At 63.6% G+C, this 440,691-nt stretch carries 413 protein-coding genes and 1 pseudogene (1 of these 414 only partly in view); 209 read left to right on the top strand and 205 right to left on the bottom strand.

Translation table 11 applies throughout. The features are described 5' to 3' along the window. Positions 1-969 carry the 3' portion of a homogentisate 1,2-dioxygenase gene (hmgA, locus tag IGS60_RS05520; protein WP_230502923.1) on the top strand. It extends 336 nt beyond the left edge of the window, so only the last 969 of its 1,305 coding nucleotides appear in the window; its start codon lies off the left edge, out of view; the stop codon is at positions 967-969. An 11-nt stretch (positions 970-980) separates the two neighbouring features. Here the strand turns inward: hmgA and IGS60_RS05525 are convergent, their stop codons facing one another. Continuing rightward, positions 981-2,318 carry an LLM class flavin-dependent oxidoreductase gene (locus tag IGS60_RS05525; RefSeq protein ID WP_230502925.1) on the bottom strand — a complete coding sequence of 446 codons (1,338 nt, stop codon included), beginning with the start codon at positions 2,316-2,318 and terminating at the stop codon, positions 981-983. A 160-nt stretch (positions 2,319-2,478) separates the two neighbouring features. Here IGS60_RS05525 and IGS60_RS05530 point away from each other — a divergent pair, with 160 nt between their 5' ends. The 4 genes from IGS60_RS05530 to IGS60_RS05545 all read left to right on the top strand — a co-directional run bounded on the left by IGS60_RS05530 (position 2,479) and on the right by IGS60_RS05545 (position 8,763). Beyond that, the gene (locus IGS60_RS05530; RefSeq protein ID WP_306798465.1) at positions 2,479-3,669 is read left to right on the top strand and encodes a sigma-54-dependent Fis family transcriptional regulator; all 1,191 of its coding nucleotides are present in this window, start codon (positions 2,479-2,481) and stop codon (positions 3,667-3,669) included. A gap of 233 nt (positions 3,670-3,902) precedes the next feature. Next, a complete protein-coding gene (locus tag IGS60_RS05535) occupies positions 3,903-4,985 on the top strand; it encodes an LLM class flavin-dependent oxidoreductase (protein ID WP_230502927.1) in 1,083 nt (360 codons plus the stop codon). A gap of 26 nt (positions 4,986-5,011) precedes the next feature. Next, on the top strand, positions 5,012-6,166 hold the full coding sequence (locus IGS60_RS05540) for an LLM class flavin-dependent oxidoreductase (protein WP_230502929.1): 1,155 nt from the start codon (positions 5,012-5,014) through the stop codon (positions 6,164-6,166). Positions 6,167-6,390: 224 nt separating this feature from the next. Continuing rightward, on the top strand, positions 6,391-8,763 hold the full coding sequence (locus IGS60_RS05545; protein ID WP_230502931.1) for a TonB-dependent receptor: 2,373 nt from the start codon (positions 6,391-6,393) through the stop codon (positions 8,761-8,763). 122 nt (positions 8,764-8,885) lie between these two features. On the opposite strand, the gene IGS60_RS05550 is transcribed toward IGS60_RS05545, so the two are convergent. Continuing rightward, the gene (locus tag IGS60_RS05550; RefSeq protein ID WP_230502933.1) at positions 8,886-9,938 is read right to left on the bottom strand and encodes an ABC transporter substrate-binding protein; all 1,053 of its coding nucleotides are present in this window, start codon (positions 9,936-9,938) and stop codon (positions 8,886-8,888) included. A 260-nt stretch (positions 9,939-10,198) separates the two neighbouring features. Between IGS60_RS05550 and IGS60_RS05555 the strand changes: the two genes are divergently transcribed. The 8 genes from IGS60_RS05555 to IGS60_RS05590 are packed head-to-tail and all read left to right on the top strand — an operon-like array spanning position 10,199 to position 18,003. After that, positions 10,199-10,951 carry a class II aldolase/adducin family protein gene (locus IGS60_RS05555; protein WP_230502934.1) on the top strand — a complete coding sequence of 251 codons (753 nt, stop codon included), beginning with the start codon at positions 10,199-10,201 and terminating at the stop codon, positions 10,949-10,951. A gap of 22 nt (positions 10,952-10,973) precedes the next feature. Then, positions 10,974-12,047: an ABC transporter substrate-binding protein gene (locus IGS60_RS05560; RefSeq protein ID WP_230502936.1), complete on the top strand. Its 1,074-nt coding sequence runs from the start codon at positions 10,974-10,976 to the stop codon at positions 12,045-12,047. After that, complete coding sequence (locus tag IGS60_RS05565; protein ID WP_083287941.1) at positions 12,044-12,880, top strand: ABC transporter permease; 837 nt, start codon at positions 12,044-12,046, stop codon at positions 12,878-12,880. Before IGS60_RS05560 ends, IGS60_RS05565 begins: the two co-directional genes overlap by 4 nt. Continuing rightward, positions 12,877-13,641 (top strand): ABC transporter permease, encoded by a 765-nt coding sequence (locus IGS60_RS05570; RefSeq protein ID WP_230502938.1) that lies wholly within the window; start codon positions 12,877-12,879, stop codon positions 13,639-13,641. The genes IGS60_RS05565 and IGS60_RS05570 overlap by 4 nt, the downstream gene beginning before the upstream one ends. Next, positions 13,634-14,914 carry an MFS transporter gene (locus IGS60_RS05575; protein ID WP_230502940.1) on the top strand — a complete coding sequence of 427 codons (1,281 nt, stop codon included), beginning with the start codon at positions 13,634-13,636 and terminating at the stop codon, positions 14,912-14,914. Before IGS60_RS05570 ends, IGS60_RS05575 begins: the two co-directional genes overlap by 8 nt. After that, a complete protein-coding gene (locus IGS60_RS05580; protein WP_230502941.1) occupies positions 14,911-15,792 on the top strand; it encodes an ABC transporter ATP-binding protein in 882 nt (293 codons plus the stop codon). Before IGS60_RS05575 ends, IGS60_RS05580 begins: the two co-directional genes overlap by 4 nt. A gap of 33 nt (positions 15,793-15,825) precedes the next feature. Then, positions 15,826-16,899, top strand: a complete 1,074-nt coding sequence (locus IGS60_RS05585) for an ABC transporter substrate-binding protein (protein ID WP_230502943.1) — start codon at positions 15,826-15,828, stop codon at positions 16,897-16,899. 48 nt (positions 16,900-16,947) lie between these two features. Continuing rightward, positions 16,948-18,003, top strand: a complete 1,056-nt coding sequence (locus IGS60_RS05590; protein WP_230502945.1) for an ABC transporter substrate-binding protein — start codon at positions 16,948-16,950, stop codon at positions 18,001-18,003. Positions 18,004-18,022: 19 nt separating this feature from the next. On the opposite strand, the gene IGS60_RS28320 is transcribed toward IGS60_RS05590, so the two are convergent. Continuing rightward, positions 18,023-18,148, bottom strand: a complete 126-nt coding sequence (locus IGS60_RS28320; protein ID WP_268993670.1) for a hypothetical protein — start codon at positions 18,146-18,148, stop codon at positions 18,023-18,025. A gap of 161 nt (positions 18,149-18,309) precedes the next feature. On the opposite strand from IGS60_RS28320, the gene IGS60_RS05595 reads away from it, so the two are divergent. Together IGS60_RS05595 and IGS60_RS05600 are read left to right on the top strand one after the other, a co-directional pair. Next, on the top strand, positions 18,310-21,003 hold the full coding sequence (locus tag IGS60_RS05595) for a polysaccharide deacetylase family protein (protein ID WP_230502947.1): 2,694 nt from the start codon (positions 18,310-18,312) through the stop codon (positions 21,001-21,003). 1 nt (position 21,004) lies between these two features. After that, a complete protein-coding gene (locus IGS60_RS05600) occupies positions 21,005-21,379 on the top strand; it encodes an immunity 22 family protein (protein WP_230502949.1) in 375 nt (124 codons plus the stop codon). Here the strand turns inward: IGS60_RS05600 and IGS60_RS05605 are convergent. Next, positions 21,358-22,587 (bottom strand): response regulator, encoded by a 1,230-nt coding sequence (locus tag IGS60_RS05605; RefSeq protein ID WP_230502951.1) that lies wholly within the window; start codon positions 22,585-22,587, stop codon positions 21,358-21,360. The two genes, IGS60_RS05600 and IGS60_RS05605, sit on opposite strands and share 22 nt — an antisense overlap. Positions 22,588-22,682: 95 nt before the next feature. On the opposite strand from IGS60_RS05605, the gene IGS60_RS05610 reads away from it, so the two are divergent. Both IGS60_RS05610 and IGS60_RS05615 read left to right on the top strand, forming a co-directional pair. Then, positions 22,683-24,752 (top strand): TonB-dependent receptor, encoded by a 2,070-nt coding sequence (locus IGS60_RS05610; protein ID WP_230502952.1) that lies wholly within the window; start codon positions 22,683-22,685, stop codon positions 24,750-24,752. A gap of 17 nt (positions 24,753-24,769) precedes the next feature. Next, positions 24,770-25,315, top strand: coding sequence for an RNA 2'-phosphotransferase (locus IGS60_RS05615; RefSeq protein ID WP_230502954.1), 546 nt, complete (start codon positions 24,770-24,772; stop codon positions 25,313-25,315). Here IGS60_RS05615 and IGS60_RS05620 read toward each other — a convergent pair whose 3' ends face one another. From IGS60_RS05620 to IGS60_RS05665, 10 genes are all read right to left on the bottom strand, one after another. Further along, complete coding sequence (locus tag IGS60_RS05620) at positions 25,316-26,518, bottom strand: PepSY domain-containing protein (RefSeq protein ID WP_230502956.1); 1,203 nt, start codon at positions 26,516-26,518, stop codon at positions 25,316-25,318. 14 nt (positions 26,519-26,532) lie between these two features. Then, positions 26,533-29,001 carry a TonB-dependent siderophore receptor gene (locus IGS60_RS05625; protein ID WP_230502958.1) on the bottom strand — a complete coding sequence of 823 codons (2,469 nt, stop codon included), beginning with the start codon at positions 28,999-29,001 and terminating at the stop codon, positions 26,533-26,535. A gap of 103 nt (positions 29,002-29,104) precedes the next feature. Beyond that, on the bottom strand, positions 29,105-30,097 hold the full coding sequence (locus tag IGS60_RS05630; RefSeq protein ID WP_230502960.1) for a FecR domain-containing protein: 993 nt from the start codon (positions 30,095-30,097) through the stop codon (positions 29,105-29,107). Then, positions 30,094-30,603 (bottom strand): sigma-70 family RNA polymerase sigma factor, encoded by a 510-nt coding sequence (locus tag IGS60_RS05635; protein WP_230502962.1) that lies wholly within the window; start codon positions 30,601-30,603, stop codon positions 30,094-30,096. Before IGS60_RS05635 ends, IGS60_RS05630 begins: the two co-directional genes overlap by 4 nt. A 129-nt stretch (positions 30,604-30,732) precedes the next feature. After that, positions 30,733-31,866: a HupE/UreJ family protein gene (locus IGS60_RS05640; RefSeq protein ID WP_230502964.1), complete on the bottom strand. Its 1,134-nt coding sequence runs from the start codon at positions 31,864-31,866 to the stop codon at positions 30,733-30,735. Then, the gene (locus IGS60_RS05645; protein WP_230502966.1) at positions 31,863-33,077 is read right to left on the bottom strand and encodes a hypothetical protein; all 1,215 of its coding nucleotides are present in this window, start codon (positions 33,075-33,077) and stop codon (positions 31,863-31,865) included. The genes IGS60_RS05640 and IGS60_RS05645 overlap by 4 nt, the downstream gene beginning before the upstream one ends. 64 nt (positions 33,078-33,141) lie before the next feature. Then, positions 33,142-33,390, bottom strand: coding sequence for a hypothetical protein (locus IGS60_RS05650; protein WP_230502968.1), 249 nt, complete (start codon positions 33,388-33,390; stop codon positions 33,142-33,144). A gap of 13 nt (positions 33,391-33,403) precedes the next feature. After that, positions 33,404-34,912, bottom strand: coding sequence for a DUF4331 domain-containing protein (locus IGS60_RS05655; RefSeq protein ID WP_230502970.1), 1,509 nt, complete (start codon positions 34,910-34,912; stop codon positions 33,404-33,406). A gap of 131 nt (positions 34,913-35,043) precedes the next feature. Then, the gene (locus tag IGS60_RS05660; protein ID WP_230502971.1) at positions 35,044-35,691 is read right to left on the bottom strand and encodes an NrsF family protein; all 648 of its coding nucleotides are present in this window, start codon (positions 35,689-35,691) and stop codon (positions 35,044-35,046) included. Beyond that, complete coding sequence (locus tag IGS60_RS05665) at positions 35,688-36,278, bottom strand: sigma-70 family RNA polymerase sigma factor (RefSeq protein WP_070292257.1); 591 nt, start codon at positions 36,276-36,278, stop codon at positions 35,688-35,690. The genes IGS60_RS05660 and IGS60_RS05665 overlap by 4 nt, the downstream gene beginning before the upstream one ends. 131 nt (positions 36,279-36,409) lie before the next feature. Here IGS60_RS05665 and IGS60_RS05670 point away from each other — a divergent pair, with 131 nt between their 5' ends. From IGS60_RS05670 to IGS60_RS05700, 7 genes are all read left to right on the top strand, one after another. After that, entirely contained in the window at positions 36,410-37,216 is an 807-nt protein-coding gene (locus IGS60_RS05670) for a DUF1223 domain-containing protein (protein WP_230502973.1), read from the top strand. Beyond that, positions 37,216-37,812: a cytochrome b/b6 domain-containing protein gene (locus IGS60_RS05675; RefSeq protein WP_121669592.1), complete on the top strand. Its 597-nt coding sequence runs from the start codon at positions 37,216-37,218 to the stop codon at positions 37,810-37,812. Before IGS60_RS05670 ends, IGS60_RS05675 begins: the two co-directional genes overlap by 1 nt. Before the next feature lie 4 nt (positions 37,813-37,816). After that, positions 37,817-38,593 (top strand): molybdopterin-dependent oxidoreductase, encoded by a 777-nt coding sequence (locus tag IGS60_RS05680; RefSeq protein WP_230502976.1) that lies wholly within the window; start codon positions 37,817-37,819, stop codon positions 38,591-38,593. 190 nt (positions 38,594-38,783) lie between these two features. Continuing rightward, positions 38,784-39,110, top strand: coding sequence for a pentapeptide MXKDX repeat protein (locus IGS60_RS05685; protein WP_230502978.1), 327 nt, complete (start codon positions 38,784-38,786; stop codon positions 39,108-39,110). Positions 39,111-39,244: 134 nt separating this feature from the next. Then, positions 39,245-40,465: an MFS transporter gene (locus IGS60_RS05690; protein ID WP_230502979.1), complete on the top strand. Its 1,221-nt coding sequence runs from the start codon at positions 39,245-39,247 to the stop codon at positions 40,463-40,465. Positions 40,466-40,478: 13 nt separating this feature from the next. Next, entirely contained in the window at positions 40,479-40,868 is a 390-nt protein-coding gene (locus IGS60_RS05695; RefSeq protein WP_230502980.1) for a DUF5071 domain-containing protein, read from the top strand. A 37-nt stretch (positions 40,869-40,905) separates the two neighbouring features. Then, positions 40,906-41,547 (top strand): CatA-like O-acetyltransferase, encoded by a 642-nt coding sequence (locus IGS60_RS05700; protein ID WP_230502981.1) that lies wholly within the window; start codon positions 40,906-40,908, stop codon positions 41,545-41,547. Here the strand turns inward: IGS60_RS05700 and IGS60_RS05705 are convergent. Then, complete coding sequence (locus tag IGS60_RS05705; RefSeq protein ID WP_230502982.1) at positions 41,544-42,302, bottom strand: helix-turn-helix domain-containing protein; 759 nt, start codon at positions 42,300-42,302, stop codon at positions 41,544-41,546. The genes IGS60_RS05700 and IGS60_RS05705 overlap by 4 nt on opposite strands. Before the next feature lie 88 nt (positions 42,303-42,390). Here IGS60_RS05705 and IGS60_RS05710 point away from each other — a divergent pair, with 88 nt between their 5' ends. Beyond that, entirely contained in the window at positions 42,391-43,155 is a 765-nt protein-coding gene (locus IGS60_RS05710) for an alpha/beta fold hydrolase (protein ID WP_230502983.1), read from the top strand. A gap of 2 nt (positions 43,156-43,157) precedes the next feature. Here the strand turns inward: IGS60_RS05710 and IGS60_RS05715 are convergent, their stop codons facing one another. Together IGS60_RS05715 and IGS60_RS05720 are read right to left on the bottom strand one after the other, a co-directional pair. Continuing rightward, positions 43,158-43,799 carry a LysE family translocator gene (locus IGS60_RS05715; protein WP_070218425.1) on the bottom strand — a complete coding sequence of 214 codons (642 nt, stop codon included), beginning with the start codon at positions 43,797-43,799 and terminating at the stop codon, positions 43,158-43,160. Between the two features lie 106 nt (positions 43,800-43,905). Beyond that, positions 43,906-44,982 (bottom strand): YeiH family protein, encoded by a 1,077-nt coding sequence (locus IGS60_RS05720; protein ID WP_230502984.1) that lies wholly within the window; start codon positions 44,980-44,982, stop codon positions 43,906-43,908. Positions 44,983-45,087: 105 nt separating this feature from the next. Between IGS60_RS05720 and IGS60_RS05725 the strand changes: the two genes are divergently transcribed. The 5 genes from IGS60_RS05725 to IGS60_RS05745 all read left to right on the top strand — a co-directional run bounded on the left by IGS60_RS05725 (position 45,088) and on the right by IGS60_RS05745 (position 47,969). Next, positions 45,088-45,987 carry a LysR family transcriptional regulator gene (locus tag IGS60_RS05725; protein ID WP_070310602.1) on the top strand — a complete coding sequence of 300 codons (900 nt, stop codon included), beginning with the start codon at positions 45,088-45,090 and terminating at the stop codon, positions 45,985-45,987. A gap of 32 nt (positions 45,988-46,019) precedes the next feature. Beyond that, positions 46,020-46,592, top strand: coding sequence for a helix-turn-helix domain-containing protein (locus tag IGS60_RS05730; RefSeq protein WP_230502985.1), 573 nt, complete (start codon positions 46,020-46,022; stop codon positions 46,590-46,592). A gap of 7 nt (positions 46,593-46,599) precedes the next feature. Beyond that, positions 46,600-47,130 carry a GNAT family N-acetyltransferase gene (locus IGS60_RS05735; protein WP_230502986.1) on the top strand — a complete coding sequence of 177 codons (531 nt, stop codon included), beginning with the start codon at positions 46,600-46,602 and terminating at the stop codon, positions 47,128-47,130. A gap of 212 nt (positions 47,131-47,342) precedes the next feature. Continuing rightward, positions 47,343-47,606, top strand: a complete 264-nt coding sequence (locus IGS60_RS05740; RefSeq protein WP_083287945.1) for a DUF378 domain-containing protein — start codon at positions 47,343-47,345, stop codon at positions 47,604-47,606. Positions 47,607-47,618: 12 nt separating this feature from the next. Further along, positions 47,619-47,969 (top strand): hypothetical protein, encoded by a 351-nt coding sequence (locus IGS60_RS05745; RefSeq protein WP_230502987.1) that lies wholly within the window; start codon positions 47,619-47,621, stop codon positions 47,967-47,969. Between the two features lie 46 nt (positions 47,970-48,015). Here IGS60_RS05745 and IGS60_RS05750 read toward each other — a convergent pair whose 3' ends face one another. Together IGS60_RS05750 and IGS60_RS05755 are read right to left on the bottom strand one after the other, a co-directional pair. Beyond that, entirely contained in the window at positions 48,016-48,450 is a 435-nt protein-coding gene (locus IGS60_RS05750; protein WP_227741974.1) for a cytochrome c family protein, read from the bottom strand. A 103-nt stretch (positions 48,451-48,553) separates the two neighbouring features. Beyond that, the gene (locus tag IGS60_RS05755; RefSeq protein ID WP_230502988.1) at positions 48,554-49,432 is read right to left on the bottom strand and encodes an EamA family transporter; all 879 of its coding nucleotides are present in this window, start codon (positions 49,430-49,432) and stop codon (positions 48,554-48,556) included. A 235-nt stretch (positions 49,433-49,667) separates the two neighbouring features. Between IGS60_RS05755 and IGS60_RS05760 the strand changes: the two genes are divergently transcribed. The 4 genes from IGS60_RS05760 to IGS60_RS05775 all read left to right on the top strand — a co-directional run bounded on the left by IGS60_RS05760 (position 49,668) and on the right by IGS60_RS05775 (position 51,723). Further along, entirely contained in the window at positions 49,668-50,138 is a 471-nt protein-coding gene (locus IGS60_RS05760; protein WP_230502989.1) for a hypothetical protein, read from the top strand. A gap of 80 nt (positions 50,139-50,218) precedes the next feature. Next, positions 50,219-50,701: a hypothetical protein gene (locus IGS60_RS05765; RefSeq protein WP_230502990.1), complete on the top strand. Its 483-nt coding sequence runs from the start codon at positions 50,219-50,221 to the stop codon at positions 50,699-50,701. Between the two features lie 20 nt (positions 50,702-50,721). Then, positions 50,722-51,282 carry a hypothetical protein gene (locus IGS60_RS05770; RefSeq protein WP_230502991.1) on the top strand — a complete coding sequence of 187 codons (561 nt, stop codon included), beginning with the start codon at positions 50,722-50,724 and terminating at the stop codon, positions 51,280-51,282. Between the two features lie 24 nt (positions 51,283-51,306). After that, positions 51,307-51,723, top strand: a complete 417-nt coding sequence (locus IGS60_RS05775) for a hypothetical protein (protein WP_230502992.1) — start codon at positions 51,307-51,309, stop codon at positions 51,721-51,723. A 64-nt stretch (positions 51,724-51,787) separates the two neighbouring features. Here the strand turns inward: IGS60_RS05775 and IGS60_RS05780 are convergent, their stop codons facing one another. Together IGS60_RS05780 and IGS60_RS05785 are read right to left on the bottom strand one after the other, a co-directional pair. Further along, a complete protein-coding gene (locus tag IGS60_RS05780) occupies positions 51,788-53,647 on the bottom strand; it encodes a phytase (RefSeq protein WP_230502993.1) in 1,860 nt (619 codons plus the stop codon). A 14-nt stretch (positions 53,648-53,661) separates the two neighbouring features. Then, positions 53,662-56,199, bottom strand: a complete 2,538-nt coding sequence (locus tag IGS60_RS05785) for a TonB-dependent receptor (RefSeq protein WP_230502994.1) — start codon at positions 56,197-56,199, stop codon at positions 53,662-53,664. 308 nt (positions 56,200-56,507) lie between these two features. On the opposite strand from IGS60_RS05785, the gene IGS60_RS05790 reads away from it, so the two are divergent. The 6 genes from IGS60_RS05790 to IGS60_RS05815 all read left to right on the top strand — a co-directional run bounded on the left by IGS60_RS05790 (position 56,508) and on the right by IGS60_RS05815 (position 63,550). Continuing rightward, complete coding sequence (locus tag IGS60_RS05790; RefSeq protein WP_230502995.1) at positions 56,508-57,416, top strand: GGDEF domain-containing protein; 909 nt, start codon at positions 56,508-56,510, stop codon at positions 57,414-57,416. After that, positions 57,416-58,441, top strand: coding sequence for an AraC family transcriptional regulator (locus IGS60_RS05795; RefSeq protein WP_230502996.1), 1,026 nt, complete (start codon positions 57,416-57,418; stop codon positions 58,439-58,441). The genes IGS60_RS05790 and IGS60_RS05795 overlap by 1 nt, the downstream gene beginning before the upstream one ends. A gap of 263 nt (positions 58,442-58,704) precedes the next feature. Then, complete coding sequence (locus tag IGS60_RS05800) at positions 58,705-60,099, top strand: class I SAM-dependent methyltransferase (protein WP_070218415.1); 1,395 nt, start codon at positions 58,705-58,707, stop codon at positions 60,097-60,099. Positions 60,100-60,101: 2 nt separating this feature from the next. Next, entirely contained in the window at positions 60,102-61,445 is a 1,344-nt protein-coding gene (locus IGS60_RS05805) for a sensor histidine kinase (protein ID WP_070310594.1), read from the top strand. Between the two features lies 1 nt (position 61,446). Next, a complete protein-coding gene (locus tag IGS60_RS05810; protein WP_070310593.1) occupies positions 61,447-62,544 on the top strand; it encodes a hybrid sensor histidine kinase/response regulator in 1,098 nt (365 codons plus the stop codon). Beyond that, the gene (locus IGS60_RS05815; RefSeq protein WP_070218412.1) at positions 62,537-63,550 is read left to right on the top strand and encodes a response regulator; all 1,014 of its coding nucleotides are present in this window, start codon (positions 62,537-62,539) and stop codon (positions 63,548-63,550) included. The genes IGS60_RS05810 and IGS60_RS05815 overlap by 8 nt, the downstream gene beginning before the upstream one ends. A gap of 72 nt (positions 63,551-63,622) precedes the next feature. Here the strand turns inward: IGS60_RS05815 and IGS60_RS05820 are convergent, their stop codons facing one another. Further along, positions 63,623-64,150, bottom strand: coding sequence for an SRPBCC family protein (locus tag IGS60_RS05820; RefSeq protein ID WP_034755971.1), 528 nt, complete (start codon positions 64,148-64,150; stop codon positions 63,623-63,625). A 237-nt stretch (positions 64,151-64,387) separates the two neighbouring features. On the opposite strand from IGS60_RS05820, the gene IGS60_RS05825 reads away from it, so the two are divergent. After that, positions 64,388-65,173, top strand: a complete 786-nt coding sequence (locus tag IGS60_RS05825) for a DNA/RNA non-specific endonuclease (RefSeq protein WP_230502997.1) — start codon at positions 64,388-64,390, stop codon at positions 65,171-65,173. Positions 65,174-65,197: 24 nt separating this feature from the next. After that, positions 65,198-65,452, top strand: coding sequence for a hypothetical protein (locus IGS60_RS05830; RefSeq protein WP_121669572.1), 255 nt, complete (start codon positions 65,198-65,200; stop codon positions 65,450-65,452). A gap of 37 nt (positions 65,453-65,489) precedes the next feature. Here IGS60_RS05830 and IGS60_RS05835 read toward each other — a convergent pair whose 3' ends face one another. The 4 genes from IGS60_RS05835 to IGS60_RS05850 form a co-directional block, all read right to left on the bottom strand. Beyond that, the gene (locus IGS60_RS05835) at positions 65,490-66,125 is read right to left on the bottom strand and encodes a VOC family protein (RefSeq protein ID WP_230502998.1); all 636 of its coding nucleotides are present in this window, start codon (positions 66,123-66,125) and stop codon (positions 65,490-65,492) included. 106 nt (positions 66,126-66,231) lie between these two features. Next, entirely contained in the window at positions 66,232-69,108 is a 2,877-nt protein-coding gene (locus IGS60_RS05840) for a pitrilysin family protein (RefSeq protein WP_230502999.1), read from the bottom strand. A 142-nt stretch (positions 69,109-69,250) separates the two neighbouring features. Next, complete coding sequence (locus IGS60_RS05845; protein WP_230503000.1) at positions 69,251-70,237, bottom strand: diguanylate cyclase; 987 nt, start codon at positions 70,235-70,237, stop codon at positions 69,251-69,253. A 90-nt stretch (positions 70,238-70,327) separates the two neighbouring features. Continuing rightward, positions 70,328-71,227: a sensor histidine kinase gene (locus tag IGS60_RS05850; protein WP_230503001.1), complete on the bottom strand. Its 900-nt coding sequence runs from the start codon at positions 71,225-71,227 to the stop codon at positions 70,328-70,330. 290 nt (positions 71,228-71,517) lie between these two features. Here IGS60_RS05850 and queE point away from each other — a divergent pair, with 290 nt between their 5' ends. From queE to IGS60_RS05890, 8 genes are all read left to right on the top strand, one after another. Continuing rightward, the gene (gene queE / locus IGS60_RS05855; RefSeq protein WP_070218406.1) at positions 71,518-72,153 is read left to right on the top strand and encodes a 7-carboxy-7-deazaguanine synthase; all 636 of its coding nucleotides are present in this window, start codon (positions 71,518-71,520) and stop codon (positions 72,151-72,153) included. A gap of 9 nt (positions 72,154-72,162) precedes the next feature. Next, positions 72,163-72,609: a 6-carboxytetrahydropterin synthase QueD gene (gene queD, locus IGS60_RS05860; protein ID WP_035819191.1), complete on the top strand. Its 447-nt coding sequence runs from the start codon at positions 72,163-72,165 to the stop codon at positions 72,607-72,609. Further along, on the top strand, positions 72,602-73,111 hold the full coding sequence (gene tadA / locus IGS60_RS05865) for a tRNA adenosine(34) deaminase TadA (protein WP_070218405.1): 510 nt from the start codon (positions 72,602-72,604) through the stop codon (positions 73,109-73,111). Before queD ends, tadA begins: the two co-directional genes overlap by 8 nt. Positions 73,112-73,352: 241 nt before the next feature. Beyond that, positions 73,353-75,716 carry a TonB-dependent hemoglobin/transferrin/lactoferrin family receptor gene (locus IGS60_RS05870; protein WP_230503002.1) on the top strand — a complete coding sequence of 788 codons (2,364 nt, stop codon included), beginning with the start codon at positions 73,353-73,355 and terminating at the stop codon, positions 75,714-75,716. A gap of 62 nt (positions 75,717-75,778) precedes the next feature. Further along, complete coding sequence (locus tag IGS60_RS05875) at positions 75,779-76,933, top strand: hemin-degrading factor (protein ID WP_230503003.1); 1,155 nt, start codon at positions 75,779-75,781, stop codon at positions 76,931-76,933. A 268-nt stretch (positions 76,934-77,201) separates the two neighbouring features. Then, positions 77,202-78,119, top strand: a complete 918-nt coding sequence (locus IGS60_RS05880; protein ID WP_230503004.1) for an alpha/beta fold hydrolase — start codon at positions 77,202-77,204, stop codon at positions 78,117-78,119. A gap of 32 nt (positions 78,120-78,151) precedes the next feature. Further along, entirely contained in the window at positions 78,152-79,069 is a 918-nt protein-coding gene (gene ldcA / locus IGS60_RS05885; protein WP_230503005.1) for a muramoyltetrapeptide carboxypeptidase, read from the top strand. A 35-nt stretch (positions 79,070-79,104) separates the two neighbouring features. After that, positions 79,105-80,265 carry a DUF418 domain-containing protein gene (locus IGS60_RS05890; protein ID WP_230503006.1) on the top strand — a complete coding sequence of 387 codons (1,161 nt, stop codon included), beginning with the start codon at positions 79,105-79,107 and terminating at the stop codon, positions 80,263-80,265. 1 nt (position 80,266) lies between these two features. Here the strand turns inward: IGS60_RS05890 and IGS60_RS05895 are convergent, their stop codons facing one another. Then, complete coding sequence (locus IGS60_RS05895; RefSeq protein ID WP_230503007.1) at positions 80,267-80,980, bottom strand: SOS response-associated peptidase; 714 nt, start codon at positions 80,978-80,980, stop codon at positions 80,267-80,269. 146 nt (positions 80,981-81,126) lie between these two features. Between IGS60_RS05895 and IGS60_RS05900 the strand changes: the two genes are divergently transcribed. After that, the gene (locus IGS60_RS05900; protein ID WP_070218399.1) at positions 81,127-81,348 is read left to right on the top strand and encodes a hypothetical protein; all 222 of its coding nucleotides are present in this window, start codon (positions 81,127-81,129) and stop codon (positions 81,346-81,348) included. 7 nt (positions 81,349-81,355) lie between these two features. Here the strand turns inward: IGS60_RS05900 and IGS60_RS05905 are convergent, their stop codons facing one another. The 11 genes from IGS60_RS05905 to IGS60_RS05955 form a co-directional block, all read right to left on the bottom strand. Then, positions 81,356-81,601, bottom strand: a complete 246-nt coding sequence (locus tag IGS60_RS05905) for a hypothetical protein (protein ID WP_230503008.1) — start codon at positions 81,599-81,601, stop codon at positions 81,356-81,358. Between the two features lie 73 nt (positions 81,602-81,674). Next, positions 81,675-81,980 carry a hypothetical protein gene (locus IGS60_RS05910; protein WP_070218397.1) on the bottom strand — a complete coding sequence of 102 codons (306 nt, stop codon included), beginning with the start codon at positions 81,978-81,980 and terminating at the stop codon, positions 81,675-81,677. 233 nt (positions 81,981-82,213) lie between these two features. After that, positions 82,214-82,420 (bottom strand): hypothetical protein, encoded by a 207-nt coding sequence (locus IGS60_RS05915; RefSeq protein ID WP_070300249.1) that lies wholly within the window; start codon positions 82,418-82,420, stop codon positions 82,214-82,216. 95 nt (positions 82,421-82,515) lie between these two features. Beyond that, entirely contained in the window at positions 82,516-83,085 is a 570-nt protein-coding gene (gene mntP, locus IGS60_RS05920; protein ID WP_070218395.1) for a manganese efflux pump MntP, read from the bottom strand. A 59-nt stretch (positions 83,086-83,144) separates the two neighbouring features. Beyond that, entirely contained in the window at positions 83,145-83,999 is an 855-nt protein-coding gene (locus tag IGS60_RS05925) for an undecaprenyl-diphosphate phosphatase (RefSeq protein ID WP_230503009.1), read from the bottom strand. Positions 84,000-84,094: 95 nt separating this feature from the next. After that, positions 84,095-84,967 (bottom strand): alpha/beta hydrolase, encoded by an 873-nt coding sequence (locus IGS60_RS05930; protein ID WP_230503010.1) that lies wholly within the window; start codon positions 84,965-84,967, stop codon positions 84,095-84,097. An 85-nt stretch (positions 84,968-85,052) separates the two neighbouring features. After that, a complete protein-coding gene (locus IGS60_RS05935) occupies positions 85,053-85,694 on the bottom strand; it encodes a hypothetical protein (protein WP_070218393.1) in 642 nt (213 codons plus the stop codon). Positions 85,695-85,800: 106 nt separating this feature from the next. Beyond that, positions 85,801-86,127, bottom strand: a complete 327-nt coding sequence (locus IGS60_RS05940) for a hypothetical protein (protein WP_230503011.1) — start codon at positions 86,125-86,127, stop codon at positions 85,801-85,803. A gap of 25 nt (positions 86,128-86,152) precedes the next feature. Continuing rightward, positions 86,153-86,842: a hypothetical protein gene (locus IGS60_RS05945; protein ID WP_230503012.1), complete on the bottom strand. Its 690-nt coding sequence runs from the start codon at positions 86,840-86,842 to the stop codon at positions 86,153-86,155. Between the two features lie 111 nt (positions 86,843-86,953). After that, complete coding sequence (locus IGS60_RS05950) at positions 86,954-88,624, bottom strand: DUF6138 family protein (RefSeq protein WP_230503013.1); 1,671 nt, start codon at positions 88,622-88,624, stop codon at positions 86,954-86,956. Between the two features lie 122 nt (positions 88,625-88,746). After that, a complete protein-coding gene (locus tag IGS60_RS05955; protein WP_230503014.1) occupies positions 88,747-89,064 on the bottom strand; it encodes a hypothetical protein in 318 nt (105 codons plus the stop codon). 294 nt (positions 89,065-89,358) lie between these two features. Between IGS60_RS05955 and IGS60_RS05960 the strand changes: the two genes are divergently transcribed. Continuing rightward, positions 89,359-89,616, top strand: a complete 258-nt coding sequence (locus IGS60_RS05960) for a DUF1488 family protein (RefSeq protein WP_070218388.1) — start codon at positions 89,359-89,361, stop codon at positions 89,614-89,616. A 306-nt stretch (positions 89,617-89,922) separates the two neighbouring features. Continuing rightward, on the top strand, positions 89,923-90,615 hold the full coding sequence (locus tag IGS60_RS05965; protein WP_070218387.1) for a DUF3334 family protein: 693 nt from the start codon (positions 89,923-89,925) through the stop codon (positions 90,613-90,615). A 59-nt stretch (positions 90,616-90,674) separates the two neighbouring features. Here the strand turns inward: IGS60_RS05965 and IGS60_RS05970 are convergent, their stop codons facing one another. The 3 genes from IGS60_RS05970 to IGS60_RS05980 all read right to left on the bottom strand — a co-directional run bounded on the left by IGS60_RS05970 (position 90,675) and on the right by IGS60_RS05980 (position 92,464). Further along, a complete protein-coding gene (locus IGS60_RS05970) occupies positions 90,675-91,121 on the bottom strand; it encodes a GNAT family N-acetyltransferase (RefSeq protein WP_070218386.1) in 447 nt (148 codons plus the stop codon). A gap of 48 nt (positions 91,122-91,169) precedes the next feature. Then, the gene (locus IGS60_RS05975) at positions 91,170-91,841 is read right to left on the bottom strand and encodes a hypothetical protein (protein WP_230503015.1); all 672 of its coding nucleotides are present in this window, start codon (positions 91,839-91,841) and stop codon (positions 91,170-91,172) included. A gap of 74 nt (positions 91,842-91,915) precedes the next feature. Beyond that, positions 91,916-92,464, bottom strand: coding sequence for a DUF2939 domain-containing protein (locus IGS60_RS05980; protein WP_230503016.1), 549 nt, complete (start codon positions 92,462-92,464; stop codon positions 91,916-91,918). 210 nt (positions 92,465-92,674) lie between these two features. On the opposite strand from IGS60_RS05980, the gene IGS60_RS05985 reads away from it, so the two are divergent. The 5 genes from IGS60_RS05985 (at position 92,675) to IGS60_RS06005 (ending at position 98,431) form a co-directional block, all read left to right on the top strand. Further along, complete coding sequence (locus IGS60_RS05985) at positions 92,675-94,273, top strand: ABC-F family ATPase (protein ID WP_034756044.1); 1,599 nt, start codon at positions 92,675-92,677, stop codon at positions 94,271-94,273. A 210-nt stretch (positions 94,274-94,483) separates the two neighbouring features. Continuing rightward, positions 94,484-95,617 (top strand): quinolinate synthase NadA, encoded by a 1,134-nt coding sequence (gene nadA / locus IGS60_RS05990; RefSeq protein ID WP_070218383.1) that lies wholly within the window; start codon positions 94,484-94,486, stop codon positions 95,615-95,617. Next, the gene (nadC, locus tag IGS60_RS05995) at positions 95,614-96,480 is read left to right on the top strand and encodes a carboxylating nicotinate-nucleotide diphosphorylase (RefSeq protein WP_070292298.1); all 867 of its coding nucleotides are present in this window, start codon (positions 95,614-95,616) and stop codon (positions 96,478-96,480) included. The genes nadA and nadC overlap by 4 nt, the downstream gene beginning before the upstream one ends. Further along, complete coding sequence (locus tag IGS60_RS06000) at positions 96,480-97,244, top strand: ABC transporter substrate-binding protein (RefSeq protein ID WP_070292299.1); 765 nt, start codon at positions 96,480-96,482, stop codon at positions 97,242-97,244. Before nadC ends, IGS60_RS06000 begins: the two co-directional genes overlap by 1 nt. A gap of 107 nt (positions 97,245-97,351) precedes the next feature. After that, positions 97,352-98,431, top strand: coding sequence for a TIGR03118 family protein (locus IGS60_RS06005; protein ID WP_230503017.1), 1,080 nt, complete (start codon positions 97,352-97,354; stop codon positions 98,429-98,431). A 44-nt stretch (positions 98,432-98,475) separates the two neighbouring features. Here IGS60_RS06005 and IGS60_RS06010 read toward each other — a convergent pair whose 3' ends face one another. Further along, positions 98,476-99,369, bottom strand: a complete 894-nt coding sequence (locus tag IGS60_RS06010) for a neutral zinc metallopeptidase (RefSeq protein WP_230503018.1) — start codon at positions 99,367-99,369, stop codon at positions 98,476-98,478. Between the two features lie 167 nt (positions 99,370-99,536). Here IGS60_RS06010 and IGS60_RS06015 point away from each other — a divergent pair, with 167 nt between their 5' ends. Next, positions 99,537-100,430: a GNAT family N-acetyltransferase gene (locus IGS60_RS06015; RefSeq protein WP_230503019.1), complete on the top strand. Its 894-nt coding sequence runs from the start codon at positions 99,537-99,539 to the stop codon at positions 100,428-100,430. 6 nt (positions 100,431-100,436) lie between these two features. Here IGS60_RS06015 and IGS60_RS06020 read toward each other — a convergent pair whose 3' ends face one another. Then, a complete protein-coding gene (locus IGS60_RS06020; protein ID WP_230503020.1) occupies positions 100,437-101,141 on the bottom strand; it encodes a hydrolase in 705 nt (234 codons plus the stop codon). Between the two features lie 107 nt (positions 101,142-101,248). On the opposite strand from IGS60_RS06020, the gene IGS60_RS06025 reads away from it, so the two are divergent. Next, positions 101,249-101,935, top strand: a complete 687-nt coding sequence (locus IGS60_RS06025) for a TetR/AcrR family transcriptional regulator (protein WP_230503021.1) — start codon at positions 101,249-101,251, stop codon at positions 101,933-101,935. Here the strand turns inward: IGS60_RS06025 and IGS60_RS06030 are convergent. The 7 genes from IGS60_RS06030 to IGS60_RS06060 form a co-directional block, all read right to left on the bottom strand. Further along, a complete protein-coding gene (locus IGS60_RS06030; RefSeq protein ID WP_230503022.1) occupies positions 101,898-102,578 on the bottom strand; it encodes a DNA alkylation repair protein in 681 nt (226 codons plus the stop codon). The genes IGS60_RS06025 and IGS60_RS06030 overlap by 38 nt on opposite strands. A gap of 68 nt (positions 102,579-102,646) precedes the next feature. After that, positions 102,647-103,423 carry a peptidylprolyl isomerase gene (locus IGS60_RS06035; protein ID WP_034756072.1) on the bottom strand — a complete coding sequence of 259 codons (777 nt, stop codon included), beginning with the start codon at positions 103,421-103,423 and terminating at the stop codon, positions 102,647-102,649. A 111-nt stretch (positions 103,424-103,534) separates the two neighbouring features. Further along, positions 103,535-104,314, bottom strand: a complete 780-nt coding sequence (locus IGS60_RS06040) for a peptidyl-prolyl cis-trans isomerase (RefSeq protein ID WP_070218374.1) — start codon at positions 104,312-104,314, stop codon at positions 103,535-103,537. Between the two features lie 113 nt (positions 104,315-104,427). Further along, on the bottom strand, positions 104,428-104,730 hold the full coding sequence (locus IGS60_RS06045) for a BolA family transcriptional regulator (protein WP_225317325.1): 303 nt from the start codon (positions 104,728-104,730) through the stop codon (positions 104,428-104,430). Continuing rightward, the gene (locus IGS60_RS06050) at positions 104,727-105,356 is read right to left on the bottom strand and encodes a septation protein A (protein ID WP_230503023.1); all 630 of its coding nucleotides are present in this window, start codon (positions 105,354-105,356) and stop codon (positions 104,727-104,729) included. The genes IGS60_RS06045 and IGS60_RS06050 overlap by 4 nt, the downstream gene beginning before the upstream one ends. 74 nt (positions 105,357-105,430) lie before the next feature. Next, positions 105,431-105,832, bottom strand: a complete 402-nt coding sequence (msrB, locus tag IGS60_RS06055) for a peptide-methionine (R)-S-oxide reductase MsrB (protein WP_034756083.1) — start codon at positions 105,830-105,832, stop codon at positions 105,431-105,433. 9 nt (positions 105,833-105,841) lie between these two features. Further along, a complete protein-coding gene (locus IGS60_RS06060; protein ID WP_071653813.1) occupies positions 105,842-107,284 on the bottom strand; it encodes a YdiU family protein in 1,443 nt (480 codons plus the stop codon). Positions 107,285-107,534: 250 nt separating this feature from the next. Here IGS60_RS06060 and IGS60_RS06065 point away from each other — a divergent pair, with 250 nt between their 5' ends. Continuing rightward, positions 107,535-109,187, top strand: coding sequence for a 3-(methylthio)propionyl-CoA ligase (locus IGS60_RS06065; protein WP_268993932.1), 1,653 nt, complete (start codon positions 107,535-107,537; stop codon positions 109,185-109,187). Positions 109,188-109,193: 6 nt separating this feature from the next. Here the strand turns inward: IGS60_RS06065 and IGS60_RS06070 are convergent, their stop codons facing one another. The 4 genes from IGS60_RS06070 to IGS60_RS06085 are packed head-to-tail and all read right to left on the bottom strand — an operon-like array spanning position 109,194 to position 114,068. Then, positions 109,194-110,726, bottom strand: coding sequence for a chemotaxis protein CheW (locus tag IGS60_RS06070; RefSeq protein ID WP_230503024.1), 1,533 nt, complete (start codon positions 110,724-110,726; stop codon positions 109,194-109,196). Then, a complete protein-coding gene (locus tag IGS60_RS06075) occupies positions 110,713-111,243 on the bottom strand; it encodes a chemotaxis protein CheD (protein WP_230503025.1) in 531 nt (176 codons plus the stop codon). Before IGS60_RS06075 ends, IGS60_RS06070 begins: the two co-directional genes overlap by 14 nt. Beyond that, on the bottom strand, positions 111,240-112,064 hold the full coding sequence (locus IGS60_RS06080; protein ID WP_230503026.1) for a protein-glutamate O-methyltransferase CheR: 825 nt from the start codon (positions 112,062-112,064) through the stop codon (positions 111,240-111,242). Before IGS60_RS06080 ends, IGS60_RS06075 begins: the two co-directional genes overlap by 4 nt. Before the next feature lie 3 nt (positions 112,065-112,067). Further along, a complete protein-coding gene (locus tag IGS60_RS06085) occupies positions 112,068-114,068 on the bottom strand; it encodes a PAS domain-containing methyl-accepting chemotaxis protein (protein ID WP_230503027.1) in 2,001 nt (666 codons plus the stop codon). A gap of 617 nt (positions 114,069-114,685) precedes the next feature. Here IGS60_RS06085 and IGS60_RS06090 point away from each other — a divergent pair. Beyond that, positions 114,686-116,773, top strand: a complete 2,088-nt coding sequence (locus IGS60_RS06090) for a 3-hydroxyacyl-CoA dehydrogenase NAD-binding domain-containing protein (RefSeq protein WP_230503028.1) — start codon at positions 114,686-114,688, stop codon at positions 116,771-116,773. Between the two features lie 148 nt (positions 116,774-116,921). Here IGS60_RS06090 and IGS60_RS06095 read toward each other — a convergent pair whose 3' ends face one another. The 3 genes from IGS60_RS06095 to IGS60_RS06105 form a co-directional block, all read right to left on the bottom strand. Beyond that, positions 116,922-117,770 carry an alpha/beta fold hydrolase gene (locus tag IGS60_RS06095; RefSeq protein ID WP_230503029.1) on the bottom strand — a complete coding sequence of 283 codons (849 nt, stop codon included), beginning with the start codon at positions 117,768-117,770 and terminating at the stop codon, positions 116,922-116,924. A 100-nt stretch (positions 117,771-117,870) separates the two neighbouring features. Beyond that, positions 117,871-118,269, bottom strand: a complete 399-nt coding sequence (locus tag IGS60_RS06100; protein ID WP_070288494.1) for a VOC family protein — start codon at positions 118,267-118,269, stop codon at positions 117,871-117,873. Between the two features lie 101 nt (positions 118,270-118,370). Continuing rightward, positions 118,371-118,610, bottom strand: a complete 240-nt coding sequence (locus IGS60_RS06105) for a DUF2798 domain-containing protein (protein ID WP_230503030.1) — start codon at positions 118,608-118,610, stop codon at positions 118,371-118,373. A gap of 110 nt (positions 118,611-118,720) precedes the next feature. On the opposite strand from IGS60_RS06105, the gene IGS60_RS06110 reads away from it, so the two are divergent. Together IGS60_RS06110 and IGS60_RS06115 are read left to right on the top strand one after the other, a co-directional pair. Next, on the top strand, positions 118,721-119,674 hold the full coding sequence (locus IGS60_RS06110) for a LysR family transcriptional regulator (protein ID WP_230503031.1): 954 nt from the start codon (positions 118,721-118,723) through the stop codon (positions 119,672-119,674). Between the two features lie 115 nt (positions 119,675-119,789). Further along, positions 119,790-119,993: a hypothetical protein gene (locus tag IGS60_RS06115; RefSeq protein ID WP_070218363.1), complete on the top strand. Its 204-nt coding sequence runs from the start codon at positions 119,790-119,792 to the stop codon at positions 119,991-119,993. Between the two features lie 111 nt (positions 119,994-120,104). Here the strand turns inward: IGS60_RS06115 and IGS60_RS06120 are convergent, their stop codons facing one another. Then, on the bottom strand, positions 120,105-121,805 hold the full coding sequence (locus tag IGS60_RS06120) for an MFS transporter (protein WP_230503032.1): 1,701 nt from the start codon (positions 121,803-121,805) through the stop codon (positions 120,105-120,107). Between the two features lie 228 nt (positions 121,806-122,033). Here IGS60_RS06120 and IGS60_RS06125 point away from each other — a divergent pair, with 228 nt between their 5' ends. From IGS60_RS06125 to IGS60_RS06140, 4 genes are all read left to right on the top strand, one after another. Continuing rightward, the gene (locus IGS60_RS06125) at positions 122,034-123,212 is read left to right on the top strand and encodes an acetyl-CoA C-acyltransferase (RefSeq protein WP_230503033.1); all 1,179 of its coding nucleotides are present in this window, start codon (positions 122,034-122,036) and stop codon (positions 123,210-123,212) included. A 126-nt stretch (positions 123,213-123,338) separates the two neighbouring features. Next, the gene (locus IGS60_RS06130) at positions 123,339-123,641 is read left to right on the top strand and encodes a Dabb family protein (RefSeq protein WP_121669537.1); all 303 of its coding nucleotides are present in this window, start codon (positions 123,339-123,341) and stop codon (positions 123,639-123,641) included. Positions 123,642-123,806: 165 nt separating this feature from the next. Next, the gene (locus IGS60_RS06135) at positions 123,807-124,802 is read left to right on the top strand and encodes an NADP-dependent oxidoreductase (RefSeq protein WP_230503034.1); all 996 of its coding nucleotides are present in this window, start codon (positions 123,807-123,809) and stop codon (positions 124,800-124,802) included. 60 nt (positions 124,803-124,862) lie between these two features. After that, entirely contained in the window at positions 124,863-125,288 is a 426-nt protein-coding gene (locus IGS60_RS06140; protein ID WP_230503035.1) for a GNAT family N-acetyltransferase, read from the top strand. Positions 125,289-125,627: 339 nt separating this feature from the next. Here IGS60_RS06140 and IGS60_RS06145 read toward each other — a convergent pair whose 3' ends face one another. The 9 genes from IGS60_RS06145 to IGS60_RS06185 form a co-directional block, all read right to left on the bottom strand. Further along, the gene (locus IGS60_RS06145; protein ID WP_070218357.1) at positions 125,628-126,638 is read right to left on the bottom strand and encodes a ribose ABC transporter permease; all 1,011 of its coding nucleotides are present in this window, start codon (positions 126,636-126,638) and stop codon (positions 125,628-125,630) included. Positions 126,639-126,662: 24 nt separating this feature from the next. Further along, positions 126,663-128,162: a sugar ABC transporter ATP-binding protein gene (locus tag IGS60_RS06150; RefSeq protein ID WP_230503036.1), complete on the bottom strand. Its 1,500-nt coding sequence runs from the start codon at positions 128,160-128,162 to the stop codon at positions 126,663-126,665. Between the two features lie 77 nt (positions 128,163-128,239). Next, positions 128,240-129,175: an ABC transporter substrate-binding protein gene (locus IGS60_RS06155; RefSeq protein WP_230503037.1), complete on the bottom strand. Its 936-nt coding sequence runs from the start codon at positions 129,173-129,175 to the stop codon at positions 128,240-128,242. Positions 129,176-129,240: 65 nt separating this feature from the next. Next, positions 129,241-130,191, bottom strand: coding sequence for a transaldolase (tal, locus tag IGS60_RS06160; RefSeq protein WP_230503038.1), 951 nt, complete (start codon positions 130,189-130,191; stop codon positions 129,241-129,243). A 2-nt stretch (positions 130,192-130,193) separates the two neighbouring features. Further along, positions 130,194-131,678 carry a xylulokinase gene (gene xylB, locus IGS60_RS06165; RefSeq protein WP_368858612.1) on the bottom strand — a complete coding sequence of 495 codons (1,485 nt, stop codon included), beginning with the start codon at positions 131,676-131,678 and terminating at the stop codon, positions 130,194-130,196. A gap of 31 nt (positions 131,679-131,709) precedes the next feature. After that, complete coding sequence (locus IGS60_RS06170; RefSeq protein ID WP_230503040.1) at positions 131,710-132,717, bottom strand: LacI family DNA-binding transcriptional regulator; 1,008 nt, start codon at positions 132,715-132,717, stop codon at positions 131,710-131,712. A 447-nt stretch (positions 132,718-133,164) separates the two neighbouring features. Continuing rightward, positions 133,165-133,902: an NRDE family protein gene (locus IGS60_RS06175; protein WP_230503041.1), complete on the bottom strand. Its 738-nt coding sequence runs from the start codon at positions 133,900-133,902 to the stop codon at positions 133,165-133,167. Next, the gene (locus IGS60_RS06180) at positions 133,893-134,183 is read right to left on the bottom strand and encodes a DUF4936 family protein (protein ID WP_230503042.1); all 291 of its coding nucleotides are present in this window, start codon (positions 134,181-134,183) and stop codon (positions 133,893-133,895) included. Before IGS60_RS06180 ends, IGS60_RS06175 begins: the two co-directional genes overlap by 10 nt. Before the next feature lie 7 nt (positions 134,184-134,190). Beyond that, positions 134,191-135,306, bottom strand: a complete 1,116-nt coding sequence (locus tag IGS60_RS06185; RefSeq protein ID WP_230503043.1) for a folate-binding protein YgfZ — start codon at positions 135,304-135,306, stop codon at positions 134,191-134,193. Between the two features lie 176 nt (positions 135,307-135,482). Between IGS60_RS06185 and mltG the strand changes: the two genes are divergently transcribed. The 10 genes from mltG (at position 135,483) to IGS60_RS06235 (ending at position 142,789) form a co-directional block, all read left to right on the top strand. Further along, positions 135,483-136,469 carry an endolytic transglycosylase MltG gene (gene mltG / locus IGS60_RS06190; RefSeq protein WP_099408553.1) on the top strand — a complete coding sequence of 329 codons (987 nt, stop codon included), beginning with the start codon at positions 135,483-135,485 and terminating at the stop codon, positions 136,467-136,469. A gap of 24 nt (positions 136,470-136,493) precedes the next feature. Continuing rightward, positions 136,494-137,135, top strand: a complete 642-nt coding sequence (gene tmk / locus IGS60_RS06195; RefSeq protein ID WP_230503044.1) for a dTMP kinase — start codon at positions 136,494-136,496, stop codon at positions 137,133-137,135. 16 nt (positions 137,136-137,151) lie between these two features. Then, on the top strand, positions 137,152-138,180 hold the full coding sequence (locus IGS60_RS06200) for a DNA polymerase III subunit delta' (protein ID WP_230503045.1): 1,029 nt from the start codon (positions 137,152-137,154) through the stop codon (positions 138,178-138,180). A 106-nt stretch (positions 138,181-138,286) separates the two neighbouring features. Next, entirely contained in the window at positions 138,287-138,673 is a 387-nt protein-coding gene (locus IGS60_RS06205) for a VOC family protein (protein ID WP_230503046.1), read from the top strand. 68 nt (positions 138,674-138,741) lie between these two features. Beyond that, positions 138,742-139,374: a carbonic anhydrase gene (locus tag IGS60_RS06210; RefSeq protein WP_034756156.1), complete on the top strand. Its 633-nt coding sequence runs from the start codon at positions 138,742-138,744 to the stop codon at positions 139,372-139,374. Between the two features lie 92 nt (positions 139,375-139,466). Then, the gene (locus IGS60_RS06215) at positions 139,467-140,246 is read left to right on the top strand and encodes a TatD family hydrolase (RefSeq protein WP_230503047.1); all 780 of its coding nucleotides are present in this window, start codon (positions 139,467-139,469) and stop codon (positions 140,244-140,246) included. Between the two features lie 16 nt (positions 140,247-140,262). Beyond that, positions 140,263-140,913 (top strand): ankyrin repeat domain-containing protein, encoded by a 651-nt coding sequence (locus tag IGS60_RS06220; protein WP_230503048.1) that lies wholly within the window; start codon positions 140,263-140,265, stop codon positions 140,911-140,913. A 254-nt stretch (positions 140,914-141,167) separates the two neighbouring features. Beyond that, the gene (locus IGS60_RS06225) at positions 141,168-142,091 is read left to right on the top strand and encodes a methyltransferase domain-containing protein (protein ID WP_230503049.1); all 924 of its coding nucleotides are present in this window, start codon (positions 141,168-141,170) and stop codon (positions 142,089-142,091) included. A 99-nt stretch (positions 142,092-142,190) separates the two neighbouring features. Further along, on the top strand, positions 142,191-142,439 hold the full coding sequence (locus IGS60_RS06230) for a hypothetical protein (RefSeq protein ID WP_070218342.1): 249 nt from the start codon (positions 142,191-142,193) through the stop codon (positions 142,437-142,439). 152 nt (positions 142,440-142,591) lie between these two features. Continuing rightward, positions 142,592-142,789 (top strand): hypothetical protein, encoded by a 198-nt coding sequence (locus IGS60_RS06235; RefSeq protein ID WP_070218341.1) that lies wholly within the window; start codon positions 142,592-142,594, stop codon positions 142,787-142,789. 56 nt (positions 142,790-142,845) lie between these two features. On the opposite strand, the gene IGS60_RS06240 is transcribed toward IGS60_RS06235, so the two are convergent. Then, the gene (locus IGS60_RS06240) at positions 142,846-143,964 is read right to left on the bottom strand and encodes a phospholipase A (protein WP_230503050.1); all 1,119 of its coding nucleotides are present in this window, start codon (positions 143,962-143,964) and stop codon (positions 142,846-142,848) included. Between the two features lie 286 nt (positions 143,965-144,250). On the opposite strand from IGS60_RS06240, the gene fusA reads away from it, so the two are divergent. Next, the gene (gene fusA / locus IGS60_RS06245; protein ID WP_230503051.1) at positions 144,251-146,359 is read left to right on the top strand and encodes an elongation factor G; all 2,109 of its coding nucleotides are present in this window, start codon (positions 144,251-144,253) and stop codon (positions 146,357-146,359) included. Positions 146,360-146,459: 100 nt separating this feature from the next. Here fusA and IGS60_RS06250 read toward each other — a convergent pair whose 3' ends face one another. Genes IGS60_RS06250 through IGS60_RS06265 form a run of 4 tightly spaced genes read right to left on the bottom strand, consistent with a single transcriptional unit; the run spans position 146,460 to position 151,107 of the window. Beyond that, entirely contained in the window at positions 146,460-147,629 is a 1,170-nt protein-coding gene (locus IGS60_RS06250) for an HlyD family efflux transporter periplasmic adaptor subunit (RefSeq protein WP_230503052.1), read from the bottom strand. A gap of 21 nt (positions 147,630-147,650) precedes the next feature. Then, positions 147,651-149,096 carry an efflux transporter outer membrane subunit gene (locus IGS60_RS06255; RefSeq protein WP_230503053.1) on the bottom strand — a complete coding sequence of 482 codons (1,446 nt, stop codon included), beginning with the start codon at positions 149,094-149,096 and terminating at the stop codon, positions 147,651-147,653. A gap of 5 nt (positions 149,097-149,101) precedes the next feature. Continuing rightward, on the bottom strand, positions 149,102-150,676 hold the full coding sequence (locus tag IGS60_RS06260) for a DHA2 family efflux MFS transporter permease subunit (RefSeq protein WP_230503054.1): 1,575 nt from the start codon (positions 150,674-150,676) through the stop codon (positions 149,102-149,104). Beyond that, positions 150,673-151,107, bottom strand: a complete 435-nt coding sequence (locus tag IGS60_RS06265) for a MarR family winged helix-turn-helix transcriptional regulator (protein ID WP_070218336.1) — start codon at positions 151,105-151,107, stop codon at positions 150,673-150,675. Before IGS60_RS06265 ends, IGS60_RS06260 begins: the two co-directional genes overlap by 4 nt. 130 nt (positions 151,108-151,237) lie before the next feature. On the opposite strand from IGS60_RS06265, the gene IGS60_RS06270 reads away from it, so the two are divergent. Continuing rightward, on the top strand, positions 151,238-151,768 hold the full coding sequence (locus tag IGS60_RS06270) for an SRPBCC domain-containing protein (protein WP_230503055.1): 531 nt from the start codon (positions 151,238-151,240) through the stop codon (positions 151,766-151,768). A 242-nt stretch (positions 151,769-152,010) separates the two neighbouring features. On the opposite strand, the gene IGS60_RS06275 is transcribed toward IGS60_RS06270, so the two are convergent. Next, complete coding sequence (locus tag IGS60_RS06275; RefSeq protein WP_230503056.1) at positions 152,011-153,219, bottom strand: hypothetical protein; 1,209 nt, start codon at positions 153,217-153,219, stop codon at positions 152,011-152,013. A gap of 122 nt (positions 153,220-153,341) precedes the next feature. After that, the gene (locus IGS60_RS06280) at positions 153,342-154,247 is read right to left on the bottom strand and encodes an alpha/beta hydrolase (RefSeq protein ID WP_230503057.1); all 906 of its coding nucleotides are present in this window, start codon (positions 154,245-154,247) and stop codon (positions 153,342-153,344) included. 68 nt (positions 154,248-154,315) lie between these two features. On the opposite strand from IGS60_RS06280, the gene IGS60_RS06285 reads away from it, so the two are divergent. Beyond that, a complete protein-coding gene (locus IGS60_RS06285; protein WP_230503058.1) occupies positions 154,316-157,588 on the top strand; it encodes a PAS domain-containing protein in 3,273 nt (1,090 codons plus the stop codon). On the opposite strand, the gene IGS60_RS06290 is transcribed toward IGS60_RS06285, so the two are convergent. Genes IGS60_RS06290 through IGS60_RS06305 form a run of 4 tightly spaced genes read right to left on the bottom strand, consistent with a single transcriptional unit; the run spans position 157,582 to position 166,047 of the window. Continuing rightward, on the bottom strand, positions 157,582-160,467 hold the full coding sequence (locus tag IGS60_RS06290; protein WP_230503059.1) for a PAS domain-containing protein: 2,886 nt from the start codon (positions 160,465-160,467) through the stop codon (positions 157,582-157,584). The genes IGS60_RS06285 and IGS60_RS06290 overlap by 7 nt on opposite strands. Before the next feature lie 7 nt (positions 160,468-160,474). After that, positions 160,475-161,665 carry a hybrid sensor histidine kinase/response regulator gene (locus IGS60_RS06295; RefSeq protein ID WP_230503060.1) on the bottom strand — a complete coding sequence of 397 codons (1,191 nt, stop codon included), beginning with the start codon at positions 161,663-161,665 and terminating at the stop codon, positions 160,475-160,477. After that, positions 161,655-162,536 carry a CheR family methyltransferase gene (locus tag IGS60_RS06300; protein WP_230503061.1) on the bottom strand — a complete coding sequence of 294 codons (882 nt, stop codon included), beginning with the start codon at positions 162,534-162,536 and terminating at the stop codon, positions 161,655-161,657. Before IGS60_RS06300 ends, IGS60_RS06295 begins: the two co-directional genes overlap by 11 nt. 28 nt (positions 162,537-162,564) lie before the next feature. After that, entirely contained in the window at positions 162,565-166,047 is a 3,483-nt protein-coding gene (locus IGS60_RS06305; protein WP_230503486.1) for a response regulator, read from the bottom strand. 281 nt (positions 166,048-166,328) lie between these two features. Here IGS60_RS06305 and IGS60_RS06310 point away from each other — a divergent pair, with 281 nt between their 5' ends. After that, the gene (locus tag IGS60_RS06310; RefSeq protein ID WP_070218889.1) at positions 166,329-166,781 is read left to right on the top strand and encodes an Hsp20/alpha crystallin family protein; all 453 of its coding nucleotides are present in this window, start codon (positions 166,329-166,331) and stop codon (positions 166,779-166,781) included. A gap of 113 nt (positions 166,782-166,894) precedes the next feature. On the opposite strand, the gene IGS60_RS06315 is transcribed toward IGS60_RS06310, so the two are convergent. Next, positions 166,895-168,241, bottom strand: a complete 1,347-nt coding sequence (locus IGS60_RS06315; RefSeq protein WP_070218888.1) for an MFS transporter — start codon at positions 168,239-168,241, stop codon at positions 166,895-166,897. 217 nt (positions 168,242-168,458) lie between these two features. On the opposite strand from IGS60_RS06315, the gene cyoA reads away from it, so the two are divergent. The 7 genes from cyoA (at position 168,459) to IGS60_RS06350 (ending at position 175,239) form a co-directional block, all read left to right on the top strand. After that, on the top strand, positions 168,459-169,442 hold the full coding sequence (cyoA, locus tag IGS60_RS06320) for a ubiquinol oxidase subunit II (protein ID WP_175444764.1): 984 nt from the start codon (positions 168,459-168,461) through the stop codon (positions 169,440-169,442). Positions 169,443-169,532: 90 nt separating this feature from the next. Continuing rightward, positions 169,533-171,536: a cytochrome o ubiquinol oxidase subunit I gene (gene cyoB / locus IGS60_RS06325; RefSeq protein WP_070218846.1), complete on the top strand. Its 2,004-nt coding sequence runs from the start codon at positions 169,533-169,535 to the stop codon at positions 171,534-171,536. Then, positions 171,529-172,167 (top strand): cytochrome o ubiquinol oxidase subunit III, encoded by a 639-nt coding sequence (gene cyoC / locus IGS60_RS06330; RefSeq protein ID WP_034788486.1) that lies wholly within the window; start codon positions 171,529-171,531, stop codon positions 172,165-172,167. The genes cyoB and cyoC overlap by 8 nt, the downstream gene beginning before the upstream one ends. Then, a complete protein-coding gene (gene cyoD / locus IGS60_RS06335) occupies positions 172,164-172,550 on the top strand; it encodes a cytochrome o ubiquinol oxidase subunit IV (protein WP_034788483.1) in 387 nt (128 codons plus the stop codon). The genes cyoC and cyoD overlap by 4 nt, the downstream gene beginning before the upstream one ends. A gap of 77 nt (positions 172,551-172,627) precedes the next feature. Next, entirely contained in the window at positions 172,628-173,380 is a 753-nt protein-coding gene (locus IGS60_RS06340; RefSeq protein ID WP_230503062.1) for an SURF1 family protein, read from the top strand. Then, positions 173,364-174,713, top strand: coding sequence for an ATP-binding protein (locus IGS60_RS06345; RefSeq protein WP_099408535.1), 1,350 nt, complete (start codon positions 173,364-173,366; stop codon positions 174,711-174,713). Before IGS60_RS06340 ends, IGS60_RS06345 begins: the two co-directional genes overlap by 17 nt. Next, complete coding sequence (locus tag IGS60_RS06350) at positions 174,703-175,239, top strand: response regulator transcription factor (protein ID WP_034788474.1); 537 nt, start codon at positions 174,703-174,705, stop codon at positions 175,237-175,239. The genes IGS60_RS06345 and IGS60_RS06350 overlap by 11 nt, the downstream gene beginning before the upstream one ends. Positions 175,240-175,294: 55 nt before the next feature. Here the strand turns inward: IGS60_RS06350 and IGS60_RS06355 are convergent, their stop codons facing one another. The 15 genes from IGS60_RS06355 to IGS60_RS06425 all read right to left on the bottom strand — a co-directional run bounded on the left by IGS60_RS06355 (position 175,295) and on the right by IGS60_RS06425 (position 187,169). Continuing rightward, positions 175,295-176,143, bottom strand: coding sequence for a phosphodiester glycosidase family protein (locus tag IGS60_RS06355; RefSeq protein WP_070288463.1), 849 nt, complete (start codon positions 176,141-176,143; stop codon positions 175,295-175,297). Further along, on the bottom strand, positions 176,144-176,827 hold the full coding sequence (locus IGS60_RS06360) for a hypothetical protein (protein WP_230503063.1): 684 nt from the start codon (positions 176,825-176,827) through the stop codon (positions 176,144-176,146). It lies immediately after the preceding gene. 351 nt (positions 176,828-177,178) lie between these two features. After that, positions 177,179-177,409, bottom strand: coding sequence for a hypothetical protein (locus IGS60_RS06365; protein ID WP_230503064.1), 231 nt, complete (start codon positions 177,407-177,409; stop codon positions 177,179-177,181). Positions 177,410-177,540: 131 nt separating this feature from the next. Beyond that, the gene (locus tag IGS60_RS06370; RefSeq protein WP_071654374.1) at positions 177,541-177,927 is read right to left on the bottom strand and encodes a hypothetical protein; all 387 of its coding nucleotides are present in this window, start codon (positions 177,925-177,927) and stop codon (positions 177,541-177,543) included. Between the two features lie 114 nt (positions 177,928-178,041). Then, on the bottom strand, positions 178,042-178,392 hold the full coding sequence (locus tag IGS60_RS06375) for a hypothetical protein (protein WP_070288460.1): 351 nt from the start codon (positions 178,390-178,392) through the stop codon (positions 178,042-178,044). A gap of 227 nt (positions 178,393-178,619) precedes the next feature. Then, complete coding sequence (locus IGS60_RS06380; protein WP_230503065.1) at positions 178,620-179,117, bottom strand: N-acetyltransferase; 498 nt, start codon at positions 179,115-179,117, stop codon at positions 178,620-178,622. Next, positions 179,114-179,755, bottom strand: coding sequence for a hypothetical protein (locus IGS60_RS06385; RefSeq protein ID WP_230503066.1), 642 nt, complete (start codon positions 179,753-179,755; stop codon positions 179,114-179,116). The genes IGS60_RS06380 and IGS60_RS06385 overlap by 4 nt, the downstream gene beginning before the upstream one ends. A 57-nt stretch (positions 179,756-179,812) precedes the next feature. Further along, entirely contained in the window at positions 179,813-180,178 is a 366-nt protein-coding gene (locus tag IGS60_RS06390; RefSeq protein ID WP_230503067.1) for a hypothetical protein, read from the bottom strand. A 25-nt stretch (positions 180,179-180,203) separates the two neighbouring features. Next, positions 180,204-181,001 (bottom strand): phosphonate ABC transporter, permease protein PhnE, encoded by a 798-nt coding sequence (phnE, locus tag IGS60_RS06395; protein ID WP_230503068.1) that lies wholly within the window; start codon positions 180,999-181,001, stop codon positions 180,204-180,206. Next, positions 180,998-181,810 (bottom strand): ABC transporter permease, encoded by an 813-nt coding sequence (locus tag IGS60_RS06400; RefSeq protein WP_230503488.1) that lies wholly within the window; start codon positions 181,808-181,810, stop codon positions 180,998-181,000. The genes phnE and IGS60_RS06400 overlap by 4 nt, the downstream gene beginning before the upstream one ends. A 17-nt stretch (positions 181,811-181,827) precedes the next feature. Next, complete coding sequence (locus IGS60_RS06405) at positions 181,828-182,640, bottom strand: phosphonate ABC transporter ATP-binding protein (RefSeq protein ID WP_230503069.1); 813 nt, start codon at positions 182,638-182,640, stop codon at positions 181,828-181,830. Positions 182,641-182,809: 169 nt separating this feature from the next. Beyond that, positions 182,810-183,679, bottom strand: coding sequence for a putative selenate ABC transporter substrate-binding protein (locus IGS60_RS06410; RefSeq protein WP_070218836.1), 870 nt, complete (start codon positions 183,677-183,679; stop codon positions 182,810-182,812). Between the two features lie 25 nt (positions 183,680-183,704). Beyond that, positions 183,705-184,769 (bottom strand): selenide, water dikinase SelD, encoded by a 1,065-nt coding sequence (selD, locus tag IGS60_RS06415; protein ID WP_070288454.1) that lies wholly within the window; start codon positions 184,767-184,769, stop codon positions 183,705-183,707. A 98-nt stretch (positions 184,770-184,867) separates the two neighbouring features. Then, a complete protein-coding gene (gene mnmH / locus IGS60_RS06420) occupies positions 184,868-185,947 on the bottom strand; it encodes a tRNA 2-selenouridine(34) synthase MnmH (protein ID WP_230503070.1) in 1,080 nt (359 codons plus the stop codon). 79 nt (positions 185,948-186,026) lie between these two features. Continuing rightward, the gene (locus IGS60_RS06425) at positions 186,027-187,169 is read right to left on the bottom strand and encodes an NAD(P)/FAD-dependent oxidoreductase (RefSeq protein ID WP_230503071.1); all 1,143 of its coding nucleotides are present in this window, start codon (positions 187,167-187,169) and stop codon (positions 186,027-186,029) included. Between the two features lie 89 nt (positions 187,170-187,258). Between IGS60_RS06425 and IGS60_RS06430 the strand changes: the two genes are divergently transcribed. Then, complete coding sequence (locus IGS60_RS06430; RefSeq protein ID WP_230503072.1) at positions 187,259-187,942, top strand: TetR/AcrR family transcriptional regulator; 684 nt, start codon at positions 187,259-187,261, stop codon at positions 187,940-187,942. Here IGS60_RS06430 and IGS60_RS06435 read toward each other — a convergent pair. Further along, positions 187,939-188,628 (bottom strand): LrgB family protein, encoded by a 690-nt coding sequence (locus IGS60_RS06435; protein ID WP_230503073.1) that lies wholly within the window; start codon positions 188,626-188,628, stop codon positions 187,939-187,941. The genes IGS60_RS06430 and IGS60_RS06435 overlap by 4 nt on opposite strands. Further along, entirely contained in the window at positions 188,625-189,083 is a 459-nt protein-coding gene (locus IGS60_RS06440) for a CidA/LrgA family protein (RefSeq protein WP_230503074.1), read from the bottom strand. The genes IGS60_RS06435 and IGS60_RS06440 overlap by 4 nt, the downstream gene beginning before the upstream one ends. A 103-nt stretch (positions 189,084-189,186) precedes the next feature. Here IGS60_RS06440 and IGS60_RS06445 point away from each other — a divergent pair, with 103 nt between their 5' ends. From IGS60_RS06445 to IGS60_RS06475, 7 genes are all read left to right on the top strand, one after another. Continuing rightward, a complete protein-coding gene (locus tag IGS60_RS06445) occupies positions 189,187-190,095 on the top strand; it encodes a LysR family transcriptional regulator (RefSeq protein ID WP_230503075.1) in 909 nt (302 codons plus the stop codon). A gap of 26 nt (positions 190,096-190,121) precedes the next feature. Further along, the gene (locus IGS60_RS06450) at positions 190,122-190,940 is read left to right on the top strand and encodes a glutaminyl-peptide cyclotransferase (RefSeq protein WP_230503076.1); all 819 of its coding nucleotides are present in this window, start codon (positions 190,122-190,124) and stop codon (positions 190,938-190,940) included. Positions 190,941-191,021: 81 nt separating this feature from the next. Then, complete coding sequence (locus IGS60_RS06455) at positions 191,022-191,888, top strand: hypothetical protein (protein ID WP_230503077.1); 867 nt, start codon at positions 191,022-191,024, stop codon at positions 191,886-191,888. Then, positions 191,885-192,532: a hypothetical protein gene (locus tag IGS60_RS06460; protein ID WP_230503078.1), complete on the top strand. Its 648-nt coding sequence runs from the start codon at positions 191,885-191,887 to the stop codon at positions 192,530-192,532. Before IGS60_RS06455 ends, IGS60_RS06460 begins: the two co-directional genes overlap by 4 nt. Before the next feature lie 281 nt (positions 192,533-192,813). Beyond that, entirely contained in the window at positions 192,814-194,838 is a 2,025-nt protein-coding gene (locus tag IGS60_RS06465; RefSeq protein ID WP_230503079.1) for a ferritin-like protein, read from the top strand. Then, complete coding sequence (locus IGS60_RS06470; protein WP_230503080.1) at positions 194,838-195,782, top strand: DUF692 domain-containing protein; 945 nt, start codon at positions 194,838-194,840, stop codon at positions 195,780-195,782. The genes IGS60_RS06465 and IGS60_RS06470 overlap by 1 nt, the downstream gene beginning before the upstream one ends. Then, on the top strand, positions 195,772-196,644 hold the full coding sequence (locus tag IGS60_RS06475) for a DNA-binding domain-containing protein (RefSeq protein ID WP_230503081.1): 873 nt from the start codon (positions 195,772-195,774) through the stop codon (positions 196,642-196,644). Before IGS60_RS06470 ends, IGS60_RS06475 begins: the two co-directional genes overlap by 11 nt. Positions 196,645-196,709: 65 nt before the next feature. Here IGS60_RS06475 and IGS60_RS06480 read toward each other — a convergent pair whose 3' ends face one another. From IGS60_RS06480 to IGS60_RS06530, 11 genes are all read right to left on the bottom strand, one after another. After that, positions 196,710-196,958 (bottom strand): DUF3297 family protein, encoded by a 249-nt coding sequence (locus IGS60_RS06480; protein ID WP_010398340.1) that lies wholly within the window; start codon positions 196,956-196,958, stop codon positions 196,710-196,712. 54 nt (positions 196,959-197,012) lie between these two features. Continuing rightward, positions 197,013-197,834: an OBAP family protein gene (locus IGS60_RS06485; RefSeq protein WP_230503082.1), complete on the bottom strand. Its 822-nt coding sequence runs from the start codon at positions 197,832-197,834 to the stop codon at positions 197,013-197,015. Between the two features lie 18 nt (positions 197,835-197,852). Beyond that, on the bottom strand, positions 197,853-198,191 hold the full coding sequence (locus IGS60_RS06490) for a hypothetical protein (RefSeq protein WP_230503083.1): 339 nt from the start codon (positions 198,189-198,191) through the stop codon (positions 197,853-197,855). A 197-nt stretch (positions 198,192-198,388) separates the two neighbouring features. Next, entirely contained in the window at positions 198,389-198,790 is a 402-nt protein-coding gene (locus tag IGS60_RS06495) for a GFA family protein (RefSeq protein WP_230503084.1), read from the bottom strand. A gap of 10 nt (positions 198,791-198,800) precedes the next feature. Continuing rightward, on the bottom strand, positions 198,801-200,573 hold the full coding sequence (locus IGS60_RS06500; protein WP_230503085.1) for an ABC transporter ATP-binding protein: 1,773 nt from the start codon (positions 200,571-200,573) through the stop codon (positions 198,801-198,803). Next, positions 200,570-201,124: a hypothetical protein gene (locus tag IGS60_RS06505; protein WP_230503086.1), complete on the bottom strand. Its 555-nt coding sequence runs from the start codon at positions 201,122-201,124 to the stop codon at positions 200,570-200,572. Before IGS60_RS06505 ends, IGS60_RS06500 begins: the two co-directional genes overlap by 4 nt. After that, positions 201,124-201,633: a MauE/DoxX family redox-associated membrane protein gene (locus IGS60_RS06510; RefSeq protein ID WP_230503087.1), complete on the bottom strand. Its 510-nt coding sequence runs from the start codon at positions 201,631-201,633 to the stop codon at positions 201,124-201,126. The genes IGS60_RS06505 and IGS60_RS06510 overlap by 1 nt, the downstream gene beginning before the upstream one ends. Then, positions 201,627-202,505 (bottom strand): hypothetical protein, encoded by an 879-nt coding sequence (locus IGS60_RS06515; RefSeq protein ID WP_230503088.1) that lies wholly within the window; start codon positions 202,503-202,505, stop codon positions 201,627-201,629. Before IGS60_RS06515 ends, IGS60_RS06510 begins: the two co-directional genes overlap by 7 nt. Continuing rightward, complete coding sequence (locus tag IGS60_RS06520) at positions 202,487-203,500, bottom strand: RimK family alpha-L-glutamate ligase (RefSeq protein ID WP_230503089.1); 1,014 nt, start codon at positions 203,498-203,500, stop codon at positions 202,487-202,489. Before IGS60_RS06520 ends, IGS60_RS06515 begins: the two co-directional genes overlap by 19 nt. A gap of 78 nt (positions 203,501-203,578) precedes the next feature. Next, the gene (locus IGS60_RS06525; RefSeq protein WP_070218820.1) at positions 203,579-203,764 is read right to left on the bottom strand and encodes a hypothetical protein; all 186 of its coding nucleotides are present in this window, start codon (positions 203,762-203,764) and stop codon (positions 203,579-203,581) included. A gap of 181 nt (positions 203,765-203,945) precedes the next feature. Further along, positions 203,946-204,134 carry a hypothetical protein gene (locus IGS60_RS06530; protein ID WP_070218819.1) on the bottom strand — a complete coding sequence of 63 codons (189 nt, stop codon included), beginning with the start codon at positions 204,132-204,134 and terminating at the stop codon, positions 203,946-203,948. A gap of 308 nt (positions 204,135-204,442) precedes the next feature. On the opposite strand from IGS60_RS06530, the gene IGS60_RS06535 reads away from it, so the two are divergent. The 3 genes from IGS60_RS06535 to IGS60_RS06545 all read left to right on the top strand — a co-directional run bounded on the left by IGS60_RS06535 (position 204,443) and on the right by IGS60_RS06545 (position 206,718). Beyond that, positions 204,443-204,817 (top strand): hypothetical protein, encoded by a 375-nt coding sequence (locus tag IGS60_RS06535; protein WP_070310436.1) that lies wholly within the window; start codon positions 204,443-204,445, stop codon positions 204,815-204,817. Between the two features lie 7 nt (positions 204,818-204,824). Further along, positions 204,825-205,154 carry a hypothetical protein gene (locus tag IGS60_RS06540; RefSeq protein ID WP_230503090.1) on the top strand — a complete coding sequence of 110 codons (330 nt, stop codon included), beginning with the start codon at positions 204,825-204,827 and terminating at the stop codon, positions 205,152-205,154. Positions 205,155-205,239: 85 nt separating this feature from the next. After that, entirely contained in the window at positions 205,240-206,718 is a 1,479-nt protein-coding gene (locus tag IGS60_RS06545) for a serine hydrolase domain-containing protein (RefSeq protein WP_230503091.1), read from the top strand. Here IGS60_RS06545 and IGS60_RS06550 read toward each other — a convergent pair. Next, positions 206,715-207,296: a type 1 glutamine amidotransferase family protein gene (locus tag IGS60_RS06550; RefSeq protein ID WP_070288436.1), complete on the bottom strand. Its 582-nt coding sequence runs from the start codon at positions 207,294-207,296 to the stop codon at positions 206,715-206,717. The two genes, IGS60_RS06545 and IGS60_RS06550, sit on opposite strands and share 4 nt — an antisense overlap. A 216-nt stretch (positions 207,297-207,512) precedes the next feature. On the opposite strand from IGS60_RS06550, the gene IGS60_RS06555 reads away from it, so the two are divergent. Further along, positions 207,513-209,153, top strand: a complete 1,641-nt coding sequence (locus tag IGS60_RS06555) for a phosphoethanolamine transferase (RefSeq protein WP_230503092.1) — start codon at positions 207,513-207,515, stop codon at positions 209,151-209,153. Positions 209,154-209,232: 79 nt separating this feature from the next. Here IGS60_RS06555 and IGS60_RS06560 read toward each other — a convergent pair whose 3' ends face one another. From IGS60_RS06560 to lodA, 3 genes are all read right to left on the bottom strand, one after another. Continuing rightward, entirely contained in the window at positions 209,233-210,006 is a 774-nt protein-coding gene (locus IGS60_RS06560; protein WP_230503093.1) for a ferredoxin--NADP reductase, read from the bottom strand. A gap of 245 nt (positions 210,007-210,251) precedes the next feature. After that, entirely contained in the window at positions 210,252-211,349 is a 1,098-nt protein-coding gene (locus IGS60_RS06565) for a tryptophan 7-halogenase (RefSeq protein WP_230503094.1), read from the bottom strand. Between the two features lie 2 nt (positions 211,350-211,351). Further along, the gene (gene lodA / locus IGS60_RS06570; RefSeq protein WP_230503095.1) at positions 211,352-213,562 is read right to left on the bottom strand and encodes a CTQ-dependent lysine 6-oxidase LodA; all 2,211 of its coding nucleotides are present in this window, start codon (positions 213,560-213,562) and stop codon (positions 211,352-211,354) included. Positions 213,563-213,850: 288 nt separating this feature from the next. Here lodA and IGS60_RS06575 point away from each other — a divergent pair, with 288 nt between their 5' ends. Beyond that, positions 213,851-215,356, top strand: coding sequence for an anion permease (locus IGS60_RS06575; protein ID WP_230503490.1), 1,506 nt, complete (start codon positions 213,851-213,853; stop codon positions 215,354-215,356). On the opposite strand, the gene IGS60_RS06580 is transcribed toward IGS60_RS06575, so the two are convergent. From IGS60_RS06580 to IGS60_RS06610, 7 genes are all read right to left on the bottom strand, one after another. After that, on the bottom strand, positions 215,347-215,727 hold the full coding sequence (locus IGS60_RS06580; protein ID WP_230503096.1) for a hypothetical protein: 381 nt from the start codon (positions 215,725-215,727) through the stop codon (positions 215,347-215,349). The genes IGS60_RS06575 and IGS60_RS06580 overlap by 10 nt on opposite strands. 19 nt (positions 215,728-215,746) lie before the next feature. Then, positions 215,747-218,287: an EAL domain-containing protein gene (locus IGS60_RS06585; protein ID WP_070288429.1), complete on the bottom strand. Its 2,541-nt coding sequence runs from the start codon at positions 218,285-218,287 to the stop codon at positions 215,747-215,749. Continuing rightward, positions 218,284-221,943: a hybrid sensor histidine kinase/response regulator gene (locus IGS60_RS06590; RefSeq protein WP_230503097.1), complete on the bottom strand. Its 3,660-nt coding sequence runs from the start codon at positions 221,941-221,943 to the stop codon at positions 218,284-218,286. Before IGS60_RS06590 ends, IGS60_RS06585 begins: the two co-directional genes overlap by 4 nt. Positions 221,944-221,980: 37 nt before the next feature. Then, positions 221,981-223,138: an ABC transporter substrate-binding protein gene (locus IGS60_RS06595; RefSeq protein WP_230503098.1), complete on the bottom strand. Its 1,158-nt coding sequence runs from the start codon at positions 223,136-223,138 to the stop codon at positions 221,981-221,983. A gap of 124 nt (positions 223,139-223,262) precedes the next feature. After that, positions 223,263-224,270, bottom strand: coding sequence for an NADP-dependent oxidoreductase (locus IGS60_RS06600; RefSeq protein WP_230503099.1), 1,008 nt, complete (start codon positions 224,268-224,270; stop codon positions 223,263-223,265). A 36-nt stretch (positions 224,271-224,306) separates the two neighbouring features. Further along, positions 224,307-225,116 (bottom strand): oxidoreductase, encoded by an 810-nt coding sequence (locus IGS60_RS06605; protein ID WP_230503100.1) that lies wholly within the window; start codon positions 225,114-225,116, stop codon positions 224,307-224,309. Positions 225,117-225,207: 91 nt separating this feature from the next. Further along, positions 225,208-225,834 carry a TetR/AcrR family transcriptional regulator gene (locus IGS60_RS06610; RefSeq protein ID WP_230503101.1) on the bottom strand — a complete coding sequence of 209 codons (627 nt, stop codon included), beginning with the start codon at positions 225,832-225,834 and terminating at the stop codon, positions 225,208-225,210. An 83-nt stretch (positions 225,835-225,917) separates the two neighbouring features. Between IGS60_RS06610 and IGS60_RS06615 the strand changes: the two genes are divergently transcribed. After that, positions 225,918-226,286, top strand: a complete 369-nt coding sequence (locus IGS60_RS06615) for a gamma-glutamylcyclotransferase family protein (protein ID WP_230503102.1) — start codon at positions 225,918-225,920, stop codon at positions 226,284-226,286. A gap of 79 nt (positions 226,287-226,365) precedes the next feature. On the opposite strand, the gene IGS60_RS06620 is transcribed toward IGS60_RS06615, so the two are convergent. From IGS60_RS06620 to IGS60_RS06630, 3 genes are all read right to left on the bottom strand, one after another. Further along, entirely contained in the window at positions 226,366-228,315 is a 1,950-nt protein-coding gene (locus tag IGS60_RS06620; protein ID WP_230503103.1) for a cytochrome c/FTR1 family iron permease, read from the bottom strand. Between the two features lie 160 nt (positions 228,316-228,475). Continuing rightward, on the bottom strand, positions 228,476-229,180 hold the full coding sequence (locus IGS60_RS06625; RefSeq protein ID WP_230503104.1) for a copper resistance protein NlpE: 705 nt from the start codon (positions 229,178-229,180) through the stop codon (positions 228,476-228,478). A gap of 100 nt (positions 229,181-229,280) precedes the next feature. Then, complete coding sequence (locus IGS60_RS06630) at positions 229,281-230,315, bottom strand: zinc-dependent alcohol dehydrogenase (RefSeq protein WP_217494522.1); 1,035 nt, start codon at positions 230,313-230,315, stop codon at positions 229,281-229,283. 197 nt (positions 230,316-230,512) lie between these two features. Between IGS60_RS06630 and arsH the strand changes: the two genes are divergently transcribed. After that, on the top strand, positions 230,513-231,271 hold the full coding sequence (gene arsH, locus IGS60_RS06635; protein ID WP_230503105.1) for an arsenical resistance protein ArsH: 759 nt from the start codon (positions 230,513-230,515) through the stop codon (positions 231,269-231,271). 4 nt (positions 231,272-231,275) lie between these two features. On the opposite strand, the gene IGS60_RS06640 is transcribed toward arsH, so the two are convergent. Together IGS60_RS06640 and IGS60_RS06645 are read right to left on the bottom strand one after the other, a co-directional pair. After that, positions 231,276-232,259, bottom strand: a complete 984-nt coding sequence (locus IGS60_RS06640; protein ID WP_230503106.1) for an acetoacetate decarboxylase (ADC) — start codon at positions 232,257-232,259, stop codon at positions 231,276-231,278. A 36-nt stretch (positions 232,260-232,295) separates the two neighbouring features. Next, positions 232,296-233,525 (bottom strand): NADH:flavin oxidoreductase/NADH oxidase family protein, encoded by a 1,230-nt coding sequence (locus tag IGS60_RS06645; RefSeq protein WP_230503107.1) that lies wholly within the window; start codon positions 233,523-233,525, stop codon positions 232,296-232,298. Between the two features lie 235 nt (positions 233,526-233,760). Between IGS60_RS06645 and IGS60_RS06650 the strand changes: the two genes are divergently transcribed. Next, a complete protein-coding gene (locus tag IGS60_RS06650; protein WP_230503108.1) occupies positions 233,761-234,549 on the top strand; it encodes a type 1 glutamine amidotransferase domain-containing protein in 789 nt (262 codons plus the stop codon). A 16-nt stretch (positions 234,550-234,565) separates the two neighbouring features. Further along, positions 234,566-234,979 carry a MerR family transcriptional regulator gene (locus IGS60_RS06655; RefSeq protein WP_230503109.1) on the top strand — a complete coding sequence of 138 codons (414 nt, stop codon included), beginning with the start codon at positions 234,566-234,568 and terminating at the stop codon, positions 234,977-234,979. 19 nt (positions 234,980-234,998) lie between these two features. Here the strand turns inward: IGS60_RS06655 and IGS60_RS06660 are convergent, their stop codons facing one another. Further along, complete coding sequence (locus IGS60_RS06660) at positions 234,999-235,493, bottom strand: MarR family winged helix-turn-helix transcriptional regulator (RefSeq protein ID WP_230503110.1); 495 nt, start codon at positions 235,491-235,493, stop codon at positions 234,999-235,001. Next, on the bottom strand, positions 235,486-236,817 hold the full coding sequence (locus tag IGS60_RS06665) for a S41 family peptidase (protein WP_230503111.1): 1,332 nt from the start codon (positions 236,815-236,817) through the stop codon (positions 235,486-235,488). The genes IGS60_RS06660 and IGS60_RS06665 overlap by 8 nt, the downstream gene beginning before the upstream one ends. Before the next feature lie 378 nt (positions 236,818-237,195). Here IGS60_RS06665 and IGS60_RS06670 point away from each other — a divergent pair, with 378 nt between their 5' ends. After that, complete coding sequence (locus tag IGS60_RS06670; protein WP_070288414.1) at positions 237,196-237,423, top strand: hypothetical protein; 228 nt, start codon at positions 237,196-237,198, stop codon at positions 237,421-237,423. 51 nt (positions 237,424-237,474) lie between these two features. Next, positions 237,475-237,864, top strand: a complete 390-nt coding sequence (locus IGS60_RS06675; RefSeq protein ID WP_230503112.1) for a DUF6232 family protein — start codon at positions 237,475-237,477, stop codon at positions 237,862-237,864. Between the two features lie 26 nt (positions 237,865-237,890). Here the strand turns inward: IGS60_RS06675 and IGS60_RS06680 are convergent, their stop codons facing one another. Both IGS60_RS06680 and IGS60_RS06685 read right to left on the bottom strand, forming a co-directional pair. Beyond that, positions 237,891-238,190: a hypothetical protein gene (locus IGS60_RS06680; protein WP_230503113.1), complete on the bottom strand. Its 300-nt coding sequence runs from the start codon at positions 238,188-238,190 to the stop codon at positions 237,891-237,893. A gap of 258 nt (positions 238,191-238,448) precedes the next feature. Beyond that, complete coding sequence (locus IGS60_RS06685; protein ID WP_230503114.1) at positions 238,449-239,105, bottom strand: SDR family oxidoreductase; 657 nt, start codon at positions 239,103-239,105, stop codon at positions 238,449-238,451. Between the two features lie 570 nt (positions 239,106-239,675). On the opposite strand from IGS60_RS06685, the gene IGS60_RS06690 reads away from it, so the two are divergent. Further along, positions 239,676-241,088: a chitinase gene (locus IGS60_RS06690; RefSeq protein WP_230503115.1), complete on the top strand. Its 1,413-nt coding sequence runs from the start codon at positions 239,676-239,678 to the stop codon at positions 241,086-241,088. 36 nt (positions 241,089-241,124) lie between these two features. On the opposite strand, the gene IGS60_RS06695 is transcribed toward IGS60_RS06690, so the two are convergent. Beyond that, positions 241,125-241,709, bottom strand: a complete 585-nt coding sequence (locus IGS60_RS06695) for a TetR family transcriptional regulator (RefSeq protein ID WP_230503116.1) — start codon at positions 241,707-241,709, stop codon at positions 241,125-241,127. A 92-nt stretch (positions 241,710-241,801) separates the two neighbouring features. Between IGS60_RS06695 and IGS60_RS06700 the strand changes: the two genes are divergently transcribed. Together IGS60_RS06700 and IGS60_RS06705 are read left to right on the top strand one after the other, a co-directional pair. Further along, positions 241,802-242,203, top strand: a complete 402-nt coding sequence (locus IGS60_RS06700) for a nuclear transport factor 2 family protein (protein ID WP_230503117.1) — start codon at positions 241,802-241,804, stop codon at positions 242,201-242,203. A 164-nt stretch (positions 242,204-242,367) separates the two neighbouring features. Then, positions 242,368-242,796, top strand: coding sequence for a DUF2061 domain-containing protein (locus tag IGS60_RS06705; RefSeq protein WP_071650152.1), 429 nt, complete (start codon positions 242,368-242,370; stop codon positions 242,794-242,796). A 91-nt stretch (positions 242,797-242,887) separates the two neighbouring features. On the opposite strand, the gene IGS60_RS06710 is transcribed toward IGS60_RS06705, so the two are convergent. Next, positions 242,888-244,348: an amidase gene (locus tag IGS60_RS06710; RefSeq protein ID WP_230503118.1), complete on the bottom strand. Its 1,461-nt coding sequence runs from the start codon at positions 244,346-244,348 to the stop codon at positions 242,888-242,890. A gap of 101 nt (positions 244,349-244,449) precedes the next feature. Here IGS60_RS06710 and IGS60_RS06715 point away from each other — a divergent pair, with 101 nt between their 5' ends. The 3 genes from IGS60_RS06715 to IGS60_RS06725 all read left to right on the top strand — a co-directional run bounded on the left by IGS60_RS06715 (position 244,450) and on the right by IGS60_RS06725 (position 248,940). Then, positions 244,450-245,373, top strand: a complete 924-nt coding sequence (locus IGS60_RS06715) for a LysR family transcriptional regulator (RefSeq protein ID WP_230503119.1) — start codon at positions 244,450-244,452, stop codon at positions 245,371-245,373. Positions 245,374-245,616: 243 nt separating this feature from the next. Continuing rightward, the gene (locus IGS60_RS06720) at positions 245,617-247,578 is read left to right on the top strand and encodes a c-type cytochrome (protein ID WP_230503492.1); all 1,962 of its coding nucleotides are present in this window, start codon (positions 245,617-245,619) and stop codon (positions 247,576-247,578) included. An 81-nt stretch (positions 247,579-247,659) separates the two neighbouring features. Next, the gene (locus tag IGS60_RS06725; RefSeq protein WP_230503120.1) at positions 247,660-248,940 is read left to right on the top strand and encodes an NRAMP family divalent metal transporter; all 1,281 of its coding nucleotides are present in this window, start codon (positions 247,660-247,662) and stop codon (positions 248,938-248,940) included. A 3-nt stretch (positions 248,941-248,943) separates the two neighbouring features. On the opposite strand, the gene IGS60_RS06730 is transcribed toward IGS60_RS06725, so the two are convergent. Beyond that, positions 248,944-249,738 carry an SDR family oxidoreductase gene (locus IGS60_RS06730; RefSeq protein WP_230503121.1) on the bottom strand — a complete coding sequence of 265 codons (795 nt, stop codon included), beginning with the start codon at positions 249,736-249,738 and terminating at the stop codon, positions 248,944-248,946. A 70-nt stretch (positions 249,739-249,808) separates the two neighbouring features. On the opposite strand from IGS60_RS06730, the gene IGS60_RS06735 reads away from it, so the two are divergent. The 7 genes from IGS60_RS06735 to IGS60_RS06765 all read left to right on the top strand — a co-directional run bounded on the left by IGS60_RS06735 (position 249,809) and on the right by IGS60_RS06765 (position 254,789). Next, a complete protein-coding gene (locus IGS60_RS06735) occupies positions 249,809-250,207 on the top strand; it encodes a MerR family transcriptional regulator (protein ID WP_230503122.1) in 399 nt (132 codons plus the stop codon). Further along, the gene (locus tag IGS60_RS06740) at positions 250,204-250,854 is read left to right on the top strand and encodes an SMI1/KNR4 family protein (RefSeq protein WP_230503123.1); all 651 of its coding nucleotides are present in this window, start codon (positions 250,204-250,206) and stop codon (positions 250,852-250,854) included. The genes IGS60_RS06735 and IGS60_RS06740 overlap by 4 nt, the downstream gene beginning before the upstream one ends. 100 nt (positions 250,855-250,954) lie before the next feature. Further along, positions 250,955-251,506 (top strand): DUF4142 domain-containing protein, encoded by a 552-nt coding sequence (locus tag IGS60_RS06745; RefSeq protein WP_070218785.1) that lies wholly within the window; start codon positions 250,955-250,957, stop codon positions 251,504-251,506. 123 nt (positions 251,507-251,629) lie between these two features. Further along, positions 251,630-252,016 (top strand): hypothetical protein, encoded by a 387-nt coding sequence (locus IGS60_RS06750; RefSeq protein WP_070310750.1) that lies wholly within the window; start codon positions 251,630-251,632, stop codon positions 252,014-252,016. Between the two features lie 28 nt (positions 252,017-252,044). Continuing rightward, positions 252,045-252,461, top strand: a complete 417-nt coding sequence (locus IGS60_RS06755; protein ID WP_070288385.1) for a hypothetical protein — start codon at positions 252,045-252,047, stop codon at positions 252,459-252,461. 236 nt (positions 252,462-252,697) lie between these two features. Then, entirely contained in the window at positions 252,698-253,165 is a 468-nt protein-coding gene (locus tag IGS60_RS06760; protein WP_268993946.1) for a cache domain-containing protein, read from the top strand. Between the two features lie 91 nt (positions 253,166-253,256). Next, the gene (locus IGS60_RS06765) at positions 253,257-254,789 is read left to right on the top strand and encodes a methyl-accepting chemotaxis protein (RefSeq protein ID WP_070288384.1); all 1,533 of its coding nucleotides are present in this window, start codon (positions 253,257-253,259) and stop codon (positions 254,787-254,789) included. Here IGS60_RS06765 and IGS60_RS06770 read toward each other — a convergent pair. Then, complete coding sequence (locus IGS60_RS06770; protein ID WP_230503124.1) at positions 254,786-255,829, bottom strand: hypothetical protein; 1,044 nt, start codon at positions 255,827-255,829, stop codon at positions 254,786-254,788. The genes IGS60_RS06765 and IGS60_RS06770 overlap by 4 nt on opposite strands. Before the next feature lie 3 nt (positions 255,830-255,832). Then, positions 255,833-256,273, bottom strand: a complete 441-nt coding sequence (cadR, locus tag IGS60_RS06775; protein WP_070218780.1) for a Cd(II)/Pb(II)-responsive transcriptional regulator — start codon at positions 256,271-256,273, stop codon at positions 255,833-255,835. Between the two features lie 99 nt (positions 256,274-256,372). Here cadR and IGS60_RS06780 point away from each other — a divergent pair, with 99 nt between their 5' ends. The 3 genes from IGS60_RS06780 (at position 256,373) to IGS60_RS06790 (ending at position 260,160) form a co-directional block, all read left to right on the top strand. Further along, positions 256,373-258,652 carry a heavy metal translocating P-type ATPase gene (locus tag IGS60_RS06780; RefSeq protein WP_230503125.1) on the top strand — a complete coding sequence of 760 codons (2,280 nt, stop codon included), beginning with the start codon at positions 256,373-256,375 and terminating at the stop codon, positions 258,650-258,652. 85 nt (positions 258,653-258,737) lie between these two features. Further along, positions 258,738-258,986: a hypothetical protein gene (locus IGS60_RS06785; protein ID WP_230503126.1), complete on the top strand. Its 249-nt coding sequence runs from the start codon at positions 258,738-258,740 to the stop codon at positions 258,984-258,986. A 118-nt stretch (positions 258,987-259,104) separates the two neighbouring features. Further along, positions 259,105-260,160: an alpha/beta fold hydrolase gene (locus IGS60_RS06790; protein ID WP_230503127.1), complete on the top strand. Its 1,056-nt coding sequence runs from the start codon at positions 259,105-259,107 to the stop codon at positions 260,158-260,160. On the opposite strand, the gene IGS60_RS06795 is transcribed toward IGS60_RS06790, so the two are convergent. Both IGS60_RS06795 and IGS60_RS06800 read right to left on the bottom strand, forming a co-directional pair. Next, positions 260,157-261,635, bottom strand: coding sequence for an MFS transporter (locus IGS60_RS06795; protein ID WP_306798467.1), 1,479 nt, complete (start codon positions 261,633-261,635; stop codon positions 260,157-260,159). The two genes, IGS60_RS06790 and IGS60_RS06795, sit on opposite strands and share 4 nt — an antisense overlap. A gap of 128 nt (positions 261,636-261,763) precedes the next feature. Beyond that, positions 261,764-262,348, bottom strand: a complete 585-nt coding sequence (locus IGS60_RS06800) for a GNAT family N-acetyltransferase (RefSeq protein WP_230503129.1) — start codon at positions 262,346-262,348, stop codon at positions 261,764-261,766. A 97-nt stretch (positions 262,349-262,445) separates the two neighbouring features. On the opposite strand from IGS60_RS06800, the gene IGS60_RS06805 reads away from it, so the two are divergent. The 3 genes from IGS60_RS06805 to IGS60_RS06815 all read left to right on the top strand — a co-directional run bounded on the left by IGS60_RS06805 (position 262,446) and on the right by IGS60_RS06815 (position 264,121). Then, positions 262,446-263,327: a LysR family transcriptional regulator gene (locus IGS60_RS06805; protein ID WP_230503130.1), complete on the top strand. Its 882-nt coding sequence runs from the start codon at positions 262,446-262,448 to the stop codon at positions 263,325-263,327. A gap of 87 nt (positions 263,328-263,414) precedes the next feature. After that, positions 263,415-263,630: a DUF6434 domain-containing protein gene (locus IGS60_RS06810; RefSeq protein ID WP_230503131.1), complete on the top strand. Its 216-nt coding sequence runs from the start codon at positions 263,415-263,417 to the stop codon at positions 263,628-263,630. Positions 263,631-263,662: 32 nt separating this feature from the next. Continuing rightward, on the top strand, positions 263,663-264,121 hold the full coding sequence (locus IGS60_RS06815) for a hypothetical protein (protein ID WP_230503132.1): 459 nt from the start codon (positions 263,663-263,665) through the stop codon (positions 264,119-264,121). A 3-nt stretch (positions 264,122-264,124) separates the two neighbouring features. On the opposite strand, the gene IGS60_RS06820 is transcribed toward IGS60_RS06815, so the two are convergent. Next, positions 264,125-265,180 carry an FAD-binding oxidoreductase gene (locus IGS60_RS06820; RefSeq protein ID WP_230503133.1) on the bottom strand — a complete coding sequence of 352 codons (1,056 nt, stop codon included), beginning with the start codon at positions 265,178-265,180 and terminating at the stop codon, positions 264,125-264,127. Positions 265,181-265,726: 546 nt separating this feature from the next. Here IGS60_RS06820 and IGS60_RS06825 point away from each other — a divergent pair. The 7 genes from IGS60_RS06825 (at position 265,727) to IGS60_RS28325 (ending at position 274,435) form a co-directional block, all read left to right on the top strand. After that, positions 265,727-267,034, top strand: a complete 1,308-nt coding sequence (locus IGS60_RS06825) for an FAD-dependent oxidoreductase (protein ID WP_230503134.1) — start codon at positions 265,727-265,729, stop codon at positions 267,032-267,034. Beyond that, positions 267,031-270,045 (top strand): iminophenyl-pyruvate dimer synthase VioB, encoded by a 3,015-nt coding sequence (gene vioB, locus IGS60_RS06830; RefSeq protein ID WP_230503135.1) that lies wholly within the window; start codon positions 267,031-267,033, stop codon positions 270,043-270,045. The genes IGS60_RS06825 and vioB overlap by 4 nt, the downstream gene beginning before the upstream one ends. 1 nt (position 270,046) lies before the next feature. Next, positions 270,047-271,336: an NAD(P)/FAD-dependent oxidoreductase gene (locus tag IGS60_RS06835; RefSeq protein ID WP_070218766.1), complete on the top strand. Its 1,290-nt coding sequence runs from the start codon at positions 270,047-270,049 to the stop codon at positions 271,334-271,336. A 53-nt stretch (positions 271,337-271,389) separates the two neighbouring features. Next, entirely contained in the window at positions 271,390-272,454 is a 1,065-nt protein-coding gene (locus IGS60_RS06840; protein WP_230503136.1) for a tryptophan hydroxylase, read from the top strand. A gap of 9 nt (positions 272,455-272,463) precedes the next feature. Further along, entirely contained in the window at positions 272,464-273,045 is a 582-nt protein-coding gene (vioE, locus tag IGS60_RS06845; protein WP_070218764.1) for a violacein biosynthesis enzyme VioE, read from the top strand. A 90-nt stretch (positions 273,046-273,135) separates the two neighbouring features. Then, positions 273,136-274,299, top strand: coding sequence for an MFS transporter (locus IGS60_RS06850; protein WP_121669404.1), 1,164 nt, complete (start codon positions 273,136-273,138; stop codon positions 274,297-274,299). 4 nt (positions 274,300-274,303) lie between these two features. Next, complete coding sequence (locus IGS60_RS28325) at positions 274,304-274,435, top strand: hypothetical protein (RefSeq protein ID WP_268993948.1); 132 nt, start codon at positions 274,304-274,306, stop codon at positions 274,433-274,435. Positions 274,436-274,603: 168 nt separating this feature from the next. On the opposite strand, the gene IGS60_RS06855 is transcribed toward IGS60_RS28325, so the two are convergent. Beyond that, a complete protein-coding gene (locus IGS60_RS06855) occupies positions 274,604-275,146 on the bottom strand; it encodes a GNAT family N-acetyltransferase (RefSeq protein WP_230503137.1) in 543 nt (180 codons plus the stop codon). A 76-nt stretch (positions 275,147-275,222) separates the two neighbouring features. Between IGS60_RS06855 and IGS60_RS06860 the strand changes: the two genes are divergently transcribed. The 5 genes from IGS60_RS06860 (at position 275,223) to IGS60_RS06880 (ending at position 280,196) form a co-directional block, all read left to right on the top strand. Then, the gene (locus IGS60_RS06860) at positions 275,223-276,428 is read left to right on the top strand and encodes a citrate synthase family protein (RefSeq protein WP_230503138.1); all 1,206 of its coding nucleotides are present in this window, start codon (positions 275,223-275,225) and stop codon (positions 276,426-276,428) included. Positions 276,429-276,473: 45 nt separating this feature from the next. Next, a complete protein-coding gene (locus IGS60_RS06865; protein ID WP_230503139.1) occupies positions 276,474-276,965 on the top strand; it encodes a MarR family winged helix-turn-helix transcriptional regulator in 492 nt (163 codons plus the stop codon). A gap of 33 nt (positions 276,966-276,998) precedes the next feature. After that, complete coding sequence (locus IGS60_RS06870; protein ID WP_121669401.1) at positions 276,999-277,451, top strand: PaaI family thioesterase; 453 nt, start codon at positions 276,999-277,001, stop codon at positions 277,449-277,451. 885 nt (positions 277,452-278,336) lie between these two features. Further along, positions 278,337-278,735: a hypothetical protein gene (locus IGS60_RS06875; protein WP_230503140.1), complete on the top strand. Its 399-nt coding sequence runs from the start codon at positions 278,337-278,339 to the stop codon at positions 278,733-278,735. 1,089 nt (positions 278,736-279,824) lie between these two features. Then, entirely contained in the window at positions 279,825-280,196 is a 372-nt protein-coding gene (locus IGS60_RS06880; protein ID WP_230503141.1) for a hypothetical protein, read from the top strand. 67 nt (positions 280,197-280,263) lie between these two features. On the opposite strand, the gene IGS60_RS06885 is transcribed toward IGS60_RS06880, so the two are convergent. After that, on the bottom strand, positions 280,264-281,226 hold the full coding sequence (locus IGS60_RS06885; RefSeq protein ID WP_230503142.1) for a site-specific integrase: 963 nt from the start codon (positions 281,224-281,226) through the stop codon (positions 280,264-280,266). 275 nt (positions 281,227-281,501) lie between these two features. Between IGS60_RS06885 and IGS60_RS06890 the strand changes: the two genes are divergently transcribed. Next, the gene (locus tag IGS60_RS06890) at positions 281,502-282,524 is read left to right on the top strand and encodes a DNA-binding protein (RefSeq protein WP_230503143.1); all 1,023 of its coding nucleotides are present in this window, start codon (positions 281,502-281,504) and stop codon (positions 282,522-282,524) included. A gap of 383 nt (positions 282,525-282,907) precedes the next feature. On the opposite strand, the gene IGS60_RS06895 is transcribed toward IGS60_RS06890, so the two are convergent. The 4 genes from IGS60_RS06895 to IGS60_RS06910 are packed head-to-tail and all read right to left on the bottom strand — an operon-like array spanning position 282,908 to position 284,819. After that, positions 282,908-283,195 carry a hypothetical protein gene (locus IGS60_RS06895; protein ID WP_121669397.1) on the bottom strand — a complete coding sequence of 96 codons (288 nt, stop codon included), beginning with the start codon at positions 283,193-283,195 and terminating at the stop codon, positions 282,908-282,910. A 3-nt stretch (positions 283,196-283,198) separates the two neighbouring features. Continuing rightward, complete coding sequence (locus IGS60_RS06900; protein ID WP_230503144.1) at positions 283,199-283,750, bottom strand: hypothetical protein; 552 nt, start codon at positions 283,748-283,750, stop codon at positions 283,199-283,201. Beyond that, positions 283,747-284,181: a DUF1801 domain-containing protein gene (locus IGS60_RS06905; protein ID WP_230503145.1), complete on the bottom strand. Its 435-nt coding sequence runs from the start codon at positions 284,179-284,181 to the stop codon at positions 283,747-283,749. The genes IGS60_RS06900 and IGS60_RS06905 overlap by 4 nt, the downstream gene beginning before the upstream one ends. Positions 284,182-284,210: 29 nt before the next feature. Continuing rightward, positions 284,211-284,819 carry a hypothetical protein gene (locus IGS60_RS06910; protein ID WP_230503146.1) on the bottom strand — a complete coding sequence of 203 codons (609 nt, stop codon included), beginning with the start codon at positions 284,817-284,819 and terminating at the stop codon, positions 284,211-284,213. 191 nt (positions 284,820-285,010) lie between these two features. On the opposite strand from IGS60_RS06910, the gene IGS60_RS06915 reads away from it, so the two are divergent. The 3 genes from IGS60_RS06915 to IGS60_RS06925 all read left to right on the top strand — a co-directional run bounded on the left by IGS60_RS06915 (position 285,011) and on the right by IGS60_RS06925 (position 288,860). Next, the gene (locus tag IGS60_RS06915) at positions 285,011-285,997 is read left to right on the top strand and encodes a DUF535 family protein (protein ID WP_230503147.1); all 987 of its coding nucleotides are present in this window, start codon (positions 285,011-285,013) and stop codon (positions 285,995-285,997) included. An 11-nt stretch (positions 285,998-286,008) separates the two neighbouring features. Further along, a complete protein-coding gene (locus tag IGS60_RS06920) occupies positions 286,009-287,382 on the top strand; it encodes a serine hydrolase (protein WP_230503148.1) in 1,374 nt (457 codons plus the stop codon). A gap of 125 nt (positions 287,383-287,507) precedes the next feature. Further along, a complete protein-coding gene (locus IGS60_RS06925; RefSeq protein WP_230503149.1) occupies positions 287,508-288,860 on the top strand; it encodes a serine hydrolase in 1,353 nt (450 codons plus the stop codon). Between the two features lie 3 nt (positions 288,861-288,863). Here IGS60_RS06925 and IGS60_RS06930 read toward each other — a convergent pair whose 3' ends face one another. From IGS60_RS06930 to IGS60_RS06940, 3 genes are all read right to left on the bottom strand, one after another. Next, positions 288,864-289,217 (bottom strand): hypothetical protein, encoded by a 354-nt coding sequence (locus tag IGS60_RS06930; RefSeq protein ID WP_230503150.1) that lies wholly within the window; start codon positions 289,215-289,217, stop codon positions 288,864-288,866. Next, positions 289,214-290,767, bottom strand: coding sequence for an EAL domain-containing protein (locus IGS60_RS06935; RefSeq protein WP_230503151.1), 1,554 nt, complete (start codon positions 290,765-290,767; stop codon positions 289,214-289,216). Before IGS60_RS06935 ends, IGS60_RS06930 begins: the two co-directional genes overlap by 4 nt. 218 nt (positions 290,768-290,985) lie before the next feature. After that, entirely contained in the window at positions 290,986-292,482 is a 1,497-nt protein-coding gene (locus IGS60_RS06940) for an MFS transporter (RefSeq protein ID WP_230503152.1), read from the bottom strand. Positions 292,483-292,545: 63 nt separating this feature from the next. On the opposite strand from IGS60_RS06940, the gene IGS60_RS06945 reads away from it, so the two are divergent. Then, complete coding sequence (locus IGS60_RS06945; RefSeq protein ID WP_230503153.1) at positions 292,546-293,442, top strand: LysR family transcriptional regulator; 897 nt, start codon at positions 292,546-292,548, stop codon at positions 293,440-293,442. A 2-nt stretch (positions 293,443-293,444) separates the two neighbouring features. Here IGS60_RS06945 and IGS60_RS06950 read toward each other — a convergent pair whose 3' ends face one another. Then, complete coding sequence (locus tag IGS60_RS06950) at positions 293,445-294,014, bottom strand: XRE family transcriptional regulator (protein WP_230503154.1); 570 nt, start codon at positions 294,012-294,014, stop codon at positions 293,445-293,447. Between the two features lie 91 nt (positions 294,015-294,105). Between IGS60_RS06950 and IGS60_RS06955 the strand changes: the two genes are divergently transcribed. Then, a complete protein-coding gene (locus IGS60_RS06955; RefSeq protein WP_230503155.1) occupies positions 294,106-294,636 on the top strand; it encodes a GNAT family N-acetyltransferase in 531 nt (176 codons plus the stop codon). Positions 294,637-294,649: 13 nt separating this feature from the next. On the opposite strand, the gene IGS60_RS06960 is transcribed toward IGS60_RS06955, so the two are convergent. The 3 genes from IGS60_RS06960 to IGS60_RS06970 all read right to left on the bottom strand — a co-directional run bounded on the left by IGS60_RS06960 (position 294,650) and on the right by IGS60_RS06970 (position 298,025). Further along, positions 294,650-295,840, bottom strand: coding sequence for a low temperature requirement protein A (locus tag IGS60_RS06960; RefSeq protein WP_070288342.1), 1,191 nt, complete (start codon positions 295,838-295,840; stop codon positions 294,650-294,652). Positions 295,841-295,891: 51 nt separating this feature from the next. Continuing rightward, positions 295,892-296,845 carry a 2-hydroxyacid dehydrogenase gene (locus IGS60_RS06965; protein WP_230503156.1) on the bottom strand — a complete coding sequence of 318 codons (954 nt, stop codon included), beginning with the start codon at positions 296,843-296,845 and terminating at the stop codon, positions 295,892-295,894. A 508-nt stretch (positions 296,846-297,353) separates the two neighbouring features. Then, a complete protein-coding gene (locus tag IGS60_RS06970) occupies positions 297,354-298,025 on the bottom strand; it encodes a hypothetical protein (protein WP_230503157.1) in 672 nt (223 codons plus the stop codon). A gap of 233 nt (positions 298,026-298,258) precedes the next feature. Between IGS60_RS06970 and IGS60_RS06975 the strand changes: the two genes are divergently transcribed. From IGS60_RS06975 to IGS60_RS07015, 9 genes are all read left to right on the top strand, one after another. Further along, a complete protein-coding gene (locus IGS60_RS06975; RefSeq protein WP_230503158.1) occupies positions 298,259-300,475 on the top strand; it encodes a TonB-dependent siderophore receptor in 2,217 nt (738 codons plus the stop codon). Between the two features lie 97 nt (positions 300,476-300,572). Next, positions 300,573-301,448, top strand: coding sequence for a hypothetical protein (locus IGS60_RS06980; RefSeq protein WP_230503159.1), 876 nt, complete (start codon positions 300,573-300,575; stop codon positions 301,446-301,448). An 83-nt stretch (positions 301,449-301,531) separates the two neighbouring features. Beyond that, positions 301,532-302,659: a sensor histidine kinase KdpD gene (locus IGS60_RS06985; protein ID WP_230503160.1), complete on the top strand. Its 1,128-nt coding sequence runs from the start codon at positions 301,532-301,534 to the stop codon at positions 302,657-302,659. Between the two features lie 175 nt (positions 302,660-302,834). Next, positions 302,835-304,304 carry a circularly permuted type 2 ATP-grasp protein gene (locus IGS60_RS06990; RefSeq protein WP_230503161.1) on the top strand — a complete coding sequence of 490 codons (1,470 nt, stop codon included), beginning with the start codon at positions 302,835-302,837 and terminating at the stop codon, positions 304,302-304,304. After that, a complete protein-coding gene (locus IGS60_RS06995) occupies positions 304,298-305,242 on the top strand; it encodes an alpha-E domain-containing protein (RefSeq protein WP_230503162.1) in 945 nt (314 codons plus the stop codon). The genes IGS60_RS06990 and IGS60_RS06995 overlap by 7 nt, the downstream gene beginning before the upstream one ends. Beyond that, positions 305,242-306,051 (top strand): transglutaminase family protein, encoded by an 810-nt coding sequence (locus IGS60_RS07000; protein ID WP_230503163.1) that lies wholly within the window; start codon positions 305,242-305,244, stop codon positions 306,049-306,051. The genes IGS60_RS06995 and IGS60_RS07000 overlap by 1 nt, the downstream gene beginning before the upstream one ends. Before the next feature lie 91 nt (positions 306,052-306,142). Then, positions 306,143-307,021, top strand: coding sequence for a peptidase (locus tag IGS60_RS07005; protein ID WP_166448667.1), 879 nt, complete (start codon positions 306,143-306,145; stop codon positions 307,019-307,021). A gap of 108 nt (positions 307,022-307,129) precedes the next feature. Further along, positions 307,130-308,488 carry an alpha/beta hydrolase gene (locus tag IGS60_RS07010; RefSeq protein ID WP_230503164.1) on the top strand — a complete coding sequence of 453 codons (1,359 nt, stop codon included), beginning with the start codon at positions 307,130-307,132 and terminating at the stop codon, positions 308,486-308,488. 103 nt (positions 308,489-308,591) lie between these two features. Beyond that, positions 308,592-309,017 (top strand): Fur family transcriptional regulator, encoded by a 426-nt coding sequence (locus IGS60_RS07015; protein WP_070218730.1) that lies wholly within the window; start codon positions 308,592-308,594, stop codon positions 309,015-309,017. Between the two features lie 13 nt (positions 309,018-309,030). On the opposite strand, the gene IGS60_RS07020 is transcribed toward IGS60_RS07015, so the two are convergent. The 4 genes from IGS60_RS07020 to zigA are packed head-to-tail and all read right to left on the bottom strand — an operon-like array spanning position 309,031 to position 312,628. Next, complete coding sequence (locus tag IGS60_RS07020; protein ID WP_230503307.1) at positions 309,031-309,549, bottom strand: GNAT family N-acetyltransferase; 519 nt, start codon at positions 309,547-309,549, stop codon at positions 309,031-309,033. A 44-nt stretch (positions 309,550-309,593) separates the two neighbouring features. Next, complete coding sequence (locus IGS60_RS07025) at positions 309,594-310,382, bottom strand: nickel transporter (protein WP_230503309.1); 789 nt, start codon at positions 310,380-310,382, stop codon at positions 309,594-309,596. Continuing rightward, positions 310,379-311,383, bottom strand: coding sequence for a GTP-binding protein (locus tag IGS60_RS07030; protein ID WP_230503310.1), 1,005 nt, complete (start codon positions 311,381-311,383; stop codon positions 310,379-310,381). The genes IGS60_RS07025 and IGS60_RS07030 overlap by 4 nt, the downstream gene beginning before the upstream one ends. A gap of 18 nt (positions 311,384-311,401) precedes the next feature. Next, positions 311,402-312,628 (bottom strand): zinc metallochaperone GTPase ZigA, encoded by a 1,227-nt coding sequence (zigA, locus tag IGS60_RS07035; protein ID WP_230503311.1) that lies wholly within the window; start codon positions 312,626-312,628, stop codon positions 311,402-311,404. Between the two features lie 238 nt (positions 312,629-312,866). Here zigA and IGS60_RS07040 point away from each other — a divergent pair, with 238 nt between their 5' ends. The 4 genes from IGS60_RS07040 to IGS60_RS07055 all read left to right on the top strand — a co-directional run bounded on the left by IGS60_RS07040 (position 312,867) and on the right by IGS60_RS07055 (position 318,592). After that, entirely contained in the window at positions 312,867-313,913 is a 1,047-nt protein-coding gene (locus IGS60_RS07040; RefSeq protein ID WP_230503312.1) for a hypothetical protein, read from the top strand. 114 nt (positions 313,914-314,027) lie between these two features. After that, positions 314,028-316,124: a bifunctional 2',3'-cyclic-nucleotide 2'-phosphodiesterase/3'-nucleotidase gene (locus IGS60_RS07045; RefSeq protein ID WP_230503313.1), complete on the top strand. Its 2,097-nt coding sequence runs from the start codon at positions 314,028-314,030 to the stop codon at positions 316,122-316,124. 56 nt (positions 316,125-316,180) lie between these two features. Next, positions 316,181-316,873 carry a tetratricopeptide repeat protein gene (locus IGS60_RS07050; RefSeq protein WP_230503314.1) on the top strand — a complete coding sequence of 231 codons (693 nt, stop codon included), beginning with the start codon at positions 316,181-316,183 and terminating at the stop codon, positions 316,871-316,873. A gap of 282 nt (positions 316,874-317,155) precedes the next feature. Then, the gene (locus tag IGS60_RS07055) at positions 317,156-318,592 is read left to right on the top strand and encodes a catalase (protein ID WP_230503315.1); all 1,437 of its coding nucleotides are present in this window, start codon (positions 317,156-317,158) and stop codon (positions 318,590-318,592) included. An 86-nt stretch (positions 318,593-318,678) separates the two neighbouring features. Here IGS60_RS07055 and IGS60_RS07060 read toward each other — a convergent pair whose 3' ends face one another. Both IGS60_RS07060 and IGS60_RS07065 read right to left on the bottom strand, forming a co-directional pair. After that, on the bottom strand, positions 318,679-319,011 hold the full coding sequence (locus tag IGS60_RS07060; RefSeq protein ID WP_139143634.1) for a hypothetical protein: 333 nt from the start codon (positions 319,009-319,011) through the stop codon (positions 318,679-318,681). A 149-nt stretch (positions 319,012-319,160) separates the two neighbouring features. Next, positions 319,161-320,339: a S1 family peptidase gene (locus IGS60_RS07065; RefSeq protein WP_230503316.1), complete on the bottom strand. Its 1,179-nt coding sequence runs from the start codon at positions 320,337-320,339 to the stop codon at positions 319,161-319,163. Between the two features lie 241 nt (positions 320,340-320,580). On the opposite strand from IGS60_RS07065, the gene IGS60_RS07070 reads away from it, so the two are divergent. The 3 genes from IGS60_RS07070 to IGS60_RS07080 are packed head-to-tail and all read left to right on the top strand — an operon-like array spanning position 320,581 to position 325,282. Continuing rightward, positions 320,581-322,563, top strand: a complete 1,983-nt coding sequence (locus IGS60_RS07070) for a serine protein kinase (RefSeq protein ID WP_230503317.1) — start codon at positions 320,581-320,583, stop codon at positions 322,561-322,563. 2 nt (positions 322,564-322,565) lie between these two features. Then, positions 322,566-323,783 carry a DUF444 family protein gene (locus tag IGS60_RS07075; protein ID WP_230503318.1) on the top strand — a complete coding sequence of 406 codons (1,218 nt, stop codon included), beginning with the start codon at positions 322,566-322,568 and terminating at the stop codon, positions 323,781-323,783. Then, on the top strand, positions 323,780-325,282 hold the full coding sequence (locus IGS60_RS07080; protein ID WP_230503319.1) for a SpoVR family protein: 1,503 nt from the start codon (positions 323,780-323,782) through the stop codon (positions 325,280-325,282). Before IGS60_RS07075 ends, IGS60_RS07080 begins: the two co-directional genes overlap by 4 nt. 70 nt (positions 325,283-325,352) lie before the next feature. Here IGS60_RS07080 and IGS60_RS07085 read toward each other — a convergent pair whose 3' ends face one another. Further along, positions 325,353-326,579 (bottom strand): SDR family oxidoreductase, encoded by a 1,227-nt coding sequence (locus IGS60_RS07085; RefSeq protein WP_230503320.1) that lies wholly within the window; start codon positions 326,577-326,579, stop codon positions 325,353-325,355. Beyond that, positions 326,579-327,883 (bottom strand): nucleotide sugar dehydrogenase, encoded by a 1,305-nt coding sequence (locus IGS60_RS07090; RefSeq protein WP_230503321.1) that lies wholly within the window; start codon positions 327,881-327,883, stop codon positions 326,579-326,581. The genes IGS60_RS07085 and IGS60_RS07090 overlap by 1 nt, the downstream gene beginning before the upstream one ends. 253 nt (positions 327,884-328,136) lie before the next feature. On the opposite strand from IGS60_RS07090, the gene prsT reads away from it, so the two are divergent. Genes prsT through IGS60_RS07105 form a run of 3 tightly spaced genes read left to right on the top strand, consistent with a single transcriptional unit; the run spans position 328,137 to position 334,159 of the window. Then, positions 328,137-330,920, top strand: coding sequence for an XrtA/PEP-CTERM system TPR-repeat protein PrsT (gene prsT, locus IGS60_RS07095; RefSeq protein WP_230503322.1), 2,784 nt, complete (start codon positions 328,137-328,139; stop codon positions 330,918-330,920). Positions 330,921-330,923: 3 nt separating this feature from the next. Continuing rightward, entirely contained in the window at positions 330,924-333,386 is a 2,463-nt protein-coding gene (locus IGS60_RS07100; RefSeq protein ID WP_230503323.1) for a hypothetical protein, read from the top strand. Beyond that, on the top strand, positions 333,383-334,159 hold the full coding sequence (locus tag IGS60_RS07105; protein ID WP_230503324.1) for a serine protease: 777 nt from the start codon (positions 333,383-333,385) through the stop codon (positions 334,157-334,159). Before IGS60_RS07100 ends, IGS60_RS07105 begins: the two co-directional genes overlap by 4 nt. Before the next feature lie 4 nt (positions 334,160-334,163). Here IGS60_RS07105 and IGS60_RS07110 read toward each other — a convergent pair whose 3' ends face one another. Both IGS60_RS07110 and IGS60_RS07115 read right to left on the bottom strand, forming a co-directional pair. After that, entirely contained in the window at positions 334,164-334,910 is a 747-nt protein-coding gene (locus IGS60_RS07110) for a long-chain N-acyl amino acid synthase (protein WP_099408420.1), read from the bottom strand. A 200-nt stretch (positions 334,911-335,110) separates the two neighbouring features. Then, the gene (locus IGS60_RS07115) at positions 335,111-335,734 is read right to left on the bottom strand and encodes an XrtA/PEP-CTERM system exopolysaccharide export protein (RefSeq protein ID WP_230503325.1); all 624 of its coding nucleotides are present in this window, start codon (positions 335,732-335,734) and stop codon (positions 335,111-335,113) included. A gap of 253 nt (positions 335,735-335,987) precedes the next feature. Between IGS60_RS07115 and IGS60_RS07120 the strand changes: the two genes are divergently transcribed. The 14 genes from IGS60_RS07120 to IGS60_RS07185 all read left to right on the top strand — a co-directional run bounded on the left by IGS60_RS07120 (position 335,988) and on the right by IGS60_RS07185 (position 354,104). Then, on the top strand, positions 335,988-337,517 hold the full coding sequence (locus tag IGS60_RS07120) for an XrtA system polysaccharide chain length determinant (protein ID WP_230503326.1): 1,530 nt from the start codon (positions 335,988-335,990) through the stop codon (positions 337,515-337,517). Positions 337,518-337,536: 19 nt separating this feature from the next. Further along, on the top strand, positions 337,537-338,361 hold the full coding sequence (locus IGS60_RS07125; protein ID WP_230503327.1) for an XrtA-associated tyrosine autokinase: 825 nt from the start codon (positions 337,537-337,539) through the stop codon (positions 338,359-338,361). Next, positions 338,345-339,874, top strand: coding sequence for a TIGR03016 family PEP-CTERM system-associated outer membrane protein (locus IGS60_RS07130; RefSeq protein ID WP_230503329.1), 1,530 nt, complete (start codon positions 338,345-338,347; stop codon positions 339,872-339,874). Before IGS60_RS07125 ends, IGS60_RS07130 begins: the two co-directional genes overlap by 17 nt. Positions 339,875-339,884: 10 nt before the next feature. Beyond that, complete coding sequence (gene wecB, locus IGS60_RS07135; RefSeq protein ID WP_230503331.1) at positions 339,885-341,045, top strand: non-hydrolyzing UDP-N-acetylglucosamine 2-epimerase; 1,161 nt, start codon at positions 339,885-339,887, stop codon at positions 341,043-341,045. Next, on the top strand, positions 341,042-341,902 hold the full coding sequence (locus IGS60_RS07140; protein ID WP_230503333.1) for an XrtA system polysaccharide deacetylase: 861 nt from the start codon (positions 341,042-341,044) through the stop codon (positions 341,900-341,902). Before wecB ends, IGS60_RS07140 begins: the two co-directional genes overlap by 4 nt. Then, complete coding sequence (locus IGS60_RS07145; protein WP_230503496.1) at positions 341,902-342,981, top strand: FemAB family XrtA/PEP-CTERM system-associated protein; 1,080 nt, start codon at positions 341,902-341,904, stop codon at positions 342,979-342,981. Before IGS60_RS07140 ends, IGS60_RS07145 begins: the two co-directional genes overlap by 1 nt. Before the next feature lie 15 nt (positions 342,982-342,996). Next, on the top strand, positions 342,997-344,286 hold the full coding sequence (locus IGS60_RS07150) for a TIGR03087 family PEP-CTERM/XrtA system glycosyltransferase (RefSeq protein WP_230503335.1): 1,290 nt from the start codon (positions 342,997-342,999) through the stop codon (positions 344,284-344,286). After that, positions 344,283-345,866 (top strand): exosortase A, encoded by a 1,584-nt coding sequence (xrtA, locus tag IGS60_RS07155; RefSeq protein ID WP_230503337.1) that lies wholly within the window; start codon positions 344,283-344,285, stop codon positions 345,864-345,866. Before IGS60_RS07150 ends, xrtA begins: the two co-directional genes overlap by 4 nt. Next, entirely contained in the window at positions 345,856-347,070 is a 1,215-nt protein-coding gene (locus IGS60_RS07160; protein ID WP_230503339.1) for a TIGR03088 family PEP-CTERM/XrtA system glycosyltransferase, read from the top strand. The genes xrtA and IGS60_RS07160 overlap by 11 nt, the downstream gene beginning before the upstream one ends. Before the next feature lie 10 nt (positions 347,071-347,080). Further along, positions 347,081-349,033, top strand: a complete 1,953-nt coding sequence (locus IGS60_RS07165) for an XrtA/PEP-CTERM system amidotransferase (RefSeq protein ID WP_230503341.1) — start codon at positions 347,081-347,083, stop codon at positions 349,031-349,033. A 4-nt stretch (positions 349,034-349,037) separates the two neighbouring features. Further along, the gene (locus IGS60_RS07170) at positions 349,038-350,261 is read left to right on the top strand and encodes a TIGR04063 family PEP-CTERM/XrtA system glycosyltransferase (protein ID WP_230503343.1); all 1,224 of its coding nucleotides are present in this window, start codon (positions 349,038-349,040) and stop codon (positions 350,259-350,261) included. After that, positions 350,258-352,693, top strand: a complete 2,436-nt coding sequence (locus tag IGS60_RS07175) for a glycosyltransferase (RefSeq protein WP_230503345.1) — start codon at positions 350,258-350,260, stop codon at positions 352,691-352,693. Before IGS60_RS07170 ends, IGS60_RS07175 begins: the two co-directional genes overlap by 4 nt. Before the next feature lie 84 nt (positions 352,694-352,777). Beyond that, positions 352,778-353,488 (top strand): hypothetical protein, encoded by a 711-nt coding sequence (locus IGS60_RS07180; RefSeq protein ID WP_230503346.1) that lies wholly within the window; start codon positions 352,778-352,780, stop codon positions 353,486-353,488. Between the two features lies 1 nt (position 353,489). Next, positions 353,490-354,104, top strand: a complete 615-nt coding sequence (locus IGS60_RS07185; RefSeq protein ID WP_230503348.1) for an RES family NAD+ phosphorylase — start codon at positions 353,490-353,492, stop codon at positions 354,102-354,104. Positions 354,105-354,572: 468 nt separating this feature from the next. Here the strand turns inward: IGS60_RS07185 and IGS60_RS07190 are convergent, their stop codons facing one another. The 3 genes from IGS60_RS07190 to IGS60_RS07200 all read right to left on the bottom strand — a co-directional run bounded on the left by IGS60_RS07190 (position 354,573) and on the right by IGS60_RS07200 (position 355,828). Beyond that, positions 354,573-354,983: a hypothetical protein gene (locus IGS60_RS07190; RefSeq protein WP_230503350.1), complete on the bottom strand. Its 411-nt coding sequence runs from the start codon at positions 354,981-354,983 to the stop codon at positions 354,573-354,575. 126 nt (positions 354,984-355,109) lie between these two features. Further along, positions 355,110-355,583, bottom strand: a complete 474-nt coding sequence (locus IGS60_RS07195; protein ID WP_230503352.1) for a MepB family protein — start codon at positions 355,581-355,583, stop codon at positions 355,110-355,112. Beyond that, the gene (locus tag IGS60_RS07200) at positions 355,580-355,828 is read right to left on the bottom strand and encodes a hypothetical protein (protein ID WP_230503354.1); all 249 of its coding nucleotides are present in this window, start codon (positions 355,826-355,828) and stop codon (positions 355,580-355,582) included. Before IGS60_RS07200 ends, IGS60_RS07195 begins: the two co-directional genes overlap by 4 nt. 83 nt (positions 355,829-355,911) lie before the next feature. Between IGS60_RS07200 and IGS60_RS07205 the strand changes: the two genes are divergently transcribed. Beyond that, positions 355,912-356,274: a TfoX/Sxy family protein gene (locus tag IGS60_RS07205; RefSeq protein ID WP_230503356.1), complete on the top strand. Its 363-nt coding sequence runs from the start codon at positions 355,912-355,914 to the stop codon at positions 356,272-356,274. Here IGS60_RS07205 and IGS60_RS07210 read toward each other — a convergent pair. The 7 genes from IGS60_RS07210 to IGS60_RS07240 form a co-directional block, all read right to left on the bottom strand. Then, complete coding sequence (locus tag IGS60_RS07210; RefSeq protein ID WP_230503358.1) at positions 356,263-357,267, bottom strand: 2-hydroxyacid dehydrogenase; 1,005 nt, start codon at positions 357,265-357,267, stop codon at positions 356,263-356,265. The genes IGS60_RS07205 and IGS60_RS07210 overlap by 12 nt on opposite strands. Positions 357,268-357,354: 87 nt before the next feature. Beyond that, complete coding sequence (locus IGS60_RS07215; protein WP_230503359.1) at positions 357,355-358,548, bottom strand: hypothetical protein; 1,194 nt, start codon at positions 358,546-358,548, stop codon at positions 357,355-357,357. A gap of 44 nt (positions 358,549-358,592) precedes the next feature. Then, a complete protein-coding gene (locus tag IGS60_RS07220; RefSeq protein ID WP_230503361.1) occupies positions 358,593-359,783 on the bottom strand; it encodes a hypothetical protein in 1,191 nt (396 codons plus the stop codon). Positions 359,784-359,785: 2 nt separating this feature from the next. Next, a complete protein-coding gene (locus IGS60_RS07225) occupies positions 359,786-361,360 on the bottom strand; it encodes an MBOAT family protein (protein WP_230503363.1) in 1,575 nt (524 codons plus the stop codon). Then, positions 361,350-362,423, bottom strand: a complete 1,074-nt coding sequence (locus IGS60_RS07230) for a glycosyltransferase family 4 protein (protein ID WP_230503365.1) — start codon at positions 362,421-362,423, stop codon at positions 361,350-361,352. The genes IGS60_RS07225 and IGS60_RS07230 overlap by 11 nt, the downstream gene beginning before the upstream one ends. Before the next feature lie 2 nt (positions 362,424-362,425). Beyond that, the gene (locus IGS60_RS07235; RefSeq protein ID WP_230503367.1) at positions 362,426-363,907 is read right to left on the bottom strand and encodes an oligosaccharide flippase family protein; all 1,482 of its coding nucleotides are present in this window, start codon (positions 363,905-363,907) and stop codon (positions 362,426-362,428) included. 15 nt (positions 363,908-363,922) lie between these two features. After that, entirely contained in the window at positions 363,923-366,007 is a 2,085-nt protein-coding gene (locus IGS60_RS07240; protein ID WP_230503369.1) for a glycosyltransferase, read from the bottom strand. Between the two features lie 138 nt (positions 366,008-366,145). Between IGS60_RS07240 and IGS60_RS07245 the strand changes: the two genes are divergently transcribed. Beyond that, positions 366,146-367,444 carry a putative O-glycosylation ligase, exosortase A system-associated gene (locus tag IGS60_RS07245; protein ID WP_230503371.1) on the top strand — a complete coding sequence of 433 codons (1,299 nt, stop codon included), beginning with the start codon at positions 366,146-366,148 and terminating at the stop codon, positions 367,442-367,444. Next, the gene (locus tag IGS60_RS07250; RefSeq protein WP_230503373.1) at positions 367,441-368,376 is read left to right on the top strand and encodes a polysaccharide deacetylase family protein; all 936 of its coding nucleotides are present in this window, start codon (positions 367,441-367,443) and stop codon (positions 368,374-368,376) included. The genes IGS60_RS07245 and IGS60_RS07250 overlap by 4 nt, the downstream gene beginning before the upstream one ends. On the opposite strand, the gene IGS60_RS07255 is transcribed toward IGS60_RS07250, so the two are convergent. Genes IGS60_RS07255 through IGS60_RS07265 form a run of 3 tightly spaced genes read right to left on the bottom strand, consistent with a single transcriptional unit; the run spans position 368,285 to position 373,088 of the window. After that, positions 368,285-370,231 carry an asparagine synthetase B gene (locus tag IGS60_RS07255; RefSeq protein ID WP_230503375.1) on the bottom strand — a complete coding sequence of 649 codons (1,947 nt, stop codon included), beginning with the start codon at positions 370,229-370,231 and terminating at the stop codon, positions 368,285-368,287. The genes IGS60_RS07250 and IGS60_RS07255 overlap by 92 nt on opposite strands. After that, positions 370,228-371,487, bottom strand: a complete 1,260-nt coding sequence (locus IGS60_RS07260; protein ID WP_230503377.1) for a pyridoxal-dependent decarboxylase, exosortase A system-associated — start codon at positions 371,485-371,487, stop codon at positions 370,228-370,230. Before IGS60_RS07260 ends, IGS60_RS07255 begins: the two co-directional genes overlap by 4 nt. Continuing rightward, the gene (locus IGS60_RS07265; RefSeq protein ID WP_230503380.1) at positions 371,484-373,088 is read right to left on the bottom strand and encodes an acyl-CoA ligase (AMP-forming), exosortase A system-associated; all 1,605 of its coding nucleotides are present in this window, start codon (positions 373,086-373,088) and stop codon (positions 371,484-371,486) included. The genes IGS60_RS07260 and IGS60_RS07265 overlap by 4 nt, the downstream gene beginning before the upstream one ends. Positions 373,089-373,296: 208 nt before the next feature. Here IGS60_RS07265 and IGS60_RS07270 point away from each other — a divergent pair, with 208 nt between their 5' ends. From IGS60_RS07270 to IGS60_RS07295, 6 genes are read left to right on the top strand one after another with little or no spacing between them, the layout of a single operon-like run. Next, positions 373,297-374,061, top strand: a complete 765-nt coding sequence (locus IGS60_RS07270) for a GNAT family N-acetyltransferase (protein WP_230503382.1) — start codon at positions 373,297-373,299, stop codon at positions 374,059-374,061. After that, complete coding sequence (locus IGS60_RS07275; RefSeq protein ID WP_230503384.1) at positions 374,040-374,285, top strand: acyl carrier protein; 246 nt, start codon at positions 374,040-374,042, stop codon at positions 374,283-374,285. Before IGS60_RS07270 ends, IGS60_RS07275 begins: the two co-directional genes overlap by 22 nt. Next, on the top strand, positions 374,282-375,139 hold the full coding sequence (locus IGS60_RS07280; RefSeq protein WP_230503386.1) for a hydrolase 2, exosortase A system-associated: 858 nt from the start codon (positions 374,282-374,284) through the stop codon (positions 375,137-375,139). The genes IGS60_RS07275 and IGS60_RS07280 overlap by 4 nt, the downstream gene beginning before the upstream one ends. Beyond that, entirely contained in the window at positions 375,136-376,032 is an 897-nt protein-coding gene (locus tag IGS60_RS07285) for a hydrolase 1, exosortase A system-associated (protein WP_230503388.1), read from the top strand. Before IGS60_RS07280 ends, IGS60_RS07285 begins: the two co-directional genes overlap by 4 nt. Beyond that, a complete protein-coding gene (locus IGS60_RS07290) occupies positions 376,026-377,327 on the top strand; it encodes a glycosyltransferase (RefSeq protein ID WP_230503389.1) in 1,302 nt (433 codons plus the stop codon). Before IGS60_RS07285 ends, IGS60_RS07290 begins: the two co-directional genes overlap by 7 nt. Then, a complete protein-coding gene (locus IGS60_RS07295; protein ID WP_230503391.1) occupies positions 377,324-378,022 on the top strand; it encodes an ABC transporter permease in 699 nt (232 codons plus the stop codon). The genes IGS60_RS07290 and IGS60_RS07295 overlap by 4 nt, the downstream gene beginning before the upstream one ends. Here the strand turns inward: IGS60_RS07295 and IGS60_RS07300 are convergent. The 12 genes from IGS60_RS07300 to IGS60_RS07355 form a co-directional block, all read right to left on the bottom strand. Continuing rightward, positions 378,009-378,746 (bottom strand): hypothetical protein, encoded by a 738-nt coding sequence (locus tag IGS60_RS07300; protein WP_230503393.1) that lies wholly within the window; start codon positions 378,744-378,746, stop codon positions 378,009-378,011. The two genes, IGS60_RS07295 and IGS60_RS07300, sit on opposite strands and share 14 nt — an antisense overlap. A 16-nt stretch (positions 378,747-378,762) precedes the next feature. Then, a complete protein-coding gene (locus IGS60_RS07305) occupies positions 378,763-379,209 on the bottom strand; it encodes a DUF6678 family protein (RefSeq protein WP_230503395.1) in 447 nt (148 codons plus the stop codon). Beyond that, on the bottom strand, positions 379,209-380,438 hold the full coding sequence (gene purT / locus IGS60_RS07310; RefSeq protein WP_230503397.1) for a formate-dependent phosphoribosylglycinamide formyltransferase: 1,230 nt from the start codon (positions 380,436-380,438) through the stop codon (positions 379,209-379,211). Before purT ends, IGS60_RS07305 begins: the two co-directional genes overlap by 1 nt. Positions 380,439-380,544: 106 nt before the next feature. Beyond that, a complete protein-coding gene (locus IGS60_RS07315; protein ID WP_216350397.1) occupies positions 380,545-381,045 on the bottom strand; it encodes a VOC family protein in 501 nt (166 codons plus the stop codon). Between the two features lie 63 nt (positions 381,046-381,108). Continuing rightward, positions 381,109-382,506: a TolC family protein gene (locus IGS60_RS07320; protein ID WP_230503400.1), complete on the bottom strand. Its 1,398-nt coding sequence runs from the start codon at positions 382,504-382,506 to the stop codon at positions 381,109-381,111. Then, positions 382,496-383,839 (bottom strand): HlyD family type I secretion periplasmic adaptor subunit, encoded by a 1,344-nt coding sequence (locus IGS60_RS07325; protein WP_230503402.1) that lies wholly within the window; start codon positions 383,837-383,839, stop codon positions 382,496-382,498. The genes IGS60_RS07320 and IGS60_RS07325 overlap by 11 nt, the downstream gene beginning before the upstream one ends. Beyond that, positions 383,836-386,034 (bottom strand): type I secretion system permease/ATPase, encoded by a 2,199-nt coding sequence (locus tag IGS60_RS07330; RefSeq protein WP_230503404.1) that lies wholly within the window; start codon positions 386,032-386,034, stop codon positions 383,836-383,838. Before IGS60_RS07330 ends, IGS60_RS07325 begins: the two co-directional genes overlap by 4 nt. A 102-nt stretch (positions 386,035-386,136) precedes the next feature. Beyond that, on the bottom strand, positions 386,137-389,181 hold the full coding sequence (locus IGS60_RS07335) for a calcium-binding protein (RefSeq protein ID WP_230503405.1): 3,045 nt from the start codon (positions 389,179-389,181) through the stop codon (positions 386,137-386,139). Positions 389,182-389,454: 273 nt separating this feature from the next. Then, a complete protein-coding gene (locus IGS60_RS07340; RefSeq protein ID WP_230503407.1) occupies positions 389,455-389,982 on the bottom strand; it encodes a DUF6000 family protein in 528 nt (175 codons plus the stop codon). A 95-nt stretch (positions 389,983-390,077) separates the two neighbouring features. Then, entirely contained in the window at positions 390,078-390,614 is a 537-nt protein-coding gene (locus IGS60_RS07345) for a CPBP family intramembrane metalloprotease (protein ID WP_070288294.1), read from the bottom strand. A 94-nt stretch (positions 390,615-390,708) separates the two neighbouring features. Then, on the bottom strand, positions 390,709-392,289 hold the full coding sequence (locus IGS60_RS07350; protein WP_230503408.1) for a methyl-accepting chemotaxis protein: 1,581 nt from the start codon (positions 392,287-392,289) through the stop codon (positions 390,709-390,711). A 290-nt stretch (positions 392,290-392,579) separates the two neighbouring features. Next, entirely contained in the window at positions 392,580-393,014 is a 435-nt protein-coding gene (locus IGS60_RS07355) for a hotdog fold thioesterase (protein ID WP_070288290.1), read from the bottom strand. 142 nt (positions 393,015-393,156) lie between these two features. Here IGS60_RS07355 and lpxO point away from each other — a divergent pair, with 142 nt between their 5' ends. The 3 genes from lpxO (at position 393,157) to fdx (ending at position 394,934) form a co-directional block, all read left to right on the top strand. After that, positions 393,157-394,056, top strand: coding sequence for a lipid A hydroxylase LpxO (gene lpxO, locus IGS60_RS07360; RefSeq protein WP_070218708.1), 900 nt, complete (start codon positions 393,157-393,159; stop codon positions 394,054-394,056). Positions 394,057-394,141: 85 nt separating this feature from the next. Continuing rightward, positions 394,142-394,540, top strand: coding sequence for a DUF6331 family protein (locus IGS60_RS07365; protein WP_070218707.1), 399 nt, complete (start codon positions 394,142-394,144; stop codon positions 394,538-394,540). Positions 394,541-394,601: 61 nt separating this feature from the next. Then, on the top strand, positions 394,602-394,934 hold the full coding sequence (gene fdx / locus IGS60_RS07370) for an ISC system 2Fe-2S type ferredoxin (RefSeq protein ID WP_230503409.1): 333 nt from the start codon (positions 394,602-394,604) through the stop codon (positions 394,932-394,934). A gap of 31 nt (positions 394,935-394,965) precedes the next feature. Here fdx and IGS60_RS07375 read toward each other — a convergent pair whose 3' ends face one another. Both IGS60_RS07375 and IGS60_RS07380 read right to left on the bottom strand, forming a co-directional pair. Continuing rightward, positions 394,966-396,999, bottom strand: coding sequence for a M13 family metallopeptidase (locus IGS60_RS07375; protein ID WP_230503411.1), 2,034 nt, complete (start codon positions 396,997-396,999; stop codon positions 394,966-394,968). 119 nt (positions 397,000-397,118) lie between these two features. After that, positions 397,119-397,844: a hypothetical protein gene (locus IGS60_RS07380; protein WP_230503414.1), complete on the bottom strand. Its 726-nt coding sequence runs from the start codon at positions 397,842-397,844 to the stop codon at positions 397,119-397,121. Between the two features lie 156 nt (positions 397,845-398,000). Between IGS60_RS07380 and IGS60_RS07385 the strand changes: the two genes are divergently transcribed. Together IGS60_RS07385 and IGS60_RS07390 are read left to right on the top strand one after the other, a co-directional pair. Continuing rightward, positions 398,001-398,258: a hypothetical protein gene (locus IGS60_RS07385; RefSeq protein WP_099408367.1), complete on the top strand. Its 258-nt coding sequence runs from the start codon at positions 398,001-398,003 to the stop codon at positions 398,256-398,258. Between the two features lie 8 nt (positions 398,259-398,266). Continuing rightward, positions 398,267-398,758: a hypothetical protein gene (locus IGS60_RS07390; protein WP_230503416.1), complete on the top strand. Its 492-nt coding sequence runs from the start codon at positions 398,267-398,269 to the stop codon at positions 398,756-398,758. Between the two features lie 20 nt (positions 398,759-398,778). Here IGS60_RS07390 and IGS60_RS07395 read toward each other — a convergent pair whose 3' ends face one another. The 6 genes from IGS60_RS07395 to IGS60_RS07420 form a co-directional block, all read right to left on the bottom strand. Then, positions 398,779-399,348 (bottom strand): DUF1439 domain-containing protein, encoded by a 570-nt coding sequence (locus IGS60_RS07395; RefSeq protein ID WP_230503417.1) that lies wholly within the window; start codon positions 399,346-399,348, stop codon positions 398,779-398,781. A gap of 216 nt (positions 399,349-399,564) precedes the next feature. Then, positions 399,565-400,503, bottom strand: a complete 939-nt coding sequence (locus IGS60_RS07400; RefSeq protein WP_230503419.1) for a hypothetical protein — start codon at positions 400,501-400,503, stop codon at positions 399,565-399,567. 35 nt (positions 400,504-400,538) lie between these two features. Beyond that, positions 400,539-400,982: a hemerythrin domain-containing protein gene (locus IGS60_RS07405; RefSeq protein ID WP_070218701.1), complete on the bottom strand. Its 444-nt coding sequence runs from the start codon at positions 400,980-400,982 to the stop codon at positions 400,539-400,541. A gap of 105 nt (positions 400,983-401,087) precedes the next feature. Next, complete coding sequence (gene prsR, locus IGS60_RS07410; RefSeq protein ID WP_230503421.1) at positions 401,088-402,443, bottom strand: PEP-CTERM-box response regulator transcription factor; 1,356 nt, start codon at positions 402,441-402,443, stop codon at positions 401,088-401,090. A gap of 15 nt (positions 402,444-402,458) precedes the next feature. Continuing rightward, entirely contained in the window at positions 402,459-404,561 is a 2,103-nt protein-coding gene (gene prsK / locus IGS60_RS07415) for an XrtA/PEP-CTERM system histidine kinase PrsK (RefSeq protein ID WP_230503423.1), read from the bottom strand. Beyond that, positions 404,558-405,946 carry a TIGR03013 family XrtA/PEP-CTERM system glycosyltransferase gene (locus IGS60_RS07420; RefSeq protein WP_230503425.1) on the bottom strand — a complete coding sequence of 463 codons (1,389 nt, stop codon included), beginning with the start codon at positions 405,944-405,946 and terminating at the stop codon, positions 404,558-404,560. Before IGS60_RS07420 ends, prsK begins: the two co-directional genes overlap by 4 nt. A gap of 205 nt (positions 405,947-406,151) precedes the next feature. On the opposite strand from IGS60_RS07420, the gene nadB reads away from it, so the two are divergent. The 5 genes from nadB to IGS60_RS07445 all read left to right on the top strand — a co-directional run bounded on the left by nadB (position 406,152) and on the right by IGS60_RS07445 (position 409,432). Continuing rightward, the gene (nadB, locus tag IGS60_RS07425; protein WP_070218697.1) at positions 406,152-407,765 is read left to right on the top strand and encodes an L-aspartate oxidase; all 1,614 of its coding nucleotides are present in this window, start codon (positions 406,152-406,154) and stop codon (positions 407,763-407,765) included. A 137-nt stretch (positions 407,766-407,902) separates the two neighbouring features. Continuing rightward, positions 407,903-408,475 (top strand): hypothetical protein, encoded by a 573-nt coding sequence (locus IGS60_RS07430; protein ID WP_230503427.1) that lies wholly within the window; start codon positions 407,903-407,905, stop codon positions 408,473-408,475. Between the two features lie 82 nt (positions 408,476-408,557). Next, complete coding sequence (locus tag IGS60_RS07435) at positions 408,558-408,791, top strand: hypothetical protein (RefSeq protein WP_230503429.1); 234 nt, start codon at positions 408,558-408,560, stop codon at positions 408,789-408,791. Between the two features lie 89 nt (positions 408,792-408,880). After that, positions 408,881-409,159, top strand: coding sequence for a hypothetical protein (locus IGS60_RS07440; protein WP_230503431.1), 279 nt, complete (start codon positions 408,881-408,883; stop codon positions 409,157-409,159). 3 nt (positions 409,160-409,162) lie between these two features. Continuing rightward, positions 409,163-409,432, top strand: coding sequence for a hypothetical protein (locus tag IGS60_RS07445; protein WP_230503433.1), 270 nt, complete (start codon positions 409,163-409,165; stop codon positions 409,430-409,432). A 420-nt stretch (positions 409,433-409,852) separates the two neighbouring features. Here IGS60_RS07445 and IGS60_RS07450 read toward each other — a convergent pair whose 3' ends face one another. The 5 genes from IGS60_RS07450 to IGS60_RS07470 are packed head-to-tail and all read right to left on the bottom strand — an operon-like array spanning position 409,853 to position 416,350. Beyond that, entirely contained in the window at positions 409,853-411,217 is a 1,365-nt protein-coding gene (locus IGS60_RS07450) for a toxin-antitoxin system YwqK family antitoxin (protein WP_230503435.1), read from the bottom strand. Then, the gene (locus IGS60_RS07455) at positions 411,202-412,548 is read right to left on the bottom strand and encodes a toxin-antitoxin system YwqK family antitoxin (RefSeq protein WP_230503437.1); all 1,347 of its coding nucleotides are present in this window, start codon (positions 412,546-412,548) and stop codon (positions 411,202-411,204) included. The genes IGS60_RS07450 and IGS60_RS07455 overlap by 16 nt, the downstream gene beginning before the upstream one ends. A gap of 9 nt (positions 412,549-412,557) precedes the next feature. Then, positions 412,558-414,897 (bottom strand): hypothetical protein, encoded by a 2,340-nt coding sequence (locus IGS60_RS07460; RefSeq protein ID WP_230503439.1) that lies wholly within the window; start codon positions 414,895-414,897, stop codon positions 412,558-412,560. Further along, positions 414,894-415,652: a PP2C family serine/threonine-protein phosphatase gene (locus tag IGS60_RS07465; protein WP_230503441.1), complete on the bottom strand. Its 759-nt coding sequence runs from the start codon at positions 415,650-415,652 to the stop codon at positions 414,894-414,896. The genes IGS60_RS07460 and IGS60_RS07465 overlap by 4 nt, the downstream gene beginning before the upstream one ends. A 14-nt stretch (positions 415,653-415,666) precedes the next feature. Continuing rightward, positions 415,667-416,350: a VWA domain-containing protein gene (locus IGS60_RS07470; protein WP_230503443.1), complete on the bottom strand. Its 684-nt coding sequence runs from the start codon at positions 416,348-416,350 to the stop codon at positions 415,667-415,669. A gap of 207 nt (positions 416,351-416,557) precedes the next feature. On the opposite strand from IGS60_RS07470, the gene IGS60_RS07475 reads away from it, so the two are divergent. Next, a complete protein-coding gene (locus tag IGS60_RS07475) occupies positions 416,558-417,028 on the top strand; it encodes an RDD family protein (protein WP_230503445.1) in 471 nt (156 codons plus the stop codon). A gap of 82 nt (positions 417,029-417,110) precedes the next feature. On the opposite strand, the gene IGS60_RS07480 is transcribed toward IGS60_RS07475, so the two are convergent. Both IGS60_RS07480 and IGS60_RS07485 read right to left on the bottom strand, forming a co-directional pair. Beyond that, positions 417,111-417,326, bottom strand: coding sequence for a hypothetical protein (locus tag IGS60_RS07480; protein ID WP_230503447.1), 216 nt, complete (start codon positions 417,324-417,326; stop codon positions 417,111-417,113). Next, positions 417,323-417,589 (bottom strand): hypothetical protein, encoded by a 267-nt coding sequence (locus IGS60_RS07485; RefSeq protein ID WP_230503448.1) that lies wholly within the window; start codon positions 417,587-417,589, stop codon positions 417,323-417,325. The genes IGS60_RS07480 and IGS60_RS07485 overlap by 4 nt, the downstream gene beginning before the upstream one ends. A 289-nt stretch (positions 417,590-417,878) precedes the next feature. Between IGS60_RS07485 and IGS60_RS07490 the strand changes: the two genes are divergently transcribed. From IGS60_RS07490 to IGS60_RS07505, 4 genes are all read left to right on the top strand, one after another. After that, positions 417,879-418,613 carry a helix-turn-helix transcriptional regulator gene (locus tag IGS60_RS07490; protein WP_230503450.1) on the top strand — a complete coding sequence of 245 codons (735 nt, stop codon included), beginning with the start codon at positions 417,879-417,881 and terminating at the stop codon, positions 418,611-418,613. A gap of 186 nt (positions 418,614-418,799) precedes the next feature. Further along, a complete protein-coding gene (locus IGS60_RS07495) occupies positions 418,800-419,249 on the top strand; it encodes a hypothetical protein (RefSeq protein WP_230503452.1) in 450 nt (149 codons plus the stop codon). Positions 419,250-419,300: 51 nt separating this feature from the next. Further along, complete coding sequence (locus IGS60_RS07500; RefSeq protein ID WP_230503454.1) at positions 419,301-419,675, top strand: hypothetical protein; 375 nt, start codon at positions 419,301-419,303, stop codon at positions 419,673-419,675. Positions 419,676-419,738: 63 nt separating this feature from the next. Then, entirely contained in the window at positions 419,739-420,266 is a 528-nt protein-coding gene (locus IGS60_RS07505; protein WP_230503456.1) for a hypothetical protein, read from the top strand. Positions 420,267-420,292: 26 nt separating this feature from the next. On the opposite strand, the gene IGS60_RS07510 is transcribed toward IGS60_RS07505, so the two are convergent. After that, complete coding sequence (locus IGS60_RS07510; protein WP_100872919.1) at positions 420,293-420,748, bottom strand: tellurite resistance TerB family protein; 456 nt, start codon at positions 420,746-420,748, stop codon at positions 420,293-420,295. A 319-nt stretch (positions 420,749-421,067) separates the two neighbouring features. Between IGS60_RS07510 and IGS60_RS07515 the strand changes: the two are divergent. The 3 genes and pseudogenes from IGS60_RS07515 to IGS60_RS07525 all read left to right on the top strand — a co-directional run bounded on the left by IGS60_RS07515 (position 421,068) and on the right by IGS60_RS07525 (position 424,513). Beyond that, a pseudogene (locus IGS60_RS07515) lies at positions 421,068-421,737 on the top strand (DUF2837 family protein). Positions 421,738-421,854: 117 nt separating this feature from the next. Continuing rightward, the gene (locus tag IGS60_RS07520) at positions 421,855-423,402 is read left to right on the top strand and encodes an AAA family ATPase (RefSeq protein ID WP_230503458.1); all 1,548 of its coding nucleotides are present in this window, start codon (positions 421,855-421,857) and stop codon (positions 423,400-423,402) included. A 13-nt stretch (positions 423,403-423,415) separates the two neighbouring features. Next, positions 423,416-424,513 carry a hypothetical protein gene (locus IGS60_RS07525; protein ID WP_230503459.1) on the top strand — a complete coding sequence of 366 codons (1,098 nt, stop codon included), beginning with the start codon at positions 423,416-423,418 and terminating at the stop codon, positions 424,511-424,513. 142 nt (positions 424,514-424,655) lie between these two features. Here IGS60_RS07525 and purL read toward each other — a convergent pair whose 3' ends face one another. Together purL and IGS60_RS07535 are read right to left on the bottom strand one after the other, a co-directional pair. Further along, a complete protein-coding gene (gene purL / locus IGS60_RS07530; RefSeq protein ID WP_230503461.1) occupies positions 424,656-428,693 on the bottom strand; it encodes a phosphoribosylformylglycinamidine synthase in 4,038 nt (1,345 codons plus the stop codon). A gap of 184 nt (positions 428,694-428,877) precedes the next feature. After that, a complete protein-coding gene (locus tag IGS60_RS07535) occupies positions 428,878-429,942 on the bottom strand; it encodes a diguanylate cyclase (protein WP_230503463.1) in 1,065 nt (354 codons plus the stop codon). 350 nt (positions 429,943-430,292) lie between these two features. On the opposite strand from IGS60_RS07535, the gene IGS60_RS07540 reads away from it, so the two are divergent. Next, on the top strand, positions 430,293-431,918 hold the full coding sequence (locus tag IGS60_RS07540) for a response regulator (protein WP_070288250.1): 1,626 nt from the start codon (positions 430,293-430,295) through the stop codon (positions 431,916-431,918). Positions 431,919-432,076: 158 nt separating this feature from the next. Here IGS60_RS07540 and IGS60_RS07545 read toward each other — a convergent pair whose 3' ends face one another. Continuing rightward, positions 432,077-432,829, bottom strand: coding sequence for an SDR family oxidoreductase (locus tag IGS60_RS07545; RefSeq protein ID WP_230503465.1), 753 nt, complete (start codon positions 432,827-432,829; stop codon positions 432,077-432,079). 111 nt (positions 432,830-432,940) lie between these two features. Between IGS60_RS07545 and IGS60_RS07550 the strand changes: the two genes are divergently transcribed. Beyond that, positions 432,941-433,864 carry a LysR family transcriptional regulator gene (locus tag IGS60_RS07550; protein WP_230503467.1) on the top strand — a complete coding sequence of 308 codons (924 nt, stop codon included), beginning with the start codon at positions 432,941-432,943 and terminating at the stop codon, positions 433,862-433,864. 79 nt (positions 433,865-433,943) lie between these two features. On the opposite strand, the gene IGS60_RS07555 is transcribed toward IGS60_RS07550, so the two are convergent. Continuing rightward, complete coding sequence (locus tag IGS60_RS07555; RefSeq protein WP_230503469.1) at positions 433,944-434,246, bottom strand: HNH endonuclease; 303 nt, start codon at positions 434,244-434,246, stop codon at positions 433,944-433,946. Positions 434,247-434,699: 453 nt separating this feature from the next. Here IGS60_RS07555 and IGS60_RS07560 point away from each other — a divergent pair, with 453 nt between their 5' ends. Both IGS60_RS07560 and IGS60_RS07565 read left to right on the top strand, forming a co-directional pair. Beyond that, positions 434,700-435,047 (top strand): hypothetical protein, encoded by a 348-nt coding sequence (locus IGS60_RS07560; RefSeq protein ID WP_230503471.1) that lies wholly within the window; start codon positions 434,700-434,702, stop codon positions 435,045-435,047. A gap of 929 nt (positions 435,048-435,976) precedes the next feature. Further along, the gene (locus tag IGS60_RS07565; protein ID WP_176388256.1) at positions 435,977-436,651 is read left to right on the top strand and encodes a DUF4145 domain-containing protein; all 675 of its coding nucleotides are present in this window, start codon (positions 435,977-435,979) and stop codon (positions 436,649-436,651) included. 695 nt (positions 436,652-437,346) lie between these two features. Here IGS60_RS07565 and IGS60_RS07570 read toward each other — a convergent pair. Together IGS60_RS07570 and IGS60_RS07575 are read right to left on the bottom strand one after the other, a co-directional pair. Then, positions 437,347-437,982, bottom strand: coding sequence for a TetR/AcrR family transcriptional regulator (locus tag IGS60_RS07570; RefSeq protein ID WP_071650149.1), 636 nt, complete (start codon positions 437,980-437,982; stop codon positions 437,347-437,349). An 11-nt stretch (positions 437,983-437,993) separates the two neighbouring features. Further along, complete coding sequence (locus tag IGS60_RS07575; protein WP_230503473.1) at positions 437,994-440,420, bottom strand: membrane-bound PQQ-dependent dehydrogenase, glucose/quinate/shikimate family; 2,427 nt, start codon at positions 440,418-440,420, stop codon at positions 437,994-437,996. Between the last annotated feature and the right edge of the window lie 271 nt (positions 440,421-440,691).

The following is a 440,691-nucleotide window of genomic DNA, read 5'->3' on the forward strand; positions in this document are numbered from 1 at the left end:
GGCTGGCAAACGATGGCGGGAAACGGCAGCGCCGAAGCGATGAGCGGCTGCGCCATCCACGTGTACTCGGCCAACCGCTCCATGCAGCGTTTCTTTTATTCGGCCGACGGCGAATTGCTGGTCGTGCCGCAGGAAGGGCGGCTGGCGATTGCCACGGAACTGGGCTTGATCGAACTGGAACCGCAGGAAATCGCCGTGATCCCGCGCGGCGTGCGCTTCCGCGTGACCCTGCCGGACGGCCTGGCGCGCGGTTATGTGTGCGAAAACTTCGGCACCGCCTTCCGCCTGCCCGATATGGGCCCCATCGGCTCGAATGGCCTGGCCAACAGCCGCGACTTCCTCACGCCGCACGCGGCCTACGAGGATATCGAGGGCGATTGCGAACTGGTGGCCAAGTTCGGCGGCCATCTGTGGCGCACGACCTTGGATCATTCGCCGCTCGACGTCGTCGCCTGGCATGGCAATTACGCACCGTATAAATACGATTTGCGCCGCTTTAATGTCATCGGCTCCATCAGCTACGACCATCCGGACCCGTCGATCTTCCTCGTGCTGCAGGCGCCGAGCGAAAATCCGCTGCTGGGCGCGATCGACTTCGCCATCTTCCCACCCCGCTGGCTGGCCGCCGAGCACACGTTCCGCCCGCCCTGGTTCCACCGCAACGTGGCCAGCGAATTCATGGGGCTGATCCACGGCGTGTACGACGCCAAGGCGGCCGGTTTTGTACCTGGCGGCGCCAGCCTGCACAACTGCATGTCCGGCCACGGCCCCGATGCGCAGACGTTCGAGAAAGCCTCGCACAGCGATACGTCCGCGCCCGTGAAGGTGGCCGATACCATGGCTTTCATGTTCGAGACGCGCACCATCCTCAAGCCCACGCCGTTCGCGCTGGACGGCGGCCTGCTGCAAAACGACTATTTCGAATGCTGGCAAGGCTTGCGCAAGCATTTTGATCCGGATCAAGCCTAGTCTAGCCTTGCTCAGGCTGCCCGCGCCCGCCCCAGCGTATGCGGGTTGGCGGGCCGCGCCAGTCCCAGGTGGCCGCGCAGGGTGCTGGCCGCATACTCGGTGCGAAACAGGCCGCGCCGCTGCAGTTCCGGCACCACCAGCCGCGTAAAGTCCTCGAAGCCTTGCGGCAGCAGGGGCGGCACGACGTTGAAGCCGTCCGCGCCCCGTTCCACGAACCACTGCTCCATCGCGTCGGCCACCGTCTTGACGGAGCCGATCGCTTGCAGGTGGCCGCGCGCCACGCGAAAGCGCAGCACCAGCTGGCGCAAGGTCAGGTGCTCGCGGCGGGCCAGCTCCAGCTGCTGTTGAAAACGTCCCTTGCCATTGTCGCCCGCCTCGTAGGGCAGGTCGGGCAGGGGGCCGTCGAGCGGATAGCCGGACAAGTCGAAGCCGCCAAATTCCAGGTTGCTGAAGTCGACCAGGTCCTGCAGCTCGCCGAACTGGTCCTGCGCCTGCTGGTCCGACTCCGCCACCACGACGGACAGGCCCGGCGTGACTTTCAATTGATCTTCGGCGCGGCCATATTTCGCCATGCGGCCTTTCACGTCCGCGTAATACGCCTGCGCCACGGGCAGCGAGGTGGCGGAGCAGTACACCATCTCGGCCAGCCGCGCGGCAAATTCGCGGCCCGTCTCGGAATTGCCCGCCTGGACCAGCACGGGGTGGCCCTGCACGGGGCGGGGCAAGTCCAGTAAGCCTTGCGAGGCGAAATACTCGCCCTGGAAATCGAGCGCATGGCCGGCTGCCGGCTGGTAGAACCGGCCGCCGGCGCGGTCTGGCCGGTCGAAGGCATCGTCGTCCCAGCTATCCCACAGGGCCTTGGACAGGGCGACGAATTCATCGGCGCGCGCATAGCGCTGCGCGTGGCTGCGCGGCGCATCGATGCCGAAATTGCGCGCCGTATGCTCGGCGAACGAGGACACGACGTTCCAGCCCGCGCGCCCGCCGCTCAGGTGGTCGAGTGAACTGAATTTGCGCGCCACGTGATACGGGTGCTCGTAATTCGTGTTGACGGTGGCGATCAGGCCGATGTGGCTGGTGACGGCGGCAATCGCCGACAGCAGCGTGAAGGGTTCGAACGGCAGGCCGATGGCGGCGCGGCCCGTGTCCGGCGTGACGTCGCCGGCGCGGCCGATGAAGTCGGCGATGAAAAAGCTGTCGAACCTGGCCGCCTCGGCCAGCCTGGCGGCGCGCAGCCACCAGGCCAGGTCGGGCCGTCCGCTGGCGCTGGCGGACGGATGGCGCCAGGCGGCAGGGTGGTGGCCGTGGCGCTGCAAAAAGACGTTCAGGACGAGCTGGCGTGCTGGCATGGGGGAAGCTCCGTGGTGGGTTGGCGACATGATCTGCGTCAACAATACTGATGCAAGCTTCGGGCCAGCAAGGGGCCAGCGCCCGTATATGCAAAATCCGGATAAGCTAGCGCGGCACCATTCGTTCACGCCTGCAGATGGCACGCGGTATAGTCGGCCCATGGAACTCTTAGCCCACAATTTCAGCAGCGATTTCGCGCGCAGCGCTCACCTGGCCCGCGGCGCCAGCGCCGACGATGATGGTGCGCTCGTCGCCTTCCGCGACCCGCAGCAAATGAGCTTGCTGGTGCGCGCCACGGCCTTTGTCTTTGCCGACCCCCGTTCACGCCAGTTGCATGAACTGATCGAACGCATCGCGCCCAGCGAGGCGACGGTGCTGATCACGGGCGAGACGGGGACGGGAAAAGAGCTGATTGCGCGCCATGTGCACGGCTTGAGCGGGCGCGCCGAGCAGGCCTTTGTGGCGATCAACTGCGGCGCGTTTTCCGAAACCCTCGTCGAGAGCGAACTGTTTGGCTATGAAAAGGGAGCATTTACGGGCGCGCAGCAGGGCAAGCCGGGCTGGTTCGAGACGGCCAGCGGCGGCACCCTGTTCCTCGATGAAATCGGCGACTTGCCGCTGGCGATGCAGGTCAAGCTGCTGCGCGTGCTGCAGGAGCGCGAAGTGGTGCGCCTGGGCGCGCGGCGCGCCATTCCCATCGACGTGCGCCTGATCGCCGCCACGAACGTGGACCTGGCCGAAGCCGTGCGGGCCGGGCGCTTCCGCGAAGACCTGTATTACCGCCTGCAGGTGATCGGCCTGCCGCTGCGCCCATTGCGAGAACGCCCGGGCGACATCATGCCGCTGACGCGCCACTTCATGGCCCTCTATGCGCAGCGCCTGCACCTGGGCGAGGTGGAGCTGGACCTTGATGCGCAGGAGGCCTTGCTCAGCTATCCATGGCCGGGCAATATCCGCGAACTGGAAAACGTCATTCACCGCGCGCTGCTCGTGTGCCGCAGCGGCGTCGTGCGCGCCGAAGACCTGAGCTTGTCGGGCTGGCACCGCGCTCCGGCGCCTGCATCGGCCCCTGTGCCCGTGCCGGACGCGTGGGCCGGCGGCGCCGACATCGCCTACGCGGCCCACGGCGCGGCCGGCCAGGACGATTTATTGGCCGCCGAGCGCTTTGCCCGCGCCTGGCAAGCCTTGCTCGACTCGGGCGAGGCCGTGGAATTCGAAGCGATGCAGCAGGAACTGGTGCGCGCCGCGTGGGAGCGCAATGAGCGCAACCAGGTGCGCACGGCGAAACACCTGAACCTGAGCCGCAACATCCTGCGCACCTTTTTGAAAAAGGCGGGCGCCATCGACTAGGCGCGTGATGGATCTCCTGGAGCCGGACCCGCAGCGCTGCGGCTCCGGCTTTTTTCATGGCTGCTGCACGCGCAGCACATTGCTGCCATAAGTACAGCCGATTGCTGCGCAAGCAGCAGCTTCGGACGTCGATGGGTATCTAGCGCATGGCATGCTTTCTGCGAGGAGGGAGGGGCAGGCCGCCGCACCAATGTGCGGCGGTGTTTTCTTCGACCCACGACAGGAGTCCATGCATGACCATCGAATTCATCTGGCAATTGCCCACCAGCTGCGACGGCCGTTACGCGGCGCCCGGCATCACGCGCCGGGGCGAACGGGCCGCTGGCGCGCCCAGTCCCCTGCAGGCGGGCGTGAGCGACCCGCGCGGTGCGCGGCCACCGTTCAATTACTTCGACTACCTGCACCAGATCGCCCGCGCGGCCGACCTGTCCGGCTTCGACGGCATCCAGGTGCGCCACGATACGCAGGGCGATGAAAGCTGGATCGTCGCCGGCTATCTGGCCCGCAGCACGCTCCACCTGAAGCTGATCGCCGAATTCGACGCGGCCTGGGGTTCTGCCGTGTACGCGGCAAAGAACGCCGTCAGCTTCCAGCGCTTCACGGGCGGGCGCTTCGCCTGGCAGATCGGCCACGGCGGCGATGCGGCCGCGCGCAGGCGCCAGGGAGATGCGGCGCCGGACGCCGATATTCTGCCCCGCATCGATGAATTCATCACGGTGGCGCGCGGCGTACAGAACACGTCGCCGTTCAGCTTCAAGGGCAGGTTCTTCGAGGTGCAGGACGGCGGCTTCAAGGGGCCGCTGGCGAACCATGCTGTGAATAGTATTTACCTGACGGGGGAGACGCCCGAGGCGCTGGCCCTGTCGGCGCGCCAGGCCGACGTGCACGTCTTCGATGCGGCACCGCTGGCGGACTTGCAGCCTTCCATCGGCAGCCTGCAAACGCAGGCGCGCCAGCTGGGCCGCACCGTGGCGGCGGGCCTGCGCATCGACGTGCTGGCCCGTGAAACGTTCGACGAAGCCTTGCGCGACGCGCGCCGTTACCGCAGCGGCGCGGGCCTGCCCGACGAACTGCCGTCCGACGGCAGCGCCGCCGCGTTCTGGCCCGGCTTTGCGCAAGCGCAGACGGGCTCCCACGGCGCCCTGGTCGGCAGTTATGCGCAGGTGGCCGCCGCGCTGCAAGCGTACGCGCAGGCCGGAGTTTCCAGCTTCGTGCTGGCGGCCATCCCCCATTTCGAGGAAGCCTACCGCATCGGCGAACACGTATTGCCAGCCTTGCGCGCATCGTTGACGGCATCCGCGCTGAAAGCGGCCTGAATCCAACTTACCAAGGAGTACTTCACATGGCAATCGATTTTTTCTGGCGCATCCCCACGCATGGCGAACCAAGTTCGCACCGCGCCCGCACGCCGTTTCGCGGCGACTGGTTCCCCGGCAATGACAACCTGCGCCAAGCTGGCCTCGGTGGCGGCGGCGCCGACGGTTTTACCTACATCGACTACCTGGCGGAAATCGCCCGCGCCGCCGAGATATCGGGCTTCCAGGGCGGCCTGATCCCGTCGTTTCCCATGACGGATGAACCGTGGGCTATTTCCGCGCTGCTGGCGCGCGAAACGCGCACTTTCCGTTTCATGATCCCGTTCCAGCCCGGCTTTCTGAACCCCGTGGTGGCCGCGCGCATGACGGCCAGCCTGCAGCGGGCCACGGGCGGCCGCGCCCTGTACAACGTCATCACGGGCGGCGGCGGCCCGGCGCAGCTGTGGTGGGGCGATGCAGCCGGCCACGACGACCGCTACACGCGCACGACGGAATTTCTCGACGTGGTGCGCGGCGTGTGGCGCGGCGGGCCGTTTTCCTACCAGGGCAAGTTCTACCAGGTGGAAGACGCGGGCCTGGCCACGCCGTTGTCGGAGCAGGACTTCCCCGAGATTTACTTTTCCGGCTCGTCCGACGCGGCCCTCGGTTCGGCCTCGAAGCACGCCGATTACTACCTGACGTGGCTGGAACCGTTCGAGCAGCTGCGCGAGAAATTCGCCCGCGTGCAGGAAAAGACGGCGCTGCTGGGGCGCAAGATCAAGTGCGCCGTGCGCGTCGATATCGTCGCCCGCGCCACGGAAGAAGAGGCGTGGGACGAGGTGCGCAAGGGCTTTGAGGCCGTCGATGCCGCCACCCTGCACCAGTTCCTCGGCGCCGATGGCGGCGATTCCGTGGGTGCGGCGCGCCAGCGGGGCAACCGCCCGACCACCTTGAACAGCTACAAGGACCTGATCACGGCGCCGAATATCTGGTCCGGCTTCAATCTGCTGCGCGGCGGGCAGACGCAGGGCATCGTCGGCAGCTACCAGCAGGTGGCCGAACGCCTGGACGAGCTGGTGCAGCTGGGCGCCGACGCCTTCATCCTGGCCAGCACGCCGCACCTGGAAGAAGCGTACAGGGTGGGCGAGGAAGTGCTGCCGCTCGTACGCGGCCACACGGCAGCCTTGCTGCGCGCCGCTTAAGCGTCTTTCACCTGTTGCCGCGACAGCAGCGCCACCGACTGCTGTCGCGCAGGCAGCACGCGGCGGCGGCGCTGCTGCCAAATCAACAGCACTACCATGATGATAGTCTCCCTTTGAAATCAAGCACTTAACTTCCATTTTGCTGCGCTGCGGCAGCGGGCACGCCCCTTGCAATATAGGTCATCACCATCTCGCGTTTTGACTTTACTCAAGGATAATCACCCATGCGCCGTTCGACTGCCCCTGCCGCCTTCTCCCCATCTCCTCTTCATTTGACGCCAGTGCGCCGCGCGCTGCGCTCGGCCTTCGCCATCGGCGGCCTGATGCTCGCCCCAGGGTTGGCCCATGCGGAAACGCCTGGCGCCGATGTCATCGCTGCGGCTGACGCGAATGGCGCCGGCGAGGGCGCCTCGCTGCAATCGGTGACGGTGACGGCGCAAAAGCGCGAAGAATCGGCGCAGAAGGTGCCCAGCGCGATCACGGTCCTGGGTGGCAAGGAGCTGCTCGACACGGGCATCGGCCGCTCGGCCAGCGAAATCCTCAATTACGTGCCGAATGCCTCGGCCGGCACGCAGCAGCACGGCCGCCCGCGCTGGTGGATACGCGGCGTGGGCGCGGGCCAGCAGCAGGTGGATTTTCCGAATCCCGTCGGCTTCTACCTCGATGACGTCTACATCAGCAATTCCAGCGCCACGGGCTTTCCCCTGTTCGACCTGGACCGGGTGGAAGTGCTGCGCGGCCCGCAAGGCACCTTGTGGGGCAAGAACACGACGGGCGGCGCCATCAACGTGATCTCGCGCAAACCTTCGTTCAAGTCCAGCGGCTACGCCAAGCTTGACTACGGCAGCTACGACACCAAGCTGGCCGAAGGCGCCATCGGCGGCGCGCTGGTCGACGAAGTGCTGGCGGGGCGGCTGTCCTTCCATACGGAGCAGCAGGACAGGGGCCGCTTCCACAACCAGTTTACGGGCGAGCGCGATGGAAAACTCAAGGACAGCGCCATCCGCGGCCAGCTCAAGGCCCTGATCGGGCGCGACTTGACGGCGAACCTGAACCTCCATTACCGCGACTACACGACCAAGGGCGCCACCACCACCGTGGCCAGCTATGGCGCCAATGGCGTGTACCGCAACGGCTACATCCCCAGCACGAATCCCGACGACGTCAGCACGAACGCGCCGGCCGACAGCGACGTGAAACAGGGCGGCGCCCAGCTGAACCTCGAATATGCGCTGGGCGAGCTGACCCTCACCTCCATCACCGGCTATGAAAATTTCAGGAACGAGGCCACGGGCGACAGCGACAATACGCCGCTGGAAGTGGGCCGCAGCCGCGCCAAGGCCAGCAGCCGGCAAGTGTCGCAGGAGCTGCGGTTGACGTCGCCGCAGAACGGTGCCGTGAGCTGGGTGGCGGGCCTGTTCTACTTCAATGAAAAGATCGATGCCGATGCGGCCGGCGCGCGCCTGCCCAACGGCACGGTGCCGGCGCTGGCGGGCAGCACACAGCCCGTCGGCTACAACCGCACCATCTACCAGCACAAGGCGCGCAGCGCGGCCATCTTCGGCAGCACGACCGTCAACTTCAGCGAGCAGCTGCTGTCCACCTTCGGCCTGCGCTGGACCACGGAAACCAAGGACCTCGACTTGCGTCGCGTGCAGGCCGTCTCGAACACGGTGACGTTCGGCGACGCGGCCAACTGGTGGAACACGGTCCGGGGCGGCAATTACACGGCCGCCTCGGTCGCCAACAATAACTTCACGTCGAATCCATCGACCACGTGGAATGCGCTGACGTATGACGTGACGCCCGAATACCGCTTCAGCCGCACCCTGCGCGGCTACCTGAAATACGCACACGGCATCAAGTCGGGCGGCTACAACACGAGCGCCACGGACGTGCGGGCGCTCAATACGGTGAAGCCGGAAACCCTGAACTCGTTCGAGGCGGGCATCAAGTCCGAATGGCTGGACGGGAGCTTGAATTTCAACGCCAACGTTTTTCACTATGATTACAAGAACGTGCAGGTCAATATCACGGGCGTGTACAACGGCGACCCCACGCAAAGCGTCAATTACTTGCAAAACGTGCGCAAGGCCCACGTCAACGGCGCGGAATTCGAGATCGAGGCGCAGCCGACGGACAATCTGCACGTCAACGCCAACCTGGGCCTGCTGCGCACGGAATTCGACGACTTCGCCATCCAGAACAATGGCGGCGACCGTTCCGGCAACGAATTCGTGCGCTCGCCCCACGTGACGGCCCTGCTGGCGGCCGACTACCGCTACCCGCTGGGCAATGGCGCGCAGCTGGTCTTCAGCGGCGACGTGCGCTACACGTCGAAGCAGTACTACTATGTCGACCCGCAGAGCGACGCGCGCGGCTTGCTGAATCAGGGCGGTTTCGCCCTGGCCAATGCGCGCCTGTCGTACGTGCTCCCGGGCGGCAAGCAGCGGATCACGGCATATGCGAACAACCTGGCCGACAAGGTCTACCGCAACCACACCTTGACCAGCTTCGTGCCCGGCGCCGTCAACGGCGACACCGTCATCATCGGCCAGGGCCGCACGGTGGGCGCGTCGTACACGGTGCAGTTCTGAGCGTGACCGCCTGATGTAAAAGGCCGGCAAACTCGCCGGCCTTTTTTCCCGTAGGTCGGCTTAATGCAGCGGTAGGTCGGCTTAGCGCAGCGTAAGCCGACAACACCACTACGCCGCCACCATCAAGCCGCTACCCGCAGCAGTGCCTCCAGCCGCCGCTGGGCTTCCTCCAACGGCCGGCGGTCTATCCAGCTGTCGATATCGACGTCGCGGTCGAGAAAACCGTGCTGCAATTGAAAATCCTTCTGCTGGCGGAACAGCGCCACCTTGTCGTCGGACAGGTCGGGCGCCAGGGTCAGGTGAAAACCGTCGCGGTAGGCTTCGGCCACGGCGTCGGCGCCGGCCCGCGTCTCGCCCTGCAGGATGGCCAGCACCTCTTCTTTGTGGCTGCGCGCCCAGTGCGCGGCGCGCAAGGTCTGCGTCAAAAAGCGCACGACCAGCTCGAAATGCTGTTCCAGCATGGTTGCATGCACGGTGATCGGGCGCGGCGTGCCGTTGTTGACGCGGAAGCGCCGGTCGGGCAGGGCGTCGATGTCGATGGCCACTTCCAGCCCCGCCGCGCGGGCCGCCTCGGCCGCCGCCGCGCCTTTCACGTAGACGGCGTCGACTTCGCCGCGCAGGAGCGGGCCTATGCCTTGCCACAGGCCCGCGCCCAGATTGGCCGATGCCTGGGCGTCGGCACCCACTTCCACCAGCCGCACATCGTCGAGCGTGAGGCCGGCGGACGCCAGCACGCCCTTGTAGCCGGCCAGGCTCATGCCGCGCGCGATGCTGCGCCCGCGCCGGTTCTCGCGCAAGTCTTCGGCGCGGAACACGGGCAGCGCCAGCCGCTTGCCCTGCAGCTGCGCGGGCGTGGCGATGCCGGAACCGGGGCGCACGAGGATGGCTTGCCATTCATCGATCCACGTCAGGCCGATCAGGCGCGTGGGCGCCCCTTGCGCGCGCGCGGGCAAGGCCAGCAGGTTGCCCCCTTCGCGCACGAGCGTGGACAGGCCATGGTCGTAATGGTGGCGCGCCAGCTCGCCGCCCACTTCCTGCAGCGTCTTCAAGGCGATGCCGTCGCGGGCGAATTCTTCGTCCAGCCAGCCCAGTTTATAGGCCAGGCCCGTGGCCGTGGGCACGGGGCAGCGGGTGAACCAGACGGTATCGACGGCGGGGGAGGTTGCGGTAGTCATGGGATTCCTTGGTAAAGGTGAGGAAGACCGAACGCTGCACGAAACATGCCTGCTGCCGGGGTCTGACCCGCCGGGTCAGACCCCGAACCGCGCTTGCTGGCTGGCAGACAGTGCATATCCGTACCACTGCTGCCATGCCAGCAGCCGCTGTTGCGCAGGCAGCAGCGCTCCGTCATTTGTGCGGCCCCGGCGCTGGCACGCGTCTTGCGAAAGTAGAGGCATGACTGATTCGTACCTCAACCTCAAGAATGGAGCATGACATGACGGACGTGGCACAAGCACAAGCACCAGAGCAAGTACAAACCCCGGAGTTGACGGCGGCCGAACTGGCCTTCGTGGAGCAGGTGCGGCGCGATGCGCAGACCGCCTTCGACGGCTTGCGCGAGACGGGCAGCCTGACGGCCAACGGCACGGTGGGCTTCGTCGAGCGCACCCCTGGCGGCGACAAGGTCGTGGTGGTCAACGACCCGGGCCCGTTCCGCCGCGGCCAGTCCCTGAAGGCGGCCGTGCTGGCGCTCGATGGCACGGTGCTCGTGGGCGACGCCAACAACGGCGGCGCGCGTTACCTGAAACTGTTCCGCGAGCGGCCCGAGGTCACGTCGATTTCGCACGTGCACTCGCCATCGCTGGGTGCGTGGGCGCAGACGCATCGCACCCTGCCGATCCGCTATGTGCCCGTGCAGCGCTTCCAGCTGATCCGTGAAATTCCCATCTATATCGACCGCCGCCAGCCGGAAGTCGATTTCATCCTCGGCGAAATCGCGCGCAATACGCATGCGACGGCCATCCTGGAAGCGAACGGCGGCGCCACCGTGTGGGGCAAGCAGGGCTTGCTGAAGCTGGCCGAATTCATCCTGCTGCTGGAAGAGGGCGCGCAGATCCAGATCGCGGCCGAAGCCATCGGCGGTTCGCGCGACTTCGGTCCCGGCGTGCTGCTGCAGCAATGGAAGATGAGCAAGCTGATCGAAACGGCGCGCGCCTTGTCGTTATTGCCTGCCACCGACCTGGTGTAACCCTTACGAGAACAGGCCCGCAATGTCATTGAAATTCTTAGGTTTGAGCTGGCGCAAGCTGTCTGTCGCCGTAATGGCGGCCAGCCTGCTGGCGCCAGCCATCGCGGCGGCGGCCGAGCCGCTGCCGGCTGCCGTTCGCATCGCCGTCGTGGCGCGCACGGCGCCGTCCGGCAAGACCGTGTTTGCCGGTTCGGCCGCCCAGGTGGCTGCCCAAGGCTGGCTGGCGGCCGAACTGGGCAAGCTGGGCGTGAAGCTGGAATGGGTGCCCGTCACCACCAATTCCGTGGCGACGCAAGTCAACGAGGCGTTTGCCAACCACTCGATCGACCTGGCCCAGTATGGCGACCTGCCATCGATCATCGCCAATGCCTCGGGCCTGCAGACGCGGCTGATTTTGCCGGGTGGCAGCTTCAGCAACACTTACCTGATGGTGCCGAACGGCTCCACGGCCCGCTCGATCAAGGAGCTGAAGGGCAAGAAGATCGCCCTGCACCGTGGCCGGCCGTGGGAATACCCGTTCGCGCGCTTGCTGGAAGCGAATGGCATGAGCTTGCGCGACGTGAAAATCCTCAACCTCAATCCGCAGGCGGGCGCGGCGGCCGTGGCGACGGGCGGCGCCGATGCCTTCTTTACCCTCAGCGACGCCTTTTTGCTGGAAGATAAAAAGGTCGGCAAGATCATCTGGTCCAGCAAGGCGCCGCCGCAGGACTGGAAGATGCGCGCCGAACTGTGGGCCGACAGCGGTTTCCTGCAACGCTGGCCGCAGCTGGCCCAGCTGGTGGTGACGGCCTATGTGCGCGAGCATCACCGGGCCGCCGGCGCCGGTGGCGAAGACGAGTATGTGCGCACGGAGGCGGCGGCGGGCCAGGTGGAAAGCGTGGTGCGGCGCGAACTGGCAGGCGACCATACGCCGTGGCAGGCGCGCTGGTCGCCATTGTTTACGGCCAGCCTGCGCCAGCATTACCTGGGCGAGGCGGCATATGCGAAGAGCGCGGGCCTGATCGGGCGGCCCCTGCAAGTCGACAGCCTGTTCGCGCCCCAGTTCGTCAACCAGGCGCTGGCGCAGCTGAAATTGCAAACGTACTGGGCGCCATGACTTCCCTCACTATCGCCTTGCCGCGCTCTTGTGCGCCTGCGCATGCGGCGTCCATTCCCTGGCTGCGGCGTTTTGTGCGCTCGCCCTGGTCCGTGTGGGCATCGCCGCTGGCCTTGCTGCTGCTGTGGACGGCCGCCACCACCTTCGAGTGGATGCCAGCGCACATCTTGATGTCGCCCTGGCAAGTTCTGCTGACGGCGGCGGACCTGGCCGAAAGCGGAGAATTGGGCCAGCACCTGGGTATCAGCCTGTTCCGCCTGCTGGCCGGTTTCGGCCTGGGCGCCAGCGCGGGCCTGGCCTTCGGCGTCGTGCTGGGCCTGTCGCCTGGCTTGCGCAGCTATGTCGATCCCACTTTCAATGTCTTGCGCCAGTTGCCGACCGTCGCCCTGATTCCTTTGTTCATCTTGCTGTTCGGCATAGGCGAGAGTTTCAAGGTGTTTATCGTGGCCAAGGCCAGTTTCTTCATCGTCGCGCTGGCCGTGCATGACGCCATCCGCAACTTGTCGCAGCGCTACTTTGAGGTGGCGCAAGTGTATTGCTTTTCGCGCTGGCAGCGCATCCGTTTGATCGTCCTGCCCGCCATCGTGCCCGCCGCGCTGACGGGCATGCGCATCGCGCTGTCGCGTTCGTGGATGGTGCTGGTGGGCGCGGAATTGCTGGCCGCCGACAGCGGCCTGGGCCAGATGATGGAAATGGGCCGGCAAATGTTCCGCCTCGACGTGGTGATGGTGGGCGTGGTGCTGACGGGCGTGATCGGCTTCGGCCTGGACCGGGCTTGCCACGCGCTGGAAGCACGGCTGATGCGCTGGAAGCGCAGTGGAGAGAACGCATGAAGCAACGTTTGAGTGTGATCTTCAAGGGCGCGCTGCTGCCGCTGGCCTTGCTGGGCGTCTGGCAATGGGCATCGGGCCAGGGGGCGGCGGCCGCCTACATCTTCGTCTCGCTGGGCGACCTGGTGCACAGCCTGCGCGACCTGGTCTGGACGGGCGAACTGTGGGTGCATCTGCGCGCCAGCCTGGGCCGCACGCTGGCCGGCTTGCTGCTGGGCGGCAGCGCCGGCATCGTCACGGGTGCGCTGATGGCGCAGTCGCCGCTGGCGGACCGGCTGATCGGCCCGCTGTTCCACAGCATCCGCCAAGTCCCCCTGTTGGGGCTGATTCCCTTGCTGGGATTGTGGGTGGGCAATGGCGACGGCGCCAAGCTGCTCGTGATCGCCATCGCCGCCTTTTATCCCACCGTGCTCAACACGTATGCGGGCATGCGCCAGGTGGAAGGGAGACTGCGCGAAGTGGGGCAGGTGCTGACCCTGACGCGCTGGCAGACCCTGCGCCAGATTCTGTTGCCGGGCGCCATGCCGGCCATCGTCACCGGCGTCACGCATGCGCTGGCGTTCGCCTGGCTCGCTTGCCTCGGCGGCGAACTGCTGTTTGCGGCCGGTCCCGGCATGGGTTCCCTGTTGCTCAACGGTGAAGTATCGGGCCGTATGGACGTCGTGCTGCTGGCCGTGCTCGTGATCGCCTTGCTGGCGCAAGCGATGAACGTGGCGTTTGCGCGCCTCGCGCGTTTGCTGGTGAAGGGGCGCAGCAGTGAGTAAATCCCTGCCATTCCAGCCAGACGCGGCCGTCAGTGCCCGCGAAGGCGAGTTGCGCGCCTTCCTGCTGCGCTTTATCGGCCTGACCCTGCTGTCGGGCGTAACGATCGGCATGAACAAGGTGCTGGCCACCTTGCTGGGTTTGCATTTGCACGTGAGTAATTTCCAGCTGGCCGCGATCAGCAGCGCGGAAACCCTGGCCATGGCGCTGGGCACGATTCCGGCCGGCTATATTCTTTCGCGCGGCAATCCGAAGCATTTGTATGCGGGCGTCAGCCTGAGCCTGGCGCTGGCCTTTTGCGTGCTGCCGTGGCTGCCCGGCTGGCAATGGGTGGCCCTGCTGATGTTTCTCGTGGGACTGTGCATTTCGCTGCGCATCGTGGCCATGAGCACCGTGTTTCTCGTGCGCCTGCCGGAACTGGGGCAGGGCAAGGCGGGCTGGTACAAGGGCACCTTGATCCTCGGCATGCAGTTCCTGGGTCCCCTCTGCGGCAACTACCTGATCGCGCAGCTGGGCCTGAAGGCGGGCTTTTTGATTTCCGCCCTGATGTTCGCCATCCTGGCCGTGCTGGGCTGGCACGTATTGCCCAACAATACTTTGCCGGATAACACGGCACCGCGCAAGCAGATGGGACAAAGTGCGCTGCCCGGTGCGGCCAGCCTGCGCGAGCTGCTGTGCCTGCCTATCGTGCGCGTGACTTACCAGTTCGAAATCCTTGCCAGCTTCACGGCATCCAGCGTGGGCGTGTTTTCCATCCTGCTGGCCATCCGCGTGCTGCACTGGCCTGCGCACCACTCCGTCTGGCTGATGGCCGTGCAGGGACTCAGCTGCGTGCTCGTGCTGCTGTTCCTGGGGCGCTTCGTGCTGGCCAGCCGCTACCGCGAGCAATTGTATGGAGGCGCCCACCTGGCCATCATGGCCGCCTTGCTGATCCTGGGCTTGTGGCCGTCCAGCGTCGCCTACCTGGGCGCCTCCGTGCTGCTGGGACTGGGCCTGGGCGTGAATAACCTCGTCAATACGGACAACATCGCCCGCGCCCCCGTCGACAAGGCCCGCGTTTCCGCCCATCTGACCCTGTTCGGCATGGTGGGCGGCACGGCTGGCGCGCTGGCGGCCGGCCATCTGGCCGACGTGGCGGGCTTGCGTAATGTATTTCTGATCTGGCTGTTTCCGTGGCTGGCCGCCTGGCTCTGTTTCCACGGCAGCCGCTGGCTGCGCCGGGCGCCGCCCGCCGCCATTCCTTCCCTCGCCCCCACTGCAGAGAGCGCACCATGAATGATTTTGTTTCTCCATCGACCTTGCTGCCCCAGCGGCAGCAGCTGAGCGGCGGCTTGCAAGTGCAGCACGTGAGCAAGTCGTTTTCGCTGAAAGGCGCGCCGCTGCTGGTGCTCGACGATATTTCCCTGACGATTGCACCCGGCGAATTCGTCGCCATCGTGGGCGCCTCCGGTTGCGGCAAATCCACCTTGCTGCGTCTGCTGGCGGGTCTCGATACGGACTACACGGGCTTGCTGCTGCACGACGGCGTGCCGATCCGCGGCACGGACTTGCGCCGGGGCCTCGTGTTCCAGGATCACCGCTTGTTTCCGTGGCTGACGGTGCAGCAGAACGTGGCCATGGCGTTCAGCAATACCCGTGTGCCGCAGGCCGAGCGCGACGCGCGCGTGGCGGCGGAAATCACGCGTGTGGGCCTCGACGGCTATGCGGATGCCTATCCGCATCAATTGTCGGGCGGCATGTCGCAGCGGGCGGCCATCGCGCGTGCGCTCGTCGGGCGGCCCGATGTGCTGCTGCTGGACGAGCCGCTCGGTGCGCTCGACGCGCTGACCCGCTTGCGCTTGCAGCAGGAATTGCGCCGCCTGTGGCAGGACGAGGGCATCACCATGGTGATGGTCACGCATGACATCGATGAAGCCGTGTATCTGGCCGACCGCATCGTCGTGCTCGATGCGCGGCCGGGCAAGGTGCGCCGCGTGCAGGACGTGCCGCTGGCCCACCCGCGCCAGCGCGGTTCGCCCGGTTTCGTTGCCATCCGCGACGGCTTGCATGCAGATTTCAGCGACCTCGACGACACGCACGCGCCCGTGGCGCAGGAAGTGGATCCCAGCACCCTGTGGGATGGCAATGAATGGGCGCGCAGGATGGCGCTGTAGTTTTTTTGATATCCATCAACCTGGAGAGACAGCATGAGCAATGAAAGTCAGGCAGCAAACCAAGCACTCGACACCCTGTGGTACACGCGCTGTCCCGTCCCCACAGGCCTGGGCATTTCCCTGCAGCAGGGCTGGCTGGAAGACGCCTTGCGCGCCGACGGTACCAGTTTGCGCTCCTTGCGCGAATCGGACCAGGAAGCCGTGCGCGAATCGCATTTCGACCATACCTTGCAGAACTCCGTGCGCCACGGCGGCAATATTCCCGCCCTGTGGGCGCGTGCGGCGGGACGCGACACGCGCGTCATCGGCCTGTCGTGGTCGGACGAGACGCAGCTGATATTGACCCTGCCCGACAGCGGCATTCAGACGGTGCGCGACTTGAAGGGCCGGCGCTTCGGCTTGCCCCTGTGGGCCAGGGCGCAGATCGACTTTGCGCGTGCGCAAGCCTTGCGCGGGCTGGAAAATGCGCTGAGCCTGGAAGGTTTGACGGCTGCCGACGTGGAACTGGTCGATTATGTCATTCAAGCGGGCCAGAGCGAAACGCCACCGGAGCGGGGTGCGGCAACGAATCTGTTCAGCGGCGCGCGGCGCGGCGGCCAAAGCCCGGAGCTGCTGGGCTTGCTGCGGGGCGAGGTCGACGCCATTTTCCTGAAAGGCGCGTCGGCCGCCCAGCTGGCGCAGCAGTTCGGCTTGCACACGGTGATCGACACGGGTAGCCATCCGGAGCCCTTGATCCGCGCCAATAACGGCACGCCGCGCACCTTGACCGTCGATGCGCACCTGCTTGACCACCATTTCAGCTCGGCCGTGACCCTGGTGGAGCAAGTGCTGCGGGCCGAAGCGTGGGCGCGCGGCCATGCGGACGAGACGCGGCGTTTTCTGGCGCGCGAATCGAATGCCAGCGAGCACTGGGTGCAAGTGGCCTACGGCAATGATGCCCATCTGCGCCTGGACACGGATTTGGCGGAAACGTCGATCGCGGGCTTGCAGGATTTCAGCGACTTTTTGTTCCGCTGGAACTTCCTGCCCAGCAAGGTCGACGTGCGCGCGTGGATCGATCCCCGTCCTTTTGACGCGGCGCTGGCGCAGACACGCCGCGCGGCTTGAGCGGGAAGCACGTCAACGGTGGCCATGTTCGATGATGAGGAGAATGCGATGCGGCGACGCACGGTGATGGGCGGGCTGGCCTTGCTGCCCCTGGCGGGAAAGGCGGCCTCGGCGGCGAAAGCGGCGGGGGCGCCGCCGGCGGCCCTGCGCATCGCCTCGACGGGCTTTGCGGAAAACGGCAAGGCGGAACTGGGCGGCATCGCTTACCGCGTGCAGCAGGAAGGCTGGCTGGGCCGCGAACTCAAGCTGCGCGGCGTGCGGCTGGAATGGCTGCCCGTCACGGGCGACACGGGCGCGACCATGAACGAGGCGTTCGCCAGCGGGCGCATCGACATGGCCGCCTATGGCGACTTGCCGTCCGTCATACTCAACGCGGGCGGCGTGCGCACGCAGGTGATCGTGCCGGCGGGGCGCGGCACGGACCAGTTCCTGCTGGTGCCCACCGGCTCGCGCGCCACGTCCCTGGCCGAGCTGAAGGGCAAGCGCATCAGCGTGCACCGGGGCCGGCCGTGGGAACTGGGCTTGCGCCAGCTGATCGCCGACCAGCGCATGTCGCCCACGGATTTCCGCCTGATCAATATGGATTTGAAGCCGGGCACGGCCGCCCTGGCCACGGGCGCCGTCGACGCCTTGTTCATGATCAATGGCTATCCGCTGGAAGACAAGGGCATCGGCCGCATCATCTGGTCCAGCAAGGGCTTGCCGGAGAGAAAAATGCGGGCGGAACTGTGGGCGCGGCGCGACTTTACGCAAGCCTATCCCGATATTGCCGAACTGGTGGCCACGGCCTGGCTGCGGGCCCAGCATTGGGCGGCGCTCGATGGCAACCGCGAGGCCATCATCAAGGATGGCACGCGCAACGGCACGCCCGACAGCGTGGTGCGGCGCAGCTACGACGATCCGGGCTTGCAGTGGAAGGAGCGCTGGTCGCCGCTGTACGACGACGCCGTGTACCGTCATTACCGCCGCGTGCTGGCGTTTGCGCAGGAACAAAAGCTGATCCGGCTACCGTTGACGGCGGAAGAGTTGCTGGAACCGCGTTTCGTGGCGGCCGGCTTGAAAAAGCTGGGCCTGGCCAATTACTGGGAACCGGCCAAGGTGTAGTGCTCGCGTGGGACGTGGCTCAGTGCGGCAGGCACACGCGCCCGGCCACGACCTTGTCCGTGTCGTCGCCCGCATGCGCGCGCAGTTGCAGCAGCATCAGCGCCACGCCCAGCATCAGCGCCGCAGCGCAGAGTTTCTTGTGCATCGTCGTTCCCGTTTTCACTATCTATGAAGGTGTGCAGCGATATTATTGCCGAAATTCATCGTGCGGGCTGAGCAAGTGCCAAGCGTGCTTTACAATTATGCATCTTGCGCATCCGCGCCATCTGAATTGTATGCATAGTATGTGAAGGGAATGACAAGCCTGTGACTTCCAAGCCGATCAAGATCGCCGCCACCGTTGTCGTGGCTCTCGCCGCTGGGGCCGGCATTTATAGCTACACCCGTCCGGCCGCCACCGCCACGCCCGGTGCCCCGGCTTCGGGCAGCCCGGCCGCCGTGCCGCATTCCGCCGTCGATACGGCCGCCGTGGCCAGCCAATTTCGCGATTTGCTGGGCAATTTCCGCAAGATCATCGTGCTGCTGGCCGACGAACAAAGCTTGCCCGAAGGCGCGCGCGACGAAGCCCGTAAAGTGGGCCAGGCCCTGTTCCATGAAAACCAGGAGCGCATCGCCAGGCTCGATGCGGCGCTCGATCAATTGACGGCACCGACCAATCCGGGCCGCTTCGAAGCGCTCGACAGCCTGCTCACCTATATCGAATCCGACCCAAGCCTGTACGACGCGGACCGCCTGGCTTTCCGCGAACTGCTGCAAAGCATGCTGGCCGACGTGGCCAAGGACTCGTCCTTGCCGGCGATCAAGCTTCACAAGCGCATTTCCGAAGACCTCGACGCGCTGGGCGAGATCGAGCGCAATTACGAGAAGGAAATCCGGCAAATCTTCGGCAACCTGGGCCAGCGGTCCATCGAACTCAAGCGTGAACGGTGGGATGATTATGTGGCGCAGCTGAAAAAACTGTACAGCCGCGAACAGATTCTGAAGGAAAACGGCATCGTCGTTCCATATGCTGTTCCTCCCGCCGGCTCCATGCCCGAAGCCAAGCCGGCGCCAAAAAAAGATGAGGCGGAAATCTTCGGCCTGGGCTTACCGAAGAAAACCATCGTGCTGACCTTCGACGACGGCCCGCACCGCCGTTACACGGAAGAAATCAGCGCCATTTTGAAACAGTATGGCGTGCCGGCCGTGTTCTTCAACGTGGGCCGCAACCTGGGGTCGCTTGATGCGGAAGGCCACGCCAAGCTGGGCGCGGGTGCGGAAGTGAGCCGCAAGCTGATGAAGGAAGGCTATGCCGTGGGCAACCACAGTTTCAGCCATGCACAGCTGTCGAAACAGACGGGCGACAAGCTGAAAGGCGAAATCCTCGGCACCGACACTTTATTAAAGGCCATCAGCCCCGAGCGGGCCGCGCTGTTCCGCTTTCCGTATGGCGCGCGCAACAGCGAAGGCATGGCCGCGCTGGCCGATGCCCATTTGAAATCCGTGATGTGGAATATCGATTCGCTGGACTGGGCCGACCCCGTGCCCAGCTCGATCACGAACCGCGTGCTGGCGTCCGTCGACAAGGCGGGGCGCGGCATCGTCCTGTTTCACGATATCCACGAACGCACGGTGAAAGCCTTGCCGGCCGTGCTCGACAAGCTGATCGCGGAAGGCTATCAATTCGCGGGCTGGGATGGCACGAGCTTCCAGGTGGCGAAAAGCACGGCGCCCGCGCCCGAGAAAGTGCCCGTCACCACGGGCTACGCCAATTCCTGGGCCGTCGTGATCGGCATCGACGATTACGCGAAATGGCCGAAATTGCAATATGCGGTGCGCGACGCGCAGGGCATCCGCGAAACCCTGATCGAAAAATTCGCGTTTGCGCCCGAGCGCGTCGTGACCCTGAAAAACGGCGAAGCGACACGCAACAACGTCCTGGCCGCCTTCCATGACAAGCTGGCCCATGGCGGCGTGCAAAAGAATGACCGCATCTTCGTCTTCTTCGCCGGCCACGGCGCCACGCGCAAGCTGAGCTCGGGCCGCGACCTCGGCTACATCGTGCCCGTCGATTCCGACCCGGCGCAGTTCGCCACGGATGCGATTCCGATGACGGAAATCCAGAATATCGCGGAGTCCTTGACGGCCAAGCATGCGTTCTTCGTCATGGACGCCTGCTACAGCGGCCTGGGCCTCACGCGCGGCGCCGGTTCCAGCTCTTTCTTGCGCGACAACGCCAAACGCATCGGCCGGCAAATGCTGACGGCCGGCGGCGGCGACCAGCTGGTGGCCGATGGCGGGCCGAACGGCCACTCCGTGTTTACATGGACCCTGCTGCAAGGCCTGGCGGGCAAGGGCGACCTGAACGGCGACGGCCTGATCACGGCCACGGAACTGGCGGCGTATGTAGCGCCGGCCGTGTCCAGCGTGTCGAACCAGACGCCCGCGTTCGGCAGCTTGCCCGGTTCGGAAGGGGGCGATTTCGTCTTCGAATTGCCAGGCGAGACGGAATTCCTCAGCCCGAACACGACGCAGCTGTCGACGGAAGCCATCGCCCTGAACAGCAAGCTCGACGCCAAACCGGCGGCGGCCAGCGTGACGGTGAAGGATTTGCAGGGCGGCGAACAGAAGATCGTCACGCCGGGCGCCGTGCCGACCTCCACGCGCCAGCTGGCCCAGCGGGCCAACGACCGCGGCTTGCAGCTGTACAAGGAGAAACAGTACGCGCAGGCGGAAGCGCAATTTACGGAAGCGCTGAAATTGCGCCCCGACTTCGCGCTGGCGGCCAATAACCTGGGCTTTGTCTTCTACAAGCAGGAAAAATACCGCGAAGCGGCACGCTGGTTTGAAAACACGGTCAAGATGGACCCGTCGCGCGCCATCGCCTACCTGAACCTGGGCGACGCGTATGCCAAGGCCGGCGATGCGGCCAAGGCGAAAGCGGCCTATAAAACCTATCTGGAACTGGCGCCGACGGCCTCGACGGCGCCGGCCGTGCGGCAAAAGATGGAGAAGCTGTAAGTTGACGTCCAACTTGCCCATGGTCCACGTCTTCACCTGCAGCGGCCGCTTTCCCAGCTGGGAAGCGCTGCAGGCTTACTTGGCGCCCGCGTACACGGAAGATGGCGATGCCGTGCCGTCGCCATTCTTCCTGGAAACGGGCCTCACGTGTTATGAGCCGGCCTGCTTCGAGAGCGCGCTGCTGGCCGCGCCCGCGCCGCTGGCAGAGTTGCTCGATGGCGTGTCGTATGCGGACAACTGGCTGGCGCAGGCGTGCGCGGACGCGCAGGGTGTGCTGGCCGATACGGTCGTCTGCGTGTTTGCGCCGAATCGACTGGCGCATCCGCACCGCAGCTCGCTGCACCACGTGGGCAGCTACGCCTGCGACGGCGGCTGAGCCTCATTTCCGCGTTGTTCATGTATGAGCTTGTTGACGCTGGCCAGCAGGCTGGTGCCCGAGGTGGTGATGAAACGGGCACCCGCCGCCTGCGCTTCCGTGCCATAGCTTGCCAACGTATCCTTGTTGCAATAGACGATGATCGGTAATGCGGGCTGCGCCTGCCGCACTTCGCGCACCGTGCGCACGCCCGCATCCTTGACCCGGCGGCCGTTTTCCACCCTGGCCATGTCCGTGATGAACAGCGCGTAGTGTTTCTGTTGCAGCATGGCCAGCGCCTGCCGCGTCGACACGGCCTGGTCCACCTTGATGTTTTCCCGTTCCAGCTGCTCCATCAGCAAGGTATTGTTGCGCGGGTGGTCGTCCAGCCACAGCACGAGGCTGGCAGGCTTTTGCGCCGTCGGCGCGGCGGCCAGGGCCGTGACGGCGGCGGCGCCATCGGGCGGATGGGCCAGCAGCAACTGCGTGACGGCTTCCTGCATGTCGTCGAGCGACTTTTGCTGCAAACGGCTCAGTTCCGTCACTTCGATTTCCTTGCCGCTTTCCAGGCGCACGGATTCGTTTTTGACGAGGCTGTCGGCGCGCTTGATCATGATGGACAGGTAAATGCGCGTGAGCAAATAGCCGATCAAAAAGCCGTGCACGGAAAAGAACAGCATGATGCCGCCCACTACCGCCATGGCCGTGGGCGTGTCCGTGGCCAGGCTGGGCGCGATAAAGGCGGCCATGCTGCGCGCGCTGCCAGGCAGGCTTTTGAGCTCGATCAAACCCACGCCGACAATGATTTTCGTCAGCCAGTCCGACACTTCCACCAGATTCGAATTGATTTCCATGGGCGTGGGCGTGCCCAGGAACAGGGTATTGCTGGGGTTGCCGGTTGCCGCGTCCGCGCTTGCCGGGGGAGGCTCGTCCGTGGAACGGCCCTTGCCATTAGCCTGCTCGTCGGGCGGGGCGGCGTTGACGGTGCCCGAGGGCAGACTGCGCGGTATGCCGAATAAAAACCCCAGCAGCATGCCGCTGACGCAAAAGCCCAGGCTCCACAGCAGGGCCGGCACGGCGTGGTAGTAGGGCGGCAGCAGGGCGCCCGCCAGCACGGCCAGCAAGCCCGCCAGCAAGATGAACAGCAGGATGTACGGCAGCACGTCGCGCTTGCGCACGGCCGCTGTGACGCTTTTGCTCGCCTTGCCGCTGCTGTCGCTCAGGTCCACGGTCGCTCCTTGAAAAATGCTGAATCCAGGCAGCCGGTCTGCCGCGTATATATCCCGTAGGAGCCTGTACTGACATCATAAAAAGGGGAGACGCGATGCGGTTGATAAAACGCAAACAGCTGGCAGCTTGTGCCTTGTTGCTGGTGGCCGGCGCCGGCAAGGCGGCTGCGCCGGAGGCCGCATCGTCCACGGATGCGTCGCGCACCGTGCGCGTGACGGGCCACTACGACAACGCCGTCGGCACCTCGGACGCGGCCAGCCAGGGCGTCATCACCAATGAGCTGATCGTCAATCGGCCCGCCTTGCGCACGGGCGAATTGCTGGAATTCGTGCCGGGCCTGATCGTCACCCAGCACAGCGGCGACGGCAAAGCCAACCAGTATTTCTTGCGCGGCTTTAACCTCGACCATGGCACGGATTTCGCCACCTATGTGGATGGCATGCCCGTCAACATGCGCACGCATGCGCATGGCCAGGGCTATTCCGATCTCAATTTCCTCATTCCCGAGCTGGTGCAGCGCATCGATTACAAGAAGGGGCCGTATTTCGCCGGCGAAGGCGATTTCGCCTCGGCGGGCGCGGCGCGCATCCGCCTGGCCGACAAATTGCCGCAAGGCCAGGCCAGCGTGTCCGTGGGCCAGCATGGCTATGTGCGCGCCGTCGTGGCCGATTCCCTCGATGCAGGACCAGGCACCTTGCTGTATGGCCTGGAAGTGAACCGCAACAATGGCCCCTGGGACGTGCCGGAGCGCGTGCGCAAGGTCAGCGGCGTGCTGCGCTACAGCCAGGGCACGCCGGACGACGGCTTCAGCGTGACGGCCATGGCCTACAAGAACAGCTGGAACGCCACGGACCAGGTGCCGCTGCGCGCCGTGGAGTCCGGCCAGATCGGCCGTTTTGGCTCGCTCGCGCCCAGCGACGGCGGCGACACCTCGCGCGCCAGCCTGTCGTATGCGATGCGCCGGCGCACGGAAAACCGGGTGTTCGAGTTTGACGCGTACCTGATCCGCTCGCAGCTGGAACTCAACAGTGACTTCACCTATTTCCTGGCCGACCCGGCCGCCGGCGACCAGTTCCAGCAAAGCGAGCGGCGCACGGTGGCCGGTGTCAACACGAGCGAAAGCTGGACCACGGAGCTGGCGGGGTTTTCCATGCGCAACAAGCTCGGCGTGCAGGCCCGTTATGACCGGGTGTCGCCCGTGGGCCTGTACAGCACGGTGGACAGAGTGCGGCAAGCCACGGTGCGCGAAGACCGGGTGCGCGAGGCCAGCGTCGGCCTGTACGGCGAAAACACGACCCAGTGGCTGCAGTGGCTGCGTTCCGTGGCGGGCGTGCGCTACGACACCTACCGTTTCAATGTGGCCAGCAGCATAGCCGGCAACAGCGGTACGGCGCAGGACCACGTGGTGTCGCCGAAACTGTCCGTGATCCTGGGGCCGTGGAGCCAGACGGAATTCTTCGTGAACTACGGCAAGGGTTTCCATAGCAACGATGCGCGGGGCACGACGCAGACGCGCTTGCCCGATGGCACGCCTTCGGCTCCCGTGACGCCCCTCGTGCCGACCAGGGGCCTGGAACTGGGCGCGCGCTCGGAATGGCTGCCGGGCCTGCAAAGTTCGCTGGCCCTGTGGCGGCTCGATCTCGCGTCGGAACTGCTGTTCGTGGGCGACGCGGGCGAAACGCAGCCGAGCCGTGCCAGCCGCCGCCACGGCATCGAGTGGAACAACCATTATGTTGCCGCGCCGTGGCTGCTGTTCGACCTGGACCTGGCCGCCTCGCGCTCGCGCTACACGCAAAACGATGCGGCCGGCAACCATATTCCGGGCGCGATCGGCAAGGTCGCGTCGTTCGGCGTGACCGTGACGGACCGGGGGCCGTGGTCGGGCGCCTTGCAGCTGCGCTATTTCGGCCCCCGTCCCCTGATCGAGGACAACAGCGTGCGCTCGGCCTCGACCACCCTCGCGTATGCGCGCCTCGCCTACCAGCTCGACCGCAGGACGCGGCTGTCGCTCGACGTGTTCAACCTGTTCAACAAGCGCGCCAGCGACGTCGATTACTACTATGCGTCGCGCCTGCCCGGCGAGGGGGCGGACGGCGTGAATGACCGGCACTTTCATCCCGTCGAACCCCGGTCCGCGCGCTTGACCTTGTCATATGCGTTCTGAAAACGATAAACTGGGGCATGACCGATCACCTAGTACAAATCAGTAAATTCCTTTCCCTTATCCTGCGCCACGCGCCCGAAAAAATCGGCCTCGCCCTTGATGCCCAGGGCTGGGCCGATATCGGCCAGTTGCTGGCGCAAGCGGCCCAACATGGCCGCTCCATTTCCCGTGAACAATTGGATGAGGTGGTGGCGCGCGACAGCAAGACGCGCTACGCGATCAGCGATGACGGCTTGCGCATCCGCGCCAACCAGGGGCATTCCTTGGCCGCCGTCGATATCGCACTGCCGCCCGCCACGCCGCCCGCCATGCTGTACCACGGCACGGCCAGCCGCTTTGTCGAGGCGATCCGTGCCGGCGGCCTGCTGCCGGGAGCGCGCAATCACGTGCACCTGTCGTCCAGCCGCGAAACGGCCGTGGCCGTGGGTGCGCGCCACGGCAAGCCCGTCGTGCTGACGGTCGATGCGGCCGCCATGCAGGCGCAGGGCCACGTGTTTTATGTGTCAGACAACGGCGTGTGGCTGACGCAGGCCGTGCCGCCGGCGTTCATCGGTTTTCCCTGATTAATGGCTTAGCGCCCTGGCCCTGGCTTGCCCCTGGCGCTTGCGCCGCCAGATCAGCACCCCCGTCACGCTCAGGCCCGCCACCAGCACGCCCATGGCGCAGATGAACAGTTTGAAGGGCCAGCCCCACATCGAGGCCATGTGCAGGGCGCTGATCCAGCTGCGGATGGTGTCGCCGCTGGCCGCGCCCGTGGGCAGCCAGGCGGCCAGCTGCCGGCCGCTGGCCGCATCGAAAAAGACGGTGGTCAGGCCCTTGTGTTCGCGCACGTCGCGGCTGCTGCGCACGCTGTAGCTGTAGACGCCCAGCGCGCGCTCGTAGGCCAGCGCGTTTTCCTCGAGGATGGCAAAGTGCCCGCTGCGCGCCAGCTGCGCCATCAGGCTGCGGCCTTGCGCGCGGGCGGCAGGCCAGTCCAGCTGCGGCCCCGGCGACGGCGTGTGCCGCGCCACCACTTCCTCGGCTGGCTGATGGGGAAATAGCGGATGCATCACGGCCGCATACGCGCCGTACAGGTTGAAGGCGACGCCGCTCCAGGCGAAGACCAGCAGCATGGCCCACAGCCACAGGCCGCCCGCGCGGTGCAGGTCGAACACCAGTTTATAAGTGCCGCCATGGCGGCGCAGCAGCCACGACGGGCGCCAGCGCATCAGCCACGGTTTGCTGCCCGGCGAGCGTTTTTTCAGGCGTGCGGGGAAGGTGAGGGCGGCGCCGATGAAGCAGTCGATGGTCCAGACGATGGCGATCAGGCCGAAGATCAGCAAGCCCGTGTCGCCCAGCGCCAGCGCATAGTGCAGGCGCTCGATGAAGGGCAGCAGGTTGATGGCGCCCTGGCCGATCTCGCCCCATTTTCGCTGGCCCAGTAGCGCCCCCGTGTACGGATCGACAAACACTTCGTCGCTGGCCAGCGGCGCGGCGTCCGCCGTCGGGCGCAGGTAAAACTGCATGCTGTGGCCTGTTGGCGCCGACAGCGGCGCGTAACTGAGCTGCGCCTGCGGGAAGCGCGCGGCGACGGACTCGCGCAGCAGCAGGGCGTCGAGCGGCGCGGCGCCCGGCGTTGGCGGCGCCGCGCGGAAGACGGCAGGCAGCAGGGCCGCCTCCAGTTCATCCTTCCACGCGAGCGCGCTGCCCGTGACGCCGGCCACGATGAGGAAGCCGGCCATCAGCAGGCCGGCATAGCGGTGCATGGCCGCCAATGCAGGGCGCATTTGCAGCGATGGCATCAAAAGCGGTACATGGCGCTGACGTTGGCCGTGCGTTCGGCATTGCGGTAGCACAGATTGGGCAGGTAGCCGCAGTCATACAGGGTCTGCTTGTTGAGCACATTGTTGACGTTGAGGGCAAACTGCCACGGTCCGCGCGACAGGCCCAGCGCCGCATCCCACTGCGTGATACCGCCATTGCGGATATTCAGGTTCTCGCCGTCGGAGTTCGAGCGCATGGCGCCGAGAAAGCGCATGCCCAGCGCCGCATACGCGGGCAGCGTCGTGCCCAGGTTGAACGATTGGCGGGCCCAGGCCGAGGCGCTGTGGCGCGGCGCGCCCGCTTGCTGCAGACCCAGGTCGCCGTTATTGCTCTTCCTGACTTCCGTATCGAGGTAGGTGTATTGCGCGATCAGGCTCAGGCGGCTGGCAAACTCCGTGCGCGCTTCCAGTTCCACGCCGCGCGAGCCCACCTGGCCCGTTTGCTGCAGGCGGCCCGGATTGCCGATGTCGGAGGTGGTGACGTTGTCGCGCACCAGGTCGAAGACGGCCGCCGTATAGCTGGCGCGCTGGCCCACGGGTTCGTAGCGCACGCCCGCCTCGAACTGCTTGCCGCGCGATGGCTTCAGGGCGCTGCCGTTGGCCGTGATGCCCAGTTCGGGCGAGAACGAGGTGGCGTAGCTGACATACGGCGCCCAGCCGCCATCGAACAGGTAGACGGCGCCCACGCGGCCCGTGGTGGCCGATGGCGACTGGTGGAAGTCGGGTTTGACGGCGCCGCTATGGAGGTCGGTGACGTCGCGCGACTGCGTGGCCTTGTCGCGGCGCAGGCCGGCCGTCACGACCCAGCGGTCCCATTTCAATTGATCCTGCGCATACAGGCCCAGCTGGCGCGACGGCGCTTCAGCGCGCGTGGGCGCCTTGGCGGGAAGCAGCGGCTGCTTGCCGTACACGGGCTGGTACAGGTCGATCGGCGCGATAAAGCCTTTTTGATGGCGGTAGTCGTCCGTGTTGCGGATGTTCGCGTAATCGACGCCCAGCAGCACCTGGTGCGCCAGGCCGCCGGCGGCAAACCGCGCCTGCAGCTGGGTGTCGGCGAACAGACTTTTCGACGCCGTATCGACGGGCATGAAATAGCGCTCCACCGTACCATCGTCGTTCAGGCCCAGCGGGAACATGTCCGTGCGGTCGTTGTTCAGGCGCGTGTAGCGCAGGTTCTGGCGCAGCGACCAGGTGTCGTTGAAGCTGTGCTCGAACTCGTAGCCCAGCATGGTATTGCGGCGCTTGAAGCGGTTATCGTCGCCCATCAGGTTGACCTTCGGATCGACCTGGCCGCGCGGGCCAGGCTGCAGCAGCTGGTTGGGAAACGCGTACTGCTGGTTGTCCTGTTCGTAGCGGGCCAGCAAAGTCAGGCGCGTGGCCGGTCCCGCCTGCCACGTGAGCGAGGGGGCGAAGTACAGGCGGTTGTCGCGGTCGCGCTCCAGCCGTGTATGGGCTTCGCGGCCCAGCATGACGACCCGGTAGGTCCAGTCGCCGTGTGCGTCGAGCGCGCCGCCCACGTCGGCTTTCAACTGGCGGCGCTGGTAGCTGCCGTACTCAATCCCCACTTCGCGCACGGCATCCGCGCTGGGGCGCTTGCTGACGGCGTTGACCATGCCGCCGGGCGGAATCTGCCCGTACAGCACGGAAGCGGGGCCGCGCAGCACTTCCAGGCGTTCCAGGCCATACGGCTCGATCGAGGCGCCAAAGGTGCGGCCCGAATTGCGCAAGCCATCCTGCAGGATGCCGTTCGTCTCGATGGTGAAGCCGCGCAGCAGCGAGGAATCGTCGCTGCCCAGCGGGCGCTGGTTCGGCGTCACGCCGGCCGTGTAGCGCAGGGTTTCGTCGAGCGATTCGGCATTGCGGTCGCTGATTTCATCGGCCGTGACCACCGAGACGGATTGCGGGTTCTCGTTCAGGGCCGTGTCGGTCTTGGTGGCCGAGGCGGCGCGCCGCGCCACATAGCCGCGCACGGGGCCCGTGGCCGTCTCGCGCTCGCTGCTCGCATTGATGGTGATCGCGGGCAGGGTGGCGCTGGCCTGGGCCGGCGCTGGCGTCTGTGCCGCGGGGGCGTCCGCGCGCAGCGCATACGCGCCATGCGCGCCCGCCACCAGGCGCAGGCCCTGGCCGCGCAGCAGTTCCTCGAAGCCCTGGCGCACCGTGTAGCTGCCCGCCAGCCCGCCGCTGCGCTTGCCCTGCAGGAGCGCGGCATCGGCCGACAGTTCCACCCCGGCCGTGCTGGCGAAACTGGTCAGCGCACGTTCCAGCGGTCCGGCGGGAATGGCGTACTGGCGCTGCGCCCGCGTGTTGCCTGCCGCCTGGGCGTGGGCGGCTGGTGCCGTGACGGCCAGGGCGCCCACGGCGGCACCAGCGAGGAACAGGGCCTGGATGGCGGCGGCGAGGGGAAACGGGCGCAGCTTGGGTGCGGGAGCGGTCAGGCGAGCAGGCATGGTGCAAATCCTTGGAAAGTGGCGGGAAAAAATTCGTTCTTCCCGTATTCCGAACGAAAAGCCAAAACCCTCAACGTTTTTTCAATTATTTTGCAGGTATTTTTCAGGACGCCTGGCGCGGCCCCACGCTGACCCAGTAGCGCGTGCGGTAGCGCAATTGCACGGGCAGGCTCAGGGCCAGGTTGGCCAGCGAGCGGTCCGTGTCGCGCAGCGTATACACGCCCGTCACGCGCAGAGCGGCGATGGACTCGTCGCAGCGCAGCACGCCATGGCGGTAGCGGCCCAGCTCGGCCAGCAAGTCATCGAGGCGCATGCGCTCGGCCACCAGGCTGCCCTGCGCCCAGGCGGCGGCGCTGTCTTCCACGCTCGCCACGTCCTGCACGTCCTGCCGCGTGTAGCCGGCGCGCTGGCCCGCCTGCAGATGCAGGGATTCCGCCCCGGCGCGGGCCGGCTGCAGGGCCACGGCGCCCTGGAAGACGGCGACCTGGCTGACGCCATCGTCGAGGCGCACGGAGAAGCGCGTACCGAGTGCCGTGGCCGTGCCCTGCGGCGTTGCCACCAGCAGAGGGCGGTAGACTGCCGCGTTTTCGTGCGCGCTGGTGACGAGGATGGCGCCCGCGCGCAGCACGATGCGCCGTTCGCCGGCGTTGTAGCGCACGTCGATGGCGCTGGCCGTGTCGAGCACCACCTGCGTGCCGTCGGCCAGCACGATGGCGCGCGTCTCGCCCACGACAGTGCGGTAGTCGCTGCCCATGCCCATGCGTTGCCACAGGCCGGACTCGTGCGCCAGCAGGGCCGTGCCGCCGCCCGCCGCGATCAGGCCCAGCAGCTGCAAGGCGCGCCGGCGCCCGGTGGCACGGCGCTGGACCGGCGCCAGCGCGCCGCGCGCCACCTCGCGCGGCAAAGCGTCGAATTGCCGGGCGAAGCGCTGCAGCCGGGCCCAGGCCCGCTCGTGCTCGGGGTGGGCGGCGCGCCAGGCGGCGCACGCATCCGCGTCGGCCGCGCTGGCGTCTTCCGCCCACAGCCGCGCCATCCACTCGGCGGCACGCTGCAGCGCGGCAGGGGCGATGGGGGCGCCGTCCGGTTGGGAACTCATGCGAATTGCGCCGCGCAGCAGGCCAGCAGGGCGCGGGCGATGTATTTTTCCACGGACGAGACGGATACGCCCAGGCGCGCGGCGATGTCGGCATACGCCATGCCTTCGAGCTTGCACAGCAGGAAGGCGTCGCGCACCTTGGCTGGCAGGCTGGCGAGGATGGCGTCGATTTCCAGCAGTGTCTCGACGATCAGCGCGCGCATTTCCGGCGTCGGGACGGTCGCTTCCGGCTGCGCGGCGATGGCGTCCGCATAGGCGGCCTCGATATGCCGTCGGCGGAACAGGTCCACCACCAGGCCGTTGGCGATCTGCGCCAGATGCTGGCGCGATTCTTCCGGCTGGGGCGCGCGGCCCCGCGCGAGGATGCGCAGATACGTGTCGTGCGCCAGGTCGGCCGCATCGAAGGCGTTGCCCAGCTTGCGGCGCAGCCAGCCCTGCAGCCAGCCGTGATGGTCGCTGTACAGGATTTCGATTTGATGGTGCAGTTCCAGTTCCGGGCGTAGCATGCAACCTTTCCATGCCATGGTCCGCGGGACAGCGTGGCCTTGATGCGATTGAGAATTGTTCGTATTGTAGCCCGATTGCCGCGACTTGTGGCCCGGCAGTGGCGGGCCAGCAACGCTGTCGAGCCGGCATCAGGCCGGGATCAGCCTGATATCGGCCACCCGCTCGACCAGCCACACGCACGCCACCAGGGCAATCGCCAGCGAGCCCACGGTCAGCACTTGCCGGTACAGCCAGGTTTTGCGCAGCAGCCAGGCGAGGGGCAAGAAGGCGGCGACGATGGCCAGCTGGCCGATTTCCACGCCCACGTTGAAGCCCAGCAGGCTGGCCAGCAGCGAGCCTTGCGGCAAGCCCAGGTCGCGCAGCACGCTGGCAAAGCCGAAACCGTGGATCAGGCCGAAGGCGAACGCGGCCACGGGCCGCTTGCCCCGGAACAGGGGCATCAGGTTGTTCAGCGCGGCCAGGATCACGGAAGCGGCGATCGCCGACTCCACCCAGCGCGACGGCAGCGATACGAGCGACAGACTGGCCAGGCTCAGGGTGATGGAATGGGCGAGCGTGAACGCCGTGACGACTTTCAGCACGTCAAGGAAGGCCGCCTTCAGACCGTGCTGCTGCTCGCGCAAGCCCGGCAGCAGCACGGCCGGCAGCAGCAGCGACAGCAAAAACAAAATATGGTCGTAGCCGATCCAGATATGCCAGATGCCGTGTTTCACGTAGGCGCCGAACTGCGCCAGGCGGTCGGGCGCGGCCAGCGAAATGGTCTGGCGCGGGCTGTCCGGGTCGAAGATGGCCGTTTGCGTGGCGCCGCCGCTATCGATCTTGAGCAGCCCCTTGTGCTGCGGATCGAGGTCGGCGAACAGCGTGTAGCCAATGGTCACACTGGCCGGCGCAGCGCCGCCCGGGCAAGTGGCCTGGAAGCGCAGCACGTTGTAGGCGCCGTCCGTGTGGCTGTCGACCAGCTGTTCGATGGCTTGCAAGGGGCAGACGCCCTGGTCGCTGGCCAGCTGCAGGCGCTGCAGCGCATAGGCGGCAATCGCCGCATGGCGCGCGCGGATTTCATCCCAGGTCAGCGCGCCGTCGCCATTGCCATCGAGGCCGATGGCGAAATCGAGGTCGCGCAGGGCGATATCCCATTGCCCCTTGATCTGCTGGCCGTGCACGGTCAGGCTCAGATAGCTGTCGCTGGGCTTGTGGGCTTGCGCGGGTGCCAGCCAGGCGCACAGGAGCAGGATGAACAGGCAGCGCTTTACAGCACACCTCACAGCACACCTGCTTTCCTGATAATACTGACTTTTTGCCCATCCTGCGGGCCCAGCTGCCTGACGAGGCGCTGCAGAGCCACGTCTTCCACGCCGTTGGCCCCGATCCAGGTCAGCACCGGTTGCGCGGCGCCGTCATTGTGCGCGGCCAGGGCCGCTTCGAGCAGGATGCGCATGTCGGGCACTTCCTTCTGGATGGCCCAGTTCTGCTGCGCCAGCCGCAGGGCGGACGGCACATCTTTTTGCAAAAACAGGGCGAAACGGGCTTGCTCGCGCTGGTGCACGGTGTCGCCCCGCTGCATGGCGGCGGTGAAGCGGGCCGCCAGCTCGGCCTTGGCCGCCTGGAATGCCGCTTGCTGGCCGGGCAGCGATTGCAGGGCCAGCGCGTAACGCAGCAGCAGGGCGTCGATGCGCTGCCGGTCCTGCAGCAGCTGGACGACTTCCTGCGGACGCTGCCGGTCGAGCAGGAAATCCGCGTAGGCACCCAGCAGATAGCTGTCGCGCGGCTGCCGCGCCAGTGCCTTGGTGTAGCGCGCCTCGGCCAGCGTTGAATCTCCGCGCCGCGTGGCCATTTCCGCCAGCAGGGTGGCGGCCCAGCTTTCCAGCTCGGGCGCCGCGCCGGCACTTCTTTGCAGGGTCAGGTCCAGCAGGCGCTCGCTGGCGGCGGCGCGGCCCGTGACGCTGGCGATATTGGCAAGGCAGGTGACGGTGACCAGCTGCGTGGAAAGCGCCGACAGCCGGGCGCAGCTGGCGGTCGCCTGCGCGTAATCGCCCTTCACGGTGAGCACGGTGGCGCGCGTCAGCCAGGCCTGGCCATTCGCCGGTTCCTGCGCGATGACGGCGTCGAGGTCTTGCAGGGCGAGACCGAACTTGTGGGTGCTTTGCAATATGGTGGCGCGCAGCAGGCGCACGGGCAGGGGCGGTGCCGCTTGCCGCCACCAGGGCGCCAAGGCCGCTTGCGCGTAGCCGAGGTAGCGCGGGTCCGTTTCGCTGCGCGCCAGGGCGATGTAGCGCTGCGCCAGGCTTGCCGCCAAGGCCAGGTCTTGCGGCGTAGCATTCAATTGCTGGCGCAGGCCGCGCAGCTCGCTCTGCGTGGAATCGGCGCGGCGCGGCAGCTGTTCGATGACGGCGCCGCCGTCTTTCGGCGTGTAGGGCGCGGCCTGGGCCAGCAGGGGCAGGCAGGCGCACAGCAGGGAAATCGGTGTTTTCATCATGGATGCCATCAACAGTCATTGATGCGGGCGCCGGAGAGCGGACTCCCCGGCGCCCGCGAGGGCCTTACAACGGCACCGGTTCCGTGTCTTCCGGCGACGTCGCCATGATGGCGTCGATGGCGACGCCATCCTTGTCATCGCTGGTGGTCAGGATGACGTTGCTGACGGCCACATAAAACGCATCGAGCAAGACCACGGGCGGCGGCGTGGTGCCGCCGTTGCCGTTATCGCCGTCGTGGCTGCTGCTGCCGCCACCGCAGCCGGCCAGCAGGGCCGCGAGCGCCAGGGCGCCGATCAGATAGAGCTTTTTCATCGCGTTCTCCTTGTTACTGCTGTGGCGAACCGGCCACGGGCGTTTTCAGGTAAGGGAAACCCGCCGTGAAGAAGGTTTCATCCAGGAAAGCGCCGTCCGTGAAGTGCAGGGCGCCGGCCGGTGCGTCGGCCGGGGCGCAGCCGATGTTCAAGGTGCACAGCTTGCCCATGGCCACGCGCAGCACCACGTCGACCACGTCGTCGCCAGGGCGGCGGCCGTTCGGGAAGCCCGCGTTATCGCCGCCGATGACGCCCAGGCGGTTTTGCGCACCGACGTTGGTGGGCGCGATCGACGTATTCAGGCGCAGCATTTCCGATGCCGTCACGGTGACGGGCTGGTTCACGCCCTTGATGCCCGTCAAAAAGGTGGCCACCAGGTCGTTGCGGGGGAAGTTGGTGGGCGCCTTGGCGCCTGCCGAGCCGAACAGTACTTCCACCAGCGCCGGCGCTGTCGGGTTGGTGACATAGTCGGCAAACTGCGCGTCGCCCGACGGTTTGCTGGCGTTGAAGCGGTCTTTGTCCTTCAGGCCGATGACCAGTTCATTCACCAGCGGCATGCCCAGGCGCGACACTTGCACCCACGCGCCGCCTTCCTTCGAGGCCGCGGTGCTGCCCGGCGCCGGGTTCAGCAGACGTCCCTGGCGCAGGCTGGCCGTGGTCCAGCCGCCGATGACGGGGTCGCTGCCGGCCGTGAGGCAGGCGGTCGGCACTTCCATCTCGATGGCCGTGACGTTCTTGCGTGCCAGGTCATCCTTGGCGGCCGACTCCGCATTCGCGGCAAACTCCGTGGCGGGCGCCTTGATGTTGATCAAGTCGAACGTTTCGCCCAGGTTCACCACGAACGGGTCTTTGCGCTGGCCGACGAACATGCGCGCCGGCGTGGCGCAGCCGGGGATGTTGACCGTGTAGACGTGCTGCGCGGCATACGCGGCATAGTTGGGGATGGACTTGGTGCCAATGTAGTCGACGGGCTTGTCGAACGTCGTGCCGCCGCCCGTGGCGTTGGTCACGGCGCTGCGCGTGCCCGAGCGGCGGTCGCCCCGCACCACCGTCACGCTGTAGGTTTCGCGCACGTTCAGGCCGGCCGGGTTGACGGAATCGATGGCGCCGCCGTTGATGACGAGCGGAATCGACACTTTCTTGCCGCCCACGGTGAACTGGCCGTCCTTGATGGTGTTGTTGAAGCGGAACTGGAAGGTGAGGTCTTCCTTGCCGTCGCCATTGTTGTCGATATGGATTTCGTACAGGGCGTTCGGGTCCATGGCGAAATAGTTGGGTCCGCCATAGGCGTCCTGCAGGGGAATATAGTCGGCCACCAGGGTGGTGTAGGCGCCGCGGCCCGCTTCATAGCTGCGGAACATATAGAAGTCGGTGGCGTCGACTTTGGGGTTTTGCGTGATGAACGGCGCTTCGCGGTGGCTGGAAGCGTACGCGGCTGGCGCGATGGCCAAAGTGAAGGAAACGGCGAGCAGGTTGCCCAGGAGTGCGGCGCCCAGTGCGGTTTTCGAGTATGACAATGACATTTCGATTCTCCCGATTTTTGTTGGCGTTGACAGACAAGTTCAAGAAACTGCAGGCTGCCTGGCTTATACGAACGGCTACAAAAAACGGATTCAACTCTTTGTCAAAGTCTGCAACTGACCTTGTAGGCCCCCTACCAGGCCAGCACTTTGGGACCGAGGGCGGCGCCGATGGCGGTCGGCACCAGCATGCCCAACACGTACCAGAAGCCGACGAAGCTGGCCGCCAGCTCCGGGCAATGCAGGCAATACACGAGGGCAGCCATGGCGCCGGCGGCAAATCCGGCGGCGGCGCCCGCCAGACGCAGGCGCGTGGGCGCCAGCTGGCGCATCAGGTGCAGCACGGCGGCCAGGATGGGCAGCGAGAGCATGGCGATCAGCAGGGGGCAGCTGCGCCAGGTGGCGCCCCAGAACAGCTCGGCCCGCTGTTCGGGCGGGGCTTCGTTCAGGATGATGGCGCCCAGCGCCCACATCAGCAGCACGGGCATGGCGAGCAGCAGGGGCAGGGCGCTTGTGTTGGCGCCCGGCACGCACAGGCGGCGGCTGACGTGCCAGGCCGCCAGGCACAGGCACACGACAAAGCCCACCTTGATCCAGAAGTCGGGCAGCTGGGCCAGCTGTTCCAGGTTGGGCCGCACGCCCAGCAGCATGGCCATCAAGGCCACGCTGGCCAGCAGGGCGGCGCCCAAGGTGCCTGCGGCGCGCCAGTGCGTGCCGGGCGGTGCCGCGGCGGCCACGTCCGGGCCGCTGGCCAGCATGGCGATCAAGTCATCGGTTTTCATGGTGCGCTTCCTTCTATCCTTAAATGGGCCGCCAGTGCTTTCAAGCCGCGGTGCACGGCCACCTTGACGCTGGCTTCCGAAATGTCCATGGCGGCCGCTGTGTCGCGCACGGACCAGCCGTCGAGCTTGGTATGCACGATGGCGTCGCGCTGCTGCGCCGGCAAGGTGGCAAGCAGCTTGCCCAGGTCGCGGCTGGCCTCGGCCGCCTCGGCATCGGCGCTGGAAAACAGTTCCTGCGCGCTATCTTCTTCGTCATACGGCAAGTGCTGCGCCTCGCGCCGCCCGTGCCGGCGCAGCCAGTCGATCATCTTGTAGCGCGCGATCGCATGGATCCACGACGTCAGCGGCACGCCCGTGTCATATGTCAAGCGCTGGTTGTGGATGGCTAATAAACATTCCTGCACCAGGTCTTCCGCCTCGTCCGGCCAGCGCTGCAGGCGGCGCCGGAAAAACGCGCGCAAATGGGCGCTGCTTGCCTGCAAGAAACTGCGATACGCCGCCGCATCGCCATCGAGGCCGCGCAGCATCAAGCCGTGCAGCCGCAATTCCGTGCCGTGCAACTGCTCGCTTATTGGTATTCGTTGCATGCAAGCCTTTGGTGACAGGCGTTGAAAAAAATAAATCTTAAATTATTTGAGGGTGGCTGTAACCAATCCGCACGGTGCGGCGAATTGACAGGCAAGCACGCTTCCTATTTTTAATATACCGGTGAAAGACCATGGACATCAAGCAGCGCCTTGCAACATTACTTTTACCCTTGCTGAGCATGGCTGTGGTAGCGCCGGCCATGGCGCAGATGGCTTCCGGCCAGCGCTGCGAAGTCAAAAGCGGTGCGCAGACGGCGGCGCTGGTGGAGCTGTACAGCAGCGAAGGCTGCTCCAGCTGCCCGCCCGCCGACCAGCGCCTGAACGCCTTGCGCAAGGAAGCGGGGACGGCCAGCCTGGTCGTGCCGCTGGCCCTGCACGTCACGTACTGGGACCAGATCGGCTGGACGGACCCGCTGGCGCAGGCGCAATTCGATGCGCGCCAGGCCGAGCTGTTGCGCCACCAGCCGCGCCATGTGGCCTATACGCCCCAGTTTTTCGTGGGCGGCACGGAATTGCGCGGCTGGGATACGCAGTTGCCGGCCGCCATCCGACGCATCAACGCGACCGCCGCGCCCGTCGCTATCCGCCTGTCCGCCGCGCCGGCGCCGGGTGGCAAGCTGCTGCTGGAAGCCGATGCCAGCGCAGCGGACGCGCGGACGGGCGGCCAGCTGTATGTGGCCGTCAGCGAAAGCGGCATCGTCTCGACCGTGCTGCGCGGCGAAAACCGGGGCGCTACCCTGCATCACGATGCAGCCGTGCGCCTGTGGCTGGGGCCGCTTGCGCTGGCGCAAGGCCGCGCCCGGCTGCGCCGCGAAGTCAGCCTGCCCGCCAGCTGGCGCCCGGAAAACCTGCAAATCGTCGCCTTCGTGCAGCGGGCCGACAGCAGCGCCATCCTGCAAGCCGTCAGCACGGCATCCTGCGCGAAGGGGGTGATGTGATGAACGGACAAGCAAGCGTGATCCACCCCGCCTGGCTGCGCCTGACGCACTGGCTCAATGCCGTGGCCGTGGTGGTGCTGGCCACCAGCGGCTGGCGCATCTACAACGCGGCGCCATTCTTCCCCTTCGAGTTGCCACGCGCGCTGACCCTGGGCGGCTGGCTGGGCGGCGCCCTGCAATGGCATTTCGCCGCCATGTGGCTGCTGGTGGGCAATGGCCTGCTGTATCTGGTCATCAATATCGTCTCGGGACGGCTGCGGCGCCAGTTCTTTCCCCTCTCGCCGCGAGCGCTGCTGGCCGATTTCATCGCCGCGCTGAAGGGCAAGCTGGCCCATGCGGACCCGCGCCGCTACAACATGGTGCAGCGCGCCGCCTACCTGTTCGTCATGCTCGATTGCATCGTGCTGGTGCTGTCCGGCCTGGTGCTGTGGAAATCCGTGCAGTTTCCCCTGCTGCGCGAGCTGATGGGCGGCTATGACAGCGCGCGCCGGGTCCACTTCATCGCCATGGCGCTGCTGACGGGCTTTGTGGGCGTGCACCTGCTGATGGTGGCACTGGTGCCGCGCACCCTGGTCGCCATGCTGCGCGGCCGCTAAGGAGATGAGCATGAAAAAATCCATCCTCGTGCAAGAGCAGGGCCAGGCCATGCTGGCCGACGCCTTGCGCCAGATCAAACAACCGTCGCGCCGCCTGTTTTTGCAGCGCAGCCTGACCCTGGGCGGCCTGTCCCTGCTGACGGGTTGCAACGCCAGCGACCCGTCCAGCATCGAGACGGCCCTGACGACGGTCTCGCGCTTCAACGACCGGGTGCAGGGCTGGCTGTTCGACCCCAACAAACTGGCGCCCACGTATCCGGACTCCATGATCACGCGGCCGTTTCCCTTCAACGCCTATTACGGCGAGGATGAGGTGGAACAGGTCGATGGCGACGCCTGGCGCCTGGAGTTGAGCGGCTTGATCGCCGACAAGAAGCCGTGGACCCTGCCGCAGCTGCGCGCCTTGCCGCAGGAAACGCAGGTCACGCGCCACATCTGCGTGGAAGGCTGGAGCGCCATCGGCAAGTGGGGCGGCGTGCCGTTTTCCCACTTCCTCAAGCGCGTGGGCGCCGACACGACGGCCAGATACATCGGCTTCCAGTGCGCCGACGATTATTTTACGAGCATCGACATGGCCACGGCCCTGCATCCGCAAACCATCATGGCCTTGACCTACGACGGCCAGGAATTGCCGCCGAAATACGGCTACCCGATGAAATTGCGCATGCCGACCAAGCTGGGCTACAAGAACCCCAAGCACATCCAGGCCATTTTTGTCACGAATACCTACCCGGGAGGGTATTGGGAGAATCAGGGCTACAACTGGTTCGGCGGTTCCTAGGAAGGCCGGGGAGCCGGCCAGGGCGGCGTTGCATTGCCTTGTCGTACTAGTCTACTGCCTGCGGCAATGCGCCTGGCCCTGACCACCTCCCGGCCTTCCTTATGTTCAGCAGCAAGCAGCACCCTGTAGCGCAGCAATAGTTTTACCACCGGGCAATCTCGCCCATCCAACACTGAGACAAGGACATATCATGAAAACCACCATTACCACCTTCGCCGCCATCATCGCTTCCGCCATCCTCATGTCGGGCGCCGCGTTTGCCCAGGACGCCATGCAGAAAGACGCGATGGCCAAGCCTGCCTCGGCCGACGCCATGCACAAGGATGCGATGGACAAGGACGGCATGCACAAGCCGATGGCCAAGAAACACATGAAAAAGGATCACATGGCCAAGGATGGCATGGCAAAAGATGCCATGGGGAAAGACGGCATGAAAAAGGATGAAATGAAAAAGGATGAAATGAAAAAGGATGAAATGAAAAAGGATGGCATGGCCAAGGATGCGATGGCCAAGTAGCGCAGGGGCCTGGCGCCGTCAACGCGATGGCGCCAGGCCGCGCGCGTCTTCCAGCGTTCACCCATGCTGCCGCATGATGCGAAGTTATTAATTGGTGTAAGCTGGACGCCTCCTGATTTCCCGCATGCACAGTCATGACCGAACCGTCCGTTGCCACGCTGTCCCCCGAAGCACATCCTTCCGATAAATCGATCCGTCGCCGCTCGCTGTTCGCCGCCTGCAGCGCGCATGCCGTGCATGACGGCTTGACGGACGTGATCTATGTGCTGCTGCCCATCTGGCAAGCGCAGTTTGCCATCAGCTACGCCATGGTGGGGCTGTTGCGCGGGTCGTACTCGGGCATGATGGCCGGTTTCCAGCTGCTGGCCAGCCGGCTGGCCAGGCGCTGGGGACGCGAGCGCATGCTGGTGGGCGGCACGGCGCTGGCCGGCGTCGCCTACCTGATCGCGGGGCAGGCGGGCGGCCTGGCCGTGCTGCTGATCGCCTTGCTGCTGGGCGGCCTGGGCGCCAGCACCCAGCATCCGCTGGCGTCTTCCATCGTCACCGACACGCACGAGGCGGGCGGCGGCGTCAAGGAAGCGTTGTCGCACTACAATTTTGCCGGCGATATCGGCAAGACCCTGATTCCCGCGCTGGTGGGCTTGCTGTTGTTGGTGTGCAGCTGGCAAGCCAGCGTCTCTCTGCTGGGCTTGCTGGGCCTGGCGGCGGCTGGCTTGCTGTGGTGGCTGCTGCCGAAGCCGGAAGAGATCCAGGCCAGCCAGAAGAAGGCGGTCAAACCCATCGCCGGCAGCGGCGCCAAAGGCAGCTTTCGCGCGCTGCTGGCCACGGGCACCCTGGACAGCGCCGTGCGCATGGGTTTTCTCACTTTTTTGCCATTTCTGCTGAAAAGCAAGGGAGCGGGCACGGCCGGCATCGGCGTGGCGCTATCGCTGCTGTTCGTGGGCGGCGCCTTCGGCAAGCTGCTGTGCGGTTATCTGGGCGCGCGCATCGGCATGATGAAGGCCGTGTGGCTGACGGAATCGATGACCTCGCTGCTGATCGTCGCGGCCCTGTGGCTGCCGCTGGCCGGCATCATGGCCATGCTGCCCCTGCTGGGGCTGGCGCTGAACGGCACCTCGTCCGTGCTGTACGGCGTGGTGCCGGAACTGGCCGAGCCAGGCAAGCGCGAGCACGCGTTTGCCCTGTTCTACACGGGCAGCATCGGCGGTGGCGCGCTGTCGCCCGTGCTGTTCGGCGCGCTGGGCGACCATACCAGCGTGCCCACGGCCTTGCTGGCGCTGGCGGCCGTATTGCTGCTGACCTTGCCGCTGGCGTGGAAGGTGCAGCGGGGCCTGGCGCATGGCGGCGCCGCATGACAGGATGCCTCGCATGAGTCTGCCATTGCCGCGCGACAAACACGATACGCAGAACGCGCAAGCCCTGACCGCCTTGCCATGGGAGGAAATCCGTCCCGCCATGCCGCAGATCCTCGAGTGGGTGCAGGATGCGAACTGGCCCGTGGCCGCCATCCTCCTGCCTTATCTGGCCGGTATCGGCCCACGCCTGGCTCCGTATCTCAAGACGGTGCTGGCCAGCGACGATGAACAGTGGAAATATGTTGTTCTGCTGGGCATCGTGCGCCATTCCCCCGGGCTTGCTACCGCGGTGGACGGGCAATTGCAGCGTTTCGCCCTGGCGCCAACGGCTGCCGAGCTGGAAGAAGGCGTGGCCGAGGCGGCCCGGGAGATTTTGGCGGGCAGCGGCGCTGGTGCGGCGTGACTTGCCCGCCAGCACCTGCATCGTCTACACTCGCCGCATGAAAAATTTTGAAAAGCGGCGCGACCGCTATGACTTGTTCCGCGCGTTCGACAATCCCCTCGTCAACATCAATTTCCAGCTCGACGTGCCCGATTTCCGCCCCTGGTGCAAGGAACGGAACATTCCCGTGTTTCACTTTTTCCTGTTTTGCCTGCTCAATACGGTCAGGGAAATCGATAATTTCATGTACCGCATCTGCCAGGGCGAAGTGATCCGTATCGACGATTTTCCCGCGTCCTACACCGTCATCAACGGCGACGAGAACCTCAATTACACGCGTTTTACGATGACGGACCAGCTCGATCTCTTCATCGAACGCAGCCTGGAAGCGAAACGCATCGCCGAAGCGAGCTGCGCGCTGATCAACACGGGCGAGGGAGAGACCGAGCGCGAGCAGCGCAACAATATCTTCATCACCTGCCTGCCATGGCTGGAGCTGGCGGCCATCGAGCACCCGATCTGCCGCCACCGCGACGCCGACATCCCGACCTTTACCTGGGGCAAATTCGGCCCGCCGCAGGACGATGGCCGCATGCGGATACCGTTTTCGGCGCAGGCCCATCACGGCTTTGTCGACGGCTACCATGTGCAGAAACTGGCGCAGGCGCTGGCGCAGCGCATCGCCGCCATCATTGCCTAGGCTAAATAGTCGCTGGGCGCCCGGCCCAGCACGCGGCGGAAGGCGGCCGTAAAAGCGCTGGGGCTGGCATAACCGAGATCGAGCGCGACCCGGGTGACGGCTTGTCCTTCGGCCAGCCGGGTGATGGCGGCCAGCAGGCACGCTTGCTGGCGCCATTGGGCAAAGGCCAGCCCCGTCTGGGCGCGGAACTGCCGCGTAAACGTGCGCCGGCTCATGCCCACCTGCGCGGCCATCGCATCGAGGCCGCTGTCCAAGCTCGGCTGTTGCAGCAACTCCATGCACAGCCGCGCCAGCCTGGCATCCTGCGGCAGGGGCGCGCTCAGGGGCAGGGGCCTGGCAGCGGCGATCTCGTCAAGCAGCAAGGCCATCAACCGCCCGGCGCGCGACGCCTGCACATACAAGGCTTCCACGGTCACGGCTTCGGCCAGCAGCTGGCGCAGCAGCGGCGTGGCATCGAGCACCTGGCAATCGGATGGCAAATCCATGCTGGCGATGGCGTCCGGGGCGATAAACACATTGTGCATGGTCACGGCGCCATGCATGCGCATGCCGTGCACCAGTCCGGCCGGTACCCAGCAAGCCCGTTGCGGCGGCACCAGCCAGTTGCCCTGCGGCGTGTGCACGCTGATGACGCCGCGCGCCGCATAGGCGAATTGCCCGCGCGCATGGCTGTGACTGGGAAATATCTCGCCGGGAGCATAGTCGCGCGCCGTGGCGATCAGTGTGCGCGGCACTTCCGTATAAAAATCATCCATGGCCCGTACTCTACAGTATTTGACCTGCCATCGAAAGCGGGCCGTTGCCTGTGCCACTACCATGCAGACTTTTCCTTCAAGGATGCATATGCACAATACCTATCATCGCGTGGGCCATGGTCCCCACGCCGTCATCGTCCTGCACGGCTGGTTTGGCGACGCGCACGCGTTCGCGCCCATGGAAACGGCCCTCGATGGCGGCGCCTTCAGCTATGTCTTCATGGACAATCGCGGCTATGGCGGCATGCGCGGCGCGGCGGGCGAGTATTCGATGGAAGAGGTCGCCCGTGACGCGCTGGCCTTGGCCGATGCGCTGGGCTTTGCCACATTCAGCGTGGTCGGTCACTCCATGGGCGGCATGGCGCTGGAACGGCTGGCCTTGCTGGCGCCCTTGCGTTTGCGCAAGCTGGTGGCCGTGGCGCCCGTGCCCAGCTGCGGCGTGGCGCTGCAGGGGCCGGCCCGGCAACTGTTTCTCGATGCCAGCGCGAACATCGATGCGCGGCGCGCCATCATCGATCGCAGCACGGGCGGGCGCTTGTCAGCTACCTGGCTGGGCTGGAAGGCGCAGTATTCGTGGGAAAGTTCGGATCAGGCCGCGTTCGCCGCCTATTTTCTCGCGTGGAGCGAAACGGATTTCAGCGGCGAAGTGCAGGCAACGGCGTCGAAACTGCCCTTGCTGGCGCTGGTGGGGGAACACGACCCCCGTTTCGATGCGGACTTGATGCGTTGCACGTATCTGGCGTGGTATCCGCAAGCCCGGCTGGAGGTGCTGGGCAATGCGGGACACTATCCGATGAATGAAGCGCCGCTGGCCCTGGCGGCCAGCATCGAGGCGTTTCTATCGGCGCAGTGACCTTATGCTGCCTTGCTGCGCAGGCGCAGCAGGCTCAGGCCCAGCAGCACGAAGGCGCCGCCCGTGATGCGGTTGAACAGCTTGGCGCGGCCCGGCGTTGCCAGCTGGGTTTTCAGCAGGCGCGCCAGGTTGGCATAGAACAGATGGGCCAGCATGGCGCAGGCGACGAACGAGGTCGTCAGCACGGTGAACTGGATGGCCACCGGCTCGCCCGGCGTGATGAATTGAGGGAACAGGGCCGAAAAGAACAGGATGGCTTTCGGATTGGTCAGCGCGACCGTCAAGCCCTGGCGGAAGAGTTTCCAGAATGAATTTGGATTCGCCGCGCCTTGCACCACGGGCGCATCGGCCACGACGCTGGTCTTGCTGCGCCATTGCTTGATGCCCAGGAACACCAGATACAGGGCGCCGGCCAGTTTCAGCAGCATGAAGGCCGTGGCCGAGGTGGCCAGCACGACGCCCATGCCGGCCATGGCCACGCCGGAAATGATGAACAAGCCAAAACCATTGCCCATGCTGCTGATCATCGCGCGGCGCGGGCCGACGGCGATGGCATTCGAGATGGCCAGCAAGACGGCCGGGCCGGGAGAAAACGTGACGAGCAGGGCGACGCTGCAGAAAAGCAGCCAGTTCGAGAGATGCATGGATGTTCCTGGTGGGGCCGAAGCCGGATTGGGGAGTCAAAACATGTCTATTGTACGAAGTTTTCGGCTCCCGTGTCAGCGGCCCCGGCCTGAATCCGGCTCAAGGTCAGGCAAACAGGCTGGCGACCACATGGTTGATGGCCGCGCCGCCGGCGATCAGCCAGCAGAACAGCAGGCCGGCCAGCAGCAGGGGCTTGATGCCGGCGCGGCGGATGGCCGACATGTGCGTCGTCAAGCCCAGGGCTGCCATAGCCATGGCCAGCAGGGCCGTGTCGATGTCGGTGATGGTGGCGACCGTGCCCGCTGGCAACAGGCCCAGCGAATTGAAGGCCACCACGGCAATAAAAATGAAGGCAAACCAGGGGATGGCCAGCTTGGCCGCCTTGTCGTGGCTGCCACCTTTGGCCTTGCCGCGCGCCAGCAGGGCCGACAGGATGACCAGGAACGGTGCCAGCATCATCACGCGCACCATCTTGGCGATCACGGCCGCATTCGCCGCCTCTTGCCCGATCGACTTGCCGGCCGCCACGACTTGCGCCACCTCATGCACGGTCGAACCGATGTACACGCCAAACGCCGTGGGCGTGGCGCCCAGCACTTGCCAGCCCAGGTTCAGCTGGTACAGCACGGGATACAAAAAGATGGCGATGGTGCCGAACACCACGACGGTCGAGACGGCGACAGTGACATCTTCGCTGCGCCCCTTGACGACGGGCTCCGTCGCCATCACGGCCGCCGCGCCGCAGATCGAACTGCCCGCGCCGATCAGAATGGCGCTGTTGCGTTCCAGCTTGAACACCCTGGTGCCGAGGAACATGGCCAGGCCAAACGTGGACGCCAGCACCAGCGCGTCAATGGCGATGCCGGCCAGGCCCACCTGGCCGATATCCTGGAACGTCAAGCGGAAGCCATACAGGATGATGCCAAGACGCAATAATGTCTGCTTGGAAAAAGCCACGCCCGCACCGCAGGTGGGCGCCAGGCTGCCATACACGCTGTTGCCCAGCACAATGCCCAGCATGATGGCCAGGGTCAGGGCGCTCATGCCGTGGCTTTGCATCCATTCCAGCTTGCCCAGCGCGATGGCGCCCCAGGCGATCAGGCCGCTCAGCAGCAGGCCCGGCAGGAGGCGGCCATAGCGGTCGCTGAAACTGGTGGTATTAGTTGTTGAGAGAGAAGACATGCCGTACTCCATGTTTTTATGCGTATGACATGACTGTACAGTTCCTCGATTAAATGGTAAAACGGATTGTTTTTGTATGTTTAACCTGAAAAATAGGTAAATCAGATGGCTTTGACTTTGCGGCAACTGCAGATTTTCCTGGCCGTGGCGGACACGGGCAGCACCAGCGCGGCCGGCGAGCTGATTGCGCTGTCGCAATCGGCCACCAGCGCGGCCCTGAACGAGCTGGAAACCTTGTTGGGCGCGCAGCTGTTCGACCGGGTCGGCAAGCGATTGCTGCTCAACGACAATGGCCGCCTGCTGTTGCCGCAGGCGCGGCAGATGCGCGACGCGGCCGCCAGCATCGAGCGCCAGTTTGCGGGCGCCGACCCGTCCGTACCCGTCAGCCTGCAGATCGGCGCCAGCACGACCATCGGCATCTATCTGTTGCCGCAGATCCTGGCCCAGGCGTCGCAGCAGTACGGGCGCAGCATCCCGCAGGTGACGATTGCCAACACGGCCGACATCGCCGCCGCCGTGGCGGAGTTCCGTGTCGATATCGGCCTGATCGAAGGGCCGTGCCATGAGGCGGGCTTGCTGGTGGAACCGTGGCTGACGGACCAGATGCTGATCGTGGCCGCACCCACGCACCCGCTGGCGCAGCTGCATCATCTGCTCAGCTTTGCGGAGCTGAACCAGGCGGGCTGGCTGTTGCGCGAGGCGGGCTCCGGCACGCGCGAAGCCGTGGAGCAGGCACTGGTGCCGTATCTGCACTATCTGCGCGCCGCAGGCGAATTCAGCAATTCTGAAGCGATCAAATATGGCGCGGCGGCCGGTCTCGGCATCGCCTGCCTGTCGCGGGTAGTGGTGGCCGATCTGCTGGCCAGCGGACAACTGGTCGAGCTGGAAACCATGCTGCCGCCCCTGGAACGCAATTTCTATCTGATCCGCCAAGCCAAAAAGATCCTCTCGCCCCGTTTGACAGGTTTTCTGGAACTGTGCCGCCACGCCTCGCGCATGGCTTGACGTTTTTCCATATATGGAATAAATTCCCTTATATGGAAAATTTGATGCTCACAGAGAGCGAAACGGAACAGCGCCTGGCGGCGCGATTAAAACAGTTGCGCGTGGAGCGGGGCTGGTCGCTGGACCAGCTGGCCAGTGCCAGCCAGGTCAGCCGCGCAACCTTGTCGCGCCTGGAAAATGGCGAAGGCAGCCCGACGACAGCCGTGCTGGGCAAGCTGTGCGCCGCGTATGGCCTGGCCATGTCGCGCCTGCTGCGCATGGTCGAGGACGATTTTCCGCCCCTGCTGCGGCGGGCGGAACAAACCGTGTGGACGGACCCGGACACGGGCTTTGTCCGCCGCTCCGTCTCGCCCCCGTCGCGCGCGCTGGCCGGCGAAGCGCTCGAATGCGAGCTCGGCGCGGGCGTGACGATCAGCTATGCCGCCTCGCCCCGGCCCGGCATGGAACATCATCTGCTGCTGCAGGAGGGCAAGCTCAACGTGACGGTCGACGGCCGCTCCCACGATTTGATGCCCGGCGATTGCCTGCGCTACCAGTTGCATGGCGCCAGCGCGTTCACGACGCCAGCCGACAGCGGCGCCCGCTATTTTTTGTTCATCGTCTGAGGTTGATATGTCCCCATCGCTACGCCATTTTTCGTCCGCCGATATTCTTGTACGCCTGCCGGAACTGGGCGCCTTGCTGCAAGACTGCGTGCACGACGGCGCCAGCATCGGTTTTATCCTGCCGTTCGATACGGCGGCCAGCCAGGCTTTCTGGACGGATAACGTCTTGCCGGCCGTCACGCGCGGCGTGCGCCTGCTGCTGGTGGCCGAAGTGGAAGGCAAGGTGGCCGGTGCCGTGCAGCTGGATTGGGATACCAATCCCAACCAGGCGCACCGGGCCGAAGTGCGCAAGCTGCTGGTCGCGCCCGCTTTCCGCCGGCATGGCATCGCCCGCCAGTTGATGCGGGCGCTGGAAGAACAGGCGCGGCAGCTGCCGTGCAGCCTGCTGACCCTGGACACGCGCAGCGGCGACCATGCGCAATCGCTGTATTTGTCGCTCGGCTACGTGGTGGCGGGCTGCATCCCCGCCTATGCGCTGGCGCCGGCCGGCGACCGGCTGGACGCCACCACCATCCTGTACAAGCAACTGCAGCATTGACCTGGCAAAGGGAACTCATGCATTGCAAGGACCGCATGTTGCCGCTGCCAGCCAATGTCGGCTGGCTTGTTGCCAGATAAAATCACCCGTCTGATTACAGAACCGTCCTACCTCGATACCCGGCATCGTCCGACTGGCGTGTGCCGGTGCCGCGCCTACACTGTTCTTTGATAGACCCGGCGGCGGGTCCTTTCTTCTTACAGGAGGCTGATATGGCGAATATCCAGGCAGGATCGGACGGTGCGGCAAAACAGGAAATGTCGGCAAAGCGCTTGAACGTGGTCGACTGGATCTCCATGATCCTCTTGATCGTGGGCGGCTTGAACTGGGCGCTGGTGGGCCTGTTCGATATCGACATCGTGGCCCGCATCCTCGGTGCCATGACGGCGGCTTCGCGCGGCGTGTACGTGCTGGTGGGGCTGGCGGCGCTGTATTCCATTTACCTGTGCCTGCGCAAGTTCCCGGCCAAATCCTAGACGGGAGGATACATGCCTGTTGGTGCAAGCCCCAAGCGTGAACGCGAATTCAAGAAGCTGGAACGCGATTTCAAGCAGGAAGGACGTTACCCGGGCCGCGAGGAAGAGGTTGCGGCGCGCATCGTGAACAAGCAAAGGGCGCAGTCGGGTGAAACCAGGCAAGCGCAGGAGCGGAAAAAAGCCGGCGGCGCTGCCCCGGAGGCGTCACCGTCTGACTTGCCCATCGCCGGCTACCAGCAACTGACGGTGGCGCAGATCCGCGGCAAGCTGGACGGCCTGTCCGCTGCCCAGCGCAAGCGGCTGCGCGCTTATGAGGCGGCACACAAGAAGCGCAAGGGTGTGCTGCAAGCGCTGGAGGCTTGAGTTGGCGTCATGAGCTGGATGCGGTGTCCGGCTGTCCATGCATGCGTTATGGGACGGCTTGCTGCGTGCGCAGGTAGGCCAGCAAGTCGGCCACTTGCTGCGCATTGCCGATGCCCCAGAAGCGCATGTTATTGCCGGGAATGAAATCGCTGGGCGCCTTGAGGAAGGCGGCCAGGTTTTGCTCGGTCCAGACAATATTCGCGTTTTTCATGGCCGCCGAGTATTTGTAGTCGGTAGTGGCGCCGGCCTTGCGGCCGATCACGCCCGTCAGCTTGGGGCCGAAGCCGCCGCGCGCCGATGGTCCCACCTGATGGCAGGAAGCGCATTTGCGAAATGCTGCCTTGCCCGCTTCGGCATTGCCGGTGAGGGGGGCGGGAGCGGCAGCCTGCGCGACGGCTGCTGGCGCCAGCAGCAGGGCTGCAGCGGCCAGAGGGAAGAGCAGGCGACAAAGAAAGGTGGATGTCATCGGTGAGGCGGGCATGCAATGCGTGGCAAACGATGACGCATTTTACAGGCGCACATCAAAATCTGCCCGCCAGCACGACATGGATGCGAGGAAGCGGCGCACGACGGATGCAATACCGCTAGCGCTTGCCGCCCTGTGCGCCCAGCGCCGCCATGGCCGACGCAAACACGATGCAGGCGATGGCCAGCCACTGGGTCAGGCTCAGCAATTCTCCCAGCACCGCCATGGCGGCCAGCGCGCTGACGGCCGGCGCCGCGCTGCTGAACATGCCGAACACCCCTTGCGGCAAGCGGCGAAGGGCAAAGATTTCCAGAGAGTACGGCAGGGCGCTGGACAGCATGGCAATGGCCAGGCCCATCAAGGCAATCGACGGCGCCAGCAAGGCTGTTCCCGAGTAGGTGATGCCGATGGGCACCGTCACCATCGCCGCCACCGTCATGCCCCAGGCGACGGCCTGGCCGCCCTGCAAGGTCGAGGCGCGCTTGCCGAAGATGATGTACAGCGCCCAGCACAGGGCCGCCCCCAGCGCATACGCCACGCCGACAGGGTCCAGGCTGCCCGGGCTGCCCTGCAGGGGCAGCAGCAAATATAAACCGAACACGGCACAGGCGACGGCGAATAGATCGCGGGGCCGGCGCGATGACAGCATGGCCACGGCCAGCGGCCCCGTCACCTCGATGGCGACCGCGATGCCGATCGGTATCAACGCAAATGCCCGGTAAATCAGCAAGTTCATCAATCCCAGCACGGAACCGTAGACGAGCAAGTTCAGCACATCCTTGCGCGTCAGGCGGTAGCGCCATGGCCGGAAGATGGCCAGCAGGATCAGCGCCGAGAACCCCACGCGGTACGCCGTAATCCCTTCCACGCCGATGACGGGAAACAGTTTTTTCGCTATCGCCGCCCCCAGATTGACGGAAATCTGCCCTCCCAGGACGGCCAGGGAAGGGAGCAGCACGCTGTCGGGCAGGGGGGAGGTCGAGGCGGGGGAGGTCATGGGGCGCCATTTTAATACGCAACAGGCCGCCAGTCGCTGGCAGATCAGCAACGGACGGCATTTATCCGCCCGTACTGGCGACAATGCGGAGCGGACACTGTTGTAATAGTGCAAGTATTTTCTGATAATGTTATTCTGCCAGTACCCCACTGATCAGTGGGGTGCCGCCAACGATTCTTTGTCTCTATGGAGCCGCTCTATGAATTGCAGAAGCATGGCAGTGACAGTCGCTTTGGTGTTTGCCGCTGGCATGGCTGGGGCTGGGGCTGAGGCCTTGCCACCGCAGGCGCAATTGCCGGTCTGGGCAACGCAGCAATTCGATAATCTGGCCAAGCGCGAGGCCATCGAAGTCAATGCGCGCGTGAATCCCTTCGTCCTGCGCGGCGATTTCGACGGCGACGGCAAGGGCGACCTGGCTGTCTTGATCAAGAACAAAGACAGCAAGAAAGAGGGTATCGTCTTCCTGTTCCGGCAAAAGACGGCGCCGCTCATCGTGGGGGCGGGTCACGCATTGTCCAACGGCGGCGATGATTTCGCGTGGCTGGAAGTGTGGCAGGTGGAAGACAAGGGCTCGCTGCAGCACAGCTACCATGAAAAATCGCTCAAGCTGAAAACAGACGGGATCGTGGTGGCGAAAGAGGGCTCTGCCAGTGCCTTGATTTATATCAAGGGTGGCAAGGCGGTGTGGCAACAACAGGGCGATTGATGGATTGCCCGCGCATGTCCGCTGGCTGGCAAGCAGTCCACGGGAATGGGCAATAGCCTGAATCGGCATGAATTGAGATTATGACAGCACTGGCAGTGGATTTCGTTGCATCCTATACCCCCTCATCCGAAGCGAAAATTGCCTTTGCCTGGAATGGCAGGCATGGGGCCGATTTCGACGATGCCAACATGGCGTTTCGCACCGTCATAGGCGATTATTTCGAAGAGAATACGCAGGCATGCTCCTTGCCGCTGATTGCCGCCCTGTACCGCGCGGAGACGCAGTGGGCGAAGGAAGCCTGGTGCGTGAGGAGCGTGGTGGCTGAATTGGCGCAGGAGCTGCTGCAGCGCGGTGGCGTCGCTTATCTCGACGTGTACCTTGCCGGCGCATGTTGCGGCATGGATGCCTGTATGGAATCGGGAAACATTTCGCTAAGCAAGACGCGTTGCGAAGAGTTGCTGGCCTATTGCAAGGCCTCGGCATTCAACGCCGAGGCCGGTCTCCGGGAACGATGGATCATGCTGGCACAGCGCTTTGCCTGCCTGCTTGCCGGTGCGGCTTGATGACGCAAATGAGGGAACAAATGAGAGAAGCAGTTAAAGGGCAATACGGGAAAAAACTCGTCGGATACACGATGCTGGCGCTCGCCTTGGGTGCCAGTTGCGGCGTCCGCGCGGCAGAGCCTGAAACCGTTGAAACATTGGCGATGCAGTTGTTTCTCGGCGTTTGCGTGCCTTCCCAAGGGGATGTGCAGCAGATCGAAACGGCAGTCAGGCGTGTGAAGCTGGTCGAGGTGACGTCAAAAGAGGCGCGGGCACTGCCGGATAATGTGCCTGGCAAGTCTTGGTCCACGAGCAAAACTGGCGGCCGCTTTACGGTAGTGGCCACGCAGCCGCAAACCTGCGCCGTTGTGGTGAAACAGATAGCTCCAGCCGACTTGAAGCGCGAGTTTGAACGGTGGCTTCCTCCGGCGAGCACTGGCTACACCGTGATGCAGAAAGCCGAGGACAGGCAGGGCGATATGGCGACCTCGTCTTACGCCATTTTGCGCGAGGGGCGGCTCAGGTACAGCTGGGTGCTGCGCATGTCCTTGACCCAGCCGGGCGCGACGGGAACGCTTTCCGTGCGTGCCGCCGTGCCTTGACTAGTTAATATGGAGTAATGTTGAATGAGTGTATTTAGTATCGGCGACACCAATTTTGAAGTGGATGTCGCGAAATCCCGGATCAGCGTGTCGGCACATGCCGATGGCATGCGGGAAATCAATATTAGGATCGAGGCCGACGACGAGGTGTTCATGCGGCTGACGGAAGACGACGATGCGCCTTGGTCGTGGGCGCTGTATCCGCCGGCATTCCTGTTGCAGGGCTTGCTCGTGGCGGGAACGGATGGGGCGCCCGTGCAGATGCTTGCCGTTGACGCCGGCAATACGGATTGCGAATCCGCGCTCTACATGATGGAATACCGCGACGTGGCAGATCTGCGCCTGGTGGAGTTGTCGGCGCAGCGGCTGGCCGTGACAGGCACGGTGGATTTCGATGGCGAAAGCCTGTCTTTTGCCATCGATATGCGGCGCGCGGCGTAGCGCCGGTCCTGGGTGCAGCGGCGGGGGAACGCTGGGGCAGCCTGTGCGGGCCGCCCCCATGTCATCAGTCCAACTCCAATGCCTTCGCCACATCCCCCCACGCCACATACTTGAAGTTCTGCGGGCCGTCCGGCAAGCGCTTGTAGCCGTCCTGGATCACCAGCATGCCTTGCGCATACGCGCCGCCCAGGTTGGCGGACGTGACGTCGAGGCCATCCGTTTCCGAGGTGCCGTCTATGCCGGCGGGCAAGTTGAAGCCCACCTTGAAGCGGCCGCGCACCTTGTAGGGCGCTTGGGCGTCGAGCACCACGTAGCTGCTGTCGCCCTGGCTGGAGACGATCAGGTAGCCGGTGTCGGGCTTGGCACCTGGCTTGCGGTAGATGGCCATGCCTTCCACATCCGCCGCCAGGTTTGCGCCCACGGGCAAGACCATGGTCAGCGCGTCCGGCCTGGCGGCGTCGGCCGAGGTGGTCCACACGCCGCGCGTTTCCTCGCCCAGGAACAGGCGGCCGTTGGCATCGTCGGCCACGCAGCCTTCCGGTTGGGTGTCAACCTTGAAGCTGCGCAACAGAGTCGCGCTGAATTTGCCGCCTTCCAGGCCGATGCGGTATTGCTGGAAAGAGCCGTCCTTGTCGTTGATGAACGCTTGCACGCCGCCGCCGGCCGGCTGGTACAAGCACATGCCGTAGATGCTTTTCAGACCGGTCGGGAAGCGGCCCGCTTCCGCCACCTCGCCGCTGGCATTGATGGTGAACAACATCATGCTGTTGTCGTCGCGCTGGGTGGCCACGGCCAGGTCGACCTTGCTGCCGCCCAACCGAATGTTCTGCCGCACATCAACGTTGTTCAGGCGGCCCACTTCCAGCAGCTGCGTCTGCTTGCCTTGCAGGTCGTAGACGAGCAGTCCCTGCTTCTTGTTGGTACCGAGAATGCGCGCATCGGCTGGGTTCCTGGACAGCCAGATGGCCGGGTCGTCGGCCGCGTCGCCCTGGCGCGCCATCGGTTCCGTTTGCGCTTGCGGCGCGATGATGGCCACCTCTGCTTGGGTTTCCGCCTTGCCTGTCCATTTCATCGGCCGCGCCTGCCAACCGTTTTTGCCGCGCAGTAGCAAGGCATCCTTGTCCAGCGCCAGCTGGCTGTCGCCCTTGCGCACGTTCAAGGCGACGGTCTGGGCTGGCTGCGCTGTCCACCGGCCGTCCTGGTGGGCAAACAGGTGCAGCTTGTCCGCCTTGCCGTCGAGCACGGCCACGCCGCCCGGCAGCACGGCCAGGGCGCCGGCGCCGCCATCGAGCTGGCCGTATGGCTTGCGGAGGGCCACCACTTCGCGCTTGCCCATGCCTTCCGAATCGGCCTCATACGCCCACACGCCCATGTTGGACTCGCTCACCAGCAGGCGCTGCGTGCCATCGTCGACGCGGCAATGTTTGGCGTGCGGCGGCAGGGCCAGTTTGCGTACCAGGCTGCGCTGCTCGCCCTGCATCACCCACTGTTCCGCTTGGCCATCCTTGCCGATCAAGAACAGGTGATCGAGCTGCTGGGCGTCGCGGTACAAACACGATGCTTCCACAGAAAATGTCGGCACCGGAAACGGCGCCAGTTTCACCAGCTTGCCGGCCTGCACATTCACGGACACGGGCAACGGGCGCTGCGTGTCCGCTTCCAGGAAGACGGCCAGCACTTGATTTCCGTCCAGGCGCGTGTCGAGCTGCTTGGCGCGCACGGCGATGCGGTCCTGTTCCTGGCCGGCCGCATTGAACAGACGCAAGCCGTGTTTGTCCAAAGTCAGCCAGCCGCCGCCGGGCAGGCGGGCCAGTTCTTCCGCCTCCTGCGTGAAGGCAGGCAAGGCGTTGGCGGGGGCGGCCTGCGCGCTGGCGCCCAGGCAGAAGGCAGCCAGCAAAGCGCTGCAGAGTACGGTTTTTTTCATGTTATTGATAATCATCAGAAGGCGCTGGCTTTCAGGCTCACTTTGAAAGTGCGGCCGTATTGTTCGTTTTGCACGTTGTATGGCTTCGTGCCTTGGTAGACATAGTATTTCTCGTTGTTCAGGTTGGCTGCCTCGAACGTCACCTGGAACTGCTTGTTGATCTGGTAGGACAGCGAGAAATCGAGTTGTTTCTGGCTGTCCACGATACGGTCCTGGCTTTGATCGAGGATATCGCCGCCCATTTCCAGCAGGTAGGGCGACTTGTAGTTGAGGGCCAGGCGGGCGCTGACCGGGCCCGTTTCATAGCCCAGCATCAAGTTCATCACCTGGTTCGACTGGCCCGGCAGGCGGATGTCGCGGTTCATCTGCTGCTTGCTCGCCTTGTCGTAGCGGCCGATTTGCGCGCGCGACGTGCTCAGGGTGCCATTCACGCCGACGAGGAATTTGTTGAATGGCGCCGGCAGCATGCGCAGCGGCTGCATGTAAGCCAGTTCGATGCCCTTGACTTTCGCCGCGTCGCCGTTCGCATACGAGGTGGCCGTCGTGTAGCCCGTCCAAGCTCCCGTGCCGGCCAGGTTGGTCGTGTACGTAAAGTTCTTGATGTCCTTGTAGAAGCCGTAGGCCGACATCACGCCGTCGTTGCCCAGGACTCTTTCGATACCCAGGTCCAGGTTGTTGGCTTTCAAGGGTTTCAAGTCCGGGTTGCCGATCACGGCTTCCGTGTTGCTGGCCAGGCTGATGCCGGGTGCCAGCTGGCTGAAGTTGGCGCGCACCACGGCTTGCGTCCAGGCGGCCCGCACGCTGGTTTTTTGATCGACGTCATAACGGGCTTGCAGGTTTGGCAGCCAGTTGGTGTACGAACGTTCGCGCGTCAAAGGCGTGGCGACGCCGGCACTGTCCACCTGCGAACCGGCGGCCTCGAAGCTGGTGCGCTCGGCGCGCACGCCGCCGAGGATGTGCCAGGCGTCGAAGTCGTAGCTGTTTTGCACATACATGGCGTTGATGTCTTCATGCATGCGGTAATCGTTGATGATCGATTCCGTGGCCAGGCGCGCCTTGTCGCGGTCCAGGCCGGCGACCCTGGCGCGTATCAGCGCCGGGTCCAGCGCCACGCCGATGTTGCCTAGATCGTAATCGAGATTGTGGCCTTGCACGAAGGCGCTCATCGAGGTGGGGCCGGCGCCCCAGTAATTGCCGCTGGAAGCCTTGCTGCTGTTATACGCCCATTGATCCGTGTCATTGGTTTTTTCGCGGCGGCTGACTTTGGCGCCGAATTTCAGGGTGGCGATGTCGAACTTGCGCGCCAGGTCGATGCGTGCATGGTGTTCATTGTCTTTCGAGTAGCGCTTTTGCAGCGTGATGGCGTTGAGCGCATAGCCGGCCGGGTCGTACAGCGAGGCGGGGCCGCTCAACAATGGTTGCTCGGTGTCATTGAAACTGATCCCGGCAAAATTGCTGAGGCCGCGGAAACGGCCGTCGTTCAAGGATTCCGGCGTGTCTTCCGTGGCGCGGCTCAGGCCGCCTTTCACGTCCAGGGTCCAGTCGCCCGATTTCTGCTGCGTGCCCAACACCAGCGAGCGCACTTGCTGCGTGTACTTGCGCTGGCGGATGCGGCGTTCGGCGCGCGCGCTGGCCGTCTGGCCTTCGGCCAGGCTGCCGCCGGCGATATTGCTGATGGTCAGGCGGTCGCGCACTTCATCGTCGGAAAATTCGCTGACGAACGAGCGCAAGAACCAGCTGTTGCCCGCTTCCGGACGGTAATCGAGGTTGACTGCCAGGGCGCCGCGCTTGCGCACGGGCAGGTAGTCGCGCAATTCCAGGCCCGACAATTTGCCCTTGCTCCAGGCGCCGCCCGTTTCCACGTCATCGGAGCCGAACGAGCGCTTTTCCGCGCTCAGGCCGGCGGCCACGCCCAGCTTGCCGTCGAGAAAGCGCTGGGCCCACAGGGCGCCGCCGCTGGGGCTGGTCTTGCCCGTCTTTTCATCATGGCTGGCGGCCACGTTGGCCGACAGCAGCTTGCCCGGCAAGTCGAAGGCGGACAGCGATTTCACTTCGATGGTGGCGCCCAGCGAGTTGGCGTCCATTTCCGGCAGCAAGGTCTTCGAGACTTCCAGCGTGCGGATCAGGCCGGCAGGCAGGATATCGAGCGCCACGGCGCGGCGGCCCGCTTCCGGCGACGGCACCAGCGCGCCGTTGATGGTGACGGCATTCAGGTCAGGCCCCAGGCCGCGCACCGTGATGTAGCGGCCTTCGCCCTGGTCGCGCTGCACGGACACGCCCGGCAAGCGGGCCAGCGCCTCGGCCGCGTTTTTATCAGGCAAACCGCCGATATCGTCGCTGCTGATGACGCTGATGATGTTGTCGGCTTTCTCTTGCGCGGCGATGGCGTTGCGCAGGCTGGCGCGCTGGCCGCTGACGACCACGGTGGCGGCCGGCTGGCCAGCCGCATCTTGTGCTTGCGCATGGCTTTGACCGCTGAAGACGGCCATGATGGCCAGGGACAGGGCCGTCAGGCGCAGCGGGGAGGGGAACGATGTGTGCGTGGTTTTCATGAAGAGCTCGGTTAGGGAGGAAGGAACCGGGCGGATTCTAGGCAGCAAATATGACGGTTGCGTGACAGGCAATCGATTGCCAGCCTGAAAACAACGGCGGGTGAACGCTTTCCGGCCGGAAATGAACCGGGGTGAGCTGAAATGACCTGCCGGCGCAGGGCGCATGGGCAAAGGCTCGCCGTATTTGCATGGGAGTCCATGGTAATGATGAGCCGTTTGCACCTGCCGCACGGGAGCGGGGCATGTCATCGTGCCGTCATGGGCAGGCGCTATCGTGGCGGCAGCACCACTTTTAAAGGTTTTCCCACATGCTGCCATTGCACCGTAACAGCCTGATTGCCGCCGCACTGGCCTTGCCCCTGTTCTTGTTCGTGTACGCCACATTGGGCCACGTTAAACCGTTTGCCGTCTGGAAGTGGATGGATATCGTCTGCGAAGGCGGCACGGCCGTCATGGCGGGCATCTGGTTTTTGTTTACCCTCAGCAGCCGGCCGCGTGGACGGGTGACGAGCCTGATCGCCGGCGGCCTGTGCGCCATCATGCTGGGGTCCTGGGCCGATTGCCTCGATGAATTCTTCGCCATCGACAAGCAGGAAGTATGGGATAACTGGCTGGAAGCCTTGATCCCGTTCGGCATGCTGGTGCTGACGATCGGCATGTATTACTGGCGCCAGGAACAGTTCCGCCTGAACGAACATCTGCAAAAGCGCGAACGCCTGTTCCGCGACCACCGCGCCTTCGACCGCATCACGCAGCTGGCCGACGCCAGCTACCTGCGCACGCAGATGCGCCTGGAGCAGGAACGCCGGCCCGGCCTCGATTGCGCGCTGGTCTTGCTCGACATCGACAGCTTTCACCTGATTAACCGCGAATACGGCCACCGCGAAGGCGACCGCGTGCTGCAAGCCGTGGGCCACATGCTGCTGTTGAACTTGCGTAATGACGATCTGCTGTGCCGCTATGCGGGCGACCGCTTCGCCGTGCTGATGCCGGGCGTGTCGCGCGAGGATGCGGCCGTGCGCGCACGCCACCTGTGCGTCATGGTGGGGCAGATGCGCCACCACACCAACGACAACCGCGAAATCCGCCTGAGCCTGCGGCATGCGTGCTCTCTCACCGATGGCGTGCCGGAAGTGGTGTTGGCCGAGCTGAGCCGGGCCGTGGAAACGCCGGGCCGCAGCGCCAGTCCCAGGGCCGGCAGCGCCGCGCCCGCCTGATGCCGCTGATTCAGCAGGGCGATCCCAGCATCGCGGCCCATCACCAGCCGGCGCTGGTGCTTGACTACGCGCGCAGCCGCGACCTGGCCACGGCGCCGCTGCTTAAGGGCACGGGCCTCGATGGCGGCGCGCTGCCGTCCGCGGAAAGCCAGGTGAGCGCCGCGCAATACCTGCAATTGCTGGCCAACGTGGCGCGTGGTCTCGACAGTGCCGACACCAGCTTCATGCTGGGCCAGCAAATGCTGCCCGGCCATTACGGCGCCGCCAGCCATGCCTTGCTGCAGGCGCAGAATCTGCGCCAGGCCTTGACCATCCTGTGCGATTTTCATACCTTGCTGTGTCCGCTGCTGCAGCCGCGCTTGCGCGAGGCCGGCGACATGCACGTGCTGTACTGGGTCGATGCGTTCGGCGCGCCCAGCCAGCTGCCTTTTTTGGTGGAAATGCACATGACGGCGCTGGCGGCCATGTGCCGCTGGCTGGCGGGCGAGTCCTTGCCATGGCGCTTCTGTTTCAACCGCGCGCGGCCTCGCCACGTGGAGCAGCACGAAGTGCACCTGGGCCAGTCCCTGCGTTTCGATTGCCAGGTGGACGCCATGCTTATCGATTCGAGCTGGCTCGACAAGCCCTGGCCGCGCGGCAATGCCACGGCGGCGGCGTTGGCCTTGCGCGCGGCGGCACTGGCGCCCGTGCCGGCAGTGAGCCTGCTCGGTGCGCTGTACGACTACCTGCTGCTCAATATCCGCTGCGCACCGACCCTGGAGCGCACGGCGCAGGAATTCGGCGTCAGTCCCGCCACCCTGAAACGCCATTTGGCGCGCCATGGCACGCATTTCCAGGCCGAGCTCGATCAGGTGCGCGCGCACAAGGCGATTTATCTGTTCCAGGCGCATGGCTACGACAACGATGCCGTGGCCGCCTACCTCGGCTTTCATGATGCCACCAACTTCCGCCGCTCGTTCAAACGCTGGACGGGGCAAACGCCGCAATTATTGCGTCACGCGCTGGCCCTGTTCGTTGCTGGATGATCGCCGGCGTTGCGCGCCGGCGCCACGCAAGGTCGTTCCTGAGGGAACAATTGCCCGTTCTGCTACATCCATAGTACACTCGATCAGAGAGCGGACAGACGCGCTTTGAGGCGCTCCGGTACGGCGTCACGCGACGCCGCAATACCGCCATCACGATGGCGGGCCGGCGGCAGACAACCGGCGTGCCGTGCCTTAACCCAGCCTGGAAACTGGCGTCACCAGTGTGGTGCGCCGGAAACCGGGCAACTTGATAATGCTCAATCGTGTATTCACAATCGCAGATCGATCCAGTCGTCAGTTTCCGCAACACCCAGGGTGAGGCGGTGCGCGGCACGATTTTCAACTTGCAGCGCAATTCGCTGGTCATGGAAATCTATAATCCATACTCGATTGTGCAGGTCAGCGAGGTGCTCAATGACGTGACCGTGCGCATGGGGGCGAAAAACGCCTACGTGGGCAAGGCAGTCGTCATCAGCAGCGTCAACACGGGCCTGACCGCCATCGTTTCCGTGACCCTGATCGACGAGTGGCGCGAGCTGAGCGATGTGGTCGTCGTCAAGGGCGCCGTGTTGAAAGAGTCGAGCGCCTTTGTCGCCGGCTGGGGCGAGCGCTTCCGCATCCGCCGCGACTACCAGATCGTCGTCAACGAAATGCGCGCCTTCCTGTCGGAAGTGGCGCGCTGGGTCGAGCAGGTCGACTTGTCCGACTCGCTGCCCAAGGAAAACGGCCGCCTGCGTCCCGATATCTTCGACGAGCTGGCCTTGCCGCTGATGGAACAGACCCAGCTTTACTTGCGCCAGCTCGAGGTGGAAGCGTCGCTGGTCGAGGAAGAGCGGGCGCCGGCCCACCGCGCCTTCGCCCAGGCGGCCTTGCACCCGCTGATCCTGCGCGCCCCGTTCGTCTTCCGCACGTTTACCAAGCCGCTCGGCTATGCGGGCGACTACCAGATGGTCAACCAGCTGCTGGACGATCCGCGCCAGGGCCCGAGCACGTATTTTCAGATCGTCAATGCGGCCTTTCTGCAGGCGGCCGTGGCGACGGCGCACCGCAACCGCATCGATATCCTGACGGAGTTTTTGGCGCAAAAGGCGGCCGCGGCGCGCGCCGCCGGGCGTGTGTATAAAGTGCTCAACGTGGGCTGCGGCCCGGCCATCGAGGTGCAGCGTTTCCTGGAAACGTGCCCCGATGCGCAATGGCTGGCCTTCGAGCTGGTCGACTTCAGCAGCGAGACGCTGGACTGGACGCGCGCGCGCCTGACCACCATCATGCAGCGCACGGGGCGCGTGGTCGAGATCGATTATGTGCACGACTCCGTGCATAACCTGCTCAAGCGCCGCCACGGTTCGGGCGCGACGGGTTTGCCCGGCAGTTTCGACGCCGTGTATTGCGCCGGCCTGTTCGACTATCTGTCCGACAAGGTCTGCGCGCGCCTGCTGATGCACTTCGCCTCGCGCGTGGGTCCCGGCGGGCGTTTGCTGGTGACGAATGTGCACGCGGATAATCCGGGCAAGTTCGGCATGGAGCATTTGCTGGAATGGCATTTGATCTATCGCAATGAAGCGGGCCTGTCGGCCTTGCTGCCCGAGCATGCAAGGGACCCGAAAATCTATGTCGACGCCACGGGCGTGAATGTGTTTGCGGAAGTGAGCATTCCTTGATCATGGATACCCCAGGCCTGCACGCCGGCTACACGGCCGTTTTGCGCGACTTCCGCCTGGAATTCAGCCGCGGCGGGGCCTACACGGGCATCGTGCTGATCCTGCTGGGCATGGGCCTCGATTCAGCCCTGTATCCGGACAAGCAGTCGGCGTTCACCAGCGCGCGCATCGTCGTGTCCGTGCTGATCTTTTGCGTCGTGCTGGCCATGCGCACGCGCTGGGCGCAAGACCGCATCCAGGGACTGACCTTTGTCTGGCTGATCCTGCCGCAAATCATGATCGCCTGGATGATCGCCGTCACGGAAGGCGCCACCTCGATCTATTATGTGGGCATGACCCTGGCCATCTATTCATCGGGCATCGTGCTGGCCTTCGGCCTGTGGCAAAATATGGTCTTTGGCGCGATTTCCTGCCTGCTGTATGTGGCTGCCTGCGCCTGGCATGCGGGCGGTTTCGACTTGCCAAGCACGTTTGTCGTCAACTGTTTATTCCTCATCATGTCGGCCAGCATCAGCGCCGTATTTACCTATTTTAACGAACGCGCCCGCTTCATGCTGTTCCAGCTGAAGGCGGAGGTGGCGCAAAAGAACACGCAGCTGGAAGAAACGAATAAAAGCCTGGCCGATATCAAGGGACAGATGCTGCAGCAAGAGAAGATGGCCGCCATCGGCACCCTGGCCGCCGGCATGCTGCACGAGGTAAACAACCCCGTGAATTTCTGCATGATGGCCATCGAGGTGGCCATCGAAGACCCGGCCGCCAAGCAAAGCGCGCTGGTCAGCGAATGCCTGGCCGACGCCAAGCAGGGCATGCTGCGCGTGCAGCACATCGTGTCCGATTTGAAAACCTTTGCCTACCGCAAGAGCGGCAACCAGCTGGAAACGGGCCACTTCCAGTTTCGCAGCGCGCTCGAGGCCGCCATCCGCCTCGTGGGTCACGAAACGAAGAATGTCAGCATCAGCCACGACTTGCCGGTCGACACCCTGGTGCGCGGCGACGAGGCGGCCATCGTGGGCGTGCTGATCAATTTGCTGGGCAATGCCGTGCTGTCCATGCGCAAGGGCAATGCGCCGCCGTTCGAGATCCGTATCACGGCCCACTGGGATGACAACCGCCTGCGCATCAGCGTGCGCGACAACGGCCCCGGTATCGCCCCGGAAAATCTGGCGCGCGTGTTCGAACCGTTCTTCACCACGCGCGAAGTGGGGCAGGGCCTGGGCCTGGGCCTGAGCATCAGCTATGGCGTGATCGAGCGCCACGGCGGCACCCTCTCCGCCGAAAGCGTGCTCGGCGAATGGGCCAGCATGAATTTCGACTTGCAGCGCTCCGACTGGGAGGGCCGCTAGCATGGATAACGATAGCCGCGCCAGCGTGCTGTACGTGGACGACGAAGCGCTCGCCTGCAAGTATTTCGAGCGCGCCGTCGGCCAGCGCTACCGCGTACTGACGGCGCAGAGCGTCGATGCTGCGCTGGCCTTGCTGGAAGACGAGGCCGGCCAGATCGACGTGCTCGTCACCGATTACCGCATGCCGGACCGCCTGGGCAGCGAATTGCTGCAGGAAGTGGCGCAGCGCTATCCGCACATCGTCTGCATGCTCGTCACCGCGTATGCGGACAAGGACGTGCTGCTCGAGCTGATCAACGGCGGCACCTTGTTCCGTTTGCTGGAAAAACCGCTCGACCTGGCCGCCATGCAAGCGGCGCTGCAGCTGGCCGTGCAGACGGGACGCGAGCGCGCCGCCCGCCGCCAGGGCCTGGTGGCGATGGAGGAATCGCTGGCCTTTCTCGCGCATGAATTGAACACGCCGCTGGCGGCCATCGCCAATTTTGCGCGCGGCATTGCGCGCCGCGCGCAGGCGGACGCCGCACCGCAGGCCGAGATCGGCGAAGCGGCCGCCTTGATGCACGACAATGCGCGCTATTGTTTGTCCGTGCTGGCCAGCTTTGTCGACACGGTGCGCCTGGCCAGCGCCGGGCCCGGCATGCAGGGCGGACGCCGCGCCGGCAGCGCGCGCCAGCTGCTGGATGCCTTGCTCGACAGCTATCCCTTGAGCACGGACCAGCGCGCCGCCATTACAGTGGAAGTGGGCGACGATTTCTCCATTGCCGAGTCGCCCAATTGCGTCGCGCTGATTTTATCGTCGGTGCTGGCGAATGCCTTGCGTTCGGCCGGCGAGCAAGCCCATCCAGCGATCGGCATCCGCATCGATGCGGGCCGCATCGCGGTGCGCGACAATGGTGCCGGCATCGCCCCCGAGATCGTTACACAGCTGTTGAGCGACCCCGTCAGTGCCGGTGGCGGCGAAGGCAAGGGCTGGGGCATGGTGTTTTGCCACCGCATGATGCAGTCGTTCGGCGGCAACCTCGATATCGCCACCGAATTTGACACTTCCACCACGGTAACCCTGAATTTTCCAGTACATATAAGGAACGAGCATGATTGACGCCAATCTGCGTTTACCGGCTCAGCGTGAGCCGGCGCAAGGCTTGCCGACGATACTCTATGTCGATGATGAGGCCAACGCCCTCAAATACTTCCAGCGCGCCATCGCGCCGCTGGCCGACGTGCTGACGGCCACTTCGGTCGAGGAAGGCAAGCGCATACTCGACGAGCAGGCCGACCGCATCGCCGTGCTGGTCTCCGACCAGCGCATGCCCGGCGCCTACGGCAACGAGCTGCTGTCGTATTGCTGGGACCGCCATCCGCACATCGTGCGCATCCTGACCACCGCGTATTCCGAGCTCGAGCACACGGTGGAAGCCGTCAACCAGGGGCAGATCCACCGCTACATCCAGAAGCCGTGGGATATCGCGGCGTTGCGCATGGAACTCAAGCAGGCGCTGGAACTGGCGCGCTTGCGCAATGAGCACGCCCAGTTGCTGCGCGAAAAGCTGATGGTGCGCCAGCGGCAAGCCGTCGCCAACCGCATCGGCACCCTGTACGCCTTGTGCGCCAGCCTGGCCGGTCCGGAACAGCAGCTGCCTGTGGAAGCGTATCTGTCGGCGGCCCTGACGGCCGGCGTCACGCCGCCCGAGCCGGACTGGTTGCTGATGGATTATGCCGACCTGGTCAGTTCGGAAGCCTTCCGCGGCACGGCCTTTGCTGCCGCCGTGCGCCAGCAGCTCGACACGCTCGAGCGCGAGCATCCGGGGCGCGGCGTGGAGCAGGCGATCGACATGCTGCTGCCCGTGTTTGGCGCGGCGCTGCAAAACCAGGGCGGCACGGCGCTGTTCCTCGATGGCCGGCTGCTGACGGAATTCCTGGAAACGCCGACCACGGCGCCCGTCTCGGCCATCCACTCGTTCTGGCTGGCCAGCTTGTTGTGGCTGGCACGGCGCGGCTGGTCATTGCAGCTCAGCAAGACGGAACTGGGCTTGCAGGGCAAGGTAGTGCAGGCTGAACCGGCGCTCACGCCGGATCACCTGGCCGCCTGGATCGAGCAGTTCTGACGGGGCCCGCAAGGGGGAGCGCCAAATAAAACAGGGCCGCGCGGGCCCTGTTGCCATGTGCTGCGAGCAGACTTAGCGTTCAGCAGCCGCCTTCAGGTTGTTCAGGCCTTTTTCAAAATCCTTGCCGATCATCCTGTCCATGCTGACGAAGACGGTCATGACCTTGCTGACGTAAGGGCTGGGGCCGGTCATGGTCCAGTTCACCTTGGTGCCGTCGCCCTCGGGAGTCATGGTAAAGGTGGTGGTGTTGTGGCTTTCAAACGGCTTGAGGAAGTCCAGCTTGATGACGGTGCGTTCGGGCTGGGCCGCCTCCGTGATTTCCATGCGGCCGGCGCCCACCTTGTCATTGCCTTGCCATGCATACTGCGCGCCCAGGCCATTGGCCGGGCCCGTAAACGTGCGGCGCATGGCCGGATCGAGCTTTTCCCACGGCGACCAGGCGGCCCAGTAATGGAAGTCCGTGATCAGGGCGGCGATTTTCTCGGGCGGGGCCTTGATGGTGATTTCGCGCTGGACACTGAAGGTGTCGGGCTTGGTGGTGGCATAGCCGAGGATGGCGGCGACGACGACAACGATCAGCAGCAGGGTTTTTTTGATCATATGCTCTCCAAATCTTGAATGGTCGATGCGAACGAATCAAGGCAATCTTAGCAGATATGAATGGCCGTGCGCGGCCTGTTGGCCTTTATTTGCGCCGGCTTTGCGCAGGGCCGCTTGCCCGCCCGCCTGCACGCCAATTTGCCGCCCCGCACAGGCGCGCACGCCAGGCTGGTGCCGGTTTGTGGCGAGGGCCGCCGTCCGCTAGAATGCTGGCCTGCAAAGATTTCAAAGGGAAATATGATTCAAGGAACGATCGCCAGGCTGACCCTGGCGTGCGGCGTGCTGGCTTCCGCCTTTGCCGCGAACCTGGCGCATGCCGATGCCTGTCCCGCCCACTACGTCGACGGCCGCAAGCCGGAAATCACCAACCCCAAGCTGGACGTGGCAACCAAAGAGCTGTGCTACAACGTGTTTGGCGTCATGCACTCGGGTATCACGCGCACGCCGCTGTGGTCGGCCGAGCACTTGACGGCCAACAATCTGGAAGCGGCGCAGGATTTGTCGCGCGAAAACTCCTTTCACGCTGAACGCAAGCTGCCCGCCGCCCAGCGCGCCGAATTGGCCGACTACGCGCGCAGCGGCTTCGACCGTGGTCACATGGCGCCCAACGGCGACATGCCGGACCGCCAGAGCCAGCGCGACAGCTTTACCTTGGCTAACATGGTGCCGCAAGACGCGCGCAACAACCGCTATGTGTGGGCCGGCATCGAAGGCGCCGTGCGCAAGATGGCGAAGAAAGAGGGCGACCTGTACGTGATCACGGGCCCGGCTTTTATTGGCGGCAACCTGCGCAAGGTGGGAAGAGTCATCGTGCCCAGTCATCTGTACAAGGCCGTGTACAGCCCGCGCCAGCGCGCCGGCGCCGCCTACTTCATTGAAAACGTCGATACCAAGACGTATGAAGTGCTGAGCATTGCGCAACTGGAAGACAGGATAGGCATCGATCTGTTACCGTCGCTGACGCGCCAGCAGAAACTGCGCATGCTGAGTTTGCCCAAGGTGAAGAGCAAGTCCAAGAAATAACAAGACCGTCAAAAAGGAAATCCCATGTGCGCAAAAAAATTCGTCCCGTATGCCAATGAAAGCGATGTGCTGGAAATTGGCAGCCTGACCATCGAAAACCGTGTCGACCGCATCAGCATCAGCGGCGACATCGACCTGACCCTGGACAAGCCGGGCCTGGCGCTGGCGAAGCAGCTGCAAAAGCTGCTGGCCGACGTGGTGGCGCAGCTGGAAAAGCGGGAACTGCCGGACCAGCTGCCGCCGCCCGAGGTGACGTCGGTGGCCAATCCCTTCGAGTGAGTTGGCAAGCTCGGGGGCGGTTGATCGTCCCCCTTGCTTACAGTTGGCGCGGCCCCTGCGGCGTATCGATGTGGGCCACCAGGCCGGCGCCGCGTTCCCCTGTCGATGGGTGCACCGTCAGCTGGCTATCCAGGCCCAGCGATAGCAGCAAGCGAGCAATGCGTTCGGGTTCGGGATGAAACAGTTCCAGCTTGATGAGGGACAGCCCATGATCCTGCAGTTTGGCCGCGGGGTGCGCCTCTGCCTGCCACTCGATGAGTGCCGGGGCGACGCCGTTCAGGGGCAACGCGCCATCATCGGGGATGGTGATCAGCCAATTCAGGGCGCCTCGGCTCATGGCTTCGATATTTCCAAGCGGCTCCGAACAAGCCGCAACGCTTGCCTGGATATCGGTGGTGCGGGCTACCCAGGTGGCGAGTGCCGGCACCGCATCGGCGGCCAGGGTGGCAAGCGCGAACCAGCGGGGCCTGGACGGCAGCGGCGCCCTGGGGTCGGGCGCGATCACCTCCAGATAGACAGCATCGCCAAGCCGCAACAGAAGGTTGTGCGTCCCCATGCGGGCATGTGCTCCGCCAGCCTGAGGTTCCACCCCCAGCGCCAGCCGCACCAGCTCCGCACCCGCTTCCAGCGTTGGCGCCGTGATGGCGATATGGTCAATGTGGCAGCGTGGCATTGCAGATCCTTCACCGTAAGGTCGTTGAGATGTTCATGCCAGGTCATCCTCGGAGGTAACCTCATCCGACATTCTTCGTCAGATGAGGTTGATCCAGCACTAGCTCTTACTTCGCAAACGCCTGCGCCGCCGGCGTCACCGTGACGGCCTCCGGCTTGATGTTCAGCTGCATCGCGCCGATGACCTTGTCTTCATCGAGCAGGGCCTGCGGCTTGTTGCCGTCATACTTGATGGGAGAAAACGCGTCGCTGACGAGCTTTTCCTTCAGGCCAGCCGCATCCTTGGCAACGATCACCACGGACAGGTTCTTCGCCGACAAGTGCTGTTTGATGGCGCGGTTGACGTCTTGCACCGTCAGTTTCGACAAGCCGTCACGCATCAGCTTGGTGAACTCGGGCGTGCCATACCATTGCGAATCGAGCGCGTAACCGAGTTGCTGGTCTTGCGTCGACGTCATGACGAAGACGTTCTTCATCAGGTAATCGCGCGTGGTGGCGAAATCGTCCTGCGTCAGGCCGTTGTCGATGAGCTTGCCCAATTCCGTCAGCGCCACGCGCAGGGCGAAGTGGGCGTTGTCCGGCGCCACGGGGCGGATCCAGATTTCGAACAGCTGCGCCTTGCGGCCCAGGTTCGGATTCGGGAAGAACTGATACATGCCGCGCGGGAAAGCTTCGATGTACGCGTAATCGCCGTAGTTCATGCCGCGGATTTCACGGATGCGCTGGTACAGGTAGGAATTCGAGGCGCGGTGCTCGCCCAGCCACGTCTTCGCCAGCCACAGGGCGGGGAAGTCCGGGTGCGTGCGCGTCACCTCCAAAGGCAGGCCGAACGAGATGGCCGTGGCGCGCGTGTTCTTCTCGATGATTTCCACTTCCAGTCCCTGCGCCTTGCGGCCCGCGGGCTTGACGGTGGCCGGCAAGCCGGGGCCGGCCGGTAGCTTGCCCAGCGCCTGCGTCAGCGACGCCGTCATGGCGTCCGTCACATCGCCGGAAAGGCCCACCTTGACGGCGCCTTGCGCATACGCCGTCTTCCAGAACTGTTTCACGTCGTCCAGGGTGATGGCGTCGATGCCGGCGACCGTGCCCAGTACGGGATGGCCGTACGGCGTGCCCGCATACACATTGGTTTGCAGGCGTTCCTTGGCGAATTCCTCTTCGTTGTTGTCCTTCAGGTCCAGCAGCAGCGCGTTCTTTTGCGCATCCTTCAGGCGGCGGAAGTCGTCTTCGCGGAAACCGGGCGAGAGCAGCAGCGGCAGGGCGATGGCGTTGAACTGGGTCCAGTTATCCTTGTGGATGGAACCCGTAAACGTCGTCATTTCCTTGTCCGTCTGCTGGCTGAAACTGCCGGCGAGCGGGAACAGTGCCTGGTTGACTTCGTCGATCTTGCGCTCGGACGAGCCGCCCGACGCCACCATCGCGGCCGTCAGCGCGGCCAGGCCTTCCTTGCCTTGCGGATCTTGCGCGGAACCGGCCGTAAACAGCAGCTTGTAGCGGATTTGCGGCAGCGCGGACTTTTGCACCAGCACGTCGAACTTCGCGTTCGAGGCGGCCGGTAGCAGGCTGGCCAGCTTTGGCGTGGTGGCGATGGCGGCTGCCATCGGCTGGTGCGACAGGGTGGTCACCACCAGGCCGTCATCCGTCAGGTATTTGCGCGCGGCCGCCTGCAGGTCGGCTGGCGTGAGCGTGTCGATCAGGCGGTAGTACTGGTTGATGGTGGCATACGAGCGGTCGAAATGCACGAAGGACGCCAGGGTGCCGGCGATCTGCTCCGTATTGTCGAGGGAGCGGATCAAGCCGTATTTTTCGGCCGATTTGGCGTCCGCCAGGTCTTTTTCGCTCACCGGCGTGTCGCGCAGCCGCGCCACGGTGGCCAGGATGGCGTCGCGCACGTAGACGGCGTCATCGACGTTTTTCACGCGCGCGCCGAGCACGGCCAGGGTCGGATCGACCCGGTCCGGCGTCATCTCGAACAACTGGTCGACCTTTTGCTCGTTTTGCACGAGGCGTTTATACAGCGGCGAGGTGCGGCCGAACGACAGCGACAGCAAGGTCGCCAGCGCCGCCTGGTCCTTGTCCTTGACGGAAAACGCGGGCGCGTGGAAGCCCACGGCTACCCACGGCAGGGTCGGCGTGGGCCAGGCCACGTGCTTGTAGACGGGGCCGCGCGGCGCGGGTTCGACGGGCACGGCCGCCTGCTGCTTGCCGCGCTGCCAGCCGCTCCAGTATTTTTCCACCAGCGCGATGGCCTGCTGCGGCTCCACGTCGCCGGCGATGATGATGGTGGTGCGCTCGGGTCGGTACCAGCGGTCGAAGAACAGTTTCGAGTACGCGTACTGGTTCGGCATGTCTTCGATGTCCTGGATGAAACCCATCGTCGTATGCTTGTAGGTATGCGTCGTGTAGGCGCTGTCGCGCATCACTTCGAACAGTTTCGAGACGGGATTGGCGCTGTTCTTGTTGTATTCGCCCAGCACGGCCCGCGATTCCGTCTTGAACGCGTCTTCCGCATAGTCGAGGTGCTGGAAGCGGTCCGCCTCCACCTTCAGCACGGTTTCCAGGTCCTGCTTGGCGAACGTCGTGTGGTAATTGGTCAGGTCGTCGCTCGTATAGGCGTTCTGGCGCGCGCCGGCGCGGGTGATGACTTCCTGGTATTTCTCGGGCGGATAGGCCTTGGTGCCGCGGAACATCATGTGCTCGAAGAAATGCGCGAAGCCGGACTTGCCCGGTTCGACTTCATTGCGCGAACCTGTCTGCACGGGAATCTGCAGCGAGACCAGGTTCGGGAAGCCCGTCGGCACGACGATGATTTTCAAGCCGTTGGCCAGGGTTTTTTCCGTGGCCTTGAACGGCAGCAAATCGGCCTTGGCGGCGGTGGCGCCGTGGGCGGCGGCCGGTTTGACGGGCGCGGCACCCAGGTTCGACGCGGCCATGGCCGACAGGGCCAGGGCGAAAGCGGGTAATAAAGCAGGCATGATTCTTGACACGGGGGCTCCTTCTTTTTTGGATGTTATGAAAGTGCAACGCCGCAGCATAGAATATTCATGCCGCCGTGCATAGGGGCAAGGCGTTTTGGCATGAAGGGGCGGCCCCGTCAGGGCAGGCAAGGCGTGCCGCAGGGACAGGTGCTCAGGTCAGCGTCGTTTCCGGCAGGCTGATGCGGTTGCGGCCCAGGTGCTTGGCGCGGTACAGGGCGCAGTCGGCCGTGTGGATCAGCTGCCCCAGTTCCGTGCCGGGGCCGGGCAGGGCCGTGGCGGCGCCGATGCTGACGGTGACGCAGGCGCCGTCGGGACGCTTGCGCGGCAGCTGCAGCCGTTCCACGCGCTGGCGGATGCGTTCGGCCACGATGGCCGCGCCCTTGAGCGACTGGTTCGGCAGGATGACGGCAAATTCTTCGCCGCCGTAGCGGGCCACCAGGTCGTTCGTGCGCATTTCGCTGGCCACGGCGCCGGCCACCTTGCGCAGGCACAGGTCGCCGCCCTGGTGGCCGTGGCTGTCGTTATATTCCTTGAAATTGTCGACGTCGACCATCAGCAGCGACAGGGGCTGCTCCTGCCGCTGCGCGCGCTGCCACTCGGCCAGGATGGTGTCGTCAAAGCAACGCCGGTTGGCCAGCCCCGTCAAGCCATCGCGCGTGGCCAGGCGTTCCAGTTCCACCTGCGCGCGTTTTTCCTCGGTCATGTCGCGCAGGGTTTCGACCACGGCGATCAGTTCACCGTGATTGCCATGGATGGGACTGGCATCGACGGCCAGGTAGCGCCGCCGCCCCGTGCGCGGCATGTCGCACCAGTTTTCCGCGCACAGGTTGCTGCCCGTGCCGCTGCGATATTGTTGCTGGGCATGCAGGGCGCGCATGTCGCCGCCGCGCCCGGACAGCAGCAGGTCGGCCAGGGTGGGGCGCTCGTCGTTGTAAAAGCAGCGGCCCGGCTCGCGCGCGCCCAGCACTTCGGACGCTGGCACGCCCGTCAGCTGCTCGCAGGCGCGGTTCCAGATCATCACCCTGCCATGCACATCGAGTACGAAGGTCGGCACGACCAGTAATTCCATCATCTTGACGGCGAAACCCTGGGCTTCACCATACGGCGATACGCTGGCATGTGCGTGGCTATCCGGCATGAAAGCATCCTTCTTGGGCGTGAGTGGGGGCTGGTTCGTTGGCCATGATGCAGCGTGGCGGGCCGAAGGTGTTGATATTGAGCAATATTTTCAGCGATGGGCCATCGCCTCGTCATGGCGGACCGGCAGCGGCAGCGACAGGCGCAAGGTGGTGCCGGCGCCGCTGCGGCTGGCGATGTGCAGGCTGCCGCCGGCGGCGGCCACGCGCTCATGCATGCCGGACAGGCCGCAACCGAGGCGCGGCGGCGAGCCCGGCAGCCCGATGCCGTCGTCGCGGATGCGGCACGTCACGGTGGCGCCCGCTTGCTGCAGGCACAGCCGGACATGCGTGGCGCGCGCGTGGCGGGCGATATTGGCCAGCGCTTCCTGCACCACGTGGTACAGCAAGACGCCATGCGCTCGGCCGGCGGCGGCGTCGAGCCGGTAATCGAAACGGCAATCAATGCCCGTGGTGCGCCGGAAGTCGGCCAGCAGCTCTTCGCATGCTGCTTGCAGCCCGGCGTCGAGGGCGGGCGGGCGCAAGTCATGGATGACGCAGCGCAGTGCAGCGATGCTGAGGTCGACATTGCGCACGATCACGGCCAATTGCTGCGCCAGCTGGGGCGCCGCGCCATGCGTGCTGGTCTGCAGCATGGACAGGTCGATCTTCAAGGTCAGCAGATGCTGGCCCAGGTCGTCGTGGATGTCGCGCCCGATGCGCTGGCGCTCCTGTTCGCGCGCCCGCTGCTGCCCGCTGGCCAGGCGCTCCTGCTCGGCGTCCGCGCGCAGCTGTTCCAGCGCCCGCAGGCGCAGCGCCAGGCGGTGCTGGCGCCACAGCATCAGCGCCAGCGCACCGCACAGGATGGCGCAGGCCAGCATCAGGCGCAAGGGCGTGCCGGTCTGCAGTATCGGGCCGGCGGCGTAACCGGCGTGCAGAGAAGCGAGTGCGCCGGCCGCCAGGCAAGCCAGAATGCTCAGGCGACACGGCGGGCGTAGCCAGCGTTGCATCATTTTCTCGCTCCCTAAATGTTTTCCAGTAGGCAATGTTCTTACAGAAAATATATTAACCTTGGGATATTTATATTGTCTAAACGCAAAAGCTGCGCAGTTTTGCCGGCCGCTGTGGCTTTCTTGCTGCCGGATGCCGCGGCGCCAGACGGCAGGCACGGCATTTGCACGGGAAGTGTCGCGGCGGCATATAATAGAGGGTTGTCAATCGGCTTCACGCCCCCGGCCAGGTGTTTTGCGCCGGGCGCGCCCGCATCCATGCGCGATGTGCCGGCCAGCTCTTAGGAAATACAGTGACTTATAGCATCAAAGAGATTTTTTACACCCTGCAGGGCGAAGGTGCGCACGCGGGCCGTCCGGCCGTGTTTTGCCGCTTTTCCGGCTGCAATCTGTGGACGGGCCGCGAAAGCGACCGCGCCACGGCCGTGTGCCAGTTCTGCGACACGGATTTCGTCGGCACCGATGGCGAACTGGGCGGCAAGTTCAAGACGCCCGAGGAGCTGGCCGCGCTGATCGACAGCCTGTGGCCGGCCAGCTACGCGCCGAGCAAATACGTGGTGTTTACGGGCGGCGAACCGCTGCTGCAGCTGGACACGGCCCTGATCGACGCCATGCACGCGGTCGGCTTTACCATCGCCATCGAAACCAACGGCACCTTGCCCGTGCCGGCCGGCGTGGACTGGATTTGCGTCAGCCCGAAGATGGGTTCGACACTGGTCGTCCACAAGGGCAATGAGATCAAGGTCGTCATCCCCCAGTTCCAGCAAGACCTGGCCGCCTACGAAGGGCTCGACTTCGAGAACTTCTTCGTGCAGGCGATGGATGGCCCCCTGGCCGCGCACAACATGAAGCTGGCCATCGAGACGTGCAAAAGCAACCCGAAGTGGAAGCTGAGCCTGCAAACCCATAAACTCCTGCAAATACCTTAATAAAACAATATGCTGACTATCACACGCAAGCTCGAATTCGACGCGGGCCACCGCATTCCCGACCACAAAAGCCAGTGCCGCAACCTGCACGGCCACCGCTACACGGTGGAAATCACGCTGGTCGGCAAGGTCATCGAAGCGGAAGGCAATTCCGACAATGGCATGATCATGGATTTTTCCGACGTGAAAACCCTGGCCAAGCAGCACCTGGTCGACGTCTGGGACCACGCCTTCCTCGTCTACGAGAAAGATACGGCCGTGCGCGATTTCCTGGCCAGCCTGCCCGACCATAAAACCGTCGTCATCGACCGCATCCCCACCGTGGAAAACCTGGCGCGCATCGCCTTCGAGATACTGAAAGCGGCGTTCACCGACCATTTCGGCACGGGCTTGCACCTGCATAAGCTGGTGCTGCATGAAACGCCAAATTGCTGGGCAGAAGTGACCGATGACTGAAATGCACGCTGGCGCGCGCGATGCGCGCTACATGCAGCTGGCCCTGGAGCAGGCCCAGCACGCGTGGGACCTGGGTGAAGTGCCCGTCGGCGCCGTCGTCGTCAAGGATGACGAAGTCATCGCCGTGGGCTACAACCAGCCCATCGGCCGCCACGACCCCACGGCGCACGCGGAAGTGATGGCCTTGCGCGCCGCCGCCGAAAAGCTGGGCAACTACCGGCTGCCCGGCTGCGAGCTGTACGTGACCCTGGAGCCGTGCGTGATGTGTTCGGGCGCCATGCTGCATGCCCGGCTGGCGCGCGTGGTCTACGGCGCGGGCGACCCGAAGACGGGCGCCTGCGGCTCCGTGCTGAACCTGTTCGAGCAGCCCGCGCTGAACCACCAGACGGCGATCGTTGGCGGGGTGCTGGCCGACGAGTGCGGCGCTTTTCTCAAGCGTTTCTTTGCCGAGCGCCGCCGTGCGCAGGCGGAAGCGCGCAAGCTGGCCAGTCCGGCTACCTGACGCCGGGCAGGGCAGGGCCGCCATGGCTTTGCCAGAATGCCAGCCATCCCTTGCCAGCCATCCGGCTGGCATTTTTATAATTGTTGCGAAATAACATCTGTCTAGACCAATTGCCATTCTCAAATGAGAATGATTCGTGTTACAGTATTGTTTTCGCCAGCAAACTTTCCTTATGCATCGTTAACACTTTCGTTATCGATCCGGGTTCAAGAGCCAGCCTCCACTCTTAAACCGGACCATCATGACTACTGTGCTTCCGCAGCGCACCGCTGCACCCGTCGTATTCTCAGCTCATCTGCCTGCCCGCCGCCATAACCTGGTGCTGCGCGCCGCCTTGCTGGGCCTGTTCGCGGCGCCGATGCTGCCTGCTCTCGCGCAGACGGCCGCCATCAATGCGGGCACGGCCGCTCAGGAGCCGGCCAAGTTGCCTGTCTTCCCGGAAATCGTCGTCAACGCCAAGCAAGACTATGAGCGCCGCGCCGGCACCAAGACGGTCGTCACGGCGGACGACCTGGAGCGCCGCAATGTCACGGAGATGGGCGGCATCGTGCGCTATTTGCCCTTGATCAGTGCGCCGGCGGCGGCCTCGGGCAGCGGCAGCGTGTGGGACGGCTCCGGCAATACCGGTTACAACATCCGCGGTCTGGAAGGCAACCGGGTCAGCCTGGAACTCGACGGCATCTCGCTGCCCGACGCGGCGCCCAAGCCGGACGGCAACACCCTCAACGCTTTCGCCACGGGCCGTGATTATTTTGATCCGGAAACCTTCCGCGAAGTGCGCATCGATTCGGGCACGACGGCGGCCAGCGGCGCCAATCCCGGCCTGGGCGGCGGCGTGGCCTTCATCACCAAGTCGCCCGAGGATTACCTGGGCGAAGGGCAAGACCATTACGTGGCCTATAAATACGGCCGCGCCACGGCCGACCGCAGCAATGCGCACACCCTGACGGGCGCCGCCAAAATCGGCGCCAATCTGCAAGGCCTGGCCGTCTACGTGCACCGCGATGGCGAGCAGATGGACAGTCGCGGTACCACGCCCGTTAACCCGGACGACTGGCATTCGAACGCCTTGCTGTCCAAGCTCGTGTGGACCTTGCCTGGCGAACAGAAGCTGGACTTGACGGTCGACATGTTCGAGCGCAAGAACAAGCGCGACCTGCGCAGCAAGGTCAGCACGTATTATCCGACGGGCGTGCAGCAGGATTCCACCACCAAGCGCACGCGCGTGAGCCTGGGCCACGACGTGGTGCTCAAGGATTTTGCCCTGTTCGACCGCCTGACGTCGAAGGTCTATCTGCAGAACGCGAAAACCGAGGACAAGACGCAAGGCCTCTACACGTTCGGCAGTCCGGCTCGGCGCGCCATCGATACCAATTTCAAGAATGACAGCATCGGCCTGACGTCGGAAGCGTTCAAGCAGCTCAATGCGGACAACGCGCTGCTGTACGGCGTGCAGCTGGAACAGCTGAAAACGCGCCGTCCGTGGCGCGAAGACCGCGTCATCGTCGCCACGGGCCAGCATCAGGTCACCAACAAGAACCGCATGGCCGACATGGACACGAGCAAGCTGGCCCTGTATGTGCGCGACGATTTCAGTTTCAATCTGGCGGGCAAGAAAGCCGTGCTGACGCCGGGCTTGCGTGCCGATTACCGCAAGAACGAACCGAAAAACCTGCAAACCTATGCGATCGCCGTGCCGAACGCGGCCAAGGAAGTGCGCGAAGAGAGCGACACCTATTTCACGCCCAGCCTGAGCCTGTCCGTGGAAGTCTTGCCGCAGATGAACGCCTACGCCACCTTCACGCGCGGCACGCGCCTGCCGACGGCGGCCGAGCGCACGGGCACCTACGACTCGTTCAGCTATACGGGCACGGGGCAGGGCTATGCCGTGCTGGGCAATGCCAACTTGCGCAAGGAAACGAGCAAGGCGTATGAACTGGGCCTGAAGGGCGACGTCACCAGGGGCTTGAGCATGCACGCGTCCGTCTACCAGACGGAATACACGGACATGATCGACTATGTGATGCAAAAAGATGATCCGGTGAACTACCCCACCATCACGCGCGGCCTGTTCCGCCCGGAAAACATCGGCAATGCCCGCACCTGGGGCGCCGAGCTGACCCTGCGCGCCGAGCTGGGCGCCTGGGCGCCGGCCATGCAGGGCTATCACGTGGACCTGGCGACCGGCGTGGCCAAGGGCCGCTCCTTCAATACCCAGACGGGCGAGAGCGGCGGCCTGAACTCGGTGGCGCCCGCCAAGTCGGCCTTGACCTTCGGCTACGACCATGCGAACCAGCTGTTCGGCCTGGCGCTGACGGCCGTGCATGCGGGCGCCAAGCAGGCGCCGGAAAACCTGCTGATCGGCGATGCCGGCCCGCTGTTTACCGTGCCGTCGTACACCATCTTCGACCTGTCGACGTACTGGAATGTGCACAAAAACGCGAAGATCGTCGTCGGCGTGTACAACTTGACGGATCGCAAGTACTGGGACTACGCCGCCTCGCGCAGCCTGGCCGCCGGCACCACGGCCGCCAGCCGCGCCGAGATCGAGCGCTACGCCAAACCGGGCCGCAACGTCGCCGCCAGCCTCAGCGTCAATTTCTAAATTTTTACCGGGGAGGGGCGCCTGCCCCTCTTTTTTTCCATGTTTGATTGAATGGTCTCTCTATGAAGTTATCCAAACTCGTTCTATCCCTGCTAGGCAGCCTGCTGATTGCAAACGCATATGCGGCCCCAGCCACCCTGGCGGAACGCTGGTCCACCTTGCGCACGGAACAGCCGAAGCTGCAGATCCGCGACGCGGCGCGCGCGCTGGGCGTGTCGGAAGCGCAATTGCTGGCAACCAACATCGGCAAGGGCGTCACGCGCTTGCAGGCGGACGGCAACCAGCCGCGCGAAATCATGCGCGCCGCGCTGGACCTGGGCCTCGTGCAAGCGATCACGCGCAATGAAAACGGCGTCATCGAAACGACGGGCGTCGCCAGCAAGTTCAAGCAGGCGGGCGACAAGTCCGAGCAGGCCGACGCCAAGGACCCGGAAACGGAAGCGCGCCAGCGCAATATCGCCGGCGGCTACCTGGGCGGCCAGATCGACCTGCGTTTCCACTTTGAAAACTGGAAATACGCATTTGCCGTGGAACAGCCTGGCCGCGATGGCAAGCCGACGCGCAGCCTGCAATTTTTTGACGCCAACGGCACGGCCGTGCACAAAATCTACCTGCGCAACGAGCCTGGCGTGGCCGTCTACGATAAATTGGTGGCCACCTTCCGTGCGCCGCAGCAAAGCGCGGAACTGAACGTGCTGGCCGTGGCGCCCAAGGCGGCGGAAAAGCCGGACAGCGAGATCGACGTCAAGGAATTCCAGCTGGCCTGGAAAGACATGACGGACGTGCACCAGTTTGCGCAAATCATGCGCGAATTCCACTTGACGCGCGAGCAGGCGCTGCGCCTGGCGCCGGCCGGCGTCGTCGAGCGCGTGACGCCGCAAGCGCTGCGCACCCTGCTGGAAAACGCGGCCAGGGACAAGGTTGCCATCATGGTCTTCCTGGGCAACGACGGCTTGACGCAGATATACAGCGGCAAGATCGAGAAAACCATGGCGGCAGGCGGCTTCTTCAATGTGCTGGACCCGGACTTCAACCTGCACATCCGCGACACGGCCCTGCGCAGCGGCTGGGTCGTCAAGCGCGGCGGCGTCACGTCCGTCGAATTCTTCGACAACGACGGCACGCAAGTGGTCTCCTTCTTCGGCGTGCGCGAGCGGGGCAAACCGCAGCCGCAAAGCTGGGTGGATCTGGCCGATAGTCTGCCAAAGGCAAAATAAGGTTTTTGCAAGTTGATGAGTATCAGCACGTGACAGAACCGTAGCGAGCGGAAGCGAATTGTGGTCGAGAAGCGCAACCGTACTTTAGGTACGGTGAGCATCGCAGGCCGCAAGTCGCGACGCGCAGTAGGTTATGTCATGTGCGACCAGAGCAACACTTCAGTGTGGGTGCCGCGTGCCGGTCTCATGTCTGAAGCACAATAGTGGTATGCTGATTGCAAGGCCGCAGCGATCGTGTCTGCGTGCTGGTTCCTGAAGAGAGGCAATCATGGCAACCATCATGGCGAACGGCCTCAACATAGCTTATGAAAGCCACGGCAACCCGGATGATCCGTGCGTGCTGCTGGTCATGGGCCTGGGCATGCAACTGATCGCCTGGCCGGCGGACTTTGTCGAAGGCATCGTCGAACAAGGTTTTCGCGTCGTGCGTTTCGATAACCGCGACAGCGGCCTGTCGAGCAAGATGGCGCAGGCGGGCAAACCGTATCTGCCGCTGGCCTACGTGAAAAACCTGCTGGGCTGGCCACTGAAAACTTCCTACACCCTCGATGACATGGCGGACGACGCGCTGGGCTTGCTGGCGGCTCTGCGCATTGCGCAGGCGCACGTGATCGGCGTGTCGATGGGCGGCATGATCGCGCAAGTGATGGCGGCGCGCGCGCCGCTGCAAGTGCTCAGCCTGACCTCCATTATGTCGAGCAGCGGCCGGCGCGGCTTGCCCGGCCCCACGCGGGCGGCACGCAATGCGTTATTGCAACGCCCGAAACGCAATGCCAGCCGCGCCGAACTGATGGCCCATATGGCGGCCACCGTGCGCGTGATCGGCAGTCCCGCCTATCCGGTGTCGGAAAAGCTGCTGTACCAGCGCATCGAAGCGGCGCTGGAGCGGGGCAGCTGCCCGGAAGGCGTGGCGCGGCAGATGGTCGCCATTGCCGCCTCGGGCGAACGCACGGAGCTATTGCCCAGCATCAGCTGCCCGGCGCTGGTGATCCATGGCGCGGCCGATCCCCTGATCCCCGTCGCCTGCGGCATCGATACGGCGGCGCTGATTCCGGGCGCCACGCTCGAAGTGATCGAAGGCATGGGGCACGACATGCCGCCCCAGCTGATCGAGCGCCTGCTCGCCTTGATCGATGTGCATCTGCAAGGTAAGATGGCGCCCCAGATGCGCTCCCAGCCAGCCTAGGCGCGCCCACCACTTTTGAAGGCATGGGCATTTTGAAAACACCTGAAATTGGCATCGCCATCGTGGCGCCCGGCGGTTGCGCGCCCGATGACGCGGCCGTGGCGCGCGGCATCGCCCGCCTGCAGGCGCAAGGCGCCACCGTCCACAACTACTACGACCCCGCACACAGCTTCCAGCGTTTCGGCGGCACGGATGCGGGCCGCCTGACGCAGCTGAACGCGGCAGCCGCCGACCCCGACGTGCAGGTGGTGATCGCCTTGCGCGGCAGCTACGGCATCAGCCGCATCCTGCCCGACATCGATTTCGACCGCATGGCCGCCAGCCGCAAGCTGTTCGTCGGCTACAGCGATTTTACTGCCTTCCACATGGGCTTGATGGCGAAAACGGGCCGCGCCAGCTTTGCCGGCCCCATGATCTGCGACGATTTTACGCGCGACGAGCCCGAGCAATTTACGCTCGATCAGCTGTGGTCGTGCCTGACCGGTCCCACACACACGGTCACGGGCACGGCAGCTGGCAATCCGCAGGTTGATGTGGAGGGGAAATTGTGGGGCGGCAATCTGGCCATGCTGGTCCACCTGCTCGGCACGCCGTATTTCCCCGAGATTAACGGCGGCATTCTGTTCCTGGAAGACGTCAACGAGCACCCGTACCGGGTCGAGCGCATGCTGCTGCAATTGCTGCATGCGGGCGTGTTCGAACGCCAGCATGCGGTCGTGCTCGGTGACTTTTCCGCCTATAAGCTGAGTCCGATGGACAGGGGCTACGATTTCGACGTCATGCTGGCCTACGTGCGCGAGCGCCTGCCCGTGCCCGTGCTGACGGGGCTCGAATTCGGCCACATCCGCCGGCGGGTCACCTTGCCGTTCGGCGGCCAGGCGCGGCTGCAATCGGATGCGTCCGGTTTCAGCCTGCAGGTAAACGATTACCCGACCCTGGCGCGCCCCTGAACTCCCTGAACGCTATTCACGCCAAACCCGGCAGGTTGCTGCAGCTCGACGTGCTGCGCGGCATCGCCGTGTTTGGCATCTTGCTGGTAAATATCTGGGGCTTTGCCTGGGGGACGCTGTCCTTGCGCTACGGCACCTTGCCGGCGCAGCCGCCCGTGCTCGACCAGCTCGTCATTTTCGGCGTGGCGGCGCTGGCGCAATTCAAGTTCTATCCCGTCTTCGCCTTCTTGTTCGGTGCCGGATTTGCCCTGCAAACACGTTCACTGAAACGCCAGCTGGGCAGCTGGGAAGCGGCGCAAGCGGCGTACCGGCGCCGTTTGCGCTGGCTGCTCGTGTTCGGACTGCTGCATGGTTTCTGCATCTGGAGCGGCGACGTGCTGACCTCGTATGCGGTCGCCGGCATGCTGGTCCTGCCCCTGGCAGCGGCCAAACTGAGCCGCATACGCAACCGCGCCTGGCTGGTGGCGGCCGGTTTTCTGCTGTTCATGTGTTTGCTCATTCCCGTGGGGCAGCAGGGCGGCGCGCCGGACACGGCGCATGATTTGCAAAACTTCGCGGCCCGCTACGCCACCTACACGCAAGGCAGTGTGTGGGCCGTGGCCAGGCTGCGCGCCAACGATTTCCTCGTCTCCTTGCTGTACGCCGCCGTCATGCTGCCGCACATCATCGTGCTGTTCTTGCTGGGCATTTTGTCCGTGCGCTGCGGCTGGCTGACGCAGCCGCGGCGCCACGAGCGCCTGTGGCGCCGCGTGCGCGACGTGGGGCTGGGCGTGGGCTTGCCGTTCAACCTGCTGGCGGCGGGGGCCGTCGCGTGGCAGGTGGCCTATCCGTATCAAACCGTGTTCGATACGGCCCTGTTCGAAGTGGGCCTGTTCGCCGGCGGTCCCGTGCTGGCGGCCGGTTATGTGGCGGCGCTGATGCTGGCCGGTCCCTTCATGCTGCGCTGGCTCGGTGCATGGCTGGCGCCCGTGGGCCGCATGGCGCTGAGTAATTATCTCTTGCAATCCTTGCTTGGCACCTGGCTGCTGCAGGGGCCGGGCCTGGGCTGGGGCGCCACGCTGCGTCCCATCGAGATGCTGGGCCTGGCCATAGTGATCATGGCGGGGCAGGTGCTGCTCAGCCGCTACTGGCTGCGGCACTTCCGCCAGGGGCCGATGGAAGCGCTGTGGCGCAGGCTGGCGTGCTTGCCCGGCTGAGTTAGTCGGTGCCCCAGTCGAAGGCGCCTTGCGGCGACACCGGCGGCGCCTTGGGTTTGGCGGACGGCACGAGCGGATTATCGACGGCATGCCACTCGAACAGCTCCACGTCGAGCATGCAGGTGCGCGCCAGGTGCAGCGCCTGCTCGGGCGTCAGTGCGGGGGCTAGCCAGCGGTGCGCGTCTTCCAGGCTGACGGCGACGGGGCGGCGGTCGTGGATATCGACCATACCGCCCAGGCTGTCGGCCGTCACCAGCACGAAGCCCGCTTCCTCGCGGTTGAATTTGTACGGCCCGAACTGGGCCAGCGCCAGCAGGAACAGGCGCGCGCGGTCCTTGCGGTGGATGTGCCACGGCTGCTTGCGGCCTTTTTCGCCCGTCCATTCATACCAGCCATCGACGCAGACGATGCCGCGCCCCGCGCGCAGCAAGGGTTTCCAGTAGGCGCCGGCGAGTTTTTCCAGCCGGGCATTGATGGCGATGGGGATTTTTTTCTTGCCGGGGGCGGGCACGGCTTGCGCGGCCCAGGCGGGGCGGTAGCCCCAGAAGACATCGTCGACCCGGTGCACACCATCCTGGATATGCAGCACGGGCCGGTACGTGCCGGGCGAGACGTTCAGGTGCGGCTCGGCCTCGCTGTCGAACACCGCGTCGGTCCAGCCGAAGGATGACGCCAGCACGCGCGCCGTGTCATTTTGATCGAATCGTCCACACATGCCGAAATCATACCCGATCGCCTGTAGGCGCGAGCGCGGCGTGCATCCTTTTCGTGAGTGTGATCAAACGTACAGACTGCTGGCAGCATGTGGCGCACAGTGGAACCCAGTCAGATCCCTGACGCTTTTTTTGCATCGGAGGAATTATGTCTTTTGAAAACCCCACCATTCACAAAGGCTTTATCATCAGCGCCACGGCCAGCCAGCGCCGCGATGGCCGCTGGGTCGGTTCGTACATCAGCCAGAACCAGGCGTGCGGCGCATATGCGGACACCTGCGATTACGACGATTGCAGCAATGAAAAAGAGGCGCAGCAAATAGCCTTGTCGGTAGGCTGGCGCCTGGCCGATGGGGTGCCGGTACGCTGAAACAGCCTTAGCGCTTGCCCCGCAGGGCCAGCAGCAAGCCTGCTAGCGGGAACAGCAGGGCCGTACCCAGCCGTACGGAGGTCAGCGACGCGGCCTCCACGCCCAGCACATGGGGCAAAGCCAGCAGCAACAGAGGCGCGGGCACGGCGATCGCAAAGAAAAACAGGTACCACGAGTAGCCATTCTTTTTGGCCAGCAAGGCGATCAGCGCGCAGCCGACCAGGAAGACGAGCGGTAAATTCACAAATTCCATGGTGTTGATTTTTCATCCGGGAAAGCGCGTCATTATACGCGCCACCCTGGATGGCCGGATGCGCTTGCCGGCGTCAGTTGCCGACGAAATCCGGCGGCTGCGGCGCCTGTTTTCCGGCCAGCGGCCCGTCGGCCGGCAGCAGCGCCTTGATGGCACCGTTATAGATGAGTTCCTGGGCATACGCCGATGCCTCGATCAAGGCCGCATGCACGGACTTGAAACTGCTCGGCGTTTCTATCAGCACGGGCTTGGCGTACACCTGCAGGGTATCGCCGCGCTTGCTGATCAAAATCATGCCCCGGTAGCGCCCATCCTTCTCCAGCGCCCCCGCCACATGAAATTCATAGCCCCGGATCTGGTGTTTTTGTTGCTGATCCATGTTTGCCGCCTCCAGACCTGATTGTCATGGGCCAGACCATGCCACGCGTATCGAACAGCAGAGTGTTTGATTTGTATCAATACGTCCCTTGAACGCATTCAACTAGCGTATCGACGCTTGTTGCAAGCGTAGCGAGCGGAGGGGATGTGTGGCTGAGAAGCGCAACCGTACATAAGTACGGTGAGCATCGCCAGCCGCAAAGCCCCCCGCGCAGTAGCTTGCGGCAAGCGTCCTCACCCAGCGCGAATGGCGCGGATCTGTTGGGCTGTTTCCTCGATCTCGCGATACGCTTCCTGAATATAGCCATGGATCGGGTGCCCATCCATCCACTCGAAATACGCGCGCTCATCGTGTTTGATGGCAAAAGGGACGTGGTGGTCGCGTATCGATTCGGCCGTTTCGCGCACCAGCGCGGCAAAAAGCAGCTCAATAGTTTCCATGATGGTCACCTTGCGAGACAGGAATGCAGAGCATTGAATGTAGCACAAAGCGCGCTGCCGTCCACGCCGGCGCTTGTGCCGTGCGCGCCCGGGTTTCAGGCCGGGTGGCCGATATGCTCGTACAAGATCACGCAGCCGATGACGATCAGTACCAGGCCGCCCACCAGTTCGGCGCGCCGGCCCGCTACCGTGCCCAGCACGCGGCCCAGCATCACGCCCAGGGTCACCATGACGAAGGTGGAAAAGCCGATGGCGGCCGCCGTGACGACGATATTGGCGCCCAGCAAGGCCAGGCCCGCACCCACGACCATGGCGTCGATGCTGGTGGCCAGGCCCGTGACGGCCAGCACCCAGAACGAGTGCGACTGGGCCGGCGCTTCTTCCTCGTCGGCGTCGGACAGGGCATTGCGTATCATCAACAGGCCGATGATGCCCAGCAGGCTGAAGGCGATCCAGTGATCCCACGCTTCCACGTAGGGCGCTGCCACGCTGCCCAGGGCCCAGCCGATGATGGGCGTGATCGCCTCGATGACGCCGAAGATCAGCCCCGTGCGCAGCGCCTCGCGCCATTGCGGCTTGTGCAGGGCTGCGCCCTTGCCGACGGCAGCCGCGAAGGCATCGGTGGACATGGCGAGGGAGAGGGCGGCGGTGGCGGCGAAATTCATCGTTGGCTTTCTGTAAAACCTGGCTGGGATGGTAGTGACAAATGACAAACCCGGCGATTTTACCCTACGTACAGCACCACGGCAGAGGCCAGCAGGCAATACGCGCCAAAGAAATGCCAGCGGCCCTGTTCCAGCCAGCGCGACAGCCAGCGCAAGGCCAGCAAGCCAGCCAGGAACGACAGCAGCATGCCCAGCAGGCTGGGGCCGAGCAAATGCAGGAGGCTGTTGCCGTGTTCCAGATGATCCACGCTGCCATTTGCCACGGCCTGGTAGAAGCGCCAGCCTTCCTTGACCAGCACGGCCGGCGTCAGCACGACGGCCAGGGCAAAGCTGAATTCCTCGGCGCGGCGCTGCGGCACGCCCATGGCGATGCCGGCGGAAATGGTGGCGCCCGAGCGGGAAAAGCCGCGGAAGGGCAGGCACAGGCCTTGCACGGCGCCGATCACCATCGCCTTGCCGATGGACAAGGTGCCATGCTGGCGCGCCTGCAGGCGCGATGACACAATGATCAGCACGCCGGCGGCGGCCAGCGCGGCGGCCATCAGTTTCGCGTTGCCAAACAGGTGCTCGATTTCAAAACCGGGTGCATCCTTGCTCATGAAGTGGGTGATGCCCTTGAGCAAGCCGAAGCCGACGATGCCCGTCAGGGCCGTGGCGGCCGCGAGCAGCAGGACATTGCGTCGGAAGGCGCTGGCCGAACTGAAATAGGTGGCGCGCCAGGATGCCCAGAAATACACGATGACGGCCAACATGGTGCCGGTGTGCAGCATCACGAGCAGCATGGTCAGTTCGGGCGACGTGGGGTCCAGCCCCATCCATTTTTCCGCCATGATGACGTGGGCGGAGCTGGACACGGGCAGCAGCTCGGCGAAGCCCTGGACGATGGAAAGGATAAATAATTGCAAAAAGTTCATGGCGGACGGGACTCAGGCGGGAAAAGCAGGGCCGCCGATTTTACCCGCCCGACCCTGCGGATGAGCCCCTCACCAGATTACAGTTTGTCCATGTCTTACTGCCTGGCCGGTTCTTGCGGTTTGAACACGGCGCGGAAAGCCTTCAGGGCTGCGGGATGGTAGACCGTGCCATGGGTCTCTTCCGGCATCTTTTCCACGTGCCATTGCAAGCCGGGCGGCGCCTGCTTTTGCAGCACGTCGGACAGGCGCTGCACTTCGATGGCGATGCCCGCTTCGCTGCTGGACGCCAGGTACAGGCTGTGCTTGCCCGGCTTGCCCTTGGCCAGCAGCTCCGCCGCCTGACGGGGCAGCGCGCCCTGGTTCCACCACAGGCTGGGGTCGAAGGCCAGGTAGTGGTCGAACAGCTGCGGTTCCAGCAGGTATGTTTCCACCACGAACAGGCCCGCCAGCGATTCGCCGACAATGGCCGTCTCGCCCGTCGTGCGGTAGCGGCGTTTGACTTCCGGCATCAGTTCATCGCGGATGAAGGCCCGGTAGGCTTGCGAACCGCCCACGACGGGCGCGATCTTGCGGTCTTGCGCATTATCGGTGGGCCCCGTCAGGTCGCGCCGGCGCTGCGTGTTTTGCATGCCGACCAGCATGAACGGGCGCATCGTGCCGTTGGCTACCGACACCTGCAGCAAGCCGGCCACGTGCAGAAAGTCTTCGGCCACGCCGCCGTCCGGCATGTACAGCACGGGCAGGGGCGCGTCGGGCGGCGTATCCCAGGCGCGCGCCACATACACATTGATGTGGCGCCGTTCCTTCAGCGCCTGCGAGTCGATCGTGAAACTTTCGCCGATGACGAGCGGCGTGGCCGCGCTGGCGGCAGCGTTAGCCGTAGCGGCGGGCGCGGCAGCGGCGAGGTGGACAGAGCTGGACAGCAGCAGGGCGGCGGTGAGGTGCAGTGCAAGGCAAGAGCGGCGCATGTTTTCCCATAATAAGTAGTGGATAGATGGCATGTACGCGTATAGACATGCCACCAAGCAATTCTATCTTATCTTTGAGGCAGTCTTACTTGATCGTCAATAGCTTGCGCTCGCGCACGATCCCCGCCTTGTCGATCGTGTAGGCAACCAGCAGTGCGCCATCCTCGGCGCAGGCGTGGCAGGTGATCAGGGGCGTGGAAAACAGCACGCTCTGGCCGCCATCGGCGGTCGCCGTGCTGCCAATAAAGTCGGCGGGGGCGAACGGGACAGAGTCTGGGTGGGCGGCGGCAAACGCGCGCCAGGCCGGTGTGGCGCGGTCTTCCTCGCGCACGGAGTCCTCGTCGACGTCGATGGCGGCGCCATCGCTGCCGATCAGCAGGGTGCCTTCATTCGTGTTGGCGCGGAACGGATAGGTGACGGTGGCCAGGGCCGCCTTGCCCAGCGGGCGCCAGGCCGAGATAAAGCCCGCCTTGTTTGCCTTGACCAGCATCCTGGCGGCGGCGATGGCTTGCGGACGGGCGCCCGAGCGCTGCATGGTGCGCAGCAGGCAGACGTCGGGCGCCGTGGGCGATTGTTCGCTGCGGCAAGCCGACAGCGAGCGCTCCTGCCACACGGCGCGCGCGTCGATGGGGCCCGTCTCCAGGGCATGGGCCGCCTGCATGGCGGCCAGGCCGCCGACGGCAAGGATGGCGCAGCCGGCTACGTGGCGGGAAAATCGTGTGGACATGGGGATGCCTTTCAAGAGCGGAAACAGGAGAGTCTCCGATTATAGGAGGGGGCTGGCGTCCTTGCCCACACGAAACGGCCTTGCTGGCGGGCGGCTTGCGCCTCATTCAGCGCCTCTTTGCCGCCGCCTGGCGCAGGGCCTTGGCTTCCTGCTTGTTGGGAATGTGCGGCCGCGTGGCCAGCTCCGCCTTGACGGCGGCGATGGCGGCGCCGAACTGCTGTTCGGCCTGCGCCGGGCTGGCGCCCGCATAATCCTGCTGATTCGATTGCGCGGCACGCAGCCGGCGCAGCAGCGCCAGCAATTGCCTGGCGTGCAGGGCAGGCAAGTCTTGCGCCAGTGCTTGCGCGACCACCGCGCCTTCCACATGGTCGGGGTCGATCAAGCGCAGCAAGGCCAGGCCCTCAGGCTGTGGTACCGGTGTCAATTTATCCATCCAGTCATTCTAAACGAGGTCGGGATTACAGGTATTCCCATATTTCATCGAAGGTTTCGCGGGCGAAATCGTTGCGCCAGGCTTCCGAGTTCTTTTCGCGGCTGACGGCGAACACGGCGCGCCACGTCTGCTTCGGCGAACTCGTGTAGGTGGCGGCGATCTTTTGCAGGCCTGCCTTGCATTGCTCGACCTTGCAGCCACTCTTCGCCAGTTGCTGGGCGGCAGGCGCCCATGCCACGGGCACCTTGACGACCTGGCATTCGAAGCTGACGGCAGCCGTCTGCATGCCGTTTTCCACCGTCACGGGGGCCGCCTTGGTGGCCTGGCACGCGGCGCCATTCATGGCGGCGATGACATTGGCGGCCAGCTGTTCGGCGGCCGGCGTGACGGCCGCGCGCATGGCGGCAGGGAACAGGTCGGCGATCAGCTTGCCCGTCTTTGCAGGGAATATTGCATCCGTTTCCTTCAAGCCGCTGTACGACGCATATTCGGCGGATTGCTGGCCCGCCAGGCGCGTGGGGCGCAGGTAGGCATTGAGCTGGGCGACGCTCGCTTCATCATGGTTGATGATGGTCTTGATGTACAGGTTGGCCACGTCGACGGGCGCCAGTTCCACGGCGGTTTCCGCAGCGATGGCGGGCTGGGCCAACGCCATGGCGGCGGCCAAGGCTGCCGCCAGCAGGGCAGTGCGCGATGTTGCTACTGTTTGGTGCATGTATTTTCTCCACGATTCAATGTCAGGCGCCAAAAAATGCTTTATAGCAACTATGGCGCGCGCATTATAGATGGTAAAAGTCATAACGTTGCGCACAGAAGCTTGCGCACCTCAGGCGTCCGCCTTGCTGGCCGCTTCCAGCAAGGCCAGCAGCAGCTCCTTGCGCCGGCCTTGCGCCTTGCGCGCCAGGGTAGCCAGTTTTTCCAGCTTGCCCCAGATGGGATACAGCATGTGCTCGACCAGATAGCCTTCCAGCCCTTGCAGTTGCTGGCAGAACAGTTCCAGTTTCTCCACCTCTTCCAGTTCCGCCTGGATCTTGACCTTTGCGTTGTCCGTGCAGGCGCGCAGGCACGCGGCCAGCACGGGGGCGGAGTCGCGCGTGACGCCATATTGCTCGGCAAAGGCCGCCGTGAACTGGTCCTGCACGGACTGGTGTTCCTCGTCGACGTAGGCCATGTAGTGCTGCACCAGCGGAAAATAACGCGCATCGAGCAGGCCCAGGCCGAACGTGGCGTAGCTGCCGGGCATGCAATTCTTTTCGCCTTCCGTGTCCGCATAGAATTCGAATTGCTCGATGGCGGCGCGCGCATACGCTTCCAGCTGCGGCTGCAGGGCGGGATAGGCGAGGGCGTTGGCAAAGAAGCGATGCGTATCGGATTTCGCCAGTCCCTTGATCGGCAGGTACTGCTTGACCTTGGACTTGAGCTTGATCTGGCAGCTTTTCGGGAAACCGTTGTTGAGCAAATGCGTGATGAAGGCCAGCGCCTGCGCATACGCCTCTTCCTCTTCCCGGACAATCGCGATGCTGATCGTGGCAAACACGTCGTTGGCGCGGCATTCCAGCTGCGCGTTTTTCAGGTGGACGGCGTCGGGCGCGAAAGTGCCGCTGCCTTCCTTGAGCATGCGCACGGCCCGTTCGCTGCCAAGTTCGCGCGCGATGTCGAGGAATTTGACGCCCGTCGACTTGGCGTAGCTCGGTTCGTGGCGCAAGATCATCACGGCGCCATACAGCAGCAGGTCGATGGACGCCAGCGCCTGCTTGTCAAGCGCCGCGCCCGTCTTCAAGGTGTATTCGGTGCTGCGGTAGCTCGATTGCTGCACGTCGTAGAACTGCGGCAGGAACTGCTTTTCCGCCCACGCCGACACGGCCTGGATGATATCGCTGCGGTGTTCGGCCAGCGCTTGCGGGCGCGACTTGTTCAGCTGCTCGATGCGCTCGAATTGGGCGATTGTCCAGGCGATATCGGGTTGGGGAAACAGGTGGGGATCGAGCAGGTGGCGCGCCAGGAAGAAGGTTTCCAGCTTTTTCGTCGGGCGGTTGCCATGCTCGAGCTTTTGCGTGACGTAGCTGTGTATGTGCTCGAGCAAGCTTGTGCGCTTGCCTGCGTTGACATACTCGAGCAGGTTCAGGTGCAGCATGCCCTGCGCCGTCTGGAATTTGCCGCGAAAGCTGAAGCGGTAATCGACGAAGGGCGTGTCGGCCAGTGTTTCCAGCTTCGCCCGCACGAGCGCTGCCAGCCGGGGCGCGATGGTGTCGCGCACGACGGCTTCGTCGAGGCGCGAAGGTGTCCTCGGTGCGACATCATCGGCCTCGGCCAGATGGAAATCGTCAGCCGTGGTGCGTCCCGGCTTGTAGTCGAGCAGGAAATCGTTAAAAACGCCCATTTGCAAGGTAGTCCGCTTCACGGCGGCTTCCAGGTCGGTACGCTTGAGGCGCTCGGCAAACCACGCTTCGATTGCCGCCGTCATTTCTTGTGTTGCCTGCTCTACAAGATTGCTCATCTGTATCGTCGTCTTTCCCTGCATTGCACGTGACGGTGCCACCGGCTGCCGTCACGATCATGTTTGATATAAAGCACTATTTTAGGTGGTCGGGCCTGGCCGCAACAAGGGCCGCACGGTTGTCACGAGGGGGCGGTGAGGAAGCGCGGGTCGATTTCGTCGGACTGCGGGCCCACGGTGATCGTGGTGTGCCAGCCCGATGGCTTGTCGTTGCCATCAAACAAGGCGATGCGCGTGTGGACGAACAGCACGGAATACACGCCGGATTTCATGTCGCGGTTCAAGTCCCAGTGCATGAGTTCGATCGCTTCGCCCATGCGCGGCAGATGGGCGCCCGGCGGCAGCAGAATGTTCTGGTTGATGAATTCCCGGCTGGGGCCCGGTTCCTTGTGGCGCGGATCGATGTAGCGGAACGAGACGCTGGTAACGATGTTGCTCATGCATGGCTCCTGCCTGGTGATGTACCTGACGACAATAGCACAGGGGGAGGGCCGGGACGTGCGCCGCACGGCCCCAAGGCAGGCGCGCGGTTGAATATGTACGGTAACAGACGGTAGTTGACGAGCCGTCGCGCTACGCTTGCTTGTTATTGATCATTGAGATTGCCGTACACGTCATGATGCATTTATTCCTAGCAGAAAACCGCGCCGAGCTTGAGCGTCGTTGTTCGGCGATTCCGTCAGTCAGGTGGTGCCGGGGGGCGGTGGACCATACGCACAGCGGGATGCCAGACCATGCCCTATGAAATTCTGCGCGACAGCATCGCGCTCGAGCCGGCGGGCGATGCCATTCGCTTCCATTTGTCCGTCTTCGGGGCGGAAAAGACCTGCCGCATCACCGTAACGGCCTTGCACAGCCTGGACCAGGAGCAGGGCGGCAACTTGCTGGACATCTTCGACAGCCACCGCCTGCGCATCGGCCAGCGCGCCTTCGCTTACCTGAGCCGCGATCTGCTGGTCAGCAGCGTCGTCTTGCGCGCACTTGATTTTTAGTTACTATTTCTTCTGCCTGCACCCGTGTCCTGGCCAGCTATGGTATTTCCGCACAGATCGTCAAGTAAATGCAGGTATGGCTGGACGGAAATGTTACATCTCGGTATTCTGCGCATCTGATACTTATTTCTATACAGAAAAAGGTAAGAGGGCGGTTCGGGCCGGCGGCATCGCGGCGCGCACTGCCACGCAAGGTCAGGCATGCAAAGGTGAAGTCGTCCGCTTGCTGAGCGAAACTGTCATGTTTCGGCTCGCGGCGGGCAGGGAACAGTGCTGTCATCTTTAAAATAGTAGGAGAGGTTGCTCATGGATGCAGAAAAGGATGTTGTGTACGGTACAGAAGATTTGTTGATGAGTTTGTGCAACTCGGTGGTTCGGGTGCTCAACGTGGCAACACAAAGCAAGGTCAATTATTCAGGCATGGTGCAGCGCATCACCAAGACGGGCCTCAAGCCCGACATCGGCTGCTTCGTGATGTTCGATGGCGGTTTCACGGGCCTGGTGGTGCTCAATTTCGCCGCCGATACGGCGATGGAAATCTACGAGCGCTACATGTTGCACATGGGTATGCCGAAGTCGGAGCTGGCCAGCTTCTACACGTCGGACGAAGTGTCGAACATCATGGGCGAACTGATGAACCAGATCGTCGGCGACTTCACGGGCAAGGTGCGGCGCGAGCTGCAAACGAACATCACCCAGAGCCAGCCGAAGATGCTGGTGCTGAACAAGCAGGTGATGCTCAGCGTCGACACGCCGCTGGACCGCCCGGAAATGCGCCGCGTCACTTTCTATACGGAAAAGAATAATATTTTCTATCTGGAACTGGCGATCGACCGTACCGAGTTCATCAAGCTGCACGATTTCGATTCGCGCGAAATCGACGCCGATTCGCTGATGGATAGCGAGTATGCAAACCGCGAACGCGACGCCGCCCCGGCGCCTGCGGCGGAACCGGAAGACGACGACAACGCCGACCTGCTCAAATCGCTGGGCATGTAAGCAGCGGTATCGGAGAGCGGCTGGCGGCCGGTTTGCCGCCGGCCGCTGCCGTTGACAGCCTACAAGGTCTTGCTCATGAAGATACGGCTCGTGCCTTCGGGACTGCAGGCGATGTCGCCGAAGCGGCGCCAGCCGCGGCGCTCGTAGAATTCGGGCGCCTGGAAACTGATGGTGTACAGCACCGCCGAGGCGCAGCCGCGCCGGCGGCCTTCCTCCTCGAACTGCGCCAGTACCTGGCTGCCCAGTCCCAGCCCCCGCAAGGCGGCGGGCAGATAAAACAAATCGAGAAACAGCAGGCCCAGCGAGGTCCGGCCCATGGCGCCGCCCAGCACGCGCTGGCTGTCGCGGTCGCGCACGACCACGCTCAACACCTGCCTGTCCTGGTATCCCGTGATCGCATCGTTGTAGGCGTTCAAGCCGTCGAGGATGGTTTGCTCGACCTCCGCATCGATCGTGGCGCTGACGGAAATGGTGTAGGGCAAGGCGTGCTGCTGGTTGGCGGGCATGGCGGGCAGGAAAATAGCTAGTAACTGTATGAATATACAGTATTTCGGCTATTTTTGCCCGTCTTGTTGCGGCAACGTCAATGTTTCCATGCGGTGCGTGCCCACCATGCCGCTGTGCTGGCTGTCATCGAGCGACCAGTATTCGAGCGCATACGCATAGCTGCCATCGATGATGGTCAGCGATTCCTTCTGGCGGCCGTTGGGCGCCTTGTAATACAGGCGCCGCGCGGGCCGGCCATCGACCGTGTGCCTGAACGCCTGCGGGTTGAGGGAGGCGCGCTTGCCCGCCTTGCCCGCCATCGACATCGCCGTGATCGTCACGTAAGCGCGGTCCGGGCAGCGGGCCAGCAGGTGGGCGCCGCTCAGCACGGTGGGCTGCGCTTGATCGAGCGGCAAGCCGAACGGATGCACGCCGGCGATATCGTGGCACCCCATCTGCTGCGCCAAGGTACTCAGCACGGCCGGATCGAGCGCGCTGGCATAGTGTTTTTCGGCGGTTTGCGCCTGGCCCAGCGCCAGGCGGCGCTCCAGTTCGGCCAGCGAGATATCGCTGGGCACGGGCAGTGGCGCGGGGGCGTCGGGGTCGGCCGCGCTGGACGTTTCCGCCTGCATGCGCGAGGCAACGGAGTGGCTGCTCCCGGCTGTGCCATCGAGGCCGTGGGCCAATGGCGTGGCGCAGGCCAGGGCCATTGCCAGCGATAAAGCCGTATGTTTCAGCATGAAATTTCCTGCAATCCGAGGCAAAATGACACGCATTGTGTCTCAGATCGCCTGCGCATGCGCGTTCCTTTCCTTTAACGTGCGGCCATCGCCGACGCAATCTCGATCGAACTCAGCTTCCAGCCCCACACGCCATGGCGCTGCAGGACCAGTGCGCCGTCCTGCGCATTGCCGTCTTGTGCGCGCACGACGAAGGTGTTCAGGCCGGCGTAGCCTGCGGAATACGCGGCTTTTTTCCGGGCGCCATCGGCGGGTGCGTCCGCGTCGCCTGCGGCTCCCGCTTGCGGGCTGACGGCGCTCTTGTTGACCAGCGCGACGACACCTGCGGGCGAGACCATGGCATCGACCATCTTGCCCAGCATGGCGCCGGCGATCGACTGGCCCAGCGCGGCCAGCGGGTTATCGCTGCCGGCGGTCGCTGCGATGCTGCGCGCCATGCTCGCCTCCAGCTGCGTCTTGACGCTGGCGCGCAGGGCGGGGAAGTCCACGTGTCCGGCCAGGGCCTCGGCATTGCGCTCGGCCAGGGCGGTCTTGATCTGGTGCAAGGCATAGTACGGCGACGCGTAGACGGTGGCGGCGATGGCAATGACGGCCAGGGCCGCGGCGATGGTGATTTTTTTCAAGTGAAGCCTGTGAGATGGAGGGGTGGAAACGGATGCCCCGCAGCGTATCCGTTAAATTAAAATACGGCAATCATATTTTCTTGCCATTATTTCTCCGCATGTGCTCCGGTCGCCCTCGGCGGACCGCTATAGAGTGATGAGGGTGGGTGCTGTATAATGGGAGAAAAGTATTTAACTAGCTGTTTTAACTGAATAAAGACCCAATATCACATGCTCTCTACAGCAAATATTACGATGCAGTTTGGCGCCAAGCCATTGTTTGAGAATATCTCCGTCAAGTTCGGCGACGGCAACCGCTATGGCTTGATCGGCGCCAACGGCTGCGGCAAGTCGACGTTCATGAAAATCCTGGGCGGCGACCTGGACCCGTCGGGCGGCAACGTCATGCTCGACACCAACGAGCGCCTGGGCAAGCTGCGCCAGGACCAGTTCGCGTTTGAAGACATGCGCGTGCTCGACGTCGTCATGATGGGCCATACGGAAATGTGGGCCGCCATCCAGCAACGCGACGCGATCTACGCGAACCCGGAAGCGACGGACGACGACTACATGCAGGCGGCTGAGCTGGAAGGCAAAGTGTCCGAATACGACGGCTACACGGCCGAATCGCGCGCAGGCGAACTGCTGCTGGGCGCCGGTGTCGCCATTGACCTGCATCAAGGCCCGATGAGCAATGTCTCGCCAGGCTGGAAGCTGCGCGTGCTGCTGGCGCAGGCGCTGTTCTCGAATCCGGACATCCTGCTGCTCGACGAACCGACGAATAACCTGGACATCAACACGATTCGCTGGCTGGAAGACGTGCTCAACGAGCGCAACTCCACCATGATCATCATTTCCCATGATCGCCACTTCCTGAACCAGGTGTGCACCCACGTGGCCGACATGGATTACGGCACCTTGAAGATTTATCCGGGCAACTACGACGAATACATGTTCGCCTCGACGCAGGCGCGCAACCAGCAGCTGGCCAACAACGCGAAAGCGAAAGACAAGGTTGCGGAACTGCAGGAATTCGTGCGCCGCTTCGCCGCGAACAAATCGAAGGCCCGCCAGGCGACGTCGCGCGCCAAGCAGATCGAAAAGATCAAGGTCGACGACATCAAGCCATCGTCGCGCGCCTATCCGTTCGTGCGCTTCGACGGCGAAAAGAAATTGCACCGTCTGGCCGTGGAAGTCGAGAATATCTCGAAAGGTTTTGATCGCCAGCTGTTCAAGAACTTCAGCATCATGGTCGAAGCGGGCGAGCGCATCGCCATCATCGGCGCCAATGGCGCCGGCAAGACCACCATGCTGCGCTGCATCGCGGGCGATATCGCCGGCCTGCAGCCTGACCAGGGCCGCGTGAAGTGGGCGGAAAACGCCAACGTCGGCTACATGCCGCAAGATCCGACGGAAGATTTCGCCAAAGACACGAACCTGACCGACTGGATCGGCCAGTGGACGAAAGAGGGCGACGACGACCAGGCCGTGCGTTCCATCCTGGGCCGCTTGCTGTTCGGCGGCGACGATGTGAAAAAGGCCGTCAAGGTACTGTCCGGCGGTGAAAAGGGCCGCATGATGTACGGCAAGCTGATGCTGGGCCGCCACAACGTGCTGATGCTCGATGAGCCGACCAACCACATGGACATGGAATCGATCGAATCCTTGAACATCGCGCTGGAAAAATACGCGGGCACCCTGATCTTCGTGTCGCATGACCGCGAATTCGTTTCCTCGCTGGCCAACCGCATCATCGAAATCAAGGAAGATGAAGTGGTCGATTACCGAGGCAATTACGAGGATTACCTGAAGAGCCAGGGTATCGATTAATTGATACGCTCACGTTGGGTCGGATTACGCGCTGTGCGCTAATCCGACCTACGCTAGTAGGCAGGCCATGTAGGTCGGATTAGCGTAGCGTAATCCGACATTACAAGGCAAACCACCGAGCACCACACCGACGCGCCGCGGTTCATTCGTTCCGGCGCACCTGCTTCATTGCAATCGTGCCGGTCTATCCCGTTTTTGTTTGACACAGCCATGCAAACTTTAGCCATCAAATCCGTCGAGTACGAACATCCACAAGACGGAGCCAGCTGCACTGCCCACGCCTGGGCACGCACGCCAGCGACACCGTCCCCGGCTGAAAAAGCCGAATTGATCACGCGCATCAAGCGCTTGCTGATCGAGCGCGAAGCCGTGCTCGTTGCCCACTATTACGTAGATGCCGACCTGCAAGACCTGGCCGAAGCCACCGGCGGCTGCGTCTCCGACTCGCTGGAAATGGCCCGCTTCGGGCGCGACCATCCGGCCAAGACCCTCGTCGTGGCCGGCGTGCGCTTCATGGGCGAAACGGCCAAGATCCTCAGTCCAGAGAAAACCGTCCTGATGCCCGACCTCGACGCGACTTGCTCGCTCGACCTCGGCTGCCCGGTCGATGAATTCACGGCCTTCTGCGACGCCCATCCGGACCGTACGGTCGTCGTCTATGCCAACACCAGCGCGGCCGTCAAGGCGCGCGCGGACTGGATGGTGACGTCGTCGATCGGCCTCGACATCGTTGCCCACCTGCATGCGCAGGGCAAGAAAATCCTGTGGGCGCCCGACAAGCACCTGGGTTCCTACATCCAGAAGGAAACGGGCGCCGACATGCTGCTGTGGCAAGGCAGCTGCCTCGTGCACGACGAATTCAAGGGCATCGAACTCGATTTGCTCAAGGAAGAGTATCCGCAAGCCAAGGTGCTCGTGCATCCGGAGTCGCCCGCCAACGTGGTGGCCCTGGCCGACATGGTGGGCTCGACGTCGCAAATGATTGCGGCAGCGCAAACCATGGACACGGACACGTTCATTGTCGCCACCGACAACGGCATCCTGCACAAGATGCGCGCGGCCGCGCCAGGTAAACGCTTCATCGAAGCGCCCACGGCCGGCAACAGCGCCACCTGTAAAAGCTGCGCGCATTGTCCGTGGATGGCCATGAACGGCTTGCTGAACCTGGCGCAAACGCTGGAAAACATGCACAACGAAATCCACGTCGATCCCGCCGTCGGCCAGCTGGCCGTGCGTTCGATCAATCGCATGCTCGACTTCGCCGCCGCCAAGAAGGCGGGCCTCAAGCCGGGTGCGGACCTGGCAAAAGAAACCACATTGTTCCAAGGAATCGGTCCAGCATGAGTACCCTCGTTAATTCTTTCGCTCCCTTTGACCCGGCCCTGGCGCGCGCGTTCGAGGGCAATCTGCTGGCCGCCTTGCTGGAAGACGTGGGCCAGTGCGACCTGACGGGCGAGCTGGTGCCGCCCGACCACATCGTCACGGCCCGTGTCATCGTGCGCGAAGCGGCCGTGCTGTGCGGCGCGCCGTGGTTCGAAGGCATCATGAAAAGCCTGGACCGCAGCATCGACATTGCCTGGCATTACGCCGAAGGCGACATGATGACGGCCGACAGCGTCGTCTGCACGATTGAAGCGCCGGCGCGCGCCTTGCTCACGGCCGAGCGCAGCGCCCTCAATTTCCTGCAGCTGCTGTCGGCTGTGGCCACGGCCACGCGCCGGTATGTCGATGTGATCGCCGGCACCAAGGCGTCCATCCTGGACACGCGCAAGACCTTGCCGGGCCTGCGCCTGGCGCAAAAGTATGCGGTGCGCGTGGGCGGCGGCAAGAACCAGCGCCTGGCCCTGTACGACGGCATTTTGATCAAGGAAAACCATATCGCGGCCGCCGGCGGCGTCAGCCAGGCACTGGAAAACGCGCGCAACCTCGATGCGGGCGTGCCCGTGCAGATCGAGGTGGAAACCCTGGCGCAATTGCAGGAAGCCTTGGACGCGGGCGCCGTCTCCGTCTTGCTCGATAACTTCAGCAACGACATGATGCGCGAGGCCGTGGCCCTCACCAACGGCCGCGCCTTGCTCGAAGCGTCGGGCGGCATTAACTTCGACACCGTGCGCGCCATCGCCGAAACGGGCGTGGACCGCATCTCGATCGGCAGCCTGACGAAGGACGTGCGGGCCACCGATTACTCTTTGCGCATCGTCGGCTGATGAGAAGAGCGGGGCGGCGCCTGCTGGCCTTGGCGCTGCTGTGGCCGGCGTTTGCCGTGCCTTTGCCGGCGCCGGCGCGCGAGCTGTTGGCCGTGGGTGCGCAGTTCGAGCGCGTGTTCGAATATCAGGACAGCGGCGAATACGGCGGCCTGGGCGCGGAACTGCTGCGCGTGATGGCGGCGCGCACGGGTAACACCGTGCGTTTTCGCATGGTGCCGTGGGCGCGCGCGCAAGCCATGCTGGTGCAGGGCCAGGCCGATATCCTGATCGGTCCCTACAAGACGCCCGAGCGCATCGCCAGCATGGCGTTTTCCGACAAGCCTTTCTACCAGGACCAGATGGTCTTTTATACGCGCCAGGACGCCAGTTTCGGCTGGGATGGCGATTACGCTGCGCTGAAGAACCGCAGGGTGGTGCTGCTCAATGGCTGGGCCTATGGCGCGGACTGGGAGCGCGTGCGGCCCGGCCTGCAGGTCAGCGTGGCCAACAATGTGGAAAATGGCTTGAAGATGCTGGTGCACAGCCACGTCGACGTGTTCATCAGCAACCGCCGCAATACCGACCCCGTCATCGCCCGTCTCGGCTATGGCCGCCAGGTGAAACCGCTGCCCAGAATCATCGAACTGCAAAACGGCTATTTTGCCTATCCACGCTCACCCGCTTTCGACAGGCTGCGGCTGCAGTTCGACCAGGAACTGAATAACCTGATCGAGACGGGCGAATTGAAACGACTGGGCAAGCGCTACGACGTCAGCATACCCTGACACTGGCTATCTTTGCCGCGCTTGACACGCCTCAAGCATGCTCCATGGCCCGGTTCTACCCTGAAAGCAGGCAGCACAATACTGCCCATCACGCCGAGGGGAATGCCATGGATACGCACCGCATCAAGCAACTGATCTGCACCGGTTTCGCCATTGCGCTGGCCGCGGCCCTGTTTGCCTGCGGCGGCGGCCATCATCACCATCCACCGGCCGTGAGCGCCTATGCGGCCACCAGCCTGGTGTCGGACACGCCCGCCGTGCCGGCCGCGCACACGGACCCCAGCCTCGTCAACGCCTGGGGCGTGGCCTTCAACCCACGCGGTTTCGTCTGGGTGGCCGCGAATGGCACGGCGAAGTCCACTTTGTACGATGGCAACGGCGTGCCGCAGTCGCTGGTGGTCGGCACGCCGGCCGGGCCCACGGGCATCGTCTTCAACGGCACGCAGGACTTCAAGCTGAGCCAGAACGGCGTGACGGCACCCAGCCCCTTCATCTTCGCCAGCGAAAGCGGGACTATTTCCGCCTGGTCGCCCACGGTCAGCCCGACGACGGCCCTGGTCGTGTTCGACGGCAGCGCAGGCGGCAGCGTCTACAAGGGCCTGGCCATTTCGCGCTATGCGGGCGCCAATTACCTGTATGCGGCCGATTTCCACAACGGGCGCGTCGACGTCTTCGATGCTGGCTTCGCCAGGGTCGCCCTGCCTGGCGCATTCGGCGACCCCGCCTTGCCGGCTGGCTATGCGCCGTTCGGCATCCAGGCCATTGGCGAGCGCATCTATGTCGCCTACGCGAAGCGGGAAGCCAGCGGCGACGATGAAGAGGCAGGCGCCGGCCTCGGTATCGTGAACGTGTATGACACGGGCGGCACACTGATCAAGCGGCTGGTGAGCGGCGGCGCCCTGAATGCGCCATGGGGCATGGCGCTGGCGCCCGCCGATTTCGGCACGGCCAGCAATATGTTGTTGATAGGGAATTTTGGCGATGGCAAGATCAATGCCTATGACCCCGACACGGGTACCGCCGCTGGCGTGCTGCTCAAGACGGATGGCACGCCGCTGGCGATCGATGGCTTGTGGGGCATCGCCTTCGGCAATGGCCTCAACAGCCAGCCCGTCAATACGCTGTTCTATGCGGCCGGGCCGGATGATGAGGCGCATGGGCAATACGGGCGCATCGATTTGAAGTAGAAGCAACGTCCCCGTGCGCGCGCAGGGCGGCACGGGGGCGATCCTTACAGCTGGCGCGCCTCGAACGTATTGCACTGGGCAATCTGGCCGCTCTCGATGCCCTTGCTGAACCAGCGCACGCGCTGCTCAGAGGTGCCGTGCGTAAACGAGTCCGGCACGACATGGCCTTGCGACTGGCGCTGCAGCGCATCATCGCCAATGGCCGTGGCCGCTTTCAGGGCCGCTTCCACGTCGCCCTGTTCCAGGATCTTGCGGTCCTGGTTCGCGTGAAATGCCCACACGCCGGCAAAGCAATCGGCCTGCAATTCCAGGCGCACGGACATGGCGTTGGCCTGGCGTTCGGAGGCCGTGCGGCGCGCATTGTCGACCTTTTCGGACAAGCCCAGCAGGTTCTGCACGTGGTGGCCCACCTCATGCGCGATCACGTAGGCCTCGGCAAACTCGCCCGAGACCTTGAAGCGCTGTTGCATCAGATTGAAGAAGTCGAGGTCCAGATAGACTTTCTGGTCGCCGGGGCAATAGAAGGGCCCGCTGGCGCTCTGGCCCGTGCCGCAGGCCGTCGGGATGCTCCCGGAAAACAGCACCAGCTTGGGCTTCACATAGCTGCCGCCTTCGGCCTTGAACAGGGCGCCCCAGGTGTCTTCCGTATCGGCCAGCACGGTTTTCACGAAGCGGGCCATCTCGTCCGATTCGGGCGGCTGGCGCGCCGGGGCCTGGCTTTGCTGGGTGCTGACCTGGCCGCCACCGCCGCTGAGCAGGTTGAGCAGGGTCAGGGGATTGACGCCCAGCACATACGAGCCGACGAGGGCGATGACGATGGTGCCGATGCCGATCGAGCGCCCGCCAAAACCAAAGCCGCCCCCACCGCCGCCCCCGCCGCCATCTTCGCCACGGCGGTCTTCCACATTGTCGCTTTCGCGATTGCCTTCCCATTTCATGATATTTACTCCTGCTGTGCTTGTGCGATTGCGCTCTACGGTTGATGGATGACGCCTCAATATGCCACTGGCGACGAATCTTGTTATTATCGCAGTAAACGACGCCGCGACAGGGGCGACAATGTTACCCTTTGCAACTTTCCATCGACTCCACAACAGGTACACGCATGGCGCTTGCCAACGATACACGCATTTCTCCCACGGCGGTGGTCCAGGCGCAACTGGACGCCTACAATGCCCACGACGTGGCGGCCTTGCTGGCCATTTACGCCGATGACGCAAAGCAATTCCAGCACCCCGATACCTTGCTGGCCCAAGGCGGCGCGCAAATCGGCCCCCGCTTCACGGCCCGTTTCGCCGCCAGCCAGCCCCGGGCGCAGTTGCTCAACCGCATCGCTTGCGGCAAGCTGGTGATCGATCATGAAATCGTCCATGGCGACACGGACGATGGGGTGTCGGCACAGGAACTGGTGGCGACCTATGAGGTGGAGCGGGGCCGCATCCGCCGTGCCTGGTTCAGCTTTGGCGCGTTGACGCGCCTGCGCGTGGCGCTGCCGGCCGACGTGCCTGCAATGAATGCGCTGATCGCCCGTTCCGGCGTGGCGCTGAGCGCGGGATTCTATACATTGGAACAGGCCGAGGCCGTGACGCGCCACGTGTTCGGCGTCGATACGCAGCTCGTTGCCGACCGGACGTATTTCGTCATCGAACGCGACGGCGTCATGCTGGCCTGCGGCGGCTGGAGCCGGCGCGCCACCCTGTACGGTGCCGACCGCGCCAAGAGCGGGCCGGACCCGTTGCTCGATCCGGCCAGCCAGCCGGGCCGCATCCGCGCCTTCTTTGTGGAACCGGCCGCGGCGCGCCAGGGCCTGGGCAGCATGCTGATGCGCCATTGCGAACGGCAGGCGCGGGCCGCGGGTTTTACGGCACTGGAATTGGCCGCCACCTTGCCCGGTGTGCCGCTGTACCTGGCCAGCGGCTTTTCCGTCACGGAAGATTTTCACCTCGACTTGCCCAACGCGATCAAACTGCCGCTGGCGCGCATGCACAAGCGGCTGTAAGGCTCTTTACCAGGGCAGCGGCGCCTTTTCGCCATTGGCGTGCTCGCCGTAGTACAGCGACGGCAAAAAGCGCGACAGATAGGTAAATTCGCTGTAGCAATGGCGCAGCAAATTCAGGCCCAGCACGTCGGGCACGTCGCGCACGGGATTGAGGCTGTTGCGGCCCAGCAAGAAGCGGCTGCGCAGCACGCAGCCCGTGGGCGTGTCGCGCGTCAGGTGCAGCATTTCGCCATCGAGCGGATCGCCGTACGGGTCGAGCACGACGTAATCGCCAAAGCCGATGCGCGCGCAGACGGCGGCCGACAGGGCACCGCTGTCCCTTGCCTGCTGCAGCTGCGCCGGGTCGAAGACTTCCTTTGGATCATGGAACTTCAGCTTGGCTTTCACGGGTGGAATATCGCCCAAGGACTCCACTGCCTCGATCGAGGCGCCGTAGTAACTCTCTCCCTTTTTCCACGCGCTGTTCCAGCCGTGATGGGCCACGTGGTCGTGCGGATGCCACCACTTGATGTGCTGCGTCGTTTCGAAAAACGTAAACCACCAGTCCAGCATGCGCCCGCTGCAGCCGTGCAGCTCGGTGCGCGCCGCCACCAGCAGGCAACCATCGTCGAGGCGCGTGATGCCCGTTTCCAGGTGCAGGGGAAACGGGTCGAGCAAGTCGCCCGTGCCAGTGATGCTCCATGGGAATGCATTGTGCGTGTAGCTCGTCATGTCGTTCTCCTTTGTTGGGGTGAGCCAATTATATATTAAAGAAACGAATAACGTTTCCTAAATGTGTTTCAGTGTAAAATTGCCCATCGATCAAGCTTGGAGCCGGCATGCAGGAAGAAGAGAGCAAGGCAGAGAGCAAGGCTGTGCGTGGACGGGGCCGTCCGGCGCGCCCGCCCGAAGAAGCGCGCGAGGCGGCCGTGCAGGCGGCCACCTGGCTGCTGCTGCACGAAGGCTATGCGGCCACGACCATGGAAGCGGTGGCGCGCCACGCGGGCATGGCAAAGAAGTCGCTGTATCAGTATGCGGCCAACCGCGAGGAACTCGTGGCCCTGGTGGTGCGCGGCTGGACGGACGCCTTTTTACCGGCCATGGCGCACGATGCGGCTGGGCCCGGCGAAGTGCTGCCATTATTAAAAGAGATCTTGCAGGCGATGGCCGCGCGCGTGCTGACGGCCGATGCCGTGGGCCTGTTCCGTCTGCTGTGCACGGAGTTTCCCGCACGCGCCGATTTGCTGGCCGTGTATCAGCGCAACGGCATCGAGCGGGGTACGGCCTTGCTGGCCCAGTGGTTGCAGCGCCAGGCCGCGCGCGGCCATCTGGTGCTGCAGGATGGGCACGAACTGGCCGGCTTGCTGCTGGCCATGGTGATTGCCGAGCCGCTGCGGCAGATGGCGCTGGGCTTGCTGGCGCCCGTGCCGGCCTGGGATGCGGCACCGCGCATCGACGCGGCGCTGCGATTGCTGGGCGGTCAGTCGTTCAAGGTCGCTGGTGCTTCAGCGCTTCGCGGTAGCTGAGGGGAGAGAGCCGTTGGCGGTGCTCTGTGGCAAAAGTTAGCACCTCTGTCGGGGCGTGGCGCGCGTAATCACGCAGGGCCCAGCCGATGGCCTTGCGGATGAAAAACTCGTCTTCGTGCGCCAGCGCCAGCGCCGCGCCGAACAGCCAGCCGGCATCCGTGTCGGCGCGCCAGCCCAGCTGGTGCAGCATGGCGATGCGGCGCAGCCAGAAGTCCGCGTGCCGCAAGGCGCCATCCATGTGCGCATGGCCATCGCCGCCGCGCTGGCGTTCCGCCTGCAGTACCTCGCCCACGATGCCCGCCATGCCGTCGACGCTGTCCCACCACGCGCGCTGACGCGCCAGGCCGAGCAGGGCGGGGAGGTGTTCGACGCCCAGTTGCCGCCGGTGCAGGGCCAGCATGTCGAGCGCCACGTGCTGATATTCGCGCTCTGGCTGCTGCCACAGCAGTTGCGCATGTTCCAGCAGCACCTCGGCCCCCACGCCTTTCAAGCCCGCCAGCAAGCCCCTGGCGGCCAGCCGCCGCTGCGGTGCTGCCACGCCCAGGAAAACGAACTGGCCGCGCATGTAGGCCTGCATGGGCTCTGCGCGGCCCGGTTCGGCGGCCGCTTCCAGCGCGGCTTTCAATTCTGCATGTAGATTCATGGCATCTCGCTTTCTTTCAGGCGTAAAAAAAGCGCTCACCGGGAGCGCTTTTTCATGCCGATCCAATATTACTGAATCTTGGCTTTTTTCATGAGTTCATCGCGGTAGGCGGCGAGTTTTTTCTGTTGCAGCGACTCGGCTACCTGGCCCTTGACTTCTTCCAGTGCCGGCAGCTTCGTCGGACGGGTTTCTTCCAGCTTGATCACGTGGAAGCCGAATTGCGATTGCACGGGCGTTTGCGTGACCTGGCCTGGTTTCAGGGCGACCATGGCGTCGGAGAATGGCTTCACGTACGAAGCCGGGCTAGCCCAGTCCAGGTCGCCGCCATTGGCTGCGGAACCGTCTTTCGACACTTTCGCCAGTTCTTCGAACTTGGCGCCGCCTTTCAGCTTGGCGATGATGTCTTTCGCTTCCGCTTCGGTGGCCACCAGGATGTGGCGTGCATGGTATTCCTTGTCGCCCGCTTGTGCCTTGAACTTGTCGTATTCGGCCTTGATTTCAGCGTCCTTGACAGGGTTTTTCTTGACGTAGTCGGCCAGCAGAGCATTGATGATGATGCTTTGACGGGCATTGTCGATCTGCGACTTGACTTCCGGACGCGTGCCGTAGCCTTGCTTGTCGGCTTCCTGGATCAGCACTTCGCGGCCGATCAGGTCTTTCTTGATGGCTTCGCGCAATTGCGGCGAATCGGCTTGCTTGCCTTGGGCGACGACTTGCTTGACGACCTGGTCGACGCGCGACGATGGGATGGCCTTGCCATTCACGGTGGCCACGTTTTGCGCGAACGCAGGGATCGCGACGACGGCGACCAGGGCTAAGATCAGGCGGGCTGGCTTCAAAATCATGTTCATTCCTAATAAATATACTAAAAATCGATATACGCGACTGGCGCGCAGTGCGCATTCAGGCGCAGAATACACGACCGGCGCCGAAAAGGGCGCCGGGGAGGTCAGTTCTTACTGAACTTTCGCTTTTTTGATCATTTCTTCTTGATACGCTTGCAGTTTCTTTTGCTGCAGCGCTTCGGCGATCTGTGGCTTGACTTCTTCCAGGGTCGGCAGTTTTGCCGCGCGGGTGTCGTCCAGCTTGATCACGTGGAAACCGTTAGGCGTTTGCACCGGGGTGTCGGTGACCTGGCCTTTTTGCAGTTTCACGAAGGCGTCCGAGAACACTTTCGGGAACGACGACGGGGCTGCCCAGTCCAGGTCGCCGCCATTGTCGGCCGAACCGGTATCTTTCGATTGCTTGGCCAGATCTTCGAACTTGGCGCCGCCTTTCAGCTTGGCGATGATGTCTTTCGCCTCTGCTTCGGTGCCCACGAGGATGTGGCGTACGTGGTATTCCTTGTCGCCCGTCTGCGCCACGAAGCGGTCGTATTCGGCCTTGATTTCAGCGTCGTTGACCGGGTTCTTTTTCAGGTAGTCGCCGACCAGGGCGTTGATGACGATGGCTTGGCGTGCGTTCTCGATTTGCTGCTTGACTGCTGCATCTTTACCGAAACCTTTGTTTTCCGCTTCTTGCATCAGCACTTCACGGCCGATCAAGTCTTTCTTGATCATTTCGCGCAGTTGCGGCGAATCCGGTTGCTGGCCTTGGGCGACGACTTGCTTGACGACTGCATCAACGCGCGACGATGGGATAGGCTTGCCATTAACAACGGCAACATTTTGCGCAAAAACAGGTACCGCGACAACGGCGAGTAGTGCGATCAGCAAGCGGGCTGGCTTAAAAGTCATTATTAAATCCTGTTAGGGAAAGTTTCGTAAAAAACGCATGGGAAGAAAACGCGTGCATGGCGCTTGCGGCAAATGGCATACCAAGTCGCCCCGGTACGCCAAAAACGCCGCCCTTACACTACTTCGGACGGCGCCAGGGCCACAATCGCCAATGCATGTATCTCATTATGCATCATATCGTGCACGGAATCATACACCAGTCGATGACGCATGACGAGTCTGAGCCCCTCAAATTGACTAGAAATTATGCGCAGATTGTAATGGCCTCCGCCCGAGGCGGCGCCCGCATGGCCCCGGTGGCGTGCCGAGTCGTCTTCCAGCACGCATTCCAGAGGGGAAAGTGCCGTTTCCAGGCGGGTACGAATGCGCTGCATGCGCGTTTCCGGCGCGGTGTTTTCAGTGGTGGAGCTCATCATGCGTCTTCCTTGATATGTTTGGCCAGGAACAGGGTTTGCGCCACGATGAAGGCAAAGAAGATGCCCGTCGCGCCAAACGCTTTAAAACTGACCCAGGCGGCCATGTCGCCCTTGTACAGCACGAAGGCGACGAACAGGTTCAGTGCGCCGATGGCGCCAAAGAAGATGATCCATGCGGCCAGCAACTGGTTCCAGACGGCATCGGGCAACTGCACTTGCGCTTCCATGGTCTTGCGGATCAGGTTTTTCTTGAAACCCACGTAGGCGATCAAGAGGGCCAGGCCGGACAGCCAGTAGATCAGGGTCGGCTTCCATTTCAGGAAGAAATCGTCATGCAGATAGATGCTGGCGCCGCCGAACACGACAAAGATGAACAGCGACAGCCACAGCATGCCGTCCACCTTGCGCCCGCGCAGCAGCAGATAGCTGACCTGGCAAGCTGTGGCGACGATGCCGACGAGGGTGGCAAGTATCCACGGCGCCTGGTCGGCCTTGATCAGGCCGCCAGACACGAAGCCGGACAAATATTGCTGCACGAAATCGTGCGTGGCCGCTTCATACATGCCGCCCAATTTGAAGGCGGTGAAGAAGGCAATCAGGGGGAATAGGTCGAATAGAAATTTCATGGCGAGACTTTACACTGGTCTTATTAGAATCATCTTAGGAATGGCTTAGGAGTAACGCCCAAGCCATCGCCAGATCAAGGCTGCGGATCGAAGCGCAAGGAGGCCGAATTGATGCAATAGCGCAAGCCGGTCGGCGGCGGGCCGTCCGGGAAGACGTGGCCCAGGTGGGCGTCGCAGACGGCGCAGACGATTTCCGTGCGCACCATGCCGTGGCTGCGATCGACGATTTCCGTGACATTCGCCGGGTCCAGCGCCTGGAAGTAGCTGGGCCAGCCGCAGCCGGAATCGAACTTCGTGTCCGACGCGAACAGGGGCGTGTTGCAGCAGACGCAGGTGTAGACGCCGTGTTCGTGGTGGTCCCAGAACTTGCCCGTGAAGGCCCGTTCCGTGGCCGCGTGGCGCGTGACTTCGTATTGCATCGAGTCGAGCATGGCGCGCCATTCGGCGTCGGTTTTCTTGACTTTATTCGTGGTCATAATGACTCCTTAGGATGAGCAGCTGACTTCAAGGTGGCTGGCCCAGTCGGGCGGCAGGGCCGCATAGTGCTGGTGTTCGGGCTGTTCGTCAAATGGCTTTTGCAAAACTTCCAGCAATGTCGCCACTTCCGTGTAGTCCTGCTGCTGGGCTTTCTCGATGGCCACTTGCGCCAGATAGTTGCGCAGCACGTATTTCGGGTTGACGCCGTTCATTGCCGCTTGCCGTTCGGCATCGACGCTGTTTTCCAGCAAGAGGCGCGCGCGGTATTGTGCTGCCCACGCATCGAAGGCGGGGCGGTCGATGAACATGTCGCGCAGCATGGTGTCATGTTCGGGCGCCGCTACCTGCAGTGTAGACAAGGCGCGGAAGAAGTTCGTGAAATCCACATGATTGGCTTGCATCAGCGCAAACATGCTGTCGAACAGGGCCGTATCGCCGTCCTGGCTCGTTTGCAAGCCCAGCTTGGCGCGCAGCAAGCTATTCATTTTCTCGGCGAACGCGCCCTGGTACGTGTCCAGCGCCGCCTGCGCCAGTTCCACTTCACCGATCAAGGGCAGCAAAGCCTGGCCCAGCGCATAGCAGTTCCAGTGGCCCACCTGCGGCTGGTTGGCATAGGAATAGCGGCCTTGCTGGTCCGTATGGTTGCAGATGTGCTCCGCGTCAAACGCTTCCATGAAGCCGAACGGGCCGTAATCGAGCGTCAGGCCCAGGATCGACATATTGTCCGTATTCATCACGCCATGCATGAAGCCGACGGCTTGCCATTGCGCGATCATGTGCGCCGTGCGCACGCAGACCTCGGCCAGCAAGGCCTGGTATGGATTTGCTGCGGCGCGCAACTCGGGATAAAAACTGTCGATCACGTAATCGGCGAGGATTTTCAGTTCGTCCGGCTGCTTGCGGTAAAACCAGTGTTCGAACGAGCCGAAGCGCACAAACGTGGGCGCCATGCGCGTGACGACGGCCGCCGTTTCCACCGTTTCGCGCATGATGCCTTGCTGCGAACCCATGATGGCCAGCGCGCGCGAGGTGGGAATGCCGAGCGCCGCCATGGCTTCCGAACACAGGAATTCGCGGATGGACGAGCGCAGCACGGCGCGCCCGTCGCCCATGCGGGAATACGGCGTGGCGCCGGCGCCTTTCAGCTGCAGTTCCATGGGGCCGCTCGCTGTGGCGATATCGCCCAGCAGGATGGCGCGGCCGTCGCCCAGCTGGCCGGCCCAGACGCCGAACTGGTGGCCCGAATACACGGCCGACAGGGGCTGCGAGCGCTCGGCAACCGCATTGCCGGCCAGCAGCGCCACGTAATCAGGCTCGGCCAGACGCGCCGCATCAAGGCCGATCAGGGCGGCGGCGGCGGCGCTGGCGGCCACGAAATATGGGGCGGGCAGGGGCGTGGGCATCAAGCGCGTATAGAACGCGGGCGGCAGGGCCGCAAAGGCGTTATCCAGTGGTAAGGTATGAGCGGTGATGGCAATTCCAGTCAAATAAGATGGACCGGCAAGGTGCGCCAGCCTGGAATGCGATTTTACCGCACCGCGCCAGGGCGCGTGGCGCTTGCCCATGCGGCTGGAAACGGAATCAAAAATTCCATGCTGCAGCGCAATATCGAAATGCGTTGACGATTTCCGCACGACCGTACGAAACTAGGAAAAATCTGTCAATTCCAACAATAACCGAGTAGCTACCCCAGGAGACACGATGTCGGCATTCCCCTTGAGTCCAGTGATGGGCCAGATGATGAATCAGCCCCTGCTGATTTCCAGCATTATCGAGTTTGCAGCGCGTCATTATGGCGGCAGCGAAATCATTTCGCGCCGGGTGGAAGGCGATATGCACCGCTACACCTACCGCGATTGCCACCAGCGCGCGCGCCGGCTGGCCAATGCCTTGCATGGCCTCGGCGTCGGCATGGGCGACCTGGTCGCCACCCTGGCCTGGAATGGCTACCGCCACCTGGAAGCCTATTATGCCGTGTCCGGCTCGGGCGCCGTCTTGCACACGATCAATCCGCGCCTGTTTCCCGACCAGATCGCCTACATCTCAAACCACGCGGAAGACCAGGTTTTATTGTTCGATCTGACCTTTTTGCCCGTGGTGGAGAAAATCGCCGCCGACTGCACGTTCGTGCGCCATTTCGTGCTGATGTGCGACCGCGAGCGGATGCCCGCCAGCAGCACCATCCCCGACCTGCTGTGCTATGAAGACCTGATCGCCACGCATTCCGACGACTACGCATGGCCCTTGTTCGACGAGAACTCGGCCGCCACCCTGTGCTATACGTCGGGCACGACGGGCAATCCCAAGGGCGCCCTGTATTCGCACCGCTCGACCGTGCTGCACGCGTATGCGTCGGCCATGCCCAGCGCCCTGAACGTGCGCGCCTCCGACACGGTGCTGCCCGTCGTGCCCATGTTCCACGTGAATGCCTGGGGCTTGCCGTATTCCGTGCCCCTGTCCGGCGCGCGCATGGTGTTTCCCGGCGCGGCGCTGGACGGTAAGTCGCTGTATGAATTGTTCGAGGCGGAAAAAGTGACGTTCTCGGCCGGCGTGCCCACCGTCTGGCTGGGCTTGCTGAATCACGCCTTGCAGAATAACTTGACGTTTTCCACCTTCCGCCGCACGGTGATCGGCGGCGCGGCGTGCCCGCCGGCAATGATGGACACCCTGATCGACAAGTTCGACATCGAGGTCATCCACGCCTGGGGCATGACGGAAATGTCGCCGCTGGGGACGGCGGGCGGCTTGCAGACCAAGCACCTGGACTTGCCGAAGGACGAGCAGCGCAAGATCCTGCAAAAGCAGGGCCACGCGATCTACGGCGTGGACATGAAGATCGTCGACGACGACGGCAAGGAATTGCCGTGGGATGGCGTGGCGTATGGCCATCTGCTGGTGAAGGGGCCGTGGATCATTTCCTCGTACTACAAGAACGAGGGCGGCGAAGTGCTGCAGGATGGCTGGTTCCCCACGGGCGACGTGGCCACCATCGATGCGGACGGCTACATGCAGATCACGGACCGCAGCAAGGACGTGATCAAGTCGGGCGGCGAGTGGATCGGCACCATCGACCTGGAAAACCTGGCCATGGCCCACCCGGCCGTGCTGCAGGCGGCCTGCATCGGCGTGTTCCACCCGAAATGGGACGAGCGTCCCGTGCTCGTCGTGGTGCTGCGCCCCGGCATGACGGTCACGCGTGACGCCTTGCTGCAGTTCTTTGAGGGCAAGATCGCCAAGTGGTGGACGCCCGACGACGTGCTGTTCATCGACGCCTTGCCCATGGGCGCGACGGGCAAGATCCAGAAGAACAAGCTGCGCGAGCAGTTCAAGGGGCACCAGTTGCCGGGAATGTAAGGCAAGCTAGGCCGCTTGCGGCAGCGCCGTCTCCAGCTTTTCCAGCAGATGATCGCACTGGAAGAAGGACAGGGTCTGGCGCTGCGCATCCGTGCCGATGTCGATCATTTCATCCATTTCGCTGCGCAAGTCGTCGTGCTCTCCCGTGCGGATGATTTGCGGCGCCGCAAAGCGCTGGCTGTCGGAAATGGTCATGATGTTGTTGACGTGGTCGACAAGGAAGCCGTAGCGTTCGGCGCCCCGTTCCACGATCAAGATCTTGCCGCTGCTGGCGTCCGGCAGGGCCGGCATCGCATACAGCTGGCGCAGATCGATGATGCTGATCATTTGCTGACGCAAGTTGAGCATGCCGAGCATGCAGGCCGGCATGCCCGGCGGCGTGGTGATGGCGTGGCTGAAATCGATGATTTCGCGCACCTGCCCGATTTCCACGGCGAAGCGCGTTTCCACCGTAAAGGTGATGTAGACGCGGCGCCGCGCCTTGTGCGTGGCGGCGCCCGTTTCCGTGTCGGCCGGGTACAGGCGCGCGTGGCCGTCGCGCATCTCGACGATCTCCGCCTGCGACAGGATGTCCTTGTGGTTCAGGAAAATGATGTCGCCCAAGCCCTCTTTCGTGATGCAGCCGGCAAACATGGCGGCGCGCGCCTTGCTCAGCAGGGGGATCGGCAGCACCTCGTCGCCAAAGAAATGCACGATGCTGTCGACGGAGTCGACGAGGAAGCCCACGGTCGTGCCGTCGAGGCGCACGACGATGACGCGCTGGTCCGGCGTGGCTTCCCTGGCCGCCTTGCCGCACGCAGGCGCCTGCAGCAGGGCGCCGAAGTCGACGACGGCCACCTGGTTGCCGCGGAAATGCATGCGCCCCAGGCACAGTTCGTTGTTCAGCAGGGAACTGTGCAGTTCCGGCACCTTGATGATTTCCTGGATGGCCAGCATTTCGAAGGCGAACGTGGCGCCGGCCGCATGGAAGCTGACGCACTGGCGGCGTTCGCTTTGCGCATGGTAGCGGGCCGTGCTCAGCTTGGCGCCCGTCGCCTGCAGGGCCAGTACGTGGGGCACGTTTTCGATGCGCAGCAGGGCGTGCGGGTCGAGTATCTGCAGCAGGCGCGCGCCGCCGTCGAGCAAAATCGTGCCGGCGATGACGGCCTGGCTGTCGCCGGCCGCATATTGCAGGGCGCTGCGCGCGCTGGCGGGCACGCGCAGGATTTCGCCCGTATCCTGGAAGACGATGCCGATCAGCACTTGCTGGAAATCGAGGATGGCGATCTTGTCCGTGGCCACGGCGCGCGGCGCGTCGGCGCGGAACAAGCGCCCCAGGTTGACCACCGGAATGACGCTGCCGCGCAAGGTGAACATGCCTTCCAGATAGGCGGGCGACAGGGGCAGGGCCGTGACTTTCGCGGGGTAGTTCACCACTTCGCGGATGCAGCTGGCGGGCAGGGCGAATTCATCGCCGCCCAGGTGGAAGGAGCCGAACAGTTCGGCGGCCGTGTCGCTTGCGCCATGGGCCTGCAAGCCCGTCGCTTCATGCATATCCATATGCGCCTTCCTTGCGTGGAATCCATTCGGGTGGCGCCACCACCTCGGTGACGGCGTAGCTGTGCCGGGCGCAATCGATCAGCAACTGGCGGCCGTGGCGGCCTCCCAGCGCGCAAAAACTGACGTGCAAGCCGCACTGGGCCAGGTATTTTTGCGCCGCCTCCGCGTTTTGCCGGCCCACCTGCAGGCGGCCATGGACGTGGGCGGGGCCGAACATGCTGGCGCCGCCTGCCAGCACCACCTCGATATCGGCATAATCGGCCGGGCGCACGCCCATCAGGCGCAGCAGCGAGGGCACGGCCTGGCTCACATAGCGGGCGCCAAGGGCATGCCCGGCACCGGGCGCTTCCGGCAGCAAGCAGTGGGCCAGGCCGCAGCAGGGGCCGTTCTTCCAGATGAAGCCGATGCCGATGCAGGAGCCGAGCAAGGCTTGCAGCTGCTCGCCATGCGTACCGACGCTAAGTTGCCCCATGCCAACATGGTGCGGCGCCAGGCCATGTTCGATGATGATGCTCATGCGCTGCCCGCCTTGTAAATCATGGGAAATTCGAACTGATAGCCGGTGCCGAGGCGGGCGATGGTTTCCGACTCGCCCAGGATCAGCCGGCCCTCATCCTTGAGACTCAGGCGGGCCTGGCGCAGCACGGCTTCCTGGTGCTCCGCGTCGAAATAAATCAGTACATTGCGCAGGAACACCAGATCGAATTGGCGCGCCGGGCGCAGCGCTTCGAGCAAGTTATGCTGGGCAAAGCTGACGTGTTGCCGCAGCTCGTCGTTGACCTTGACGCCATACGGCGCGGGCGAGAAATATTTGCGCAGCAAGTCCGGGTGCGACAGCCGGATGCGCTCGACGGAGCGCCCGCTGTACTGGCCGGCCTTTGCCGCCGCGAGGATCTGCTGCGAAATGTCGCTGGCCAGGATCTGATAGCGGAAGGCGGGCACTTGCAGCTTGAATTGCTCGCACAGCATGGCGATCGAATACAGCTCCTCGCCACTGGCGGCGGCCGCCGACCAGATGGCGAGGCAGCCGTCGGGATGGGCGCGCGCCCAGGCGGGCAGGTAGCGGTCGCGGAAGTAGTCCCAGACCTGCGGCGTGCGGAAGAACAGGGTGTCGTTGGTGGTCACCAGGTCGATGAAATGGGCGACCTCGTCGCGGTCGCTGGCCACCCGGTCCAGGTACGCCTGGTAGTTGGTCAGGGACAGCGCATGCAACCGTGGCTGCAAACGCCGTTCCAGCAAGACGCTCTTGCGCGCGGTCATGGCGATGCCCGTATGCTGGCGCACCAGCGCAATCAGCGTCGTCAGCACCTCGGGCGTCAAGGTGGCCGCGTGGCTCATGGCTTACACCACGAAGCCGGAGACAGTCTGGTTCAGGCTGCCCGCGCGCTCGTTCAAGCCATCCGTCGAACGGGCGATGCTGTCGCAGTTGGCGGCCGACTTTTCCGTTTCCTCGGCGATGTACTGGATCGCCGTCGACACTTCGCGCGCCGTCAGCAGCTGCTCGTTGGCCGCCTTCGAGATATCGGAGATGGCCAGCGTGGTCTTGGCCACGCCCGAGACGATCTTGTCGAAGGCGTCGCTGGCCTGGCGCGAAATCTCGCTGCCGGTGGACACCCGCTTGACGGATTCGTTGATCAGCTTGGAAATTTCCTTGGTCGCCTGCGAGGAACGCTCGGCCAGCTTGCGCACTTCGTCGGCGACGACGGAAAAGCCCAGGCCGTGCTCGCCCGCGCGCGCCGCCTCGATGGCCGCATTGAAGGCCAGCATGTTGGTCTGGTTGGCGATTTCGCTGATGACCTTGACGATTTCGCCGATGTCTTCCGACGAGCGGTTGATCAGGTCCATCGCCTCGATCGATTTGGCGACGGCGCGCGCGCCCGATTCCGCTTCCTGCTGCGTGGCTTTCGCCAGCGAATCGGCGTTCGAGGTGTTTTCCGCGATGGAATTGATGGAAAACGTCAAGCCGTCGATGGAGGCGTTCATTTCTTCCACCGTGGCCCCCAGCGCCTGCGTGCCCACGGCTACGCCCGTGGCCCGTTCGGCGATGGTGTGCGAAGCCTCGGCAAAGCCGTTGGCCGCCGATACCACGTTGCCGATGACGCCGCGCAAGTCGACGATCATCTTGCTGATGCCGCCGGCCAGCAAATCGATCGGTTCGCCGCCTTCGGGCACGATATGGCAGGTCAGGTCGCCTTGCGCCGCGCGCGCCACCGAGTCGAGCAGGGCATTGACCTTGCGGCTGTCGTTGGCGGCCTTGGCCTGGATGCTGTTTTCCAGGTTCACCTGGTCCGTGATGTCGATGGCGAACTTGACCACTTTATACGGCTTGCCGTTCAGGTCCAGGATGGGGTTGTAGGTCGCTTGTATCCACACCACCTTGCCATGGTTGCCCAGGCGCTTGTAGCGGCCCGCGTCGAATTCGCCCCGGTTGAGTTTTTGCCAGAATTTCTTGTACTCGGCGCTGCCCGCATACTCGGGCTCGCAGAACATGCGGTGGTGTTCGCCCTGGATATCGCTCAAGTCATAGTCCATGACGGCGAGGAAATTGCCGTTGGCATCGAGCACCTTGCCCTGCATGTCGAATTCGATCACGGCCTGTGCCTTGCCGATGGCGCTGACCTTGCCTTCGTATTCGGCATTGCGCTTTTTCAGGGCCGTCACATCGCTGGCGAACTTGACCACCTTGAAGGGGCGGCCCTCCGCGTCAAAGATGGGGTTGTACGAGGCATTGAGCCAGATTTCGCGTCCGTCCTTGGTGAGGCGCTTGTATTCGCCTGCGTCGAACTCGCCCTTGCCCAGTTTTTGCCAGAACTGCGCGTACTCCGCGCTCTTGGCGTACTCGGGCTCGCAAAACATGCGGTGGTGCTTGCCTTCGATCTCGTCGAGCGTGTAGCCGACGGACTTGAGGAAATTGTCGTTGGCGCGGATGATGGTGCCGTCGAGCCGGAACTCGATCACGGCCTGGGCCTTGCTGATGGCGTCGATCTTGCCTTCATAATCGGCGTTGCGGTGCTTGCTGGCCGTGATGTCGGTGGCGAACTTGATGACTTTATACGGTTTGCCGTCCGCGTCGAGGATGGGGTTGTAGGAAGCGTTGATCCACACTTCGCGGCCATCCCTGGCGCGGCGCTTGTATTCGCCCTGGTCGAATTCGCCGCGTGCCAGCTTGGCCCAGAAGTTGGCGTATTCGGCCGTTTTTACATACTCGGGATCGCAGAAGATGGCATGGTGCTTGCCTTGCACCTCGGCCAGGCTGTATCCGACGACACGCAGGAAATTGTCATTCGCATGCAGGATGGTGCCGTCGAGTTCGAATTCGATGACGGCCTGGACACGGTTCAATGCAGTATTTATCGCTTCTAAGTCCAGATCCTGCGTGGGGCTGACATGGCTGGCTGCGTCCATAGTATGTCCTTCGATATGAGAAGAGGAATGGGGGCGATAAGGCTGCTGTTATTATTTTTCTGCTATCCGTATAAGGCAAAAATGTCATTGCATCGGCCGTGATTTGGTGATAATCGGTGAGAATGTGCGCAATGAACTGCCGCCCACGTTTTTTCTGCGCTTGGCCTATAGGAGATAAATTGTAGAGTATTGATTTGAATCAATAATTTTATTATTCCCCAGCGTCTGGCGAAAAACAAGGGGAGGGAATAAATAATGTAAGTATTGTCGTAATTACCCCATGCCGGCATATCACAAACGCATTCCTTCGTATAATAAAACGACGTTATTATTATTGCGGTTTTGTTATTTGAATGAATATCCAATTGATAGCTTCTGCCGGAGTTTGCTGTCGGCAGCAGAATCGATCCGCAAACGATGTTGTACCATGGCGCAGCATGCTGGCGGCCGCGCGCACACGACAAAAATAATACGAGCGTTCTTTTATGCGGTATAGTAAAGCTTCATCCCTTGCAACCACCTCATACGTTGAGCAAAACCAATAAGGAAGAGACATGAGTGCTGAATATCAAGTGAACGGCGCCGTTGCCGTCATTACCCTGGCCAATCCGCCCGTCAATGGTCTGGGCCTGGCGACGCGCACGGCCGCCGTGACCGGCATCCGCCAGGCGCTGGCGGACGAGACCGTCAAAGCCATCGTCATCACGGGCGCCGGCAAGGCCTTTTCGGGCGGCGCCGATATCAAGGAATTCAATTCGCCCAAGGCGCTCACGGAACCGACCCTGCACACTCTGATCAACGTCGTCGAACAGTCGACCAAGCCCATCGTGGCAGCGATCCACAGCGTCTGCATGGGTGGCGGCCTGGAGCTGGCGCTCGGTTGCAACTACCGCGTGGCCGCGCCCGGCGCGCAGATGGCCTTGCCGGAAGTCAAACTCGGCATCTTGCCGGGCGCGGGCGGCACGCAGCGCCTGCCGCGTGTGCTGGGCCTGGAAATGGCCCTCAATATGATCGTCTCGGGCACGCCCGTGGCGTCCGAAAAACTGGCCGGCACGGCCCTGTTCGACGAAGTCATCGCCCCCGGCGCCGACTTGCTGGCCGCCGCCGTGGCCTTCGCCACGAAGATAGCCGACGTGCGCCCGCTGCCGAAAGTGCGCGAGCGCAAGGTCGATTACCCGAACCATGAAGCGTTCCTGCAGTTTTCGCGCAATACCGTCAAAGCCATGTCCGGCCCGTTCCCGGCGCCGCTCAAATGCGTGGACGCCGTGGCGGCCGCCGTGACGATGAAATTCGACGACGGCTTGAAATACGAGCGCGAACTGTTCATGCAACTGGTGCAGTCGCCGGAATCGAAAGCCTTGCGCCACGCCTTCTTTGCCGAACGGGTCGCCAGCAAGGTGCCCGACGTGCCTGCCGACACGCCCGTGCGCACGATCGCCAGCGCGGCCATCGTGGGCGCCGGCACCATGGGCGGCGGCATCGCCATGAACTTCGCCAACGCGGGCATCCCCGTGATGCTGCTGGAAACGAAGCAGGAAGCGCTGGACAAAGGCCTGGCCACGATCCGCAAGAATTATGAAAACACGGTCAAGAAGGGCAAGTTGACGCAAGAGAAGGCCGAGCAGCGCATCGCGCTGGTCAGCGGCACGTTGGCGTATGCCGACATCGCGCAAGCCGACATCGTCATCGAAGCCGTGTTCGAAGAACTGGGCGTGAAGGAAACCGTCTTCAAGCAGCTTGACGCCGTCATGAAGCCGGGCGCCATCCTTGCCTCGAACACGTCCACCCTGGACCTGGACAAGATCGCCGCGTTCACCCAGCGTCCGCAAGACGTGATCGGTACGCATTTCTTCAGCCCGGCGAACGTCATGAAACTGCTGGAAATCGTGCGTGGCAAGGAAACGGGCAAGGACGTGCTGGCCACGGCGCTGGCGCTGTCGAAAAAGCTGAAGAAGACGGGCGTCGTCTCGGGCGTGTGCGACGGCTTTATCGGCAACCGCATGATCGAGCAATACAGCCGCCAGGCCGGTTTCCTTCTGGAAGAAGGCTGCTTGCCGGAGCAGGTCGACAAGGCCGTCGAGAAATTCGGCTTTGCCATGGGTCCGTTCCGCATGGGCGACCTGGCCGGCAACGACATTGGCTGGGCCATCCGCAAGCGCCGCTACGTGGAAAAGCCGGACGTCACGTATTCGAAGACGGCCGACCTGCTGTGCGAACTGGGGCGCTACGGCCAGAAGACGGGCGCCGGCTGGTATGACTACAAGGCGGGCGACCGCAAGGCGTATCCGTCGGAACAGGTCAACGCCATGATCGTCCAGCATTCCGCCGACATCGGCGTGACGCGGCGCAAGATCAGCGACCAGGAAATCGTCGAACGCCTCGTGTATGCGCTCGTCAATGAAGGCGCGCGCATCCTGGAAGAGGGCATCGCCTTGCGCGCCTCGGATATCGACATGGTGTATTTGACGGGCTACGGCTTCCCGCTGTTCCGCGGCGGCCCGATGTTCTACGCGGACACGGTGGGCTTGCCGAACGTGCTCGATACGATCGCCGGCTACGCCAAAGGCCGCCACGGCGAAGCGTGGACGCCGGCGCCGCTGCTGGTGAAGCTGGCGGGCGAAGGCAAGGGTTTCAATAGCTAAGCCGACGCCAACAATATTGTCGGATTACGCGCGGCTTTGCCGCGCTAATCCGACCTACCCGGCTCTTGAGCCCTCGTAGAGACGTAGGTCGGATTAGCGGCGGCACGCCGCGTAATCCGACACCACCACGGACGCCAGCAAGCATGTTTTACTTCTTCTTCGCCACCATCTTGACCGCCTCGTTGACGATGACGGGGTTGTCTTTCTGGATGTAATAGCCGGCGCCCGTGATGCGCTCGATGGCCGGCGCGCCGGACAGGCGCTGCCAATCCTTTTCCTGCGCCCGCACCACGTTTTCAAACGAGCCCATTTCCTCGATGCCGAACTTGTCGCGCACCAGCAGCATGGCGGGCACGCGCAGCGGGCTGTTCATGTCGACGTGTTGCAGACATTGCGTCTGGGCATCGAATTCGGCCGATTCCGTACTGTTGAACATGAGTTTGCGCCGCGTCTTCACGAGCATGGCGTAGGTGGACGCGTCCGTCTGCAGGCGGTTCCACTGCTGCGGGTGCGTGGGGTCGAGGAGGACCAGACCGGCCACGTCCTGCGGGTACAGCCTGGCATACACGTACTGGTACAGCCCGCCCAAGCCATGGCCGACCAGCACATACGGCGGCTTCAGGCCCGCTTGCGCCAGCAGGGCGCGCTGCTGGGCGGCAATGGTGCAGGGATCGCGCGGCGTGGTGGTCTTCTGGCTGTCGCCATAGCCGGGACGGTCGTAGACGAGCACGCGGTGCTGCCGGGCGACTTCCGGCACGACCTTGGCCCATACATCCTTGCCGTCGCCCATGGCCGACTGGAACACGACGGGCAAGCCGTCCTGGCCGCTCAGGGTGTAGGCGATGCTGGCGTCGGGCAGGGCCGCGGTGGCCGGCACGCCTGGCGTGGCCGGGGCGGATGGAAACAGAGAGCAGCCGGAAAAACAGCCTGCCAGCAGCAAGCCGGCGCTGGAGAGGAGCATGGTGCGCGCGGGGCGGCCGACGAATAGATGATGCATGAATCTCCTTCTTTGTTCACGGACCGGTATGGCGTGCCAGCCATTATAGGCAAATCGTCTCGAAGTGGAAATGCCGAACAGAGCCGGATTTCCCCACCTGTCAGCCGGCCTCGGCGCGGTGGCAGACGGCTTCGATGCGGTTGCCGTCGGGATCGAACAGAAAGGCCGCGTAATAGCTGGCGTGATAGTGGCGCAGGCCGGGCGCGCCCAGATCGATGCCGCCATGCGCCAGTCCGGCCTGCCAAAACGCTTCCACGGCCGCGCGCGAGGGGGCCTTGAAGCAGCAGTGGCGGCGCGGCGCGTCGTCGGGCTGCGGGCCCAGGCGCACGGAAAAGTAGCTGCGCTCGGGGTGCTGTGCATCGCTGCGCTCGCCGTAGCCTATCCAGGCGTTGGCATGGTCGCTGCCTACCTTGGGCACGTCGAGCGCGGCAAAGACGGCGTCGTAGAAGCGCTCGGCGCGTTCCAGGTCGCTGACGGTGAGGGATACGTGATCGAGCATGGGCACTCCGCTGTAAAAAACAGGACGGCCATAGCATAGCCCGGATCAGGGCGGCCGTGGGCGGCAGTGACCGAGTGATACCGTTGCTGGTTGACTGCCGGTTAAGGGTGGCGGGCGAGCCGCGCCACGATGTTGCGGCTCATCAGCTGCACGCGGGGCGCGAACAGCATCACGGCGCAGAAGGCCACGGGCCAGGCGGCAAAGAAGGCATGGCGCCAGCGGGGCAGGAAGTCCGCCTGCAAACCGATATTGAGCCAGGTGACCCAGGCGCTCATCAGCAGGGTCATGAGCAGCGACATCAGGAAGGCAAACACGCAGCGCAGGCGCAGGGCGTCGGTCATGGGACACTTTCAAAATGGTGAAGATATGCAGCGTAACAACTTGCGGCAATCTATACTAGAGCCATATTTTTAATTTCAAATTCCGAAAATGCAATCATGCTCGACGAATCATGCTTGATGATCTAGCCCTGTTTGTCGCCATCGTCGAGGCGGGCAGCCTGCATGCGGCGGCCGTCAAGGAAGACTTGCCCGCCGCCACCGTCACGCGCCGGCTGCAGAAGCTGGAAAGCCAGCTCGGCTACCGTTTGCTGAACCGCAGCGCGCGCCGCCTGCAGCCGACGGCGGAAGGCTGGCAATACTACGAGCAGTGCAGACCCCTCGTGCACGCGCTGCGGCAGGCGACGCAGCAGCTCGACGCCAGCCTGTCGGCCGTTTCGGGCATCATCCGCGTGCTGGCGCCCGTCAACTTCGCCAGCGGCTTGCTGACGCCGGCCTGGGTCAGCTTCATGCAGCAGTATCCGGATATCCGCCTGGAGCTGGAACTGTCGAACCTGCTGCAAGACCTCGTGGGCAGCGGCGCCGACCTGGCCATCCGCGTGGGCGCACTCGACGATTCCTCGCTGATGCAGCGCCGCCTGGGCAGCGCCGCGCTGGTGATGGTGGCCGCGCCCGGCTACCTGGCGCGCGCCGGCATGCCGCGCGACTTGCAAGACCTCGAGCGGCACGAGCTGATCGTGGCCGAACCGTTGCGCAGCTGGCGCTTGCGGCGGCCCGGCGACGGCGCCGAAATGCTGATCGAGCCGCAGGCGCGCCTGCGCGTCAACGAAATGCGCCTGGCCGTGGAAATGGCCGACGCGGGCATCGGCATCTTGCTGTGTCCCCTTTTGCAGTGCCGCGACGAGGTGGCGCGTGGTTCGCTCGTGCGCGTGCTGCCCGACTGGATGCCGCAGCCGCGCCACGTGTATGCCGTGTGGACGCAGCGGCGCTACCTGCCGGCCCGCGTGCGCGTGCTGCTCGAGCACCTGGCGGCGTTTGCGGCGGCCAACCCGCTGTTGAATGAGGATGCCGGTGCCGAAGAGGTGGCTGCCCTGGCGCGCGGCACGCCGGGAATCCTTTCTATTTAGTAATACCGAGCGCTTGTACTTTTCGCCAGGATCGCGTTAAGATAAAGCTGCACGCTTATCCAGCGGGCAATCTGGTGTTTTTTCGCGCAATCCGTCCCTATCCATGAGAGTAGCAATGAAATATCTGATCGTTCCCTTCTTGCTGGCCATCACTGGCTGCGAAGTACTGTATGACGCGAACCGGGACAAGATCGGCGAGTATTGCAACAGCCTCAATAATTTCGACGACCGGAACGCCTGCCGCAAGCGCAACCAGACCAGCTACCAGGAATACGTTCAGCAGCGCGACCAGCTGAAAAAGGGCAAGAGCGAAAAATAGGCTTGCCGCCGCCTGCGCCGCATACGCTGCTTAAAAAAAACAAACGCCGCTGACCAGTCAGCGGCGTTTTGCTTTGCGGGCCCCGGCCTGGCGGCCGGGGCTTGCATCGGATCAGTCGTCGGCGTAGATATTGTTGTCCTTGGTTTCCTTGACGAACAGGGTGCCGATCACGACAGTCGCCAGGGCGACGACGATCGGATACCACAGGCCGTAATAGATATCGCCCTTGAAGGCCACCAGCGCGAAGGCCGTGGTCGGCAGCAAGCCGCCGAACCAGCCGTTACCGATATGGTAGGGCAACGACATCGACGTGTAACGTATACGCGTCGGGAACATTTCCACCAGCATGGCGGCGATCGGGCCATACACCATGGTCACGTACAGCACCAGGATGAACAGCAGCAAGACGACCATCGGCTTGTTGATCTGGTCCGGATCGGCTTTCGCAGGGTAGCCCGCTTCCTTGATACCGGCGCCGATTTCTTTCTTCAGCGCTGCTTCATGGGCCTTGCTGTCGGCATCGAAGTTCAGGCCGTCCGGCGTCATGACGGCGTTAAACGACGTAAATTCCTTCGCACCGATGCGTACCTTGGCGATGCTGCCCGCTGGCGCGTCTTCCTTCGTGTAGTTCACCGAGCTGTTCGACAGGAAGCCCGTGGCGATGTCGCACGACGACGGGAACTTCTTGGTACCGGTCATGTTGAACTGGAAGTGGCAGGAAGCTGGATCGGCCACCACCACCACTGGCGAGTTCTTCAGTGCAGCTTCCAGCTGCGGATTGGCGAAGTGGGTCAGGCCGTTGAAGATCGGGAAGTAGGTCAGGGCGGCGATCAGGCAGCCGCCGAGGATGATGTACTTGCGGCCGATGCGGTCCGACAGGCTGCCGAAGAACAGGAAGAACGGCGTCGCCAGCAGCAGGGCGATGGCGACGAGCACGTTGGCCGTGGCCAGGTCCACTTTCAGGGTCTGGATCATGAAGAACAGGGCGTAGAACTGGCCCGTGTACCAGACGACGGCCTGGCCGGCGGTCAGGCCGATCAGGGCCAGGATGACGATCTTCAGGTTTTTCCACTTGCCGAACGCTTCCGTCAGCGGCGCCTTCGAGGTCTTGCCCTCGGCCTTCATCTTGGCAAATGCCGGCGATTCATTCATGGCCAGGCGGATCCACACGGAAATACCGAGCAGGATGACGGAAACGAGGAAGGGAATGCGCCAGCCCCATGCCTCGAAATCCTTCTCGCCGGTCGCCAGGCGGGTACCCAGGATGACCATCAGCGACAGGAAGAAGCCCAGCGTTGCCGTCGTCTGTATCCACGCCGTGAACGCGCCGCGCTTGCCTTCAGGCGCGTGCTCGGCCACATAGGTGGCTGCGCCGCCGTATTCGCCACCCAGCGCCAGGCCTTGCAGGATGCGCAGGATGACGAGGATGATCGGTGCGGCGATGCCGATGGACGCATGGCCCGGCAGCAAGCCGACGATGAAGGTGGAGCCGCCCATGATCAGAATCGTGATCAGGAAAGTGTACTTGCGGCCGATCATGTCGCCCAGGCGGCCGAAGACCAGCGCGCCGAACGGACGCACGATGAAGCCGGCGGCAAAGGCCAGCAGCGCGAAAATGAAGGTGGTGGTGGGGTCGCCGATAAAGAATTGCTTGGCGATGATCGATGCTAGCGAACCGTACAGGTAAAAATCGTACCATTCAAAAACGGTGCCGAGCGAGGATGCAAAGATGACCTTGCGTTCCTCGGGCGTAATCGGCGTTCCCTTGGTGGACATTTTCCGTACGTCGGCCGAGCCGGATGGTGATGCCATGGTTTGTCTCCCTATGTTTTATAGTGAACTGGTGCCGAGGTCTTTTTGACCATTCTTGCAACAGCTTGGGGCGAGTGTGTTCTCCGAACCTTACGTCATGCTTGCTTGAAACTTACACCAAGCTTACAAATTACCGATCATTCCAACTTTGCGAACGACCGTACTTAAATGTGCTATTCTCATTCCGCAGACACCCCACCCAATAATATCCCCACAAGGAGACACAGCATGAATGAAGCCGTCATCGTATCGACCGCCCGCACGGGCCTGGCCAAGTCCTGGAAGGGCGCGTTCAACATGACGCATGGCGCCACCCTGGGCGGCCATGTGCTGGCGGCCGCCGTCGAGCGCGCGCGCATCGAGGCGGAAGAAGTGGAAGACGTGCTGGTCGGCTGCGCCTTCCCCGAAGGCGCCACGGGCGGCAATATCGCGCGCCAGGTGGCCTTGCGCGGCGGCTGCCCCGTCACCACGGCCGGCATGACCGTCAACCGCTTCTGTTCCTCGGGCTTGCAGGCCATCGCCCTGGCGGCGCAACGCATCATCGCGGGCGAAGGCGATATCTATGCGGCCGGCGGCGTGGAGTCGATTTCCTGCGTGCAAAATGAAATGAACACGCATATGTACAGGGAAGTCTGGCTGCAGCAGCACAAGCCGGAAGTCTACTGGCCCATGCTGCAGACGGCCGAAACCGTGGCCAAGCGCTACCAGATTTCGCGCGAGCGCCAGGATGCCTACGGTGCGCAAAGCCAGCAGCGCGCAGCAAGCGCCCAGGCGGCCGGCCTGTTCGACGCGGAAATCGTGCCGATGACCACCATCATGGGCGTGGCCGACAAGGCCAGCGGCATGCTGGTGTCGCGCGAAGTGACGATTGCCGCCGACGAAGGCATCCGTGCCGACACGACGTATGACGGCGTGGCGAAGATCCGCCCCGCCATGCCCGGCGGCGTCATCAGCGCCGGCAATGCCAGCCAGTTTTCCGACGGCGCGTCCATGGCCATCGTGATGAACTCGAAAGTGGCCGAAGCGAAAGGCCTGCAGCCGCTGGGCATCTTCCGCGGCTTTGCCGTGGCCGGCTGCGAACCCGATGAAATGGGTATTGGCCCCGTCTACGCGATTCCGAAACTGCTGAAAAAGGCGGGCTTGACGGTGGCCGACATCGGTCTGTGGGAACTCAACGAAGCGTTTGCCGTGCAAGTGCTGTATTGCGCCGACACCCTGGGCATCCCCATGGACCGCCTGAACGTGAACGGCGGCGCGATTGCCGTCGGCCACCCATACGGCGTGTCGGGTGCGCGCCTGACGGGTCACGCTTTGATCGAAGGCAAGCGTCGCGGCGTCAAATACGTGGTCGTCACCATGTGCATCGGCGGCGGGCAGGGCGCGGCCGGGCTGTTCGAAGTGCTGTGATGCTTGCTTGACAGCCAGTCTGCGGGCGGCCTGAGTGCCGCCCGTTTTCTTTTGCCGGTCACTTTCTGCAAGGCGCGCCGATAGCGGGTACAGTAATGGTTCATTAATAAACAAGCAGCTGCCACCATGCTCAAGCACATCGTTTTCTGGAAACTCAAAGACCACGCCGAAGGCGCCGACCGCGCCACGAATGCCCTGAAACTGAAAGCCCTGCTCGATTCCTGTTCGGATTTGGTCCCCGGCATCCTGAAATTCGAGGCAGCCGTGGCCCAGCCGGGCCTGGAAGCGACCTACGACATCGTCCTGTACAGCGAATTCGCCAGCCGCGAAGCGCTCGATGCCTACCAGAACCATCCCGAGCACGTGAAAATCAAGCCGTTTTTTGGCGCCGTGCGCGAAGCGCGGCAATGCATGGATTACGAAGTGTAGTGACACCGAACCAAACCTACTGCGCGTCGGTATAGGTGGCCTGCGATGCTCACCGTACTTCAGTACGGTTGCGCTTCTCGGCCACCTCTCCCTTCCGCTCGCTACGGTTTTGTTCGGTGTCGTGAATATCAATGTTAGCCATCAACTTTATTGACAGGAGCCTTCATGACCACCTACCAACGCATCGTCCTCGCCTCGCGTCCCACGGGAGAAGTGCAGCCGGATAACTTCCGTCTGGAAACCAAAGAAATTCCAGCCATCAAGGATGGTGAATTACTGGTGCGTAACCAGTATCTGTCCTTGGACCCCTACATGCGGGGGCGCATGAGCACGAATAAAAGCTATGCGGCGCCGCAAGCGCTCGATGAAACCATGATCGGCGGCACGGTGGGCGTGGTGCTGGAGTCGAAGCATCCAAAGTTCGCCGTGGGTGACACGGTGGTGGGGACCCTGGGCTGGACGGAAGTGGCCGTGTCGGATGGCACGATGCTGCGCAAGGTCGATACGACGCACATCCCCGCGTCGGCCTACCTGGGCGCCGTCGGCATGCCGGGCATGACGGCATGGTATGGCTTGAACCAGATCATGGCGCCGAAAGCGGGCGAAACGGTGGTCGTGTCGGCCGCCAGCGGCGCCGTGGGTAGCGTCGTGGGCCAGCTGGCGAAACTGAAAGGTTGCAGGGTCGTCGGCATCGCGGGCGGGGCGGAGAAGTGCGCGTATGTCGTCGACGAGCTGGGTTTTGATGCCTGCGTCGATTACAAGGCGGGCAACTTGGAAGCCGACCTGGCGGCTGCCACGCCGGACGGCATCGACGCCATCTTTGAAAACGTGGGCGGCGCCGTATTCGACGCGGCCCTTGCCCGCACCAACGCGTTTGGCCGCGTGGCCCTGTGCGGCTGGATAGCCGGCTACAACGGCGAACCGACGCCGCTCAACAATGCGCGCTTCATCCTCACCAACCGCCTCACCATGCGCGGTTTCATCGTTTCCGAGCAGCCGGAATTCTGGCCGCAAGGCTTGGCGGAGCTGGGTACCCTGGTGGCGACGGGCAAGCTGAAATTCCGCGAATCCGTGGCAGAGGGCCTGGCCAGCGCGCCCGAAGCCTTCATTGGCCTGTTGAAAGGCCGTAACTTCGGCAAGCAGCTGGTCAAGCTCAGCTGATCTCCCTCTCGAAAGGCAGGCCGTGCGACAATAACGGCCTGTTTCTTTCTACATTACACCATGACCAAGCACACCATCCGCCTCGGCGACTGGGCCACCCTGGGCCTTGATGCCACCGCCATCCGTTTTGAAGTCTTCGTCGATGAACAGAAAGTGCCGGCCGAGATCGAACTCGACGACATGGACGCCGTCTGCCTGCATGCCGTGGCCTATGACGACGCGGGCAACGCCGTCGGCACGGGCCGGCTATTGCCCGATGGCCACATCGGCCGCATGGCCGTGCGCCAGCCGGGCCGCGGCACGGGCGTGGGCGGCGCCATTTTGACCATGCTGATGGACAAGGCGCGCGAACGCGGCGATGCGGCGGTGGTGCTGAACGCGCAAACCGTGGCCGCGCCATTCTATGCGCGCCATGGTTTCGTGCAGCAGGGGGAACAATTTGAAGAGGCGGGGATTGCGCATGTGGAGATGCGGCTGGCGTTTTAACGGTGCTTCCGGTGTTGTCGGATTACGGCCTGCGGCCTAATCCGACCTACGCCGGCCTATGGCGGCTATGGCAGGTCGGGTTAGCGCGAAGCGCGTAACCCGACACCACCAGCACCATCAGGTGTTGTCGGATTACGGCCCTTCGGTCCTAATCCGACCTACGCCGGCTTGTGGCGGCTATGGCAGGTCGGGTTAGCGCGAAGCGCGTAACCCGACACCACCAGCACCATCAGGTGTTGTCGGATTACGGCCTGCGGCCTAATCCGACCTACGCCGGCTTGTGGCGGCTATGGTAGGTCGGGTTAGCGCGAAGCGTGTAACCCGACACCACCAGCACCATCAGTTCTGTGCGTGCGACTGGCGCCATTTATCGAGAATCACGGCCAGCACGATCACGACACCCTTGGCCACATACTGCCAGAACGACGACAGCCCCAGGATCGTCAAGCCGTTGTTCATCACGCCGATGATCAGGGCGCCGATGACGGTGCCCCAGACGGAACCGACGCCGCCCATCAGGCTCGTGCCGCCGAGCACGACGGCCGCGATGGCGTCCAGCTCATAACCCGTGCCCCAGTTGCCGTTGGCCGCATACAGACGGCTGGCCGACATGGCGCCGCCCAGGCCCGCGAACAGGCCGCTGATGGTGTAGACAAACATCAGCACGAGACCGACCTTGATGCCCGTCAAACGGGCCGCCTGGATATTGCCACCCACGGCGTAGATATGCAGGCCCAGGGTGGTCTTGCGCAAAATAAACCAGGTCAGCAGGACGACGGCGGCGGCCAGCCAGATCAGCCAGGGCACGGCCAGGAAGCTGCCGTTGCCCATCCATTCAAAGCTGGGAATTTCCGTGTTCAGCACGCTGGTGCCGTCGGCCAGCAGATAGGCCGCGCCGCGCAGGGCCGTCATGGTGCCCAGCGTCACGACGAAGGGGTTCAGGCCGACGAGGGCGACCAGCACGCCGTTCAGCGCGCCCAGCAGCAAGCCGACGATCAGAAACGCGGGAATCGAAAAGCCGGCGAACTGGGCAGACAAGGACATCAGCATGCCTGCCACGGCCGAGACGGCCAGCACGGAGCCGACCGATAAATCGATGCCGCTGGTCAGGATGACGAAAGTCATGCCCGAGGCCAGCACGATGTTGATCGACACCTGGCGGAAGATGTTCATGGTGTTGTTGCTGGTCATGAACGTGGACGTGCCGTCGGCCGAGAAATACACGGTCAGGCCATACATGGCCAGGTACAGCACGACCAGCACGGGCAGCATGCCCAGGCGGCGCATCAGGTTCGAGGCATTGAAGGGTTCGCCGGCGCGTGCCGCGCCGCGGGTGGTACTCGTTGTCATGGTCTATCTCCTGAATGATTATTCTTATGCCGCTTCCAGCTGGGTGGCGTAAGCGAGGATGTTTTCCTGCGTGATATCGTCGCCCGTCACTTCGCCCGTCAGGCGTCCTTCGCACATCACCATCACGCGGTCGCAGATGCCGACCAGCTCGGCCAGTTCGCTGGAAATGCACAGCACGGCCGTGCCCGCGTCCGCCAGCTGGTGGATGATCTTGTAGATTTCGCTCTTCGCGCCCACGTCCACGCCCCGCGTCGGTTCGTCGAGGATCAGCACCTTGGGCGCGATGGCCAGCCAGCGCGCCAGCAAGACTTTCTGCTGGTTGCCGCCAGACAATCCCCCCACGATGCCGTCCGGCCCCGAGACCTTGACGTTCAGGTTGGCAATCGCCTCGCGCGTGAGCTGGGTCAGGGCGCCACGGTTGACCACGCCCGCCGTCGCATGCCTGGACAGGATATTCATCGACATGTTTTCCATGGCCGACAACTGCATGAACAAGCCCAGGCTCTTGCGGTCTTCCGGCAGGTAGCCGATGCCGTGGCGTATCGCCGCCAGCGGCCGGTGGATGTGCACCTCCTGGCCGTCCAGCCACACTTGCCCCGATTGCTTCTTGTCGGCGCCAAAGATCAGCCGCGCCAGTTCCGTGCGGCCCGCGCCCACGAGTCCCGCCAGGCCCGTCACTTCGCCCGCATGCAGGGCGAACGAGGCGGGCTTGACCTTGCCGCCGCCCACGCTTTCCACGCGCAAGCGCTCGGCGCCGCGCGTGGTGCGGCGCTGGTGCGCATAAAAGTCGTCGGCGGGGCGGCCCACCATCATTTGCACGACTTTCTTTTGATCCAGTTCGTCCTTGCCCAGTTCGCCCACATAGGCGCCGTCGCGCAGCACCGTGATGCGGCGCGCCAGGCGTTCCACCTCGGCCATGCGGTGGCTGATGTAGAGCACGGCGAGACCTTTGTCGCGCTGCTCTTCGATGATGCGGAACAATTGTTCTGTTTCCCGGTCGGACAGGGCGGCAGTGGGCTCGTCCATGATCAGGATGCGGCTTTCGTGCACGAGGGCGCGGGCGATTTCCACCTGCTGCTGCTCGGCGATCGACAGAGTCGATACCATGGTGTCCGCGTCGAAGCGGGAACCGAGGTCGGCCAGGATGGCGTTCGTGCGCGCGCGCATTTCGCCGCCCTTGACGGTCCAGAACGGGCCTTGCGGTTCGCTGCCCATGAAGACGTTCTGCGCCACCGTCATGTTCTTGGCCACGCTCAGTTCCTGGTAAATCAGGTTGATGCCTAGGGCGCGGGCCTCGCCCGGGTTGCGGATCCTGATCGGCTTGCCGTCGAGAAGGATTTCACCCGCATCGGGCGTGTACACGCCCGAGAGGATCTTCATCAGGGTGCTCTTGCCGGCGCCATTCTCTCCCATCACGGCATGGATTTCGCCGCTGCGCACCGTCAGGTGCACGCCGCGCAACGCGCGCGTGGCGCCGAAGCGCTTCTCGATGCCGCGCATTTCAAAAATAATATTGTCGCTCATGACTGTCCTTCCTTGCTGGTGAAACTGGCGCCGCCCGCGAACTGGCCGGCGGCGCCACGTGGTTCAGGTCAGGCAGATCAGTTCTTTACCCAGCCCGTGTAGGTGGCGACGTTTTCCTTGGTGATGGCCGGGGTCGGCAACAGCACCATGGTCTGCTTCGGCGTACGGCCGTTCATGATGTCGTAGCCCATCTGCACGGCATCGGTCGCCATGCGGTACGGGTTTTGCGCCGAGGTGGCGGCAAACAGGCCGGCCTTGTTTTTCAGGGCGTTCTGGCCATCGGGCGCGCCATCGACGGCCGTGATCAGTTTCACGTCCGTACGCTTCGATTGCTTGATCGCCAGTTCGGCGCCGATGCCCGTCGGATCGTTGATGGCGAACACGCCGTCGATCTTCGGATGGGCCGTCAGCAGATTCGACATCACGGTCATGCCGCCGTCGCGGCTGCCGCCCGCGTTCTGGTTGTCGGACAGGATCTTGATATCCTTGAACGCGGCCAGGGTTTTCTTGCAGCCATTGACGCGGTCGATCACGGACGTGACGGGCGGGCCGTTGAGGATCACCACATTGCCCTTGCCGCCAATTTGCTTGGCCAGGTAGGCGCACGAGACGTCGCCGGCCATGGTGTTGTCGGACATCACGGTGGCCGAAGCGCCCACGGCGCCCACGTCGACGGCGATCACGACCACGCCCGCATTGCGCGCTTTCTTGATGGCCGGGGCGATGCCTTTGGAATCGACGGCGTTCAGGATGATGATGTCGGTCTTGTTGGCGATGAAGTTTTCGATCTGGTCCACCTGGGTGTTCAGGTCATACTTGCTGGACACCGTGGTGACTTTCACGCCGGGGCCGCCCAGCTTTTTCGCGCTTTCTTCCGCGCCGCGGCCGATGGCCACGAAAAACGGGTTGGCCAGGTCGCCCACGCTCACGCCGATCGATTTCAGCGGTTTGTCGGCGGCGAAGGCGCTGCAGGCGGCGGACAGCAGCAGGGTGGCGGTAATGACTTTTTTCATGAGGATCTCCAAGGGTTTTTATTGTAAAAACAAACGGTGCTACGGGTGAAAAACCGGGTGCAAACTTATTGGCTGCGTAATTTATCGATCATGGCATCGAGCTTGCCCGCATCGACGGCAAAGCCGCGGATGCCTTCGGCCAGCTTCTCGGTGGCCATCGCATCGTCGTTCAGGGCGTAGCGGAAGGCAGCCTCGTCGTAGGTGACGGCCGGCTGCGCCGCGCCCAGGTCGCTGCCCAGCGCGCGCTCGAACGGTTCGTTGGACGCTTCGAGTTTCGCCAGCAGATCCGGGCTGATGGTCAGCAAGTCGCAGCCGGACAGGGCCGTGATCTGCCCGACGTTGCGGAAGCTGGCGCTCATCACTTGCGTGGCGATGCCATGTTGCTTGTAGTAATTAAAGATGCGCGTGACCGATTGCACGCCTGGATCGTTGGACAGGCTGCGCGCCGCTTCGTCCCATGCCGCGCCCAGCGATTTTTTATGCCAGTCGTAGATGCGGCCCACGAACGGCGAAATCAGCCGCACCTTCGCGTCGGCGCAGGCGACGGCCTGGCAAAAGGCGAACAGCAGGGTCAGGTTGCAAAAGATGCCGTCTTTTTCCAGTTCGCGCGCGGCCTGGATGCCTTCCCAGGTGGCGGCGACCTTGATCAGCACGCGCTCGCGGCCAATGCCGGCTTGCTCGTACAGGGCGATCAGGCGGCGTCCGCGGGCCACGGTGGCGTCGCGGTCAAAGCTCAAACGGGCATCGACTTCCGTCGACACGCGGCCAGGCACCACTTTCAGGATTTCCAGGCCGAAGCGCACCAGCACCTGATCGACGATGTCGTCGAGCGAGGCATGCTTGTGGGCTGCGACCGTGCTTTCCAGCAAGGGCGCGTAATCGGGTTGCAGCACGGCTTTTAAAATCAGCGACGGATTGGTGGTGGCGTCTTGCGGCGCGAAACGGGCCAGTTGCAAAAAGTCGCCCGTGTCGGCGACGACGGTGCTGTGTTGCTTCAATTGTTGCAGCTGATTCATTGCTATTCCTTATCACTGAGTTGGTGCAGAGCTTGCACGGCTGGAAACAGGCTACGGTAGCGGCCGTAGCGGATGCTCAAGGCTGCGCTGTGCGCGGCATCGGGCAGGAAAGTGTTTTTGATGGGCAAGCCCTGCGTCAGCAGGCTGGCGTCGCCGATGGCCGCAAAGCCCAGCTTGGCCGCGCCCAGGCTGGCCGACAGTTCGCTGTTGTGCAGGGTGCGCATTTCGCGTCCCAGCACGTTGGCCAGCAGCTGCGCCCAGTACTGGCTGCGCGCGCCGCCGCCCACCAGCATGCAGTGGGGAACGACGGCACCCGTCGAGGTGACGGCCGCCATGGCATCGCGCAAGGCGAACGCCACGCCTTCGAGCACGGCGTAGCCGAGCTGCGCCGGCGTGCTGTCGTGGCCCAGTTGCAAAAAGGCGCCGCGCACTTGCGGGTCGTTATGCGGCGTGCGCTCGCCCGACAGATACGGCAGGAACAGCGGTGCGGACGGTGCGATGACAGTGTCGAGCGGCAAGCCCGCTTCCACGAGGGCCAGCAGGGCCGCCTCGTCGGGCTGGCCCAGCACGCCAGTGGCCCAGCGCAAACAGCTGGCGCCGGACAGGATCGCCCCCATCGCATACCAGCGGCCGGGCAGGGCGTGGCAAAAGCTGTGCACGCCGCCGGCCGGGTTGCCCAGCGGCTGCTCGGTGACGGACACGATGGCGGCGCTGGTACCGAGCGAAATGAAACTGTCGCCGCCGTTGACGGCGCCGATGCCCACGGCCGAGACGGGGTTGTCGCCCCCGCCACCGGCCACCACCACGTCCATCGGCAAGCCCAGCTGGTCTGCGATGGCGGCCTGCACGGTGCCCGTGGCCGCGTCGCCTTCGGCCAGCGCCGGCATCTGTTCGGGCACCAGGCCGCAGGCGGCCAGCATGGGCGCGAACCAGGCGCGAGCGGCCTCGTCCAGCCACAGGGTGCCGGCCGCGTCGGACATGTCGGTGACCTTGTTGCCCGTCAAGCGCAGGCGCAGATAGTCTTTCGGCGACAGCAGGCAGGCGACGGCGGCAAACGCGGCCGGCTCATGCTTTTGCAGCCACAGCAGTTTCGGCGCCGTCAGGCCCGCCATCGGCAGGCTGCCCGTCACGTCCGCGTAGGCGGGATAGTCGCGCGCCAGGCTCGCCGCTTCGGCTTCGGCGCGCGCATCGTTCCACAGGATGGCAGGGCGGATCACGTTGTCGTGACTGTCGAGCAGCACGGCGCCATGCATCTGGCCCGACAGGCCGATGCAGGCGATGCGGGTATATTCCTGCGGCCAGCCGGCGCGCAGCTGGCCCAGCGCGTTGACGCAGGCGGCCCACCAGTCCTGCGGCGACTGTTCGGACCAGCCCGGCTGCGGGCGGCTGGTATCGATGCGCACGGAGGCCTGGCCGCGCACGGTGCCCGTGCCGTCCATCAGCACGGTTTTCAGTTCGGAGGTACCGAGGTCGATACCGAGGGAAATCGCTGGATGCATATTCGATTACTGTAAAAGGTCAGGGGCAGCCGCACGAGTTGCGTACGCGCAAGGTCGGCGACAAACGCTGCACGTGCTGGGCGCGGCCCGGGTTGGCGATACGGTCGATCAACAGGTCGACGGCCATGGCGCCCAGCTCTTCGAGCGGCTGCGCCATCACGGTCAGGCGGGGGCTGAAGTAATCGGCCCAGTCGAAATCATCGAAGCCGGCCAGCGCCACGTCTTGTGGTACCGCAATCTGTGCGTCGCGCAAGGCGTGCATGGTGCCGATGGTCATCAGGTTATTGCCGGCCACGATGGCTGTCGGGCGCTGTCCGACGGGCAGAGCCAGCAACTCGCGCGTGGCCGCGCCGCTGCGCTCGAGGTTGGAGTCGCCCGAGCGCAGCAGGTCCGGGTCGAAGACGATATTGGCACGCTGCAAGGCCAGGCGGTAGCCTTCGATACGCTCGTGTGTCGTGGACAGGCCCGGTGCGCCGCTGATGAAGCCGATGCGGCGGTGGCCGTGGGCCGCGATCAGATGGCTGACCAGTTCGGCAGTCGCCTCGATGTTTTCCACGCCCACCTGGTCGAATGGTTGCGGCGACATGCGGTCGACCAGCACGGAAGCGATCTTGTTGCTGGTCAAGTAGTCGAGGGTGCGATGGTGCGAGTCGCCCGAAGGCGCCAGCACGATGCCGTCGACCCGGCGCTGGTGCAAGTTCTGCACCACCTTGAGTTCCTGTTCGGGATCGTCATGCGTATCGGAAAACAGCATCATCAAACCGTGGCGCGTGCAGGCCGCCTCGATGGCGCGCACGGTTTCACTGAAGTAATGATTGGTGAAAGCGGAAATGGCCACGCCGATGGTGCCCGACGAGGAGCCGGCCAGGGCGCGCGCCAGCATGTTCGGCACATAGCCGATCTGCTGCATGGCCGCGTTGACGGCGGCGACGGTTTTCGGGCTGACCTTGCGGGTGCCGTTGAGTACGTGCGAAACGGTCGACAACGATACGTCCGCCGCCCGCGCTACATCTTCCATGGTGGCCATGGTGTCTCCTGATGGTTTTATTCTTATTGTGTGCTGCGATAGTGTGCGGCTTTGTCGCCGCGTTGGAATCTATCGTAAACAAAAGAAAGCGCTTGCGCAAGCGCTTTCTTTTTTGTGCGGATGGGTGGATGGTGGGTTTTCGATGAGGATAGGGAAAGCTTGCGTAGGTCGGATTAGCGCGCCAGAGGCGCGCGTAATCCGACATCGGGGACGGTGGTGATGCAGGCTGAGGGCGCTGGTGTTGTCGGGTTACGCGCTTGCGCGCAAATGCAAGCGATTTCTTTTTTCTGCGCGGCGATGATGGATGGGTTTTCGATGAGGATAGGGAAAGCTTGCGTAGGTCGGATTAGCGCGCCGGAGGCGCGCGTAATCCGACATCGGGGACGGTGGTGATGCCGGTTGAGGGCGCTGGTGTTGTCGGGTTACGCGCTTGCGCGCTAACCCGACCTACTGGATCACCAGCTCATGCAATTCGCCGGGCGAGTCCGGGAACAGTTTCACCACAGTGGACGTGCGCGTGCCGTAGCCCGGTGTTTCGATGCAGACGGCGGACAGCACGCGCTCGAGGTCGAGCGGCACGCCCGTGTCGGGCAAGCGGAAGTCCGGGGCGCGCGTGGTGTCGGCCAGCATGTCGAAGTAGGCCTCGTCGGGCGCGCCCTGGCACAGCAGGCTGGCGAACTGGGCCTTGGTCTTCAGGACCTTCGGCCACGGCGCGTCGAGCAGGGCGTTCGACAGGCCGTAGATGCCCGGTTCCAATGGCTGGCCATTGCGCGCGTCGCCATCGCCGCGGTTGGAAAACCAGATCAGCGTAGTGGCATCGCCCAGCACCAGGTTAAAACCGTTGTAGGCTTTGCAGCCGGTGCGGATTTGCGCGATATAGTCTTGCGGCGACATGTTGCCGGCCAGATAGTCGGCCACCAGGGCGCCGCGCGAGGGAGCGTCCGGGTTGCGGTCTTGCGGGCTGCGAATGTTCGTGATGGCGGCAAAGCGCGAGCTGCCGCTGCCGGCCTGGGTGATGCCCATCCAGCTGCCGCCCGCTTGCAGGTCGCGGCCCGCATACACTTGCGGGTGTTCGGGCCAGGCGCCGGCGGGGGCGCTGGCGCGTTCATAGAATTCGTCGCGGTTGGCGGCGGCAATCAGCGGGATGTGCGGATTGACTTTCCAGGCAAAAACGATCAGGCACATGGGGGCAAATCCATGAACACTTCCGTATGGCGCGCGCCGGCCGTCAGGGCCAGCAAGCCCGCCTCCTCGGCGGCAGCGGCCAGCAATTCGGCAAAGCCTTCGCCGACGACGGGATAGATTTCCATCCACGTCTGCAAGCCATCCTTGGCTTCGGGGCGGCGCTTCAGTTGCGGCGCTACGCCGGACGCGGCCGCCAGCTTGGCCTGCAAGGCGCGGACCCTGGCTTCCAGCGCCTGGGCGTGCTCTTCCTTGACCTGATAATAAATGTACAAATCTTTCATGGCATTCTCACAAGTCGAGTGCGTCAAGCACGTAAGGCATGGGCAGGAAATGCACGGCCGCACCCTGGGCCGAGCCGTAGCGCACGGCGCCGGCGGCGCTTGAACCTTCTTCGATTGCCCCCAGTTTCATTTCAACGAGGGCGTCGATGCCGCCATCACCGTTGGGTGCGGCGTTGACGACCATGCCGCAAGGTTGCTCGGGGTCGCTGACGGCAAACAGTTCGCCGCCGGCCACGACGCTTGCGTCAGCGATGCTGACGAGGGTGGTGCGGCGCTTGAGCTTGCCCAGGTACTGGCTGCGCGCGACGATTTCCTGGCCCGGGTAGCAGCCTTTCTTGAAATTGACGCCGCCCAGCAGCTCGAAGTTGACCATCTGCGGCACGAACTGCTCTTGCGTGGCGGCCGTGATTTGCGGGATGCCCGCATAGATGTCCGACAATTGCCAGGCGTCATTGCCGCCCTTGGCCAGCTGTTGCGCCAATTGCGGCCACACGTCGCGCGCCGTGGCGGCGGACGTCAGCCATTCATAGCGGGGGCTGCCGAAGGCATCGGCCACGCGCAGCAGGGTGCCCAGCGCATGCTCGACTTTGCTGAACGGCGCGGCGGGCAGGGCGGGGAACCAGGCGGACAGGGCCGCGCCAGCTTGCTTGCCGCCGAGGCCGAGCATGACCTGGTTCGCTTCATCAACGGACGCATCGTGCAGCTTGGCCTTGGCGCGCAGCACGAACATCTGCAGGCGCTTCTGGATGGCGGGTTGTATGGCGCGCGGCAATTGCAGATAAATGGTGGTGGCGTTGCGCCACATCAGGAAACTGGCCAGCAGCCGGCCTTTCGGCGTGCAGTAGCCGGCCAGGCGCACTTGCTCCTGGTTCAGGTGCTCCACGTCATTGGTCAGCTGGCCGTGCAGGAAACTGGCTGCATCGTCGCCGTTCAAGCCGATCAAGCCCTGGTCCGTGATGGCCGCGACAAAACCTTCTTGCAGCTGGGACACTGTCAGGGACTGGCCGAAATCGGCGATAGGGGCGGCGGCGATGGGAGCGGTGCCGTCAGGCGCGCCCTCGGTGGCAGCGGGGCGGGCGCCTTGGGCAGTTAAAAATTGATTCCAGTTATTCATAATTTCCATTAGATCAGCGATTAAGCATTATCATTACGGGTTCATTATAGTGATGTCGCGCAGATTGCGTCGGCAGCGGCAAGATTGCCAGTGTTGGCGCCGCTTTGCGCGTACTTGCTTCACAAATGAACGATCATAACAAGCGCGCGCTGCCCGCCAGCGAGTGCATCACAAGAATCGGAACAATGGCTTTCTTTAAAAAACTTGTAGTCAGTTCAGTCATCGCCGCCATCGGCGTGGGCGGTACTTTTGTGTACTGGGCGCAGCAGCCCATCACCACGGACGGCGAAGCGATCCCGTTTACGATTGCGCCCGGCAGCGGCGCGCATGCGGCCGGCCAGCAGATCGCGGACGCGGGCGTGCCCATCGTGCCCATCCTGTTCAACATGCTGGCGCGCATCGAAGGCAAGACCTCGAAGATCAAGGCCGGTTCCTACGAGCTGAAGCCGGGCACGACGCCGCAGCGTCTGATCACGCAACTGGCGCGCGGCGAGTTCGCGCAGGAATCCTTGACCATCATCGAAGGCTGGACCTTCAGGCAGATGCGCATGGCCATGGCCAGCCATCCTGGTCTCAAGCACGATACCGTGGGCCTGTCCGACAAGGAACTGATGGCGAAGATCAGCCCCGAATATGTGCTGCCGGAAGGCTTGTTCTTCCCGGACACGTATCTGTTCGCCAAGGGCGCCAGCGAAATGCAGATTTTCAAGCAGGCGCACGCGGCCATGATAGGCCGCCTGTCCGAAGCGTGGTTCAAGCGCGATCCGGCCTTGCCATATAAAAACCCGTACGAGGCGCTGATCATGGCGTCCATCGTGGAAAAGGAAACGGGACAAAAGTCCGAGCGGGCCATGATCGCCGGCGTGTTCGTCAACCGTCTGAAGACGGGCATGCTGCTGCAGACGGATCCCACCGTGATCTATGGCATGGGCGACAACTACCAGGGCAAGATCCGCAAACGCGATCTGGAAGCGGACACCCCGTACAATACCTACACGCGCGGCGGCTTGCCGCCCACGCCGATCGCCCTGGCTGGCGCGCAATCGCTGACGGCGGCGCTGGCGCCGGCCCGCACGCAGGCGCTGTACTTCGTCGCGCGCGGCGACGGCACCAGCCAGTTCTCGGCCAACTTGCCCGACCATAACCGCGCCGTGAACCAGTACCAGCGCTAATATCCTTATCAGATCAAGAGTTTCATGACACAACACTATCAACCGCGCTTCATCACCTTCGAAGGCATCGACGGCGCGGGCAAGTCGACGCATATCGGCTTTGTTACCGATTACCTGCGGCAGCGGGGCGTGCGCCTCGTCTCGTCGCGCGAACCGGGCGGCACCAGCCTGGGCGAAAAGCTGCGCGAACTGCTGCTGCATGAAAAGATGCACCTGGAAACGGAAGCCTTGCTGATGTTCGCCAGCCGCCGCGAACACATCGCGCAAGTCATCGCGCCCGCCCTGGAACGGGGCGAGTGGGTCATTTCCGACCGCTTTACCGATGCCAGCTTCGCCTACCAGGGCGGCGGCCGGGGCATGGACTTGCGCAAGATGGAGCAGCTGGAAGCGTGGGTGCACCCGCATCTGCAGCCGGACATCACATTCCTGTTCGATGTGCCGCTGGCCGTGGCTAGAGCCCGCCTGGATGCGACGCGCGCACTGGATAAATTCGAGCAGGAGCGATCGGATTTCTTTGCCGCCACGCGCAACGAGTATTTGCGCCGCGCGGCCCAGTTCCCGCAGCGTTTCCGCATCATCGATTCCACGCAAAGCATTGCCGACATCCAGGTGCAGCTCGCGCAATTGCTTGATGTATTGCTTGCACAAAGCACTGTAGCGCGCTGATTTAAAAGAAGAAGATATGACCATTTCTCTGTATCCGTGGCAACAGGACGCGTGGCAGCAATTGCAAGCCTTGCGCCCGCGCATGCCGCACGCCATTTTGTTCCATGGCGCGCAAGGCATCGGCAAGGCCGACTTCATCGAGCATTTTGCGCAGGCGCTGCTGTGCGAAGACGTGCGCGCCGACGGCCATGCCTGCGGCGCCTGCGCCTCGTGCGGCTGGTTTAGCCAGGGCAACCATCCCGATTACCGCCGCGTGCGTCCGGAAGCGCTGGAAGACGAGGTGGCGGACGACGGCGAAGAGGGTGAAGGCGCGAAGAAAAGCGCCAAGACCAAGACGCCGTCGAAAGACATCAAGATCGAACAGATCCGCAACCTGGCCGACTTCATGAACATTTCCACGCACCGGCAAGGCTTGCGCGTGGTCGTGCTGTACCCGGCCGAGGCGCTCAATACGCCCGCCTCGAACGCCTTGCTGAAGACCCTGGAAGAGCCGCCGCCGGGCACCTTGTTCCTGCTGGCCTCGAACAGCCTGGACCGCCTGTTGCCGACGATTTTGTCGCGCTGCCGCAAATTTGCCTTGCCCATGCCCAGCCACGAGCAGGCTTTGACGTGGCTCAAGGCTCAAGGCTTGAACGATGCGGACAGCTGGCTGCGCGAGCAGGGCGGCGCGCCGCTGGCGGCGCTGGCCCAGTCCGAATCGGGTGGTCGCGAGGAAACGGAACAGTTGCTGCAAGTGCTGGCCAATCCCGGCGTGGAAGCGGCCCTGAAGGCGGCCGACAAACTGCAGAAGGCGCCGCTGGCGCCGCTCCTGGCATCGCTCCAGCGCTGGCTGTACGACGTGTTTTCCGTTAAATTGTCCGGCACCATCCGCTACTACCCGCGCCACCGGCGCGAACTGGAAGCGCTGGCCGGGCGCATCAACGTCAGCCGCCTGATGGCCGCCATCAAGGCCGCCAACGAGCGCCGGGCAATTGCCGAACACCCTTTGTCGCCCAAGCTGTTCCTCGAAGACATGCTGCTAGACTACGCGTCAAGTTGCCAATGAAATCAAGGGTTTGCGTTACTGAGTTAATGTAAATTATCTCTGCGCCGTTTGCCACGCTTGACCCCCGGTGTTACAGTCAAGGCACTGAACAGCAACGGAGGCGTGCATGCAACGAGTCACTGGCATCGGCGGCATCTTTTTCCAGGCGCAAGACCCGGCCGCGCTGCGCGCCTGGTACCAGCGTCACCTGGGTCTGGACGTGCAGCCCTGGGGCGGCGCCGCCTTCACCTGGACGGACGCCGCTGGCCAGCCCACGGCCGGCACCACCATCTGGTCCGTGGCAGCGCGGGACAGCGAGCAGTTCGCGCCCGGCAAGGCTTCCTTCATGGTCAATTACCGGGTCGATGACCTCGATGCGCTGCTGCAAGCGCTGCGCGACGAAGGCTGTAATGTGCTGGACAAGGCGCCGGACTCGGCATACGGCCAGTTCGGCTGGGTTATCGATCCCGAGGGCAACAAGGTGGAACTGTGGCAGCCGCCAGAAGGGCAGTAGGCGGGGCAATAGGCGAAACCTGCGCCATTCAGCGATAATACCGGCTCAGATAACGATCCCTATTGATTATGCGCGACATTATTGCTGGCTTCCTACGTTTCCAAAAAGAGGTTTTTCCTGAGCGCCGCGAGTTGTTCAAGACCCTGGCCACGGGACAAACCCCGAAGGCCCTGTTCATTTCCTGCTCGGACAGCCGCATGGTGCCGGAACTGGTGACGCAGCGCGAACCGGGCGAACTCTTCGTGATCCGCAACGCGGGCAACATCGTGCCTTCGTACGGCCCGGAGCCGGGCGGCGTCAGCGCCACGGTGGAATTTGCCGTGTCCGCCCTGAACGTGAGCGACATCGTCATTTGCGGCCATTCCGATTGCGGCGCGATGAAGGCGATCGCCACCTGCGCCTGCCTCGATCACATGCCGGCCGTGCGCAGCTGGCTGCACCATGCGGATGCTGCGCGCATGATCAACGAATCGGTCGACCATCCGACGGAGCAGTCGCGCATCGACGGCATGGTGCGCGCCAACGTGGTCGCGCAACTCAATAACCTGCGCACCCATCCCTCGGTGGCGCTGGCCATGGCGCAACATCGCCTGACCCTGCATGGCTGGGTGTACGACATCGAGAACGGTTCGCTCGACGCGCTCGACGAATCGACCGGCAACTTCGTTCCGCTCGCGGAACATCCGGCCTCGCAGATGTAATCGGCTGCCAGCATCCGAACCGCCCCGGCAGGGGATGCGCGCCGCCGCCGTTCCCCTGCCAGTTTTTGCTCCCTCCGGTACAATCCCGCCTTATGTATATCGATTCCCATTGCCATATCAATTTCCCCGAGCTGGCTGCTCGCATGCCCGAGATCCTCGCCAAGATGGCCGAGAACAAGGTGACGCACGCACTGTGCGTGTCCGTCGACTTGCCGGACTTCCCGCAGGTGCTGGCCCTGGCCGAGCAGTATCCGCATATCTTTGCCTCCGTTGGCGTGCATCCCGATTACGAGGACACGCCTGAACCGTCCGTGGACGACCTGGTGCGCCTGGCCGACCATCCGAAGATCATCGCCATCGGCGAGACGGGCCTCGATTATTTCCGCCTGACGGGTGACCTCGAGTGGCAGCGCGAGCGTTTCCGCACTCACATCAAAGCTTCAAGAATCACCCGTAAACCCTTGATTATTCACACAAGAGCGGCCAGCGAAGACACGATACGCATCATGCGCGAAGAGGGCGCGGGCGTGGCCGACGGCGGCGTGGCCGGCGTCATGCATTGCTTTACGGAATCGCTGGAAGTGGCGCGCGCCGCCATCGATATGGGTTTCTATATCTCGTTTTCCGGCATCGTCACGTTCAAGAGCGCCAAGGATTTGCAGGCCGTGGCGCTGGAAGTGCCGCTCGAGCGCATCCTCATCGAGACGGATTCGCCGTACCTGGCGCCCGTGCCGTTCCGCGGCCGCATGAACGAACCGGGCTACGTGGCCCACGTGGCCGAGTACCTGTCGACCCTGAAAGGCATTCCCCTGGACCAGGTGGCGAAACAGACGACGGACAATTTCTTCAAGCTATTCAATCAGTTGCCGTAACTTCTTAAGGTCCGACATGATGAAAAAACTCGCTGCGGCGATGCTGCTGTGCTGGACGGCGGCCGGCCAGGCGGCGCCGGAACCGGATGCCTTCTTCCGCGCCGTCTCCGTCAACAACGACAGCGGCGTGCGCGGCATGCTGGCTGACGGCATGAATCCGAACCAGCCTGACGCGCAGCGCGGCGACATTCCGCTCGTGCTGGCCTTGCGCGACGATGCTGACCGGGTTTTCCAGGTGCTGCTCGACGCTCCCGGCATTGATATCGAGGCCCGTTCGGCCAACGGCAACACGGCGCTGATGATGGCCGCCTACAAGCACAAGCTGGACGCGTTGAACGCCTTGCTGGCCAAGGGGGCCAAGGTCAACCAGAGCGGCTGGACGGCGCTCCACTATGCGGCCTCGGCGGGTGACTTGCCCATCATGAAGATATTGCTCGACCGCGACGCCGTCGTTGATGCGCGCGCGCCTGCCAATATCACGCCGCTGATGTTTGCCGCCCGCGAAGGACAGGAGGGCGCCGTCAAGCTGCTGTTGTCCTGGGGCGCGGACGCCAGCCTGAAAAGCGACCATGGCTGGACGGCCGTGCAGTTCGCCCAGGCCGGCGACAAGCCGGGCGTGGTCGCCATCATCGAAGCGGCCCAGAAGGCGCGCGCTGCCCGTAAATAGTCGTTCTGATAATATTTTCCATGCCAGCGCTGAAACTGGCATGGAATTGCCTCTCACCTCAGCCCTTTGTTCTCCCTGGCGATTAACGATAATGATCGTGTCGCATTAATCAGGAGATTGTTCGCATGGGCCATCACACCACCGTCAGGCGCCGGCTGTATTGTCGCCGCCCCTCGCGCAGCCCGTGCGATATCACTGCTTTCTGGAATGACAAAACCGATCGGCCATCGGAGCCAGACTCCAAGAGGACAGACATGCTGAATGAACGAGAAATCGAGAGTTGTTACCTGGGGCAATTTATCCCCGTCCATTACCATCACAATATGTTGATGGACCAGAACCGCATGCACGGGTTCAAGTCGGCGATCGATTACGCGGTGAAACCCGGCATGAAGGTGCTGGAGCTGGGCGGCGGCACGGGCGTGCTGTCGTGGTTTGCGGCAGCGCGCGCCGACAAGGTCTGGTGCGTGGAGTTCAATCCGGACATGGTCAAGGAAGCGCGCAAGATGCTGGCGCTCAATCCCAACGGTGAAAAAGTCGAAGTCGTCCATGCGGACGCCTTCGAATACCTGCCGCCCGAGCCCGTTGACGTGGTCATCTGCGAAATGATCCATGTAGGCATGCTGCGCGAAAAGCAGGTGGAAGTGATCGAATCGTTCAAGCGCCGCTACCTGGCCCGCTTCGGCGGCCCGCTGCCCATCTTCCTGCCCGAGGCCGTCATCATGGCCGTGCAGCCAATGCAGCAGGAATACGATTTCGAGGGGTTTTATGCGCCCATCGTGCAATTCCAGGAAACCACGGCCATCCACCCGGGCGTGCTGGAACTGGCGCCGCCGTCCGTCTACAGCATCATCGACTTCAGCCAGCCGACGGACAGCGTGTTCGGCTTCGACGGCAAGTTCGTCGTCGAGCGCAGCGGCACCTTGAACGCCTTGCGTTTCGTCACCAAGAATATCCTGGCCGTCGTGCCCGAGCGCTCGACCACCATCGACTGGCTGAACCACTACATGTGCCTGCCGCTGGCCGCGCCGATCGCCGTGAAGGCGGGCGACGTGCTGCAGGTGAGCTTCCAGTACCGCGCGGGCGGCTCGATCCCCTCGCTGGAAACGTCGATCCGCGCGCAGGTGATCTATGACGTGAATCTGCAGCCTGCCACGCAGAACGCCGTCTACGCCTGAGTATCATTGATTTAAAGATAACGCCGCAGCGATTTCATCCTGCGGCGTTTGTCCATTCAGGGTATATTCCGTCCTTTACCACCGGACAGCTTTATTATCATGGAACAGATCGATCAGCGTTACCTCGTGCAACAGAACAAAATCAGCGACGGCGAGACCAAGCCGCCCGTGTTTGCCAAGGTAATGCGCAGCAAGGAAGGCGTGTTTGAAGGCGTGTCCTTCATCAAGTCGAAGGACAAGGCCTCCATCCTGACCATCGAAGAGGCCAACCAGGCCATCAAATGGGCTGCCAGCAAGAAGCCGAACGCGCATGAATACATCACGAAAGTGATTTGCGTCGGCCAGTAAGCCCCCGTTCATTCCCGTTTTTGTACCGTTCATCCCCGTAGCACGCAGTTCGTCGCACGGCCGTTGCCGCCCCCGCGGCGCTTGGCTATAGTGCCGTCACGGTAGCGGGGCAAGCACGGCTTGCTCCGCACATTTCATTCGAGGGGAACGCGATGCTGGGATTCGTGCTGTGGCTGCTGCTCTTGCTGGTGTGCTGGCCCCTGGCCTTGCTGGCTCTCGTGCTGTATCCGCTGGCCTGGCTGCTGTTGCTGCCATTTCGCCTGATCGGCATCGGCGTGGAAGGTGTGTTCGAATTGCTGCGCGCCATCGTCATGCTGCCGGCCCGGGTGCTCGGTGGCGGGCGGCATTAAACTGGATTCCCCATAAAAAATGGCGCCGTCGGCGCCATTTTTTATGCGTGTACTGCTTACAGGTCGACCATGAAACCGGCGCCGATCGATTTCTGCGAATAGTTATAGTCGATCAAGCTCTGGCCATAGCCGGAGAACAGCTGCAGATAGCCTTTCAGGTTGGCCTTCAATGGGAAAGCCCAGCTTGCCTGCATCGAGCCATGCTTCTTGCTGAAATTGCGGCGCGCCGTCACCGCGTATTCATGGCCCTTGTTGCGGTAGCTCACGCGCAAGTCGCCATGTCCCATGTAATCGGTGATGTCGATATTGTCGTTGTCCGTCGCGCTGTTGTCGAGGCGGTGCCAGATGCGGCCCGTGACGGCCAGGTTGTCTTTTTCCACGCCCAGTTCCGCATACACGCGGTTCCAGCTGCGCGACAGGGTCGAGGTCTGGCCATTCGACTGGTGCACGAGGCCCAGGTTCAGGTAATTGAATTCCAGGCCCGCGAAATTCTTGTTGATCGGCAAGATCAGCATCAGCTCCGGCTGGTAGTTGGTCTCGCGGAAGGGGCTCGAAGCCTTGCGGTTATACGCCTGCCAGAAACTTTGCTGCGTGTAGCCGAACCACATGTCGATGGGCGTGCCGGCGATGTCTTCCAGCAGTTTCATCTTGAAACTCAGCTGGAAGGTCAATTCCACGTGCTGGCTCTTGATGCCGGCCGGCGTGAAATCCTGGAACGGTTCGTCGTTCGAGGCGTCGCTGTAATTGGCCAGCAACAGATAAGTGTCGCGGTGCGGGCGGAAGTTGAACAGGCCCCGCTTCGAAGCGTCGTTCAGTTCCCACGATTGCTGGGTGCGCGAAATCGGTGCTTCCGGCGGCGCCGCGCCAGCCTGCGCGATGGCGGGGATGGCGGCGTTGACGGCTTCCGGCGTGGCCACGCCCGGCGGGCTGACGGGCGTGATGGGGGCGACCTCGGCAGCCGCTGCCAGGGCCACGGCAGCCGTGGCAGGATCGCCGCCGGCGGCGATGGTCGCTTTTTCCGCCGCTTTGGCCAGGGTGTCGAAGCAGCCCAGGCGGGCGCTGGCGTCACCAAGCACGGCGCAACGCTGCATTTGCTGTTCCAGTTCGCCGGCCATGGCCAGCGCCGGCGACGCCAGCAGGGAGGAGAGGATTATTTTTCTTAGTTGGATGGTCATAGGCTGAGTGGGGCATGTCATTCGGTGCGCACCTGGGCTGCATGCCGGCGGCGTCGCCTTGCACGGTAATTCACCGTGCGTATTGATTTTGATTAATCTTTGCTGGATTAATAAAGTTGAAAGTATAGCCGAAACTCTTATTTGTCCTGTGCAACGCGCGTGCGCGTTAATGTCAGTGTTGCGCGCATGGTAAAAACCGGTTACCCGCCACCGCCAAAATCGATGTCTGCTACACTGGAAGACCGGCGCAAACACAGTCGTGCCGGGGCTAGCCATGGAGATTGTGATGACCCGCAAAACACCTATCGAGCGCTACCGCAACATCGGCATCAGCGCCCATATCGACGCCGGCAAGACCACCACCACCGAGCGCATCCTGTTTTATACGGGGGTCAATCACAAGATCGGTGAAGTGCACAACGGCGCCGCCACCATGGACTGGATGGAGCAGGAGCAGGAACGGGGCATCACCATCACCTCGGCCGCCACCACCGCGTTCTGGAAAGGCATGGCCGGCAACTTCCCCGAACACCGCATCAACATCATCGACACGCCCGGCCACGTGGATTTCACGATCGAGGTGGAGCGTTCGATGCGCGTGCTCGACGGCGCCGTGATGGTCTACGACGCCGTCGGCGGCGTGCAGCCGCAATCGGAAACCGTCTGGCGCCAGGCCAACAAATACCATGTGCCGCGCATCGCCTTCATCAACAAGATGGACCGGGTGGGCGCGGATTTCTTGCGCGTGCGCAAGCAGATCGCCGAGCGCCTGAAGGGCGTGGCGGTGCCCATCCAGCTGCCCATCGGCGCCGAAGAGCATTTCACGGGCGTCATCGACTTGCTGAAAATGCGCGCCATCACCTGGGACGACGCCAGCCAGGGAGTGCAGTTCAGCTATGGAGAGATTCCCGCCGAGCTGCTGGCGCAGGCGCGGGAATGGCACGAGCACCTGGTCGAGCACGCTGCCGAGGCCACCACCGAGATGACGGAACGCTACCTGAATGGCGACACGTTCACGGAAGCGGAGCTCAAGCAGGCCTTGCGCGCGCGCACCATCCGCAACGAGATCGTGCCCATGCTGTGCGGCAGCGCCTTCAAGAACAAGGGCGTGCAGGCCATGCTGGACGCCGTCATCGAATACCTGCCGTCGCCGCTGGAAGTGCCGCCCATCATGGGCCACGACGAGCACGACAACGAGGTGGAGCGCCATCCGGCCGACGACGAGCATTTCTCGGCGCTGGCCTTCAAGATCATGACGGACCCGTTCGTGGGGCAGCTGACCTTCTTCCGCGTGTATTCGGGCGTGGTGAACTCGGGCGACATGGTCTACAACCCCACCAAGAGCGCGCGCGAGCGGCTGGGGCGCATCCTGCAGATGCATGCGAACGAGCGCAAGGAAATCAAGGAAGTGTATGCGGGCGACATCGCCGCCGCCGTGGGCCTGAAAGCCGTCACCACGGGCGACACCCTGTGCGCCATCGACCACATCATCGTGCTGGAAAAGATGATCTTCCCGGAACCCGTGATTTCCCAGGCCGTCGAACCGAAGACCAAGCCGGACCAGGAAAAGATGGGCATCGCCCTGAACCGCCTGGCGCAGGAAGACCCGTCGTTCAGGGTGCATACGGACGAGGAATCGGGCCAGACCATCATGTCGGGCATGGGCGAACTGCACCTGGAAATTCTGGTCGACCGCATGCGGCGCGAATTCGGCGTGGAAGCGAACGTGGGCAAGCCGCAGGTGGCGTATCGCGAAACCATCACGCGCGCGGTGGAAGATATCGAGGGCAAGTTCGTCAAGCAGTCGGGCGGACGAGGCCAGTACGGCCACGTGGTGCTGAAACTTGAACCGCTGGAGCCGGGCACGGGCTACCAGTTCGTCGACGCCATCAAGGGCGGCGTGGTGCCGCGCGAATTCATTCCCGCCGTCGACAAGGGCATCATCGAAACCCTCAAATCGGGCGTGCTGGCCGGCTACCCCGTGGTGGATGTGAAGGCCACGCTGACGTTCGGCTCCTACCACGACGTCGATTCCAACGAAAACGCGTTCCGCATGGCCGGCTCCATCGCCTTCAAGGACGGCATGCGCAAGGCATCGCCCGTGCTGCTGGAACCGATGATGCAGGTGGAGGCGGAAACGCCGGAAGAATTCATGGGCAACGTCATGGGCGACTTGACGGCCCGGCGCGGCATGGTGCAGGGCGTCGACGACATTCCCGGCGGCGCGGGGCGCATCGTCAAGGCCCTCGTGCCGCTGGCGGAAATGTTCGGCTATTCCACCACCCTGCGCTCGCTGACTCAGGGCCGCGCCACGTACACGATGGAATTCAAGCATTATGCGGCAGTGCCCAAGCATATCCTGGACCAGGTGGCATCGGCTGGCAAGGCCAGGTAGGTCGGATTAGCGGGGCAACGCCCCGCGTAATCCGACACCACCAACGGCCGTGCCAACAATGTTGTCGGCTTACGCGCCTTGCGCTAAGCCGACCTACGCATCAATTCAGTAGGTTTTGCGCAATGATGGCGTCCGCCATCTTCTCCGCCTCGCCCACGGGCTGGCTCAGCGCCTGGGTCGTGTAGACGGTGGATGCCGCCATCGGCTGGTCCAGGGTCGCCCCTTCGCCATGGCGCGTGTCGACCGTCACCGTCGTCGACAGGCCGATGCGCAGCGGGTGGGCGGCCAGCTCTTTCGGGTCCAGCGTGATGCGCACGGGCACGCGCTGTACCACCTTGATCCAGTTGCCCGTGGCGTTTTGCGCCGGCAACAGCGAAAACGCGCTGCCCGTGCCGGCCGACATGCCCAGCACCTTGCCGTGGTAGACGACTTTGCTGCCATACAAATCCGTTTCGATGGTCGCCGCCTGTCCCACGCGGATATTGCGCAATTCGGACTCCTTGAAGTTCGCGTCGACCCATAACTGGTCGAGCGGCACGATGGACATCAGGGGTGTGCCCGGCGTCACGTGCGTGCCCAGCTGCACGCTGCGCTTGGCGACATAGCCTGAAACGGGCGCGACCACGGCGTTGCGGCGCACGGCCAGCCACGCCTGCAGCACGTCGCCCTTGGCCGACAGCACGGCCGGATGGCTGGCCAGGTTGACGCCGGTCACGCCCGCTTTGGCGGACTCGGCCTGGCGCTGCGCCACAATCAAGGCTGCTTTCGCGTCATCGACGGCCTGTTTCGCATGAACAAGATCTTCGCCCGAGATCGTGTGGTCCGCCGCCAGCGGCGCGCGGCGGGCCAGGTTGCCCTGCGCCGTGGCCAAGGCCAGGCGGCGCTGCTCGATGACGGCGTCGTACTGCGCCACGCTGGCATAGCGTTCGCGCTCCTGGCGCACGACGTTGCCCAGGCGCGCCTCAGCCTGGCTCAGGGCCAGGTCCGCATCGATGGCGTTCAGCGTGATCAGCGGGGCGCCCGCCTTGACCATCTGCGTTTCGTCGGCGCGGATGGCGTCGACATTGCCCGTCACTTGCGCGGACAGGGTGACCAGGTTGCCGCCCACGTAGGCGTTGTCCGTCACTTCTTCCCTGGACAGCACCAGTTGATAGTAGGCGGTCCAGGCGGCGCCGGCCATGAGAAAGGCGGCCGTGATGGCGATCAGGACGGCCTTGCGCTTGCCCGGCTGTTCGGTGGAGGTGGTGGTGGCTGTGGTGTCGCTGCTCATGATGTATTCCGTAATCGATCGTTATTGTTGAGTCGTCGTGGCGGCAAAGTCGCTGCTGCCCCGGTAGCCGCCGCCCAAGGCCACGGTCAGGCTGATTTCCGCGTTCTGGCGCTGGTTTTGCAGCTGCATGCCCAGGTCCACCTGGCCGCGCACGGTCATTTCCGCGTTCAGTTGCGTGGCGCTGTCGGCCAGCCCTTGCTTGAGTCGCGCATTCGCGTTGCGCAGCTGCGCTTCGCTGGCGCGCAGGTTGTCCTGCTGCAGCCGCAGCTGGTTTTCCACGCCTTGCACCCTGGCGCCGGCCTGCGCCACGTCGCGCACGACATTGAAGACGTTCTGGTTGTAGTCGGCGATCAGTTCGTTGCGTTCGCTGCGCGCGCCGGCAAGCTGGACCTGCAGGCGGCCGCTGTCGAATAGGGGCAGCGACAGGGCCGGGCCGATGAACAGGGTGCGGCTGCCCGATTGCAGCAGCTTGCCCAGTTTGATCGCATCGAGGCCGAACGAGGCCCCCAGGTCGATATCGGGGTAGAACGATGCCTGCGCCGCCTCGATCTTGCTCATCGATGCTTGCACTCGCCAGCGCGCCGCCTGCAAGTCGGGCCGGCGCGCCAGCAATTCCATGCCCAGCTTGGCTGGCAGGGTATGCGGCAGGGCCTGGGCAACTTTTGGCTGCAGGCCGGCCAGCGCCGAGCTGTCGCCGCCGAGCAGGGCGCGCAAGGCTTCGCGTTCCGTGACGACCTGCGTTTCCAGCAGGGCTATCTGCTGCTGGAGCAAGCTCAAGCGTGTTTGCGCGGACAGATGGTCGTCGCTGACGCCGAGGCCGTTGGCGATGCGCTTTTCCTTGTCCAGCACCAGTTGCTGCTGCAGGGCCACCAGCGCATGCAGGTTGTCCATGCGGGCCCAGCCGTTTTGCATGCTGAAGTAGTGGCGGGCGATCTCGGCCGCCAGCATCTGTTCCGCCATCGCATACTCGGCACGGCGCGCGTTGACTTCGCCCAGGCTGGCGGCGATCTGCGCCTTGTGCTTGCCCCACCAGTCCAGGTCGTAATGGGCTTGCACGCCCACCGTGACCTCGTTGTAGTAATTGCCGCCGATGGGGGCGGGCATCAGGCCGTTGCCCGAATAGCGCTGCCGGTTGGCGTTCGCGTCCAAGTCCAGCCTGGGGCCGCGCTCCGCATGTTGCGCGTCGAACGCGGACAGGGCCGAGCCGATGCGGGCATTTGCCACCGCCAGGTTCGGGCTGGCGGCCAGCGCCTGTTCGATCAGCTGGTCCAGCTGATCGTCCTGGAACTGGCGCCACCACTGGGCGGCGGGCCAGCCCTCGCTGGCCAGGTGGATGTCGGCCGCCAATTGCACGGTGGCCAGGTCTTGTTGCGGCAGCTGTTGCGTGTCGGGCGCAATGCTGGCGCAGCCGGCCAGGGATAAGCTTAGCGCCAGGACGCTCAGGGAGAGTTTCATCGGTGTGTGCATGAGGGTTATTCCATGGCCGCGTGGTCGACCACGACGGGCGCATTTTTCTTCGGTGGTTTGATCAGGAGCAAGAGCGGCAGCACGAGGATGGTCAGCCACATCATCAGCCAGAAGTCGTCGAGGTAGGCGATCATCGATGCCTGCCGCGTGATTTCGCCATTCAGCGCCGCCATGCCCGTGCGCGTGCCCAGGTCGAACACCTGGGCGATGCCGGGGTCATGCAGGGCCGGGTTGGCGATCGTGATGTGTTCCGTCAGGGAGGCATGGGCGATCTGCGTATTGCGCACCAACAAGGTCTGCACGAGGGCGATGCCGATGCTGCTGCCGATATTGCGCACCAGACTGTAGATTGCCGTGCCTTCCGCCCGCATCTGCGGCGACAGGGTGGCGAACGTGGCCGCGCTCAGGGGCACGAAGACGAGGCCCAGGCCGATGCCCTGGATGATGCCGTTCCAAACGACCGTCTTCGGCACGAGGTCCAGGGTGAAATTGGCCATTTGCCACAGCGAAAAGGCGGTAATCGAAAAGCCCACGCCCAGCAGGATGCGCGTATCGATCTTGCCCGTCAGCCTGCCGACGATCAGCATGGCCAGCATCGTGCCCAGGCCGCTGGGCGCCGTCACCAGGCCGGCAATGGCCGCCGGGTAATTCATCAAGCCCTGCAGCATGGACGGCGTCAGCGCGCGGGTGGCGAACAGCACCATGCCGACGATGAAGATGAACAGCAAGCCGCTCACATAATTCGAATTCTTCAGCAGGCGGTAATCGAGGAAGGACTTGCCGGCCGGGCGCAGCGCCGTGTGGGCGATGAAGTAACAGAGGCTCATGGCCAGCACGATGGCTTCGATCCACGTTTCCGTCGAGGAAAACCAGTCGTTCTGCTCGCCCCGGTCCAGCAGCATCTGCAGCGCGCCGATGGACAGGCTGAGCGTCGCAAAGCCGAACATGTCAAAGTTCATGCGGCGGTTGGGCGGGTCCTTGCGGATGTAGCGCCAGATGCCATAGAAGGCCATGGCGCCGATGGGGATGTTGATGAAGAAGACCCAGCGCCAGCTGTAGCTGTCCGTCAGCCAGCCGCCCAAGGTCGGTCCCAGGATGGGACCGATCATCACGCCCATGCCCCAGATGGCCATGGCCGAGCCGTGCTTTTCGCGCGGATTGATGTCAAGCAAGACCGCCTGCGACAGCGGCACGAGGGCCGCGCCGAACACGCCCTGCAGCAAGCGGGCGGCGACGATCTCGGACAGGGTGCCGGACAGGCCGCACAGCACGGAGGCGAGCGTGAAACCGGCGACCGACACGAGAAAGGTGTTTTTCTGGCCGAAACGGTCGCACAGCCAGCCCGTCAGGGGCGTGGCGATGGCGGCGGCGACGATGAACGAGGTCAGCACCCAGGTGATCTGGTCTTGCGATGCGGAAAGGCTGCCCTGCATGTGGGGCAGGGCGACGTTGGCGATGGTGCCGTCGAGCGCCTGGATGATGGTGGCGAGCATGATCGAAATCGTGATCATGCGCCGGTTCAAGGTAGGGTCCTGTGAAGCGGGCAGCGCCGGCGTGGCACTGGCTGTGGCCGAACTCATGCGGATTTCTCCGTGGCCGCCTGTAGCGCTTCCAGCAGTTCGGTGGCGGCCTGCAGCTGACCGGGATCAATGCCCTGCAGCAGTTCCTTGCGGAAACCGTCCGCTTCCTTGCGCACCGTGTCATACACCTGCAGGCCAGCTTCCGTCAGCACGACGAGTTTCACGCGGCGGTCCGTTTCCGACGGCTGGCGCTGCACGAAGCCCGATTTCACGAGCCGGTCCAGCATCGACACCATGGTGGGGTTTTCCACGCCTAGCTGATGGGCCAGTTCGCTTTGCGAGGGCGGCTGCGGCGATTTGGCGATCATGGCGATGCACATCCAGCTCGCTTGCCCCAGGTCCAGGTCTTTCAGGCGCCGGTCGATCGCATGGCGCCAGCCGCGCGCCGTCTTGTGGAGCGCGGCGGAAAAGCGCTCTTCGATAGAAATCATAAGGTGAGTCGTCTAATGGTTAGGTGTCTAACTAATATTTTAGCATGCTGGTTTGACAGGCGTACAGGCCTTTCCGTTTGCCGGCGCCGCTGGTACATTAACAGTCAGCCCACCACCATCAGGAGACAGCATGACGACGGAAAAACAGAAGCAGGACGGACAGCACCGCGACAGCAGCGACTTTGTCATCACGCAAACCTTCGACGCGCCGCGCGAACTGGTGTTCCAGTCGTGGGTGGAGCCCGAGCGCCTGGCCCAGTGGTGGGGTCCCGTCGGCTTCGAATTGAGCGTGCTGGCGCTGGACTTGCGGCCGGGCGGCGTCTTCCACTACGGCATGCGCGCCGACAATGGCTACGAGATGTGGGGCAAGTTCACCTACCAGGCCATTGAAGCGCCGGAAAAGATCGTCTCGATCCTGTCCTTCGCCGACAAGCAGGGCAATGCCGTGCAGCACCCGGTCAGCGCGACGTGGCCGCTGGAATCGTTCAATGTCATGACGCTTACCGAGGAAAACGGCAAGACGACGATGACCTTGCGGTCGACGCCGCACAAGGCGACGGATGAGCAGCATCGGACTTTTGTGGAAGGGCATGAGTCGATGACGCAGGGGTTCAAGGCTACCTTCGCCCAGCTGGCACAATACCTGGCGCGTGTTCAGTGAGCGTATTGTTTTGAACAGCGGGCCAGAGCCGCGGGCCTGAGAAAACGGCCATGGCTGCGTTGCTTGGGCTCGCCGTACATGCGTACTGTCTTCGCCCGCGCGCCTTGCCCTGGCCATTTTTCAGGCCCGCTGGGCCCGGGGAGCCTGGGTTGGCAGCGGTTGTCTACTCGGCTTGATCTTGTGCTCGTGGTTTCTGAGGAGCGTTAAACCGCAAAGCGGTTTGGCGGAAGTAACTTAAGGAGTTATTCAACATCGTCGCTTACTATTTCTTTTTTTCGAGTTTCTAACAACTCATCAATCTTAACGGGAAGTTGTAGAAATTTATCCACAACCATAGTTGACAATGGTATTTTGCACTCTCGAAGCATTCCGGCCATAAAGCCATCAGCTCGAAAGACATCAACGTACGGTAGATAAATTGCATGGTAGCAATCGGGGAAATCACTAGATTTTGGACTTCTCGGTAGCTTAGCCACGACCGACCGTCGTGCTATATGCATCGCCAATGTAATAGAACAAGTCAAACCCGGTGATGCTTGCCAACTATCTTCTGTAAGCTTCGGAGTCGCTCCAATTTGTAGTGCCAATTTATTTGCTAGGCGACTACTGCTGCCAGCCAAAACTTCATAGAACGCACGCACTGACAAGTCAAGTAGTTTTTTAGAATCACCCCCCGCATCAGTATGCTCCACCATCATTTCTTCGAACTGCTTACGTGCCTCATCAAGTGCAGTTTCAAACTCGCCTCCGATCTCGCGTAGGTGACGAGACATATCAGAGGCTCTTCCCCAATCTTTTTTATACCAATTGCCAAATACTTCTAAGTCAGTTATTGAGTCATATAATGCTTTTGATGCCTCTTTTCGGGAAGCATCTCCGATAAAGTATCTCCTAAATGTACGGATGGCGTCAGTTGTCAAAGGAAGGTTATTAGCAGCGATACTTCCTGTCGCACTATTCGCATCTCGCATTTCTCCGTACCAAAGTGCTGTCGGCTTTCCATTTTTCAGATATTTTCTTCTTTCAAGTCGCCCCATTTTTTCAATATCTTGTTGCACAGATTTTTCTACGTCAGGAATAATTTCAGAGAAATCAAATGCGGCTGGTAACCAATTAGCATCACTGCGAAAGATGTGAGAGCGACCATCGTTGGAGGCTGAAATTGCATTAGATGAGACTTCGTAAGCTATTAAATCAATAGGGTGAATTAAAGAGTTCTTTCCGCAAATTTCCTGGATGGTTTTCAATCTTTCAATTGCTGCTGGAATGGAATCCGGGATTGTTGGGGCCGCCTCAACGACATGTGCCTCACTAAAGCGAATTTGAATTAGGCCTTTGTCACGTTTTGTTAGTAAGTAATTTATTACATCGCTATATTCGGATGGCTTTTTTTTGACATTCGCGATATCGGAAAAATCGCTGCTATCTAGATAAACTTGAATAGGTTGCACAATCAAACCTTTGTCGTTAATTAAAATAACTTTTATTGCTTAATCTGTTGACTAAGGTAGCGTAACTTCTAGTGTTGGATATGCTTTTACTGTTATGTTGCCTGCTTCAGGCACTACTTTCATCATTTCGCCGCCATCCCCAGCATCCCCCGCACCACCGGCAAAACCATCTTCCACGCATTCGACGTCGCGGCAATCTCGTCATAATGACTGGCGCCCGGCAAAATCAGCACCTCCGCATGGTCGCCGGCCTTGAGCACCCTGGCCGCGTAGTCGTGCGCGACGCGGGGAGGGGAGATGGTGTCGAGTTCTCCCGTGGCCAGAACTGTGCGGCTGCCGTTGGGGATCAGGTCGGCGGCGTTGGTGTCGCTGTAGATGTCGGGGCGCTCAGTGCTGGCGCTGCCTGCCAGTTGCGCGATGTCGCGTTCGCAGCTGCTCTTGATCAAGTCTTTCTCGTGGCGCAGGTCGGCCAGGCCGCCCAGGCTCAGGATATTTTTTATTGGCAAGTACTTGTCGCGGTACAGGGGGCTGGTCTTGGGCAGCTTTTCCCGGCCGGCGATCCATTGCACCAGCTGGCCGCCGGCCGAGTGACCCATGGCGACGATGCGGCTCGTGTCGATCTGGTACTGGCGCGCGTGCTGCTGCAGGCTGTCGAGTGCCGCGTGCATGTCTTCGTAGGTGCCCGGATAGCCGCCGCCTTCCTCGTCGACGCGGCGGTACTCGACATTCCACACGGCGATGCCTTGCGCGACGAGGGCGCCGGCCACGTTGCGCATCTGTTTGATCCCGCCGAAGGCCACCGTCCAGCAGCCGCCATGGACGAGCACGACGACGGGGAACGGGCCGCTGCCTTCGGGCCGGAACAGCTGCGCGTATTGCGACGGCGCGGTGCCATAGGCGAGCTGCGCCGTGGGCGCGGGGCCGTTCAGGGCCAGGTAGTCTTCCAGGCTCATGGGGGCGGCGACGGCGCCATGGACGGAGGCGAGCAGGGCGGTGGCGATCAGGGAGAACGGCAAGGTGGTAGGCATGCTGGGATTCGCTTGAGAGGAGAGCAATACTTTAGCATAGGGCCGCGTGGGGGGAGAGATCAAGGGGCATGCTGTTTTCCTCCTGCAAGAGCGTTGCCCCATGGTATATTTCGGGCATCAGTTTTCCCCTTATCGACACGGTGCACGCAAACAACATTCTTTCCTTGCTGGACGCCGAGCATAGTGCGCTGGGCAGCATCGCGGCAGGCGCCGACCTGGCCCAGGCATTGGAGCATTTGTTGCTGGCGCTGCAAGACCTGGCCGAGGGCGGTGCACATGCCTGCCTGGTGCTTATCGACGAGGCCGACCGCTTTTGCGGCTTGTCCGCGCCCAGCCTGCCACAAGACCTGTGCCTGGCCCTGCGCCACGGCGGCGAACAGCCTTCTCCATTCGGCACGGCGGCCTTTTCCGGCGCGCCCGTATATTGCGGCGATATGACGCGCGACGTGCACTGGAGCGCGGGACGCAAGGAAGCCATGCTGCACGGCTACCGTGCCTGCTGGGTCGCCCCCGTCTTTGGCGCGAAGGGGCATATCCTGGGTGTGCTGGGCCTGTTTTTCCAGGCGACATGCCATCCCACGCAACCGGAAATCGAACTGCTGGCGCTGGCCGCGCGCGTGGCCGCGCATGTCATCGAGCGGGGCCAGCTGGAACAGGCGCTGCACGACAGCCGCGAACACTTTCATTACGCCATCGAGCTCAACACGCAAGTACTGTGGACGGCCGACCTCGACGGCAAGCTCGACTATGTGGCGCAGCGCTGGCGCGACTGGACGGGCGGCAGCGGCCTCGGTACCAGCTGGCTGGACGCCATCCATCCCGAGGACGTGCCCCGCACACTGGCGGCGTGGAGCGAAGCGGTGGGCAGCGGCCAGCCCCTGGACCAGGAAATGCGCGTGCGCCGGCAGGATGGCCAGTACCGCTGGGTGCATTCGCGCGCGTATTGCCGGCGAGACGAGCGCGGCCAAGCCGTGAAATGGTATGGCTCCTGCGAAGATATCGACGAACACTGGCAGGCGCGCAACGCCTTGCTCGACAGCGAGGCGCAGTTCCGTTCGCTTGCCTCGACCATGCCCAACCAGGCCTGGCTGGCGCATGGCAGCGGCGCCACCTACTGGGTCAACGAACAGGTGTGCGAATACACAGGGCAATCGATGAAGTCGCTCGTATCGAGCGGCTTTCGCCACTGCGTGCATCCGGACGACGTGCAGATCACGCAGAAAAGCTGGGACCGGGCCGTCGCCACCGCCAGCGCCTATGAACAGGAGTTCCGCATGCGGCGCGCCAGCGACGGCGCCTACCGCTGGTTCCTGGCGCGCGCCTTGCCCCTGTTCGACGAGGCGGGCAAGGTGCTGCGCTGGGTGGGCACGAATACGGACGTGCAGGAACAGAAGAACGTGCTGGAAAAAATGGCCTACCTGAATTCCTCGCTGGAAGTGGAAATGGCCAACCGCACGGCAGACCGCGACCGCATGTGGCGGCTGTCCACCGACATCATGCTGGTGGCGGACCTGTCCGGCATGATCATTGCCGTCAACCCCGCCTGGAGCAAGATCCTCGAGCGCCCGGAAATCGAATCGCTGGGCATGGACTTCATCAGCCTCGTGCATCCCGACGACCGCATGGCGGCCCTGCAGGACTTGTCGCGCCTGGCCCACGGCGCACCCACCTTGCGCATGGAAAACCGCTACCGCCGGCGCGATGGCGGCTACCGCTGGATTTCCTGGACGGCCGTGCCGGCGCAAAAGCTGATCCACGCCATCGGCCGCGACGTCACCGATGAAAAAGAGGCGCGTCTGGCGCTCGTGCGCAGCGAGCAAGCCTTGTTGCAGGCGCAAAAGCTGGAATCGATCGGCAAGCTGACGGGCGGCGTGGCCCACGATTTCAATAACGTGCTGCAAATCATCTCCGGTAATTTGCAGTTGCTGAAGCTGACCGTGGCCGATAATCCGCAGGCGGCCAGGCGCCTCGATTCAGCCGCCTCGGCCGTCGAGCGGGGCGCCAAGCTGTCGTCGCAACTGCTGGCCTTTGCACGGCGCCAGCCATTAAAACCGCTGGTGACGGACCTGGGTCGGCTGCTGCGCCGCATGCACGAGCTGATCCGCCGCGCCCTGGGTGAGGCGATTACCGAGGAAACCTTCATCAGCGAAGGCTTGTGGCATACCCTGGTCGACCCGAACCAGATGGAAAACGTGCTGCTGAACATGGCCATCAATGCGCGCGACGCGATGGACAAGGGCGGGCGCCTCACGTTTACCTTGAGTAACGTCACGCTCGACGCCGCCTATGCCAGCCTGCATGCCGATGTGCTGGAGGGGCAATATGTGCTGCTGACCATCACGGATACGGGCCACGGCATGGAGCGCGACGTGATCGACCAGATATTCGAACCGTTCTTCACGACGAAAAAGGAAGGCGAGGGCACGGGCCTGGGCCTGTCCATGGCGTACGGCTTCATCCGCCAAAGCGCGGGCCACATCAAGGTGCACAGCGCGCCCGGTGCGGGCACGACTTTTAAAATTTATCTGCCCCGTTCGCTGGAAAAGCTGGCCGAACCGCCGCCTGGCCTGACGGGCCCCGTGCTGGGCGGCGGCGAGACCATCCTCGTGGTGGAAGACGACGCGCCCGTGCAGCACACGGTGGTCGACATGCTGCGCGGCCTCGGCTACGACGTGCTGCATGCGGACGACGGCGCCTCGGCGCTGGCCCTGCTGGGCACGGGCGTGGCCATCGACCTGCTGTTTACGGACGTCGTCATGCCCGGTCCCGTCAGCAGCAAGGAGCTGGCGCAGCAGGCGAGATTGCTGCTGCCGGACCTGGCCGTGCTGTTTACCTCGGGCTATACGCATAACGCCATCATGCGCGGCGGGCGCCTGGACGCTGGCGTCGAGCTGTTGAGCAAACCCTACCAGCGCGAAGACCTGGCGCGGCGCATCCGCCATTTGCTGGCCGACCGCCGCCTGGTGGGCGCGCCCGATCCGTCCGGGCGGCGCATCCTGCTGGTGGAAGACAATGACGATGCGCGCGAAATGACCACCGAGATGCTCAATATGCTGGGGCACACCGTGCACGGCGTGGCCAGCGCGGAAGCGGCCATGCCGCTGTTGGCCATGCCGGGCCTGGACGTGCTGGTGACGGACATCAGCCTGCCCACCATGTCCGGCCTGGAGCTGGCGCGCCATGCGCGCGCGCACTGGCCGCAGCTGGAGGTGGTGTTTGCTTCAGGACACGACTGGGGCGCCAGCCTGATGCAGGACGCCAGCGCGCGATTCCTGCGCAAGCCGTTTGGCCTGGAAGAGCTGGCCAGCGCACTGAAGGCACGCCGGCTCGACGTCTACTGACCTGGCGGCAGCAAGGCCCGCTGTAATTGCTTGACGGTAAATGGTTTCACCAGAAAGCGCGCCTGCGGGTCGAGCACGCCGGAATTGGCCGGCGCATGGCCGGTGGAAAACACCACTTCCAGCTGCGGATAGTCGCGCGCCGCCAGCTCGGCCAGCTGGACGCCCGACATCTGCGGCAGGCTGATATCGGTCAGCAGCAGATCCAGTCCCGGCGTGCCCAGCAGCGGCAGCGCTTCCTCGGCCGTGCCCACGGCCAGCACCGTGTGACCGAGCATGGCCAGCAGTTCGCTCGTCATCGCGCGCGCGTCGGCATTGTCTTCCACCAGCAGGATATGCCTTCCCTCCGGCAGCGCCGGCGCAGGCTGCGGCGCCAGCTGCGCACGGTACTGGTGCAGGGCCGTCACATGGCGGCCATTGGCCAGCAGGTGGCGGATGCGCCGCGCCAGGTCTTCGCGCCGGTAGGGCTTGCTCAGCAGCTCGACGCCCGGCTCCAGGCGGCCGCCCTGCATGATGGCGTCCTGCGTGTAGCCCGAGGTAAACAACACGGCCAGCTGCGGCAGCAGCAAGCGGGCCTGGCGCGCCAGTTCCGTGCTGGCTACCTTGCCCGGCATTACCACGTCCGTAAACAGCAGGTCGATGGGCACGCCGCTGCCGACGATGGCCAGCGCGCTTTCGCCGTCGCTGGCGCGCAGCACGACGTAGCCGAGGCCGCGCAGCATGTCCACCACCGTCGTCTGCACCTGCACGTCGTCTTCCACGACGAGGATGGTTTCCTTGCCGCCCAGCACGGGTCCGCCCAGTTGCAGCGGCAGTTCCGTTTCCGCTTCGAGCGAGCGCGGCAGGTAGATGCGGAAGGTGCTGCCGTGGCCCGGCAAACTGTCCACCGTCAGGTGGCCGCCGCTCTGGCGCAGGAAACCGTACGCCATGGACAGGCCCAGTCCCGTGCCTTCGCCCTCGCTTTTGGTCGTGAAGAACGGTTCGAAAATCTTGTCCAGCAGCTCGGCGGGAATGCCCGTGCCCGTATCCGAGACGGCCAGCTGCACGTAGTCGCCGGGCGCCACGTCCGCATGGCGCGCCGCGTAGCCGCTGTCCAGCACGCTGTTGCTCAGTTCGATGGTCAGCTGGCCCTGGCCATTCATGGCGTCGCGCGCGTTGATGGCCAGGTTGAGGATGACGTTTTCCAGCTGGTGCGGGTCGACCAGCGCGCGCCAGCAGTCGTCGGCCAGCAGCAAACGCGTTTCGATGGTTTCGCCCGTGGCGCGCCGCAGCAGCTCTTCCGTCGAACGCAGCAGTTGCGCCAGGTCCGTCACCAGCGGTTTCAACGGTTGACGCCGCGCAAAGGCCAGCAGCTGGGCCGACAGCTTGGCGCCCCGTTCCACGGCGGCCGAGGCGCTGGCGATGCGCTTGGCGGCCAGCGGGTCGCCGTCCAGGGTCATCTGCAGCAGTTGCAGATTGCCCGAAATAATTTGCAGGACGTTATTGAAATCATGGGCCACGCCGCCCGTCAGCTTGCCCAGCGCTTCGAGTTTTTGCGATTGCAGCAGCGCCATTTCGCTGTGGCGCAACGATTCCTGCATGCTGAGCAAGGTGCTTTGCGCTTCCTTTTCCAGGGTGACGTGGCGCCCGGTGGCAAACACCAGGTCGCCTTCGGTCGCCGCCACCCACGACAGCCAGCGGTGGCCGCCATCGCGGTGCCGGTAGCGGTTTTCAAAGCTGGGCATGGCTTCCCGCGACACTTGCGCCAGCGCCTGGCGCGTGGCGGCCGCATCCTCGGGCAGCACGAAGTCGAACAGGCTGCGGCCCAGCATTTCCTCGGGCAGCCAGCCCAGGATGGCGCTGGCGGCCGGGTTGACGGCGGTAAAGCAGCCGTCGGCATCGATGGCCACCATCAGGTCTTGCGCGCTGCGCCACAGCCGCTCGCGCTCGCTGTTGCGCGCGGCCAGGTCCGCTTCCAGCTTCTTTTCCACGGTGATGTCGCGCGCGCTGCAATACACCTTCTCGCCCTCGGGCACGGCCACCCACGACAGCCAGTGCCAGCCGCCCAGCTTGTGGCGGTAGCGGTTTTCGAAGCGTAGCGCCGGCTGGCCCTGGTTGGCCGCCTCCCAGGCCGCATAGGTGCGCGGCAAGTCTTCGGGATGGATCAGTTCAAAAAATTTCGTCGTGCGGATTTCCTCGACCGACCAGCCCAGGGTGGCTTGCCAGGCCGGGTTCGAGTGTTCGAAATAGCCGTCGAGGTTGAGCACGCCCAGCAAGTCGGGGCTGACGTTCCAGGTGCGGCCGAACTCGCGCGTGCGCTCGGCCACCTGCGTTTCCATGGTGGCGCTGAGGGCGCGCAGGCGCGATTCCGCCCGGGCCCGCAAAATGGTCGACCAGACCCGTTCCGACACTTGCACGGCCAGTTCGATTTCGTCCGCATGCCACAGCCGTGCCGCGCTGCTGTGCACGACGAACAGGGCCGCCAGCCGGCCCTCCTTGGCAATGGGAATGTTCAGGAAGGCACGGATGCCCAGGCGCGCAAACGTGGCCAGCGCGGCCGGCATGGCCGTGCGCGGGTCGCTCGCCACATCGCTGACGGCCAGCGCCTGGCCGGCGGCCAGGGCATCGGCCAGGCCTGCCGCGTAATCGCCGAGGAAATACTCGCCGGTGGCACCGGGCGCCAGGCCTTCGCTCCACGCATGCTGCAGAGTAGGGCATTGCAGGGTCTGGTCGATATCGAAACAGGCCACCTGCTGGGCGCCCAGGCGCTGTCCCAGCAGCTGCGCCGACAGGGACAGGATCTCGCCCGTGTCCTGCAGCAGCCGCAGCCGGCGTTCCAGCTGCAGCAAGAAGGCGACGCCGCTGGCGCCGGCCTGGCCGCGGGGGGCGGGTGTGATGGTCATGCCGGCCTCAGCTGCCGGCCAGCGGCAGGGTGACGCTGAACAGGGCGCCATTGCCGGGCTGGCTTTGCAGGGTGATGGCGCCGCCATGCGCATCGACCAGTTGCTTGGTGATGAACAGCCCCAGGCCCAGGCCGCCCGTGCGGTCCTGGTGCATGACGCGCTCGAAGGCGTCGAAGATGCGTTCCTGGTCGCGCGCGTTGATGCCGATGCCATGGTCGCGCACTTCGATGACGGCGCTGTTCTGCGTGTGCGCCAGGCTGATTTCCACGGGCTGGCCCTGGCCGTAGCGCACGGCATTGCTGATCAGGTTGACAACGATTTGCTCGACGCGGAAGGCATCCCAGTAACCGTGGATGGGTTCGAAGGCCAGCACTTCCAGCACGCTGCCGGCCGCGGCGGCATACGGCGACAGGTCGTCGGCCACCCGGCGCACCAGGCTGGTCAGATTGACCGATTCGCGGCGGATCGACAGCTTGCCGCTGGTAATGCGCGACACGTCGAGCATGTCGTCGATCAGGCGCACCATGCTGCGGATCTGCCGCCCGTCGCGCGCCACCATCTTGCCCAGCTTTTCAGGCTCGAAGGCGGCCAGATTGCCCCGCTCGAGGTTCACGGTGCGCATCTGCGTCTCGAGGAACAGCGTGTTCAGGGGCGTGCGCAGCTCGTGCGCCACCATGGACATGAATTCGTCGCGCAGGCGCAGCGAGCGCTGCAGTTCAGCCTGGGTGGCGCGCAATTCCTTCAATAACGCTTCCTGCTGCTGGCGGCTGTGCTCGAGCGCCTGCACCTGGCGCCGCGTCTCGCTGCGCTGCTGGTGCAGGGCGACGAACACGTTGACCTTGCTTTGCACGGCATTGATGTCGAGCGGCTTGTGCAGGAAGTCGACGGCGCCGCTTTCATAGCCCTGGAAGGCGAAATTCATTTCCTTGCCGGCCGCCGTGACGAAGACGATGGGGATGTGGCGCGTCTTTTCCGTACCGCGCATCAGTTGCGCCAGCTCAAAGCCATCCATTTCCGGCATTTGCACGTCGAGGATGGCCAGCGCGAAATCGTGTTCGAGCAGCAGGGCCAGCGCTTCTTCGCCGGACGAGGCCTGGTAGACGCTGCGGTCGCTCTCGCGGATCAGCGCATTGAGCGCGCGCAGGTTTTCCGGCAAGTCATCGACGATCAGCAGTTTGGTGCTTGTTTCATTCATCATGTTTCAATCCTGGCATGTGCCGCCCAGCGTAATGGGAAGCGGCGTGCGACGGCGCACGCTTGCGGTAGAGCTTTTCGGGACCCGGCAATGGCTCGAAGTCGGCGGCAAAGCGCGTGAAATGCGTGCTTTCCTTGCTGCCCAGGCCCAGGAAACCCCGGTGGCACAGCGAGTCGTGGAACAGACCCAGGGCCCGCTCCTGCAAGGTTTTGTTGAAGTAAATCAGCACGTTACGGCACAAAATCAATTGCGTTTCGATAAAAACGCTGTCCGTGGACAAGCTGTGGTCGGCAAAGTTGATACTGTCGAGCAGACGCTGCTGGAAACGCGCCGTGGCGTGCTCGACCGTGTAGTAGTCGGCCAGCTGGCCCAGGCCGCCCGCTGCCAGGTAGTTGGCGCCATACTCCTCGAGCCGGTGCAGCGGATACACGCCGCGCGCGGCCGTGGCCAGCGCCTGCGGATTGATGTCGGTGGCGTAGATCGTGCTGCGTTCGAGCAAGCCTTCCTCGTGCAGCACGATGGCCAGCGACAGCGCTTCTTCGCCCGTGCAGCAGCCGGCCACCCAGATGGTCGGCGACGGGTAGGTTTTCAGCACGGGCACCACGTGTTCGCGCAAGGCGAGGAAAAACGCCGGGTCGCGGAACATTTGCGTGACGGGCACGGTCAAAATCTGCAGCAGCTTGCCAAAGCTGGCCGCGTCGTGCAGCACTTGCTGCTGCAAGGCAGGCAAGTCGGCGCAATGGAAGCGCTCGAGCGCCTGGTTCAGGCGGCGGCGCTGCGAGGGCAGGGAATAGTCGCGAAAGTCGTAGCTGTAGCGCTGATAGATGGCTTCCATCAGCGCATGCAGCTGCTCGTCCGTGTAGCGCGGGGACATCAGCGGCTTTCCATCGCGTGGTGTGGCATCAGATGCGTTCCATCTTTGGCATCCACACGCGCAGCAGCGAATACAGGCGGTCCAGGTCGATCGGCTTGGCCAGGTAGTCGGATGCGCCCGCCTGCAGGCATTCTTCCTGGTCATTCTTCATGGCCTTGGCCGTAATGGCGATGATGGGCAGCTTGTTGTAGCGGCCATCGGCGCGGATCAAGCGTGTCGCTTCCAGGCCATCCATGCCCGGCATCATGACATCCATCAACACCAGGTCGATATCGTCCACGCTGTTGAGCTTGCTGATGGCTTCGAAGCCGTTGCGGCCGATTTCCACCACCACGCCTTTCTGTTCCAGCGCATTCGTCAGGGCAAAGATGTTGCGCACGTCGTCGTCCACCAGCAAAATCTTGCGTCCTTCAAACACGCGCTCGCGGCTGCGCACCTGTTGCAGCATGCCCTGGCGCTCGCTTGACAGTTCCGACTCCACCTTGTGCAGGAAGAGGGTCACTTCGTCGAGCAGGCGCTCGGGCGAACGGGCGCCCTTGATGATGATCGAGCGCGAATATTTCATTAAATCCGCTTCTTCCTCGCGGCTCAGGTTGCGGCCCGTGTAGACGATGACGGGCGGGAACGAGCACAATTCTTCATGTTCCATACGTTCGAGCAATTCGTTGCCCTGGATGTCGGGCAGCTTCAAGTCGATGATCATGCAGTCGAAAATTTGCGTCTTCAGCAGTTCCAGCGCCTGTTCACCCAGCGCCACGGCCGTGATTTCCACGTCGTTGTCGCTGATCAGGTGGACCACGCTTTCGCGCTGGCGTTCATCGTCCTCGACCAGCAGGATGCGCTTCATCTGCTGCGTGAATTTTGATTCGAGCTTGTGGAACACTTCCTTCAATTGTTCGCGTGTGCGCGGCTTGGTGGCGTAGCCGATGGCGCCCAGCTGCATGGCTTCCTGGATCTGGTCGTTGCCGGAGACGATGTGCACGGGAATGTGGCGGGTTATCGGGTTTTCCTTCAATTGCTGCAAGACCAGCAAGCCAGGGCGGTCCGGCAAGCCCATGTCGAGCAGGATGGCGTCGGGCAGGAATTCTTCCGCCAGGCGCAAGCCTTCGTCTGCGCCGTGCGCCACCAGGCAGCGGTATTGCATTTCATGCGCGAGGTCGAACAGGATGCCGGCAAACGACGGCTCATCCTCGATCACCAGCACGGAACGCTGGCCCGTCTTGGCGGGGGGCACGCTATCGCGGTCATCCTGGAACGTGGGCAGCGGCACGGGTTTGGCGGCAGGCGCCGCCTTCGGTGCGGCGGCCGCGGTTTTTGCGGGCGCTTGCGGCGCGGCGTGGGGCGCTGCCGCCGCCTCCACCGCGCGTTCCGGCATGACGGCCGGCAGCACCAAGGTAAACGTGCTGCCCTGGCCCGGCGTGCTGGCCAGCTCGATGCCGCCGCCCAGCAAGGCGGCCAGGTCGCGCGAAATCGACAGGCCCAGGCCCGTGCCGCCATAGCGGCGGCTGGTGGTGCCGTCGGCCTGGTGGAAGGCGTCGAAAATCTTGTGCTGCTGGTCGTCGGCGATGCCGATGCCCGAATCCTGCACCTGGAAGCGCACCTGGCCGGCCGCATCGGCGCTCACGTGCAGGGACACCGTGCCCGCATCGGTAAACTTGATGGCGTTCGACAGCAGATTTTTCAGGATCTGCTCCAGGCGCTGGCGGTCGCTGACGAAGGACGGCGGCGTGTCCGGCGCCACCTTGACGTCAAATACCAGTTTCTTTTGTTGCGCCTGGGCGCCGAACAGCATCTTCATGCTGCTGAGCAGCTCGTCGAAAGGCACGGCGTCCGGCGTCAACTCCAGCTTGCCCGCCTCGACTTTGGAAATGTCGAGGATGTCGTTGATGAGGGTCAACAGGTCATTGCCGGCCGAATAAATGGTTTGCGCAAACGTCACTTGTTCCGACGTCAGGTTGCCGCTGCTGTTGTCGGACAACAGCTTCGACAGGATGAGCGAGCTGTTCAGCGGCGTGCGCAGCTCATGCGACATGTTCGCCAGGAATTCGGATTTGTAGCGGCTGGCCCGCTGCAGCTCTTCGGCGCGCGCTTCCAGCTGGGCGTGCGCCTGGACGATCGCCATGTTCTTCTGGTCCAGCGATAGCGCCTGCACGGCCAGCTGCTCGTTCGACTGCTCCAGCGCCGCTTTTTGCTCTTCCAGGTGGGCTTGCGACTGTTCCAGCACGCGCGATTGCTCACCCAGCTCTTCATTGGCCGTGCGCAGTTCTTCCTGCTGCACTTCCAGTTCTTCATTCAATTGCTGCGTTTCTTCCAGTACATTTTGCAGGCGCTGGCGGTACAGGGCCGCTTCCAGCGACGTGCCGATATTGGTGCCAATCAGGTTCAGCCACTCCTTGGCGCGGGCGCTGACGGGATGCGTAAAGCCCAGTTCGATGACGCCGTTGACGACGCCTTCATTGTTGACGGGCACCAACACCAGTTCCAGCGGCGCGCCGCTGCCCAGGCTCGACGTCACGGTCAGATAATTCTCGGGCACTTGCTGCACATGCTTGAGGCGTTTTTCGCGCGCCGTCTCGCCCACCAGGCCTTCGCCCAGCTTGAACACCTGTTTTTCCTTCACGCCCTGTTCGTTGAAGCCGTACACGGCCGTACGGCGCAGGCTGCCATCCTCGTCGACGACGTACAGGGTGGCCACGGCCACTTCCAGCCGGTGGGCCAGGAAATCCAGCACGTGCCGTCCCAGCTGCGGCAAGCCCAGCTGGCCGCTTGTGTGGGCGGCCAGCTCCGTCTGTCCCGTGCGCAGCCATGCTTGCTCCTGCAGCACGTCGTTGTCCTTGCCGCGCTGCTCCAGCGCATCGTTATAGATATCGGACAGGCGCAGCAGTTCGCGACGTCCCAGGTAGGCGAGCAAGCCGGACATGCCCAGGCTGAGGATCAGGAACACCACCACGGCCAGCACGGTGCGGCCCTCGGCCGAGTCGGCCCGCTCCTGGCGCAAGCGCTGTTCCATGGACAGGAAGGTGAGGAATTCGCGGCGGATTTCGTCGAATTCCAGCTTGCCTTCGCCCTGGCGCACGCGCGCGAGGAATTCCTGGTTGTTGCGGCGCTGGGCGATCACGGCTTCCGCGTACTCCATCCACTGCCCTTGCAGCGCGCGGATGCGGCGCAGCCGGTCCACCTGGATGGAGTTGTCGGACACCAGCTCGAGCAGCGTGTTCATTTCCACGGCGATCTTTGCCTTGCCCGATTTATACGGCGCCAAAAACGTTTCATCGCCCGTCAGCAGGTAGCCGCGCATGCCTGTTTCCAGGTCGACGGACAGCTTCATGACCTCGTTGGCGTTGCCGATCACCCGTTCGGAATGCTCGACCGAGCGCAGGGCCGAGAGCAGGTAGGCGATCAGGCCGACAAAGACGAGGGCCGTGACGATCCCGATAAGCAGCGGCAAGGTAACGTTGCGGGCGAGGATGCGGCGAAAGCTGAAGGAGTCGATCGGGGTCTTGGTATTCATCATGTCCGTGTAAGGCTGTCGCGAAAAAGTCAATTTTAATTGAAATGCAAGGTTTCTGGTGGTCAAGCATAGCGTGCGCTAGCATAACAGTCTTGCGCTAAATTGCCGACGCGTAAGGCGGTGCAAAGCGCGCCAGCGCACAGATGATCGTTGGGGAAAAATCAAGCTGGCCGCGATTGAGGCAGATCAAAGAGACAAGCGGTTCGCATCCTAAGATGCAGGAGGTGGCGGCGTCCCTGCGACGACCGCCGTGTGCAAACCATCCCATGCAGGAGGACATCATGGCTAATCAATTGATGCGTCGCGATCCGCAAAACCCGCTGGCACGTTTCGACCCGTTCAGCGACATGGAAGATTTCATGCATGACTTTTTCGCGCCCGCCTTGCGCTTGCGCGATGCAGGTTCGTCACGCATGCGCGTCGACATTTCCGAAACCGAGCAAGCCTATCAGGTGCAGGCAGATATTCCAGGCGTCAACAAGGACGATATCAAGGTCTCCATCGACGGGAGCCGCGTCTCCATCAGTGCCGAACTCAAGGATGAAAGAGTGACGCGCGACGGCGGCGGCAAGACCGTGCGCAGCGAACGCGAGTATGGCCAGCAATACCGCAGCTTCGTGCTGCCGCACGAGGTGGACGAGGCCGGCGCGCAGGCGCGCTATGAAAATGGCGTGCTGCTGCTGGACTTGCCGAAGAAGGAGGGCACGGGCGGGCGGCAGCTGGCGATACAGTAAGCCTAGTAAGCCTGGCCAAGGAGCGGGTATGAAAAAACGCCGGACGGTGCCGGCGTTTCTTGGGTATTGTCGGGTGGCAGCACGCTGCCACCCGATTTGCCTCTATATATATGTCAGTCGCGGATTTCCAGCGCCCGGTTCAGGCTCAGCGCGGCCAGCGAGGCGACGGCGCCCGACAGCAGGTAGAAGCTGACATAGGCGAGGCCGAAGTTGGCCGACAGGCCCAGCGCCACCAGCGGGGCGAAGCCGGCGCCGACCAGCCAAGCCAGGTCGGACGTCAGGGCCGCGCCCGTATAGCGGAAGCGGGCAGGGAAGTTGGCCGTCACGGCGCCGGCAGCCTGGCCGTAGGACAGTCCCAGCAGGCTGAAGCCCACGAGGATGAACACATCCTGGCCCGTATTGCCGCCGCCCATCAGGGTCGGCACGAAGGCGCTGAAGATGGCGATCAGCACGGCCAGCACGCCCAGGGTGGTGCGGCGGCCCACTTTATCGGCCAGCAAGCCGGAAATCACCACGCCGATGGCGGCCAGCACGGCGCCGACCATCTGGATTTGCAGGAAGTCCGGGGCCGAACGCGTCTGGTAGACGGAAATCCACGACAGCGGGAACACGGTGACCAGGTGGAACAGGGCGTAGCTGGCCAGCGCGGCGAGGGCGCCGATCAGCACGTTGCGGCCCTGGCCGCGGCTCATTTCAAACACGCTCACGGGCTGCAGTTCGCGTTCGTCGAGCAGGCGCGCATATTCATTCGTCGACACCAGGCGCAAACGGGCAAACAGGGCCACGACGTTGATGGCGAACGCCACATAGAACGGATAGCGCCAGCCCCAGTCGAGGAAGTCTTCATCCGTCAGGCTGGTCAGCATGAACCAGAACAGGCCGGCGGCGATCAGGAAGCCGGCGGGCGCGCCCAGCTGGCCCAGCATGGCGTACCAGCCGCGCTTGTTTTCAGGCGCGTTCAGGGCCAGCAGCGATGGCAAGCCATCCCAGGAGCCGCCCAGGGCCACGCCCTGGCCGATGCGCAGCACGGACAGCCAGATGATGGCGGCAAAGCCCAGGTGGGAGTAGGTCGGCAGGAAGGCGATGCCGGCCGTCGACACGCCCAGGAGGAAGAGGGCGAACGTCAGCTTGGCGCTGCGTCCCATGCGGCGCTGGATTTCCATGAAGATCACGGTGCCGAACGGACGGGCGATGAAGGCGAATGAGAAAATCAGGAACGCATATAACGTCCCTTCCAGGCGTTCTTCGAACGGGAAGAAGACGCGCGGAAACACCAGCACCGAGGCGATGGCGTAAACAAAGAAGTCAAAGTATTCGGAAGCGCGGCCGATGATCACGCCGACGGCGATCTCACCGGGGTCGATATGCGATTCGACCGTGCCGGCCCCGCGTGCGTCGCGCAGGGAGTGGGGGGAAAAGTCGGCGGGTACATCGCCGCTGTGTGTGCGCGTGCTGGACATGATGATCGTCTCCAATATCGTTTCGAGTTCGGCCAACGCGTAACTTACCCCGGGTGTCTCACGCCCGGAGCAGGACTATTCATTAGATAGTTGTAGGAGAAGTCCTCGTCTACCAAGTGAAAGTCCGAGCAAGGGGTAGGACAAAACGTCCAATTGCCAGTGCGCTCCAGTGAGAATACAGTACCATATCTTCATCCCCTGTACTGGACTTTCCTGTATGTTTTCATTAAAAGTTCGTCGCGGACTGCTTCTTTTACCTCTCGCATTGTTGGCTGGTTGCAATACGGTGGTACTGAATCCGTCTGGCGACATCGCAGTTCAGCAAGGCAATCTGATTGTCATCTCGACATTGCTGATGCTGTTGATTATCGTTCCGGTAATCGCCCTGACCCTGCTGTTCGCATGGCGCTATAGAAAAAACAACACCGCGGCCAAATACGAGCCGGACTGGGACCACTCGACTCGCCTCGAGCTGATTATCTGGGGCGCGCCCCTGCTGATCATCATCGTGCTGGGCCTGCTGACCTGGATCAGCACTCACACCCTCGATCCATACCGCCCGTTGAGCCGTATCGACGCCAACCGTCCCATTCCCGCCAGCCACAAGCCGATGATCGTCGAAGTCGTGGCCATGGACTGGAAATGGCTGTTCATCTACCCGGAGCAAGGCATCGCTTCCGTGAATGAACTGTACGCGCCCGTCGATCGTCCGATCCGCTTCAAGATCACCGCGTCGTCCGTCATGAACTCGTTCTTCATCCCCGCGCTGGCAGGTCAGATCTACGCCATGCCGGGCATGGAAACGCAGTTGAATGCCGTCATCAACAAGCCGGGTGTCTATAAAGGCTTCTCCGCGAACTACAGCGGTGCCGGTTTCTCGGGCATGCGCTTCAAGTTCCACGGTGTCAATGATGCGGACTTCGACAAATGGGTGGAATCGGCACGTGCCGGTGGCGGCGCGCTGAACCGCGACGACTACCTGTCGCTGGCCCAGCCTAGCGAACGCGACCCGGTACGCCGCTACAGCGCCGTGCCTAACGATCTGTACAAGGCAATTCTGAACCGCACCATCGTTTCCGACGCCCTGTGCGTGACGCCGGTCGAGCCATACAAATTGACGATGGCAAAAAGCCCGGTAGCGGCCGTAACGGCAGTAGTCGCTAGCGATGCAGTCGTGGAAAAGGGCGTTCAAGCCAAGTAACCACTGCATGAATCCCGCAGCGCATCGTAGTGGCGCTGCAGATACTGGCGCCGCTTGCCTGGCGCCTCCCTTTTTTCTCTGAGAGTAACAATGCTAGACCATATTGATCTGACGAAGCTTATATTCGGCCGTCTGACTTGGGATGCAATTCCATTTCACGAACCTATCCTGCTGGCGACCTTTGCAATGGTCGCCCTGGGCGGTATCGCACTCGTTGCGGCACTGACGTATTTCCGCGTCTGGGGTACCCTGTGGCGCGACTGGATCACCAGTATCGACCATAAAAAAATCGGTATCATGTACATGATCCTGGGCTTGGTCATGCTGCTGCGCGGCTTTGCCGACGCGCTGATGATGCGTACCCAGCAGGCGATCGCCTTTGGCGACAATGCCGGCTTCCTGCCGCCGCATCACTACGACCAGATCTTCACCGCCCACGGCGTGATCATGATCTTCTTCGTCGCGATGCCTTTCGTGACGGGTCTGATGAACTACGTGGTGCCGCTGCAGATCGGCGCACGCGACGTGGCTTTCCCATTCCTCAACAACTTCAGCTTCTGGATGACCACCATGGGCGCCGCCCTGGTCATGGCTTCGCTGTTCGTCGGCGAATTCGCCCGCACGGGCTGGCTGGCGTATCCGCCGCTGTCGGGCATCGTCGGCAGTCCGGACGTGGGGGTAGACTATTACATCTGGTCCTTGCAGATTGCCGGGGTCGGGACGCTATTGTCCGGTGTCAACCTGATCGCCACCATCGTCAAGATGCGCGCACCGGGCATGACCTGGATGAAAATGCCCGTCTTCACCTGGACCGCACTGTGCACCAACATCCTGATCGTCGCCGCCTTCCCGGTGCTGACGGCTGTTCTGGCCATGCTGTCGCTGGACCGCGTTGCCGGCTTTAACTTCTTCACGACGGAACTGGGCGGCAACGCCATGATGTACGTCAACCTGATATGGATCTGGGGCCACCCGGAAGTCTACATCCTGATCCTGCCGCTGTTCGGCGTGTTCTCGGAAGTGGTTGCCACGTTCAGCAGCAAGCGCCTGTTCGGCTACGCCTCGATGGTGTACGCCACCTGCGTCATCATGATCCTGTCCTACCTGGTATGGCTGCATCACTTCTTCACCATGGGTTCGGGCGCCAGCGTCAACTCCTTCTTCGGCATCACGACGATGATCATTTCGATCCCGACGGGCGCGAAGATCTTCAACTGGCTGTTTACCATGTACCGCGGCCGTATCCGCTTCGAACTGCCTATGCTGTGGACGATCGGCTTCATGGTCACCTTCACCATCGGCGGCATGACCGGCGTGCTGCTGGCCGTACCTCCAGCGGACTTCGTGCTGCATAACAGCCTGTTCCTGATCGCCCACTTCCATAACGTGATTATCGGCGGCGTGGTGTTCGGTGTATTTGCTGCGATCAACTACTGGTACCCGAAAGCCTTCGGCTACAAGCTCGACGCGTTCTGGGGCAAGTGCTCGTTCTGGTTCTGGTTCGTCGGCTTCTACCTGGCCTTCATGCCGCTGTACGTGCTGGGCCTGATGGGCGTGACCCGTCGTGTCAACCACTTTGAAGATCCATCCTTGCAAATCTGGACCATCATCGCCTGGTTTGGCGCCGTCTCGATCGCGCTGGGCATCGGTTCCCTGCTGATGCAGTTCTATGTGAGTTTCCGCAACCGTCACGCCCTGCGCGACGTCACCGGCGACCCATGGGGCGGCCGTACGCTGGAATGGTCGACGTCGTCGCCACCGCCAGACTATAATTTCGCCTTCACGCCACAAGTGCACGAACTCGATGCATGGACTGACATGAAGAAACACGGTTACCAGCGTCCGACGTCCGGTTTCACGAAGATCCACATGCCGAAGAACACCTGGGCTGGTTTCGTGATCGCCGCACTGTCCGCACTGGTCGGTTTTGGCCTGATCTGGCAAATGTGGCTCGTCGCCGGCATCGGCTTCGTGGTCATGATGATTACGATCATCGTCCATACCTTTAACTACAAGCGCGATTACTACATTCCTGCGGAAGAAGTGGTCCGTACCGAAGACGCTTATACTAAATTGCTGAGCAGCCATGTCTGATACCATCGCCCATAACACCGGCGCCGCTGGCGCCGCACCAAGCACGCGCAGCTACTTTGTGCGCGAGCATCATCCGGAAAACGGCAGCTTGCTCGGTTTCTGGCTCTACCTGATGAGCGATTGCCTGATCTTCGCCTGTCTGTTCGCCACGTACGCCGTGGTCGGCCGCAGCTATGCGGACGGCCCGACGGGCGCCGCGCTGTTCGACCTGCCGCTGGTGGCCGTCAACACGGCCATGCTGCTGCTGTCGTCGATCACCTACGGCTTCGCCATGCTGGCCATGCAGCGCAAGCAATTGCGCAGCACCCTGGTCTGGCTGGGCATCACGGGCCTGTTCGGCCTGGCCTTCCTGTCGCTGGAAATGTATGAATTCATTCATCTGATCCACGAAGGCGCCGGTCCGCAGCGCAGCGCGTTCCTGTCGTCGTTCTTTGCCCTGGTCGGTACCCACGGCTTGCACGTGACGTTCGGCGTGATCTGGCTCGTGACCCTGATGTTCCAGTTGAACAAGCATGGCCTGACCCCGGAAAACGGCCGCCGCATGATGTGCCTGTCGCTGTTCTGGCACTTCCTGGACGTCATCTGGATCGGCGTCTTCACCTTTGTCTACCTGATGGGAGTGCTGCCATGAGCGACCACCACACACACGGCGATAGCCACCACCATGACAACCACGATCATGGCAGCCTGAAAAGCTACGCCATCGGTTTCATCCTGTCGGTGATCCTGACGGCCATTCCGTTCTGGCTGGTGATGACGAAAGCCATCACCAACTCGGGCACCATGGGCCTGGTCCTGCTGGCATTCGCGGCCGTTCAAGTGGTGGTACACATGGTGTACTTCCTGCACATGAACACCAAGTCCGAAGGCGGCTGGAACATGATGGCGCTGATCTTCACGATCATGATCGTGGGCATCGCCATGGCCGGTTCCCTGTGGGTCATGTACCACATGAACCACAACATGATGCCGGATCTGATGCCTGAGTACATGCATACGAAAACGGCTCCATGATGAGTCAACCGCGCCCAAGCAACACCGGGCGCGCCCCTGGCGCCGCATCGCAAGATGCCGCGCCAGGCCCACGCGGCATGGCTGTGCGGTATGCGCTAGCCTTGCTGGCGGGGATCTTGTTTGCCGGTTTCTGCGTCCTGGGAACCTGGCAAGTCAAGCGCCTGTTCTGGAAGCTTGACCTGATCGAGCGCGTCGAACAACGCGTACATGCGCCCGCAACGGACGCGCCTGGACCCGCAGCCTGGGCCAGCATCACGCAGCAAACGGATGAATACCGCCATGTGCGACTCTCCGGTACTTATCTCCCCCTATTCAATACCCTGGTGCAAGCAACGACGGCACTGGGCAGCGGTTACTGGCTGGTGACGCCCTTGCGCCTGGCCGACGGCAGCACCGTGCTCATCAACCGCGGCTTCGTGCCGAAACGCGCCGGCATCGGCGCCAGCACGCCGGCCGGCATCGTCGAGGTCGACGGCTTGCTGCGCATCAGCGAGACGGGCGGCGGTTTCCTGCGCGAAAACAGTCCTGCCACCCAGCACTGGTATTCGCGCGACGTGGCCGCCATCGCCGCCTCGCACATGCTGAGCAACGTGGCGCCATATTTCGTCGATGCGAAAGAGAAATCGGAAACGGCCAGTGACGCCCCCGTCGGCGGCCTGACCGTGATCTCGTTCCACAACAATCACCTCGTGTACGCCTTGACGTGGTTCGCGCTGGCCCTGATGGTGGCCGGCATCACATGGTGGATCGTGCGCGAAGACCGGCGCCGCCGCGCGCGCAAGGCGGGCAATGCCGATCGCCAGGAAAGCGACCATGCCGGGCAGGATTGAAATCCTGCCCAACCGCGAGGTACTAGAACGCGGCGCCGTGGCGGCCGAGATGGAACATCCGGCCGGCCACCAGAACATGAAGCTGCTGATCCAGCTGCGCTGGCTGGCCGTGATCGGCCAGATCAGCACCATCTTCGGCGTGGGCGTGGGACTGGGCATCGCCTTGCCCGTGCCCTACATGCTGGAAGTGCTGTCCTGCCTGATCGCCTTCAATCTGGCCAGCCTCTTGCGCTGGCACGAACGCCAGCCCGTTTCCAATACGGCCCTGTTTCTTGCCCTGCTGGTCGACGTCACCGTGCTGACGGCCCAGCTCTACCTGAGCGGCGGCATCAGCAATCCGTTTGCCTTCCTGTATTTATTGCAAGTCATCCTCAGCGCCGTGCTGCTGGAAGTGTGGTCGACCTGGATCATGGTGGCCATTACCAGCCTGTGCCTGGCGGGCCTGGCCTTGCTGCCCGGCCCCTTGATCCTGCCGATCGACCCCGAGCGCGGTTTTTCCAGCCTGTACGTGCAGGGCCTGCTGATCTGTTTTATTTTGAACGCCGCCTTGCTGGTGGTGTTCATCACGCGCATCAACCGCAACCAGCGGGCCGGCGACGCCAAGGTGGCCGACTTGCGCCAGCGCGCGGCGGAAGAGGAGCACATCATCCGCATGGGCTTGCTGGCCTCGGGCGCCGCGCACGAGCTGGGCACGCCGCTGGCAACCTTGTCCGTCATCCTCGGCGACTGGCGCCGCATGCCGGAATTGAGCAAGAACAGCGAACTGCTGGAAGAAATCACGGAAATGCAGGCGCAATTGCAGCGCTGCAAGAGCATCGTCAGCGGCATCTTATTGTCGGCGGGCGAGGCGCGCGGCGAATCTTCCGTCAAGACGACGATCAATACCTTCCTCAACGACCTGGTCGATGAGTGGCGCACGAGCCGCCCGATCCAGGATTTCGAGTACGATAACCGCATCGAGCACGACGTGCCCGTCGTTTTCGATTCGACCTTGAAACAAACGATTTGCAATGTGCTCGACAATGCGCTGGAAGCGTCGCCCGAATGGCTGCGTTTTGAAGCGACGCGCGAAGCGGACGCCTTGCACCTGGTCGTTACCGATGCGGGCCCCGGCTTCGAGCCGTCGATGCTGACGCACCTGGGCAAACCATATCAAAGCAGCAAGGGCAAGCCCGGCGGCGGCCTGGGCCTGTTCCTGGTGGTCAATGTCGCGCGTACCCTGGGCGGCACGGTGACTGCGCGCAACCGGGTGCAGGGCGGGGCGGTGGTGCACCTGGCCTTGCCGCTGGCTGCCATCAAACTGGAAAGAGAAAGCGACCACCATGCAGGATGACCGTCTGTTACTGATCGTGGAAGACGATGCCGCGTTTGCCCGCACCCTGGGCCGCTCGTTCGAACGGCGCGGCTATCAGGTCATCCTGGCCACCAATTTCGATGAGGCGAGCGCCTTGCTGGAACAGCATTGCCCCGACTACGCCGTCGTCGATTTGAAACTCAATGGCAATACGTCCGGCCTGGCCTGCGTGCAGATGCTGCACCAGCACGACCCGGAAATGCTGATCGTCGTGTTGACGGGCTACGCCAGCATCGGCACGGCCGTCGAAGCCATCAAGCTGGGCGCCTGCCAGTACCTGGCGAAACCGTCGAACACGGACGACATCGAAGCGGCCTTCGGCCACGTGGCCGGCAACGCCGACATCGAACTGACGAACCGCGCTACCAACATCAAGACCCTGGAATGGGAACGCATCCACGAAATGCTGGCCGAGACGGATTTCAATATCTCGGAAACGGCGAGAAGGCTGGGCATGCACCGGCGCACCTTGGCGCGCAAGCTGGAAAAGCAGCGGGTGAAGTAGGGGATTTCCCGGCTTGCCAGACCTCACACAAGGTGCAGCTGTTACGGCATTGCGCTTATTTCTGGCGCCTGGCGCGATACGGGAGCGAATGGATGACCAGGGCGCTGGGTATGACCGCATCCACGTTGCCAAAGATACGGGTACCGTTCTCCTCTCTGACCATCATCCCTGAATCGATGTCTCCGTCAAGATTGAGGGCGGCGCTCAGCTCAGTGTTCAGGGCGCCACCCGGGCGAAGTATCTCCGCCAGGTCGAACAGTGAGGCGCTCGTCGTCTGTATCAGGTACATCCACCCCTTTTGATCGATGCCAACCAGCGAACGGATGGCCTTGACCGCTTGTTGCGTCTTGCGAATGCCGTTGACGCCATTTTTCTCGATGACCATCGGACCTGATTGAATGGCAGACAGGCAGTCGGCTGTAGCGATGGTGCTGATTTCATCGATGGCGACGCGTCCATCGCGGTGGATACAGACAACGCCCCTGATTTTCGTGGAATCGTTGATGATTTTCGACGTGGGCTTGCCTTCCGACAAAATCAAACCGGTCGGTATCGGCTTGATGAGGGACCGCGTGTAACCACCGTTAATTGCCGCAACAGGTGTAATAAGCCGCATCACTTCGCGCAGGCTGTAGGCGACCTGCATGGAATTCTTGTCATGCGGATTGGACAAGTAACGTACGTCGACAACCGATATGTGCACCAGCGCCGGATTGACCCGGATAACATGGAAATTCACGGAATCAGCGATGTTTTTGTTCGCTGCGAGGGTGATATCGCCGATCTCTATTCCGGGAGCCACTGTTTTGTACTGCAAGGAATTGACTGCATGCGCCAACGACATTGCCATGCTCGCCAGCACCGAGATGCATAGGTAAACCAGTCGTGTCTTGAAGTGGGACATTTATTGTTGCCTTATTTTTTTGTTCCTGACGATAATCACACATGTAATGATGACATCCTTTTTCTGCACATCGGTCGGACTGATCGATAGCAAATGCAGGTTGGGCAATCTTTTATGTTTGGAGAACTCATCAAAATTGAGTTTCCTGGCCAGCGAGATATTCAGAACGGGACGGCTCATTGGAATGGAATGGTCGCTCCCCCCGTCGTCATCGATCGGTTTCTGGTCCACCGTTGCCACATATCGGAAGTCCAGTTGTTCCGTATCGACGTAGATGGTCAGTTCGACTTCCTGTTCCGGAGTTGAATAGAAAGGGATATTGTTGTCATTGAATTTCCCCTTGGCTGGCAGAATCATCACCTTGGTATAGCCCGAGTCCACATGGTCATGCAGAAAGTCCAGGACATTGCTTTTCAGGGCACTCGATTCCTTGCTATTCGTATCGCCGCTCAATTTCAGCAATTCGTCACGTATCACCGAGGGAGGATAGATATATTTTATTAACGGCGTGAAAAAGATTTCCTTGTATCCGATCCCTGCGACTCCAAGCGCGCCAAAGAGAAATGTCAGTATTGTAATTAGTGCGCCAAAGATTTTTAACTTGCGCCTGACGTACAGCTCCATCTGGGCATTAAAATCAGCTTCCTTCTGGCTGGAATCACGCTCGTTGCTGGATGCTTCCATGTGGTCGCTCCGGAGATAAATAACGATGGCAGCAAAGGAATATGATTAATCAATGTCTTGAAAGCCCATCGTACCCAAGCTTGCACTGCCGTGAATGTTAATTCTTGCAGTTGCAGTTGCTCAGATCCTGATAAATATCTAGATATGCTGCTAAATGGCCGTTATTTCCGATTCCCATGCACGGCTTGCGCCGGCGTCATCCGGCAGACCAGCACAGCACCCGCAGGTGTTGATAAGCGGTTCAGTAGATGGAGGAGTTTTCTCACCGCAGCGCGCCATATCGAACGCGGGGCCGGCCGTGCAGGATACTCAAGCACGTCAGCGGCAGGATCAGTGAAATACTTGCGAAAGCTAATTGAGGTCGAATGCCAGTTCGATCATACTGTCATTGTCCCAGTCCTGCTCTCGCAGCGGCTGCGTGAACGACTTGCCGCTGAATGGCACGGGCGCGCTTTTGCCGTTGAAGCTGATCGTCGCAGCCGTGATGCGCCACCCTTCGGCAAAGCTGTAGGTGCCTTTTTGCGACACGAAATTGCAGGGGCCGACCAGTGCGCTCTTCGCCGTGCTCATCGCAAAAGGCAAGTTGTCCTTGTCGATGGTTCAATGGACTTCGCAGGCCAGCCGCAGGTCGCCCAGGCGGCGGAGCGTGTCACTGGCCGCCGTGCTCCTGACGTAGTGTGTCCATCTGACGGGACCCGCCTTGCGGTTCACGGTCAGCTCGGCCTTGTCGTGCACGCATACCCAATCTTTCTACTCATCAATGTGAGTATGGAAAAAAACACCTGTAAAGGCAGGTTTTTAAGACGGAGTGTCAACTGGGATGAATGAAGTGCTTGAAATCGCTGTTTCCCCCAAATACGCCCAACTGTATTTATGCCCCATGCCATCAGCAAGCCGGAAGCAATGACTATTGCAGTAAACAGGGCGACGGCAAAATGATGGTGAGGAAGCCCTCTTGCCGGAGGGTAATGGCCCAGGGTGAGCAGCCGTAGCATTGCCCAGCCCGGCCAATAGAACAGTTTTTCGATGACCGTTCCTACTACGTTATAGACCAGCAGGCGAACGACCCAGACGATGGCGTCGAAAATCCAGTCATACACGCTTCATCCTCGGGGTGTGCCAACTGATTGCGCTCATGCCGGCGCTATCGACTCCATCTTTTGCACCCGGATAGCGCTGGCGGATGATGATGTGACTCAAATCTGCGCCATTCCTTAACTAGTCGGTGCGGCCGTGGAGGACGAAATCTTTTTGTACGCTTCCGCCAGCGTCTTGACGGTCGCCACGTCATTCACGCTGCGCGCTTCGATGATGGTCTCGCCCGCAGCGATGGTGACGTCGCCGTTCGCATAGCTGGCGGGAAAGCGCCGCTCGGTGATCTTGTTGGTCAGCACATTGCGCGAGTAGCGCAGCGCCACGAGCCGCTCGCCTTCCTGTTTGATGACGACATAGTTCGGGACGGTGGTGCGTTCCAGTTTCCAGGTACCGATGAAGTCTTCGACAGGGGCGGCGCCGGCATGCAGCGCGCAGCAGGCGGCGAGGGCGCCCAGGAGCAGTTTTTTCATGGTGTTGACAGTCTATGCAAGAGTGGCCTGCGGGGCAGGAAAATACATCCGTCATGCTTGAATGGCGTGGCACTTGTCCGTCGGATGGCGCCAGTCATTTAAGTATTTGGCAATATTAACAGGATCATTGCGTCGTTTGCTGCCGTCCCCACAATTTTGCTCACATCGTGTTGTATGCGCGCCCCGACAGTTCCAGCGGTGTCAGGGCCTGGGCTACTATCAGCAAACTACCGGCTAGCCGGCGCCAGCCACTCCATCTTCTGCACGCGGATATGCGGATGGCTTTCCAGCGCTTCCCATTCGGGCAAAAAGACAAACCCCTGCTTCTGGTAAAACGCCGCCGCACGGGCGTTCCCGGGCGCCACGTCGAGCACCAGGCGAACGTGGCCGTTGTCCACGGCGCATTGTTTTACGGCCTCGACCAGGCCTTGCGCCACGGCCAGGCCCCGATATGCGGACTGTACCCACATGGCGATCAAATGGCATTCGCCATTGCCGGCCACCACTTGCGCGGCCAGGCCGATGGCTTGTTCTCCGTCAAAGGCGAGGAAAAACGTGCGCTGCGGCGTGCTGGTGGCGCGCTGCTGCCAGTCGGCATCGGAAAAAGCGGCCGCGCTGGCGTGGCTGGCGCCAAAGGCCGTGGGGGCGTCGAGCAGCGCGGCCAGGCGCGTGGCTTTCAGCGCCGGCCAGTCGCTGGCGGCGGTGGGGCGTATCAGCAGGCTCAATTGAAGACGATCGCCGTCTTGTGTTCGATGCTGAGCCGGCATGCTTCATACGCGGCCAGCCAGGCGATCAGTTCGCGCTCGAGACCGTCTTCGTCGTCGATGCGTGCATTGATGCGTGCCGCCTCTTCATCGCTCAACTCGTCGCCGAGCAGGAAAATGCGCAGCGCGGGCGCCACCGTGACCAGTTCGGCGCGCAGGCTGTACGAAGAACCGAGCATGCCGCCCAGCAGCTCATGTTCCTCATCGGCAAAAATGACGTGGTCGAAGACGAGGGGAAAATAAAAGCCCTCGCAATCGGAATGGCAGAGCAGGTGGCTGTCCAGGTCATCCTGCGCCGCTTCCAGCACCGGATCTTCGCTCGGATCCTCGCCTTCGGCCAGCGGCGTGGCCTGCCATTGCCCATCCTGGACCGCATGCGCATACGCGCGGCGCAAATAATGGAGGTAGCTGTATGGAAAGGAATCAAGCGCTGCGCGCGACTGCAGTTGCGGCAAGACCAGCGGTTCGCCATGCTGCGGCAAGCCCGCTTTTTGCAGCAGGGCGTTCGCTTGCGCCAGGGAATCGGCCAACCATTGCGCGCCTTCCGGGTCTTCTTCGTGCAGATCGGCCAGAGCGCCGACTGTTATTGCCAATCCCATGCATGGACTCCTTTATTGTTCAGCTGCCAGTGTAAATCATTTGCCTCTGATCATCATTTACGATTGGTCCCACACTTCGATGGTCAGCAGCTGCCCGGGCGCGCAGGCGGTGATGCGCTCTGGATACACGGTAATGCTGCCGGGCCAGCCTGTGAGCTGGTCCTGCGGAAACTCGCCATCCTGCGCTTCGGCGATGCCCGCCAGCAGCAGGGGCGCGATGACGTCCGCCGAGGCCGTGTAGCGGTTGGGGAAGCCGTTGAAGGCCAGCTGGGTCGCCTTGCCTTGCTCACACAGTTGCGCGATCCAGTCGGCGCCGAACAGGCCCGCTTCCCACGTGGCGAGAAACGCTTCCTTGTTGACCTTCGTCATATCGGCCATTTGTTCCGGCGTTTCTGTCGAGATAATCGTCCACCAGCCTGACATGGGCATTCCTTGTGAAAAGTGAAAATTAGCGGGTCATGGCGCGGCGCAGCAGGTAGCTGAGGCCATCGACGGCGGCCACCATCAGCAGCATGGCGACGATGACGGTGGCGGCGTTCTGCATCTGGAACAGCGACAGATGGTATTTCAGCATCTGCCCCAGGCCGCCCGCACCGACGACGCCGAGGATGGCGGCGGCGCGGATATTGTTTTCCCAGCGGTACAAAGTGTAGGACATCATCTGCGGCCCGCACTGCGGCAAGGTCGCGTACAAAAAGGCCACCGCAGGCCGGGCGCCGTTGATGCGCAGGGTGGCTGCCGGCAAGGGCGGGCAATTTTCGAAGGCGTCGGCAAACAAGCGGCCCAGCACGCCCACCGTGTGCAGGGCCAGGGCCAGGGTGCCGGCGAACGGGCCCAGGCCGGCGGCGATCAGCAAAATTGAGGCCCACACCAGTTCCGGGATCGAGCGCAGCACATTCAACACGCCGCGCGTCGCGTTGCGTGCCAAGTGACCAAAACGGCCGCTGGCGGGCAGGGCCAGCAGCGCACCCAGGAAAGCGGCAATCACCGTGCCGATGGCCGACATGGCCAGGGTTTCGAACGTCGCCACGCCGACTTTCATCAGGAAGGGGGTGGCCAGCTCGGGCGGGGCGAAGCCGTGCAGGAAATCGGCGCTCGTGCGCACGGCGTCGGCGCTGAAGAATTCTCCCCATTTCAGGGGCAGGGTGGCGAAGCTGGCGATGACCAGCAGCACTAAACCGGCCAGCAAGGCCCAGGTCGACCAGCGCACGGGGGCAGGGGCGGGCAACATCGGCTCCGTCTTCATGTCAGCCTCCGGCGCAGCATGGCGGACACGGCATCGGCGCCCGCCACCAGCAGCACAAACACCATCAGCATGGTGGCCAATTCATTGCCTGCCATCATCTTCATCGATTCATCCATGCGCTGGCCCAGGCCACCCGCGCCGACAAAGCCCATGACGACGGAGCCGCGGATCGCGCATTCCCAGCGGTAGATCGTGTACGACACCAGTTCGGCGGCCGATTCGGGCAGGGCGCCGTACAGCAAGGCTTTTAATCTGCCGCTGCCGTTGTTCAATAGCGCGTTGCAGGCGGCGGCGTCCGACGATTCGAGGATTTCCGCATACACCTTGCCCAGCATGCCGCAATACGTGAGGGCGATGGCGATCACGCCCGCCGTCGGCCCCAGTCCCACGATGCGTACCAATAGCAAGGCCCAGACCAGTTCCGGCACGCTGCGCAGCAGCACCAGCAGCGCACGGACGGCGTGGCGCACGGCGGCGGCCAGCGGCGACACTTGGCCGGAACCGATGCGCGAGATCGACAAGCGCTCCGTCACCAGCAAGGTCAGGGGAATGGCGCCCAGCATGGCCACGGCCATGCCGGCCGTGGCCATGGCGATGGTTTCCCAGCTGGAAATGGCCACCAGCTGCAAAAATTCCGGCGAGTGGGCGGGCGGCACGAAGCTGGCGATGAATTGCCAGGTGGCTGCCAGGCTTTGCGTATCCCAGAGTATCCACGGCTTGAATTCGGCCTGCACCAGCATCGGCCACAGCACGAGCAGCACGATGGCAGCCCCGCTCAGGCGGCCGCGCCAGGCGGGGTCGCGCGGCATGGCGGCGTCGGCGCTCTTCAGCAAAGGGGCCTCGCGGCGTCCAGATTCGCTTCCACCGATTCGAACTGGGGCGCGGCGTCGACCTTGTTGCGGTACAGCTCGGCGATCATGGCGTCGCTGACCTCGCTGCCAGGCAAGTCGAAGACGATCTGGCCGTCACGCAAGGCGACGATGCGCGTAAAGCTGGCGCGCGCGATTTCCACCTGGTGCAGGCTGCAGATCAGGGTGGCGTTGCGCGCCGTCGCTTCCGCCTGCAGCACATGGATCGTCTGCAAAGCCAGGGTGGGGTCGAGCGCGGACAGCGGTTCGTCGACGAGGAAGACTTGGGCACCCGACACGAGCGCGCGCGCCATGCCGCAGCGCTGGCGTTCGCCGCCGGACAGGCGGTCGACCCTGGCGTACAGTTTATCCTGCAGGTTGAATTTGCCGAGCGCTTCCCATGCGGCGCGCGGATCGACGGGCACCAGCAGCGAACGGATGGCCGTCCACAAGCTCCATTGCGGCAAGCGGCCCGCCAGCACGGCGTTGACGACGCGCTGGCGCGGCGGCAGCGGCGGCGTTTGCGGCGCCAGGAACAGGCGCGCGCGCAAGGCGTGGCGTTCGCCGCTGCCGACTTGCCAGGGCGACGTGCCAAGGATGTGCAATGTGCCCGATGCCGGGCGCAGCGCGCAGGCCAAGGTGTGCAGCAGGCTGGTCTTGCCGGCGCCGGAAGGGCCGATCAGGGCGATCTGTTCACCCTGGGCCACGTCCAGGTCCACGTCGCGCAGGGCCAGCGCATTGCCGGCGGCACCCGCGTGGTGGACGCTGACCTTGTGAAGTTGGAATGTCATGCGATGTTCGGTATGGGGGCGTTGGTGTGTCGGATTACGCCATGCGACGGCAGCGTAGGTCGGATTATGCCGGAGGCCGTAATCCGACAACATTGTTGGCATTATCGCTTGTGTCGGATTATGCGGCTTTGCCGCTAATCCGACCTACGATAAAACGCGTCGACGTAGTCTACTTCAACAGCTTCGCATCGCGCGCGGCCGCTTCGATATCCTTGTAGTTCTCGGCCTTGGTCGGGATGAATTTCGTGGCGCGCTGCAACTCGAGGATTTCCTTGCCTTCGGCCGTCGATGGGTCCAGCGCCAGGAAGGCGTCCGTCAGCTTCTTGCGCACGACGGGGTTCATGTCGGCGCGCACGCTCCAGTTGTAATCGTAGTAGCCGGGTGTCGTGTAGAACACGCGCACCTTGCTTGGATCGACCTTTTTCGCTTCGACCAGCTTTTCCCATACGGAAATGTTTAAGGTGCCCGCATCGACCTTGCCGCCGGCCACGGCCGCCACGGTGGCGTCATGCGCGCCCGAGAATGCGATGCGTTTCATGTCCGTGTCCGGGTTGATCTTGGCGGCCAGCAAATAGTAACGCGGCATCAAATGGCCCGAGGTCGACGATTCCGAGCCGAACGTGAAATTCTTGCCTTTCAGGTCGGACAATTGATTGATGTCCTTGCTGGTGGTCACGAACACGGAGCGGAATTTCGTGTCTTCCTCGCGCTGCACCAGCGGCACGATCTTGCCGCCGCTGCGCACGTTGGCTTGTACAAACGTAAAACCGCCAAACCAGACCATGTCGAGCTTGTGATTGATCAAGCCTTCCACGGACGCCGCGTAATCGGTGACGGGCGTAAATTCCACCTTCATGCCCAGCTTTTTCTCCAGATAGCTGCCCAGCGGCTTGAACTTGCGCTGCAATTCCGTCGGCGCTTCGTCGGGGATGGCGGACACGCGCAATACTTGCTGCGCCTGCGCCAGGCCGCTGTGGATGGCCAGGGTGGCGGCGACGGTGGCCAGGATGGCGGGGAACTTGTTGGAGAATGTGGTCATGGGACTGCCTTTGAAAGATTGTTCATTAATATACGGAAACACCGGTCGTGCCATCCTGCATCTCGCCGATGACGACGGCGTCGCCAAAGCCTTCGGCGCGGAAAATCGCCAGCACGTGCTCGACGGCTTCCGGCGCGCACGCCACCAGCAGGGGGCCGGCCGTTTGCGGGTCCGTCAGGATCGCCTTGTCGATGGCGCTGAGGCTGTCGGCCAGCGCCACTTGCGCACCGTAACCCTGCCAATTGCGGCCCGAGGCGCCCGTGATGTTGCCATTCTGCGCCAGTTGCTGCACTTGCGGCAGCAGCGGCACGTCAGCCATGGCGATGCGCGCCTGCAACTTGGCGCCGCGCGCCAGTTCCAGCGTGTGGCCCAGCAAGCCGAAGCCCGTCACGTCCGTCAGCGCATGCACGCCGTCGAGCAGGGCCAGTTTCTTGCCTGGGGTATTCAATTTGGTGGTGTTGTTGATCAAGGAAGCGTAGCCATCCGCGTCCAGTGCATTCTTCTTCAGCGCGGCTGACAGGATGCCCACGCCGATCGGCTTGCCCAGCACCAGTTTGTCGCCGGCGCGCGCTCCCGCATTGCGCTTCACTTGCGACGGGTGCACGAGGCCCAGCACGACAAGGCCATAGATCGGTTCGACGGAATCGATGGTGTGGCCGCCCGCGATGGGGATGCCGGCCTGGGCGCAGATGGTTTCGCCGCCTTTCAAGATGAGGCCGATGGTTTCCACGGGAAGCTTGTTGATCGGCATGCCGACCAGGGCCAGCGCCATGATGGGCGTGCCGCCCATCGCGTACACGTCGGAAATGGCGTTGGTGGCGGCGATGCGGCCGAAGTCGAACGGGTCGTCGACGATGGGCATGAAGAAATCCGTCGTGGCGATCAGCGCCTGCTCGTCGTTGAGCTGGTAGACGGCCGCGTCATCGGAGGTTTCTATGCCGACCAGCAATTCTTTCGGCAGGGGAAAGCCGCCGCTGCCCTTTAAAATGTCGGCCAGCACGCCGGGCGCGATCTTGCAGCCGCAGCCGCCGCCATGGGCAAATTCGGTCAATCGGATGGGGGTATTGGATGTTGCTGCGCTATCTGACATGGAAATTCCTGCTGATGTTGTGTACAACGATGATCATTTTTACCCCAAACGCAAGGTCTGGGGTCGGACTCTCAGGGTCCGACCCCGGCACTGCGTCTTTAGGGGGAATTAGTGCCGACAATACCACACAACGCGCGCGCGGCTTGCTCAAAGGCATGTTCTGAAATATCGGGCAAGACCAGCGGCGTCGCCTGGGCGTAGCGGCTGAAGTTGCGGGCGATCGATTGCCGGTAGACGGGGTCGTAGTGCTGGACCAGCAGCTCTTCCACCAGCTCGGCCATCTGGCCCGCCGTGGCCAGCTGCTGCCAGTGTGCAATTCTCTCCTTGCCATGCAGTTGCGTCAACAGGGCCAGCTGCACGTTCAGGCGCTCCGGGTCGCCGACGAAATGTTCATAGTCCTGCATCAGCAATTGCACACGCTGCTCCGTGGCCAGCCGCACGTCCGTGCAGGCGGCCGCGCGCATTTTTGCCATCAGCGCGTCGGGCACGCGCACGCGGCCCACTTTCTTGCTTTCCGATTCGATGAAGACGGGCAATGCCGGGTCGAACTGGCGCAACTGCTGCCACAGCGCGCTCTCGAACGCCTTTTGCGAGGGCTGGTCTTCCTCGCGCAAGCCGCCCAGCACGGAGCCGCGGTGCGCTGCCAATCGCTCCAGGTCGATCACCTGCGCGCCTTGGCGGTCCAGCACTTGCAGCAAGCGGCTCTTGCCGCTGCCCGTGGGGCCGCACAGCACATTGATGAAGTCGAAGCGCTCGGGCAGGGTGGCCAGTTCGGCATTCACGTGGCGCCGGTAATCCTTGTAGCCGCCATCGAGTTGCGTGACGGGCCAGCCGATGCGCGCCAGGATGTGCGCCATGGCGCCGCTGCGGTTGCCGCCGCGCCAGCAGTAGACGAGCGGCTTCCATTCGTGCGGGTGACCGAGGAAACCGTCTTCGATATGCCGCGCGATATTCTTCGCCACCAGCGCCGCGCCCAGCTTCTTCGCTTCGAAGGCGCTGGTCTGCTTATATAGCGTGCCGACGCGAACGCGCTGCTCGTCGTCGAGCACGGGCAGGTTGATGGCGCCCGGCAAGTGGTCTTCCGCGAACTCGGACGGGCTGCGCACGTCGATGATGGCGTCGAATTCATGCAGGCGTGGCAGGATGTCGCTGAAGGGAAGGACTGCGGGGTATTTCATCGTGGCGCGGCTGCTTGGAATGGGGAAAGACGTATTATCCCCGATAAAGGCCGCTGGCGTGGGGCTTTGGCGCCGCCGTTCACACTGTGCGTGCCGGGCCGGCGTCCCGCATGCCTGTGAAGAACCGCACCAGGCTATGCGGCGCGTCGTCGTCAAAGCACAGGCGCAGGATGCGTTCCGACTCCACCGCGGCCGCGCTGCTGCGCGCAAACAGCGCCGTTTCATATGCCAGCAAGGCCGCTTCCACGTCGCTTGGGTGCGCGGCAAGCGCCTGCGCCAGCTCGGCGCCGTCCAGCATGGCCAGGTTGGCGCCTTCGCCGGCCGGCGCCATCAAATGGGCCGCGTCGCCCAGTAAGGTCACGCCTGCCACGCGTTGCCAGCGGTGGTCGACGGGCAGCAGGTGCACGGGACGGGGCACGGGCGGCGTGTCCGCGTCCGTGATCAGGGCCGTGAGCGCCGGCGCCCAGCCGGCAAACTGGGCGGCGATGGCTGCCCGCGCGGCGGCGGGATCGGCAAAATCGATGCCTGCCAGCCACTCTTCGGGTTTACTCAGGGCCACATACGCATGCAGCACGCCATCGGCTTCGCGGTGGGCCTGGATGCCCTTGCCCGGCGTCAGCGCGAACAGGGCGCCAGCGCCCACGGCTTGCGCGCTTGTCTGGTGGCGGCGGTCGCTGTCGAACAGATACGTTTCAATGAAGGCAATGCCGCTGTAGGCGGGCTGCGCGCTGGAGAGCAGCGGCCGCACCCGGGACCAGGCGCCGTCCGCGCCCACCAGCAGATCGCTGGCCGCCGAGGCGCCATGCGCAAAGTTCAGCATGTGCCTGCCGCCGTCCAGCGTCGCGACGCTGGTCAATTTGTGGCCCCAGCGCACGCAGCCGTCAGGCAAGGCATCGAGCAAGATGCGGCGCAGTTCGCCGCGCGGCACTTCGGGACGCCCGCCCGTGCCATCGTCGCCCTCGTCGTGCAGGACCGTGCCATGCTGGTCGAGCACGCGGCTCGCTTCGCCGCCCGCATGGATGAGGGCGCGGAAGGCGTCGTGCAAGCCGGCCGCCCGCAGCGCTTGCTGGCCGCTTTCCTCGTGGATATCGAGCATGCCGCCCTGGCGGCGCGCTTGGGGCGACGCGTCCGCTTCATACACGGTGGCGGCGATGCCGTGGACGTGCAGCACGCGGGCGAGCATCAGCCCGCCCAGGCCCGCGCCGATGATGGCGATTTGCATGGTGATCTTTCAGGTGGTGTTCAAAATAGTAGTGGAACGGCGTTCCAGAAGAATTTTGCGGCAAGCCATCATCTGTGTCAAGATAAGCGATGCCCCATACCGTAGCGAACCCACCACGACGCGCCGACTCGCTGACGCGCGACACCATCATCGACGCCGCCATCGCCCTGCTCGACACAGCGGGCGAGGGCGGCCTGACCTTCCGCGCCCTGGCCGCGCGCCTGGCCACAGGGGCGGGCGCCATCTACTGGCACGTGGCCGACAAGGACGACCTGTTCACGGCCGCCAGCGACGCCATCGTCGCCCGCGCCATGCAGGCCGCCCCGCCTGGCGATACGCCGCAGGCGGGCATCCGCGCCGTGGCGCTGGCCATGTTCGAGGCGATGGATGCGCATCCGTGGCTGGGCTCGGCCCTGTCGCGCGCGCCGGGCCAGCTGCCCACCGTGCGCATCCTGGAACGCCTGGGACGGCAGGTCGATGCGCTGGGCGTGCCGCAGGACCGGCAGTGGATGGCGGCATGCGCCTTGCTCAATTATCTGCTGGGCGTGAGCGGGCAGAATGCGGCCAATGCCGTCATCGCCCGGGAACAGGGCCTGGAACGCGCGCATTTCCTCGACACCCTGGCGGGCGCCTGGTCACGCCTCGATGCGCAGGCGTTTCCGTTTGCCCGCAAGGTGGCGGGTCAGCTGCGCGCGCACGACGACCGCGAGGATTTTTTCGCGGGCATCGACCTGATCGTGCATGGCATGCAGGCGCTGCAAGCGGGCCGCTAGCCCAGCAAATGCCCCAGCAGCGGCGCCAGCAGCACCGTCACGACACCGGAAAAGATCATCGTCAGGCTGGCCACGGCGCCTTCTTCCGTGCCGACCCTGCGCGCCACGGACAAGCCGAAGCCGTGCGCGGCCGCGCCATACGGGGCGCCACGGGCGATGCGCATGCGCAAGGGCAGCAGTTTGAGCAGCGGCTTGCCCAGCATCAAGCCGAACAAGCCCGTCATCACCACGAAGATGCCCGTCAGCTGGGCCGAGCCGCCCATGTGGCGCGACGCTTCCAGCGCGAACGGCGTCGACACGGAACGGGCCAGCAGGCTGCGCGCCATGTCGCCATGCACGCCCAGCAGCCGGTCCAGCAGCAGGGTGGTGGCCACGGACGCGACGATGCCGGCGCAGCTGCCCAGCGACAGGGCCAGCCAGTGCTTGCGGATCAGCTTGCGCTCCTGGAAGATGGGCAAGGCAGACGCCACCGTCGCTGGCCCCAGCAGCCACGGCAGCCAGCGCGTCTCGCCGAAATACGTGGCGAACGGGGTCGACGTGGCCTGCACGATGACGATCAATATCGCCGAAGTGCAGATGGCGGGCGTCAGCAAGATATGCGGGTGGCGGCGGTGCACGGCCTGGTTGGCATAAAACAGCACCAGGGTCAGCAGCAGGAACAGCAGGGACAGCAGCAGGGTGCTCATGCTGACGCCCTCGCGGCGCGCTGGCGCAGCAGCTTATTCAGACGCAACTTGCGTTCATAGCGGCATACCCATTCCACCGTCAGCGCCGTGGCCAGCATCACGCTGGCAAAGCCCAGGCCGATATTTACGAACAGCATCAGACCTTGCGACTTCAACAGTTGCGTAAATTGCACCACGGATACGACCAGCGGTATGAAGAACAGCAGCATATTTGCCAGCAGCCAGTTCGCGCCCAGTTCGATGGCGGCGGGGCGCACCCAGCCCGCCAGCAGCAGGGCCACCAGCACGAACAGGCCCACGACGCCGCCGGAGAACGGCAAGTGCAGGGCGGAGGCGGCCGCGTCGGCCAGCCACCAGGCGGCAATCAAAATGCCCACTTGCCACGCAGTCTGCGCGGGCTGGCGCCAGACGGGGATGGAGAGTGGGGCGGCGGTGGAACAAGGGACGGCTTTCACGGCGGGCTTTCAAACGGATGGGGGAGGTTTTCATTGTAGTGAGCCCACATCAAAAGATAAAATGACTTAAACTCATGATTATCATTCTATTTTGGAATGCATCATGGATATCCGCTCCCTGCGCTACTTCGTCGAAGTGGTCGAGCAAGCCAGTTTTACGCGCGCGGCCGCCAGGCTGCACGTGACGCAGCCCACCGTCAGCAAGATGGTGCAACAGCTGGAGCAATCGCTGGACCTGGCCCTGCTGGACCGCGCGGGCAAGCGTTTTACGCTGACGGACGCGGGCAAGGTGGTGCTGTCGCGCGCGCATGAACTGCTGGCCCTGCACGCGGAACTGAAGGTGGAATTGCGCGACCTGCAACACCTGGAGCGGGGAGAATTGCGGGTCGGCGTGTCGCCGCAGACGCACTCGACCCTGGCGCCATGGCTGGCCGAATACCACCAGCGCTATCCGGGCATCGAACTGAAAATGTATGAAAGCGGCACGCAGGCGATCGAACGCGACTTGCGCACCGGCACGGTGGAGCTGGGCACCATGCTCGACTATCCGGGCAACGCCGCCACCTGGCAGGATTTCGAAGCCTTGCCCCTCGTGCGCTCGCCGCTGTGCTTGCTGGCGGCGCCCGGCTCGCCGTGGCAAGGCCGCTCGTCCGTGGCCCTGGCCGAGCTGGCCGACAGCCCCTTCATCTTCTATGGCGCCGCGTTTGCCCTCAACGACATCGTGCAGGATGCCTGCCAGCGGGCCGGTTTCGCGCCGCGCATCACGGGCCGCAGCGGCCAGTGGGACTTTATTGCCTCGCTGGTGCGGCTGGGCGTGGGCATCTGCCTGCTGCCGAAGATGTATTGCGACACCTTGGAACCGGCGCAATTTGACGTCATCCCCCTGGACGGCCCGCCCGTGGAGTGGAATTTGATGCTGGCCTGGCGCCGGGGCGGGCGGCTGTCGTTCGCGGCGCGCGCCTGGCTGGAGCTCGTCAGGGCGCGCATGGCGGACGCGGCACGTTTACAATAGGCGCTCGCCAACTTCCGCCCGACCCGATGAACATCAACGTCAATACCAGACTTAAACGCACGGCCGGCTCATTGCTGCTGGGATTGTTATGCACCGTGGGCCTGATGAGCGAAATGGGCTACGCCCAGGCCGCCTTGCCCGTGTATGGTTATTTCGTCAAGAACACCTATCCGCACGACCCCCAGGCGTTCACGCAAGGCTTGCTGTTCAAGGATGGCCATCTGTATGAAAGCACGGGCCAGAATGGCCAGTCCTCCTTGCGCAAGGTGGAATTGACGACGGGCAAGGTGCTGCAGAAAAGCATGCTCGACAAGAATGTGTTTGGCGAAGGCATCACGGATGTGGGCGATGAGCTCCTGGGCCTGACGTGGATTTCGCAGACGGGCTATGTCTTCGACGTGAAGACCTTCAAATTGAAACGTAAATTCAGCTACCCGGGCGAAGGCTGGGGCCTGGCCAGCGACAATCAATTTGTCTACATGAGCGACGGCACGTCGGCCATCCGCGTGCTCAATCCGAAAACCCTGAAGGAAGTGCGCCGCTTCGAAGTGAAAGCCGAAGGGCGGCCCATCGACCGGCTGAACGAGCTGGAAATGGTCGACGGGCAACTGTTCGCCAATGTGTGGGGCGCGGACGTGATCGCCCGCATCGATCCCGCCAGCGGCAAGGTCGTGGGCTGGATCGACCTGACGGGCTTGCTGCCGCCCGAGCAGCGGGGCACGGCCAATCCCGATGCCGTGCTCAACGGCATCGCCTGGGATGGGCGCGGCAAGCGTTTGTTTGTCACGGGCAAACTGTGGCCCAAGCTGTTCGAAATCGAGCTGATCGAAATCCAGCGCCGTTGATGTTGGCTATCGGACAGTGTTGCTGGCGATGAATCGTTTATGATGGCGACCCTTCGCCCAGTGCGACCTTTACAGGATGCCATGCTGTTCTTTTCTTTACACCGCCTGGCGGCCGCAGCCATCCTGGCCGCCGCCATCGTACCCGCCGCGCAGGCGCAAGCGCCATACCTGCCGGTGATGCAGCAATACGGCGACTTTGTCGTCACGCGCGACCGCCACGCCCCGCTCGTTACCTTGACTTTCCGCAAGCACGGCTACTGGCCCGGCGGCGCGCGCGAAGTGGTGGAGGTGCGCCCGCTAAAAGCGACGCGCGAGGGCCAGCCCATGCTGCTGGCATTCACCAAGGGCTATACGGGCCAGGGCACCATCCTCATCGGCGTGCAGAATGGTGAACCGCTGATGCGCCCCATCAGTCCCTTGCAGCGCGACAGCATGGTGCGCACGGAGCGCGACCCCGAATGGGGCGTGCCGCAGCCGGGCCGTCCCGAGATGCTGCTGTTTGCCCGCGACGGCCGCGCGCTCGACACGGGCACGGGCGAGCTGCTGTGGTTTGACGTGGCTGGCGGCGTCACCGGCGATTACGCGTCCGCCATGCTGGTCTCCGTCTCGCCCGACGGGCGGCGCGGCGCCTATCTGACGAATACGCTGACGAATGCGCTGACGAAGGTGGGGATCATCGTCGCCACGCGCGACGACGGCGTGGCCGGCGTGCTGGCCTTGCCGTCCGACACGTATCAACGATGGCTGAAACCCTTGTCGCAGGCCGCTTCCGCGCAGGCGGGCGCCGCCATCAAGGCGCGCCAGGGCCGCACGGATAGCAACCGCATCCGGCGCGAGCTGGAACTGGCCTGGTTCGGCCAGCAATTTCAATGGAAACAAGGCAAGGGCGGCTGGCAAGTGACGGGCTTGGGCCTCAGTTCCGCGCCGCCGGAAGGAAAACAGCCATGAGCTACCCTCAATTCATCGCCGGCTGCCTCGCCGCAGTCTTGCTGGCCGGCTGCGTGCACAGCGAGATCGCCCCCAGGGATTATCTGGCACAAGACATCGACAAGAGCCAGGCCCTGGTGGAAGTGGACGTCGTCTTCGGGCAAGCGCCCGACGACAAGCTGACGTCGCGCATGACAGCGCGCAACAGCGTGGAATACGCAGGTGCGCCGCATATCGTCGTGCCGTTCTACCAGAAGGGCCTGGGCTTCGACCAGGGTTTCGCGGGCACCTACATGTTTGCCGTGCCTTATCCGATCGCCAAGGTGGAAACGGCCACGGCCAGCAGCCGCGTCTTCGGACAGAAACTCGAGGGCCAGCAGCCGGGCAGTCCGCGCTATCGTTTCCGCGTGCCGGGCAAGGTGCAGTGGAACAGCAATGAAACCTTCATGCTGAGCTTTGCGCGCAAGGGCCGCCGCGAAGAAATCACTTTCCGCTTCAGCAATGAGCAAAGCTGCCCGTCCGCCTTCCTGGCCACCACGCCACTGTATGGCTTTCCCATCAAGGTTGTCGCCACGTTCAAGGGCAATCAAGGCTGCCTGAAAGTGTGCGACAGCCGCGACCAGTGGCCCGGCTTTTGCGCCTTCCAGCCGCCGCCGGCCGCTTGACTATCATCATGCAAGCGACGCGCCGGCCATGGCCGGTGCGCTGCTTATACACGCGCGCGTTTCGTCGATTCTATTCAATTGTCATCGAATGACAGCCTGAAACGGTTATTTTCATGGTGCAAGGCCGGCTGCATAGGCGCAGTTCAATGCGTCGGCCGGCATATAAATATTGCCGCAAAAATATCTTTCTCAGGCGTATGATTTCCGTGCCGTGAGCAGCGCACGCAGATGGCGCAGCCCGGCCCGATATCCGAGACGCATCGTTCCTGTGGAGAGACAGAATGAAAATGCCCGTTTTAGGAAGCACCCAGGCCGCCATCAGCAACCGTCCGCTCGACATGCTGGACACCGATACGGCGGCAGTGCGCGCCATCGCCCAGGCAGCCGTCAGCGTGGAACTGTTCACCATTCCCCTATACATGGCCACCATGTATTCGATCCAGGGCACGCACCAGATCAACTCGCAAGGCATCAGCTACTACGAAGGCCGCCAGTGGCCGGGCATGGGCACCACGGCCCGGCCCGAACTGAAGGAGCAGAAGGCCTTCAATATCATCTTCAGCGTCTTCATCCAGGAGATGCTGCACCTGCAGATGGCGGCCAACCTGGCCACGGCCATCGGCACGGCGCCATGCTTCACGGGGTCGGAGCTGCAGTCGCAGGACCACGGCTGGACTTGCTACGGCAAGGATTGCACGGTGATCCCGCACATCGTCGACTTGCAGGACACGGCCGGCTACCGCCATGTGCGCGTCAACCTGGAAGAGCTGAACGATAACCAGTGCGACCTGTTCCTCGCCATCGAGCAGCCGGAACAGCAGGCGCGCGCCCAGCTGGCGAAGTTTGACGCGCACAACCACACCAAATATTTCCCCGAGGTACCGTTCGTGGGCTGGACGCCGGGCAAGCACGTGCATGATCTACCCCAGTTCGGTACCATCGGCTACATGTATGAGTGCTATGCGCGCTATATCAGCATCGCATACACGGATGGCCAGACCTTGTGGCAAAAACTGTTCGTCAACGGCTCGGTGCAGCAGGACATGTTCAACAGCCAGGTGCCGGGCCACGCCAAGGCGGAGTTTCCCAAGTTCGACACCTGCTTCGGCCCGCAGGACCAGGATGGCGGCCAGACGGGCTCGTTCAACAAGGCCATCGACATGATGGCGGCCATCACGGACCAGGGCGAGGGCAGCGACACGGCCATCCAGCGCTACCGCCGTGACGCAGGGCAGCGCCTGATGGCCGTGCAGCCCGACTACCGCGAAGACCTGGCCGCGTTGAAGTGCGATTACCCGTCGTACGCGAACAATGGCAAGGACGCCGAATCGCGCGATGCGGCCGCGCGCCACGACAGCGCCCCGTTCGATCACTACGAGCGTTTCGGTCAGGTCAAGGCCATGCTGCCAGTGCAGACCTGGGCCGGCTGGCATAAGGAAGGCGGGCGCTGGAGCGAAGCCATGCTGACCAACGAGCGCTACAACCCGGCCACCGCGCCGAAGAACATCCCCGCGCCCGCTGCCGTGGCGGGTGCCCTGAACCGCCTGAAGGATACCAGCGGCACATTGGGGATGCTGAGCACGGTGGCCACGGGCGCCATCTATGGCATCACTTCCGTGCTGGACAAGTACTGGCTGAACCAGCAACTGGAATTCCCGTATCCGTCGATGGTGGGCGCGGGCGACCGCATGGCCATTTGCTGGGCCGTGCTGGGCCAGGCGCCGAACCTGGCGACGGGCGTGCCGCTGGCCGAGAAAGGCGTGCTGTACCACGCCTGCCAGGGCATGCATCTGGAGGGCGAGGCCTCGTCCACCTGCGCCGCGCTGGCCGTCTACCATACGTGCCGCGGCTCCAACGGCTGCCACGCCCAGGGCGGCTGCGGCTTTGCCCAGGCCGACACGGGCGGCTCGTCCTGCGGCCATTCGGTCAAGGCTGCCGCGGCGCCTGGCAGCGAGTGCTACGTGCCGCCACCGCCGCCGCAGGACGATAAAGTCTACAGCGCGCCCAGCGACAACAAATGCGGCGGCTTCGGCGGCTGCGCCGTGCCGATTTCGGCCTCGCAGCTGTATCCGAACACCACGAAGAAGGACCCGCCCGAACCCGCCACCATGACCTTGTACGATTTCGGTCCCGCGCCCGAGCACCGCAGCATTCCGCTGGGCCAGACCATGCGCTTTGCGCTCGGCGACAATGTCTACGACAAGGCCTGGGAAGCCTACGGCAAGGTGATGGCCGCGCGCGGCACGCCGGTGGGCGCGCCGCCGGCGCCCACCGACCTGCGCCTGGCCTTGCCGCCGTCGACCTGATGCGGGGCATCCTGCACGAGGCGCGGCCGCGCCTGGGCCTGCCGAATCTTGGCCTGGGCGTGGGGCTGCGCCCGCCCCATTACGCGCACATCCTGGAACACGGTCCGCAGGTGGACTGGTTCGAGATCATCAGCGAGAATTTCATCGACAACCACGGCTATGCGCGCCACGTGCTCGAGCAGGTGGCGGCGCAGGTGCCCATCGTCATGCATGGCGTGTCGCTGTCGATCGGCAGCAGCGATCCCTTGAGCCTGGCCTACCTGCGCAAGCTGCGCCAGCTGGCCGCCGAGATCCGCCCCGCGTGGATTTCCGACCATTTGTGCTGGACGGGCGCCGCCTCGCTCAACAGCCACGACTTGCTGCCCTTGCCGCTGGACGAGGCCAGCCTGCGCCATGTGGCGGGCAGAGTGCGGCAAGTGCAGGAATTCCTGGGCCGCCCCCTGATCCTGGAAAACCCCAGCACCTACGTGGAGTTTGCCCAGTCCAGCATGCCGGAATGGGAATTCCTGGGCCGCCTGGCGGTGGACACGGGCTGCGGACTCTTGCTCGACGTTAATAATGTCCACGTCAGCGCGCATAACCATGGTTATGACGCGGCCGCCTACATCCGCCAGTTGCCGCACGCGCACATCGTGCAAATTCACCTGGCCGGGCCCACCGTCTGCGGCGCCATGCTGATCGACACCCACGACGCCCCCGTGCCGGCCGCCGTCTGGCGCCTGTACGCGCTGGCGCAGCAACTGACGGGGGGCGTGTCGGCCCTGCTGGAATGGGATGCGGACATTCCGGCGTACCCGCAGCTGCTGGCCGAGCTCGACAAGGCGCGCGCGGCCGGGCGGGGAGAGTTTTCCGATGCCGTACCAGCCACGGCCACGGCCACGGCGAGCCTGGCCGCCGTCTCGGCGCCGCTGGGCTTTCACCTGGAGGCCGCCCATGCCCCGTAGCGCCGACGGCGACGCGCGCGCGGACGCACCGCTGGCGCAATTGCAATCGTGGTTCCTGACGGCCATGACGGCGCCGGGCGGTGCGGCGCGCGGCGCGCAGTTGGCCAGCGAGCGCCACGGTTTGACGCAGGAGCAAGTGTTGAAGCGGGCGCGGGGCGGGCCGGCGCCGCTGCACATCCATGCGGACGGCTACGTGCAGCGTCTGCTCGAATGCCTGCAGGCCGACTATCCTGTCTTGCGCAAGGTCATGGGCGACGAGCTGTTCGCCTTCTTTGCCCGCGCCTATGTCTGGCGCCACCCGTCCGCTTCCCCGACCTTGTATGACCTGGGCGGCGGCTTTGCCGATTTTCTCGCCGCCAGCCAGGGTGCCGCCGGCGCGCAGGGGGACGTCTTGCGCTTTCCCGTCGAACTGGCGCGGCTGGAGCGGGCGCGCAGCGAGGCGGGCAGGGCGCCGGGGCTGGAAAAACTGGCGCAGCCCGTCCTGCCTTCCGGTCTGGACTTGCTTTTGGGAAATGCGCCGGCCTGGCGCCTGACGCCGTGCACGCGGCTGCTGGCCCTGTCATTTCCCTTGTGTGAATTCTGGCAACAGGTGCAGGGCGCGCCGGACGCCGCCGTGCCGGCCCAGCCGCAGGCCGGTCCCGCCTTTGTGGCCATTTCGCGCATGCATTACCAGCTTGCCATGCAAGAGCTGCAGCCGTGGCAATTTGACTGCCTGCAGGCGCTGGCCGGCGGCGCGCCGCTGGCGCAGTGCGCGCAGCAGGCGGCACGGTCCAGCGGCAGGGCGCCGGACGAGGTGCTGGCCGACGCCATGCTGTGGCTGCCCATGGCGGCCGCGGCCGGGCTGGTCACCAGCGCTGCCTGAGCGGAAAGCGGCGGACGCAAAAAAGGCCGATGAAAATCGGCCTCGATGACAACTGCAGGTGTTGCTTAGCGGTAAAACGCTTCGACTTTGCCCTTCAGCTTGATCTGCAGCGGACGGCCGCGGCGGTCGAGGGACTTGGTGGAAGCGACCTTGATCCAGCGTTCGCTGATGCAATATTCTTCCACGTCAAGACGTTCCTTGTCGTTGAAGCGGATGCCGACGTCGTTCTCGAACACGGCTGCAACGTGGTAAGGGCTGCTCGGGTCGATCGACAGGCGATCGGGCAATGGGGGTAAGGTAGTGGTATCGTTCATGGGCGTAATTATCGCCCAGAATGCCGATCCAGACAACGGCCTTTCGCACGCCGTCTATCTAGATGGACGCGAAATGGCGGGCGCGGCCGTGTGCGTGGATGGCGGCGGCGGTGATGATGAACTGTGCGGCATTCCCGTCGGGTCGGCCAGCTGGATGACCGTGCCGTGCTGCCAGGCGTCGGCACCGGCAACGATGGCGGGCGCGGCGATGTCGGTTCGCTGGCGGCGTTTTTCGGCCGAATCGATGCCGAAGCGGTGGTCGCGCGCGGCGACCATGGCGGCATCGGCCTGGCCGTCGGCTGTAAAGCCCATCATTAGTTGCGGCACGCCCAGCGGCAAGGTCTTGTGCAGATCCGTGTGCCAGGTATGCCAGGTCTTGCCGTAGGTGCCCACCAGCTTTTGCATCAGCGCCTTTTCCGCCACGGCAGGTATGCCGGGCGCGATCAGCTGGCCCGACTTCACTTCATGCACATGGCTGTGCCACAGCGCTTTTTCCGCCGCAGGCAAACCTTGGTACAGCCTGGCGCTGACGATGTATTCGACGCCCATCAGCTTGGCATCCTTGACGTTGCCGTCGTAAATCACGCATTGAATCAACTCTTCATTGACGATGGTGCAATAGTGGTGCGCCTCCATCTGACCGCGCAGATTGCCGTTGTAGAAATGAAAACCGTCGAGATAGGCATTGAGGGCCGCAATGGGCGGCCGGGCTTGCAGGGCGTCGGCGCCAGCATCGAGCACGCGCGTGGAGACCCCGGCTGGCGCGCCCGGGGCCTCCACGTTCGATGCCGTATTCCTGGCGCCGCAGGCGGCCAGGCCCATGCCCAGCCCGGCGCACAGCATGGCCTTCAGCGCTTTCATGTCGACCAGCAGCATCGGGCCGTGCCTGCGAAATCAGGATTTGTCGTCATTCTTGTGGCTTTGACGTCCCGCTTCCACGTGCTGCTCATGCGTGCCGCCGCGCGTGCCGGAGCCGGAACCCGATTGCTGGCTGCCGCCACCGCTCTTGCCCTGGCCCGATTGCTGGCCCGACTGCTGCGAACCTTGTGAGCCTGATTGCTTGTCGGCGTCATTCTTGTGGCTTTGGCGGCCCGCCTCGACGTGCTGCTCGTGCGTGCCGCCCTGGGTACCGCCCGACGATTGGCGGCTGCCGGACTGTTTGTCCGACTGTTGGCTGCCCGATTGCTGTTTGTCCGATTGGCTGCCGGATTTGTCGTTGCTGTTCGAAGTCATGATCATGTCCCCTAAGGTTAGTCTGCGTCGTCATCCGCTCCAATATTGGGTTGGATGTTCCTGCCTGAGCTCCGGCGCCGTGCAGCACCGTTGAGACCATTCTCGTTGCAAGCGTCGGGCTTAACCATAGGGACACTCCTTGTCGCCACGTAGGAAAACTCCGGCGTAGCTGACAACCATTTCTACATTTGCATTGTTTACAAGTGCCCTGTTTCCTGCGGCGGCCTGTCCCAGTCGTCATGCCAGCCATCGACAAAGGTGACGGGCACCCGGGCCAGCTCGGCCGCCGCCGCATCGTCGAGGCAGTTCACGCCGATGCCGACAAACGGGCCGCTGCGGGGCGAATCGCCGTAGCCAAACGGACGTACGCCGCAGTGGCGGCAAAAATAGTGGCGTTCGCGGCCGGCGCCGAAGCGGTATGCGCTCAAGTCGCCTTCGCCGGCCAGCAGCCGGAAGTCGGCGGGCGGCACCTGGCTGGCCCAGCAGCGGATTTTCAGGCAATAGGAACAGTTGCAGTGCAGGCTGGGGGCCGCCAGGTCGATCTCGGCCGCGAAGCGCACGGCGCCGCAGTGGCAGCTGCCATGGTAGGTTTTTTTCATCTGGCCCACTCTACAGGGTGGCTGTACTGTCATGCAACTGCTGGAATTGCGACAGCTGCTGCTGCATCAGCCGCGCATACTGGCCGCCCGCGCGCAGCAGCTCGGCGTGCGTGCCTTGCTGGCAAATCCGGCCCTTGTCCATGACGATGATGCGGTCGGCCTTGACGATGGTGGAAAAGCGGTGGGCGATGATGATGGTGGTACGCCCTTGCATCAGCGCATCGAGGGCACGCTGCACCAGCTGTTCGCTGGCCGCGTCGAGCGCGCTGGTGGCCTCGTCCAGAATCAGGATTTTCGGCGCGCGCAGGATGGCGCGGGCAATCGCGATGCGCTGCTTCTGTCCGCCCGATAATTGCACGCCCCGTTCGCCCACGAGGGTGTCGTAGCCGTCCGGAAAGGCCGCGATAAAATCGTGCGCGTGCGCCAGGCGCGCTGCCGCCACCATCGCTTCGCGCGCCACGACCCGGTCCGGCACGGCAAAGGCGATATTGTCGGCGATGCTGCCGGAAAACAGGGCCGGCTCCTGCTCCACCACGGCCATCTGGCGCCGCAACTGCGTCACGCCCAGCACCTGCGCGTCGATGCCGTCGAATTGCAGGCTGCCCGCGTCCATCTTGTAGTGGCCCAGCACCAGGCTGGCGATGGTGGACTTGCCCGCGCCCGAGGCGCCGACGAGGGCGATCTTTTCGCCCGCGCGGATGGACAGGCTGACACCGTCGAGGGCCGCGACCTGTACGCGCTCGGGATACGCAAAACGCACGTCGCGCAGCGCGATGTGGCCCGCCAGCGGCGGCTGCGGCGGCGCCTCGGGCACGGCACGGTGGCTGCGCAGGATCTCGAAGATGCGGTCGGTCGAGCCCATGGTGCGCATCCAGGTGTTCCAGAACTCGCTGATGGAGCCGGCCGTGTCCGTCACCATGCTGGCATAGATGACAAAGGCCGTCAGCTCGCCCACGCTCAGGCGGCCCTGGCCGATCAGGTGGGCGCCGAAGCACAGGGTGGTCAGCAGGGCAACAAAAGCGAGCAGCCCCTGCGCGCCCTGAAACACGGCCAGCAGCCGCGTACCGGCCAGCGACACCTCCAGCAGCTCCCGCATGGCTTGCGCGTAACGGGCCATGGCGCCGCCTTGCTGGTTGAACGCCTGCACCAGGCGCGCATGGGCAAAATATTCCTGCGCCACCTTGCCGCTGGCGGCCAGGGTGGCCGAAATGGCCCGCGCGCGCTGCCGGTAATTGCTGCCGGATAACTTGCCGAGATAGAGGCTGATGGGAATGAACAAGGCCAGCGGCAGGCTCAGCATGGGCGACAGCTGCAGCAGCATGGCGATGCCGCCCAAAAACACGCACAGCGAGCGCAGGGCGTTGGCCGCGCCGATGGTCAGGCTTTCATGCAGGGCCGACACGTCGGACGTGAGCCGGCTGTTCAGCTCGCCGCCATGGTGCTTGTCGAAGAAGGCGATGGGCTGGTTGATCACCACGTCGAACAGGCGCCGGCGCACGCCCATGACAACCATGTGGCCGCTCGATTGCAGCAGGTAGAAGCGCGCGGCCGAAGCCAGCGCATACAGCACGCTGAAGGCCAGCATGGCGGCGACCATGCCCGGCGTGACGCCGTGCCGGGTGAGGGCGGTCACGTTGTCGATGAAATACGCGATGGCTTGCGGAAAGGCCAGCTGCGCGCCCACGGTAAGGGCCATGCACAGCAGGCCGGCGGCAATGCGCCAGCGCACGGGGTACAGCAGGCGCAGGCGTTCAAAATGCGGGCCGAAGTTGATATTGCTCATGCGGCGCGCTCCTGTGACGGTTCGGCGTTCAATTGTCCGACGAGGGCCAGCCAGTCTGCGTCGCCGATCAGGCCGGCCGCTTCCACGCGTCCCTGGTGATTGACAAAGACATAGGACGGCGAGCTCATTTGGGGATTGACGCGCCGGTAGTCGCGCAGGCTGACGCGTGCCGCCGCCGCCCGCAAGGGGCCGTCGGGCAGAAAGGCGCGCAGGCGGCGCGGCGCTTCCTCGCTGAGCAGCCACACGGCCAGGCCCGCATTGCGCGCCAACGGCAGCAGCCGTTCGATGCCGGCCAGCTTATCCGCGCATTTCGGGCAGCGGCTGGCGAGGAACAGCAGCACGGCCGCCTGGCCGGGGGCGCCCGGCTGGAAACGCGCGCCGCCAGCCAGCGGGCGGGCTTGCACGGCAGGCAGGGGCTCGCCCGGCGCCAGCGCCGTGGGCGCCAGCCTTTCGCGGCGGCTGGCGCGCAGCACGGCCAGAGTCAGCCAGAGATTGCCGGCGATGGCAAACGCCAGCACCGCCAGCACCAGTTGCAAGGTCGTGGCATCCATCAGCCGGCCTTTGCCAGGGTGGCGATGTCGTGCAGGGAAATGATGGCCACGCAGGCGATGGCCGCCAAGCCGGCCGCCAATACAGTGGTGGCGACGGGCAAGGCCGCATCTTGCGCCAGCGCACAGTAGCTGCCGTTGATGCCCACCGCCAGCGCGTTGCGCAGCAAGTCGTACTGCGAGACGGGTCGCGCCGCTTCGCCGAAGCAACTGCAGCGCACCACGCTGTGCGTGAAGTAGCGCCAGGCCAGCACGCCGGTGAGAGCGCTTAACAGCAAGAGCGACAGCAGCATCGGCAGCCGGGCGCCGCCGGCCAGCAGCCAGCCGGCCAGCAGCAGTTCTGCCGCCACCAGGGCCGGCGCGGCGCCTGTGGCTGCGGCGGGCGGCAGGCCGAACGAGTCGGTCAGGTTGCCGCGAAATTCCCCGTAGCTGCGCAGCTTGCCCACGCTGGCCGCCAGCAGCAGCAAGGCGATGCAGCAGCGCGCGATATCAGACAGCAATGCCGTCAGCATGCTGCCCCCGTTTGCGCGGTCCACAGCGGTGCGAAGCCGCCCGGACGCTGGCGCCGCAGCTGCACGCCGTCGCGCGAGGCCAGCAGCGCATCGTTCCACGGTTCGTCGGGGGCGCTGCGCAGGGCGCCGCCTATGTGCGCCTGCAACTGGGTCGAGATGGCCCAGCCCAGCCGTTCAGCCTGGGCATCGCGCGCCATGTTCAAGCCCAGCCGGGCCAGCTCTTCGCGCGTCAAGGCATAGTTATGCGAGTGGTATCCGGTCACCAATTGCGCGACGATGGCGCGCCGCGCCTCTTGCGTGGCATCGGGCAATTGCCAGGCCAGCAATTCCTCGCCGATTTGCGCCAGTTCCAGCGTGGTGCGGTAAAAGGCCGTCAGGGACGGGGGAAAGATGCTGCCGCACAGCAGGGACAAGGATTGCTGGCGCGCTTCGCCGGCATCGACGCCGAACCACTGCTGCGCCATGTCGCCGAAGACCTTGATGTCCAGGCTGGAAATGGCGCCGCCGTCCACGCCGTCGAGCTGCGGGTCGATGGGCGAGAACAGGGCCAGGTCGCCGGCGATGATTTCATCGGCGCCCAGGGCCAGCAGGGTAGCGGCCGACTGGCAGTGGAAGGGCACGATAAAGCTCAGGTGGCGCGCATGCTGGCGCAGCAGCAGGGCGATGCGGCGCGCCGCGTTGACGATGCCGCCCCGTCCGTGCAGCACCACGTCGAGGCGCGCCATGGGGCCGATGCCCTGGCACATTTCGTAGAGGGCGGGCAACAGCTCCATGTCCAGGTGCGAGGCGGCCAGGACGATGGCGCGGCTGTCGCGCGCCTGCTCCAGTGCGCGCAGCTGCGAAGGCAGCAGGGTCAGGTCCGGCTGTGGCATAACGCTCCTTCGATCAGGATATCGGCGACGCTTTCCAGCAGGGGCAAGGCGGGCACCAGTTGTTGCACATATAAAAATTGACCAACAGGATTGTTTTCCAGGAAAACATACTCACCCTCGGGCGTGACGATCAGGTCCAGCGCGCCGTACTCGAGGCCATAGCTGTGCACGAAAGCGAGGCAGCGCTCGTGTATGTCGTCCGGCAAGGTCGCCGCTTCGTAGCGGATGGGCGCCGACATGTCGCGCGAATCGATGGCCGTGCGCGCATCGTCCTGCGAATACAGGCGGGCGGCAAACAGCTGCTTGCCGATCACGGTGATCCGTAGTTCATATTGCTTGGCGATATATTCCTGGAACTGGCAGCTCAGTTCGCTGACGGCGTCCAGGCTGTCGAGCATGGCATCGTCGACGACGGTGGTGCCTATGCCGCCGCTGACCCTGTCTGCATCCCCGACCGTTTCGGCCGCCAGGGTGGGTGTGGACATGCTCTTGAAAATGATGGGTCCGCCGACGGCGGCGCGGAAAGCGCGCACGTCGTCGGGCACGTTGCTGATCACGGTGGCGGGCACGCGAAAGCCCATGCGTGCAGCCCGTGCCAGCTGCTCGCCTTTCCATTGGGCGCCGCGCAGGGCCAGCGGATGGCTGAGCCAGTAGCAATCGAGGCTGTACAGCACGCTGAAGATGGCCTGTTCCGTTTCCAGCCGGGCGTAGGCGCGTTCCTGCGGCGTCAGGTCGGCGCTGGCATAGGCGTAGTCGGCCGCCTTGCGCAGCCAGACGGCGCCTACCTGGCGCAGGTCCAGCCAGTCGCCGTCGGGCAGGCGGCGCAGCCGCGCGCTGGCCTGGCCGCCCAGCATGCGCTGGCACAGCTGGTAATCGCGGGGAAAGGCGTCGAGATCGATACGGAAGGGGGCATGACCGCGGTCGGCGAGAATCGATGCCACCAGGTCGGCGTGCAGGTCGCCGCTATGGCTGATAATCAAAACCTTTTTATGCATGTCGGAGAGCCTGCAGTAGCGGAAAATCGGGAAGATGAAAAAGCCTTGCCGCGGCAAGGCTTTCAGTTGGCGCAACGATCAGCAGAATTCTCCGCCGTCACTCGAGCCGACGCGCGAATAACGGTATTGTTCCTCGCTGTCGACCGCCGTGCAGCCGGCCACGGCGACACCGTCGCGTACTTTCCAGGGCGCAGGACGCGCCGGTTTTTCCTCTTCCTTTTTTTTCGCCAGTTTGAATGCGAACAGCTTGGTTTTATCGTGCATGAGATCCTCTGTTAATGGTTATGTTTCGATTTTTACCGATAACTGCTTTAAAGAATGGCATCTCCAATTGAGAGGGGTTCATATATTCATTGCGCGCGGAAAATCCGCGCCGCACGGCGCCGGTTTGAATATGGGGAATATATGCAACCCCGCGCCGGGCGGGGTTATGGCGTGCCGGAAATCAGCAATACTGGCCGCTGTCGTTCGGCTTGAGACGCGAAGAGTCGCGATATTGATCATTGGTGCCGACGGCGGTGCAGCCGGCCACGGCGACGCCGTCGCGCACTTTCCAGGCGGTGGCGGGCGCCGCCTGTTTTTGTACCTGTTTTTCAGCCAGTTTGAATGCGAACAATTTGGATTGGTTTTGCATTGTACTATCCTCTTGTGATGGTTAAGTACTGCTTGCGCTGTGTGCCATGGTATATGGCCATTCGATATTAGCGCCGGAATAAATAAGCGTCAATTGGAAATCAACCGTATTCGCGATTATATGTCCGAGATACTCACCAAATATCACGCCGGCCATTTATGTTATTGCAGTGCGATAAATAATAAAGGCGGTGTTTTAAATGATCGGCAAGCCGTTTGATTATGGATGGCAAACGGATCGACTATGCGCCCGGCCACGCACTATAATGGCGCCTGTTGAATGGAGAAGGCGGGAGTCGCTATATGGAAATGACAGTTACTGACAGCCTGCGAGAGCTGGCGTACGCGCAGGCCGCAGCGTTCGTGCAGACGCTGAACGGGCGCGATCCTGTTGCGCTGCAACGCGACTGGGGTCTGTCGCCGGCCGTGGCCGCGGAGATCGTCGACATGCTCGACAGCTACTTTGCGGCCAACGAGGCGCTGTCCCTGACGCCGCTGGCGCACGCCTTTGTGCCGGGCAAGGGCGGCCGGCCCGGCGTCGATGTGTACGCCACCGGCGACGGCCCGTTGGGCCTGGAATGCCTGTTGCTGGCCGACGGCAAGCCGGGCGAAGCGATTTTGCACCTGGAAATGTCCGGCCACGATGGCGCGCTGCGCCTCCATTACCGCTACATCGGATCCTGAGAGCACCATGACTGAACTGATCAGCGAAACACAGCAACGCATCTGCGACAAATTCGGCTTGCCGGCGCAGGCGCCCGAACCCATGGTGGCCCTGGCCATCGGCAGCCTGGCGCAGTCGCCCATCTACGGCACCCGCATCGTGCTGCCGGAAAACGGCACCATCAGCTGGTTCATCCACTGCGGCGAACACGACGACGCCAGCGGCTTTTACCAGCCGCTGCATGCGGAGCACCTGCACGAGATGCTGCCGCAGGTGGTCGATTACCTGGCCTTGCCCAGCGGCGTCAAGTTCATTCTCGACCGGCAAGGGTATGAAGATGTGTGGCTGGAAGAGTAACTTTCTAATCGGCAAGATTGTCGTTGACGTTGACAAATAGGTATGGGATGCTGCGGTTCCGTTTTCAACTGTCGAAAGCCGCATCTTGAAGCCACGCCTCCCATCCGTCCTGCTCGTCATGGCGCTTGCCGCCGTGGCAGCTCCCGTCACCTCGATCGCCACTGCCGCCCCCGCCAACTCATCGCAGGCATCGCGCGCGGAACAGGAAATTGCCGCCTTTGTGCGCAGCGAAATGCGGGAGCGCCAGATTCCCGGGCTGCAACTGGCCGTGATCCGGCACGGCAAGGTCCTGCTAAAGCGCAATTTCGGCCTGGCCAGCCTGCAATATCAGGTGCCCGTGACGGACGCCAGCCTGTTTTCCATCAACTCGGCCACCAAGGCGTTTGCGGGCGTGGCCGTGATGCAGCTGGTGCAGGAGGGCAAGATCGACCTGGCCGCGCCCATCGGCCAATACCTGACGGGGCTGCCTGCAGCCTGGCAAGCCGTGACGGTAACGCAATTGCTCAACCATACCTCGGGCTTGCCCGACGTGCTCGACCAGCGCAGCGGCAAGCTGGTGGGGCCGCAACCGGACGACGCCGCTGCGGCGTGGAGCGCCGTGCAGGCGCTGCCCGTGGAAGCCCCGCCAGGCCAGCGCTACCGCTACAACCAGACCAATTACGTTTTGCTGGCGCAATTGATCGAGCGCCAGAGCGGCCAGCCCTTTACCGACTTCATCCGGCACCGGCAGTTCGACGTGGCGGGCATGCCGCACAGCGGCTTTGGCGATGCGAAGGACGTGGTCGTGGGCAAGGCCAGTTCCTACGTGCTGGACCGGGGCGGCAACGGCTACCGCAACGTGATCGAGGACTTTCCCGTCTTCATGCGCGCCGGGGCCGGCATCAACAGCAATGCGGGCGAACTGGCCAACTGGCTCATCGCGCTGCAGTCGGGGCGCTTGCTGGCGCCCGCCAGTGTGGAACGGCTGTGGCAGCCGACCAGTTTGAATGACGGCAAGCCGGCGCCGTGGGCGCTGGGCTGGCCCACCATCGGCCGCGATGGCCACCGCGCCGTGGCCGGCATCGGCGGCGGCCGCTCGGCCTTCTATGTGTATCCCGACGATGGCCTGGCCGTCATTATCCTGAGCAACCTGGCTGGCGGCCAGCCGGAACAGCTGATCGATACCATTGCCGGCTTTTACCTTCCCGCCCTGCGCCAGCAGCGGGGCGGCGCGTATGCCGCGCATCTATTGCGCAACAAGGCGGCCGGCACGGGCTTTGAAGGGCTGGAGCAGAAACTGGCGGCCATCCGGCGCCAGCATGGGCTGCCTGCACCCGCCGACGACGACCTGAATGCCTGGGGCTACCGCTTGCTGGGCCGGCAGCAGCCGAAACAGGCGGTGGCCGTCTTCCAGCTGGGTGTGCAGCTGTATCCGCAAGGGGCGAATGGCCACGACAGCCTGGCCGAAGCGTATGAGGCCGATGGCGCCACGGCGCTGGCCGTCACGCATTACCGCCGTTCGCTGGAGCTGGACCCGGGCAACACGCATGCCGTGGCGCGTTTGCGCGTGCTTTCCCCGGATTAGCGCGCCGCCGCGGCCTGGCCGTGCTCGGACCCATGCATGGCCAGGTAGGCCGTCAGGTTGTCGTCGGCGATGCCCAGGGCGCGCAAGACTTCCTTGGTGAAGGTGACGGGCGCCGTGCCGGGCGCCGTGATGATGCGCTGGTCGGCAACGGCCCACGGTACGTCCTGGTACAGGGCGGCGCCAGCATAGCCCGTTTCCAGCAAGTTGCCCGCGCTGTTGGACGTATGGCGCACGGTGTCGAGCACGCCCGCCTGCGCCAGCACGCGCGTGCCGTCGCAAATGCCGGCCAGCACCACGCCCTTGTCGCGCGCCGCGCGCAGCAGGGGTCCCAGGTCGGGCGCCTTGCCGCTTTGCCAGTGGCTGCCGCCGCACACCATCAGCAAATCGAGTTCCTCGAGCACGATATCTTCCAGCGCCAGCTGCGGCGTGACCAGCATGCCGCCGGACGATGTGACGGGCAAGCCGCCCGGCGTGGCGAACTGCGTGTAAAAACCGTAGTACAGGCGCGCCGTGGAATTGAGCAGGGCGGTTTCCCAATCGGCAAAGTTTTCGGTCAGTATGGTAATGGCACGTGTCATGAAAAGTCCTGTCGCAGGTGGAGATATCAATAGTACTGGCTGGCTGGCCAGCTGGTGCCGAAATCATAATAAAAAGCACTGACAATTTCTGTCAGTAGCATGCGTGAATCAGCAGGGCGCAGGAAACGATGGTACAAGTTGCAACAGACTGCGCTACAATCGCTGGCCCGTCCGCGCGGGCTTGTCCTTGTTCAATGCTTACTCTCCATCGCCTCCATGCTGATTCTGTTTTGCCGTGTCCTGTTCAGCATTGCTGGCCTGCTGATTTTCTTCCTCTTCGATCAGTTAAGCGCGAATGAATGCCTGAAATTGAGCGTCTTGCTGGCGGCCTTCCTGCTGGGCGTGGGCGGCGTGCTGCACGCATGGCGTGGCAGTTCCGGCGCGATCACCGTGCTGGTGCGCGTCGTCGTGCCCGTGTTTTACCTGGACGCCGCCGTAAAAGGCTTCTTGCGTGGCTATTTTGGCATGCGGCCCAATCCCAATGCCGTTTTACAGGCCATGTTTGCGACAGATCAAGCGGAAACGGGAGAATTTTTCCTGCATAACAGCGTCGCCCTGGCGCAAGCGGCTGGCTGGTTTGTGCTCGTGACGGCGGCCGTGCTGCTGGCCGACCGCCAGCTGCAGCGCTGGCAGGCGTCGCGCGCCGGTACCGGGCCGGGCTGGCCGCACAAAGCCTTTGCCGCCGGCATGGCCGTGTTTCTGGTGCTGCTGCACGTCAATACCACCATGCGGCGCGAAAATCCGGCATTGTTCTGGCCGCTGCGCTACCAGCAGTACAGCGCGCAGCTGGACGCGATGAAATCGATGCAGCATGCGCTGACGGCGGCCATGGCCGCGCCGCGCGACTGGAATGTGCGCTATGCGGGCGAGGAGGCGCGTACCGTCATCCTCGTGATCGGCGAGAGCACCAACCGCGCCTCGATGTCGCTGTACGGCTATCCGCGCGCGACCACGCCCCGGCTCGACGCCATGCGGGCTAAGCTGCTGGTATTCAATGACGTGATTTCGCCCGCGTCCAGCACGGTGGAATCGATGATGACCATGCTCACGCCGGCCGATATCGGCAACCCCGATGCGTGGATGGCCAAGCCGAATCTGCTGATGCTGGCCGAGGCGGCCGGCTACAAGACGTTCTGGGTCTCGAACCAGACGCGCAACGACGGCTGGATCGGGCTGCTGGCGGGAGAGGCCGATGAAAGCGACTTCATCAACTACGGCACCGGCCGTGGAGAAAACAATTTTGACGGCAACCTGTTCCAGCCATTCGCCCATGCGCTGCGCGACGCGGCGCCGAAAAAGCTCATCGTCGTGCACTTGCTGGGCGCGCATCCCAGCTATGACATGCGCTATCCCCGCCGCTTCGCCCATTTCGACCGGGCGCAGGACGCCGTCAGCGCGCAGATGGCCAGCCAGGGCAGGTCCAGCTGGATACGCAACCAGCGCGACGAATACGATAACGCCATCCGCTATGGCGATTACGTGCTGGGCACCCTGATCGGCATGGCGGAAACGGCCAAGACCGGCCGGGCCGCCTCCTTGCTGTTCGTCTCCGACCATGGGCAGGAAGTGGGCTACAGCCGCAATCACGCGGGCCATTCCGCGTCGGACAAGAGCGGCTATGAAATCCCCATGTTGATCTGGGATAACCAGCAAGCGCCGCAGTCGACGGCCGCGCGCGCCGCGCTGGAAAGCCGGCCGTATCAGACGGACAAGCTCGATGCGACCGTGCTGGGCTTGCTGAAGATCGAGACGCGCTATTACGCCGCGCATGACGATATCCTCAGCAGTGCCTTTACGCCCGTGCAGCGCTTCATGAATGGTTTGCAGTACCAGCGCGGTCCAGTGCTGGCCCGTTGAGCCGGCAATGAAAAGGCCCGGCGCCGCCGCGGGAAGCGGCGGGGCCGGGCCCCTGAATTTGCTGCGGATTTGCTCTCGATTACTTCTCGGCGAATGCGCGCTCGACAACGAAGTCGCCAGGCGTCGAGGTATTGCCTTCCTTGAAGCCACGCGCTTCCAGCATGTCTTTCAGGTCGCGCAGCATCTCGGAGCTGCCGCAAATCATCACGCGGTCTTCGACAGGATTGAGTTCCGGCACGCCCAGGTCTTTGGCCAGCTTGCCGTTCTCGATCAGTTCCGTGATGCGGCCCATGTTGCGGAAGTCTTCGCGCGTCACGGTCGGGTAGTAGCGCAGCTTGTCGCTGACCATTTCGCCCAGGAACTCATGCTTCGGCAGATGTTCTTCCAGCAAGTCGTGGTAAGCCAGTTCGTCGACCTGGCGCACGCCGTGCACGAGGATCAATTCGTCGAAGCGTTCGTAGATGTCCGGATCGCGCACGATGCTGAGGAAAGGCGCCAGGCCCGTGCCCGTCGACAGCATGTACAGGCGCTTGCCCGGCAGCAGGTAGTCGGACACCAGGGTGCCGGTCGGCTTGCGGCCGACGATGACGGTGTCGCCCACTTGCAAGTGTTGCAGACGCGACGTCAGGGGGCCGCCCGGCACCTTGATGCTGAAAAATTCCAGGTGGTCTTCGTAATTGGCGCTGGCGATACTGTAGGCGCGCAGCAATGGCTTGCCGTCGACGCGCAGGCCGATCATGGTGAAGTGGCCATTCGAGAAACGCAGCGACGGGTCGCGCGTGGTGGTAAAGGAGAACAGGGTATCCGTCCAGTGGTGCACGCTTAAAACGCGCTCTTCATTCATCGAACTCATAGTATTTGTTGGCTGGTCAAAAAAATGGTTAGTTGCTGGCAACTGCTGGCAAAAGTGAAACCCTGTGTAGGCCCAGACGCTATTGTACTGGCCTCCACACGAAATTGTTACCGTCTATCGCCGCCAATGCTGCCGCACGCGGTGCCGACATTATAGTGCGAACGGCAAGGCGGGGCTGAAATTCGCCCGGAAACGGGCCGTGGGCATGCGGTCTCTTGACCTGGCTCAGTTTTTCGCCGGCGGCATCAGGATGCGGCCCGGCGTTGCCAGAATGGCGCCTCCGGCCAGCGCTGTTCGGCGCCGTAGAAGCCGCGCCGCATCTGCAGATAGGTTTCAAACGAGGCGAAGACGCTGCGCCGGTAGCCCGCCGCCATGCCCCGGTCGCCCGCCAGGCAGGCTTCCGCCACCCGCGCCGCATGGATGCCCGACGCCATGGCCTGGCCGATGCCCAGTGAGGAGATGGGGTCGAAGCAGGCGGCCGCGTCGCCCGCCGCCGTCCAGTTGTCGTCCGCCGGCAGCGAGGCCACGCGGCTGTGAATCGCATAGTGGCGCAGGGCGTTCGGCGCGGGCAGGCGCGGCATGATATCGCGCACGTGCCGCGTGCCCATGGCGGCCTCGCGCCAGGGCGCTTCCTCCTTCAGCCGCAGGCGCTTGAGGATGTCGGCATCCGTGATGAAGGCCAGCGCCACGCGGTCGCCGGGCAGGGGCGCCGCATAATACCAGCCGTGCTCCGTCGTTTCCACCAGGGTGCGGTGGGGCAGGAATTGCGGTTCTTGCAACTGATAATAGGCGTACAGCGCCACCAGCGCGTCTTGCGTGTGGATGGGGCGCTTGCGCTGGCGCACGATGGCCGCCTGCTTGCCGCTGCAATCGATCAGGTAACGGGCCGTCAGGTCCACTTCCTGCCCGCCGGCCGCCACGCGCAAGCGCCATGGGTCGCCGTGTTCCAGCTGCACCAGTTGGGCGGGACGCCACAGCTCCACGCCCGCCTGGCGCGCCTGCTCCAGCAGGATGGCGTCGTAATGCCGGCGGTCCAGGTGCAGGCCGTGGCCATGGCTGCTGAAGACGGCGTCGCGCGACATCAGTTCCGCGCTGCCCCAGGCGGCCGCGTGGGAAAACGCGGGCAGCTGGGCGCCGTCCAGCAGGTCGCGGCCCACGCCCAGAAAGTCCAGCATCGAGAAGATGGACGACGAGACCGTTTCGCCGGCCCGGTAATCGTCGAACAGCTGCTTTTCCAGCAAGGCGATGCGCAAGCCCGTGTAGCGGGCCAGGGTCAGGGCGGCGGCCGTGCCGGCGGCACCGCCGCCGACAATGACGACGTCGTAACCGCGCAATGAAGACATGCTCAATGGGAAAACCGGCGCCGGTTGGCCGGCATGATTTTCTTCGGCGTGTCATGCAGGGCCACTTGCGCGCCGCCGCTGGCAAACAGCTGCGAGGCCTTCTCGGGCGCCGTCTGCGGATCTTCATCCTTGAGGAACCACGCAGGCAGGTAGTTGGCATCGTCGCCCGTGATGAAACTGCTGGCATTGCCGACCCCGACGCTGGCAGCCACGAATTTCGCGTGATTGCGCTCCTTTTCCACAAAGTACGGATACTGGCGGCCCGATTCGGCATCCTCGTTCTGGTTCACGATGAAACCCAGGTAGTGCCAGGAGCTGATCATCTGCGAAAAACTGTTCATGCCGCGGCTGTACATCACCTGCATGCCGGCCGGCACGCCGGCGAGCGCCTGTTCTTCCTTGGTGGTGGCGCCATTGATCACGTTCCACGGGCTTTGCGGCGGCCACCAGTAGGCGTAATAGGTGGGCGGCACGGGAATGAGCGAATCGGGATTCTTGACGATATCCGGATTGTCGAAGTTGATCATCTGCACGGAGCAGTCATAGAAGTCGGCTTGCCATGGAATCGCCATGCGCTTGGTCAGGTCGCCCGGTTCGCAGCCGGTGCCGAGCGTCGGATCGCTCCAGTCCAGCGGTTCGCACTCGTCGCGGCCCGGCGACAGGCCGTTTTTGGCGTAGTCGGCATCCACGCGGTGCAGGATGGCGTACGGTTTCTCGTAGATGACGGGATTGCGCACGCTCCACGTCACTTCGATGCCGGGACACATGGGTTCGCCGACGCAATTGCCGATGGTCGCGTGGTCGAGCGGGTCGATGCCCGGCAAGGCCAGGCCCGGCGCGTCGGGGGCGAATTTGCCGGCCGCCCATTGCTGCAAGGCAAAATATTGCGTATCCGTCAGTACCGAAAACTTGCTGATGACGTTGTTGCGCACGGAATTGCTGCCTGAATTCAAGGGCACGAGGGGGATGCCCGCGCCGGGATTGTCCGTGGTGGCGGCGCTGAACAATTGTCCGCCCTGGCCGCCCGTAAAACCCGGCACCTGTTCCTTGGTGCCGGGCCGGATGGCCGACGGCTTCCTGAAATAGCTGAGGAATTTTTCCCGCTGCGGCCGGTTCGCTTCCGAGGCATCGGCCACGTCGAAGTTGGGGCGGATGAAGGCCGTCATCGACGGCACCGTCGCCACCCACTGGTAATCGCCTATCCTGGCGAGGAATGGCTGAATGTCCTGCGCGTAATTGACGACATAGTCGGGGTTCCAGCCATCGCTGCCGCTCCAGCGGGCCGCGTCATAGGCTTCGGGCAGCGCGTTCTTGTATTTGATGGCCATGTCGGCCACGACGTCATCCCAGGTGGAAATATTCACCAGTTCTGGCGCGAACTTCGGCGAACCGATGACCACCCAGGCTTTCAGTTCCACGGAGGGGCTGCCATCCTTGAAATGGATGGTTGCGCTGACGGGGCCGTCGGCCACGTCATCATTCCACGTATCGCCGCCGCCGAAGCCCGTGATGCTTTCCGAGCCGCCGGCGCGGCCATAGGCGCCGATCACCAGCAAGTTGCCGCGCGAATCCGTGCGCATTTCTCCCAGGGTGCGCACCGGATAGCCTTGCGTGATGGCTTGCGGATCGGGGAAGGACACGTGCTTGTACGCGCCGGCGCCGTCCTTGTCGAACTGGGCCTTGCCCAGCGGCGCGTCGAGGGTGCGCGGTCCCGGATCGACGATCAGTTTTTGCCGTGCCGCCTCTCCCGTGACGTCGCTGTTGCGCAAATTGGTCCAGGACGTGGGCGTGAGGTTCCAGGCGGGCGGCGTATTTTCCCAGGTTTCATAGCTGTTGTACGGGCCAAACATCAGGTCGCCCAGCAGGGGAATGAAGTTCCACCAGGCCGCCTTCTTGTTAGCCACGTGCACTGTCCACTCGATTTTGGCAATGCTCGGGTCTTGCAGGTCGACCAGGACTTTTTCCCCGGGACGTCCCGCCACGGACTTGTAGATGCGGAAACTGGCCGCCTGGCGCCGCACGCGGCCGGCCGCATCCTTGAACTGGGCAACGTGGACCGGCTTGCCATCGGCCAGCAGCGGATCGTTGTTGCCGTCCGCTTCGACCGGCAGCCCGCCGATGGTTTCCGGCGCCAGATAGAACGAATCATGGCTGTTGCCCACGCGGGCGATGCCGATGGATGGGTGGATCGAGTACTGTTCCGTGCTATTCATCAAGTTTTCCCCTGAAAGGTTGGCAATCCTGGTGGCATATCTGGCGGCAGCTACGGGGAAAGATACAGAGAAAAATTGCCAAAAAAGTCACCCATTGTCACTGGCCGTCAATATATTCCGCTCCTGTGATAGCGCTCAAGTCAACGATTCGGGAATTTCCTGGCACGCGCACGCGTAATGGAGCGGGGCGGTTGCGTATGAGCTTGTATGATGTTGCTAAAAAGAATTATCACAAGCCGAGCGGGCGCCACTGCCCGTCCGGATGCCTGTCCAGTAAAGGAAATCATGATGTATAAAACAGTGCGCGACCTGTTCCTGCATTTCAAGGAAGCCGTCCCATTCCGCCTCGTCCCCGCCCTGATCTGCACCGCCTTGCTTGTCGGCATGCTATTGCTGCCGGCGCCCGAAGGCTTGACGCCCAAGGCCTGGGGCCTGGTGGCGATCTTCCTCACCACGATACTGGCGATCATATTAAAAGTCATGCCGATCGGCGTGATGGCGATGATGGCCATCGTCATCGTATCCTTGTCGCAGGTGACGTCGACCTCGTCCAAGGGCGCCATCACGGATGCGCTCAGCAGTTTCTCGAATCCTCTGATCTGGCTGATCGTCGTGGCGATTCTGATATCGCGCGGCCTGAAGAAGACGGGGCTGGGCAGCCGCATCGGCCTGCTGTTCATCTCGCTGCTGGGCAAACGCACCATGGGCATCGGCTATGGCCTGGCGATTTGCGAACTGGTGCTGGCGCCATTTACGCCCAGTAACACGGCACGCGGCGGCGGCATCGTCCACCCCGTCATGAAATCGATCGCCAACGCCTTCGATTCGGACCCGGCCAAGGGCACGGAAAAGAAGGTGGGCACGTATCTGGCCCTCGTCAACTACCATGCCAACCCGATCACCTCGGCTATGTTCCTGACGGCCACGGCGCCGAACCCGCTGGTGGTCGATTTCGTCGCCAAGGCCAGCGGCCAGAGTTTCCACCTGACGTGGACCACCTGGGCCCTGTGCATGCTGCTGCCGGGCCTGGTCTGCCTGCTGGTGATGCCTTTGATCATCTATTGGCTGTCGCCGCCGGAACTGAAAGCCACGCCCGACGCCGTCACCTACGCCAAGGCGGAATTGAAAGGCATGGGCCCGCTGTCGCCGCCGGAAAAAGTCATGCTGGGCACCTTCGCCCTGTTGCTGCTGCTGTGGGCCAACGTGCCCGCCATGCTGTTCGGCCCCGCATTTTCGCTCGATGCGACGGTTGTCGCGTTTGTCGGCTTGTTCGTGCTGATCATTACCGGCACCATCGACTGGGACGACGTGCTGTCGGAAAAAAGCGCCTGGGACACTCTGGTGTGGTTTGGCGCCCTGGTCATGATGGCCGAGCAGCTGAACAAGACGGGCGTGATCGCCTGGTTCTCGGCCGGCATGAAGGCGGCCATCGTCGCCAGCGGCATGGACTGGCTGCCGATCGCCGCCGTCCTCGTGCTGGTGTTTGTCTTTTCGCATTACTTCTTTGCCAGCACGACGGCCCACATCAGCGCCATGCTGCTGGCCTTCCTGACGGTGGGCCTGCACCTGATCCCGGCCGAATACCACGTGCCGTTCATGCTGATGATGACGGCCGGCTCGGCCATCATGATGACCCTGACCCACTACGCGACGGGTACCTCGCCCATCATCTTCGGCAGCGGCTTCGTGACGATGGGCAACTGGTGGCGGGTCGGCTTCATCATGTGCGTGGTGGAACTGCTGATCTTTGCCGTCGTCGGCACGACGTGGTGGAAGGTGCTCGGCTACTGGTAAGGCAGCTCGCCGCGCACGACTTGCAGCAGATAGTCGCGCGCCGCGGCCTGTTCCATGCCTTTTTCCTGCAGCAGCGGCAGCAGGCGCTCAAACAGCTGGCGCCGCCGCAGCGATGGTTCGGACCTGTCGCGCCGGTCCGAAAAGAAATCCATCAGGGTCGAGCCGCACAGGCAATTGCGGTAGACCTCGACGATGGCCACGTTGTTGTCATCGAAACTTTGCTTGAGCCCCGAGACATTCTGGCGCATCGCCCGTGTCTGCCCGATGAACTCGTGCGCCGTGGCGAAGACGCGCCCGCAGCAGGCGCAATGCTTGGGAAAGGCCGCTTCGGCCAGGGCGCGCAAGCCTTCGAAGAACAGCTGCTCCTGCATGATGGCTCCTGGCGGCGCGCTAGGCGGCGCGGTTGCTGATCTCGATGCCGTGGGGCCCCCGCGGCGGCCGCTGCACGCCCGATTCGAAACGCTGGAAGGCTTCCAGCAAGTGGTCTTTCAGCAGGGTTTCGTCCCACGGCTTGGTGATGAATTTGTACACCGAGCCTTCGTTGATGGCCGCCGTGACCGAATGCAATTCAGGGTAGCCGGACAGCATCACGCGCACGATCTCGGGATAGACGCCCTTGATGCGGCGCAATAGTTCGTTGCCCGACATGCCCGGCATGCGCGCATCCGTGAGGATCACGCCCACCGCGTGCGAGGCGACCAGTTCCAGCGCTTCCTGCGGATTGGTGGTGCTGAGTATCTGGTAGCCTTCCTTGCGCAGCGAGCGGCGCAGGGCGGACAGGATATGCTCCTCATCATCGACCAGCAGCAGCACGCGCTGGGGCGCCACGGCATGGCAGCTCTCGGGCGGCAAATGGGTGCCTGCATGCAGCATCAGATCCATCTCGGCGCCGGGCAGGGGGCGGCTGAAGTAATAGCCTTGCATGGCGTCGCAGCGGTTGGTATTGAGAAAACCCAATTGACCCTCCGTTTCCACGCCTTCGGCCACCGTGGTCAGGTGCAGGGACTTGGCCATGGCGATGATGGAGCGGGTCAGCGACGCGCCATCCACGCTGTCGGTCACGTCGCGGATGAACGATTGGTCGATCTTGACCACGTCGATGGGGAATTGCTTCAGATAGGACAGGCTGGAATAGCCGGTGCCGAAGTCGTCCAGCGACAGGGTGACGCCGATTTCCTTCAGCTGCTCCAGCGCCCGCACCACGAGGTCGCGGTTCTGCATCAGCACGCTCTCCGTCAGCTCCAGTTCCAGGCAATGCGCCGGCAGGCCGCTGTCGTCCAGCACTGCGCGCACCAGTTCCGGCATGTCGACCTGGCGGAACTGGCGTGCCGACACGTTGACGGCCATCGTCAGGTGCGTAAAGCCGTAGGCATGCCAGACGCCCAGCTGCGCGCAGGCCGTGCGCAGCACCCATTCGCCGATGGGCACGATCATGCCCGTTTCCTCGGCGAGGGGAATGAAGCGGTCCGGCGGCACCAGCCCGATGCCGTCGCGGCGCCAGCGCAGCAGGGCTTCCATGCCATAAATCTTGCCGCTGGTGAGGTCGACCTTGGGCTGGTAATGCAATTCCAGCTCGCCCAGCGCCAGCGCCTGGTGCAGCGCGTGTTCGATTTCGGCCCGCTCTTCCACCAGCACGCCCATCTTGTGGTTGTAGAACTGGCAGCCATTGCGGCCCTTGTCCTTGGCGCTGTACAGGGCCGCGTCGGCCGTCTTGAGCAGCATGTCGGCGCTGTCGCCGTCGGAGGGAAAGACGCTGGCGCCGATACTGGTGCTGACGTGCAAGGTATGTTCGCCCAGCACGACAGGATCGGCGAACAGCTCGAGCACTTTTTTCACGATCTCTTCGGCCGTCCCGATGTCGGGCAGGTCCGTCAGCAGGACGACGAATTCGTCGCCGCCCTGGCGGGCCACGGTGTCGCCTTCGCGCACGGCCAGCTTGAGCCGGCGGGCCACTTCCTGCAGCAGCGCATCGCCCACGGGGTGGCCATAGCTGTCGTTGACAAACTTGAAACGGTCGAGGTCCAGCATCAGGGTTGCCAGGTGCAAACGGGTGCGGCGCGCGTGGGCGATGGCCTGGCCGATGCGGTCGTTCAGCAACTGGCGGTTGGGCAAGTCCGTCAGCGCATCGTGGTTGGCCAGGTATTCAATGCGCCTTTGCTGCAGCTTGCGTTCCGTGATGTCCTGCACGGTACCGCGCATCAGCAGCACCTGATGGCCTTCGCGCACGGCTTCGGCCTGGTGAAAGACGATGCACTCGCCGCCATCGGGCTGCCGCACCTTGTGCTCCAGGCTGTAGCTGGTGCCGTTGGCATGCAGTTCCATGAAGGCATCGAGCAGCAGGGGCCGCTGGTCTTCGGGCAGGCATTGCAGCAAACGGTCGAAGCTGGTGGGGCCGGAATCGGCCTCCAGGCCCAGGATGCGCAGCAGTTCCGGCGACCAGTAGCCGTCGCCGCCGGTGCCCCGGTATTCCCAGTTGCCGAGGCGGGCCAGCGCCTGCGCGTGGCTGAGGCTTTCCTGGATACGGCTCAGCTCGGTGAGCGCGCTGCTGGCCCGCAGCAGGTAGCGCAAGCGGTGCGCCAGCAGCCGCCATTGCATCGGCTTGGAAATGAAATCGCTGGCGCCCGCTTCCAGTGCCTGCTTGATGGAGTCATCGTCGTCGTTGCCGGTCAGTACGACGATGGGCACGTGCGCGCCGCCGGGCAGCCGGCGCAACTGTGCGCAGCATTCGAAGCCGCTCATGCCGGGCATGGCGACGTCGAGCAGGATCAGGTCGGGCACGCCGCGCTGGAAGGCGGCCAGCGCTTCCAGGCCGCTGGCCGCTTCCTCGATGCGGAAGCCTTCCGGCTCCAGCGCTTCCGTCACGAGGATGCGCGTCATGGTGTCGTCATCGACCACCAGGACCAGTGCTTGCGGGGGCTGTGCGGTATTCATGGGGTTTCCTTCTCAATGGCCAGGGCGGCGAGGACACGGTCGAGTTCTTGCTGGATGCCGCGGATATGCTGCAGCGCGCCGCCGACGTCATTGCCGAGCGCATATTGTTCGATTTCACGGCAGGTGGCCGACAAGCCCAGCGCGCCCACGTTGGCGCAGCTGGACTTGAGCGTGTGCGCCGCCAGCTGCAGCGCCGCGGCGTCGCTGGCCCCGGCGGCCACTTCCAGCTGGCCCAGCAGGCGCGGGGCGTCGCTGTAAAACAAATCGATGATGCGGCCGAGCACGTCGGGACGGCCGGGACGGCGCATGGCGCGCAGGTTTTGCAGGGCGGCCGCGTCGAGGATGGAGCCTGTTTCAGCCGGCGCCGCCGGGGCAGCCTGCGCCGGGACGGCTTCCGCCGCCGTCTCCACCGTCTCCGCTGCCGCCGGCGGGCGCCAGCGGGCCAGCACGGCCAGCAGGGCGGCGCGCGTGTACGGCTTGGCGAGGTAGTCGTCCATGCCCGCGTCCAGGCACAGTTCGCGGTCGCCCAGGATGGCGTTGGCCGTCAGGGCAATGATGGGCGTGCGGCTGCGGCCTTGCTGGGCTTCCATGCGGCGCAGGCGCCGGGTCGCCTCGAAGCCGTCCATTTCCGGCATCTGGCAATCCATCAGGATCACATCGAACGGGTAGCGTTCCCACAGGGCCAGCGCGCGCCGCCCGTTGTCGGCCGGCGTGGCCTCGTAGCCCGTGTCTTCCAGCATGGCCAGGGCGATTTCCTGGTTGATCGCGTTGTCTTCCACCAGCAGCATGCGCAGCGGCGCCTGGCTTGCGGCCGGGGCCGCCGTATCGGGCGGGGCGGGCAGGGCAGCCGTCGCTGGCGCCAGGGTGTCGAAGCCGCCGACGGCCTCGATGCAGTGGCGCAATTCCAGCGCCCGCACGGGCTTGGTCAGGCAGTATTCCACGCCCAGCGCCGTCACCTGGCGCAGATCGGCCGAGGCGTCGATCGAACTGAGCATGATGATTTTCAGCGCCGCCATGCGCGCGTCGCCCTTGATCGCCCGCACCAGCTCGGCGCCATCCATGACTGGCATGCGCATGTCGATGATCGCCAGGTCGAACGGGCGCCCGCTGCGCAGCGCGCCTTGCAGCAGGTCCAGCGCTTCGGCGCCGTCGGCGGCGCTGGCGGCGGCCATCTGCCACTCGATCGCGTGCTGCAGCAAGATACTGCGGTTGGTGGCGTTGTCGTCCACGATCAGCACGTTCAAGGAATTGAGCGACACGCGCGGCGGCGGCGCCACCGGCGCATCCTCGGGCGCCACCTCGCCGACGACGACGGTGACGGCGAAGCTGGAGCCCTGTCCCGCCACGGACTGGAGCACAATGTTTCCGCCCATCATTTCCGCCAGCTGCTTGATGATGGCCAGGCCCAAACCCGTGCCGCCGTATTTGCGCGAGGTGGTGCTGTCGGCCTGGCGGAACGGCTGGAAGACGGCCGCCGCCGCTTCCGGCGCCATGCCGATGCCCGTGTCGCGCACTTCCAGGCGGATCTGGCCGGCAGCGGGACAGCTGACATCGACGGAAATTTCGCCCCGTTCCGTGAACTTGGTGGCGTTATTGAGCAGGTTGGTGAGGATCTGGCGCAGGCGCACGGGGTCGCCGCGCACGTGCTGCGGCACGTCGGAGGCAACGCGGCAGGTAAATTCGATGGCCTTGCGCTGGATGCCGTTGGCAAACAGCGCCACCACATCGTCGATCACCTGGCGCAGGTCGAAAGGGATGTGTTCGAGCACCAGCTTGCCCGCCTCGATCTTGGAAAAATCGAGGATGTCGTCGATGATGCTGAGCAGGCTTTCACCCGAACGGTGCACCGTGTGCACGAAACGCCGCTGCTTGGGACTCAGTTCCGTGCGTTGCAGCAATTCCGTCATGCCCAGCACGCCATTCATCGGCGTGCGGATCTCGTGGCTCATCTTGGCCAGGAATTCCGATTTGGCGCGGTTGGCGGCATCGGCCTCGGCCTTGGCCTGCGTCAGCGCCAGGTCGCGCTGTTCGACGTGCTCGAGCATGCCGTTGAAGCCCGTGATCAGTTGCCCCAGTTCGTCGCTGCCGTGCTGCGCGACGCGCACCGACAGGGCCTTGCCGTCGCGGATATGCGCAATCGCGTAGGACAAACGCGCCAGCGGCCTGGCGATCGATGCGCTGATCAGGCCCGTGATGGCCACGCAGGCCAGCAGCAGGACCAGCGCGATGCCGAGGATCAGCACGAAGGCATGCCGCACGCCGTCGCGCACCTTGGCCACCGCATCCTGCTGCTGCCCCGTGATGCGCGCCACTTGCTGTGCGGAATAGGCGGCCTGTTCGCGCTCGAAGGCGCGCACATGGTCGATGACGTCGTTCAGCGCCGTCTGGCTGTCCAGCACGCTGCCCTTGGCCTGCACCAGCCGCCGTCCCGAGCGTTCGACTGCGTCCAGGTAGGTGTTGACGACCCTCGTTTCGGCCAGCAAGCCCAGCTGGCCTATGCTTTGCTGTAAGGCCTGCATGGTGGCCATGTCGCGGTGCAGGGCGCTGATGCGCCGGGCGATATCCTGGCCCAGCCGGGTGACGTCGGCGGCGGCCGTGCCCAGCATGACTTCGCCCACGTCGATGCTGATGGCGTCGACGGCAAGGTTGATTTCACCGCTGGCATCCTCGATGCGGGCCGAGGTGCGCATGTAGCGGCCGGCCTCGGCCATGCGGTCGCGTCCGATGGCCAGCTGCAGTTCGATGGGATCGAGCTCCTCGGCCAGGCGCAGGTGGGCAGCGGCCAGGGCCATGCTGGTTTGCTCCTTGAGAGCAAGATAGGCAGCCTGCCGCGCCGCGCTGGCGCCGCCCTCGGCCAGCAGGCCGGCGCGCAGGGCCAGCAAGCCGGCGGCGGGATCGAGCATCTGGCGCGCCGTGGCCAGCAGGGTCGCCCGCAGCGTCTGCTGGGCCGGGCTGATGTCGCGCTCGCTGGTTCCCGCCAGGTGCGCGACGGCCGCCGTCAGCCGCTCGCGCAGGGGAGCGATGCGGAAACGGTTCTTCACGGCTTCCGTTTCGGCCAGCGCAATCTGCATGTCGTGGATGCTCTTGCGCAGGTCGGTCAGGTAGCGGGCATTCTGGTTCAGGCGCTGGCTTTGCAGCTGCACTTCGGCGGCCGTGGCCTGGGCCTGGCTGTCGACCACGCGGATCTTGCTGCGCGCGCCCTTGGCGGCGGCCTTGATCCGCGCCAGCACTTGCCGCATCTCCGTTGCCTGCGCCTTGTAATAGGCCTCGTTTTCCAGGCGCTTGCGCACGGCGACGCGCATGCGCTGGAATTCCCGTTCGAAGGCCGCGTGGTAGCGGGGCGCCTGCGATTCGCCATGGCGCCGCAAATCGTCGCTGATGCTCTCGGCGGCCTCGATATTGGCGCCGATCTTGTTCGATACCTGCTCGAGCTGCGCCAGGTCTTCCGCCTTGCCCAGCTCGAAAAAGTCCGACGCCATGTCCTGCACGGTATAACGCAGGCGCAACACGTCCGTGTACAGCGGCACCGTCTCGTCGGTCAAGCCGTGGACATGGGTTTCGATGCCTTTCACCAGCAGCAGGCTGGCCGCCGCCATGGCCGCCACGCCGGCCAGCAGGACGGTGGTACTGATGATCAGCTTGGTCCTGATTTTCATGCCAGGCTCCAGGGCGGGCCGCAAAAATGGGCGCGCATCACTTCGCGCCAGGCGCCAGGTCCGCCGGAACGATTTTGCCGTCGGCGATACGGGTCAGGAAAACGGCCGTCGACGCCTGGTGATTGTCCGGCCGTAGCGTTACCAGCATGCCGCCCAGATCGAGCCGGTCGAACGTTTCGAAACTCCGGATCAGGCGCTCGCGCGTGAGGTCGGCGCCCGTGCGGCGCAGCGCCGCCACCATCAGGGTGGCCGAGATGCAGCCTTCGAAACTGACGAAAGACAGCCTGGCCGCCGGCACGTGCCGGGCCAGTAGGGCGGCGCAGTCGGCGGCGATCGGCAACTGGCGGTCTTCCGGCAGGGGCACCACTTGCGAAATCACGATGTTGTTGCCTTCCGTGCCCAGCAGCTGCAGCAGGCTGTCGGTACCGACAAACGATACCGTGGCCAAGGCCGCCTTCAGCCCGGCCTGACCCGCTTCGCGCACGAATGCGGCCACGGGCGTGTAGGGGCCGGCCATGATCACCGCTTGCAGGTCGTGGCCGATCAGGGCCGCCAGGCCCGCCTTGACGGCCGTCGTGCCGCGCTGGAACGATCCCTTGGCAACGAGTTCCATGCCGCGCCGCTGCAGCGCGCGCACGGTGCCGTCGAGCACGGCATTGCCGAAACCGTCGTCCTGGTACAGCACGCCAAAGCGCTTGATGCCCCGGCTGGCGAAGTACTGCACCAGGGCATCGGACTCATCGTCGTAACTGGCGCGAAAGTTGATGATTTCATGCACCACGGGGCGGCGCAAGGTCATCGCGCCCGTAAACGCGCCCACCAGCGGCACCTTCATTTCCTGCACAATCGGGATGACGGCGTTGGTGGTGGGCGTGCCCACGTTGCCGAACAGGGCGAATACCTGTATTTCCTCGACCAGCCTGAGCGTTTCGCTGATGGCGCGGTCCGGATCGTAGCCATCGTCGGCCACCACCAGCTCGATGCTGCGGCCGTGGATGCCGCCGCTGCGGTTCGCTTCCTGGAACACGGCCGTCGCGCCATCGAGCATGGCCCGCCCCAGGCCCGAGGCCGCCCCCGTTTGCGCATTGACCATGCCCAGCCGGATGTGCGTATCGGTGACGCCCGGTTCGGCGGCATGGGCTATGCCGGCCACGAGAGCGATAGCGAGCCAGCAGCATTCCGGGGAAAAGCGCATGAGCTACCTTTATGGAGGTTGACCGGTATCAATAGGCATGGGGTTGACAACGAGTATGGAGGAAATTGCCAACAAAAAACTCACACATAGTCACGGCGCCCGAAGCCGTTGCGGCGCAGCTCGTTCAAGGCACGGTCAGCTGTACTACCACCTTGCCCCGTGCGCGTCCCTGCGCCAGGTAGGCCAGCGCCTGTTTGGCTTGAAGAAAAGGAAACACCTGGTCGATGACGGGGCGGATGGTGCCCGCTTCGAGCAGGGCGGCGATCTGCGCCAGCTGGCCGCCGTCGGGACGCACGAAGTGGAAGGCATAGCTGGCGCCGCGCCGCCGTGCCAGGCTGATGATCTTGCGGCTGAGTAAACCGAACACCAGTTTCAGCACCGCGTGCATGCCGCGCGCGCGGGCGAAAGCGGCGTCCGGCGGGCCGACCAGCGAGACGACGCGGCTGCCGGGCTTGACGATGCGCAAGGCTTTTTCCAGCCCGTCGCCGCGCACCGTGCCCAGCACGGCGTCGTAATCGCGCAGCACGTCCTCGAACGGCTGTTGTTTATAGTCGACCACCTCATCGGCCCCCAGGCTGCGCACCAGTTCCACGTTCGCCGTGCTGGTGGTCGTGCCCACGCGGGCGCCCAGGTGCCGGGCCAGCTGGATGGCGAACGTGCCGATGCCGCCGGAACCGGCCGGGATGAACACTTTCTGACCCGACCGCAGCTGCATGCGCTCGTGCATGGCTTGCCACGCCGTCAAGCCCGCCATCGGAATCGACGCCGCCTGCACGAAATCGAGGTTCACCGGTTTCAGCGCGGCCGCCTGTTCCGCTACGACGGCAAATTCGGCCAGGCTGCCGTGCGGCGTGTCGAAAATGCTCGCATACACGGCGTCGCCGACCTTGAAGCGCGTGACGCCGCTGCCGACTTCCACCACCACGCCGGCCAGGTCGCTGCCCAGGGTGGCCGGCAAGCGCAGTTTTAATATCGGCTTGAAGTCGCCCCTGGGAATCAGGTTATCGATGGGGTTCAGGCCGACGGCGTGCACCCGCACCAGCAGTTCGCCGGGGCCGGGCGTGGGGCGGGGCAGGTCGGCAAACGCCACGTGATCGAGGCCGCCGTATTTTTTAAGTTGCAATGCTTGCATGATGTTCTCTCTGAATGCGGGAAAAAATGCTGGCGTTCAGGCCAGGCGCAGGTCCTTGCGCAAGCCGGCGTCCATCAGCGCGGCGGGCAGGAAACGGCGCATCAGGCGCAAGCGCGCCGCCAGCGGCCCGGCCGTGTAGCGCAATGTCGGCTGGCTTGCCTGGGCCGCCGCCAGGACCGTGTCGGCCACGACGCCAGGGTCGTCGGCGCCGGCCATCAGCGCTTGCAGCCGGCGCGTGACGTCCGCGCTCACTTGCCGGTAGGCGGACAGCGGCGTATCGGGCGCCAGCAGATTGGCTTCGAACGTGGTTTTCGTATAGGCCGGCTCGATGACGCTGGCGCGGATGCCCCAGCCGCGCACTTCATGGTCGAGCGATTCCGTGTAGCCCTCGATCGCGTGCTTGGTGGCCGAATACAGCGCGCCGTAGGGCATGGGCAAAAAGCCCAGGACGGAACCGATGTTGAGGATGCGCCCGCCGCCCTGGGCCCGCATGTGCGGCAGCACGGCCAGGGTCATGCGCACGACGCCGTAAAAATTCGTGTCGAAGATGGCTTGCGCCTGTGCCACGCTGCTTTCCTCGGCGCCCGCCGGCGCCACGCCGAAACCGGCGTTATTGACGAGCAGGTCGATGCGGCCTTCGCGCCGCATCAGCTCGGCCACGGCGGCAGCGACGGACGCGTCGCTGGTGACGTCGAGCGCCAGCATCGTGTAGCCGACCGCATCGGCTTGCGCGCCGCGGCGGCTGGTGCCGTACACCGTGTAGCCCGCTTGCGCCAGGCGTTGGGCCGTGGCCGCGCCGATGCCGGACGAGGCGCCGGTGACCAGGGCAATCTTGTTATCGTTCATGGCAGTTCCTTCAGTGGTGGATAGTGCTGAATATGATGATCGTCATATTGTTGTTTGAAAAAAAGCCCGGGACGGACCTGGGCCATGGGTGTTACGGCTGGTTTGTGTTCTGGAACTGCGCCAGGGTGGCGGCGCACAGGGCGTCCGACAGCGCCGGTTCGTCGACGGCGCGCGCCAGGATGGTGGTGCCGATCATGGCGCACACCGTCGCCATCGCTTGCGCGTGCGCTTCGGGCTGGCCCCAGTTCGGCAGCTGGCGCGCGAACAGGTCGATCATTTCCTTGATGTGGATGGTGGCGGCGCGCCGCACCTCGGGCGCCTGGCGCGGCATTTCCGAGCCCAGCGCCGAGACGGGGCAGCCGACCTCGATGGCGGCGATGTGTTCGGGCGACAAGTAGGCGGCCAGCATCGCCTGCAGCGCCTGGCCGGGCGGGGCGGCGGCCGCCACCCTGGCCGCCAGCGCCACCGCTTCGGCGCCCGCGCGGTCGCCCGCTTCGGCCAGCAGCGCGTCGCGCGAGGCGAAGTGCGCATAGAATCCGCCGTGCGTCAGGCCCGCTTCCTTCATGATATCGGCCACGCCCGTGCCCGCATAGCCGCTGCGGCGGATGGCGCGCGTGGCCACCTCGACGATGCGTTCGTGGGTGGCTTCCTTGCGGCTTTGCGCCGAGGGTTGCTTGTCAGATGATTTGTTGGCTGAGTTCTGCATGATGGGCATCATATCGCAGTTTTCAAAACCGTGCAGGGCCTGTGCCGGCAAAGGCGTTACGATGCACGCTATCGACATGCGACCAGGAGCGACAGATGGCAACTCTTTCAACGGCAACGATGGAATACCTGTTTTCCTACGGCACCTTGCAGCAGCCCGAGGTGCAACTGGCCACCTTCGGGCGCCTGCTCGACAGCCGGCCCGACCGCTTGCCCGGCTATCGTCTGGCGCTGCTGGCCATCTCTGATGCGCAAGTGGTGGCGACCAGCGGCAAGACGCATCATCCGATCGCCTCGCGCGGCGAACCGACGGATAGCGTGCCGGGCGCCGTACTGGCCGTCTCGCTCGAGGAATTGCGGCAGGCGGACGGTTACGAGGTGGCCGACTACCGGCGCGAACGCGTGACCCTGGCGTCGGGCCTGCAAGCCTGGGCCTACGTGGATGCGCGCCATGCCGCTCCTTGAGCGGCATCGCAACAGGTGAATGGGGGAAAAGTGCGGAAGTGCCGGCACGGGCGGCTTGCCCATGCCGGCTATTGCAAGGTCAGGCCAGCTTGCGCTTGCCTGCGGAGACGCGGTTCCAGCCATAGCCGGCGATGATGATGGCCACGATGGCCGCCTGCGCCAGCAGGGTTTCCGCCGTCGGCAGGATGCCCAGCAGGTCGATGCGCATGAAATCGACGGGGGTCACGCCGACCCAGCCCGCTTCCTGCAGCGCGGCCACGCCTTTGCCCATCAAAATCACGGCCAGCACGGCCACGAAGGCCGACGTCCACGAGAAGAACTTGCCGATCGGCATGCGGGCGCTGGTGCGCAGCAAGGCCCAGGCGATGACGACCAGCAGCACGATGGCCACCAGGAAGCCGCCCAGCAGGGCGCCGCCGTTGCCGTCCGCCGCCAGGGCGGAATAGAACAGCACGGTTTCAAACACTTCGCGGTAGACGGCGATGAAGGCCAGGGCGAACAGGCCCCAGGCCGAGCGCCGCGTCATCGCCGCCGTGAGTTTCTCGTGCAAATATTCCTGCCAGCGCCCGGCGCTGCTCTTCTGGTGCATCCACAAGCCCACGCTGAGCAGGACCAGGGCCGCGAACACGGAGCCGAGACCCTCGCTCACTTCACGGCTGGCGCCGCTGATGGTCACCAGATACGTCGCCGCCACCCACGTCAGGCCGCCCGCCACCAGGGCGCTGGCCCAGCCTGCATGCACGTAAGGCAGCACGTCGTTGCGCTTGGCCTTTCGCAGGAAAGCGATGATGCCGATCACGATCAGCAGCGCTTCCACGCCTTCGCGCAGCAGGATCGTCAGGGCGCCGACAAAAGTCGTCATCGGATCGGCCTTGGCGTCGCCCAGTTCCGCTTCCACGTGGGTAAACAGTTGCTGCAGCTTGTCGCCGGCCGCCTCGGCGTCGGCCACCGTGCCCTTGGCAACGGCGGAGCGGTAGGCCAGCATGGCGTTTTCCACGGCCAGCAGCAGGGATTTGTTGCGCGCGCCCACCATCGGCTCGATCGGCTCGAAACCGTCCAGGTAGGCGGACAGGCCCAGGCGCGTGGCGCCTGCGCGGTCGCCCGCGTGCATGGCGGCCAGGCTTTCGGCCAGGCGCATACGCGACAGGGCCAGGCCGGCAGGCTTGTGCGCCTCGGCCTTGTCAGGATGGCTGCGCAAGTATGCCGTCAAGGCTTGCGCCTCGTCCGCGCCCAGCTTGGCGGCCACGGCTTCCTGCGTCAAGGTCGTCACGGCGGCCAGGTCCGCGTACAGTTTTTTGCTGCGCGGATCGTCCTGCCACAGTTTTTCGCCGCGCGCGCTTGCCGCCGCATCGTGCGACATGCCGCCGATATAGAAGGCCAGGTCCCAGCGCTCGTTTTCGGACAGCTGGCCGAAACTGGCCATCGAGGTGCCGGCCACGCCTTGCGAAATAACCTGGTACAGGGCCATCAGGCTGCGCGACTGCGCCCGTTCGCCATCCGTGAAGGCGATCGGTTTCGGCTCCAGGCTGGCCGCCAGCGGACCATCGCCGCCGCCGGCCACGCCGTGGCAGGAAGCGCACTGGGCCGCATACAGGGCCGCGCCGCGCGCCAGGTTCGGCAGTACTTTCGGTGCCACGGGGATCGGGTAGGCGGCAATCAGCAAGCCGTTCGCGTGGTGCGCCAAACGCTTGACTTCCGCGCCATCGGCCTTGGCCACGACGGCTTTGCGCAGGTCGGCGATGGCGGCAGCGATGGCCGCCTGTGACGCGTGGGCGGGCAGGGCGGCGATCTGCGTCGTCGCGTTGTCGGTAAAGTCGAGCATCTCCGCGTATTCCGCCTCGCTGACCACTTTGCCGTGCTCGACGGCGCCGCTGTAATCGACGGCAACATAATCAATCAGTTGCCACAATTGCTTGGCGCCGGCGCCAGGATCGGCCGCCTGCGCCTGCGCGCCTCCGGCCAGTAACAGGCTGAGGCTGGCAGCCACGAGCGGATAGCAGACCAGCCATCTCTTGATAGAAGTGAACATGATTCTCATTCTCATTTGTCGTTAACCCGGCGACTATAGGACAGACGGCGCAGGGTGTCAACGGCGCACGGGCGTGCGTGGGCGCAAAACAGCGCTGCCCTGGCCGATATTGCTGGCCAGGTGCAAGGCGTTTGCGCAATGGAATGAGGTAAATTGAGGGCTACTGCTTCGATGCCGTTTTGGCGTACAAGCCCCTGGACAGGCCATTGTCCGCATCGTCGACTTTCAGGCCGCCGTGGACGACGCGCAAGGCCAGCTTCTGGAATGCCTGGCCCCGCAGCCACTGCGCGTCGGTGACGGCGAACGCGGCGATGCGTTCCTGCGCGCGCGCCGCCGGCACGGCCAGCCATTGATAGTCGGCTGTTGAACCCTGGCGGCGCAAGCCGGCGCGCACCCAGCGTTCCGACGCCGGCATGCGGACGATGGCGTCGCCGTTCGCCACGCTCACCGCCGTGGCCGTCTTGCCGCTTTGCGCCTCGAATTTTACCTCCACGCCGGCCATCGGCCCCACTTTGGGGAAGCCGACGATGGCCACCCACAGGCCCGCTTCGGCCGGCTTCTGGATGCGCATTTCCGCTTCCTCGAACACGCGGAACTGCGGCTCCTTGCCGCCGTTGCCCGTCACCAGGGTCACCGTGTCGCCGGCAACGCGCCATTCGCCGCTGGCTTGCTGGTCGGTATTGCCGTAGCTGAGCACCCATTCGAAGGTGCCGTCCTTTTTCAGCAGCAGCTCGGAACCCGTTTCCATGACGCCTTGCAGGTAATAATGCCCGGGCAGCGTTGACGGGGCCTGGTCGGCCGCGCCGGCGGCAAGCGGCCAGGCGAGGGCGACGCAGGCCAGCAGGCCGGAGAGGGTTTTTTTCATCGCGGTGTCCTTGTTGTGTCTTTTATGAAATGCCATGATAGCAACGGCAATTGCTTGCCGTCGCACCATAGGACACACCGGCCGCGCGGCGGCGTCGCGCTCAGCTGCTGCTGAAATCGAGCACCACGCGCGAGGCGACCTTGCCATGCTCCAGGCGGCTGAAGACTTCGTTGATGGCCGACAGCGGCTGCAATTCGATGCCGGCCGTGACCTTGCCGGTGGCGGCAAACGCCAGCGCCTCGGCCATGTCCTGGCGGGTGCCGACAAACGAGCCGCGTATCGTTACGCAATTGGCGACGACGTCGAACAGCGGCGTCGGAAAGTCGCCCGGCGGCAAGCCCACCAATACGCAGGTGCCGCGCTTGCGCGTCATCGCCACGCCTTGCTGGAAGGCATCGATCGATGGCGCCGTGATGAGTACGCCATGGGCGCCGCCGCCCGTCGCTTCGCGCAAGGCTGCCACAGGATCGCCCTGGCGCGCATTGATCGTCACTTCGGCGCCGAGGGCGCGGGCGTGCTCGAGCTTGCCTTCATCGATGTCGACGGCCGCCACGCGCAAGCCCATCGCCACCGCATATTCGATGGCCAGGTGGCCCAGTCCGCCGATGCCGGACACGGCCAGCCACTGGCCCGGCCGCGCGCCCGTTTCCTTGATGCCCTTGTAGCTCGTTACGCCCGCGCAGATGATGGGCGCCGCCTGCACGGCGGAAAGACCGGCCGGAATATGCGCGACGTAGCGCGGGTCGGCCAGGATGTATTCGGCGAAGCCGCCATTTTTCGTGTAACCGCCGAACTGCGCCTCGGCGCACACGGTTTCCCAAGCTGCCAGGCAATGTTCGCAATGGCCGCAAGCGGAATAGAGCCAGGGCACGCCGACCCGGTCGCCCAGCCGCACCTCGGTCACGCCCGTGCCCAACTCCACCACCACGCCGATGCCTTCGTGGCCGGGAATGAATGGCGGCGTCGGCTTGACGGGCCAGTCGCCGCGCGCCGCATGCAAGTCCGTGTGGCAGACGCCGCACGCTTCCGTCTTGACGAGGATCTGGCCGGGACCGGGAACAGGCACGGGTACGTCGCGCAGCACCAGCGGCTGGCCCAGTTGCTCGACAACGGCGGCTTTCATGGTAGTGGGGATCATGGTATTCCTTTGAAGTGGGTACGGAGTAGTGCGGGGCGCAGACGCGGACCATCGTCTATTGGATAGCGACTTGCGCATGATCATATTCTGCTGCACACGATACAAAAATTGATTGATATACATCAACTTATACGGGGAGAGGGGAATCCGTTCTGCTATAAACAGGCTTACATTAATTCCATAATTCGACTATCATGGAATTATTAAACAAGGAAACCACCATGCATGACTTGCCCAACATCAGCGCAGCCCACCTCGATACGCCGACCCTCGATAAACTGGCGCCGCCGGCGGTGGCCACGCATCCGCCCCGCATCCTGCTGCTGTACGGTTCGCTGCGTGAACGTTCATTCAGCCGCTTGCTGACCCTGGAGGCGGAGCGGCTGCTCCAGCATTTCGGCGCCGAGACACGGGTTTTCGACCCGGATGGCTTGCCCATGGTCGACAGCGTCAGCCCCGACCATCCCAAGGTGCAGGAATTGCGCGCCTTGTCGCTGTGGTCGGAAGGCCAGGTCTGGTGCAGCCCGGAACGCCATGGCGCCGTGACGGGCGTGTTCAAGTCGCAGATCGACTGGCTGCCGCTGGAAATGGGCAGCGTGCGTCCCACGCAGGGGCGCACCCTGGCGGTGATGCAGGTGTCGGGCGGCTCGCAATCGTTCAACGCCGTCAACGGCTTGCGCGTGCTGGGCCGCTGGATGCGCATGGTGACGATCCCGAACCAGTCGTCCGTCGCCAAGGCTTACCAGGAGTTCGACGACAACGACCGCATGAAACCGTCGCCGTACTACGACCGCCTGGTCGACGTCATGGAAGAATTGTATAAATTCACCCTGGTCGTGCGCGACCGCTCCGATTACCTGACCAGCCGCTACAGCGAGCGCAAGGAATCCATGCCGCTCGATGCGCGCGCCCTTGCCGCGGCGGCCATGGAACACGAGACGCCGGGCAAGTAGCTTATTAATTGCCTATTAATAAGGGTTTCGGCGCATACAGCGCATTCTGGAATTCCGGCACATATTCATATTTCATCATCTTCCCTAGCTTCAATGACTTGAGATAGCTGGAGAAGCTGCCGTCGCCCAGTGCCAGGTCGACCGCTTCCGCGTTCGTGCTCGTTGCATGGCTGAGCTGGCGCGAAACGGCAAAGCCATAAGTGAGCTGGCCGGCGCCATCCTGGTTGGTGAAGCTGTTCGTCACCAGCTCGGCCTGGTGCGACAGGCCGTGCAGCTTTTTCCCCGCGAAGACAAAATCGAGCTTGCCCGTTGCGCTGTCCATGACTTCAAAGGAGACGGCGGCGTCCGTTTCCTTGCGCTCGATACCGGTCAGCCACTTGGGCAAGTTGTAGCCAACGACACCGCGCACCCTGGCCAGTTCCGTGTTCACGGGCAGCTTGAGCACATAGCCCCAGAAATCCTTCGACAGCGATTGGCCCAGCAAGGTGAAAGGGCCGAAACTGGCACTGCCAGGCTTGTTGGTCACGATCGCCAGGGAAATTTCATTGTAGCTGTCGTTGTCGCAATATTCATACGCGTATGCCGTCAATGCCACCGCGCCCCGGCCCGGCCATACTTGCAATGGCTGCACCTGCTTCAGTATGTCTTCCGGCATCAGTTCCTTCAGCCTCGCCAGGTCCGCCGTGAAGACGGCCGTGATTTTATTGTTTTTATAATAGAAATTCGGTGAATACGAGTCAAAGCCGATGGCGACCTTTTCTTTTTTGATTCCCTTGAACCAGCTCAAGTCCACGTCTGGCGCTTCCGCCGCGATCACCGACAAGGGCGGATTCGAGCGATAGCGGTCGTACAGGCCGCCGGCCGCCACCGGCACGTCATGGCCGGCGATATCGATGATGACCTGCTTGTTGTCAACAGGACTGTCGGCCCGCGACGGGGCTGCGGCAATACTCAATACCAATGCGGATACCGCCGCGGCAATTTTCATGTTCATTGCTTGCACCTTTTATGTTGGATTTAAAATTCACACGCCGCTATTCATCCGGCGGCGATACTGCCGGTTCCTGATGGCGGTTTCCCATTGCTGCATCGCCAGCGCCAGGGCGGGCGCCACATTGGGCCGCGTTGGCTTGCCCTGGCTCAGGCGCCGCAGCTGATACTTGACCATCGCCATGTAGCCGATCGACGACAGCACCTTGTTTTTCCAGGTAATGGCCCTGAGCAAGGGGCTGGCCGATTGATCGGCACGCCATGCTTTCGGCAAGTGCGGGTCGATGGCCAGCGCCGTTCCCATCCCGGCCATGGCGATGCCGCTGCCCAGCACTTGCTCGACCACCGGGTAGCGGCGTATGCCGCCCGTCACCATGATGGGCATCGTGGCCACGGTGGCGATGTCCTTGGCAAACTCCAGGAAATACGCTTCGCGGGCCAAGGTGCGGCCGTCGCGGGCCTGTCCATGCATGGCAGGGGCTTCGTAACTGCCGCCGGACAATTCGATCAGGTCCACGCCCAGGCTGTTGAGCATGGAAACCACGTGTTTGGCATCCTCCGAGCTGAAGCCGCCTTTCTGGAAATCCGCCGAGTTGAGTTTGACGGCGACGGCAAAGCCTTTGCCCACGGCTTGCCGCACCCCGTTGACGACGTCCACCAGCAGCCGCGCCCGGTTCTCGAGCGAGCCGCCCCAGCGGTCCGTGCGTTTATTTGTAATAGGGGAGAGGAACTGGCTGAGCAGGTAGCCGTGCGCGGCATGGATTTGCACGCCCGTAAAGCCGAACTGTTCCGCCAGCTTGGCGCTGTTGATGAAGCGCTGCTTCACGTCGGCAATGTCGGCTTCCGTCATTGCACGCGGCGCGGAAAACTGCTTGGAAAAGTTGCCCATATCCATGGGCACGGCCGATGGCGCGATGGTTTCCTGTCCCATGGCGGCCGGCATCTGGCGTCCGGGATGGTTAATCTGCATCCAGATCTGCGCCCCGCGTGAACGGGCAGTGCGCGACCATTGCTCGAAGCGCACGCCAAATTGCGCAGAATCGAGTACCACGCCGCCGGGTCCCGTCATGGCGCGGCGGTCGATCATCACATTTCCCGTGATCATCAGGCCAACGCCACCGTCGGCCCATGACTGGTACAGGCGGATCAGCTCCTGTGAGGGCGCGTGATCGTTGTCAGCCATGTTCTCTTCCATGGCGGCTTTGGCGAGGCGGTTCGGAATGACGCTTCCATTGGGCAGCGTCAGTGGGGTAAAAGGCTTCATGCTTATCTCCAGGGTTGCGATGGCCTCACGATAAGCTTTAAGCTAACTTGAAGGTCAAGCTCTAAAATGCACTTTTTTTGCCTGTGTCCCGTTCGCAACACGGGCCGGAAGAAATGCAGCAGCCTGAAACAACAAATTCCTGTCACCACCCATCTGCCGCTTGACATTCAAGTTGGCTTTAAGCTTATAGTGGATCACATGGCGCAGGCCACTCAACCATCAGGAGGACGATCCCATGTCAGTTTTCAAGCAGCTTTTCCTCGCGCTCATGCCCTTGCTGTTCATGCAGATCGTTGCTGCGGAACCGGCGTCACCAAAGCGGGAACCGGGCACGGTACTCGTGGTCATGACCAATCATTCCCAGTATCCGAGCAGAAACGACCATACCGGGCTCTGGCTCACGGAACTCACCCACGTATATGACGCGCTGAAGGACGCCGGCTTTGGCGTCGACTTCGTCAGCCCGAACGGCGGCGCCGTGCCGCTCGATGAGCGCAGCCTGGGATGGTTGTATATGGATGCCACCGCAAAAAGCCACTTGAAAGATCGCGCTTTCATGGCGGCTTTGGCGTCGACACGAGCGGCGGCCGACATCGATCCTGCTGGCTACCAGGCTATTTTCTACACGGGCGGCCATGGCACGATGTGGGATTTCAAGGGCAACCAGGACCTCAAGCGCATTGCCGAGGCGATCTACCGCAACGGCGGCATCGTTTCTTCCGTCTGCCATGGCGCCGCCGGCTTGCTCGACCTGCAGGACGACAACGGCAAGCCGCTGATACAAGGGCGGCGTGTGACGGGCTTTTCGAATACGGAAGAATCGCTGGCCGGCATCAAGGATCAGGTACCCTATCTGCTGCAAAGCGAGCTCGAGGGCAGGGGAGCGCTGTATGACAAGGGTTTTCTACCGTTTGGCAGCTTCGTCATGACCGATGGCCGCCTCGTCACGGGCCAGAACCCCGGATCGAGCAAGGAAGTGGCGCAAGCGCTGCTCGCGGCCCTGCGGAATAACACACCACAATAAGGGAGCAGGAAAAAAGATGAAAATCGGCGAACTGGCCAAGCGCAGCGGCCTGGCGGCGTCCACGATACGCTTCTATGAAGCCAAGGGCTTGCTGAAAGCCGTGGACCGGCAATCGAACGGCTACCGCGACTATCCGCTGGAAGCGGTGGCGGTCCTATCCATCATCACCGACGCCCAGCAGGCGGGCTTTTCCCTGGACGAAATCAGGCAGGTCTTGCCGGAGGATATTTCATCATGGAAACATGATGAGCTGATGGTGGCGCTCAAGAAGAAGATCGCCGATATCGAGTCGCTGGAAGTGCGGCTGGCGCAGAACAAGGCCCATCTTTTGTCGCTGATTCAGCTGATCGAGGCAAAACCCGATGAGCTGGACTGCAAGGATAATACAGCCAGGATCATGGAAAGCATGGGGATAGCCAGCAAAAAATGAAGACAAAACTGCTTGTGCGTCAGGTCAAACGCGCCGGGGAATGGATGCGCTTGTCCAGCGGCTTCTCGTTGAGCGCATCGGCGGCCCGGTCCACGAATTGCCTGACGTCCCCCACCTCGGCAAACAGGCCGGCATAGGCCGCCCGTATCAGCACCGTGCACTGCTCGAATTTCGCGAGCTGCGACAAGCCTTCCTCCGTGGGCTCCAATAGTCGTCGCCGGGCATCATTGTGATCGTTCCGATACCGTACGAGGCCCAGGCGGAGCAGCTTTGGTATCTTTTGCATGACCAGCTGGTGCGAATGTCCGAGTTCGCGCGCCAGATCCGCGGCGGAGGCCGTGCCGAGCGTTGCCAGGACAGTCATCAGCGAACACGAGCGAACCGGGATGACGATCCCCATCGTGTCGAAGACAGTCTTGGATTGCTCGGCGATCAGGACGCTCAGGCGTTCGACAGCGCGGCCGAGAAACACGGCGTCATCGATCGGGGCCGGTTGATGGTTTTTTTTAGTCAAGGCGTTTGTACCTCTGGATGCTGCCATCCTTGTTCACGCGTTCCAGCTCCGTCACTTTCCCGCGCAAGGTAGTCAGGCGGTATCGAAAATCCGACACGCCTTCCACCGCGAACAGGTTGGGACCGATCGGCTCAAGCGCGACCCGGAACCGTTCGCGCCAGAGATAGTAAAGCGTGCCATTGTCCAGGATGATCTGGCGGCCTTCGTATTTTCCGGCCGCTTTCGCCAACACAGCGGCATCGACGTGCGGGCGCTCGATCGCTGCCGTCAGGCTCGGGAGCAGCCAGGCAAGTTCGGTTCGCCTGGCGTCATCGGTCTTGGCCAGATGTTCAAGCGCCAGCTTGTGCGCCAGAGGAAGCGCGCGAATAGAGGGGCTAGGGATATCAGGTTGCACGCCGACACCTTCGAAATCGCCATGGTCCACGGGGTCCTGGATCTGGCCGATCGGCACTTGCACGAAAAAATCGTCGTTGAGCGGCTTGCGCGCAACCGGATGCGCACCGCCGGCGGTCCGCTCCCCGATCAGCGTCGCCCGCCCGAGCTTTTTCATCGCATAGGAAAACCATTCTGCGGAGGAAAACGATGTGGAGCCGGTCAGGATATAGACGGGCTTGTCCACCATGCGCTTGCCCGGCAGGCCCGGCAGCACCCATTGTCCGCGCTGGATACGCTTGCCATCCTCATTGTAATAATAGTCGAAGAGCAGCTGGTCTTTCTCGCTGGAGAAGAAATAGCTGGCCAGGAATTGCGCCATTTCCAGATGTCCGCCATTGTTATAGCGCAAATCGATGATGACGGCATCCGTATTGCCGACGAAGCGCATAACGGACGCGGCCGTATCATAGGCAAGCTCGGGATCGGCAAAATAGCTGAACCGTATATAACCGATATTGCCCTTCAGGCGAGCGACCTCGTCGAAACCGAAATTGCTCTCTTCCAGCCTGCTCAATTCTTCTTTTCGTATCTTGGCCTTGAGCGCCGGGTTGGCTTTCGCCTTGAATTCCGCGATCCATTGGGAGTCGGCTCCCACCAGGAAATGCAGGTCGCCGCTGACTTTGATGAGATCGTCGGTCAGCTTGCTCGCAAACTCTGCCTTCGTCGCCGCCGAATCATAATCTCCCTTTTTCAGCCGCTCCTGTAGCACGGGCGCAATTTTTCGTGTGATGTCCGGAAACGCGTAGTTCGTATTCAAGGTGCTGTCGAGCGAGGCGATGATCGCGCCTTTTTCGTCTCGCGAGATGCCCGGTACCTCGGCAAAAGCCCCAGATGCGCAAATGACGGACAGCGCCGACAGCGCTTGAAGCAGACATGAGTGATAGCGCATTCTGATGTTTCTCCCCGATGAGACTCAAGAATACAATATATTGCGCAATATGTTGTATAAAAAATTGAACAACATCGGGCGGGCGGTTTCCAGCTGGCGCCTGACGCACTGCGCGCTGACGGCCGCGTCAATCCGGTATCCAATTCGCGTGTCCTGGGCGATGAAGCGGAACACTTGCTGCTCGCGTTGCTCAATGCTGGTGTGCCACCAACCAGGATGAGTAGCGCTCAGTGATTAAGCGTGAATGGCCGGATATTCAGACCGACGAAACGCCGAGCGCATGCGGGACGCAGGAAGTGCAGACATGCAGGAAGGGCGGCCTTCGCGAAGGCATGACGCAACCAGTGTGAAGCCCCCCGGCGTAACTGTTCAGAACAGATGGGCCAAGTCCACGTCCGTGACCCGAACCATTTCGGCTTTGGCGTGGCCGGGGCGCACAAGGTCGCCAGTTACATAGCAAAGTACTGTGGCAAGGAAATGCAGTGCAGGGCGCTTGACCAGAAACGCTACTTCCGCTCCAAGGGCATTGTGGTACCTGTCATGTACAAGCAGCGCAAGGCGGCAAACGTGCTGAACGACCGTTACCCGATGGCGTACAAGAGCTAGGCCGTATCGAGAATTCTTGATAACATTGAATCTCATTACTTGGGAGAAACAATGAGCGGCGCAGCAGAAACCACGTATTACACGAATCACAGGGTAACCGTCACAAATGCCCGTTTCAGGGTCGATGGCGAAACTCATGCAATAAGTGGCATTACATCGGTCAAGCTGGAGGTGAAAAAACCGAATAGGATTTTGCCAGCGGCACTCATAATTTTTGAATTATTGGCGCTCACAAGTGGCAAGAACTTGGCAACTCTATCTATCTGGCACTGGGCCATTATCTTGCTTCCAGGGCTAATTTGGATGTGCTTTCAACGAACTCACTATACGGTAACGCTTGCCAGCGCGTCCGGGGAGCATCGGGCCTTGAAAAGCAAGGTAAAGCCGTTCGTGAGCGAGGTGGTCGAAGCGATAAATCAAGCTATTGTCCGTCGAGCATAGAAAGGGCCCGCAGATCGCGGGCCTTTTTACATGATGGCGTGCATGGCCAGGCGGGCATGCCATGGGCGGGACGGGCGATCCTTGATTGCGTCGAACAGGTCATGAAGCTTCGCATGGCGCACCTTGGCGGCTACATCGTAGCCGCGCACGTAGTTGCCGAAGGCTCGTGGACTGAGGTGTAGCGGCGCGACGGATGCCACCCAATCGTATAAATCGTCCTCGATGACGGCAATCTCTCCGAAGAGGTCGATTGCTGGCTGGCGTAGCTGGTAGGAAAAATAAGCTGCTGGCGGCCTCGGCTTGCGGCGGGTTGTTGTCTTTTTCATTCGGATATAATGCCCGGCGACTTGGGGCGGCAATGCGAGGAATAGAGGCTGTTTGGCGTTTTACATAATTTCGTAAAAAGCTAGACTTTTTCGAGGAACTGCATGTACTGCTTTGATTCTGCACTCTTTTAGCTATTTTACATAATATAAATTATGCGAAGTTATGGACGGATTTGTCAAATCCCCCGTTTTGCAACTTATACAATCGCAAATGCGATTTTGGCCCTTTGCGCGCCGCTGTCGCCGGCGGCGCACCAGCTACATGAAATACGGCTTGTCCCCGTCCGTGTTCGGTTTGTTCACGCCCAGGTTGGCGTGCATGTGCAGGTCTGGCGCTGCGATGATGCTGGCGATCAGGTCCGCCACGCTCCTGCGCGATACCACGGTGCCTTTGAATGGCGCGTGGCGTGTCGTCAGTTCGTAGTCGACTTCGTCTTCGTTCGTCATCCAGGCTGGGCGCACGATGGTGTATGCCAGGCCCGATGCTTCGATGGCGTCGGCGGCGCGGCGGAATGGTTTCAGGTCTTCGGCCAGCATGGCGTTGTTCCACTCGCCGAATTTGCCGGGAACTTCATCGTAGATGCCCATCGACAGGACGAAAATCAGGCGTTCGACGCCCGAGGCCCGCATGGCGGCAATGATGCTGTTGGCCTGGTGTTCCATGTCGTCGCCCACCAGATTGGCGTAGACCACGTCGTGACCGGGCATCGTTTGCCGCAGCAAAGCCTGGTCCAGCACGTCACCGGCCAGCACGCTGCTGTTGGCCGGGACTGGCGTTGGCAGCTTGCCGGGATTGCGCAGCAACAGCGTCAAGGCGAAGTCTTTACGGCCCGCGAAGGCGCGGATGACCCACTGCGCCACCTGTCCGCCTGCACCCAGTATCAATATCTTTTTCATCGTTATCGTTTTCGTCATGGCACGCTGCCATGCAGGAAGTTACAGCCTTTCTTCGACGAAAGGAACACGGCGCGCTTGAAAAAAGACAAAACGCTCCATGAGCGCCAGCCCATCGCCTTGTCTAGCGGTAGATTGCTGGCCTTGTAATTTCAATGAAATCAGGTGCTTGTCGACTATGTTGAATGAGAAGTCTCAACATTGGATAAGCAATCAGGAAACCCGCATGACCCGCTCGCATCCACGCCCGGCGCTTCTTTTAGCGCATTGCCGCCGCTTTCTGTCGCTGCTGGACGTGTCGCGTGCCGCATGCCGATTTGCGCCAGGAAACAATACCGCAGCCGCGGAGAGAGTCATCCTCCCTTCCCCGCCCTGCTCCCGGCACCATACCAGCGCACCGGAAAATAGGCACTGGTATGGCACGCATCGCCCATCCGACGGGGAAAGTCCGCAACTGGTATTGTGATTTTGCACAAACAATAAAACCAGTTGACTACCACCTGCAATGCTTGCACTCTGAAAAATCGGACGGTGATAAACCGGCTCGGCCATGAAAAAAATACACAAGGAGACGCAATGAACCGGACAGTCATGAATACCCTCATCCTTACCCTCTTCGGCGGGACGTTGGCCGCTTGCGGCGGGGGCGACGGCTCCAGCGCAGGCGCAAGCCAGCTGCTGGCCGGCGCCACCGAAGCGGTCGCCTGCTACACGCCATGGAACAGCGGCACCGCCTACAACGGCGGCGGCAAGGCCAGCTACAACAACGTCAATTACACGGCCAACTGGTGGACGCAAGGCAATAACCCGTCGACCAGCAGCGGCGGCGCCGGCAGCGGCCAGCCCTGGACGGTGGTGGGAGACTGCGGTACGCCGACACCGACACCGACTCCTACCCCGACGCCTACGCCAACACCCACCCCCACCCCGACACCGACGCCAACACCTACCCCGACTCCAACGCCTACCCCAACACCGACTCCAACACCGACTCCAACACCGACTCCAACACCGACTCCAACGCCTACACCTACACCTACACCTACACCTACACCTACCGGCCTGGCCAAGCACGCGCTGATCGGCTACTGGCACAACTTCACCAACCCCAGCGGCGCCACGTATCCGATCAGCCAGGTCAGCGACGACTGGGACGTGATCGTCGTCTCGTTCGGCGACAACGCGGGCGGCGGCAATGTCAGCCTGACCATCGATCCGGGCGCGGGCACGGAAGCGCAGTTCATCGCCGACGTGGCCGCCAAGCGGGCGAAAGGCAAGAAAGTCATCCTGTCGCTGGGCGGGCAAAACGGTTCCGTTTCCGTCGGCAACACGGCCGAAGCGACGAATTTCACCAACAGCCTGTACGCCATCATCACCAAATACGGTTTCGATGGCATCGACCTGGACCTGGAAAACGGCGTGGCGCAGGGCGCGGCCATCCAGACCTATCTGCCGATCGCCGTGAAAAACCTGAAAGCCAAGGTCGGCAGCAGCTTTTATTTGTCGATGGCGCCGGAATGGGTGTACGTGGAAGGGGGCTACACGAGCTACGGCAGCATCTGGGGCGCCTACATTCCCATCATCAATGCCTTGCGCAGCGAGCTGACGGTGCTGCACCCGCAGTACTACAACAACGGCGACATCTACACGCCGTACGCCACGGGTGCCATCAAGGCGGGCTCGGCCGACCAGCTGGTGGCCACGGCGCGCATGCTGATCGAGGGTTTTAACTATGGCGGCAACACCTTCGCCGGCTTGCGTCCGGACCAGGTGGGCTTCGGCGTGCCATCGGGCCGCAGCTCGGCCGGTTCCGGTTTCACGACGAATGCCGACGTCAGCAACGCCCTGAATTGCCTGACGCGCCTGCTCAACTGCGGCACCATCAAGCCTCTGCAGGCGTATCCGGACTTCCTCGGCGTGATGACGTGGTCAATCAACTGGGACCGCCACGACGGCTATAACTTCTCCGTGCCGACGAAGAATGTCCTGAAAACCTTGCCGTAAGCGGCATTGCCCGACTGCGCATGCGGGCTTTGCCGCTCACATGCGCAGCAGCGCCGCACCCAGCACGCGCATCTGCAGCGCAATGCCGTGGCGCAACGCCTCCCCTCCCCCCTGCGTGTGCTTGATGCCATCCATGGTGGCCACCAGCAAGGCGGCCACTTGCGCGGCAGTGGCGTCCACCCGGCGCAGCGCGATGTCACCCGCCGATTCCGCCTGTTCCAGCGCGCCGGCCAGCGACGCCACCAAGGTTGCCCGCGCCGTCAAGGTGATGTCGGCGGCCAGGGTCATGTTGGCGTCGAACAATTCCTGTCCGTGGGCGCTGGCGGAAATTTCCGCCATCAAGCCTTGCTGGAATGCCAGCAAGGCCGTTTCGATGCGCGCAAGAACGGGAGCGGGCTCGGCCATCGCCGCCGCCACGTGCGCCATGACGGTGGCATGGGCCCGTTCGGAGCCGGCGCGGAACACGTCTTCCTTGTTCTTGAAGTGCAAATACAGCGCCGCGCGCGACATGCCGGCCGCCTGCGCGATGTCGAGCATGGACGTCTTGCGGTAGCCGTAGCGGCAAAACACGGCCAGGGCGGCATCGAGGATGAGCTGGCTTTTCAGGGTATCGTTCGTCATCCAGTCATGTTGACACTTTGAGTATATAGTGTCAACATGACTTTTGGACAAAAACCGTCAAAATGTCAATCACCTACCCGAACAGGACTGCCATGCACGATTTCAATGCCGCACCGATTGAAGAGCAGCAGATGGACCTGCTGCGCCATACGGAACGCAGCCGCTTGCGCGCCCTCGTGGCCGCCGATACGCAGGCGGCGCGCGCCCTGCATGCCGATGACTTCCAGCTGATCACGCCCATCGGCAGCATGCTGTCACGGGAACACTACCTGGGCGCCATCGCCTCCGGCCACATGCGCTATCTGAGCTGGGAGCCGGACGCGATCAGCGTGCGCCTGTACGACACGGCCGCCATCCTGCGTTACTCGGCGCAACTGGAAATCGTCTTTGGCGGACACGCCGTGCCGCGCGCCCGCTACTGGCATATGGATAGCTATGAGTGGCGCGATGGACGCTGGCAAGCCGTCTGGTCGCAGGCGACGGCCATACGCTGACGGCGATGCCTGCAGCGGGATACGCCCGCAGCATGGGTAATTGATATTTCCAAATCAATAGATGAAATCTATCGATCCGGTTGAAATATTTCACTTCCTTTTGTAAATGAGAATCGTTACTATCTAAATCAAGGATAAGCGAATTCAACAGAAAGGAGCGTCCCTTGTTTACAGCCATCAAAACATTCAGCCAGGTGTGCACGCACATGTCGATCGCCTTCGGCCTTGCCTATTTGCTGACGGGCTCGCTGGCACTCGGTGGCCTGGCCGCAATCATCGAACCGATCATCAATGTGGGCCTGCTGCCGTGGCATGAAAAAGCCTGGCACGCGATCCGCCGCCGCTACGCGGCCAGCCGCCTGGGCTTTGCCGCCCTGGCTGGTGAAAAGCTGAGCCAGACGGCCATGCACATGGGCGTCGCTTTCAGCGTCATGTACTGGGCCACGGGTTCCATGGCCTTCGGCGGCTTGCTGGCCGTGGTCGAGCCCATCTGCAACGTGATCGTGCTGCCCTTCCACGACCGGCTGTGGGAACGATTTCGTTTCCGTATGGAAGGCCGGGGCGCGGCGCAGCTGACTACGATGCCCACCTGATACTTTTCACCCAAGAACAAGGACTGGGGTGGGACCTGGCGGGTCCGACCCCGGCTTCTTGTCGCTGGCCAAGCCGCTATGGTGGCCGGTTTCAGCCGTCCGCAAGGCGTGCCTGCACCTTGCCCGCCCACACAGGCGGCCGCCTTGGAAGCCATGGCGCCGCCCGCTCCAGCTGGCCCGCCAGGCGCAGCAAGGTTCCATCGTTTCCATACCCGGCCATGAACTGCATGCCGATTGGCAAGCCATCATTGGACATGCCCAGCGGCACGGACATGGCCGGCAAGCCCGCCACGTTGGCCAGCGGCGTGTACGGCGAATGCTCGAACAGGCGCGCCGTCCAGCCCAGCCCATCGAGCTTTTCCTCGTTTTCTCCATAGCACCCCAGTTGCCACGGCATATCCGGCATGGTGGGCGTGAGCAGCACGTCGTACTGCTCAAACAAGGCGCCGGTCTGACGCGTGACGGTGTTGCGCACGTCGAGGGCGGCCACGAAATCGACGGCCGACACCGTCTGCCCGTAGCGGTAGCAGGCCAGGGTCGCCGGTTCCAGCGTATCAAGCGACACGGCGCGCCCGCTCTCGTGCGCCAGGCCGGCTATCCACGGCACCAGGTTGGCGCACCAGATGCTAGCATTCGCCTGCACGAAGGCTGGCCACGACACGCCCAGCGCAGGCGACACTTCTTCCACGTGGTGGCCCAGGCTTTCCAGCAGACGCACGGTGTCTTGCAGCGCGACATCGATGGCAGGCACGGGCCGGGCGCCATTGCTGGCGGTCCGCTGCACGGCGATGCGCAGCTTGCCCGGCGCCACGCTCACCTGCGACAGCCAGCTGTGGCCGGGAGGATTCGTCACATACGGCTCGCCCGGCAGCACGCCCTGCACGCAGTCGAGCAAGGCGGCGCTGTCGCGCACGCTGCGGCTCACGCCCAGCTGCACGCCCAGGCCGCAGAAGATTTCGTCCATGGCGGGGCCATTCGACACCCGTCCCCGGCTGGGCTTGAAGCCGAACAGGCCCGTCGAGGCGGCGGGCACGCGGATGGAGCCGGCCGCATCCGTCGCATGCGCCAGCGGCACGATGCCGGCCGCCACGGCCGCCGCCGCGCCGCCGCTGGAGCCGCCCGCGCTCAGGTGGACGTTCCACGGGTTGCGCGTGGCGCCATATAAGACCGGTTCGGTGGTGGTGGCAAACGCCATTTCCGGCGTGCTGGTGCGGCCGAACGTCGCCAGGCCGGCGGCGCGGAACTGCGTCATCAGATGGGAATCGGCGGACGCGACATGGCCGGCGCCCAGGCGGCTGCCCGCTTCGCTGCGCTGGCCCGCCATGGTGACGGCCACATCCTTGATCAGGAATGGCACGCCGGCGAATGGCGCGGTGCCGTCCACCTGCGATACATCGGCCGGCCACAGCTCGACCACGGCATTGATCTGCGGATTGACGGCGGCGCAGGCGCGCTGGGCTGCGTCGTGCAATTCGGCGGCGGAAACGGCGCCTTCGCGCAGCAGCTGGGCCAGTCCTAATCCATCAAAGCTTGTATATTCATGGAGTTGCATCAGTTAGTTCCTGTAAAAGGTGAAAAGTAAAAGTCACAGGAACCACTGTAGGGCTTGCGTTATCATAGCGGAAATGAATAGTTGTTATACAAGGTATAGTCATGGACAATTTGCGCAAGCTGGACCTGAACCTGCTGCTGACCCTCAACGCCCTGCTGATCGAGCGCAACGTGACGCGGGCGGCCGCGCGGCTGCACCTGAGCCAGCCCTCCGTCAGCGTGCAACTGGGCAAGCTGCGCGCGGCCTTTGACGATCCGCTGCTCTTGCCCGGTCCGCGCGGCATGCTGCCCACGGCGCGGGCGCTGGCCCTGCTGGCGCCCTTGCAAGCCGTGCTGGCCCAGCTGGAACAGGTCTTGCAGCCCGAAGCGGCCTTCGATCCGGCCACGGCCCAGGTGCGCTGGAACCTGGCGGCGGCCGACGCCGCCGAATATGCGATCCTGCTGCCGATGCTGCCCGCCCTGCGCGCGCAGGCGCCCCTGTCGCGCATGGCCGTGTTCGAAGCCGTGCCGGCGCGCATGGCGCAGGACCTGGAAACGGGCCAGGTCGACCTGGGTTTCCTGGCGCAGGAAGAAGCGCCGCCCGGCTTGCGCCACCGCACGCTGTTCACTGAACACTACGTGCTGGCGGGCCGCCACGACCACCCGCTGCTGCAATCGCCGCCCAACCTCGACCAGTTCTGCGCGCTGGAATTCGTCGTCGTCTCGCCCAACGGCGGCGGTTTCCGCAGCAACGTCGATACGGCACTGGAAAAGCTGGGGCGCACGCGCAAGGTGGTGCTGTCCGTGCCGCATTTCCTGATCGTGCCGCCCTTGCTGACAGCGTCCGACATGGTGGCCCTGCTGCCGTCGCGCCTGCTGAAGAATGCGCTGGGCGCGCTGCGCACATGGGAGCCGCCCGTCGCCCTGCCCGACTACGAAATGGCCATGGTCTGGCACGAACGCATGCACCTGGACCCGGCGCACCGCTGGCTGCGCGAACGCATCCTGGCCAGCTTGCAGGCGCCGCTACACGATTTCCCGCTATAAAACACTAGGGAAGATTACCTAGTTGCTCGAAAGAAATTCCCAATGTTCGCCGTGGTGACGACTGCGTAAGCTTGCGCGTAATAATAAAGGGTCACCATGAACGCCATTTCCATCCTGCACCGCGGTTCGCGCCGCCCTCCCGCTTTTTCCTTTTCGATCACTGCCTGGCTGGCGGCAATGCTCCTGGGCATGCTGGCGTTCTGCGCCAACGCCAGGGCGGCACCCGCCGCCGCGCCCGCCAGGATGCCCGCAGCCTCGGCCGAGCTGATCAAGCGCGGCGAATACGTCGCCCGCCTTGGCGACTGCGTGGCCTGCCACACGAGCCCGAACGGCGCCGCCATGGCCGGCGGCCTGGAACTGAAAACGCCGTTCGGCACCATCTACAGCACGAATATCACGCCCGACGCGAAGACGGGCCTGGGCACGTACACGTTTGCCCAGTTCGACCGCGCCATGCGCAAGGGCGTGGCTGCGGACGGCCACAATCTGTACCCGGCCATGCCCTACCCTTCCTACGCGAAGATCACGCCCGACGACATGCAGGCCCTGTACGCCTATCTGCAGCGCGGCGTGGCGCCCGTGGCGCAGCAAAACCGCGAAACGGACATGAAATGGCCGTTCAGCATGCGCTGGGGCTTGTCGCTGTGGAACGCCGTCTTCCTCGACGACGCGCCATTCAAGCCCGACAGCGCCAAGTCAGCCCAGTGGAACCGGGGCAGCTACCTGGCCCAAGGGTTGGGCCATTGCGGCTCCTGCCACACGCCGCGCGGCGTGGCTTTCCAGGAAAAAACCATGGGCCAGGATGGCGGCAGCGGCAAGCATTACCTGTCCGGTTTTACCTTCGACGGCTGGCATGCGGTGAACCTGCGCAATCTGTGGACGCCGGGCGACATCGTGCAATTGCTGAAAACGGGCCGCAACAGTTTCGGCACGGCGGCCGGCAGCATGACGGAAGTCATCACGCACAGCACGCAATACTTCACGGATGCCGACCTCGACGCGCTGGCGCACTACCTGCACGGCTTGCCGGCCAAGGATGGGGCGGCCGCGCCGCCGAAGAAAACGGCGCCCGTCGTGGCGGCCAGCAACGATGCCCTGTACAACACGCGGGGCGGCCTGGGCTACCTGCAGTTTTGCGCCACCTGCCACCGCCGCGACGGCCGTGGCGTGGACAACATCTTCCCGCCGCTGGCGCAGAACGACTCGGTGCAGTCGAAGGACGCCACCACCGTCATCCATATCGCGCTGACGGGCTGGCAGTCGGCCGTCACGCAGCACTCGCCCCGCTCGTTCGGCATGCCCGCGTATGACCGCCTGTCGGACACGGAACTGGCGGAAATCCTCACCTTTGTGCGCGGCAAGTGGGGCAACCAGGGCGCACCGGTGACGCCCGCGCAGATCGCCAAGGTGCGCAAGGAGCTCAAGCTCAAGGCGCCGGACGCGGGCGGCTTCGTCACGCCCCGCTTCGCCGCCCTGACGGCCGATCCGAACGCCAGTCAGTTAATCCACGGCATGCAACTGATGACGGAAACGCGCGCCCGCCTGCCGCAAAACGTGGGCAACGACCTCAATTGCAGCAGCTGCCACCTGAATGGCGGCACGGTGGCCGGCGGTTCGCCCTTCCTCGGCATTTCCGCCTTCTTCCCGTCGGAAGCGCCGCGCGCCGGCAAGGTCATCAGCCTGGGAGAGCGCATCAATGGCTGCTTCCGCCGCTCCATGCACGGCAAGCCTCTGCCCGTGGACGGCCCCGACTTGCAGGCGATGGTCGCCTACATCGACTGGATGAAGGGCGCCACGCAGGCGGGCGACAAGGTGGCGGGACGCGGCGTGGCGAAGATCGACCGCGCTCTGCTGCCCGATCCCGTGCATGGCAAAAAAGTGTATGCCGAGCAATGCGCCGTCTGCCATGGCGCGAATGGCGAAGGCATCCGTGGCGCCAACGGCGTCGTCGCCTTCCCGCCGCTGTGGGGTGACCGTTCCTTCAACATTGGCGCCGGCATGGCCCGCACCTACACGGCGGCCGGCTTCGTCAAGGCCAATATGGTGATGGGCCATGGCCAGAAATTCCCGCTGGGACAAGGCAACCTGTCCGACCAGGACGCCGTCGACGTGGCCGAATATTTTACGCACATGCCCCGTCCGGACTTCCCCGACAAGGTCAAGGATTGGCCCAAGGGCGGCAAGCCCAAGGATGCGCGCTACTGACGCGTGAATTTTCCGGGCGGCGCCCTTCTGGACGCCGCCCGCCTGTGATACGCTGCTCGCTCCATCACGCAGGAGCGACGCATGCAGACCGACAGCGGCCGGGCCGACCCATCCGACACCTGGCTGGGCAAGCTGGGCCCCGGCCTGATCACAGGCGCGGCCGATGACGACCCCAGCGGCATCGCCACGTATTCGCAGGCGGGCGCGCAGTTCGGTTTCGGCATGCTGTGGACCGTCTGCCTGACGTTCCCCCTGATGCTGGGCATCCAGGTCATCAGCGCCAAGATCGGCCGGGTCAGCGGCCACGGGCTGGCAACGAACATCCGCCGCCACTATCCGAAATCCTTGCTGTACGCCATCGTCAGCTTGCTGCTGCTGGCCAATGTCATCAATATCGCCGCCGACGTGGCCGCCATGGGCGATGCCCTGACCTTGATCATCGGCGGCCCCACGCATCTGTACGCCGTGGGCTTCGGTTTGCTGTCGCTGCTGCTGCAAGTCTTCATTCCCTATCAACAGTACGTGCGCATCCTGAAATGGCTGACCCTGGGCTTGCTGGCCTATGTGGCCACCGTGCTGACCGTGCACATTCCCTGGGGCGAAGTGGCGCTGCGCACGGTCTGGCCACAGTTCGCCTGGTCGGCCGCCTCGGTGACCATGATCGTGGCCGTGTTCGGCACCACGATCAGCCCTTACCTGTTTTTCTGGCAAGCCTCGCAGGAAGTGGAAGACTTGCAGGCCGATGCCAGCGCGCAAGCCTTGCGCCGCGCGCCGGAACAGGCGCCACGGCAATTCCAGCGCATCAAGATGGACACGGCCATCGGCATGGGCTTTTCCAACCTGGTGGCCTTCTTCATCATGCTGACGACGGCCGTGACCCTGGGCGCGCAAGGCATCACGCACATCGATACGTCCGCCCAGGCCGCTTCCGCCCTGCGCCCCATCGCGGGCGACTTCGCCTTCGCCCTGTTCAGCCTGGGCATCATCGGCACGGGCTTGCTGGCCATTCCCGTGCTGGCCGGCTCGGCCGCCTACGCCATGGCCGGCGCCTTTCACTGGAAAAACAGCCTGGAACTGGCGCCCCGGGCCGCCAAGAAGTTTTACGGCATCATCGTCACGGCCACCGTGATCGGCGCCGCCCTGTGCTTTTCGCCACTCGACCCCATCAAGGCCCTGTACTGGAGCGCCGTCATCAACGGTGTCATTTCCGTGCCGATCATGGCCCTGATGATGGTGATGGCCTCGCGCCCCGCCATCATGGGCACCTTGACCATTTCGCGCCGCCTGCGGGCGCTGGGCTGGCTGTCGACCATCGTCATGGCGACGGCCGTGCTGGCCATGTTCGCCACCATGGCGTTCTGATGCCTAGGCCGCCTTCGGCTTGAGCATGCCTTCCACGATGCCCAGCACGGTCTGGCGCGGCAGCAAGCGCGGCAGCCAGGCCAGCAGCCGGTTCGGGCGGCCCGCCACGTGGCTGCTGCGGCCCCGGTCCAGCGCGCGCAGCGCTTCGTCGACGACCGTTTGAGGATCCATGCGCTTGCCCACGGCCGCTTCGGGCGCGGCCACGACATCGAAGAAAGCCGTGTCCGTGGCGCCCGGGCACAAGCCCAGCACGCGCACGCCGCGGCTGCGGTTTTCCGCCCACAGCGCTTCCGAGAACGACAGCACGAAAGCCTTGCTGGCGCCGTAGACCGCCATGTAGGGATCGGGCTGCAGGGCCGCCGTGGACGCCACGTTGATGATGGCGCCCCGTCCTTGCGCCAGCATGTGCGGCAAGGCGCAGTGCGTCATTTCCATCAGGGACGTGCAATTGACGGTCACTTCGCCGACTTGCCGTGCAAGATCGATGCTTTCGAAGCGGCCATGCGTGGCGAAACCCGCGTTATTGATCAGCACGTCGGGCGGCATGCCCAGCGCGCAGACCTGCGCATGGGCTTGTGCGGCGGCGCCAGGCAGGCTCAGGTCCGCCACCAGCGCGTGCGCGCGGATGCCGTGGCGCTTGGCAAGGTCGGCGGCCAGCGTTTCGAGCACGGCGCCGGAGCGGGCCAGCAGCAGCAAATGCGCGCCGCGCGCGGCCAGGGTTTCCGCAAAGACGCGGCCGATGCCGGACGAGGCGCCCGTGATCAGCACGGTCTGGTTGGTGTAGTTGAAGGCGGTCATGGCAGCGGTGTGTAGTTGAAAGTGTTTCTACTGTAAACTGTAGACTTTAGTCCACGGTCAAGGGGAATCGATGCGTATCGGAGAAATCACCCGCCTGACGGGCGTCAGCAAGGATACGGTGCGCTTTTACGAGCGCCAGGGGCTGCTGGACGAAGCGCCGCAGCCGGGCCTGACGAATAACTACAAGGAATATTCGGCGCAAGCCTTGCGCCGCATCGAGCTGATCGGCCACGCCAAGGCGCTGGGCTTTACCTTGAAGGAAATCGCCGAGGTCATTGCCGTATGGCAGGAAAATGCGCTCGATGCGCAAACCAAGCGGGCCATGCTGGAAACGAAAATCGCGCAGATCGACGACAAGGCCCGCTCGATGGCCGTGCTGCGGGCCGGACTCGTCGATGCGCTGGCCAAGGTGGAGACGGGCTGCAAGGATGGCGTGGCGGCCGCAGGAAACTACAAGGATAATCAATGACTTATTACACGCAATACCGCCACCTGGCGCTCGAGGGCGCCAAGCCCGCCCCCACGGCACAGCAGATCGCCGCCATCGAAGCCCTGCTGGAAGCGCCGTTGCCGCCCGCCTTCCTGGCCTTCCTGCAAGCGGCCAACGGCGCCTGGTTCGACTACACCACTGATGTGCCGGACGGCAATGGCGGCGTGGAAAAAATGGGTTTCAATACCTTTTTCAGCGCCGACGAAGGCGATTTCTGCGACGAAACCTTGGTCGGCGAAATCCGCGCCGCGCGCAAGCATACGGACATGCCGGTGCGCATCCTGCCGTTCGCCCGCGATGGCGGCAATTCCATGGTTTATCTGGATCTGACGGAGGAAGGCGGCGGCCGCGTGCTGGCGTATGTGCAGGAGTTACCGGACTGGACGGGCAAGCGCGCCCATGGCCTGATGGAACTGGCGCCTTCATTCGACGCGTGGCTGGACAGCCTGTATATCGACCGCGACACGGTGCTTGACGAACTCGAACACAGCGTCTCGGAACCGTCGCACCTGGACGCGATGGCGGAATGGCTCGATATCGGCATGCCCGCGTGGCGCCGCGATGCCGGCATTGCCGCCTTATTTGCCCTGAAGCAAGTCGAACTGTGCGCTAACGAACAGGACTAATCCTACGGGCATGATCGCGACTGTCCTATGGGTGTGCGCAGGCTGCTGGCTTAACATTGTCATCAGCTTGTAGAAAAAACCACACTCGAAAGGATTTCCCATGCCTATCCCGACCACCAGCTCCCGTGCCCCGTCCTTCAAAAGCGTAGCCATCGGCGCCGCCGTTGCTTTATTGAGCGGCATCGCCATCAACAGCATCGCCGCCGCGGCGCCGGGCGCGTACGACAAGCAATTCCTCAGCAAGGCCGCCGACGCTGGCAGCACGGAAATTGCCGCCAGCAAAGTGGCGCAAAGCAAGAGCAGCAATGCGGAAGTGAAGAAATTCGCCGATGCCATGGTCACCGATCACACGAAAGTGGCGGATGAGCTGAAACAGCTGGCCAGCAGCAAGCAGATCGAGGTCAGCGACCAGCCCGGCAAGAAGCACCAGGCGCAGATCGACAAGCTGAGCCGCCTGGAAGGCGCGCAGTTTGACAAGGAATATGCGGCCACCATCGGCGTGGCGGCGCACAAGGAGGCCGTGAAACTGTTCACGGATGCCAGCCAGAAGGCGAGCGATCCCGACATCAAGGCCTTTGCCGCGAAGACCTTGCCAGCGTTGCAACATCATCTGGACATGGCCAATACCCTGCACACGGCGGTGGGGAAATAGCCAAGTCAATAGCCAAGTTACCGGCAATTAGCGGGGATATGCTTGCTGTACGTGCCGTACGGCAAGCATATCTGCTCTTGACATACAATGCGGCAACTTCGTTTTTGGCCATGCCATGACCTCATGCAGCTACTCAAGAAAACCGGCCTGATCGCCGCCGCCTTCCTGCTCATCCTCGTGCTGGCAGGCTGGCTCTTCATCAAAGTCAGCGCGGCGCGCAATGCCAGCGTATATGCCCAGGAATGGAACGATCAGCGCACGTGCGTGATCAATACCTACGTACCCCACTACGGCAACGGCGTGCCGCAGAACATCGTGCGCGCGCTGAGCACGTCCACCTTTTTCCGCGTCTACCATAAGGATGGCACCTTGCTGGAAAGCACGGAATGGGTGCTGGACATGCATGAAGACGGTATCCTCGACCATGCGCGCTGGGGCCAGAACCAAACGCGCGCCATCTACCCGACGGACATGGGCGACGAAAGCTGGACCTTGCCCGAATGCGCGTGATCATTTAGCAATCAAACGAAAGAGTCCCATGCTGCGCGGCCCCTGGAGCGATGCTCCCTACATTCCTACACTCCACCATTTTCTCGGCCCTTTCGACGTGTATGACCGTGAAGAAACCTTGGGCGTGGAACTGGACCGCTGGGACATGAACGACCCGCTCCAGCGCGCTGCCCTGATACGGCGCGACATCACGTCGCAATACAAGGAACTCAGCTATCGCCACCGCCATGCGCTGGTGGCCGTGCTGGCGCAGGCGCTGCAAGACCCCGGCTACGATTTCCAGGCCATCCTCGAACATGACCCGGAAAGCACGAATGCCCTGCCTGCCTTGTGGGATGAAATGGCCGATCCGCGCGCCTTCTTTGCCGATATCTACCGCCTGGTGCAGCAAGATTGGCACGACGACCTGGCGCGCGCGGCGGCGGAAGACCCGGCCAGCTGGTAACGCGGCGCCCGCACCACACTATCGATACGCTAGTCTACGCTCTCACTTTCCCTCTGTGGACGCGATTGCGGCCGTCTGCACGCATCGTTGCAAAAACGCCCCATTCAAAAAAAATCTGTTGCACCAGCGCATGTCTGCTGGCATCGCGCTACTATGAAACGTCGGCACTTCGATAGGCGCCGCCTCACCGCACCGGTTCCCCGCCGGCTTTCCCCTGCAATGTGAAGGAGATTCTCATGCCCAAGTTCGCCCCTGCCATTTGCCTGTCGGTCATGCTTGCCGCCGGCATGATGCCCTGTATCGCCAGCGCTGCCGAAGGCGGCGCCACGCGCGCCGACGCGGAAGCCATGGTCAAGAAAGGCGTGTCCTACATCAAGAGCGCCGGCGACGCCAAGGCGTATGGCGACATCACGGCCAAGTCGCCGCAATTCATCCTGCACGACCTGTACCTGGTCGTCTATAAACTCGACGGGACGGTGGTTGCGCATGGCGCCAATCCGAAAATGGTCGGCAAGAACTTGATCGAGCTGAAGGATATTGATGGCAAGGCTTTTGTGAAGGAACGAGTCGACCTGGCCAAGAGCAAGGGCACGTTCTGGCAGGAATACAAATTCACGAATCCGGAAACCAAGAAGATCGAGCCGAAGGTGATGTATTGCGAGAAACTCGCCGAGACCGTCGTCTGCGGCGGCATCTACCTGTAGCCTGCCGCCGCGCCGCCAGCGCCGGGATGGCACACCGATCTCTCAACGAATTTCTCAACGATATGGGCCTCATGTGAAAATCGCACAGAAGATGTTGATCGTCCCGGTGGTCGCGCTGGCTTGCCTGCTGGCCATGGGGGCCTTGTCCTATTTCGCCATGCAGCAAAACGAAAGCCGCATGCGCGACTTGAAAGACGTCACCTTGACGGCCGAGCGGCTTGCCAACCAGCAAGCCATTGCCCTGGGTCAGGTACACGCCGACGTGTATGCGAAGATCGCCATCGCCGCCAGCCTGTCTGACGAACAGTTCAAGCAGTTCGGCGCGCAAACGGATCGCCAGCTCAATGCCATCGCGCAAGGCTTGAAGGAACTCAAGCAATTCTCGGGCGCCGCCACGGAAGCGGGCCAGGCGCTGCCCGGCGTCGAGCGCTACCGTGCCAGCGTGGCGCAGGCGTTGGATCTGGCCTCGATGGACCCGAATACGGGCGTGGCGGCGATGCAAAATGCCGCCGGGCACTACCAGCAAGTGAGCGGGCAACTGCGCCAGGTGCTGCTCAACCTCGACCACCGCACGGTCGACGCGCTGCAAGAGACAAAAAATGCGGGCCAGCGCGCCGGCTGGCTGTCGCTGGGCACCATGGCTGTCGGCTTTGCCCTGCTGGCCCTGATCGCCACCTGGGTGGCCCGCTCCGTCGTGCGACCCATCGACGAGGCGTGCCGCGCCGCTGAAAGCCTGGCGGCCGGCGACCTGACCACGCGCATCGACGCCCGGAGCGACGATGAGGTGGGCAAGCTGTCGCGGGCGCTGGCTACCGTCTTGAAAAACTGGAACACTTTATTGGGCGAGATACGCCAGGCGGGCTCCACCATCACGGTAGAAGCGAGCGAAATCGCCCTCGGCAATGCGGACCTGTCGGCCCGTACGGAGTCGCAAGCGCATTCCTTGCAGGAAACAGCCTCGTCCATGCATGCGCTGACCGATACCGTGAAGGAAAACGCCAGCCATGCGCACCAGGCCAACCAGATGGTGCTGTCGACCTCGAACGTGGCGCTGGAAGGCGGCCGCGTCGTGGGCCAGGTGGTCGAGACGATGGGGTCGATCAAGGCCAGTTCCGGGCGCATCGTCGACATCATCGCCGTCATCGACGGCATTGCCTTCCAGACCAATATCCTCGCCTTGAACGCGGCCGTGGAAGCGGCGCGCGCGGGCGAACAGGGGCGCGGTTTTGCCGTCGTCGCCACGGAAGTGCGGGGCCTGGCGCAGCGCTCGGCCACGGCGGCGCGCGAAATCAAGCAGTTGATCGAGGATTCCGTTGCCAGAATAGAAACGGGCAGCGAGCTGGCCGACAGCGCCGGGCGCACCATGGGCGATATCGTCGCCTCCGTTCAGCAGGTGACGGAGATCATGAACGACATCACGGCGGCCAGCCAGCGCCAGAGCAAGGGCATCGAGGAAGTCAACAATGCCATCACGGAAATGGACGAATTGACCCAGCGCAATGCTGCCCTGGTCGAGCAATCGGCCGCCGCCGCGCAAAGCATGCAGGATCAAGCGCATGATCTATTGCGCGTGGTCGACGCCTTCCGCCTGGGCGACGGTGGCCCGCCGCTGCTGCCCCGTTAGCGCGGTGACTGCATGGCCGCTGCCGCGCAGTCGAGCATCCGCTTGCCTGCCGCCGCCAGTGCCGGATCGTCCTCGTCCTGCAGCAGCGTCCCGACGACGCTCTGGTCGGCAACGCTGCCCTGCATGGCGGCCAGGCGTGCCACGCGGTCTTGCGTGGCACCATCGCCAAGGGTACGGGCGCTGAAAAAGCTGTACAGGCCGGCGATTTCGCGTTGCTGCAGCCATTCCATCAATTGCACCAGGCGCGCCTGCTCCACATAGCTCAGTTCGCTCACCTTGCGCTCCGCCAGCGCCTCATACACTTCCAGGCGCGCCATCCAGTTGCCCTGCGCGGCAGCCGCAAGCAGCTGGTCCCAGGCGGCACCGGCGTGCGGCACGGGCCGCGGCTGCAGCTGATAGGCCAGCACGGCTTGCTGCTGCGGCAACGCGCCGTAGGCCGTGGGCGCCTTGCAGACAAACTGGCGCGCATCGGGGCCGCCTTGCCGCAAGCCGCTGGCGATATGCCGCTCGATCTTGTCGCCGATGGCCAGCAGGCGTCTGGCGTGTTCCTGTACGGACCACTGCGGCGGCAATTTGCCCAGCCAGGCCAGCGCATCGTCGTTGGCCCGCACCGCCAGCTCGTAGGCTACCGCCTTGGCCTGTTGATCTTTCTCTCTGGCCAGTTTTTCCGCATCGTGCTGGATATCGTATTGGCTGGCGCTTTGCTTGAGTTTCAGGCATGACTGGAAGGCGGCAGGCGCTTCTTGCCAGCAGCGAGCCGGCACCGTGAACGTCCAGCGCATGCTGACCGTTTCCAGGACATACGTCTCTTCGCCCTCTTCTGCCTTGAGATAGGCTTGGCCGTCCGCCTTGGTCACGCCCTTTGTCAGTTGCTTGCCGCCCACCGTGCTCCAGGTGTACGGATCATCGTCTTGCGGCACGCCGGGGGCGGCGTACAGGGTCAGGTAGTGGCCGGCGGCGGCGGGAACATCTGCCGCATGGCTCAGCGGCGACAGCAGGGACAAGGTGAATAAAGCTCTTGCAGGTAACAGTTTCAGCATGAATCAATGGGATTGTGGGAGTTCGGTATGGCAGGCGCAGTCGTGGCCGCTGGCCGCCTCGGACAGGTTTTGCAGAATCGCGCAGTCTTGCGACGGCTGCGGCTGGTCGCACTGGTGGCGCAAGGTCACCAGCTGCTGCTGCAGGGTTTGCAAATTTGCCATCTGCTCGGCGATGCGCAGGATATGGTGGTCGAGCAATTCGTTGACGCTCTGGCAGCCTTCGGCCGGATTGTTCTTAAATTCCAGCAAAGCGCGGATATCGGTCAAGCCGATCTGCAAGGAGCGGCAATGGCGGATGAATTGCAGCCGTTCCTGGTGTTCTTCGCGGTATTCGCGGTAGCCGGCGCTGTTGCGCCCCGGTTCCTGCAGCAAGCCCGCTTTCTCATAGTAACGCACGGTTTCCACATCACAATCTGTCCGTTTGGCCAGTTCTCCGATACGCATGGCATCCCCTTTTCATTCTTTCGTGCAAATTCCGCTTGACCCTGTAGCGGCTACAGGGTTTCTAATGGAAGCATACACGAAACCGGAAGGACGAATGCGATGCCGCACGATAGCCACGATCATACCCACGAGCACAAGCACGACCATGAGCATCAGCATGCACCCAAGGCGGCCAGTTGCTGTTCCAGCCAGCATGCGTGCTCGTCCACGCCTGCCGCCCCGTCTGGTCCAGCGCTGCCCAGCGCGGCCATCGCGGGCGCGAGCACGGCCAAATACCGCATCGCCAACATGGATTGCCCCACGGAAGAACGCTTGATCCGCAACAAGCTGGCGAATATGGCGGGCGTCGTGGGCCTCGATTTCAACCTGATGAACCGCGTGCTGGACGTGCACCACACCCTGCCCTCGCTGGCGACGGTGGAAGCGGCCCTGCACGGCATCGGCATGCAGGCCATTCCCATGGAAGCGAACGCTGCCGTTGCGCGTGCCCCGGACGAAGGCAGCCTGTCCGGCCTGCAAAAGGGTTTGCTGGTGGTTTCCGGTCTGGCTGCTGCTGGCGCCGAAGCGCTGGCGTGGACCACGCACGCAGACAGTTCGCCCCTCGTCATCGCCCTGGCCTTGCTGTCGATCGCCACGGGCGGCTGGCCGACCCTGAAAAAGGGCTGGATTGCCCTGAAGACATTCACCCTGAACATCAATTTCCTGATGAGCTTGGCGGTTTTCGGCGCCATCGCCATCGGCCAGTGGCCGGAAGCGGCCATGGTCATCTTCCTGTTCGCCATCGCCGAGCTGATCGAGGGCTTGTCGCTGAACCGCGCGCGCAACGCCGTGCACAGCCTGATGCAGCTGGCGCCCGACACGGCCACCGTCGCCGACGCCAGCGGCGCCTGGCAGCAAGTATCCGTCGCCACCGTGGCCATCGGCGCGACCATGCGCGTGAAACCGGGCGAGCGCATCGCGCTCGATGGCGTCGTGGCCAGTGGCGAGTCGTCCGTCAACCAGGCGCCGATCACCGGTGAAAGCATGCCGGTGGACAAGGCCGTGGGCGACGTCGTGTATGCGGGCACCATCAATGAACGGGGTTTGCTCGACGTCACCGTGACGGCCAACAGCGGCAACAGCACCCTGGCCAAGATCGTCAAGGTGATCGAGGAAACCCAGGGCAAGCAGGCGCCCACGCAGCGCTTTGTCGATCAGTTCGCCCGCTACTACACGCCCGCCGTGGTCGTGTTCGCCATCCTCGTGGCCGTGCTGCCGCCTTTGCTGCTGGGCCAGCCCTTCATGGCCTGGGTCTACAAGGCCTTGGTGATGCTGGTGATCGCCTGCCCTTGCGCGCTCGTCATTTCCACGCCCGTCACGGTGGTCAGCGGCCTGACGGCGGCCGCGCGGCGCGGCATTTTAGTGAAAGGCGGACAATTCCTGGAAACGGGTTATCGGATCAAGGCCATCGCCGTCGACAAGACGGGCACCTTGACCATGGGCAAACCGGCCGTCACGGATGTGGTGGCCCTGGAGGGCAGCGACCGCGACACCATCCTGCTGCTGGCCGCCAGCCTGGACGCCAACTCGGCCCACCCGCTGGCCGCCGCCATCGTCAAGGCGGGTCCGCCCGCCGGCAGCCACTTGCCCGTCACCCAGTTTGCCGCCCTGCATGGACGCGGCGTGCAAGGCAATATCGATGGCCAGACATATTACTTGGGCAATGCGCGCCTGATGACGGAGTTGAACGTGCTGACGCCGGCACTGCAAGCCATCCTGGCGCGGCTGGAACAGCAAGCCTACACGGCCATGGTGCTGGCCACCCCGGCCGGTGCGCTGGGCGTGATCGCCGTGGCCGACGTGCTGCGCCCGACGGCGGCGTCCGCCATTGCCCGCCTGAATGCGCTGGGCGTGACCACCGTCATGCTGACGGGAGACAATCTGCTGACGGCGCAGCGCATCGCGGCCGAGGTGGGCGTGAGCCTGGTCAAGGCGGAGTTGTTGCCTGAAAACAAGCTCGATGAAATCAAGGCCTTGCAGCAAGAGTTTGGCGTGGTGGCCATGCTGGGCGACGGCGTCAACGACGCCCCGGCCCTGGCGCAGGCGGACATCGGCTTTGCCATGGGCGCGGCCGGCAGCGACACGGCCATCGAAACGGCCGACGTGGCCCTGATGGATGATGAACTGGGCAAGTTGCCTGAATTCATCAGCCTGAGCCAGCGCACGCGCAGCATCCTCGTGCAAAACATCAGCTTTGCCATCGGCATCAAGGCCGTGTTCTTTGGTCTGGCCCTGGCCGGCATGGCGACTTTGTGGATGGCCGTGTTTGCCGACGTGGGCGCCAGCCTGCTGGTGGTGGCGAACGGCTTGCGCTTGTTGCGCAATAACAAGCAAACATAGTCCCGGACAGAAATATTTCCATCTGGACAATTGCTGTAAAAAACGCTACTTTGGCGGCTGGTCCCCACCACCGCCAAAGTAGCCGATGACCTTACTGCCCCGCCTGTCCCTGCTGGCCACCCTGCTGGCTGGCGCCTCCCTGCACGCCGAACCGATGTTCTTCACGCCCTGCTCCGATACGGCCGCCCCCGGCAGCCTGTGCTCGGGCTTGAACGTGCCCGGCAGCTACGATGCCCAGGGCCACGCCGTCGGCGACGCGGATGCCATGCACGTCTTCGTGCGCAAGTTTGCCGCCGATGTGCCTGCCGGCAAGCCCGCCAAGAGCACGCTGTAAGTATTAACCCCCAAGGCAAGGTCTGGGGTCGGACCCTCAGGGTCCGACCCCAGTTTCTGCTTTCGGGTTGGACGTTTTCCCGATGCATCGTCGTTATGGAACATTCTGTCAGGATAATATGCGCAAAATCTGCTCAGTACTTTCACTACTGTCCTGCCTGGGGCATGTCCAGGCAGCCGAACCCGCTTTTTCCGCTGGCACCATCTGCGCCGCGCCCGCGCAAGCCGTGCGCGAACAGGGCTACGTGCCCATCAATGGCATCGAGCAATGGATCACGGTCACGGGCGCCGCCTGCGGCAATCCCGTGATCCTGTTTATCCATGGCGGTCCCGGCAATGCCTTGAGTCCGTTTGCCGACGCCATCTACGCCGGCTGGGAGCGCCATTACACCCTGGTGCAGTGGGACCAGCGCGGCGCGGGCATGACGTATGCAAAACAGCGACCGACGGAAGATATCCCATTGACGGTGGAACAGATGCGCGACGACGGCATCGCCGTGGCCCGCTATCTGCAGCAGCACCTGGGCAAGGATAAAGTTATTTTGATGGGCAGTTCATGGGGATCGATCCTGGGCGTGCACATGGCCAGGGCGCAGCCGGAGCTGTTCCACGCGTACATCGGCACGGCGCAAGTGGTCAATGCGCGCGACAACGAGGCCGGCATGTACCGCGAAGTGCTTGCGCTGGCGCAAGCGGCCGGCGATACCCCTACAGTGGACAAGCTGGCGGCGCTGGGGCCGCCGCCATGGACCGATCCGCGCAACTTCGGCATCCTGCGCCGTTTCGACCGCAAATATGAGGGATTGGCAACGGATGCGCCGCCAAAACACTGGTGGCAGCCGGCGCCGTTCTACGCCACGCCGCAAGCGCTGGCCGATGCCGAGGCGGCCGATGACTACTCGTACCTCCAGTTCATCGGCCTGCGCGGCGACGGCATGTTCTCAGGCGTGACCCTGCCCGCGCTGGGCACGCGTTTCGACTTGCCCGTGTTCTTCATCATGGGCGAAGCGGACTTGCTGACCTCGCCCGCCATCGCGCGCACGTATTTCGACAGCATCACGGCGCCCGTCAAGAGTTTTACCCTGGTAAAACGGGCCGGACACGACCCCAACCAGGCCGTGCTGGACGCCCAATGGACGGTCTTGCGCGACCAGGTGGTGCCGCTGATTCATTAAATCGCGCGGCGCGCCCGCAGATGCAGGTAACGGATGGTGGCAGCGGCTGCCATCAGGATGGCGGAAGCCGTTGCTAGCACGACAATAAATGCCTTGTCGAAGGCCGAACGGGCCAGTTCCGACACTTGCATGCCCAGTTCGGCCGGCAATTGCTCGGCGGCCAGCAGCGCCGCGTCCAAGGTGTCATGGGCGTTCGGCAGCAGGCCCGCGCTTTCCGGGATCACCAGGGTGGCGCTGTAGACGGCCGACATGATGGTGCCCAGCACCGTCACGCCGATCACGGCGCCCAGTTCGTACGACACTTCCTCGATCGAGGCGGCCATGCCGGCTTGCTGGGGAGCCACGTTGAGCATCACGGCGCTCGATGCGGCCGTCATGACGGCGCCCAGGCCCAGGCCCAGGATCACCAGGCTAGCCACTTGCGCCGAGACGGCGGCGTCATGCAGCACCAGATACGATGCCATACCTATACCGGACAGCAACAGCGAACCCCACAAGACCTTGGCCTTGTCGGCACGCGGCAGCATGAAACCCGTCAACGGACCGGCAAACACGGACGCCAGCGGCAGCGGCAACAGCAGCAGACCCGCTTCCAGCGGCGACAGTTCCCGCACCAGCTGCATGTGCTGGCTCAGCGCCAGTTCCATGCCGATCAGCGCGGCGGACGCCACCATGGCGGCGGCCACGGCGCTGGAAAACGGCAGTTCGCGGAACAGGGCGAAGTCGATCAGCGGCTTGGCTTGCCGCTTCTGGCGGCGTACGAATTTCAGCATGAAGAAGGCGCCCACGGCGAACGAGGCGGCGGCCAGCGCATACGAGGGCTGCGACTTGCCCAATTCCTTGATCGCATACACGCCACCAAGCAAACCCATCATGACTTGCAGCGAGCCCTTCAAGTCCCATGGCTTGTCGCGGTTACCGGCCCGTTTCGGCAGGATGACAGTGGCCAAGACCAGGGTCAGCAGCACGATGGGCACGTTGATCAGGAAGACGGAACCCCACCAGTAATGTTCCAGCAGGAAACCACCGAGCACGGGGCCGAAGGCGGCACCGCCGGAGGCGATGGCCGCCCACACGCCGATGGCGAACGAGCGCTCGCGGTTATCCGTAAAGGTCAGGCGGATGATGGACAAGGTGGCCGGCATCATCAGCGCGGCGCCGATGGCCAGCAGCACGCGGGCAAAGATCAGCCATTCTGCGGCGGGCGAAAACGCGGCGCACAGCGAGGCGATACCGAACACGGTCAGGCCGGCGAGGAAAACGGGTTTGTGGCTCAAGCGGTCACCGAGGGTGCCGAGGCCGGGCAACAGACCGGAGACGACCAGCGCGTAGACGTTGATGATCCACAGTTTTTGTGAGGAAGTGGCTTGCAAGTCGCGCGTCAGCGCGGGCAAGGCGGTGTAGAGCACGGTCATGTCGACCACGATCAGGAACAGGGCGCTGGAGACGATGGCCAGCGTCAGCCATTTTTTCATTGGATGCATAAACAACTCATGGATTTTAGTGTAACTTTTAACAACTATCGGTTTGGATAAATCTGGTGCTGCGCAAATATTTACGTTCCAGGCTGCCACGGGCCTGGCCTTGTCGGGGGCGGCGGGCGTCAGCCACGGTCGCCATCCTTGTCATCCACGGCGGCCGACACTGCCGGCGCATCGAGTTCGCGCAGCATGACGACGGACACTTGCTTGAAGCCGCGGCCCTGGAAGAATTGTTGTGCTTTCAAGTTGTGCGCGCCGCATTCGAGGAACAAACGGGCGATGCCGTGGCTGCGCAGCTCGTCGGCCACCCACTCCACCAGCAAGCTGCCGATGCCGCTGCCGCGCACGGAAGGCAGCAAGACCAGGTCGTCCAGCGCGGCGAACGATTTCGAGGCGCGCTGGCGCGTATCGATGGAAACGAGGGCCATGCCGACGATGGCGTCTCCGGCAGTGGCGACGGCCAGCAGGGTCGAATCGCCATGTGCCCAGTCGTGCGACAGGGCGGCGCGGATTTCGCCGCGTATCACTTCAGGCAAGTCCGCGCGCCAGTTGCCGGGCGCATCGGCCCGTTCGCCCTGCAGCTCCGAATGGGAGATATAGTCGGCGCTGACGTTGTCAAGATAGAGCTTGCACAGCGCATCTTCGGCGCTGGCGTCGTGACACCAGCTGAAGCGGATGGCGGGGGTATGGGCTTGGGCGTTTTTCATGGCGGATCTCGTGTTATTGAATTAGTAAAAGCATTTTATGTCGCCCCTGAATGGCATTCAAGTTAAAATCCATCTGCAAAACAGATAGGTGGATGCCATGCAATGGACTTTGGAACAAATGCGTTACTTCGAAGCGGCCGTCGCGGCCGGTTCTTTCTCGGGCGCGGCGCGTCGGCTGGGCCGCGCGCAATCAGTGGTCAGCACCTCGATCGGCTTGCTGGAAGCGGAATTCGGCGTGGAACTGTTCGACCGTTCGCGCCGCAGCGCCGTGCTGACGGAGGCGGGCAAGGTGATGCACCTCGAAGCGTGCGAACTGCTGCGCCAGGCCGAGCGCTTGCAGCTGCGCGCCCAGCTGCTGAGCGAGGCGCCCGAAGCGCAGCTGACCCTGGCCCTGGACGAAGCCCTGCCCTACCTGGCCATCGGCACCCTGGTCAAGGAACTGGCGGCGCGCTACCCGGCGCTGGAACTGGTGATGCTCAACGCCACGGCGTCGGAAGTGGCGCAATACGTGGAGCAGCAGCAAGCCGACGTGGCCTTCCACTTCGACCGCGGCCCGATTTCTCCCGTGCTGGAACAGCAGCACATTGGCAGCGTGGCGCAAGGCGTGTTCGTGGCCAAGGGCCACCCGATGGCGCACGGCCACGAAGTGAGCCGCAACGAGCTGACCCGCTACCGCCAGCTGATCATGGATTCCGAGCTCAACCGCGAACATGCGTTCAGCCCCGCCGTCTGGTTTTCCGACAGTTTTTACAGCATCGCGGAAATGGTCGCGGACGAGCTGGGCTGGGCGATTTTGCCGCTGAATATCGCCAATTACGACAATTACAAGGGCTACCTGCAGGAAGTGCCCTGCCCTGCGCTGGCTTTATCCAGGCTACCGGTGCGGCGGCTGGCTATCCATGGCAAGAAGCTGAGCGAGACGAGTTTGTGGCTGACGACCAGGCTGGCGGAGTTGTTGGCGGATGGGCCTAGGGGGTGAGACAGTTGGACGGTCGCTGAACTGTTGCCCATGATCTAGAATGGCACGCTCTGGCCATTCAAGGTAATACAGCAAAGGAAATACAGCATGGAATTCGATTGGCACGGCGGCATTATTTCCCGCCACACTGTCGTTGATGTGCACTACAGGAATACGCAGAACGTCAGGCGCTTCCTGCTTGCCCAATGCGGACCGAAATTTACGTTCCAGCGCGATTTCATGGCCTGGATACGCGACGGCGCCGCGAAAACCATGGGCGATGTTGCCGATGAGTGGCTACGCCGCCACCGCATTGCCCGCTAGCCGCTTGCACGCACGAAAATAGAAAGATTGACATGACGCTATCAACGGTGTTCAGCAACTGGCTCGCCATGGCCAAAGACGATCCTGTGGAGATTGATCCCGACGACATCAACCACGAAGCCAGGACCAATATGTGGAGCTTTTCGCCCACGGACGAGGAAACACCGCAGATCCATGCGGCCGATATCGTCGCCTTCATCGGCAAGGTGATCGCGGCGCGCCGCAGTGCCCTCGCTGGCGAGGATATGCTGTTCTATTGCTGGCACGATGCGCAATGCCGGCAGTTGCGCTTCAGCCTGGTGTCGCGCTCGCATGGGCGGCTGCCGTTTCGCTGCGAACTGCGCGAAACGCAGGATCTGGCGCTGATCGCCGAGCGCGTGGTCAACGGCGACTGGCGCAATGAGGATTTCGTGCAGGCCCCGTCGGAGGACGGCGATGCGCAGGAGCCGGCGCCGTTCGTGCTGCCCGTGTTCGTGGCGCCTGTGCCCTAGGAATCAGCGCGCCTGAAAACGCGCGGGCCGGCAAGCCTCCAGGGCCGGCGCTGGCTCGCCAGTGACAATCTCCCCGCTGGCCAGCTGGCCCACGATGGCGGCCAGCACCACGCCCGGATGCATGGCGCATACGTACACTCCTTTGATATTTGGCAGATAGCCGATGACGGGCACGCCGTCTGCGGGCATGGGGCGCAGGCCGATGCAGGCGAATTCCGGCGCGATGGCCTCCGCCCCCTCCAGTTCTTCCCGTATCGCGCTGGCCGTGCGTAGCGCGATGGCGGCGGGCTGGTTTTCCGGCGCGTCGTCCAGATAGTCTTCCGCTGCCAGCATGGTCCCGTCCTCGGCTTGCCGCACTTCCATTGCATGATTGGAAATGATGCCGCGCACGAGGCCGGGCGGCGCCTGGTAGCGCAGGAAGATGGCGGGCGAGGCGTGAATCGGCAAGTCAACTCCCAGCTGCGCGGCCAGGCTGGCCGTGCCCGTGCCCGCCGCCAGCACGACCATATCGGCCCCGATGAGGCCCGCGGCCGTCTCCACGCCCGTCACCTGTGCGTCCCGGACGGTAAAACCCAGCACGGGCGTGTGCGTGCGGACCGTTGCACCGAGCGCCTGGGCCGCCGCCAGCAAGGCGTGCGTGGCGGCAACGGCGTCGAGCGCACCCTCCTCCGGCTCGTGGACGGCCTGTTCCGGCGGCTGCCGCAGCTGAGGTTCAAGCTGGGCGATGCGCGAGCGGTCAATCACGATGGATTCAGGCGACACGCGCCCATCCTGCGTGCCATACGACAAGGCGCCGTGCCAGCGCATCGTCAAGCCCGGCACCTGCGATTCCAGCTTCCGGTAGGCTGCGATGGCCCCGCCGCGCAGGGCCGCGATGGGATCAATCCCCGCGCAGGAGGTGTTAATCCACGCAAACGAGGTGCCCGTCACGCCGGACGCGATGGCGCCCGCCTCGACCACGGTGACTTGTGCGCCCTTGCTGGCCAGGTGGTAGGCGAGCGACGCGCCGACGATGCCGGCGCCGATGACGACGACGCGTTCTGGAGCACTTTGATTCATAGTTGACAACGTTGCTTATTTATCACAAGACCGAGTCTACCACAGGCGCCGCAACTCCAGCGCATAGGCATGGCCATCGACAACCTTGCCTTCCACGATGGCGATATCTAGAACCCGGCAAGGCGCCGCGCAGCCGTGCGCGAACCCACCAGCCACGCCACCAGCAGCGAAGCAGCCATGGCGGAGCATTGCAATAAGTCGATGAATTCGGACATGGTGCCTCCTGTTTTCGATGAGCGTAGCAACATTCGCGCTTGATCAGCGCGCGCCTTGCAGACGACAACTACATTGATATTTATCAAACTGACAGCCCGATACCCGGGCTATTGTCGGTGCCATCTTTGATTTGAAACAGAAACTCTGCTGCCAAGAATCGACCATACCAGACGCAACGCCAGTTCTCGCCAGGCTCTTCATTTCCCAGCCGATAACGCTCGCCAAGTGCGGTAACACCCAGCGTTCCCCCCTCTCTTGCCTGCACGGGCGGGGGAAACTTTTGCTAACGATTTTGCAGCTTTTTTAATGAACGTTAAAAAGGAATTTCGTATGAGCACGTATTCTGATATTTGCATCATCGGCGCCGGCATAGGCGGCCTGACTTGCGCCAATCGGCTGATCGACGGCGCCGCCGGCAGGAAGCTGCGCATCCGGGTCTTCGACCTGAACGCCACCGTCGGCGGCCGCATCCAGTCGCGGAAAATAGATGGCGAGGAAATCGCCGAACTGGGCGCCGCCCGCTACTCGCCGCAGCTGCATCCGCATTTCCAGCAACTCATGCAGGGTAGCGGATTGCCGCATGCGGTCTACCCGTTCACCGAAGTCATCTCCCACGATAGCGTGCTGGAAGAGCTGAAGGCAACACTGGATGACCTGAGCCCGATGCTGAAAGAGCATCCGAATGACTCCTTCCTCGCGTTCGTCAGCCATTACCTGGGCGCCGCCAAGGCCACCCACATCATCAAGGCGACCGGCTATGACGCATTGCTGCTGCCGATGGTGTCGGCGGCCATGGCCTACGACATCATCAAGAAGCACCCGGAAACGCAGCATTTTACGGAAAACGCCGCCAACCAGTGGCACTATGCGACCGACGGCTACCACGCGTTGCTGTGCCAGTTGCAGCACCAGGCCCAGGCCGCCGGGGTGGAATTCCGGCTCGAACACCGCCTGCTGTCCGTTGAAAAATCCGGCGCCGAGCATGTGCTCGCCTTCAGCCACCACGGCGACACGCAGATGCACCGCACACGCCATCTGGTGATGGCCATCCCGCCGTCCGCCATGCCGCGCCTGAACCTGGATTTCCCGCACGCCTGGAGTCCGTTCCAGTACGACTCGCTGCCCCTGTTCAAGGGCTTCCTGACGTTCGACACGGCCTGGTGGGACGCGCTCGGGCTGACCGACAAGGTGCTGATGGCGGCAAATCCCCTGCGCAAGATCTACTTCAAGAGCGACAAATATGTGCTGTTCTATACCGACAGCAAAAGCGCCGCCTACTGGCGGGACAGCCTCGAGCTCGGTGAAGACGTGTACCTCGAGCGTGTCCGCAGCCACCTGGAAGAAGTGCTGCCGCTCGACGGTCAGCCGCTGCCGCAGATCAAGGCGCACTTTCACAAGTTCTGGCCCCATGGCGTCGAGTTTTGCGTGGAGCCGGAAGCCGAGCACCCGGCCGTCCTGCTGCACCGGGACGGCATCATTTCCTGTTCGGATGCGTATACCGCGCATTGCGGCTGGATGGAAGGCAGCCTGATCAGTGCCCAGCAAGCCAGCGGCCTGTTGCTGCAACGGCTAGATCAGCTGGAAGACGTCGCCGCCGCCAACGATACCTTCATCACTACCTCGACCGAGCGCGCATGAGCCTACTTGACTTCCCCCGCCTGCATTTTCGGGGTTTTGCCCGCGCCAATGTGCCGACCGGGAATCGCAATACGCATGGCAACATCGATATCGCCACGAATGCGGTATCGATGGCGGGCGAAGCTGTCGACCTGAGCCGGCCGCCGGCCGAATTCCATGCGCACCTGAAACAGCTTGCCCCCCGTTTCAATGCGGAGGGCAAGCCCGATCCGGACGGTATCTTCAGCCAGGCGGCAGGCTATAACTTTTGCGGCAACAATCATTTCTCGTGGGAGAACGCGAGGATCACGGGCGTCCAGCTGCGCGATGGCGAGGTCGATACGCAAGACGCGCTGGTGGGCGCCAAGCTGGCGCTGTGGGGCCACTACAACGAGTATCTGCGTACGACGTTCAACCGCGCCAGGTGGATCGACAACAACCCGGCCCAGCCGGACACCACGCTGATCTACGCCGGCCAGTTCACCTTGAGCGACAAACTGGCCACGCCAAACACGCCCACCTTGTTCACCGCCGACATCGCGCAGGCGCATTCGGTGCGCTGGCTCGGCAGCGGCCATATCGCGGAACGCAGCGGGCATTTCCTGGATGATGAATTCGGCCGCTCCAGGCTGTTCCAGTTTTCCGTGGCAAAGGGGGACCCGCATTTCCTGTTCAATGCGGACCTGCCGCTGCCGGCCAGCATGCATGCCTTGCAGCAAGCCCTGGCCGACGACGCGGTGCTGGGACTGACGGTGCAGTATTGCCTGTTCAATATGTCCACGCCGCAAAAACCCGACTCGCCCGTGTTCTACGACCTGGCCGGCAGCATCGGCCTGTGGCGGCGCGACGAACTGGCCACCTATCCGGCCGGCCGCCTGCTGCAGCCGCGCCAGGGCAGCCTGGGGCCGGTGCTGATAAAAGTACATGCGGACCGCGTCTCGTTCAACATGCCGACCGCCATTCCGTTCACCACGCGCGGCACGGGCGCCGTCTCGGAACAGCATCCGACGCATGCCCTGGGCGGCAAGCAGGCGCTGGGCGAGCTGTTGCTGCATGACGGCGCCGGCACCTTGCTGGCCCGGATTCCCGAGCAGCTGTACCGCGACTATTGGCGCCATCACGGCGTCTTCGATGTGCCGCTGCAACATGCCGCCGCCTCGGGTTCGCTCAGCCTGGGCAGCGCACAGGCGCAGTGGGAAGAAGCCGACTGGGTGCTGCAATCGGACAGCAACCAGCTGTACCTGGAAGCGCCGAACCGGAAAAAGCACGAGCAATTTCCGCAGACGATCACCGTACAAAGCCGCTTCCGCGGCGCGCTGGCGGCGCCTGCGTCCCTGTCAGCGCAGGCCGAACACGGTGCGCTGCTGGCCGTGGAGCAGCAGCCGTCGCCGCTCGGGCATGGCTATACGGCGCTGACCCTGACGGGCCGCCAGCCGGGCGCGACCAGGATCGTGCTGGGGACCGGCAACGACAAACAGTACCTCGGCGTGCGCGTGCTGCCCGACGACTGGGACCTCGACGACGTACCGGCCGAACAGGTCGACTACGCCTTCCTCTACCGGCATGTGATGAGCTACTACGAGCTCGTGTACCCCTTCATGTCGGACAAGGTCTTCAGCCTGGCGGACCAGTGCAAGTGCGAAACGTATTCGCGCCTGATGTGGCAGATGTGCGATCCGCAGAACCGCGACAAGAGCTATTACATGCCCAGCACCCGCGAACTGTCGCTGCCGAAGTCGCGCCTGTTCCTCAAATACCTGACCCAGGTCGAGGCAAAGGCCAAGGCGGCGCTGCCGCAACCGGCGGCACAGCATGTCATCGGCGGCAAGGCGGAGCTGATCGACGAGCTGAAGAAGGCCATCGACCTGGAATTGTCGCTGATGCTGCAGTACCTGTATGCCGCGTATTCGATTCCCAATTACGCGCAGGGGGCGGCGCTGGTGCGGGCCGGCCGCTGGCTGCCGGCCGAGCTGGAACTGGCCTGCGGCGGCGAAGACCGGCGCCGCAACAGCGGTACGCGCGGCGCGCTGCTGGAAATCGCCCATGAAGAAATGATTCACTACTTATTAGTCAACAATGTGTTGATGGCGCTGGGCGAACCGTTTTATAGCGGCACCCCGGTGCTGGGCCAGCAGGCGCGCCAGCGTTTTGGCCTGGACACGGAATTTGCTTTCGAGCCATTTTCCGAACACGTGCTGGCCCGCTTCGTGCGTTTCGAATGGCCCGACTATATTCCCACGCCGGGCAAATCCATCGCGACCTTCTATACGGCGATCCGCCAGGCCGTGGCCGAGCTGCCCGGCCTGTTCGAGAGCGGCGGCGGCAAGCGCGGCGGCGAACACCACCTGTTCCTGAAAGAACTGACCAACCGCGCCTATCCCGGCTACCAGCTGGAGGTGTCCGACCGCGACAGCGCGCTGTTCGCCATCGACTTCGTCACCGAGCAGGGAGAAGGCGTGGCTGTCGATTCGCCACATTTCGCCTCGTCCCATTTCCACCGCCTGCGTGCCGTCGCCGGCAAGTTTTCAGCCTGCGACAAGCCGTTCGAGCCGGCCCTGCCGGCGCTGAAGAATCCCGTGCTGGAAGCGCGCGCGGACTGCAGCGTGGTGACCGACCCGAAGGCGCGCGCGCTGATGCGGCTGTATCAGGGGTGCTACGAACTGACCTTCCTGCTGATGGCGCACCATTTCGCGCAGCAGCCGCTGGGCAGCCTGCGCCGCTCGCGCCTGATGAACGCCTCGATCGACATCATGACCGGCCTGTTGCGCCCCCTGTCGGCGGCCCTGATGAACATGCCGTCCGGCTTGCCCGGCCGCCACGCGGGACCGCCCGTGCCCGAGCCGGTCGGCAGCCGGGTCAGCAGCGACTACAGCCTGGGCTGCGACATGCTGGCGCAGAAATGCCTGGCGCTGGCGCAGTACGCGCGCAGCCTTGAGAGCGATGTCATCGGCATGGCGCCGATAGACATGTTGGAGTTTTTCAATCAGCAACTTACCGATTTATCTCGGGGAAAGATGTCAAGAGAGGCCTGAAATGCATAAAATCATTATCGTCGGCGGAGGCCTGGCAGGTAGCCTCAGCGCCATTTATCTGGCGCAACGGGGACACGATGTCCACGTTGTCGAAAAACGCGGCGATCCGCTGCTGGAGAATGCCGCAAACGCCGACCCGGTCAACTCGCGCGCCATCGGCGTGAGCATGACCGTGCGCGGCATCAAGGCCGTCCTGGGAGCCGGCATCAATAAACAGGAGCTCGACCAGTGCGGCGAGCCCATCGTCGGCATGGCGTTCAGCGTGGGCGGCCGGCACCGCATACGCGAGCTGACCCCGCTCGAAGGCCTGTTTCCCCTGTCGCTGGATCGCACGGCCTTCCAGCGCCTGCTGAACCGGCATGCCGTCAAGCACGAGGTGAAGTATTACTTTGAGCATAAATGCCTGGATGTCGACCTGGAAAGAAAGAGCGTACTGATTCAGGCCCCGGACGGCGCCGTACGGCAGCTGGATGGCGACCTGATCATTGGCGCAGACGGCGCCCATTCCGCGGTACGGCGCGCCATGCAAAGCGGCGTGCGCCGCTTTGAATTCAGGCAGAGTTACTTCCGCCATGGCTACAAAACCTTGGTGTTGCCGAACGCGGCGGACTTGGGTTTCAGGAAGGATTTGCTGTACTTCTTCGGCATGGATTCCAAGGGGCTGTTTGCCGGTCGCGCGGCCACCATTCCGGACGGCAGCATCAGCTTTGCCCTGTGCCTGCCCTACACCGGCACACCGAGCCTGGGCACGCTGAACCGCGAAGCCATGGCCGACTTCTTCAGCCGCTACTTCGGCAGCCTGCCGCCGGAGCACCGCAAGGAGATGCTGGAGCAGTTCATGACGCTGCCCAGTAACGACCTCATCAATGTCCGCTCCAGCACCTTCCACTACAAGGCCAATATCCTGCTGATCGGCGATGCGGCGCATGCCACCGCCCCCTTCCTCGGACAAGGCATGAACATGGCGCTGGAAGACGTCCACGTCTTCGTTTCCCTGCTGGAAAAGCATGGCAATGCCCTGGGCCCCGCCCTGTCCGAATTCACGCAGCAGCGCAAGGTGCAGGCGGACGCCATGCAGGACATGGCGATCGCCAACTATGAAGCACTGAGCAATCCGAATCTGATTTTCTTCCTGCAGACGCGCTACACGCGCTACATGCACAAGAAATTCCCCCGTGTTTATCCGCCAGACATGGCGGAGAAACTGTACTTCACATCGGTTCCCTACGATGAACTGCAGCAAATCCAGAAGAAACAAAACGTTTGGTACAAACTTGGAAGGGTAAATTAATGAACATTCTCGTTATCGGCGCAGGACCCGCAGGACTGATCTTTGCCAGTCAGATGAAACAAGCCCAACCGGGCTGGAATATCAGCATTACGGAAAAAAATACCCCGGAAGAAGTGCTGGGCTGGGGCGTGGTGCTGCCGGGACGGCCGCCGCGCCATCCTGCCAATCCGCTCTCCTACCTGGAGCAGCCGGAACGGCTCAATCCCCAGTTCCTGGAAGAATTCAAGCTCGTGCATCACGACCAGCCCAACCTGATGAGCACCGGCGTGACCCTGTGCGGCGTGGGACGCCAGGCCCTGGTGCAGGCCTTGCGCGCCAAGTGCGTGGCGGCCGGCATCGCCATCCGCTATGAAACGCCGCCGGCGGACAAGGCGCAGCTGGAAGCCGAGTACGACCTGGTGGTGGTGTCGAATGGCGTCAACTACAAATCGCTGGACTTGCCGCCCGCGCTGGCGCCGCACATCGATTTCGGCCGCAACAAATACATCTGGTATGGTACCACCCAGCTGTTCGACCAGATGAACCTGGTGTTCCGCAGCAATGACCAAGGGATTTTCATCGGCCATGCCTATAAATACTCGGACACGATGAGCACCTTTATCGTCGAATGCAGCGAAGAAACGTACGCCAAGGCGGGGCTGGAGGCGCTGTCCGAACGCGACGCCGCCGCGTATATCGCCCAAACCTTCAAGGCCGAACTCGGTGAGCACGGGTTGCAGAGCCAACCGGGCCAGGGCTGGCGCAACTTCATGACTCTCAGCCGCGACCGGGCCTGCGACGGCAAGTTCGTGCTGCTCGGCGATGCGCTGCAATCGGGGCATTTTTCCATCGGCCATGGCACCACCATGGCGGTGGTGGCAGCCCTGCTGCTGGTCAAGATCCTCCATACCGAAGCCGGCACGGCGGCCGCCCTGGACAGCTTCAACGCCCGCGCCGTGCCCCTGATGCAATTGTTCAAGGACCACGCCAACAGCAGCCGCCTGTGGTTTGAAAGCGTGGGCGAGCGTATCGGACTGAGCAATGAAGAGCTGACCGCCAGCTTCGACGCGCGCCGCAAGGACTTGCCGTCGCTGCAGGAAGCGCTGATGGCCAGCCTCGGCTACGCGCTGGGCCGCTAGGGAGCCGCCATGCCGACACACCTCGCCCCGCCGCTGCTGCCGCTGCAATGGAGCAGCGCCTATATTTCCTACTGGACACCGATGCAGGAGGACGACCAGGTCACGTCCGGCTATTGCTGGTTCGACTATGCACGCAACATCTGCCGCATCGATGGCCTGTTCAATCCCTGGTCGGAAAAGGAACATGGGCACCTGCTGTGGATGTCGGAAATCGGCGATGCCAGGCGCGAACAAAGCCGCAAGCAGAAAGTGGCCTACGCAAGGCAGGCGGAGGCAACTGGCGAGCAACTGCAGGGCACGGCGCTGGCCGACGAGGTCACGCCATTCCATGACTTGTTCCTGCCGCAAGCCGTGCTGCTGGACGGCGGCGCGCGTCACGACGGCCGCCACACCGTGCTGGGCCAGGAGGCGGACGCCTGGGTAGTCGAGCGTGCGGGCAAGCCGCCATCGGTCTTTTACCTGGAGACCGGCGGCAACCGCCTGCTGCGCATGGTCACCGGCAATGACCCGCAGCACCTTTCGGTACGCGACTTCCCCAACCTGCTAGTCGGCGACATTCCGGATAGCGTCTTTACGTCTTGCAACACCTGACCAGGATGTGGCGCGCGCCCGAGCCCCATGCGGCCAGGGCGCGCGCCCGCCTGGCGAGTGTTTTAGTTATTAATCTCGAAGGATATTGCTATGCCGCTGGTTGTTTACATTCTGGGGTTGACGATCTTTTCGTTAACGACATCCGAATTCATGGTGGCGGGCATGATGCCGTCGCTGGCCCTGGCCATGGACGAACCGGTGACACGGATCGGCTACCTGATCTCGCTCTATGCCATGGGCATGGTCATCGGCGGGCCGCTGAGCACCATTGCCTTGCTCAAACTGCGCGTGCCGAACAAGAAGGGACTGCTGTGGCTGCTGGGCTTTTATATCCTTGCCCAATCCGTCGCCGCGTCGGCCACCAGCTATGACATGCTGGCCATTGCACGCGTGGTCACGGGCGTGGCGGCCTCCACCTGCTTTGGCTTGTCCCTGGCCATTTGTGCCGACATCGTCAACCCCAACGCGCGCGGACGCGCCGCCGCCGTCGTGATCGGCGGCCTCATGCTCGCTTCGGTGGTCGGCGTGCCGGTCGCCACGCTCATCGACCAGCACCTGGGGTGGCGCGCCAGCTTCTGGCTGGTGGTACTGTTGGCGCTCTTGTGCCTGGCACTGATCACCGTGCTGGTGCCGCGCGCCAAGCCGTCCGAAATCGTCAGCCTCGGCAAGGAACTGGGGGAGTTTCGCAACCGCCATCTGTGGGCAGCGTATGCCAGCAGCGGCCTCATCATCGGTGCGATTTTCGCGGCGTTCAGCTACTTCGCGGCCATCCTGACGGAAATTACCGGCTTTCCAGCGTCTTCGATCCCCTGGCTGCTGGGCGTCTATGGCATCGCGAACGTGGTAGGCAATGGCGTGGTCGGCCGTTATGCGGACCGCTACACCACGCCCATCATGGTCTGGGGCATGGTCATCCTGAGCATCAGTCTGGCACTGTTCGCGGTCTTTGCGCACGACAAGGCCATCAGCGTCGCCTTGCTGGTCGTCACAGGCCTCGTGGGCATGTCGATGAATCCCGCCATCATCGCCCGCGTGATGAAAACCGCCCATCCCGGGCCCCTGGTCAACACCGTCCATACCTCCGTCATCAACATCGGCCTGGGCGCCGGCTCATGGCTCGGCGGCCTCGGCATTGCCGCCGGCTACGGCTTGCGCTCCCCACTGTGGGTCGGCGTCGCGCTGGCAGTGCTTGGATTAATCAGCTTGTTGCCTTACCTCGGGCACAGGTCGCGCGATTCGGTGCTGTCGCATTAACGGTATGCGTGCTGACCGTGGCGCCGAGCGTCCCGGCCGCTGCCAGCACGGCGTGGGTTGCGGCAACGGCGTCGATGGCGCCCTGCTCCGGCTCGTGGACAGCCTGTTCCGGCGTTTGCCGCAACTGTGGTGCTAGCCAGGCAAATCAGGTCCCCGTCACGCCGGACGCGATGCCGCCTGCCTCGACCACGGTGACTTGTGGCCCTTGCTGGTCCGGTGGTAGGCGAGCGACGCGCCGACGATGCCAATGCGTTCTGCGCGCTTTGGGTCCTCATGATTCATATCTGTCAACGTTGCTTATCTATTACCTGGCAGAGTCTACCCCAGCCGAGCGCAACTGCAGCGCATAGGCATGGCCATCGACAACCTTGCCTTCCACGATGGCGATATCGGGCACAGCCATTCCCTGTATGAAACCGCAGCGCTCCAGCACGCGGATCGACGCCGCATTGCCGTCGATGGCGTAGGCGCACAGGCTGGCCAGCTGCCATTCGTTTTGCGCCAGATCAATCAGATGGCGCAGCGCGGCCGTGGCCAGGCCCTTGCCCGCTTGCTGCGCGCCGATGCGATAGCCGACTTCGGCCGTTTGCGTCTGCCCGTCGATATCCTTGAGGTTGGCGCGCCCGATCAATTGTCCGTGTTCATCGACGATGATGCAGGGGTGCATGCGGCCCTGTGCGTGCCGGTCCAGGAATTGCGCGACGTGGGCATGAATGCCGTCGAGGCTGTAAAAATCATCGGCGCGCCGGTCGATATGGTGCTCGAACCAGGCCCGGTTGGCTTGCTCGAAGGCCAGCAAGGGCGCGGCGTCATCGGGGCGCAGGGTGCGAATGGTGTGTGTGCTCAAGGAGACTCCTGGAAAGGCATGAGTCTAGTGACGCGCCGCCCGGCCCGTCAATCTTGATTCCACCAATCAATATAAAGTGACAGCCGCTACAATGGCCGCCATGAACAACGATCTGTCCGCTGCCGAGGCCGCGCGCCTCTTGAACGTCAGCCTGCCCACCCTGTATTCCTATGTGAGCCGGGGCTTGCTGGCCTCCGTCAGCAACGGTGCATCGCGCCGCAAGCGCTATCCGCAGGAAGACGTGCTGCGCCTGGCGGCCCGCAAGAACGACGCCAAGCGCGGCGGCCAGACGGCCGTGGCCGCCATGCACTGGGGCTTGCCCGTGCTGGAGACGCGCATTTCCCACATTCTCGATGGACGATTGCTGTACCGGGCCTGCGATGCGACGGCATTGGCCGAGTCCGCGACACTGGAAGCGACTGCCGGCCTGCTGTGGGACGATAACCTTAGCGACTATTTTCAGCAGGACGCCCCGGCCCTGCCGCCAGGACTGGCCAGCGCGCCGGACGCGCCGCCGCTGGCGCGCGCCATGCTCGCCCTGGCCATGCTGGCGTCCACGTCCGCGAATCTGCCTGCAAGCATGCTGTCATCCGGTCCCGCCCAGATGCGCCTGCTGGCCGCCGCCCTGCTCCGGACGCCGCCGTCCGCCCTGCCGCTGCACCTGCAGCTGGCCTGGGCGTGGCATGCCGATGCGGAACAAACGGAATTGCTGCGCGCGGCCCTCGTGCTGCTGGCCGACCACGAATTGAATGCCTCGACCTTTGCCGTACGCTGCGTCGCTTCGACGGGCGCCAGCCTGCCCGCCGCGCTGATGGCCGGGTTGGGTGCCTTGTCCGGAGACAAGCACGGCGGCGGCAGCGCGGCGGCCAGGCGCATGTTGACGCAGGCGCTGGCCGCACCGGACGCCAGGGCCGCCATCGGCCAGTATTACAAGACCATCGCACCGGAATTTGCCGGCTTTGGCCATCCGCTGTATCCAGACGGCGACCCGCGTGCCGCGTATCTGCTGGACCGCTTGTCGGTGCTGTCGCCCGGACACCCCCATCTGTCCGCCATTCTGTCCGTCTGCGCCACAGCAAGCGAACTGCTCGATGCCCGCCCGAATGCCGACCTGGCGCTGGCCGCCATGGAACTGGCGTTCGGCTGGCCCGAAGGCGCGGGCATGAGCGTATTTGCGCTGGCCCGCTCGGCCGGCTGGATCGCGCATGCCGCCGAGCAAGCCGCCAGCGCGGCACTGATACGGCCCCGCGCCCGCTACGTGGGGCGCCACCAGCGCGACTGAAAATAGTCGCTTGATTTATTACGCATACGTAGTAGTATACTTCGCATGCGTATCAATACCTCCCCCCAGCCAGACCTTCCCGATGCCGCCGCCTGCCCGCTGGGCGAGCGTTCGCCGCGCCTGTTCAATCTGCTCAACCTGGCGCGCCAGAACCTGTTCCGCTCGGCTGATGCGGTTTTCACCAGCGAACTGGGCTTTTCCGGCACGCAAGTGGTCGCCCTGTTTGCCCTGAAGGGCGAAGAAGGCTGCCAATTGAAGGATCTGGGGCGGGCATTGCAGCTGAAAAACTCGGCCGTAACGGGCCTGGTGGCGCGCATGGAAGAAAACGGCCTGATCGTGCGCGGCCAGTCGGCGCTCGACGCGCGCGCCGGCACCCTGCACATGTCGGCCAAGGGCGGCGAGGTACTGGCGCATGCCCTGCCCCTGCTCGACAGCCTGAACGAACAACTGAAAGCCGGTTTCAGCGAGGAAGAGCTGGCCGTCGTCGCCCGCTTCCTGCTGCACGCCTCGCGCCTGCGTTTTGCGCAGGACGTCTGATTCATCCCCCCATCACCACCACAGGAGTTACCCATGCACCCCAACGACATGAACGGCTTGCAACTGATGCAAGCATTCGCGCAAGGCCTGTTCCCCCGGCCCGGCATTTCCAAGACCATGCCCATGGATGCGCACACGATCGAGCACGGCCGCGTGATCTTCACGGCCACGGCGAATGAAAACCACACGAATCCCATGGGCGGCGTGCACGGCGGTTTCGCCGCCACCGTGCTCGACACGGTCACGGGCTGCGCCACGCACACGGTCTTGCCGGCCGGCGAAAGCTACGGCACGACGGACCTGAACATCAAGATGTGCCGCCCCCTGCCCTTCAACGTGACGGTCTTTGCGGAAGGCAAGGTCATCAATGCAGGCCGCAACCTGGTCATTTCCGAAGGCACGATCCGCGATGAAGCCGGTAAAGTGTACGCGCACGCGACGGCCACCTGCATGATCATCCGTCCCCGGGAGCAAGCGGCCGCGTGATACGGTCCGGCACTATTGAGGAAGCCTGGCACAGCTGCAGGACCGGCTGCAAGCTGGGATATGCCGCCGAGGATGGCTCCTTGTATAGCTGGCTAGGCGGCGTACTGCCCGCGCACCGCAAAACGGGCCTGGCGCAGCGCCTGCTGGAAGACGCTACACTACCAAACACCGGCTCAACGATTTGAACAGTGTGTTGCATTGATCGATTGAATCCGCAGCCAAGAACAGCCATTCGCGTTGACGTGGCATGCCTGACTTTTCTCGCTAGGTATTTCGTGGTGCTCATGGGCCACTGGTGGCCATAATCTGATTGCCGCCACTTCCGGGAAAAGTTGATTATTTGCAATACGAGCATGAACTAGTTAAACTAATCGGATACTAACTTCCCCTCTTCAATATTCGTGCCAGTCAACTTAAATTTCAGCGAGACAAAGCCATGGCACTTGATGGATTAATCGAGATTGCATTGCGAGCTGTCGCCGAAGTAATCATTGTCGGTATATTTTATTGGCCGGGATGGCTACTACTGCGGATAATTACGGTAGATCGCTATCCACCTCCAATTGGCAAACCGCATAACCAAATGGCTGTTGGTAGCTTCGGATTTTGTGTATTTCTCGTTATGCTGATCCGATGTATTCCAGGAGCACGTCAATAGATGTTTTTCATTCTAACTCGTCGTTGCACACTGGTATTCTGCGTCACTGAATTTGGTCGTTGAGCGTGCGCTTTGGCAAAGCAAAACAGATCGGTTTGGGGCGAATCTGGTCTGTCGTAGGGCGCGCTAGATTTTCCATTCGACAACCTGCTATGCTGGTCCGAACGGCCGGCTTCGGCCAGCATAGCAAACTTACCCAGCGTGCAGACTGATATGAGTATTTACTGGTGGCAACAACGGAGCGACAGGCAAGCCACCGCAGCGGATCTCCGCTTCGCCTCCACGGTATGAAGGCCGTGGTGCTGCGCAAAAAATCGACGATGAAATGGAATCAATGCATTTCCCTTTTAATAACATTCGTTGGCAGTTTTATCGCATTTGCCTTCGTTTATTACCTGCTGGACCTTTCCTCAGGATTTCTTGCGCTAGGTCCCAACGGGAATAAGGAACCATTTTTCTTCCAGATAATGGATTTTCTTGATCGCGTTGGCGGCTTTTTTACCGGAGTTCCATTTCAAAAAAGAAATGCCGGACGGGCAATCTTATTTTACGCAACAATATTTGCATTGTGGATAACCCTCTTGGATCACAAGAGAATGCAAAACCAAAAAAAGGACCGTAAATAATGGCTTTGTTGCACAAATAAACTGAGAGTGTAATAGCCCCTCACCCCAGACGGAATTAGGCCATAGCCACCGTCGTCGGCGTAGCGATGAGTATTCTCATCAAACCGGACACCGATTCTTACACCAAGCTGGACACCGAATGGCATTTGAACCCGGACACCATTTCTCTTAGCCGGACAGTCACTGAAAGTCGCCGTTGCTGACGACCATGATGTGGATGTTCTTGCCGCCGCCCCGCAAGGCATGTGAAATTCCACGTACCTTCCAGATTGGCAACATGTTATCCTTAGGCGCTACTGCAGAGTTCGGCCATGAGCTGACATTTGTCGCAGGCTATTGCGTGAGGGCGAGTTAGAGCAGTTCTGGCTCACGGCGGTTCCGGTGATATTGTTGACTGTGCCCGTTGCCGCGCTAATCTTTCGATGGAACGCCTTAGGATGACAGTGACCGGCCACAAGCGGCCATCCATTGTTAGCGGCCCCGATACGGGACAAAAATATTTTCCTGACCTCTATGCTCGAAATTTTTTCTCCGTTTAGTTAACCCCAGATGTCTTGGTCATCGAGTTGCCGAAAGACAGTGCACGATTGAAAATTCAAGCGTTTGAATCAGAATGGGGACCTACGGATGAAATCCTCTGCTATTGGGATGGAATATTGTTCGGCCAAGCCACTCCCAACGATAATTTGAGGTTTGCAAAGTTGCTACCCAAGCTGGATCGTCAGAGGAATTATCATTGGCCAAGTGCCGATTCCTATGCATCTGCAATGGTAAGTTTGCTGACCCAATTTCCTCAACTTGAAGTTTGGTGTGAGCGGGACTGTGATCAGTATGATGTTGCCCGTATTGACACAATTGACGAACTGTTTGGGCAGCTTAAATTAGTGCAGTCCTATTGTCTGAACGGCCGAATTCAATGTCCAAGTTTCTCGTATCGTCCCGTTGAAAAGAATTAACTTCGAAGTTCTGAACGAACATATTCGGGAAAGTCCCGGATTGTTCAATTCGAATGCCAGGAATTTCCAGGAGCGGACGTCCAAACCTGACGTGGCAAGAGATCATCTATTTTAAATTTATACCAGAGGTTGCATGCGAAATTGTCAAAGCGGAAGCTACTTTACGGCTTGTCTGAACATTCGGCCAACGCTGCCATTCGAAGCCACGGTTGTCATTCTGGCTGAGGCACTTGGCATCAGGTTCTCGCCTGACGAGGAAGGGAAATACGAAGAATATCCGGCGTATCGCGCCTTCGCGCTTGGACTGGAAATCGCTCTGTTGGCGCCTCCACCGCCGGATATAGATACGCGGGATATCCGCGACAACTGTTTTCAGCTAATTATCGATAGCTGCGCGGACGTATCCGATGGCGGTGCGGACGTGGATCTGAGCGCTCTTATTGCGGCGCAGTTAAGCTCCGCCACCGAGCTGGAAATTGAGCGTGTCGACGTAGCCCCTGCGTAATCCCCCAGGGCGCTGCGCCCGCATGGACGTCCGCTGAAGGCGCACTGCAAGGTCTTGCCGGATGCCCTCAGCCCGCCGCCTTCTTCCCCTTCAACAAACTCCCCGCAGCATTTTCTTCAAAGCGGCCCGCCTCTTCTATATAGCCATGCACGGTGCCGTCGTGGCGCCAGCCGCCCTGGCGCTTGATGGCCTGGAAATCGGCGCCGGCGCGGTGCGCGCTGGTGGCCATGCCGCGGCGCAGGCTGTGGCTCGATAGTTCCGGCACGTAATCGAGCCCGGCCAGCCGGGCGCAGCCTTCCAATATCGTGTTGATGCTGCTCGCGTGCAATCCTTTTCCTCCCACATGGCCCCACTGGTTGACGGTGCGCAAGAGCGGCCCGGCGGCGATGCCCGCCACGCCCAGCCAGGCGCGCAGGGCCGTAGCCGGGCAGCAGATGCCGTCGCCGAACGGGATCGCCTTGACGATGCCTTCCCCCAGTTGATCCGTTTTCGAACGGGGCAAGGTGATCACCAGGCCTTGCGGCTCCCAGCGGATGTCTTCCAGCTTCAAACTTACCAGTTCGCTGCGGCGGAAAGCGCCAAAAAAACCCAGCTGCAGCAAGACGCTGTCGCGCAAGGCCTTGTTGGTGCCTAGGGCGGCCAGCCTGGCGACGATCAACTCCAGGTCTTCCAGCGGCAGCGCCCTCGCCTTCTTTTTCGGCTTGCCATGCAGGCGGGCGATGCCGGCCAGGGTCTTGCGCACGGTGGGCGTGGACGCGGGGTCGGCAAAGCCCTGGTACACATGCCATTGCGACAGCGCCGTCAGGCGCAGGGCCAGGGTGCGCGCGTTCAGGCTGTCCGCATAGGCCATCAGGTAGCGGATGACGGTGGACTCGTCGGCGGGCAGCGCCCCGCCCCAGGCCTGGAAGTGGCGGATGGCGGAACGGTAGGTGCGGCGCGTGTTGTCGGACGTGGCGGCGGCTAAAAAGGCCTGGTGGCGCGCGGCCAGCCCGGCATCGACGAGGGCGCCGCGTAACGGTACAGGAGCCAAGGCGGCGCTTTTTGTCACGGCAAGGCGGCGTTTCGGGACAGGCAAATCGGGCATGGCGGCGGCGAAATCGCGGTTTTGTACTGGGAGACACACAGAATAGCATGCAAAGCACCCCTATAACACGCGATAAGCGATCTTATCGTGCTTTATATTTTTCAAAAACGATGAAAATTTATATCGTAATATTATGCGATATTACGTATCATGTAATACGTTACTAAATTTCGCTCATAGGTGATTTCATGGCCCGCACCGGCATTCTGTACTCTGATGTTATGAAAGCAGCCCAAATCGTCACTGCCGATGGGCGCAATCCCACGGTCGACAATGTGCGCGAAGCGCTGGGCAGCACGGGCAGCAAGAGCACCATCGCACCCCTGCTCAAGCGCTGGAAGGAAGAGTTTCAGGGCACGGGCGCCGTGAAAACGGAGTCAGGCTTGCCGGCCGAACTGATGGAAGCGATGCGCGGCGTCTATGAAAAGCAGCAGCGCGACGTGGCGCAGCAACTGGAAACGGGCATGCAGCAGAACCGCGCCGAACTGGACGCGGCGCTGGACAAGCTGAAGAAGACGGAAAGTGAACGGTTGAAATTGACGGAGGCGCGCGCCGCCCTCACCCAGGAATTGCGCGCCACCCAGCATGCGCTGGCGCAACTGAAGGAAGAACACCATTTCCGCGCCGTCACCCTGGCCACCCTGCACAGCGACAACGCGGGCCTGACGCAGCGCCTGGCCGACCGCGGCGAGGAAATCGCGGCCCTGAACCGCCAGCTGGCGCAGGTGCGCTCGCAGTTCGACCATTACCAGGAAGCGGCCGCGACCCAGCGCAGCGAGGAGCGGGCCCAGGCGCAGCAACGGATCAGCCGTCTGGAGCAGGATAACGCGCAGCTGCAGCAGCGCCTGCAAGGCCAGCAGGCGACCCTGGTGCAGCAGGACATGCGTTTGGCGCAGCTGCAGGCGGAACACACGCGCCTGGCTGATGAAGCGGCCGCCGACCGCGAGGCGCTGGCCACCGTGCGTCCCGAGCGCGACCAGTTTGAATTTCAATATTTGCAGGCGGCCGCCTCGGCCGACGCCCTGCTGGCCAAGCTGGACACGGCCTTGCTGGCGCTGAACGACGCCAAGGTGGCGCTGGCTGCACAGGACAGACAGCTCGACATGCTGGCGGAAAATACCCAGGCAGCGCAGCAGCGCGCCGAAGCGCTGACGCTGGAACGCGATACCTTGCTGCGCGACAATGCCGGCATGGCGGCAAGGCTGGCACTGCTCATGGATAGCCAGGAGAAACGCGCTGTTTGAGCTTGTCTACATGGTATGGGATCTCTATGACGGTCGCGGAACGGGCCTGGCCAGCGCTCAAGGCTTGCCCCAGTATTTCGCCTGCCAGATGACGGCCGACGGGACGAGTACGCACAGCATTTCACCTTAACGCCAATCAACGCGACGCTGCTGGCGCTGGCAACTGAGCAATGAGACATCTTCCGCCGCTGGGAGCTGCAATTTCAAACGGGCACCGTCGCACTGGACAGCCATCGCGGACACCGTGGCGTCGACGTCCGCCAGGATGCGCTCGAGGACGCCATCCAGGCTGCCCTGGTGCCGCTGCTGCGGCAAAGCCGCGCTGCGCGCCACTTTTTACATCTTTTCCTGGATGCCGCCGAGACCAAGCCGTGCCGAGAGTATCAAGCAGGCCGGCGGCGCGCCAGCACCAGGCCGAGCGCCGTATCGGGAAACTTGCGCCATCGCCTGGGCGGCGTGGCACGCACGCGATTCTCGACCGCTGCCAACTGCTCGGCGTCGTCCGCTTTCAGGGTGGACGCCAATAGTTGCTCTTGCGTATGTCTCTCCATGCGATTCGCCCGTGCCTTGGCGGCGTGAATCGCCTTGCGCGAGGATTTACTGTTTTCGCCATAAGTATTGCGGCGGTCTTTGGCGTAACTGAGGTGTTTCTTTTCTTGTGGCGTTTTCATGGGCTACAAACGGCGGTTCAACACGCTGTCGATATCGTGTGTTTTCAGCTCGGCCTGGACCGCGCCATCCTGCAGCCAGTAGCCTTCGCTTCCCTGTTGCAGCGCGTCCATGTCGAGCGCGCCCAAGGTTGGCGCGATGGCGCCGGCAAGCAAGGCCGCCGCGTCGTCCCATGCCGCATACAACAGTTTCAGGTACCAGCCGTCGTCGTGCGCAAAGGCGAGAAAGCGGCTGCGCAAGGCGGCAGGCGGCGTGAGCGCGCCACGATGGTCAAGCATCGCGGCCACGTCCGCATCGCCGGGGGCCGGCGGCGCGCCCTGCCAATCGGCCCAGGCGTGGCTGCCCCAGGCATGGATATCTTCATGCGCCAGCGCTGGCAATTGCTGCCGCGCCAGGGTCTGGTAGCCGGCAGGTTTCCTGGGCGTCCCGGCGCTGCCCTTGCGCAGCACGATGCCGTCCGCGTCCAGGAGCGCGGGGATGACATCGTTGAATTCGATGCCGGAGGCGACCAGCATGCGCGCGGCCGGGTCGTGCCAGATATACAGATAATGTCTCAAGTGTTCGTTCGCTTTGGTTTTGGCGCCGTATTTGCGGCCACGGCGGCGCGTATCAACGCCTTGAACGCCGCGGCATCGAGATGCTCGCCTTCGTGGATGTCGATGGCCCGGCGCGTGTTGCCGTCCAGGCTGGAATTGAACAGGTGGGCCGGATCGGGCAAGGCGGCGCCCTTGGCGAAGGTGAGTTTCACGGCCAGTTTATACGTTTCGCCCGTGCAAATCATGCCCGCATGCGACCAGACGGGCACGCCGCGCCATTTGACTTCTTCGACCACCTCCGGGTCCGCCTGGTGGATCAGTGCGCGCACGGCGGCCAGGGTTTTGCCGCGCCAGTCCGCCAGCGAGGCGATTTTCGCGTCGATCTGGCGGGCGGGCGATTCGGTGCCTGCCGCTTCCCCGGCGGGCGGCGCGCTTGCAGCGGCTTTTTTCATGGTTCACGTCTCCTTCCTGTGCGCTTGTCTTACTGCGCAGGATCGGCCATGCAGTTGGCAAGCGAAGCAATGAATTGGTCGCGCAAGGCCTGGTATTGGGCGTCCGTGGCAAAGTCGCGCGGGTCGGCCGGCTGGTTCAACACGTAGGCGCTGGCGACCGTGCCGCTGGCGGCATGCAGCAGCGTATAGAAACTGATAATGCCCGGTGTCTCCGCGATGCTGGCGTTATTCAATCCTAGCACTTCCACGCCCTGGCGCGCGTCCGTTTTCAGCGGCACCTGATGCGGCGGCTTGCTGCTGGCCGACATCTCCTGCATTTGCGCCACGATGGTCTCGCGGTCGGCGGCAAACTGGCCTGCGGCGCTGCGCTCGATCTTCAGATTCGCGAGGGGCAAGCTGCTCTTGCGGAACAGCATCAGCCGGTAGCCATCGGCCGTCGAGACCCGGCGCTCCCCCGCCGCCATCTTGACGACGCGCGTGGTCGCGCTGGCGGGCAAGCGGTCCCGCGTTTTGAACTGGAACTCGCTGCGGTTGATGCATTGCGCCAGCGGCGCCAGAGGATCGGCCGTGCGGTCCTGGGCGTGGGTGGCCTGCGCGGCGAGCAGCATGGGGATGGCAAGCAAATGGCGGAGTTTCATGGCGTGCAATCATTTCATCGGGTTACAGTGCCGCGAGCATAACCGGTCATATTGCCAAAAGGCAAATGTTTAGTTGCCATCCTCTACAGCCCCGTGGGAATAGCTTCTTAATATGAAATTCACCTGGCCCGCGTAGCATTCAAATTGGCAAGGCTCTCATTGTGCAGCGCCTGCCATTTTCCGGCAGAATCATGAATGACATCGCTTTGACCTTGCACCACGGCGCCGCCGTGCCGCCCGCCACGCCACCCGCAGTGCCACTATATTCCGCCAGCGGCCACCGTCTGAAAGCGGCCTTGGGCGCCCTCTTCTTTCCCCGCCAGCGCACGCGTTGGCACGCCTTCCTGGGCAGCATGCCGGGCTTGAACTCGCTGGCGCAGCTGCATCCCTGCCTGCGCTTCAAGATTTACCGCCCATACGCCTCGCGCCGGCTCGGTTGCGCGGATCGCCTGGCCTTGCTGGAAGGACATTACCGCTTCCTGTGGCAAGCGGGTGCGCGTGCGCTGGTCGAACGGGCCGCGCGCGAACCCGTGGTGCTGGCCGCGTTCGACGGCAAGGATGGGGCGCAACACCGTTTGCAGCTGACGGCCATCCACGACAGCTACCGCGAGGGCGAACTGTGCCTGCGGCTGACGCGCGACGGCCTGCCCCTGTACCTGGCCAGCTTTCTGTTCGTGCCGCGCGCCGATGGCGTCTCGCTGCAGCTGGGCGCGCTGCAAGGCTTGCGCTCGGAAGCGGGCAAGCTGGCCGTCAAGGAAGCCACGCGGGCGCTGCACGGTTGCCGTCCGAAAAACCTGATGGTGACGGCCTTGCGCGATTTCGGCGATTTCTTTGCCTGTACCAACCTGTTCTTGATCAGCAACGACAACCGCATCGCCCTGAATGCGCGCCGGCGGCGCCATATCGCCGCCGACTACGACCAGGCGTGGCAGGAATTGCATGCCTTGCGCATGCGCGACGGTAATTATCACTTGCCCTGCGCGGCTTACCGCGTGCCGGATCTGGCCGGGGTGCCATCGAAGAAACGCGCCGATGCGCGCCGGCGCGGCGAATTGCTGCTCGGCATGGCCGCCGACATGCGCGCGCAGCTGGCGGCCATGATCGCCGCACCATCTTGCCAAAACGGCTATCTTGCCAGTGATGCTGTTATGCTGTATTCCCACCAATCAATTTCCTGACGGAATCGACGATGCCTCCACGTTTACGCACCCTGCTGCTGCCCCTCCTGTCCCTGTCCGGCGGTGCCGCCTTGGCCGCGCCCACCCTCGACGCGGCCATGCGGGAACGGGCGGAAACATTGGTGCGTGACGGCAAGCATGCGAGCCTGGTCATCGCCGTGATCGACGGCAAGGACAGCGCCGTGTACGGCTTCGGCCGCGTGCGGCCCGGCGACCAGGGCGTGCCCGATGCCGACACCGTGTATGAAATCGGCTCCGTGACGAAAACCATGACGGGCTTGCTGCTGGCCGACGCCGTCGTGGCAGGCAAGGCGCAACTGGAGCAGCCGGTGGCCGAACTGCTGCCCGCCTACGCCATCCCCGCGCTGGCGGGCCAGAAAATTACCGTGGGCCAGCTGGCCACGCACTTTTCCGGCTTGCCCCGCCTGCCCGCCAACCTGGTGCCGGCGGACATGGCCAATCCCTACGCCGGCTATGGCGAGGCGCAGCTGCGCACCTTTTTGGCCGGCCATGCGCTGGCGCGCGCGCCGGGCGCCGCGTATGAATACTCGAATCTCGCGTATGGCTTGCTGGGCACGGCCTTGGCCACGCAAGCCAATATGTCTTACGAAGAACTGCTGCAAGCACGCATTTTCCGTCCGCTGGGCATGGCCAGCAGCTCGGCAGTGACGACGCCCGCCCTGCGCGCGCACCTGGCGCCCGGCCACCTGGCCGATGGCAAGCCGGCAGCGAACTGGGATTTTCAGGCCATCGCGGGGGCCGGCGCCGTGCGCTCCAGCGCGCGCGACATGATTGCCTACATGCAATCGTACATGCGAGCGGCCAGTCCAGCACAGCAACTGGCCGTGCAGCCGCGCCGGGTATTGGCGGGCGAAGGCGATGGCGACGGCGTGAAAAAGATCGGCCTGGCGTGGATGCTCGACCAGGTCAAGGGCCAGCCTTTCGCCTGGCATAACGGGCAGACGGGCGGCTATGCCAGCTTTGCCGGCTACACCCTGGACGGCAAGCGGGGCGTGGTGGTGCTGAGCAGCACGGCGCGCGACGTCGACGCCCTGGGCGTGGGCGTGCTGGTGCCCGGCAGCCTGCCGCCGCCGAATGCCCCGGCGCCGAAGGAAATCGCCATCGCCCCGTCCGAACTGGCGCAATATGCGGGCCAGTATGCGCTGGCGCCCACGTTTGTCCTCAGCGTGCGCCAGGGTCCCGACGGCTTGCTGGTGGGCGCCACGGGCCAGCCCGAAGCGCCCGTATATGCCAGCGCGAAGGACACCTTCTTTTACAAGGTGGTCGAAGCGCAACTGGTGTTCCAGCGCGACGCCCAGGGTGCCATCACGGGCGTCGTCCTGCACCAGAACGGCCAGGCCATGCCGGGCAAGCGCAAACCTTAGCAAAGCAGCAAAAGTGGCATAAAACTCAGACGCCCTTCATGTTGGCGCCGTATGCTTCCCAAGGCATGCCAGCCATCTTATCCAGGTGCCGGCGTGCATTCGGCCCACCCTGGACAAGGTTACCCATGACACCCACTTTCGCCCTTCTCCCCCTTTGCCTGCTCGGCAGCGCCGCCTTGGCCGCGCCCGTCCTGGACGACGCCGTGCGCCAGCGCGCCGAGGAACTCACGCGCACGGGCATGCTCCCCAGCATCGTCATCGCCGTGATCGACGGCAAGACCAGCGCCGTCTACGGCTTTGGCAGCGTGCATGCAGGCAAGAATACCAAGCCGGGCGCCGACACCGTCTACCAGATCGGTTCCGTCACCAAGACCATGACGGCCTTGCTGCTGGCCGACGCCGTCGTCGAAGGCAAGGTCAAACTCGACGAACCGGTGGCGGCAGTATTGCCTGGGTACAGCATGCCGGCCTTCGACGGCAAGCAGATCAGCCTGCTGGACCTGGCCACGCATTATTCCTCGCTGCCGCGCCTGCCCGATAATTTCGCGCCCAAGGACCCCGCCAATCCGTATGCGGACTACACGGAAGCGAAGCAGCGGCAATTTCTCGCCGCCTACCATCTGCCCCGCGCGCCGGGCACCAAATTTGACTACTCGAACATCGGCTATGCCGTGCTGGGCACGGCCCTGGCCGCACAGGCCGGTACCAGCTATGAAGCGCTGCTGCAAAAGCGCATCGCGGTACCGCTGGGCATGCGCTCGACGTCGAACACGCCCACGCATGGCATGCTGGCGCGCCTGGCGCCCGGCCATTTGCTGTCGGGCGAGCCGACACCCGCCTGGGATTTGAACGTGGTGGCGCCGGCCGGCGGCGTATATTCGAGCGCGCGCGACATGGTTGCCTACCTGCAAGCGTACATGTTCAAGCCGCTGCGCCCGTATGCGCTGGCGCTCAAGCCGCAGCGGCAGCTGGCACCGGACAGCGAGACGAAAATCGGCCTGGCATGGCTGCTGGAGCAGCGGCAGGGTCAAAGCTACGCCTGGCACAGCGGCCAGACGGGCGGCTACACCAGCTATGCGGCGTTCACGACGGATGGCAAGCGGGGCGTGGTGGTGTTGACGAACGCGGCGCGCGATATCGACGCGCTGGGCTTGTCCGCCCTGCTGCCCGGCACGCCCTTGCCGCCGCTGAAAAAGCCGCCGGCCGCCATCGAATTGCCGCGCGCCGCGCTGGCCGAGTACGTGGGCGAGTATCCATTGGACAAGGATTTCACGTTGACGGTGACCTTGGGCAAGCAGGGACTGGAAGCGGCAGGCACGGGCGTCGGCTCAGCCCCCTTGTTTGCCAGCGCGAAAGATCAATTTTTCTTCCGCGCCATCGAGGCGGACCTGGCCTTTACGCGCGATGCCGCGGGCAAGATCGCCGGTGCCGTGCTCACGCAAGGCGGGCAGGACGTGGTGTTGCCGCGCAAGCAGTAACACCTAGGCTGCCGGGTCCTGCATGAATTGCTCGACCCGGGCGATGAATTGCGCCTTGCTGCGCGTGCGAAATTCACCGAGGAAGGCGTCGCTGCCCTGGACGATCTTGCCGTGGCGGTCGTATGCCACCTTGCCCATTTCCAGCACGAACTCACCCTGCGGATCGTCTTCCGGCTCGAAGTGCGAATTGAAGCAGTAACCGCTGTCGCGGCAGCTGCCCCACAGCAGCAGTGCGCTGCTGAACCATTGCATGGTGTCGGGCCCCGGCTCCACCTCGAACAGGGTGTTGACGGTGATGTGCCAGCCGCCCGGGACGCGCAGCGGCTGCAAGGGATAGGGAAAGCGTGGCTGTTTCATGGGGGCGATGGCAAGCGGCGGCTTGCGTAAAAGGCGAGGAAGTCCAAGGCCGGCAACGCTTTCGCAAACAGCCAGCCCTGGCCGAATTCGACCTTGCGTTCCAGCAAATAATCGGCTTGCTGCTGCGTTTCGATGCCTTCGGCCACGATCAGCATGTTCAAAGTGCGCGCCATGTCGATGATGTGCGGCGTGACGCTGCTGGTGGCCGCATCCGTGCCGATGGTGTCGACGAAGGATTTATCGATTTTGAGGGCGTCGAGCGGCAGGTTTTGCAGGCTCGACAGGCTGGAATAACCGGTGCCGAAGTCGTCGATGGCCACGGCGTGGCCCCGTGCCCTGGCTTTTTCGATGGTGGCGCGGGCCGCTTCCACGTTGATGAAGCCCCGTTCCGTCGCTTCCAGCCAGATCTGCTGCGCCTCGATGCCCGTGCCGGCCAGCGCCCGTTCGAGCACGTCGAGCACCCTGCCCGTTTCGATGTCGCTGGCGCACAGGTTGATGGCGATGTGCAGTTCGCGGTCGGCCAGCAGCGCGGCGCGCATGTCGGCGATGACGCAGGCGATCACCTGGTCCGTGATGGGCAGAATCAGGTCGCTTTCCTCGGCCACGGGGATGAACAGGTCGGGCCGTATCATGCTGCCGTCGGGACGGCGCCAGCGTATCAGCGCCTCGGCGCCCACGCACACGCCCGTGTCGAGCGCGATGATCGGTTGATAATGAACAAAGAATTCGCGCCGCTCGACCGCCGTTTCCAGTTCGCCGCGCAAGGATAGCCGGCGGCGCGACAGCCAGATGACGATGCCGACGATGAAGGCCGCCATCAGCAGGCCCAGCGGCAGGAGCAGCAGCTGTTCGCGGCGCAGCCTGTCGTTCAGCTTGCTGCGCGGCTCGATCATGACGGCCGTCAAGCCGTCGCGGTACAGCGTCGCGTGGATGTGGCCGTCCGCCGCTGGCTGGCCGGCGAGCAGGGCCTGCACCACGGCCGGGTCGGGATGATGGAGGGTGTCGAGCACGCCCTGCTTGCCGATGGTCACGGCCATCTGGATATCGCTGTCGACGATGACGTCGGAAAAGCGTACGGGATCGATCAGCACCTTGTAGGCGCGGTGGGACAGCCCCACCATGCGCTTGCCGCCGCTGACGACGGGCCGCAGGTTGAAATCGATGCCCATGCCGTTGGCCAGGGTGAAACCGGCAGGCGTGACGGCGATGCGCGCTTCTTCGATGCCCGTGGACGTGCATTTGAGCAAGCCATTTTCCACGTAGCCGATATCGTCGATGCTGCGCGTGGTGATGGTGATGCGGCGCAACTGCAGGATATGCGCCTCCGAGCACGGCGCCAGGTCCAGCGCATCGGCGCTGCGCAAGGCGAGCCCGGCCGACGCGATGGAGCGGTGGGCGCGCTCGAGCGCGTAGCCGGCCAGCAGGCGCAGGCGTTCCTGCTCGCCCTGCTCGGCGCGCACGGACGACAAATAGAAGGCCAGGCTCAGGGGGGCGGCCACGCCGATGACGGCGACCAGCACGCTGGTCACGATAATGCGTTTTCTGCGCATGCGACTCTCCGCACCGAACATAACCTACTGCGCGTCGCGATTTGCGGCTTCCGATGCTCACTGTGCATTCGCACAGCTCCGCTTCTCAGCCACAACTCACTGCCGCTCGCTACGGTTCTGTTCGACGCTCTTGATTGATCGTGTTATATGATTGCCATGTATTTCTCGATGGCATCATATTACAAGTGCGGGCGGCGCACGCGCATATTGCTGAAGAGTTACACTTTTTCCAGCGGCCTGGCCAGCACGAACACTAGCGCCGCCACCACGGCCGCCAGCCCGCCAGCCAGATACAGCACGCTGGCAAAGCCGTCGATGAAGGCGTGCCGGGCCGCTTCCTGCGCCACGGCTTGCAGCGCGGGCGGCAGCTGGCCGAAGGCGTCGGCCGCGTTGCCGGCCACGATGCGCCCGATCATCTCGGGCGAGGCTTTCAAGCCGTGCAGCCACGCCAGTTTCTCGAACGAGGCGGCCGTGCGCATGGCCAGCACGGCGCCCAGCGCGCCGACGGCCAGCACGATGCCGACGAAGCGCGTGGTGGTGCTGATGCCCGAGCCCATGCCCGTGCGTTCGCGGGGGATGCAGGCGAGGATGGCCTTCTGCGTGGTGCCGTTCAGCAATCCCGCCCCCGCGCCCGTGACGACCATGCCGGCTGCCACCCAGCCGTACTGCAGGCTGGCGGCGGCCAGCGCCGTGGCGACGTTGCCCACGGCGACGATCAGCAAGCCCGTCACCAATATGCCGCGGTCGTCCAGCACCCGCATGGCGCGCGGCGCCAGCCTTGACAACACCACCATGGCGACGGCGAACGGCAGCATGGCGCAGCCGGCGAGCACGGCGGAAAAGCCGAAGGCGTTCTGCAGGTACAGCGGCAAGAAGGTCATCATCACTTGCGCGGCGATGGCATAGCCGAACATGCCCAGCACGGCGCCGACGAACACGCGCCGGCCAAACAGCGATAAATCGACCATGGGCGCGCGCTGGCGCCGTTCCACCAGCACGAACACTACCAGCAGCGCGGCGCCCGCCGCAAAGCGCAGCATGGTGGCATGGCTGGACCAGAGCGCCACGCTGGCGTCGATCAAGCCCCATATGATGCAGAACAGGCCGGCGGAAAACAGCAGTGCGCCCAATGGATCAAAACTGGCGTTGGAAGCGTCCTTCGATTCGTCCACGTGCCTGCCTACCAGCCACATCAATATGGCGACGACGGGCAGGTTCAGGTAGAAAATCCAGCGCCAGTTGATGGCGCTCGTGACGAGGCCGCCCAAGAGCGGCGCCACCGTCATGGCCACGCCCATGGCCGCGCCCCACACGGACCAGGCGCGCGCCCTCTCCTTTTCCGCATGAAACGTGTGGCCGATGACGGCCAGCGCGGACGTCAGCAGCAGCGCGGCACCGAGTCCCTTGACGGCGCGCGCCACGTTGAGCACGAACGGCGTCCACGCCAGGCCGCACAGCAGCGAGGCCAGCGCGAACACGGCCAGGCCATACAGCATCACTTTGCGCCGTCCCAGGCGGTCGGCGATGCTGCCGGCCGGCAACAGGAACGAGGCAAACGCCAGCATGTAGGCGCTGACCACCCATTCCACGTCGACGAAGCTGGCGTTGAGCGAGCGGGCGATCGACGGCAGCGAGACGGCGACGACGTTGGTGTCGAGCATGATCAGCGCGCACACGCCCGAGCAGGTATAGAGGGTCCAGTTGGTATTCTTCATGCCTGTATTTTAAGCAGGCTGCTGTTATTTCCTGTTATAAGACGAGCGCCTTATAATTTACCTATGGTGAATACAGACAAAGACATGGAATTGCGGCATTTCCGCTGCGTGCTGGCCGTGGCGCACAGCCTGCACTTCGCGCGGGCGGCGGCGGAACTCGGCATTTCGCCGCCCGCGCTGACCAAGCAGGTGCAGGAAACGGAGCAGCTGCTGGGCACGCGCCTGTTCCAGCGCAGCAAGCGCGCCGTGTCCCTGACGGCGGCCGGAGAACTGTTCGTGCTGGAAGCGGCGCGCGCGCTGGAGCAGCTGGCGCAGGCGCAGGACGTGGCGCGCCGGGCGGGACGGGGCGAACTGGGACGGCTGGAAATCGGCTACGTGGCTTCGGCCGCCTATGCCGGCGTGCTGCAGGGACAGTTTGCGCAGTTTCGCGCCAGCCACCCCGGCATCCGCATCGGCGCGCGCGAATACGCGATGGATGCCCTGCCCGGCTTGCTGGACCAGGGCAGAGTCGACCTGGCCTTCGTGCGCCCGCCCCTGCACTTGCCGGAAGGAATCGACAGCGTAATCTTGCTGCGCGACCGCTTCGTGCTGGCCGTGCAGGCGGACAGCCCGCTCGCCCGGCTGGAGGTGGCGGCACCGGCCGCGCTGGCGCAGCAGGCCTTCATCGTGCCGGAACAGGAATTGGGGACATTGGAGGTGAGCCGGCGCGGCGGCTTTGCGGCGCAGGTGGTGTCGCGCCCCGGCAGCCTGGTGGCCGTGCTGACGGAAGTGTCGCTGGGCGTGGGCTGCGCCATCGTGCCCCACTCCGTGATGGCCAGCGTGCAATTGCCCGGCGTGGTGTTCCGCGAACTGGCGGCCCCGCAGATCAGCTCGGAAATCGCCGTGGCCTTCCGCCGCCACGAACAGGCGCCTGCCGCGCGCGCCTTCATCGCCCAGCTGCGCGCGGCGGCACTGGCTTAAGGTCAAGCGCCTTTCAATACCGCCACGGCGTAGGTGCAGGCCGTAGTCGTTTCATTCCTAAACACGCAGTCGGCCGGCGGCCCCAGTTCCAGGCAGTCGCCCTCGTCCAGCACGTGGCGGGTCTCGCCTTCGATGAAGACGAGGCTGCCGCTAAGCGCCCAGATCAGCTGCCGCCGCGCCACATAGGCGGCGGCCGGCATGGCCACCACGGCGCCCGGCGGCAAGGTAATGTGCACGAGGTCGAGCGGCATGTCGGACGCGGGCGACACGTGGCGCCGCACATAGCCGCTCTGCGGGTCGACCCACACGGGCTGCTCAAGCTTGCGCAGCAAGCGCCCCTCGCGCATTTCCGCGCGGGCGATCAGTTCGGACATGCTCAGGCCGAAGGCGCCCGACAGGCGCGCCAGCAAGGTGGCCGTGGGGCTGCAATCGCCGCGCTCCACCTTGTGCACCATCGCGCGCGACACGCCCGAGCGGGCCGCCAGCTCCGTCAGCGACCAGCCCAGGCTTTCCCGCTCGAGGCGCACCCGGGCCCCGATGCGCTGGTTCAATTCGTCTGGTTTAGTGGACATGTATCGGGTTCCATTCGGATTTTATTGGACAAGGCGTGGGCGGCACTCTATTATTTGTCCATTATAGTAGACGACTAGCAAGGAGATCAACATGCACATACGCGATGCCCACGCGGGCGATATCGAGGCCATCACGGCCATCTACAACGATGCCGTCAGCAACACCCTGGCCATCTGGAATGAACGGACGGTCGATGCGGCCAACCGCGCCGCCTGGCTGGCCGATCGCGAGCGGGCCGGCTATCCCGTGCTCGTCGCCATCGATGCAGAGGAAAAGGTGGCTGGCTACGCCTCGTTCGGCGACTGGCGCCCGTTCGAGGGTTTCCGCCATACGGTCGAGCATTCCGTGTATGTGCGCGCCGACAGCCGTGGCGCCGGGGTCGGCAAGGCCTTGATGGGGGAACTGATTATGCGGGCGCGCGGCCTGGGCAAGCACGTGATGGTGGCGGGCATCGAGGCGGGCAATGCCGGCTCGATCGCCCTGCACAAGCAGCTGGGCTTCGAGGAAGTCGGTTTGATGCGCCAGGTGGGCACCAAGTTCGGCGCCTGGCTGGACCTGGCGTTCTTGCAGCTGCAACTCGATGCGCGCAGCGATCCGGACGACATCGCGCCGGCCGGTTGAGGTCAAACAGACGTCAAGGATCAATCTCCGGCGGCGGGCGGCGCAGCGCCATGTGCTCCCACACGGCCACCAGTACCAGCACGCAGCTGGTGATGCAGGCCAGGATCAAGGGCGAATACAGGCGGCCGTAGGCCATCGGGATCAGCGCCAGGATGATCAAAATGCCCAGCAGATGCGACAGCGGCGGCGCGGTGCGGTCGCTGCTGACCCATTTGAACAGCGCATTGCCCAGCAGATACAGGATCGGGCCGCCCAGCAAGGCGCTGATGCCGGCGAAGCTTGCTTCATCCGGATGCACGAGGGCCAGTTCATCGGCCACGGCACTGACGATCACGCCGCCCACGATCAGCACGTGGATATACGTGTAAGCCTTGCGGGCGATGCGGCCCGGGTCCTTCGAGTGGGCGATGCGGTGGTGGCCCGCTTCGGCGCCCGTGTCGAAATAAATCCACCACATGGCGATGCTGCCGACCAGAGCAGACAAGAAGCTCAGCCAGTTGCCGGCCGTCCATTCCAGGCCCGCGAACGTGGCGCCCGTCACCAGCAAGGATTCGCCCAGGGCGATGATGACGAACAGGCCGCAGCGTTCGGCCATGTGGCTGCCATCGACGTCCCAGTCGGCCGTCGTCGAGCGGCCCAGGCCCGGCATGCCGAACAGCATCCAGGGCCCGGCCAGGTCGATCAGCAGGGCCGCGGCCCACCAGAAGATGCGCTGCTCGGGCGACGCGATGCCGCCGGCGATCCAGAAGATGCCGGACAGCACGGCCCACAAGGCGATGCGCTGAAAATTGCGGCGGCGCGCCAGCGCTTCATGGCGCACGGCCCACCAGGCGAACAGGGGCCGGCCCACCTGCATGGCGACGTAGGCGCCCGCAAAGCCCAGGCCCCGCGTGCCGAACGCTTCCGGTATCGAGGCCGACATGATCAACCCGCCCAGCATCAGCGCAAACAGGCTGATGCGCACGGGAATGCGCTCGGGGTCGAGCCAGTTGGTGATCCACGAGGTGAAGATCCACACCCACCAGACGGCCATCAGCAGCAAGCCCGTCTGCAGCCAGCCCATGGCGCTCAGGTGCGCCAGCAAGCCGTGCGACAGTTGCGTCACGGCAAACACGAACACGAGATCGAAGAACAGCTCGATCATGCCCACCTTGCCGCTGTCCAGCCCGCCCCGCGTGCGCAACAGCGATTTACTTAATTCCATAGCGACTCTTTCATTCATGCTTGATTAAAACGGTACGTCCCGGGTGGGTATTTATAACTTTACTGGCGTCAACAAGGGCAAGCCGGCGAAATGCGCGGCCAGGTTATCGACGACCAGTTGACCCATCGCATGGCGTGTTTCCACGGTCAGGCTGCCCACGTGCGGCGTGAGCACGACGTTGGGCAAGGCGCGCAAGGCGTTTGGCACGCGCGGTTCGTCCGCAAACACGTCGAGCCCGGCCGCGCCCAGGTGGCCATCCTGCAAGGCGGCGATCAGAGCGTCTTCGTCGATCAGGGCGCCACGGGCGATATTGATCAGGGTGCCTTGCGGCCCCAGCGCGTCCAGCACGGTGCGGTCGACGATCTTGCGCGTGGCCGGCGTGCCAGGCGCGCAGACGATCAAATAATCGCTTTCCTGCGCCAGGGCCAGCAAGGACTCCGCGCGCGGCACGCTGGTGCCGGCAATGGCGCGCGGCTGGAAGTAGCGCACATGGATGCCGAAGGCGGCCAGGCGCAGCGCGATGGCTTGCCCGATCTGGCCGAAACCAAAGATGCCGGCCGTCTTGCCGCGCAAGGTAGATGCGGGGGCGATGGCCTCACGGCGTTCCCAGCCCCCATCGCGCACGAAACGGTCGAGTGCCACGACATGCCGCGCGCTGGCCAGCAGCAAGGCCAGCGCCATGTCGGCCACGTCGTCCGTCAGCACGTTCGGCGTGGTGGTAACGGCAATGCCGCGCTCGCGCGCCACGTCGAGCGCCACGCCATCGAGGCCCACGCCATTGACGGCAACGATTTCCAATGCGGGCAGCAAGCCCATGTCGGCCGCGTTCAAGCCCAGCGCGCCCGTCGTGACGACGGCGCGGATGGCCGGCGCCCGCTCGGCCAGCCAGGCGTGGCGTTCATCCGCCGGCACTTGCCAGGCATGGTGGCAGGTATATTGCTGTTCCAGCTGCGCGTTGACGGCAGCCGAGGGACTGGGGGCGAGGATGAGGAGTTCGGGTGGCATGGGCGTCCTGGGTCGTGTCGACAAGATTTGCAGACGCAACTTAGCATATTTGAGACCCAGCCGGGGATGGCATACCCTAATACGCCCCCTAAAACCCTGCACGCCGCGCGGTCTTTGCCTGCGTCGGGCTGTCCGATTCGGCCGTAGGTCGGCTTAGCCCAACGGGCGTAAGCCGACAAGCGCTGCCACGCAGCCTGTCAGATTACGCTGCGCTAATCAGACCTACAACTGCACGCTGAGCGGTCTTTGCCTGCGTGGAGCCACCCGATTCCATCGTAGGTCGGCTTAGCCCAACGGGCGTAAGCCGACAAGGTGCCGCCACGCAACCTGTCAGATTACGCTGCGCTAATCTGACCTACAACTGCATGCCGCGCGGTCTTTTCCTACGTGGAGCCACCCGATTCCATCGTAGGTCGGCTTAGCCCAACGGGCGTAAGCCGACAAGCGCCGCCACGCAACCTGTCAGATTACGCTGCGCTAATCTGACCTACATAGCATTCAATCCGGCTCAACCAGGGCAAGGCACGCGTTTGATCTTGCCGCCCGTCTTGAACGGATCGGCGCCCGCGCCCGGGTTCGCATCCATGCCAAAGCACGTGGCACCGCCGGGGTTGACGACGCGCGTGGCGGGACGCCCATCGGCCGTCAGGTATTCCTCTACGCGGATGACGGGGCCGCCGCGCCAGGCGGAGGCGACCTGTTTCTGGAACGCGCTGTCGCCTTTGAGGTCGGCCGCGGCCAGCCAAGGCTGTTGTTGCATGAGTTCGCCGCGCAAAGCCTTGTCGGCGGCGCCCGCAGCCAGCCTGGCGCGCGTGCGCAAATCGGGGCCAGCTGGCGCGTTCGGGGGCGCGGCGGACAATTCCTCGGCGGGCATGGTGATGGCTTCTGCGGTCACGGGCGGCATGTCAGGCACGACGGACGGAACCTGAGCCCGCGCGCGCGGCACGGGAATCGGCATGGGTGGCGGCATGGCCATCGGCGGCGCCGGCGGCGCGGGCCGGGGCGGCAGCAAGGTCATGAAAGCCACTTCCGTATATTGCTTGAGCTGCCGCGCCGGCAGCAGGAGGAAGTACAGGCCCAGCACATGCATGGCCAGGATCAGCGCGACGGCCGCGCCTTTGAAGCTCAAGCCGCCCCGTAGGCGCATGGAAGCGGACTGTAGATGGCGGTGCAATGGCATGCGGTTTCCTGTGGGCGCCGGGCGCGATGGCTTATTTTAGCGAAACTTGACCATAGGCATTAATAAATCCACAAGGTATCGCCTGGCGCGCCTTTTCTCGCCAGATTCCGGCACCCTGGGGTATCGGATGTTGCACAAATGACGACTTTTTCATCGCTTGCTCACACTTTCCCACGCGCCGCACCGCGCTGGAATATAATGATAATCATTCTCATTAATATCCAGATAACTCCATGCGCACCTTCCACCTCGTCCCTACCCCGTTCGCCCTGGCCGCCTTCCTGCTGGCCAGCGCCGCCGCCCACGCGCAAACCAGCACCGCAGCAGCGGCCGGCGACACGCCAACCATGCCCACGGTAGTCGTCAATGCCTCGGCCGACGCGTCGGCGCAAGGACTGTCGAAAGCGTATGCGGGCGGCCAGGTGGCGCGCGGCGGGCGCATGGGCATCCTCGGTGCCGTGGACATGATGGACTCGCCATTCGGCAGCACCAGTTACACGCAGCAATTCATTGCCGACCAGCAAGCGCGCAGCGTGGGCGACTTGCTGCAAAGCGATGGCGCCGTGCGCATGTCTCGCGGTTACGGCAACTTCCAGGAAGTGTATGTGATCCGCGGCTTCGCCCTCGATTCGGACGACGTGGCGTACAACGGCCTGTACGGCGTCCTGCCCCGTCAATATGTCTCGCCGGAATTACTCGAGCGCGTGGAAGTGTTCCGCGGCGCCAGCGCCTTCCTCAACGGCGCGGCGCCGGGCGGCAGCGGCATCGGCGGCGCCATCAACCTGATGCCCAAGCGCGCCGGCAACACGCCGCTGACGGAATTGACCGTGGGCGTGGAATCGGGCGGCCACGCCTACGCGGCCATCGACGTGGCGCGCCGCTTTGGCGAGCAGCAGGAATTCGGCGTGCGCGTGAATGCCGCCAAGCGCCAGGGCGAAACCGGCATCCAGCGCGAAGACCACGACGTGGGCATGTTCTCGGTCGGCCTCGACTACCGGGGCCGCGGCTACCGCCTGTCGGCCGACGCCGGCTACCAGAATTTCGATTTGACGGCGCCCCGGCCCTCCATCAACACGGGCAGCCTGACGGCCTTGCCAGGCGCACCCGATGCGTCGAAGAACTTTGCCCAGCCATGGAGCTATTCGAAGGAGCATGACGTGTTCGGCACGGCACGCGCCGAGGTCGACCTCGCCAAGGATGTCGTGGCCTGGGCCGCGTTCGGCAGCCGCTCGACGAAGGAAGCGAACAGCCTGGCCCAGCCGACGTTGAGCGCGCTCAATGGCGATGCCAGCGTGTACCGCTTCGACAATGCCCGCAAGCAGGAAATCCGCACGGGCGAACTGGGCGTGCGCGGCAAGCTCCATACCGGCGCCGTCCGCCACACCCTGGTGGCCAGCTGGTCCGGGCACTGGAACGAGGCGAAAAATGCGTATGCGATCAGCGACTATGCGGGCTTGCCGACGAATATCTACCATCCGCTGGACGTGGCCATGCCGCCCACCGTGCCCGCGAACTCGGGCGGCGTGATGAGCGACCCGCGCCTGACGCAAAAGACTATCCTCAACAGCTACGCCGTGGCCGATACCATGGCCTTCCTCGACGACCGGCTGCTGCTGACCGTGGGCCTGCGCCGCCAGCAGATCCGCGATGCGGCATATGCCTATGGCACGGCTGTGCAATATTCCAGCTATGACAAGAGCGCCACGACGCCCGTGGCCGGCATCGTCTACAAGGCCGGCAAGAACGTGTCGGTCTACGCCAACTACATCGAGGCGCTGGTCAAGGGGCCCGTGGCCAGCGGCACCTACTTCGATGGCAAGGATAACCAGCTGGTCAGCAACCATGGCGAAGTCTTCTCGCCCTACAAGTCGAAGCAGAAGGAAATCGGCGTCAAATATGACGGCGGCAGGCTGGGCATGAGCGCCGCGCTGTTCTCGACCGCCAAGCCCTTGCCGGCCGTGGTCGGCTCGCGCGCCACCTTGTCGGGCGAACAGCGCAACCAGGGCCTGGAACTGTCCGTCTTCGGCACGCCGATGGCGGGGGTGCGCCTGCTGGGCGGCCTGACCTGGCTCGATACGGAACAGCGCAAGACCGACAAGCCGGCCAACAATGGCAAGAACGCCATCGGCGCGCCAAAAACACAGCTCAGCGTGAGCGGCGAATGGGACTTGCCCGGCGCGCCAGGCTTGAGCCTGAATGCCCGCACCGTCTACACCTCGACGCAGTATGCGGATCTGGCCAACAGCAAACAGTTGCCGTCCTGGACCCGCGTCGACATCGGCGCGCGCTACCTGACGCAGGTGGCGGGCCATGACGTGACCTTGCGCGCCCGCATCGACAACGTGGCCGACCGCAGCTACTGGGCCTCGGCCGTCTCCTCGTTCGACGCGGGCAGCCTCGTGCTCGCAGCGCCGCGCACCTTCGTCGTATCGGGCAGCGTGGCGTTCTAACTTGGCATGTCCCTGCCTCACAAGAAAAGCTGCCTTCTGGCAGTTTTTTTCACGTGTGCGCCTGTGCCGCAAGCCGTGCTTCGGCGACAATGCCCGCATGAAACGACTCCCTGCCCTGCTGCTCTTGCTCTGCATGTCCCTGCCCGCCGCTGCCCAAAAGCAGGCCGCCTGCCCTTACGCCGCCTGGAAAAGTGGCTTCAAGGGCGATGCGCGGGCGCAAGCCACCTGTCTGCTGCGCCCCGTGAAACTGTATGCGCGTCTGGGCGACAGTGCGCCGCTGCCGGCCTTTCTTGCCGCCCACGTCGGCCAGCGCACGGGCATCGCCCCCGTCGCCCTGCGCGCCTGGCTGGCGCAGCAATCGATCAGCGAAGCGGACGCGGGCGGCGCCGTCGATGCACCGCTGTCGCGCGCCGTGGGCCGGCTGGCCGCGCCCATGGCCCGCTATTTCGTCATCCACGACACCAGCTACCCGAATTTTCTCAACGAAACCATTCCCGATCACATCAACGACGCCAACTGGGATTTCAACGACTTCAGCTTGCGCAATCCGGCGCTGGGCGGCGGTCCGAAGGGCCATGTCTACGTGAACCGCCTCGGCGATTCCCTGGCCGTGCGCGACTTTGGCACGGCCGGCTATGCCAGCAAGCTGGAAAAGGACAAGCCGTCGCTGACGGGTCTGTTCCTGCACGTGGAACTGGTGCAGCCGCGCAACTCCGTGCCCGGCGGCGGCAAGGGCAACGATGGCCTGGCGCCCGATCCGGGCTTTACGCCGGCCCAATACGACCGCCTGGCCCTGCTGTATATCGCCGCCAGCGTGCGCAAGGGCACGTGGCTGATTCCCGCCTTCCACGCCGTGCTCGATACGGGCTTTGCGAACGGTCATGACGACCCGCAAAACTTTTCGCTGGAGCAATGGGATGCGGCCCTCAGCCATTTGAGCGCCGTCATGACGGGCGCCCACGCGTCAAATTGAACGCCACCTGCGCGCCGATTTGGAGGATACTTTAGCTCCCGCCTTGCATCGCGCGGATGCCGGGATGTCGATGGGGAGCCGCGATGACCTATGCCTCTGACCAGAAAATGCACGCGCTGGACATGCCCGCCCGCACGCGGCGCATCTTCAGCATGCGCGATGCCGTGCTGACGCAGTGGGAGCACGAGGTGCGCGCCAAGGTACGCGGCGCCGATGCCTTGCTCACGCCCATCCTCATCAACACCTTGCCCGCCTTCTTCGACAACCTGGCCGAAGCGCTCACGCCAGGCTACCCGCGCGACGACGCCACCAGCAACACCAACGCGCCTGCCGTGCATGGCAACGAACGGGCGCGCATGACCAGCTATGGCCCGGAACAGGTAATTCAGGAATACCAGATTTTCCGCGACTGCTTCGCCGCCGCCGCGCTGGAGGCGGGCGTGCCGCTGCGGCGAAAGGACTGGAAGGTGATCAATGCCTCGATCGATACGGGCATCCGCGAAGCCATCCTGGAATTTACCGCCATGCACGAAAGTTTTCAGCGCCGCATCGCCGCCGGGCTGTCGCACGACATGCGCAATCCCCTGTCCGTCATGCTCAACAGTGCACAGCTGCTGCAGCGGCGCGCGCAACAGCCGGACGTGGCGGCGCTGGCGCTGAAAATCATCGAGCACGGCAAGCGCCTCGACGACATGATCCAGGAATTGCTCGATACGCTCAGCTACCACCGGGGACAAAAGCTGCCCCTCGTCCTGCGGCGCCTCGACGTACTGCCGCTGGCACGGCAGGTTGCCGACAGCGTCAATATCGGCCATCCGGGCAAATGCGTGGTCAGCGGCACCTCCGTGACGGGCTGGTGGTGCGAAAATTCGCTGCGCCGTGCCCTGGAAAACCTCGTCGTCAATGCCGTCAAGTATGGCGACGACGGTCCCATCCATATTCATATCGACAGTTTGCGCGAACGCATGATCTTGAGCGTGCACAACACAGGCAGCAATATCGCGCAAGACCAGACGCAGCGCATCTTCGAATACCTGCGCCGCGAGCACGAAGGCAACGCGCCCGGCTGGGGCATCGGCCTGCCCTTCGTGCAAAACGTGGCGGAAAGCCACGGCGGCAGCGCGCTGGTCGACAGTGCGCCGGAAACGGGCACCACGTTTACCATCGACCTGCCGATCGATTGCCGGCCCTTCGTCACGCCAGGCGCCTGACCTCACCTGCCCTGCGCCCTATCTGCCGGCAAAATCGCTGCCGTAGCGCACCAAAGCGGTGCGGATGACGGTTTTACGCCACAAAAGTGGTCATTTTTTACATACTTTCGGGTGTGCGCCATTGGCACGCTTCCTGCTGAGCTATAGTCAGACACGGCTCAAGGGAAATCACAACATGGCAAATTTTTTCAATGAAATGACTGCAAATGACGTGGGGACGGACAGCAAGGTACGTGAACACTATCGTGAATTCAACAACTGGCTGGCACAGCAATCGCCCGAGACCATCGCCCGCAAGCGGGCCGAAGCCGACCTGACGTTCCGCCGCGTCGGCATCACGTTTGCCGTCTACGGCGACGATGCCGGCACGGAACGCCTGATTCCGTTCGATACCATCCCCCGCATCATCCCCGCCGCCGAATGGGCGCAGATGCAGACGGGCCTGGTGCAGCGCGTGCAAGCCTTGAACATGTTCATCCATGATATCTATCATGAGCAAAACATCATCAAGGCGGGCATCATTCCCGCCGAGCAAATCTACAAGAATGCCCAGTACCGCCCGGAAATGCAGGGCATTGCCGTCGCTTCCGACATCTATGCGCACATCGCCGGCGTCGACATCGTGCGCGCGGGCCAGGGCGAATTCTATGTACTGGAAGACAATCTGCGGGTGCCGTCCGGCGTATCCTACATGCTGGAAGACCGCAAGATGATGATGCGGCTGTTCCCGGAACTGTTCGCGCGCAACCGCATCGCGCCCGTCGACCATTACCCGGACATGCTGCTCGACAACCTGCGCTCCGTCGCGCCCATGGGCGTCGATGACCCGACGGTCGTCGTCATGACGCCCGGCATGTACAACTCCGCCTACTTCGAGCACGCTTTCCTGGCCCAGCAGATGGGCGTGGAACTGGTCGAAGGCAAGGATTTGTTTGTCAACGACAATTCCGTCTACATGCGCACCACGCGCGGGCCCAAGCGCGTCGACGTCATCTACCGCAGGGTCGACGACGATTTCCTCGACCCGCTGGCCTTCCGCTCCGATTCCTCGCTGGGCGTGCCGGGCCTGCTGTCCGTCTACCGCGCCGGGCGTGTGACGTTGGCGAACGCCATCGGCACGGGCGTGGCCGACGACAAGTCGATCTACCCGTTCGTGCCCGACATGATCAAGTTCTACCTGTCGCAGGAACCGATCCTCAACAACGTGCCGACGTACCAGTGTCGCAAGGCGGCCGACCTGTCCTACGTGCTGGCGAATTTGCCGAAACTGGTGGTCAAGGAAGTGCATGGCGCGGGCGGCTACGGCATGCTGGTGGGGCCGGCGTCGAGCCTGGCGCAGATCGAGGATTTCCGCCAGCGCCTGCTGGCCAATCCGGACGGCTACATCGCCCAGCCGACCTTGGCCCTGTCCGCCTGCCCCACGTATGTCGAGGCCGGCATCGCGCCGCGCCACATCGATTTGCGTCCGTTCGTGCTGTCCGGCAAGACGATTTCCATGGTACCGGGCGGCTTGACCCGCGTGGCGCTGGGCGAAGGCTCGCTGGTGGTCAATTCTTCGCAGGGAGGCGGCACCAAGGATACCTGGGTACTGGAAGCCACATTATCAGAAGAAAAAGCAGCTTTTGCAGGAGAGAAAACATGCTGAGCCGCACTGCCGATCATTTGTTCTGGATGGCCCGCTACACGGAGCGGGCGGAAAATACGGCGCGCATGCTCGACGTCAACATGCAAACGTCCATGCTGCCCCAGTCCGAGCAGGACGCGGAGCAAGGCTGGCGCGCCACCTTGGGCATTTCCGAGCTGCAAAGCGCGTACGACCACCAATATGGCCGCTTCCATACGCGCGACGTGCTCGACTTCATGGTGCGCGACCCGAACAACCCCTCGTCCATCCTGGCCTGCCTGACGGATGCGCGCGAAAACGCCCGCGCCGTGCGGGGGACGTTGACGACGGAAGTGTGGGAAATCCAGAACGCCACCTGGCTCGACATGCAGAAGCGCCTGAAAAGCAATCTGCTGGAAACGGACCCCAGCGCCTTCTTCGAATGGGTCAAATACCGCTCGCATCTGTCGCGCGGCGTGACCCTGGGCACCATGCTCAAGGACGAAGCCATCCACTTCATTCGCCTGGGCACTTTTCTCGAGCGGGCCGACAACACGGCGCGCATCCTCGACGTGAAGTTCCACGGCGCGCGCGACACCTCCAAGGACATCACCCAGCGCGACTTTTACTACTGGGCGGCCCTGCTGCGCTCGGTGTCCGGCTTTGAAATCTACCGCAAGGTGTACCGCGACGTGATCACCCCGGAACGGGTGGCGCAATTGCTGATGCTGCGCGGCGACATGCCCAGGTCGCTCCTTGCCTGCATGGATGACGTGGTGGAAAATCTGAAACATATCCGCAACGACGTGTCGGCCGATACGGAGCGGTTCGCCGGCAAGCTGCATGCGGAACTGAAATTCGGCCATATCGACGACATCATGAAGGCGGGCTTGCACCATACCCTGACGGAGTTTCTGGAAAACATCTATGAGCTGGGCAACCGGGTCAGCCGCGACTTCCTCGTTCCCTTGGCGGCCTGATGCAGCTCACCATCCGCCACGCTACCCACTACGCCTACAGTGCGCCGCTGGCCTACACCATCCAGCAGCTGCACCTGACGCCGCGTATCGAACCCCAGCAGCGGGCCCTGTCCTGGCAAATCACGACGCCGGGCCAGTGCCACGCCTATACGGATGCCTACGGCAATTTGTCGCACATGCTGACCATTAACGGCAGCCATCAGTCGCTGAGCCTGGTCGCCCAGGGCGTGGTGGAAACCATCTACCCGCACAAGGGGCGGCTGAACCTGGTCGATACCCTCTCGCCGCTGTTGTTTACCATGCCGACGCCGCTGACGCAGGCCAACCCTGCCATCGTGGAGCTGGCGGCCGCCAGCCTGCCAGACCGCCGCGTGACGGCCGGCACGGGCGATTTGCTGCGCCTGGCCGAGCACATCGTCGGCAAGGTGGCCTATGAAAGTGGCGCCACCATGGTCACCACCACGGCCGGCGACGCCCTGGCACTGGGGCGCGGCGTGTGCCAGGACCACGCCCATCTGTTCCTCGCCTGCTGCCACGCCTGGGGTATCCCGGCCCGTTATGTGTCCGGCTACATCGACCCAGGCACGACGGGCCACGCGGCCAGCCACGCCTGGGTCGACGCCTGGACGGAAGACACGGATTTCGCAGGCTGGGTCAGCATCGACGTGACCCACGCGCGGCTGATGACGGATGCGTATTGCCGCCTGGCCATCGGGCGCGACTACGATTCGGCCGCGCCCGTGCGCGGCGTGCGCCAGGGCGGCGGCACGGAAACGCTGCACGTGGATGTACAGATCGTGCCCGTGTAAATGGGCAGGAATGAGGCTGGCCGGGGCTTGCGGCGGAGACTCAAGCCCCGGCTGATGTAGAATGCTCTCCCTTTGGATTTGATTTACGACGATGACTTATTGCATAGGCATGCGCCTGAACGAAGGCCTGGTCTTCCTGTCCGACTCCCGCACCAACGCCGGCGTGGACCAGGTGGGCACCTTCCGCAAGATGAGCGTGTTCGAGAACCCGGGCGACCGCATGCTGGTCCTGATGACTGCCGGCAACCTGTCGATCTCGCAGGCGATCCGCCAGATCGTCTCCGAACACGTCGATGCGGACGGACGCAGCATCTGGAACGTGGCCAGCATGTACGACGCGGCGCGCATCGTGGGCGAAGCCGTGCGCACCGTGCACCTGCGCGAAGCGAAGGCCCTGGCCGACTGCGGCATCGATTTCAACGTCAGCATCATTGTGGGCGGCCAGATAGGCGCCGAGCGCTGCCGGCTGTTCCAGGTGTATTCGGCCGGCAATTTCATCGAATCGCACGATGAAAACACGTATTTCCAGATCGGCGAAGCCAAATACGGCAAGCCCATCATCGACCGGGTCATCAATCCGCATACGCGCCTGGACGAAGCGGCCAAGTGTGCGCTGATCTCCATGGATTCCACCCTGCGCTCGAACATTTCCGTCGGCTTGCCGCTCGATCTGCTCGTCTACGAGACGGGCAGCCTGGCCGTCACGCGCTTCGTCACCATCGATGAAAAGAACCAGTATTTCCGCATGATCCGCGACACCTGGGGCGAGCAATTGAAACATGTGTTCGAAGGCATCGTCGATCCCGTGTGGAACGCGGCGCCCGAGACCACGACGAACGTGCTGTCGTCCGCCAACATGCACAGCAAGCCCGTGCGCGTGGCCATCCCCGAGCATGTGAGCCGCGGCGGCCTGACGGTGGCCCCTCTGCAATCCTTGGCGCAGCAGTTCAGCGACGACAAGCAGCATTGACCTGCCGCGCACCGCGTGCGCGCGGTGCTGGACAAGTCGCTTTCCGCGTGCTTTTATGGCAATATGAGTTGATGTTTAATTCATACTGATCAGAGAGGCAGGTAGCGCATGGACTTGATTACTTCCGCCGTCGTGGCGGCCATCGAACATGGCGCGCCCGGCCACGCCCCGGAAGCCGTCGCCAGCCACTATCAGCGCCTGAAGCTGGCCATCGCCAAGTTCGACAGCGCCGCCGCCATCCTGGCCGCCATCGCCGCGCTGGAGGCCGAAGCCGCCAATACCCAGCTGCAACTGGCCCTGTCTGCCGCCCTCTCCGCGGCGAAAGTACCCGATGACATGGAAACCCTGTTCGCCGCGCAAGGCTTGCTCGATGCGCTGCGTCCGCCCGTAGCCCTGCCGCCGGCAGCGCCTGCGGCGCCTGCGACGCAAACGGCGCCCGCCCCGGCCGACAAAAGCGCCGTCGTGTCGAACTACGCGGTGGTCAAAGTGTATTTCGCCACGGACCGCCAGCGCGACGTGGGCAAGCCGCCGGCCCAGCGCTTCAGCGGCGAACGCAACGTCATGGGAGGCAATGGCCCGCTCAACTATGGCAGCTGCGACATCAGCATCCCGCGCGACCACCGCATGGGCCAGCTGGAATCGCCGTCGCTGTGGCGCCTGGAATTTCGCGACGACCCGGCCAAGCATGTGGTGGTGCTGTCGGCCGATGTGCAGGACCGCGACAACTTCTTTGCCGCACTGAAAACCCAGATCCGCGCGTCGGCCGGCAAGAGCGCCTTTATCTTCGTGCACGGCTACAACGTGAGTTTCGAGGATGCGGCGCGGCGCACGGGACAAATGGCCTACGACCTCGGTTTCGACGGCGCGCCCGTGTTCTACAGCTGGCCGTCGCGCGGTGAAGTGGCCAGCTACACCATCGATGAAAACAATATCGAATGGAGCACGCCCCACATCACGGCCTTCCTGGGCGACTTTCTCGCCAGCACGGAGGCGGCGCAAGTCTATCTGGTAGGCCACAGCATGGGCAGCCGGGGCCTGGCGCGCGCCGTGGCCGACTTGCTGGCCGCGCAACCGCAGCTGGCGCAAAAGATCACGGAAATCATCCTGTCCGCGCCCGACATCGACGCCGCCATCTTCAAACAGGATATCGCGCCCAAACTGGCCGGCGCGCGCAACCCCGTCACTTTATATGCCTCTTCGCAAGACCTGGCGCTGGCCGCCTCGAAAGCCGTGCACGGCTACGCGCGGGCAGGCGACAGCGGCGCCGGCATGCTGATCGTGGCGGGCGTGGAAACCATCGACGCCACCGGGGTCGACACGAGCTTCATGAAGCACTCCTACTTTGCGGAAAAACGCTCGGCCCTGTCCGACATGTTTTATCTGATACGCAACCATGCGCGCGCCGACCAGCGCTTTCTCGAGCCCGTCGATACGGCCGCCGGCCGCTATTGGACGTTCAAACCATGACGCCGTTCCATCCGGTGCGGCACGCATGCTAAGATACGGCCCATAGGGTGGCAACGGGCACGGCGATGACGCCGCCAGCCGATCCCCCGCAAGCAGGCTTATCATGTTGACATCATCTTCTACACCGCACGCCGAATCGCTGATCCGCAACACCAACGCCCGCGTCACCAAGACGCGCGTGAAGGTGCTCGACTTTTTAATGGCGCAAAGCCGTTCGCTGACCCACCATGAAATCCAGCAAGCGCTGTCGCAGGACAGCGATATCGATTCCGTCACCCTGTACCGGGTGCTGGAATGGCTGACGGAAAATGAACTGGTGCACCGCATCGCGGGCGCCGACCAGGTGTGGCGCTTCAGCGCCGGTGCCGGCCACCAGGCGCACGAGCACGCGCACTTTCAGTGCACCAAATGCGCGAACGTCACCTGCTTCAACGAAGTCAAGCTGCCGCCGCCCGTGCTCTTGCCGGAAGGTTTCAGCGGCGGCGAAGTCGATTACCTGATCAAGGGCCTGTGCCCGCGCTGCAAGTAAGACTCTTCTGACATCACTTGAGCAGCAAGGCCAGGTGATGCTCGTCATAAAACAGGTCGCCCACGCGCATCGAGCGCGGCTCCGTGCCATACGCGATAAATCCCAGGGATTCATACAGGCGCAGGGCGGCATTGTTTTCCGCATTCACGCTCAAGTGCACTTGCATGATGGCAGGGTCCGTCTCGGCCTGTTCGATGCAGGCGTTCACCAGACGCCGCGCCACGCCCTTGCCGCGCTGCGCCACATCGACGAACACGCCCCATAGCACGGCCTTGTGCGACAACTGGCGCAGCGATTCGCGCCGCAAGCCGGCAAAACCGACGAGACGATCGCCATCGAAGGCGCCAAAGCCGCGCTGCAGGGTGCCGCCGGCGATGCGCTGCACGTGTTCTTCCGGCGTGCGCGCCAGCTCATCCTCGCGTGACGCCGAAAACGAGCTGGGCGAATCGAGGATGGCGCGCAGGCGCAGCGCGCAAAAGGCGGTGGTGTCGGCTGGCGTGAGCAGGCGGATGACGATATCGGGTGCGGGCATGGGAAGACTCGGCAGTTTTTTTCCATTATACCCACGCCCTTCCCTTACACACGCACGCGGCGCAAGCCCAGCAAGGTCCAGCCGTACAGGGCCGCCATCAGCAGCAGCATGGCCGCGCCCAGCGCCGCCGTCCAGCTTTCCGGCAGCGACCAGGCCGGATCGAGCTTGCCGGCAGCCATGTAAGCGGCCATCGCCACGCAGATGGCGACGATGGGCCAGCCCAGGCGGCGGCGGAACGCCCGCACGACATCAAGCTTGCCGGTGCGCATGACCTTTGCCGTGACCCAGCCATCGAAGGTATCCGTCACGCCCATGCCGACGGCAAACACCGTCCCCGTCAGCAAGGCCGGCCCCATGCCGCCCAGCGCCACGGCCGCATAGCCCCAGGCTGCCGCCTGCAGGGCCGTATCGAACACCAGCGCGAACAGCATGCCGACGAGGATGGCGCCCAGCGGCCCGGACGCGCGCCGCAGCCAGCCTGGCAGCAGCCGGCCGCGCACCTCGGCCAGTTGCGCGCCGGCCAGCAAGCTGCGCGCATTCAGGGCGGCTATCACCAGCAGCAAGACGATGGGCAGCCATTCCAGCCAGCCGAACACGCTTTCCGAAGGAGCGAATTGCCTGGATGCCAGGGCGGCAACGGCCACGATGGCCAGCACGCAGACGCCATGGCCGAGCGCAAACAGCGCCCCCATCCACGGCGTCCAGCGCGGGTGGGCCGCCTGGCTGCGCAAGGTGAGGCCATCGACGGCGGCCAGGTGGTCCGGTTCCAGGCCATGCCGCATGCCAAGCAGAAAGATCAGCGCCAGGGCGGGCAAGCCCGCTTCCACGCTCATGCGGCCACCCCGACGGGACTATCCGCCTTGACCACGCAGCGGTCCAGGCCCCGGATCAGCATCTCCTGCGGCAAGTCGCGGCCGATAAAAATGATCTTGCTGGCGCGCGGCTCATCGTCGCGCCACGGTGCGCCCAATTCCGAGCCCATCAGCATGTGCACGCCCTGGAACACGGCGCGGCATGGCAAGTCAGCAACATACAAAATGCCCTTGTAGCGCATCAGCTGGGCGCCGAACAGCTGCACCACGGCATCGAGAAAGTTTTCCACCTGGAGCAGATCGAGGGGCTGGGCCTGGTGGTACACGAACGATTGCACGCCGTCCCCATGGCGGTGGCCCAGTTCGCCGAGGAAATCCGGCTCCAGTTCGACGATGGCGTTCAGGTTGAAACCGCGAATGTTCAGGATGTCGCGCAAGGGCACATTGCCAAAGCGCACTTTCTGTATGCTGGCGCGGCCATTGATGGCGGCCAGGCGCTGGCGCAGCGCGGCCAGTTCATCCTTGCCGACCAGGTCTGTCTTCGACAGCAGGATGCGGTCGGCAAAGCCCACTTGCTCCTGCGCTTCCTTGTGGGCCGTCAATTGCTGCTGCGCATGGCGCGCATCGACCACCGTCAACATGGCGTCCAGCATATAGCACTCGCTGACGGTTGGCTCCGCAAAGAAGGTTTGCGCCACGGGGCCCGGCGCGGCCAGGCCCGTCGTTTCGATGATCACGTGATCAAACGTGATGCTTCCCGCCGCGCGCCTGGCGTGCAATTCGCCCAGGATGCGGATCAGGTCGCCCCGCACGCTGCAGCAGATGCAGCCATTGTTCATTTCCACGATCTGCTCGTCGCTGTCCTGCACCAGCAAGCCATGGTCGATGCTTTCGGCGGCGAACTCGTTTTCGATCACGGCAATGCGCACGCCGTGATCGCCCTGCAATATGCGCTTGAGCAAGGTGGTTTTCCCGCTGCCGAGAAAACCCGTGATGATGGTGACGGGGATCAGTTCTGTCATAGTGTGTTCCTGTTCAAGTTAGTCTTCGAGTTCTTCCATCCGTTGCCATTGGGGAAACGGGTCGGGCAGCTGGCGCCAGGCGGCCATGCCCTGGCGCGTTTCCGTATGGTTAAGTTGACACTTCTTCAAGTCCGCCTCGATGGCGGCCTGGTCCATGTCCTGGCCGATGAAGACGAGTTCCTGGTAGCGGTCGCCGTAAGTTTCGCTCCAGCCCGCCTTGACTTCCGCCAGCGATGCAGCATCCGTGGGCCAGCGCTCCTTCGGTACGGACGCCCACCACAGTCCCACGGGCTCGATATTCATCAGCTTGCCCGCGCCGGACAGGCTGGCCACCCATTCGGGGCGGCTGGCCAGCCAGAAATATCCCTTGCTGCGCACCACGCCCGGTATCGGCTGCGAGATGAAATCGTGCAGGCGCTGCGCGTGGAACGGTTCCTTCGCCCGGTAGACGAAGCTGCCGATGCCGTAGGCTTCCGTCTCCGGCGTGTGGCTGCCGGCCAACTCCTGGGCCCAGCCCGGCATGGCGGCCGCCTGCTCCAGGTCGAACAAGTGCGTGCCCAGGATGGCGTCGAGCGGCACGATGGACTGGTTGGTTTCGATGATGCGCGCGCCGGGATTGAGGGCTTTTAAAATGGCCAGCACGCGCCGGCGCTCTTCCGCCGCCACCATGTCGACCTTGTTGAGGACGATGACGTTGGCAAACTCGATCTGTTCCGTCAGCAGGTTGGCCAGCTGGCGGTCGTCGCCCTCGCCCGCGATCTCGCCGCGCTGCTCCAGGCTGTCTTCGCTGTGAAAATCCGCCAGCAGGTTGGCGCAGTCGACGACGGTGACCATGCAGTCGATGCGGGCCACGTCGTTCAGGCTGTCGCCGTGCTCGTCCTCGAAGTCGAAGGTGGCGGCCACGGGCATCGGTTCGCCCACGCCCGTCGATTCGATCAACAGGTAATCGAAGCGGTCTTCGGCAGCCAGGCGCCGCACTTCCAGCAACAGATCGTCGCGCAGGGTGCAGCAGATGCAGCCGTTTGACATTTCCACGAGTTTTTCTTCCGTGCGCGACAGCGCCGCGCCGGCCGCTTCGGCACTATCCTTGACCAACGAAGCGTCGATATTGACTTCGCTCATGTCGTTGACGATGACGGCCACGCGCTTGCCTTCGCGATTGCGCAGTATGTGGTTGAGCAAGGTGGTCTTGCCGGCGCCGAGAAAGCCGGACAGGACGGTGACGGGGAGTTTGCGCTGGGGCATGGGGAATCCTTCGAATTGGTGGGTGCGTGATGGCGGAAGCAAATGCAGTTCAATTGCATTTGCGAATTATAATGCAACTTACTTGCATTTAGCATGCTAATCATCACCTGCCATCCTGAACACGCCGCGCAGTCCAGGCCACCTCCTCAAGGTGCTATAGTGGAATCGCACCGGCTCTGCTATCGAAGCAAGCGCCTGGCGACTGAACGGCTAAATTCTCACAGTGCCCAAGGAATCGATGATCTTACGCAGCCATACAACGTTTTTTGCATTAGTTATTTTGATGATGGGCAGTGCGATTGCCGCGGAAATAAAGCACCCGATCAAGCACTATATTTACTTCAATCACCGTGAACCGCACGGGGAAAACATCCGCGCGGATAAGGCATTAAGCGATCCGCGCTTCAGCGGTGCTCAAATCGTGTACACCTGGCGCAGCCTGGAGCCGGAACAGGACCGTTACGATTTTGCGCCGATCCGCCACGACATCGCCTATCTCGACTCGATCGGGAAAAAGCTGTGGATACAATTGCAGGAAAAATCCTTCACGCCGCGCCACAATGTGCCGGCCTACTTGCTCAGCGATCCTCGCTACCAGGGCGGCATCATCAAGCAGAGCATGCTTTCCGCACCGGAACGCGACCCGCATAAAGCGGTCACCGATGATGAATATGGCTGGTCGCCAAAAATGTGGGAAGCGCCGGTACGCGAGCGTTATCAACGCTTGATCCAGGCGCTGGGCAAGGAATTTGACGGGAAAATCGAGGGCATCAATTTCAGCGAAAGCTCGATCGACATTGGCGTGGAAGACGGCAAGGGAAATACGACGTTCCCCGATGATTTCAAGCCGCAACACTATGTCGATGCCATCAAGGACAACATGCAGGTACTGGCCGCGGCTTTTCCCCACACCACCACCATGGTGTATCTGAATTTCCTGCCCGGTGAATGGCTGCCGTGGACCGACAAGGGCTATATGCGCGGCCTGTTTGCGCAAGCGCAAGCGCTGCGGATGGGCGTCGGCGGTCCTGACCTGATGCCGTATCGGAAAAGCCATATGGGCCAGAGTTACGGCTTTATCAAGGACTATCCGGCGAACCTGGTCAAGGGCATGGCCGTACAGGACGGCAACCTGCGCCAAATCAATCCCCGTACCGGGAAAAAGAATTCAGTCGAAGACTTGCTCGACTTTGCCCGCAATTACCTGGACCTCGACTATATTTTCTGGGTGGAAGACGAGCCTTACTTCAGCAATGAAGTGCTGAAAAAACTGCCGGCACATTGACAGGCAGGCGCGCCATCGCGCGCAGCGCTGCATCCATGCGCCTTGCACGGCTGTCATCGTCGCGTCATATGGCGGCGTTACAGTCGCGTCCTTTGAATCTTTCCGAGGGCGGTAATGAAAACAAATTGGGTCATGCTGGCGGCGCTGGCAAGTGCGGGTCTCGTCGGTTGCAACGGCAGTTCGAGTACGGCGCCAGCCATTCCCGAGGGCACGACGGTCACCGTGGCATTGCTGGAAACGACCGATATCCACTCGAACGTGTTGAGCTACAACTATTACGCGCTGGCCGAAGACACGAGCCTGGGCCTGGAGCGCACGTCGACCCTGATCCAGGCGGCGCGCGCGGAAAACCCGAACAACGTCTTGCTCGACGATGGCGACGTCATCCAGGGCACCTTGCTGGCCGACCTGCAGGCCGTTGCCGCGCCCGTGCCGTGCAGCGGCACGCTGGCCGTGCACAAGGCCATGAACGCGCTGAAATACGACGCGGGCGGCATGGGCAACCATGAATTCAACTATGGCTTGCCCTACCTGAGCCAGATCACCAACACGGATTTCGGCATCCCCGGCGTGGCCAAGCCGACGGGCACTTGCGGCGCGCCCGCCTTCCCTTCCGTGCTGAGCAATGTCGTCGGCGTGAGCAGCGGCAAGCCCATCTTCCAGCCCTACGCCCTGCTGCCCCGCGATTTCGCCGCCACGGCGCCCGACGGCAGCAAGCTGACCGTGAAAATCAATGTGGGCGTGCTGAGCTTTGTGCCGCCGCAAATCCTCGAATGGGACCAGAAAGTGCTCGCCGGCAAAGTCAGCGTGACGGGCGTGCAGGAAGCGGCCAAGCAATATGTGCCGGAATTGCGCAACAAGGGAGCCGACCTCGTCGTGGCCCTGTCCCATGGCGGCCTGGACACCAGCACCTACAGCCCGAAGATGGAAAACGGCAGCTATCACTTGACCAGCACGGGCATCGACGCCCTGATGATCGGCCACTCGCACTTGATCTTCCCGAAAGGCAAAGAGACGGGCGCGGCCGCGCTGGACGCTTCGTTTGCCGCCTTCCCCGCCAGCGCGAAGATCGACGCCGTCAACGGCTTTGTGAACGGCGTGCCCACCGTCATGGCGCAAAGCTGGGGCCGCCGTCTGGGCATCATCAAGCTGACGATGGTCTATCAGGGCGGCAAGTGGGTGGTGCAGCCGGCCAAGACGACGGTGGAATCGCGCGGCTTCAAGTACACGGATGGCACGACCCTCGTGAAAGCCGACCCGGCCATCGCCCCGCTGGTAGCCACCGAGCATGCGGCCACCATCGCCTACGCCAAGCAGCCGCTGGGCATCAGCACGGATTTCGAGATGTCCGCCTATTTCGCGCTGGTGGGCGACGTGAGCGCCATCCAGCTGGTGAACCAGGCACAGCTCGATTATGTGAAAAACTTCATCGCCACCAGCACGGATGCGACCTTGTCCAGCTACAAGAACATCCCCGTCATCTCGTGCAGCGCGCCATTCAAGGCGGGCCGCAACGGGCCGTCGGACTTCACGGACGTGGCCGCGGGCGCGACGCCGGCCGCGCCAATCGGTTTGCAGGTGCGCAATCCGGGCGACCTGTATTTATATAGCAATAACAACTTGCAAGCCGTGAAGATCAAGGGCGCGGACTTGAAGGCGTGGCTGGAAACGTCGGCCAAGCAATTCGCGCAGATCGATCCGAGCGCCACGGCGGAGCAGGACCTGGTGCCGTCGTATGGCACGATTTACAACTACGACGTGTTCTACGCGGAAAACAATGCCCTCACGTACCAGATCGACGTGACGAAAAAGGTCGGCAGCCGTATCGTCAACCTCACGTACAAGGGCGCGCCGGTCGCCGATGGCGATGATTTCATCGTCGCCACCAACGATTACCGCGCCGGCGGCGGCGGTGCCGTGCCGGGCATCGATGGCAGCAAGACCATCATCAAGTCGCCCGATGCGAACCAGGCCGTGGTCAGCAACTACCTGGCGTCGCTCAGCACCAAGGGCGGCAAGGTGACGCTGGCGGCCAATGGCAGCGCGCGCAGCTGGAGCTTCGTCAAGACGGCCACGGCCGGCCCCGTGATCCTGCGCTCGGCGCCGGGCCACCTGGCGCTGGCGCAAGGCAGCGGCATCGCCAGCGTGGCGGCCGAAGGCGGGCTCGATGCCAGCGGTTTCGCCAAGTACCGCATCGACCTGAGCAAATAAGGTCCATGGGCCGGGACTGCGTCAGTTCCGGCCTGTTTTGATGAAAGTTCATCCAGATGAAACACGCCCTCTCCCTTCCCGCCGTCGTGCTGGCTACCGTCCTGGCCGCCTGCCAGTCGTCGCCACCACCCACGGCGGCGGAAATCGAAGCCGTGGCCATGCTCGCGCGCCAGGCGGGCGACCACCAGGCCGAACGCAAGGTACGCAGCTGGGCCGGCAAGGACATGCCCGTCGCCGAACGCGAACTGGCGCTGATTTACCAGCCACGCCCTGAGCGCCGCGCCGAGGCGCTGAGTCTGTTCGAACAGGCGGCCCGCGCCGGCGACACGGAAGCGGCGTTCGAGCTGGGCCAGATGTTGCGCGCGGCCACGCCGGCCCAAGCCTGGCTGTGGTACCGGCAAGCGGCGCAGCAAGGCCATGCGAAGGCGGCTCTGATGCTGGGCCTGCTGGCGGCGAATGGCGAAGGCGTGCCGCAAGATCCCGTCATAGCGGCGCACTGGCTGGCCAAGTCCAGCGAACTGGGCAATCCACACGCCATGTTCCTGCTGTACAACGCCTACCGCGAAGGCCGCGGCGTGCCGCGCGACTTGGCCAAGGGCCGTGAGTTGCTGGAGGAAGCGGCCCACCACGACTATCCGCCCGCCATCCAGGAACTGGCCATGACGCTGCAGGCCGACGACGCCCTGCGCGCGGGCCACCTGATGAAGGAAGCGACGGAGCACCGGCATAACAACTGGAACAAGTTTTAAGAACTGGGCAAAAGGCCAGTGGCGTGATCGTCGCCTGCCTTTATATACTGGCAACTTGCAAGCGTGCGGGAGCGGCAGCGATGGAGCGCTTATGATGCAAGTACGCCGGCTGAGCTTGCTCGGACGGCGTGGCAAGCCATCCCGTACCAAAAAGTTTACACTGGTTTGCATTTTAGAAATTTTACTCTGGACCAGCCCCGGTGAGTGTGCATTCAGCCCAGCCAGTGTTTGAGTAGCGCCGGTGCGTCCATTGCTCTGCCTAGCCATGAAAGAAAGAGTCCAATGAAAAAGCTGACCACCGCCTTTGGCGCGCCTGTCGTCGACAACCAGAACATCCAGACGGCCGGCCCACGCGGCCCCGCCCTGTTGCAAGATGTCTGGTTCCTGGAAAAGCTGGCCCACTTCGACCGTGAAGTGATTCCCGAGCGCCGCATGCATGCCAAGGGATCGGGCGCGCACGGCACGTTTACCGTCACGCACGACATCACGCGCTACACGCGGGCCAAGATTTTTGGCGCAGTGGGCAAGCAAACGCCGATGTTTGCGCGCTTTTCCACGGTGGCCGGCGAACGGGGTGCGGCCGATGCGGAACGCGATATCCGCGGCTTCGCCCTGAAGTTTTATACGGAAGAAGGTAACTGGGACCTGGTCGGCAACAACACGCCCGTGTTTTTCATGCGCGACCCATTGAAATTTCCCGATCTGAACCACGCCATCAAGCGCGACCCGCGCACGGGCTTGCGCAGCGCTAACAGCAACTGGGATTTCTGGACTTCGCTGCCCGAAGCGCTGCATCAGGTGACGGTGGTGATGAGCGACCGTGGCTTGCCGCGCAGTTTCCGCCACATGCATGGCTTCGGCAGCCATACCTTCAGCTTCCTGAATGCGCAAAACGAGCGATTCTGGGTCAAGTTCACCTTTAAAACCCAGCAAGGCATACAAAACCTGACCGACGCGCAAGCCGAGGAACTGGTCGGCAAGGACCGCGAAAGCTCGCACCGCGACCTGTATGAAAGCATCGAAAACAAGGATTTCCCGCGCTGGACCCTGTACGTGCAGATCATGCCGGAGAAAGAGGCAGGCACGTATCACCTGAACCCGTTCGACCTGTCGAAAGTGTGGCCGCACGGCGACTATCCGCTGATCGAAGTGGGTGTGCTGGAACTGAACCGCAATGCCGACAACCATTTTGCCGAAGTGGAACAGGCGGCCTTCAACCCGGCCAACGTGGTGCCCGGCATCAGCTTTTCGCCGGACAAGATGCTGCAAGGCCGGCTGTTCTCGTATGGCGACGCGCAGCGCTACCGCCTCGGCGTCAACCATAGCCATATCCCCGTCAATGCGCCGAAATGCCCGTTCCACAGCTACCACCGCGACGGCCAGATGCGCGTCGACGGCAACCAGGGAGGAACGTTGGGCTATGAGCCGAACAGCGAGCAGGAATGGGCCGAGCAGCCGGACTTCCGCGAACCGCCATTGAGCATCGAGGGCGCGGCCGACCACTGGAACCACAGGGTCGACGAGGATTACTATTCGCAGCCGCGCGCCCTGTTCCGCCTGATGACGGCGGCGCAGCAGCAAGCCTTGTTCGACAACACGGCGCGCGCCATCTCGGGCGCCTCGGAGCAAGTCAAGCAACGCCACATCGGCAATTGCACGCTGTGCGACCCCGCCTATGGCGCGGGCGTGGCCGAAGCGATCAGCCGCCTGAGCAAGTAGGGCCGGCTGAAAGGAACCCGGAAGGCCTGGCAACAGGCCTTCCGCCGCAACGATCCGCGGCCAGGCGGCCAGACCTGCCTGCCTGCCTACCAGCGCTGGATATCGATCTGGCCAGTGATGCTCGTTTCCACCGGATAGCCCTCGACCTGCGACGGCACGCGCCGCTTGACGGACGAGTCGCGCAAATACACGACGAGCGCGTCCTTGCCCACGGCCGTGTGTCCCACGCTGACGCCTTCCACGCCGTCGATGGCCATCAGCGCCCGCTCGTTGCGCCGCTTTGCCGCTTCCAATCGGCCGTGGGGCGCGGCCGGGGTGTACTGCCCCATGCCCTGTCCAGGAATTTCATCCGGTAAGTACGGCATGGCAGCGTCTTCGAAGACGGCATATGGCGATGGTACGAATTTACTGTTTGACATGACAACCCTCCTGAGGCATTCCATGATACACCCGGCCATCCGGCGCTGCAGCGCCGTTCGCCGGGCACAACCATGCATGGCTGCGGCCTCTCATACAATCATCATCGTGCAAAAAGCAGCGTTATGCAAGGCGGCACCTGGCAGCGTGCTCAGGTGTACAAATTGATGTCGAGCGCCGCCACCACGCGCCGCATCTGGTTGGCAAACGTGATGTTGTTGCCGCCCGCAAACAGCAGGCCGACGGGATTGCGCTGCTGGTTCCAGGTCCAGATGGACGAACCCGAATCGCCGCCCGCGCTGAACGCCCCGCTCACGCCCGTGATGGCGATCTGGTCCTGGAACAGCGCGATCCTGCCGCCGCCGTAATTGACGTTGATGGTGGCGCCCAGGCCCGTGATGCGGCCCTGCGTCAATTGCGTCGTGCGGCCGGACTTGCCGACCATCATGCCCAACGCGGGGGCCACCAGCGCATTGCTGATACGGAAGTAGGCGGGCACGCCGCCGCTCAGGTAGACCAGTTCGGGCCGCACGCGGTCAGGCCAGGCCCAGCCGGTGGCGCAATCGACGTAATTGACGCCGCCGCTGAAATTGATGGGCACGAAACGCTCGAGCACGGCCACCTGGTCTTGCGGACAACGTCCCCCGTCGATGGGACCAGGCTGCACGATGCAATCGTTGAACACGCCACCGTTGGAATTGGCCAGCACGTGATTATTGCTCAGGATCATCAAGCGGCCGCTGCGCGGCGCGCTGCGCCCCACGGCCAGGCAGCCGATGGTGCCGGCCGTGATGCGGAAATGCCCGACCGACACGCCGCCCGGCGCCGGGCGCAAGCGGAAACGGTGCGGTTGCGCATCGATCACGCCCGTGACGACGATGTTGACGGGCACCTTGTCGCTGGCCACGGCGCGCACGCCCATGGCCCCCACGATGGCGGCCTTGGCGCGGTCGACGGAGGTGGGTTCGGCCACGTACAGGGTCAGGGCCGGCAAGCCCGGCTCGCCGGACGAGCTGTCGCTGGCGCCCTCGCCCAGGCCGATGGACACGCCCTGGATATTGCCGCCGTCGCTGAAGGCATCGGCCGCGCGCACGCCGCCCGCCTGCGAAATGCTTTGGCGCATGCCGTCTTCGATGCTGCGCTTGATTTCCAGCAATTCCATGCTGACGCCGCTCAGGGCGTCGGGTACCTCCGAGACGGACGCGCTCTCGATCGTATGGTCGTCTTCGCCGGGGGCGGCAAACTGGCCGACGGCCTCTTCATCGTCCGCGCTTTGTCCCCTGCCGCTGCCGCCAGGCGGGGCGCTGAAACCATTCTCGTTACCTATCATTATGTTCTCCTCGTGGGTCGTCGCAAGACCAGTGTGGACGTGCCGCGCAGGCCAGTATTGATCTGGATTGAACCGCGCTGACGCATGGCTGCCTTGTCTCAATGGGCGCAGCGAGGATAAAAATAGTTCCCTCGTCAAGGTTGAGCGAGATCAGTCGTGCGGGCAGAGGCAGCGTCGTATACTTGACTGGCAGGCTGGAACTGGGCCTGCACACGGCAGCAACGGTATGGATGGGGAAATAATGACGATTCCTGGTAGGCCACACCAATCCGATGACGACGTGCCTGCGGGCGAGCAAGGCCAGCATGCGGGTTTTGTGCACGGCATGGCGGCCTGGGCGGAAAAACACCGCATCAGTCCGTGGCGTGGCAGTTTTGCCGACTTCATCGAGCAAATCCTGCCCGGCCGCGCGGGCCTGCTGACGCGCAGCGCGCACCAGTATCTGTGGGACATGATGCGCTGGAACGGCCAGACCGACGACAGCGGGCGCTTCCGCTGCCGCCTGTTCGACGACGAGCTGTTCGGCATCGACGAGGCGATCGACCGGGTCGCCGCCTACTTCAAGGCCGCCGCCGCCGGCTCCGAAGTGGGCCGGCGCATGCTGTTGCTGCTGGGCCCGCCATCGGGCGGCAAGTCCACCATGGTGATCCTGCTCAAGCGGGGGCTGGAAGAATACAGCCACAGCAGTGAAGGCGCGCTATATGGCATCGCCGGCTGTCCCGTGCACGAATCGCCGCTGCATCTGGTGCCGCACAGCATGCGCGCCGACTTTCGCGCCAGCTATGATGCCGAACTGCACGGCGAACTGTGTCCCCATTGCCGCGCCCGCCTGGAAGAACAGTACGGCGGCGACTTCCTGCGCATGCCCGTCGAACGCATCCACCTGTCCGAGGCGGGCCGCTGCGGCATCGGCACATATGCACCGCACGATCCCACCACGGCCGACCTGGCCGACCTCGTGGGTTCCGTCGACCTGTCGAAAGTGGCGCAGTACGGCGACGAAGGCGATCCGCGCGCCTGGTCCTGGTCGGGCGCCGTGTATGCGGCCAGCCGCGGCATGCTGGAAATGATCGAAATCCTCAAGGTCAAGCGCGAATTTCTCTACCTGCTGCTGACCCTGACGCAGGAAAAGAATGTCAAGGTATCGCGCTTCCCCTTGATTTACCTCGATGAAACCATCGTCGCGCACACGAATCTGGCGGAATTTCGCAAGTTCATGCAAGAAAGCGAAAACGAGGCCCTGCTCGACCGCATGGTCATCGTGCAAGTGCCGTACACGCTCAATTACCGCGAAGAAGCGCGCATTTACCGCAAGTTGATCCAGGCGGCAGCGCCCGCCTTCCGCGACGTGCACCTCGATCCGCACGTGCTGCATGCGGCGGCCGTGTTCGCCATCCTGAGCCGCTTGCCCGAGGGCGACGACAAGGAAGCGGAACTGGTCAAGAAACTGCGCGTGTACGCCGACGAAGACGTCGACGACTTGCAGCATGCCGACATCCGCCGCCTGCGCGAACGCGACAAGGCGCCCGACGAAGGCTTGGCGGGCGTGTCGCCCCGTTTCGTCATCAATGCCCTGTCGCACGCCATCATTTCCGCCCAGCGCAACAGCCTGTCCACCATGGACGTGCTGCTGGCCCTGAAAGACGGCATCGAAAGCGATGCGCGCATCGAACCGCGGCGCAAGCGCAAGTGGGTCGATTACCTGGTGCTCACGCGCAAGGACTTTTATAACCGCTGGGTCAAGGCCGACGTGCACAAGGCCCTGTTCGTGTCGTTCGAGCAAGAGGCGCAAGACTTGCTGAACAAATATCTCGATGAAGTCGAAGCCATGCTCGACAACCGCCAGATCCGCGACCCCATCACCAGCGAAGAACGCCGTCCCGACGAACGCTTCCTGCGCGCCGTGGAAGAAAAAATCCACATCAGCGACTCGGGCAAGCAGTCGTTCCGCCAAGAAGTGGTGCGCAAGGCCATGAGCGCCTTTAAGCGGGGCGAGGCGTTCGGCCTGGGCAGCCATGCGCAACTGCACGACGCCATCCAGCAATATCTGTTCGAGCAGCGGCGCGACGTGCTGCGCCTGGTGGGTTCAGCCAAGCGCCCCGATGACGACGTGCGGGCCAGGATTTCCGCCGTCGAGCAGCGCCTGGTCGACGAATACGGCTACGACGCCCACAGCGCGCGCGAAGCGCTCAACTATGTGACCACCTTGCTGGCGCAGGAATAGCCATGTCCGCCACGACCTCGCCAGGCAAAGGCAAGCAGGATGGTCCTGCGGGAGCCGCCGCGCCCGACCTGGCCCAGCCCTGGTACGGGCTGTTCTCGCGCGGCGCGCGCGACTGGCTGCGCCACAACCAGAAAGTGCGCGACGCCGTGCAGGCGCACTTGCCCGAGCTGATCGCCACGCCTGACCTGATCGGCGGGCCGCAGCAGCGCACGGTACAAGTACCCATGCGTCTGCTCGAACATGCGCGTTTCCGTCTGGCGCCCGCGCGCAACAGCATGGGCGCGGGCCAGGGAGACGGCCAGCCCGGCGATATCCTGCGCGCGGCCGACCCTGCCGCCACGGGCGGGGCTGGAACGCAAGGCGAAGGCGGCGATGGCGAGGGAGCCGTGCGCCTGCTGCTGGAGTTTCCCATCGACGACATTCTCGACTGGCTGTGGGACGCCTTCGAGCTGCCGCACCTGAAGCCCCGCCACGTAGGGCCGATGGACGAAGTACAGCTCGTGCGTAGCGGACTGGACCGTCATGGCGCCCGGTCGCGCCTGGACCGCCGGCGCACCGTCAAGGAAGCGATCAAGCGGCGCGCGCTGCAAACGCAGCCCGTGCCCTTCACCAATGAGGACTTGCGTTACCGCCAGGTCCTGCCACAGCCCCGGCCCAGCACGAACGCCGTCGTGTTTTTCGTGCTGGACGTGTCGGCCAGTATGGCGCAGGCCGAACGCAAACTGGCCAAATCCTTCTTTTTCTTTGCCTTGCAGGGCTTGCGCCGCAGGTATGCGCGCGTGGAAACACGTTTTATTGCCCATACGACGCGGGCCTGGGAGTTTTCCGAAGCCGAGTTCTTCCAGGTCAACGGCATGGGCGGCACCATGGCGTCCACCGCCTTTCGCCTGAGCCGCGAACTGCTGCAGGAACACTATGCGCCGGGCCGCTACAACGCCTACCTGTTCTATGCCTCCGATGGCGAGAATTTCAGCGAAGACCGGGCGGCGGCCAGCCTGGCCCTCGGTGAACTGGCCGCCCTGGTCAACTACATGGGCTATGTGGAAACCGTGCCCGGCGTACCGCGCAGCCTGGAAACGGAAATGCACAGCCTGTGCGCCGAGCAGGAACGCCGGGGCTTGCCCTTGCACAGCAGCATCCTGAGCAGGAATGACGATATCTGGGCGGCCATCCGCACCTTTTTCCAGCACGAAGCGGCCGAGACGGAGGACGCGGCATGACGCGGCATGACGCTCAGCACCATGGCGGCACGGCAAACCTGGCCGGCCTGGACGCCTACGCGCCGCGCATCGAAGCGCTGGCGCGGAAACTGGGGCTGGAATTTGCCCCCGTCGAGTTCGAGCTGGTGCCGGACAGCTTCATGGCCGAGATCGCCATCTATGGCTTGCCCGTGCGCATGCGCCACTGGTCGTTCGGCGTGCGCTACATCCACCAGCTCGTGCATCAAAAGATGGGCAACTCGCATATGTTCGAAGTCATGTTTCCCGGCGACCCTTGCCATGCCTACATGGCCGAACACAATTCCGTGGCGGAAAACACCCTCGTCACAGCGCACGTGCTGGGCCACGCCGACTTTGCCAGCCGCAATGCCCTGTTCCTGCGTTTCGGCGACATGGCGGGCCAGCACATCCTGGAACAAAGCGCGGCGCGGGCGCAGCGTCTCGAACTGGCGCTGCAACGCCATGGGCAAGAGCAGGTGGAAGCCGTGCTCGACGCGGCACTGGCGCTCGAGCAGCACGTGGACGTGCACGCCGAACTGCACCGGCCTCCGTATGCGGCGCCAGCCGGCGTGGCCGGCACGCAAACCAGACCCGGCGCGGAAGATCCTTTTGCACAACGCTACCGGCGCTTGCCCGGCGAAGCGGCCGCGCTGGCGGCGCATGAGGCGGCCCGGGCAAGGCTGGCGCAGCGCCCGCTCCTGCCGCCGCAGCCCGAATACGATTTACTCTGGTTTATCGCACAACATGGGCCGGAACTGGCGGACTGGGAGCGCGACATTTTCCTGGCCGTGCGCGAAGAGTCGTTTTATTTTTATCCTGTGTACGCCTGCCAGATCATGAACGAAGGCTGGGCCTCGTACTGGCATGCGCGGCTGCTGCGCGAAGCCGACTTCCTGCCGCCGGCCTTGTACCTGTCCGCCATCAAGTCCCATTCGGACGTCGTGCGCCCTTACGCGGGCGAGCACCAGCAGGCGCTGGCCGTCAATCCCTATCATTTGGGCTTTTGCATGTGGGAACACATCATCGAGCGTGAAGGACTGGCACGGGCGCGCCAGATTTGCCGCGACGACGACGACTGCAGTTTCATACGCAATTATCTGGATGGCGAACTGGCTGAGCGCCTGGGCCTGTTCGTGCATGAAAGCCACCGCGATGGCGAAACGCGTCTGGCCAGCCGCGACTTGCCTGCCATCCGCGAAGCCATCCTGGCGCCCAAATACAACTATGGCGCGCCGTGCATCGCCGTCACGCTGCTCAACGACGACGGCAGCCTGGTGCTGCGCCACGATCACCAGCGCGATGGGCGCGGCCTCGACCTGGAGCGGGCGGAACGGGTGCTGGCGTACATCGCCCGCATCTGGCGCCGCCCCGTGACCCTGCATACGGCCGATTTCCGCGGCACGCCCCGGGTTTTGCGCAGCAAGGCCGATGGCGTGCCGGAGCCGCCCGCGCCGACGGCGTCAGCAACAACGCCGACAGCGCCGCCCGTGCAACGCTGAAAGGCCGGCGATCGGACGGATATCGGGTGTACCTGGCCAGCTTGTGCCTCAGACCTGGCGGGCCAGGTTCTCATGCACGGCCAGCCTGCGCCACATACCAGGCGATGGTCTGCCGCAAGCCTTGCGCCAGAGTGTGCGTGGGCACATAGCCGAGCAGGCGGGAAGCCTTGGCAATGTCCGCCTGCGAATGGCGCACGTCGCCGGCGCGAAACTCGCCGTAGTGCGGCGCCTGCGGCACGTGCTGCGGGCGGACGGCGAGCAGCATCTGCTGCATGGTGGCGTGCAATTGGGTCAGGCTGGTGCGGGCGTTGACAGCCACGTTGTAGACCTGGTTGACGGCGGCCGGGTCGGTGCGCGTGGCGGCGAGGATATTGGCTTGCACGGCATTGTGCACGAAGCAGAAGTCGCGGCTGGTGGCGCCATCGCCATGGATGCGCACGGCCTGATTGTCCAGCATGGCGGCGATCCAGCGGGGAATGACGGCCGCGTAGGCGCCCAGCGGGTCCTGGCGCGGACCGAAGACATTGAAGTAACGCAAGCCCACCGTCTGCATGGCGTAACAGCGCGCGTACACCTGCGCGTACAGTTCGTTGACGTATTTGCTCAGGGCATACGGCGACAGGGGCGCGCCGATGTGCTGTTCCACTTTCGGCAAGGCCGGATGGTCGCCATACGTGGCGCTGGACGCGGCATACACGAAGCGCCGCACGCCCGCCTCGCGCGCGGCGGCCAGCATGTTCAGAAAGCCGTTGACATTGACGGCGTGGCACAGCAGCGGGTCTTCCAGCGAACGCGAGACGGAACCGAGCGCCGCCTGGTGCAGCACGTAGTCGACAGCGCCGCCCGTATCGGCCGGGCCGCGCCCGGCCAGGCTGCCGCCAGCGCCGCTGGCACCATCGGCCGCATCAGTCCCGCCGTCCGCCTCGCCATCGCCATTACCACCGCGGGCGGCCTGTACCGGCACGCCGCACGCGCGTGCGCACGCCTGCAGGTCGCGGATATCGCCTTCCATGAAGGTGAAGCGGCGCCACGCTTGCTCGCCCACGCTGGCGCGCACCTGTTCCAGGTTGTGGCGATGGCCCGTCATGAAGTTGTCGAGGCCGCGCACTTCCTGTCCCAGTTGCAGCAGGGTTTCCAGCAGGTGCGAACCGATGAAGCCGGCCACGCCCGTCACCAGCCAGCGGCGCGGCGTTTGCACCAGTTGCGCGCAGGCTTGCGCGTACGCGCCGGCAGCCGGGCCGCCAGCGGTGGCGCCTTGCGCCGCGTTTGCGGCCCGATCGAAGGCATCGGCCGCCATCACAGCCGCCACACGTGCAGGCCGCCGTCCTCCAGCGGACGGGGGTCGAAATGCGATTTGATGTCGATGAAGCAGCCATTTTCCAGCACCTTGGCCTGGAAGTCGGCCAGCGGGCGGGCCAGCAGCGCCTGGTGCGAGACGGCGCTGATGATGGCCTCGGCCCGCGGCAGTTGTTCCCAGCTTTCCAAGGCCAAACCGTATTCTTCCAGCGCTTCGCGGCCATCGGCGACGGGGTCGTGCACGTGCACCTGCACGCCGTACGATTGCAGTTCATGGATCATGTCGACCACTTTCGAGTTGCGCAGGTCCGGGCAGTTTTCCTTGAAGGTCAGGCCCAGCACGTTGACGTGCGCCCCTTTCAATTTGAAGCCGGCGCGCACCATTTCCTTGATGGTCTTTTCCGCCACGAACTTGGCCATGCCGTCGTTGATGCGGCGCCCCGCCAGGATCACGTGCGGGTGGTAGCCGAGCATTTCCGCCTTGTGCGTCAAATAGTATGGGTCGACGCCGATGCAGTGGCCGCCCACGAGTCCCGGACGAAATGGTAAAAAATTCCATTTCGTGCCGGCTGCCTGCAGCACTTCCAGGGTGTCGATGCCGATGCGGTCGAAGATGATGGCCAGCTCGTTCATCAGCGCGATGTTCAGGTCGCGCTGCGTGTTTTCGATGACCTTGGCCGCCTCGGCCACCTTGATGCTCGAGGCCCGGTGCACGCCCGCCCCGACCACGCCTTCGTACAGGGCGGCCACCTTGTCCAGTGTCGTGGCGTCATCGCCCGAGACCACTTTGCGGATGCTGTGCAGGGTGTGATCCCTGTCGCCGGGGTTGATGCGCTCGGGCGAAAAGCCCACATGAAAGTCGTCCTTCCAGCGCAGGCCCGAATGCTGTTCGAGGATGGGAATGCAGATGTCCTCGGTGGCGCCCGGATAGACGGTCGATTCGTAGATGACGATGGCGCCGCGCCGCATGTGGCGCCCGACGGCCGCGCTGGCGCCGGCCAGGGCGGAAAAGTCGGGATTGTGCGCGCTGTCGACGGGCGTGGGCACGGCCACGACGATGAAATCGGCCAGTTGCAGCTCGGCCGGGTCGCAGCCCACGCTCAGCCATTGCGCGGCCAGCAACTGTTCATGGCTGACTTCGCCCGTCGGGTCGATGTGGCGCCGGTAGCTTTCCACCTTGCGCGCCGACAAGTCAAAGCCGATCGTGCGCTGGCGTGTGCCAAACGCCACGGCCAGCTGCAAGCCCACGTAGCCGAGACCCACCACCGCCACCACGCCCGCCTTGCTATTGATATTGCTATTCACATTGCTGTCCATATGCATGTGCTCCGAATGGTTGCGGCCTGCGCATCACCGTCCGGGAAATTCTACGGTTGCCGGTTTGTCCATTCTTGAGCGAGAACAAGAAAACCGGGACGCCGGCAAGCATGCGTGCGGACAATCGGCGGCTTGTTGAGCGCAATCAAGGAGACCGGCTGCCATCTTTTTAAGCTAGGCCATGCCTATCGCCCATCGCGAATCGGCTAATCGTCCACGCATGCCGCTACCGGAGATTTCCATGGCCCTTTCCCTGCCCCGTCCTTTCCCTGGCCTGCCGGCCGCCGCGCTGTGCTGTGCCCTGCTGCTGCCCCTGCTGACGGCTTGCCACGGCACGCAGAGCAGCGAAAGCCTGCTGGCCGACGCGCAGCAGTACCGGCAGAAAGGCGAAGCGCGGGCCGCCATCATCCAGTTGAAAAACCTGCTGCAAAAGGAACCGGACAATGCGGCCGCGCGCTTGCTGCTGGGCAGCATCTATATCGACACGGGCGAAGCGCTGTCGGCCGAGAAAGAATTGCGCAAGGCAAAATCGCTGGGCCTGGCGCCGCAGCAAGTGATGCCACTGCTGGGCAAGACCTGGCTGATGCTGGGCCAGTTCGACAAGGTGCTGGCCGAGATCCCCGACGACGCGGCGCAGCCCGCCAGCGTGCTGGCCCTGCGCGGCGACGCCCTGCTGGCCCTGGGCCGCCAGGACGAGGCGCGCGCCCTGTTTGCGCGCCTGCTCGAAGCCCATCCCGACCAGGTCGAGGCCTTGCTGGGACTGGCGCGGCTGTCGGCGCTGGAGCAGCAGGTACCGGCGGCCGAGCTGCTGCTGGCGCAAGCCCTGAAAAGCGCGCCCGCCAACCTCGACGCCTTGCGCCTGCAGGGCGACCTGCTGCGCCTGCAAGGCAAGAACGGCGCGGCGCGGCAAGCCTATATGCAGATCCTCAAGATCAAACCGGACAATACCCAGGCGCACATCGACCTGGCCAACCTCGACATCGTCGACAACCGCTATCTGGAAGCGGCGGCCCAACTGGCCACGGCGCGCAAGACGGCACCCAACAGCCTGGGCCTGCTGCAGGCGCAGGCCTTGCTCGATTTTCGCCAGGGCAAGAACAAGGCGGCCTTGCAGGGCTTGCAGCTGGTGCTCAAGGCGGCGCCCGATCACATGCCGTCCATCCTGCTGGCCGGCGCCGTGCAACTGGCGCTCGGTTCGCCGCAACTGGCGGAAAGCTATCTGCGCCGCTTCCTGGCCGTGTATCCCCAGCACCTGTACGCCGTCAAGATGATGGCCTCGATCGAACTGATGCGCGGCAAGACCGACGCCGCCATCGGCTTGCTGCAACCGATGCTGACCGCCTTCCCCGACGACGTGGAATTGCTGTCGCTGGCCGGCGAAGCCCACTTGCGCGCGCGCCAGTACGACAAGGCGACGGCATATTTCGAAAAAGCCAGCACCCTGGCGCCGGACACGGCCAGACTGCATGCGGCCTTGGGCATCAGCCGCCTGGGCATGGGCGAGAACAGCCGCGCCATCAATGAACTGGAACGCGCCAGCATGCTCGACAAGAGCACGCCGCAGGCGGGCACCATGCTGGTGATGACCTTGCTGCGCAACAAGCAGAACGACAAGGCCCTGGCCAGCGTCAAGATGATGGAACAGCAGCAGAAAGGCACGAATCCCCTGCTGCTGAACCTGAAAGGCGGCGTCTACCTGGCCCTGCGCGATCTGCCCGCCGCGCGCGCCAGTTTCGAGCAAGCATTGAGCATGGACCCCGTGTACTTGCCCGCCCTGAACAACCTGGCGCAGATCGACCTGGCCGAGAAAAAGCCGGAGCAGGCGAAACAGCGCTTCGAGAAGGCGCTGGCGAAGGCGCCGAAAAATGCCGACCTGTGCGCGGCGCTGGCCAAGCTGGCCGCATCGGAGGGCAAGACGGACGAGGCGCGGCGCTGGCTCGAACGGGCCCACCGCGACAATCCCGACGCCGTCGCGCCGGCCCTGCTATTAAGTAATTTTTACCTGAAGACGGGCGCGCCCGACAAGGCGCTGGAACTGGCGCGCACCTTGCAGACGGGCCATCCGGGCGACGCCGATGCGCTGGCCCTGCGCGCCCAGGTCGAGTACAGCGCCGGCCAGGCGCCGGCCGCGCTCGACAGCTACAACAAGCTGGCCAGCCTGCAAACGACATCCGCACCCTTGCAGATGCGCATCGCCAGCCTGCACCTGGCGCTGGGCGACCATCATAACGCGCTGCAAGCCGTCAAGCGGGCGCAGGCGCTTGACCCGGCCCTGCTCGAAGCGCGCGTGGTCGAAGTGGCCCTGCTGTTGAACCTGAACCGCCAGCGCGAGGCGCTGGCCGTGGCGCGGCAAGTACAGGAACAGCAGCCGAAGCTGGCGGCCGGCTACAAGCTCGAAGGCGACGTGCTGATGGAGCAAAAGCTGCCGCAGCAAGCCGTCAAGCTGTACCAGCACGCCTTCGACATCAGCCCCATCGGCCCCTTGCAGGTGCAGCTGTACCGCGCCTTGCAGGCGTCGGGCCAGACGCGCGAAGCCGATGCGCGCATGGCCACCTGGCTCAAGGCACATCCGGAAGACTTGCCGACGCGCACGTACCTGGCGGGTACTTACCTGGCGGCCAAACAATACCGCGCTGCCATCGAGCACTTCCAGTATGTCGTCGCCAAGGACACGGGCAATGTCGTGGCGCTGAACGACCTGGCCTGGGCGTATCAGCAGGAAAAAGATCCGCGCGCGCAATCGACGGCCGAGCAGGCGCTCAAGCTGGCGCCCGACAATCCCGCCGTGCTCGACACCCTGGGCTGGATCGTGCTGCAGCAAGGCGACGTCAAGCGCGCCACGGCCCTGCTGCGCCAGGCGGCGGGGCTGGCGCCGAAGTCGCCCGAAGTGCAGTACCACCTGGGCGCGGCCCTGGCGAAATCAGGGGACAAGGGCGGTGCGCGCAAGCAACTGGAACAATTGCTTGCCGCAAACAAGGACTTTCCGCAGCGGGCCGAGGCACAGGCCTTGCTGACCCAGCTGTAGGCCATGGCTGTGCAAGCTGCCGTGGCCGGCCTGGCAGCGCGTCCGCTGGCCCTGCTGGCGGGCGTGGCCTGCGCGCTGGCCTTGCGCCACTATCCGCTGGGTCACGGCTGGCCCGGCCTGCTGTTTGCAGCGCTGCTGCCCGCGTATTTCCTGCTGCTGTGCTGGCGCCCCGCCTGCTGGCTGTTCTGCGTGCCCGCCCTGCTGCCCGTGCTGGACCTGGCGCCGTGGACGGGCTGGTTCTTCCTCGAAGAAATCGACGTGCTGCTGTTGCTGACGGTGGCCTGCGGCTACTGGCGCCTGGGCGGCCCCGTCCAGAGCGCCGCGGCCACGCTCCCGCCCGCCGCCCGCGCCTGTTTGCTGCTGTGCAGCCTGGCCTGGCTGGCGGCGCTGCTGCGCGGCGTCCTGCCGCTGGCGCCCCTTGACCTGAACGCCTGGGATAATTACTTGAGTCCCTACAACAGCCTGCGGCTGGGCAAGGCCTGGGCCTGGAGCATGCTGCTGCTGCCGCTGCTGCTGCGCGACGGGAATGCTTCCGCCCTGCGCCGCTACGCGCTGCCGGGCATGCTGGCCGGACTGGCCATGGTGTCGCTGTTCGCGCTATGGGAACGGGCCGTGTTTCCCGGCCTGACGAACCTGTCGAGCGACTACCGCATCACGGCGCCGTTTTCCGCCATGCACACGGGCGGCGCCGCGCTCGACGGCTACCTGGCGCTGAGCCTGCCGTTTGCCGCACTGTGGCTGGCGCGCGCCCGCAGCCGCTGGCAGGCGGCACTGGCCTTGCTGCTGCTGGCCCTGGCCTTGCACGCGGCGTTCACCACGTTTTCACGCGGCCTGTACGCGGCCCTGGCGGCGGCCATGCTGCTGGCATTCTGGCAAACCCTGCGGGCGACGCCCGGCGCGGCGCGGCGTCCGGCTGGCCGCCCGCCCGTGCGCGGTGTGCTGCTGCGGCTGCTGCTGGCCGGCCTTGGCACGGTCCTGCTCGTGTACATGTTCAGCCTGGCCGGCTACCGGGGCTTGCTCGCCGCCGTCGTTCTGCTCGCGGCCAGCTTCGTGCTGGCGGCGCGGCCCTTGCCGTGGCGTCTGGCGCCGGCCAGCCTGCTGTGCGCGCTGTGCCTGCAGGGCTTGCTGGCCGCCTGGTGGCCGGAGCCGGCCGGCCAGTACACGGCCGGCTGGCTGAAAGGCCCGTATTTCCTGTTCCTGCTGGCGGCCGTGCTGCTGGCGGCCGTGCTGTGGCCCGGCGCTGGCGCCCCTAAAGGGCCTGTCAGACTGGGCCTGGCGATGATGGCGTGGACCATGCTGGCGTGCAATCTGGCGTGGATAGGCTGGCATTGGGCCGGTCCGCCCGCCCTGCTGCCGGCTGGCCTCGTCGTCCTGCTGGCCATGCTGATGCTGTGCAACGGACGCTTGCACCCGCCGCTGTGGCGGCTGGACCGGGCCAGCCTGAGCATCGCGGGCGCGGCCGGCATCCTGCTGCTGCTGGCCATCCCCGTGTCGGCCAGCTATTACGCCACCGAACGTTTCGCCACCACGGCCTTCGACATGCAAGGCCGCTTGCGCCATTGGCGGCAAGCGCTGGCCATGCAGCCGCCCGACCTGGCCAGCCGGCTGTTCGGCACGGGTAGCGGCAGCTTTCCCGCTACTTATTACTGGCACAATCCCCAGCGCGAAGTGCCGGCCAGCATCGCGTATGCCGAGGAAGGGGGAAACCGGTATGTGCGCCTGGCCAGCCCCGGCTACAGCGCCGGTTATGGCGAGCTGCTGCGGCTGCTGCAACGCCTGCCCGTGCAGCCCGCCGCGCACTACACTTTGGCAGTCGACGTGCGGCGCACGGGACCCATGCCCGTGCTGCTGGTGCGCCTGTGCCAGCGGCAATTGCTGTACGCCCAGGGCTGCGTGAACGTTCCGCTGCGCCTGCGGCCTGTGCCGCCTGGCACCCAGCCCAGCGGTTGGCAACACTATGAAGTACCGTTCGACAGCGCCTGGCTGGGCGCGGGCGCCTGGCTGCTGCGCCCGCCCGTGCAGCTGGAACTGGCGGCCAGCGGGGCGGCTGACTCGTCCGTGCTCGAAGTCGACAATCTGAGCTTGCGCGCCCCGGGCGGCGAGGAATTGATCGCCAACGGGAGCTTTACGCAAGCCAATAATTACTGGTTTTTCAGCAGCGACCACCATCATTTGCCGTGGCATATCAAGAGCATGGCCTTGCATTTGCTGATCGAAACAGGCTGGTGCGGCGCCCTGTCCATGCTGGCCCTGCTGGTTCTGGCCGGCACGCGCCTGCTGCGCCAGGCCGCGCGCGGCGATTCCGGTGCGCTCGCTTGCGCCGCCGCCCTGCTGGGTTTTCTCGTCGTCGGCCTGTTCGACAGCCTGCTCGACGTGCCGCGCATCGCCCTGCTGTGCTATCTGATGCTGCTGTGCGCGCTGCTGCAGCCCGTGCCACCTCCTCACGTTGAAAGTGCACCGCCATGAAAGCCCTGCCGTTGACATGCTTTTCCGCCCTCCTGTTTTGCCTTGCCCTGGCCAGCGCGCCTTGCCGCGCCGATGCTCCGCTGGCGCAAACCATCGCGCGCATCAAACCATCGATCGTCGGCGTGGGCAGCCTGCAAAAGACGCGCACGCCGCCGATGAATTTCATCGGCACGGGCTTCGTCGCCGGCGACGGCTTGAGCGTGCTCACTTGCGCCCATGTGATCCAGAAACTGCTCGACGCCAATCCGAACGAAGTCATCGGCATACTCACGGGCCAGGGCGAGGCAGCGCAATTTCGCCCCGCCAAGGTCCAGGCGCTGGACACGGAACACGACCTGGCCTTGCTGCGCCTGGCGGGCGCGCCCCTGCCTGCCCTCGCGCTGGGTGACGCGGCCACGGTGCGCGAAGGCCAGGCCATGGCCTTTACGGGGTTTCCGCTCGGCACCTTGCTGGGCTTGCACCACGTGACCCACCGCGCCACCGTGTCATCGCTGACACCCGTGGTCATGCCCAGCGAAAACGCGCAGCGCCTCGACGTCCGGCGTCTGGCGCAGCTGCAAAAAGCGCCTTACACCGTGTTCCAGCTGGACGCGACGGCGTATCCGGGCAGCAGCGGCAGCCCCTTGTTCGATCCCGAGACCGGTCTCGTCTACGGCATCGTCAACATGGTGTACGTCAAGGGCCTCAAGGAGGCGGCCATCAGCGCGCCGAGCGGCATCACTTACGCGATTCCAGGAGGCTACATGCAGGCGATCTTGCTGAAAAATAAATGAATAATCAGTTGCGCCCCTGCCTCAGCCGGTCGGTAATGCCGGGCTCATCCCATGTCGGAAAAAAAAAGGGGTAAAACGACCGTTCACCCCCATGCTGTTCCATCAGGCCACCGTATTTGCGGATCTGGGCCCCCATGTAATCGAGGTCCAGCCGCAGCAGCACGGCCGGCGCCCCCACGCGCGTGCACTCGCGCTCGCCGCCGAAGTCCTGGAAACCCAGCATGCGCTTGTAAAACACCACGTGGCGCGGGTTGACTTCGATCACGTAATCCGTAAAGCCGTGAATATTGTGGGCATAGATATAAGAGATATGAATCAGCGCCGCAAACACGCGCTTGCTCACCCCCTTGTCGATGGCCAGGCGCGACGGTTCGCACAGGCGCCGGCCCTGCTCGCGCAGGACGTCGAGCTTGTCGCGGAAGTTTTCATCGGCGGGCAAGCCCGTCTCGTCATTGTCCAGGCACAAGGTCATGGTGCCGACGGTGGTGCCGGCCGTTTCCGCAAACAGTGTGATCTTATTGAGCGCATGGGCCGTGCCGGGATCGACGGCATAGCCGCGCCAGCCGTACATCTTGCGGATCAGCAAGCTGGCCGCTTCGCGCCGGCCACGCGAATTGGCCATGCGGATATGAAAGCGCTGCAGGTCGAGCTCATGCTCCATGGCCGGGTCGATCTGCCCCTCGCCTACCACCAGGTCGCTGAAAGTACCAGGCGTGTCGAAAGAAATAATGGGTTCATCTTCAAAGCTCATCTTGTCCTCACGTTCATCGGCAGCCGTCGAGACGGACTGAAGCCAATGCCTTGTGACAAGACAAAAACGGGAGAAGTTCCCACCTTTAGCTAAAAAAACAGAAGAAATCTGTCTTTAGATAGCAAAATAACACGCTGAAATTTGCCGAAAAGTGCAAAATGACAAATATAAGTGCTGTTTTGACACTGCCGAGGCCGCTGCTAAAAAAAGCTCTCCGGGATCAGTAAGACGTCGCCCGGCCGCATCATGACATTGGCCGAAATATCGCCCTCCTTCAGCAAATCGTCGAGCCGCACCGCCAGCTGCTGCTGGTTGCCTTCGCGCATGCGGATGATGCTGGCTTTGTTGCCGGCCGCGAAGTCGGTGATGCCCCCCACGGCGATGAGCACGTCCATCAGCGACATGCCCTGCCGGTACGGCAGCGCCTGCGGCTTGGCCGCCTCGCCGATCACCCGGATCTGCTCGCTATATGGCCCCGAGAAATTGGTGACGATGACCGTCACCACGGGCTGCTGGATGAACTTGCTCAAGGCTTGCTCGATGTCGCGCGCCAGCTGGGTCGACGTCTTGCCGCTGGCGGCCAGATCCTCAACCAGCGGCGTGGTGATCTTGCCGTCCGGCCGCACGGCCACCGTCAGCGACACTTCCGGATTGCGCCAGACGATGATGTTGACGGAGTCGCCCGGACCGATCAGGTAATCGTGCATGGGAGCGCTGTCGTCGGAAGGCGCCAGCGGATAGCGGGTGCGGCAGGCGCCCAGCAGGCTGGCGGCGCCGGCCAGGACCAGCGTATTGCAGAGAAATACACGGCGAAATGGATTCATGCGGAGCCTCTTCGAGTCGATGCGCGTCCATGGGCAGCCCCGCAGAACCAGCCTGGGCCGCGAACTTCCTATGATTATTAAAACCCGGCAAGTGAACCTTGAGGCGTATCAAGAAGCAATCATCTTGGGAAATCTTGCTCCGCAGCCGCCCTATACTTGCTTACTCAACAAGCAAGTATTTTTTGCAAGACGTCGTCGTTGTCCGCGCCGCCAGCCCATCTACCGTGCAGCACCGTCACCTGAAGGAAGCGACATGGAAGAATTGATACAGCAACTGCTTTCCGGCTTGAAAGGCATCTGGAAGTACCGCTGGCATGCGGTGCTGGTGGCGTGGCTGGTGGCCATCGGCGGCTTTATCAAGGTGATCACCCTGCCCGATGACTACCAGACGTCGGCGCGCGTGTTCGTCGATACGCAAACCATCCTCAAGCCGCTGATGGCCGGCATGACCAGCGTGCCGAACACGGAGCAGCAGGTGGCCATCATGAGCCGCACCCTGCTCAGCCGCCCGAACGTGGAGCGGGTCATGCGCATGGTCGACCTCGACCTGGACTCGAAGACCGCACGCGAGCACGAGGCCCAGCTGGACGAGTTGATGAGCCGCATCAAGATCACGGGCACCAATGCCTATGACATCTACACCATCAGCTACAGCGGACGCGATCCCAAGCTCGTGCGCGACGTCGTGCAAAGCCTGCTGACCATCTTTGTCGAAGGCAGTTTCCAGGGCAAAAAAGGCGATTCGCAGAAGGCGGTGCAATTCATCGACGAGCAGATCAAGAATTACGAGGACAAGCTGAGCGCGGCGGAAAACCTGGTGAAGGAATTCAAGATCCGCAACAACCTGCTGCTGCCACGCCAGGGCATCGACTATGGCAGCCAGTTGCTGATGTCGTCCGATAGCCTGAACAATGCCAAGCTGGAACTGGTCGAGGCGGAACAGGCGCGCAAGGCCATCCAGAGCCAGATCGAGGGCGACGAGCCCGTGCTCGACATGGAGCCGAACGCGGCGTCCATCACGAATCCCGAACTCGACGAACGCATCGCCTCGCTCAACAAGAACCTCGACAACCTGCGCATGCAATTTACGGAATTGCACCCCGATATCATCGCTTCGAAGCGGCTCATTGCCCAGCTGGAAGAACGCAAGATCGAGGAAAGCAAGCTGAAAACGGCGTCCGGCGACCCGGGCAAGAACTACAGCCCCATGCTGCAGCAATTGAAGGTGGCGCTGACGGACGCGGACGCCAAGGTGGCCGCCATCCGCGCCCGCGTGCAGGAATACACGGCGCGCAACGAACGGCTGCTGGCGCAGAGCAATGCCGTACCCGAGGTGGAATCGCAGCTGGCGCAGCTCAACCGCGACTACATCATCAACAAGGAAAACTATGAAAAGCTGATCGGCCGGCGCGAAGCGGCCAAGCTGTCGGGCGAACTCAGTTCCACCACCGAAATGATGGCCTTCAAGATCATTGACCCGCCCACGGTGCAATATGCGCCCGTCGGCCCGAACCGCCCGCTGCTGTTCAGTGCGGCGCTGGGCGCGGCGCTGGTGGCCGGCGTCGCCACGGCCCTGCTGATCAGCCAGGTGCGCCCCACCTTCCTCAGCCCCTCGGAACTGCGCGACGCGACGGGCTTGAACGTGCTGGGCACGGTATCGATGAACTGGACGCCGCTGCAGCAGGTACGCCGCCGCCGCGCCCGCTATGGCTTCGGCGCCTGCCTGGGCAGCCTGTTTGTGCTGTATGGCGGGGTCATGACGGCCGCGCTGCTGAAATTCTAGAGCCACCAAGGGAGCGACGATGAGCAGCAAGGACAGCGGCAAGCAGGAACCCACGATCCTCGGCGTGGCCGAGGCCAGCGTACCCTATGGCGTGGATGGCGCGCAGGCGGCCCGGTCGCCCCAGTACCGGGCCCTGAACCTGGACCGGCTGGCCGAGCAAGGCATGCTCACGCACGATGGCGGGCGCAGTTCGGTGGCCGAGGATTTCCGCATCATCAAGCGCCCGCTGCTGCGCCAGGCGCGCGCCAGCGGCGCCGAGGCCATCCGCCACGGCAACCTGATCGTCGTTACCAGCGCCATGCCCGGCGAAGGCAAGACCTACTGCGCCATCAACCTGGCCATGAGCATCGCCATGGAAATGGATATCACGGTGCTGCTGGTCGATGCCGACGTGGCGCGCCCGTCCGTGCTGAAAGTGCTGGGCCTGCCGCCGGAACCAGGGCTGATGGACGTGTTGCTCGACCCGCAACTGGCGATGGCCGACGTGATCCTGAAAACCAATGTGGCCAATCTGAGCATCCTGCCCGCCGGGCGCAGCAACAAGCATGCGACGGAATTGCTGGCCAGCCGGGCCATGAGCCGGCTGCTGGCCGAAATCGCCAGCCGCTATGGCGACCGCATCGTCGTCTTCGATTCGCCGCCCCTGCTGATCACCAGCGAAGCGCACGCGCTGGTGGGCCAGATGGGACAAGTGGTGATGGTGGTCGAGGCGGAAACGACGACACAGCACGCCGTCAAGGAGGCGCTGCGCCAGATCGAGTCGTGCGAACACATTCATTTGATCTACAACAAGACCAAATCGTTCCCCGGCAACGACTACTACGGTTATGGCCATTACGATTAGCCGCCGGGTTTCGCTGCCGCTGCCGCTGCTGCTGTCCCTGCTGCTGCCGGCGCCGGCCGGCGCCGTCGACTGGCTGGTGAAACCGTCGCTGCGCTTGCGCGAAAGCTATACGGACAACGCCTTGCGCGCGCCGCCGGGCCAGGCGCAATCGGACTTCATCACGGAAATCGCGCCCGCCATCGCCCTCATCGGTACGGGACCCCGGCTGCGCGTGCACCTCGACTACAGCTGGCATAAATACCTGTCGGGACAGCGCGCCGATACGGACAACCACGAACTGCACGCCTCGGCCGACGCCGAACTGGTCAAGGACTGGTTCTTCATCGATGCGGACGCCAGCGTAAGCCGGCGCAACATCTCGCCGTTCGGCCCGCAGCTGATCGACGACCTGCCCGACACGGACAATACCAGCACCGTGCGCACCACGGGCATCAGCCCCTACCTGCGCCACCGTTTCCGCGGCCTGGCCACGGCCGAGCTGCGCTACACGCGCAACACGGTCGATAGCGGCGGCGACCTGCTGTCCGTACACAGCGATGAAATGGAATTGCTGCTCAGCGGCGAGCCGCGCGGCAACGGCTGGACCTGGAACGCCAGCCACGACGTACGCCGCACCCAGGACAGCAAGCTGGCGCCCGTACGCATGCAGCGCAGCAGCGTGGGCCTGCGCTATCCGTTCAACAGCAAATGGTCGGCCACGGCCAGCGGCGGCATGGAAAAGGAAGGTTATATCTCTACCAGCGGCAAGGCGCCTGAGGGCCGCTTCTGGTCGCTGGGCGGCGTGTGGACGCCGTCGCCGCGCACCAGCATCGCCTTCAGCACGGGCAAGCGCTTTTTTGGCACCACCTACAGTCTGGACGCCAATTTCCTGCAGCGCCATACCAACTGGCAACTGAACTACAGCGAAAACATCACCACCATGCCGACGCAGTTTTCGCGCCTGGGAAACCGCGACGCGGGCCAGTTGCTTGATCAATTGTGGCGCGGCATCTTTCCCAACGCGCGCGACCGGCGCCTGCGCATCGATGCCTTCCTGCGCTACGCCAACAGCCTGGGGCCGGAACGGGGCGCCATCAATTACTTCAGCCACCGCTATTTCCTGCAAAAGCAGCTGAAGCTGACGATGGCGCGCGCCACGGCGAAAAGCACAATGATCGCCGGCATCACGGCCGTCGACCGCACGGCACAAACGGCCAGCGGCATCGACAGCGGCTTGCTGCCCGGCGTGGAATTCGGCAGCGAAGACCGCACGCGCCAGATCGGCGGCAATGTGGGCTGGAGCTGGCAAGCCAGTTCGCGCACCAGCGTGAATGTCAATGCCGGCTACGCCAGCGTGCGCTCGCTGACCGTGCCCCGGCGCGACAACAACATCACCGTGACGGCGGGTTACACCCGTATCCTGCAACCGAACATGACGGCCAGCATCGACGTGCGGCATACGCGGCACGCCAGCAACCGGGGCGGCGACTACCGCGAAAACGGCGTCAGCGCCACCCTCAACATGCAATTCTAAGGAGCCCGCAATGTCCGCCCCCTCTCTTGCGTCCGCCGCGCCGGCGCACCTGCTGTGCGTGGTGGCCGCGCGCCCGAATCTGATGAAGATGGCACCCATCCTGGCCGCCCTGGCGCGACAGGCGCCCGCCGTCCGCGTGACCTTGCTGCATACGGGCCAGCATTACGACACGGCCATGAATGGGCAATTGTTTACGGACCTGTACCTGCGCCCGCCCGACATCGCCCTCGACGTCGGCTCCGGCAGCCACGCGCAGCAGACGGCCGAGATCATGCGCCGCTTCGACGCCGTGCTCGACGCGCATCCGCCGCTGGCGCCCGATGCCGTGCTGGTGGTGGGCGACGTCAATTCCACCCTCGCCTGCGCGCTGGTGGCGGCCAAGCGCGGCACGCCCGTGATCCATGTCGAGGCAGGCCTGCGCAGCGGCGACCGGCGCATGCCCGAGGAAATCAACCGCGTGCTGACGGATCAATTGTCCGATCTGCTGCTCACCAGCGAAGAAAGCGCGCGCGCCAACCTGCTGCGCGAAGGCATCGCCCCCGAACGCATCCATTTCACGGGCAATGTCATGATCGACAGCCTGCGGCAGCAGCTGCCGCGCGCAGCCAAGCCCGCCGCCACCCTGCGCGCGCACGGCCACCCCTGCCCGCCCGCGTATGGACTGTTGACCTTGCACCGTCCCTCGAACGTCGATGATCCGGCCCAGCTCGCAGCGCTGCTGCAGGCGCTGGGGCAACTGTCAGCCCGCCTGCCGCTGCTGTTTCCCATCCACCCGCGTACCCTGGCCGGCATGCGCCTGGCGGGCCTGGAACCGCTGCTGGCGCGGCACGCCATCGTCCGCCTGCCGCCGCTGGGCTACCTGGAAATGCTGGGCCTGATGCAGGAGGCGCGCCTGGTGCTGACGGATTCGGGCGGCATCCAGGAAGAAAGCACGGCACTGGGCGTGCCCTGCCTGACCCTGCGCGCCAACACGGAGCGCCCCGTCACCGTGACCGATGGCACGAATACCCTGGCCGGCACGGACCCGGCAGCCATCCTGGAGATGGCCAGCACCATCCTGGACACGGGCGGCAAGCGTGGCCGCATTCCGCCGCTGTGGGATGGGCGCGCGGCCACGCGCATCGCGGCCGTCATCGCGCCTTGGCTGGCGGCGCGCCGGGGACAACCATGACGGCGCCTGCGCTGCTGCCGGCGCTGAAGAATGCGCTGACCATCGACGTCGAAGACTATTTTCAGGTCTCCGCCTTTGCGCCGCACATCGCGCGCGCCGACTGGCCGCGCCTGGAATGCCGGGTCGAGGCGAACATCGAGCGCATCCTGATGCTGCTGGACAGCCGCGGCATCCACGCCACCTTTTTTACCCTGGGCTGGATCGCCGAACGCTATCCGGCCATGCTGCGCCGCGTGGCCGACGCCGGACACGAAGTGGCCAGCCACGGCTATGCGCACCTGCGCGCCAGCGAGCAGTCGGCCGCGCAGTTCGCCGACGATGTGCGCCGCAGCAAGGCCATCCTGGAGCAAATAACGGGCCTGGCCGTGCGCGGCTACCGGGCCCCCAGCTTTTCCATCGGCGCGGCCAACCTGTGGGCCTTCGACGTGCTGCAGGAAGCCGGGTACCGCTACAGTTCCAGCATCTACCCGATCCGCCACGACCATTACGGCATGCCCGATGCCCCGCGCTTCGGCTGGCGCCCGCGCGGCCCGCACGGCGTGCTGGAATTGCCCGTCAGCACCGTGCGCCTGCGCGGGCGCAACCTGCCGGCCGGCGGCGGCGGTTATTTCAGATTGATGCCGTATGCACTGTCGCGCTGGCTTTTGCGACGCATCAATTCGCGCGACGGGCAAGCTGGCATATTCTATTTTCATCCTTGGGAACTCGATCCCGGCCAGCCGCGCCCGCCAGGCCTCAGCGCCAGGACGCGCTTTCGCCACTACCTGAACCTGGGGCGCATGGAAGCACGGCTGGGGCGCCTGACCCGCGACTTTGCCTGGGACCGCATGGACCGTATTTTTCTGGAAAGCACATGATGCACGAGGCCAGCCTTGCTCCCGTTCCGGCACAGTCCAGCACCGCCATCGCCGTGCGCTCGCTGCAGGGGCACGAGCATGCGCGCTGGGATGCCTTTGTCGACACGTGCCCGGAGGCGACCTTTTTTCACCGGGCCGGCTGGCAAACCATCATGGAGCAAGGTTTTCAGCACGACAGCTATTTCTTGTACGCAGAACAGGAAGGATGCATCGCCGGCGTGCTGCCGCTGGCCCATTTGCGCAGCCGCCTGTTCGGTTCTTCCCTCGTCTCGCTGCCGTTTTGCGTCTACGGCGGCGGCGCCGGCGGCGGCGCGGCCGTGCGCCAGGCGCTCGACAGCGCCGCGCTGGCGCTGGCGCGGCGCCTCGGCGTGGGGCACCTGGAATACCGCTGGCGCGAAGTGCCGGAAAACATGGACGCCTCCTGGCTGCAGAAACCCCTGTACGCGACCTTCCGCAGGCCGTTAAGCCCCGATGCAGAACAGAATCTGCTGGCCATTCCCCGCAAGCAACGCGCCGTCGTGCGCAAGGCTATCGCGGCCGGCCTGCACAGCGCCATCGACTATGACATCGACCGTTTCTACCCGATCTACGCGGCCAGCGTGCACCGGCTGGGCACGCCCGTCTTCGCACGCCGCCATTTTGCCCTGCTGCGCACGGTTTTTGGCGGCGCCTGCGAGATCCTCACCGTGTATCACGGCCAGCAGCCGCAGGCCAGCGTGCTGCTGTTTTATTTCCGCGACGAAGTGCTGCCCTATTACGGCGGCGGCAACGTCGTGGCGCGCAGCACGGGCGCCAACGACTTCATGTACTGGGAAGCGATGCGCCGCGCCTGCGCGCGCGGCTACCGCCTGTTCGATTTCGGCCGCAGCAAGCTGGGCACCGGCGCCTTCGACTTCAAGAAGAACTGGGGTTTTACGCCGCAGCCGCTGCCCTATGCCTACCAGCTGGTGCGCGCCAAGGTCTTGCCATTAGTCAATCCGCTGAATCCGAAATACGCGCTGTTCATCCGCGCCTGGCGCCGCCTGCCGCTGCCGCTGGCCAACCTGCTGGGACCGCACATCGTGCGGCAACTGGGCTAAGCAAGGAGACTCACCATGCGCGAACTGCTCTTCCTCGCCCACCGTCTGCCGTATCCGCCGAACAAGGGCGACAAGATACGCTCGTGGCACATGCTGCAATACCTGAGCCGGCATTTCCGCGTGCACCTGGGCTGCTTCATCGACGATGATGACGACTGGCAGCATGCGAAAACCGTGGCCGCCCTGTGCGCCAGCACGCGCTTCATCGACTTGCGGCGCGGCCCGGCCCGCTGGCGCGCCATGCAGGCGCTCCTGTCGAGGCAAGCCATGAGCGTGCAGTACTACCGCGATGCACGGCTGCTGCAATGGGTCGACGGCTTGTTATCGGGCGACAAGGTGCGTCACGCGCTGGCCTTCTCCGGACCCATGGCGCAATACATCGACGGCAGCGCGGGCCGCGGCCTGCACCGCGTGATCGATTTCGTCGATGTCGATTCCGACAAGTGGCGCCAATACAGCGACAGCAAGCCCTGGCCCATGTCGCTGCTGTACCGGCGCGAAGCGCAGCTGCTGCTGCAGTACGAACGCCATATCGCCCAGCAGTTCACGGCCGCCAGCTTCGTCTCGCCGGCCGAGGCGGCCCTGTTCCGCCAGTGCGCCCCGATGGCGCGGCGCAAGACGGGGTATTTCAACAACGGCGTCGACACGGCGTATTTCTCGCCCATGGCGGCCCAGCCCGGCGTGTATCCACCGGGCGTGCAGGCGCTGGTGTTTACGGGCGCCATGGATTACTGGCCGAACGTCGACGCCGTGCAATGGTTCGTGCGCCACGTCTGGCCCGCCCTGCGGCGCCAGTTTCCCCAGCTGCAGTTCTATATCGTCGGCAGCGCGCCCGTGCCCGCCGTGACGGCGCTGGCCAGGATGCCTGGCGTGGTGGTGACGGGCAAGGTGCCCGATATCCGGCCCTACCTGGCTGGCGCAGCGCTGGCCGTGGCACCGCTGCGCATCGCCCGCGGCGTGCAGAACAAGGTGCTCGAAGCGATGGCGATGGGCAAGATCGTGCTGGCCACGCCGCAGGCGCTCGAAGGCATCGCCGCCCAGCCGGGCCTGGAACTGCTGCTGGCGCGCGACGACGCCGAATTCATCCACCATGCGGCGCGCGTGCTCCGCAATGTCCAGAATGGTACGGCCGAAGGCAGCGGCGCGGCCATCGGCGCGGCGGCGCGCCAGCTGGTCCTGCAGGAATACGACTGGGAACGCAATCTGCGCGGACTGGGCGCCATGCTGGGTCTGCCTGCCGAGGCCGATGCGCCGGTCAGCGGCGCCGCCACGCCCTTGCAGCCGGTGCGGGAGCCGTCCACATGAGCTTGCAGCTCGACCAGGTGGCCCGTTTGCCGGACGCGTCCGTCCTGCCGCAGGACGGGCGCCATGCCGCGCTGGCGGCCCTGCTGCTGTCGCTGGCCGCCGTCGTGCTGCTGTATCACCCCACCTTCTGGTCGATGGTGGAACTGTGGTCCCGCTCGCAAACGTTCGCGCACGGCTTCCTGATCGTGCCCATCAGCTGCTGGCTGGCCTGGCGCCAGCGCGCCCGCCTGGCCGCGCTGGCGCCCCAGCCGTCGCGCCAGGGCTTGCTGCTGCTGGGCGCGCTGGGCCTGGCATGGCTGCTGGCCGACGCCGCCAACGTGCCCGTGGTGGAACAGTATGCGGCCACGGGCATGTTGCCTGCCTGCGTGCTGGCCATCCTCGGCTGGCCGGCCGTGCGCCTGCTGGCGTTTCCGCTCGCCTATCTGTTTCTCGCCGTGCCGTTTGGCGAAGTGTTCCTCGACCCGCTGATCGACTTCACGGCCGCCTTTACCGTCACCGCGCTGCAATGGTCGGGCGTGCCCGTGTTTCGCGATGGCAGCAATTTTTCACTGCCCACCGGCAACTGGTCGGTGGTGGAAGCGTGCAGCGGCTTGCGCTACCTGATCGCCGCGCTGGCCCTGGGCGCCTTGTTCGCGCACGTCAACTGTCACAGTACGCGGCGGCGCCTGGCCGTCATGGCCGCCGCCCTGCTCGTGCCCATCTTCGCCAATGGCGTGCGCGCCTACCTGATCGTGATGCTGGGCCACCTGAGCGACATGCGTCTGGCCGTGGGCGTCGACCACCTGATCTATGGCTGGCTGTTCTTCGGCCTGGTGGCGCTGCTGCTGTTCTGGCTGGCAGCGCGCTGGCGCGAATTGCCGCCGCCACGCGCCGTGCCGCCCGCTCAGCCCATACGCCTGAGCGCCACCAGCGCGGCCAGCCCGCGCGCCGTCGTGCGCGCCGGCATCGCCTGCCTGCTGCTGGCGGCCGTGTGGCCGGCACTGGCCCTGGCCAGCCACCGCGACGACGGCCCGGCGGCAACTGGCTCCCCCACCGTGTTGGGCTTGGCCGATCCGACCGGCTGGCATCGCCTGCAAGACGCGGTAGCCGCGTGGCAAGCGCCATATGCGGGCGCGCCCGCGCGATTTGCCGCCACGTACGCGCGCAGGGATGGCGACGGCGCGCCGGTGGGCCTCCAATTGCACTGGTATGCGCGCCAGGCGCGCGATGCCGAACTGCTGACGCACCAGGCCTTGCCGTATGGCCCCCGCTGGATGCCGCTGGCGCAGCACGTGCAAGACGTCAACCTGGCCGGCGGCGAGCTGGCCGTGCGCGAAAGCGTGCTGGCGCAAGGGGGCGAACGCCTGCTGGTATGGCGCGTCTACCGCCAGGGCGGCTTCGTCACGGCCAGGCCCGTGCTGGTGAAACTGCTGCTGGCGCAAGCCAAGCTGCTGGGCAGGCGCCAGGATGGCGCCGACATCATCGTCTTTGCCGCCTACGACGAGCTGGCGCCGCCGCCGCGCGCGCGCCTGCAAGCCTTCCTGCGGGCGGCCTTGCCCGTCATCGAACAACGCTTGCAGGAGCTGCCGCATGGCCCTTGACTTCGATACCGGCGGCACGCGCCAGGCTGATGCAGCGGCCGGCGGCGCTCCCCTGATCGTGCACGTGATCCACCAGCTCGACGTGGGCGGGCTGGAAAACGGCCTGGTCAACCTGATCAACCATTTGCCGCCCGGGCGCTACCGGCACGCCATCGTCTGCATGAAAAACGCCACCGCGTTCCGCCAGCGCCTGACTGCCCCGGGCGTCGACGTGATCAGCCTGGACAAGCGCGAAGGCAAGGACTGGCGCCACTATCTGCACCTGTACCGCGTGCTGAAACAGCTGCAGCCGGCGCTGGTGCACACGCGCAACCTGGGCTGCCTCGAAGCGCAGCTGCTGGCCTGGCTGGCCGGCGTGCGCCTGCGCGTGCATGGCGAACACGGACGCGACATGAGCGACTTGCATGGCACCCGCCGCAAATACCGGCTGCTGCGCAAATTGATGCTGCCGCTGGTGCAGCACTTCATCGCCGTCAGCGCCGACCTGGGCCACTGGCTGGTGGACGCCATCGGCGCGGCGCCCGCGCAGGTGTCGCACATCGGCAATGGCGTCGACAGCGTGCAATTCCATCCGCGCCTGGGGCCTCCCGCCGCTGTGGGCCCGCCCGGTTTCCTGTGCAACGGCGCCTTCGTCATCGGCAGCGTGGGGCGCATGGCGGCCGTCAAGGATCACGCCTCGCTGGTGCAGGCCTTCCTGCTCCTGCTGGCCCAGCCGGGCGCCCGCGCGCGTCTGCGCCTGATCATCGTCGGCGACGGGCCGTGCCGCCAGGCGTGCCTGGAGCTGCTGCAGCAGGCCGGCGTGGCCCATCTGGCCTGGCTGCCCGGCGCGCGCGACGACGTGGCGCAACTGCTGCGCGCGATGGACCTGTTCGTGCTGCCGTCCCTGGCCGAAGGCAGCTCGAACACCATCCTCGAAGCGATGGCGACGGGGCTGCCCGTCGTCGCCACGCAGGTGGGCGGCAACGCGGAGCTGGTGCAGTCGGGCTGGAGCGGCACGTTGGTGCCGCCAGGTTCGCCCGAGATGCTGGCCGACGCCATGCTCGACTACTACAGCATGCCGGAACTGGGCCCGCGCCACGGCGCGCGCGGGCGGCGCCAGGTGCTGGCCGAGCACAGCCTGCCCGCCATGGCCGGCGCCTACCTGGCCGTGTACGACCGCCTGACGGGCGCGCGCCAGCCGTCCCACCTGTCCACTTATCCCTGAAAGGCCTTCCATGTGCGGCATCAGCGGCATCTTTGATTTGCAGGGCCAGCGCGACATCGACGTGCCGCTGCTGGCGCGCATGAACCACAGCCTGCGCCACCGGGGGCCGGACGAGGGAGGATTGCACCGCGAGCCGGGCCTCGGCCTGGCGCACCGGCGCCTGTCCGTGATCGACCTGGCCAGCGGCCAGCAGCCGCTGTTCAACGCCGACCGCAGCATCGCCATCGTCTTCAATGGCGAAATCTACAACTATCGCGCGCTGATGGCGGAATTGCGCCAGTTCGGCCACTCCTTCCGCACCAGCAGCGACACGGAAGTCATCGTGCACGCCTGGGAACAATGGGGAGAGCAATGCGTGCGGCCCCTGCGCGGCATGTTCGCCTTCGCCCTGTGGGACCGCCGGCGCCATGTGCTGTTCCTGGCGCGCGACCGCCTGGGCGTCAAACCGCTGTACTACGGCGAGGCGCAGGACGGCACCCTGCTGTTCGGCTCCGAACTCAAAGCCCTGCTCGCGCATCCGGCCATGCCGCGTGAACTCGACCCGCTGGCCCTGGAAGAGTATTTCGCCTACGGCTATGTGCCCGAGCCGCGCAGCATCTTCCAGCACGCGCGCAAGCTGCCGCCCGGGCATACCCTGTCCATCCGCGCCGGCCAGCCGCTGCCCGCGCCGCAATCCTATTGGGATATTCCGTTCACGCCGAACCCGCCCGCCAGCGAGGCGCAGGCGGCCGACGAACTGCTGGCGCGCCTGCGCGAGGCCGTGCGCATCCGCATGGTGGCCGAAGTGCCGCTCGGAGCATTCCTGTCCGGCGGCGTCGATTCGAGCGCCGTCGTGGCGCTGATGGCCGGGGCCAGCAGCACGCCCGTCAACACGTGCTCCATCTCGTTCGGCGACCCCGCGTACAACGAGGCGCGCTACGCCGACCTCGTGGCGCGCCGCTATGGCACGGCGCACCACGCGCGCCAGGTGGAGCAGGACGACTTCGAGCTGATCGACCTGCTGGCCAATCTGTACGACGAACCATTCGCCGACAGTTCCGCCATGCCCACCTACAGGGTGTGCCAGCTGGCGCGCCAGCGGGTCACGGTGGCCCTGTCGGGCGACGGCGGCGATGAAAGCCTGGCCGGCTACCGGCGCTACCGCCTGCACACGCGCGAGGAAAAAGTGCGCAAGGCGATGGAACCGCTGCTGCCGGCCGGCTTGCGCCAGTCGCTGTTCGGCACCCTGGGGCGGTTGTATCCGAAGGCCGACTGGGCGCCGCGCTTCCTGCGCGCCAAGACCACCTTCGAAGGCCTGGCGCGCGACACGACGGACGCGTATTTTCACGGCGTCAGCCTGCTGGGCGACGCCATGCGCGCGCGCCTGTTCAGCCCAGAGCTGCGGCGCAGCCTGCACGGCTACCGCGCCGTCGAAGTGCTGCGCCGCCACGCGCTGGCCAGTCCCGCGCACGATCCGCTGTCGCAGGTGCAGTACCTGGACCTGAAAACCTACCTGCCCGGCGACATCCTCACGAAAGTCGACCGGGCCAGCATGGCGCATGCGCTGGAAGTGCGTTCGCCCCTGCTCGACCATGAACTGGTGGCGTGGATGTCGGGCCTGCCGCCGCAATTCAAGCTGCGGCGCGGCGAAGGCAAGTACCTGCTGAAAAAAGCCCTGCGCCCGTTGCTGCCCGACACCCTGCTGTACCGCCAGAAGATGGGCTTTTCCGTGCCGCTGGCCGACTGGCTGCGCGGCCCGCTGCGCCAGCGCCTGCAGCAGCGGCTGCTCGGCCCGACCCTGGCGCAGTGCGGCCTGTTCGACATGGACTACGTGCGCCTGCTGCTCGAGCAGCACGCGAGCGGCCGGCGCGACTACAGCGCGCCCCTGTGGTCGCTGCTGATGTTCGAAGCCTTTTTGCGCCAGGTGCTGCCCGTCGACGGCCGCAAGGCGGCGGTACCCGCGCCGGCCATGGCGATGGAGTGAATCCATGCGCATCCTGCACATCCTCGACCACTCGCTGCCCCTGCACAGCGGCTACACGTTCCGCACCCTGGCCATCCTGCGGCAGCAGCGCGAACTGGGCTGGTTCACCATGCAGCTCACCAGTGCCAAGCAGGGGCCGTCCGATGGCGCGCAGCAGCTGGTCGACGGCTGGCATTTCTACCGCACGGCGCCCGATGCCCGCTGGTGGGCACACCTGCCCGTGCTGCGGCAGGTGGCCGTCATCGTCGGCCTGGCCGTGCGACTGCGCCGGCTGGCGCAACGGCTCAAGCCCGACATCCTGCACGCGCACTCGCCCGCGCTGAACGCCATCGCCGCCCTCAACGCGGGCCGCGCGCTGGGCATTCCCGTCGTGTACGAAGTGCGCGCCTTCTGGGAAGACGCGGCCGCCGACCATGGCAGCAGCCGGCCCGGCGGCCTGCGCTACCGGCTCACGCGGGCGCTGGAAACCTATGCGCTGCGCCGCGCCGACGCCGTCACCACGATCTGCGAGGGCCTGCGGCGCGAACTGTGCGCGCGCGGCGTGTCCGCGCATAAAATCACGGTGATCCCGAACGCCGTCGATGCCGGGGCCTTCAGCATCACCGCGCCCGACGATCTCTGGCTGGCGCACAAACTGCGCCTGCATGGCCATCTGGTCATCGGCTTCATCGGCTCGTTCTATGCCTACGAGGGGCTGGCCCTGCTGCTGCGCGCCATGCCGCGCATGCTGGCGGCGCAGCCGGCATTGCGGCTGCTGCTGGCCGGCGGCGGGCCGCAGGACGCGGCGCTGCAGGCGCTGGCGGCGCAGCTGGGCATAGACCATGCCGTGGTCTTCGCGGGCAGAGTGCCGCATGCGCAGGTGGCAAGCTATTATCAGCTGGTCGACATCTGCGTGTATCCGCGCCTGCCGATGCGTTTGACGGAGCTGGTGACGCCCTTGAAACCGCTCGAGGCGATGGCGCAGGGCCGCCTCGTGGTGGCGTCCGACGTGGGCGGCCACCGCGAACTGATCGAGCATGGCGCGACGGGCATGCTGTTTCGCGCCGGCGACGCCGAGGCGCTGGCGCAGACAATATTGAACCTGCTGCTGGCACCGGCCAGCTGGCCGCTGCTCCGGCGCCAGGCGCGCGCCTTCGTCGAGACGGAGCGCAGCTGGAGCGCCAGCGTGGGCCGCTATGCGCCCGTGTATGCGCGCGTGGCGGCGGGTACGGCCGGAGCCGTGCCATGATCTTCACGGGCCTGCGCATCGCGCTGGTCGGCCCGCAGCCGCCGCCGGCCGGCGGCATGGCCAATCAAACGGCGCAGCTGGCGCGGCTGCTGCGCGAGGACGGCGCGCAAGTGCAGCTGCTGGCCGTCAACGGCCCCGTGCTGCCGCCCTGGCTGGCGCGCATCCGCTACCTGCGCGCCGCGCTGCGCCTGCCACTGCTGCTATGGCGCCTGTGGCGCGCCGCCAATACGGTCGACCTGTTCCACATCATGGCCAATTCCGGCTGGTCATGGCACCTGCAGGCCGCCCCCGCGCTGTGGATCGCCAGCTGGAAAGGCAAACCCGCCCTGCTCAATTACCGGGGTGGCGAAGCGGCCGCCTTTTTCGCCCGTTCGCCGCGCCTTGTGGCGTTCAGCCTGCGCCGCGCCAGCGCCATCGTCGTGCCGTCGGCCTACCTGGCCGGCGTCTTCGAGCAGTACGGCCATACGGCCCACATCGTGCCGAACGTGGTGGACTTGCAGCGCTTTACGCCGGCCGCGCCGCGTGCGCCAGGCGATGCCGGCCCGTGCATCCTCGTGGCGCGCCATCTGGAACAGCTGTACGACAATGCCAGCGCCGTGCGCGCCTTCGCCATCGTGCGCGAGGCTTTTCCCGCGGCGCGCCTGGTGCTGGCCGGGGGCGGACCGCAGCGCGCGGCGCTGGCGCGCCTGGCCAGATCGCTCGGCGTGAAAGATGCCGTGCGCTTCGCCGGCCCCGTCGACAACGCGGCCATGCCGGCGCTGTACCAGGCCAGCGACATCGTCCTCAATCCCAGCCTGGCCGACAACATGCCCAATTCCGTGCTCGAGGCGCTGGCCTGCGGCGTGCCCGTCGTCAGCACCAATGTGGGCGGCATCCCCGCGCTGCTACAGGACGGCGTGACGGCCTTGCTGGTGCCGCCCGGCGATCCGGCCGCCATGGCACAGGCCATGCTGGCGCTGCTGCGCGACCGGCAGCGCGCGCGCGCGCTGGCAGAGGCGGGCCTGGCGCACGCCGCCGCCTTCGGCTGGCCCGGTATCGCACCCAGGCTGGCCGCCCATTACCGCCGCATCCGCGCCGCGCCGCGCCCCGGCGTCTACACGCGCTGCGTCGCTCGCTGGCTGTTTCCCCTGCATGAATGGCTCAAGGGCCACCACAGCGCGCGCCTGCTGCGCCGGCTGGAACGCTCGCAGTGGTGGAGCGCCCAGCAGCTGCAAGAGTGGCAGCTGGCGCGCCTGCGCGCGCTGCTGCGCCACGCGGGCGCGCACGTGCCCTACTACCGCGCCCTGTTCGCCCGCAGCGGTTTCGACCCCGAGCAGGTGCGGCAACTGGCCGATCTATCGCGCCTGCCGCTGCTGCGCAAGGCGGATATCTCCAGCGCGCGCGACAGCTTCAAGTCCGCCCGCGCCGTGGGCTTGCGCCCGTTCGCCACGGGCGGCTCCAGCGGCGAGCCGCTGCAGTTTTTCCTGGGACGGCGCAGGGTCAGCCACGACATCGCCGCCAAGTGGCGCGCCACGCGCTGGTGGGGCGTCGACATCGGCGACCGCGAAGCCGTGCTGTGGGGCTCTCCCATCGAGCTGCATGCGCAGGACCGCCTGCGCCGCCTGCGCGACGCGCTGCTGCGCACCACCCTGCTGCCCGCGTTTGCCATGTCGCCCGCGCGCCTCGACGGCTACGTGCAGCAATTGCGCCGCTGGCGCCCGCGCATGCTGTTCGGCTATCCGTCGGCCCTGTGCCGCATCGCCGGCCACGCCAGCGCGCGCGACCTGCCGCTCGACGGCCTGGGCGTGAAAGTGGCGTTCGTCACTGCCGAACGCCTGTACGACGAACAGCGCGCGCAGATCGCCGCCGCCTTCGGCTGCCCCGTCGCCAACGGCTACGGCGGGCGCGACGCGGGCTTCATCGCCCACGAATGCCCGGACGGCGGCATGCACATCACGGCCGAAGACATCATCGTGGAAATTGTTGATGGCCAGGGCCGGCCGCTGCCTCCAGGGGCCACCGGCGACATCGTTGTCACCCACCTGGCCACGCAGGACTACCCCTTCATCCGCTACGCCACGGGCGACGTGGGCGCGCTGGGCACGCAGCCGTGCACCTGCGGCCGCGGCCTGCCCCTGCTGCAGAAAATCGAAGGGCGCAGCACGGATTTCCTCACGGCCGTCGACGGCACCGTCATGCACGGCCTGGCCCTCGTCTACATCGTGCGCGAACTGCCGCAGGTGCGCAGTTTCAAGATCATCCAGGAAACCCTGCTGCGCACGCGCGTGCTGCTCGTCTGCCTGCCGCGCCTGGACGACGCCACGCGCAGCGCCATCGTCGCCGCTTTCCAGGCCAGGCTGGGCACGCAGGTCGACATCGCCATCGAGGAAGTCGACGAAATCGCGGCGGAGGCGTCGGGAAAGTACCGGTATGTGGTGAGCAAGGTGGCTTAACGCCGAAACGCCACCGAATATGGTTGCTTTGGTTGTCAATATCAGCTTATGGAGTAGAATCTGGTATGGTAACTGGAGGGTGTCATGGCAAAGTTGGAAGTCTCAAAGCCAGCAAAAGTGAAGAGCGCGCATCGAATAACAGTGCCTGACGCAAGCAAGGCCCTGGGTGATTCGCTCCGAAAGATCGGCGCAAAAGGCATCGACCTTGGCGAGGGCTACGTATTGGTCAAGATACGACGCCCCAAACAGCTAGCGCATCATGCGCGTGAAAAGGATACGGCGTATGTACCGCGACAGCTGCCGGGAGTGCCTGTGGTTTCTAGTGCAGATCTCCAGGAATTGATTCAGCGATTCCAGCGCACACATACAATGCAAGCCGGTATAAGCACGATTCCGCCAGAAAACCAGGCATTCCTCGATCAGTTTTCCCGCCAGGAAATGCAAAGATATGCGAGCCTGGAAAAGAAAGGCGAATTGGTCGATTCAAGAACACTGGCCGAGCAAATGGGCGTGACGCGGCAGGCGATCAGCAAGGCTGTGACGGAACAGCGAATGTTTTCCATGGATAGTGTCTCCGGCAAGAAGCTGTACCCTGCCTTCTTCGCCGATCCCACCTTGAACCGTCGCCAGCTCAGCAAAGTGAACAAGGAATTGGGACAGCTGGCTGGGTCCAGCAAGTGGCAATTCTTCACCACTGCGCGGATGTCGCTCAACGGCAGCAGTCCGCTCAATGCTTTACGGAAAGGAAAATTTGCCGACGTCATCGCCGCAGCGACAGCGTTCAGGGAGGCATGATGTGACCGCGACCAGGCTGAAACCACCTCCGAAGGTGCTGGCAACGAGCGCGACGCTTCCCGTCGTCGGGTTGCCGGTGCCCGGCCTGTACCGTATCTCGGGACATGCGACTGGCGAACCCTATTTTGGCTCCAGCGGAGGGAACCGGTTTGATGCACCTGGCTGCAAGAAAGGCCATCCCGAATACAACACTTGCTATCTGGGGCCGAGCTTTGATGTTGCTCTTGCCGAGTCCCTGTTGCACGATGCAGTGCCTGTGAAGGGCGCATTTCCTATCGCCAAATCCGAGATTGATCGCCGGTGGGTACATCAATTCATTGGTAGTTTGCGACTGTTTGACCTGACCGGCCATTTGCTCAAGCAGATGGGCGGACATGCTGGCCTGACCGGCACCTCAAGTTACACGCTGCCGCAACAATGGGCGCTGGCCGTGTATCGCAATCCGCTCCAGGTCGATGGCTTCCTGTATACGTCGCGTCATTTCACCAACGAAAAGGCGGTCGTGCTATTTGATCGCGCCAGGTCCTATCTCACGGCCGTTGGCGGACCTGTCCAGCTTATAGCGGCACCGGAAATGCCGGATGCCATGCGACTGTTTAATATCATTCCTGCGTGATATCGCCAATTCTCCGCTAAATCCGCTTGCTGCGTGATGTTGTCCGCCTTGCGTTGATGGTCCATTTGCTAACCGCAGCAGGTCTGAAACGGTAAATATGATCGCGTTCTCTTGAAAGGAGCACACGTGCATGTTACAGGCTCACGCTTGTGATGCCTTCTGATTTTCCTCACGCTTTAAGCCTATCGACAGCCCTACGCATCCACTACCAACCACAAGGAAAGAGTATGAGTCCACATCTGATGTGCTGGTATTTTCCGCTTCCTCAAGTAAGCTGTCCCCCAGCTTTTTCCATACTTCCGACTTTTCTGGCGTAGTAATGGCATCGACCAGGCAGATCACTTTTTTTATATCTCTGGCGTGGTTTGTGGAATAAGAACTAATGCAACCTCAATTAACTTCTTTAATTTCGTTACATTTTCCACAAATCTTCCATTTTTTGATTATTGATGAAAACACATTGCAGGCTCAGTTAGCCGTACAGACACCCATTGCCTGTGTCTCGCCTGACGTATTTGTGAGATTAAATGAAACAAGAAACATTTTATGCTTTGTCATTAACTGTTTTATTTTTTCAGTGCACACCCTGGCCTGCCAAATCTCAGTACGCGCCAGGTTTGCCAGGAACTTCGCCCTGTCGACATCTGCGCCAGGCGCCGACATGAATTCGACGGCATCTGTCGAAAATTTCAGCACATAGGAGAGCCTGGGCTTTTCTAAGGTCTGCACCAAGGAGTCATAACTCATTTTTGCTTCGAACGAAGCAGCGACTTCGTTTCCGTAGCCATTCAACTCCCCTGCAATTTTTCCGGGATCTGGAGAGCAGCCACATAGCGATACCAAAGCAAGGAAAAAACCATATATTTTAAATTTCTTCATATTATATTTTTCAGAAAGAGCATATTCCCCGGCATTTATTGGACTCCATGCCGCTTACATTGAGTATATATCCGCAACGATGGCATGTATATATCAATATTCGACTAGATAATATTAAGGTCTGGTTCAGCCTTTCAGCAAGCAAGCAATCCCGGATACATCCTCCTGCGCCACAAACCACTCCCCCTGCCACCGCTGCGTGCGCTGCGCCTGCGGCGCTTCCGGCGCGCACCAGGGCGGATATACGCGCAGCGCCCGTTTGCCGCCGTGGCCGGCGCGCGACATCACGCCGCGCTCGATCAGCACGCTGCGCGGGAAGATGAAAAAGCCGTGCCGCGCACCGTCGCCGTCGGCATCGGCCACGGCGATGATGACGGCATCGACGGGGTCGGCTTCGTCCAGCGGGGCGATGTCGGCGTCGGGATGGGGGCGCTTCCAGACGGTGACGAACTGGCCGGTTTTCGTCGGCGTGGTCTTGGCCACGCGCAAGACCAGGCGCTTGCCGTGCAGTTCGGTGCGGCAAGCGCCGTATTCCGCGCTCTCCGCTTCCGGCACGGGCGCTTGCGGCAAGCCCAGGAAGGCCCAGGGACTGGCCTTCATTGCGCGCTGAACTCGGCTGCGGCCTTGGCCGCCCACAACGCTTCGGCGTGGCTGGCGAACGGGCTGTCGTAGCCGTCGACGTTGCCGTCCTCGTCGACAAAATACAGCCACCACCCATCGGCCTGCTCACGGATGGCCGTATGGCCCGGTGCGCAATGGGTTTCGACGGCCTGGTCAGCCGTCAGGGTGGCGATGGTGATGCCACGGTGAATAATATGGTGGGGTGTCATGGAAGAATAATTCATGCGAAAAAATCAATGGCCGTAGTGTAGCCGCACCACCCTGTCCTGGCCAGTGCGTTACACTATTCCTTGATACGGAGGACAACATGGCATCACAGCAAGGCACGGTGGATTTCCTGCTCGACCAGATGACGGGCGCGGGCGGTATCAGCGCAAAAAAAATGTTTGGCGAGTACGGCCTGTATTGCGACGGCAAGATGTTCGCCATCGTCGCAGACGACCAGCTCTTCATCAAGCCGACGGACGCGGGCCGCGCCTGGATCAGCACCATGGGCACGCTGCAGGAAGCGCCGCCCTACCCGCAAGCCAAGCCGTATTTCCTCATCGATGGCGGGCTGTGGGACGAGCGCGACTGGTTGTCCCAGCTGGCGCGGCGCACGGCGGACGCCTTGCCGCAGCCGAAACCCAAGCCGCCGCCCAAGCCAAAGAAACCGGCATCAAGCAGTTAATACGCTGTTCTCGCACGCATTGCCTTGGCGGAAGCACGCCAGGTTGTGGTAGGTGATGGCGGCGATTTCGCGCAGCGCCTCGATGGTGAAGAAGCCCTGGTGGCCCGTCACCAGCACATTCGGGAAGGTCATCAGGCGCTGGAAAATGTCGTCGTCGATGATGTCGGACGAGCGGTCCTGGAAGAACAGATTGCTTTCCTGCTCGTACACGTCGATGGCCAATGAGCCCAGCTGGCGCGATTTGAGCGCTTCGATGACGGCGCCCGTGTCGATCAGGCCGCCGCGCGAGGTGTTCACCAGCATGGCGCCCTTCTTCATCAGCGGCAACGTTGCTTCGCTGATCATGTGGCGCGTGCTCTCCATCAACGGGCAATGCAGCGAGACGATGTCGGACTCGGCCAGCAGCTGCGGCAATTCCACCATCATGCCCAGTTGCGCGAACGCGGGCGCCGGATACGGGTCGTGGCCCAGCACCGTGCAGCCGAAGCCCTTGAAAATGCGCGCCGTGGCCAGGCCGATCTTGCCCGTGCCGACGATGCCCACGGTCTTGCCGTGCAAGGTGGCGCCCAGCAAGCCGTCGAGCGAGAAATTGCCTTCCCGCACGCGAGCATACGCGCGGTGCGTGTGGCGGTTCAGCGTCTGCACCAGGGCCAAGGTGTATTCGGCCACGGCTTCCGGCGAGTAGGCGGGCACGCGGGCAACGAACAGGCCCAGGCGCCGGGCCGCTTCCAGGTCGAGGTTGTTGTAGCCGGCGCAGCGCAGCAGGATGGCGCGCACGCCGTAGCCGTGCAGCGCTTCCAGCACTGGCGCGTCGAGCACGTCGTTGACGAAGACGCAGACGGCCTGCGCGCCTTGCGCCAGGATCGCGGTTTCCTGGCTCAGCAAGGCGCTGTGGTAGACCAGTTCGATGCCGGCCGCGTCGGGCTGGGACGGCAAGGCTTCATCAAAGAAACGGCGGTCGTAGGGCTGGCTGGCAAAGAAGGCGATTTTCATGGTGTGTCCTGGAACTTGCTGGATGGCAAAACATCATCATAGCGCAAGCCCCCTGCCCCGCGGCGTACGTCTGGTTCCAACGACGTCCTATTTGGGTTCGCGGGGCAAGGTCAGCACGTGGCGCAGATAGGCCGTTTCTTCCGTGTGCTGCGCGTGATAGCGCTCGCGCGCGGCCCGCGTGGCCGCCTGGTGGGCCGCGATGCTGCTTTCCGTCAGTTCGACGCCGAAGTCCGCCGGCGGCGGCACCTCGCCGCCAAACAGGCGCGCGAGGATGAAACGGCCCACATTGTCGCGGTAGTGCGACGCTTCCCAGTAATAGCGCATCTCGCGCGCGCCCGTCACCTGCGGGATCGGTTCGCTGGTGATGCTGTTGAAACCGGAAAAATCAACCAGGCGCACGTCGCAGCCCAGGCGCCGGTAGCGCCCGGCCATCTGCGCCAGGTCGCGCTGCCAGGCTTCCATGGCGTCCCACTTGCCGCGCCAGTACAGGGCGTCGAGCGTGAGCGCGTGCGTGGGATTGATGTACAGGCGCAGGCGCGTGCCGCCACGGCACAGCTTGTCGACGCTGGCATCGAAGGCTTGCAGCGCGGGTGCGGTCGGGCCCAGGCCGTCGCCGAATTCCTGCAGGCGCGGCTTGAAGGCGCGCGCCGTGCCGACCCAGACGCGGTTGCGGCTGGTGAGGCAGGACTCGTCGCGCTGGCCGTACAGGGCCAGGCTGGACAGACAGACGCCATCATAGGTACCGCTGAGGATGCGCCAGCTATCCTGGGTCATGTCCACGGTCAGGCCACGCTTGATGTTGAGCAAGGCGCGGCGCGCGAAAAACGCGGGAGCGGGATCCGTCAAGCCCGGCTCCACGCCGGCCGAGCCCAGTTCCAGCGAAAACGAGGGCGCGTCAATGCCCCATACCATGGTGTCGACCTGGCTGACCCTGGCCGCGTGCTCGGCCAGGCGGATGGCCTCGCCGATCGAGGCGCCCGAGACGGCGCTGTTGAAAACGCTCTTGCCATCGAACAAAGTACGCATGCTGTTCACCGGCAAACCCATTTCCGTGCGCGAATTGCCGATGTAGACGACGGCGGGCCGGTAGCGCGCCACGGCATACGTCTTGCCCCACACGCTGAGTTTTTCCGTCGTCGGCCGCAATCGCTGCAGCAGCGGGCTGTCCCATTGATGCAGCAAGTAGGGATCGACGTGATAGTTCACGGCGGAAACGAGGGCCAGCGCGGCCAGCGCACAGGCAAAGAAGGTGGCGAGGTAGCGGCGGGCGGTGGTATCCATGGTCAGCTTTGAAAGTAGAGAAATGGCGTACGTGGCGTCTTGCATCAGCGCCGGATCAGCGGTCCGTCCAGCACCCGCTGCGTATAGGCCGCCTCGCGCGCGTGTTCCACGCGATAGCGGTCGCGCGCGGCGCGCATGGCCGCCTGGTGGGCGTCGACGTTGGCGGGCGTCAGCTCCACGCCGAAATCGGCGGGCGCCGGCGTGCCGCCGCCGAACAGGCGCGCCAGGATCAAGCGGCCCACATTGTCCCGGTAATGCGACACTTCCCAGTAATAATGCATGTCGGGCTTGCCGCTGACGAGCGGGGTCGGTTCCGTCGTAATGCTGTTAAAGCCGGAAAAATCAACCAGGCGCACGTCGCAGCCCTGCCGGCGGTGGCGCTCGACGATCCGCACCAGGCCGCGCTGCCAGGCCTGCATGGCATCCCACTTGCCGCGCCAGTGCAGCGCGTACAAGGTCAATGCGTGCGTGGGGTTGATGTACATGCGCAGGCGCAGGCCGCCCCGGCACAGCTTGCCGACGCTGGCATCAAACGCTGGTGTCGAGGGCGGCGTCGGCCCCAGGCCATCGCTGAATTCCTGCAGCCGCACGGGAATGGCTTCCGCCGTTCCCAGCCAATGCCTTATCCCCTTGATGGTGCACGTCTCGTCGCGCTGCCCATACAAGGCCAGGTTCGAGCGGCAGACATCGCCGGCATTGCCGGTGAGGATGCGCACGCTGTCCTCCGTCATGTCCAGGGTCAGGCCGCGCTTCAGGTTGACGAGGGCGCGCCGGGCGAAAAAGCCGTGCCGGGCGCCCGTCAGGCTGTCCTCCACGCGCGCCGCTCCCATATCCAGGGAAAACGTGGGCGCGTCGATGCCCCACACCATGGTCTCGACGCGGCTGACCCTGGCCGCATGCTCGGCCAGACGGATGGCGTCGCCGATCGAGGCGCCGGACACCGCGCTGTTGAAGATGCTCTTGCCGTCAAACAGGGCGCGCACGCCTGTGGGCAAGCCCAGTTCCGTGCGCGAATTGCCGATGTAGATGATGGCCGGCCGGTAGCGCGCCACGGCATAGGTCTTGGCCCAGGCGCCGAGCTTTTCGTTCAGCTGGCGCGGGCGCTGCACCAAGGGACTGTCCCACTGGTGCAGCAGGTAGGGGTCGACCTGGTAGTTCAGGAGCGAGACGGCGCCGAGCACCAGGAAGACGCAGGCGAAGAAACCGATGACGTAGCGGCGGGCGGCGGTGTCCATGCTCAGAACTGGAAGTAAAGAAATTCGGTGACGCGGTTCATGCCGAAGATGCAGGCGACGAACAGCGCGGCCAGGCCCACGCTCCAGCGGGACGTGGGCCGCCAGCTGAACGCCCAGCGCCCCGCAGGCTGAAAGATTCTTTCAATGGCAGGCTCGTAGAGAAAGAATATTTCTTGCGTGTTCGGCGCCTTGAAAGCCAGCAGCATCGCCGCCAGCAACACAGGCAAGCCGGGACCGGCCAGTTCGATCCAGCGGATGCCGTCGAATGCGGGCTGCCAGCCCCATTGCGCCAGGCTGGACGCGTGGCTGGCCAGGCCGCGCGGCAGGCTCACGCCATTCGCGCCCACCAGCGCGCCGGCTATATCCCAGGCCGTGGCCACGTCGGGCGCGCGGAAGAAGATCCAGGCCAGCATGACGGCAAGAAAAGTCAGGACGCCGGGCCACCAGCGCAGCCAGCAGTACTCCGGCGCCGCGCCGAAGAGCCGCTGCCACGCCTGCTGCAGCACCAGATACAGCCCATGCAAGCCGCCCCAGATGACGAAGGTCCAGCCGGCGCCATGCCACAGGCCGCCCAGCAGCATGGTCAGCATCAGGTTACGGTAGCGCATGACTTCGCCGCGCCGGCTGCCGCCCAGCGGGATGTATAAATAGTCGCGCAGGAAACGCGACAAGGTCATGTGCCAGCGGCGCCAGAAGTCGGCGATGTTGGCCGCCTTGTACGGCGAGTTGAAGTTCAGCGGCAATTTCACGCCGAACAGGCGCGACAGGCCAATGGCCATGTCGGAATAGCCGGAAAAATCGAAATACAGCTGGAAGGTGTAGGCCAGCACGCCGATCCACGCCTCGATCAGGGTCGGCTGGGCGCCGGCCGCGAAGACGGGGATGGCCAGCGGCGACAGGTTGTCGGCGATCAGCACCTTTTTTGCCAGGCCGATGGTGAAGATCGACAGGCCGACGGCGAAATTGGCGGCGCGCGGATGGGCATTGGCCGGGTCGGCGAACTGCGGCATCATGTCGCGGTGGTGCAGCACGGGGCCGGCGATCAGGTGGGGAAAATAGCTGACGAACAGCACGTAATGGATGAAGCGGTATTCGCGCACCTCGCCCCGGTAGCAATCGACGAGGAAGGCGATCTGCGTGAAGGTAAAGAACGAGATGCCGATCGGCAGGATGATGTCGAGACCGTGCCACGGCAGCCTGGCGGCGTCGGCGCCTGTGGCCACGGCGACGGCATTGATGCTGTCGATGAAGAAATTCGCATATTTATAGTACGCGAGCAGGCCCAGGTTCAGTGCCAGCGCCGCCACCAGCACGCGCTTGCGCGCCGCGCCCGCGTGCGCGCCGATCAGCCGCCCCGCGCCGTAATTGACGCAGATCGACGCCAGCAGCAGCGGCAGATAGCGCACGTCCCACCAGGCATAGAAAAACAAAGACGCGAGCGCCAGCCACGTCGCGGGGGCCAGGCGGCGCCAGCTGGCGGACGTGCCGGCGGCAGGTGCCAGGCGGTCCAGCAGAAAATAGCCGGCCAGCACGATGGGCAGATAGCCGAACAGAAAGGCGAAGGAGTTAAACAGCATGTTGCCTCCTGGCAGGCAGCGACTGCGCCTGGTAGTAACAATCGACGATCTGCGCCGCCACCCGCTCCCATGTAAAACGCTCCACCAGCGCCTGCACGCGCGCGCGCTCGGGCGGCTGCGCCAGCAGTTCGAGGATGGCCTGGCGCTGCGCGGCGCCGTCGTCCCAGCGCACCTTGCGCAGCGCAAACGCGGAATCGGGCAAGTCGAGCGCGCTTTGCGCCGTCATGACGACGGGCGTGCCTGCCGCCAGCGCTTCGAGCACGCTCAAGGGAAACACTTCGCCCTGGCTGGGCAAGGCCGCCACGGCCGCCGCATGGTAGGCGCTGGCCAGCAGCGGGTCGGCGTGGTCGAGCGCGCCGAGCCAGCTGACGTGCGGCAAGTCCAGCAATTGCTGCAGATACGCCTGCTGTTCGCGCGGCGCGGCGCCGATCAGCACCAGCGGCAAGCCGGCGCCGGCCAGCGCCTGGGCCAGGCCCAGCTGGTTTTTATACGGCGAAATGCTGCCCACCATCAGCACGAACGGCCCGGCGATGCCCGTCTCGCGCAGGAACAGGTCGCCATTGGCCGTGAAGAAATGCGGGTTGATCCCGTTCGGCAAGACGTGGATGGCGTCGCCCCCCAAGCCAAAGCCTTGCACGATGGCGTCGCGCTCGGCCTGGCCCAGGGCGATCACCACGTCGGCCAGCTGCAAGGCGCGCCGCGTTTGCGCATAGCTCGTTTGCACCATCCATTCCGTCAGGCGCCCGGCCAGGCGGTCGGCCAGCCGCGCGCGCCAGGCGCTGGCGCGGTTCCAGCTGGGCGCCATCAGCGGCGACAGCACCACGGGCACGCCTTGCTCACTGGCCATTTCCATGATGCGGTAAGTGCCATTGCTCGCCGAAAACACGTGCAACACGTCGAAATCGGCCAGCCGCTCATGGTTGGCGTCCACCAGCTGCACCTCCAGGGGCCGCGCCGGCTGCTTGGGCAACCGGTTCAGCGCGGCAATGGTTTCGCGTACCTGAATCTGCAAGCCGCCGTCGCGCTGGAACAGCATCGGGTAGGACAAGATACCGACACGCATGGTCATCCTTTCGTGCATTTGACGGCCAGCCAACGGCCGGCCAGCTTGCGTTGCAATAACAGAAATTCGCCAGCGAGCTCATGCTTCAACAGGAACAGACCGGCCAGCCAGCACAGCAAGGTGACCAGCGCCGTGCCTGCCAGCGCCAGCAACGCCGGCGTATCGGCAGGCAGCCACAGCAGCGAAGCGACGGGCGCGACGGCGCTAAAGCCGCAGAGCAGCAGGCTCTTGCGCAAGGCCCGCGCCAGGATGCGCCAGTCGAGTGCGCTCAAGCGCCGCAGGCAGCAGTAATTGAGCCAGCTGCGCAGCACGTTGCTGAGCACCACGGCCCAGGCCACCGCCACCAGGCCGAACGGTGCCGCGGCCAGCAGCAGCGCCACTTTGATGGCGCCAGCCCAGGCATCGAGCCGCACCTGCGCATGCAGCTGGCCCGTCGCCACGAACAGGTAGCGGGCCATGCTGAACATGCTATACACGGCCGAGGACAGGCACATGATGCGGATCAAGGGCACACATCCGATCCATTGCGTGCCGTACAACACCTTGACCAGGGGCAAAGCCATGCAGGCGAGAAAGAGAAAAAACGGCCACGCCAGCGCCGTCATGTAGCTGATCGTACGCAAATACACGCGTTCCGCCCCGCCCTGCCCGCCTTGGCCGCCCCCTTCCCGCGCACGGGCGGCGAACAGGGGAAACACGACGGGAGAAATCGCGCTGGTGATGGCCTGGTTAAAGATATTGAGCACGCTTTGCGCCTTGCCGAACAGGGCCAGGCTTTCAATGCCGATCAGCTTGCCGATGATGAGGTCCGGCGCCGCCACGCCCGCCTCGTCGACAAGGCCGCCCCCCGTCGCATACGCGCCAAAGCGGGCGATATCGCCCATGCCGCGCCGTCCCGGCAGCCACGGCAGTTCGCGGGGCCGTACCAGCAGGCTCACCAGCAGCGAAGCGCAGGAACCGGCCAGCGCCGCCCACACCATGCTCATATAACTGTAGCCCTGCAGCGCCAGCAGCACGGCCACCAGCAGGTTGACGACGCTGTTGGCCGCATTGATGGCGTAAATGGCGCGAAAGCGCAGCTGGCGGCGCAGCATGGGCAAGGTCAAGGCGCTGAACGGAATCAACAGGAAATTGACCGACAGCAGCCGCAGCACGAGGGGCAGCCGTGGTTCGCCATAGAAATGCGCGAGCGGCGCGCTGGCCAGCAGCACCAAGGCCGCCAGCAGCCAGGCGACGAGCAGGCTGGTGGCCAGCGCGGCCCGCAGTTTCACGGCATCGAGCTGTTTTTCCTGGATCAGGTATTGCCCCACGCCAAAGTCGCGCACCACTTGCGCCAAGGCCACCAGCACGGCGCCCAGCGAATACACACCGACCTCGGCCGGCGTCAGCAGACGCGACAGCACCATGGTGGCGATGATGCCCAGCAGCAGCACCGTGTATTTTTCGGCAAACGAAAAGAAAAACGAATGGCGGGTGGCGCTCATGCGGGCCGCCCGCGCCTACACCAGGCCGGCGTAAAATGCGCGCAGCTGGCGTTCCAGGCGCGGCATCGAATAGCGCTGCACGGTTTCCTCGCGCGCCAGCCGCCCCATGCGGGCGCGCCGGGGGGCGTCCATCAGCAGCTGCGCCACGGCCGCGCAGGCGGCGTGCTCGTCTTCAAGCGGCAGCAATAGTCCGCCTGCGCTATCGTGCAGGATATCGTGCGTACCCGGCACGTCCGTCCCCACGGCCGGCACGCCGCAGGCCATGGCCTCGATGGTGGCGATGCCGAAGCCCTCGTTCTTACTCAGCAGTACATGCAGGTCGAAGGCCGGCATCAGCAGCTCGACGCGCTGCTGAAAACCGGCAAACACGACTCTGTCCTGCAAGCCCGTCTGCTGCGCCTGCAGCCGCAGCATCGCTTCCAGCGGCCCCGTGCCGACCAGCACTAAATATACGTTGGGAAATTGCGCGGCCAGCCTGGCGAACAGGTCCAGCAGCGCTTGCGGACGCTTTTGCGCAGACAATCGCGCCACGCAGCCGAGCACGAGCGCGTCTGGCGGCAGCCCCAGCTGCTTGCGCGCCAGTATTTTCCGCTCGGGCGAGACGATGAACGTGTCCGTATCGACGCCGTTGCGAATGACGGCCAGCCGCGTTTCCGGGCTCAGCATGTCGCGGTAGAGGTCAAGGAAATGCCGCATGGCCGACGGCGATACGGCATATACGCCTTTGACGGTGCGGAATGCTTCCTGCAGCCGGGGCCGCTGCCAGGCGCTGAAGGCTTCCAAAGGAAACGCATTGTGCACGCTGATCACGGCCGGCAGCCGGCATTGCCAGGCCAGCCACAGGATGGACGCGCCGTAACTGGTCCAGCAGAACGCCACGTGGACCAGGTCCGGCCGCAGCCGCCGCAGCCGCCACGCGCCCGTGACCCTGGCGCGCAGCCAATTCCAGCGCCGCCACGCCCAGTGTTCGAGAAACAGCGGCGGTTCATACACGCGCACCTGCAGATGCTGCGCACGCAAGCCTTGCACCCAGGCAGTAAAACCGGGAAAGCGCCGCAGCGCCAGCACGCTGTCGTAGCCGCTCGCGCCCAGCACTTTCGCTTCTTGCGCCATGCGCAGCTCCATGCCGCCCAGCTCGCCCGAATAACTGCTGATGACGATGCGCGGCAAGCGTTTTCTACGTCCGCGCCACGCTTCATGGAAAAATCCCCGCAGCCAGGCCCGTTCCCACTGGCGCAGGAACAGGTCGGCGTGGTCGCGCCGCAGCCAGGCCCGCACGGCGCCCAACGTATCGCGCACGTATCTGCCCAGCATCCAGCGCGGCACACCCAGCAATTCCACGCTGGGCGCCAGGGTCGCCAGCCGGCACTGGCCCCGGCCGAACAGCATGGCGCGGCGCAGTATCCAGGCGCGCTGCACTTGCGGGGCGCGGATGATGTGCGCCACCCGCGCTTGCGGACAGAACCAGGACGGATTGCCGGCCGCATGCATCTCCAGGTTGAGCCGGGTTTCGCTGCCCATGGCGTAATTGGCACCCTGCGGGCCGATGCTTTCGTCATAACGGGCGCCCGCCTCGAAGATGCGGCGGCGGATCGCCATGTTGGCGCCCCAGACGAGGCCCGGATAGATGGGGGCATCGCGCAAATCGGGGCTGGTGATGCCCCACGTCAAACCGACCGGGGTCAGGCGCAGCAGCCAGTCCGCCGGCTGCTCGCGCCAGGCGGGCACGATGGCGCCGCCGAACAGGGCATAGCCGGGGTGGGCGCGCGCGCAGGCCTGCAAGCGGCACAGCCAGTCGGGCGCGGGCATGGCGTCGTCGTCGCCAAAGACGAACAGCTCACTGCCATCGCCGCCCAGGCGCAAGGCATACTCGACGGCGCCATTCAGGGCGGGACTGCGGCCGCGCCGCGCCACGTGGACGGAACTCAGGGGCAAGCGGCCGCGGAAGGCGGCGATCACCTTGGCCGTGGCGTCCGTGCTGCCATTGTCGGCGATGATGAGGCGCCAGCCGCCCACGGGCGGTCGCAAGCCCATGTAGGCGCGCAATACCTGGGGCAAGGTGCCGGCGCCATTGTAGGTCGCCATGAGAACGGTCAACAAGGACATGCCTCCTTGGTCTTACCATGACAAAACTATGTACTACAGCAGTGTTGATCCAGTGTACTGAGCCTGTCCGCCAGCCCGTTGACAGGCATCAAGACCTTGCCAACCCGGGCACAACCAGGAGCGCCCCCTTTCATGCGCGACATACTGATTACCATCATCATCCTGGGCTCCCTGCCCTTCATCCTGAAGGCGCCGGCCATCGGCGGCCTGATGTGGGTCTGGGTCAGCGTGATGAACCCGCACACGCAGGGCTGGGGCTTTGCCACCCACATGCCGTTCGCCTTCATCATCGCCATCGCCACCCTGATCAGCCTTGCGATGACGCGCGAGCCGAAAAACCTGCCGCTCACGCCCGTCAGCGTGCTGCTGCTGCTGTTCGTCGCGTGGATGAACGTCACGGCGCCGTTTGCCCTGCTGCCCGAGTCATCGTGGGTGCAGTGGAACAAGGTCATGAAGATCATGCTGATGAGCTTTGTGATCATGATGGTGATACGCACGCGGCGCGACATCGTGCGCCTGGTCTGGGTGCTGGTGGGCTCGATCGGCTTTTATGGCGTGAAAGGCGGCATCTTCACCATCCGCAGCGGCGGCACGGAACGGGTATGGGGGCCGGAAGAAACGTTTATTGGCGATAACAACGCGTTGGCCCTGGCCCTGATCATCACCATCCCCCTCATGTATTACCTGCAGCAAAACACGGAGAAACGCTGGGTGCGCCATGGCTTGTCCGGCGCCATGCTGCTGTCGGCCCTGGCCGCGCTGGGCTCGTATTCGCGCGGCGGCTTGCTGGCCATCGCGGCCATGGGCCTGTTCATGTGGCTGAAAAGCGACCGCAAGCTGGTCCTGGGCGCGCTGCTCGGTGCGGTCACGCCGCTGCTGCTGGCCTTCATGCCCGAGCGCTGGGCCGAACGCATGGACACCATCAATACCTACCAGGACGATGTGTCCGCCATGGGCCGCCTGAATGCCTGGCGCATGGCATGGAACCTGGCGCGCGACCGCTTTCCCGGCGGCGGCTTCGACGTCTCCGACGCCGCCATCTTTGCACGCTATGCACCGAACCCCATGGACGTGCATGCGGCGCACAGCATCTATTTCCAGGCACTGGGCGAACACGGCTTCGTCGGCCTGCTCATTTATCTCGCGCTGGGCGTCGCTACCTGGCGCACGGCGGCCGTCATCATCCGCCGCACGCGGGGCCAGCCGGAATTGCGCTGGGCGCACGGCCTGGCCACCATGAGCCAGGCCAGCCTGATCGGCTTTGCCGTGGGAGGCGCCTTCCTCAGCCTGCTGTATTTCGACATGCCGTACTACCTGATGGCCGCCCTGATCGCCACGCGCATCGTCGTCGAGCGCGAATTGCGCGCGCCGGCCCCGACATCGCGCCAGGCCAGGGTCAAGACCCCGTCCGCCATCGCGGAGCAGCCATGACGGCCACCTTGTCCATCCTGATCTACCACCGCGTGCTGGCGCGGCCCGACCCGCTGTTTCCCGGCGAAGTCGATGCGGCGCTGTTCGAGCGCCAGCTGCGCCTTGTAAAACGTTTTTATGCGCCGCTGCCACTCAGCGAGGCCGTGCAACGCCTGCAAGATGGCAACTTGCCGCCGCGCGCCGCCTGCATCACCTTCGACGACGGCTATGCGGACAATGCGCAAGTCGCGCTGCCATTGCTGCTGCGCCACGGCTTGCATGCCACGTTTTTTATCGCCACGGACTACCTCGATGGCGGGCAGATGTGGAACGACACGGTGATCGAGGCCGTGCGCCAGGCGGCCGGCCCCCAGCTGGATTTGCGGGAACTCGGCCTGGACTGCCTGCCCGTCGCCAGCCTGGCGCAGCGGCAGGCGGCCATCGCCGCCTTGCTGGGCCAGCTCAAATACCTGCCGTTCGACCGGCGCCAGCAACTGGCCCTGCAGATCCGCCGCCAGGCGGGCGCCACGGCCGGGCCGCCAGCCATGCTGAGCACCGCGCAACTGCGCCAGCTGCAGGCGGCCGGCATGGGGCTGGGCGCGCACACGGCCAGCCACCCGATTCTGTCCACCTTGCCGGACCAGGCCGCGCAGCGCGACATCGCCGATGGCAAGCACCGGCTGGAAGACTTGATACAAACGCCCGTCACCGTGTTTGCGTATCCGAACGGCAAGGCCGGGCGCGATTACGGCGCGCCGCACGTGGCGATGGTGCAAAAGCTGGGTTTCCAGGCGGCCGTGGCGACGGACTGGGGCGTGGCGCGCCCCGGCGCGAATCTTGACTTGCTGCAGCTGCCCCGCTTTACGCCGTGGGATCGAGGACGCCTGGCGTTTCTGTGGCGTTTGCGGCAAAACCGCCGGCAAGCGCACCCAGCGCGCCCGGATGCTGGCTGAGCCACTGTTCCAGCATCAGCAGCAGCCACACCATGGTGCCGTGATAGGCCGGGTGTTCCGCCAGCAGCCGGCACTGCAGGTCGTCGATGAAGGCGGGCCGCACGATGCCGCGTCCGCGCAGCTGCGCCAGGTTGTCGAACGCAAACTCGCGCAGCTGCCTGTGGCTGTGCAGCCACAGGCCGAAAGGCAAGCCGAAGCCGTGCTTTTGCTTGCGCACGATGGCCGGCGGCAGGATTTCCGCCAGCGCCCGCTTGAAGAAGGGCCGCAGCCGCCTGCCGTCGAGCTTGTCCCGCGGCGCCAGGCGCGACGCAAACGCCACCATCGCATCGTGCAGGAAGGGAAACGCCGCTTCCACGCCGGCCAGCTCGCACGCCTTGCGCACCTTGAACAGGTCGTTGTCGGCCAGGGTAAAGCGCATGTCCAGGGCCAGCAGCTCATTGATCTGGCTCAATCCCTGGCCTTGCCGCTCCCAATACGCGCCATTCACGCAGCCGGGCGCCATGCCCGGGTCGATGGTGTCGATGAAGCCCGCTTCCAGCACCGTGCGGTAGCCATGGCGCAGCAGCAAGTTGTAGCCGTCGAGCCGGGCCGGCAGCGGCAGGCTCGCCTGCTCGATGTAGCGGCGCGCCTTGTCGCCCAGCCGCCAAGGCTTGCCCCTTTGCTGGCGGAACAGCAGCGGCTCGAGGATGGCCTGGCGCAGCATGACGGGCAAGCGCTCGTACTGCGACAGCAAGGCCTGGTACGCATAGCGCTCGTTACCGCCAAACAATTCATCGCCGCCGTCGCCGCCCAGCAGGCGCGTGATGCCATCGTCGCGCGCCATCTGCGCGCAATAGTAAGCGGGAATGGCCGAGGCGTTGCCGAAAGGCTGGTCGAAGATGGCCGCCATGGCGGGAATCGCGGCCAGCACGTCGCCTGGCGTCACGTAACGCTCGTGGTGGATGCTGCCCGCGTGGCTGGCGGCCAGGCGCGCATACGCCATTTCGTCATAGCCGGGCGCGTCGAAACCGATGGAATAGGTGCGCGCGGGCCGGCCCGTCACTTGCCCCATGATGGCGGCCACGGTGGAACTGTCCGTGCCGCCGCTGAGAAACGCGCCCGTGCTGGCGCTATCGTTGCCCAGGCTGCTTTCCACGGCCAGGCGCAACAGGCGCAGGAATTCCTGCTTGTTGTTGGCGAAGGTGGCCCGCCTGCGCCACGATGCCGGCTCGTGGAAGGCCAGTTGCCAGTAGCTGCCCTTGCATTGCTTGCCGCCCCGTACATGCAGGTATTCGCCGGGCAACAATCGCTGCTGGCCAAGATAGGCCGTGGCCGGGCCGGGCACCATGTGGAAGTACAAATAATGATACAGCGCTTGCGGATCGAGCGCGCCCCGCACGGACGGATGGGCCAGCAAGGCATCGAGCGAGGAAGCAAAGAACAGACCCTGCGCATTGCTTGCATAGCTGAGCGGATGCATGCCGGCGCGGTCCACGGCCAGCAGGGCCGAGCCGGAAAAGGCGTCGAGGATGGCCAGCGAGAATGGTCCGGACAGGCTGGCGCAGGCGGCCACGCCCCGGCTCAGCCACAGGGACGCGAGGCGGCACGCCACGTCATCGGCCGAACCGTCGAGCATGGGCCGGCCCCAGATCGCCACTTGCAAGCCATCCTGCTGATACACGTGGCGGCTGCCGTCGATGGCGGCCACGGCCACGCCGCCCACTTCGCTGAGGCTGGCGGCCTGCGGCGCATTGTCGAAGCGCGACAGGGGCGCGGCCATGCCGGCCAGCGCGGTGGACGCGGCGCCATCGGCATCGGCGGTGGCCGGGCCCGCTGCGCCGCCCGCCGCAGCCAGCCAGCCGCACAGGCCGCTCATACGAGCACCTCGGCCGGCAGCGGATGGCCGAGAAACGCCGTCGGGCTGGCCGTCAAGCCGTACGCGCCCGACTGGAACACCACCACCAGGTCGCCCTCCTCGGCGCGCGCCATCTCCATCTGGTCGGCCAGCAAGTCCAGCGGCGTGCACAGCGGTCCCACGACGGACACCACTTCGCGCGGCCCGCCATGCAACCGGTTGCCGATGGCGACCGGGTAATTCTTGCGGATCAGCTGGCCAAAATTGCCGGAAGCGGCCAGGTGATGGTGCAAGCCGCCGTCCGTGACGAGAAAGACCTGGCCATGCGACACCTTGCGTTCAAGCACCTTGCACACATACACGCCCGCCTCGGCCACCAAATAGCGGCCCAGCTCCAGGTTCAGGCGCACGCCCGGCGCCGCCTGGGCCAGCAGATCGAGCTGCCGCTGCAAGCCGTCCGCGACGGGCGCCAGGTCGAGCGCCTGGTCGCCGGGAAAATACGGCACGCCAAAGCCGCCGCCGATATTCAGCGTGCGCAAGGGCGACGGCGCGCTGTCGGCCAGTTGCAGGGCCAGTTGCACGCTCATGGCCTGCGCGTCGGCCAGGGCGGTGGCCGACAAGCTTTGCGACCCCGCATACAGGTGAAAGCCGTGAAAATCCAGGCCCAGCTGGCCGATGCGGCCCAGCAACGCGGGCACCAGGGCCGCATCAACGCCAAACGGCTGCGCGCCGCCGCCCATGCGCATGCCCGTGCGGCGCAAGGCGAAATCGGGATTCACGCGCACGGCCACCCTGGCCGTCACGCCCAGCCGTTCGCTGGCCAGCGCCGTCTTTTCCAGCTGGGCGCCCGATTCCAAGTTGATCAGTACGCCGGCGGCCACGGCCCGCGCCAGCTCGCCATCGCTCTTGCCCGGCCCCGCAAAACTGATGCGTTCGGCAGGCATGCGCGTATCGAGCGCCGTCGCCAGTTCGCCGCCCGAGGCCACGTCAATGCCATCGACCAGGCCCGACAGCCACTGCACCACGGCCGGCATGGGATTGGCCTTCATCGCGTAATGCACGTGCACGCCGGCGGGCAAGGCGGCGCGCAACTCGGCCGCGCGGCGCGTGATGTGCGCGCGGTCATACGCGTAGAACGGCGTGCTGCCCACCCGCTGTGCCAGCCGGCGCAAGGGCACGCCGCCGACCTGCAGCATGTCGTTTTCCACGGCGAACTGCTGGCCCAGGGCCGCGTGCAACGGTAATTCCGTATTGTTCGAGCGAATCAAGTCCTTCATGCCGCATCTCCTGATTGGACCGCATACGCCTGCGCCAGTTCCCTGGCCAGCAAGGGACGGTCGATCTTGCCGTTCGGGTTGCGCGGCAGCACGCCGTCGCGGATTTCCACCCACTGCGGCACCATATAGCTGGGCAGGCGGGCGCGGCAGGCGGCCAGCACCTTGTCGCGCAGCAATTCCACACCGGGCGCGGGCGTGACAAGCAAGGCGATGGCCTGGCCCAGCACGGCATGGGGCAAGCCCAGCGCAGCGGCCTCGCCCACCAATCCGCTCGCATACACGACTTCCTCGATCTCGGCAGGGCTGACCCGGTAGCCCGACGTCTTGATCATGTCATCGCTGCGCCCCACGAAATACAGAAAGCCCTCCGCATCGCGGCGCACGGTGTCGCCCGACCAGACGGCCAGTTCCGGCAGCACCAGGCCGCTGGCCTGCGGCGGCAGCGGCTTGAAGCGTTCGGCCGTGCGCGCCGCATCGTTCCAGTAACCGAGCGCCACCAGCGCGCCACGGTGCACGAGTTCGCCCGGCTCGTCGGCGTCGCACACGCTGCCGTCCGGCCGCAGCACCAGCACTTCCGCGTTGGGAATTGCTTGTCCGATGGAATCGGGGCGCCGCTCCAGCTGTTCCGGCACCAGATAGGTGGAGCGGAACGCTTCCGTCAAGCCATACATCAGGTAGACCTGCGTGCGCGGCAACGACTGGCGCAGCTTGTCCAAGGTGGAGCGCTGCATCACGCCGCCTGAATTGGTGATGTAGCGCAGGGGCGTGGACAAGGGCCAGCTCAGCTGCGACAGCTGCACCCACAGGGGCGGCACGGCGGCCAGGCCCGTGATGGCTTCCTGCTCGACGGCCTCGACGATATCGCGCAGCAGCAGATAATTCATCAGCACGGCGCAGGCGCCGCTGGCAAACGCGGTCGTCAGTTGGCTCAGGCCGTAATCAAAGCTGAGCGGCAGCACGCACAAAATCCGGTCTTCCGGCGTATTGCGCAGATAGCCCGACACGCTGAGCGCGCCCGCCAGCATGTTGCGGTGCGACAGCACCACGCCTTTCGGCCGCCCCGTGCTGCCCGAGGTATAAAGAATGGCGGCCATGTCCATGTCGATCGCCGCGTGCAGCCTGGGCGCGGGCGCAGCGGGCACATTGGCCGGCACTGCGCTCCACGGCAGCACGCGGACCTTGCCCAGGCTGGACTCCGCCGCCCCTTCGCCCGTCAGCAGCACCGTCTGCAAGTCCGGGCAGGCGGCCAGCGCGGGGCCCAGCTGCGCCAGGCGTTCGCGCGAGGTGACGAGGATGGCCACGTTGCAGTCGGCCAGGATGTACGCGACCTGATCCGGCTTGAGCAGCGGGTTGACGGGCACGAACACGCCGCCGGCCGCCGCCGCGCCAAACATGGCGCTGACGTTTTCCGGGCGTTTTTCCAGGTACACGGCCACGCGCGCGCCACGCTGCAAGCCCAGGGTCAGCAGGGTAGCGGCCGCTTCGCGCACGGACTGCGCCAGCGCGTCATAGCTCAATTGCTCGCCCTGCCACGACAGGGCCGGCGCGTGTGGCATGCGCTGCGCCGTTTCGAAGATCAGATCGTGTATCAGTGTCGCCATCGTTTCATCCCGGGTTGTCATGATTGCCATGCATTCCCCTATGATTGGGACAAACGGAGGCGGCAGTGTTGATTTTTATCAAGTAAGCACCTCTCCCGACCGGCGGCGGCCTATCTGGCGCAATGCTTGAGGCCGCGCAACATCGATCACTGGCCGCTGCGCTCTAATGGACAGCGTTGGCTGCATAGCCGCCCCATCGTTGATCGCCATGGCCAGCCTCGCCCATTTCCTCCATTTTTCCCGCTTGCAAGGACTTGCCGCCAGCCTGCGCCAGCTGGGCTGGCGCGACAGCGCGTGGCTGGCCGTGGCGCGGCTGCTGGAAAGCGTGCCGGGCGGGCGCTGGGCGCTGTACCGCTATCAATTCGTGGCGCAAGCAGTGGCGCCCGGCTCGCTGTGCCGCGGGCGCGGCCGGTCGATTACCGTCGCGCCTTGCCTGGCGGAAGCGGACTTGCCGCCCGGTCCCGCACGCCGCCCCGGCGTGCTGGCCGAACGCTACCGGCAAGGCGCGCAATGCCTGGTGGCGCGGGACAAGTCCGGCATGGTTGGCTGGATCTGGCTGCTGCGCCACGGCTGCCAGGAAGACGAGGTGCGCGCCCGCTATGCGCTGGCGTCGCAGCAATCGTCGTGGGACCTGGACGTGTGGGTGCATCCCGAGCAGCGCGGCGGCCTGGTCTTCGCGCGCCTGTGGGAAGAGGCCAACGCCGTGCTGCACGCGCAGGGCGTGCGCTGGTCGTGCAGCCGCATCTCGCGCTTCAACCGCGCCTCGCTGGGCGCCCATGCGCGCCTGGGCACGCACGCGCTGGGCACGGCCACTTTTCTCCGCTGCGGGCGCTGGCAATGGATGGCCGCCAGCCTGCCGCCGTATCTGCACCTGTCGCGCCGCCCCGACGACATTCCCTGCCTTGCTTTCGATACGTCGTCCCTGCCGCACTACCCTTCCCTGGAGCTGACATGCCGCATCTTGAAGCAGTAAAACGCATCCTCGACACCACCCTGGGCTTGAACGGGCGCGCGCTGGAAGCCCACACGCCGCTGCTGGGCAGCGTGCCGGAACTCGACTCGATGGCCGTGATCAGCGTGATCGCCGCGCTGGAAGACCATTTCGGCATCCTCGTCGCCGACGACGACATCCACGCGCGCCACTTCGCCACCGTCGGCACCCTGCACGATTTCGTGTTTGCCAAGCTGCGACCATGAACAGCGCCGCCATCGCCCCCCTGCCGCTGCTGCCCTTCTTCCTGCCCGCCAGCGGCGGCCAGCGCTACTGCCTGCTGCACCTGCCGTCGCCGGGCCGCAGCGCGCGCGGCGGCATCGTGTATGTCCACCCGTTCGCCGAGGAACTCAATAAAAGCCGCCACGTGGCCGCCGCGCAGGCGCGCGCCTTTGCCGCCGCCGGCTACAGCGTGCTGCAGATCGATCTGTTCGGCTGCGGCGACAGCAGCGGCGACTTTGGCGAGGCGCGCTGGGACATCTGGCACAACGACCTGCACCTGGCTTGCGCGTGGCTGGCGCAACGCGTTGACGGCCCGTTGACCGTCTGGGGCTTGCGCCTGGGCGCCCTGCTGGCCCTCGATTTCGCCAGCCGCGCGCCGCTGCCGCTGGCCCGTCTGCTGCTGTGGCAACCGGAACTCGATGGACGGCGCGTCATCGACCGCTTCCTGCGCCTGCGCCTTGCGTCGGGCATGCTGGCCGGAGGCGCACGGGAAGCGCCCGGACATGCGCGCGCCGTGCTGGCGAATGGCAAGCCTGTGGAAGTGGCGGGCTACCTGCTGGCGCCAGAACTGGCGCACGCCATCGACAGTGTCAGCGCTTCCGCCCTGCTGCCGTCAGTGCCCGTCTACTGGCTCGATTACCAGGCGCCGGAACACAGCGCCCCGCCCTTGCCGCCGCTGGCGCGCGAATGGCGCGAGCACGGCGCCGCCGTGCACGTGGCCAGCTTCGGCGACGGGCCGTTCTGGCACAGCGGCGAGCTGCTGGCGTGTCCGCAACTGCTGCACGCCACGCGGCTACTCTGCCGCGACTGGCTCGACGAGGAAAGGCAGCCGCCATGAAGCGCGACAGCAGCCAGCAGCACCTCGCAGGGCACAGCGTGCGCGAGCTGGCGCTGCGCTTTCGCAGCGCGGCTGGCGGCCCCGGTGACGACGAGGCGCACGCGCACATGGTCGGCATCCTCAGCCTGCCCGCCGCGCCCGGCCCGCGCGGCGTCTTGATCGTCACGGGCGGGCCGCAGTACCGGGTCGGCAGCCACCGCCAGTTCGTCCTGCTGGCCCGCGCCCTGGCCGCGCAAGGCTGGCCCGTGCTGCGTTTCGACCTGCGCGGCATGGGCGACAGCGAGGGCAGCGCGCGCGACTACCGCGCAGCCGGCCCCGACATCGCCGGCGCGCTGGCGCAATTCTTCGATGCCGTGCCATCGTTGCGCGAAGTGGCGCTGTGGGGCTTGTGCGACGGTGCCACGGCGGCCGCCTGCCATGCGCCGCGCGACGCGCGCGTCAAGGCCCTGGTGCTGCTCAACCCCTGGGTGCGCAGCGGCGCCAGCCTGGCGCGCGCCACCTTGCGCCACTATTATTTGCCGCGCCTGCTGCAAGGCGCGTTCTGGCGCAAGCTGGCGGGCGGCGGACTGCAGCTGGGCGCCAGCCTGGCGTCGCTGCGGCAGGTGGCGGCCGCCACGCAGACACCGGCAACGGAGGAAGACGATGCGCCAGCGCCGGCCCTGCTGCGGGCGCTGACCGAATTCCAGGGCAAGGTGTTCTTGATTCTCAGCGGCGACGACCTCGGCGCGCGCGAGTGGCAAGCGCTGGTCGCTGGCGACCCGGCATGGCGCGGCCTCACCGCGCGCGTGCAATGGACGCAGGCGCAGGTCGAGGGCGCCAACCACACGTTCGCCAGCGCCGCCTGGCGCGGCGCAGTGGAACAGCTGTGCGCACGGTGGCTGCAGTCATGGTAAAGACCTCACCGAACGCGGCCCGACCGAACGCGGCCCGACCAAAACGGGTGCTGATGGTGGCCTACCATTTTCCGCCACTGGCCGGCGGCAGCGGCATCTTGCGCACCCTGGGCTTCGCGCGCCATTTGCCCGACTGCGGCTGGCAGCCGCTGGTGCTCAGCCCCAGTCCTGTCGCGTATGCGCAGCGTGGCGATGCGCAGCTGGCGCGGATCGGGGAGCACGCCACCGTGCGGCGCACCCTGGCGCTCGATGCGGCGCGCCATCTGGCCATCGCCGGACGCTATCCGCGCTGCCTGGCCCTGCCCGACCGCTGGAGTTCCTGGTGGCTGAGCGCCGTGCCGGCCGGCCTGCGCATGATCCGCGAATACCGCCCCGACGCCATCTGGTCGACGTATCCGATCGCCACGGCGCACCTGATCGCGCTGACCCTGCAAAAACTCAGCGGCCTGCCGTGGGTCGCCGACCAGCGCGATCCCATGCTCGATGACAGCGACCCGCTGGCGCCGTATCCGCCCGAGCCGCGCCTGCACCGCATGCATGCGTGGATCGAACAGCGCATCGCGGCGCGCGGCGCGGCCATCGTCTGCACCACGCCGGGCGCCATCGATGCGCACCGGCGCCGCCTGGCGCAGGTCACGCGCGAGCGTTTCCATCTGATCGAAAATGGCTACGATGAAGACGGTTACCCGGACAGCCCTGCGCACACGGGCCACCGCAGCCGCTTTTTGCTGCTGCACAGCGGCGTGATCTACCCGTCGGAGCGCGACCCGCAGCCGTTGTTCGAAGCCCTGGCCCGGCTGCGCCACGACGGCGTACTGCATGCACGCAATTTCCAGCTGGTGCTGCGCGCCACGGGCCACGATGCGTGGCTGGCGGGCCTGCTGGCGAAGTACGGCATCCAGGACCTGGTGAGCCTGGAACCGTTGCAGCCGCACGGCGCGGCGCTGCAGGAAATGCTGGCCGCCGACGGCTTGCTGCTGCTGCAGGCGGCCAACTGCAACGCGCAGATTCCCGCCAAGCTGTATGAATACCTGCGCTGCCGCCGCCCCATCCTGGCGCTGACCGACCTGGCGGGCGACAGCGCGGCCAAGCTGCGCCACTGCGGCATCGACACCATCGGCCAGCTGGCCTCAAGCGGCGACTGCGCGCGCGCGCTGCTGCGCTTCCTGGAGCTGGCCCGCCAGGGCCGCGCGCCGCTGGCCAGCCCCACGGCCATCGCCCTGCAATCGCGGCAAGCCCGCAGCAACGCCCTGGCCGATGTGCTGGACCAGGTCAGCCACAGGAGAACAGCATGAAGCACCCGATACTTGCCTGCACCCTGGCCGCCTGCTGCGGCATGGCGGCGGCCGAATGTCCGCCCTACGTCAAGCGTACGCCGGGCGGCGACTACACGAGCGCGGAAGACCGCGACGGTCTGTCCGTGATTGAGAAATTCCATTTTTCGCGTGCCGTGGAAACGCTCACGCAAGGCATGACGGGCAGCCTGGGCGCCGACATCAGCTACACCCTGGAGCACTTCCCGAACCACCACCGGGCGCTGGCGTCGATGGCCAAGCTGGGATTGCGGCTGAAAAGCGCGCAGCCGGTGGGCGCCCGCTACACGGTCAGTTGCTACTTCGAACGGGCGATCGCCTTCGCGCCGCAGGACGTGACGGCGCGCATGGTGTTTGGCAACTACCTGCTGGCCACGGGCCAGGATGCGATGGCGCTGGAACAGCTGGACGCGGCCAGCCGCCTGGCGCCCGAGCAGGCCACCATTCAGTACAACCTGGGCTTGATGTATGTGAAAAAGAAGGAATACGAGAAGGCCAGCGCGCATGCGCAAAAAGCCTATGCGCTGGGCTTCCCCTTGCCGGGGCTGAAGAACAAGCTGAAGGCGGCGGGCAAGTGGCGCGAGCCGCCGCCGGCGCCGGCCGTCGTTGAAGCGAAGGAAGCACGGAAAACCGAGGAACCGGCCGTGCCGCCGGTCGAAGAACCTAGCGGGGAATGACGGCCGGCCGCTGGGCCACGCTCCAATGCCCCGTCGGCGAGGCGGCCAGCGCGGCGGCCAGGTCGCGCCGCGATTGCGCCTTGTCGGCGGCCTCGCTGATGAACGCCAGTTCGGCCGGCTGCAGCGCGGTGACGGCGAGCAGCATCACTTCGCCATATGGCGTATCGAACGATGGCGCGATGCTGCTTGCGCCCTGGGCCAGCAGCACGCCCACCTGTTCGTCCTCGTCTTCGAGGCCTGCCGGCGCATCGCGCACGTCCAGCACCATCGAGACGCTGCCGTGGCGCTGCACCAGCAAGTCGATGGAGCCATGGTCAGCCACGTTCTGGCTGACCTGGTAGATCAGGTCGAACAGCCACGATGCCTGCACCGCATCGCCGTCGAAGGCGGACAGCGGCGCCTCGATGCACACTTCCAGCAGGTGGCCGCGCGGCACAAACACGTCGTCGTCATCCTCGAACGGATCGCTCAAGCCATCGCTGGCGATGATGATGGTATCGGCCCGGCGGATCACCCTCCAGGCCTGGCGCAGCGATGGCCAGCGGGGGCCTCCCATGAAGGCCGGGTTGACCAGCGGCGCCAGCACGTCGGTGTCTACGGTGCCCAGAGTGGCATAAAAGGCGTCGCGCGCGGCGCAGGCCGCGGCCAGCATCTGCGCGCCCGCTTCCTTGCCGACGACGGCGTCGTCCGGTTGCGGTACTTGTGGAATATCGTTGTCAGGCATATCAATACTCATTGAATTAGTCGGCAGGCGGGAAGTCATGGTAAGAACGGGGCAGATAGCCCCAGATGCGCGCCACCCGGTCCCGCACCTCGAAATCGAAGCCGATGCGTTGGAGCTCCGGCACGATCCACACGCCATGGTCGATGATTTTCTTCGGCAGCAGCATGGCCACGTGTTCTTCCGAGTACAGGCTGATGTCGAACCATTCCACGCCCAGGAACGGGAACGGCGGGTGGTAATCCCACTCCGTGTCCCAGCGCGACACGTAGCCGGACACGGAACCGTAGCGGTACGACGGCACCCAGTCGGTCCGCCCGCGCATGAAGGCCAGCAGTTCGTTCCACTTGCAGTCGTTGGCGGCGCCGGCCAGGTTGCGCCGCGCGATGTGGCGGCGCAGCTTGCGCTTGATGTCGTCGCCGCCGGCGTCAGCCAGCGGCAGGCTGGCGTGCGCCGCCAGGGCCATCAGCGGGCCACCGGTTTCACTTTGGACGCGGCCAGCACGGCGCGCTGGCGGGCCGTGTCGATATCGTCGGCCGTGGCCAGCGCCACGCCCATGCGGCGGCGGGCGAACGATTCCGGCTTGCCGAACAGGCGCAAATCGACGCCCGGCACCTTCAAGGCGTCGGCCACGCCTTCGAAGGCGATGCCTTTCGCTTCCAGCTGGCCGTAGATGACGGCCGAGGCACCGGGCGAGCGCAGCGCCACGTTGACGGGCAAGCCGAGGATGGCTTTCGCGTGCAGCTCGAATTCGCTCTGCACCTGGCTGGCCATAGTGACCATGCCCGTGTCGTGCGGACGGGGGCTCACTTCCGAGAACCACACCATGTCGTCCTTGACGAACAGCTCCACGCCGAACAGGCCCAGGCCGCCCAGGTTGTCCGTCACCTTGCGGGCGATCTCGCGCGAACGCTCGAGGGCCAGCGGCGCCATGCGGGCCGGCTGCCACGATTCGACGTAGTCGCCGTGCACCTGCAAGTGGCCGATCGGCTCGCAGAACTGCGTTTCGATCTGTCCCGAAGCGCCGACGGCGCGCACCGTCAGCAGGGTGATTTCGTAGTCGAAGTCGATGAAACCTTCGACGATGACGCGGCCCGTATCGACCCGGCTGCCGCTGGCCGCATACGCCCATGCGGCGTCCACGTCAGCGGCGCCATCGAGTTTGGACTGGCCCTTGCCCGACGACGACATCACGGGTTTCACCACGCACGGGAAGCCGATCTCCTGGCAAGCGGCCTGCAACTCCTGCAGGCTGCTGGCGAAGCGGTATGGCGACGTGGCCACGCCCAGGGTTTCGGCCGCCAGGGTGCGGATGCCCTCGCGGTTCATCGTCAGCACGGCCGCGCGCGCGTTCGGGATGCACGTGATCTGCCCGGCCGCTTCCAGCGCCGCCAGGGTGTCGGTGGCGATGGCTTCGATTTCCGGCACGATCAAATCCGGCTTTTCCAGGGCTATCAGGGCGGCCAGCGCCACGCCGTCGCTCATGTCGATCACGTGCGAGCGGTGCGCCACGGGATGGCCCGGCGCGTTCGGATAGCGGTCGACGGCGATCACTTCCACGCCCAGGCGCTGCAGCGCAATGATCACTTCCTTGCCCAGTTCGCCGGAACCCAGCAACATGACTTTGATGGCGGTGGAAGACAGCGGTGTGCCGAAAGTGCGGGGAGCGATGGTGCTGCTGGTGCTGATAGTCATGGGCAGGGTCAATCTGGCAATGGAAAGATGGCCGGAACTATAGCAAATGCCGGCCATCTTGGACAGGGTGCGCCGCTGGCGTGCGCCCCCTGCCCCGCGTGACAGGCTAGCCCGCGTACGCCCGCTTGATCTGCTCGATGTCGATCTTTTTCATGCCCATCATGGCCTTCATCACGCGCCCGGCCTTGACGGGATCGGGGTCCGTCAGCAGGCGGATCATGAGCGTGGGCACGATTTGCCACGATACCCCGAACTGGTCCTTGAGCCAGCTGCATTGTTGCGCTTCCGGCGGCCCGCCCCGGGACAGCAGGTTCCAGTAGTGGTCGACCTCGTCCTGGGTTTCGCAATTGACCTGGAACGAGATCGCTTCGGAAAACTGGAATTGCGGCCCGCCGTTCAAGCCCGTAAACGTCTGACCATCGAGTTCAAAGGCCACCGTCAGCACGCTGCCCGGCTCCTGGCCGTGGATTTCCTTGCCTTCCTCGCCATAACGCAGGATCTGGCCGATCTTCGAATTGGGAAATATTTCCGTATAAAACCGGGCCGCCGCCTCGGCGTTGCCGTTGAACCATAAACATGGGGTAATCTTTTGTACGCTGTGCATGATGTCTCCCTAGTCCGAAACAGGAACGCCTTCCCTGTGCGGGAAGGACCGCCACCAATATAGTCATTATTGGGCCGCCGGGGCGCGCAATTTGCCTCCCCCTTGCGCGACGTCGTCGCGCGCCAGCATGCCGGCGCTGGCCAGCAGCCGCAGCCGGGCCGATCGCCATTCCGCCTGGCAACGGATGCGCTCCTGCTGCGCCTCGAGCAGCGCCGACTGCGTGTTCAGCATTTCCAGGATATCGGCCGCGCCCAGGCCGAACTTGCGCCGCACGCTGGCCAGCGCGTCCTGCGCCGCATCCAGCCACGCTTGCGACGCGGCCAGGTTGGCCAGCGCCGTACTCGCTTCCGCATGGGTTTTCACCAGTTCCATCAGGGTCTGCTGCTGCACTTCTTCAGCCTCGGCCTCCCTTTGCCCCGCCTGCGCCTGCGCGCCGCGCACCTTGTAGTGGCGCGCAAAGCCGTCGAACAGGGGGATGTTGAGCGAGATGCCCACCAGCGTTTCGCGCGTGGAAGCCGGCGACAAGCCCTGGTTGGGCCGGCCGTTCTGGTAGAGATTGGCCGTCAGGTCGATGCTGGGGCGGCCCTCCGAGCGGGCAATCTCCACCCGTTCGCGCGCCGCCGCCAGCTGTGCCTGCGCCGCCAGGATGGCCGGATGGCGCGCCTGGGCCAGCGCCAGCCAGGCGTGCAGCTCATCTTGCAAACCCCCGTGCAGGCCCGCCGCCGCGCCGTCCGCGTCGTCGTCCAGGGTCACGCCCGCATCGGCCGGCAAGCCCAGGGTGTAAATGAGCACCGCGCGCGCCTTGTGGAACTCGCCGTCGGCGCGGCTGGCGCCCAGGGCCGCCTTGGCCAGGGCGCTGGCCGCCTGCAGGGTGTCGCTGTGCGAGCCGAGACCCCGCTGCGCGCGGCGCTGCGTGGCCTGCACCGTTTCATTGGCCAGCGTCTGGTATTCCTGCCGCATGCGCACGCTGGCGCGCGCCGTCTGCGCCTCGAAATACGCGCTGACCGTCGCCGCCAGGGTCTTTTGCAGCACGGCGTCGCGGTTGGCCAGGGCCGCGTCCAGCATGGCTTGCGCGGAACGCTGGCCCGCCGCGCGCCCGCCGAAGTCGAACAGCCGCCAGGAAAAGCTCAGCGAGCCCGTATTGCTGGCCAGGCTGCCGGAAGGCGTGCCGGCGCCCGGATAGGCCGTGCGGTCGTGCACCCGGCTCAAGCCCCCATTCAGGGTGGGCAGGTAGGCGGCCCTGGCCTCGCCCACGCCGGCCGCCTGCAGCCGGATGCCGGCCCAGGCGCCGTGCACCTGCGCGTTGCGGCACAGGGCCAGGTCGACGGCCGCCGGCAGGGTCAACGGCACATCGCCCTCGTACGTGGACGGGCATGGCGCGGCGTCCAGCATCTGCGCCCGGACTGGCGCGGCGGCCAGGAACAAACCGGCGGCGAAGAAAATGGCGGCGTGCCTAGCGTTCATGCAGCGCCTCCTTCTGGTGCCGCACCAGCGGCGAGAGCACGTATTCGACCACCCTGCGCGTGCCCGTACGGATTTCCGCCCGCACGGCCATGCCGGCCGACAGCGGCACCAATCTGCCGTCGATGACGATGGACGGCTGGCGCAAGGTGATCCTGACGGCGTAGACGGGCCCCTTTTTTTCATCCTCGATGGCGTCGCGCGAGACGCTGCTGACGACGGCGGGCACGGTGCCATACTTGGTGTAGTCGAAAGCGTCGATCTTGACGGCCACCGCCTGCCCTGCCTGCACGAAACCGACGTCGCGGTTTTCCAGCATGGCGTCGATTTCCAGCTTGCCCTGGCGCGGCACGATCTGCATCAGCGCCTGCGCGGCCGGCACCACGCCGCCCACCGTATGCACCTTCAGTTGCTGCACCGTGCCGTCGACGGGGGCCGTCAGGCGCAGCAGACTGCCGCGGGCGCCCGCGCGGCGCGCATCCTGGCCGCTGGCGGCCGCCACTCGCGCCCCTTCCGCCAGCGCGTCGTACGCATCTTTCCGCGTTTGCGCCACCAGGGCCGCCCGTTCGCTGCGGGCCGACGCCAGCTGGCCGGCCAGGTCGATGCGCGCCTGCTCCTTCTCCAGCCACGCGTGTTCGGCCACGTCGCGCGTGGCCAGCAGCGCCCGGTAATCGCCGGCCCGCTGGGCCGCCAATGGCAGCGCCTGGGCGTAGCGGGCGATTTCGCCGTCGAGGTGCGCCAGCCGGGCGCGAAAGCTCGCGTACTGCCCGTCCACGTGCGCCTGCGCGGCGGCGCGCTCGAGGGCCGGGATCGCGTCCGGCGCCGCCAGCTTCGGCATCGTCAGGGTGTCGACGGCGGCGATCAGCGCACGCGCGCGGGCCACCTGCAGCGCGGCCGCCACGGCGTCGCCGGCCGCCTTGTCGCGCTCGGCGTCCGGTCCCCGGCTGTCGAGTTCCACCAGCAGCTGGCCCGCCTGCACGGCCTGCCCCTCGCGCACGTGCAGGGCGCGCACGGCCGCCACGTCGACGGAGGCGATGGTCTTGGTGTTACCGGATGGAATGATCTTGCCCGCCGCATGGACGATGATGTCGACCTTGCCAAAAACGGCCCACAGCACCACGCAGCCGACGAGCAGCATCAGCACCCTGGCAGTCAGGCGCAACGACGGCGACACGGGCCGCTCCTGCAGCGCCAGCGCGGCCGGCAGGAAGGCCGCCTCGTCTTCGCTGAGCACGGGGCCGCTCAATGCGGCGCGGTTGCGCCAGCTGTGCCGCAGTACCTGGCCATAGCGTTGCAACAATTCGCCATATGCGGCGAGACGGTGGCCGGCGCTCATGTTGCGTCCCCTGTTGCGCTTCCGTGCGTACCCTGCTGCAGGCTGTACAAATGGGCATAGATGCCGCCCGGCCGCTTCAGCAACGCGTCGTGGCTGCCCAGTTCCGCCACCTGCCCCCGCTCCATGACGACGATGCGGTTCGCTTCGCGCACGGCCGACAGGCGGTGGGCGATGATGAGTACCGTGCGTCCCGCGCAAATGCCGCGCATATTGTCCTGGATGATCTTTTCCGACTCGTAGTCGAGCGCGCTCGTCGCTTCGTCAAAAATCAGGATGCGCGGGTCGCCGATCAGGGCACGGGCGATGGCGATGCGCTGGCGCTGGCCCCCCGACAAGCCCGTGCCGTGCTCGCCCACCATGGTGTCATAGCCTTCCGGCAGCTCGCAGATAAAATCGTGGGCGCCCGCCAGTTTCGCCACGGCAATGACCGCATCGATGGGCAGCGCCGGGTCGCTCAGGGCGATATTGTCGCGCACGGAGCGGTTGAACAGGATGTTTTCCTGCAGCACCACGCCGATCTGGCGCCGCAGTGACGCCGTGTCGATGACGGCGATGTCCTGCCCGTCGATCAGCACCTTGCCCCGTTCGGGGATGTACAGGCGCTGCGCCAGCCGCGTCAGAGTGCTCTTGCCTGAGCCGGAACGCCCGACAATGCCGATCACCTCGCCGGGCGCGATGGCGATCGACACCTCGCGCAGCACCTCCGCCGCGTCGGGTCGGTAGCGGAAACCCACCTGCTGGAAGTCGATGGCGCCGGCGATGCGCGGCAGGCGCGCCTTCTGGTTGCCCGCGTCTTGGCTACCCGCTTCCGTGCGGGCGTTGAGGATGTCGCCCAGGCGGCTCATGGAGATGCCCACTTGCTGGAAATCGTTCCACAGCTGCGCCAGGCGCAGGATGGGCGAGGCCACCTGCCCCGCCAGCATGTTGAAGGCCACCAGCTCGCCCACCGTCATCCTGCCGTCGATGACGAGCGTGGCGCCCCACCACATGATGGCCGCCGTCACCAGTTTACTCACCAGAGTGACGCCGCCGCTGGCCAGCATGCCGATGTTGCTTGCCGACAGGCCCGCCGACACATAACCGGCCAGCTGCTTTTCCCACTGCTGCTGCCAGCGCGGTTCCACGGCCATGGCCTTGACCGTGTCGACGCCGCTGATGGTTTCAACCAGAAAAGACTGGTTTTCCGCGCTGCGGTTGAATTTGTCGTTCAAGCGCCCCCGCAGCACGGGCGTGAGCAGCATCGACAGGACCGCGTAGACAGGGATCGACGCGAGCACGACCACGCTGAGCGCCGCGCTGTACCACAGCATGGCGGCGATGAAGATGAAGGAAAACAGCACGTCGAGCACCAGGGTCATCGCGTTGCCGGTAAGAAATGAGCGGATGTTTTCCAGTTCATGGATGCGGGCCACGGAATCGCCCACGCGGCGCGCCTGGAAATACGCGATCGGCAGGGCCAGCAGGTGGCGGAACAGGCGCGCGCCCAGTTCCACGTCGATCTTGCTGCTGGTGCGCGCGAAAACATACGTGCGGATGATGCCCAGCGCCGCCTCGAAGACGATGGCGCAGACCAGGCCGATGGCCACCACGTTCAGGGTCTGCATGGCGTGGTTGACCAGCACCTTGTCCATCACCACCTGGAAAAACAGGGGCGTGGCCAGGCCGATCAGCTGCAGCACGAAGGAAATGAGCAGCACTTCGCCCAGCAGCCTGCGGTATTTGACGATGGCGGGGATGAACCAGCTGAAGTCGAAGCGGGCCGTCTCGCCCGCATAGCTGGCCTTGCTGGTAAAAAAGATCAGTTCGCCCGACCAGGCGGCGAGGAATGCGTCGCGGCCGAGGATCTGCGGCGGCTGACCCGGATGCTGGATCAGCACCTTGCTCACGGCGCCGTCGCTGCTGTCGACCTTGCCGAGAATAAAGAAACGCCCGTCGTGACCGATGGCGATGGCGGGCAGCGGCGCTTGCGCCAGCCGTTCGGGCGCCTGGCGCACCAGCTTGGCCGTCAAGCCCAGCCCTTTCGCGGCCAGCAGGACGGTTTGGCGCGTGAACACGGCCTGGCCGAAAGCGTGCTTGAGCTGGGCGCCGTCGGCGGCGATGCCGTGCAGGCTGGCCATCAGCAGCAGCGACAGCAGGCCCGTGTCGGGCGCGGGTTCTGTGGACGAAGTGGCGTGGCGATAGGGAAGTACGGTCATCGGATCATGTCGGAAATCAATGGCGCAGCCGGGCCGGCACGTGCAAGGCCGGCCCGGCTGCGCGGAGGTGGAACTACGTGCTCAAGCGATCAACGTAAGCGATCATTGCGCTGCCGCCAGCTGGATCTGCGTTGACGGGTTGCCGTGGCCGGACCAGGGCGCCGATGCGGCCGCGGGCACGGCAAAGCCGGCCATCGCTTGCACCAGCTGCGCCGGATCGGCTTGCCAGGCAGCGGAACCGCCCTGGCAAGCCGCGCCAAATTGCTGCGCGGCACGCCAGTTCTGCGCCAGCGCCGGCGCCAGGATGGCGGCCGTGCCGGCAGGCAAGGTCAGCTGGCCGACCGGCGGCGGCGTCAGGCCAGCCATCGCTTGCACGAGGTTTTGCACATTGCTACCCAACAAGACGCGGCCATCGGCCATGCGGAATTCCTCGATGCGCACGGCCGTATCGGCAAACCAGTTATTCACGGTGATCTTGTCCGTGGTGCCGATGGTGCTCACTTCCAGGTTGGCGCCCTCCCGGCGGAACCACAGCTGCTCGGCGCTGACGCCGGCCAGGAAGGACACGACGTCATGGCTGCCCGCCTCCTCCGTCTCAGCGATGATGTCGGCGCCGTCGCCGCGGGCGAAGATATAGGTGTCGTCGCCCGCGAGGCCGGCCAGAGTGTCACCGCCCTTTCCGCCTTGGAAGATATCATTGCCGAAGCCGCCAAAGAGAATGTTCTTGAGCTCATTGCCGATCAGCACATCGTCGAACTTGCTGCCGAACAGCATGCCGAAATTGGACAGCACGTCTACGCCGGGACGCGCGGTCAAGGGGCCACCAACGGGCGCGAAGACGGCCGTCACGCCTGTGCTGGCGCCGCTGTAAGTGAGCGAGTTGCCGGCACCGGCGCCATCGAGCACATTGCCGCCGGGGGTATCGACATAAAAGACGTTGTTGTTATAGGCGCTGCCAGTCACCTTCAGGCCGGCAGAGGCGAGGCGCACGTATTCGACATTGTCGGCCACCGTGTAATCGACGCTGGTGTAGACGGTATCGTTGCCGCCGTTGCCCCGCTCGACGATGAAGTCGCCACTGTGGTTGACGTAATACGTGTCGTCGCCGCCCAAGCCTTCGAGCAGGTCGGCGCCGGCCGTGCCGTTGATGACATCGGCGTTCGCCGTGCCGACAAAGTGCTGCCCCGTGGGCTGCGTGGGACCGTTGAAGTGCCAGGCCTGGGCCAGCACGGGCGCCAGGGCAGCGGCCGTGGCGGCCGGCAGGGTCAGCTGGCCCAGCGGCGGCGGCGCCAGGTTCGCCATCGCCTGCACCAGCAGCTGCACGTCGGCGCCGCGCATGACGTGGCCGGCGGCCGTGCGGAATTCCTCGATGTTCGGCGCAGCCGCGTTCCAGCTGCGGATGGTGATCTTGTCCGTCGTGCCGATGGTGCTCACTTCCAGATCCGCGCCCACCTGGCGGAACCACAGCTGGTCGATGTTCACGCCGGCCAAAAAGGCGATGCTGTCGTAATTGGCGTCGGCCGAGGGCTCGGCGATGACGTCGGCGCCGTCGCCGCGCGCAAAGACATAGGTATCGTCGCCCAGGCCGCCGGTCAGCACGTCGTCCCCCTTGCCGCCTTGCAAGGTATCGTTGCCGAGGCCGCCGGACAGGGTGTTGGCCAGTTCGTTGCCTGACAGCACGTCGTCATGGGCGCTGCCTGTCACGTTGGAAATATTGACGAGCACATCGCTGCCCGGGCGCGCCGTGGCGTCACCGTTGACGGCGATCATGGCGGCCGTCACGCCAGCCCTGGACGCGGCATAGGTGGCCGAAGTGTTCGCGCCGACGCCGCGCAGCACATTGCCGCCGGCGGCATCGACGTGGAAGACGTTCGCGTTGCCGTTGCCCGTCACCGTCAGACCGGCGGCGCTGACATGCACCTCTTCGACGTTGGCGGCCAGGGTGTGATTGACGGTGGTGTAGACTGTGTCGCGTCCGCCGCCCGCCTGTTCGACGACAGCGTCGCCGCCATGGTTGACGTAATAGATATCGTCGCCGCCCAGGCCGGCCATCACGTCGGCGCCCGCCGTGCCCTTGATGATGTCCGGGTTCGCCGTGCCGGTGAAAGTGCCGTTGGTCGGCTGGTTCGGCCCTTCCGTACGCCAGTTCTGCGCCAGCGCTGGTGCCAGCGCGGCGGCGATGCCGGCCGGCAAGGTCAGCTGGCCCGCCGGCGGCGGCACCAGGACGGCCATCGCCCGCACCAGGTTTTCCACGTCGCTTCCCAGCAGCACGCGGCCGTTGGCTGTGCGGAATTCATCGATGCGAGGAGGCGAGCCGGCGTTATACCAGCCATTGATGGTGATCCTGTCGGCCGTGCCGATAGTGCTCACTTCAAGGTTCGCGCCCACCTGGCGGAACCACAACTGGTCGGCGCTGACGCCTGCCAGGAAGGAGACGACGTTGCGGCTGCCCGCCTCCACCATCTCGGTGATGTTATCGGCGCCGTCGCCGCGGGCGAAAATGTAGGTATCGTCACCCATCGCGCCGAACAGGCCATCGTCGCCTTTGCCGCCCTGCAAAATGTCATTTCCATAACCGCCGGCAAGGAAATTCCTGAGTTCGTTGCCGGTCAGCACATCATTGAACTTGCTGCCGACGATGCTGGCCACATTCCTCACTACGTCAGCGCCAGGACGCGCCACTAGTGGGCCGTCCGCAGGCGCAAAGACAGCCGTCACTCCCGCGCTTGCGCCGCCGTAGTTGACCACGTTGCCCGTGCTGCCGCCATCAATCACGTGCCCGCCAGGGACATCGACGTAAAAGATGTTGTTGGTCGTGGCGCTGCCCGTCACCGTCAGACCTGCGGCGGTCAGGTGGACGTTCTCGACGTTCTCGGCCACCGTGTAGTTGACGCTGGTGTACACGGTATCGGTGCCGCCGTTGGCCAGCTCGACGACTACGTCGCCGCTATGGTTGACGTAATACGTGTCGTCGCCCGCCAGTCCTTCGAGCATGTCCGCGCCCGTGGTGCCGGTGAGTACATCGGCGTTTGCCGTGCCCACGAAACGCTGCGGGGCCGCCAGGCTGTTCAGATAGGCGTCAATGGCGGACACGCCGGCCGCTTCGGAAGATTGCGCGAAGGCGGCGGATTCAAATTTCTTAGTCATATTGCAGTTTCCTGTCGTTAAACTTAAAAAAAATCACGCGTGGATATGCCAGCGCAAGCCGGCATGGAAGACAAAGTCGTGCCGCGTCGAAAGGCAGCTTCGGCATGCACTCTGCAGTGACAGATCAGGCGGGGAAACACTGCCATTTGTCACGCAAATGTCATGAAAGCGGGATGTGGGGAGGGAGTGGCCGTACGGCGTGGGGATGGGACGTCGGAGGCTGGAGCGATGCTAAGTAACTAACCCCCAAGAAATTATTGTGATTTCTGACTTTCAAAACTTCACAAGAATTTCCTGAGGATTACTTAGCGGGCGCCCTGAGAGCTTGCAGGGTGCGCAAGCGTCCATACTGGCCGCAAACGCCGCGAGCGCATCGTCCAGCACCAGACCCGGCCGGCTGGCGGCAAAACCGGTCCAGGCTGGCGCGTGGCGCGCCGCCTCATCCCGGCCGTGCTGACCATCGAGCCAGGCGATGACAGCCATGGCTTGTTCCTGATCAAAGTACAACTGCGGCTGGCGCAGGTAATGTTCGAGATAGCGGTGCAGGTAGTCGCGGCTGGCGGGGGTGTCGAAAACGGCCAGCGCCAGGCAATACGCGCTGCCCGCGTAGCAGACCTCGCTGACCAGCAGCAGGCCGCCCAGCTGGTCCGTGAAGGTGCCCTGCCCGGTTAATGCGGCCAGGTAGGCACCTGTCGTGCGGCTGCGCCAGTCGAATTGCCCCAGCAGGCGGGCGATGAGGGCATCGTCGACCTGCGCCAGCCGGGCCACGCATGCGCTTGCCTGGGGCTGGTGCAGACCCATGTACAAGGGCCGCACCCAGTCGTCGCGCAGGGCCGCCGTCAGCGCTTCCTGCGGCGGCAGCGGCGCGATGCTGCGCAGCAGGTTTCGGCAGGCGTCTAGGCGTCGAGGCCGTAAAACACCGCGACAAGGATGGCGATATTGTTGCAGGCGCGGGAAAAGGTCGTTGTCGCGTAGGCCACGGCCACAGTGGGCGCGCGGTAGCGCAGGTAGACAAAGCTGAACATGGCGCCTGAACCGAGCGCGACAATCGCGTGCAGCAAGCCGCCGCTGATGAAATGCACGATGGCCCACAGGATGGCGCCGATAAAAATGCTCAGCTGCCGGGTGGCGCCCAGGCGCTTGAGGATTTCCAGCGGCAGCAACTGGCCGAGAAACGTTTCCAGGATGGGAGAATAGATGACGACCCAGAACACCAGCAGCGGCAGCGACATTTCGCGCTTGAACTTGGACAGGCCCGTGTGCGCGCCCCAGTATTCGGGCGGCAGCAGCCATTTCGTGAGGAACAGGATGGCAAAGCACAGCATGCAGGTGAGCAAGCCCCAGCCGAGACCGGCAAGGGCCAGCTGCAGCACGGGCGGCGCCGGCTTGTCGTCGTCCGGGCTGGATAGATCATGGCTGCTGCGCACTTGCATGAGTAGTCCTGGCGGTGATCCAGCGCTCATTGTAGCGCGGAATACGACTATTGGCGCATGGCTGCCGGCGCGCCGTGCCGCCGTGCCATCGGCGTCAGGCCGCCAGGCGCAAAGGGCCGTTCGCCGGCGGGGCCAGTTTAAAAATGCCCACTTCCTGTTCCAGCTGCGCCGCCTGCTGCTGCAATTCGTGCGCGGCGGCGGCCGCCTGCTCGACCAAGGCCGCATTTTGCTGGGTTACGCGGTCCATGTCGACGATGGCGCGGTTGACTTGCTCGATGCCGGCGCCCTGCTCCTGCGTGGCATGGCTGATCTCGGCCATGATGCCCGTCACCCGGCCGATGCCGGCCACCACCTCATGCATGGTGGCACCCGCCTGCTCGACGAGCACCGTGCCCGTGCCCACCTTGCTGACGGAATCGTCGATCAGGGCCTTGATTTCGCGCGCCGCGGCGCTCGAGCGCTGCGCCAGGTTGCGCACTTCCGTTGCCACCACGGCAAAGCCGCGCCCCTGCTCGCCCGCGCGCGCCGCTTCCACGGCCGCGTTCAGGGCCAGGATATTCGTCTGGAAGGCGATGCTGTCGATCACGCCGATGATGTCGACGATCTTGTTCGACGAGGCATTGATGAGACCCATTGTGTGCACCACTTCGGCCACGGCCTTGCCGCCCTGCTCCGACACCTTCGACGCTTCGCGCGCCAGGTGGTTCGCCTGCTGGGCGTTGTCCGCATTCTGGCGCACGGCGGATATCAGTTCTTCCATCGATGACGCCACTTCCTCGAGCGAACCGGCCTGCTGCTCCGTGCGCTGCGACAGGTCGCGGTTGCCGGTAGCGATCTCGGTCGAGGCTGTGGCGATGCTTTCCGTACCGTGGCGCACCTTGCCGACGATGGCGGCCAGATTGTCGCGCATGGTCTTGATGGCGAACAGCAGGCTGCTGTCGTCGCCGTGGCGCGTATGCACGTCGATGGCCAGTTCCCCGAGCGCGATGCGTCCGGCAATCGAGGCCGCATACGCCGGTTCGCCGCCCAGCTGGCGCAGCAATCCCCGCGTGATGACGGTGGCGACCGCAATACAAATGAGCACGCTGAGCGCGGCCAGCACGCCGATCCAGCGCAGCGACTGGCCGTAGATGGCGCGCGCGGCCACGCTGGCCTGCTCCGATTCGCGCTGCACGTTTTTCAGGACGGCATCGATGTCGGACACGATCTGGCGCCGCAGGGGGCTGCATTCCTCGACGAGGAAGGTGCCGTACTGCTCCATCTGCCCCGTGGCGCGGAACTGGCGCGGACGCTGCAATTCCTGCGCCATGGCTTTCAGGCCCGTGCTGACTTTCTCGAATTGCGCATCGCCGGCGAACCGCGGCGCCAGCTTCGCCAGCGCGTCCAGGTACAGCGCTTTCTGGGTGTCGAGGATGGCCAGCTCTTTTTCGGCGGCGGCCTGGTCATGGAAGATATACGCGTTGCGGGCCGCCAGGCCCGTCTGGTCGAGCGCTTCGCGCGCCACGTACAGCGGTTCGAGTTTTTCCAGCTGCACTTTTTCTTGCGCGTCCATGGCGCCGGAGATGGCGCCGATGCGCAGCAGCGCGAAAGCGGCCAGCACCAGCATGAGCAAGACCAGCAGCCCGAAGCCTGCGCTCAGGCGCGCGCCTATCGTCAAACGATTGAATGACATCATTGTTGTTATTGCCCTGTATAAAGTTGATTGTTGCCGGTTACGTCAAGTAATCCACTGGAAGTTACTTGGAACCAGCGATCTGCTCGCCGTCGTGTTGCCTTTCCCGCATGGCGCAGGATGGGTATCTAACTGGCGTTTTTTGGGCAGTCAGCTTTTAATTTCGGGCAATGTAGTTGCGCGGCTGGAAACCCCGCGCAATACAACAGCACACTGAATTATAAGCGAACAGCGTTATGGATGATTCCACGCGCTCGCTTTTAGTGCCTTGATGCAAGTCAAGAACCGCCGCGTCAGCCTGCGCCCGGAGTGTCGATAACGGCCATGGTGATGCGCGAGATGCAGCACAGTTTGCCGTCGTCGTCGCTGATGCGGATTTCCCAGACCTGGCTGGTGCGGCCCCGGTGGATGGGCGTGGCGCGCCCCGTCACGTGGCCGCCGCGCACGCCGCGCACGTGGTTGGCGTTGATTTCCTGCCCCACGCTGACCTGCTTGCTGCTGTCGAGGCAGGCATTCGCGGCCATGCTGCCCAGGGTTTCGGCCAGCAGGACGGACGCGCCGCCATGCAGCAGCTTGAAAGGCTGCATGGTGCGGTGGTCGACGGGCATGGTCGCCTCGATCCAGTCGGGGCCGAAGGCCGAGAATTCGATGCCCAGGTGGCGCATGGCCGTGCCCTCGCTGGCGGCGTTGAGGGCGGCCAGGTCAAGCGGTGCGTGCCAGATTTCCATTGTTACCCCTTCAGTGATGAAATAAAGCCATTGTAGGACAGAGCGCCAGCGCGCGCCGCTTCATCTTTCCTTCACCGTGGCACGGGGTAGCCGGGGCATTAACTGGTTATAATTGCCCCATTCTTTCAAAACGAGGTTGTGTATGAAGTGGGCCTTGCTGGGCATTTTTGTGTTTTCTGTTTTACATATTCATTTTCGAGGCAAGGTGCGCCTGCCGTTTCGCCGCCAGATCTTCGATCACTCCTCGTTCATGGCGCCGCTGAACCTGTTCATGCACACCTTTTCCAAGGTGCCGGCCACGCCCTATCTGTCCGTCGATCAATTCCCGGAACTGGCGCCGCTGCAGCAGAACTGGCAAATCATCCGCGATGAAGCGCTGCGCATGCAGGAAATGAAAAAGATCAAGGCGGCCGAAAAGAACAATGACGTGGGCTTCAATTCCTTCTTCAAGTATGGCTGGAAGCGTTTCTACCTGAAATGGTATGACGCGAACCACCCGTCGGCACAGCAGATGTGCCCGCAAACCTATGCGCTGCTGCAATCGATTCCGTCCATCAAGGCGGCCATGTTCGCGGAACTGCCGCAAGGCGGCAAGCTCAACCCGCACCGCGACCCGTTCGCCGGTTCGCTGCGCTACCACCTGGGCCTGCAGACGCCGAACGACGACCGCTGCTTCATCGACGTCGATGGCGAGCGCCACAGCTGGCGCGACGGCCAGGCCGTGATGTTCGATGAAACGTATATCCACTGGGCCCGCAACGACGCCGACAGCGACCGCATCATCCTGTTCTGCGACATCGAGCGCCCGATGCGCTACCGCTGGGCGCAAGGCTTGAACCGCTGGCTGGGCCGCACGCTGATGACGGCCGCCGCCTCGCCCAACGAGCTGGGCGACCAGGTGGGCGGCGTGAGTAAATTGTTCCAGATTTCCTGGACCATGGGCCAGTACCGCCGCCGCTTCAAGGCGTGGAACAAGACGGCCTACCAGGTCACCCGCGTGGCGCTCGTGATTGGCATCATCGCGCTGATCTATTTTATTTAAGCGCCTTGCTTGCACCGCATGGGAAAGCCGCCTTCGGGCGGTTTTTTTTATAATGCGATGCCACCGACCCGGAGAATGTTGAAAAATGACCGAACGCGACCGCCAGTACGATATCCAGATCGGCGACGACGCCTGGATCGAATTCATCGATCTTGACGGCCGCTATGACCAGGCGATCGACATCGATGCCTTGCTGGGGGAACTGTGGCAGCTGATCTGCCGGCTGGAAACGCATTGCGTGGCCGGCTGCTGCGGCATGGATGCCTACGATTTTACGCGCGCAGCCATCGATACGGCCTTGCTGGAACTCGATCGCGCGCAGCTGCATGCCGCCTGCGCGCAGGCCAGGGCCGCCGTGACGGCGGTGGCCAGCGATGTCTTGACGAGCGCCACGATGAATCACGTTGCGGATAAACGCGTGTTCTTGCAATTGCTCGATCATCTCGACGCGTGCATCGTCGCACAGGATCGCGCAGGGGCTTGACCTTGCCAAGGCGGGAAGGCCCAAGGTGACGGTATTGCAAGATAACCGAGGAGAATCCCGCATGCCAAAAATCACCGTCCTGCCCCATCCCGAACTCGCTCCCGACGGCGCCGTCCTCGACGCGCCCGAGCAAATGAGCATCTGCGACGCCTTGCTGCTTCACAAGATAGACATCGAACATGCCTGCGGCCAGGTGGGCGCCTGCTCCACCTGCCACGTGGTCGTGGTGCGGGGTTTCGACTCGCTCAACGCACTGGGCGACAATGAAGAAGACATGCTCGACCAGGCCTGGGGCTTGCAGCCCCACTCGCGCCTGTCGTGCCAGGCGCGCGTGTCAAACGAAGACCTGACGGTCGAACTGCCCAGGTACACGCTCAACCACGCCAAGGAATAGTCCCCGGCGCGGCGAGCCGCTTAAACCATGCTTACCACATGATCACGCGCTGCTCGGGCGGCAGGTACATCGGGTCGCCCGGCTTGATGCCGAACGCCTCATAAAAGCCGGGCTGGTTTTTGACCGTGCCCTTGGCGCGGAATTCGCCCGGCGAATGGGGGTCGCTCTTGATCTGGGCGATCGCCGCTTCGGGACGCAGTTTCGCGCGCCATTTCTGCGCAAAGCCGATGTACAGGCGCTGTTCGCCCGTCAAACCGTCGATGACGGGCGACGGCTTGCCGCCCAGCGAGCGCTGGTAAGCCTTGTAGGTGATCGACAGGCCGGAATTGTCGCCGATGTTTTCGCCCAGGGTCAGCTCGCCATTGATGTGGTAGCCCGGCACGGGGCTGTAGGCGCCGTACTGCTTGACGAGCCCTGCTGCCAGCGCCTTGAAGGCCGCGCGGTCTTGCGCCGTCCACCAGTTGCGCAGGCGGCCCTTGGCATCGTATTGGCTGCCCGAATCATCGAAGGCATGGCTGATCTCATGGCCGAAGGTGATGCCCAGCAAGCCGTAATTGACGGCGTCTTCCGCTTTCACGTTGAAAAATGGCGGCTGCAAAATGGCGGCCGGGATCGTGATGGCGTTCAGCGCCGGGCTGTAGCTGGCGTTGACGGTTTGCGGCGTCATCGACCATTCGTCGCGGTCGACCGGCTTGCCCAGCTTGGCCAGGTTTTGCTGGCGGCTCCACGCGCGCGAGGCGCGCACGTTGGCGATCAGGTCGTTCGGCTGCGTCTGCATGCTGCTGTAGTCGCGCCAGGTATCGGGATACGCGATCTTCGGCTTCAGGGCGGCCAGCTTGAGCTGGGCTTCCTTCTTGGTTTCCGGGCCCATCCAGTCGAGCTGCTCGATGCCATCCTTGAACGAGGCGACGAAATTGTCGAACATGGCCATCACGCGGGGCCGGGTTTCCGGCGGCAGATACATGTCCACGTAGCGCTTGCCGACGGCGTCGCTGATGGCGTTATCCGTGAAGCGCAGCGCCAGCTGCCACTGCGGTTCGCTTTGCGGCACGCCGCGCAGCACCGTGCCGTCGAAGGCGAAACGCTCCTTGACGGTGGCGCTGTCCAGGTAGGAAGCATAGCTTTCGATGATGCGCCAGTTCAGGTAGCTCTTCCACGATGCCAGCGGCACGGCGGCCACGGTCTCGGAGAAGCCAGTCATGAAGCTGGGCTGGCGCACCACGGCCGAGCTTTCCTTTTTCGCCAGGCCGGCGGCGGCAAAGTAGGCTTTCCAGTCGAAGGCGGGTGCCAGCGCCGCGAACTTGTCGAAATCGACGCGGTTGTACGACTTGACGGGATCGCGCATCTGCACGCGCGTCCACTGCACGGCCGCCAGGCGCGTCTCAATGTCGAGAATCTGCGCCGCGTGTTCGGCCGCGGCCTTGTCGCCGCTCATGGCCAGCATGGTCTCGATATGCTTGAGGTATTTGGCGCGCACGGCTTGCAACTTGGCGTCGTCATCCTTCAGGTAGTAATCGCGGTCGGGCAAGCCCAGGCCGGACTGGCTGATGTTGACCGTGTAGCGCTCGGGGTCTTGCGCATCGGGCGCCACATAGGCGGAAAACGGCGTCTGGATGCCATTGCCTTGCAAATAAGCAAACAGCGCCGGCAAGTCCTTCTTGTCCTTGATGGCGGCGACGCGGGCCAGCTCGGCCTTCAGGGGCTTGAAGCCGGCCGCATCGCGCGCCTTGTCGTTCATGAAACTCGTGTACAGGTCGGCGATCTTGTGCGCCTCGCTGCCGGGCTTGCCCGGGTTCTTGACGGTGGCATCGATCAGGCCGCGCAGCTGGCCTTGCGCGATTTCACGCAATTCGATATACGTGCCCCAGACGGATTTGTCAGCCGGGATCTCCGTATTGCGGGTCCACACGCCGTTGACGTAGCCGTAGAAATCATCCCTGGGACTGACGGCCGGGTCCAGCGTTTTCAGGTCGATGCCGGAGACGGGGGCTTGCTGAGCATACAGCGATGGCGAGGATAAGGCGAACAAAGCGCAGCAGGCGGCGCTGATAAGCGAACGTTTCACGAAGATTCCTTTAATTGTTTTCACTTCATGTTGGAGAACATGCTGTGTCCAGGCATGCGAGGCAGGATTATAGTCGGCCTGCCTTCGTGGAAACAATGTCCGTTGAACAATTCCAGTGATCAGCGGCTCAGGAGCTCAAACAGGTCTGCGCCTTGCTTGGCGCCCTGATTGCGCTGCATGTCGGCCAGCGAACCCGGCGTAGGCGCGCCATCGCCGGCCGCGTGATTGAAATAGTTAAAATCGAGCTTGATTTTATCTTGCAGGCCGCTCGCGTAATTCTCAGGATACTGTGCCTGTTCCAGCTGCGGCAATGCATTGAAATGCGCCAGCGCCGACTTGAAGAAATTGGTCATCTTGCCGGTGGTATTGTATTCCTGCATGGCTTGCGCCACGACCTGGCTGCGCCACGCCTGCTCTTCATCATAGGCCTGCGTATAGGCAGCGCGCCGCTCGTTGACCGTAAATGTCCCGCTGTCGTCGTGCGTGATGGTGGCCAATTGCTCGCGCGACAAGCCCGCAAACGGATTGGGACCCTTGTTATCGATAAACGCGGTCGCGGCGGCGGCCGACCTGGCCGATGCCGCGTCATTCGGTTGCGGCAGCTGCTGTGCGGCGGCCGCCTTGTGTCCGGCGTCCAGCGGATACAGGATGCTGCTGATATTGTCATTGACCCATGCGCCCAGCGATCGATGATCGTGTCCCTCGATAGCGGCGCTGGTCGCTGTCGCGGCCGTCGACAAACGCCCGGCCAGGGTCGAAATCACGACCTCGTCCGCGACGGCGCCGACGCCGGCTGGCGCCTGGGTTGTCTGAGCCTTGTCCGATGCTGCCTTGCCTGATGACACCTTGTTGCCTTCCGCGGCAGACAGTGCCCCTGGTTGGATTCCCGCCGTGCTGATATTGACCATTGTCCGCCCCTGGATCAGTAAATGTTACTATATAAGTAAATATTACTATAGCACAACAAATGTCAAACCTGAGCAAGGGAATGGAGCAGCTTGATGCAGGAATACAGATTCAATATTTTCGGCACGCTGATCGCCATCCGTGGCAATCCGGGAGCATGGCGCGCCTTCTACCTGGGTGCGGAAGGCAAGCGCCGCCCCGCCGATTTCATTATTCCGGACGATATTCAAGCAGATGCGCTATGCGAATACCTGGCCGACCTGTTCCATGAAGAAGCGACGCCGCGCAATAACACAACGACACAGATATCTTGTATGCCCGCCAGCATCACTCGCACTGAAGGATCGCCGTGAATAGATGGATGGAATACCTGTTCAGGGAACATAGCGAAAAAAAGCTACGCAGATGGGCACAACGGCTGAAGTTTTTCCGTTTTTTCAGGGCACTTGGAGGACATGCCAATGACGGCGACTCATTGGATATCTCCTTTGTCTATAAGGAACTGGCGCAACTCGACACATTTTTGGCGGACCTGGGCGTCGACCTGGTGAAATTTGACGCACTGCCACCGCAGCCCGTGCCGGGCGTCGCTTACCAGGGCGATCTGTTCCTGCAGTTTCCATCACTAATTGATGATACATTGTGGCAACAGCCAGGTCAGTGCACCATCACGGGTATCGAGGTGTTTATCTGGTGCCACGCCGGGGTGGTGAAAATTTCTTTACATGATGGATATGCAGTGTCAGAGCAGAATGTCCGCGACGCGGCAGTCATCGAAAAGCTGCTCGCCCGGGTGGTTCTTGAGCGGATAGATCCGCCTGCCGATAGCCGTCATTACTTTTGCCCGGAATAGCATGCTGATGCAATGCGCCCCTACTTCACCGGCTCGAACGTCACCGTCAAGCCATTGCCCGTGGTCCTGATCTGCGTGGGCACGAATTGCACGCCCGCATAGCGCAATTCGTCGGGCTTGAACGTGTAGATCGGCGTTTCATGCATGAGCTGGTCGGCCACCAGGCTGGCCACCTTGGCGAACTGGCGCTGCTGCGCCTCGTCCATGCCGTCGATGCTCACCTTGTCCACGCTCGCTTCGCTCAGGTAGACGGCGTTGCGCTGCGCGTCGAGCACCAAACGGCCCGACATGGCCAGACTGCCGCGCCAGGTCTGGCGGATGAACGGCGGCATCACGCTGGCGTCCACGCTCAAGGCGACCCGTTCGCGCTCGGGCTGCAAGGAAAGCTGCGGATGAGTCAGCTTGACGTCCAGCACGGACAGTACCCGTTTATCGATGGGAAAGCGGCGCTCGAGGCCTTGCTGCATCTTGCTGAGCGACACATTCACGTCGCGCGGGCCGATCAGGGTGGAACACGAGGCCAGCACGCTGCAGGCAAAGGCGGCGATGGCGGCGGTTTTCAGCAAGGGACGGATGGTGCTCACGTTCATGGATAGTCTCGGTGGAAAGATGGCGTCATCTTACACATGCGCCTGCTTTCACGCAAAAACCGGCGCCCACCTTGCAGCGGGCGCCGGTTTTTCTCATGTTGGCACGCTTAGCGGACGAACAGGGCGATCAGTATGACGATGGGTAATGGAATACCCAACAGCAGCAAGAGGATGGAACGCATGGCAGACTCCTTGATTTAACTAATAGGTAGGGGTTCAGATGGTGACGTGGCGCAGCACGCGCTCATGGTCGCGCTGGCGGCCGCCAAACGTTGCCGCCAGGCTGGCAACGAAAGCGCCGAGCAGCAAGGCGACGAACATCCACAGTGCCGTGTGGGCGCCGGCCTTGCGGGCCGTTTCCGCCGCTTGCTGGGCGGCAGCCTTCGCATCGGCGGCAGCTTTCACGGCACGCGCATAGACGGCGTCGACGCGCGCTTCCGCTTCAGCCTGCGTCACGCCCGTGCGGCTGGCCACGACCTGGCCCAGGTAGGCGCGGTCATCGGCGGCCAGGCTGCCCGTGGACAGGCTAGTGGCGAAGATCTTGCCGATTTCCATGCGCTGGTCGGCGACGGTCGCGCCAGGATTCGCCATCGCTGGCGTGCCGGAGGCAGCTGGCGCTGGGGCCGCGCGCAGCAGCATGTCCGAGAAATAATCGAGCGGATTGGCGCCGCCGCCCTCGCCTTGCCTGGCGCTGGCGGCACCTGCAGCACCTGCGCCCGCCCCTACGGCCGGGCCAACTGCCGCCGCCACGCCGCTGCCCGCATCGATGGCGCCGCTCAGCACGGCGCGCGTGCCGCCGGCCAGCACGGCCACGGTGATCAGGGTAGCCACGGCCCAGGCCAGCAAGCCGTGCGCCGTATCGCGGAAATGCACTTCATCCGTATGAATGGCGCTCCATTTCACGCGCAGACGGCCCGCCATGTAGCCGCCGATGCCGGAGGCGGCCAGTTGCATGAAGGCCAGCCAGGCGATGGTCGACACGCCGATGGCCGTGGCGTTGAACGACCACGGCGATACGGACGACAGGCCCAGGCCCACGCCGAGGATCAGCAGGATGAAGGACAAGGCGGCCGCCGCGGCGGCGCCCGCCAGCACGGCGCCCCAGGACACGCCCGGATTGTTCAGGTCCGATACGGACAATTGTGTAGCTTGCATGAAATACTCCCTTGATTGTTGATTTTTTATGCCGTTCAGGCGGCGACGCCCGTCAGCTGTTCCTTGCGCGCGGCCATTTCCTTGCCCAGCGCGTCGAGGTCGACGGCCGTATCGCGTACCTTGGGAAACATATCGCCCTCTTCTTCCTGGACGTGGTGTTCGATCTGCTCGGACAGGACCTTGACCTTGGCGTCGTACAGGTCGTCGGCGGGGTCCATCGCGGTAATTTGCGCGATGAGTTCCTTGGCGCTCGCGTGCTCGACGAGGGCTTCATCCATCAGGTCGCCATCGTGGATGGGACGACGCACGGCCGGGTAGAAGATTTCTTCTTCCAGCTGCGTGTGCACGGTCAATTCCTGGCAGATCTGGTCGGCCAGCTTTTTCTTGGTGGCAAATGAGCGGTCGCTCAAGCCTTCATATTGGGCAAACAGGGCTTTGACGGCCTTGTGGTCCTGCATTAATAAACTGATCGCATTCATGACGCCTCCTCGTTGTTGATGAGGCTAGGATGCTCCACGGCGGCGCCTGCGTATGTGCGACGCCTTACACAATCTTGATATTTGATACACATCAGTGCACGGACACTATTTGATGCCGTGGTGGTTCATCAAGTCGTACAGCGTGGGCCGGCTGACACCCAGCAGTTCGGCCGCCTTGGCGATATTGCCGTCGGCCCGCGCCAAGGCGCGCACCATGACCTTGTATTCGGCTCCGTCGCGTGCCTGGCGCAGGTTCAGCGATTCGTCCTGGGGCGCCGCCTGGGCGCTGGCGGGCAAGCCCAGATCGTCGGCGGCGATCTGCGGCCCGTCGCTCATGATGACGGCCCGCTTGATGCAGTTTTCCACTTCGCGCACGTTGCCGGGCCAGCCATAGCTTTCGATCAGCTGCAGCGCGCCGGCGCTGAAATGCAGGTTGCCGCGCCCTTCGCTGGCGCAGAATTTGTTCTTGAAATGATGGGCCAGCAAGGCCGCATCGCCAGCCCGCTCGCGCAGCGGAGGAATGCGCAGCACGATTTCGCTAAGGCGGTAAAACAGGTCTTCGCGGAAACGGCCCTGTTCCGCCAGCACCTTTACATCCTGGTGCGTGGCGCAGACGATGCGCACGTCAACGGCGATCTCGGCCCGTCCGCCCACCCGTTCGATGATTCGCTCCTGCAGGAAACGCAGCAGTTTCGCCTGCAGCGCCATCGGCATGTCGCCGATTTCATCGAGAAAGAAAGTGCCGCCGTGGGCCAGCTCGATCTTGCCCAGCGTTTGCCGCGCCGCACCCGTAAACGCCCCCCGCTCATAGCCGAACAGCTCGCTTTCCAGCAGGTTTTCCGGGATGGCCGCGCAATTGATGGCGACAAAACGCTGGGCATGGCGGCTCGACAGTGCATGCAAGCCCCGCGCGATCAGTTCCTTGCCGCTGCCCGAGTCGCCCAGCAGCATCACGCTGGCCGACGAAGGCGCCACTTTTTCCACGCTGCGGCACAGTTTGAGCATGCCCGGATCGCGGCTGACGATGCCCGCCAGGGGCGAGTCGGCCTGCGTCTGCAGCATGCGGCGGTTTTCCTGCTGCATCGCGTGCAAGTAAAACGCGCGGGCGATGACGAGGCCCAGCATGTCGGCCTCGAACGGTTTCTGGTGGAAGTCGTAGGCGCCCAGCGCGATGGCTTTCAAGGCATGCGCGCGCTCCTGGTTGCCCGACAAAATGATGACTTTCGTGTCCGGCGCCAGCGCGAGGATTTGCTGCAGCGTGGCCAGGCCTTCCGTGGCGCCGTCCGGGTCGGGCGGCAAGCCCAGGTCCATCGTCACGACGGCAGGCTGGTGGCGCCGCACCAGCGCCAGCGCCGCCTCGCGCTCGCCCGCCAGCAAGACCTCATAACCGTCGAAACTCCAGTGCAGCTGCTTTTGCAGGCCGGGATCGTCTTCGATGACTAGCAACTTTTGCTTGGCCATGCGTATCAGCTCCTGTCAGTGAATAGGGCAACGGAAGTCTGGGGTCAGCGCCGACGGCGCTGCCCCCAAAGGCGCATGCAGCGGCAGGATCACGCGAAACGTCGTGCCCACCTGCGGTTCGCTGCGCACTTCCAGGCTGCCGCCCACTTCGCGCAGGTACTCGCGGCTTTCGAACACGCCGATGCCCATGCCCGCCGTCTTGGTCGTGTCGAACGGCTTGAACAAGCGTTCGCGGATGAACTGTTCGCTCATGCCCTGCCCCGTATCGTCAAGCTCGACCACGGCCGTGTGCTGCTCGCGCCGCAGCCGCACGTCCACCTTGCCATCGCTGGCCGTGGCCTCGATGGCGTTCTGGATCAAGTGGCCCAGCACCCGTTCCAGCCGCGCGCGGTTGGCCAGCACCGTCAGTTCGCCATCGACGATTTCCAGCCGGGGCGCCGGCGCCAGGCTCGCCTTGGCGGCCACGGCCTGGCGCAGCAAGCCGTCGAGCAGCAGCGGCGCGGGCGCTTCCGGCGCTTCGCCGCGCGCCAGTTTCTGCAGCAGGGTCTTCATTTTCTGCACGGAATGGTCCAAGGTGCCCAGCATGTCTTCCTGAAAGGCGGGATTGGCACGGTGCTTTTCCGCATTGCTCAGTAACAGCGACAACTGGAACACGAGGTTCTTGAGGTCGTGCACGATGAAAGTCGACATGCGGTTGAACGACTCGAACTGGCGCGCCACCGTCAGCGTATCGAGCGATTCGCGGTGCGCCAGATAGCTGGCGGCCTGGCTGCCGGCAATTTTCAGCACGTCGAGGATTTCCCAGTTCAAGCCGATGTGCGTGCGGGGCCGCGCCAGCGCGACAAAGGCGAACAGCTGGCCATGCAGCATCAGTGGCACCAGCAGCCACACGTCGGGCAGCGCCAGCAGTGCGGGCGGCAACAGCAAGCCGCCGTACTGGCGCGGGTTGTGCTCGCAGTCGGGCACGTCGATCACCCATTGCCGCGCCTCCAGAAACTGGCACAGGCTGCCGGACGCCGGCTCGCTCCACGTGCTCGGCGGCCAGTTCCAGCTGGCGGCCGGGGCAAACAGGCCAGGTTCGCGCAGTATCCACAGCGCGCCGGCGCGGCTTTCCACCAGTTTCGCCATGGCCTGTATCGTGCGCTCGCCCAGGGCCGGCCCGTCTTCCGACAAGGCCCGCGTAAACCGCAGCCATTCTTCGCGGTAGTCGAAGATGGCATTGTAAAAATGTTTATTGATAGTCACCTTGAGCTTGGCGCGCAGGCTGCCCGAAAACAGCACGCCCGCCAGCAGCAGGGCCGCGCCGCCCAGGTAAGCCATCTGCATCAAGGAACCCCAGGTGCCGCCGAAATAGCGCAAATAATAGGCGCTGGCCGCCATGGCCAGCAGATAAATGGCCGAGCCCAGCAAGGCAGCCGAGCGGTACAGCATCTGGCGCGAGACGGACAAGCCCAGCGCCCAGCCCGGATTGCGCGCCGCCGAGACGGCCAGCAGCGGCGCGCACAGGGCGTCGACGATGCCGCGCGCGGCCCAGATGTCATCGTTGACCGCGCGGAACAGCAAGGCGTCGCTGTACAAATAGAAATCGTAGGCAAACAGCCCGCCCACGCCCAGGCACGCAAACTTGATGCCCCACCGTTTCAAGGGCGGCGTGTTGCGGTACCACTGTTCCACCAGCAACATGCCCAGCACGGCCAGCAGCAAACGGCAGACACTGGCGATGATGCGCGCCGGCAAAGGCAGCGCCAGCCAGGAGGAAGCCATGGAGAGCAGCCAGGGCGCCAGCGCCGTGAGAACGATGCCGGCCAGCACGAGGCGCAGGCGGGACCGCGACGGTTCGATCAGCAGCAGCAAAAACACCAGCCAGGCCAGGGTGCGCAGCAATTCGAGCGCGTCGCCGGCCAGCGCGATGCGTTGCCCCAGCAGCACCAGCACCACCGTGCCCGTGGCCCAGACTCCCGTCGCCAGGCACGCGACCAGCAAGGCGCGCACGTTCTGCCGCGCGCGCCAATTGCTGATGAGCAGCAGCGCCAGCACGAAAAAGGCCAGCGATGCCAGACCATGGCTGAGCGCCGCCGCATCGGCCGCCGCCAGCCAGTCCGACTGCGCCCGCATCATCGGCTGCCCTTGCCAAACAGTACTACCTGCACCGTGTCGAGCAGGATCAGCAAGTCGAGGAACAGGCTATTGTTTTTCACATAATACAGATCGTATTGCAGCTTCTTGACGGCATCGTCGACGGAAGCGCCATACTGGTAGCGCACCTGCGCCAGACCCGTGATGCCAGGCTTGATGTTGTGACGAATGTTGTAGTACGGCACCTGCTCCTTCAATTGCTCGACAAAATACGCGCGCTCGGGACGCGGGCCCACGAAACTCATTTCGCCGCGAAACACATTGAGCATCTGCGGCAGTTCGTCGATGCGCAGCTTGCGGATCAGATTACCCACGCGCGTGATACGCGCATCATTGGCCAGGGCCCAGATGGGCCTGCCGTCGTGCTCGGCATCGCAACGCATGCTGCGAAATTTCAGCACCTTGAAAGGCAGGCCATCGCGCCCCACCCGCTCCTGCTGGTAAAACACGGGGCCGCCGTCTTCCAGGCGGATGCACAGGGCCGTCACCAGCATCACGGGCAGCGTGGCCAGGCAGATAACCGCGCTGGCCGCCAGATCGAACAAACGTTTCGACGCGGCGCGGAAAAAACTCTGGTCGAAACCGCCGCCATAGATCAGATAGCTCGGTTGCAAGGAATCGATGCGGATCTGGCATGCTTCGCGCTCGAAAAACGTGGCCGCGTCGATAACCTTGACGCCGCCCAGCGCGCATTCCAGCAATTGCTTGGCAGGAAACGCGCCATTGCGCCGGTCGCTGACGGACACGACGATTTCATGCGCGGCATGGCGCTGCGCCGTGGCCAGCAGCGACGGTCCGGCCGGCAGCAAGGCCGAGGCCGGCACGCAGCATTGCTCGCCCGCCACATCGATGCAGCCGACCACCGTAAATTGATGGAAGCCAATCTTGCTGGCCGCCAAGTCCATGCATTCGCGCGCCAGCGCCCCGCCGCCCACCAGGATCAGCCGGCCTTCCATCAGCGCCGATTGCGAGGATTTGAATACCACCAGGCGCGCCAGCAGCACGCCAATGGCGCCCAGGCCGAAGATCATCGCACTGCCGCGCCCGAATTGCAGCGCCGGAATGAAGCGTATCAGGACGCTGAGCACGGCAAAACCCAGCGCGAACGAAGGCAGGATGCGCAATAAGGTGTTGCGGATGTCTTCGCGCGAGCGGTGCTGGTACATGCCCAGCGCACTCATGCTCAGGACGATGACCAGCGCAAAGATGGCGGACGACAGGTAAATATCGCCCACGCGCAGCACGCGGCTGCCGTCCGCCAGCCACAGCAAGGACGTCAGGGTGGCCGACAGCAGCAGGAGCAGGATTTCCAGCAACAGCAAGATAAACGCTGTTTTCGAGACATAATGGCTGAAGATGCGGATCATGGTTCCCCCTGCGGCAAAAAGCACCAGGCGGCGCGCAAGGCGGGCCGCTGCTGGTCTTGCCATGATGGCGAACTGTTCCAAGAAGACATTGATGCGCCACAAGCTACAGCCCCAGCGATCTTTCACTGGCAGAATTTATCTCAATACATTACCGAATGAGGGGAAATGGCATATAGTATGCTTCCCCTAAAAGAAGATAAATGTCATGAAATTTGATGTAGCGATTGTCGGCAGTGGCCTGGCGGGTTTATCGGTTGCACTGCATTTAGCTGAGACGCGCACCGTCGCGATCATTTCCAAACGCGCGCTGCTCGATGGCGCCAGCAACTGGGCGCAGGGCGGCATCGCGGCCGTGCTGGACTCCGGCGACAGCCACCAGCAGCACATCGAAGACACCCTGATCGCCGGCGGCGGCTTGTGCGACGAGAGCGCCACGCGCTACATCGTCGAGCACGGCCGCGAAGCGATCGAATGGCTGATCGAGCAAGGCGTGCCATTCACGCGCGACGCCTCGGCCGAGCTGGGTTTCCACCTGACCCGCGAAGGCGGCCACAGCCAGCGCCGCATCATCCACGCGGCCGACGCCACCGGGCACGCCGTGCAAGTGACCCTGGAAGAAAAGGTGCGCGCCCACCCGAACATCAGCCTGTTCGAGCACCATTGCGCGATCGACCTGATCACCTCCGACAAGCTGGGCATGAAGCCCACGCAGCGCAATGCGCAACCGCATTGCCACGGCCTGTACGTGCAGGATGAGCAAACGGGCAAGGTGCACACGTTTGCCGCCGAGCACACCGTGCTGGCCACGGGCGGTGCCGGCAAGGTGTATTTATATACCACCAACCCCGACACGGCCAGCGGCGACGGCATCGCCATGGCCTGGCGCGCCGGCTGCCGCGTGTCGAACATGGAATTCATCCAGTTCCACCCGACCTGTTTGTACCACCCATATGCGAAGTCGTTCCTGATCACCGAAGCCATCCGCGGTGAAGGCGGCTTGCTGAAACTGCCGCCTGAAGCGGGCGCGGCTGCCGGCCAGCGCTTCATGCTGGCCCACGACGAGCGGGCCGAACTGGCGCCGCGCGACGTGGTGGCGCGCGCCATCGACTTCGAGATCAAGAAGCGGGGCCTCGACTACGTGCACCTCGATATCAGCCACAAACCGGCCGAATTCCTCATCGAACACTTCCCCACCATTTACGCGCGCTGCCTGGAACTGGGCATCGACATCACCAAGCAGCCGATTCCCATCGTGCCCGCCGCCCACTACACGTGCGGCGGCGTCGTGACGGACCTGTCCGGCCGTGCCGACTTGCCGGGCCTGTATGCGGTCGGCGAGACGGCGTGCACGGGCTTGCATGGCGCGAACCGCCTGGCGAGTAATTCCTTGCTGGAATGCATCGTCATCGGCCGCGCCTGCGCGCAGGATATCGAAAGCAAGGAAAAGCTGGGCACGCCCTACCTGCCCGACTGGGATGAAAGCCGCGTCACGGATGCGGACGAGGAAGTGGTAATTTCCCACAATTGGGACGAGCTGCGCCGCTTCATGTGGAATTACGTGGGCATCGTGCGCACGACCAAGCGTTTGGAGCGGGCCCAGCACCGCATCGCCCTGCTGAAAGAGGAAATCGACGAGTACTACCGCAACTTCCGCATCACGCACGACTTATTGGAATTGCGCAACCTCGTCGACGTGGCCTCGATGATCGTCAACAGCGCCCTGTCCCGCCGCGAAAGCCGTGGCCTGCACTTCAGCCGCGATTATCCGGAAACCTTGCCGAAGGCCATCGCCAGCGTGCTGACGCCGCCGCACCGCTAAGCCACCAGGCGCTTCCATCATGGAACCCATGCAAGGTCCGGGGTCGTACCGCGGGTAGGACCCCAGTCTGTGTCTTGGGGGCACGCCATTTGCCAGAGGCGGCCCCGCCGCAGGCATCGCGCAATCACCGAAACTGAATGCAAATGTTGAATAAGAGACTTTTTGATGCCATTGCATCCGCGGTGGACCTGGATGACCCTGCAGAACAATCTTTAGCGCAGCGATTCATGATTGATGCTATCGGAAGAGTGAATGCGCAATTGCCTGCGGTTGCCAGGTCAGCGGCAGCGGTGGCGAATCGATACATGACCGGTGCGGCGACGGCTGAGGAAGTCATCGCTGAGCGTGTACGCCTCTGGCGAGCAATTGAAGGGCGAGACCAATCGGACGAGCCGGACGTTTTGAAAATAAGAACGGCCATCTTCGTCTTGCATCCTATGGATAGTGGCGCTACTGCCGAAACATTGGAGTATTTTTTGAATTTTGGCGGCAAGCAGGCTTGGCGCAAGCTGAGCTTGAGGCCGCTGCTCGGAACAGGTATGGAATTTGAGGTGGCTTCAAGCGGCCAGAAGCGGACGTTCGTGCAAACATGCGAGATGCAGCGCATTAAAGTCATTCATAAGCTGAGTAGGATTAGCAATGCGAGAGGAATCAAAAGAAGAAGTTCGCCGGATCTTGCAGGGAGCCTTTGGCAGCCTAAATCTCCATAGTGAGCTTCCATCAAGGGAGTTTTACGCGAGACTAAGCGTTGTTGGGCGTCCTGACGTATGGATACTAATCTACGGCGACTACATGGATTTCTCTTATACGGAAAATTCTTCACCGGTCTCCCTCATCACCGACGTTTTTGCAGGACTTCAGCCTGCACAGATCATCGATTGGTCGCCCGGCCGGCTGGCATGTGTTCAGTACAAGTTAGCTGACCCTAACATGCTATTTCAAGCGATCGATGCATTACTAAAGAAACTTTATGGACTTACCGACTACAAACTCGCTGGCTCCCTAGAAACGTTTGGACGCGCGTAAGTTTGTGGGAAGGAGCCATTATTTGATAGTAACAATCGGCCACTAGCAGACGTTGCCTATAGAATTATGATCTGAAGCTTACTGAAGATATGCGAGTCGACGAACAGTCAATCGGCATGCTGAAAGACAAAGAGACCGATGGGTTCGTCGACTATTTTTTCATCGCGAATCTGTGGTGCAAAGCAACACTCTCGATGCGTAGCTTCTATTACCAATGCCCGGCGATGACTCCGGAACTAGATTTAAAAAAGCTGTGTGGAAAATCCTTAACGAGTATCGTGCAAATGGCGAATGGCCTAAAGGCAACCAATATGCGTCGGGCTGAATCCGGCCAAAAGCAGACATATTTACGTGACTTGCAAGCCTGAACAATGGACAAACAATATTTGGAAGAAGTCGAGGTCTGCGGCCTCTTCGTTGAGGCGTGTGCGAAATCTATGGGATGCAAGGAGCTCATCCGGCTTGTGAAAAGTGGGCCATCGAAGCTGATCGAAAAGTTCAGCAGCGCGAATCAGAATTCCTTGAACGATATTCTCTTCATGGCCGACGCGGAAGCGTTGGTCACAATTCGAAAGACTCGCTCGACCAAGCCGTCAGAGCGTTACAGCGGCACCTTGGCCGACCGGTCGAGTGCGACCTGAGTTTATTCAATTGAAGGTGACTCATGGTGGTTTATACCTGAAGGTTGGATCGGTATGATTGGCTTTATTGTGGAAAAGCAGTGCTTGACTATTTTTCCTTTGGGATCAGGATTAGTTGGGCGCAGCAAACTAAGCTTCACTCCATCCGCCTGGTGCGGCATTACGGAGTATCTGGCTGGGCAGGTAGAACCGGTTGGTCGATCAACGCTTTGAACGAGCGGAGAGATGAGACGCAACCATCCGGATCTTGCGGTTGGGAAGGTCCGCTTCGGGGCGAATGCAGCCGACCACAAAAGGCCCGGTCCAGCACAAACGGCCATGTGCCAAGGTCCCGTCCGGGCTGGCAGCGGTGTTTGACGCCAGCAGCACAGTCTGCGACCGGAAGAACTGTGGATGCCATCCGCCATCCGGTTACCTCGCTCAAGATTCCGGCATCAGCGGCTCAATCCCATCCTCCGTGTACGACATCTTGGCAGACGCACCCATACACTCCCCCTGCGGCTCGTCCGCCACATAGCGGCATTCGCTTTCCAGGCTGCCATCTTCGTTCCAATGCCGCGTCCAGCCCTGGCGCTCGCCATCGACGTATTCGATCAGCTGCTTCGGCTTGCCATCGGCGTACCAAGAGCGCAATGCGCCCTCCTCGCGGCCGCCCTCGTTCCACTGTTTCTGCACGAGCAACACGCCTTGGGGGCTGAAGCGCTGTTCGCTGCGCAGCACGTAATGGCCGCTGTGCGTGCGCTTGCTGGCGACCTTGCCGTCCGGATAATATTCGACGCTGTCGCCGGCGGGCTTGCCGTCCACATAGCTTACCGTGCTGCGTACCTTGCCATCCGGGAAATAGCCGGTGCTGGGGCCCGTCATGATGCCATTCACATACTGGCTGCGGCTTTCCACGGTGCCGTCGGGATAGAACAGCAGCAGCTCGCCGTGCGTCTCGCCCTTGACCCGCGTCATGCGCGTGCGCAGCTTGCCGTTTTCATCGAACGTTTCCACCACACCATCGGCGCGGGCGCCGTTGCGGTAGGTGCGCGACTCGATCAGTTTGCCACTCTGGTGATAAGTCTGCTCTTCGCCTTCTTGCACGCCATTGCGCCAGCTGCCGCGCATGGAAACCTGGCCGTCCGGGTAATAGCGGGTCTGCACGCCTTCCTGCACGCCGCGCCCGTCCTGCTCCACCAGCATTTCCAGCTGACCATGCGGGTAATACATGCTGTAGTTGCCCACCAGCTTGCCGCGCAGGTAATCGGGGGCGTCGACCTGGCCCGTCAGCCGCTTCGGCTCGCCTTCGCGCACGTGATAGATCTCGACTTGCCAGGTGCCCGGCGTCTTGCCGGGCGGCAGCGGCACGACGAGCGCATAACGCGCATGTTCCTTCACTTCGCCGCGCGACAGATGGTGATTCAAATACAGGCGCGCCTTGCCGTCCGCACACGCTTGCGGCTCGCAGCCGCCCAGTTTGCTAACTTCGGGCATGTCCGCCGCTGCGCCCGGCGCCGGACACGACAGGATGCGCATCAGCAAGGGCGTCGCCTCGCGTATCAACGGCGCCAGCTGCTGCTTCATGGCCGCGTATTGCGCTGCGTCCAGGTGCACGGACAAGGCATCCATGCGCACCTGGCGCCCGCCGCAACCGTTGTCACTGGCCAGTGTCAGTACATCGCCGCCGCCCTTGCCGGCCTCGGCCTTGATCGCGCTGACCACTTGCCGCTGTTCGATCTCGGCGTGGACCAGCGCCGGCCACAGCAGCGTTGCAAGCAGCATATGCTTCACAAGGCGCGCCATGCCTGCTCCTTGCGCTGCAGTTCCGGCGCCGGCGGCGCCTCGCCGCAGCCGCCCTGGGCCCTGCCCGCCACATACTGGCATTCACTTTTCAGGCTGCCATCTTCGCGCCAGCTGCGGCTCCAGCCGTCGCGCCGGTCGTTCACATACTCGATGGCTTGCTCGGGCTTGCCATTTTCGTACCACGAGCGCGACGTGCCCTGCTCGCGCCATTGCGCATCCCAGCGTCGTTCCAGCACCAGCACGCCCTGCGGACTGTAGCGCTGCAGGCTCAGCAGCCCGCCCTTGGCGCCGTACCGCTGGCGGCTTTGCACCTTGCCGTCGGGATAGAACTCCAGCGCTTCCCCGACCGGCAAATCGTCGACCTGCGTCATCCTGGCGTGCACGGCGCCATCGGGGTAGTAATTCGTCGTCAAGCCATTGGACTTGCCGTCCTTCATTTCTGAACGGCTGGAGATTTTTCCATCCGGGAAATACGTGAGCATCTCGCCTTCCATCTTGCCGCTGCGTAAAGTGTAGCTGGTGCTGGGCTTGCCATTTTCATCGAAGGTTTGCACGGGCCCGTCCAGGCGCTGGCCGTCGCGGTAGCTGCTCGTCTCGCTCAGCTTGCCCGTCGCGTGATAGCGCTTGTGCTCGCCCTCGGGCATGCCATGGCGCCAGTTGCCGCGCAGCTCCAGCGTGCCATCGGGATAGTACTTGCTGCCGATACCGTGTTGCCGGCCTTGCCCATCCTGCGCCACCTGTTTCTCGATCTTGCCATTCGGGTAATACGTGACATAGCCGCCCACCAGCTCGCCGGAGGCATAGTCGGCGCGGTTGACCTGGCCGGACAGGCGCAGCTTGTGGTCGGCGACGCTATAAATATCGACCTTCCACGTCCCTGGCAGCTTGCCTTTCGGCAAGGGCAACAGCAGCACGTTGGGCGCTTTTTCCTGCTCGATGGGGTAGAAACCTTCGTGCAGGTACAGCCGCGCCCGGCCATCGGCACAGGCGGCTGGCGTGCAGGCGGCGATCTGGCGCACGATGGGCACGCTTGCATCCTCGGGGCATTTTTTCAGGGTGACGCGCATGGGCGTCTTGCTGCGGATGTGCCGGGCCAGATCGGCTTTCAGCGCGTCGTACGGCGCCTCGTCCAGATTGACCGAGCGGGCATCTATGCGGATCTGCTTGCCGCCGCAGGCCGTCGTGCCGGCAATCGTGAACACGTCGCCGCCTTCGCTGTCGGGTTCGACGGCCATGCTTGTCAGCAGTTGACGCTGCACGATGTCCGCCTGCGCCAGACCCGGGGTCAGCAGGCAAGCGCCAAGCAGCGCACATAAGGTCTTGATTTTCATGCTATTCCTTTAATTTTCCGTCGTGGCGGCCACGCCGGCCGGCACGAAGCTGACCCGGCCGTTACGATAGCGCACCAGCACCACCACCTTGGCCTCCCGCAATTGACCGTGCTGCACGGCCGGCAAGTAGGTCCAGCGCTTCACGCTGTCGAGCAGCACCTTGTTGAGCATCGGCTCCATCGGCAACTCGGCCGCCGCATAGCTGAGCGTGCCGTCGGCCGCAATGGTCAGGGTCAGGCGGTTTTCACCCGTTGCATGCTGTTCGTCCAGCACGCCGTAAGTCACGGTCGTCATCGTCTCGCGCTGCACGCCGCCGGCCTGGTCGCGCAAGGGCGGCATGGCCTTGAGCCTGGCCGCCAGCAGCGCGCCATCGGCCAGCGCCTTGTCCCAGCGCTTCTGGTAATCCCACCCCTGAACCAGGCGCAGCATCTTGGCGTTCAGGTCCATGCGCTGCATCGTGCGGACGACGCCATTGTCGGCCGGTTCGCCCGGTTCCGCCGGTACGGCGTTCTGCACGGCATAACGGTAGGCCGTCAGCTGCGCCAGCGCCACCATGTTGACGGCATCGCGCTCGTCGCCGCCACGCAGCAGCGCCGTCGCCGCGATGCCCAGCCAGGCCGTGCCATCGGTCGGGCGTGCCCACAAGGCTTGCTCGAAGTACTGGCGCGCCGCCTGCGGTTCGTTCAGGCTCAGGTGCATGCGCCCCATGGCCGCCGCCACCAGATGGTCGCGCGGGTTCGCTTGCAGCAAGTCAAGGTAGTTAGCCACCAGCGCCGGCTCATAGCCGGGCACCCAGCCCAGGCCTTCCAGCAAGGACGCACGCAGCTGCGCCTGGACGGGGTCGCCGCCGTAGACAGACGATTTTTGCTCTCCGGCACGGTACAACAGTTGCAAGCCCCGCGTGACGGCGTCATCGTCGCCCTTGCTGACCGCTTGCGACAGGCTGCGCACGGCCTTGCGCGCATCGGACGGCTGGAAACCGGCCGCCTTGCGGGGGCGCCAGCTGAATACTTCCAGGCCGGCCGCCTGCTCGGCTTGGGCCTGCATCGCGGCCTTGTCCTTCGCCTCGTCGGGCGACGAGGTCCAGGCCGTAAAGCCGATCAGGAACAGCACGATCAGCAGCACCACAACGGCCCAGCCCTTGCCCGTGATGCCGCCCCCCGTGTTGCCCGCCACGGGGATGAAGACCGGCGCCTGGCCCGGCGCCGTATGGTGCGCGCCGCGCTGCTGCGGCAACGATGGCTGTTGCAGTTGCATCTGCTGCGCCTGCACGGACGCTTGCGCGACCGAGGCGATGACCTTGTCGCGCGCGCAGGCCGCGCAGCCCTGGCCCGCAAAATGCTGATGTTCGGGATTCACGGCGCACACTGTCAACTTGCCGCCGCTGCGCTGCGCATAGCCTCGCAGCAATTGCGCCCAGTCGGCCGCCGATGGCCGCTGGGAGTTTGGCGACTGGGAAAACGCGCGGTCGAACATGGCGCGCAATTCGGGCGGCATCAGCGCGTGGCCGCTGGTGGCGTTCGGCGCCATGTTCTTGTGGCGCTTCACGCCATACGCGTAATAACCATCGCGGATGCGCCCGGGAATGTCGGTGGGTGCCTGCGCATTGCCGGGCCGCCCGCTGTACGGGTGGATGCCGAAGTTGAGCAACTGAAAGATGACGACGGCCAGGGCGAAACGGTCTTGCGCCAGCTCCGTGCCCGCAGGCATGCCCTTGCGCTGGAATTCCGGCGCCAGGTAGTCGGCCGTGAATTGCTCGGCAGGAAAACGCTCCGCATGCCCCTGGATGCTGAAACCGTCGCAATCGAGCATGGCGATGTACAGCGAATCGCGGTAAAAGCGCAGGTTCACGGGTTTTAAGTCGACCACGTAATGCTGCTGCTGGTGCAGCGCGTCGAGGACGGCGGCCAGGTTGGCGGCCAGGGTCAGCTTGGGACCGAGTCCCGTGGGCAAGCCGGCCGCGCGCGCTTGCCGCTCCTGCATGATCTGTTCCAGTTCCGCCGTCTGCGCCATGTCCAGCAGGGGCATGACGAAACCGGCGAAGCCGCCCTGGCCGTCGAACACGGCCGCTTGCGGCCAGGCGATCTGCACGTAGCGCTTGCCGTTTTCCAATTGGTCGGGCAATTCGGGCGACAGTTCCAGCATCGCTTCGAGCTTGCGCCGGTTGGCGGCCCGGTCCAAGTGCGGGTGGTACAGCTTGGCAACCTGCGCGGGCGCGCCGGGCAACAGGTACACGCTGCCCGCGCCGCCGCTTTTAATCAGTTTGCCCAGCACCAGGCTGCGGACTTTATCGAGCCATATCTTGCCGCCCGGACTCAGACCGGGCGTGACTCCCTGCTTCCGGCTCATGCGCGCAAGGCCAGCAACAGGGTCTTGTCGTCACCCGTGATCTGGTGCGTGCGCGGGTCGGCCAGGGTGGACGCCAGCGCCGTATTGCCGAGCTCGCTGCTCTCGACCGTGCGCAGATAGCCTTGCACGGCATCCATGAACGGCGCGTACAGCGCTGCATTGTTCTTGCTCATGGCAAAGGGCATGCAGCCGTCCGACATCAGCACGACGCCGCGCACGGCTTGCGGAATCGCCAGCAGGCGCAGCTGTTCGCGCCAGCGCTCGCCACTGATGAAATATGTTTCGTTGGCGTATTCGCCATTCGCAGGCAGCGAGATCAGTTCGCCACCGTCCATCAGTTGCGCCACGCCCAGGCCGTCGCCCAGGTGGAAGAAGAAGCCGGCCTCTTGCCCCATGACCACGCCCACCACCGTGCTGGCGTAGTCGTCCAGGGTGGCATTGGCGGCGCGGGCGATGTCGTCGAGCGCGGCGCGGATCTGCGCCAGGGTGCCCGCCAGCGCGCCGTCACGCAGATCCTGCACGGTGGCGCCCTGCTCCAGCCGTCCGGCCAGCGCCTGCACGGTTTGCGCGGCAACAAACTGCGCGCCGTGCTCGCTGAGGCGGGCCGAGCCGGCGCCATCGCAGACGATGGCCACCAAAACGTCGTTCACGACGGCGTGCGCGTGCGCATCCTGGCAAGGGATGTCTTTATCCAGGTGCGCCTTGCCCGTGACGGAGGCGCCGAACACGCGCCACTGCTGCTTTGCTATCGCCATGGATCAGCGGGCTTTCACGTATTCACGACGGACCAGCCGTCCGTCGATGCCAGCTGCGCCTGCGCGCCGGGGCGCGATTGCGACACCACCTGCATGCTGGCGCTCAGCCACAGGAACAGTTCGCGGAACTGCAAGCCCTTCAGCTGCTTCACGCCCCGTTCGCCACGGCTGGAAAACTGCCCCAGGGTATCGGTATTCGCATTGTCGCCCACGGCGATGGGGAAGATCGCCACTTTATTCGCCTGTTCAGCCGCGCGCGCCTGCTCGGCGCCGCGCTGCCAGGGATCGGTCGGCTCGCCGTCCGACATCAAAAACAGCCATGGCCGCGTGTACGCCACGCCCGCCGCGCGGAAACGCTGCTTTTCCTGCTCGATCTCGGCCAGGGCCAGTTCGACAGCCGCACCGGTCGGCGTGGTGCCGTTCGCTTCAAGCTGGGGCGCCGTGAAATCCATGGCGTCGCACCAGTTGCTGGCCACCACGGCTTCATCGTGGGCGCCGTATTGAATCACGAGGATGCGCACGCGCTTGGCGGCGATCACATCGGACTTGAGTTCCTGTTCCAGCAAGGCCAGGCCATCGTTGAGCAGCGCGACGGGTTCGCCCGCCATGCTGCCGGAGCAGTCGAGCACGAGCACCAGCGGCGTGCGTTGTTCGGTGTTGTCGACTAGGGCGACGTCAGGGATCATTATGGATGTCATGTACTTTTGATAGAGTTGCGAAATAGCCTAGGCCCGAAGCTTACCCTATGGATATGTTTTCCATGCGTCCGATTGCTGCGGATGACACCCTGCGCTATCAAATACCTGACAAAAGCTCTAGCTTGCAATGAAAGCAACAAGGTCGTACACTGCGCCATTCTGCCCCGACGCTGGCGGCCACCCATTTACTGACGTTTTGGAAAAATAATGCAACAGAATCCTGAAATGGACTATGTCGGCTTTTGGCCACGCGTTGGCGCGACGTTGATCGACAGCTTGCTCTTGCTGATTATCATCATGCCGATGCTGATAGCCATATATGGCCGAAGCTACTTTTCGACCGATTCCTTGTTTCGTGGCCCGGCCCACTTCATGATTTCATGTGTCATGCCGCCACTGATTCAATTGGCGTTTTGGATTACCTTGTCTACAACACCTGGCAAGATGGCCATCGGCGCGATCATTGTCGATGCGAAGACGGGCAACAAGCCTTCTGCCGGCCAGTGTGTCAAACGCTGTCTCAGTTCTTACCTGTCCGCGCTACCGCTTTACCTGGGGTTCTTTTGGATTGGCAAGGACTCGCGCAAGCAGGGGTGGCATGACAAGATCGCTGATACGGTGGTGATACGGCGCAAGACCGCTGCAGTGCCGGCCTCTCCTGGCCTGCCATTGCAATAAGCAAACTTGATGATGATACCTCTCGCCAACTTGGACGAACATGCCCTTCGGGAAACGCATCAAGAGCTGTTTCGCCAGGGCGTTAAGGGAAAGTGTCAAGCTCCTGTCCGAAATGCAACGGCGTGCTTTGACAGCGAAAACCGTTGCGTTGCTGGAACTTAAATTCTGTCCGCGAGAAACAGAAGATTACGACGAACCGGCCAGCATCGGCGGGAGCATACGGGGGAACCTCCACGTTTTGCTCGACGCGGACATCCTTGCCGTCTTTTACCGTATGAATGACGATATTCGCCGTCATTCCCGCTTGCCACACGCGGGGAATGGCAAGGCACAGGTATAGCCGCCGCCGCCCTGGCCAGCGTCCAGATAGCCCGCTTCCGCAGTGGCGCCATTCTGCAAGGTCACCTCATAACTGCCTATCCCGTGATCGGTATGGTTGTAGCCGCTTAAATTCACCGTCAACTCATGGCTTTCCTTGCCCATTGCCGCCTGTGAAACCGCCATGCAAAGACACAGGAAACCGATCAAAAGCGGTCTCATCGAAAAAATACTGCTGGTCATATGACTTCCTCGATCAGCATGGCATGCGACTCCCGTCCCATGCCCTGAGTTTATATTTATGACAATATTTTATTGTATCGGGGAATGTTAATCCGGGAGCACGATTACATCGGCGGCGGCGCATTGCGGTGGGGCAGCGTTTGTACTATCTTGATAGTTGCCCAGGACAGATGGCAACGACCCGACCTTCCTCACAAAGGTGGGACGAATCGCTGCGCAACACCGCCCTTACCCAGTTCCGCACCTGCGCGCCTGCGGCACATTGATGTAGTCAGGATTGGGGGCAAGCATGGACACAGGTACAGCAACGGCGGATGTGGGGAAACTGATCGCCGCCATGTACGACTCGGCCTGCGGCGCGGGCGACTGGCCGCAGCTCGACAGCTTTGACCTGAGCGGCCAGCAATGGCAGGAACTCTTGCCGCATCTGCAACGCGCCCTGTGCCTGCAGCGGCGCCTGCGCGAAGCGCAACTGGCCAGCCATTGCGCGCTGGCGGCACTCGACGCCATGGGCGCCATCGTGCTGGTGCTCGACGCCAACCTCGGACTACGTTTCGCCACGCCCGCCGGCCACGCCTTGCATGCGGCGCAACTGGCGCACGCCGCGCCGCCCGACCTGGCACGTGCCGTGCGCATGGTCATCGGCAGCACCGGCGGCGCAGCGCAATGCCAGTCGCTGCGCCTGGCGCGCAGGCAGCAAGGCCCCCTGGCCCTGACAGTCACACCGCTTGCCGATTGCCAGCCCCCATGCGCGCTGCTGATCGCGCGCGATCCCACCCAAGCGAGCACGTCTGTCACTGCCTTGCGGCAGCTGTTCGACTTGACGCAAGCCGAAGCGCAAGTGGGCAAGGCACTGGCGCAAGGGGCCACCATCGAGGAAATCGCCGCGCGCGGCGGCATCAGCGTCAATACCGTCAAGACGCATCTGCACCACACCTATTTGAAGACCGACACGCGCCGCCAGGGCGAGCTGATCGCGCTGATCCACGGCGCGACGGCGCACCTGACCGTGTTGGATGCCTGAGGCCGTGTCATCCGATCGGATGATGTGCGCGGCATCTTGCCTGCCTACACTGGCAAGACCGGGCGCCCCCGCCTTGCCAAGGTCACCACGGCGCACGCGGGCCACCCGGCGCGATTTCCCTGGCATCGACAACAATATCGCCGCGCCGGCAGCGGACGGCATCAAAGTTCAAGGATGGGTAAAAAAATGAAAACATGGATCTTGGCCGGCACCCTGGGCATCTGCGCCCTGCTGGCAAATGCACAAACGCTTCCCGACAGCCAGACCGTCGTCATTCCAGGCGGGCGCATGCAGACGATCGAACTGCCCGCCCACAGGCACTTCATGAGCGCGCAAGAATTTTCTCCGTTCCGCGGCGGCTATGAGCTGTCGAACGGCAAGGTACTGTACCTGCGCAATATAGGCAGCATCGGCGCCATGATGTATGCGCGCATCGATGACCAGGAAGAACACCGCATCGTCGCCAGCGGCAGCAACAGCTTCGTGGCGCTCGACCGGCAACTGGCCATGCGCATTGACTTGCGCGACGATGGCAGCGTGGGTGGCGAAGTGCTGATGGTGGTGCCGGCCGAAAAACTGGCCAGCGGCGACATCGTGCCCGCCCATGTTCAAAGCATGAGCCTGGCATCGCGTTGATGCAGCAAGCCGCCTTCCGCATGGGTGACAGCCATGAGCAAGCAATATTCTGTGCAACAGCAAAACGCGCTGACCCTGGCCGCCATCAAACAGACGGCGGCCTGGTGGCGCGCCCGCCCCCTGCCCGACGCCTTGCGCCAGTGCGCGGCCAGCCATGGCGTGGCGCTGGACACGGCCATCATGCTCGACCTGCAACTGGCCTTCCCCGACCTCCCCCTCGTCTGCGGCAAGCTGCTGAGCGCCGATGGCCGCTTCATCCATTTCGAAATGGACCTCGACGACGACCTGCGTCCCTTGCCTGGCAGCGTGGCGTGGGACGACATCAGCGCCAGAGTTGACTTGGCCGCACACAAGCGCGGCACGGGCGTGGGCTATGGGGTGTTGTGCAAGAAAGTGCTGCAGGAATTGAATCGCGGCGCGCCCTAGCCGAACCGCTGCCGGCACATGCTATGATCGGCGCCCCGATCATGAGACAGATGGCAACGGCACATGCAACACTCACCCGGCAACAACCCGATCTCGACGCTGCTGCGCGGCGTCCTGCGCCTGCTGGCCTGGCCCCTGCTGGCCCTGGTCAGCGCCGCCTGCACCAACACCACGCGCCATCCGGCCAGCGAGCCCACGCAAGTCGTCCTGCGCTTTACCTATGACGACGGCAAGCCGATGCGGCATGACGATTACCTGGCCAATGCGCGCCAGGAAACATACATCAAGCGCTGCAGCAAGATAGGCAGCACCACTGTCTGCGACGTCGGCTCGGATCCACTGTTCATGGGCGGCGACGCCCCGCTGGACGCCAACGGCGAAGTGCGCGTCACCCTGCACTCGACCGGCCCCATCGGCAACAATCCGACCACGCATTGCATCAAGGGCAAAGGCTACGTCTTTGATTCCGGCGACTGGAAGCGCGGTCCCTTCAGCCCCGGCCAGGTGATCGAGATCCGCTACAGGATACGCGAAGTGGACATGGCGTGCCCCTGGTCGTCGGGCACGCCGCCGTGGTGGGACAAGAGTTAAGCCAGCCGGGGCCGGCTGGCCTGGCTTTACTGCAACTCGAACTCCGCCGGAGTCAAGCCCAGCTCGCGCGCGATCTTGCTGGCAACGCGCTGCTCATTGGCGTCGAAATTGCCGTCTGACGAAGCGACGGCGATAATCATGCGCACCAGCAAGCGCGACGCCTCCACATTCGACTTCATCTTGCCCAGCGCCTGATACGCCTTGGCTTCGCCGATATCCTTGTCGAATTCCAGCTGGCCGACATAGTCCTGGAAAGCCTTGATCACGTCCGTGGTGGTAAATACGGATAGCGCGTCATTGCTTTCAATAAACTTCACCATCTTCTGCTTCTCTTCCGCACTGACGCTGCCGTCGGCCATGGAGATCAGGGCCGAGCCCGCCATCGCGGCATTCAGGAAATCCTTGTTCTTGTACTTCAAGGCCTCGGTTTTCAGTTCGCTGGCTTTGGTCTTCAGTTTGGACAGAAAGGAATCGAAACTCATGGTGTACCTCCGGGTTGGTGTGGGTGCGGCAGCGCTCTACGTTGCCACTCCCACCCAACTGAGGGCACATGCCTGAATTGCAAGCGGCGGGAACAAGCCTTGCCTCCGATGAAAGCATGGCAAAACCCAGAACAAGGGCCGGGGTCAGACCCTAAGGGTCTGACCCCAGTTTCTGCCTTGGGGTGAAAGACAGCCGACTGCCTACAAACACACAAAACACCACGAAACCCAATTAACACGAAAATTAACTTCTTTGCAGTTGAAAAATAAATAATTTCATGGCAGCATGGAATTACATTTTCCATACTGCAAGGTTGTGATGGACAAGCAATTGCTGCTGATTTGCGCACTGACGTTCATCATCCACCTCATCGGCACCCTCGCCTACTTCGTATGCATCGCCGACATCCGCACGCAGCGGCTCGCCCTGTTCAGCATTCCAATGCTGCTGTCGCACCCCTTAAATTCATTCCAGTGCGCCTTTTGCCGCGCCGTCGAGCACTTCCAGGTGCACAGGTCGGTACACAAACTGCTGCTGCACGCCGTCTTCAAGGGCGGCTTGTCCTGCCTCAAGACCTCCGCCAGCCTGCCCAAGCCCGCCAACGTCACTGGCCTGCGCGAAAAATCCGGCGTCTCCGTCTCCGTCTCCATCGTCCTCGCCACGGCCCCGAGGACGGTGGGCGCATCGTTGTCCACCTTACACCGCGGCGCTGTACGCAGGAGTGCTGGCCCCCAGCGTGCGCGTCACCTCCAGCACGCTTTCATCGATCATCAACGGCGGCGCCACCATCATGATGGCCGTCTTCATCGACCCGTGGTGTCGGGCATGACGGATGACGTCATCGAGGGCAAGATCGAAGAATCGCAGTTTAGACGGGCGGTGGTGTGGCTGGTGGGTGGGGAGCAGATTGGCGGGGACGCTGATCGCGCAGTTTTTGCTGGTGCCGTCGGCGGTGGTGATTGTGTGTGGGGGGGCTAAGGGGTTGTAGATGAGAATTGGCTCGTACAATTTAGGGCATCTCACCGTTCAACCTTGTTAAAGTAATATAGTCTAAGAATGATCCGCATAAAAAATTTATAACATACAATTGAATGGAATTGAAACAATGAAAATAAAAAGTTTTAGAGCAAAAAATTTTCGCGGATTCATTGATACCGGCCATATCATATTAAAGCCGATAAACCTTCTTGTCGGAAAAAATAGCATAGGGAAAAGTTCATTTGCTAGGCTATGGCCAATATTTAATCAAGGTTCAAAACTTCAAAAAAGGTCGCCAGTTATTTGGAATGGCAATTTAGTGGATTTTGGCTCATTCAACAATGTCTTATCGAGGCACACCGACGAAAAGGAAATAATCTTCGAATTCAAGATTGAGGTAGAGGAAGTTGATGCTTTACCGCGGAAGAACATGTTGAAATATAGGAACCGAGTTAGACACTTAAAAGCAGGAGAAATAATACTTCAGATGAAGTTAATTGCTGGCGCAGACGACTCAAGTACAATTTGTGCCGAGTTTAGCATCTCAATAAATGGTTTGAAAATAATCTACAAGTTCAATGATGCAGGATTACTCCTAGAAACGTCCTGCGACGCAATAAACATAAAACTCACATCACAGTACACTCAAGAAAGAAGTGTTGGATTCCTAATCCCAATAACTGAATTTTTCATTAAGAGCAATGATAAAGTTTTGCTAGCATGGTCCCCAATGAGATCTCGTCTCTACTCCTTTTTGCGATCAAGACTACATGGCCGCCTTGCAGATGAACGAGTACATGAAATATGTGGGAAGCTTAACGTATGTGGCAGCGAAAGAGATTTATTGAATTATTGCAAGTCATTGCCATACCAATACAAAACCTGGCAAGATTTTATAAGTTTAATTGAGGCAAACTCAACAACATTAACCCACTTTCATTTATGTGTATTCCTTTCTGTGAGCGAATTATTAATTAGAGACATAGATTTAGACTTACATCAGCATTTCTCACAAGTCAACTACATCCGTCCTTTAAGAGCAACAGCACAACGCTACTATAGAAGACAAGATCTAGCAGTTGACAACATCGACTCCGAAGGCGCAAATTTGGCCTTTTTTCTTGCATCATTGTCTTCGCAGAAACTTGAGAAGCTAAATGAATGGCTAGAAGAAACGATAGACGTTCGAGTTAAGCTAGATGGAGAACAAGGTCACGTAATGGTTACTCTAGAAGACATTAACACTGGAAGAGTTGATAACATGGCAGACATGGGATTCGGATTCTCCCAAGTTCTACCATTAGCTGTTCAAGCGTGGATATCTTCCTCACCTTATGCAAAGACTTCTGGCAGAGTAACAAGCAACAATATGATTCTAGTTTGGGAACAACCTGAATTACACTTGCATCCAGCTATGCAGAGAAAATTGGCTCGTTTAATAGCCAAGACCATTGAAGTAGATGCAAAGAAAAAGGTGTCCTTTATTATTGAGACTCACAGCCAGTCAATAATTAATGAATTAGGAGATCTGATAATTGAAGATGAGACTTTAGCAGAAGATATTCAGATATTAATTTTTGATCAAGCCGAAAAAAAAGAAACAATTATTTCAAAAACCAATTTCGATAGCAGCGGACAACTAATTGATTGGCCAATTGGCTTTCTTTCAGTCTAAATTGGTGAGAAAAATGCTTATAAATATAGCCCAAAGCTTTACAGAAAATTTAAAAAACGTAGACGAGAAATTTATTAATGAATTTGAGGAATTAATATCAATTCACAGAAAAATGAATCACTACGTTTCAATATCAAGAAAAACATCAAAAATAATACTTGAAGAAATAGGAAATAGAATCAGTGAAAGAACAAAAGTAAGCATTGCCCAAATATCGGGACAGTCCGACAGTTCCATTGCAATATTAAAAAACATAGAATACTACATAGAAATCCGCTTCTGCCATCCTATTGGCCTAATAATTGAAGAGACCAAAAATAATATTTGCTGGGTATGCAGTATAGAATATGTAAATCAATGGTGCTCTCAACCATTAAGAATTATAGGAGAACATATAACTGATGGAAAAACCTGCTTGGAAGCAGCCAAACATTATTCCATGTTAAATTCCTTACCGCACCAAATGCAAAAAGCCACTGTTGAAATGTCAGGAGGTTGTGGAAATGCAAATATAGTTTTAGGGGAGCGATTAACAGATGCAACAGCGCCAATATTATGCGCGATAGATAGTGACAAGCTAACAAAAAATCATGCGGGATCAGCAGCAATTAAAAAATGTAAAACATTAATTAAAAACAAGCCGGGAATTGCAGTATTTCGTTCTACTGACGCTCGTGAATTTGAAAATATACTCCCTCTAAATTATGTACGAGCAGCAATACAGGAAATGGATAACACAAGCAACAGAGATGACATACTTGCAAATATAGATAAACTACTTTTGATTAAAAGAACAAAAAAAAATATATACGAACATATTGATCTTAAAAATGGAACGTGCTTCACATGGATAAATTCACAATCAAAAGATGTAAAAATACACTATACCGACACACCTATCATCGGGCCATGCAAATGCAATGAAAATTGCACTGGATTTATCAGCCCGCCAATAATTCAAACAATGCTAGACAAGACACTTGAAATTATGCAGAAGGGTTCAAAGAGAGAAATTGAAAAACTTATCGACATAAGTGATGATGTGGCATGGCTATCTATTGGACGTTCTGTTTTTTCCTTGGCACTGTCAAATAATGCTCGATTAACATGACGCACACCAAACCACCTTATTGATATAAATTAATTTATTTTTTACAATGAAAAAGCCGCTGTCTCCCGACAGCGGCTTTCTCATCCCTACCCCAGCAACAGCGCCTTGAACCAAGGCGCCGCGCCGTAAATAGCTAAGTAAATTACCCCACAAACTTCCGTGCATTCCTGAACATGCGCATCCATGGCGAATCCTCGCCCCATGCTTCAGGGTGATACGACTGCTGGACGCTGCGGAACACGCGCTCCGCGTGCGGCATTAACACTGTAAAGCGGCCGTCTGGCGTGGTGACGGAGGTGATGCCTTCCGGCGAGCCGTTCGGGTTGTACGGATACGCTTCGGTGGCGGCGCCCTTGTTGTCGACGAAGCGCATGGCTTTGGTGACCTGGGTGATGTCGCCCGTTTGCGAGAAGTCTGCGTAGCCTTCGCCGTGGGCGATGGCGATGCCGGCCTGGGTGCCGGCCATGCCGTTGAAGAAGATCGATGGGGAATCCATCACTTCGACCATGGCAAAGCGGCCTTCGAATTTCTCCGACTTGTTGCGCGTGAACTTCGGCCAGGCGTGGGCGCCGGGGATGATCGATTTCAGGTTGCTCATCATCTGGCAGCCGTTGCAGATACCGAGGCCGAAGCTGTCCGTGCGGTTGAAGAAGCGCGCGAACTGTTCCGCCAGGCTGGCGTTGAACAGAATCGTCTTCGCCCAGCCTTCGCCCGCGCCCAGTACGTCGCCGTACGAGAAGCCGCCCACGGCGATGACGCCCTGGAAATCGTCCAGTTTCACGCGGCCCGCAATCAGGTCGCTCATGTGCACGTCGACAGCGGTAAAACCTGCCTGGTGCATCACGTAGGCCGTCTCGATGTGCGAGTTGACGCCCTGCTCGCGCAGGATGGCGACACGCGGACGCACGCCGGTGGCGATGAATGGCGCGGCGATGTTGTCGTTCTGGTCAAACGTGACGATCGGCGACATGCCTGGGTCCTGCACGTCCAGCAGGCGGTCGTATTCGGCGTCCGCGCAGGCCGGGTTGTCGCGCAGGCGGGCGATGCGCCAGCTCGTTTCGCTCCACAGGCGGTGCAGGTCCGCGCGCGGCTGGGTGTAAATCAGCTTGGCGTCGCGCGTGAATTCGATCACGTCGCGGTCGTTCAATTTACCGATGATATGGCTGCAGGCGCCCAAATTAAACGTGCGCAGCACGTCCATGACGAGCGACTTTTCTTCCGCGCGCACCTGGATGACGGCGCCCAGCTCTTCGCTGAACAAGGCACGCAGGGTCAGCTCGTTGCGGCGTTCCGCCACCTGGCCCGTCCAGTTCTTGGCGTCGCCCCAGTCGCTCGAGTGCTCGCCTTCCATGGTCAGCATGTCCAGGTTGACGGACATGCCCGTGTGACCGGCGAAGGCCATTTCCGTCAGGGTGGCGTACAGGCCGCCGTCCGAACGGTCATGGTAGGCCAGCAGCTTGTCGTCGCTGTTGAGCTTTTGGATGGCGGCGAAGAAGCCTTTCAGGTCTTCCGCGCTGTCCACGTCCGGCGTTTCATTGCCCAGCTGCCCCATGACTTGCGCCAGGGCGGAGGCGCCCAGGCGGTTCTTGCCGCGACCGAGGTCGATCAGGATCAAGGACGTATCGCCCTGGTCCGTTTTCAGCTGCGGCGTGAGCGACTTGCGCACGTCCGTCACTGGCGCGAACGAAGAAACGATCAGGGACACCGGCGAGGTGACGGATTTCGCCGCGCCCGTGCTCTCGTCTTTCCAGGTCGTGCGCATCGACAGCGAATCCTTGCCGACGGGGATGCTGATGCCCAGCGCCGGGCACAGGTCCATGCCGACGGCTTTCACGGTGTCATACAGGGCCGCGTCCTGGCCAGGCTGGCCGCAGGCGGCCATCCAGTTGGCGGACAGCTTGATGTCGGAAATGTCGGCAATCGCTGCGGCGGCGATGTTGGTGACGGCTTCGCCCACGGCCATGCGGCCGGAAGCTGCCGCGTCGATGACGGCCAGCGGCGTGCGTTCGCCCATGGCCATCGCTTCGCCCAGGTAGCCCTCGAAGCTCATGGTGGTGACGGCGCAGTCGGCCACCGGCACTTGCCATGGTCCCACCATCTGGTCGCGCACGGTCATGCCGCCCACGCTGCGGTCGCCGATGGTGATCAGGAACGATTTGTCGGCCACGGTCGGCAGCAGCAGCACTTTTTGCGCTACGTCCACCAGGTCCATGCCGGTCAAATCAATCGCCGGGAAATCGTTGGCCACGTGGACCACGTCGCGCTGCATCTTTGGCGGCTTGCCCAGCAAGACGTCCATCGGCATGTCGACCGGCTCATTGCCCAGTTCCGGGTCGATCAATTTGAGTTGACGCTCTTCGGTGGCCACGCCCACGGCGGCGAACAGGCAGCGTTCGCGTTCGCACATGGCTTTGAACAGAGGCAGGCTTTCCGGCGCGATGGCCAGGACGTAGCGTTCCTGCGATTCATTGCTCCAGATTTCCTTCGGCGCCATGCCCGACTCTTCCAGCGGGATCTTGCGCAAGTCGAAAATCGCGCCGCGCTTGGCGTCGTTGGTGATTTCCGGGAACGCGTTCGACAAGCCGCCCGCACCCACGTCGTGGATCGAGATGATCGGATTGTCCGCGCCCATTTGCCAGCAGGCGTTGATGACTTCCTGGGCACGGCGCTCCATTTCAGGATTGCCGCGCTGGACGGAATCGAAGTCCAGGTCGGCCGTGTTGCTGCCGGTGGTCATCGACGAGGCGGCGCTGCCGCCCATGCCGATGCGCATGCCCGGGCCGCCCAGCTGCACCAGCAGGCTGCCGACGGGGATGTCGTTCTTGTGCGTGTGCTGCGCCGAGATATTGCCGATGCCGCCCGCGATCATGATGGGCTTGTGGTAGCCGAACACGGAATCTTTGTCTGCGCCGACGTTCTGCTCATACGTGCGGAAGTAACCGCCCAGTACCGGACGGCCGAATTCGTTCGAGAACGCGGCGCCGCCCAGCGGGCCTTCGATCATGATCTGCAGCGGCGACGCGATGCGTTCCGGCTTGCCGTATTGCTCCGCGTCCGCACGGCCAGCCAGCGGCGCCGTCACGGAAGCGGCCGTTTCCCAGCTGCGCACGGCGTCCGGCAGCGACAGGTTCGACACGGTGAAACCCGTCAGGCCAGCCTTCGGCTTGGCGCCGCGGCCCGTCGCGCCTTCGTCGCGGATCTCGCCGCCCGCGCCCGTGGACGCGCCAGGGAAGGGAGAAATCGCCGTCGGGTGGTTATGCGTTTCCACCTTCATCAGCGTGTGCGTCAGTTCCGTCGATGCCGCGTATTCGTGGTTCGCACCGCGCGGGTAGAAGCGCGAGACGGTGGCGCCTTCCATGATGGACGAGTTGTCGCTGTAGGCGACGACGGTGCCCTTCGGCTGCAGTTCGTGCGTGTTCTTGATCATGCCGAACAGCGACTTGGGCTGCGCCACGCCGTCGATGGTCCAGTCGGCGTTGAAGATCTTGTGGCGGCAATGCTCGCTGTTCGCCTGCGCGAACATCATCAGTTCCACGTCCGTCGGATTGCGGCCGGCCTTGGTGAAGGCGGCATCCAGGTAGTCGATTTCGTCTTCCGACATCGCCAGACCCAGTTCCGTGTTCGCCGTTTCCAGCGCGCGCTTGCCCTGCCCCAGCAAGTCGATCGATTCGAGCGGACGCGCTTCCAGCGTGCGGAACAAGTCCTTGGCGTCGTCGGCGCTGCGCAGCACGGATTCCGTCATGCGGTCGTGCAGCAGGTCGGCCACGGCCTGTACTTGCTCGTCCGTCAGTTTGCCGGCGCCGATGGCGCTGCCCAGGATGCCCGATTTCAGGTTGATGCGGAAAGCGATGCCGCGTTCGACGCGCTTGATGTGCGCCATGCCGCAGTTGTGCGCGATGTCGGTGGCTTTCGAAGCCCACGGCGAAATCGTGCCGAAACGGGGGATGACGAAGAATTCTTCGGCAGCGCCTTCCGTATTGTCGGCCTGGGCCGGCTCGCCGTACGTCAGCAAGGCGCCAAGGCGCGTGCTGTCGTCGGCCGTGAGCGGCGCGCTGGCATCGATGAAATGGACATAGCGTGCTTGCACGGCAACGATCGCAGGCGAGACGGCTTGCAGTTGGCTTAACAGACGGTGGCTACGGAAATGGGACAGGGCATTGGAACCCGGCAGTATCAACATGATTGGAAGGTGGTTGATGCAGCGTGGCTGCGGGTTAAAGGTAGGTATGACAATATCTTTCGTACGGCAAATTTCCTTTGCGCGCATTATACCCGTTTTACCCCTGCTTTATTACCGGAACTTATGGCTTTGCGGCCATTTTGCCCCTGAAACCGGCAGTTTTTGCCAACTTGCAACAACAGGATCAGGCAATCACATAGCGGTTCTTCCCCTGGCGCTTGGCCAGGTACAGCGCCTCGTCGGCCAGGCGGTAACTGTGGCTCAGCTCCTTGTCCCGGTCCAGCTCGGCCACGCCCACGCTGATCGACACGAACTGTGCCGCATGGAAAGCCTGGCTGACGGCGGCGACCAGGGCGCCGGCGAAGGCGCGCACGGCCTCGCGGTCGCCCGCGTAGACGATGCCGAATTCCTCGCCGCCCAGGCGTCCGCACAGATGGCTTTGCGCCTTATCCGCGATGATGGCGGCCGTGCGCATGAGCACCGCGTCGCCCGCATCGTGGCCCTGCTGGTCGTTGATGATCTTGAAATCGTCGATGTCGATCATCAGGAAATGCAGCATGCCGCCGTGGCTTGCGCCATGCATCTGCTGGGCCCGCTGCGTGAACATGCGGCGGTTGTTCAAGCCCGTCAGGCTGTCCTGGAAGGCCAGCCGCGTCAATTCCACCTTGGCGTGATAGTTACGCAGGCGCAATAAGCTGAAGCTGACGTTCAGCGCCAGCCCGAACAGCACGCTGACGGCGATCATCAACGGCACCCAGGGCTGGTCGGGCAAGCCAGCGTTGACGGGATACAGGCCGTGGCCCACGTTCCACCACACGCCCGCCACCACGGCCAAGTAGCTGAGACCGCCATTGAAGATGGAAGCGATGGCCAGGGTCATGAAGACACCCACGGGCAAGACCCAGAAGCTGGCGTGGTGGACAGCATCGGCCATGGTGCGCAAGCCGAAGGTCAGTGCCAGCACGGCGCAGGCCCCCGTCATGGTCAGCACGGGCAAGGTGGTGCAGCGGGCGCGCACGGCCAGGCTCGCCAACATGCCCAGCAAGGCCAGCACGGCGTGCGTCAGGTTCGGATGGTAGGCCGGCGGCATCAGCAGCCAGGCCAGGCTGAAGGCGATGATGCCCATCACTTGCGTGATCAGGCCGACCCGGTGCAATTCCGCAAAATACGTATGCTGCTGTTCGCTGTTGCCGCCAAAGGCAAGGGGAACGGCAATGCGCCGCAAGGTAGACAGTTCAGGAACGCGCATGACGGGTATCGACACCAGAGAGGGATAAAGCGCCCGTTAAAGCCTTGCGCATGCCTTGCCGCGACGTGGTGCGGCATGCAACAGGTGTTGCATTTTAGAATACTATCACGGTAGTCAAGGAATGGCCGGAAAAACAGGCGCCCGCACCGTCGCAAGGGGCGCTCGTGTCATGAAATACAACGCCGGACGGCGCTGGACGCGCCTGCCCTTGCGCACGGCACCCGATTGCATGCATTTTGCTGGCAGTGTCGGGCGGCTTTGCAGTATGCTGATAAAAAACAATACTGCCAGGCAGCTACATATAAGAAGAGTTCCCGCAAATGACCGAACAGATGAACGAGAGCTGAACCATGCCAGAAACTAGCGACTTATCTGTCCTGATCGTCGACCCGAACCCCAGCATGCGGGGCAATCTGCACAATATGCTGAACCAGGCCGCCATCACCAAGGTGGAATATGCCGTCAATGCCGGCACGGCCATCCGCTTGCTGATGAAGAAACCGTTCGACATCATCCTGTGCGAATACGACCTTGGCAGCGGCACGGATGGCCAGGATGGCCAGCAATTGCTGGAAGACTTGCGCCACCATAAGCTGATCGGCCTGTGGACGATCTTCATCATGCTGACCTCGGAAGCCATCCACAGCAAGGTGATCAGCGCAGCGGAGCTGACCCCGTCCGACTACATATTAAAACCGTTCACCGTCGACGTGCTGAGCGGCCGCATCGCGCGCGCCATCGAGCGGCGCGCCGTTTTTCTGCCCACGTATCAGCTGATCGACAAGGGCGACCTGCGCGAAGCCGTGAAAAGCTGCCGCGCGGCCGAACTGCAGCACCCGCGCCTGGCGGCCGATTTCGCCCGCCTGCGCGCCGAACTGCACATCAGCCTGGACGAATGGAAGGAAGCGGAACAGCTCTACGCCGACATGCTGGCCACGCGGCCCATGGCCTGGGCGCACCTGGGCCTGGCGCGCACCCTGTTCGAACAGCAGCGCCACGAGGATGCGCAGGAAGCGCTGCTGGAACTGGTGGAGACCTATCCCCGCTTCATGGCCGCCTACGACTTGCTGGCGCAAAACCACGAAGCCATGGGCCAGCAACTGCAGGCCAAGAAAATCCTCGAGGACGCGGTGGCCATCTCGCCGCACATGGTGCGCCGCTTGCGCCACCTGGGCGGCATCGCCTTCGACACGGGCGACATCGGCGCGGCCGAACGGGCCTACAAGCAGGTCGTGACGAAAGCGAAGTACTCCGAATTCCGCGACCCGGAAGACCACGTCAACCTGGTAAAAACGCTGGTAAAAAAGGGCGACGCGCCGCAAGCGAGCGGCGTGCTGCGCGACATGGAGCGCTCCCTGCGGGGCAGCGCCAACGTGGAAGCATGCCGCGCCATCTCGGCCGCCATGCTGCATGAACTGTCGGGCAACGACATCGCCGCCGCCACCGAACTGCAACTGGCCGCCGCCGCCCTGGACGACGCGCGGGGCCTGTCGACGCAGCTGAAGGTAGGCCTCGTGCAAAGCTGCCTGAAGAACAACCTGGAACAGGCCGCGTCCGACGTCATGATGAAACTCGTCAACGAAGCCGACAGCGACGTGACGATGGAAGCGGCCGTCGACGTCTTTGAAAAAGCGGGCCGCCACGACCTGGCGCAAGGCATGGGTCAGCAGATCACGAACCAGGTGCAGGAATTGATGCAGGATGCGGCCAGCAAGGCGGAAAGCGGAGAACTCAAGGGCGCCGTCTTCGTGCTGCGCCAGGCCCTGCGCAAGACGCCGGGCAACCTGCCCGTGCTGTTCGCCTCCGTCGAGGCCATCCTGCGCCAGCTCAACATGCTGGGCTGGGAAGCCCCGCTCGCTGAACAGGCGCAGCACCAGATGCAGGTGATCCGCAAGATCGACCCCAGGCATCCGCAGCTGGAGTCGCTCAAGCAGCAGTATGCGGCTACGCAGCACAAGTATGGTATTGCGACCTGACTCTTGCCTGTGCCCTGCCTGTCAATCGACAACAAGCCGTTCGACAAGGTGGGCCGTCCCATCGCCGCCGTTTGCGCAATTGAATACTCTCTTTCAAAATGAAGCCCGCTCACGCATTCGGAGCGGGCGCATCCGTATAGTTCGGCAGTTGTGTGACGTCAGCCGTTAAGCGTACGGCCGCCGTCAACGATGATTTCGGAGCCGACGGTCCAGCGGGACTCGTCGGAAGCGAGGTATAACACCGCCTTGGCCACTTCCTCCGGCGTGCCGAAGCGGCCGAACGGAATCGTTGCGACAATGTCCTTGTTGAGCTGATCGCGGTAGGCATCCGGGATGCCGAGCTTGTCGTACAGCGGCGTTTCGACGGGGCCGGGACTGACGGCGTTGACGCGAATGCCGCGTGCCAGCAGTTCGCCCGACAGCGTTTTCGACAAGTTCAGGAATGCGGCCTTGGTTGCGGCATATACCGATGAATGCGCCGAGCCCACGTGCGCGCTGACCGATGTGTTGAGCACCACCGATGCGGGGTTCGCGAACACTGGCAGCAGCGCCTGGATCAGGAAATAGGGACCCTTGACGTTGATGTCGAACGATCGGTCGAACATTTCCTCCGTCCACGCTTCAATCGGCGTCCAGACGGATACGCCAGCGTTGAGAAAGGCGATATCGAGCTGGCCGTAGTACGCCTGGACGGCTTGCGCCAACTCCTGTTGGGCGGCGACACTGGCGGAATCGGCGCGCAGCACGAGAACCTCGGCGCCGAGTTCTTTCCTGGCCTTCTCGATCGATTCCGGATTGACGCCGGTGACGATGACGCGTGCGCCTTCGGCGAGGAACTGCCTGGCTGTTTCGAGGCCGATGCCGCTGGTGCCGCCGGTGATAAGAGTACGTTTTCCTTGCAAGCGGGACATAAAATTCTCCTGTAGGTGATTCAGGGTCAACCAGCATTGGCTGACCTGCCGTGGGAAGAACTATGCGCCCATGCTTGAAATTCTATAAGATCGTATCTTTGCATATAATTCATGCTCCAATTGCATGAATCGGGGAGAGTAACTTTGGACCGGTTTCTTTTGATGACATGCTTCGCGCGCGCTGTGGAGACGGGGAGCTTCTCTGCTGCCGGCCGCGACCTGGGCCTGGGGCAGCCCAACGTCAGCCGTCATGTGGCGGCATTGGAAGAGCATCTGCAGACGCGGCTGCTGCACCGCTCAACGCGCAAGCTTGCCCTCACGCCCGAAGGGGAACGCTACTATGCGGAAGTGCGGCGCATCCTTGACGCCGTCGACGAGTCCGAATCTTCCTTCAGGGAGAACGTCGATCCGTCCGGATTGCTGCGCGTCGCGTGCCCGACCGCTCTGGCGCATGCATTTGTGTTGCCGCATGTCCCCGCCTTCCTGGAGCGCTATCCCGGCCTGGCGCTCGATCTCCAGATCAATGATCGCTATGTGGGTCTGGTCGATGAAGGAGCGGAACTGGCAATTCGGATCGGCCATCTGGAAGACAGCGCCCTGCGCGCGCGGCGCATCGGCCTGTTCGAGCGCGTGTTTGTCGCCAGCAAGGGCTATCTCGCCAAACGCGGCGTGCCGGTCACGCCCGACGATCTGCGCGGGCACGATTGTGTGATCTACACCCTGCTGTCGTCGGGTGCCACATGGCGCTTCCGCGATACGGAAGTAGCAGTATCGGGAAAGGTACGGGTAAACTCACCCGAGGCCGTGCGCGAACTGGTCAATGCGGGACTCGGTATCGGACATGGGCCGCAGTGGCTGTTCGAGGAAGGACTCAGGAATGGCAATTTGCAGTTGCTCCTGACGGCGCACACTGCCCTGCCCGTCCCGGTTCAAATCGTCTATGTCGCAAACAGGCTGCTGCCAACGCGGGCCGTCGTGTTCATGGACTTCATGGCGGAAGCGTTTTCAAAGGTACCGGCACTGAACATCCGCTGAGCGGCCTCTGTCCGCCGCTCGCCGCCGCAAGCCAGAGCGGTGCCGTGTACACCCGTTCACGGCACAGGGCAAGGTTCGATCAGCGCGGGAGTTTATACCGTACCAGCAGCGTCGGTCCCTTGCCGCCGGATGGCGTCAGCAGAATCTCGTCACCGGGCTGCATCTCTTCATACATCACCGTGCAACAAGTCGGCATCGAGTGGCCGCGCGCCGGATACACGCCAACGTCCGTGTGCAGGGTCGCAGCGCGTACGTCCACGCTGGACTTGCCGGTCTTTCCTTCTTCTTGCAGCTGCTTGCGCAGTGCGGTGACGAAGTCCCCTTTGCTGAGCCTGGCAGGTGCCTGGCTGGCTTGCGGGCGAGTGCTTGCATCGTTTTTCATGGTAGTTTCTTTCAGTGTATACATTTCCGCCACTATATCATTCGCCCCTGGTGCAACGCGACCCGGGGGCGGAACGAGTCCATCGCCCCGGCCGGAGCAGCCGCGGCAGAGCGCCTGCTTCTGCGCGTGATAACGTCACAGTTGGCGACAACAGCCTGGCCCATCTTCTGCCGGGAGCGCTCGATGGGACCGGCGATTTTGCATGCTGATGATGCAGTTGCCATCAGAATCGGCGCGACATGGCGTCTGGCGTCTGGCCCAAGCAGAAGCTTGCGCTGGCCGCTTGACTTTAGCGTACTCCAAGGTGCTGCGACCACCGATAGAATCCGCCGCCACAAACGGCCATTCACGTTGAGGTGACAATGCGTGACTTTTCTCGCTTGATAATTCGTTATGCTCGTGGGCCGCTGGCGGCCAGCAGCGGACGCCCAACTCGCGACTTAAAGGAACTAAGTGGCCTATCATCTGATGATATTTAAACAGTCTACAGCGATTGAGCCAACCATCAATCTGTACTTGGGTTCCGCTCAGACCGTGTATCTCTATTGGGAAGCCGCTAGCTTCGATATCGGGCTGCCAACGATTAGTACAATTACAGAACGAGCTGATTCTGAGGCGGGATTCTGCCTTTCGGGTGCCACGCTTACTGCTTTTAAGGTGGAGTTGGAGATGCTATACAAACACTGGAATACATCACACAAAGGCCACGAATTGCCGCCTACGCATTGTGAACTGATGCGTGCAGTGATTTTAGCATTGGACGATGAGTCGTTTGACAACGCAACGCTGATGATTGCATAGCTCGCTGGTAGGATTTGAGAGTCCACTTTGGGGCGTAACCTGCCAACGACGGCAACCGGCCAAAAGCCGAAGCTCGCCGTGGCCGCAAACAACGTGTAGTCGTATAGAGGTTTGAAGATGCGAGATACATGCAGTATATGCAGTCGAAAACTGGACCAGAAAGATGACCCTCTATCAGTTGACTGTGGTGGCGACTGTTGGGGCTGCATCGGTGAAATTGAAGCAGACATGGGCGACGAGTATTCGTTAACCAAGGTAAGGGAGGAGTTTGCGAAAGGACTCCGCCCACGATGGGTTGATACGAGCTCCAATTTATCATCAGAGGTTAAGATATAACAAGACGGCAACCGGCCAGAAGCGGACGACTGACGTTACCCTTCATTACTCAATTTAAGTATGCCAAGTTACGTAAAAAGACACTGGGACGAGACTAGAGGTGACAGGTACGATGCATGGGGTACGTCCTGGTGGTACTTTGAAGTCGATGGTGCAGGCTGGGTTACCCGACAAATAGAACAGTATGATTCTGGTCCGCTGCTTTGCTATAGTGCCGAGCATGAGAGCGACGAATTTGGCGGGATCTCAGAAAAGCCTCTCGATTTATCGGAGTCAGGGTACAGTGCGATTTCCCATCAAGAGTTCGAATCAATTTGGAGAGCCGCATAGTGCTTCCGTTATCGGCCAAAAGCGGACGTCTAACCTTAGCGTTTGTCGAGTGCGCAGGAAGAAAAATACGTGAATCGGTTAATGAAGAGCTTTGTGAAAGATAGGGAAATCACAACTTCCGATTCTTACAGTTCATAGACTTTTGTGCCTACAACCTGACAAAGTGAATAAAATTGCGAAGGTCGGCTAGTACACGAAGATGTTATAGCTGAGTTGAGCTAACAATGTGCGCTTCATCGCGCATGAAAAAAATGAGGTTGAAAATGGCAGAAAAACTTGTACTAAACAAAAATCAAGGTCAAAAAATTACTAGCTTTTGTCGTGACTGCCATCGTGAAACGAAGCATGAAATCGTCAATGAAGCGATTCTGAGCGGTACTGAATATTCTAGCGGGGGGTATTCCACAGATTGGTCGACTGAGCATCAAATCATAAGATGCCTTGGCTGTGAAACGTTCTCGTTTCGAAAAGTTGCGGGTTCAGAGCACGACTTTGTGCAAGTTGGCGAGGACGAATATGAATATCAACCGATCGTAAATGTATATCCTAACCCTCGCGAGGGACGTCAACCACTCGCTGATGTAGGACTGCTACCTGATAAGATTCAACGGATCTATGAAGAAACGCTCCAATCTTTGAACGATACCCAGCCAGTGCTCTGTGGAATAGGAACGCGTGCAATCATCGAGACTGTCTGCAAAGACAAGAATGCGACTGGAGGCGATTTATACTCGAAGATCAATTCGCTTGTCGGACTTGGCGTACTGACACAGGATGGCGCCGACATTCTACATAAGCTTCGTACTCTTGGAAATGACGCAGCTCACGAGGTGAAGCCTCACTCGCTTCAAGAACTTGGTCTTGCATTCGATGTAGTTGACCACCTATTGCTGGGTGTTTTCATTTTGCCAGAACACGCAAAAAAGACTTTCAAATAAGGCCGACCTGGTTCCTGAGACGTTCCCGCAAAGACTTTCTCGTTTTAAACGCATAGCTCATATGTCTTCTTCAGGGCGTAACCTGCCAACGACGGCAACAGGCCAGGAGCGGACGGTCAGGTATGCGCCGCAGCTTACTCGGGCACTCATAGTTCAGCGCATCGCGTTTGTTTGGCGCTGGCAGCATGACGATCTTTTAGGCGACATCCGAGGCCATGAACGCCCGCACGGTGGTGAAGCCGCCGTTGTTATCGACGCGCCGACTGCCGGGTTAGCAGTGTAAATTAACGCCCCCCTATCATTTACTTTTGGGGGGATTGCTAGATTTGCTAGGTTTGAGGGACGGTGTATTCCCTGGTGTGGTTTTGTTATCACGGCGACGCTGATCCGGTTCCCCTGTTGATTTTGCTATCGGCTTTGGTCCTGGTTTAAGTGCCATGAATGCTCTCCTTTGTAGTTCAAAAATTTCAGTTTGTGCTCACTTTTCAACGTAAGTCGGTCAACGGTAGCATATTTTTCACAAAGAAAATTCACACATTGTCACGATGGTGCGAATGGTCGCTGTGGGGCGATAGCGGACGTACACGGCAGTCAGCGACACGACAGTCAGCGACAGGATAACCGGCGGGTTCTTGGCAGGAGTGATGCTATGGCAAAAGCATGCTGCCCGATGGGCTCAAGTCTCTTTTCGCCGCTTACCTGCGCTCCACCCTCGCCACCACCAGCTCGATCAGCTCCGCGATCAAGGGCCGGAACGTGGCGGCATCGCCGCCCTGCCCCAGCATCACGGTGCGCGTGGTCAGGTGCGAGAAGACGGCGTCGAACAAGATTTGCGGCAGATTGGAAAACGAGGTGTCGGGCGCGATGCGGCCCTGCGTGCGCTGCTGTTCCAGCAGGCGCAGGATCAGGGCGTGCCACACTTGCGGGCCGTGCTCGTACCAGGTCTGGCCCACGGCCGGCACGGCGGCAGCGCCCGTGACGACGAGGCGGTAGAAATCCACGTGGCGGGGGCTGGTGACGACCGCCACCAATTCATCGAGGATCAGCTGCAAACCCTGCTCCAGGCCCGCTTGCGACGTATCGAGCTGGCGCAGCGCGATGATGAAGTCGGCGCACAGGTATTCGACCACGGCCACCAGCAATTCCTGCTTGCTGCCGAAGTAGCGGTAGGCGGTGGCTTTCGAGCCGCCCGCCTCGGCCACGATGGCGTCCATGCTGACGCCGTCGTAGCCGGAGGCGAGGAAGAGGTCCGCCGCCGCCACCAGCAGCTTGCGCCGCCGCTCCTCGCTTCGGGTACTCGGGGAAGCGGGAACGGTGCGCAACTGGGGCATGAAGCAAACTCTTACTGTGTCTTGGGAAGCGCGTATGCTATCACGTAATCCCCCCGGTCCGGGCTCTGGCGGGCGCCGCCCGCCACCACCACGACGTACTGGCGACCCGACGTGGGCGACACATACGTCATCGGCGTGCCTTGCGAACCGACGGGCATGTGCGCCTTCCACACTTCATGGCCGGTGGCGATATCCATGGCGCGCAAATAGTAATCCTGCGTGCCCGCATAAAACACCAGGCCGGACGCCGTACTGACGCCGCCGCCCAGGGTCGGCATGCCCAGCGGGATGGGCAGGCTTGCGCGTACGCCGTGGATGACGGCATCGCGCACCGTGCCGGCCGGGCGCTCCCACACTTTCGTGCGCGTTTTCAGGTCGATGGCGGCAAACACGCCCCAGGGCGGGCTTTGGCACGGTATGCCCAGCGGCGAATTGAAGGCCTTGTGGTCGATGACGAACGGCGTGCCGTCCATCGGATAGGTACTGCCCACGCCGTGGCCAGCCGTCAGCTTGGCCACGTCCACCGTTTCGCGCGGCACCAGCCTGACCACCTGCGGCATGCGGATATCGTTGACGAACATATAGCCGTTGCTTTCATCGACGGCCGCGCCACCCCAGTTGAAGCCGCCGTAGTAGCCTGGATAAATCAAGGTCTCTTGCGTGCTTGGCGCCGTGAACTCCCCTTTGTAATTGAGCTTGCGGAAGCTGATGCGGCAAGCCAGCTGGTCGAAGAAGGTGGCACCCCACATGTCGCGTTCCGTCAGCGTTTCCGCGCCGAGGGCCGGCATACCGGTCGAATATGGCTGCGTTTTGGAGACCCAGTCGCCGGCCGCATGCTCTTGCGGCACGGGCTTTTCCACCACGTCCGCAATCGGCTTGCCCGTGCGGCGGTCCAGCATGAAGATCTGGCCCTGTTTGGTCAGCTGCACCAGCGCGGGAGTTTTTCCACCCTTGCCGTCCGGGACGTCGTACAAGGCGGGCTGCGCGGCCACGTCGTAATCCCAGATATCGTGGTGAACGGTTTGATACGTCCAGCGCTCGCGGCCCGTGGCCATGTCGAGGGCGACGATGGCCGACGAATACTTCTCTGTCAGCGGCGGACGCTTGCCGCCCCAGAAGTCCGGCTGCTCGTTCCCCGTCGGCAGGTAGACCAGGCCCAGCGCATCGTCGAACGCGGGCGCCGACCACATGTTCGGCGTGCTGCGCGTGTAGGTCTGCCCTTCCGGCGGCAGCTTCGTGATGGCCGGATTACCGAGGTCCCACGCCCACACCAGCTCCCCCGTGTCGGCGCTGTAGGCGCGCACGACGCCCGACGGTTCATCGGTCGAGCGGCCATCGAAGACCCAGCCGCCGAGGATGATCAGGTTGCGCGCCACGGTGGGCGCGGACGTATAGGCGTAGTACGGCACGTTCATCTTGACCTTGCCCAGGCCGACCGTCAGGTCGACGGAGCCCTTGTCGCCAAAACCCTCGCACCGCTTGCCCGTCTGCGCGTCGATCTCGATCAGGCGCGCATCCATGGTCACCTGCACGATGCGCTTGGCGCATGCGCCCGCCACCGGCGCGCTGGCCGCCTGCATGCCCTCGAACTGGAACGGCTTTGTCACTTTCGCCGGCTCGTAGTAGCCCACGCCCCGGCAGCGGTTCCACGTCTTCGTGTTGGCCGGCTTCGGATCGAAGGTCCAGCGTTCCTTGCCCGTGTCCGCGTCGAGCGCGATGACCTTGCTCGTCGGCGTGCACGTATAGATGGTGTCGCCGATCTGCAGCGGCGTGTTTTGCGATTCGGATGCCCCTTCGGCCAGTTCGCCCGAGCGGTAGGTCCACGCCACTTGCAGCTGCTCGACGTTGGCCTTGTCGATCTGCGTGTACGGCGCGAAGCGCGTGCCCGACGGTCCATAGCCGTAATGCGCCCAGTTGGCGCTGCCGTCATTGATGGCCGCCACCGCATCCTGCTGCGGCTGCGCCGTGGCCTCCGTCACGCCATGCGGCTTGAACATCGAGGCGAAACCGGCCGCCAGCACGACGGCAAACAGGGCAGCGAAACCGCGCGACTGGCCACTGTGTGAACGCCCCGCCAGCCACGGATGCAGCAAGGCGGCCACCAGGCCGATGACGAGGAAAGGCGCCAGGCGCGGCACCATGGGCCAGAAGGCAAAGCCGATTTCCCACACGGCCCAGATCAGTGTCGCGACGACCAGCGCGGCGACGACGGCACTGGCCAGCGGTTTGAGGCGCAGATACAGCACACCGGCGAGGATGAGGCCCAGGCCGGCCGGCAGGTAATACCAGGAACCGCCAAGGGTGATGAGTTCGATGCCGCCCGCCGCCAGGGCCAGGCCGGAAAAACCAAGAAAGATACCGAAAGCCGTCAGGGCAAGCCGCTTGCCCCTGAAGACCGCCGGGATCGCCGGCGCGCCTTTATTTACTGAAGTGTCCATTTTTTATCCATGACGCCTCCCCTGCCCAGGCAAGCACGCCGGGGATGGCTGGTTTTTTAAATCTACGTAGTGAAACTGTACTGTACGGTTTCATTTTATGCCGATTTTTGACGCAAGGAAAGAAAAATTGACATGGGTGCTTGATTTTGGGCGGGGATGGGGAGCTGGCAGGGTTGTCGGATTACGCGCCTAGGCGCTAATCCGACCTTGTATTATTCCCCTCATGCCGTTCGTGGTATTGCGAACGGTATCGACCGCTGTCAAAATCTTG

This window comes from Janthinobacterium sp. FW305-128 (assembly GCF_020858135.1).
Classification (GTDB): Bacteria; Pseudomonadota; Gammaproteobacteria; order Burkholderiales; family Burkholderiaceae_D; genus Janthinobacterium.

What these genes read in the sequence shown, in the direction of transcription:
- IGS60_RS06575 (WP_230503490.1), top strand. Translation starts at nt 213,851, where the DNA reads ATGTATAAAACAGTGCGCGACCTGTTCCTGCATTTCAAGGAAGCCGTC.
- IGS60_RS06945 (WP_230503153.1), top strand. Translation starts at nt 292,546, where the DNA reads ATGGTGAATACAGACAAAGACATGGAATTGCGGCATTTCCGCTGCGTG.
- IGS60_RS07330 (WP_230503404.1), bottom strand. Translation starts at nt 386,034, where the DNA reads ATGACCGTACTTCCCTATCGCCACGCCACTTCGTCCACAGAACCCGCG.
- IGS60_RS06970 (WP_230503157.1), bottom strand. Translation starts at nt 298,025, where the DNA reads ATGCCATTGCACCGCCATCTACAGTCCGCTTCCATGCGCCTACGGGGC.
- IGS60_RS06605 (WP_230503100.1), bottom strand. Translation starts at nt 225,116, where the DNA reads ATGAACGATAACAAGATTGCCCTGGTCACCGGCGCCTCGTCCGGCATC.
- IGS60_RS05815 (WP_070218412.1), top strand. Translation starts at nt 62,537, where the DNA reads ATGATTGACGCCAATCTGCGTTTACCGGCTCAGCGTGAGCCGGCGCAA.
- IGS60_RS07220 (WP_230503361.1), bottom strand. Translation starts at nt 359,783, where the DNA reads ATGGACACCGCCGCCCGCCGCTACGTCATCGGTTTCTTCGCCTGCGTC.
- IGS60_RS06965 (WP_230503156.1), bottom strand. Translation starts at nt 296,845, where the DNA reads ATGCCACCCGAACTCCTCATCCTCGCCCCCAGTCCCTCGGCTGCCGTC.
- IGS60_RS06120 (WP_230503032.1), bottom strand. Translation starts at nt 121,805, where the DNA reads ATGGCATCACCATCCGGCTCGGCCGACGTACGGAAAATGTCCACCAAG.
- IGS60_RS06740 (WP_230503123.1), top strand. Translation starts at nt 250,204, where the DNA reads ATGACTTATTACACGCAATACCGCCACCTGGCGCTCGAGGGCGCCAAG.
- IGS60_RS07565 (WP_176388256.1), top strand. Translation starts at nt 435,977, where the DNA reads ATGGCAGAAAAACTTGTACTAAACAAAAATCAAGGTCAAAAAATTACT.
- IGS60_RS06955 (WP_230503155.1), top strand. Translation starts at nt 294,106, where the DNA reads ATGCACATACGCGATGCCCACGCGGGCGATATCGAGGCCATCACGGCC.
- IGS60_RS06250 (WP_230503052.1), bottom strand. Translation starts at nt 147,629, where the DNA reads ATGAGCAGCGACACCACAGCCACCACCACCTCCACCGAACAGCCGGGC.
- IGS60_RS06170 (WP_230503040.1), bottom strand. Translation starts at nt 132,717, where the DNA reads ATGGCCACCATGGAAGATGTAGCGCGGGCGGCGGACGTATCGTTGTCG.
- IGS60_RS05820 (WP_034755971.1), bottom strand. Translation starts at nt 64,150, where the DNA reads ATGATCAAAAAAACCCTGCTGCTGATCGTTGTCGTCGTCGCCGCCATC.
- IGS60_RS06030 (WP_230503022.1), bottom strand. Translation starts at nt 102,578, where the DNA reads ATGAATCTACATGCAGAATTGAAAGCCGCGCTGGAAGCGGCCGCCGAA.
- IGS60_RS05620 (WP_230502956.1), bottom strand. Translation starts at nt 26,518, where the DNA reads ATGCGCCCTGCATTGGCGGCCATGCACCGCTATGCCGGCCTGCTGATG.
- IGS60_RS07105 (WP_230503324.1), top strand. Translation starts at nt 333,383, where the DNA reads ATGAAAGCCCTGCCGTTGACATGCTTTTCCGCCCTCCTGTTTTGCCTT.
- IGS60_RS07430 (WP_230503427.1), top strand. Translation starts at nt 407,903, where the DNA reads ATGCAAATGTTGAATAAGAGACTTTTTGATGCCATTGCATCCGCGGTG.
- IGS60_RS07140 (WP_230503333.1), top strand. Translation starts at nt 341,042, where the DNA reads ATGACGGCGCCTGCGCTGCTGCCGGCGCTGAAGAATGCGCTGACCATC.
- IGS60_RS05730 (WP_230502985.1), top strand. Translation starts at nt 46,020, where the DNA reads ATGGAAAATTTGATGCTCACAGAGAGCGAAACGGAACAGCGCCTGGCG.
- IGS60_RS06210 (WP_034756156.1), top strand. Translation starts at nt 138,742, where the DNA reads ATGCGCGACATTATTGCTGGCTTCCTACGTTTCCAAAAAGAGGTTTTT.
- IGS60_RS06865 (WP_230503139.1), top strand. Translation starts at nt 276,474, where the DNA reads ATGCGTATCAATACCTCCCCCCAGCCAGACCTTCCCGATGCCGCCGCC.
- IGS60_RS05565 (WP_083287941.1), top strand. Translation starts at nt 12,044, where the DNA reads ATGACTTCCCTCACTATCGCCTTGCCGCGCTCTTGTGCGCCTGCGCAT.
- IGS60_RS06770 (WP_230503124.1), bottom strand. Translation starts at nt 255,829, where the DNA reads ATGCTGAAACTGTTACCTGCAAGAGCTTTATTCACCTTGTCCCTGCTG.
- IGS60_RS06620 (WP_230503103.1), bottom strand. Translation starts at nt 228,315, where the DNA reads ATGTTCACTTCTATCAAGAGATGGCTGGTCTGCTATCCGCTCGTGGCT.
- IGS60_RS06010 (WP_230503018.1), bottom strand. Translation starts at nt 99,369, where the DNA reads ATGAAATGGGAAGGCAATCGCGAAAGCGACAATGTGGAAGACCGCCGT.
- IGS60_RS06310 (WP_070218889.1), top strand. Translation starts at nt 166,329, where the DNA reads ATGGCTAATCAATTGATGCGTCGCGATCCGCAAAACCCGCTGGCACGT.
- IGS60_RS05650 (WP_230502968.1), bottom strand. Translation starts at nt 33,390, where the DNA reads ATGAAAAAGCTCTATCTGATCGGCGCCCTGGCGCTCGCGGCCCTGCTG.
- IGS60_RS06730 (WP_230503121.1), bottom strand. Translation starts at nt 249,738, where the DNA reads ATGACCGCCTTCAACTACACCAACCAGACCGTGCTGATCACGGGCGCC.
- vioB (WP_230503135.1), top strand. Translation starts at nt 267,031, where the DNA reads ATGAGCCTACTTGACTTCCCCCGCCTGCATTTTCGGGGTTTTGCCCGC.
- IGS60_RS06510 (WP_230503087.1), bottom strand. Translation starts at nt 201,633, where the DNA reads ATGCTGACGGCATTGCTGTCTGATATCGCGCGCTGCTGCATCGCCTTG.
- IGS60_RS06485 (WP_230503082.1), bottom strand. Translation starts at nt 197,834, where the DNA reads ATGCTGCTGGTCGACATGAAAGCGCTGAAGGCCATGCTGTGCGCCGGG.
- IGS60_RS05755 (WP_230502988.1), bottom strand. Translation starts at nt 49,432, where the DNA reads ATGACCTCCCCCGCCTCGACCTCCCCCCTGCCCGACAGCGTGCTGCTC.
- IGS60_RS06550 (WP_070288436.1), bottom strand. Translation starts at nt 207,296, where the DNA reads ATGACACGTGCCATTACCATACTGACCGAAAACTTTGCCGATTGGGAA.
- IGS60_RS06735 (WP_230503122.1), top strand. Translation starts at nt 249,809, where the DNA reads ATGCGTATCGGAGAAATCACCCGCCTGACGGGCGTCAGCAAGGATACG.
- zigA (WP_230503311.1), bottom strand. Translation starts at nt 312,628, where the DNA reads ATGCCCCAGCGCAAACTCCCCGTCACCGTCCTGTCCGGCTTTCTCGGC.
- mnmH (WP_230503070.1), bottom strand. Translation starts at nt 185,947, where the DNA reads ATGAAATACCCCGCAGTCCTTCCCTTCAGCGACATCCTGCCACGCCTG.
- IGS60_RS06960 (WP_070288342.1), bottom strand. Translation starts at nt 295,840, where the DNA reads ATGGAATTAAGTAAATCGCTGTTGCGCACGCGGGGCGGGCTGGACAGC.
- IGS60_RS06180 (WP_230503042.1), bottom strand. Translation starts at nt 134,183, where the DNA reads ATGAAAGATTTGTACATTTATTATCAGGTCAAGGAAGAGCACGCCCAG.
- IGS60_RS07420 (WP_230503425.1), bottom strand. Translation starts at nt 405,946, where the DNA reads ATGATCCGCATCTTCAGCCATTATGTCTCGAAAACAGCGTTTATCTTG.
- IGS60_RS05960 (WP_070218388.1), top strand. Translation starts at nt 89,359, where the DNA reads ATGCCCTATGAAATTCTGCGCGACAGCATCGCGCTCGAGCCGGCGGGC.
- tadA (WP_070218405.1), top strand. Translation starts at nt 72,602, where the DNA reads ATGACTGAAATGCACGCTGGCGCGCGCGATGCGCGCTACATGCAGCTG.
- IGS60_RS07390 (WP_230503416.1), top strand. Translation starts at nt 398,267, where the DNA reads ATGGAATACCTGTTCAGGGAACATAGCGAAAAAAAGCTACGCAGATGG.
- IGS60_RS06015 (WP_230503019.1), top strand. Translation starts at nt 99,537, where the DNA reads ATGGCGCTTGCCAACGATACACGCATTTCTCCCACGGCGGTGGTCCAG.
- IGS60_RS06285 (WP_230503058.1), top strand. Translation starts at nt 154,316, where the DNA reads ATGCTGTTTTCCTCCTGCAAGAGCGTTGCCCCATGGTATATTTCGGGC.
- IGS60_RS05780 (WP_230502993.1), bottom strand. Translation starts at nt 53,647, where the DNA reads ATGAAAAAAACCGTACTCTGCAGCGCTTTGCTGGCTGCCTTCTGCCTG.
- IGS60_RS06745 (WP_070218785.1), top strand. Translation starts at nt 250,955, where the DNA reads ATGCCTATCCCGACCACCAGCTCCCGTGCCCCGTCCTTCAAAAGCGTA.
- IGS60_RS05540 (WP_230502929.1), top strand. Translation starts at nt 5,012, where the DNA reads ATGGCAATCGATTTTTTCTGGCGCATCCCCACGCATGGCGAACCAAGT.
- IGS60_RS07170 (WP_230503343.1), top strand. Translation starts at nt 349,038, where the DNA reads ATGCGCATCCTGCACATCCTCGACCACTCGCTGCCCCTGCACAGCGGC.
- IGS60_RS05665 (WP_070292257.1), bottom strand. Translation starts at nt 36,278, where the DNA reads ATGCAACGAATACCAATAAGCGAGCAGTTGCACGGCACGGAATTGCGG.
- IGS60_RS05585 (WP_230502943.1), top strand. Translation starts at nt 15,826, where the DNA reads ATGAGCAATGAAAGTCAGGCAGCAAACCAAGCACTCGACACCCTGTGG.
- IGS60_RS06795 (WP_306798467.1), bottom strand. Translation starts at nt 261,635, where the DNA reads ATGAAAAAATGGCTGACGCTGGCCATCGTCTCCAGCGCCCTGTTCCTG.
- IGS60_RS05765 (WP_230502990.1), top strand. Translation starts at nt 50,219, where the DNA reads ATGACAGCACTGGCAGTGGATTTCGTTGCATCCTATACCCCCTCATCC.
- IGS60_RS06655 (WP_230503109.1), top strand. Translation starts at nt 234,566, where the DNA reads ATGAAAATCGGCGAACTGGCCAAGCGCAGCGGCCTGGCGGCGTCCACG.
- IGS60_RS06340 (WP_230503062.1), top strand. Translation starts at nt 172,628, where the DNA reads ATGGCTGTGCGGTATGCGCTAGCCTTGCTGGCGGGGATCTTGTTTGCC.
- IGS60_RS07270 (WP_230503382.1), top strand. Translation starts at nt 373,297, where the DNA reads ATGGCCAGCCTCGCCCATTTCCTCCATTTTTCCCGCTTGCAAGGACTT.
- IGS60_RS06580 (WP_230503096.1), bottom strand. Translation starts at nt 215,727, where the DNA reads ATGCAGGAGCAGCTGTTCTTCGAAGGCTTGCGCGCCCTGGCCGAAGCG.
- IGS60_RS06480 (WP_010398340.1), bottom strand. Translation starts at nt 196,958, where the DNA reads ATGAACGATACCACTACCTTACCCCCATTGCCCGATCGCCTGTCGATC.
- IGS60_RS06610 (WP_230503101.1), bottom strand. Translation starts at nt 225,834, where the DNA reads ATGATGCCCATCATGCAGAACTCAGCCAACAAATCATCTGACAAGCAA.
- IGS60_RS07445 (WP_230503433.1), top strand. Translation starts at nt 409,163, where the DNA reads ATGGACAAACAATATTTGGAAGAAGTCGAGGTCTGCGGCCTCTTCGTT.
- IGS60_RS05745 (WP_230502987.1), top strand. Translation starts at nt 47,619, where the DNA reads ATGCCTGTTGGTGCAAGCCCCAAGCGTGAACGCGAATTCAAGAAGCTG.
- IGS60_RS06790 (WP_230503127.1), top strand. Translation starts at nt 259,105, where the DNA reads ATGCGCAAAATCTGCTCAGTACTTTCACTACTGTCCTGCCTGGGGCAT.
- IGS60_RS06835 (WP_070218766.1), top strand. Translation starts at nt 270,047, where the DNA reads ATGCATAAAATCATTATCGTCGGCGGAGGCCTGGCAGGTAGCCTCAGC.
- IGS60_RS06555 (WP_230503092.1), top strand. Translation starts at nt 207,513, where the DNA reads ATGCTGATTCTGTTTTGCCGTGTCCTGTTCAGCATTGCTGGCCTGCTG.
- IGS60_RS07025 (WP_230503309.1), bottom strand. Translation starts at nt 310,382, where the DNA reads ATGAGCGTGGAAGCGGGCTTGCCCGCCCTGGCGCTGATCTTTCTGCTT.
- IGS60_RS06975 (WP_230503158.1), top strand. Translation starts at nt 298,259, where the DNA reads ATGCGCACCTTCCACCTCGTCCCTACCCCGTTCGCCCTGGCCGCCTTC.
- IGS60_RS07085 (WP_230503320.1), bottom strand. Translation starts at nt 326,579, where the DNA reads ATGGCGGCCGATGCCTTCGATCGGGCCGCAAACGCGGCGCAAGGCGCC.
- IGS60_RS05680 (WP_230502976.1), top strand. Translation starts at nt 37,817, where the DNA reads ATGAGCATGAAAAAATCCATCCTCGTGCAAGAGCAGGGCCAGGCCATG.
- IGS60_RS07080 (WP_230503319.1), top strand. Translation starts at nt 323,780, where the DNA reads ATGACGCGGCATGACGCTCAGCACCATGGCGGCACGGCAAACCTGGCC.
- IGS60_RS06505 (WP_230503086.1), bottom strand. Translation starts at nt 201,124, where the DNA reads ATGGATGCCACGACCTTGCAACTGGTGCTGGCGGTGCTGGCGTTTGCC.
- IGS60_RS07280 (WP_230503386.1), top strand. Translation starts at nt 374,282, where the DNA reads ATGAACAGCGCCGCCATCGCCCCCCTGCCGCTGCTGCCCTTCTTCCTG.
- IGS60_RS06685 (WP_230503114.1), bottom strand. Translation starts at nt 239,105, where the DNA reads ATGACGAAAACGATAACGATGAAAAAGATATTGATACTGGGTGCAGGC.
- IGS60_RS05905 (WP_230503008.1), bottom strand. Translation starts at nt 81,601, where the DNA reads ATGGAATTTGTGAATTTACCGCTCGTCTTCCTGGTCGGCTGCGCGCTG.
- IGS60_RS06035 (WP_034756072.1), bottom strand. Translation starts at nt 103,423, where the DNA reads ATGATTTTGAAGCCAGCCCGCCTGATCTTAGCCCTGGTCGCCGTCGTC.
- IGS60_RS06645 (WP_230503107.1), bottom strand. Translation starts at nt 233,525, where the DNA reads ATGAAGCCTTTTACCCCACTGACGCTGCCCAATGGAAGCGTCATTCCG.
- IGS60_RS07150 (WP_230503335.1), top strand. Translation starts at nt 342,997, where the DNA reads ATGCGCGAACTGCTCTTCCTCGCCCACCGTCTGCCGTATCCGCCGAAC.
- IGS60_RS05940 (WP_230503011.1), bottom strand. Translation starts at nt 86,127, where the DNA reads ATGGATAAATTGACACCGGTACCACAGCCTGAGGGCCTGGCCTTGCTG.
- IGS60_RS05725 (WP_070310602.1), top strand. Translation starts at nt 45,088, where the DNA reads ATGGCTTTGACTTTGCGGCAACTGCAGATTTTCCTGGCCGTGGCGGAC.
- IGS60_RS06115 (WP_070218363.1), top strand. Translation starts at nt 119,790, where the DNA reads ATGAAATATCTGATCGTTCCCTTCTTGCTGGCCATCACTGGCTGCGAA.
- IGS60_RS05935 (WP_070218393.1), bottom strand. Translation starts at nt 85,694, where the DNA reads ATGTCCACACGATTTTCCCGCCACGTAGCCGGCTGCGCCATCCTTGCC.
- IGS60_RS07010 (WP_230503164.1), top strand. Translation starts at nt 307,130, where the DNA reads ATGGACTTGATTACTTCCGCCGTCGTGGCGGCCATCGAACATGGCGCG.
- IGS60_RS06270 (WP_230503055.1), top strand. Translation starts at nt 151,238, where the DNA reads ATGACGACGGAAAAACAGAAGCAGGACGGACAGCACCGCGACAGCAGC.
- IGS60_RS05985 (WP_034756044.1), top strand. Translation starts at nt 92,675, where the DNA reads ATGCTCTCTACAGCAAATATTACGATGCAGTTTGGCGCCAAGCCATTG.
- IGS60_RS05660 (WP_230502971.1), bottom strand. Translation starts at nt 35,691, where the DNA reads ATGAAAACCGATGACTTGATCGCCATGCTGGCCAGCGGCCCGGACGTG.
- IGS60_RS05625 (WP_230502958.1), bottom strand. Translation starts at nt 29,001, where the DNA reads ATGCCTGCTCGCCTGACCGCTCCCGCACCCAAGCTGCGCCCGTTTCCC.
- IGS60_RS06175 (WP_230503041.1), bottom strand. Translation starts at nt 133,902, where the DNA reads ATGTGCCTGATCGTTTTTGCCTGGAAAGTCAATCCGCACATCCCGCTG.
- IGS60_RS06515 (WP_230503088.1), bottom strand. Translation starts at nt 202,505, where the DNA reads ATGCCACAGCCGGACCTGACCCTGCTGCCTTCGCAGCTGCGCGCACTG.
- IGS60_RS07210 (WP_230503358.1), bottom strand. Translation starts at nt 357,267, where the DNA reads ATGAAAATCGCCTTCTTTGCCAGCCAGCCCTACGACCGCCGTTTCTTT.
- IGS60_RS06765 (WP_070288384.1), top strand. Translation starts at nt 253,257, where the DNA reads ATGTTGATCGTCCCGGTGGTCGCGCTGGCTTGCCTGCTGGCCATGGGG.
- IGS60_RS07355 (WP_070288290.1), bottom strand. Translation starts at nt 393,014, where the DNA reads ATGGAAATCTGGCACGCACCGCTTGACCTGGCCGCCCTCAACGCCGCC.
- IGS60_RS06050 (WP_230503023.1), bottom strand. Translation starts at nt 105,356, where the DNA reads ATGAAATTTCTATTCGACCTATTCCCCCTGATTGCCTTCTTCACCGCC.
- IGS60_RS06665 (WP_230503111.1), bottom strand. Translation starts at nt 236,817, where the DNA reads ATGCGCTATCACTCATGTCTGCTTCAAGCGCTGTCGGCGCTGTCCGTC.
- IGS60_RS06560 (WP_230503093.1), bottom strand. Translation starts at nt 210,006, where the DNA reads ATGAGTTCGATGAATGAAGAGCGCGTTTTAAGCGTGCACCACTGGACG.
- IGS60_RS05810 (WP_070310593.1), top strand. Translation starts at nt 61,447, where the DNA reads ATGGATAACGATAGCCGCGCCAGCGTGCTGTACGTGGACGACGAAGCG.
- IGS60_RS07215 (WP_230503359.1), bottom strand. Translation starts at nt 358,548, where the DNA reads ATGGATACCACCGCCCGCCGCTACCTCGCCACCTTCTTTGCCTGTGCG.
- IGS60_RS05875 (WP_230503003.1), top strand. Translation starts at nt 75,779, where the DNA reads ATGAAGTTATCCAAACTCGTTCTATCCCTGCTAGGCAGCCTGCTGATT.
- IGS60_RS06520 (WP_230503089.1), bottom strand. Translation starts at nt 203,500, where the DNA reads ATGCATAAAAAGGTTTTGATTATCAGCCATAGCGGCGACCTGCACGCC.
- IGS60_RS06470 (WP_230503080.1), top strand. Translation starts at nt 194,838, where the DNA reads ATGCGGGGCATCCTGCACGAGGCGCGGCCGCGCCTGGGCCTGCCGAAT.
- IGS60_RS07200 (WP_230503354.1), bottom strand. Translation starts at nt 355,828, where the DNA reads ATGAATTATTCTTCCATGACACCCCACCATATTATTCACCGTGGCATC.
- IGS60_RS05790 (WP_230502995.1), top strand. Translation starts at nt 56,508, where the DNA reads ATGCTGCCATTGCACCGTAACAGCCTGATTGCCGCCGCACTGGCCTTG.
- queD (WP_035819191.1), top strand. Translation starts at nt 72,163, where the DNA reads ATGCTGACTATCACACGCAAGCTCGAATTCGACGCGGGCCACCGCATT.
- IGS60_RS06910 (WP_230503146.1), bottom strand. Translation starts at nt 284,819, where the DNA reads ATGAAACTCCGCCATTTGCTTGCCATCCCCATGCTGCTCGCCGCGCAG.
- IGS60_RS06720 (WP_230503492.1), top strand. Translation starts at nt 245,617, where the DNA reads ATGCCCGCAGCCTCGGCCGAGCTGATCAAGCGCGGCGAATACGTCGCC.
- IGS60_RS07205 (WP_230503356.1), top strand. Translation starts at nt 355,912, where the DNA reads ATGGCATCACAGCAAGGCACGGTGGATTTCCTGCTCGACCAGATGACG.
- IGS60_RS07180 (WP_230503346.1), top strand. Translation starts at nt 352,778, where the DNA reads ATGGCAAAGTTGGAAGTCTCAAAGCCAGCAAAAGTGAAGAGCGCGCAT.
- lpxO (WP_070218708.1), top strand. Translation starts at nt 393,157, where the DNA reads ATGAAGTGGGCCTTGCTGGGCATTTTTGTGTTTTCTGTTTTACATATT.
- IGS60_RS06145 (WP_070218357.1), bottom strand. Translation starts at nt 126,638, where the DNA reads ATGACAACGAGTACCACCCGCGGCGCGGCACGCGCCGGCGAACCCTTC.
- IGS60_RS07340 (WP_230503407.1), bottom strand. Translation starts at nt 389,982, where the DNA reads ATGGGTCTGCACCAGCCCCAGGCAAGCGCATGCGTGGCCCGGCTGGCG.
- IGS60_RS06695 (WP_230503116.1), bottom strand. Translation starts at nt 241,709, where the DNA reads ATGACGAACGATACCCTGAAAAGCCAGCTCATCCTCGATGCCGCCCTG.
- IGS60_RS06445 (WP_230503075.1), top strand. Translation starts at nt 189,187, where the DNA reads ATGGATATCCGCTCCCTGCGCTACTTCGTCGAAGTGGTCGAGCAAGCC.
- IGS60_RS06045 (WP_225317325.1), bottom strand. Translation starts at nt 104,730, where the DNA reads ATGATGAGCTCCACCACTGAAAACACCGCGCCGGAAACGCGCATGCAG.
- IGS60_RS07145 (WP_230503496.1), top strand. Translation starts at nt 341,902, where the DNA reads ATGCACGAGGCCAGCCTTGCTCCCGTTCCGGCACAGTCCAGCACCGCC.
- IGS60_RS07470 (WP_230503443.1), bottom strand. Translation starts at nt 416,350, where the DNA reads ATGACATCCATAATGATCCCTGACGTCGCCCTAGTCGACAACACCGAA.
- IGS60_RS06490 (WP_230503083.1), bottom strand. Translation starts at nt 198,191, where the DNA reads ATGACTTCGAACAGCAACGACAAATCCGGCAGCCAATCGGACAAACAG.
- IGS60_RS07345 (WP_070288294.1), bottom strand. Translation starts at nt 390,614, where the DNA reads ATGCAAGTGCGCAGCAGCCATGATCTATCCAGCCCGGACGACGACAAG.
- IGS60_RS06110 (WP_230503031.1), top strand. Translation starts at nt 118,721, where the DNA reads ATGCTTGATGATCTAGCCCTGTTTGTCGCCATCGTCGAGGCGGGCAGC.
- selD (WP_070288454.1), bottom strand. Translation starts at nt 184,769, where the DNA reads ATGTCAGATAGCGCAGCAACATCCAATACCCCCATCCGATTGACCGAA.
- IGS60_RS06535 (WP_070310436.1), top strand. Translation starts at nt 204,443, where the DNA reads ATGACAGTTACTGACAGCCTGCGAGAGCTGGCGTACGCGCAGGCCGCA.
- IGS60_RS07020 (WP_230503307.1), bottom strand. Translation starts at nt 309,549, where the DNA reads ATGCCCGCACCCGATATCGTCATCCGCCTGCTCACGCCAGCCGACACC.
- IGS60_RS06155 (WP_230503037.1), bottom strand. Translation starts at nt 129,175, where the DNA reads ATGAAAAAAGTCATTACCGCCACCCTGCTGCTGTCCGCCGCCTGCAGC.
- IGS60_RS06280 (WP_230503057.1), bottom strand. Translation starts at nt 154,247, where the DNA reads ATGCCTACCACCTTGCCGTTCTCCCTGATCGCCACCGCCCTGCTCGCC.
- IGS60_RS07510 (WP_100872919.1), bottom strand. Translation starts at nt 420,748, where the DNA reads ATGAGTTTCGATTCCTTTCTGTCCAAACTGAAGACCAAAGCCAGCGAA.
- IGS60_RS06990 (WP_230503161.1), top strand. Translation starts at nt 302,835, where the DNA reads ATGGCAAATTTTTTCAATGAAATGACTGCAAATGACGTGGGGACGGAC.
- IGS60_RS07000 (WP_230503163.1), top strand. Translation starts at nt 305,242, where the DNA reads ATGCAGCTCACCATCCGCCACGCTACCCACTACGCCTACAGTGCGCCG.
- IGS60_RS06800 (WP_230503129.1), bottom strand. Translation starts at nt 262,348, where the DNA reads ATGAAAAACGCCCAAGCCCATACCCCCGCCATCCGCTTCAGCTGGTGT.
- IGS60_RS07550 (WP_230503467.1), top strand. Translation starts at nt 432,941, where the DNA reads ATGCTCCAATTGCATGAATCGGGGAGAGTAACTTTGGACCGGTTTCTT.
- IGS60_RS07320 (WP_230503400.1), bottom strand. Translation starts at nt 382,506, where the DNA reads ATGAACGCTAGGCACGCCGCCATTTTCTTCGCCGCCGGTTTGTTCCTG.
- IGS60_RS07405 (WP_070218701.1), bottom strand. Translation starts at nt 400,982, where the DNA reads ATGAATGCGATCAGTTTATTAATGCAGGACCACAAGGCCGTCAAAGCC.
- IGS60_RS07440 (WP_230503431.1), top strand. Translation starts at nt 408,881, where the DNA reads ATGCGAGTCGACGAACAGTCAATCGGCATGCTGAAAGACAAAGAGACC.
- IGS60_RS06465 (WP_230503079.1), top strand. Translation starts at nt 192,814, where the DNA reads ATGAAAATGCCCGTTTTAGGAAGCACCCAGGCCGCCATCAGCAACCGT.
- IGS60_RS07100 (WP_230503323.1), top strand. Translation starts at nt 330,924, where the DNA reads ATGGCTGTGCAAGCTGCCGTGGCCGGCCTGGCAGCGCGTCCGCTGGCC.
- IGS60_RS05615 (WP_230502954.1), top strand. Translation starts at nt 24,770, where the DNA reads ATGACCGATCACCTAGTACAAATCAGTAAATTCCTTTCCCTTATCCTG.
- IGS60_RS06295 (WP_230503060.1), bottom strand. Translation starts at nt 161,665, where the DNA reads ATGATGAATGAAACAAGCACCAAACTGCTGATCGTCGATGACTTGCCG.
- IGS60_RS06585 (WP_070288429.1), bottom strand. Translation starts at nt 218,287, where the DNA reads ATGAATACCGCACAGCCCCCGCAAGCACTGGTCCTGGTGGTCGATGAC.
- IGS60_RS07040 (WP_230503312.1), top strand. Translation starts at nt 312,867, where the DNA reads ATGATCTTACGCAGCCATACAACGTTTTTTGCATTAGTTATTTTGATG.
- IGS60_RS07015 (WP_070218730.1), top strand. Translation starts at nt 308,592, where the DNA reads ATGTTGACATCATCTTCTACACCGCACGCCGAATCGCTGATCCGCAAC.
- IGS60_RS07125 (WP_230503327.1), top strand. Translation starts at nt 337,537, where the DNA reads ATGAGCAGCAAGGACAGCGGCAAGCAGGAACCCACGATCCTCGGCGTG.
- tmk (WP_230503044.1), top strand. Translation starts at nt 136,494, where the DNA reads ATGACACAACACTATCAACCGCGCTTCATCACCTTCGAAGGCATCGAC.
- IGS60_RS05635 (WP_230502962.1), bottom strand. Translation starts at nt 30,603, where the DNA reads ATGCTACGCCCGGAACTGGAACTGCACCATCAAATCGAAATCCTGTAC.
- xrtA (WP_230503337.1), top strand. Translation starts at nt 344,283, where the DNA reads ATGAGCTTGCAGCTCGACCAGGTGGCCCGTTTGCCGGACGCGTCCGTC.
- IGS60_RS06540 (WP_230503090.1), top strand. Translation starts at nt 204,825, where the DNA reads ATGACTGAACTGATCAGCGAAACACAGCAACGCATCTGCGACAAATTC.
- IGS60_RS06135 (WP_230503034.1), top strand. Translation starts at nt 123,807, where the DNA reads ATGACCACCTACCAACGCATCGTCCTCGCCTCGCGTCCCACGGGAGAA.
- IGS60_RS06455 (WP_230503077.1), top strand. Translation starts at nt 191,022, where the DNA reads ATGCTGTTCTTTTCTTTACACCGCCTGGCGGCCGCAGCCATCCTGGCC.
- IGS60_RS05835 (WP_230502998.1), bottom strand. Translation starts at nt 66,125, where the DNA reads ATGCCACGCTGCCACATTGACCATATCGCCATCACGGCGCCAACGCTG.
- IGS60_RS06500 (WP_230503085.1), bottom strand. Translation starts at nt 200,573, where the DNA reads ATGAGCAATATCAACTTCGGCCCGCATTTTGAACGCCTGCGCCTGCTG.
- IGS60_RS06205 (WP_230503046.1), top strand. Translation starts at nt 138,287, where the DNA reads ATGCAACGAGTCACTGGCATCGGCGGCATCTTTTTCCAGGCGCAAGAC.
- IGS60_RS06915 (WP_230503147.1), top strand. Translation starts at nt 285,011, where the DNA reads ATGAATGACATCGCTTTGACCTTGCACCACGGCGCCGCCGTGCCGCCC.
- IGS60_RS05710 (WP_230502983.1), top strand. Translation starts at nt 42,391, where the DNA reads ATGCACAATACCTATCATCGCGTGGGCCATGGTCCCCACGCCGTCATC.
- IGS60_RS06905 (WP_230503145.1), bottom strand. Translation starts at nt 284,181, where the DNA reads ATGAAAAAAGCCGCTGCAAGCGCGCCGCCCGCCGGGGAAGCGGCAGGC.
- IGS60_RS05570 (WP_230502938.1), top strand. Translation starts at nt 12,877, where the DNA reads ATGAAGCAACGTTTGAGTGTGATCTTCAAGGGCGCGCTGCTGCCGCTG.
- IGS60_RS06075 (WP_230503025.1), bottom strand. Translation starts at nt 111,243, where the DNA reads ATGAGCATCATCATCGAACATGGCCTGGCGCCGCACCATGTTGGCATG.
- IGS60_RS05535 (WP_230502927.1), top strand. Translation starts at nt 3,903, where the DNA reads ATGACCATCGAATTCATCTGGCAATTGCCCACCAGCTGCGACGGCCGT.
- IGS60_RS06200 (WP_230503045.1), top strand. Translation starts at nt 137,152, where the DNA reads ATGACCATTTCTCTGTATCCGTGGCAACAGGACGCGTGGCAGCAATTG.
- IGS60_RS05645 (WP_230502966.1), bottom strand. Translation starts at nt 33,077, where the DNA reads ATGATGAAAACACCGATTTCCCTGCTGTGCGCCTGCCTGCCCCTGCTG.
- IGS60_RS06265 (WP_070218336.1), bottom strand. Translation starts at nt 151,107, where the DNA reads ATGATTTCTATCGAAGAGCGCTTTTCCGCCGCGCTCCACAAGACGGCG.
- vioE (WP_070218764.1), top strand. Translation starts at nt 272,464, where the DNA reads ATGCCGACACACCTCGCCCCGCCGCTGCTGCCGCTGCAATGGAGCAGC.
- IGS60_RS07525 (WP_230503459.1), top strand. Translation starts at nt 423,416, where the DNA reads ATGCTTATAAATATAGCCCAAAGCTTTACAGAAAATTTAAAAAACGTA.
- IGS60_RS07255 (WP_230503375.1), bottom strand. Translation starts at nt 370,231, where the DNA reads ATGAGCGGCCTGTGCGGCTGGCTGGCTGCGGCGGGCGGCGCAGCGGGC.
- IGS60_RS06670 (WP_070288414.1), top strand. Translation starts at nt 237,196, where the DNA reads ATGGGCCAAGTCCACGTCCGTGACCCGAACCATTTCGGCTTTGGCGTG.
- IGS60_RS06065 (WP_268993932.1), top strand. Translation starts at nt 107,535, where the DNA reads ATGTCGGCATTCCCCTTGAGTCCAGTGATGGGCCAGATGATGAATCAG.
- IGS60_RS06690 (WP_230503115.1), top strand. Translation starts at nt 239,676, where the DNA reads ATGAATACCCTCATCCTTACCCTCTTCGGCGGGACGTTGGCCGCTTGC.
- IGS60_RS05915 (WP_070300249.1), bottom strand. Translation starts at nt 82,420, where the DNA reads ATGGAAACTATTGAGCTGCTTTTTGCCGCGCTGGTGCGCGAAACGGCC.
- IGS60_RS06125 (WP_230503033.1), top strand. Translation starts at nt 122,034, where the DNA reads ATGAATGAAGCCGTCATCGTATCGACCGCCCGCACGGGCCTGGCCAAG.
- IGS60_RS07480 (WP_230503447.1), bottom strand. Translation starts at nt 417,326, where the DNA reads ATGACGGCGAATATCGTCATTCATACGGTAAAAGACGGCAAGGATGTC.
- prsK (WP_230503423.1), bottom strand. Translation starts at nt 404,561, where the DNA reads ATGATGCGGGCGCAGTCGGACTGGCTGGCGGCGGCCGATGCGGCGGCG.
- IGS60_RS05970 (WP_070218386.1), bottom strand. Translation starts at nt 91,121, where the DNA reads ATGCCCGCCAACCAGCAGCACGCCTTGCCCTACACCATTTCCGTCAGC.
- IGS60_RS07235 (WP_230503367.1), bottom strand. Translation starts at nt 363,907, where the DNA reads ATGAGCGCCACCCGCCATTCGTTTTTCTTTTCGTTTGCCGAAAAATAC.
- IGS60_RS06650 (WP_230503108.1), top strand. Translation starts at nt 233,761, where the DNA reads ATGTCAGTTTTCAAGCAGCTTTTCCTCGCGCTCATGCCCTTGCTGTTC.
- IGS60_RS07365 (WP_070218707.1), top strand. Translation starts at nt 394,142, where the DNA reads ATGACCGAACGCGACCGCCAGTACGATATCCAGATCGGCGACGACGCC.
- IGS60_RS06350 (WP_034788474.1), top strand. Translation starts at nt 174,703, where the DNA reads ATGCAGGATGACCGTCTGTTACTGATCGTGGAAGACGATGCCGCGTTT.
- IGS60_RS06805 (WP_230503130.1), top strand. Translation starts at nt 262,446, where the DNA reads ATGCAATGGACTTTGGAACAAATGCGTTACTTCGAAGCGGCCGTCGCG.
- purL (WP_230503461.1), bottom strand. Translation starts at nt 428,693, where the DNA reads ATGTTGATACTGCCGGGTTCCAATGCCCTGTCCCATTTCCGTAGCCAC.
- IGS60_RS06725 (WP_230503120.1), top strand. Translation starts at nt 247,660, where the DNA reads ATGCAGACCGACAGCGGCCGGGCCGACCCATCCGACACCTGGCTGGGC.
- IGS60_RS05670 (WP_230502973.1), top strand. Translation starts at nt 36,410, where the DNA reads ATGGACATCAAGCAGCGCCTTGCAACATTACTTTTACCCTTGCTGAGC.
- IGS60_RS07225 (WP_230503363.1), bottom strand. Translation starts at nt 361,360, where the DNA reads ATGCTGTTTAACTCCTTCGCCTTTCTGTTCGGCTATCTGCCCATCGTG.
- IGS60_RS06760 (WP_268993946.1), top strand. Translation starts at nt 252,698, where the DNA reads ATGCCCAAGTTCGCCCCTGCCATTTGCCTGTCGGTCATGCTTGCCGCC.
- IGS60_RS07110 (WP_099408420.1), bottom strand. Translation starts at nt 334,910, where the DNA reads ATGAGCTTTGAAGATGAACCCATTATTTCTTTCGACACGCCTGGTACT.
- IGS60_RS06410 (WP_070218836.1), bottom strand. Translation starts at nt 183,679, where the DNA reads ATGACCACATTCTCCAACAAGTTCCCCGCCATCCTGGCCACCGTCGCC.
- IGS60_RS05630 (WP_230502960.1), bottom strand. Translation starts at nt 30,097, where the DNA reads ATGAGTTCCCAACCGGACGGCGCCCCCATCGCCCCTGCCGCGCTGCAG.
- IGS60_RS06810 (WP_230503131.1), top strand. Translation starts at nt 263,415, where the DNA reads ATGGAATTCGATTGGCACGGCGGCATTATTTCCCGCCACACTGTCGTT.
- lodA (WP_230503095.1), bottom strand. Translation starts at nt 213,562, where the DNA reads ATGAATAGCACGGAACAGTACTCGATCCACCCATCCATCGGCATCGCC.
- IGS60_RS06815 (WP_230503132.1), top strand. Translation starts at nt 263,663, where the DNA reads ATGACGCTATCAACGGTGTTCAGCAACTGGCTCGCCATGGCCAAAGAC.
- IGS60_RS05550 (WP_230502933.1), bottom strand. Translation starts at nt 9,938, where the DNA reads ATGACTACCGCAACCTCCCCCGCCGTCGATACCGTCTGGTTCACCCGC.
- IGS60_RS06080 (WP_230503026.1), bottom strand. Translation starts at nt 112,064, where the DNA reads ATGAGCCACGCGGCCACCTTGACGCCCGAGGTGCTGACGACGCTGATT.
- IGS60_RS07285 (WP_230503388.1), top strand. Translation starts at nt 375,136, where the DNA reads ATGAAGCGCGACAGCAGCCAGCAGCACCTCGCAGGGCACAGCGTGCGC.
- IGS60_RS07160 (WP_230503339.1), top strand. Translation starts at nt 345,856, where the DNA reads ATGGCCCTTGACTTCGATACCGGCGGCACGCGCCAGGCTGATGCAGCG.
- nadB (WP_070218697.1), top strand. Translation starts at nt 406,152, where the DNA reads ATGAAATTTGATGTAGCGATTGTCGGCAGTGGCCTGGCGGGTTTATCG.
- IGS60_RS06675 (WP_230503112.1), top strand. Translation starts at nt 237,475, where the DNA reads ATGAGCGGCGCAGCAGAAACCACGTATTACACGAATCACAGGGTAACC.
- IGS60_RS05580 (WP_230502941.1), top strand. Translation starts at nt 14,911, where the DNA reads ATGAATGATTTTGTTTCTCCATCGACCTTGCTGCCCCAGCGGCAGCAG.
- IGS60_RS07230 (WP_230503365.1), bottom strand. Translation starts at nt 362,423, where the DNA reads ATGCGTGTCGGTATCTTGTCCTACCCGATGCTGTTCCAGCGCGACGGC.
- IGS60_RS07275 (WP_230503384.1), top strand. Translation starts at nt 374,040, where the DNA reads ATGCCGCATCTTGAAGCAGTAAAACGCATCCTCGACACCACCCTGGGC.
- IGS60_RS07295 (WP_230503391.1), top strand. Translation starts at nt 377,324, where the DNA reads ATGAAGCACCCGATACTTGCCTGCACCCTGGCCGCCTGCTGCGGCATG.
- fusA (WP_230503051.1), top strand. Translation starts at nt 144,251, where the DNA reads ATGACCCGCAAAACACCTATCGAGCGCTACCGCAACATCGGCATCAGC.
- IGS60_RS06985 (WP_230503160.1), top strand. Translation starts at nt 301,532, where the DNA reads ATGACCTATGCCTCTGACCAGAAAATGCACGCGCTGGACATGCCCGCC.
- IGS60_RS05775 (WP_230502992.1), top strand. Translation starts at nt 51,307, where the DNA reads ATGAGTGTATTTAGTATCGGCGACACCAATTTTGAAGTGGATGTCGCG.
- IGS60_RS07030 (WP_230503310.1), bottom strand. Translation starts at nt 311,383, where the DNA reads ATGACAGAACTGATCCCCGTCACCATCATCACGGGTTTTCTCGGCAGC.
- IGS60_RS28325 (WP_268993948.1), top strand. Translation starts at nt 274,304, where the DNA reads ATGCGTGCTGACCGTGGCGCCGAGCGTCCCGGCCGCTGCCAGCACGGC.
- IGS60_RS07055 (WP_230503315.1), top strand. Translation starts at nt 317,156, where the DNA reads ATGAAAAAGCTGACCACCGCCTTTGGCGCGCCTGTCGTCGACAACCAG.
- arsH (WP_230503105.1), top strand. Translation starts at nt 230,513, where the DNA reads ATGGAATTATTAAACAAGGAAACCACCATGCATGACTTGCCCAACATC.
- wecB (WP_230503331.1), top strand. Translation starts at nt 339,885, where the DNA reads ATGTCCGCCCCCTCTCTTGCGTCCGCCGCGCCGGCGCACCTGCTGTGC.
- cyoA (WP_175444764.1), top strand. Translation starts at nt 168,459, where the DNA reads ATGTTTTCATTAAAAGTTCGTCGCGGACTGCTTCTTTTACCTCTCGCA.
- IGS60_RS07165 (WP_230503341.1), top strand. Translation starts at nt 347,081, where the DNA reads ATGTGCGGCATCAGCGGCATCTTTGATTTGCAGGGCCAGCGCGACATC.
- phnE (WP_230503068.1), bottom strand. Translation starts at nt 181,001, where the DNA reads ATGAAGACGGAGCCGATGTTGCCCGCCCCTGCCCCCGTGCGCTGGTCG.
- IGS60_RS06095 (WP_230503029.1), bottom strand. Translation starts at nt 117,770, where the DNA reads ATGCATCATCTATTCGTCGGCCGCCCCGCGCGCACCATGCTCCTCTCC.
- IGS60_RS05850 (WP_230503001.1), bottom strand. Translation starts at nt 71,227, where the DNA reads ATGATGCAACGCTGGCTACGCCCGCCGTGTCGCCTGAGCATTCTGGCT.
- IGS60_RS06850 (WP_121669404.1), top strand. Translation starts at nt 273,136, where the DNA reads ATGCCGCTGGTTGTTTACATTCTGGGGTTGACGATCTTTTCGTTAACG.
- IGS60_RS07490 (WP_230503450.1), top strand. Translation starts at nt 417,879, where the DNA reads ATGGACACAGGTACAGCAACGGCGGATGTGGGGAAACTGATCGCCGCC.
- IGS60_RS07115 (WP_230503325.1), bottom strand. Translation starts at nt 335,734, where the DNA reads ATGAATCCATTTCGCCGTGTATTTCTCTGCAATACGCTGGTCCTGGCC.
- IGS60_RS07290 (WP_230503389.1), top strand. Translation starts at nt 376,026, where the DNA reads ATGGTAAAGACCTCACCGAACGCGGCCCGACCGAACGCGGCCCGACCA.
- IGS60_RS05560 (WP_230502936.1), top strand. Translation starts at nt 10,974, where the DNA reads ATGTCATTGAAATTCTTAGGTTTGAGCTGGCGCAAGCTGTCTGTCGCC.
- IGS60_RS06710 (WP_230503118.1), bottom strand. Translation starts at nt 244,348, where the DNA reads ATGCAACTCCATGAATATACAAGCTTTGATGGATTAGGACTGGCCCAG.
- IGS60_RS06450 (WP_230503076.1), top strand. Translation starts at nt 190,122, where the DNA reads ATGAACATCAACGTCAATACCAGACTTAAACGCACGGCCGGCTCATTG.
- IGS60_RS06525 (WP_070218820.1), bottom strand. Translation starts at nt 203,764, where the DNA reads ATGCACGATAAAACCAAGCTGTTCGCATTCAAACTGGCGAAAAAAAAG.
- IGS60_RS06750 (WP_070310750.1), top strand. Translation starts at nt 251,630, where the DNA reads ATGCAGCTACTCAAGAAAACCGGCCTGATCGCCGCCGCCTTCCTGCTC.
- IGS60_RS07065 (WP_230503316.1), bottom strand. Translation starts at nt 320,339, where the DNA reads ATGATAGGTAACGAGAATGGTTTCAGCGCCCCGCCTGGCGGCAGCGGC.
- IGS60_RS06305 (WP_230503486.1), bottom strand. Translation starts at nt 166,047, where the DNA reads ATGAATACCAAGACCCCGATCGACTCCTTCAGCTTTCGCCGCATCCTC.
- IGS60_RS07120 (WP_230503326.1), top strand. Translation starts at nt 335,988, where the DNA reads ATGGAAGAATTGATACAGCAACTGCTTTCCGGCTTGAAAGGCATCTGG.
- IGS60_RS06215 (WP_230503047.1), top strand. Translation starts at nt 139,467, where the DNA reads ATGTATATCGATTCCCATTGCCATATCAATTTCCCCGAGCTGGCTGCT.
- IGS60_RS07245 (WP_230503371.1), top strand. Translation starts at nt 366,146, where the DNA reads ATGCGCGACATACTGATTACCATCATCATCCTGGGCTCCCTGCCCTTC.
- IGS60_RS07540 (WP_070288250.1), top strand. Translation starts at nt 430,293, where the DNA reads ATGCCAGAAACTAGCGACTTATCTGTCCTGATCGTCGACCCGAACCCC.
- IGS60_RS07075 (WP_230503318.1), top strand. Translation starts at nt 322,566, where the DNA reads ATGTCCGCCACGACCTCGCCAGGCAAAGGCAAGCAGGATGGTCCTGCG.
- IGS60_RS05950 (WP_230503013.1), bottom strand. Translation starts at nt 88,624, where the DNA reads ATGAGCAATCTTGTAGAGCAGGCAACACAAGAAATGACGGCGGCAATC.
- IGS60_RS06565 (WP_230503094.1), bottom strand. Translation starts at nt 211,349, where the DNA reads ATGTCTTCATTGCGCGGTTACGACGTCGTCATTGTCGGCGGCGGTGCC.
- IGS60_RS05675 (WP_121669592.1), top strand. Translation starts at nt 37,216, where the DNA reads ATGAACGGACAAGCAAGCGTGATCCACCCCGCCTGGCTGCGCCTGACG.
- IGS60_RS06230 (WP_070218342.1), top strand. Translation starts at nt 142,191, where the DNA reads ATGGAACAGATCGATCAGCGTTACCTCGTGCAACAGAACAAAATCAGC.
- IGS60_RS07325 (WP_230503402.1), bottom strand. Translation starts at nt 383,839, where the DNA reads ATGAGCGCCGGCCACCGTCTCGCCGCATATGGCGAATTGTTGCAACGC.
- msrB (WP_034756083.1), bottom strand. Translation starts at nt 105,832, where the DNA reads ATGACCACGAATAAAGTCAAGAAAACCGACGCCGAATGGCGCGCCATG.
- IGS60_RS06430 (WP_230503072.1), top strand. Translation starts at nt 187,259, where the DNA reads ATGCCCCATACCGTAGCGAACCCACCACGACGCGCCGACTCGCTGACG.
- IGS60_RS07350 (WP_230503408.1), bottom strand. Translation starts at nt 392,289, where the DNA reads ATGATGTCATTCAATCGTTTGACGATAGGCGCGCGCCTGAGCGCAGGC.
- IGS60_RS05975 (WP_230503015.1), bottom strand. Translation starts at nt 91,841, where the DNA reads ATGCTGAAACATACGGCTTTATCGCTGGCAATGGCCCTGGCCTGCGCC.
- IGS60_RS06995 (WP_230503162.1), top strand. Translation starts at nt 304,298, where the DNA reads ATGCTGAGCCGCACTGCCGATCATTTGTTCTGGATGGCCCGCTACACG.
- IGS60_RS05880 (WP_230503004.1), top strand. Translation starts at nt 77,202, where the DNA reads ATGGCAACCATCATGGCGAACGGCCTCAACATAGCTTATGAAAGCCAC.
- cyoB (WP_070218846.1), top strand. Translation starts at nt 169,533, where the DNA reads ATGCTAGACCATATTGATCTGACGAAGCTTATATTCGGCCGTCTGACT.
- IGS60_RS06925 (WP_230503149.1), top strand. Translation starts at nt 287,508, where the DNA reads ATGACACCCACTTTCGCCCTTCTCCCCCTTTGCCTGCTCGGCAGCGCC.
- IGS60_RS07570 (WP_071650149.1), bottom strand. Translation starts at nt 437,982, where the DNA reads ATGCCCCAGTTGCGCACCGTTCCCGCTTCCCCGAGTACCCGAAGCGAG.
- IGS60_RS06435 (WP_230503073.1), bottom strand. Translation starts at nt 188,628, where the DNA reads ATGAGCACCCTGCTGCTGTCCCTGCTGTTCCTGCTGCTGACCCTGGTG.
- purT (WP_230503397.1), bottom strand. Translation starts at nt 380,438, where the DNA reads ATGACTATCAGCACCAGCAGCACCATCGCTCCCCGCACTTTCGGCACA.
- IGS60_RS07175 (WP_230503345.1), top strand. Translation starts at nt 350,258, where the DNA reads ATGATCTTCACGGGCCTGCGCATCGCGCTGGTCGGCCCGCAGCCGCCG.
- IGS60_RS05785 (WP_230502994.1), bottom strand. Translation starts at nt 56,199, where the DNA reads ATGAAAACCACGCACACATCGTTCCCCTCCCCGCTGCGCCTGACGGCC.
- IGS60_RS07260 (WP_230503377.1), bottom strand. Translation starts at nt 371,487, where the DNA reads ATGAAGGACTTGATTCGCTCGAACAATACGGAATTACCGTTGCACGCG.
- IGS60_RS06315 (WP_070218888.1), bottom strand. Translation starts at nt 168,241, where the DNA reads ATGTCCAGCACGCGCACACACAGCGGCGATGTACCCGCCGACTTTTCC.
- IGS60_RS06130 (WP_121669537.1), top strand. Translation starts at nt 123,339, where the DNA reads ATGCTCAAGCACATCGTTTTCTGGAAACTCAAAGACCACGCCGAAGGC.
- IGS60_RS07250 (WP_230503373.1), top strand. Translation starts at nt 367,441, where the DNA reads ATGACGGCCACCTTGTCCATCCTGATCTACCACCGCGTGCTGGCGCGG.
- IGS60_RS06825 (WP_230503134.1), top strand. Translation starts at nt 265,727, where the DNA reads ATGAGCACGTATTCTGATATTTGCATCATCGGCGCCGGCATAGGCGGC.
- IGS60_RS07305 (WP_230503395.1), bottom strand. Translation starts at nt 379,209, where the DNA reads ATGGCCCTGGCGGCGCACGCCAGCCTGCCGCTGGCTGACGCCGGCGGC.
- cyoC (WP_034788486.1), top strand. Translation starts at nt 171,529, where the DNA reads ATGTCTGATACCATCGCCCATAACACCGGCGCCGCTGGCGCCGCACCA.
- IGS60_RS06425 (WP_230503071.1), bottom strand. Translation starts at nt 187,169, where the DNA reads ATGCAAATCGCCATCATCGGCGCGGGCCTGGGCGGGCTGATGCTCGCC.
- IGS60_RS05705 (WP_230502982.1), bottom strand. Translation starts at nt 42,302, where the DNA reads ATGGATGATTTTTATACGGAAGTGCCGCGCACACTGATCGCCACGGCG.
- IGS60_RS06025 (WP_230503021.1), top strand. Translation starts at nt 101,249, where the DNA reads ATGCAGGAAGAAGAGAGCAAGGCAGAGAGCAAGGCTGTGCGTGGACGG.
- IGS60_RS05655 (WP_230502970.1), bottom strand. Translation starts at nt 34,912, where the DNA reads ATGTCATTGTCATACTCGAAAACCGCACTGGGCGCCGCACTCCTGGGC.
- IGS60_RS07460 (WP_230503439.1), bottom strand. Translation starts at nt 414,897, where the DNA reads ATGAGCCGGAAGCAGGGAGTCACGCCCGGTCTGAGTCCGGGCGGCAAG.
- IGS60_RS05610 (WP_230502952.1), top strand. Translation starts at nt 22,683, where the DNA reads ATGCGGTTGATAAAACGCAAACAGCTGGCAGCTTGTGCCTTGTTGCTG.
- IGS60_RS06390 (WP_230503067.1), bottom strand. Translation starts at nt 180,178, where the DNA reads ATGTCAGGCTGGTGGACGATTATCTCGACAGAAACGCCGGAACAAATG.
- IGS60_RS05590 (WP_230502945.1), top strand. Translation starts at nt 16,948, where the DNA reads ATGCGGCGACGCACGGTGATGGGCGGGCTGGCCTTGCTGCCCCTGGCG.
- IGS60_RS06715 (WP_230503119.1), top strand. Translation starts at nt 244,450, where the DNA reads ATGGACAATTTGCGCAAGCTGGACCTGAACCTGCTGCTGACCCTCAAC.
- IGS60_RS06615 (WP_230503102.1), top strand. Translation starts at nt 225,918, where the DNA reads ATGGCAACTCTTTCAACGGCAACGATGGAATACCTGTTTTCCTACGGC.
- IGS60_RS05700 (WP_230502981.1), top strand. Translation starts at nt 40,906, where the DNA reads ATGAAAAATTTTGAAAAGCGGCGCGACCGCTATGACTTGTTCCGCGCG.
- IGS60_RS05770 (WP_230502991.1), top strand. Translation starts at nt 50,722, where the DNA reads ATGAGAGAAGCAGTTAAAGGGCAATACGGGAAAAAACTCGTCGGATAC.
- IGS60_RS06355 (WP_070288463.1), bottom strand. Translation starts at nt 176,143, where the DNA reads ATGTCCCACTTCAAGACACGACTGGTTTACCTATGCATCTCGGTGCTG.
- cadR (WP_070218780.1), bottom strand. Translation starts at nt 256,273, where the DNA reads ATGCGTATCGGAGAACTGGCCAAACGGACAGATTGTGATGTGGAAACC.
- IGS60_RS06840 (WP_230503136.1), top strand. Translation starts at nt 271,390, where the DNA reads ATGAAACAAGCCCAACCGGGCTGGAATATCAGCATTACGGAAAAAAAT.
- IGS60_RS06895 (WP_121669397.1), bottom strand. Translation starts at nt 283,195, where the DNA reads ATGAAAACGCCACAAGAAAAGAAACACCTCAGTTACGCCAAAGACCGC.
- IGS60_RS06090 (WP_230503028.1), top strand. Translation starts at nt 114,686, where the DNA reads ATGAGTGCTGAATATCAAGTGAACGGCGCCGTTGCCGTCATTACCCTG.
- IGS60_RS06460 (WP_230503078.1), top strand. Translation starts at nt 191,885, where the DNA reads ATGAGCTACCCTCAATTCATCGCCGGCTGCCTCGCCGCAGTCTTGCTG.
- IGS60_RS07495 (WP_230503452.1), top strand. Translation starts at nt 418,800, where the DNA reads ATGAAAACATGGATCTTGGCCGGCACCCTGGGCATCTGCGCCCTGCTG.
- IGS60_RS06625 (WP_230503104.1), bottom strand. Translation starts at nt 229,180, where the DNA reads ATGAAAAAAACCCTCTCCGGCCTGCTGGCCTGCGTCGCCCTCGCCTGG.
- prsR (WP_230503421.1), bottom strand. Translation starts at nt 402,443, where the DNA reads ATGGCCAAGCAAAAGTTGCTAGTCATCGAAGACGATCCCGGCCTGCAA.
- IGS60_RS07505 (WP_230503456.1), top strand. Translation starts at nt 419,739, where the DNA reads ATGCAACACTCACCCGGCAACAACCCGATCTCGACGCTGCTGCGCGGC.
- IGS60_RS06185 (WP_230503043.1), bottom strand. Translation starts at nt 135,306, where the DNA reads ATGGAAATTATGAATAACTGGAATCAATTTTTAACTGCCCAAGGCGCC.
- IGS60_RS05740 (WP_083287945.1), top strand. Translation starts at nt 47,343, where the DNA reads ATGGCGAATATCCAGGCAGGATCGGACGGTGCGGCAAAACAGGAAATG.
- tal (WP_230503038.1), bottom strand. Translation starts at nt 130,191, where the DNA reads ATGAATCAGCTGCAACAATTGAAGCAACACAGCACCGTCGTCGCCGAC.
- IGS60_RS06040 (WP_070218374.1), bottom strand. Translation starts at nt 104,314, where the DNA reads ATGACTTTTAAGCCAGCCCGCTTGCTGATCGCACTACTCGCCGTTGTC.
- IGS60_RS06640 (WP_230503106.1), bottom strand. Translation starts at nt 232,259, where the DNA reads ATGAAAATTGCCGCGGCGGTATCCGCATTGGTATTGAGTATTGCCGCA.
- IGS60_RS05695 (WP_230502980.1), top strand. Translation starts at nt 40,479, where the DNA reads ATGAGTCTGCCATTGCCGCGCGACAAACACGATACGCAGAACGCGCAA.
- IGS60_RS07335 (WP_230503405.1), bottom strand. Translation starts at nt 389,181, where the DNA reads ATGACTAAGAAATTTGAATCCGCCGCCTTCGCGCAATCTTCCGAAGCG.
- IGS60_RS06345 (WP_099408535.1), top strand. Translation starts at nt 173,364, where the DNA reads ATGCCGGGCAGGATTGAAATCCTGCCCAACCGCGAGGTACTAGAACGC.
- IGS60_RS05830 (WP_121669572.1), top strand. Translation starts at nt 65,198, where the DNA reads ATGTGCGCAAAAAAATTCGTCCCGTATGCCAATGAAAGCGATGTGCTG.
- IGS60_RS05685 (WP_230502978.1), top strand. Translation starts at nt 38,784, where the DNA reads ATGAAAACCACCATTACCACCTTCGCCGCCATCATCGCTTCCGCCATC.
- IGS60_RS07575 (WP_230503473.1), bottom strand. Translation starts at nt 440,420, where the DNA reads ATGGACACTTCAGTAAATAAAGGCGCGCCGGCGATCCCGGCGGTCTTC.
- IGS60_RS06300 (WP_230503061.1), bottom strand. Translation starts at nt 162,536, where the DNA reads ATGTCCCCGCGCTACACGGACGAGCAGCTGCATGCGCTGATGGAAGCC.
- IGS60_RS05555 (WP_230502934.1), top strand. Translation starts at nt 10,199, where the DNA reads ATGACGGACGTGGCACAAGCACAAGCACCAGAGCAAGTACAAACCCCG.
- IGS60_RS06870 (WP_121669401.1), top strand. Translation starts at nt 276,999, where the DNA reads ATGCACCCCAACGACATGAACGGCTTGCAACTGATGCAAGCATTCGCG.
- IGS60_RS05845 (WP_230503000.1), bottom strand. Translation starts at nt 70,237, where the DNA reads ATGCCGGATAGCCACGCACATGCCAGCGTATCGCCGTATGGTGAAGCC.
- IGS60_RS06375 (WP_070288460.1), bottom strand. Translation starts at nt 178,392, where the DNA reads ATGAAAAAACTGCTCCTGGGCGCCCTCGCCGCCTGCTGCGCGCTGCAT.
- IGS60_RS06920 (WP_230503148.1), top strand. Translation starts at nt 286,009, where the DNA reads ATGCCTCCACGTTTACGCACCCTGCTGCTGCCCCTCCTGTCCCTGTCC.
- nadA (WP_070218383.1), top strand. Translation starts at nt 94,484, where the DNA reads ATGCAAACTTTAGCCATCAAATCCGTCGAGTACGAACATCCACAAGAC.
- IGS60_RS06290 (WP_230503059.1), bottom strand. Translation starts at nt 160,467, where the DNA reads ATGACCATCACACCCGCCCCCCGCGGCCAGGCCGGCGCCAGCGGCGTC.
- IGS60_RS06385 (WP_230503066.1), bottom strand. Translation starts at nt 179,755, where the DNA reads ATGGGATTGGCAATAACAGTCGGCGCTCTGGCCGATCTGCACGAAGAA.
- IGS60_RS06590 (WP_230503097.1), bottom strand. Translation starts at nt 221,943, where the DNA reads ATGAAAATCAGGACCAAGCTGATCATCAGTACCACCGTCCTGCTGGCC.
- IGS60_RS05900 (WP_070218399.1), top strand. Translation starts at nt 81,127, where the DNA reads ATGTCTTTTGAAAACCCCACCATTCACAAAGGCTTTATCATCAGCGCC.
- IGS60_RS06260 (WP_230503054.1), bottom strand. Translation starts at nt 150,676, where the DNA reads ATGAGTTCGGCCACAGCCAGTGCCACGCCGGCGCTGCCCGCTTCACAG.
- IGS60_RS06235 (WP_070218341.1), top strand. Translation starts at nt 142,592, where the DNA reads ATGCTGGGATTCGTGCTGTGGCTGCTGCTCTTGCTGGTGTGCTGGCCC.
- IGS60_RS06140 (WP_230503035.1), top strand. Translation starts at nt 124,863, where the DNA reads ATGACCAAGCACACCATCCGCCTCGGCGACTGGGCCACCCTGGGCCTT.
- IGS60_RS06880 (WP_230503141.1), top strand. Translation starts at nt 279,825, where the DNA reads ATGCGAAATTGTCAAAGCGGAAGCTACTTTACGGCTTGTCTGAACATT.
- IGS60_RS07195 (WP_230503352.1), bottom strand. Translation starts at nt 355,583, where the DNA reads ATGAAGGCCAGTCCCTGGGCCTTCCTGGGCTTGCCGCAAGCGCCCGTG.
- IGS60_RS06950 (WP_230503154.1), bottom strand. Translation starts at nt 294,014, where the DNA reads ATGTCCACTAAACCAGACGAATTGAACCAGCGCATCGGGGCCCGGGTG.
- IGS60_RS06225 (WP_230503049.1), top strand. Translation starts at nt 141,168, where the DNA reads ATGCTGAATGAACGAGAAATCGAGAGTTGTTACCTGGGGCAATTTATC.
- IGS60_RS05870 (WP_230503002.1), top strand. Translation starts at nt 73,353, where the DNA reads ATGACTACTGTGCTTCCGCAGCGCACCGCTGCACCCGTCGTATTCTCA.
- IGS60_RS05690 (WP_230502979.1), top strand. Translation starts at nt 39,245, where the DNA reads ATGACCGAACCGTCCGTTGCCACGCTGTCCCCCGAAGCACATCCTTCC.
- IGS60_RS06820 (WP_230503133.1), bottom strand. Translation starts at nt 265,180, where the DNA reads ATGAATCAAAGTGCTCCAGAACGCGTCGTCGTCATCGGCGCCGGCATC.
- mltG (WP_099408553.1), top strand. Translation starts at nt 135,483, where the DNA reads ATGGCTTTCTTTAAAAAACTTGTAGTCAGTTCAGTCATCGCCGCCATC.
- IGS60_RS06600 (WP_230503099.1), bottom strand. Translation starts at nt 224,270, where the DNA reads ATGCAAGCATTGCAACTTAAAAAATACGGCGGCCTCGATCACGTGGCG.
- IGS60_RS05945 (WP_230503012.1), bottom strand. Translation starts at nt 86,842, where the DNA reads ATGCACCAAACAGTAGCAACATCGCGCACTGCCCTGCTGGCGGCAGCC.
- IGS60_RS07385 (WP_099408367.1), top strand. Translation starts at nt 398,001, where the DNA reads ATGCAGGAATACAGATTCAATATTTTCGGCACGCTGATCGCCATCCGT.
- IGS60_RS06405 (WP_230503069.1), bottom strand. Translation starts at nt 182,640, where the DNA reads ATGACATTCCAACTTCACAAGGTCAGCGTCCACCACGCGGGTGCCGCC.
- IGS60_RS07475 (WP_230503445.1), top strand. Translation starts at nt 416,558, where the DNA reads ATGCAACAGAATCCTGAAATGGACTATGTCGGCTTTTGGCCACGCGTT.
- IGS60_RS06680 (WP_230503113.1), bottom strand. Translation starts at nt 238,190, where the DNA reads ATGAAAAAGACAACAACCCGCCGCAAGCCGAGGCCGCCAGCAGCTTAT.
- IGS60_RS06940 (WP_230503152.1), bottom strand. Translation starts at nt 292,482, where the DNA reads ATGAAGAATACCAACTGGACCCTCTATACCTGCTCGGGCGTGTGCGCG.
- IGS60_RS05735 (WP_230502986.1), top strand. Translation starts at nt 46,600, where the DNA reads ATGTCCCCATCGCTACGCCATTTTTCGTCCGCCGATATTCTTGTACGC.
- IGS60_RS05965 (WP_070218387.1), top strand. Translation starts at nt 89,923, where the DNA reads ATGGATGCAGAAAAGGATGTTGTGTACGGTACAGAAGATTTGTTGATG.
- IGS60_RS06005 (WP_230503017.1), top strand. Translation starts at nt 97,352, where the DNA reads ATGGATACGCACCGCATCAAGCAACTGATCTGCACCGGTTTCGCCATT.
- IGS60_RS07455 (WP_230503437.1), bottom strand. Translation starts at nt 412,548, where the DNA reads ATGAAAATCAAGACCTTATGTGCGCTGCTTGGCGCTTGCCTGCTGACC.
- IGS60_RS07190 (WP_230503350.1), bottom strand. Translation starts at nt 354,983, where the DNA reads ATGAAGAAATTTAAAATATATGGTTTTTTCCTTGCTTTGGTATCGCTA.
- IGS60_RS07520 (WP_230503458.1), top strand. Translation starts at nt 421,855, where the DNA reads ATGAAAATAAAAAGTTTTAGAGCAAAAAATTTTCGCGGATTCATTGAT.
- IGS60_RS06785 (WP_230503126.1), top strand. Translation starts at nt 258,738, where the DNA reads ATGACCTTACTGCCCCGCCTGTCCCTGCTGGCCACCCTGCTGGCTGGC.
- IGS60_RS07050 (WP_230503314.1), top strand. Translation starts at nt 316,181, where the DNA reads ATGAAACACGCCCTCTCCCTTCCCGCCGTCGTGCTGGCTACCGTCCTG.
- IGS60_RS05910 (WP_070218397.1), bottom strand. Translation starts at nt 81,980, where the DNA reads ATGGATCAGCAACAAAAACACCAGATCCGGGGCTATGAATTTCATGTG.
- IGS60_RS05715 (WP_070218425.1), bottom strand. Translation starts at nt 43,799, where the DNA reads ATGCATCTCTCGAACTGGCTGCTTTTCTGCAGCGTCGCCCTGCTCGTC.
- IGS60_RS06150 (WP_230503036.1), bottom strand. Translation starts at nt 128,162, where the DNA reads ATGAGCGACAATATTATTTTTGAAATGCGCGGCATCGAGAAGCGCTTC.
- IGS60_RS05930 (WP_230503010.1), bottom strand. Translation starts at nt 84,967, where the DNA reads ATGCGCCGCTCTTGCCTTGCACTGCACCTCACCGCCGCCCTGCTGCTG.
- IGS60_RS05720 (WP_230502984.1), bottom strand. Translation starts at nt 44,982, where the DNA reads ATGTCTTCTCTCTCAACAACTAATACCACCAGTTTCAGCGACCGCTAT.
- IGS60_RS05545 (WP_230502931.1), top strand. Translation starts at nt 6,391, where the DNA reads ATGCGCCGTTCGACTGCCCCTGCCGCCTTCTCCCCATCTCCTCTTCAT.
- IGS60_RS05805 (WP_070310594.1), top strand. Translation starts at nt 60,102, where the DNA reads ATGGATACCCCAGGCCTGCACGCCGGCTACACGGCCGTTTTGCGCGAC.
- IGS60_RS07265 (WP_230503380.1), bottom strand. Translation starts at nt 373,088, where the DNA reads ATGGCGACACTGATACACGATCTGATCTTCGAAACGGCGCAGCGCATG.
- IGS60_RS07555 (WP_230503469.1), bottom strand. Translation starts at nt 434,246, where the DNA reads ATGAAAAACGATGCAAGCACTCGCCCGCAAGCCAGCCAGGCACCTGCC.
- cyoD (WP_034788483.1), top strand. Translation starts at nt 172,164, where the DNA reads ATGAGCGACCACCACACACACGGCGATAGCCACCACCATGACAACCAC.
- IGS60_RS05530 (WP_306798465.1), top strand. Translation starts at nt 2,479, where the DNA reads ATGGAACTCTTAGCCCACAATTTCAGCAGCGATTTCGCGCGCAGCGCT.
- IGS60_RS06980 (WP_230503159.1), top strand. Translation starts at nt 300,573, where the DNA reads ATGAAACGACTCCCTGCCCTGCTGCTCTTGCTCTGCATGTCCCTGCCC.
- IGS60_RS06240 (WP_230503050.1), bottom strand. Translation starts at nt 143,964, where the DNA reads ATGACCATCCAACTAAGAAAAATAATCCTCTCCTCCCTGCTGGCGTCG.
- IGS60_RS06220 (WP_230503048.1), top strand. Translation starts at nt 140,263, where the DNA reads ATGATGAAAAAACTCGCTGCGGCGATGCTGCTGTGCTGGACGGCGGCC.
- IGS60_RS07395 (WP_230503417.1), bottom strand. Translation starts at nt 399,348, where the DNA reads ATGAACGTGAGCACCATCCGTCCCTTGCTGAAAACCGCCGCCATCGCC.
- IGS60_RS05795 (WP_230502996.1), top strand. Translation starts at nt 57,416, where the DNA reads ATGCCGCTGATTCAGCAGGGCGATCCCAGCATCGCGGCCCATCACCAG.
- IGS60_RS06000 (WP_070292299.1), top strand. Translation starts at nt 96,480, where the DNA reads ATGAGAAGAGCGGGGCGGCGCCTGCTGGCCTTGGCGCTGCTGTGGCCG.
- IGS60_RS06400 (WP_230503488.1), bottom strand. Translation starts at nt 181,810, where the DNA reads ATGCCGCGCGACCCCGCCTGGCGCGGCCGCCTGAGCGGGGCTGCCATC.
- IGS60_RS06255 (WP_230503053.1), bottom strand. Translation starts at nt 149,096, where the DNA reads ATGCACACACCGATGAAACTCTCCCTGAGCGTCCTGGCGCTAAGCTTA.
- IGS60_RS07300 (WP_230503393.1), bottom strand. Translation starts at nt 378,746, where the DNA reads ATGCCTGACAACGATATTCCACAAGTACCGCAACCGGACGACGCCGTC.
- IGS60_RS07485 (WP_230503448.1), bottom strand. Translation starts at nt 417,589, where the DNA reads ATGACCAGCAGTATTTTTTCGATGAGACCGCTTTTGATCGGTTTCCTG.
- IGS60_RS06755 (WP_070288385.1), top strand. Translation starts at nt 252,045, where the DNA reads ATGCTGCGCGGCCCCTGGAGCGATGCTCCCTACATTCCTACACTCCAC.
- IGS60_RS05525 (WP_230502925.1), bottom strand. Translation starts at nt 2,318, where the DNA reads ATGCCAGCACGCCAGCTCGTCCTGAACGTCTTTTTGCAGCGCCACGGC.
- IGS60_RS07400 (WP_230503419.1), bottom strand. Translation starts at nt 400,503, where the DNA reads ATGCAAGCTACACAATTGTCCGTATCGGACCTGAACAATCCGGGCGTG.
- IGS60_RS05955 (WP_230503014.1), bottom strand. Translation starts at nt 89,064, where the DNA reads ATGAGCAACATCGTTACCAGCGTCTCGTTCCGCTACATCGATCCGCGC.
- IGS60_RS07435 (WP_230503429.1), top strand. Translation starts at nt 408,558, where the DNA reads ATGGATTTCTCTTATACGGAAAATTCTTCACCGGTCTCCCTCATCACC.
- IGS60_RS07060 (WP_139143634.1), bottom strand. Translation starts at nt 319,011, where the DNA reads ATGTCAAACAGTAAATTCGTACCATCGCCATATGCCGTCTTCGAAGAC.
- IGS60_RS06930 (WP_230503150.1), bottom strand. Translation starts at nt 289,217, where the DNA reads ATGAAACAGCCACGCTTTCCCTATCCCTTGCAGCCGCTGCGCGTCCCG.
- mntP (WP_070218395.1), bottom strand. Translation starts at nt 83,085, where the DNA reads ATGAATTTCGCCGCCACCGCCGCCCTCTCCCTCGCCATGTCCACCGAT.
- IGS60_RS28320 (WP_268993670.1), bottom strand. Translation starts at nt 18,148, where the DNA reads ATGCACAAGAAACTCTGCGCTGCGGCGCTGATGCTGGGCGTGGCGCTG.
- IGS60_RS06700 (WP_230503117.1), top strand. Translation starts at nt 241,802, where the DNA reads ATGCACGATTTCAATGCCGCACCGATTGAAGAGCAGCAGATGGACCTG.
- IGS60_RS06475 (WP_230503081.1), top strand. Translation starts at nt 195,772, where the DNA reads ATGCCCCGTAGCGCCGACGGCGACGCGCGCGCGGACGCACCGCTGGCG.
- prsT (WP_230503322.1), top strand. Translation starts at nt 328,137, where the DNA reads ATGGCCCTTTCCCTGCCCCGTCCTTTCCCTGGCCTGCCGGCCGCCGCG.
- nadC (WP_070292298.1), top strand. Translation starts at nt 95,614, where the DNA reads ATGAGTACCCTCGTTAATTCTTTCGCTCCCTTTGACCCGGCCCTGGCG.
- IGS60_RS06530 (WP_070218819.1), bottom strand. Translation starts at nt 204,134, where the DNA reads ATGCAAAACCAATCCAAATTGTTCGCATTCAAACTGGCTGAAAAACAG.
- IGS60_RS07450 (WP_230503435.1), bottom strand. Translation starts at nt 411,217, where the DNA reads ATGGCGCGCCTTGTGAAGCATATGCTGCTTGCAACGCTGCTGTGGCCG.
- IGS60_RS06105 (WP_230503030.1), bottom strand. Translation starts at nt 118,610, where the DNA reads ATGACCGACGCCCTGCGCCTGCGCTGCGTGTTTGCCTTCCTGATGTCG.
- IGS60_RS06020 (WP_230503020.1), bottom strand. Translation starts at nt 101,141, where the DNA reads ATGACGAGCTACACGCACAATGCATTCCCATGGAGCATCACTGGCACG.
- IGS60_RS07545 (WP_230503465.1), bottom strand. Translation starts at nt 432,829, where the DNA reads ATGTCCCGCTTGCAAGGAAAACGTACTCTTATCACCGGCGGCACCAGC.
- IGS60_RS07045 (WP_230503313.1), top strand. Translation starts at nt 314,028, where the DNA reads ATGAAAACAAATTGGGTCATGCTGGCGGCGCTGGCAAGTGCGGGTCTC.
- IGS60_RS06935 (WP_230503151.1), bottom strand. Translation starts at nt 290,767, where the DNA reads ATGCGCAGAAAACGCATTATCGTGACCAGCGTGCTGGTCGCCGTCATC.
- IGS60_RS05825 (WP_230502997.1), top strand. Translation starts at nt 64,388, where the DNA reads ATGATTCAAGGAACGATCGCCAGGCTGACCCTGGCGTGCGGCGTGCTG.
- IGS60_RS05750 (WP_227741974.1), bottom strand. Translation starts at nt 48,450, where the DNA reads ATGCCCGCCTCACCGATGACATCCACCTTTCTTTGTCGCCTGCTCTTC.
- IGS60_RS07535 (WP_230503463.1), bottom strand. Translation starts at nt 429,942, where the DNA reads ATGCGCGTTCCTGAACTGTCTACCTTGCGGCGCATTGCCGTTCCCCTT.
- IGS60_RS06100 (WP_070288494.1), bottom strand. Translation starts at nt 118,269, where the DNA reads ATGCTCGATCACGTATCCCTCACCGTCAGCGACCTGGAACGCGCCGAG.
- IGS60_RS06070 (WP_230503024.1), bottom strand. Translation starts at nt 110,726, where the DNA reads ATGGATATGCATGAAGCGACGGGCTTGCAGGCCCATGGCGCAAGCGAC.
- IGS60_RS07070 (WP_230503317.1), top strand. Translation starts at nt 320,581, where the DNA reads ATGACGATTCCTGGTAGGCCACACCAATCCGATGACGACGTGCCTGCG.
- IGS60_RS05925 (WP_230503009.1), bottom strand. Translation starts at nt 83,999, where the DNA reads ATGAACTTTTTGCAATTATTTATCCTTTCCATCGTCCAGGGCTTCGCC.
- fdx (WP_230503409.1), top strand. Translation starts at nt 394,602, where the DNA reads ATGCCAAAAATCACCGTCCTGCCCCATCCCGAACTCGCTCCCGACGGC.
- IGS60_RS05895 (WP_230503007.1), bottom strand. Translation starts at nt 80,980, where the DNA reads ATGTGTGGACGATTCGATCAAAATGACACGGCGCGCGTGCTGGCGTCA.
- IGS60_RS07005 (WP_166448667.1), top strand. Translation starts at nt 306,143, where the DNA reads ATGACTTATTGCATAGGCATGCGCCTGAACGAAGGCCTGGTCTTCCTG.
- IGS60_RS07130 (WP_230503329.1), top strand. Translation starts at nt 338,345, where the DNA reads ATGGCCATTACGATTAGCCGCCGGGTTTCGCTGCCGCTGCCGCTGCTG.
- IGS60_RS06360 (WP_230503063.1), bottom strand. Translation starts at nt 176,827, where the DNA reads ATGGAAGCATCCAGCAACGAGCGTGATTCCAGCCAGAAGGAAGCTGAT.
- IGS60_RS07465 (WP_230503441.1), bottom strand. Translation starts at nt 415,652, where the DNA reads ATGGCGATAGCAAAGCAGCAGTGGCGCGTGTTCGGCGCCTCCGTCACG.
- IGS60_RS06595 (WP_230503098.1), bottom strand. Translation starts at nt 223,138, where the DNA reads ATGCGCTTTTCCCCGGAATGCTGCTGGCTCGCTATCGCTCTCGTGGCC.
- IGS60_RS06780 (WP_230503125.1), top strand. Translation starts at nt 256,373, where the DNA reads ATGCCGCACGATAGCCACGATCATACCCACGAGCACAAGCACGACCAT.
- IGS60_RS06495 (WP_230503084.1), bottom strand. Translation starts at nt 198,790, where the DNA reads ATGAAAAAAACCTACCATGGCAGCTGCCACTGCGGCGCCGTGCGCTTC.
- IGS60_RS06890 (WP_230503143.1), top strand. Translation starts at nt 281,502, where the DNA reads ATGAAAGCAGCCCAAATCGTCACTGCCGATGGGCGCAATCCCACGGTC.